Source organism: Nitratireductor sp. CH_MIT9313-5, from assembly GCF_037029545.1.
Lineage (GTDB): Bacteria > Pseudomonadota > Alphaproteobacteria > Rhizobiales > Rhizobiaceae > Chelativorans.
In genome coordinates this window covers 454,251-812,854 of record NZ_JAYMER010000014.1, presented here as the reverse complement: position 1 = coordinate 812,854, position 358,604 = coordinate 454,251, and the positions used below count along the sequence as shown (strand labels likewise).

Annotated in this window: 328 protein-coding genes, 7 tRNA genes, 2 other RNA genes, 1 pseudogene and 1 riboswitch (1 of these 339 only partly in view); of the genes and pseudogenes, 194 read left to right on the top strand and 144 right to left on the bottom strand. The window is 59.4% G+C overall.

All coding sequences use genetic code 11. The features are described 5' to 3' along the window. Positions 1-129 precede the first annotated feature (129 nt). The 5 genes from WA367_RS11435 to WA367_RS11415 all read right to left on the bottom strand — a co-directional run bounded on the left by WA367_RS11435 (position 130) and on the right by WA367_RS11415 (position 2,912). Entirely contained in the window at positions 130-804 is a 675-nt protein-coding gene (locus WA367_RS11435; protein ID WP_336056864.1) for a YcbK family protein, read from the bottom strand. A 73-nt stretch (positions 805-877) separates the two neighbouring features. Beyond that, on the bottom strand, positions 878-1,165 hold the full coding sequence (locus tag WA367_RS11430; RefSeq protein ID WP_023851444.1) for a DUF6127 family protein: 288 nt from the start codon (positions 1,163-1,165) through the stop codon (positions 878-880). Between the two features lie 19 nt (positions 1,166-1,184). Continuing rightward, positions 1,185-2,261, bottom strand: coding sequence for a DUF2793 domain-containing protein (locus WA367_RS11425; RefSeq protein WP_336056862.1), 1,077 nt, complete (start codon positions 2,259-2,261; stop codon positions 1,185-1,187). 10 nt (positions 2,262-2,271) lie between these two features. Further along, positions 2,272-2,466, bottom strand: coding sequence for a hypothetical protein (locus WA367_RS11420; protein ID WP_336056861.1), 195 nt, complete (start codon positions 2,464-2,466; stop codon positions 2,272-2,274). Beyond that, positions 2,439-2,912, bottom strand: a complete 474-nt coding sequence (locus WA367_RS11415) for a hypothetical protein (RefSeq protein WP_336056860.1) — start codon at positions 2,910-2,912, stop codon at positions 2,439-2,441. The genes WA367_RS11420 and WA367_RS11415 overlap by 28 nt, the downstream gene beginning before the upstream one ends. Positions 2,913-3,194: 282 nt before the next feature. Here WA367_RS11415 and WA367_RS18170 point away from each other — a divergent pair, with 282 nt between their 5' ends. Together WA367_RS18170 and WA367_RS11410 are read left to right on the top strand one after the other, a co-directional pair. Continuing rightward, positions 3,195-3,455, top strand: coding sequence for a YpsA SLOG family protein (locus WA367_RS18170; RefSeq protein ID WP_442935558.1), 261 nt, complete (start codon positions 3,195-3,197; stop codon positions 3,453-3,455). Next, on the top strand, positions 3,449-4,153 hold the full coding sequence (locus WA367_RS11410) for a YpsA SLOG family protein (protein ID WP_336056859.1): 705 nt from the start codon (positions 3,449-3,451) through the stop codon (positions 4,151-4,153). Before WA367_RS18170 ends, WA367_RS11410 begins: the two co-directional genes overlap by 7 nt. Before the next feature lie 172 nt (positions 4,154-4,325). On the opposite strand, the gene WA367_RS11405 is transcribed toward WA367_RS11410, so the two are convergent. Further along, entirely contained in the window at positions 4,326-5,957 is a 1,632-nt protein-coding gene (locus WA367_RS11405; RefSeq protein WP_336056858.1) for a tyrosine-type recombinase/integrase, read from the bottom strand. Between the two features lie 81 nt (positions 5,958-6,038). Further along, positions 6,039-6,115 (bottom strand) — tRNA-Ile (locus tag WA367_RS11400). Between the two features lie 109 nt (positions 6,116-6,224). Here WA367_RS11400 and WA367_RS11395 point away from each other — a divergent pair. Further along, entirely contained in the window at positions 6,225-6,950 is a 726-nt protein-coding gene (locus WA367_RS11395) for an SIMPL domain-containing protein (RefSeq protein WP_336056857.1), read from the top strand. A gap of 101 nt (positions 6,951-7,051) precedes the next feature. Here WA367_RS11395 and WA367_RS11390 read toward each other — a convergent pair whose 3' ends face one another. From WA367_RS11390 to WA367_RS11380, 3 genes are all read right to left on the bottom strand, one after another. Next, entirely contained in the window at positions 7,052-7,399 is a 348-nt protein-coding gene (locus tag WA367_RS11390) for a hypothetical protein (RefSeq protein ID WP_336056856.1), read from the bottom strand. Between the two features lie 123 nt (positions 7,400-7,522). Beyond that, positions 7,523-7,912: a nuclear transport factor 2 family protein gene (locus WA367_RS11385; RefSeq protein WP_336056855.1), complete on the bottom strand. Its 390-nt coding sequence runs from the start codon at positions 7,910-7,912 to the stop codon at positions 7,523-7,525. After that, the gene (locus WA367_RS11380; RefSeq protein ID WP_336056854.1) at positions 7,909-8,391 is read right to left on the bottom strand and encodes a YcgN family cysteine cluster protein; all 483 of its coding nucleotides are present in this window, start codon (positions 8,389-8,391) and stop codon (positions 7,909-7,911) included. Before WA367_RS11380 ends, WA367_RS11385 begins: the two co-directional genes overlap by 4 nt. A gap of 113 nt (positions 8,392-8,504) precedes the next feature. Between WA367_RS11380 and WA367_RS11375 the strand changes: the two genes are divergently transcribed. After that, positions 8,505-10,649: an OmpA family protein gene (locus WA367_RS11375; RefSeq protein ID WP_336056853.1), complete on the top strand. Its 2,145-nt coding sequence runs from the start codon at positions 8,505-8,507 to the stop codon at positions 10,647-10,649. Between the two features lie 113 nt (positions 10,650-10,762). Here WA367_RS11375 and WA367_RS11370 read toward each other — a convergent pair whose 3' ends face one another. The 5 genes from WA367_RS11370 to WA367_RS11350 all read right to left on the bottom strand — a co-directional run bounded on the left by WA367_RS11370 (position 10,763) and on the right by WA367_RS11350 (position 16,373). Next, positions 10,763-11,731 carry a TonB family protein gene (locus tag WA367_RS11370; protein ID WP_336056852.1) on the bottom strand — a complete coding sequence of 323 codons (969 nt, stop codon included), beginning with the start codon at positions 11,729-11,731 and terminating at the stop codon, positions 10,763-10,765. A gap of 1 nt (position 11,732) precedes the next feature. Further along, positions 11,733-12,506, bottom strand: coding sequence for an ABC transporter ATP-binding protein (locus WA367_RS11365; RefSeq protein WP_336056851.1), 774 nt, complete (start codon positions 12,504-12,506; stop codon positions 11,733-11,735). Then, the gene (locus WA367_RS11360) at positions 12,506-13,495 is read right to left on the bottom strand and encodes a FecCD family ABC transporter permease (RefSeq protein WP_336056850.1); all 990 of its coding nucleotides are present in this window, start codon (positions 13,493-13,495) and stop codon (positions 12,506-12,508) included. Before WA367_RS11360 ends, WA367_RS11365 begins: the two co-directional genes overlap by 1 nt. After that, the gene (locus tag WA367_RS11355) at positions 13,492-14,268 is read right to left on the bottom strand and encodes an ABC transporter substrate-binding protein (RefSeq protein ID WP_336056849.1); all 777 of its coding nucleotides are present in this window, start codon (positions 14,266-14,268) and stop codon (positions 13,492-13,494) included. The genes WA367_RS11360 and WA367_RS11355 overlap by 4 nt, the downstream gene beginning before the upstream one ends. 113 nt (positions 14,269-14,381) lie before the next feature. Further along, complete coding sequence (locus WA367_RS11350) at positions 14,382-16,373, bottom strand: TonB-dependent receptor plug domain-containing protein (protein WP_336056848.1); 1,992 nt, start codon at positions 16,371-16,373, stop codon at positions 14,382-14,384. Between the two features lie 127 nt (positions 16,374-16,500). Beyond that, a riboswitch (cobalamin riboswitch) is annotated at positions 16,501-16,708 on the bottom strand. A 285-nt stretch (positions 16,709-16,993) separates the two neighbouring features. Here WA367_RS11350 and WA367_RS11345 point away from each other — a divergent pair. The 5 genes and pseudogenes from WA367_RS11345 (at position 16,994) to WA367_RS11325 (ending at position 24,907) form a co-directional block, all read left to right on the top strand. Further along, positions 16,994-18,643: an ABC transporter substrate-binding protein gene (locus WA367_RS11345; RefSeq protein WP_336056847.1), complete on the top strand. Its 1,650-nt coding sequence runs from the start codon at positions 16,994-16,996 to the stop codon at positions 18,641-18,643. An 88-nt stretch (positions 18,644-18,731) separates the two neighbouring features. Next, positions 18,732-19,769 carry an ABC transporter permease gene (locus WA367_RS11340; protein WP_336056846.1) on the top strand — a complete coding sequence of 346 codons (1,038 nt, stop codon included), beginning with the start codon at positions 18,732-18,734 and terminating at the stop codon, positions 19,767-19,769. Positions 19,770-19,781: 12 nt separating this feature from the next. Further along, positions 19,782-20,936, top strand: coding sequence for an ABC transporter permease (locus WA367_RS11335; RefSeq protein WP_336056845.1), 1,155 nt, complete (start codon positions 19,782-19,784; stop codon positions 20,934-20,936). Between the two features lie 105 nt (positions 20,937-21,041). Then, positions 21,042-23,132, top strand: a pseudogene (locus WA367_RS11330) (dipeptide ABC transporter ATP-binding protein); the annotation flags it as partial. A 728-nt stretch (positions 23,133-23,860) separates the two neighbouring features. Further along, positions 23,861-24,907, top strand: a complete 1,047-nt coding sequence (locus tag WA367_RS11325) for a peptidase inhibitor family I36 protein (RefSeq protein WP_336056844.1) — start codon at positions 23,861-23,863, stop codon at positions 24,905-24,907. A 9-nt stretch (positions 24,908-24,916) separates the two neighbouring features. Here WA367_RS11325 and WA367_RS11320 read toward each other — a convergent pair whose 3' ends face one another. Genes WA367_RS11320 through paaI form a run of 4 tightly spaced genes read right to left on the bottom strand, consistent with a single transcriptional unit; the run spans position 24,917 to position 28,247 of the window. Beyond that, the gene (locus tag WA367_RS11320; protein WP_336056843.1) at positions 24,917-25,798 is read right to left on the bottom strand and encodes a PaaX family transcriptional regulator; all 882 of its coding nucleotides are present in this window, start codon (positions 25,796-25,798) and stop codon (positions 24,917-24,919) included. A gap of 45 nt (positions 25,799-25,843) precedes the next feature. After that, on the bottom strand, positions 25,844-26,446 hold the full coding sequence (locus WA367_RS11315) for a TetR/AcrR family transcriptional regulator (protein WP_336056842.1): 603 nt from the start codon (positions 26,444-26,446) through the stop codon (positions 25,844-25,846). A 25-nt stretch (positions 26,447-26,471) separates the two neighbouring features. Beyond that, complete coding sequence (gene paaK / locus WA367_RS11310) at positions 26,472-27,782, bottom strand: phenylacetate--CoA ligase PaaK (RefSeq protein ID WP_336056841.1); 1,311 nt, start codon at positions 27,780-27,782, stop codon at positions 26,472-26,474. Between the two features lie 21 nt (positions 27,783-27,803). Continuing rightward, positions 27,804-28,247, bottom strand: coding sequence for a hydroxyphenylacetyl-CoA thioesterase PaaI (paaI, locus tag WA367_RS11305; RefSeq protein ID WP_336056840.1), 444 nt, complete (start codon positions 28,245-28,247; stop codon positions 27,804-27,806). A gap of 95 nt (positions 28,248-28,342) precedes the next feature. Between paaI and paaZ the strand changes: the two genes are divergently transcribed. Together paaZ and WA367_RS11295 are read left to right on the top strand one after the other, a co-directional pair. Then, positions 28,343-30,364, top strand: a complete 2,022-nt coding sequence (gene paaZ / locus WA367_RS11300) for a phenylacetic acid degradation bifunctional protein PaaZ (protein ID WP_336056839.1) — start codon at positions 28,343-28,345, stop codon at positions 30,362-30,364. 63 nt (positions 30,365-30,427) lie between these two features. Beyond that, positions 30,428-31,129: an SDR family NAD(P)-dependent oxidoreductase gene (locus WA367_RS11295; RefSeq protein ID WP_336056838.1), complete on the top strand. Its 702-nt coding sequence runs from the start codon at positions 30,428-30,430 to the stop codon at positions 31,127-31,129. Between the two features lie 20 nt (positions 31,130-31,149). Here WA367_RS11295 and WA367_RS11290 read toward each other — a convergent pair whose 3' ends face one another. The 4 genes from WA367_RS11290 to WA367_RS11275 all read right to left on the bottom strand — a co-directional run bounded on the left by WA367_RS11290 (position 31,150) and on the right by WA367_RS11275 (position 34,526). Next, positions 31,150-32,400, bottom strand: coding sequence for a Zn-dependent hydrolase (locus WA367_RS11290; protein WP_336057117.1), 1,251 nt, complete (start codon positions 32,398-32,400; stop codon positions 31,150-31,152). A gap of 14 nt (positions 32,401-32,414) precedes the next feature. Further along, positions 32,415-32,702 carry a cupin domain-containing protein gene (locus tag WA367_RS11285; protein ID WP_336056837.1) on the bottom strand — a complete coding sequence of 96 codons (288 nt, stop codon included), beginning with the start codon at positions 32,700-32,702 and terminating at the stop codon, positions 32,415-32,417. After that, positions 32,702-34,030 (bottom strand): aspartate aminotransferase family protein, encoded by a 1,329-nt coding sequence (locus tag WA367_RS11280; protein ID WP_336056836.1) that lies wholly within the window; start codon positions 34,028-34,030, stop codon positions 32,702-32,704. The genes WA367_RS11285 and WA367_RS11280 overlap by 1 nt, the downstream gene beginning before the upstream one ends. Positions 34,031-34,268: 238 nt before the next feature. Beyond that, the gene (locus tag WA367_RS11275; protein WP_336056835.1) at positions 34,269-34,526 is read right to left on the bottom strand and encodes a hypothetical protein; all 258 of its coding nucleotides are present in this window, start codon (positions 34,524-34,526) and stop codon (positions 34,269-34,271) included. A 277-nt stretch (positions 34,527-34,803) separates the two neighbouring features. On the opposite strand from WA367_RS11275, the gene paaA reads away from it, so the two are divergent. Genes paaA through WA367_RS11245 form a run of 6 tightly spaced genes read left to right on the top strand, consistent with a single transcriptional unit; the run spans position 34,804 to position 38,650 of the window. Next, entirely contained in the window at positions 34,804-35,799 is a 996-nt protein-coding gene (paaA, locus tag WA367_RS11270; protein ID WP_336056834.1) for a 1,2-phenylacetyl-CoA epoxidase subunit PaaA, read from the top strand. A 4-nt stretch (positions 35,800-35,803) separates the two neighbouring features. Beyond that, positions 35,804-36,091, top strand: coding sequence for a 1,2-phenylacetyl-CoA epoxidase subunit PaaB (gene paaB, locus WA367_RS11265; RefSeq protein ID WP_336056833.1), 288 nt, complete (start codon positions 35,804-35,806; stop codon positions 36,089-36,091). After that, the gene (gene paaC / locus WA367_RS11260; RefSeq protein ID WP_336056832.1) at positions 36,091-36,858 is read left to right on the top strand and encodes a 1,2-phenylacetyl-CoA epoxidase subunit PaaC; all 768 of its coding nucleotides are present in this window, start codon (positions 36,091-36,093) and stop codon (positions 36,856-36,858) included. Before paaB ends, paaC begins: the two co-directional genes overlap by 1 nt. Before the next feature lies 1 nt (position 36,859). Further along, positions 36,860-37,345, top strand: a complete 486-nt coding sequence (gene paaD / locus WA367_RS11255; protein ID WP_336056831.1) for a 1,2-phenylacetyl-CoA epoxidase subunit PaaD — start codon at positions 36,860-36,862, stop codon at positions 37,343-37,345. Positions 37,346-37,352: 7 nt separating this feature from the next. Continuing rightward, the gene (paaE, locus tag WA367_RS11250; protein ID WP_336056830.1) at positions 37,353-38,432 is read left to right on the top strand and encodes a 1,2-phenylacetyl-CoA epoxidase subunit PaaE; all 1,080 of its coding nucleotides are present in this window, start codon (positions 37,353-37,355) and stop codon (positions 38,430-38,432) included. 44 nt (positions 38,433-38,476) lie between these two features. Then, positions 38,477-38,650: a hypothetical protein gene (locus WA367_RS11245; RefSeq protein ID WP_336056829.1), complete on the top strand. Its 174-nt coding sequence runs from the start codon at positions 38,477-38,479 to the stop codon at positions 38,648-38,650. A gap of 35 nt (positions 38,651-38,685) precedes the next feature. Here the strand turns inward: WA367_RS11245 and WA367_RS11240 are convergent, their stop codons facing one another. The 3 genes from WA367_RS11240 to WA367_RS11230 form a co-directional block, all read right to left on the bottom strand. Continuing rightward, positions 38,686-40,335 (bottom strand): thiamine pyrophosphate-binding protein, encoded by a 1,650-nt coding sequence (locus WA367_RS11240; protein ID WP_336056828.1) that lies wholly within the window; start codon positions 40,333-40,335, stop codon positions 38,686-38,688. Continuing rightward, positions 40,332-41,507: a CaiB/BaiF CoA transferase family protein gene (locus WA367_RS11235; protein WP_336056827.1), complete on the bottom strand. Its 1,176-nt coding sequence runs from the start codon at positions 41,505-41,507 to the stop codon at positions 40,332-40,334. The genes WA367_RS11240 and WA367_RS11235 overlap by 4 nt, the downstream gene beginning before the upstream one ends. Before the next feature lie 96 nt (positions 41,508-41,603). Further along, the gene (locus tag WA367_RS11230; protein ID WP_336056826.1) at positions 41,604-42,533 is read right to left on the bottom strand and encodes an alpha/beta hydrolase; all 930 of its coding nucleotides are present in this window, start codon (positions 42,531-42,533) and stop codon (positions 41,604-41,606) included. A gap of 103 nt (positions 42,534-42,636) precedes the next feature. Between WA367_RS11230 and ettA the strand changes: the two genes are divergently transcribed. The 4 genes from ettA to WA367_RS11210 all read left to right on the top strand — a co-directional run bounded on the left by ettA (position 42,637) and on the right by WA367_RS11210 (position 47,574). Further along, the gene (ettA, locus tag WA367_RS11225) at positions 42,637-44,286 is read left to right on the top strand and encodes an energy-dependent translational throttle protein EttA (RefSeq protein ID WP_336056825.1); all 1,650 of its coding nucleotides are present in this window, start codon (positions 42,637-42,639) and stop codon (positions 44,284-44,286) included. Between the two features lie 83 nt (positions 44,287-44,369). Next, the gene (locus WA367_RS11220) at positions 44,370-45,830 is read left to right on the top strand and encodes a sensor histidine kinase (protein ID WP_336056824.1); all 1,461 of its coding nucleotides are present in this window, start codon (positions 44,370-44,372) and stop codon (positions 45,828-45,830) included. Further along, positions 45,827-46,234 carry a response regulator gene (locus tag WA367_RS11215; protein ID WP_336056822.1) on the top strand — a complete coding sequence of 136 codons (408 nt, stop codon included), beginning with the start codon at positions 45,827-45,829 and terminating at the stop codon, positions 46,232-46,234. The genes WA367_RS11220 and WA367_RS11215 overlap by 4 nt, the downstream gene beginning before the upstream one ends. Positions 46,235-46,416: 182 nt before the next feature. Then, positions 46,417-47,574, top strand: a complete 1,158-nt coding sequence (locus WA367_RS11210) for a beta-ketoacyl-ACP synthase III (protein ID WP_336056821.1) — start codon at positions 46,417-46,419, stop codon at positions 47,572-47,574. Between the two features lie 10 nt (positions 47,575-47,584). Here the strand turns inward: WA367_RS11210 and WA367_RS11205 are convergent, their stop codons facing one another. Beyond that, on the bottom strand, positions 47,585-47,899 hold the full coding sequence (locus tag WA367_RS11205; protein WP_336056820.1) for a DUF2293 domain-containing protein: 315 nt from the start codon (positions 47,897-47,899) through the stop codon (positions 47,585-47,587). A 107-nt stretch (positions 47,900-48,006) separates the two neighbouring features. Between WA367_RS11205 and WA367_RS11200 the strand changes: the two genes are divergently transcribed. Further along, complete coding sequence (locus tag WA367_RS11200; RefSeq protein WP_336056819.1) at positions 48,007-49,026, top strand: ArsR/SmtB family transcription factor; 1,020 nt, start codon at positions 48,007-48,009, stop codon at positions 49,024-49,026. After that, the gene (gene metF, locus WA367_RS11195; protein ID WP_336056818.1) at positions 49,026-49,931 is read left to right on the top strand and encodes a methylenetetrahydrofolate reductase [NAD(P)H]; all 906 of its coding nucleotides are present in this window, start codon (positions 49,026-49,028) and stop codon (positions 49,929-49,931) included. Before WA367_RS11200 ends, metF begins: the two co-directional genes overlap by 1 nt. A 365-nt stretch (positions 49,932-50,296) precedes the next feature. Here the strand turns inward: metF and WA367_RS11190 are convergent, their stop codons facing one another. Beyond that, entirely contained in the window at positions 50,297-51,217 is a 921-nt protein-coding gene (locus WA367_RS11190; protein ID WP_336056817.1) for a DMT family transporter, read from the bottom strand. Between the two features lie 164 nt (positions 51,218-51,381). Here WA367_RS11190 and WA367_RS11185 point away from each other — a divergent pair, with 164 nt between their 5' ends. After that, positions 51,382-52,602, top strand: coding sequence for an alanine racemase (locus WA367_RS11185; protein WP_336056816.1), 1,221 nt, complete (start codon positions 51,382-51,384; stop codon positions 52,600-52,602). A gap of 45 nt (positions 52,603-52,647) precedes the next feature. Here WA367_RS11185 and WA367_RS11180 read toward each other — a convergent pair whose 3' ends face one another. After that, a complete protein-coding gene (locus WA367_RS11180) occupies positions 52,648-53,826 on the bottom strand; it encodes a lytic murein transglycosylase (protein ID WP_336056815.1) in 1,179 nt (392 codons plus the stop codon). Between the two features lie 24 nt (positions 53,827-53,850). Next, complete coding sequence (locus WA367_RS11175; protein WP_336056814.1) at positions 53,851-54,648, bottom strand: glycoside hydrolase family 25 protein; 798 nt, start codon at positions 54,646-54,648, stop codon at positions 53,851-53,853. A 121-nt stretch (positions 54,649-54,769) separates the two neighbouring features. Between WA367_RS11175 and WA367_RS11170 the strand changes: the two genes are divergently transcribed. Next, complete coding sequence (locus WA367_RS11170) at positions 54,770-56,167, top strand: serine hydrolase domain-containing protein (protein WP_336056813.1); 1,398 nt, start codon at positions 54,770-54,772, stop codon at positions 56,165-56,167. Here WA367_RS11170 and WA367_RS11165 read toward each other — a convergent pair. After that, positions 56,148-56,816: a class I SAM-dependent methyltransferase gene (locus WA367_RS11165; RefSeq protein WP_336056812.1), complete on the bottom strand. Its 669-nt coding sequence runs from the start codon at positions 56,814-56,816 to the stop codon at positions 56,148-56,150. The two genes, WA367_RS11170 and WA367_RS11165, sit on opposite strands and share 20 nt — an antisense overlap. Continuing rightward, on the bottom strand, positions 56,813-58,057 hold the full coding sequence (locus WA367_RS11160; protein ID WP_336056811.1) for a DUF3419 family protein: 1,245 nt from the start codon (positions 58,055-58,057) through the stop codon (positions 56,813-56,815). Before WA367_RS11160 ends, WA367_RS11165 begins: the two co-directional genes overlap by 4 nt. Before the next feature lie 169 nt (positions 58,058-58,226). On the opposite strand from WA367_RS11160, the gene WA367_RS11155 reads away from it, so the two are divergent. Both WA367_RS11155 and WA367_RS11150 read left to right on the top strand, forming a co-directional pair. Further along, positions 58,227-58,493 (top strand): type II toxin-antitoxin system ParD family antitoxin, encoded by a 267-nt coding sequence (locus WA367_RS11155; protein WP_336056810.1) that lies wholly within the window; start codon positions 58,227-58,229, stop codon positions 58,491-58,493. Beyond that, positions 58,490-58,837 (top strand): type II toxin-antitoxin system RelE/ParE family toxin, encoded by a 348-nt coding sequence (locus WA367_RS11150; protein ID WP_336056809.1) that lies wholly within the window; start codon positions 58,490-58,492, stop codon positions 58,835-58,837. Before WA367_RS11155 ends, WA367_RS11150 begins: the two co-directional genes overlap by 4 nt. Before the next feature lie 101 nt (positions 58,838-58,938). Here the strand turns inward: WA367_RS11150 and WA367_RS11145 are convergent, their stop codons facing one another. Beyond that, positions 58,939-62,565: a hydantoinase B/oxoprolinase family protein gene (locus WA367_RS11145; protein WP_336056808.1), complete on the bottom strand. Its 3,627-nt coding sequence runs from the start codon at positions 62,563-62,565 to the stop codon at positions 58,939-58,941. Positions 62,566-62,718: 153 nt separating this feature from the next. On the opposite strand from WA367_RS11145, the gene WA367_RS11140 reads away from it, so the two are divergent. The 31 genes from WA367_RS11140 to WA367_RS10990 all read left to right on the top strand — a co-directional run bounded on the left by WA367_RS11140 (position 62,719) and on the right by WA367_RS10990 (position 95,954). Further along, positions 62,719-63,690 (top strand): TRAP transporter substrate-binding protein, encoded by a 972-nt coding sequence (locus WA367_RS11140; RefSeq protein WP_336056807.1) that lies wholly within the window; start codon positions 62,719-62,721, stop codon positions 63,688-63,690. 110 nt (positions 63,691-63,800) lie between these two features. Beyond that, entirely contained in the window at positions 63,801-64,355 is a 555-nt protein-coding gene (locus WA367_RS11135) for a TRAP transporter small permease (RefSeq protein ID WP_336056806.1), read from the top strand. Continuing rightward, positions 64,352-65,659, top strand: a complete 1,308-nt coding sequence (locus tag WA367_RS11130; protein WP_336056805.1) for a TRAP transporter large permease — start codon at positions 64,352-64,354, stop codon at positions 65,657-65,659. Before WA367_RS11135 ends, WA367_RS11130 begins: the two co-directional genes overlap by 4 nt. Before the next feature lie 22 nt (positions 65,660-65,681). Further along, positions 65,682-66,215 (top strand): winged helix DNA-binding protein, encoded by a 534-nt coding sequence (locus WA367_RS11125; RefSeq protein WP_336056804.1) that lies wholly within the window; start codon positions 65,682-65,684, stop codon positions 66,213-66,215. 131 nt (positions 66,216-66,346) lie between these two features. Next, positions 66,347-66,568, top strand: a complete 222-nt coding sequence (locus WA367_RS11120; protein ID WP_336056803.1) for a hypothetical protein — start codon at positions 66,347-66,349, stop codon at positions 66,566-66,568. 123 nt (positions 66,569-66,691) lie between these two features. Then, positions 66,692-67,402: a DnaJ family molecular chaperone gene (locus WA367_RS11115; protein ID WP_336056802.1), complete on the top strand. Its 711-nt coding sequence runs from the start codon at positions 66,692-66,694 to the stop codon at positions 67,400-67,402. After that, positions 67,399-68,160, top strand: coding sequence for an N-acetylmuramoyl-L-alanine amidase (locus tag WA367_RS11110; protein WP_336056801.1), 762 nt, complete (start codon positions 67,399-67,401; stop codon positions 68,158-68,160). Before WA367_RS11115 ends, WA367_RS11110 begins: the two co-directional genes overlap by 4 nt. Before the next feature lie 182 nt (positions 68,161-68,342). Next, positions 68,343-69,020, top strand: a complete 678-nt coding sequence (locus tag WA367_RS11105) for a lytic transglycosylase domain-containing protein (protein ID WP_336056800.1) — start codon at positions 68,343-68,345, stop codon at positions 69,018-69,020. A 49-nt stretch (positions 69,021-69,069) separates the two neighbouring features. Then, positions 69,070-69,472: RNase P RNA component class A (gene rnpB, locus WA367_RS11100), an RNA gene on the top strand. A gap of 380 nt (positions 69,473-69,852) precedes the next feature. Continuing rightward, positions 69,853-70,320: a division/cell wall cluster transcriptional repressor MraZ gene (mraZ, locus tag WA367_RS11095; RefSeq protein ID WP_336056799.1), complete on the top strand. Its 468-nt coding sequence runs from the start codon at positions 69,853-69,855 to the stop codon at positions 70,318-70,320. Continuing rightward, complete coding sequence (rsmH, locus tag WA367_RS11090; RefSeq protein ID WP_336056798.1) at positions 70,317-71,339, top strand: 16S rRNA (cytosine(1402)-N(4))-methyltransferase RsmH; 1,023 nt, start codon at positions 70,317-70,319, stop codon at positions 71,337-71,339. Before mraZ ends, rsmH begins: the two co-directional genes overlap by 4 nt. 6 nt (positions 71,340-71,345) lie before the next feature. Next, positions 71,346-71,708, top strand: a complete 363-nt coding sequence (ftsL, locus tag WA367_RS11085) for a cell division protein FtsL (RefSeq protein WP_336056797.1) — start codon at positions 71,346-71,348, stop codon at positions 71,706-71,708. A 5-nt stretch (positions 71,709-71,713) separates the two neighbouring features. Further along, the gene (locus WA367_RS11080; protein WP_336057116.1) at positions 71,714-73,420 is read left to right on the top strand and encodes a peptidoglycan D,D-transpeptidase FtsI family protein; all 1,707 of its coding nucleotides are present in this window, start codon (positions 71,714-71,716) and stop codon (positions 73,418-73,420) included. A gap of 55 nt (positions 73,421-73,475) precedes the next feature. Then, the gene (locus tag WA367_RS11075; RefSeq protein ID WP_336056796.1) at positions 73,476-74,927 is read left to right on the top strand and encodes a UDP-N-acetylmuramoyl-L-alanyl-D-glutamate--2,6-diaminopimelate ligase; all 1,452 of its coding nucleotides are present in this window, start codon (positions 73,476-73,478) and stop codon (positions 74,925-74,927) included. Then, on the top strand, positions 74,924-76,357 hold the full coding sequence (locus WA367_RS11070; protein WP_336056795.1) for a UDP-N-acetylmuramoyl-tripeptide--D-alanyl-D-alanine ligase: 1,434 nt from the start codon (positions 74,924-74,926) through the stop codon (positions 76,355-76,357). The genes WA367_RS11075 and WA367_RS11070 overlap by 4 nt, the downstream gene beginning before the upstream one ends. A 21-nt stretch (positions 76,358-76,378) precedes the next feature. Further along, on the top strand, positions 76,379-77,461 hold the full coding sequence (mraY, locus tag WA367_RS11065; protein WP_336056794.1) for a phospho-N-acetylmuramoyl-pentapeptide-transferase: 1,083 nt from the start codon (positions 76,379-76,381) through the stop codon (positions 77,459-77,461). A 10-nt stretch (positions 77,462-77,471) separates the two neighbouring features. Further along, positions 77,472-78,875 carry a UDP-N-acetylmuramoyl-L-alanine--D-glutamate ligase gene (murD, locus tag WA367_RS11060; RefSeq protein WP_336056793.1) on the top strand — a complete coding sequence of 468 codons (1,404 nt, stop codon included), beginning with the start codon at positions 77,472-77,474 and terminating at the stop codon, positions 78,873-78,875. After that, a complete protein-coding gene (gene ftsW, locus WA367_RS11055; RefSeq protein WP_336056792.1) occupies positions 78,872-80,026 on the top strand; it encodes a putative lipid II flippase FtsW in 1,155 nt (384 codons plus the stop codon). The genes murD and ftsW overlap by 4 nt, the downstream gene beginning before the upstream one ends. 1 nt (position 80,027) lies before the next feature. Continuing rightward, a complete protein-coding gene (gene murG / locus WA367_RS11050) occupies positions 80,028-81,155 on the top strand; it encodes an undecaprenyldiphospho-muramoylpentapeptide beta-N-acetylglucosaminyltransferase (RefSeq protein ID WP_336056791.1) in 1,128 nt (375 codons plus the stop codon). After that, positions 81,152-82,549 carry a UDP-N-acetylmuramate--L-alanine ligase gene (gene murC, locus WA367_RS11045; protein WP_336056790.1) on the top strand — a complete coding sequence of 466 codons (1,398 nt, stop codon included), beginning with the start codon at positions 81,152-81,154 and terminating at the stop codon, positions 82,547-82,549. The genes murG and murC overlap by 4 nt, the downstream gene beginning before the upstream one ends. Further along, on the top strand, positions 82,546-83,508 hold the full coding sequence (murB, locus tag WA367_RS11040) for a UDP-N-acetylmuramate dehydrogenase (protein ID WP_336056789.1): 963 nt from the start codon (positions 82,546-82,548) through the stop codon (positions 83,506-83,508). Before murC ends, murB begins: the two co-directional genes overlap by 4 nt. 327 nt (positions 83,509-83,835) lie before the next feature. Then, positions 83,836-84,762: a D-alanine--D-alanine ligase gene (locus WA367_RS11035; RefSeq protein ID WP_336056788.1), complete on the top strand. Its 927-nt coding sequence runs from the start codon at positions 83,836-83,838 to the stop codon at positions 84,760-84,762. Then, complete coding sequence (locus WA367_RS11030) at positions 84,750-85,649, top strand: cell division protein FtsQ/DivIB (RefSeq protein ID WP_336056787.1); 900 nt, start codon at positions 84,750-84,752, stop codon at positions 85,647-85,649. Before WA367_RS11035 ends, WA367_RS11030 begins: the two co-directional genes overlap by 13 nt. Continuing rightward, entirely contained in the window at positions 85,646-86,953 is a 1,308-nt protein-coding gene (ftsA, locus tag WA367_RS11025; protein ID WP_336056786.1) for a cell division protein FtsA, read from the top strand. Before WA367_RS11030 ends, ftsA begins: the two co-directional genes overlap by 4 nt. Positions 86,954-87,015: 62 nt before the next feature. Then, positions 87,016-88,728, top strand: coding sequence for a cell division protein FtsZ (gene ftsZ, locus WA367_RS11020; RefSeq protein ID WP_336056785.1), 1,713 nt, complete (start codon positions 87,016-87,018; stop codon positions 88,726-88,728). 275 nt (positions 88,729-89,003) lie between these two features. Beyond that, positions 89,004-89,954 carry a UDP-3-O-acyl-N-acetylglucosamine deacetylase gene (lpxC, locus tag WA367_RS11015; RefSeq protein WP_336056784.1) on the top strand — a complete coding sequence of 317 codons (951 nt, stop codon included), beginning with the start codon at positions 89,004-89,006 and terminating at the stop codon, positions 89,952-89,954. A gap of 213 nt (positions 89,955-90,167) precedes the next feature. Then, the gene (locus WA367_RS11010; RefSeq protein ID WP_442935576.1) at positions 90,168-90,977 is read left to right on the top strand and encodes an outer membrane protein assembly factor BamD; all 810 of its coding nucleotides are present in this window, start codon (positions 90,168-90,170) and stop codon (positions 90,975-90,977) included. A 10-nt stretch (positions 90,978-90,987) separates the two neighbouring features. Beyond that, positions 90,988-92,652: a DNA repair protein RecN gene (gene recN / locus WA367_RS11005; protein WP_336056782.1), complete on the top strand. Its 1,665-nt coding sequence runs from the start codon at positions 90,988-90,990 to the stop codon at positions 92,650-92,652. 77 nt (positions 92,653-92,729) lie between these two features. After that, positions 92,730-94,841, top strand: a complete 2,112-nt coding sequence (ligA, locus tag WA367_RS11000) for an NAD-dependent DNA ligase LigA (RefSeq protein ID WP_336056781.1) — start codon at positions 92,730-92,732, stop codon at positions 94,839-94,841. 91 nt (positions 94,842-94,932) lie between these two features. Beyond that, complete coding sequence (locus tag WA367_RS10995; RefSeq protein ID WP_336056780.1) at positions 94,933-95,661, top strand: AzlC family ABC transporter permease; 729 nt, start codon at positions 94,933-94,935, stop codon at positions 95,659-95,661. Continuing rightward, on the top strand, positions 95,658-95,954 hold the full coding sequence (locus tag WA367_RS10990; RefSeq protein WP_336056779.1) for an AzlD family protein: 297 nt from the start codon (positions 95,658-95,660) through the stop codon (positions 95,952-95,954). Before WA367_RS10995 ends, WA367_RS10990 begins: the two co-directional genes overlap by 4 nt. 33 nt (positions 95,955-95,987) lie before the next feature. Here WA367_RS10990 and WA367_RS10985 read toward each other — a convergent pair whose 3' ends face one another. Beyond that, the gene (locus WA367_RS10985; protein ID WP_336056778.1) at positions 95,988-97,811 is read right to left on the bottom strand and encodes an aminopeptidase P family protein; all 1,824 of its coding nucleotides are present in this window, start codon (positions 97,809-97,811) and stop codon (positions 95,988-95,990) included. Here WA367_RS10985 and WA367_RS10980 point away from each other — a divergent pair. Together WA367_RS10980 and WA367_RS10975 are read left to right on the top strand one after the other, a co-directional pair. After that, positions 97,799-97,942: a hypothetical protein gene (locus WA367_RS10980; protein WP_336056777.1), complete on the top strand. Its 144-nt coding sequence runs from the start codon at positions 97,799-97,801 to the stop codon at positions 97,940-97,942. The genes WA367_RS10985 and WA367_RS10980 overlap by 13 nt on opposite strands. A 102-nt stretch (positions 97,943-98,044) precedes the next feature. Further along, positions 98,045-98,218, top strand: a complete 174-nt coding sequence (locus WA367_RS10975; RefSeq protein WP_036479843.1) for a hypothetical protein — start codon at positions 98,045-98,047, stop codon at positions 98,216-98,218. A 77-nt stretch (positions 98,219-98,295) separates the two neighbouring features. Here WA367_RS10975 and WA367_RS10970 read toward each other — a convergent pair whose 3' ends face one another. From WA367_RS10970 to WA367_RS10960, 3 genes are read right to left on the bottom strand one after another with little or no spacing between them, the layout of a single operon-like run. Then, positions 98,296-99,168, bottom strand: coding sequence for a 50S ribosomal protein L11 methyltransferase (locus tag WA367_RS10970; RefSeq protein WP_036479845.1), 873 nt, complete (start codon positions 99,166-99,168; stop codon positions 98,296-98,298). Between the two features lie 9 nt (positions 99,169-99,177). Next, positions 99,178-99,756 carry an SCO family protein gene (locus WA367_RS10965; RefSeq protein WP_336056776.1) on the bottom strand — a complete coding sequence of 193 codons (579 nt, stop codon included), beginning with the start codon at positions 99,754-99,756 and terminating at the stop codon, positions 99,178-99,180. Positions 99,757-99,786: 30 nt separating this feature from the next. Beyond that, positions 99,787-99,945 (bottom strand): hypothetical protein, encoded by a 159-nt coding sequence (locus WA367_RS10960; RefSeq protein WP_336056775.1) that lies wholly within the window; start codon positions 99,943-99,945, stop codon positions 99,787-99,789. A 110-nt stretch (positions 99,946-100,055) separates the two neighbouring features. Between WA367_RS10960 and WA367_RS10955 the strand changes: the two genes are divergently transcribed. After that, positions 100,056-100,682: a DapH/DapD/GlmU-related protein gene (locus WA367_RS10955; RefSeq protein ID WP_336056774.1), complete on the top strand. Its 627-nt coding sequence runs from the start codon at positions 100,056-100,058 to the stop codon at positions 100,680-100,682. A gap of 491 nt (positions 100,683-101,173) precedes the next feature. After that, positions 101,174-101,653 (top strand): hypothetical protein, encoded by a 480-nt coding sequence (locus tag WA367_RS10950; RefSeq protein WP_336056773.1) that lies wholly within the window; start codon positions 101,174-101,176, stop codon positions 101,651-101,653. A 23-nt stretch (positions 101,654-101,676) separates the two neighbouring features. Here the strand turns inward: WA367_RS10950 and WA367_RS10945 are convergent, their stop codons facing one another. Next, the gene (locus WA367_RS10945) at positions 101,677-104,166 is read right to left on the bottom strand and encodes an ATP-dependent helicase (protein WP_336056772.1); all 2,490 of its coding nucleotides are present in this window, start codon (positions 104,164-104,166) and stop codon (positions 101,677-101,679) included. A gap of 309 nt (positions 104,167-104,475) precedes the next feature. Between WA367_RS10945 and WA367_RS10940 the strand changes: the two genes are divergently transcribed. Next, positions 104,476-104,901, top strand: coding sequence for a GNAT family N-acetyltransferase (locus tag WA367_RS10940; RefSeq protein ID WP_336056771.1), 426 nt, complete (start codon positions 104,476-104,478; stop codon positions 104,899-104,901). Between the two features lie 51 nt (positions 104,902-104,952). Here the strand turns inward: WA367_RS10940 and WA367_RS10935 are convergent, their stop codons facing one another. From WA367_RS10935 to WA367_RS10925, 3 genes are all read right to left on the bottom strand, one after another. Then, a complete protein-coding gene (locus WA367_RS10935; RefSeq protein ID WP_336056770.1) occupies positions 104,953-105,144 on the bottom strand; it encodes a hypothetical protein in 192 nt (63 codons plus the stop codon). Positions 105,145-105,298: 154 nt separating this feature from the next. Continuing rightward, on the bottom strand, positions 105,299-106,930 hold the full coding sequence (locus WA367_RS10930) for a chloride channel protein (protein WP_336056769.1): 1,632 nt from the start codon (positions 106,928-106,930) through the stop codon (positions 105,299-105,301). Between the two features lie 5 nt (positions 106,931-106,935). Then, complete coding sequence (locus WA367_RS10925) at positions 106,936-107,409, bottom strand: thioesterase family protein (protein WP_336056768.1); 474 nt, start codon at positions 107,407-107,409, stop codon at positions 106,936-106,938. A 118-nt stretch (positions 107,410-107,527) separates the two neighbouring features. Between WA367_RS10925 and WA367_RS10920 the strand changes: the two genes are divergently transcribed. Both WA367_RS10920 and WA367_RS10915 read left to right on the top strand, forming a co-directional pair. Next, positions 107,528-108,955, top strand: coding sequence for an FAD-binding oxidoreductase (locus WA367_RS10920; RefSeq protein ID WP_336056767.1), 1,428 nt, complete (start codon positions 107,528-107,530; stop codon positions 108,953-108,955). Between the two features lie 42 nt (positions 108,956-108,997). After that, positions 108,998-112,897 carry an AsmA family protein gene (locus WA367_RS10915; RefSeq protein WP_336057115.1) on the top strand — a complete coding sequence of 1,300 codons (3,900 nt, stop codon included), beginning with the start codon at positions 108,998-109,000 and terminating at the stop codon, positions 112,895-112,897. Here WA367_RS10915 and WA367_RS10910 read toward each other — a convergent pair. The 3 genes from WA367_RS10910 to WA367_RS10900 are packed head-to-tail and all read right to left on the bottom strand — an operon-like array spanning position 112,866 to position 113,847. Then, a complete protein-coding gene (locus tag WA367_RS10910) occupies positions 112,866-113,117 on the bottom strand; it encodes a ribbon-helix-helix domain-containing protein (RefSeq protein WP_336056766.1) in 252 nt (83 codons plus the stop codon). The two genes, WA367_RS10915 and WA367_RS10910, sit on opposite strands and share 32 nt — an antisense overlap. A 2-nt stretch (positions 113,118-113,119) precedes the next feature. Next, positions 113,120-113,308, bottom strand: coding sequence for a DUF4169 family protein (locus tag WA367_RS10905; RefSeq protein WP_336056765.1), 189 nt, complete (start codon positions 113,306-113,308; stop codon positions 113,120-113,122). An 11-nt stretch (positions 113,309-113,319) separates the two neighbouring features. After that, the gene (locus WA367_RS10900) at positions 113,320-113,847 is read right to left on the bottom strand and encodes an SspB family protein (RefSeq protein WP_336056764.1); all 528 of its coding nucleotides are present in this window, start codon (positions 113,845-113,847) and stop codon (positions 113,320-113,322) included. 284 nt (positions 113,848-114,131) lie between these two features. Between WA367_RS10900 and WA367_RS10895 the strand changes: the two genes are divergently transcribed. Next, positions 114,132-115,340 (top strand): multidrug effflux MFS transporter, encoded by a 1,209-nt coding sequence (locus tag WA367_RS10895; RefSeq protein ID WP_336056763.1) that lies wholly within the window; start codon positions 114,132-114,134, stop codon positions 115,338-115,340. A gap of 93 nt (positions 115,341-115,433) precedes the next feature. Here WA367_RS10895 and ssrA read toward each other — a convergent pair. After that, positions 115,434-115,789: a transfer-messenger RNA gene (gene ssrA, locus WA367_RS10890) on the bottom strand. A gap of 138 nt (positions 115,790-115,927) precedes the next feature. On the opposite strand from ssrA, the gene WA367_RS10885 reads away from it, so the two are divergent. The 7 genes from WA367_RS10885 (at position 115,928) to WA367_RS10855 (ending at position 121,703) form a co-directional block, all read left to right on the top strand. Further along, on the top strand, positions 115,928-116,242 hold the full coding sequence (locus tag WA367_RS10885; protein WP_336056762.1) for a DUF2853 family protein: 315 nt from the start codon (positions 115,928-115,930) through the stop codon (positions 116,240-116,242). 136 nt (positions 116,243-116,378) lie between these two features. Beyond that, complete coding sequence (locus tag WA367_RS10880; RefSeq protein WP_336056761.1) at positions 116,379-117,173, top strand: thymidylate synthase; 795 nt, start codon at positions 116,379-116,381, stop codon at positions 117,171-117,173. 10 nt (positions 117,174-117,183) lie between these two features. After that, positions 117,184-117,687 carry a dihydrofolate reductase gene (locus WA367_RS10875; RefSeq protein ID WP_336056760.1) on the top strand — a complete coding sequence of 168 codons (504 nt, stop codon included), beginning with the start codon at positions 117,184-117,186 and terminating at the stop codon, positions 117,685-117,687. Positions 117,688-117,838: 151 nt separating this feature from the next. Continuing rightward, positions 117,839-118,948, top strand: coding sequence for an FtsH protease activity modulator HflK (gene hflK / locus WA367_RS10870; RefSeq protein WP_336056759.1), 1,110 nt, complete (start codon positions 117,839-117,841; stop codon positions 118,946-118,948). Next, positions 118,948-119,901, top strand: coding sequence for a protease modulator HflC (gene hflC / locus WA367_RS10865; RefSeq protein ID WP_336056758.1), 954 nt, complete (start codon positions 118,948-118,950; stop codon positions 119,899-119,901). Before hflK ends, hflC begins: the two co-directional genes overlap by 1 nt. Positions 119,902-119,926: 25 nt before the next feature. Beyond that, complete coding sequence (locus tag WA367_RS10860; RefSeq protein WP_336056757.1) at positions 119,927-120,112, top strand: DUF2065 domain-containing protein; 186 nt, start codon at positions 119,927-119,929, stop codon at positions 120,110-120,112. 109 nt (positions 120,113-120,221) lie between these two features. Beyond that, positions 120,222-121,703 (top strand): DegQ family serine endoprotease, encoded by a 1,482-nt coding sequence (locus WA367_RS10855; protein WP_336056756.1) that lies wholly within the window; start codon positions 120,222-120,224, stop codon positions 121,701-121,703. Between the two features lie 4 nt (positions 121,704-121,707). On the opposite strand, the gene WA367_RS10850 is transcribed toward WA367_RS10855, so the two are convergent. Next, positions 121,708-122,268 carry a GNAT family N-acetyltransferase gene (locus WA367_RS10850; RefSeq protein ID WP_336056755.1) on the bottom strand — a complete coding sequence of 187 codons (561 nt, stop codon included), beginning with the start codon at positions 122,266-122,268 and terminating at the stop codon, positions 121,708-121,710. After that, the gene (gene serB / locus WA367_RS10845; protein ID WP_336056754.1) at positions 122,265-123,152 is read right to left on the bottom strand and encodes a phosphoserine phosphatase SerB; all 888 of its coding nucleotides are present in this window, start codon (positions 123,150-123,152) and stop codon (positions 122,265-122,267) included. The genes WA367_RS10850 and serB overlap by 4 nt, the downstream gene beginning before the upstream one ends. Before the next feature lie 27 nt (positions 123,153-123,179). On the opposite strand from serB, the gene miaA reads away from it, so the two are divergent. Beyond that, positions 123,180-124,076 (top strand): tRNA (adenosine(37)-N6)-dimethylallyltransferase MiaA, encoded by an 897-nt coding sequence (gene miaA, locus WA367_RS10840; protein ID WP_336056753.1) that lies wholly within the window; start codon positions 123,180-123,182, stop codon positions 124,074-124,076. Positions 124,077-124,180: 104 nt separating this feature from the next. Then, positions 124,181-124,972, top strand: coding sequence for a GGDEF domain-containing protein (locus tag WA367_RS10835; protein ID WP_336056752.1), 792 nt, complete (start codon positions 124,181-124,183; stop codon positions 124,970-124,972). 94 nt (positions 124,973-125,066) lie between these two features. On the opposite strand, the gene WA367_RS10830 is transcribed toward WA367_RS10835, so the two are convergent. Beyond that, positions 125,067-126,836 (bottom strand): ATP-binding protein, encoded by a 1,770-nt coding sequence (locus WA367_RS10830; RefSeq protein WP_336056751.1) that lies wholly within the window; start codon positions 126,834-126,836, stop codon positions 125,067-125,069. 327 nt (positions 126,837-127,163) lie between these two features. On the opposite strand from WA367_RS10830, the gene WA367_RS10825 reads away from it, so the two are divergent. The 3 genes from WA367_RS10825 (at position 127,164) to WA367_RS10815 (ending at position 130,264) form a co-directional block, all read left to right on the top strand. Continuing rightward, positions 127,164-128,966, top strand: a complete 1,803-nt coding sequence (locus WA367_RS10825) for an acetolactate synthase 3 large subunit (protein ID WP_336056750.1) — start codon at positions 127,164-127,166, stop codon at positions 128,964-128,966. Positions 128,967-129,028: 62 nt separating this feature from the next. After that, positions 129,029-129,601 (top strand): acetolactate synthase small subunit, encoded by a 573-nt coding sequence (gene ilvN, locus WA367_RS10820; protein ID WP_036479904.1) that lies wholly within the window; start codon positions 129,029-129,031, stop codon positions 129,599-129,601. Between the two features lie 66 nt (positions 129,602-129,667). Beyond that, positions 129,668-130,264, top strand: a complete 597-nt coding sequence (locus WA367_RS10815; protein ID WP_336056749.1) for a LysE family translocator — start codon at positions 129,668-129,670, stop codon at positions 130,262-130,264. Between the two features lie 8 nt (positions 130,265-130,272). On the opposite strand, the gene WA367_RS10810 is transcribed toward WA367_RS10815, so the two are convergent. Together WA367_RS10810 and WA367_RS10805 are read right to left on the bottom strand one after the other, a co-directional pair. Continuing rightward, positions 130,273-131,223, bottom strand: coding sequence for a cation diffusion facilitator family transporter (locus WA367_RS10810; protein ID WP_336056748.1), 951 nt, complete (start codon positions 131,221-131,223; stop codon positions 130,273-130,275). Further along, positions 131,220-131,663 carry a hypothetical protein gene (locus WA367_RS10805; protein ID WP_336056747.1) on the bottom strand — a complete coding sequence of 148 codons (444 nt, stop codon included), beginning with the start codon at positions 131,661-131,663 and terminating at the stop codon, positions 131,220-131,222. The genes WA367_RS10810 and WA367_RS10805 overlap by 4 nt, the downstream gene beginning before the upstream one ends. A 74-nt stretch (positions 131,664-131,737) precedes the next feature. Here WA367_RS10805 and WA367_RS10800 point away from each other — a divergent pair, with 74 nt between their 5' ends. Beyond that, a complete protein-coding gene (locus WA367_RS10800) occupies positions 131,738-132,865 on the top strand; it encodes an ATP-dependent DNA helicase (protein ID WP_336056746.1) in 1,128 nt (375 codons plus the stop codon). Here the strand turns inward: WA367_RS10800 and WA367_RS10795 are convergent, their stop codons facing one another. Next, entirely contained in the window at positions 132,866-133,834 is a 969-nt protein-coding gene (locus tag WA367_RS10795) for a DUF3179 domain-containing protein (RefSeq protein ID WP_336056745.1), read from the bottom strand. A 74-nt stretch (positions 133,835-133,908) separates the two neighbouring features. Beyond that, positions 133,909-134,310, bottom strand: coding sequence for an STAS/SEC14 domain-containing protein (locus WA367_RS10790; RefSeq protein WP_336056744.1), 402 nt, complete (start codon positions 134,308-134,310; stop codon positions 133,909-133,911). A gap of 119 nt (positions 134,311-134,429) precedes the next feature. Here WA367_RS10790 and WA367_RS10785 point away from each other — a divergent pair, with 119 nt between their 5' ends. The 3 genes from WA367_RS10785 (at position 134,430) to ilvC (ending at position 137,181) form a co-directional block, all read left to right on the top strand. Next, complete coding sequence (locus WA367_RS10785) at positions 134,430-135,188, top strand: pyridoxine 5'-phosphate synthase (protein ID WP_336056743.1); 759 nt, start codon at positions 134,430-134,432, stop codon at positions 135,186-135,188. Between the two features lie 268 nt (positions 135,189-135,456). Then, on the top strand, positions 135,457-136,110 hold the full coding sequence (locus tag WA367_RS10780; protein WP_336056742.1) for a TetR/AcrR family transcriptional regulator: 654 nt from the start codon (positions 135,457-135,459) through the stop codon (positions 136,108-136,110). Positions 136,111-136,161: 51 nt separating this feature from the next. Next, complete coding sequence (gene ilvC / locus WA367_RS10775; RefSeq protein ID WP_336056741.1) at positions 136,162-137,181, top strand: ketol-acid reductoisomerase; 1,020 nt, start codon at positions 136,162-136,164, stop codon at positions 137,179-137,181. A gap of 113 nt (positions 137,182-137,294) precedes the next feature. Here ilvC and WA367_RS10770 read toward each other — a convergent pair whose 3' ends face one another. Next, positions 137,295-137,747: a BA14K family protein gene (locus tag WA367_RS10770; RefSeq protein ID WP_336056740.1), complete on the bottom strand. Its 453-nt coding sequence runs from the start codon at positions 137,745-137,747 to the stop codon at positions 137,295-137,297. A gap of 196 nt (positions 137,748-137,943) precedes the next feature. Here WA367_RS10770 and WA367_RS10765 point away from each other — a divergent pair, with 196 nt between their 5' ends. The 3 genes from WA367_RS10765 (at position 137,944) to WA367_RS10755 (ending at position 140,245) form a co-directional block, all read left to right on the top strand. Then, the gene (locus WA367_RS10765) at positions 137,944-139,062 is read left to right on the top strand and encodes an endonuclease/exonuclease/phosphatase family protein (protein WP_336056739.1); all 1,119 of its coding nucleotides are present in this window, start codon (positions 137,944-137,946) and stop codon (positions 139,060-139,062) included. 27 nt (positions 139,063-139,089) lie between these two features. Further along, positions 139,090-140,007 (top strand): PhzF family phenazine biosynthesis protein, encoded by a 918-nt coding sequence (locus WA367_RS10760; RefSeq protein WP_336056738.1) that lies wholly within the window; start codon positions 139,090-139,092, stop codon positions 140,005-140,007. Positions 140,008-140,169: 162 nt separating this feature from the next. Then, a tRNA-Lys gene (locus WA367_RS10755) sits at positions 140,170-140,245 on the top strand. 309 nt (positions 140,246-140,554) lie between these two features. Here the strand turns inward: WA367_RS10755 and cysG are convergent. The 12 genes from cysG to WA367_RS10695 form a co-directional block, all read right to left on the bottom strand. Then, on the bottom strand, positions 140,555-142,009 hold the full coding sequence (cysG, locus tag WA367_RS10750) for a siroheme synthase CysG (RefSeq protein WP_336056737.1): 1,455 nt from the start codon (positions 142,007-142,009) through the stop codon (positions 140,555-140,557). Next, positions 141,981-144,644, bottom strand: a complete 2,664-nt coding sequence (locus WA367_RS10745; RefSeq protein WP_336056736.1) for a nitrate reductase — start codon at positions 144,642-144,644, stop codon at positions 141,981-141,983. The genes cysG and WA367_RS10745 overlap by 29 nt, the downstream gene beginning before the upstream one ends. After that, on the bottom strand, positions 144,644-144,973 hold the full coding sequence (gene nirD, locus WA367_RS10740; RefSeq protein WP_336056735.1) for a nitrite reductase small subunit NirD: 330 nt from the start codon (positions 144,971-144,973) through the stop codon (positions 144,644-144,646). Before nirD ends, WA367_RS10745 begins: the two co-directional genes overlap by 1 nt. Continuing rightward, a complete protein-coding gene (gene nirB, locus WA367_RS10735) occupies positions 144,970-147,420 on the bottom strand; it encodes a nitrite reductase large subunit NirB (protein WP_336056734.1) in 2,451 nt (816 codons plus the stop codon). Before nirB ends, nirD begins: the two co-directional genes overlap by 4 nt. 5 nt (positions 147,421-147,425) lie before the next feature. Next, complete coding sequence (locus tag WA367_RS10730) at positions 147,426-149,186, bottom strand: ABC transporter ATP-binding protein (protein WP_336056733.1); 1,761 nt, start codon at positions 149,184-149,186, stop codon at positions 147,426-147,428. 7 nt (positions 149,187-149,193) lie between these two features. After that, a complete protein-coding gene (locus tag WA367_RS10725) occupies positions 149,194-150,270 on the bottom strand; it encodes an ABC transporter permease (protein WP_336056732.1) in 1,077 nt (358 codons plus the stop codon). Positions 150,271-150,346: 76 nt separating this feature from the next. Beyond that, complete coding sequence (locus tag WA367_RS10720) at positions 150,347-151,747, bottom strand: CmpA/NrtA family ABC transporter substrate-binding protein (RefSeq protein WP_336056731.1); 1,401 nt, start codon at positions 151,745-151,747, stop codon at positions 150,347-150,349. Between the two features lie 351 nt (positions 151,748-152,098). Continuing rightward, the gene (locus tag WA367_RS10715) at positions 152,099-153,307 is read right to left on the bottom strand and encodes a CmpA/NrtA family ABC transporter substrate-binding protein (protein WP_336056730.1); all 1,209 of its coding nucleotides are present in this window, start codon (positions 153,305-153,307) and stop codon (positions 152,099-152,101) included. Further along, positions 153,307-153,903, bottom strand: a complete 597-nt coding sequence (locus WA367_RS10710; protein ID WP_336056729.1) for an ANTAR domain-containing response regulator — start codon at positions 153,901-153,903, stop codon at positions 153,307-153,309. The genes WA367_RS10715 and WA367_RS10710 overlap by 1 nt, the downstream gene beginning before the upstream one ends. Before the next feature lie 195 nt (positions 153,904-154,098). After that, positions 154,099-154,437, bottom strand: coding sequence for a hypothetical protein (locus WA367_RS10705; RefSeq protein WP_336056728.1), 339 nt, complete (start codon positions 154,435-154,437; stop codon positions 154,099-154,101). Positions 154,438-154,634: 197 nt separating this feature from the next. Further along, entirely contained in the window at positions 154,635-159,251 is a 4,617-nt protein-coding gene (locus WA367_RS10700) for a translocation/assembly module TamB domain-containing protein (protein WP_336056727.1), read from the bottom strand. Continuing rightward, positions 159,248-161,152, bottom strand: a complete 1,905-nt coding sequence (locus WA367_RS10695) for an autotransporter assembly complex protein TamA (RefSeq protein WP_442935575.1) — start codon at positions 161,150-161,152, stop codon at positions 159,248-159,250. The genes WA367_RS10700 and WA367_RS10695 overlap by 4 nt, the downstream gene beginning before the upstream one ends. A 208-nt stretch (positions 161,153-161,360) precedes the next feature. On the opposite strand from WA367_RS10695, the gene WA367_RS10690 reads away from it, so the two are divergent. Beyond that, entirely contained in the window at positions 161,361-162,335 is a 975-nt protein-coding gene (locus tag WA367_RS10690; RefSeq protein WP_336056725.1) for a YihY/virulence factor BrkB family protein, read from the top strand. Between the two features lie 20 nt (positions 162,336-162,355). Here WA367_RS10690 and WA367_RS10685 read toward each other — a convergent pair whose 3' ends face one another. After that, entirely contained in the window at positions 162,356-162,613 is a 258-nt protein-coding gene (locus WA367_RS10685; protein ID WP_336056724.1) for a hypothetical protein, read from the bottom strand. Positions 162,614-162,791: 178 nt separating this feature from the next. Here WA367_RS10685 and WA367_RS10680 point away from each other — a divergent pair, with 178 nt between their 5' ends. Together WA367_RS10680 and WA367_RS10675 are read left to right on the top strand one after the other, a co-directional pair. Continuing rightward, positions 162,792-164,180 carry an acetyl-CoA C-acetyltransferase gene (locus WA367_RS10680; RefSeq protein ID WP_336056723.1) on the top strand — a complete coding sequence of 463 codons (1,389 nt, stop codon included), beginning with the start codon at positions 162,792-162,794 and terminating at the stop codon, positions 164,178-164,180. Continuing rightward, positions 164,180-166,330 (top strand): 3-hydroxyacyl-CoA dehydrogenase NAD-binding domain-containing protein, encoded by a 2,151-nt coding sequence (locus WA367_RS10675; protein ID WP_336056722.1) that lies wholly within the window; start codon positions 164,180-164,182, stop codon positions 166,328-166,330. The genes WA367_RS10680 and WA367_RS10675 overlap by 1 nt, the downstream gene beginning before the upstream one ends. A gap of 56 nt (positions 166,331-166,386) precedes the next feature. Here WA367_RS10675 and WA367_RS10670 read toward each other — a convergent pair whose 3' ends face one another. Continuing rightward, entirely contained in the window at positions 166,387-167,265 is an 879-nt protein-coding gene (locus tag WA367_RS10670) for an SDR family oxidoreductase (protein ID WP_336056721.1), read from the bottom strand. Between the two features lie 103 nt (positions 167,266-167,368). On the opposite strand from WA367_RS10670, the gene WA367_RS10665 reads away from it, so the two are divergent. Continuing rightward, positions 167,369-167,551 carry a DUF3008 family protein gene (locus WA367_RS10665; protein ID WP_336056720.1) on the top strand — a complete coding sequence of 61 codons (183 nt, stop codon included), beginning with the start codon at positions 167,369-167,371 and terminating at the stop codon, positions 167,549-167,551. 44 nt (positions 167,552-167,595) lie between these two features. Here WA367_RS10665 and WA367_RS10660 read toward each other — a convergent pair whose 3' ends face one another. The 3 genes from WA367_RS10660 to otsB are packed head-to-tail and all read right to left on the bottom strand — an operon-like array spanning position 167,596 to position 171,584. Beyond that, entirely contained in the window at positions 167,596-168,987 is a 1,392-nt protein-coding gene (locus tag WA367_RS10660; protein WP_336056719.1) for an alpha,alpha-trehalose-phosphate synthase (UDP-forming), read from the bottom strand. Further along, the gene (locus WA367_RS10655) at positions 168,984-170,765 is read right to left on the bottom strand and encodes a glycoside hydrolase family 15 protein (protein ID WP_336056718.1); all 1,782 of its coding nucleotides are present in this window, start codon (positions 170,763-170,765) and stop codon (positions 168,984-168,986) included. Before WA367_RS10655 ends, WA367_RS10660 begins: the two co-directional genes overlap by 4 nt. A gap of 9 nt (positions 170,766-170,774) precedes the next feature. Then, positions 170,775-171,584 (bottom strand): trehalose-phosphatase, encoded by an 810-nt coding sequence (gene otsB, locus WA367_RS10650; protein ID WP_336056717.1) that lies wholly within the window; start codon positions 171,582-171,584, stop codon positions 170,775-170,777. Between the two features lie 99 nt (positions 171,585-171,683). On the opposite strand from otsB, the gene WA367_RS10645 reads away from it, so the two are divergent. Then, positions 171,684-172,010 carry a hypothetical protein gene (locus tag WA367_RS10645; protein ID WP_336056716.1) on the top strand — a complete coding sequence of 109 codons (327 nt, stop codon included), beginning with the start codon at positions 171,684-171,686 and terminating at the stop codon, positions 172,008-172,010. Here the strand turns inward: WA367_RS10645 and WA367_RS10640 are convergent, their stop codons facing one another. Both WA367_RS10640 and WA367_RS10635 read right to left on the bottom strand, forming a co-directional pair. Next, positions 172,011-173,204 carry a pyridoxal phosphate-dependent aminotransferase gene (locus WA367_RS10640; RefSeq protein WP_336056715.1) on the bottom strand — a complete coding sequence of 398 codons (1,194 nt, stop codon included), beginning with the start codon at positions 173,202-173,204 and terminating at the stop codon, positions 172,011-172,013. It lies immediately after the preceding gene. A gap of 101 nt (positions 173,205-173,305) precedes the next feature. Next, a complete protein-coding gene (locus tag WA367_RS10635) occupies positions 173,306-173,899 on the bottom strand; it encodes a helix-turn-helix domain-containing protein (RefSeq protein WP_336056714.1) in 594 nt (197 codons plus the stop codon). 138 nt (positions 173,900-174,037) lie between these two features. Here WA367_RS10635 and WA367_RS10630 point away from each other — a divergent pair, with 138 nt between their 5' ends. The 11 genes from WA367_RS10630 (at position 174,038) to WA367_RS10580 (ending at position 186,615) form a co-directional block, all read left to right on the top strand. Further along, complete coding sequence (locus WA367_RS10630; protein ID WP_336056713.1) at positions 174,038-174,748, top strand: nitroreductase; 711 nt, start codon at positions 174,038-174,040, stop codon at positions 174,746-174,748. A gap of 123 nt (positions 174,749-174,871) precedes the next feature. Beyond that, the gene (locus WA367_RS10625; RefSeq protein ID WP_336056712.1) at positions 174,872-175,474 is read left to right on the top strand and encodes an EF-hand domain-containing protein; all 603 of its coding nucleotides are present in this window, start codon (positions 174,872-174,874) and stop codon (positions 175,472-175,474) included. A gap of 181 nt (positions 175,475-175,655) precedes the next feature. Then, positions 175,656-178,058 carry a mechanosensitive ion channel family protein gene (locus tag WA367_RS10620; RefSeq protein WP_336056711.1) on the top strand — a complete coding sequence of 801 codons (2,403 nt, stop codon included), beginning with the start codon at positions 175,656-175,658 and terminating at the stop codon, positions 178,056-178,058. A 119-nt stretch (positions 178,059-178,177) separates the two neighbouring features. After that, positions 178,178-178,441 (top strand): hypothetical protein, encoded by a 264-nt coding sequence (locus tag WA367_RS10615; RefSeq protein WP_336056710.1) that lies wholly within the window; start codon positions 178,178-178,180, stop codon positions 178,439-178,441. A 210-nt stretch (positions 178,442-178,651) separates the two neighbouring features. Beyond that, positions 178,652-180,085: a UbiA family prenyltransferase gene (locus tag WA367_RS10610; RefSeq protein ID WP_336056709.1), complete on the top strand. Its 1,434-nt coding sequence runs from the start codon at positions 178,652-178,654 to the stop codon at positions 180,083-180,085. Between the two features lie 2 nt (positions 180,086-180,087). Further along, on the top strand, positions 180,088-181,434 hold the full coding sequence (locus tag WA367_RS10605; protein WP_442935557.1) for an FAD-binding protein: 1,347 nt from the start codon (positions 180,088-180,090) through the stop codon (positions 181,432-181,434). 115 nt (positions 181,435-181,549) lie between these two features. Beyond that, on the top strand, positions 181,550-181,978 hold the full coding sequence (locus WA367_RS10600) for an EamA family transporter (RefSeq protein ID WP_336056708.1): 429 nt from the start codon (positions 181,550-181,552) through the stop codon (positions 181,976-181,978). Then, on the top strand, positions 181,975-182,982 hold the full coding sequence (locus WA367_RS10595) for an NAD-dependent epimerase/dehydratase family protein (protein ID WP_336056707.1): 1,008 nt from the start codon (positions 181,975-181,977) through the stop codon (positions 182,980-182,982). Before WA367_RS10600 ends, WA367_RS10595 begins: the two co-directional genes overlap by 4 nt. 52 nt (positions 182,983-183,034) lie before the next feature. Then, positions 183,035-184,465 carry an aspartate aminotransferase family protein gene (locus WA367_RS10590; RefSeq protein WP_336057113.1) on the top strand — a complete coding sequence of 477 codons (1,431 nt, stop codon included), beginning with the start codon at positions 183,035-183,037 and terminating at the stop codon, positions 184,463-184,465. Between the two features lie 23 nt (positions 184,466-184,488). Then, positions 184,489-185,676 carry a hypothetical protein gene (locus WA367_RS10585; RefSeq protein WP_336056706.1) on the top strand — a complete coding sequence of 396 codons (1,188 nt, stop codon included), beginning with the start codon at positions 184,489-184,491 and terminating at the stop codon, positions 185,674-185,676. Positions 185,677-185,811: 135 nt separating this feature from the next. After that, a complete protein-coding gene (locus tag WA367_RS10580; RefSeq protein WP_336057112.1) occupies positions 185,812-186,615 on the top strand; it encodes a DUF1194 domain-containing protein in 804 nt (267 codons plus the stop codon). A 37-nt stretch (positions 186,616-186,652) separates the two neighbouring features. Here the strand turns inward: WA367_RS10580 and WA367_RS10575 are convergent, their stop codons facing one another. After that, entirely contained in the window at positions 186,653-186,790 is a 138-nt protein-coding gene (locus WA367_RS10575) for a hypothetical protein (RefSeq protein ID WP_336056705.1), read from the bottom strand. A gap of 436 nt (positions 186,791-187,226) precedes the next feature. Next, complete coding sequence (locus WA367_RS10570) at positions 187,227-187,406, bottom strand: hypothetical protein (RefSeq protein ID WP_336056704.1); 180 nt, start codon at positions 187,404-187,406, stop codon at positions 187,227-187,229. Between the two features lie 117 nt (positions 187,407-187,523). On the opposite strand from WA367_RS10570, the gene WA367_RS10565 reads away from it, so the two are divergent. The 3 genes from WA367_RS10565 to ligD are packed head-to-tail and all read left to right on the top strand — an operon-like array spanning position 187,524 to position 191,852. Further along, on the top strand, positions 187,524-188,423 hold the full coding sequence (locus WA367_RS10565; RefSeq protein ID WP_336056703.1) for a LysR substrate-binding domain-containing protein: 900 nt from the start codon (positions 187,524-187,526) through the stop codon (positions 188,421-188,423). Positions 188,424-188,478: 55 nt separating this feature from the next. Continuing rightward, positions 188,479-189,342: a non-homologous end joining protein Ku gene (ku, locus tag WA367_RS10560; protein WP_336056702.1), complete on the top strand. Its 864-nt coding sequence runs from the start codon at positions 188,479-188,481 to the stop codon at positions 189,340-189,342. Between the two features lie 5 nt (positions 189,343-189,347). Further along, complete coding sequence (gene ligD / locus WA367_RS10555) at positions 189,348-191,852, top strand: DNA ligase D (protein ID WP_336056701.1); 2,505 nt, start codon at positions 189,348-189,350, stop codon at positions 191,850-191,852. 4 nt (positions 191,853-191,856) lie between these two features. On the opposite strand, the gene WA367_RS10550 is transcribed toward ligD, so the two are convergent. Further along, the gene (locus WA367_RS10550; protein WP_336057111.1) at positions 191,857-192,474 is read right to left on the bottom strand and encodes an exopolysaccharide biosynthesis protein; all 618 of its coding nucleotides are present in this window, start codon (positions 192,472-192,474) and stop codon (positions 191,857-191,859) included. Positions 192,475-192,573: 99 nt separating this feature from the next. Beyond that, positions 192,574-193,209, bottom strand: a complete 636-nt coding sequence (locus WA367_RS10545; protein WP_336056700.1) for a DUF4893 domain-containing protein — start codon at positions 193,207-193,209, stop codon at positions 192,574-192,576. A gap of 144 nt (positions 193,210-193,353) precedes the next feature. Between WA367_RS10545 and WA367_RS10540 the strand changes: the two genes are divergently transcribed. Together WA367_RS10540 and WA367_RS10535 are read left to right on the top strand one after the other, a co-directional pair. Then, the gene (locus tag WA367_RS10540) at positions 193,354-193,512 is read left to right on the top strand and encodes an entericidin (RefSeq protein ID WP_336056699.1); all 159 of its coding nucleotides are present in this window, start codon (positions 193,354-193,356) and stop codon (positions 193,510-193,512) included. 391 nt (positions 193,513-193,903) lie between these two features. After that, positions 193,904-195,277, top strand: coding sequence for an aspartate aminotransferase family protein (locus tag WA367_RS10535; RefSeq protein ID WP_336056698.1), 1,374 nt, complete (start codon positions 193,904-193,906; stop codon positions 195,275-195,277). 278 nt (positions 195,278-195,555) lie between these two features. Here the strand turns inward: WA367_RS10535 and mmsB are convergent, their stop codons facing one another. The 4 genes from mmsB to WA367_RS10515 all read right to left on the bottom strand — a co-directional run bounded on the left by mmsB (position 195,556) and on the right by WA367_RS10515 (position 198,765). Continuing rightward, positions 195,556-196,443: a 3-hydroxyisobutyrate dehydrogenase gene (mmsB, locus tag WA367_RS10530; RefSeq protein ID WP_336056697.1), complete on the bottom strand. Its 888-nt coding sequence runs from the start codon at positions 196,441-196,443 to the stop codon at positions 195,556-195,558. Between the two features lie 26 nt (positions 196,444-196,469). Then, a complete protein-coding gene (locus WA367_RS10525) occupies positions 196,470-197,636 on the bottom strand; it encodes an isobutyryl-CoA dehydrogenase (protein WP_336056696.1) in 1,167 nt (388 codons plus the stop codon). A gap of 126 nt (positions 197,637-197,762) precedes the next feature. After that, entirely contained in the window at positions 197,763-197,930 is a 168-nt protein-coding gene (locus WA367_RS10520) for a hypothetical protein (protein ID WP_336056695.1), read from the bottom strand. A gap of 82 nt (positions 197,931-198,012) precedes the next feature. Continuing rightward, complete coding sequence (locus WA367_RS10515) at positions 198,013-198,765, bottom strand: TSUP family transporter (RefSeq protein ID WP_336056694.1); 753 nt, start codon at positions 198,763-198,765, stop codon at positions 198,013-198,015. 99 nt (positions 198,766-198,864) lie between these two features. Here WA367_RS10515 and WA367_RS10510 point away from each other — a divergent pair, with 99 nt between their 5' ends. Beyond that, positions 198,865-199,269 carry a hypothetical protein gene (locus WA367_RS10510; RefSeq protein ID WP_336056693.1) on the top strand — a complete coding sequence of 135 codons (405 nt, stop codon included), beginning with the start codon at positions 198,865-198,867 and terminating at the stop codon, positions 199,267-199,269. 10 nt (positions 199,270-199,279) lie between these two features. On the opposite strand, the gene WA367_RS10505 is transcribed toward WA367_RS10510, so the two are convergent. From WA367_RS10505 to WA367_RS10485, 5 genes are all read right to left on the bottom strand, one after another. After that, a complete protein-coding gene (locus WA367_RS10505) occupies positions 199,280-200,935 on the bottom strand; it encodes an ABC transporter ATP-binding protein (RefSeq protein ID WP_336056692.1) in 1,656 nt (551 codons plus the stop codon). After that, entirely contained in the window at positions 200,932-201,744 is an 813-nt protein-coding gene (locus tag WA367_RS10500; RefSeq protein ID WP_336057110.1) for an ABC transporter permease, read from the bottom strand. The genes WA367_RS10505 and WA367_RS10500 overlap by 4 nt, the downstream gene beginning before the upstream one ends. A 53-nt stretch (positions 201,745-201,797) precedes the next feature. Further along, positions 201,798-202,742 (bottom strand): ABC transporter permease, encoded by a 945-nt coding sequence (locus tag WA367_RS10495; RefSeq protein WP_336056691.1) that lies wholly within the window; start codon positions 202,740-202,742, stop codon positions 201,798-201,800. A gap of 16 nt (positions 202,743-202,758) precedes the next feature. Continuing rightward, complete coding sequence (locus tag WA367_RS10490; protein WP_442935574.1) at positions 202,759-204,219, bottom strand: ABC transporter substrate-binding protein; 1,461 nt, start codon at positions 204,217-204,219, stop codon at positions 202,759-202,761. Between the two features lie 149 nt (positions 204,220-204,368). Continuing rightward, a complete protein-coding gene (locus tag WA367_RS10485) occupies positions 204,369-205,646 on the bottom strand; it encodes an acetylornithine deacetylase/succinyl-diaminopimelate desuccinylase family protein (protein ID WP_336056689.1) in 1,278 nt (425 codons plus the stop codon). A 263-nt stretch (positions 205,647-205,909) separates the two neighbouring features. Here WA367_RS10485 and WA367_RS10480 point away from each other — a divergent pair, with 263 nt between their 5' ends. Beyond that, entirely contained in the window at positions 205,910-206,290 is a 381-nt protein-coding gene (locus WA367_RS10480; protein WP_336057109.1) for a L,D-transpeptidase, read from the top strand. Between the two features lie 2 nt (positions 206,291-206,292). Here WA367_RS10480 and WA367_RS10475 read toward each other — a convergent pair whose 3' ends face one another. The 6 genes from WA367_RS10475 to WA367_RS10450 form a co-directional block, all read right to left on the bottom strand. Then, the gene (locus tag WA367_RS10475; protein WP_336056688.1) at positions 206,293-207,213 is read right to left on the bottom strand and encodes a lipid A biosynthesis lauroyl acyltransferase; all 921 of its coding nucleotides are present in this window, start codon (positions 207,211-207,213) and stop codon (positions 206,293-206,295) included. Position 207,214: 1 nt separating this feature from the next. Continuing rightward, positions 207,215-208,246, bottom strand: a complete 1,032-nt coding sequence (locus tag WA367_RS10470) for a zinc-binding dehydrogenase (RefSeq protein ID WP_336056687.1) — start codon at positions 208,244-208,246, stop codon at positions 207,215-207,217. A gap of 34 nt (positions 208,247-208,280) precedes the next feature. Further along, entirely contained in the window at positions 208,281-209,549 is a 1,269-nt protein-coding gene (locus tag WA367_RS10465; protein WP_336056686.1) for a beta-ketoacyl-ACP synthase, read from the bottom strand. Positions 209,550-209,563: 14 nt separating this feature from the next. Then, on the bottom strand, positions 209,564-210,748 hold the full coding sequence (locus WA367_RS10460) for a beta-ketoacyl-ACP synthase (protein WP_336056685.1): 1,185 nt from the start codon (positions 210,746-210,748) through the stop codon (positions 209,564-209,566). A gap of 30 nt (positions 210,749-210,778) precedes the next feature. Next, a complete protein-coding gene (locus WA367_RS10455; RefSeq protein ID WP_336056684.1) occupies positions 210,779-211,060 on the bottom strand; it encodes an acyl carrier protein in 282 nt (93 codons plus the stop codon). A gap of 95 nt (positions 211,061-211,155) precedes the next feature. Further along, positions 211,156-211,710 carry a histidine phosphatase family protein gene (locus WA367_RS10450; RefSeq protein ID WP_336056683.1) on the bottom strand — a complete coding sequence of 185 codons (555 nt, stop codon included), beginning with the start codon at positions 211,708-211,710 and terminating at the stop codon, positions 211,156-211,158. A gap of 114 nt (positions 211,711-211,824) precedes the next feature. On the opposite strand from WA367_RS10450, the gene WA367_RS10445 reads away from it, so the two are divergent. Continuing rightward, entirely contained in the window at positions 211,825-212,775 is a 951-nt protein-coding gene (locus tag WA367_RS10445) for an AEC family transporter (protein ID WP_336056682.1), read from the top strand. Positions 212,776-212,896: 121 nt separating this feature from the next. Then, positions 212,897-214,354: an NAD-dependent succinate-semialdehyde dehydrogenase gene (locus WA367_RS10440; protein WP_336056681.1), complete on the top strand. Its 1,458-nt coding sequence runs from the start codon at positions 212,897-212,899 to the stop codon at positions 214,352-214,354. A 54-nt stretch (positions 214,355-214,408) separates the two neighbouring features. Here the strand turns inward: WA367_RS10440 and WA367_RS10435 are convergent, their stop codons facing one another. Then, entirely contained in the window at positions 214,409-214,861 is a 453-nt protein-coding gene (locus WA367_RS10435; protein WP_336056680.1) for an Lrp/AsnC family transcriptional regulator, read from the bottom strand. A 163-nt stretch (positions 214,862-215,024) separates the two neighbouring features. On the opposite strand from WA367_RS10435, the gene putA reads away from it, so the two are divergent. Further along, the gene (gene putA, locus WA367_RS10430; protein ID WP_336056679.1) at positions 215,025-218,642 is read left to right on the top strand and encodes a bifunctional proline dehydrogenase/L-glutamate gamma-semialdehyde dehydrogenase PutA; all 3,618 of its coding nucleotides are present in this window, start codon (positions 215,025-215,027) and stop codon (positions 218,640-218,642) included. 36 nt (positions 218,643-218,678) lie between these two features. Here the strand turns inward: putA and WA367_RS10425 are convergent, their stop codons facing one another. Genes WA367_RS10425 through WA367_RS10405 form a run of 5 tightly spaced genes read right to left on the bottom strand, consistent with a single transcriptional unit; the run spans position 218,679 to position 221,461 of the window. Further along, entirely contained in the window at positions 218,679-219,575 is an 897-nt protein-coding gene (locus WA367_RS10425; RefSeq protein ID WP_336056678.1) for a TonB family protein, read from the bottom strand. After that, the gene (locus tag WA367_RS10420) at positions 219,572-219,952 is read right to left on the bottom strand and encodes an ExbD/TolR family protein (RefSeq protein WP_336056677.1); all 381 of its coding nucleotides are present in this window, start codon (positions 219,950-219,952) and stop codon (positions 219,572-219,574) included. The genes WA367_RS10425 and WA367_RS10420 overlap by 4 nt, the downstream gene beginning before the upstream one ends. A 2-nt stretch (positions 219,953-219,954) precedes the next feature. After that, positions 219,955-220,338 carry a biopolymer transporter ExbD gene (locus tag WA367_RS10415; RefSeq protein WP_336056676.1) on the bottom strand — a complete coding sequence of 128 codons (384 nt, stop codon included), beginning with the start codon at positions 220,336-220,338 and terminating at the stop codon, positions 219,955-219,957. Then, positions 220,328-221,023, bottom strand: coding sequence for a MotA/TolQ/ExbB proton channel family protein (locus WA367_RS10410; RefSeq protein ID WP_336056675.1), 696 nt, complete (start codon positions 221,021-221,023; stop codon positions 220,328-220,330). The genes WA367_RS10415 and WA367_RS10410 overlap by 11 nt, the downstream gene beginning before the upstream one ends. 21 nt (positions 221,024-221,044) lie before the next feature. Continuing rightward, positions 221,045-221,461 carry a hypothetical protein gene (locus WA367_RS10405; RefSeq protein WP_336056674.1) on the bottom strand — a complete coding sequence of 139 codons (417 nt, stop codon included), beginning with the start codon at positions 221,459-221,461 and terminating at the stop codon, positions 221,045-221,047. A gap of 234 nt (positions 221,462-221,695) precedes the next feature. Between WA367_RS10405 and hemP the strand changes: the two genes are divergently transcribed. After that, positions 221,696-221,905, top strand: coding sequence for a hemin uptake protein HemP (gene hemP / locus WA367_RS10400; protein ID WP_336056673.1), 210 nt, complete (start codon positions 221,696-221,698; stop codon positions 221,903-221,905). Between the two features lie 77 nt (positions 221,906-221,982). Here the strand turns inward: hemP and rirA are convergent, their stop codons facing one another. Then, positions 221,983-222,441 carry an iron-responsive transcriptional regulator RirA gene (gene rirA, locus WA367_RS10395; protein WP_336056672.1) on the bottom strand — a complete coding sequence of 153 codons (459 nt, stop codon included), beginning with the start codon at positions 222,439-222,441 and terminating at the stop codon, positions 221,983-221,985. Positions 222,442-222,652: 211 nt separating this feature from the next. Between rirA and WA367_RS10390 the strand changes: the two genes are divergently transcribed. Further along, positions 222,653-223,219, top strand: coding sequence for a GNAT family N-acetyltransferase (locus tag WA367_RS10390; protein ID WP_336056671.1), 567 nt, complete (start codon positions 222,653-222,655; stop codon positions 223,217-223,219). A 66-nt stretch (positions 223,220-223,285) separates the two neighbouring features. After that, the gene (locus tag WA367_RS10385; protein ID WP_336056670.1) at positions 223,286-223,762 is read left to right on the top strand and encodes a MaoC family dehydratase; all 477 of its coding nucleotides are present in this window, start codon (positions 223,286-223,288) and stop codon (positions 223,760-223,762) included. A gap of 8 nt (positions 223,763-223,770) precedes the next feature. Here the strand turns inward: WA367_RS10385 and maiA are convergent, their stop codons facing one another. The 7 genes from maiA to eutB all read right to left on the bottom strand — a co-directional run bounded on the left by maiA (position 223,771) and on the right by eutB (position 230,736). Beyond that, on the bottom strand, positions 223,771-224,421 hold the full coding sequence (gene maiA, locus WA367_RS10380; protein WP_336056669.1) for a maleylacetoacetate isomerase: 651 nt from the start codon (positions 224,419-224,421) through the stop codon (positions 223,771-223,773). Beyond that, positions 224,418-225,119, bottom strand: a complete 702-nt coding sequence (locus tag WA367_RS10375) for a fumarylacetoacetate hydrolase family protein (RefSeq protein ID WP_336056668.1) — start codon at positions 225,117-225,119, stop codon at positions 224,418-224,420. Before WA367_RS10375 ends, maiA begins: the two co-directional genes overlap by 4 nt. Before the next feature lie 91 nt (positions 225,120-225,210). Then, positions 225,211-226,584 carry an aspartate aminotransferase family protein gene (locus tag WA367_RS10370; protein ID WP_336056667.1) on the bottom strand — a complete coding sequence of 458 codons (1,374 nt, stop codon included), beginning with the start codon at positions 226,582-226,584 and terminating at the stop codon, positions 225,211-225,213. Positions 226,585-226,612: 28 nt separating this feature from the next. Continuing rightward, complete coding sequence (locus tag WA367_RS10365) at positions 226,613-228,094, bottom strand: NAD-dependent succinate-semialdehyde dehydrogenase (protein ID WP_336056666.1); 1,482 nt, start codon at positions 228,092-228,094, stop codon at positions 226,613-226,615. A 137-nt stretch (positions 228,095-228,231) separates the two neighbouring features. Next, positions 228,232-228,714, bottom strand: coding sequence for an Lrp/AsnC family transcriptional regulator (locus WA367_RS10360; protein WP_336056665.1), 483 nt, complete (start codon positions 228,712-228,714; stop codon positions 228,232-228,234). A gap of 32 nt (positions 228,715-228,746) precedes the next feature. Next, positions 228,747-229,739: a cyclodeaminase gene (locus tag WA367_RS10355; RefSeq protein WP_336056664.1), complete on the bottom strand. Its 993-nt coding sequence runs from the start codon at positions 229,737-229,739 to the stop codon at positions 228,747-228,749. After that, positions 229,729-230,736 carry a hydroxyectoine utilization dehydratase EutB gene (gene eutB, locus WA367_RS10350; protein WP_336056663.1) on the bottom strand — a complete coding sequence of 336 codons (1,008 nt, stop codon included), beginning with the start codon at positions 230,734-230,736 and terminating at the stop codon, positions 229,729-229,731. Before eutB ends, WA367_RS10355 begins: the two co-directional genes overlap by 11 nt. A gap of 160 nt (positions 230,737-230,896) precedes the next feature. On the opposite strand from eutB, the gene doeA reads away from it, so the two are divergent. From doeA to WA367_RS10325, 5 genes are all read left to right on the top strand, one after another. Further along, complete coding sequence (gene doeA / locus WA367_RS10345; RefSeq protein WP_336056662.1) at positions 230,897-232,081, top strand: ectoine hydrolase DoeA; 1,185 nt, start codon at positions 230,897-230,899, stop codon at positions 232,079-232,081. Positions 232,082-232,088: 7 nt separating this feature from the next. Then, positions 232,089-233,243, top strand: a complete 1,155-nt coding sequence (gene argE, locus WA367_RS10340; protein WP_336056661.1) for an acetylornithine deacetylase — start codon at positions 232,089-232,091, stop codon at positions 233,241-233,243. After that, entirely contained in the window at positions 233,240-233,953 is a 714-nt protein-coding gene (locus WA367_RS10335) for a GntR family transcriptional regulator (protein WP_336056660.1), read from the top strand. The genes argE and WA367_RS10335 overlap by 4 nt, the downstream gene beginning before the upstream one ends. A 429-nt stretch (positions 233,954-234,382) precedes the next feature. Further along, complete coding sequence (locus WA367_RS10330) at positions 234,383-234,823, top strand: c-type cytochrome (protein WP_336056659.1); 441 nt, start codon at positions 234,383-234,385, stop codon at positions 234,821-234,823. A 139-nt stretch (positions 234,824-234,962) separates the two neighbouring features. Continuing rightward, positions 234,963-236,246 carry a PQQ-dependent sugar dehydrogenase gene (locus tag WA367_RS10325; RefSeq protein WP_336056658.1) on the top strand — a complete coding sequence of 428 codons (1,284 nt, stop codon included), beginning with the start codon at positions 234,963-234,965 and terminating at the stop codon, positions 236,244-236,246. Positions 236,247-236,263: 17 nt separating this feature from the next. Here the strand turns inward: WA367_RS10325 and WA367_RS10320 are convergent, their stop codons facing one another. Beyond that, a complete protein-coding gene (locus tag WA367_RS10320; protein ID WP_336056657.1) occupies positions 236,264-236,668 on the bottom strand; it encodes a hypothetical protein in 405 nt (134 codons plus the stop codon). Positions 236,669-236,829: 161 nt separating this feature from the next. Beyond that, a complete protein-coding gene (locus WA367_RS10315; protein WP_336056656.1) occupies positions 236,830-237,387 on the bottom strand; it encodes a thermonuclease family protein in 558 nt (185 codons plus the stop codon). 194 nt (positions 237,388-237,581) lie between these two features. On the opposite strand from WA367_RS10315, the gene WA367_RS10310 reads away from it, so the two are divergent. Beyond that, positions 237,582-237,869, top strand: a complete 288-nt coding sequence (locus WA367_RS10310) for a GIY-YIG nuclease family protein (protein ID WP_336056655.1) — start codon at positions 237,582-237,584, stop codon at positions 237,867-237,869. A gap of 292 nt (positions 237,870-238,161) precedes the next feature. On the opposite strand, the gene WA367_RS10305 is transcribed toward WA367_RS10310, so the two are convergent. The 6 genes from WA367_RS10305 to WA367_RS10280 form a co-directional block, all read right to left on the bottom strand. Further along, the gene (locus tag WA367_RS10305; RefSeq protein ID WP_336056654.1) at positions 238,162-241,926 is read right to left on the bottom strand and encodes a vitamin B12-dependent ribonucleotide reductase; all 3,765 of its coding nucleotides are present in this window, start codon (positions 241,924-241,926) and stop codon (positions 238,162-238,164) included. Between the two features lie 608 nt (positions 241,927-242,534). After that, complete coding sequence (locus tag WA367_RS10300; RefSeq protein WP_336056653.1) at positions 242,535-244,079, bottom strand: inorganic phosphate transporter; 1,545 nt, start codon at positions 244,077-244,079, stop codon at positions 242,535-242,537. 88 nt (positions 244,080-244,167) lie between these two features. Beyond that, the gene (locus WA367_RS10295) at positions 244,168-244,668 is read right to left on the bottom strand and encodes an NUDIX hydrolase (RefSeq protein WP_336056652.1); all 501 of its coding nucleotides are present in this window, start codon (positions 244,666-244,668) and stop codon (positions 244,168-244,170) included. Positions 244,669-244,797: 129 nt separating this feature from the next. Beyond that, positions 244,798-245,298: a xanthine phosphoribosyltransferase gene (gpt, locus tag WA367_RS10290; RefSeq protein WP_336056651.1), complete on the bottom strand. Its 501-nt coding sequence runs from the start codon at positions 245,296-245,298 to the stop codon at positions 244,798-244,800. Between the two features lie 85 nt (positions 245,299-245,383). Further along, complete coding sequence (locus WA367_RS10285) at positions 245,384-246,214, bottom strand: universal stress protein (RefSeq protein WP_336056650.1); 831 nt, start codon at positions 246,212-246,214, stop codon at positions 245,384-245,386. Positions 246,215-246,266: 52 nt separating this feature from the next. Beyond that, positions 246,267-246,995: a competence/damage-inducible protein A gene (locus tag WA367_RS10280; protein WP_336056649.1), complete on the bottom strand. Its 729-nt coding sequence runs from the start codon at positions 246,993-246,995 to the stop codon at positions 246,267-246,269. A 161-nt stretch (positions 246,996-247,156) separates the two neighbouring features. Between WA367_RS10280 and wrbA the strand changes: the two genes are divergently transcribed. Both wrbA and WA367_RS10270 read left to right on the top strand, forming a co-directional pair. Next, positions 247,157-247,756: an NAD(P)H:quinone oxidoreductase gene (gene wrbA / locus WA367_RS10275; RefSeq protein ID WP_336056648.1), complete on the top strand. Its 600-nt coding sequence runs from the start codon at positions 247,157-247,159 to the stop codon at positions 247,754-247,756. Positions 247,757-247,861: 105 nt separating this feature from the next. Then, positions 247,862-247,947 (top strand) — tRNA-Leu (locus WA367_RS10270). Between the two features lie 12 nt (positions 247,948-247,959). Here the strand turns inward: WA367_RS10270 and recQ are convergent. Beyond that, positions 247,960-249,768, bottom strand: coding sequence for a DNA helicase RecQ (gene recQ / locus WA367_RS10265; RefSeq protein WP_336056647.1), 1,809 nt, complete (start codon positions 249,766-249,768; stop codon positions 247,960-247,962). A 188-nt stretch (positions 249,769-249,956) separates the two neighbouring features. Here recQ and ade point away from each other — a divergent pair, with 188 nt between their 5' ends. Further along, positions 249,957-251,774, top strand: a complete 1,818-nt coding sequence (gene ade / locus WA367_RS10260) for an adenine deaminase (RefSeq protein ID WP_336056646.1) — start codon at positions 249,957-249,959, stop codon at positions 251,772-251,774. Here ade and WA367_RS10255 read toward each other — a convergent pair. Both WA367_RS10255 and WA367_RS10250 read right to left on the bottom strand, forming a co-directional pair. Continuing rightward, positions 251,771-252,940, bottom strand: a complete 1,170-nt coding sequence (locus WA367_RS10255; protein WP_336056645.1) for an alpha/beta hydrolase — start codon at positions 252,938-252,940, stop codon at positions 251,771-251,773. The two genes, ade and WA367_RS10255, sit on opposite strands and share 4 nt — an antisense overlap. A 4-nt stretch (positions 252,941-252,944) precedes the next feature. Further along, a complete protein-coding gene (locus tag WA367_RS10250) occupies positions 252,945-254,402 on the bottom strand; it encodes a TrkH family potassium uptake protein (protein WP_336056644.1) in 1,458 nt (485 codons plus the stop codon). 156 nt (positions 254,403-254,558) lie between these two features. Here WA367_RS10250 and ilvA point away from each other — a divergent pair, with 156 nt between their 5' ends. The 9 genes from ilvA to WA367_RS10205 all read left to right on the top strand — a co-directional run bounded on the left by ilvA (position 254,559) and on the right by WA367_RS10205 (position 264,960). Beyond that, positions 254,559-255,815, top strand: coding sequence for a threonine ammonia-lyase IlvA (gene ilvA / locus WA367_RS10245; protein WP_336056643.1), 1,257 nt, complete (start codon positions 254,559-254,561; stop codon positions 255,813-255,815). A 323-nt stretch (positions 255,816-256,138) separates the two neighbouring features. Continuing rightward, positions 256,139-257,503 carry a DEAD/DEAH box helicase gene (locus WA367_RS10240; RefSeq protein ID WP_336056642.1) on the top strand — a complete coding sequence of 455 codons (1,365 nt, stop codon included), beginning with the start codon at positions 256,139-256,141 and terminating at the stop codon, positions 257,501-257,503. Positions 257,504-257,664: 161 nt separating this feature from the next. Continuing rightward, positions 257,665-258,906, top strand: a complete 1,242-nt coding sequence (locus WA367_RS10235) for an MFS transporter (RefSeq protein WP_336056641.1) — start codon at positions 257,665-257,667, stop codon at positions 258,904-258,906. A 181-nt stretch (positions 258,907-259,087) separates the two neighbouring features. Next, complete coding sequence (locus WA367_RS10230) at positions 259,088-260,122, top strand: cysteine synthase A (protein ID WP_336056640.1); 1,035 nt, start codon at positions 259,088-259,090, stop codon at positions 260,120-260,122. Beyond that, a complete protein-coding gene (locus WA367_RS10225; RefSeq protein ID WP_336056639.1) occupies positions 260,122-260,862 on the top strand; it encodes an alanyl-tRNA editing protein in 741 nt (246 codons plus the stop codon). Before WA367_RS10230 ends, WA367_RS10225 begins: the two co-directional genes overlap by 1 nt. A 79-nt stretch (positions 260,863-260,941) precedes the next feature. After that, on the top strand, positions 260,942-261,790 hold the full coding sequence (gene sseA / locus WA367_RS10220; protein WP_336056638.1) for a 3-mercaptopyruvate sulfurtransferase: 849 nt from the start codon (positions 260,942-260,944) through the stop codon (positions 261,788-261,790). Beyond that, a complete protein-coding gene (locus WA367_RS10215) occupies positions 261,787-262,356 on the top strand; it encodes a GNAT family N-acetyltransferase (protein ID WP_336056637.1) in 570 nt (189 codons plus the stop codon). Before sseA ends, WA367_RS10215 begins: the two co-directional genes overlap by 4 nt. An 83-nt stretch (positions 262,357-262,439) precedes the next feature. Further along, positions 262,440-264,317: an HWE histidine kinase domain-containing protein gene (locus tag WA367_RS10210; protein ID WP_336056636.1), complete on the top strand. Its 1,878-nt coding sequence runs from the start codon at positions 262,440-262,442 to the stop codon at positions 264,315-264,317. Positions 264,318-264,402: 85 nt separating this feature from the next. Beyond that, positions 264,403-264,960 (top strand): OmpA family protein, encoded by a 558-nt coding sequence (locus tag WA367_RS10205; RefSeq protein ID WP_336056635.1) that lies wholly within the window; start codon positions 264,403-264,405, stop codon positions 264,958-264,960. Positions 264,961-265,025: 65 nt separating this feature from the next. Here the strand turns inward: WA367_RS10205 and ald are convergent, their stop codons facing one another. Then, on the bottom strand, positions 265,026-266,141 hold the full coding sequence (gene ald / locus WA367_RS10200) for an alanine dehydrogenase (RefSeq protein ID WP_336056634.1): 1,116 nt from the start codon (positions 266,139-266,141) through the stop codon (positions 265,026-265,028). A gap of 140 nt (positions 266,142-266,281) precedes the next feature. On the opposite strand from ald, the gene WA367_RS10195 reads away from it, so the two are divergent. From WA367_RS10195 to WA367_RS10185, 3 genes are all read left to right on the top strand, one after another. Next, positions 266,282-266,764 carry an Lrp/AsnC family transcriptional regulator gene (locus tag WA367_RS10195; RefSeq protein WP_336056633.1) on the top strand — a complete coding sequence of 161 codons (483 nt, stop codon included), beginning with the start codon at positions 266,282-266,284 and terminating at the stop codon, positions 266,762-266,764. 103 nt (positions 266,765-266,867) lie between these two features. Beyond that, a complete protein-coding gene (locus WA367_RS10190) occupies positions 266,868-268,841 on the top strand; it encodes a bifunctional 2',3'-cyclic-nucleotide 2'-phosphodiesterase/3'-nucleotidase (protein WP_336056632.1) in 1,974 nt (657 codons plus the stop codon). Between the two features lie 73 nt (positions 268,842-268,914). Beyond that, entirely contained in the window at positions 268,915-269,238 is a 324-nt protein-coding gene (locus WA367_RS10185; protein ID WP_336056631.1) for a Dabb family protein, read from the top strand. On the opposite strand, the gene WA367_RS10180 is transcribed toward WA367_RS10185, so the two are convergent. Continuing rightward, positions 269,227-270,627: a cryptochrome/photolyase family protein gene (locus WA367_RS10180; protein WP_336056630.1), complete on the bottom strand. Its 1,401-nt coding sequence runs from the start codon at positions 270,625-270,627 to the stop codon at positions 269,227-269,229. The genes WA367_RS10185 and WA367_RS10180 overlap by 12 nt on opposite strands. A gap of 254 nt (positions 270,628-270,881) precedes the next feature. Continuing rightward, positions 270,882-270,956: transfer RNA gene (locus WA367_RS10175), tRNA-Asn, on the bottom strand. A 559-nt stretch (positions 270,957-271,515) separates the two neighbouring features. Here WA367_RS10175 and WA367_RS10170 point away from each other — a divergent pair. The 3 genes from WA367_RS10170 to WA367_RS10160 all read left to right on the top strand — a co-directional run bounded on the left by WA367_RS10170 (position 271,516) and on the right by WA367_RS10160 (position 274,080). Continuing rightward, a tRNA-Cys gene (locus WA367_RS10170) sits at positions 271,516-271,589 on the top strand. 317 nt (positions 271,590-271,906) lie between these two features. After that, positions 271,907-272,581, top strand: coding sequence for a protein-L-isoaspartate O-methyltransferase family protein (locus WA367_RS10165; RefSeq protein WP_336056629.1), 675 nt, complete (start codon positions 271,907-271,909; stop codon positions 272,579-272,581). 158 nt (positions 272,582-272,739) lie between these two features. Further along, positions 272,740-274,080, top strand: a complete 1,341-nt coding sequence (locus WA367_RS10160; protein WP_336056628.1) for a TolC family outer membrane protein — start codon at positions 272,740-272,742, stop codon at positions 274,078-274,080. A gap of 1 nt (position 274,081) precedes the next feature. Here the strand turns inward: WA367_RS10160 and WA367_RS10155 are convergent, their stop codons facing one another. After that, entirely contained in the window at positions 274,082-274,486 is a 405-nt protein-coding gene (locus WA367_RS10155) for a GFA family protein (protein ID WP_336057108.1), read from the bottom strand. Positions 274,487-274,721: 235 nt separating this feature from the next. Between WA367_RS10155 and WA367_RS10150 the strand changes: the two genes are divergently transcribed. The 6 genes from WA367_RS10150 to WA367_RS10125 all read left to right on the top strand — a co-directional run bounded on the left by WA367_RS10150 (position 274,722) and on the right by WA367_RS10125 (position 283,911). After that, positions 274,722-275,519 carry a PopZ family protein gene (locus tag WA367_RS10150; RefSeq protein ID WP_336056627.1) on the top strand — a complete coding sequence of 266 codons (798 nt, stop codon included), beginning with the start codon at positions 274,722-274,724 and terminating at the stop codon, positions 275,517-275,519. 175 nt (positions 275,520-275,694) lie between these two features. Further along, positions 275,695-278,544 (top strand): valine--tRNA ligase, encoded by a 2,850-nt coding sequence (locus WA367_RS10145; protein WP_336056626.1) that lies wholly within the window; start codon positions 275,695-275,697, stop codon positions 278,542-278,544. A gap of 364 nt (positions 278,545-278,908) precedes the next feature. Continuing rightward, positions 278,909-280,039 carry an OmpP1/FadL family transporter gene (locus WA367_RS10140; RefSeq protein ID WP_336056625.1) on the top strand — a complete coding sequence of 377 codons (1,131 nt, stop codon included), beginning with the start codon at positions 278,909-278,911 and terminating at the stop codon, positions 280,037-280,039. Between the two features lie 252 nt (positions 280,040-280,291). Then, positions 280,292-281,224: a TerC family protein gene (locus WA367_RS10135; RefSeq protein WP_336056624.1), complete on the top strand. Its 933-nt coding sequence runs from the start codon at positions 280,292-280,294 to the stop codon at positions 281,222-281,224. A 181-nt stretch (positions 281,225-281,405) separates the two neighbouring features. Continuing rightward, positions 281,406-283,130: a dihydroxy-acid dehydratase gene (gene ilvD, locus WA367_RS10130; protein WP_336056623.1), complete on the top strand. Its 1,725-nt coding sequence runs from the start codon at positions 281,406-281,408 to the stop codon at positions 283,128-283,130. Beyond that, complete coding sequence (locus WA367_RS10125) at positions 283,123-283,911, top strand: tetratricopeptide repeat protein (RefSeq protein ID WP_442935573.1); 789 nt, start codon at positions 283,123-283,125, stop codon at positions 283,909-283,911. The genes ilvD and WA367_RS10125 overlap by 8 nt, the downstream gene beginning before the upstream one ends. A gap of 81 nt (positions 283,912-283,992) precedes the next feature. Here WA367_RS10125 and xth read toward each other — a convergent pair whose 3' ends face one another. From xth to erpA, 3 genes are all read right to left on the bottom strand, one after another. After that, the gene (gene xth, locus WA367_RS10120; RefSeq protein WP_336057107.1) at positions 283,993-284,784 is read right to left on the bottom strand and encodes an exodeoxyribonuclease III; all 792 of its coding nucleotides are present in this window, start codon (positions 284,782-284,784) and stop codon (positions 283,993-283,995) included. Between the two features lie 86 nt (positions 284,785-284,870). Then, positions 284,871-285,935 carry a polysaccharide deacetylase family protein gene (locus WA367_RS10115; protein ID WP_336057106.1) on the bottom strand — a complete coding sequence of 355 codons (1,065 nt, stop codon included), beginning with the start codon at positions 285,933-285,935 and terminating at the stop codon, positions 284,871-284,873. 89 nt (positions 285,936-286,024) lie between these two features. Next, positions 286,025-286,375: an iron-sulfur cluster insertion protein ErpA gene (gene erpA, locus WA367_RS10110; protein ID WP_336056621.1), complete on the bottom strand. Its 351-nt coding sequence runs from the start codon at positions 286,373-286,375 to the stop codon at positions 286,025-286,027. Positions 286,376-286,446: 71 nt separating this feature from the next. Here erpA and WA367_RS10105 point away from each other — a divergent pair, with 71 nt between their 5' ends. The 15 genes from WA367_RS10105 (at position 286,447) to WA367_RS10035 (ending at position 303,883) form a co-directional block, all read left to right on the top strand. Then, positions 286,447-287,682 carry a deoxyguanosinetriphosphate triphosphohydrolase gene (locus tag WA367_RS10105; RefSeq protein ID WP_336056620.1) on the top strand — a complete coding sequence of 412 codons (1,236 nt, stop codon included), beginning with the start codon at positions 286,447-286,449 and terminating at the stop codon, positions 287,680-287,682. A 77-nt stretch (positions 287,683-287,759) separates the two neighbouring features. Continuing rightward, positions 287,760-289,517, top strand: coding sequence for an arginine--tRNA ligase (gene argS / locus WA367_RS10100; RefSeq protein ID WP_336056619.1), 1,758 nt, complete (start codon positions 287,760-287,762; stop codon positions 289,515-289,517). Between the two features lie 99 nt (positions 289,518-289,616). Continuing rightward, positions 289,617-291,992 carry an SPOR domain-containing protein gene (locus WA367_RS10095; RefSeq protein WP_336056618.1) on the top strand — a complete coding sequence of 792 codons (2,376 nt, stop codon included), beginning with the start codon at positions 289,617-289,619 and terminating at the stop codon, positions 291,990-291,992. A gap of 94 nt (positions 291,993-292,086) precedes the next feature. Beyond that, positions 292,087-293,103 carry a beta-N-acetylhexosaminidase gene (gene nagZ, locus WA367_RS10090; protein WP_336056617.1) on the top strand — a complete coding sequence of 339 codons (1,017 nt, stop codon included), beginning with the start codon at positions 292,087-292,089 and terminating at the stop codon, positions 293,101-293,103. 76 nt (positions 293,104-293,179) lie between these two features. Further along, positions 293,180-293,986 (top strand): segregation and condensation protein A, encoded by an 807-nt coding sequence (locus tag WA367_RS10085; protein WP_336057105.1) that lies wholly within the window; start codon positions 293,180-293,182, stop codon positions 293,984-293,986. A gap of 35 nt (positions 293,987-294,021) precedes the next feature. Beyond that, on the top strand, positions 294,022-294,708 hold the full coding sequence (scpB, locus tag WA367_RS10080) for an SMC-Scp complex subunit ScpB (RefSeq protein ID WP_336057104.1): 687 nt from the start codon (positions 294,022-294,024) through the stop codon (positions 294,706-294,708). Between the two features lie 36 nt (positions 294,709-294,744). After that, positions 294,745-295,848 (top strand): ABC transporter ATP-binding protein, encoded by a 1,104-nt coding sequence (locus tag WA367_RS10075; RefSeq protein ID WP_336056616.1) that lies wholly within the window; start codon positions 294,745-294,747, stop codon positions 295,846-295,848. Positions 295,849-295,884: 36 nt separating this feature from the next. Further along, on the top strand, positions 295,885-296,106 hold the full coding sequence (locus WA367_RS10070; RefSeq protein WP_036480163.1) for a twin-arginine translocase TatA/TatE family subunit: 222 nt from the start codon (positions 295,885-295,887) through the stop codon (positions 296,104-296,106). 44 nt (positions 296,107-296,150) lie between these two features. Then, positions 296,151-296,762 (top strand): Sec-independent protein translocase protein TatB, encoded by a 612-nt coding sequence (gene tatB / locus WA367_RS10065; RefSeq protein ID WP_336056615.1) that lies wholly within the window; start codon positions 296,151-296,153, stop codon positions 296,760-296,762. Between the two features lie 44 nt (positions 296,763-296,806). Further along, complete coding sequence (gene tatC / locus WA367_RS10060) at positions 296,807-297,601, top strand: twin-arginine translocase subunit TatC (protein ID WP_336057103.1); 795 nt, start codon at positions 296,807-296,809, stop codon at positions 297,599-297,601. Between the two features lie 68 nt (positions 297,602-297,669). Further along, positions 297,670-298,959 carry a serine--tRNA ligase gene (gene serS / locus WA367_RS10055; protein ID WP_336056614.1) on the top strand — a complete coding sequence of 430 codons (1,290 nt, stop codon included), beginning with the start codon at positions 297,670-297,672 and terminating at the stop codon, positions 298,957-298,959. A 98-nt stretch (positions 298,960-299,057) separates the two neighbouring features. After that, on the top strand, positions 299,058-299,816 hold the full coding sequence (gene surE / locus WA367_RS10050) for a 5'/3'-nucleotidase SurE (protein WP_336057102.1): 759 nt from the start codon (positions 299,058-299,060) through the stop codon (positions 299,814-299,816). Then, the gene (locus WA367_RS10045; protein ID WP_336056613.1) at positions 299,813-300,463 is read left to right on the top strand and encodes a protein-L-isoaspartate(D-aspartate) O-methyltransferase; all 651 of its coding nucleotides are present in this window, start codon (positions 299,813-299,815) and stop codon (positions 300,461-300,463) included. The genes surE and WA367_RS10045 overlap by 4 nt, the downstream gene beginning before the upstream one ends. 104 nt (positions 300,464-300,567) lie before the next feature. Then, on the top strand, positions 300,568-302,115 hold the full coding sequence (locus WA367_RS10040) for a LysM peptidoglycan-binding domain-containing M23 family metallopeptidase (RefSeq protein ID WP_336056612.1): 1,548 nt from the start codon (positions 300,568-300,570) through the stop codon (positions 302,113-302,115). Between the two features lie 445 nt (positions 302,116-302,560). Then, a complete protein-coding gene (locus tag WA367_RS10035) occupies positions 302,561-303,883 on the top strand; it encodes a sodium-dependent transporter (protein ID WP_336056611.1) in 1,323 nt (440 codons plus the stop codon). Between the two features lie 52 nt (positions 303,884-303,935). On the opposite strand, the gene WA367_RS10030 is transcribed toward WA367_RS10035, so the two are convergent. After that, positions 303,936-304,811, bottom strand: coding sequence for an ATP-binding protein (locus WA367_RS10030; RefSeq protein WP_336057101.1), 876 nt, complete (start codon positions 304,809-304,811; stop codon positions 303,936-303,938). Between the two features lie 202 nt (positions 304,812-305,013). On the opposite strand from WA367_RS10030, the gene yajC reads away from it, so the two are divergent. The 5 genes from yajC (at position 305,014) to WA367_RS10005 (ending at position 311,011) form a co-directional block, all read left to right on the top strand. Beyond that, on the top strand, positions 305,014-305,349 hold the full coding sequence (gene yajC / locus WA367_RS10025; protein ID WP_336056610.1) for a preprotein translocase subunit YajC: 336 nt from the start codon (positions 305,014-305,016) through the stop codon (positions 305,347-305,349). Between the two features lie 71 nt (positions 305,350-305,420). After that, positions 305,421-307,973: a protein translocase subunit SecDF gene (gene secDF, locus WA367_RS10020; RefSeq protein WP_336056609.1), complete on the top strand. Its 2,553-nt coding sequence runs from the start codon at positions 305,421-305,423 to the stop codon at positions 307,971-307,973. Then, the gene (locus tag WA367_RS10015; protein ID WP_336056608.1) at positions 307,970-308,359 is read left to right on the top strand and encodes an Mth938-like domain-containing protein; all 390 of its coding nucleotides are present in this window, start codon (positions 307,970-307,972) and stop codon (positions 308,357-308,359) included. Before secDF ends, WA367_RS10015 begins: the two co-directional genes overlap by 4 nt. A 1-nt stretch (position 308,360) precedes the next feature. Then, on the top strand, positions 308,361-309,203 hold the full coding sequence (locus WA367_RS10010) for a phytoene/squalene synthase family protein (protein ID WP_336056607.1): 843 nt from the start codon (positions 308,361-308,363) through the stop codon (positions 309,201-309,203). 65 nt (positions 309,204-309,268) lie between these two features. Continuing rightward, positions 309,269-311,011, top strand: coding sequence for a DUF4153 domain-containing protein (locus WA367_RS10005; RefSeq protein ID WP_336056606.1), 1,743 nt, complete (start codon positions 309,269-309,271; stop codon positions 311,009-311,011). A 1-nt stretch (position 311,012) separates the two neighbouring features. On the opposite strand, the gene trmFO is transcribed toward WA367_RS10005, so the two are convergent. Further along, entirely contained in the window at positions 311,013-312,434 is a 1,422-nt protein-coding gene (trmFO, locus tag WA367_RS10000) for a methylenetetrahydrofolate--tRNA-(uracil(54)-C(5))-methyltransferase (FADH(2)-oxidizing) TrmFO (protein ID WP_336056605.1), read from the bottom strand. Positions 312,435-312,640: 206 nt separating this feature from the next. Further along, a complete protein-coding gene (locus WA367_RS09995; RefSeq protein ID WP_336056604.1) occupies positions 312,641-312,781 on the bottom strand; it encodes a DUF1127 domain-containing protein in 141 nt (46 codons plus the stop codon). 335 nt (positions 312,782-313,116) lie between these two features. On the opposite strand from WA367_RS09995, the gene WA367_RS09990 reads away from it, so the two are divergent. From WA367_RS09990 to WA367_RS09980, 3 genes are all read left to right on the top strand, one after another. Then, positions 313,117-313,201 (top strand) — tRNA-Leu (locus WA367_RS09990). Positions 313,202-313,290: 89 nt separating this feature from the next. Continuing rightward, positions 313,291-314,718 (top strand): trigger factor, encoded by a 1,428-nt coding sequence (gene tig / locus WA367_RS09985; protein ID WP_336056603.1) that lies wholly within the window; start codon positions 313,291-313,293, stop codon positions 314,716-314,718. 143 nt (positions 314,719-314,861) lie between these two features. Next, positions 314,862-315,548 (top strand): MOSC domain-containing protein, encoded by a 687-nt coding sequence (locus WA367_RS09980; protein ID WP_336056602.1) that lies wholly within the window; start codon positions 314,862-314,864, stop codon positions 315,546-315,548. Between the two features lie 3 nt (positions 315,549-315,551). On the opposite strand, the gene WA367_RS09975 is transcribed toward WA367_RS09980, so the two are convergent. Together WA367_RS09975 and bcp are read right to left on the bottom strand one after the other, a co-directional pair. Continuing rightward, the gene (locus tag WA367_RS09975; protein WP_336056601.1) at positions 315,552-316,832 is read right to left on the bottom strand and encodes a M23 family metallopeptidase; all 1,281 of its coding nucleotides are present in this window, start codon (positions 316,830-316,832) and stop codon (positions 315,552-315,554) included. 87 nt (positions 316,833-316,919) lie between these two features. Further along, positions 316,920-317,399: a thioredoxin-dependent thiol peroxidase gene (gene bcp, locus WA367_RS09970; RefSeq protein WP_336056600.1), complete on the bottom strand. Its 480-nt coding sequence runs from the start codon at positions 317,397-317,399 to the stop codon at positions 316,920-316,922. Positions 317,400-317,548: 149 nt separating this feature from the next. Here bcp and WA367_RS09965 point away from each other — a divergent pair, with 149 nt between their 5' ends. Continuing rightward, positions 317,549-320,914, top strand: coding sequence for a YhdP family protein (locus WA367_RS09965; protein WP_336056599.1), 3,366 nt, complete (start codon positions 317,549-317,551; stop codon positions 320,912-320,914). A gap of 13 nt (positions 320,915-320,927) precedes the next feature. On the opposite strand, the gene tyrS is transcribed toward WA367_RS09965, so the two are convergent. Both tyrS and WA367_RS09955 read right to left on the bottom strand, forming a co-directional pair. Then, complete coding sequence (gene tyrS / locus WA367_RS09960; RefSeq protein ID WP_336056598.1) at positions 320,928-322,181, bottom strand: tyrosine--tRNA ligase; 1,254 nt, start codon at positions 322,179-322,181, stop codon at positions 320,928-320,930. Positions 322,182-322,398: 217 nt separating this feature from the next. Beyond that, complete coding sequence (locus tag WA367_RS09955) at positions 322,399-323,073, bottom strand: alpha/beta hydrolase (RefSeq protein ID WP_336056597.1); 675 nt, start codon at positions 323,071-323,073, stop codon at positions 322,399-322,401. A 222-nt stretch (positions 323,074-323,295) separates the two neighbouring features. Between WA367_RS09955 and WA367_RS09950 the strand changes: the two genes are divergently transcribed. The 7 genes from WA367_RS09950 (at position 323,296) to sufA (ending at position 330,383) form a co-directional block, all read left to right on the top strand. Further along, positions 323,296-324,459 carry a cysteine desulfurase family protein gene (locus WA367_RS09950; protein ID WP_336057100.1) on the top strand — a complete coding sequence of 388 codons (1,164 nt, stop codon included), beginning with the start codon at positions 323,296-323,298 and terminating at the stop codon, positions 324,457-324,459. A 156-nt stretch (positions 324,460-324,615) separates the two neighbouring features. Continuing rightward, a complete protein-coding gene (sufB, locus tag WA367_RS09945) occupies positions 324,616-326,145 on the top strand; it encodes a Fe-S cluster assembly protein SufB (RefSeq protein ID WP_336056596.1) in 1,530 nt (509 codons plus the stop codon). Between the two features lie 29 nt (positions 326,146-326,174). Next, on the top strand, positions 326,175-326,930 hold the full coding sequence (gene sufC, locus WA367_RS09940; protein WP_036480227.1) for a Fe-S cluster assembly ATPase SufC: 756 nt from the start codon (positions 326,175-326,177) through the stop codon (positions 326,928-326,930). Between the two features lie 8 nt (positions 326,931-326,938). Further along, positions 326,939-328,204: a Fe-S cluster assembly protein SufD gene (gene sufD, locus WA367_RS09935; RefSeq protein ID WP_336056595.1), complete on the top strand. Its 1,266-nt coding sequence runs from the start codon at positions 326,939-326,941 to the stop codon at positions 328,202-328,204. A 62-nt stretch (positions 328,205-328,266) separates the two neighbouring features. Continuing rightward, positions 328,267-329,508, top strand: coding sequence for a cysteine desulfurase (locus WA367_RS09930; RefSeq protein ID WP_336056594.1), 1,242 nt, complete (start codon positions 328,267-328,269; stop codon positions 329,506-329,508). A gap of 4 nt (positions 329,509-329,512) precedes the next feature. Then, positions 329,513-329,911: an SUF system Fe-S cluster assembly protein gene (locus tag WA367_RS09925; protein ID WP_336056593.1), complete on the top strand. Its 399-nt coding sequence runs from the start codon at positions 329,513-329,515 to the stop codon at positions 329,909-329,911. Between the two features lie 88 nt (positions 329,912-329,999). Beyond that, the gene (gene sufA, locus WA367_RS09920) at positions 330,000-330,383 is read left to right on the top strand and encodes a Fe-S cluster assembly scaffold SufA (protein WP_336056592.1); all 384 of its coding nucleotides are present in this window, start codon (positions 330,000-330,002) and stop codon (positions 330,381-330,383) included. Between the two features lie 69 nt (positions 330,384-330,452). Here sufA and WA367_RS09915 read toward each other — a convergent pair whose 3' ends face one another. Next, positions 330,453-331,940: a DEAD/DEAH box helicase gene (locus WA367_RS09915; protein WP_336056591.1), complete on the bottom strand. Its 1,488-nt coding sequence runs from the start codon at positions 331,938-331,940 to the stop codon at positions 330,453-330,455. 215 nt (positions 331,941-332,155) lie between these two features. Beyond that, positions 332,156-332,929, bottom strand: coding sequence for an NAD kinase (locus WA367_RS09910; RefSeq protein ID WP_336056590.1), 774 nt, complete (start codon positions 332,927-332,929; stop codon positions 332,156-332,158). A 155-nt stretch (positions 332,930-333,084) separates the two neighbouring features. Between WA367_RS09910 and WA367_RS09905 the strand changes: the two genes are divergently transcribed. Then, positions 333,085-333,160 (top strand) — tRNA-Thr (locus WA367_RS09905). A gap of 107 nt (positions 333,161-333,267) precedes the next feature. Here the strand turns inward: WA367_RS09905 and WA367_RS09900 are convergent. The 6 genes from WA367_RS09900 to WA367_RS09875 are packed head-to-tail and all read right to left on the bottom strand — an operon-like array spanning position 333,268 to position 339,924. Next, the gene (locus tag WA367_RS09900) at positions 333,268-333,645 is read right to left on the bottom strand and encodes a hypothetical protein (RefSeq protein WP_336056589.1); all 378 of its coding nucleotides are present in this window, start codon (positions 333,643-333,645) and stop codon (positions 333,268-333,270) included. Further along, positions 333,645-336,185 (bottom strand): cytochrome c oxidase subunit I, encoded by a 2,541-nt coding sequence (ctaD, locus tag WA367_RS09895; RefSeq protein WP_336056588.1) that lies wholly within the window; start codon positions 336,183-336,185, stop codon positions 333,645-333,647. Before ctaD ends, WA367_RS09900 begins: the two co-directional genes overlap by 1 nt. Then, positions 336,182-337,246, bottom strand: a complete 1,065-nt coding sequence (locus WA367_RS09890; RefSeq protein ID WP_336056587.1) for a sodium:calcium antiporter — start codon at positions 337,244-337,246, stop codon at positions 336,182-336,184. The genes ctaD and WA367_RS09890 overlap by 4 nt, the downstream gene beginning before the upstream one ends. 3 nt (positions 337,247-337,249) lie before the next feature. Next, entirely contained in the window at positions 337,250-338,233 is a 984-nt protein-coding gene (locus WA367_RS09885) for a cytochrome c oxidase subunit II (protein WP_336056586.1), read from the bottom strand. Continuing rightward, positions 338,230-339,357: a c-type cytochrome gene (locus WA367_RS09880; RefSeq protein WP_336056585.1), complete on the bottom strand. Its 1,128-nt coding sequence runs from the start codon at positions 339,355-339,357 to the stop codon at positions 338,230-338,232. The genes WA367_RS09885 and WA367_RS09880 overlap by 4 nt, the downstream gene beginning before the upstream one ends. 3 nt (positions 339,358-339,360) lie before the next feature. Then, the gene (locus tag WA367_RS09875; RefSeq protein ID WP_336056584.1) at positions 339,361-339,924 is read right to left on the bottom strand and encodes a cytochrome c oxidase assembly protein; all 564 of its coding nucleotides are present in this window, start codon (positions 339,922-339,924) and stop codon (positions 339,361-339,363) included. A 156-nt stretch (positions 339,925-340,080) separates the two neighbouring features. Between WA367_RS09875 and WA367_RS09870 the strand changes: the two genes are divergently transcribed. The 3 genes from WA367_RS09870 to WA367_RS09860 are packed head-to-tail and all read left to right on the top strand — an operon-like array spanning position 340,081 to position 341,766. Further along, entirely contained in the window at positions 340,081-340,371 is a 291-nt protein-coding gene (locus WA367_RS09870) for a hypothetical protein (RefSeq protein WP_336056583.1), read from the top strand. A 45-nt stretch (positions 340,372-340,416) separates the two neighbouring features. Next, entirely contained in the window at positions 340,417-341,484 is a 1,068-nt protein-coding gene (locus WA367_RS09865) for an AI-2E family transporter (RefSeq protein WP_336056582.1), read from the top strand. Positions 341,485-341,514: 30 nt separating this feature from the next. Further along, positions 341,515-341,766, top strand: coding sequence for a hypothetical protein (locus WA367_RS09860; protein ID WP_336056581.1), 252 nt, complete (start codon positions 341,515-341,517; stop codon positions 341,764-341,766). A gap of 26 nt (positions 341,767-341,792) precedes the next feature. On the opposite strand, the gene WA367_RS09855 is transcribed toward WA367_RS09860, so the two are convergent. Then, the gene (locus WA367_RS09855) at positions 341,793-342,923 is read right to left on the bottom strand and encodes a DNA topoisomerase IB (RefSeq protein ID WP_336056580.1); all 1,131 of its coding nucleotides are present in this window, start codon (positions 342,921-342,923) and stop codon (positions 341,793-341,795) included. A 47-nt stretch (positions 342,924-342,970) separates the two neighbouring features. Between WA367_RS09855 and WA367_RS09850 the strand changes: the two genes are divergently transcribed. Both WA367_RS09850 and WA367_RS09845 read left to right on the top strand, forming a co-directional pair. Then, positions 342,971-343,546, top strand: coding sequence for a DNA-3-methyladenine glycosylase (locus tag WA367_RS09850; protein ID WP_336056579.1), 576 nt, complete (start codon positions 342,971-342,973; stop codon positions 343,544-343,546). An 83-nt stretch (positions 343,547-343,629) separates the two neighbouring features. Continuing rightward, positions 343,630-343,854, top strand: a complete 225-nt coding sequence (locus tag WA367_RS09845) for a hypothetical protein (protein WP_336056578.1) — start codon at positions 343,630-343,632, stop codon at positions 343,852-343,854. Here WA367_RS09845 and WA367_RS09840 read toward each other — a convergent pair. Then, positions 343,851-344,090 (bottom strand): DUF2188 domain-containing protein, encoded by a 240-nt coding sequence (locus WA367_RS09840; protein WP_336056577.1) that lies wholly within the window; start codon positions 344,088-344,090, stop codon positions 343,851-343,853. The genes WA367_RS09845 and WA367_RS09840 overlap by 4 nt on opposite strands. A 117-nt stretch (positions 344,091-344,207) precedes the next feature. Between WA367_RS09840 and WA367_RS09835 the strand changes: the two genes are divergently transcribed. Together WA367_RS09835 and WA367_RS09830 are read left to right on the top strand one after the other, a co-directional pair. Then, positions 344,208-344,840: a hypothetical protein gene (locus tag WA367_RS09835; protein ID WP_336056576.1), complete on the top strand. Its 633-nt coding sequence runs from the start codon at positions 344,208-344,210 to the stop codon at positions 344,838-344,840. A 92-nt stretch (positions 344,841-344,932) separates the two neighbouring features. Further along, a complete protein-coding gene (locus WA367_RS09830) occupies positions 344,933-345,517 on the top strand; it encodes a sigma-70 family RNA polymerase sigma factor (RefSeq protein ID WP_336056575.1) in 585 nt (194 codons plus the stop codon). Between the two features lie 3 nt (positions 345,518-345,520). On the opposite strand, the gene gcvA is transcribed toward WA367_RS09830, so the two are convergent. After that, on the bottom strand, positions 345,521-346,474 hold the full coding sequence (gene gcvA, locus WA367_RS09825) for a transcriptional regulator GcvA (protein ID WP_336056574.1): 954 nt from the start codon (positions 346,472-346,474) through the stop codon (positions 345,521-345,523). Between the two features lie 135 nt (positions 346,475-346,609). Here gcvA and speB point away from each other — a divergent pair, with 135 nt between their 5' ends. From speB to WA367_RS09790, 7 genes are all read left to right on the top strand, one after another. Then, the gene (speB, locus tag WA367_RS09820) at positions 346,610-347,659 is read left to right on the top strand and encodes an agmatinase (RefSeq protein ID WP_336056573.1); all 1,050 of its coding nucleotides are present in this window, start codon (positions 346,610-346,612) and stop codon (positions 347,657-347,659) included. Positions 347,660-347,724: 65 nt separating this feature from the next. Next, positions 347,725-348,813, top strand: a complete 1,089-nt coding sequence (locus WA367_RS09815; protein ID WP_336056572.1) for an ABC transporter substrate-binding protein — start codon at positions 347,725-347,727, stop codon at positions 348,811-348,813. 116 nt (positions 348,814-348,929) lie between these two features. Continuing rightward, positions 348,930-349,961 (top strand): ABC transporter ATP-binding protein, encoded by a 1,032-nt coding sequence (locus WA367_RS09810; RefSeq protein WP_336056571.1) that lies wholly within the window; start codon positions 348,930-348,932, stop codon positions 349,959-349,961. Further along, entirely contained in the window at positions 349,958-350,812 is an 855-nt protein-coding gene (locus WA367_RS09805) for an ABC transporter permease (protein ID WP_336056570.1), read from the top strand. Before WA367_RS09810 ends, WA367_RS09805 begins: the two co-directional genes overlap by 4 nt. Beyond that, positions 350,812-351,618, top strand: coding sequence for an ABC transporter permease (locus WA367_RS09800; protein ID WP_336056569.1), 807 nt, complete (start codon positions 350,812-350,814; stop codon positions 351,616-351,618). Before WA367_RS09805 ends, WA367_RS09800 begins: the two co-directional genes overlap by 1 nt. 149 nt (positions 351,619-351,767) lie before the next feature. Next, the gene (gene dusA / locus WA367_RS09795; protein ID WP_336056568.1) at positions 351,768-352,775 is read left to right on the top strand and encodes a tRNA dihydrouridine(20/20a) synthase DusA; all 1,008 of its coding nucleotides are present in this window, start codon (positions 351,768-351,770) and stop codon (positions 352,773-352,775) included. A 147-nt stretch (positions 352,776-352,922) separates the two neighbouring features. After that, positions 352,923-353,723, top strand: coding sequence for a sulfite exporter TauE/SafE family protein (locus WA367_RS09790; protein ID WP_336057099.1), 801 nt, complete (start codon positions 352,923-352,925; stop codon positions 353,721-353,723). A gap of 8 nt (positions 353,724-353,731) precedes the next feature. Here WA367_RS09790 and WA367_RS09785 read toward each other — a convergent pair whose 3' ends face one another. Both WA367_RS09785 and WA367_RS09780 read right to left on the bottom strand, forming a co-directional pair. Continuing rightward, positions 353,732-354,430: a retropepsin-like aspartic protease family protein gene (locus WA367_RS09785; RefSeq protein ID WP_336056567.1), complete on the bottom strand. Its 699-nt coding sequence runs from the start codon at positions 354,428-354,430 to the stop codon at positions 353,732-353,734. Then, on the bottom strand, positions 354,427-354,639 hold the full coding sequence (locus WA367_RS09780; RefSeq protein WP_336056566.1) for a DUF1289 domain-containing protein: 213 nt from the start codon (positions 354,637-354,639) through the stop codon (positions 354,427-354,429). The genes WA367_RS09785 and WA367_RS09780 overlap by 4 nt, the downstream gene beginning before the upstream one ends. A 74-nt stretch (positions 354,640-354,713) precedes the next feature. Between WA367_RS09780 and WA367_RS09775 the strand changes: the two genes are divergently transcribed. Beyond that, entirely contained in the window at positions 354,714-355,658 is a 945-nt protein-coding gene (locus tag WA367_RS09775; protein WP_336056565.1) for a nicotinate-nucleotide--dimethylbenzimidazole phosphoribosyltransferase, read from the top strand. Here the strand turns inward: WA367_RS09775 and WA367_RS09770 are convergent. Continuing rightward, positions 355,655-357,187, bottom strand: a complete 1,533-nt coding sequence (locus WA367_RS09770) for a sensor histidine kinase (RefSeq protein WP_336057098.1) — start codon at positions 357,185-357,187, stop codon at positions 355,655-355,657. The two genes, WA367_RS09775 and WA367_RS09770, sit on opposite strands and share 4 nt — an antisense overlap. 71 nt (positions 357,188-357,258) lie before the next feature. Here WA367_RS09770 and WA367_RS09765 point away from each other — a divergent pair, with 71 nt between their 5' ends. The 3 genes in view from WA367_RS09765 to WA367_RS09755 are tightly spaced (at most 4 nt apart) and all read left to right on the top strand, a layout consistent with a single transcriptional unit that may run on beyond the window. Further along, positions 357,259-357,897, top strand: a complete 639-nt coding sequence (locus WA367_RS09765) for a thermonuclease family protein (protein ID WP_336056564.1) — start codon at positions 357,259-357,261, stop codon at positions 357,895-357,897. Beyond that, entirely contained in the window at positions 357,884-358,495 is a 612-nt protein-coding gene (locus WA367_RS09760) for a glutathione S-transferase family protein (RefSeq protein WP_336056563.1), read from the top strand. Before WA367_RS09765 ends, WA367_RS09760 begins: the two co-directional genes overlap by 14 nt. 4 nt (positions 358,496-358,499) lie before the next feature. After that, on the top strand, positions 358,500-358,604 hold the beginning of the coding sequence (locus tag WA367_RS09755) for a uracil-DNA glycosylase family protein (RefSeq protein WP_336056562.1). Its footprint extends 525 nt past the window's final position; 105 of the gene's 630 nt are visible here — the first part of the coding sequence; the start codon lies at positions 358,500-358,502; the stop codon falls past the right edge of the window.

Here is a 358,604-nt window from a genome sequence, read left to right as displayed (position 1 = left end):
CCCCCCCCCCCCCCCGCCGCTGATTTAGGAATATCTGGAGGAACAGAAGGATCTCCAGTGCGGTGACGCCGTAGCGGAGCACCGTGCGCGCGCACGCCGATCCGGTAAGCGTCGCGACAAGTGCGCCGATCATCGCCGCCCCCGCTTCCAATCGTCGAGCCGAGCGTAGATCGTGACCGCGATCCCCCCGACAGCGACGGCGATGAACACCCAGCGCAGGGTGTCGAGATACGGCACAAGCGGTAGGATTGCAGATTGGGTCTCCGCCAAGACGCTCTGCGCGACCTCGACCCCGGCTGCGCCCAGCGTCGCCACGCCAGCCGCGCCACCGCCCTTCATGGTGCGGCTGTCGGCCAACACTTCGCGCGCGGGCGGCGTTTCGGCGGCGAAGGCAGTCGGCCGGACCGGGAACCGCTCGCCCCACTGGCGGGTGGGTCCGAGATCTATGTGCATGAATCCGGACCGCGGGTAGAAGCCGAAGCCGACGAAGCCGACCTCCCGCGCCGCCGCCTCGAACGCCACCGGGTCGTGGTTCGCCATGGCGATATCGAAGGCGGCGCCGTCCATGTGCTTCGAGCGCGTTGCGCCGCCGACGGCGCGGTTGTGCTCGGGGCTGCGATAGGCCGAGCGGACGATGAGCGGCTTGCCCAGCCGATCGCGCAGCGACTGAAGCTTGTCGAGCGCCGGCTCGTTGACCAGCAGCTTGCCGGTACCTCGGCAGGCGATTTCGGCTGGCGAAAAGTTCGGCCAGCGCCAGGTGTCCTCAGGCACGTTGCGCCAGTGGCGGTGGAATGTCGTCGTCATGGGGGTCCTCCGAAAACGAAAACCCGCCTCAAGGGCGGGTGCGGTTGGGCTGATGAATGGGGATGGGGCGCGGCTACGGGCCGCCGCCGAAGATCTTGAGCTTGATGGCGATGCCCGCGAGCAGCGCCAGCATGACGCCGGTGGTGATCATGCGGACGGCGGTCTGCATCGCAGTGCGGCGCACCAGCCGGATGCAGTCCACCAAAGAGCGCAGATCGCGGATGTCGAGCGCGGCCTCGTCGCCGTCGAGGCCGACATCGGCCAGCGCACGCTTCGCGCCTTCCTCGGCCGCGCGCGTCAGGATCGCCTCGAACTCGGCGTCGGGCATGCGCACGAAGCCCTCGGATCGGGGTGGTGTCATCGGAGCCTCCTTCTGCCGCTCAGCCGATCTTGCAGCCCCAGAAGGACGTGTAGTCGGCGGCGAAGTAGCCGTCCGCGACCCGGAAATATCCCTGCAGCTCGACGGTATCGCCTGCGGTCAAAAGGACCATGGTCTGAAGCCAAAGGGCGGTGGCCTCCGAAACATGATCGCCACTGATTTCCCCAAAGGAGCCGCGGATTTCAGTCGCGCCGTTCAGCACGAGCCGTCCGCGCATGCGGGCCGTGGCGCTGGCATTGATCTTGTAGATCAGCGTCGCGCCAAAGAGGTAGGTGCCGTCGACCGGGGCCACGAAGTGGTTGTTCGCGGCGTCGAAGGCCTCTTGGTCGTTATAGTCGGTGTTGTTGAGGACGATCTTCGTCCAGGTCCCGACGCCAACGTAGTTGTCGTAGTTAGTCCAGGCCTTGAACCGCGGGAGCCGAGGCTGGTCGACGATACCGTTGGCGTTGTCGACGCTGAGCCCGTCGAAGAAGGTGCTGCCGTCGGCCGAGACTGCCAGCCGGAAGCGGTCGGAGCCGAAGAGACCGACGAGCGCCTTGGTGACGAAGCCGGTCTGCAGCGTCAGCCCGAGATCGTCGCCCGCGGCCTCCTTGTTCATGGTGTAGAAGAGATCGCCGGTCCCGCCCTCGGCCACGGTCTTCGCGGTCCAGAGCGCGGCGTTCAGCTTGGCCGAGAACGGGTTCGACGCATCCGCCGTCGTGCCGAGCCCAAACAGCGCCATGTTCTGCAGCGCCGCCGGCGTTGACCCGATCCAGTCTGCGCCGTCGTAGACCAGCAGCAATCCTTCATCCTCGACCCATGCCCGCCACCCGGTCCGCGGCGGCAGGCGGAGCCAAGCCCCATCCGTCCAGAGCGCGACGTTCAGGTCCCAGCCCGCCCAGTCGCCCGTCGCGCCCGAGGCGACGATGTAGCGGTCGCCGTCGGCGGGGCTTCCGGGCGGCGCCGTCAGATCGCGGTCGAGGACGGAGAGCTGGACGAGTCCGTCGAGGATCCGCAGCGCCTCGTTGTGGGTGACATGCTTCTGGGCCTGCGCCGCCAGAATGTAGGGCAGCAGGAGATGGGTCGTGGCGTCGGACATGGGATGGCCTTCAGATTGTGAGCGTGACGGTCTTGGGCGCGCCCCGCCCGACGAGGGCGGAAAGCTGGAAGATGCGGATGAAGAGCGTGTCGCCGGGACCGCGCGGCGCACCCCAGTCGGCACTCTGCTGGGCGGCGGTGTAGACCGCGCTGGTGGTTGCCGTGCTCAGCAGCCGCTTCACGATCGCGCCGTCGAGGATTTCCACCCCTCGTAGGCTTCCAGCTCCTCGGCCAGCGGCACCTCGAGCCCGCCCCAGCTGTCGGCCGCCAGCGCGCGGGACCGGCGTGTCCAGCGGATCGTCAGATCGCCGGGCGCACGCGGGTTCCGCCAAGGCTGCTCGACATGTGCCACGGAGAACGGCCGAAGCCCGACGCCCGCAGGCGTGAAGGTCTGCGCCACATAGGTCTCGTCGCTGACCGGACGGCTCGCCGGGCCGATGCGCCAGTTCCACGGGATGCCGAGATCGGCCTCCGCGATCGGCAGCGAGGCGAGCGCGGTGTCCAGCACCACGACCCGCGCGCCCGTGGGTGCGGGGTTGCCCATGGCGCCCTCGGTGCCGCGGATGCGCTCGGCTTCATTGAACAGATCAGCGCGCTTTGTAAGCAGGCCGGTAATGGTGTAGTCGAAGGTATCGGTTCGGGCTGGCCTCATACCCTGGATTTTATGGGAATCCGCCTAAAAGTGCATCTAGGAAGTTGGTGCTTTTGCTACATAAGGCCGCAAGTTTGCCGTCACCCCCAATGAGAAGAAAGCACTTGCTGCAGGCGTCTGCGCTCATCTGTGGCAACAGGCCGTGAATGGTGTCTTTGCGCAAGCGGCATGAGTTTCGCAGCTCATTAGATTTGGACCAGGCAGCTTATGTCAGTCTGCTTATCACCCTGCTGTTAGCCGCCGCGTCAGAGATGTGGGACAGCTGGGAAGTCTATTGCCTGAATGGCTGTTATCCGCTTCAGCTTTGGCTTCGATCATTGCGCTCCGGAGTTTTCCTGTGTCAAATCCCGTTACAATCAGCGTTCTCAAGCTCCACTTGATCTAGGAAGCCTGTTTATGAAGATTATCACTGGTGGACAGACAGGAGTAGATCTGGGGGCACTCCAATTCGCACGCGCCCAGAATTTTCCCTATGGCGGTTGGGTACCGAAAGGTCGTTTGAATGAGGCCGGAACTATCGATACCGAGTATGAGACTTGGTAGAAGCGCCAACGAAAGAGAATGTTGAAAGGACATACTTGAACGTTGGTTCCAGCGATGGAACTTTGATTGTCACTGATGGGTCGACAAGCTTAGGAACCGAGCAAACAAAACAATTTTGCGGAAGCTTAGGAAAACCCTGTCTAGAAATTGATCTTGGAGGCACTTGGGCTCTCGCATCTAGACAGGTTCGTGAATGGATTTTGGAAACCAGACCCACCGTCCTTAATATTGCCGGACCTAGGGAGTCGGAAGCGCCAGGAATTCAACGTCGGACATACCAGTTTTTGAGTTTGGTGCTCTCGGTCTCGATAACAAGCCACTCCGATTGCCTGAACAACATGCGTCACTGGGACGCAATTCGATGGATAGTGCCATTTTGGTACATAACTGGTACATTAGCGTTGTTTGGCTCTTTGTTCGTGGTAGAGCAGGTGTCGCAAGCCCCTATTGCTTCTGCATTAGTATTCTGGTCTCTGGTTGGCTTGTGCTGTGCATTCTTGGTCTGGAAAACCATGAAGTTCCATGACGAGCAACGAAACATAATGATCGCACGGTTCGGTGTAGGCTCGCTGGATGCGCTTGCTGCAGTTGAATTCTCCGGAGCCAACGGGTGGCGCACGGCAACATTTTGGTTCTGGCTATTGATGATCGCCATCGCCGTATTCTCGCTTTCCACCGCTGTGGTTTTCATTCTCTAAGGTTGCGAACATAAAGCTTGTTCTCGAGTTCGTGCCTGCCACGAGGTCGCTGCGCTCACCTGAGATATTGTTGATTCCGATCAGCCATCTCTAACGAAGGAGACGGACGGCGTATCAATCAAATCTCTCTGGCGGAGTAGCTGTTGGCATCTTGAACCCTGATTGCAGGTATCTAATGTTTCAGAAAATTGCCAAACTCTATTCCGTTCGGAAGTTGCGCTCGCTCAATCTTAGCGATCTCCTCCGGTTGCAGGTATTTGAAACCGTAACGCGCCCCTACGCTGTCGGGCGCATGGCCGCACTGAAGATCTGCGGTGCGCGCGTCTGTTTCTGTTCGGAGCCACGCCTTCGCATTATGCCGCAGCGAATGGAAAACCTCGCGTTGGCGGTTCCGGATGCCTAACTTGCTCATCCAGTTTGCCATGCGCTTCTGCGCTGCATCGGCTGGGTCCTTCGCTTTATGGAAATCCGAGAACAGGTACCCCTGTTGTTCTTGAGCCCAGCTGATGAAGCCGCAGTCGTGGAGCAATCGGTGTAGTGCTACGATCCGCTTTGACGATTTGGTTTTCAGCGGCCGCTTCACGGTCACACCATCCACGTCCATGTCTCTGCGAAGATCGACAATCAGATGGCCTTCATGCAGGACTAGATCGCTTGCGCGCAGATAGACGATTTCACTTAACCGCATTCCAGTCAGGAGCGCGAGCAGCGGGACCCAGCGGCGGTGCGGCTCAGATTGACTGGCAGCATCTTTCAGCCACTTGTTTATAGCTGATGAAGAAAGCCCCTCGCGGTCAATGGGGAGTGCAGCACTTTTCGGCATTGTGACAGAAGCGGCACCTAGATCTGCTACACCCTCTACGGATGCCGTAGCCTTCTTCCAGGTAGACTTAACCTCGCTCAAACAGCCGTTGATTGAGCTGGTCGAGAGACGTTGTATTGCTCTAGCGCCCATACGGTCATTACGATCTGCCACCTCGCGAAGCGACAGGCCTTCGAATTGTTTATACTTCCTACGATTAGTAGGAACTCTGCCCATAACTGTGGCATATTCCTGAAGATGGATCGGACGGTAATGGCGCAGAGGATAGTCGCCAACGATATCTAAAAAGGCCTCGACGGATGAGATGACGCGCTCGGCATACCTATTGCGGTTGCCATCAGCTTCTAGAGCTTCTCGTCTGGCTTCCAGAGTCGGCTTAACAGCAACGCTGAGCAGCGTCTCTTTGTTGATGTACTCGCCGCTTGTCGGTGCATCTTCAGGCGCATTGGGCGGTGGAACAGTACTTGCCGCTGCTGGTGGCGTTAGCGTGCTGGCGAGTTTCACGATCCTTTCGTATGTAGAACGTTCTGCTTCCCATACGAGTTTATCCTTCTGTAGTTCGTTCCCGAGTGCTTCCAGTCGTTCCCTGAAGGCTTTTGTCGCGTTACGTTCCGCCTGTAGGCTCAGTTCACGCGCGGTCTTGCGGCGGCTTTCGAGTTGAGCCATTTCTTCGGGAGTCATGTCATCCCACTTCGGTGCTGCGTTAACCATCCGCAAGCCGAGAGAGAACTCCTTCTTTTCGAGCATGCGCATCTCTTCCGCAAGAGCTGTCAAGCTCTTGCTGAGAGCCTCACCTGTCATGCCTACCTCCTCCATCATGAGGCGAGCTGATCCAGCCAGGATCGTTGCTCGTCGTTGGGCTTCGCGTGCCGAAAGCGGCCCCAGTGGAATTCTTAGAGGAGACTTTCCTAATTTTTTCACCTGCTGTGCAGGGATTCGCATCTGAAAGACGTAGCCGGACTTCCTGCGCCAAAGATACATGTGACCCTCGCTGTGTACATTTGAGTGTACGCAAGGAGCCAAAAACGCGCATACATCGTTCTAAATCAATGACTTAGAAGATGGTGGGCCCGGAGGGACTCGAACCCCCAACCAAGCGGTTATGAGCCGCCGGCTCTAACCAATTGAGCTACAGGCCCGGTGCGGGATGGATTAGTGGCTTTTTTCTGCCGGCACAAGATGGCGGTGCCGCATTCATCCCATAATCACCACCTAAATCGAGCTTCTTCATCAACCCAGGAGTTTTCCATGAACCGTTCGCTCATGCCGCTGATGCTCGCTGCCTCGCTTTTTGCCGTTCCCGGCGCGGTGGCGCAGGAGGCTTCGCAGCCACAGCCGAAGATTTCCGTGACGGGCGAGGGAGAAGCAACGCTCAGCCCCGACATGGCGCTCATCACGCTGGCAGTCGTTGAGGAGGCGGAGACTGCGCGTGAAGCGATGGATGCCAATAATGCTGCCATGGCGGCGATCATCGCGAAGCTGAAGGAAGAGGGGATTGAGGCGCGCGATCTCCAGACGAGCGGCCTGTCCATCAACCCGCAATACGTCTATCCGAACAACCGCAATGATGAGGAAAAGCCGCGTATTACGGGCTATCAGGTGACAAACCAGCTTAGCGTTCGCATTCGCGATCTTTCAAAGGTAGGCCAGATCCTCGATCAGTCCGTCACACTGGGCGTGAATCAGGGCGGTCAGATCAGCTTTACCAATGAAGACCCTTCGGAAGCCTTGACCGAGGCACGCAAGCGTGCAGTCGAAGAGGCCATGGCCAAGGCAAAGACCCTGGCAGATGCTGCCGGTGTGACGCTTGGTAATGTCATCGAGATTTCAGAGCGCATGTCGCGTCCACAGCCAATGCCGATGGCCGGCAAGATGATGCGGGCCGAAATGGCCGCCGATTCGGTGCCGGTCGAAGCGGGTGAGAACAGCTACAGCGTTCAGGTCGAGGTGACCTTCAGCCTCGGATCGCAGTGAACGCGGCTCATTGAAACGAAGGAAGCCCCGCCGAAATTTCCGGCGGGGCTTTTTCCTATCGGCGGGCAATGGGGCATGCCTGCCTCAAGGATCGGCGAAGTCTAGCGAATGACGGGGCAATGCGGGGCGCGGGCGAAGACGATGCTGTCGCGGCCATAGCGGGTGCGACCGGTCACGCGAATGATGTTGCGATTGGCGCGGGTAATGCGTGCACGGCGCATGCCCAGGCGTTCGGCCTTGCGCAGCGCACGATGTGGCGTGCAGGCACGATAGCGGCGGGGTGCAGGGCGGTAGTGACGGCCACGGTCGCCAACATAGAAGCCACTGCGCGAGCCATCCGACCCGAAGCTGAAATAGATACCATCGGCCTTGGCTGCGGTCGGCATGGCTGCGATCGACCCAAGACCCATGACGGCGGTAAGGGCGGCAATCTGAAGTTTGCGGAACATGGTCTCTCTCCTCTGCAATGCTTTTGCGTAATGACGAGGAGAGAGTGGCTTCATGAGCCTGAACGGTTTTGGAACCAGGTGTTCATGCCGCGTTCACGTGACAAGGCCTGGCGTGCGGCATGCTTAGGCGGTGGGCCGCTCGTAGCGGGTCATGCGGGTGATCTTGCCGTTGTCGATCTCGAAGAGAATCGCCCCCTGCAGCGTTACTGAAGCGCCACGTATCTGTTCGGGCAGGTCGGGGCTGTCCACATAGTGGCGGGTCAAGGTGAATTCCGCTGCAGCACGTATGCCACTTTCCGCGGTCATGATCTCGAGATCGGAGACGTGGAACCGATAGTGCCTGCCGGTTTCTCCAAGATGCCAGCGAAGCTTCTCGGCTCCAATGACACGTTCTTCGCCCGGCAGGTCGATTGCTGCATCCTCCGAGAAAAGGGCGCTTGCAGCGTCCCAATCCGCAGCGTTCAGCGCGGTCAGAAAACGCTCAATGAGACTGCGTGTCTCGATCTCGCTCATGGTTCCTCCTGCAGCATGTGATCAAGATAAGCTTCCACGTCATCAAGCTCCTGCTCCAGGGCACTTACCTTGCCACGCACGGAGATGCCTGCCTCATGCACTGTTTCAGCTCTCCCTGAGACAAGCGGATGCCAGGAATAAAGTTCCTTGCCCTCCGCCACGAGTCTGTAGGCGCAGGTGGATGGCAGCCATGCAAGACGGGTGACATTCTCGGGTGTCAGCTGAACACAGTCAGGGACAGTGGCCAAACGGTTGGCATAATTTGAGCAGCGGCAGGTGCCAGCATCGAAGAGGCGACAGGCGACGCTGGTCCAGTGGATTTCGCCGGTGTCCTCGTCTTCAAGCTTGGCCAGGCAACATTTTCCGCAGCCATCGCAGAGCGCTTCCCACTCCTGGGGCGTCATCTGCGAAAGCGACTTGTTTTTCCAGAATTCGTTCATCTCGTGGATGTGGCCTTTGCGGGCGGAACCGTCAAGCATTCCTGAATGAATGGTTCAGTCGCGGTTCATGAGTGAATTGTTAGGTGAGGAACCAAGCTTGGACCTTGGAACTTTAGAGGTCGAAGGGATTGGACCCCAAAGGAGTCACTTATATGAAACGTGCATCCCATTTCCTGGCTGGAACAGCGCTGTCGCTCCTGATGGCAGCTCCGCTTGCCGCGCATGCCGGCCAGCGTTCTGTCGGGGCGGAGGCAAACGCGCCCATCATACTTGCTCAGGCTAACGGCAAGGGCAATGCGCAATCCGGTCGCAAGTGCCCTGAAGGCGAAGTGCCGCGGGGCCCAGAGAATGAATGCGTTCCCAAGGACGAAGAGCCAGCGCCTGCAGAAGAACCTGCGCCAGCGCCCGTAGAGGAGCCAGCGCCGGCACCGGTTGAAGAACCGCCCGCAGAAGAGCCTCCGGCAGAAGTTCCGGCTGAGGAGCCGAAGCAGGAAGTGCAGCCGAGCGAACCTGCCCCGGCAGAAGAAGCCGCACCTGCAGACGAGGCGCCCGCTGCTCCTTCGGCCGAACCCCAGGCTTCCGAAGCTGAGGAAGCGCCGGTGGAAGAGGATGCACCCGCTGAGGTCGAACAGCTCGAAGAACCTGCTGCCGAAACTACACCTGAAGTGCCTGCAGACGAGCAGGCCCCGGCTGTAGACGCACCTGCAGAAATGCCGGCTGAACAGACCACGCCGGAAGAAGCTCCTGCTTCCGAGGCTCCGGCTGCGCCTTCCGAGGAACTGCCGGCCGAGGCTGGGGAGACTTCAGATCCTGCAGCATCAACGGTGAACGAGCCTGCACCGCAGGAAGCGCCGGCTTCAGAAGAGGCAAGTGAAGAAGTCAACCCATCGGCAGCTGATACGGAAGCTACACCAGAGGCGCTGCCTGCCGATCAGTCGGGCCAGGGCGGTGAAGCACCCGCAAGCGCCGAGACGCCCGCAGTAGGAGCTGAAGGCGAAGCGGAAGCTGGCGCCGAAGTACAGTCAGAACCTGCTGCTGATGCCGCAGGCGAAACAGAAGCAGATTCCGGTACTGAGGGAGAAGCCGCCCCGACGGAAGCGCCTGCTGCTGCCAGCGAAGAAGCTCCGACCGGACCAGATGGCGCAACTCCCGTTCTGGATAGCCAGAAGGAAGGTGCGGCAGGTGCACCCAAGGCTGATGCTGATGCAACAACCAATGCTGAGGCTGAGGCGAGCACCAATGAAGAGGCTGCTGACGAACCGGCTCCACCACCGCAGGACGACCAGAGCGCACAGCATACGCAGATTGCGCCTGAGGAGCTGCAGCAGGATATCCAGGAGATCGTCGAGCAGGAAGGACAGGTCATCGAGCTCGGTGAAACCCGTGAGGAGCGTGCTGCTGTTCTCCAGGAGCGTGTCGAGCAGCGTCGGGATGACGTGCAGATTGTCGAGAAATACGAAGACAACCGCACCATCATCCAGGTGAACAACAACTACTTCATCGAGAGTCCCGATTACGACCGCATCGTGCTGGACGAGGACCGGGTCTATTATGAGGAGTTGCCCAATGGTCGTCTGCGCGAGGTTGTGGAACGCCCCGACGGCACCCGACTGATTACCGTGCGCAATCGCTATGGCGAAGTTGTGCGCCGCGTGCGCATCACGCCGGAAGGTGAGCGCTACGTGCTCGTCTACGTGCCGGACGACCGGATGGATGAGGTGATCCGCTTTGAGGAGGTCGGGGCTGATCTGCCGCCGCTTCGCCTGACGATCCCGGTTGAAGAGTATATTCTTGAAGCCGAGCGTGTTGAGGATCCGCAGTTCTACTACACCTTCCTGGAACAGCCGCCTGTGGAGCAGGTCGAGCGGCTCTATTCGCTCCAGGAGGTGAAGTATTCCTCGCGTATCCGTGACAAGGTGCGCCGCATCGATCTCGACACGATCGAATTCGAGTTCGGCTCGGCCCAGATCGACGAAAGCGAGGTCGATGAGCTTGAAGCGGTTGCCGCGGCGATGGAAAAGCTTCTGGCGCAGAATCCGGCCGAAACCTTCCTGATCGAAGGTCATACGGATGCTGTGGGCAGCGAGCAGGCCAATCTGGCGCTCTCTGACCGCCGCGCGGAATCAGTGGCGCGTGCATTGACGAATGTCTTCGGCATTCCGCCTGAGAACCTCGTTACGCAGGGCTATGGCGAGCAGTATCTGAAGGTGAATACGCAGCAGCGTGAGCGTGAGAACCGTCGCGTTGCTATCCGCCGCATTACCCCGCTGGTTGCTCCGGTAGCCAGCCGTCAGTAGGCGCTTACCAGCTTCCGGCGCTCTGCCTGCAGGGTGCTGGAGGAGCCTGGCCGGTTCCCTCTATCGGTCGGGCTCCACGATCGGCCCGGATGCTCATGCATCCGGGCCTTTTTTTATGGCTTGAAGCGGAGTGTGACCGAGAAGCTGATCGTTGATCCACCAACGCCCTGCGGGGGGCGGGGATAGGGTGCGGCGCGTCGTGCCGTCGCAACGGCAGCGTCGTCAAGAATACGGTGGCCGGAACTGCCGGCCACACGCGCGCCAACCAGCGATCCGCTGCGGTTGATGGTTATCGCAAGTCGCGTTGCGCCAGAGATGCGTTTGCCTGCCGCTGCACGCGGATAGCGCTTGCGCCGCTCCACATGTCGCAGCAGCTTCTTCGCATAGGACGCCTTGGCTGCAGGTGATGCCTCACGTGCGGCCTGGCTCGGCGTGCTGCTTGGGGCTGCTTTCCGTGTTTTGCGCGCGGCGCTGCCTGCCGATGGCTTTTTTCTCTGGGGCTGCGCCTTTCGTGCCTTGGCCCTTTTGGGGGGCGTTGTCTTTGTGGGCGTCTTTTTCGTCTCGCGCGGCTGGCTGGCGTTCTGGACAGGCTTTGGCTTTGGTGGTGTCGGACGCGCAGTGGGGACAGGGGCATTCTCGCGCGGCAGAAGGACGAACGCTTCTTCTTCGGGTACCGGCTTCACGCTTTCAGCTTGTTGCGGAGCTGCCGGTGTCGTCTCTTCGGCTTGAACGGGAGCACGGGCCAGGGACCGCGCTGGCTGTACCGGTTGGACGGGTGCCGTGTCAGGGACAGGGGAAACCTGCTCCAGATCGGCGACCGGCTCTACCGCTCTGGCTGCGGTCTCTTCCTGGTCGTTGGTGTTGGGCGCCACTGCCGAGGAGGCTTCGACCGGCGATATTGGCGTGACCGCGTCCTGCGATGCGTTCTCCAGGACGATTTCCAGCATTGCAGGTGCTGGGCCTTCCACTTCTCCGCCGGGCGGCAGCTTTTCGGACAGCCAGTGCAGGACGGCGGCATGAGCCGCGATCGACAGAATCGTTGCCACCACCAAACCGGAGCTGCGGGGCAGGAACCGGCGCATTCTAGCGTTCCACCAGATCAGTGGGCGTAATGACGAGACCATCGGCGCTATGGGCAATCTGTGTTCGGACGCCGTAAACGGTTGCAAGTCGCTGGCGGGTGAAGACTTTGTCCGGCCGACCTTCATCTGCCACGCTGCCCTTGTCGAGCAGGACCACGCGATCGCACCAGCGGGCAGCCAGAGTGAGGTCGTGGAGAGACACAAGAACGCTGCGACCCTGACTTGCGAGCCTGCGCAGTGCCTGCATCAGCATTATCTGATGAGCCGGATCAAGGCCCGAGGCGGGCTCGTCAGCGACCATGAGCGGGGTTGTTTGCGCGACCGCTCGCGCCGTCAAGACACGAGCTTGTTCGCCGCCAGAAAGCTCCGAGGCGATCCGGCTTGCCAGATGCTGGGTGTCGGTCAGTTCAAGGGCGGCTTCAATTGCTTCGCGGTCCGTTGCACTTTCGCGGGTGCCGAATGCCCTGAACGGCATGCGGCCAAGTGCCACCAGATCCCGCACGGTAATGCGCCAGCCTATGGTGCGCGTCTGGGGAAGATAGGCCACCAGCCTGGCCCGTTCATTTGATGAAAGCGCTGCAGGGTCTTTTCCATCAATGGAGATGCTGCCGTCGTGCAACTGCAGATGCGTGATGGCCCGCATGAGGGTGGACTTGCCCGCTCCATTGGGCCCCAGGAGCCCGACCACTTCACCGCGGTTCATATCAAACGAAAGGTTGTCGACCGCCTTTTGATCGCCCAGCTTCACCGAGAGGTTTATGATGGAGAGCACCATCACAGCATCTCCCGTCGCGCGCGCGCCACAAGCCACAGGAAGAACGGTGCTCCGATGAGCGCGGTGAGCACGCCGACATTCAGCTCGCCTGCAGGCAGGATCACGCGGACCGCGACATCGGAAGCCAGTAGAAGCGCGGCACCGCCAAGGGCAGATGGCAGGAGCAGGGCGCTGGGCATTCTGTTCGTCAGCGGGCGAATGAGGTGAGGGACGACCAGCCCGATGAAGCCGATGGTTCCGGCAACAGCTGTTGCTGCCCCCACGCCGAGCGCCACACCTGCAACGATGAGCAGGCGCGCGCGGGGCATGTGGATGCCCATGCTGGCAGCCGCTTCCTCGCCAAGCGACAGGGCGTCGATCGCGCGGGCGCTGGCAGCGATCAGCAGCCCGCCGATTACCATCAGGGGTGCGGCAATCCACACATGATCCATGGAACGGTCCTTCAACGCACCCAGGAGCCAGAAGATGATCTCATAGGCTGCGAACGGATTGGGCGAGAGATTGAGGACCAGGGACGTAAGAGCGCCTGACAGGCTGGAGAGCGCCACACCGGCAAGGATAAGGGTAAGCGTGGAGCCGCCGCGTGCTGAAAGAGCGAGCAAGGCTATAACGGCGATGAGTGCGCCCATCAGCGCACCGGCAGGCAGGGCGTATAGCGCGCTGCCGGCAAGACCCGAATAGAAGACAAGCACGGCGCCGAAGGCGGCTGTTGAAGACACGCCGATAATGCCGGGTTCTGCCAGCGGATTGCGCAAGAAACCCTGCAGCACGGCGCCTGATAGGCCGAGCGTGAAACCGATCATCAGTCCAAGCAAAGCGCGGGGCAGGCGAATTTTACGCATGATGATCGCTGCTGCTTCGCCACCGCCGGCAAACAGGCCGTGAAAGCTCTCCCTGAAGCCCAGTTCTGCCGGACCCACGCCAAGTGAGAGGATGAACAGAAGCAGCATCAGGACGAGAAGTGAAATATTGAGGCGCAGCGCGGTCATTGCGCCTCCCTTTCGCGCCTGCATGGGGCAATTCTGCGGCGCAGCTCCACAAGTGCGCGAACGGCAAGGATCGTCGCCGGGCTTGCACAAGACAGTGTACCGTCAGGAATGAAATCACCGATCAATGTGTCCGGCAGGGTCTTCAGCGCAGGATGTCGCGGAACCATTTCCCCCAGTGTGGGTGCATTGCCTGTTGCCGATGAGGTGACAATGACATCGGGTCGGGACTCGATGACCGCTTCGAGAGGGAAGGGGCCGACACCGTTCAGGCCCTGTTCGGCAGCAAGATTTCGAAAGCCGGCTGCTTCCATCACCGAATGGGCGAGGGTTCCAGCTCCCGGAGAAACCCCGTTCTGGTCATAGATCAGCATTGTGGGCGCGGGGCCGCAAAGTTGCTGCCTGGCGGAAGACAGTTCGTCCTCGAATGCTGCTGCCAGACGCTCTGCTTCCTCCTGACGTTCAAGAAGCTCACCCATGCGGCGGATATCGGCGGGGATGGCTTCAAGTTGCTGGTTGAAGCCGAATTCCTCCACGCGGAAACCAAGCTTCTTCAGAAGCTGGGTCGTGTTGTGCAGGGAAAAGGTACCGGTGACCACAAGGTCGGGAGAGGCGAGGAAGACCTCTTCTGCCCGACCATGATTGATGGGCAGGGCTTTCGCCTTTTCGTGCTCAGGCGACATGACCGGCTCACGCGCAAGGAATGAAACCGAGGCCAGCTGGCTGGGCGCGGCCAGGGCCAGGGCAAGCTGGTCGGTACAAAGATTGAGCGACATGACCCGCTGCGGCTGAGCTTCAGCCAAATCAGAAAAAACCGGCGCAGCAAGAGCTGCGCCGGCGATAATCGCTAAACCGGAAAAGAAGGATATGGGTTTCCGGCGTCTGACCATTACTGTCCGAACTTGGCTTTGAATCCGGCGAAGACCGAGATACCCGGCGTGCCGTAGCCGCGCGCGGTCTGATAATCCTGATCCAGCAGGTTCTCGCCGCGCAGATAAAGCTCCGTGTCCTCGGTCGGCTTGTAGGCAACCTTGGCGTTCAGGAGAAAATAGTCGTCGAGTTCGACGTCTTCTGGAACGCCTCTATATCTTGTGCAAGAGGTCGGGGTGAAACTGGGAGCGGGGTAGCAGGTAGTGTCGTAGGGCTCACTTCCTACGGTGATCCTGTCTATCGCGCCGATCGGGATGTTGGCTGACGCTGCGAGGGTCCACTTCTCCGCTGGCCGCGCAACGATAGACAAGCCCACGCTATGCTCAGGTATGCGAACCGCGCGAGAGCCATCAGGGTTTTCCGAGTCAGTAAACGTATAGCTCGCGCCAACATCCAGCCAGTTCGTAGCCTGCCAAGTCAAGGATGTTTCAATACCCTTCGACCGCGTTGTCCCGACAGACTGCTCGTATGAGTACGTGGAATTGTCGTAGATGATCAGGTTGTCGATGTCGAGCATGAAGAACGTGGCATCAGCAACAAGTCGGCCATCTAAGAGCGTTTGCTCGATACCTGCGTCGAAGCTGAAGCTCGTTTCAGGTTGCAGGGCGGCATTTCCAGCATAAGGTGCGAAAAGCTCGTAGAGGCTCGGCGAACGGAAGCCGGTTCCAACCGAGCTGTGCAGACGCGCTCCGAAGTCCTCGAACAAGTACGAAGCCGTTGCGCGATAGGTTGCGTGACCCCCGAACTCGCTGTGATGGTCGTATCGCAAGCCCCCCGACAGTACGAAATTAGGGGCGACCTCACCAATCGCTTGGCCCCAAATGCCACTCATGGAATGCGAGTCGTCTGTATCCGTTCCATAGTTGTCGGTAACTTGAGCGTTTTGCCGCTCATGATCGGCTCCGAATTGCAGTGTGAGCCAGTCATTTGCCTCGAGCGAACCTTGGTAATCGGCTTTGATGCGCCTGCCTGAATAGCTGGCGTCGAAGGGGCCGAAAAGCGGATGGGACGAGGTTATGTCTCGGTTCATCTTAGAAGCTTGAACGGAGAAGGAGTTCTTCAGGCGGCCATCAAGCAGATTTACGTTGAACCCCATTCGGCCTGCCAGCTGCTCGCTGAGATTGGTGTTGATGAGGTTGTCCGACGGTTCGAATAGCTCGCCGGTGATCGAATCGACATAGCGATCATCATCAAACTCCGCCTCACCATCAATGTAGAGCCCCGAGCCAAACACCGAGAACATGTCGCTGAAGGCATGCTCTGCAGCAATGTCGAGCGTGATGTTTTCGTAGCCGTCGCGTTCCGTGCCTGCGGCTGCGGCGGAAATGCCGTCGGTGCGGTAGCCCGTAGCGTTGAAGGACAGTCGGCTGTCGCCGTTGGAAGCGCGCAGGCCGTAGGAGCCGCGCGCGGTGCCGAAGGAGCCGCCTTCGCCGGAAAGTAGATGCGTTACACCCGGTTCGACTTCGCCGAGGGTGGAAAAGCTGACCACGCCGGCAATGGCTTCGGAGCCGTAGAGCGTGCTCTGGGAGCCCTTCAGCACCTCGATGCTGTCGAGGCCGCCGGAAAGCAGATACTGGTAAGAGGTCTGAACCTGCGTGTTCGTCGGGTCCGAAATGTCGATCCCGTTATAGAGCGTCTTCACATAGCGCTTTGGCGCACCGCGGATGGCGAAGCTGCCTTCCGCACCCGGTCCGCCGGTGCTGGAGATGGCGACACCCGGCACCCGGCTCAGATAATCCGCGACCAGCGGCTGGCTCTGCTCTTCAATCTGCTTCTGATCGATGACCGTGACGCTTGAGCCGGTCTTCGACAGTTCGGTCGGCGTGCGGTTGGGCGTGACGACAATTTCGCCGAGGTCGAGGTCCTGTGCGCTGGCAGTGTTCGCCATGGCGCCAAGGCAGATGGCGGATACGGTGGTGGTGAGAGCCTGGCGGCTCAAGGAAAATCTCATGTCGTGCCCCTCGCGACGATCAAACGCTACAAATGCCGGAGAGAGCAGACCAGAAACGGCTTGTGCCTCGCCAGCGATGACTAGTCGCCACCACTGCTAGACACAGCCCCGACAGCTTCCCGCAGTCGGTAGGTGACGTTTCGAGGCAGGTTTCCTGGCTTGCGCGTCATCGATTGGCTCGCCTTCCCAGGTCTTCACCCAGTGGCATGTGAGTTCAATCTCGGCGCATACAGTTGCGGGAGCAGCTACGGCTGAGGCGAAATGCCTTTTCCGTATTCCCTTTTAACTCCGGCTTCCAAAGGTGAAGCTGGAGCACCTCGAACGGCGCGAGGATTACCAAGTCGTAAATGTGGCGTCAATCTGTCACGGGCGACTCGAACTGTGCACCGCACAAAGCTCGTGAAAAAGCGACCAAGACTATCGCTTTTGCGTCAAAAATGTCGCAAACTCATCAGTTGAAAGGGCTTTTCGCCTGCCGGACAAGGCCGCCACGGGTGGATTGGAAGCTTTGCAAGCTGGCAATCATCGGCTGCGGCAGTGGGAGATCTGGCAAGGGTGGGAAAGACCGGTGCCTGTGCTGCGGGCCACGAACGAGAAGCATAATGAGTGGGAGTGACTACATGAAATTCTTCAAAAGCAATGGTGGACGCGTGCCAGACAAGATTGCGGCACTTGCCGGTGAGGCAAAGGCTGGCGTCATGGATCGTCGCGAATTCCTTGCTCTTGCCAGCGCCTTCGGTGCGACCACGGCTGGCGCTTATGGCATGCTCGGCTTGGCTGCGCCCACTCCGGCAGCCGCGCAGGAGCCCAAGAAGGGCGGCGTTCTGCGCGTGGCAATGATCGTCAAGGAGCCGAAAGATCCGCGCGTTGCAGACTGGTCGGAAATTGCCAATGCCATGCGTCAGACACTCGAACCGCTGGTGAAATATACCCGCGACTTCACCTTCGAGGGCCGTCTTCTCGAGAGCTGGGAAGTCAATGAGGATGCCACGGAATATCTGCTGCATGTGCGCCCGGGTGCGGAATGGAACAATGGCGACAAGTTCACCGCGGATGATGTGATCTACAACATCAAGCGCTGGTGTGATGCGGGCGTGGAAGGAAATTCCATGGCCACCCGCATGGTTTCGCTGGTTGACCCAGATACCAAAAAGGCGCGCGAGGGTGCCATCGAGAAGGTCGATGACATGACCGTCAAGCTCGTGCTCAACGAGCCGGACATCTCGCTCATTCCCGGCATGGCCGATTATCCGGCGCTCATCGTGCATCCAAGCTTCGATGAGACGGGTCGTGATTTCGTTGCCAACCCGATCGGCACGGGGCCGTTCGAGCTCGTCTCCTACGAGGTGGGCAACCGCGTGGAACTGAAGAAGCGCGAAAACGGCAAGTGGTGGGGCGGTGAAGCCTATCTTGATGGCATCGAGTTCATCGACTACGGCACCGACCCGTCCGCCATGCTGAGCGCCTTCGAGTCCGGAGAGGTTCATACCAATTACGAAACCACGGCCGATTATGTGGACATTCTTGACGGTCTCGGCCTTGAAAAGTCTGAGGTGGTGACCGCCAACACGATCGTTGCACGCACGAATGTGGGTGCCACGCCCTATGACGACCAGAAGGTGCGCAATGCGTTGCAGCTTGCGGTCGACAATGCGACGGTTCTGGCGCTGGGTTACGGCAATGCGGGCGAGGTGGCCGAAAACCATCATGTCTGCCCGATCCATCCCGAATATGTCGAATTGCCGAAGATCGAGCGCGATATCGAGAAGGCCAAGGCTCTCATGGAAGAGGCGGGCCAGATGGATTACGAGCACACGCTCATCACCGTTGACGAGGATTGGCACAAGAATACCGGCGACGCCATTGCCGCACAGCTGCGCGAGGCCGGTTTCAAGGTGAACCGCGAGGTTCTGCCGGGTTCGACCTTCTGGAATGACTGGACGAAATATCCGTATTCCATGACCAACTGGAACATGCGCCCGCTTGGAATTCAGGTGATCGCGCTTGCCTATCGGTCGGGCGAAGCCTGGAACGAGAGCGGCTATTCCAGCGAGGAACTCGACAAGATGATCGAGAAGGCGCTGACAATCCCGGATGCCGAAGAGCGCAAGACCGTGATGAAGGATATCGAGCAGCATCTGCAGGATTCCGGCATCATCATTCAGCCCTACTGGCGCAAGATCTACAATCATTCCGCGCCGGAAGTGATGAACCACGGCATGCATCAGACCTTCGAGATCGACCTGGCAGAGGTCTGGCTCGACGCCTGAGGCCGTTCGGCAACTTTGATGGTGGGGGCCGGGCTCCGGCCCCTTCCTTCCGAATAACAAGGCCCCCGAAAAAGGGGGGAGGGGTAACGTGCTAAGCTTCATTCTGCGCCGTCTTGGCGTGATGGCACTCACCATGCTCTGCCTGACGCTTGTCGTCTTCTTCCTTGTCAATCTGGAGCCAAACCTGAAGAAGCTGGCCATCAGCCAGCTCGACATGCGCTCCACGCAAGATCAGCTTGAAAGCTGGCTTGAGAAGAATGGCTACCGACAGAATTTCTTTCTGCGCTACGGCCAATGGCTTGGCGTGGTGCAGAAGCAGCCGAATGTCGATCCGGAAACGGGGGCGGTGACGCCGCGCTTCACCTATTGCGACGAACCTGCCGAACCCTATTACGGGGGAATTCTGCAGGGTGATTTCGGCTGTTCGACCAAGTTCAAGGTTCCGGTGGCCGAGAAGCTTTTCCCGGCGCTCAAGGCGACCGGTATTCTGATGTTCTGGGTGATGATCGTCATGGTGCCCGTCGCATTGCTGATCGGCGTTCTGGCGGGGATGCGGGAGGGCACCAAGACGGACAGAACCCTGTCCGTGGCCTCGATCGCAACGACCGCGACGCCTGAATATGTGTCGGGCGTCATCTTTGCGGTGATTTTCGCGTCATGGCTTGGCTGGCTCAACGGCTCGGCGGCCACGGCAACGCGTTCGGGCGTCACCTTCTACAATTTCACGCTGCCCGTCATGACCATGGCCGTCTACGGTATCGGCTATATCGCGCGCATGACGCGCGCCTCCATGGTGGAGGTGATGACGCAGCAATATATCCGCACCGCCCGGCTGAAAGGCATGAGCTTTTCCGGCGTTGTCATCAAACATGCGCTGCGCAACGCGCTGATCGCGCCCTTCACGGTCATCATGCTGCAGTTTCCCTGGCTTCTGACGGGTGTGGTCATCGTGGAAGTCATGTTCCGCTACCAGGGCTTCGGCTTCACGCTGGTGGAGGCCGCAGGCAACAATGACATCGACCTGCTTTTGAGCTGTTCACTGGTCTCGGTCTTCGTGGTGCTTTCCACCCAGCTCATATCGGATGTCGGATATGCACTGCTCAATCCGCGCATCCGCGTACAGTAGGGGAGATGTGAGATGACGGAATTCATTTCCCCGCTGGAAATCGTCCTTGGGGTCCTGTGGCGCTTCTGGCCGGTCTGGTTGGCGCTGGCGATCGTGCTTTTCCTCAGCCTGCGTTTCAAGGACAGGCTCGGGCTCTATGGTCACCTGTTCGACACCGGCGTGGGTGTGGCCGGTGTCATGATCTGCCTTTTCTGGCTGTTCACGGCGATGTTCGCGGATATCGTGGCGCCTTTCGATCCGCTGAAGCAGATCGCGGTGCTCAAAAGCGCGCTACCCGGTGCAATTGATCCCGAGAGCGGTCAGGCATTCCTGTTCGGTGGTGACCGGCTGGCGCGCGACGTCTTTTCGCGCATGGTTTATGGCAGCCAGATCGTGCTGGTCATTGCGCCTGCCGCGACGATGTTCGCGCTGATGGTTGGCACCACGCTCGGGCTTCCGGCCGGCTATTATGGCGGGCGGGTCGATGCGGTTCTGTCGTTCCTGGCAAATCTCGTGCTGGCTTTCCCCGTCATCCTGCTCTTCTATCTTTTGGTGACGCCCGGCATTCGCGAAACCTCCATCCCGCAATGGCTGGCCGGTTTCTTCTTCATCTTCCCGATCATCCTGTTCTGCACGTTGTTTTACACGCGGTTCAGCGACCGCACGGGACTGCTTGCCGTGCAGATCGGCCTGACGCTCCTGATTGGAGGCTGGATCTATGTGGGGCTGGTGTTCAACGCCGACCCGTTCGGCATCATCTCCATCAGCCCGAACCAGTTGAACATCTTCGTGGCAGTGGTGTTCGCCTCGGCGCCCGGCGTGTTCCGCATCGTGCGCGGGCTGGTGATGGACATCAAGACACGCGACTATGTGGCGGCAGCCCAGACCCGCGGCGAGGGACCCTGGTACATCATGCTTTGGGAAGTGCTGCCGAATGCGCGCGGGCCGCTGATCGTGGATGCGTGTCTGCGCATAGGCTACACGACCATCCTCCTTGGGACGCTCGGCTATTTCGGTCTGGGTCTTGCGCCCGAGAGCCCCGACTGGGGAACGGGCATCAAGGAATCCAGCCGCCTCTTGCGCGCCTATGTGCATCCCGCATTGCCGCCGGTCTTCGCGCTGATGAGCTTTGTCCTGGGGCTCAACCTGCTGGCCGATGCGCTGCGTGAGCAGTCCCTGAAGGATTAAGGCGATGACGCGCGGCACGCCTTCCTCTGCCCTGCCAGGCATCTCCCCGCGGAAGGAGGTGCCTCGATTTCTGCGGCCAAGAATATCGAACCTGAAAGCTACGCCATGAACGAAGCCATCAGTACGACACAAGGCGTTGAGCCGATTCTGGAAATCGAAAACCTCTCGGTCTCCTTCTTCACGCGCGCAGGCGAAGTGCCGGCGGTAATGGATTTCTCGGCCAAGGTCATGCCCGGCGAGGCCATGGGCATTGTCGGAGAGTCGGGTTGCGGGAAATCGACCGTGTCGCTTGCCATCATGCGCGATCTCTCCAATGTCGGGAAGATCGTCGGCGGGCGCATCAAATTCATGGGCCGCGACATGGCGGAGATGAGCGAGGAGGAGCTTCGTCAGATCCGCGGCAACAAGATTGCCATGATCTATCAGGAGCCGATGGCGAGCCTCAATCCGGCCATGAAGATCGGTCGCCAGCTCATGGAAGTGCCGCTTCTGCACGAGAATGTCTCGAAGGAAGAGGCGTGGAACCGGGCTCTGGAGATGGTGGAATCGGTGCGGCTGCCGGATCCCGAACGCATCATGAAATCCTACCCGCACCAGCTTTCTGGCGGCCAGCAGCAGCGTATTGTTATTGCGATGGCGTTGTTGTCGAAGCCTGCATTGCTGCTGCTGGACGAGCCCACGACGGCACTCGATGTGACCGTTGAAGCGGGCATCGTCGAACTGGTGAAGGGGCTGGGCAAGAAATACGGCACGTCGATGATTTTCGTGTCGCACAATCTGGGTCTCATCCTGGAAACCTGCGACCGCATCACCGTGATGTATTCCGGCGAGGCGGTGGAGACAGGGCGTATCAAGGATGTGTTCGACAGGATGCGCCACCCCTATACGCAGGGGCTTTTCCGTTCGATCCCTTTGCCGGGAGCCGACAAGAATTCGCGGCCCCTGATTGCCATTCCCGGCCAGCTCCCGCTACCGCATGAGCGGCCGCAGGGCTGCAACTTCGGCCCGCGCTGCCAGCATTTCGTGCCCGGCGTGTGCGATGCGGCCGAGATCCCGATGGTCGATGTGAGCGGGCATGAGGGTCATCGTTCGCGCTGCGTGCGTTTTGACGAGATCGACTGGGATGCGCTGCCCCAAGGGGCTCTGTCGGAGAAGGAGCCGGTCCAGCCCGGAAAGCCGGTGCTCAAGATCGAGGGCCTGAAGAAGCACTACGAAGTCGCGGCCAATGCCATTTTTGGCGGGGCCGAGACGCGTGTCGTGAAGGCCAACGAGCATATCAGCTTCGAGGCGCGTGAATCCGAGACCGTTGCGATTGTGGGCGAGTCCGGTTGTGGCAAGTCGACGCTGGCCAAGGTGCTGTTGGGACTTGAAACCGCAACCGACGGACAGGTCATTTTCAGGGACGAGCCGATACAGGATCTGGCCGTCGAGGATCGTGACACCAGCACTGTTTCGGGCATCCAGATGGTTTTCCAGAACCCGTTCGACACGCTCAATCCAAGCCATTCGGTCGGCTCGCAGATCATGCGGACGCTGGAGAAGTTCAAGATCGGCAGAACCGTTGAAGACCGCAAGGCGCGGATGCTTGAGCTGCTGGATCTGGTGAAGCTGCCGCGCGCCTTTGCCGACCGCATGCCGCGCCAGCTCTCCGGTGGCCAGAAGCAGCGCATCGGTGTTGCGCGCGCCTTTGCCGGTAACGCGAAGGTGGTGGTGGCGGACGAGCCGGTTTCCGCGCTCGATGTTTCGGTGCAGGCTGCCGTCACCGAGCTTCTGATGGACATTCAGCGCAAGAACAAGACGACGCTGCTCTTCATCAGCCATGACCTGTCGGTGGTGCGCTATCTGGCGGATCGCGTTGTCGTCATGTATCTCGGTCATATCGTGGAGCAGGGTACGACCGACCAGATCTTCGCTCCGCCCTATCACCCGTATACTGAAGCGCTGTTGTCCGCGATCCCGATTGCCGATACCTCGGTGCGCAAGAAACATATCGTACTGGAAGGCGATATTCCTTCGGCCATGAACCCGCCGACCGGCTGCCCGTTCCAGACACGTTGTCCCTACAAGCATCTGGTGCCGGACAATCTCTGCGAGAAAGAGCTTCCGCCCTTCAAGACGCTCGGCGGCGGTCATCGCAGCCTGTGCTGGTTGGAGGATGATGTGCTGGATGCAATGGAGCCGGTTATCAGCTTCGACGCCGCTGAGCCGCATCAGGATGATTTTGGGCGCAGGCCAAAGGCCGATCCCGCTGGCGGTGCCACGGAAGAACATGGTGGTGAAGCGGAAGCTGGTAGGGCGGTCGAAGATCTGCCTTCGACCGCTAGTGCTGTTCCGGGCACTTCCTCACCGAAAGTCGTGCACGACGAGGTTGGTGACGGGCGCGAGGCGGCTTCGGCCAAGGTCAGTCCCGGAACGACCGCGAAGAAAACTCGCAGCGAGGGAGGCGGTGCAAAGGCGCGCAAACGCGCTGAAGCGCGTCCGGTGGAGCATGCCTCAAATCCCGCCGAGGCACGCAGGGCCATCGGGGCAAAGCCCAGCGAGGAAGCGGGGAGTGTTGGCAAGCGACCGACCGGCATGGAACGGCCAGCCGATCCTGATGATCTGAAGCGCATCTCGGGCATAGGGCCGAAGATCGAGGCGATGCTGAATGATCTGGGTATCTACCACTTCTCGCAGATCGCCGAATGGGGTGCGGATGAGCAGGCCTGGGTTGACAGCTATCTGCGGTTCAAGGGGCGCATCGAGCGAGATGACTGGATAGGTCAGGCCCAGCGCCTGGCGCGTGAAAGGTAAATTGCACGAATAGATTGAGTGGCAGGAGCGTGGCCTCTGTCGCTCACTGCGTCGGAATGGCCCGGTTTATGGCCATGTTGCTGCCATCTGAATCAGCCTAACTCCTTCTTTTCAAGAAGGAGCATTGCACAATGTCTGGCAGAGCCGGCGCGATCATTTTTTCAATCAGTACTGCATTTCTTTCATTGTTTTGGGCAGCTCCGGCCGCAGCGCAGGAGCCCTTCGAGGCGGTTCGCACGATCAATCTGCGCAGTGGGCCGGGATTGCGTTTCGAGATTCTCGACCGTGTCCAGCGCGGCGAACGCATGCAGCTCTACCGTTGTTCACGAGACGAACAGTGGTGCGTGGTGCGCTTCCGCAGGCAGGAAGGGTGGGTGGCTTCCCGCTTCATTCGTGAAGCATCTTCTCGTTCAGGGCGCCGTGGCGAGGTGTGCTTTTTCGAGCATCCCGATTTTCAGGGGCGTTCGCGATGCGCGCGTATTGGCGAGGAAGCAGCCTCACTACGCGGCTTCCTGAACAACAAGATTTCCTCGCTGCGCATTCGTGGCAATGCCAGCGCAACGGTTTGTACGCGTAGGAACTGGAACGGGCGTTGCAGGACCTTTGATGCAAGCGTCGCCCAACTGCCGCGCGGTCAGGCAGACCGCATCTCCTCTTTCCGGGTCACGATGCGCAGGGATAACGGTCCGGGCTTCGGCTCCGGAAGTCAGCATGGCGGCAACAAGCCCGGCCCCGGTTTTGGCAGCGGAGGTCAGCATGGCGGCAACAAGCCTGGCCCTGGTCTTGGTAGCGGTGGCCAGCACGGTGGAAACAAGCCTGGCCCCGGCTTTGGCTCCGGTGGCCAGCATGGCGGCAACAAGCCGGGACCGGGTTTTGGTTCGGGCGGTCAGCAAGGCGGCAATAGACCCAAGCAGGTATGCTTTTACGAGCATATCAACTATGGCGGCGACACCTTCTGCATGAGGCGCGGGCAGCGGACGGCAGAGCTGGATCGCCGGTGGAATGACCGCATTTCGTCCATTCGTGTGCCGCGTGGCATGCGGGTCAGGGTTTGTCAGCACAAGAATTTTGGTGGCTGGTGCGATATCTATAGTGGAAATGTTCCGGTTATCGGGCAGGGCCTGCCCCTTGGTGGCGGACGCAACGACAATGTCACTTCGATTGAGGTGCTGCGCTAGTCGCCTGTGCTAAATCAGGGAAAAGCGGCTGTCATAGCCGCTTTTTTCTTGCGGAGCAGGAAGTCCAGCCGCATCTAGCCAGGCATCGCTTGGTTCGCGCAGATGCGCATAGATTGCAGCCGTAAGGTTGCGCGCTTTTTCGCCCGGCCAGTCACGCGGTAACAAGGCAGCAGGCAGGCCTGGATCACGCAATACAATGCGGCGCCACTCGTGAATGAGCAGAATGCGCGCAGCCATGGCGTCTATGCCGCGCATCGCGCCGCTGCGCTCAAGCCTTCTTGCCAGAGGTCGCCACGCTTCGATCAGTTCATCGTAGGACGCAGCGATCTCAGCGCTTGGCCAGAGAGCGCGGATATGCTCGGGGTGGTCGGCGCTTTCACCACGGATCACCAGCATGCCAGACAGCAGCATGTTCAAATCGCTGTCCTGATTCACACGGCGCGGGCGCAGGAAAACCGTGTCCGAAAGCTTCAGGAAGCCGCTCTCCTTCAGCTCCAGCACATCAGATGCGGGAGGGGCCTTACCGGCTATCGCGACAGTCCATGATCCGTCCCAATCGGGTGGGCCTGCAGCATAAATGCGGCGGGTCGCGAGGTCGAAAGCGTGGCGTCCACGCTCATCCAGCCGAAAAAAGGAGTTTCGACCACGGCGCTCGCGTTCGACCCAGTGATCGGCGGCGAGGCGGGACATCGCCGTGCGCACGGCGCCTGACTCGATCGAAAGGCGCTCCATCAGTGACTGAATGAGTGCGAGCGGCGCCTCGCCATCGCGTGGCACGATGGCATCTCCGAAAAGCGTTATGACAAGCGACCACACGCGGATGCGACCGCCGGCGTGAAGCCGGTCGATCAATGCCTGCAACTCTGGTTCGGTCTTGCTCGGAGCGTCCATTATCCGATTTGATGGCATGGCGACGCCGGGTCGGCAAGTATCGGCCTATTCGGTCTCCAGTGTCGCAACGCCGGAAACGAGCATGTGGGTGGCCAGTTTGGCATAGTCGCTGCGGCTGATGCCGCCGCCTTCACGGAACCACATATAGAACCAGTTGAGCATCCCGAAGAGGCTCATGGTCACAGGCTTCAGCAGCTGCGTTTCACCAAACGCGCCTGGGTTGAGATCGTGGATAATGCGTGCGAACAGACGTACGAGCTGGCGCTCCAATTCCTTCAACGCGTTCTGTTCCGCTTCGGGCAAAAGGCGTATGCCGGAAAGCTGGACGCGATGTTCGTCATCGGCATCGCGATAGGCTTCCAGCAATGCCGTTACCAGCCTCTCCAGCCGTGCTTCGGGGGGCAGGCGGGCATCATCTGCGCTCTCGACAGCCTCCACCAGCTCCTGCAAATGGCTTTCGATGATGTCGTAAAGCAGCGCTTCCTTCGACGTGTAGTAATGGTAGAGCAGGGCCTTGGACACGCCCATCTCCGAAGCGAGCCTTGCCATGGATGCGCGGTCATAGCCATCGCGCGCGAAAATGCTGGCCGCACCGTGCAGGATGGCCTCTCGCTTGTCGTCGTAGTCCTTGGCTCTGGTGCGGGGCATCAGTTCGGGTCTTGCCTCTTATGGTTCATGACCTGTCGCGGTTGTCGGTTATACGTACAGCCTTGCCCTGGCTGCGCGCCACGCTGCCAGGTGAGAGTGTCTCGACCTCAACGCTTACTCCGATATTCTGCTTGATACGCTCGCAAAGCTCGTGACGGCAATGCGCGTGCTGGGTCTGAGAGGCAGAAGCATCCTGCATTTCCACATGAACGATCATGCAGTCCAGGCGGTCGCGGCGGACAAGTTCGATCTGGAAGTGCGGTGCAAGACCGCTCGTGGCGAGTATCTGCTCTTCGATCTGGGTCGGGAAGACATTGACCCCGCGCAGGATCATCATGTCATCGGATCGTCCGGTCACCTTTTCCATGCGGCGCATGGAGCGGGCGGTGCCAGGAAGAAGGCGGGTGAGGTCGCGGGTGCGATAGCGGATGATGGGAAAAGCTTCCTTTGTGAGCGAGGTGAAGACCAATTCACCCTTTTCGCCGTCGGGCAGGACCTCACCTGTTTGCGGGTCGATGATCTCAGGATAGAAATGATCCTCCCAGACATGCAGGCCGTCCTTGGTCTCCACGCATTCGTTGGCGACGCCCGGGCCGATGACTTCCGAGAGGCCGTAAATGTCGACTGCATGCATGTCGAAGGCGTTCTCGATTTCCTGTCGCATGGCGTTGGTCCACGGCTCCGCGCCGAATATTCCGACCTGCAGCGGGCTTTCGCGCGGATCTCGACCCTGCGCACGATACTCGTCCAGGATCGAGAGCATGTAGGAGGGCGTGACCATGATGGTGGTGGGGCAGAAGTCCTCAATGAGCGTGACCTGGCGGGCGGTCATGCCGCCTGAAACGGGTACCACGGTGCAGCCCAGGCGCTCGGCGCCATAGTGAGCACCAAGGCCGCCGGTGAAGAGACCGTAGCCATATGCGATGTGCACGATGTCACCCGGTCGTGTGCCCGAGGCGCGCATGGAGCGGGCAACGCATTCGGCCCAGGTTTCAATGTCGCGCGCGGTGTATCCCACGACGGTCGGCTTGCCTGTCGTTCCCGAGGAAGCATGGAGACGCACCACCTGTTCGCGTGGAACGGCGAACATGCCGAAGGGATAGTTGTCGCGCAGGTCCGACTTTACCGTGAATGGAAACTTCGACAGATCGGACAGAAGTTTCAGATCATCCGGATGTACACCTGCCGCATCGAAGCTTTTGCGGTAGTGCGGCACATTTTCGTAGGCATGGGCGAGCGACCATTTGAGCCGATCAAGCTGCAACGCCTGTATCTCGTCACGTGATGCCATCTCGATCGGGTCCAGGTCTTCTTTTCCGGGCGCTAGGTCTTTCACGTCTTCCTCCCACGACAATGCCTATTCTTGCGTGAAATGCTGGCCTTTGATCTGCCGCGAATTCCCTCGAAAAGCTGCGATCAACTCACCCTTCTGGTTCTTCACCGCCACGTCGTAGATGCCGGAGCGCCCCGAGCGGCAAACCTCGCGCGCTTCGGCAACGAGCAGATCATCAAGCCGTGCCGGCGCGATGAAGGTGATCGAGTTCTGCTGCGCCACCACTGTCTGGTTGTACGAGTTGCAAGCCAGGGCGAAGGCGGAATCCGCCAGCGTGAAAATGAAACCGCCATGGCAGATGCCGTGGCCATTGGTGTGATGTTTTTCCACCTTGAGAGAAACGGTCGCCTGACCGGGCGCGACCTCCTCCAGCTTCAGCCCCAGCCATCGCGAAGCTTCATCTCGCGCCCACATTGAACCGCAGGATCTTTCCGCGACTTCCTGCGCAGACAATTGCACATCGGTCATTCACCACTCCTCCCACGGCAAGACCTGCAGGGAGCGTTGCATAAGCCGACCGGTCGGTCAATAATGCTCGCAGGAAGTTGAGGAGGAGATTGGCCGTGTCGATCATTCCAGTGGAGAGTTTTGCGGCCGGGCGCTGGGTCGCACCGGGTGAGGGGGCGCTAACCCTGAAAAGTGCCACCGACGGACGTGACGTGGCGCGCATAGGTTCCTCTCTTGATTATGCTGCCATGCTCGACCATGCGCGCAGAGTGGGCGGCCCCGCGCTTCGAGCCATGACCTTTCATGAGCGAGCGCATATCCTGAAGGCACTGGCGCAATATCTCAATGAGAGGCGAGAGGCGCTATACGAGCTTTCCTACGACACGGGTGCGACCAAGGCCGACTCGCTGATCGACATTGATGGCGGCATCGGCACGCTTTTCGTCTTTGCTTCGAAGGGCAGGCGTGAGCTGCCGGATGATAATGTTTATGTCGATGGCGCAGTGGAGCAGCTCTCGCGCTCCGGCAGCTTCATCGGGCAACATGTGGCGACACCGCTCAAGGGCGTGGCGGTTCACATCAATGCCTTCAACTTCCCCGTCTGGGGCATGTTGGAAAAGTTGGCGCCAACCTTCCTCGCTGGTGTCCCGGCCATCGTGAAGCCTGCCTCGCAAACGGCGTGGCTCACTCATGCCTGTTTCCGTATGATGATCGGATCGGGCCTCCTGCCCGAAGGGTCCGTGCAGCTCATAAGTGGCTCGACAGGTGATCTGCTCGACCGTCTTGGAGGACAGGATGTCGTCTCCTTCACAGGCTCGGCCGCCACGGCTGCCATGCTGCGAGGCAAGGAAAACCTGCTGCGGAATTCGGTGCGCTTCATCGCCGAGCAGGATTCGCTGAATGCCAGCATCCTGGGGCCTGACGCTGAGCCGGGAAGCGCAGAGTTCGACTGTTTCATTCGCGAGGTGCATCGCGAGATGACGGCGAAGGCCGGGCAGAAATGCACGGCGATCAGGCGGGTGCTTGTGCCGCAGGCGCACCGCGATGCGGTGGTGGAAGCACTGGTTGCGCGGCTGGACAAGACGGTGGTCGGTGATCCCCGTGAGGAGGCGACGCGCATGGGGGCGTTGGCAAGCCTGGATCAACGGGAAGATGTACGTGCAAAGCTGGCGGTTCTGGAAAGCGAAGCGCGGCGTGTCTTCGGAGATGACAGCCGCCTGAGCGGTGTCGATGCCGAGCGCGGTGCATTCATGTCGCCGGCGTTGCTGACATCAGATGACCCAGACGGCGCTGCGCGGCTTCACGAGGTGGAGGCCTTTGGACCAGTATCGACGGTTCTGCCATATCGCGATCTCGACCATGCGCTTCAGATTGCAAATCGTGGAGAAGGATCACTGGTCGCATCGGTCTTCACCCATGAGCGGGATGTCGCGCGGCAGGTGGTGCTCGGCTCGGGCGCGTTTCACGGGCGGCTTTACTTTGCCAATCGTGACACGGGCAAGGAGGCGACCGGTCACGGTTCGCCGCTGCCGCACATGGTGCATGGCGGTCCCGGGCGCGCTGGCGGGGGTGAGGAAATGGGAGGCATCCGGGGTGTCATGCACTACATGCAGCGCACCGCGATCCAAGGCAGTCCAGACCTCTTGGCAGGCATCACCAAGCGCTACGTGCCGGGTGCGCAAACAAGAGAAGGAAAGCGCCATCCATTCCGGCTACGCTTCGGCGAGCTGGAATCGGGCATGACGCTCTGGGCGGGGCCGCGCGAGGTCACGCTGCAGGATATCGAGCATTTTGCGGAATTCACGGGCGACACGTTTTACGCCCACATGGATGAGGAAGCCGCGAAAGCCAATCCCTTCTTCCCCGGGCGCGTGGCTCACGGCTATCTCATCCTGTCCTTCGCAGCCGGCATGTTCGTCGATCCCGATCCGGGGCCGGTTCTGGCCAATTACGGTCTCGACAATCTGCGCTTCATGAAGCCGGTTGAGCCGGGGGCAAAACTCAAGGTGCGCCTGACGGTCAAGCAGAAAACGCGGCGCAATGACGACTATGGCGAAGTGCGCTGGGATGTAGGCGTCTATGACGAGACGGACGCGCAGGTGGCAGGATATGAGCTTCTGACCATGAATGCGATGTGAGCCTGACGCTTCTTCTGGCTGCCTGCTGCTCTATCTTGAACAGGCAGCCAGAGGAGATGCGGCTTGAAAACTTTCGATAGGGACAGCATTGCCGTTGTCATTGGCGCGAACGGGGCCATCGGAAGCGCGATTGCCGGTCTGCTTGAAGCTGCGGCTACTTTTCGGTCTGTTATCAGGTTCTCCCGCCGATCCGTACCTGCGCTTGATCTTACGGATGAAGCCAGCATCGCTGCTGCCGCACAACATGCAGTCAATGCTGGTCAGGTGCGTCTGGTCGTGGATGCGACGGGTCTTCTCCATCAAGGTGGAATACAGCCGGAGAAAGCCCTGTGCGCATTGTCGATCGAGGCGATGGAAGCCAATTTCCGAATCAATGCAATGGGTCCCGCACTTTTGATGAAGCACTTCCTCAAGCGCATGCCGCGGGAGGGGAAGGTCGCCTTTGCCACGCTCTCGGCGAAGGTGGGGTCGATCGGCGATAACCGTCTTGGCGGCTGGTACAGCTATCGCGCTTCCAAGGCTGCGTTGAACCAGTTCGTGCGCACGGCTGCCATCGAGTGGAGCCGCACGCACCGTCAGAGCATATGCGTGGCGCTGCATCCGGGCACCGTGGAGAGTGGGTTATCCGGCCCCTTTGCCAAGAGCGGATTGACTGTACAACAGCCCGACGAAAGCGCTGCGGCGATACTTGCGCTGATCGACCGGTTGACCCCGGAAGATACAGGCAGTTTCCTCGATCGCAGTGGAGAGCGCCTGCCCTGGTAGGAGAGGCGCTCTTCGCGGGGTCAGGCTTCCAGTTCTGCCGTCTCCAGCACCGAATGCAGAAGCACGTCCGTGCCTGCCTGCGCCCATTCCTTGTCGATCTCCTCAGCCTCGTTGTGGGAAAGGCCGCCGACACAGGGGCACATGATCATGGCGGTGGGAGCGACGCGGTTGATGTAGCAGGCATCGTGTCCCGCCCCGGAGACGATATCCATGTGGCTGTAGCTCAGGCGCTTTGCGGCCTTGCGAACCGTTTCCACCAGCTTCTCGTCGAAGGCAACGGGATCGAAGTGATTGACCATCTCGATCTCGTGGTCGATGCCCAGCGCATCGCAGATCGTTTCCGTGCCGGCGCGGATGCGCTTGTCCATCTGGTCGAGGATGCGCTTGTCGGGGGAGCGGATGTCGATGGTGCAGACGGTGCGGCCGGGGATGATGTTCGGCGAGTTCGGATAGACTTCCACATGGCCAATGGCGCCGACGGCATCGGGCTGGAAATCCATTGCGATCTCGTGGACAAGCTCGGTCAAGCGGGCGAGGCCAAGGCCGGCGTTGCGGCGCTTGTACATGGGCGTTGAGCCCGTGTGGCTCTCGCGGCCTGTCAACGTGACCTTCAGCCATTTCAGGCCCTGACCATGGGTGACGACGCCGATATCGGTGAACTCGTCTTCCAGGATCGGACCCTGCTCGATGTGAAGTTCGTAATAGGCGTGCATCTTGCGCTCGCCGGTCTTCTCTTCACCCTTCCAGCCGATACGCTCGAGCTCGTCGCCGAAGCGCTTGCCTTGTGCATCGGTGCGGTCATAGGCCCATTCCCGGTCGTGAAGGCCGGCGAAGACGCCGGAGGAGAGCATGGCAGGTGCGAAGCGAGAGCCTTCCTCATTGGTCCAGTTGACGACAACAATGGGGTGTTTCGTCTTTACGCCGAGATCATTCAGGGTGCGGACTACTTCAAGGCCACCCAATACGCCCAGGACGCCGTCATATTTTCCACCGGTCGGCTGGGTGTCGAGATGGGAGCCGACATAGACGGGCAGGGCGTCGGGATCGGTTCCCTCGCGGCGGGCGAACATGTTGCCCATGTCATCCACGCTCATTGAAAGGCCGGCTTCCTCGCACCACTTTGCGAAGAGCGCGCGGCCTTCCGCATCCTCATCGGTAAGGGTCTGGCGGTTGTTGCCGCCCGCAATTCCGGGCCCGATCTTTGCCATCTCCATGAGGGAATCCCACAGTCGGTCGGCATTGATCTTCATGTTCTCGCCCGGTGCGGCCATGCTGTTATCCATTCCTATTTCAGTTCCACTTCAACGAAGGTCATCGGTGCATCGCCTGCGTTGATGACATTGTGCTCCACGCCTTCAGCCCTGCGATAGCTGAAGCCAGCCTCCATATCCACACGGTTCGTGTCGCCACCCGGTAGTTCCAGAAGGAGAGAGCAGGGGGTGATGGTGGTGATGACATAATCCAAGCCATGGACATGCCACCCCGTTTCCGCGCCGGGCTCGAAGTCCCAGCGGGTGACGCGCACCCGCTCGTCATCGACCTCGACCCGGTGCGTAGCCTTCGGCCGCACCATCAGTCGATTTCCGCCAGAACCGAACGGATGCAGTCCACGATGCGGTCGACCTGTTCGCGTTCAACGATGAGCGGCGGGGAAAGCGCGATGATGTCGCCGGTGGTGCGGATGAGAACGCCTTCGTCGAATGCCTTCAGGAATGCGGTGAAGGCGCGCTTGGTGGGCTGGCCGGCCATTGGCTCCAATTCGATTGCGCCCACAAGACCGATATTGCGAATGTCGATGACGTGGCGCGCGTCATTCAGGGAATGCAGGGCATCTTCCCAGTATTGCGCCAGTTCCGCGCCGCGGGTGAGGAGGCCTTCTTCCTGGTAGGTCTCAAGCGTGGCAATGCCCGCCGCACAGGCAATCGGATTGCCGGAATAGGTGTAGCCGTGGAAGAATTCGATCAGGTGCTCGGGGCCGTTCATGAAGGCGTCGTGGATCTCCTTCTTCACGAATACCGCACCCATGGGAATTACGCCGTTCGTCACGCCCTTGGCGGTGGTCATGATGTCCGGGATCACGTCGAAATAGTCGGAGGCGAAGGGCGTACCGAGGCGGCCGAAGCCGGTGATGACCTCGTCGAAGATCAGGAGAATGCCGTGCTTGTCGCAGATATTGCGCAGGCGCTTCAGATAGCCCTTGGGCGGGATGAGAACGCCGGTCGAACCTGCCACCGGCTCGACAATGACGGCTGCGATGGTCGAGGCGTCGTGGAGAGTGACGATACGCTCCAGCGCGTCTGCCAGGTCTTCGCCCGTTTCCGGTTCACCGCGGGTGAAGGAATTCTGCTCTGGCAGATGGGTGTGGGGCAGATGGTCGACGCCTGTCAGAAGCGTGCCGAACATCTTGCGGTTGGCGACGATGCCACCTACCGAAATGCCGCCGAAATTAACACCGTGATAGCCTCGTTCACGGCCTATCAGGCGGAAGCGCGAACCGTCACCCTTCGCGCGATGATAGGCCAGCGCGATCTTGAGGGCAGTCTCGACCGATTCCGAACCGGAATTGGTATAAAAGACATGGTCCATGCCTTCCGGTGCGATGGCTGCAAGCTTTGAAGCGAATTCGAAGGCGATGGGATGGCCCATCTGGAAAGCCGGTGCGTAGTCGAGTTCGGCCGCCTGGCGCTGGATCGCCTCTGTGATCTTCGGGCGGCAGTGGCCGGCATTGACGCACCACAGGCCGGATGTCGCGTCGAGCACCTGCCTGCCGTCATCGGTGGTGTAGTGCATGTCCTTGGCCGAGACGAACATGCGTGGCGCCTGTTTGAACTGCCGATTGGCCGTAAACGGCATCCAGAATGCATTGAGGTCGTTCGGCTTGGAGGCTGGCCGGTTCAGCATCGTGTCACTCCCATCATGTTCCCCGAGGACTTCAGGCGCTTGTGTGCGCTGCCTTTAAGTCCGTTGCGCCAGTTTGGCTATGGGGCGCACCATAGGCAATGAAAAAGGATGCTTCGCGCGCCAATCTGGACCTGTAAATTGGTCCAGTGATCTGACCGGCTTTTGCTGAGAGGATGGGGTGTTCAGTGGGGCAAGCGGCAGGCATTGCCTGCCGCTTGTACTCGATGACGTGGCCGAATTAACGAACGCGATAGAAGGTCGGCTCTGGACGGTCGTTGCTGTCGCTGACGGCAAAGCCGTTCGCAGCAGAAAAGCCCGCAGGCGCGCGCCGCGTGGCACCGACGCTGGCCGTGTGCATGGAGCGGTCAACCATCATCATGGAGTTGGCGCGATAGGAACCAGGGCCGGAATTCGGCTCGCTCGGCTGGAAGCTGTGGGCGGATGCAGCCTGTACAGCAGCCAGGGTGAAAAGCGTGGTGAGTGCAAGTTTCTTCACTGCAAAATCTCCTGAAAAATCAGTACTTTGATTAAAAATATATGCATCTATAACACGGTAAAACACCGCAGGTCGCAACCTACTGATGTTCTCCGCGATGGCAACTCACAATCCGTCACAGAAAGTTGTGTTCAGCGACCAAATCGTCGCAGTGTGCACCAATTTGTCGGGAAAACAGCCGCTGGACGCGTGACGTGTTACGAAATATTGCCGTCAATCTTTAAATTTGTTACACTTCATCCGTTGTCGGACCATCGGCACAGACGGAGGAGAAGCCATGTATGCCCAGGGGCTGATTGGCGCGAAGACCGAAACGGAGGAAGATGAGGCGTTCCTCGCCCGCTTTCAGGCCCGGATCGACGCGGATGAGAAGATCGAGCCGAATGATGCGATGCCCGAAGGTTATCGCAAGACGTTGGTGCGCCAGATCGCGCAGCACGCGCATTCGGAAATCGTGGGCATGCTGCCCGAGGGCAACTGGATCACGCGGGCACCGACCCTGCGCCGGAAAGCGGCACTTCTTGCGAAGGTGCAGGATGAGGGTGGTCACGGCCTCTATCTCTACTCGGCTGCGGAGACACTCGGCGTTTCGCGTGAGCAGATGACCGAGGAGCTTTTGTCGGGAAAGGCGAAATACTCCTCCATCTTCAATTATCCCACCATAACATGGGCGGATATCGGAGCCATTGGCTGGCTGGTGGATGGCGCAGCGATCATGAATCAGATCCCGCTTTGCCGCTGCTCCTATGGTCCTTATGCGCGTGCGATGATCCGCGTGTGCAAGGAAGAGAGTTTTCACCAGCGCCAGGGCTACGAGATCATGATGACGCTTGCCCGCGGCACGTCGGAACAGAAGGAGATGGCGCAGGATGCGCTGAACCGCTGGTGGTGGCCTTCATTGATGATGTTCGGACCTCACGACGCGGAAAGCCAGCACAGCGATCAATCCATGAAGTGGAAGATCAAGCGGTTCACGAATGACGAGCTGCGTCAGAAGTTTGTCGATGCAACAGTCCCGCAGGCAGAGTTTATCGGACTGAGCATTCCGGACCCGCAACTGAAATGGAACGAAGAGAAGGGCGGGTACGACTTCGGTCCGATAGACTGGGATGAGTTCTGGCGCGTCGTGAAAGGCGGCGGGCGCATGAACCGTGATCGTATCACGGCACGTCGGAAAGCCTGGGAAGAGGGCGCGTGGGTGCGTGAGGCTGCAGTGGCCCATGCGCGGAAGCGAAATGCGCGGCGCGATGCGGCGCGTGCGGCAGCGGAGTGAGAAAATGACGAAGAACGAAACACCGCTCTGGGAAGTCTTCATCCGCCCGCGCAACGGGCTGGCGCATAAGCATTGCGGGTCGGTTCACGCCGCAGACGAGGTGCTGGCGCTGCAGGCCGCACGCGATGTCTATACCCGGCGTGGGGAAGGGACATCGATCTGGGTAGTGCCTTCGTCAGCAATCATTGCCTCGGACCCTCAGGAGAAGGACGAGAATTTTGAGCCGGCCATGTCGAAGGTGTACCGTCACCCGACCTTCTATGACATCCCCGATGATGTGGGGCATATGTGATGGGCGCCGCAGTTGCCAAAGACATACTGCTCACTTTCCTCCTGCGGCTGGCGGACGATCATCTGGTCCTCGGCCATCGCCTTTCGGAGTGGTGCGGACATGCGCCGATGCTGGAAGAGGATCTGGCCATGCCGAACATGGCCCTGGACCTCATCGGCCAGGCGCGTGCGCTTTACCAATATGCCGGCGAGGTGGAAGGGCGCGGGCGCGGTGAGGATGACTTCGCCTATCTCAGAAGCGAGCGCGAATACACCAATCTCCTGATGGTCGAGCGTCCGAACGGGGACTTTGCCCACACCATGCTGCGCCAGCTTTACTTTGCGGCTTCCATGGAGCCGTTCTGGCAAGCTTCTGCGAATTCCACCGATGAGAGGCTGCGCGGCATAGCCGGCAAGGCGGTGAAAGAAGTTGCCTATCACATTCGCCATGCGGGCGAGTGGGTGGTGAGGCTTGGTGACGGGACGGCTGAAAGTGCCGGCCGTATGAAAGCTGCAGTGGACGCCCTGGCGCCTTATGTCGACGAGATGTTCGAGAGCGACGGGGTTTTCAGCGAGATCGCCGGGGCCGGTATCGCGCCTGATCCACATAGCCTGCGCCCGGCCTTCGACGCGATCATTCTGCCAATCTTTGCCGAAGCACAACTTGAATGGGTGGATGATCCATTCGCCCAGTCTGGCGGGCGAAGCGGTTTGCACGGTGAGGATATGGGCTATCTGCTCGCCGAATTGCAGTTCATGCAGCGCGCTTACCCGGGGATGGAGTGGTGATATGGACGCCCATACCCATGGACGTGCCTACCAGGCCGCGGCGGCCGTTCCCGATCCGGAAATCCCTGTCGTCACCATAGCCGATCTTGGCATTCTGCGGGACGTGGAGGTGGAGGGCGATAAGGCCATTGCGCGGCTGACACCAACCTATTCCGGCTGCCCGGCTGTTCTGGCGATCGAGCTGGCGGTGGAAACTGCACTCCTTGAGGCCGGCTTTCAGCCGAAGATCGAGCGCGTTCTGGAACCTGCATGGACGACCGACTGGATAACCCCGGCGGGACGGGAAAAGCTGAAAGCGTACGGCATCGCCCCGCCACTGAAGGCGTCCAATTCGGTGCGGGCGCTGTTTGGCGCGACGGCCGTGGAGTGTCCGCGCTGTGGCAGTGTCGAGAGTGAGCGTGTGTCGGAATTCGGCTCCACGGCCTGCAAGGCGCTTTATCGCTGCATGTCGTGCCGCGAGCCTTTTGACTATTTCAAATGCATCTGAGGTGAATATGGCACCGCGATTTCATGAGCTGAAAGTTGCCGCGATAGAGCGTCAGACAGCCGATGCGATTGCCATTGCATTCGAGCTTCCAGATGAGATGCGAGAGACGTTTCAGTTCCAGCCCGGGCAGTATCTGACGTTGGCCGCAGATATAGACGGCGAGGAGGCACGTCGGTCCTACTCCATCTGCTCGGCGCCGGGGGACCCTCATCTGCGAGTGGGAGTAAAGAAGGTTCGCGACGGACGGTTCTCCACCTATGTGAACGAGCAGCTGCAGGTAGGCGCAAGCCTGCGCGTGATGCCCCCTCAGGGGCGCTTCACCGCGCTCAAAGGTGAACGGCATGATTATCTGCTTGTTGTAGCAGGTTCCGGCATCACGCCGATGCTTTCCATTGCCAAGACAGTCCTGACCCATGAGCCGGAGAGCACCATCACGCTCGTCTATGGCAATCGGGCGACGGACACGATCATGTTCCTTGAAGAACTCAACGATCTGAAAGACCGCCACATGCAGCGGTTCACGCTGGTGCATCTGCTTTCAAGGGAGAAGCAGGATGTGGACCTGTTCAACGGCAGGATCACCGCGAAAAAGATGGAGGAACTCGCGCAGGCAGGGCTAATCGATCCCCTGGCAGCGGATGGTGTTTTTCTGTGCGGACCCGGGGCCATGATCGACGAAGTTTCGGAGAAGTTCCGGGCCATGGGTGTGGACGCCAACAGGATCCGCTTCGAGCGTTTCACGCCTTCGGGTGAGGCACCTGCGCCCCGCAAAGCCTCTGTAGAAACGGAGAAGGTGGTTCGTGACGGCGTTGAAGTGGAGGTGCTTCTTGACGGGGTGCGCCGCAGTTTTGCAGTGAGAGACAGTACCGACACCGTATTGGATGCCGCCCACAAGGCAGGCCTGGAACTTCCCTATTCATGCGCTGGTGGCATGTGCTGCACCTGCAGATGCCGGGTGGTGGAGGGTGAGGGCGAGATGGCAGTAAACTTTTCACTGGAGCCTTGGGAGGTGGAGGCCGGCTTTACCCTTGCGTGCCAGACGCGACCCAAGACACGGAAGCTAATTCTCGATTTCGACGCAGCGTAGATTCCTGCCACTGTCTCGTCACTTGAACGGGCTATGTTATGCCCATGAACCAAAAAATCTCGAAATCGAGGGCGCCCGGTATGGGTGTCTCCATCGCGCTCGGCGTCGTGCTGGGTGCGGTGCTTGGCGTGATGCTGGCCAACACGCCTGTTGGAATTGCCATTGGGATCGCCGTTGGCGCTGCCAGTGGTGCGGTGTTCTCTAGCCAGCGCAACTGAGCCGCGAGGCATGACGCCCCGCGTGGCCCGGTGTTTCAGCGCTTCTCGCGGATATCGGTGAGGGTCTTCACCGGTGTAATCGCCTCAGGATCAAGCTGGATCTCGATGATCGCAGGCTTGCCGCTTTCGCGTGCGCGCTTGAACGCTTCAACGAACTCGCCGGTTTCCTTCACCGTCTCGCCATGTCCGCCATAGGCGCGGGCCAAGGCGGCGAAGTCCGGGTTCCTGAGATCGGTTCCTGACACGCGGCCGGGATATTCGCGCTCCTGGTGCATGCGGATCGTGCCGTAGATGCCGTTGTTGACCACAATTACGATGATCGGCAGGTCATATTGCACGGCAGTGGCAAATTCCTGACCGTTCATCATGAAGCAGCCATCACCGGCGAATGCGATCACCTCACGCTCGGGAAAGCGCAGCTTGGCGGATACCGCGGCCGGTACGCCGTAGCCCATCGAGCCCGATGTGGGCGCGCCTTGCGTTGCGAAACGGCGGAAGCGGTGGAAGCGATGTATCCAGGTGGCGTAATTGCCCGCACCATTGGTGAAGATGGCGTCGTCCGACAGCACGTCTTCAAGATGCTGCATGATGGGTCCCATCTGAACGGCTCCGGGTCCTGAGACAGGCGGCGTGGACCAGTCGAGATAATTCGCGTGCAGTTCTTCCGTACGCGGCTCCCAATCAGGCACCGCATGCGGCTTCGTCTTGGCGAATTCCGTCGCGAAGGCCGCGGGCGTTGCGTGGATCGCCAGATCCGGGCGGTAGACGCGGCCAAGCTCCTCTGCGTCGGCGTGAACGTGCACGAGCGTCTGGTCGGGATAAGGGCTCTTCAGCAGCGTGTAATCGGAGGACGGCATTTCACCGAAGCGTCCACCGATCAGCAGCACAAGATCGCTTTCCTTGATAGCTGCGGCGAGCTTCGGGTTCGGCCCGATGCCCACATCGCCCGCATAGCAGGGGTGGAGATGGTCGAAGAGCATCTGACGGCGGAAGGAACAGGCGACGGGCAGCGCCCATTCTTCGGCTGCGCGTTGAAATGCGGAGACGGAGGCCTCATCCCAACGCGTGCCGCCGAGAATGGCGAAGGGGCGTTTCGCATTGTTCAGAAGCTCGTAGAGCTTTTCCATCTCCGGGTGGCCTGGCCGGGTTGTCACTGGCGTGAAGGGGCGCGGAGCGGGCGCATCTGCTTCAGCGGTGAGCATGTCTTCCGGCAGGGAAATCACCACTGGCCCCGGTCGTCCCGATGTGGCCACCGCGAATGCGCGTGTGACGATTTCAGGCACGCGGGCCGGGTCGTCGATCTCTGTCGCCCATTTGGCAATGGGGCCGAAGAAGGCGCGATAGTCGACTTCCTGGAAGGCTTCGCGCTCGCGGGCATGGCTTGCCACCTGCCCGATGAAGAGGATCATCGGAATGGAGTCCTGCATGGCGATATGAACGCCTGCGGACGCGTTGGTCGCGCCGGGGCCGCGGGTGACGAAGCAGATGCCGGGCTTGCCGGTCAGGCGGCCCTCGCAGTCGGCCATCATGGCCGCGCCACCTTCCTGGCGGCAGACAACCGTCTTGATCGGGGAATCATGCAAGGCGTCGAGCACTGCGAGATAGCTTTCGCCGGGCACGCAGAAGACGCGGTCAATGCCATTGGCCTCCAACGCATCAACAATCAGCTGACCACCGGTCTTCATTCGTTTTCCTCCCCGATTTCGCGCAGGATTTCCGCCGTGTGCTCGCCCAGTCGCGGACTTGGCCGCTCATAGGAAAGCGGCGTGCCGGACATCACCATCGGCGCGCGGACCGAAGGCAGCTTGTTTCCGTGACCATCATCAAGCTCGAGCTTCATGCCGCGGGCCTTGGCCTGCGGATCATCGAAGGCTTCGGCAATGGTGTTGATAGGGCTTGCCGGAACAGCATTTGCCTCCAGCTCGGCGAGAAGCTTCTGCTTTTCCCATGCAACCAAACGTTTCTCGACAACCTTGCGCAAGGCTTCGCGGTTGGTGACGCGAGCTGGATTGGTCGAGAAGCGCGGGTCATTTGCGAGGTCGGACAAACCGACCACCTTGCAGAAACGCTGGAACTGGCCGTCATTGCCGACCGCCAGAATGATATGGCCGTCCTTTACCGGAAGCACTTCGTAAGGAGCTATATTCATATGGGCGTTGCCCATCTGCACCGGTGCTTCACCAGAAACAAGATAGTTCAGGTTCTGATTGCCCAGCGCCGCAATCTGGGAATCCAGAAGCGCCATGTCGATGTGTTGGCCTTCACCAGTCTTCTCCGCATGACGAAGTGCTGCCTGAATGGCGATGACCGAGTAGAGCCCCGTGAAGATATCGCTGACGGCCACACCCACCTTTTGCGGTTCGCCACCCGGGGCACCGGTGATCGACATCAGACCCGACATGCCCTGGATGATGAAATCGTAGCCCGCACGCGCAGCATAGGGGCCGGTCTGGCCGAAGCCCGTGATCGAGCAATAGACGAGCTTCGGATTGATGGCCTTCAGGCTCTCATAGTCGAGGCCGTACTTCTTCAATCCGTCGAGCTTGAAGTTCTCGATCAGGATATCGGCGGTTGCGATCAGCTTTTTCAGACGCGCACAATCCTTCTCCCGGGAAAAGTCGAGCGTGATGGAGCGCTTGCCGCGATTGGCGGCGTGATAGTAGGCGGCGGAAAGGTTCTCGCCGTCCTGTCCCATGACGAAGGGAGGTCCCCATTTGCGGGTGTCGTCGCCACCAGCCGGGTTTTCCACCTTGATGACATCTGCGCCGAGATCGGCAAGGAGCTGGCCGGCCCATGGGCCTGCCAGAATGCGTGCGAGTTCGATAACGCGAACGCCTTTCAGTGGTGCTTCTGCCATTTCTGTCTGTTGAACCTGTAGAGACATGATCTGGATGGCTGGGGTAGCAGATGCGTGGTTGCCTCGCCAGTGCGCAGGCGGTTGGGCTGTTGCGCCTCAGCGGCAGGCTTGCTTGGCCCAGGCAATGAAATCTCCGGTCGCCTCGTCGCGGTTGATCTCGTTCAGCGTCTCGTGGCGGGTGTCAGGATAGAAACGAGATTCGATGTTGGAGAAGCCTTCGTCTTGAAGTCTTGCCGCAAGCTTGCGGGTAACCTTCGCATTGGAGGTGGAAGGGTCGGCCTCGCCGCCTACGATCTGGAGCGGCAGATCGCGTGGAACACCCTCAAAGGCATCTTTGTCGGCGATGGCCAGATTGATGTCGAAAATGTCGCGCCACATGGAGACGCTTGGAAGCCAGCCTGACAGCGGGTCCATGATGTATTTGTCCACTTCTTCCCGGTCGCGTGACAGCCAGTCCGATGCGGTGCGGTTCTCATCCGTTGCGCGCGACCAGCTTGCGAATGTAAGGGCAGGCATGAGGCGCGAAGGAACATCGCTGCCCAGCCGGAAACGCTCCCAGCCAAGCACCAGCTTCGCCACTCGTGCTGCAAGAGGGGGCACGATGGGTGCATTCCAGATCGCGGCCGCTTTCACCGAGTTGGGGAAGCGGGTGAGGTGGTAGAGGGCGAGTTGCCCGCCCATCGAATGGCCGAACATAATGACCGGGAGGCTCGGATGCTCCTTCTTGATGTGTTGATGTACCGCACGCATGTCGTCGCTGACTTTTAACGGTCCATCTTCGGCTGCAAACACGCCCTGTTCGGCATCGGGTGCAGTGGAGTGGCCGTGGCCGCGGTGATCATGTGCGTAGACATGAAAACCCGCATCGGCGAGGCTGGCGGCGAAACGGGCGTAACGGCCCGAATGCTCGGAAAGTCCGTGATTGACGTGGACAACAGCCAGTTCAGCACTTCTTGCATTCATAATGTTCAGATGCAGCCTTGCGCCCGTCGGAGAGGGAAGGGTGGTCTCGGTGTCGAAGGCCAATCGAACTCTCCTGTGAACCTATAGCTTGCGCATTGCTCCGCCGGCGCCTTTCGCCTACATACGCGGGCAATCTTTCCCACGATCATGGAGTGCGACGAGCCACATGGCACGCCAATTCATCTACCACATGGCCGGTCTGAACAAGGCCTATGGCGCCAAGAAGGTGCTGGATAACATCCATCTGTCCTTCTACCCCGATGCAAAGATCGGCATTCTGGGCCCCAATGGTGCGGGCAAGTCGACCGTGCTGCGCATCATGGCGGGTCTCGACAAGGAATATACGGGCGAGGCGTGGCTCGCGGAGGGTGCGACCTGTGGCTATCTTCCACAGGAGCCGCAGCTCGATGAATCGCTCGACGTGATGGGCAATGTGATGGAAGGCGTGGCTGACAAGAAGGCCATTCTCGACCGTTACAACGAGCTCATGATGAACTACTCCGACGAGACGGCGGAGGAGGCGAGTGCGCTTCAGGACAAGATCGACAGCCAGAATCTGTGGGATCTGGACAGTCAGGTCGAGATGGCCATGGAAGCCCTGCGCTGCCCGCCTGCCGATGCGGATGTGACCAAACTTTCAGGTGGTGAGAAGCGCCGCGTGGCGCTGTGTCAGCTTTTGCTGCGTCAGCCCGACCTTCTGCTTCTCGATGAGCCTACCAACCATCTCGACGCCGAGACGACCGCCTGGCTTGAAAAGCATCTGCGGGAATATCCCGGCGCCGTGATGATCATCACCCATGATCGCTACTTCCTCGACAATGTCACCGGCTGGATCCTCGAACTCGATCGCGGCCGCGGCATTCCCTATGAGGGGAATTACACCGCCTATCTGGAGAAGAAGGCGAAGCGCATGGAGCAGGAAGGCCGGGAGGAGGCATCCCGCCTCAAGGCTCTTTCGCGCGAGCGCGAGTGGATTTCGGCGAGCCCGAAGGCCCGTCAAGCCAAATCGAAAGCGCGTATCCGCGCTTATGACGAGCTGGTGCAGGCTGCAAGCGACCGCCGCCCGGGCGACGCGCAGATCATAATCCCGGCCGGTGAAAGGCTGGGCAATGTCGTGATCGAAGCCGAAGGCCTGTCCAAGGGTTATGGAGACCGCCTGCTGATCGACGATCTTACCTTCAAGCTTCCTCCAGGCGGCATTGTCGGCGTGATCGGCGCCAACGGTGCGGGTAAGACCACGCTGTTTCGGATGATCACGGGACAGGAAAAGCCTGATGGGGGAGAGATCCGCATCGGTGAGACCGTAAAGCTTGGTTATGTTGACCAGAGCCGCGACTCGCTCGACCCGAACAAGACTGTCTGGGAAGAAATTTCGGGCGGGAATGACATCCTCAAGCTTGGCAAGCATGAGGTGAACTCGCGCGCCTATTGCTCCTCCTTCAACTTCAAGGGCGGGGACCAGCAGCAGAAGGTGGGCACACTTTCTGGCGGCCAGCGCAACCGTGTTCACATGGCCAAGCTGCTAAAAGAAGGCTCCAACGTTCTTCTGCTCGACGAACCGACCAACGACCTCGATACCGAGACTCTGGCAGCCCTCGAAGACGCGCTGGAAAATTATGCCGGTTGCGCCGTTATCATCTCGCACGATCGCATGTTCCTCGACCGTCTTGCCACGCACATCCTGGCATTCGAGGGCGACAGTCATGTCGAGTGGTTCGAAGGCAATTTCGAAGACTACGAGAAGGACAAGATCCGTCGTCTGGGCCCGGAAAGTGTCAACCCGAAGCGGGTGACTTACAAGCCGCTTACGCGATGATTTTTTCAGCCGGCAATTTTTTTGTTGCCGGCTGAAACCATCCGCGAGGCCGTGCGTTCAGGCTCAGTTGGGGCAGAAAGAATGTGGGGAACCAAGTGACGGTAAATTTCGAGCTTCTGTTTCAGGAGCTCTCCAGTCCTTACATGGTTCTAGATCGGCAGCTGCGCTATGTTGCGGCGAACAAGGCTTATGAACAGGCCACCAGCCGCAGCAGCGAAGAGCTGATCGGTCAGTACCTTTTCGACCTGTTTCCAAATGAAGGCGAAAGCGGCAAGCGTCTGAAGGCGTCGTTCCAGCGTGTTCTGGAAACAGGGGAGCAAGACACCCTGGCCTATATTCCCTATGACATACCTCGCCCTGCCAGTCAGGGCGGTGGCATGGAGCAGCGCTTCTGGACTGCAGTTCACATTCCGCTGTTGAACGACAAGGGGACGGTGGAGTTCATCGTCCAGAATACGGTGGATGTCACCGATCTGGTTCGTTTGCGCCAAGCGGCCCACCTGCCTTTCCGCCTGGATGAAGTTCGATTGCTCGAACGGGCACGTGAGGCGGAGCGGCAGCATCAGGACATTTACGCCGAGAGCGAAAACTTTCGGCGGTTCTTCCAGCAGGCCCCAAGCCTCATTGCCGTTCTTTCCGGTCCAGACCACGTATTCACCTTCACGAATGACGCCTATATGCGTCTGGTGAACAATCGGCCCATGGTGGGGAAATCCGTTCGCGAGGCGCTGCCTGAAATTGAAAGCCAGGGCTTTATTGAGTTGCTCGATGGGGTTTATCGCACCGGCGAACCGGTGAGCGGGGAGGCCGTCAAGGTTTTGCTCCAGGTCCCGGATAGCGAGGAGCCGCGAGAAATTTTCGTGGACTTCACCTATGACCCGATCCGGGATGAGAATGGCGAGATTACCGGCATATTCGTCCAGGGCATGGATCGGACCGAGGCGGTGCGCACCCAGCGGCGTCAGCGGCTACTGCTCGATGAGCTCAATCACCGTGTGAAGAACACGCTGGCCACAGTTCAATCTATCGCTTCGCAAACAATGCGTACTGCCCGGGATCTGAAGAGCGCGCGTGAAGATTTCGAAGCGCGCATTGTGGCCCTTTCCAATGCGCACAACATCCTCAGCGTGCAGGAATGGGCAAATGCGGAACTGAGCGCGCTGGTGAACCAGGAACTGATTGCCTATGGACCGGAGCGTTACATATGCAAGGGCAGTTGGGTCGTTCTCAAACCGAAGACAGCGATCGCGCTTGCTCTCGTGCTTCATGAGATCACGACCAATGCTGCCAAGTATGGCGCCTTGAGCACTTCTGAGGGGTGTGTCCGGATCAGCTGGGAGGTCGATCTGAAATGCGGTCAGCTTGTCATCGCATGGCAGGAGGAGAATGGCCCGGTCGTGGAGCCACCCAGCCACAAGGGCTTCGGCAGTCGTATGATCAGCCGTGTCGTGGAGGGCGAACTCGACGGCACTTTTACAGCCAAATTTGAACCCAGCGGCTACTCCTGTCGCATTGAAATTCCTTATGAGGTGGCCGTTCAATGATTGTCGTCAATGCTAAGAGCGCCGTGCGCGACCTGAAGGATGTTCGGGTCTTCGTCGTTGAAGATGAAGCCCTGGTCGCCATGAATCTGGAAATGATGCTGGAGGATTTCGGTTGTGAGGTCGTTGGTCCGGCCATGCGCTTCGACAAGGCAAAGGAGCATCTGGAGCGTGGCGTGGAGGCCGATGTTGCCATTCTCGACGTCAATGTAGGCGGCACGCCCGTCTTTCCGCTTGCCGAGCTTCTAGTTGAGGCCGGCATTCCACTGGTCTTTGCGACCGGATATGACCGCTCCGGCATTCCAGAGGAATGGCACCATCGACCCATTTTGCAGAAACCCTATACGGCCGATGATGTGCAGCGGGGTCTGAGCCAGGCCCTTGCCACCAAAGAGCAGGCGTCCTGATCACGTAAACCCACGGGAAGGCGCAAAACTGTTACCAAAAGGGACGTGACAACCGGCCACTTCGCATTTTCATATGCGGTGAGGCATAGTATCCGTTATCTTTCAGCAGAATTGGCTGCCGGAGCAGCTGTGTGCAGCTATTAGCGGATCAGGATATGTTACGTCGACCAGGTGACAGCGCAATGAGCATTCCCGCTGCACCGACACGATCCGAGGTCAGGAGCCGCACGGTCATCGGCGGCATTGGCGTTTCCGTACCAGAAACATCGATCAGCAATGATGAGCTGGTGGCGAGCTACAATGCCTGGGTCGAGAAGGAAAATGCCGCACGCACGATGCGTGGCGAGGCGGCTGTTCGCGAATCCAGCAGCGAGTTCATCGTCAATGCTTCCGGCATACGCAACCGCCATGTCTATGAGCGCGAAGGCATTCTTGATCCGGAGCGCATGGCTCCCCGCATACCCGGGCGCACTGATGAGGAATTGTCGGTTCTCGCCGAGTTTGGCCTGGGGGCGGCAAAGCGGGCGCTGAGTGACGGCGGTCTAGATGCAAAGCAGCTTGACCTGATCATCTGTTCGAATTCGCATCCGCAGCGGCCATATCCGGCTCTTGCCATAGAAATTCAGCAGGCTCTGGGCGCCGGTGGCGCTGCTTTCGATATGGGACTTGGCTGCTCATCAGCATTGGCAGCCCTCCACGTCGCGGCAAATCTCGTTCGTTCGGGTGCACATCAACGCATCCTTGTCGTGGTTCCCGAACTTGTTACGAGCCATCTCGATTTTCGTGACCGCCAGACGCACTTCATCTTCGGGGATGCGGCGGTTGCGTTTCTGGTGGAAGGGCTTGGTGAGCGAGAGGAGCGGGCCGGTCGTTTCGAAATCATCGGCACCAGTCTCTGGACCCAATTTTCCAGCAATATCCGTACGAATTTTGGCCATCTGAGCCGCCTCGCGCAGGACGATCCTTCCGTGCTTCACATGGAAGGCAATCTGATCAAGCAGGTGGGAAACAAGGTCTTCAAGGAAGTCACGGTTGCCGGTCACCAGTTCATCGTCGATTTTCTGGCAGGCTATGATCATACGCCCGCCACTATGCGCCGCTTCTGGCTGCATCAGGCGAATGCGCGCATGAATGCCATGATCCTGAAGCTTGCCTTCGGCGAAGAAGTGGGAGCTGACCGCGCTCCAACCGTGCTGGACCGCCTGGGCAACACGGCTGCTGCCGGTGCGATCATCGCGCTTGAAGAAAATCATCGGGACATGAAGTCAGGCGAATACGGCCTGCTTTGCGCTTTTGGTGCAGGTTATTCCATCGGTGGTGCGCTCTTGCGCATGATGTGAGGTTGACGCCTCAATCCACTTCATCTTCCGCTTCCAGAAGGCGTGTGGCGCGCCAGCGGGTGAGCACTTCGTTGATGTCGTCAATGACAAAGAAGCGGGCGGCGTCGCGGTCATAGCCTTCCGCCAACAGGGCGTCATAGTCGGTGTGGTTGTGCCGGATATGCGTGACAGCAGCGAGCCAGACGGCGATCGTTGGCGGCAGGGTGCGTAGCTTTCGATCATTCGCGGCTGCGCGGATCTGCTCCATATCCGCAAAGGGGCCTTGAGGGAGCAGGGCGGTCAGCGCCTTTGCCACCGCGCGCTGTCTTCCTGTTGTCGGCGCCATGTCGCCTCCTTGAATTCATCTTGAAAGCACGCTGCCACCCCAAGAGCGGCTTGCCAAGCGCCTCTATTCGATATAAACATATCTTTATATCTTTGTTGGAGATGCTGATGCTGTCGCGCCCCACGATACAGTTCGATACGATGGTCGAGACGCTGAAGGCGGCTGCGGAGCCCAGCCGTCTGCGGATACTCGTCCTTCTGTCGCATACGGACTTGACGGTGTCCGACCTCACCGAGATCCTGAATCAGTCACAACCGCGGGTCTCGCGCCATCTGAAACTGCTTCTCGAAGCTGATCTGATCGTGCGTTACCAGGAAGGCTCCTGGGCCTTCTTTCGCCTCTCGGATACGGAGGCTGCGCGTGCTTTTGTAACGGCCGTTGTCGGTAGGGTTGATCAGGCCGATGACGTGATCGAGCGCGACCTTGAGCGCCTGGAGGCGATCAAGCGCAGGCGGCAGGAGCGGGCGGCGGAGTATTTCGCTCAGAACGCGGCAAGCTGGGATGAAATCCGCTCTCTGCATGTGCCGGATGCGGCCGTGGAGCAGGCTCTTCTGGAGCTGATTGGAAACGAGCCTTTCCAGTCCATGGCCGATCTTGGCACGGGTACGGGGCGGCTGCTTGAACTCTTTGCGCCGCTTTACCGGCGTGGCGTTGGCGTGGACCTGTCGCGTGAAATGTTGGCGGTTGCGCGCGCCAATCTGGAAAAGGCTGATATTCTTCACGCGCAGGTGCGGCTTGGCGATGTCTATGCGCCGCCAGTGGAGCGGGATGCGCATGACCTCGTAACCTTGCACCAGGTTCTGCATTATCTCGACGAGCCCGCACAGGCGGTCGGCGAGGCGGCCAAACTGCTGCGTCCAGCCGGGCGGCTTGTCATCGTGGATTTTGCCACGCATGACCTTGAATTCTTGCGCGAGGAACATGCGCATCTGCGCCTGGGCTTCTCCGACCGCCAGATCCGCGAATGGGTTGAGGCAGCGGGCCTTGTGCTGACGGAGACGCGCAGCTTTGCACCTGAAACGAATGGAGACGCAGGTCTGACGGTCAAATTGTGGATCGCGCAGGACCAGCGTCTGCTTATTGCCGATACTGAACTATCCGCTGCGGCGGGAACGGAGATTGCCTGATGGCTCAGCACGCCAAGCCCCTTGATCCGGAGCATCGCGCTCCGCTCAATGTTTCGTTCGAATTTTTTCCGCCGAAGTCGGAGGAGATGGAGCGCCGTCTTTGGGAAACGGTGCAGAAGCTTGTGCCGCTAAAGCCTCACTTTGTCTCCGTCACCTATGGTGCGGGCGGCTCCACGCGCGAGCGTACCTCACGGGCAATCGAGCGCATTCTTGAAGAGACGCCGCTGACGCCTGCCGCGCATTTGACCTGCGTAGATGCCAGCAGGGATGAGGTGGATGCGGTGATCCGGGATTTCCTCGCCATGGGTGTAAAGCGCTTCGTGGCGCTGCGTGGCGACCCGGCTGACGGTATTGGCTCTGCCTATGAGCCGCATCCGGATGGCTATGCGAACGGGGCGGAACTCGCCGGCGCGCTGGCGCGGCTGGGGGCGGAGGACATCTCGGTATCGGCCTATCCCGAGAAACACCCGGAAAGCGCTGATTGGGATGCGGATATCGATATGCTGAAGCGCAAGGTGGACAATGGCGCCACGCGCGCGATCACGCAGTTCTTTTTCGACAATGATCTTTTCGAGGCCTATTTGGAGCGGGTGCGTGCTGCGGGTATTAATATTCCGGTCGTGCCGGGCATCCTCCCCGTACACAATTTCACGCAGATGACGCGCTTTGCAGGCCAGTGCGGGGCGAGTGTTCCCAACTGGCTGGCAGACCGCTTCGCAGGCCTCGACAAGGATCCGGTCACCCACCAGCTTGTGGCAGCAGCCGTGGCCGCGGAGCAGGTGCTCGATCTTGTCCAGCGTGGCGTGCAGGACTTTCACTTCTATACGATGAACCGCGCCGATCTGCCTTTCGCCATCTGCCATCTGCTTGGGATCCGCGCAGAGGCACAAGCTGTGGCAGCGTGAGCGCCATTGCAACGAGATTGACAAGAAAAGGCCGGGGTCGCGATGCCCCGGCCTTTTCGTTTGTCTGGTGCTGATTGTTTTCTTCTTCTTTCAGCGGGTCAGGGAAGAACACCCATCACGAGTGCTCCGACAACGGCGAATGCCGCACATACAGCAAGCGCATTCAGTGGCCGTATCAGTCCCATGGCATAGCCTCCTCTGCAGACTGGCTACGGATTCTATGGGCTTTGGCTAAAATGAAAAGCGGATTTTATGCTGCGCTGCGGCAGATATGTGAAAAAACTGTTACGACGGATAGCCTTCCACATTGATTTTGTTGGCAGAGTTTTTTCTCGTTCACAAAAGGTAAAAGCGAGGCACAGGGCTTAAAAGCCGATCCTGCGTGCGAGTCGTCCGTCTATCGTCAGCAGGCCCAGAACGATCACACCCATCCCGATCATCTCGAAGCTTTCCAATCGTTCGCCGAGAAAGATCGCGCCGAGCAGAATGGCTGTCGCTGGCACGATCAGGGTGACAAGGGAGGTGTTTGTTGCGCCCGCCGAAGCAAGCACCTGAAAGTAGATGATGTAGGCGAAGGCTGTGGCGATGACGGCGAGCACGAAGATTGCGGCCCAAGCGCCAGCGCTGGCTGAGAACATGCCGTCCAAATCGAAGAAGATCAGCACCAGCGGGAGCGTGATCAGGCTGGAGCCGGTCAGCTGCCCCGTCGCGACGAGAGGGGCGGGGATCTCCTTGAACCGGCGGGCAAAGATAAAGCCCAGACCGTAGGAGATGGCCGCGCCGATCAGGCAGAGTTTGGCCCATATGGGGCCGCCAAGACCTGCAAACAGGCCTGGCCCGATCATAATGGTTGTACCAGTGATGCCAAGCATGATCCCGGCAAGCCGCAGGCCGCTCAACTTTTCCTCTCTGGTCAGCGTATTGGCCAGGATGGCGGTCCAGAACGGGGTGGTGGCGTTGAGGACCGCAGAGAGGCCAGCGCCAAGTTCCGTCTGGCCGAGAAAGATCAGCGAGAAGGGGATGACATTGTTCAGAACCGACAGGGCCAGAAAGCTTCCCGCACTATCGAGCGCGGGGCGAAAGCTAATATTGCGGATGAACAAATAGAGCTGAAGCAGACTGGCCGCAATCACAACGCGGAACATGACCAGCACCAGCGGCGGCACCTCCTGAGCGGCAATTCGCGCGCAGAAGAAGGAGCCACCCCAGATGACACCAAGAAACAGGATCAGCGACCAATCCTTCAGGGAAATCTGACGTGAAAGTGTTGCCGGGGCAGGTTGCATTGTGTCGGCTCCGCGATGAGCCACAGATTTAGGCGCCTTGAGACCCGGCTTCCACCCGAAACCCGATCTGGCCTAACAGCCTGTTTCCGGTGAACGACTTCTTTCTTGCTGTTCCTTCGGGGGGCAAGGCGCAGTAGCCTTGCGCAAACTCTGGAGGATAGTTCATGCAGCGATTTGCCACCGCCCGGGATGCAGCGCTTGAGATGCGACCGGACGAACCGGTCTACTGCTTTCGTCCTGAAGTGCTGAAACGGGATGCGCGGGAATTTGTCCAGATGTTTCCCGGCAAGACGGCCTATGCGGTTAAGACCAATGGCGAGAGGCTGGTGCTGAAAACGCTGGCGGAAGCTGGCGTCGACGCTTTCGACGTCGCTTCGCCAGCAGAATTTGCGGCTGTGCGCGACGTCGCGCCCGATGCGGAAATGCTCTACATGCACCCGATCAAGGCGCAGTCGGACATTCGCCTGGCACTGGAGGAGTATGGCATCCGCGTGATCGCTATCGATCACGAGGACGAGATCACCAAGCTTACGCGCGTTGTCCGCGCGCTCGACATCGACCCGGGCACACTCACGGTCTATGTGCGTATCCAGACCAAGGGACATGCGGCTTACGAGCTGTCCAAGAAGTTTGGCGCCGGGCCGGCCAATGCCGTCGAGCTGATCAAGCGGCTCTCGCGCTATGGCTTCAAGGTGGGTTTGTGCTTCCATGTCGGGAGCCAGATCGAAGACCCGGATACCTATGAGCGCGCATTGGCCTCGGCAGACTGGGTAAGAAGCAGGGCCGGGGTGAAACTGGCGGGACTTGATGTCGGCGGTGGCTTCCCTGCCGAATACGGCCACGACCCGAACCGCAAGAAGCCGGTGATGCCATCGCTCGAGGAACTGATGGCACGGTTGCGCGGCGATATCGACGAGTGGGGCTTCAACGACCTTCCGCTGGTTGCCGAACCAGGCCGCGTGATCGTGGCGCGCGCCTTTTCGCTCATCGTGCGCGTATTGTTGCGCAAGGGGCGGCGCATCTACATCAATGACGGAATCTGGGCCTCACTTTCGGACTCCTGGACCGGCAAGATCACGTTGCCTGCGCGTTTCATTCCCGATCCGGCCATTCGCAACCGCAATGGCAGCCAGGACAAGCTTTTGCCCTTCAAGGTCTGTGGAGCAACCTGCGATTCCGTCGACATCCTGTCGCGGCCATTCTGGCTTCCGGAGACGGTGGATACCGGCGACTGGATCGAAATCGGCCATATCGGTGCCTATTCGCTGTCGCTGCGCACGCGCTTCAACGGTTTTTATCCGGACACATTTGTCGAGGTGGATACGCCATTCGATGCCGGAACGGCACCGGAGAGTTTCGCCAGCCTCGAGACGATGGCTGACTGAAACGAAGTCGGGCGCATCAAACCAATGATGCGCCCGAGCTCATGATTAGAGATTGGACAGGAGCGTTGGCGTCGGCCACCCATCGGCGGGCAGACCAAGGCGGATCTGCTCCTCGCGCACGGCGGTGCGTGTGCCAAGGCCCAGAATGCCATCGATCTCGCCGACATCATGGCCGCGATCGGCAAGCTTTCTCTGCAGAAGCTTCATGGCTTCCGGGGCCAGACCTTCTTCCGGGTTGCCTGCGTCGAAATTCGGCGCACCGGCATAGCGGGTTGCGAGGTGAGCGGCCGTGAGGGTGTAGACCAGCGACTTGTTCCACTCGAGATAGATATCGAAATTGTCATAGACCATGAAGGCCACGCCCTTGTGGCCCATGGGCAGCAGGATGGAAGCCTGCATGCCGTCTGCAGGAAGCGGACTTCCGTCACGCTGGGTCACGCCCATTGCGGCCCATTCCGAGCGCGGCAGCTTGGTGTTGCGGCCGGTCTGTGCCCAGGGCATTTCGGCTGGAACCTTTACCTCCTGCAGCCAGGGCTCGCCAGCTTTCCAGCCGAGTTCGCTGATCGCGCGCGCGGCCGTGAGTATGGCATCGGGAGATGAAGCCTTCAGATCGACCTTTCCGTCGCCGTCACCATCCATGCCCTTGTGCAGATAGTCGCTTGGCAGCATCTGCATCTGCCCGATTTCGCCAGCCCATGCACCCTGAACGTCGGCCGAAACCGTACCCTGATCGATGAGCTGGAGAAGGGCGATCAGTTCCGGGCGAAATAGCTCCGGCCGACGGCAGTCATGGGCGAGCGTTGCAAGGGCATCCAGCGTATTGAAATCACCCTGTACGGCACCGAAATCCGTCTCCAGCGCCCAGAAGGCTGCGATGACCGGACCCGGTACGCCGAACTCGCTTTCGGCGCGTGCGAAAACATCAGAATATTTCTGAAGATTGCGCTTGCCGTTCTGCAGGCGGTTGTCGCTGATGAGACGATTGGCGAAATCGCGGAAGGTCATGTTGAAGACGCTTTGTGAACGGTCGCGGTCAAGCACGCGCTGCGAGATCGAAGCGCGCTGCAGAGCCGCCAATCCGCGCTCGCCAACGCCCATGCTTGCTGCTTCCTGTGCGACGCCTTCACGCCATGCGGCGAAGTCGCCACCACATGCCTGGGCAAATGCGGTCGAGGGAATGGCGGCAGCAAGTGCGAGTGCCGCGATTGTCGTCTTCATCTTCATTCGTCCATCCTTGTTTTCTCGGCCTCAGCTCGCGTGAGCCTTCAGCCAGTCCCGCCAGGCTTTCGCACTGCCGTTGAACACGTTGATATCGGCGTCACCCCTGATGCCCGGCAGGATGCCGGTACCGGTATATTGCCAGAAGACGAAGGGATGCCCGCCATATTTGTCATCAGGATGACCGGCCACCGAGCGCAGCCAGAATGGATAACCCTTGAAGCGCCAGAGGCCATTGTCCTCGAAGAAATCGACCGAAGTATAAATGATTGGCCGCTTGCCGTAGTGGCGCTCGATGGCGTCAAGGAAAATCTTCATCTCCGAGCGCACGGTCTCCGCAGGCGGTCTCAGCTTGCAGGTGGGAGAGGTGTGGTTCCACTCCATGTCGAGCACCGGCGGCAGGGCTGAACGGTCCTTGGGAACATGGCGGATGAACCACTGGGCCTGTTCGATTGCCGGACGGCAGAAATAGTAGAAGTGATAGGCGCCGCGGGGAATGCCGGCGCGTGCTGCACCGGACCAATGGTCGCGGAACATGTCATCGATGCGATCCCCGCCTTCGGTTGCCTTGATGAAGGCGAAGGAGATGCCGGCATTGCGCAGTTGGTTCCAGTCAACTTCCGGCTGATATTTCGACACGTCGGTCCCGTGGACCGGATAGCTGGCAGGGGTGCGGCCGTTCCAGTCATGCGGGTCCCGGTCGCCATAGCGAAGGCCCTGGCTGGTGGGAGTAGTTGCGGCCTGTGGCGCGATGTCGGCCAGATCGTAGCTGATGCTGGAGCAGCCTGTGACAAGGGCGAGCATTGTCGAGAGGAAAAGAGTGCGCATTGATGCTCCAACAAGTACAGCGAATCATCACCAGGAATTCACGCGACATGGATAGGCTATGCCTGCGCCTGCGTCACGAGTAGGTTGGAGGTCGGGATGCGTTGGCGACGAAGGATATTTGATGCGATTTCTATTACGTGCGCTGAAGTGGATTGCGCTTCTTGTTGTTGTTGCCGCTCTTGGAGGCGCTCTCTGGCTTTACCTGTATCCGCCCGCGCTTATTCGTGTCGGGTCCAATTATGCAGCGAAAATCGTCTGCTCCAATGTTTTCCTGGGTGGTCGTGAGGCGCAGGAGGTACTGCGCACGGATGTGCAGGCACCCGGACACCCTCTGCTCGAACTGATGCAGGTGCAGGTCTACCCCCAGGATGCGACGGTGCGCACGGGGCTTTACGGCGTGATCGGTGACGGATTGGCGGTCTATCGCGGGGGAACGGGATGTGCCGTTGCGCCGAAAGGACTTGCATCCATTCCCGAAAGTGTTGCGCCCCACAGCCCGGCGTCGCGCAACACGCTTGAGCTATGGCCGGACGGATTGCGGATTGATGTTTCGCAGAACCAGGAACTGGCTCGGGTGCTTGACGACATCAAGCTGACCGGCCCCGGCATGCGGGCGGTGGTCGTGGTGAAGGATGGGCGCATCATCGGCGAGCGCTATGGTCCCGGTGTCGTCAATTTCGAACAGCCGCTTCTCGGCTGGTCCATGACCAAAACGGTGACGGCTGCGCTTGTCGGTGCTGCCATAGGCGAGGGGCTGCTTTCCGTTAATGACAGCAGTCTGTTGCCGGAGTGGTCGGGCGATGAGCGTTCCGCGATCAAGGTTGAACATCTTCTCGGCATGGAGAGCGGGCTGGAGTTCAATGAAGACTACGGGGACGTGACCGACGTCACGCGCATGCTTTACCTTGAAGGTGACATGGCTGCTTATGCCGCAGCCAAGTCGCTTGAGGCGGAGCCGGGAGAGCGCTTTTCCTATTCCAGCGGTACGAGCGTGCTGCTTTCGCGGATCCTGCAAAGCAGCTTCGAAGACGCGCAGGACGCGCTGGCATTTCCGCGCAAGGCTCTGTTCGATCCGCTGGGAATGGACAGTGCAGTGCTGGAGACGGATCTTGCCGGTACGTTCGCCGGTTCGTCCTATCTCTATGCCAATGCGCGTGACTGGGCCCGTTTCGGCCTGCTTCTTGCAGATGACGGGGTGTGGCAAGGTCAGCGAATCCTGCCCGAAGGCTGGGTGGATTACATGCGCACACCTACAAAGGCCTCGGGCGGCGAATATGGCCGACATGTCTGGCTGCACGGTCCGCGTGGAAACCTTCCCCCCACGGCGGATCCAGATGAAGGGTTCGATCTGCCAGAGGATGCCTTTTGGCTGCTTGGTCATGACGGTCAGACAATGACCATCATTCCTTCGCAGCGTCTCGTCATATTGCGGATGGGGCTGACGCCTTCGAAACTTGGCTATCGTCCGCAGGCGCTGGTTGAAGCGGTCGTGAAAGCCGTCAGGCAGACGGAAGAGTGATGCGGGCCAGTACGGCGTAGCCGCGGAAAAGCGATTCAAATGAAAGCTTTGCGTTGCGGCTTTCGCATTCCGATTCAAGGAATTCACGAAGCGATTCACGCGGGGTGACGTGGAACGCAGCCAGCCAGCGGTGAAGGAGCCAGCGGAAGGTGCGGGGCAGGTGCTCCTGCGACCCGAAATCCACGATATAGAGGTTGCCGCCGGGGGCAAGAACGTCCAGCCCCTGGCTGATAGCCGCTCTCCAGGGCGGTATCATCGAGATGGCATAGGAGAGAAACACGCGTTCGAACTTCGTCCGGCCGAATAGCGCTTGCGGGTCGAAACAGGTCGCGTCTCCCTCGGCAAGCAAGACGATGTCATCGACATGTTCACGTGCCAAACGCTTGCGCGCGGTCGCCAGCATGGCTGTGGATATGTCCAGGCCATGGAAACGGGCCCCGGGATAGCGCGCGGCTGCCAGCGACAGGTTTCGGCCTGTGCCGCAACCAAGTTCCAGCACGCAAGACCCGCTTGCAGGTGCAAGTTCATTTATGAGGCGATCGCGCCCCAGCAAATAGAACTTGCGCGTGATGTCGTAGAAGTGCCGCTGGTGGCGGTATACACCGTCCATCAAACGCTGATGCGCGGCGCTGTCCTGCATCAGGCTCATGCGTCTTTCTTCACGTAAAGATGGAAGCCGCCATAGATGGCGGAGCGGTCACGTGCGGAGAGCTCCCGGGAGCGCACGAAGTCGTATTTCCACTGGTCGAGCAGGGTAGGTGAGACGCGCCCGGGCAGGAGCGTTGGCTGTGCGGCGGTACGGAAAATCACGCGAGCGCCGGGTGCCGCGGTGCGGGTAATCTGCACCCAAAGCGCGTTCAACTGCGCGTCGCTCATCCAGTCCTGCGCGTCGAGAAGGACGAATCGGTCAACGCTGGCGTCGGGCTTCTTCGCCAGCAGATCGACGAAGTTGACGTGATGAATGCGGGCGCGATCGGCATTTGCGCGTATGGTCGCGAAGTTTTCCGGTTCGAGATAGGCGGGACGCGTCGCTTCACCAGCCTTGGGGTAACGGCGCGCGAAAGCCTGCCAGGCGAAATAGTTTTCGCGCAGCGGGAAATGGCAGGCAAGCTTTTCCAGGCGCGTGCACAACACTTCCGCCATGCTGCCGCCATCGCTGACGAGCACGTCATATTGTGCCGGCGGGATGCCAAGGCCGAAGAGGGAGGCTTTGCGAGTGGTGGCCCAGCGAATGAGCGGCTTGTCGAAAAGCGGACGCAGATTGTCCTCAAAAAACCGGCGCTGCTCGCGCAGGCTTTTCGTCTGCATGATCCCGGCGGGATCGACACCGTGCAGCCGGGCCAGGCGATGACCGCTGGCGATGAAGAAACCGAGCAACCCCTTGTGGTAGAAATCGCGGGTGAAAGCATCAACACGACGGCGGCCGAGCAGGTCGCGCCGTTCCCAGTAGCGGCGGGACTGCTTGTCCAGAACGGGCGCAATGAAGCGGTCATAGGCTGCGGCGTTGGATTTGTGGCCATCTTCACCAAAGAAGCGCTGAATGTCGGCGGGTGACGGCAGGGTACGGAATGCTGCAAGCTTGAGGCGGTTCAGCGCCACATGGGCGGCGTTGAGGTCGACAACATCAACCTGGCCCGGCATGCGTGTCAGATAGGCCAGCATGTTGCAGCCGCCGGATGCGATCGTGACCACGCGGTGGTCTTGCGCCAGCTCCATCGCATCCATGTCCACATCCGGATCTTCCCAGATCTGCGGATAGACGAGGCCGGAGAATAGGAGGGCGAATAGCCGTTCGGAGATGCCGGCCTTGGAAAGAGCGCGGTTCTGGTAGACCGCCTTCTTGATATGCCTGTGCGACGACAGGCCGATATCCGCCGAAAGATCCGTCATGGCTCACGCTCCCATGCTTTTCATGAAGCAGTAGCGTGGCTGCGTGACAGGCCTTTGAACGCTATGTGACCATGTGTGACGGTTCTGTGGAGGGCAATGCCAAGCAATCCACATTGTCAAAAATTGCCAACGCGCTTTTGATGTTTGCAGTGATGTAGCAGGTGACGCCATGGCGACTATGAATGTGAGTCTTCCGAGCGAGATGGCCGAGTTTGTTGAACACGAGGTTTCGCTCGGGGGATACAGCACGTCCAGCGAAGTTGTTCGCGAGGCTTTGCGGTTGTTGCAGCACGAAAAGGCGCAGCAGGCGGAAAAGCTCGCCATATTGCGACGTGAGCTTGAAGCCGGTGTCGAGGCCGCGCGGGAAGGACGGCTGTCGGAAAAATCGGTAGGGGATGTGCTGGACGATGTGCTGCGTGAAGCCTCCGAAGAATGAGAGCTGAACTCACCGTTCTCGCGGAACGCGACATACGGGATACTCTGCGGAGTACCATCAAGCTCTTCGGCCGGAAACAGGTTCGCGCTTATGCGGCTGTGATCAAGCGCGGAATCGCGATGGTCGTAGAAGAGCCGGAACGACCGGTCTCTGCCGCTTGCGACGAGATCGTGCCGGATGTTCGCCGATTGTATCTCGAACACGCCGCGAGGCGTCGTGGTGGCGCCTCACACTGCCTCTACTATGTCAGAGGCCGGCTCAAGGATGGCTCGGAAGGAATCATAATTGTGAGAGTGCTCCATGAGCGCATGGAGCCGCGTCATCGTCTCGTTCGAGGGCCCTAGTCCCGGAAGTACAACACTGACATTGTTGCTTCATCGCACTCTCTGGACAAGAAAAGGGCGACCCGTGGGGCCGCCCTTCTCGAAACTCATCTCTCAGCGCATCAGGCCTTGCCGTAGCCGCCTGCCGTAGGTGTTGTCACGATCACGGCCTCGCCTGCGTCGATTACCGTCTGGTCGCAGCCTTTCAGCGTTTCGACAGAGCCGTCCTTGCGGCGCACTTCCGTTTTGCCGAGCTGGCCGTCGCCACCGCCTTCCACGCCGCGCGGGGGCACCGTGCGGTGGGAGGAGAGGATGGCGCATTCCATCTTTTCCAGGAAGCGAATGGTGCGCTTCGTGCCGTCGCCCGCACTCCATTTGCCCTTGCCGCCGGAGCCTTTGCGAATATGAAAGTCTTCAAGCAGGACCGGGAAACGCAGTTCCAGGATTTCAGGGTCGGTCAGGCGGGAGTTCGTCATGTGAACATGAACGCCTGACGTGCCGTTGAAGCCGTGGCCATCATTCATCACACCTGCAGGCGAGCCTGAGCACAGCGTTTCGTAATACTGGTAGGTCTCGTTGCCGAAGGTGAGATTGTTCATCGTGCCCTGGCTGTTGGACAGCGCCTTCATGGCGCCGAACAGCGCGTTGGTGACGTGCTGCGAGGTTTCCACGTTACCGGCAACAACGGCTGCCGGATAGGAGGGACGCAGCATGCAATCCTCGGGGATGATGATGTTGATGGGCCGCAGGCAACCCGCATTCATCGGGATCGACCCTTCGACCATCACGCGGAAGGCATAGAGCACCGCCGCACGGGTGACGGGTTCCGGCGCGTTGAAGTTGTTCTTCATGACGGGCGAAGTGCCCGTGAAGTCGACGGTTGCCTCACCCTTCTGCTTGTCGACGGTGATCTTGACCTTGATGACCTGGCCGCTGTCGGTCGGATATTCATATTCCGACTGCTCTGGCAGGCGCTGGAGAACACGGCGAACACTTTCGGCTGCGTTGTCCTGCACATGGCCCATATAGGCCTGCACCACATCCAACCCGAAATTCGTCACCATCTTGCGCAGCTCGGCGACGCCTTTCTCGTTGGCCGCAATCTGGGCCTTGAGGTCGGCGATGTTCTGATGCGGGTTTCTGGCCGGGTAGCGGTGGTTGGTCAGAAGCTCGTGAAGCTCCTTCTCGCGGAAGCGGCCGCGCTCGACGAGCCGGAAATTGTCAAACAGAACACCTTCCTCATCGACATTGGTCGCCAGCGGCGTCATGGAGCCGGGTGCCGTGCCGCCGACATCGGCATGATGGCCGCGTGAGGCGGTGTAGAAGAGGATCTCCTTGCCTTCGTCATCGAAGACCGGTGTCACGACCGTGATGTCGGGCAGATGCGTGCCGCCATTATAAGGAGCGTTCAGCGCGAAGACGTCGCCGGGGTGAATGTCGCCCTCGTTCAGGCGGATGATGGTTTCCACCGAGCGGTCCATGGAGCCCAGATGCACCGGCATGTGTGGCGCATTGGCGACCAGGGCACCATCCTTGTCGAAGACGGCACAGGAGAAGTCGAGGCGCTCCTTGATGTTCACCGAATAGGCGGTGTTTTGCAGTGTCACGCCCATTTGCTCGGCGATGGACATGAAGAGGTTGTTGAAGACCTCCAGCATGACGGGGTCGGCTTCGGTGCCAAGTGCAGCCTGGCGCGGCTTCTTCTCCACGCGACGCAGGAGGACATGGTCACGTTCGGTTATCTCGGCCTGCCAGCCCGGCTCCACGACGATGGTCTGGTTCTTCTCGATCACGAGGGCAGGGCCTTTCATCCGGTCGCCCGGCTTCAGGTCATCGCGGCGATAGACGCTCGCATCATGCCACTTGCCCTCGCAGAACATCTTGCGTGTTTCGGAAGCGTCAGCCTCATTGTCATTGAGGGCGAGCTTCGGCTCTTCAGGACCAGCGTCCCGCGCGTCCACGCCTTCAACATTGACGGCTTCCACCACCATCGGCTTGTCATCGTAGATAAAGCCGAACTGGGCTTTGTGCGCCTGTTCGAATGCCTTTTTCGTGTTTGCAACCGATTTGTCGTCAAAGGGTACCGAAAGCGTGGTGTCCGTGCCGTCATAGCGGACTTCCAGGCGTACACGCCATTCGGTGGCGTCTTCGGCAATTCCCTGATCGGAGAGCTCCTGCATGACTTCGGCGCGCAGTCGCTCGACCTGCGCTTCAATGGCGCCGACTGTCTCATCGGCCAGCGGCTTGATGAGGGCCTTCTGACGCGATGCGGAGACGGTGGCCAGGCCGATGCCATAGGCGGAAAGCAGACCTGAGAGCGGGTGGATCAGCACAGATTCCATGCCAAGGGCATCCGCCACGAGGCAAGCATGCTGGCCGCCCGCACCGCCGAAGCAGTTGAGAAGATAGCGGGTTACGTCATAGCCGCGCTGTACGGATATCTTCTTGACCGCGTTGGCCATGTTCTCCACCGCAATGGTGATGAAGCCTTCAGCGACGTCTTCAGCGCTGCGGCCAACCTTGGCTGCGAGCTCCTCGAAGCGCTGGCGCACCGTTTCGACATCGAGCGGCTGGTCCTGGTTGGGGCCAAAGATGGAGGGGAAGAAATCCGGCTGGAGCTTGCCCAGCATTACGTTGGCGTCGGTCACGGCAAGCGGGCCGCCACGGCGATAGCAGGCGGGGCCAGGATTGGCACCGGCAGAATCCGGTCCGACCTTCAGACGACCGTCCTCGTAATGGAGGATGGAGCCGCCACCTGCGGCGACTGTGTGGATGCGCATCATGGGCGCGCGGATGCGAACACCAGCAACTTCGGTGTCGAAGGCGCGCTCATATTCGCTTTCGTAGTGGGCCACATCCGTGGAGGTGCCGCCCATGTCAAAGCCGATCACCTTGTCGAAGCCCGCAAGGCGGGCGGTTTCCACCATGCCGACAACACCGCCGGCCGGACCGGAAAGGATCGCGTCCTTGCCCTGGAACTTGTCGGCTGCCGTCAGACCGCCCGACGACATCATGAATTTCAGTTTGGTGCCCTCTTTGGCATCCGGCGAGATGCCCAGCTCTCCTGCCACGCGCTGCACGTAGCGTGAGAGGATGGGAGACAGGTAGGCATCAACAACAGCCGTGTCGCCGCGGCCCACCAGCTTGATGAGAGGAGAGGTTTCGTGGCTGGCGGAAATCTGCCCGAAGCCCAGTTCGCGGCAGAGTTCAGCGGCCTTCTTCTCATGCTCGGGGTGCTTCCACGCATGCATGAAAACCACCGCAACGGCGTCGATGCCATCGGCCTTCGCCGCCTCTATGTCACCGCGCACAGCATCAAGGTCGAGTTCCGTCTCGACCGTGCCGTCCACGCGTACACGCTCGGGAACCTCGATGACACGCTCGTAGAGCTGTTCGGGGAGGATGATTTCCTTGGCGAAAATGTCAGGTCGCGCCTGATAGGCGATCTTCAGTGCGTCGCGAAAACCCTTTGTGATCAAAAGCGCTACCCGGTCGCCCTTGCGCTCCAGAAGCGCGTTGGTGGCCACGGTCGTGCCCATCTTCACCTCGCCGATGCGTTCGGAAGGCATGGGTTCGCCTTTCTTCACCCCGAGCAGGTCGCGTATTCCCTGAATGCCCGCATCCTTGTAGGCTTCCGGGTTCTCCGAGAGGAGTTTGCGTGCATGAAGGGTGCCTTCAGGATCGCGGCCGATCACATCGGTAAATGTGCCGCCGCGGTCGATCCAGAAATCCCACGTGGTGCTGTTCATGATCGTGCTCCCTCGAATTACCTTTGCCAATTGGAAATCACGCCTTCTGCAAAACGTCAATAATTTGTTGACATATTATCGAGGTGTGAAAAAGTGAACCTATCGCGACGAGAACAGAAAACGACCGTCGCAAAACAAAAATGGGAGCATTCAATGAAGCATATCACAGCATCTGCCATTCTTGCTGCAGCTATTGGCATGTCGACTTCTGCGCATGCGCAGACCAAGTGGGACATGCCGGTGCCCTATGGTGACACCAATTTCCACACGATGAATGTGATGGAATTCGCCGAAGATGTGAAGGAAGCAACAGGTGGTGAACTCGAGATCACCGTCCACGCCAACGGCTCGCTCTTCAAACATCCCGATATCAAGAATGCCGTGCGCCAGGGTTTGGCACAGGCCGGCGAGGTTTTGGCTTCACGTCTTTCCAATGAAAGCCCGATCTACGAGATCGACTCCGTACCCTTCCTTGCAACCAGCTATGAAGATGCAAAGAAGCTTTATGACGTCTCCAAGGATGCACTGGCTTCCAAGCTGGAAGAGCAGGGGCTTGTCCTGCTTTATTCCGTGCCGTGGCCGCCGCAGGGCCTTTACGTAAACAAGGAAGTCACCTCCGTTGACGACCTGAAGGGCATGAAGATGCGTGCCTACAACGCGTCCACCGAACGCCTTGCACAGCTTGCTGGCGGCCTGCCCACACAGGTTGAAGTACCGGACCTTCCAACTGCATTTGCGACCGGTCGTGTGGAAGCGATGATGACGTCCCCATCTACGGGCGCAAACACGCAGGTCTGGGATTTCCTCAGCCACTACTATGATGTTCAGGCCTGGCTGCCGCGCAACATCGTGTTCGTGAACAAGCGCGCCTTTGATGCGCTGTCGCCGGAGGCGCAGGAAGCCGTCAAGAAGGCTGCTGCCGAAGCAGAAACCCGTGGCTGGGAAGCTTCGGAAAAGGAAACCGCCGAAAAGACCCAGGTCCTCAAGGACAATGGCGTGACTGTTGCTCCGCCCAGCGATGAACTGCGGTCCGGTCTTGTGGCCATCGGCGAAACGCTTGCCGACGAATGGGCTGAAAATGCGGGTGAAGAGGGCAAGAAGATCCTCGACGCCTACAAGAACTGATCGCGATATTATCGCAAATGGTTCTGACGCATCGCCGCCGCCGGTGTCGGTGGCGGTGATGCTGCAGCATACAAACACCGCATGACGGTGGACATTCAGCGGAAAATCCGATGCGTCAATTCCTTGATGGCCTCTATCGCGTGGCCGAGTGGGCTGCGATGGCAGCGCTTTGCGCCATAGCAGTTCTTGTTTTTGCGCAGGTGAGCGGGCGCGTGTTCGACACGCTTCTCGTGATGACCGGCAGCAGCCCCTACGGCTTCCTTATTCCCTCGCTGGCGGAGATCGCAGGCTTTCTCCTGGTGGGTGCGTCTTTCCTTGCGCTTGCGGGGTCATTTCGGGCGGGGTCACATATCCGTGTCACCCTGGCGCTGATGCATCTGCCGGAGAAAGTGCGGCGCGCGAGTGAAACCACTGCGCTGGCACTTGCCGCCTTCTTATCGGGGCTCTTGGCATTCTATACCGCCCGCCTTGCCTGGGACTCGTTTGTTTATGGCGAAAAATCCTTCGGAATCATCGCGGTTCCCCTGAGCCTGCCGCAGGGTGTCATGGCGCTTGGCGCACTGGTCTTTGCCATCGCCACAATTGACGACCTCGTCGCTACGCTGCGCGGCGGGCGACCCACAAGCATTGCCAAGGAAGAAGAAGGCGCGGGGGATGTGGCATGAACGAGCTTGCAACAACAGCCACGCTTCTGGGTGTTTTCGTACTCGTGCTTCTGGCCGGGGGGCTATGGGTCGCGCTGGCACTGATGGCCGTGGGCCTCGCGACCATCTTCCTGATGGTATCCGTTCCGCCCGGCGCGGTCATGGCGACCACGATCTGGGGGTCGGTAAATTCCTGGGATTTGGCGGCACTTCCAATGTTCATCTGGATGGGCGAAATACTTTTTCGCACGAAGCTTGCCGAAGACATGTTCACCGGACTTGCGCCATGGATGCGGCGTGTGCCGGGCAGGCTGTTCCATGTGAATGTTCTGGGCTGTGCGATCTTTGCGGCCGTTTCTGGCTCTTCTGCCGCTACCACGGCCACCATCGGACGCATGTCGCTGCCGGAGTTGAAGCGTCGCGGCTATGACGAGCGGATGGCGATCGGCACATTGGCGGGATCGGGAACGCTGGGCCTGCTCATTCCTCCGTCAATCATCCTGATCGTCTATGGAGCTGCGACCGAGCAGTCCATTGCCAGGCTTTTCATCGCCGGCATCATGCCCGGCATCATGCTGGCCGTGCTCTTCATGGGTTATTGCGCCATCTGGGCGCTGGTGCAGCGTGACCGCATGCCCGTACCCGATGAGCGGGTGCCGTATCTGACGCGTCTTTGGCAGACGCGCAGACTGTTTCCCGTGCTGGCGCTGATCGCAGGCGTGATCGGCTCCATCTATGGCGGCTTTGCATCGCCCACGGAAGCAGCTGTTGTCGGCGTCGTTCTTGCCCTGTTGCTCTCTGCTTTCAGCGGGACATTGACGCGGGCAAGCTTCATGGACGCGCTGCGGCAGGCAACCCGCACGTCCTGCATGATCGTTCTGATCCTTGCAGGTGCCGCGGTGTTGACGGTAGCCATGGGCTATACCGGCATCCCTCGCGAGCTGGCGGCCTTCATCGGCAGTCTGGAGCTTTCGCCCTATGCGTTGCTGGCGGCGCTGACACTCTTCTTTGTCGTATTGGGCTGCTTCCTGGATGGCATTTCCATCGTGGTACTGACAACGTCGGTCATTCTGCCGATGATCGAGGCGGCAGGGCTCGACATCATCTGGTTCGGCATCTATCTCGTCCTGGTGGTGGAAATGAGCCAGATCACGCCTCCTGTAGGTTTCAACCTCTTCGTGTTGCAGGGGCTGACGGGCTACAACATCCTGAAGATTGCGCGCATGACGCTGCCTTTCTTCCTTTTGATGATCATTGCGGTGGTGCTTGTCGTGGCGTTCCCGCAAATCGCACTATGGCTGCCTCAGACGATGCTTTCGCGATGAGGAGTTGCAATTGAGGTGACGCATGACTGGTGATGCAAAACGGGGTGGAGATGAGATCGGGCCGGTGGTTTCGGCGGCCCATCTGGCTTCCGGTGCAATGCCGGCCTTGTCGGAGATCGAATTCGCCATGACTCTCATGCATCACTCGTTCGAGCGCTGGATGGTGCGGTGCATGGCGGCTGCCGGTGTGCCGGGGCTCCAGCCGATTGCCGTCCACCTGCTCCACGCGGTTGCCCATCGCGGACGGGAAAAGACGCTTTCCGAGCTTTGCATGATGTTCAATATCGAGGACACGCATGTGGTAACCTACGCGATCAAGAAGCTCGATGCGCTTGGCCTCGTGAAATCCTCGAGGAGAGGCAAGGAGAAGACGGTGCAGGCGACGGAAGCCGGCCTGGATGCCTGCGCGCGCTATCACCGTGTGCGTGAAAAGCTGCTTGTCGCGTCCATGAAGCGGCTCAACCTCGACGAGAATGCACTTTCTGGCGTTGCAGACATGATGCGTACCATTTCCGGGCAATATGATCAGGCAGCGCGCAGCGCCACCAGCCTGTAGGCATGAACAGGCACAAGCCTCGGTTTATGACTCTGCGTCATTCTTTGTGACGCAACTTCTTTTGCAGACCGGCATTCCTCTGACGCAACCCGCTGGCGGCGGGTACCGTGTTCTAAAAGAGGAGACTTGTTATGAAGAAAGTTCTTGCTGGTGCAGTCGCTTCCCTTGCCCTTCTTGGTCTGGCAGCCTGCAGTGACACCGACGATACCACGACGCAGAGCGTCGATCCGACTGCTGAAGAGCAGGTGGTTCCGGTTGATCCGGGCGCGACTGACGACACCACCACCCAGAGCATCGAGCCTGAAGCAGAGGCTGAGCTGGAAGGCGAGGCCGAAGTCGACACCACGCAGTAATGATTGCATGACAAGCGCGGGGGGAGTCTCTTCCTCCCGCTTTTTTGTGCCAGTGGCCAAAGCTGGCAGGAGAGGGTTGCCTCCTTCTCGCATTCGTCATCAAATCGCTTTATTGAGGTTGAGATGACGATATTCGAACGCATTTACCGTTTTGCCGCACGCAACTCCGGAAGCGTGCTTTCCTCCCTGATCGAAGCCATCAAGACCGCCTTTTCCGGTGATCCGGAACTGCGGCGCCGCGTGGCATTTTCCGTTGCCATCATTGCCTTGTCCGCGAAGATGGCGAAGGCCGATGGCATCGTCACCCAGGATGAGGTTCGGGCCTTTCAGGAGATCTTTTCTGTACCTCCCGAAGAGCAGCGCAATGTGGCTCGGCTTTATGATCTTGCGCGGCAGGATGTCGCCGGGTTCGAAGCCTATGCGCAGCAGATGGCAGGGCTCTGTGGTTCAGGCACGCGCAACTGCCAGATACTTGAAGACATTCTGGACGCACTTTTCCATATCGCCAAGGCGGACGGTGTCCTTCACGAGGGCGAGCAGGCCTTTCTGCAGCGGGTAGCGGAAATTTTCGAAGTTGACGAGGCGCATTACGCACGCATTGAGGCGCGCCACGTCCTCGGCGCACAAGCCAATCCTTATACCGTCCTGGGCGTTAGCGAAAATGCAACCCTTGAGGATATAAAGAAATCTTATAGACTTTTAGTTGTAGAAAATCACCCGGATCGTATGATTGCACGTGGGGTGCCGGAAGAGTTTGTTTCGATCGCGAATACGCGCCTTGCGGCGCTCAACGCGGCATATGAGCAGATTGAGAAAGACAGGCGTTTATTATGAGTTTCAAACCGGATTTCAGTGAAGTTGACGAAGTAAGGCCATCACCCAATTTCAACAACCGCAAGCGCAGCCCAAACATACTTCTTCAACATTATACCGGCATGGACACGGGCGATGCGGCGCTTGAGCGACTGGTTGCGGAAGAGTTCAAAGTGTCCGCCCACTATCTCGTCTACGAGGACGGCAAGATCGTGCAGATGGTGCCGGAGGACAAGCGTGCCTGGCACGCGGGTAAGGGGTCTTGGTCGGATGCCCCAGATGTGAACGGCGTATCGATCGGGATCGAGATCGCCAATGGTGGTCATTATAACGGTGCGCCTGAATATCCCGAGGCGCAGATTGCGTCCGTGATCAAGCTATCGCGAGACATCATCAAGCGCCACAACATACCCGCTGAGCGGGTGCTTGGGCACTCCGATACGGCACCTGGACGCAAGATCGATCCCGGCGAATGGTTTCCGTGGAAGCGGCTGGCGGAAAACGGCGTCGGGTTATGGGTCGAGCCGGAACCGGTTATTGAAGGGGCTTGCATTGCGTCAGGAGCCAAGGATCCGGATGTCGCGAAGCTGCAAGCTGATCTGGCAGAATATGGCTATGGTGTGAACAAGACCGGTGTCTATGACAAGCAGACTGCCGTCGTCGTGAAAGCATTTCAAAGACATTTCCGGCCGGAAAAGGTCGATGGTGTTGCTGATATTTCCACTATTAAGACATTGGAAAAGCTCATGTCCAAGTGGAAAGGCAGCCGCAGCAGCTGATCACTTACCTCACGGAATATTTCATCGTTTTTTTCTTTTTTATGCAACGCGCCATTTTTGGTTCAATAACTCCAGTAAAACCCCTGTCGAGCCGGGGGCGCACACAACTGTCTGTGCTTGGCCTCCGAGATAACAATACAACGGGTGGGTTTTTGCCCCTTCGCTGAACAAGACAGGTAACGATGAAAATTCACGTAATTCTCGCGGCAGCGCTCGCTGCCAGCACGATCAGCTTTGCCGCAAATGCCAAGGATGCTCCTGCTGCAGCAGCCGCGCAGCAGGAGACTTCGCAGAACCAGAAGACATTCGGCGACCTGATGAAGGATGTGCTGCGTGCGGGGAAGCAGCCGAAGACGGCGGCTTCAGCTTCCGCCAAGGCGAAGTCCCAGAAACTCAACATTGACAAGACGACCACCGCATCCGTTCGTGCGCCGAGCAAGACCGCAGCCAAGACTGCCAAGGTCAAGGCGAAGCAGGCATCCGGTTCGCGGCCCTATCATTCGATCGTCGCCAAATATGCCGCGCAGTACGGAGTACCGGTTTCGCTGGCTCATGCGGTCATTTCCGTCGAAAGCAGCTATCGTGCATCCGCACGCGGGGCGGCAGGCGAAGTCGGGCTGATGCAGATCAAGCCGGCAACCGCGCGCATGATGGGCTTCAAGGGCTCGGTCAAGGCGCTCTACAACCCCGAGACCAACATCAAGTATGGTCTGAAGTATCTTGCCAAGGCGCACAAGCTCGGCGGTGGTACCACCTGTGGCACGATCCTGAAATACAATGCGGGTCATGGCGCCAAGCGCATGAACCCGATCTCCTCGGCCTATTGCAAGAAAGTTCAGCGCATTCTCGCCAAGGGATAATTTCCAAAAGGGTTTGCGTTTGACGCGCAAACTCCCTTTATACGCACTGCCAGTCGGCCGGACGGCCGCATGTGCAAATGCCGAAAGGCTGCATGTGAGGAAAGTCCGGGCTCCATGGAACAACGGTGCCGGGTAACGCCCGGCGGGGGTGACCCCAGGGACAGTGCAACAGAAAGCAAACCGCCCCGCCGGCTTTCGGGCTGGCGGAGCAAGGGTGAAAGGGTGGTGTAAGAGACCACCGCGTTGCCTGGCAACAGGCGCGGCATGGTAAACCCCACCGGGAGCAAAACCGAATAGGGACGGGGAGAGGGGAAACCCTCAGGGCGGTTCCAGCCTGCCCGTCCGGGTTGGTTGCTTCAGGCCGGCAGCAATGTCGGTCGCAGATGAATGGCCGTCACGTCGCAGCTCCGGCTGTGGCCATACAGAACCCGGCTTACAGGCCGACTGGCAACTTTCATTTTCATTCTCGAAGGCTGGCCCGAAAGGCCGGCCTTTTTCTTCATTCGGACCTCTGCGGACTTCTCGATCATAACGGTTCATTAGGCTTAACGAGATATTTTCACGCATCCGCCACTGCGTCTCTGCGGCGCTTTGACGGGCATAAGTGAAAGCTAATCCCGTTGACGCCCATGAGCGCCCATGCTATCCCGTAGAACCAATAGATCAATCGTTTCAGTACAGCGTTCGGGTGCGTCGCCGCTGCCATATCAGGCGGGGTGTGGGGTGCGTCTTGCGCCCGTTAAACGGGGCGGGGAATTCTCCCTCAATGGGCGTCGGGGCGCCCGATCTGGAACTATGGAGAGCTGGGCACGCTGCGTGGCCGCGATGGAACATGGATCGATTTTTATCCAGTGCGGTCAACAAGATAGACGCGAAGGGGCGTGTCTCGGTTCCAGCTCATTTTCGAAGCGTCGTGCAGCGGACCGGGTTTGGCGATCTCTATGCGCTTCGTGCGCTGGATGTTCCGGCAATGGATGTCGGTGGTGTGGATCTGCTGGAGCGTTACGAGCAGCGCATCGCGCAGGAAGATCCGTTTCTTCAGACGGCGGACGACATGTCCTTTTTCGTCCACGGCGATGGCGGCTTCGTGAAGATGGATCAGGACGGCCGTATTACGGTCAGCGACTTCATTCGCGAGCATACGGGGATTGCGGACGAGGTCGCGTTTGTGGGGCGGGGGTTTTTCTTCCAGATATGGGAGCCGAAGCGTCTGCGCGAATATGGGGAGCAAGTGCGCGAAAGGCTTCGCAAGATCAGGCAGCAGGCGGTCGGTTCGGCCGCTACAGGAGTATCGGAATGATGGCGGGCCCCGGCGACGAGGAAGCCGGTGGCGGACCGGCCCGGCACATTCCGGTTCTTCTGCAGCCGGTGATTGATGCATTGCAGCCGGCAAGTGGCAAGCGCATCCTTGATGGCACTTTCGGGGCGGGCGGTTATACGACCGCCATTCTTGAGCGTGGCGCCGAAGTTGTGGCGATCGATCAGGACCCGGATGCCATCGCGGCGGGCCAGTCTCTGGTTGAGCGATACGAGGGGCGTCTACGTCTCGAACACGGGCGCTTTTCGTACCTTGATCAGTTCGCGGATGGTTTGCTCGACGGCGTGGTGCTGGATGTTGGCGTTTCCTCCATGCAGCTCGATCAGGCAGAGCGCGGTTTCTCGTTTCGTTTCGAAGGACCGCTCGACATGCGGATGGGGCAGGTCGGGCCAAGTGCTGCTGATGTTGTGAACAGCTACAAGGTGCAGGACCTTACGCGGATATTTGGTCTGCTTGGTGAAGAACGCCATGCAGGACGCATCGCGCGGGCTATCGAAAAGCGTCGCGAGGCGAGGCCATTTGAGACCACCGCCGAGCTTGCGAGCGTGGTGGAAAAGACGATTGGCAGGAAGCCGGGCGACAAGATTCATCCGGCTACACGCGTATTCCAGGGATTGCGCATATTCGTCAATGACGAGCTGGGAGAGCTTGCCCGCGCGCTGTTTGCCGCCGAGCGGGCGCTCAAGCCGGGCGGGGTTCTGGCCGTGGTTTCCTTTCACTCGCTTGAAGATCGCATGGTGAAGCGCTTCCTCACCGCGCGTTCCGGCGGGCAGGGCGGCTCGCGGCATCTTCCCGCCATGCACGAAGTGCAGTCGCAGTTCGAAAAGCCGGCAAAGCCGATGGTACCATCAGAAGATGAAATTCTCGCTAATCCGCGCGCGCGTTCGGCAAGGCTGCGCAGCGCGGTGCGAACGCATGCCGCAGCGGCAGAAGAAGATTTTGGTTTGTTCGGTATGCCGGCACTGGGACTGACCGTCCCCGCGGCACGGAAAGCAGGGTGAAACGACGTGTTCAGGACGAGCGATATCGTATTGATCGGGGTCATGCTTTCAGCGGCAGCCTTTACCTACAAGTCCAAGCATGACACCGAGGCCATGCTGGAGCGTATTGCCAAGCTTGAGAGTCAGATCGAGTTCGAAAAGGACCAGATCGACGTCCTGAAGGCTGATTGGAGCCTTCTGACTCAGCCCAGCCATCTGCAGCAACTTATTGATATCTATGGCGAAGAGCTTGGCCTCAAGGCCCTCGACCCCAAGCAGATTATCGATGTGAATGGCCTGGCTTCCATCCCGTTCCCGCAGCCTGCCATTGCGGAAGATGTCAACGGGATGGAGCCGGATCAGACCATTACCGGAGGTGTGGTCCAATGAGCCTGATGAGCCTTCTGGGACGCAAGCGCTTAAGCGCCGGGGAAGAGGACGGGCGGATTGTGCTTGAGGGTAGCCGCGGTCGCAGTGGTGGCTCGCATGGACGCGTGGTTATGGCCATGGGCGTCATATTCGCCATCTACGCCGCGATCGGGGTACGCCTTGTCCATCTGGGCATGGCTGAAGAGCCAAGTGTAAATCTGCCCAGCAATCAGGCTTCTGCCTCCCGGCCCGACCTCGTGGACCGCAATGGCGAAGTTCTGGCCACCGACATCAAGACCGCATCGCTTTATGCGGAGCCACGCCGCATCGTTGATGTGGATGAGGCAATCGAAAAGCTTCTGACAGTTCTGCCGGATCTGGATTACGAGCAGGCCTATCGCCGCCTGGACAGCGATGCAGGTTTCGTCTGGCTGAAGCGCCAGCTCTCCCCGCGTCAGCAGGCCGATATCATGGCGCTTGGTGTCCCCGGCCTTGGCTTCAGAACGGAAAAGCGCCGCTTCTATCCCGGAGGCCCGACGGCCTCGCATATTCTCGGCCTCGTCAATGTCGACAACAAGGGCATTGCGGGCATGGAAAAATATGTCGATGAGCAGGGGCTTGCTGACCTTCAGGCACTCGGCCTTGCCGCCCGCGATACGCTTGAGCCGGTACAGCTTTCCATTGATCTGCGCGTGCAATATCTTCTGCGTGAGGAACTGGTCAGCGCGCTGGACCGCTACAAGGCGGTGGCTGCTGGTGGCGTTATCCTGAATGCCCGTACCGGGGAAGTGGTCGCTATGGCTTCCGTGCCGGACTTCGACCCGAACAATCCCCACAATGCGCTCGACAAGGACCGGCTTAACCGCATGAGTGCCGGCGTTTTCGAGATGGGTTCGACCTTCAAGGTCTTCACAACCGCGATGGCCTTGGATTCCGGGCTGGTATCCATCAATGACAGCTTTGACGCCTCACGCCCGCTGCGCTTCGGCCGGTTCACGATCAACGACTTCCACGGCAAGCGCCGCGTGCTGAGCGTGCCCGAGGTGTTTATCTACTCCTCCAATATTGGCACGGCGAAGATGGCGGATGTGGTGGGCATCGAGGGGCATCGCGAGTTTCTCAAGCGCATCGGCCTGCTGGACCGCATGGACACCGAGTTGCCTGAGGTTGCGCGTCCGACCGAGCCAGCGGAATGGAAGAAGCTGAACTCAGTGACGATTTCTTATGGTCACGGTATGGCGACCACTCCGCTGCAGACAGCAGTTGCCGGCGCGGCAATGATCAATGGCGGCAAGCTCATCCCTCCGACTTTCCTCAAGCGCAGTGAGGAAGAGGCTATGGAAGTTGCCACGCAGGTCATTTCCGAACGCACCAGCGAGCAGATGCGTTATCTATTCAGGCTGAATTCGGAGAAGGGCTCCGGTCGTCGCGCGGATGTCGAGGGCTACAATGTCGGCGGCAAGACCGGTACTGCAGAGAAAGTGATCAATGGCCGCTATTCCAAGGATGTGCGATTCAATGCCTTCATCGCCGGATTCCCGATCAACGACCCCGATTATCTTGTGCTTGTGATCATTGACGAGCCCAAGCCGGAACGGGAAGGAATTGGTGCGACTGCCGGCCTGAATGCAGCGCCAATGGTCCACAACATAATTCGCCGCGCCGCGCCCTTACTTGGCGTAAAGCCCGATTTCGGTCATGAAGCGGAGGCTTTGCTGGTCTCGACACAGTGAGTCCGGCATGGCAGAGCAGGGCCGGGGGGCTGGATCATGAAATTGTTGGGACACGATGAAACTGCGTGAACTTGCCGATATTCTGCCTCTGGACGCCAAATCCGAAGGCGTGACCATCAATGGGGTAGCCTTCGATTCCCGAAAGGTCGCAGCCGGCGACCTTTTCTTCGCATTGGCGGGGGTAAAGACGGACGGCGCTCAATTTGCACGCGATGCGGCTGGAAAGGGCGCTGCGGCCATTGTCTGTGCGCCCGGTTCTCTGGGTGGTGATCTCGAAATTCCTGTGCTGGAGGTTGACGACCCGCGCCGCGCACTCGCGCTTGTCTCCGCTCGCGTCCATGGCGGCCAGCCTGCGACCATGGTTGCCGTAACCGGCACCAGCGGAAAGACGTCAGTTGCCTCTTTCACGCGCCAGATCTGGGAGCAGGCAGGGCTCAAGGCGGCAAGCATCGGCACGACCGGTGTCGTTGCGCCGGGGCGGGATGAATATGGTGAGCTGACAACGCCGGACCCGATCTCGCTGCACGAGTTACTCAGCACGCTTTCATCCGAAGGTGTCACTCATGGGGCAATGGAAGCGTCCAGCCATGGTTTGTCGCAACGCAGGCTGGACGGAGTGCGCCTCGCAGCAGCCGGCTTCACCAATCTTGGCCGCGACCATATGGACTATCATCCCACGGTGGAGGATTATCATCGCGCAAAGATGCGCCTCTTCGACACGCTGATGGAGAAAGGCGCTCCTGCGGTCACTTTCGCAGATGATGTCTGGAGTGAGCCAACGATCAAGGCCGCAAAGGATGCTGGCCTCAATGTTCTGACCGTTGGTCGCAAGGGCGACTATCTGGCCCTCAAGCGGGTGGAACATGAGCGCCATCGTCAGAGAGCCGAGATACAGCACGGCGGCGAGATTTACGAAGTCGATCTGCCGCTTGCCGGTGATTTCCAGATTGCGAACGCTCTTGTTGCGGCCGGAATGGCAATCGCGACCGGGCTGGATGCCGCGACGGCGCTAAAGGCCTTGGAGCATCTCAAAGGCGCGTCCGGACGGCTTGAGCTTGTGGGCACAGCCTCCAACGGGGCGCAGATCTATGTCGATTACGCGCACAAGCCCGAAGCGCTTGAGAATGTGCTGAAATCCGTGCGTCCCTTCACCACCGGTCGGGTGGTGGTCGTCTTCGGTTGTGGCGGCGACCGCGATGCGGGCAAACGTCCCATCATGGGCGAGATCGCCCGGCGTCTGGCTGATATTGCCATCGTAACGGATGACAATCCGCGCTCGGAAGATCCGGCCACGATCCGTGCAGCGATCATGGACGCCATTCCGGATGCGCAGGAAATTGGTGATCGGCGGGAAGCGATCCGCACTGCTGTTGGGCTGCTTGAAGAAGGCGATACGCTGATTGTTGCCGGCAAGGGGCATGAGGTCGGGCAGGAAATCAACGGACAGAAGCATCATTTCTCCGACCATGAAGAAGTCCGACGCGCTCTCGGGGAGAATGTGGATTGAACCATCTCTGGACTGCACAGGAACTGATCGACGCAACCGGCGGGCGTCCTTGGGGAGCGATGCCCGAAGGTGTGACGGGTGTTTCCATAGATACTCGGACCCTGCAGCGCGGTGAGGCCTTTTTTGCCATCAAAGGTGAGAAGTTCGACGGCCACAATTTCGCAACCGCGGCCATGGCTGCCGGTGCGGGGCTGCTTGTCGTATCCGAGGAAAAGGTGCCGGCACTTGGCCGCCTGTCCGTGCCGAAGCTGGTTGTTCCGGATGTTCTGAAGGCGCTGGAGGACCTGGGTGCGGCTGCACGCAAGCGTTCACGCGCGCGGGTCATTGCTGTTACCGGTTCTGCCGGCAAGACGACCACGAAGGAGATGCTGCGCCACATCCTGTCCAGCGTTGGAACGGTGCATGCGGCGGACAAGTCGTTCAACAATCACTGGGGCGTGCCGCTGACGCTGGCGCGGATGCCGGCGGATTGCGACTACGGCGTCTTTGAAATCGGCATGAACCATCCAGGCGAAATCACGCCACTGGTCAAGCTGGTGCGTCCGGAAATCGCAATCGTCACGCTTGTTGCCGCGGCACATCTGGGGCATTTCAAAAGCCTTGATGAGATCGCGCGTGCCAAGGGCGAGATCTTCTCGGGCGTGGTTCCTGGCGGTCATGCCCTGATTAATCGTGACGATCAGCGCTGGGCGCTCCTGTCGCAGATAGCCGCTGATGCAGGGATCGATAATATCTGGGGCTTTGGCGAGCATCAGCGCGCGCAGTTCAAGTTGATCCGCCATGTCGGCGAGGGGGACCGCTCCGTCGTCGAGATGAAGGCTGCAGGGCAGGAGGCGCTGCTGCGCATTGGTGCGCCTGGCCGTCACATGGTTCAGAACGCACTGGCCGCAATCGGCGCGGCACATCTCGCGGGTGCTGATCTGGCAACTGTAGCGCAGGCAATGGTTGGCTTTTCTGCCGAAGAGGGGCGTGGGCGGCGCCATGAGTTGCGCCGGGGTGCCGGCACCTTCACGCTTATAGATGAAAGCTATAATGCAAATCCGGCTTCCATGCGTGCTGCAATGCAGGTACTTGCTGCGGCACCGAAGGAGAATGGTGGTCGGCGCATAGCCGTGCTTGGCGATATGCTTGAGCTTGGCAGCCATTCCGCCAAACTGCACGAAGCGCTGGGAGGCATCGTCGCGGAAAGCGAAGTTGATCTCCTGCTTCTGGCAGGCAAGGAAATGAAGGCACTGGCTGACAGTGCACCGGAGGGGGTGACAGTGGAATACCGTGAGAATGCGGACGAACTCGAGCCGCTGCTTCTCGAAACGGTACAGCCAGGGGATACGATCATGATGAAGGCTTCCAAGAGTATCGGCTTTGCCCGGCTCGTCAACGTGCTGCTGAAGCACTTCTCGTCGGCTTCGGCTGAAAAGTCGGCGCAGTAGAAAGCGCGAGAGGAACAGACCATGCTTATGCTTCTCGTGCAGTTCGCCGATGAATTCACGGCGTTCAACATTTTCCGCTACATCACATTCCGTACCGGCGGCGCGCTGATCACTTCGGCGCTTATCGTGTTCCTGTTCGGTCCGATGATCATCAATTCGCTTCGCGTGCGCCAGGGCAAGGGCCAGCCGATACGCGCCGATGGGCCCCAGACCCATTTCAAGAAGGCGGGCACGCCAACAATGGGCGGGCTGATGATCCTGAGCGGCATTATCGGTTCCTCGATGCTCTGGGCCAATCTTGGCAGCGTCTATGTATGGGTGACCTTGATGGTCACTTTCGGCTTCGGCGCCATCGGCTTCTATGACGACTATCTCAAGGTTACCAAACAGTCGCATCTCGGTTTTTCAGGCAAGGTCCGTCTCCTGCTCGAATTCCTCATCGCAGGTATTGCCGCCTATGCGATCATGAATGTCGGACAAGAGCCGTTTTCCTCTTCCCTGACATTCCCGTTTTTGAAGGAACTGATCATCAATCTGGGGCTGTTCTTCATCCCCTTTGCGGCTTTCGTCATCGTGGGAGCGGGCAATGCTGTTAATTTGACCGATGGTCTGGACGGTCTGGCGACGGTACCCGTCATGGTCGCCGCAGCTTCGTTTGGCGTGATCGCATATCTTTCGGGCAACGCGATTTTTGCGGACTACCTGCAGATCCACTTCGTTCCGGGAACAGGTGAACTGTCAGTAATCCTTGGCGCGGTGATCGGCGCGGGCCTCGGCTTCCTGTGGTTCAATGCGCCGCCTGCTGCAATCTTCATGGGCGATACAGGATCGCTTGCACTCGGTGGCCTTATCGGCACGGTCGCCGTGGCGACCAAGCACGAGATCGTTCTCGCCATTATCGGCGGCCTTTTCGTTATCGAGATCTTCTCGGTCATCATTCAGGTTGCCGTGTTCAAGATGACGGGCAAGCGCGTGTTTTTGATGGCGCCGATCCACCACCATTTCGAGAAGCTGGGCTGGACGGAAAGCCAGGTGGTGATCCGCTTCTGGATCATATCCGTGGTGCTGGCCCTGATCGGTCTGTCCACGCTGAAGTTGCGCTAGGCGGACGGCGATGATCCCTGCTTCCACCTTCAAAGGAAAAACCGTTGCGCTTTTCGGGCTCGGGGGCTCCGGCATTGCCACGGCCCTTGCGCTTGTTTCAGGCGGTGCGCGGGTGGTGGCCTGGGACGACAACCCCGAAAGCGTGGGCAAGGCCAAGGCGGAGGGAATCGAGACCCGAGATCTGCGGGAGTTCGATTGGCAAACGGCAAATGCGCTTGTGCTGGCGCCCGGGGTGCCGCTGACACATCCTCGCCCGCATTGGAGCGTCGATCTGGCGCGCGCCGCGAATGTGCCGGTGATCGGTGACATCGAGCTCTTCTCGCTCGAACGTGCTCAACATGCACCGGATGCTCCCCTGGTTGCCATAACCGGGACAAACGGCAAGTCCACGACGACCGCTCTCATCGCCCATGTTCTCAAGGCAAGCGGGCGTGACAGCCAGATGGGCGGGAATATCGGCCGTGCGGTCATGACGCTGGATGAGCCGACGCCTGAGCGCCATTATGTGGTGGAGTGTTCCTCATATCAGATTGATCTGGCGCCCTCGCTCAAGCCTTCGGCTGGTGTTCTGCTGAACCTGTCGCCGGACCATCTCGACCGCCATGGTACGATGGAAAACTATGCTGCCATCAAGGAGCGGCTGGTTGCGGGAAGTGATTGCGCAATCCTTGGAGTGGATGACGATTGGTGCCGCGCGATTGCGGACAGGCTTGAGACGGAGGGGCGCAAGATCGTCCGCATCTCAGCCGCAGATACGCTCGACAATGGCTATTACGCGCAAGGTTCTGCCTTGTTTCTTGCCCGAAATGGGGAGGCGCGCCCAGTAATATCGCTCTCCGGCATCGGCTCGCTGCGCGGTCGGCACAATGCGCAGAACGCTCTGGCGGCACTTGCCGCCTGCGCGCAGTGCGGGCTTTCTCACGAGGAGATCCAGAGCGGGTTTGCGTCCTTCCCGGGTCTGGCGCATCGCATGGAACAGGTCGGGCGGAAGGGAAATGTGCTTTTCGTCAACGACTCCAAGGCGACCAACGCGGAAGCTGCTGCTCCGGCATTGTCGAGCTTTGACCGAATATACTGGATCGTCGGCGGCTTGCCGAAACAAGGCGGCATCGAGAGTTTGCGCCCGCTCTTTCCGCGCGTGGCAAAAGCCTATCTCGTTGGCGAGGCGGCACCGGCCTTTTCGGCCACATTGGGCGAGGCGACGCCTTATGAAATTTCGGGTACCATAGAAGCCGCTGTCGAACATGCGACTCGCGATGCGGCATCCGACGGCGCTGGTGAAGTTGTTGTTCTGTTATCGCCAGCTTGTGCGAGTTTTGACCAGTTCAGAAATTTCGAGGTCCGGGGTGATGCCTTCCGCAAGGCGGTGCTGGCGCAGCCCGGAGTCGAGCTCATCGGGGAGAGCGAGACGTGATCAGCCGTACGGACCGTAGCCTTGTCGCCACGTGGTGGTGGACTGTCGATCGGTGGTTTCTTGCAGCATTTCTCATGCTGATGGGGCTCGGGGTCGTGCTTTCCTTTGCTGCAAGTCCTGCCGTTGCCGAGCGCATCGGGCTCGACAGTTTCCACTTTGTCACCCGTCAGGTTTTCTTCATGGTGCCTGCGCTGGTGGCGCTGATCGGTATTTCGTTCCTCAATGCGCGCCATGTGCGGCGCTTCGCGCTTCTCATGCTGGCGGGTGCGCTGGTCATGATGGTCGCAGCACTCTTTATCGGCATGGAGGTCAAGGGCTCGCGCCGTTGGCTCTATGTCTTTGGCGTATCGATCCAGCCGTCGGAATATCTCAAGCCCGCTTTCGTGGTGATCTGCGCATGGCTTTTTGCCGAACATGCCCGTCAGCCGGAAATCCCGGGTAATCTCTTTGCAATGATCCTGTTGGGCCTGGTTGTCTCCCTGCTGGTCGCGCAGCCGGACCTTGGGCAGACAATGCTGGTGCTTGGCACCTGGGGCGCGATGTTCTTCATTGCCGGAATGCCCTGGCTATGGATCCTGCTGCTCGGCGCCGTGGGTATCGGCGGCGCATTTGCCGCCTATGCGACGTTCCCCCACGTGGCTGATCGCATTGACCGATTCGTCACCGGCGAAGGCGATACCTATCAGGTTGATATGAGCCTTGAGGCACTGACGCGGGGCGGATGGCTGGGCAAGGGGCCGGGCGAGGGCTCGGTCAAGCGCATCCTGCCCGACAGTCACACAGACTTCGTGTTCGCGGTGGCGGGTGAGGAATTCGGACTGATCATGTGCCTTGTCATCGTATCGCTATTTGCGTTTATCGTGCTGCGCGGGCTCTATCTTGCACGGCGCGAAACGGATGATTTCACGCGATACGCGTTGAGCGGTCTGGTTATCCTGTTCGGTTTCCAGTCCATCATCAACATGGCCGTGAATGTACGCATGATGCCTGCCAAGGGCATGACGCTGCCTTTCATCTCCTATGGCGGCTCTTCGTTGATTGCGATGGCCATCTCCATGGGCTTTGTGCTCGCGCTTTCGCGGCGCAAACCGCAACGGCGTGTTACACCGGGCATGAGCGGCCTGGGTACACGGGCAGCGGCGGCAGGCTGACATGCAGAACAAGACGGCATTGCTTTGCGCCGGTGGGACCGGCGGCCACCTCTTTCCGGCCGAAGCGCTGGCGCATGAATTGAAGGCGCGAGGATGGTCCGTGCAACTGGTGACGGACAAGCGCGCAGCCCGTTTCGCGTCGGATTTTCCCGCCGACGACGTGCATCGCGTCGATGCAGCGACCTTCGGCTCCAAGAATCCCCTCGCCATTCTGCGCAGCCTGATGACGATCTGGCGCGGTTACCGTCAGGCCTCCGCGCTTCTTGAGCGGGTGAAGCCCGCTGTGGTCATCGGCTTTGGCGGCTATCCGACCATTCCGCCGCTTTTCGCTGCATCGCGTAAGAAAATCCCGACGATGATCCATGAGCAAAATGCCGTCATGGGCCGGGCAAACAAGGCGCTTGCGTCTCGTGTGGATGCGATTGCGGGCGGCTTTCTGCCGCAGGGCGGCGGTCCATTTCCACAGAAGACCGTTGTCACCGGCAACCCGGTGCGCCCTGCAGTCCTCGATGCAATGAAGCTTGGGTACAAGGCACCCGGCGAGGGAGAGCCATTTCATCTTCTCGTTTTTGGTGGGAGCCAAGGGGCCCGCTTCTTCTCGGAGGCTGTACCCGAAGCGGTTTCGCAGCTCCCTGAGAATCTTCGGCAACATCTGAAGATTGTCCAGCAGGCACGCACGGAAGATGAGGCCGAGGTTCGCGCCCATTATGCCCGGTTGGGCGTAGAGGCGGAGATTTCGCCCTTCTTCTCCAATATGGCGGAACGCATTGCCGCGGCGCATTTCGTGATCTCACGATCCGGCGCATCCACTGTTTCGGAGATTTCGGCCATCGGACGTCCGGCGCTTCTGGTGCCGTATCCATATGCGCTGGACCATGATCAGGCTGCGAATGCTGCGGCCCTTGCGCAGGCAGGAGGTGCCGAAATCGTGGCGCAGGCGGAGCTGGATGCGCAGAAACTCAGCGCCTTCATCGCCTCCAAAATGCAGGAACCTCAGGCGCTGCAGCGCATTGCCGCTTCTGCAAGGTCATCAGGTAAGCCGGATGCAGCCAAAAGGCTTGCAGATCTGGCCGAACAGGTGGCACAGGGGCGCGCTAGCGAAGAATTCAGGAAGGATACCACCTCATGAAAATGCCGCAGACCATCGGCGTCGTTCATTTCATCGGCATTGGCGGCATCGGCATGAGCGGCATCGCGGAAGCGCTGCACACGCTCGGCTATCAGGTGCAGGGGTCGGACCAGGCTGAAAGCGCGAATGTCACGCGGCTGCGCGACAAGGGCATCCGCGTATTTGTCGGTCATGCAGCCGAAAATCTCGAAAATGCCGAAGTCGTGGTCGTCTCGACAGCCATCAAGAAGACCAACCCGGAATATCAGGCCGCGCGCGAGAAGCTTTTGCCCATTGTGCGCCGTGCGGAGATGCTCGCAGAACTCATGCGTTTCCGCCAGGCGGTCGCGATTGGTGGCACCCATGGCAAGACGACCACCACCTCCATGGTGTCGGCGCTTCTGGATGCTGGCGGGCTTGATCCGACGGTTATCAATGGCGGCATCATCAACGCCTATGGCACCAATGCACGCATGGGCAAGGGCGACTGGATGGTGGTCGAGGCCGATGAGAGCGACGGCACATTCCTTAAGCTGCCTGCCGAAATCGCGGTGGTGACCAATATCGATCCCGAACATCTCGACCATTACGGTTCCTTCGACAAGGTGCGCGCGGCATTCCGTCAGTTTGTCGAGAATGTCCCCTTCTATGGCTTCGGCGTGATGTGCATCGACCATCCGGAAGTGCAGGCGCTCGTCAGCCATATCGAGGATCGGCGCGTGGTAACCTATGGCGAGAACCCGCAGGCCGCTGTGCGCTTTTCCAACCATCGCATGGATGGAGCGACCTCGGTTTTCGATGTCAGCATCCGAGCACGTCGTGGTGACGAGGTAACGCTCCTGGAAGGTCTGCGCCTGCCCATGCCCGGCCGACACAATGTGTCGAATGCCGTGGCGGCAATCGCGGTCGCGCATGAGCTGGGCGTGTCGGCAGACGACATCCGCAAGGGGCTGGCCTCCTTCGGCGGCGTGAAACGTCGTTTTACTCATACCGGCACATGGAACGGTGTGGAGATATTCGACGATTACGGTCATCATCCCGTGGAAATTCGGGCGGTGCTGAAAGCTGCGCGCGAGGCGACTTCGGGCCGCGTTATCGCTATCGCTCAGCCACACCGCTATACGCGGCTTCACGACCTCTTCAGCGACTTCTCCGCCTGCTTCAATGAAGCCGACACGGTGCTGGTGGCGCCTGTCTACACGGCCGGTGAAGAACCGATCGAAGGTGCAGATTCACCATCGCTCGTCGCCAATATCCGTGCAGGCGGGCATCGGGATGCACGCTACATCGAGGGACCGGAGGCGATTGCGCCGCTTATCCGCGAAATCGCCAAGCCCGGAGACTTCGTGGTCTTTCTCGGGGCGGGCAACATCACGCAGTGGGCCTATGCGCTGCCGGGAGAACTTAACGGATGAGCGGTCAGAACCTGATCGAACGTCTGGGGGATCGACTAAAGGGCCTGCGTGGCAAGCTGGTCGCCAATGCCGGCATGGACAAGATCACCTGGTTCAGGACCGGCGGCGCTGCGGAAGCATTATTCCAGCCGCAGGATGAGGAAGACCTGGCCGAGTTACTGCGTGTGGTGCCGGAAGAGATACCCATCACACTGGTCGGCATAGGCTCCAATCTTCTGGTGCGCGATGGCGGGCTGGATGGCTTTGTCGTGCGGCTTTCGGCCAAGGGCTTCGGATGGGTCGATCAGAAGTCGGATACGCAGCTTGAAGCGGGTGCTGCCCTGCCTGACAAGCGATTGGCTGCGAAGGCTCAGGAAGCAGGAATCGGCGGTTTTCACTTCTTCCACGGTATCCCGGGTGGACTTGGTGGCGCGCTTCGGATGAATGGTGGCGCCAACGGCGTGGAAACCTGCGAGCGCGTCGTCGAAGTGCGAGCGCTTGATCGCCAGGGAAACCGGCACGTTCTGACGCGCGAAGAGATGGGTTATTCCTACAGGAGATCGGAGGCGCCGGCTGATCTGATTTTCACGTCCGCGCTTCTGGAAGGGTACCGGGAAGATCCCAACCAAATCCGCAAGGCTATGGACGAGGTACAGCATCATCGCGAAACAGTGCAGCCCGTGCGGGAGAAGACCGGAGGCTCCACTTTCAAGAACCCCGAAGGAACTTCTGCCTGGAAGGAAGTCGACAAGGCCGGATGTCGGGGGCTGATGATCGGCGGAGCGCAGATGTCGCCCATGCACTGCAACTTCATGATCAATACCGGCAATGCGACCGGATATGATTTGGAATGTCTGGGTGAGACCGTTCGCGCCCGCGTGCTGGAGCATTCCGGCATCAGGCTGCATTGGGAGATCAAGCGCATCGGCAAGTTTCAGCCGGGCCGCGAAGTCGAGCCCTTCCTCGGACAGATGCTTTAGTTGTCTATAGCCAGTGCTTCGTGGCCAGATCCATGCGAAGCGCGCTTCATTTAGTCATTTTTATTATTTTTTGAATCGTTCGGAATCTCCGGCTCTTGTCACGGAATCAAGTCTCTGATTCTTTAGGCATCAGCACTGACTGATTTGAGTCGGTTGGTCTCGGGGGCGGTTGCAGCGGCGCTTGCCGGTATCCGTTTATCGCCAGTTTCAGTGGGTTAGGGCGTACCGGCGTCTGCAAGGCAGGCGCAAGGTTGCGTGCGCTATAAATCGAGGACTTAAGCGGTGGATTGCCGGGTCATAATTTCAGGCCGGAGAGGGTGCCCATAGATGGCGAAAAAACATGTAGCCGTATTGATGGGCGGATTTTCCTCCGAGCGACCGGTCAGTCTTTCCTCAGGTGCAGCTTGTGCGGATGCGCTTGAAGCCGAGGGTTATCGCGTCAGCCGTGTGGACGTCGGTCGTGATGTCGGTCAGGTGCTGGCCGAGCTTTCGCCCGATGTTGCTTTCAACGCGCTGCATGGGCCCTTCGGCGAGGATGGAAAGATCCAGGGCATTCTGGAGTATCTTGGCATCCCTTATACGCATTCCGGTGTCTTGGCTTCAGCTCTGGCGATGGACAAGGAGCTTGCAAAGACCGTCGCGAAGGCGGCGGGGGTGCCAGTTGCCGAATCGAGAATCATGAACCGTGAAGATGTGGTCAACGCACATCCCATGAGGCCGCCTTACGTGGTCAAACCCGTGGCTGAAGGCTCCAGCTTCGGCGTTGTGATCGTGCGCGAAGGTCAGTCGCATCCGCCTCAGGCATTGAGTGCTGGTGACTGGTCGTATGGCGAGCGTGTCATGGTCGAGCGCTATGTCCATGGGCGCGAGCTGACCTGCGCAGTTGTGGGTGATGTGGCTCTGGCGGTGTGCGAAATCGTGCCTGTTGGTCACAGCTTCTATGATTATGACTCAAAGTATGTTCCCGGCGCATCAAAACATGTGGTGCCGGCAGAAATTTCACCGAAAATTTACCAAAAGATACAAACACTGTCCCTCAAGGCACACAAGGCTCTTGGCTGTCGTGGAGTGAGTCGGTCCGACTTCCGCTACGATGATCGGTTCTCCGAAGATGGAGAGCTGATTTGGCTGGAAATCAACACGCAGCCGGGTATGACGCCCACCTCGCTCGTGCCCGACATCGCCGCCCAGGCCGGGCATAGCTTTGGTGAGTTGTTGAGTTGGATGGTGGAGGATGCGTCTTGTTCGCGCTGAGGTCAGCTAAGGGTGCACATGCCGTGGTCGGCGGCTTCGTGCTGCCGCGCTGGTTGCGCAAGCCGGTGCGCATGGTTTCGCGCCTGCGCATCGACGAAATCAATCCGCCTCCATTTGCGGCAACGATTGCCACCGCAATCCTTTTTTCGGCAACGGGTCTTTATGGTGGCCTGCAGGGCGGGCATCTGGACGAGGTGGTTCAGGCAACAACGTCTCGCGTCGGCTTTGCCATCAATGATGTGCAGATCAGCGGGAATGCCGAAACCTCGGAGATCGATGTTCTCCAGCAGATCGGGCTTGATGGCTGGACCTCGATGGTCGGTTTCAGTGCAGCTGACGCTCGCGAGCGCATTACGCAGCTTCCCTGGGTGGAAAGTGCAACGGTGCGCAAGGTTTATCCCGGCACTGTAGAGGTCGCCATTGCCGAGCGTCTGCCCTATGCGCTCTGGCAGCGCGGGCAGACAGTATCCGTGGTGGAAAAAGACGGGTCCATCATTGCTCCCTATTCGCGCCCGCACCATTCGGTTCTGCCGCTGGTAATCGGTGAGGGGGCAAACGAGATTGCTCCGGAAATCATTGCGCTGGTCGAGCAGGTGCCGCAGCTGAAAGGGCGCGTGAAGGCTTATATCCGCGTGGCGGGTCGGCGCTGGGATCTGCGTTTGAATAATGATGTGACGATCCGCTTGCCCGAGCGTGGTTATGATTTGGCCTTACAGGACGCGGCTGCGCTTGATGCGCAGTATCAGCTGTTCTCCCGCGCCGTGACCGCAGTCGATCTGCGCATCCCGGACCGCATCACCGTGGCCATGACGCCCGAGGCTGCCGAAGAGCGCAGCGAAGCCTTCGACGCGAAACTCAAGGCGTTGAAGAAGGGGGCGCGGATATGAGCTGGCTTTCAGGTTCTCGCAATTCCGCACAGCGTTCCGGCATCATTACGGTTCTCGATGTTGGCTCCAGCAAGGTCTGCTGCATCATTGCCAAGCTCTTGCCGCTTGAGGGAAGCAGGGCGCTGCGTCACCGCACGCATCGCATCAAGGTCATCGGCATTGGTCATCAGAAGTCGCAGGGTGTGAAATCCGGCGTCATTGTTGATCTCGAGAAAGCTGAAAATGCCATCCGGCTTGCCGTGGATGCTGCTGAACGCATGGCCGGCATTACCGTCGACTCGCTGATCGTCAATGTGTCGGCCGGTCGCCTGAAGAGCGAAAGTGCGAGCGCCACGATCCGTCTCGGCGGCCACGAAGCCACCCAGTCCGACATTGATCGCGTGCTGGCAGCCGGTGCACGTCAGGCACTCAAGGCCGAGCGCGAAGTTGTTCATTCACTTGCTGTCGGGTTTTCTCTCGATGTCGAAAAAGGCATTCGCGATCCTCGCGGGATGGTGGGCGACACACTTGGCGTGGACATGCATGTGCTCACCGCAGATGCCGTCCCGCTGCGCAATCTGGAACTGTGCATCAATCGCTCGCATCTGACGGTTGAACGCCTTGTTGCGACACCCTATGCCTCGGGGCTGGCTGCGCTCGTTGACGACGAAGCGGAGATGGGCGCTGCCTGTATCGATATGGGCGGTGGCTCCACCACGATTTCGGTCTTCATGGACGGTAAATTCGTACATGCCGACGCGCTGCCTATCGGCGGCAACCATGTCACCATGGATCTGGCGCGAGGCCTCTCGACGCGGCTTGAGGACGCGGAGCGTTTGAAGGTGATGCATGCATCCGCTCTGCCTGCTACGGCAGATGACCGTGACATCGTCGCGATTCAGCCAATGGGTACGGATGAAAGCGAGCAGCCTCTCCAGGTGCCGCGCGCGGTCATGACGCGCATCGTGCGTGCCCGCATCGAGGAAACGCTGGAAATGGTGCGCGATCGGCTGAACCAGTCGGGCTATGGCAGCATGGTTGGTCGGCGCATCGTTCTGACCGGCGGTGCAAGCCAGCTTGCGGGGCTTCCCGAAGCGGCTCGCAGGCTATTGGGGCGCAATGTGCGCCTCGGGCGTCCACTGGGCGTTGCCGGTCTTCCCGAGGCCGCGAAGGGGCCTGCATTCGCAGCCCCGATCGGTCTCCTGATTTATCCGCAGGTTGCGGATTTCGAAAGCCGCGGTTCCAAGGGCGGCATATTCACACGTGCGACGGGCACCGGAGGGCGGTTCCAGCGCGTCAGTCAATGGTTGCGAGAGAGCTTCTAGCAACACAACAAAAGGTGCGGCCGCATGGGCGAAGCGGCGGAGAAGGCGGAAAGGACGAGGAAATGAGCATCAACCTACAAAAGCCGGACATTACCGAGCTAAAGCCGAGGATCACCGTATTCGGTGTCGGTGGCGGCGGCGGTAACGCCGTAAACAACATGATCACCGCGGGGCTGCGCGGCGTGGAGTTCGTGGTTGCGAACACCGACGCACAGGCACTGACCCAATCGAAGGCCGAGCGCCTCATTCAACTGGGCGCTGCCGTTACCGAAGGTCTGGGTGCGGGTTCCCAGCCGGAAGTCGGCCAGGCTGCTGCGGAAGAGTGCATCGACGAGATCATGGATCACCTGTCGAGCACGCATATGTGCTTTGTCACCGCCGGTATGGGTGGCGGCACGGGTACCGGTGCTGCTCCAGTGGTGGCGCGTGCTGCCCGCGAGAAGGGCATCCTGACCGTCGGCGTCGTGACCAAGCCGTTCCATTTCGAAGGCCAGCGCCGCATGAAGACGGCGGATGCGGGCATCGAGGAACTGCAGAAATGCGTTGATACGCTCATCGTCATTCCGAACCAGAACCTTTTCCGCATCGCCAATGACAAGACCACCTTTGCCGACGCATTCGCGATGGCAGATCAGGTGCTCTATTCCGGTGTGGCCTGCATCACCGACCTGATGGTCAAGGAAGGCCTGATCAATCTCGACTTCGCCGACGTTCGCTCGGTCATGCGCGAGATGGGCAAGGCCATGATGGGCACCGGCGAGGCTTCCGGCGAGGGCCGCGCGATGGCTGCGGCAGAGGCCGCAATTGCCAATCCGCTGCTCGACGAGACCTCCATGCGCGGTGCACGCGGGCTTCTGATCTCCATCACCGGCGGTCGTGACCTGACGCTGTTCGAGGTGGACGAGGCTGCAACGCGTATCCGTGAAGAAGTCGATCCGGAAGCGAATATCATTCTTGGCGCGACCTTCGATGAGGAACTGGAAGGCGTTATCCGCGTCTCCGTCGTTGCGACAGGCATCGACAAGACGGCAGAGGAAATTTCTGCTCCGGTTTCCGCTCCGCGCGCCATCCAGCGCCCGGCTGCACCGCAGGCTTCACAGCAGGCCGCGCCTCAGCAGCCTGTCGAGAGCCGTCCCCAGCAGCCTGCCGCGGCACAGTCCGCGCCTGCAGGAGGCACCGTGGTGGGAAACGACCCAGTGGCTGAAGCAATCCGCAGCGCATCTTCCGATGCGCCGCAGATGCAGGCGGGCGCCTTTCAGCCACAGAGCAAGCTCTTCAAGCCCGCAGTAGCACCTCAGCAGCCCGCACAGGCTTCCCAGCCAGTTGTCGGTCATGCTCAGGCTGCAGTCGCACGTCAGCCCGAGCCTGCTCCGGCACCGGCTCCGCGTCCGGTACAGCCACAGGCGCAGGCCCAGCCACAGCAGCCGGCACAGCCGGTGCGTATGCCACGCGTGGAAGACTTCCCGCCGGTGGTACAGGCCGAGCTTGGTGCGCAGAATGGCGACCACGAAGAGCGTGGTCCGATGGGTCTGCTCAAGCGTCTGACGAGTGGTCTTTCGCGCCGTGAGGAAGAAGCTCATGCCAGCCAGCCACCTGAGCCGCGTCTGCGTCAGCCGGCTCCGGAAGCACGCCGTGCGCCTTCCGAAGAAAGCCAGCTTTACGCGCCGCGTCGTGGCCAGCTGGACGATCAGGGGCGAATCACGCCGCAGGTTCGTTCGAACCACGAAGATGATCAGCTGGAAATTCCAGCCTTCCTTCGCCGACAGGCAAACTGATCGCTCACGCGATGCTACATTATGTAAAAAAGCGGGCGCGAAAGCGCCCGTTTTTGTTTAGCGAAATATTAGTAATAACAACGTTTTATTAGGAAAGTTTGAAAGCTGTGTGGCGTAACACAGGGTAACGAAGCGTGATTTGGCGCGGTGCGGGTGGAACATTATCTTTCAGCGCAATGAAGTAGGCGCGGGGATGATTTGGGGCTTGTCTCTCGTGCTGTGTTAAGAGCCGTCCGCAGGCAGAAGCTAAAAGGCAGAACGATACGGACGTGCTGATGGGGATCGATTTGCTCGAGTTTCAGACAACACTTTCTTCGGCTGTCAGCCTGAAGGGCATTGGCGTACATTCCGGCAAGCCTGTAACGGTTACGTTCCATCCGGCAGAAGCCGATACCGGCGTTATCTTCCAGCGTGTTGATGATGGGGCACAGGGGCGTCTGATCCCGGCGCTGGCTTCGGAAGTCGGTGAAACGGATCTCAGCACCAGTCTTGGCAACCCCGCAGGTGACTATGTCGCCACGGTCGAGCATCTCATGGCCGCAGTCGCTGCCATGGGTGTGGATAATGTGCTTGTCGAGATCGATAGCCCGGAAGTGCCCATCATGGATGGCAGCGCGTCAGCTTTCGTCGAGGCTTTCACCCAAGCGGGTATGAGGCAACTTTCCGCAAAGCGTCGTTATATCCGCATCCTGAAGCCGGTCCGCATTGACAATGGCAGTTCATGGGCTGAGTTCCGGCCGCATAACGGGACACGGTTTGAGGTCGAGATCGACTTCGACAGCCCGGCAATCGGCCGTCAGGCATTTGCTGCGGATCTGACTGCAGAGACCTTCTCCAAGGATATTGCGCGGGCACGCACCTTCGGCTTCATCAAGGATGTGGAGCGCCTGTGGGCTGCGGGTTATGCACTTGGTTCCTCACTCGAAAATTCGGTCGTGATCGGTGAGGACAACAAGGTCATCAATATGGAAGGCCTGCGCTACTCCAACGAATTCGTGCGCCACAAGATGCTGGATGCCATTGGCGACCTGGCTCTTGCCGGGGCGCGCTTTATCGGCTGCTTCCGTTCCTATCGCGGCGGACACCGACTGAATGCTGCAGCACTTCGTCACCTGCTGACGGATCGCGCGGCCTTCCAGATCGTTGAGACGACGCGACGCGAGGGCGGACGCTCAGCAGAGATGATAGCGGTCAATGCCCCGGTTTTCGCACCCTGGGTGTTGTAGCCGCGAGAGCGGCGCTGGCGGACGCTTCAGTCCCGGCTCATTCGGTTAGCTGCCATAAATTTGCGCCATTGCCAGCCGATAGCGTTGCCGCGCGCGGCCATAATGCTTTATGAGTGCGTGCATATCGTGAACCGACTGCGCTTAAGGGGCGGATTTTTCATGACTTCAGGACGCAATGCCAGCCAAGGCCGCAAGCCGACCCTGCCGCTCATCATGAGCGCGGTCGCGCTTCCATTGGTGCTTGCTGGCTGTCAGGGGGAGAAGGATCTCGACCTTTCGACCTATGTCGAGACGATCGAACCTGCCGATGCGCTGTATAATCAGGGTCTGGCCAATCTGAATGCCGGACGCCTCAAGGAGGCGGCAGCCAAGTTCGAGGCCGTGGACCGGCAGCACCCTTATTCGGAATTTGGCCGCAAGGCGCTCCTGATGAGCACCTTTACCAATTACCGCCAGGGCCGCTATTCCGAGGCAGTTAATAGCGGGCAGCGATATGTGACGCTCTATCCCACGAGCGATGACGCGGCCTATGCGCAGTATCTGGTTGGGCTGTCCTATTTCCGTCAGATCAAGGAAGTCACGCAGGACCAGAGCGAAGCGCGCAAGACCATCGAGGCAATGAACCAGGTGGTCGAGCGTTGGCCGGATTCGGAATATGTCGAGGATGCGCAGGAGAAGATCCGCTTTGCCCGCGACCAGCTCGCCGGCAAGGAAATGCAGATCGGCCGCTATTATCTCGAACGCCGCGAATATATCGCAGCCATCCGCCGTTTCCGCGGCGTTGTCGAGAACTACTCCAATACCCGTCACGTCGAAGAGGCATTGGCGCGTCTTGCGGAGGCCTATTTTGCCATGGGCATTGCGCCGGAAGCGCAGACCGCCACGGCTGTGCTGGGGCACAACTTCCCCGAAAGCAAGTGGTACAAGTCGTCTTATCAGCTTCTGCAGTCCGGCGGTCTGGAACCGCGTGAGAACAGGGCGTCCTGGATCTCAAAGGCTGCAAGCGTCATCGTAGGGGGCTGACGGCCACGCGATGCTTTCGCATCTTTCGATCCGCGATATTGTCCTGATCGAACGGCTGGATATCGATTTTTCGGCGGGCTTGTCCGTGCTTACCGGTGAGACGGGTGCGGGCAAATCGATTCTTCTCGATTCTCTTTCTCTTGCACTCGGCGCACGTGGCGATGCAGGCCTTGTCCGCCATGGCGCGGATCAGGGGCAGGTGACCGCCGTATTCGATCTGCCCATGGGGCATCCGGCGCGCGATCTTCTGCGCGAAAATGCCATTGAGGATGAAGGCGATATCATCCTGCGCCGCGTGCAGAACGCGGATGGCCGCACCCGCGTTTTCATCAATGATCAGCCTGCGAGTGTCGCGCTGATGCGGCAGGTTGGGCGCGTGCTTGTCGAGATCCACGGTCAGCATGATGAGCGCGCACTGGTCGACACTGCTGCACATCGCGAACTGCTTGATGCCTTTGGTGGACATGGCGGGCTTGCGCAATCCGTTCGCGCGGCCTGGAAGGATTGGCGAAAGGCCGAGCAGGAATTGCAGCGGCACCGCGCCCGCGTCGAAGCGGCTGCGCGAGAGGCTGATTTTCTTCGGGCATCGGTGGAAGAGCTTGCAAAGCTTGATCCGCAGCCGGGCGAAGAGGAAGAACTGGCGGAAGAACGCGCCCGGATGATGCGCGCGGAAAAGACCGCAGCAGACATTGCCGATGCGCAGGAAGTGCTTGGCGGTCACCAGTCGCCAATCCCGACGCTGGCAAGCCTTCTGAGGCGTCTGCAGCGAAAGGCCGATGAGGTGCCGGGGCTTCTTGATGAGATCATCCAGTCGCTGGACGAAGCGCTGTTGTCGCTGGATGGCGCGCAGAGTGCAGTTGATGCGGCCATGCGTGCCACCGAGTTCGACCCGCAAAGGCTTGAGCAGGCCGAGGAGCGGCTCTTTGCGTTGCGGGCGGCAGCGCGCAAGCACAATGTCATGGTGGACGAACTGCCGGTTCTGCGCGACCGCATGGATAATGATCTTGCCGATCTTGATGCAGGCGAGGAGCGTCTGGGGGCGCTGGAGCAGGAGGCGATTGAACGGCGCAAAGCCTATGATCGTCTTGCCGCAGAGCTTTCGACCGCACGCAAGGCGACGGCTGAGACCCTGGCCGAAACGGTGATGGCAGAACTCCCAGCGTTGAAACTTGAGCGCGCGCGCTTCATCGTGCAGATCGACAGCAATGCGGATGAGCCTTTGGCCGAAGGCATCGATACGGTCGAATTCTGGGTCCAAACCAATCCCGGCACGCGTCCGGGGCCGATGATGAAGGTCGCTTCCGGTGGCGAGCTTTCACGCTTCCTGCTGGCCCTGAAGGTTGCTCTGGCTGATCGCGGCTCGGCACCAACGCTTGTCTTCGACGAGATCGATACGGGTGTTGGAGGTGCAGTTGCCGATGCTATCGGCCAGAGGCTGGCACGGCTGGCAAGCCGCATTCAGGTGCTTTCGGTCACCCACGCACCTCAGGTGGCTGCGCGCGCCAACACGCATTACCTGATTGCGAAATCCGGTAGCCAGGAGCAGGTGACAACGCGTATTCGCGTGATGGAGCCGCAGGAGCGGCAGGAAGAAATCGCACGCATGCTGGCTGGCGCCACCGTTACCGAAGAAGCGCGGGCTGCTGCGACAAGACTTCTTCAGGAGAATGTCTGAAGCATTCATTGCTGCGCTTGAGCGGGCAGGCGGCATGGCTCTATGTTGGCGCGCCAACGAATCCGGATATTCATGTCATGACCACTGCAGATATTCCCGTCGATGATCTGACGGAGGCTCAGGCCGCCGATGAACTCAAGCGGCTGGCGAAAGAGATTGCCGAGCATGACAGGCGCTATCACACTGAAGATGCGCCGACGATTTCCGATGCCGAGTATGACGCGCTGCGGCGGCGCAATCTTGCCATAGAGCAGCTTTTCCCAGCACTTGTGCGGCCCGATTCCCCTTCGGCACGCGTCGGTGCGCCCGTCTCGGAGAAGTTCGAGAAGATCAGGCACAAGGTGCCGATGCTCTCGCTCGACAATGCCTTCAATGATGGCGACGTGGTGGATTTCGTTGGGCGCATCCGTCGCTATCTGAAGCTTGATCCTGATGCTCCCATCGCAATGACGGCGGAGCCGAAGATCGACGGGCTTTCGCTTTCGCTGCGCTACGAGAATGGCAGGCTGGTGAGTGCTGCGACCCGCGGTGACGGGCAGGTCGGCGAAAATGTCACCACCAATGCACGTGCCGTGGCCGACATCCCCAATGTGCTGGATGGTGATCCGCCAAAAATTCTGGAGGTGCGCGGCGAGGTCTACATGACCCATCGTGACTTTCTGGCGCTCAATGAGCGGCAGGCTGCGGAAGGCAAGCAGACCTATGTCAATCCGCGCAACACGGCGGCAGGTTCGCTGCGCCAGCTTGATGCGTTCATTACGGCACAGCGTCCACTGAAATTCTTCGCCTATGCATGGGGGGAGGTGAGTGATCTTCCCGCCGAGACGCAGTTCGAGATGGTGGAGAAGCTGCAAGCCTACGGCTTCAAGACCAATGACTTGACGCGGCTATGCGAGAGCGCTGAAGAGCTGATCGCGCATTATCGCAGAATAGAGGAAGGCCGTGGCGGCTTGCCCTATGACATCGACGGCGTCGTCTACAAGGTGAACGACCTGACGCTGCAGCAGCGGTTGGGCTTCATCTCGCGCACGCCGCGCTGGGCGATTGCCCACAAATTTCCGGCGGAGAAGGCGACGACCATTCTGCGCGGGATCGATATTCAGGTGGGACGCACCGGGGCATTGACGCCGGTGGCGCGGCTTGAGCCGGTCACGGTAGGCGGCGTGGTGGTGACCAATGCCACACTGCACAATGCCGAAGAGATTGAGCGGCTGGGCGTGAAAATCGGGGACACGGTTACGGTGCAGCGGGCCGGCGATGTGATCCCGCAGATTTTGGGGTATGTCGAGGACAAGCGGCCTGACGATGCAGTAGAGTTCGCATTCCCGCAGGTTTGCCCCTGCCATCTGAAAACGCCGGTGGTGCGAGAGGGCACGGCGGCAGGATCTGAAGGGGTGGTGCGGCGCTGTTCGGGCGAGTTTGCCTGTCCGTTCCAGCGCATCGAGCATCTGCGCCATTTCGTGTCGCGCAAGGCCTTTGACATTGATGGTCTGGGCGAGAAGCAGATCGAGTTCTTCTTCCACGACGAGGATTTGCCGGTGAAGAGCCCGGCGGACATCTTCACGCTGAAAGAGCGTGATGAAGCCAATCTGAAAAAGCTGAAGGCCAAGGAAGGTTGGGGCGCACAGTCCGCGGCGAAGCTCTTCGAGGCGATCGAGGCGCGGCGCGAGATCCCGCTTGACCGGATGATCTATGGGCTCGGCATTCGTCATGTTGGCGAGCAGACGGCGAAAACCCTTGCGCGCGGCTATGGCTCCTGGAGCGAGTTTTACGACGCGGCACTGGCTGTAGCCGGTGGTGACATGCAGGCGCGCGAGGAGATGGATGCGCTGGACGATGTCGGAGATGCCGTCATCGATGCCGTGGCCACCTATCTGGCGGAAGAGCACAATCGTGCCCTTGTCGACGCGCTTGCCGCACAGGTGAAAGTGATTGACGCCGAGAAACCTGCTGCGGATTCGCCGGTCTCGGGCAAGACCATCGTTTTCACCGGCGCACTGGAGCGCATGTCGCGCGATGAGGCGAAGGCCATGGCGGAGCGTCTTGGTGCGAAAGTTGCCGGATCTGTTTCCAAGAAGACCGATCTCGTGGTAGCAGGGCCGGGTGCTGGTTCGAAGCTCAAAAAGGCGGGAGAGCTTGGCATCGAAGTGATCGATGAGGCGACATGGTTTGATCGCTATATCGACTGAAAATCCGGTTCAAAATCCTTCACACCTGGCTCAAAGCTTTTGATGTGACTGGTCAGCATTGCTGACCTATGCTGGCCCCTTCGGAGGAACCATGACAATCGACAGTGTCGCCGTGGCTCGAGGGCCTGGCGAGTTCATGCGAGGCGTGCAGCGCGGCGTTCCCGTGCTTATCGCGGCAGCACCATTCGGGCTTCTGTTTGGCACCATTGCCCACGAGAACGGCTTCAGCACCTTTGAAGCGGTGCTGATGAGCGCAACCATTTTTGCCGGCGCCAGCCAGATGGTCGGGCTGGATTTGTTCGGCACGAAGGTCGCGCCGTGGCTGATCGTGCTTTCGATATTCGCGGTCAATTTCCGGCATGTGCTCTATTCGGCCACCATTGGCCGGCATCTTTCGCATTGGTCGCTGCCGGAGAAGATTATCGGTTTCTTCTTCCTGATCGATCCGCAATTTGCCGAGGCCGAACGGCGCGTGGAAGAGCGCAAGCCCATCACCTTTGCCTGGTATATGGGGCTGGGGCTGCCGATATATCTGTCCTGGGTCATTGAATCCTGGCTGGGCGCACTGTTTGGGCGTTTCATTCCCGATCCTTATGCGCTGGGCATCGACTTTCTGCTGCCCATCTATTTTCTCGGTCTCGTAATGGGCTTTCGCAAGCGGGCCATGTGGTTGCCGGTGGTGGCCACGAGTGGCGTGGCTTCGATCGCAGCCTACCACCTCGTCGGTTCGCCCTGGCATGTCTCCATAGGCGCGATGGCCGGTGTTGTGCTGGCAGCCTTCATCACGCCGGTCACGCCGAACGAGGAGGACAGGACATGAGCACGACCGTCTGGATTATCCTGGCCGGTGCGGTCATGACTTATCTGACCCGGGCGGGCGGCCATATGGTGCTGTCGCGCTTTCCCCGCATCCATCCGCGCGTGGAAGCCGGGCTCAATGCCGTTCCTGCGGCAGTCTTGACCACGCTTGTTGCACCTGCCGCCATGCAGGGCGGGGTGCCCGAACTGACGGCTCTGGCCGTCGGGGTGGTGGTCGGCTGGTTCACCGGCCTGATGCCGATGTTCTTCACCGCTGCGGCGGTGCTCATTCTTCTGCGCAATGTGATGGGCTGAGACGTGGCGCTCTTGCGCCACCGCCCTTACGTCTCACAGCGGAGCAGTCGCCGCTTCAAGCCAGGTCCTTGTCTCTTCGTCAACGAGCGGCGCAATCTCCTGCATTACGCGAGCGTGGTACTCATCAAGCCAAGCGCGCTCCTCTGCACTCAATAGCTCCGGGGCGATCAATTTTCGATCGATCGGAGCAAGGGTCAGCGTTTCGAAACCGTGCATGGGAATGTCGCCACCTGCGATCTCTTCGGCAGGCGTGACGGCGATGAGGTTCTCGATACGGATGCCGTAGTGGCCGGGCTTGTAGTAGCCAGGCTCATTCGAAAGGATCATGCCGGCATGAAGCTTTTCCATGCCGCGGCGAGAAATGCTCTGTGGGCCTTCGTGGACAGCCAGATATGAGCCAACGCCGTGGCCTGTGCCGTGGGCGTAGTCCAGACCATGCTGCCAGAGTGCAGTGCGCGCGAAAGCGTCAATATCAACGCCCCTTGTGCCTTCCGGGAAGCGCAGACGCGTGATGGCGATCATGCCCTTCAGCACCAAGGTAAAGCGCTGGCGTTGTTCGTCGTATGCCTGGCCGAGCGCGATGGTGCGGGTGATGTCGGTCGTGCCATCCTCGTATTGGGCTCCTGAATCCAGAAGCAGAAGCTCGTGGGACGAGAGCCTGCGGCTCGATTGCCTGTTCACCCGGTAATGGATGATAGCGCCATTCGGCCCGCTGCCGCTGATCGTGTCGAAGGAGATGTCCTTCAGCGGCATCTGGAAGCGCTCTCCGGTTTCGCGGCGAAATGCCTCCAGCTTCTCGACCACTGCGATTTCGTCCAGCTCCTCGGGCGTCTGCCGGTTGAGCCATGCAAGGAAGCTGGCAACAGCCGCACCGTCGCGGTGGTGCGCGTTGCGGGAGCCGGCGAGTTCGACCGCGTTTTTGATCGCGCGAGGCAGGCGGGTAGGGTCTTTGAAATCCTCCACATTGCGGTCTGCAGCTTCCACAATTGCCCGTAGCTTTTCAGCGGCAAGCGCTGGATCAAGGCCGATGCTGGCTGCGGAAGAGGCGAGCGCGGTTAGCTCGCTTTCCAGCATTTCAGGCAGATGAAGGTCCGCCAGCTGCGTAAGATAGGCCTTTGTTTCGATGGAGAGCTTGCCGGGATGGAGAAACAGCTTTGGCCGACCGTGAGCAGACAGTATTGCAAATCCCAGCGCGAGCGGTGTGTGCGGCACGTCGCTGCCACGAATATTGAAGAGCCAGGCGAGTGAGGAAGGGTCGGTTAGCACCGTGTGTGCAATATTGGCCTCACGCAGAACCTCACCAATCCGGTCCAGCTTCTCGCCGGCCGTTTCACCAGCATATTGCAGCGGCTGGATGGTTACAGGTTTCACCGGAGGAGCAGGGCGGTCCTGCCAGACCTTGTCGACCAGATTGGCAACGGGGACGAGTTCCACGCCACGTCTGACAAGTGCCTCGCGCATGGAACGCATCTCCCCGATGGTGTGAAGCCAAGGATCGAAGCCAATGCGCGCATCACTCGGGAGACTCGCTTTCATCCAGGAGCGGGGCGGGTTTGTCACCAGACTTTTGATCTGGAAAATGTTGCTGTCCGTCTGTTCTGCTGCCTGCAGGGTGTAGCGCCCGTCAACGAAGAGGATGGCGCTGTCGCGCAGGATAAGGGCTGCGCCAGCCGAACCCGTGAATCCGGTCAGCCATGACAGGCGCTCGGAGCAGGGAGCCACATATTCGCCCTGATGCTCATCTGCACGCGGCACGAGGAAGCCCGTCAGATCGAGAGCTTCAAGCTGTTCGCGCAGGGCAGACACACGTGAGGCAGCCTGCGCGCTGTCGGATGCGGAATCGAATGTCTGAAACATGGTTTCCCGGTGATGACCTCAAAGAATGCGGCACCGTAAACCTGCTGATGCTTAGGGGCAATGCACCAGATGATGTTGGGAAGCTGGACTATATTGCAGTGCAACAATTGTCTTCGCATATGCAAAAATGAGATGGCTCCCATTCCCAATATGCGCTGGTGGGCCGACCGCGGAAACCTTACATTCCAAAGCGTGGAGGACAGAAAGTTTCTCTCAAGGATTGGAGACCTCACATGGCCAAGCGCAATTTCTTCCGTGGTGCAGTGGACGCACTGGTGGCTGCTCGTCAGAAGCAGGTCAGCCGCTACGTAAACGGTGCGCTGCTCATGCTCGACGACGACACGCTCAAGGCTCACGGCTACACCCGTGAAGAGCTTCGCCGCAACGGCAGCACCTACATGTACTAAGGCCCAATCAGCCTTATTACCTGATGCGATGGGCGGCTCGAGGCCGCCTTTTGCATATCCGGAGAAGGGAAACTGTTTCAGCGCTTCAGGTGGATGGTGACCCAACCTTCGCGATGTATCGTCGAGACATGGCGAAAGCCCTGGTTCACATATGCTGCAACGACATTGTTGCGCTGACGGTCCAGAATTCCGGAAAGGATAGCTGATCCGCCGGACGCAAGGTGGCGGGCCATCTGGGGCGCCAAGCCCATCAACGGACGCGCCAGAATATTTGCCACAATCAGGTCGAACGGTCCGCGTTGGGAAAATATGCGGTGGTGGAAGCCGGGTGCGGTGACCGTCTCAACCCGTCCGGCAACCTGATTGAGTCGGACATTCTCCGCAGCAACACGCGTTGCGATAGGGTCTATGTCGGTTGCCAGAACAGGAATGTGGCTGAGTTTCGCCATGGCTATGGCGAGAACCGCGCTTCCCGTTCCCAGATCCAGCGCGTTGCGTGGGTTCTCCCGGCGCATTACCTGTTCGATGGTTTCCAGACAGCCCGACGTTGTGCCGTGGTGGCCCGTACCAAACGCCTGGCCCGCCTCTATATGGACCCCAATTTCGCCGGGGCGCTTCTCGTCGCGATCATGGGCGCCATGTACGAAAAAGCGGCCGGCGCGAACCGCGTGAAGACCTTCCAGTGAATGCGAGACCCAATCTATGTCGGGCAGTTCCTCGCGGCTGATCGCGGGGATCTCGCCTAGTGAATGCAGCAGGGCGCGCATTTTTCCCTCCGCGCCATCCGCATCGCCATCTGCATATACCGAAACTTCCCAGATATCCTCGTCTTCACTGATCTCCATGATGGCAAGGGGAAGACCTTCCTCCTCCAGCCCCTGGTCGAGAAGCGCATAGATCTGTTCGAGGTCCTGCTTGGGACCGCGCAGGTGCAGGCGTGTCTGCGGCATGTCGTGTTATCAGCCTTCGTTTATGAGGCGGCGCAGCTTCGCGATCGCCGTTTCCGGGTTCTCCTCATAAGCGATGGTGCCGAAGAAATCACCCTTCCGGTCGAGAAGCATTACGGAGGCGGTGTGATCCATGGTGTAATCGCCGTCCTCAAGCTCGACCTTCCGGCTGAAAATGCGGAAACCCTTCACCATTTCGGCGACCTTTTCCGGTTCACCCGTGATTGCCTGGATGCGATCGGAGAAGTTGCCAACATAAGCCTTGAGGATCTCCGGCGTGTCGCGCTCGGGATCAACGGTCACGAAGTAAACGTCGAGGTCCTCTGCTTCCGCGCCCAGCTGCTCGAGCCAGCTCTGCATCTCGAAGAGCGTGGTGGGGCAGACATCAGGGCAGTGCGTGAAGCCGAAAAAGAGTGCGGTCGGGTTGCCTTCGAAGGCCTTTTCGGTGACGGGCTCGCCATCCTGGTTCACCAGTTCGAAAGGTGTACCGAAGGCGACGACCTCCGGTTCGCTTCTGTACCACTGATAGGTCATGTAGCCGACGGCGGCAGCCATGACCACGATAATGGCAATAAGGATCGCGCGCATCATAGGAGAGGTTCCGAAATTAAAATCTTCAGGTCAGAAGCAGAAGGGAAGTCCGTTCTGCGACAGCGTGAGAAAGAGGGAGGTTCCCTGGTTCTGCCAAAGCGCAAGGCCGCTTCCTCCGAGCACGGCAACACTGGCCAGTGCAACGGCAAACAGGAGATATGACGAGGAGCGCGAGCCTTGCGGGTTCATGAAGCGAGACTAGCCTTCGCCGACAATTATGCAAAGAAGCATTGTGTCGCGGCGCAAGCTTCTGCAATCACAACAGTGTCAACGAGCGCCATTGAGAGAGGGCTGGCTGTATGGAAGATTTGCGCTTTACCGATCCGCAGCCGCGGATACACGGGACAGCCAGTCTGAAGGGTTGCAAGCTTGGCCGCTACAGTGCGGTGGGCGAGCGCGTAGTGCTGCGCGAGGTCCAGTTGGGGGATTTTTCCTATTTCGAGCGGCACGCGGAAGCGATCTACACCACCATTGGGCGTTTTTGCTCAATTGCTGCCAATGCGCGGCTGAACGCTCTCGAGCATCCGATGGAGCGGGTCACAACCCACAAGATCACCTACCGGCCAAACGAGTATTTCCGCTATCTCGGTGTCGATGGTGCTTTTCGGGAGAGGCGACGCGCTCGCCCGGTCACTATTGGTCATGATGTTTGGATCGGCCACGGCGCGGTCATCATGCCCGGTGTGAGTATCGCAGATGGGGCCGTGATTGGCGCAAACGCTGTCGTCACCAAGGATGTGGACGCCTATAGCGTGGTTGCCGGCGTTCCTGCCAAGAAGATACGCGACCGTTTTCCGTCCGAAATCGCCGCGCGTCTACGCGATGTGGCGTGGTGGAACTGGAGCGACGATAAATTGTTCGAGGCCATTCCCGACATGCAGAATCTGGAAATCGGAGCGTTTCTGAAAAAGTGGGAGAACGCCTGAGTTCGGTTTGCGTGCACTCTCAGGGGAATCCCTTCCGCCTGGAACGAGACGGAAGGGTTTTTCCTGGAGGCAGGAGTTCAGCCCGATGATCTTGCTGAAGCGTGCACAGACTATGATGCATATCGTAAATGAAATGTGAAGCCAAAATTCTACCTGAGGGTGTATTCAGGTGCCAGCTTCTTCTTCATCATCATCTAGTGGTTCAGTGTCTTCAGACGTGCCGCGTATCACTGAATAGCTGGACCAAGTGGGCTGTGGCTGGTGTACCAGTTACGTTAACGTTTACGTCGCCGTGACATATCGCGTGCTCTTCCGGTTTCGGAAAAGGTGTTGAAATTCAACTGGCTATTTCGGTTTTGACGTTATGTTCTCTTGAGGCGACGAAATACTGTTTCTGTTGTTTACTCGCTTTCTGCGTGTGTTGACACCTGCGAGCCATATATTGCCATATATAACGAACGCCGCGAAAGCGGAGTGCGAGGGGGCGACAGATGCACAAGCAGTTTGATGAGTTGAAGAAGCAATTGAACGAGCTTTCGGAGACTCTCAACAGATTTGAATCCGAGGCAGTACAACTGCGCATTGTTGAGCTGCTGTTCAAGCAGCAGAACGTGGACGGGCTGTCGGAAAACGCAACTGGCTACCGTGCGGGCCCAGGTTTTCAAGGTGTCGACTGGATTGGCGAGCGCGGCGAGTTGCTTCATCGCGGCCGTCCGCGCCGCGGGCGCAAGACCGCGCCAAGCGCGAGTGGTGCTGTGGCAGCCTTGAATGATCTTCTGAACGGCGATTTTTTCAACGAGCGTCGAACAATCGGTGACATCGTCAAGAAATGCGAGACCGATCTGGGCATGCGCTACAAGTCGAATGCCTTTTCTGGCCCGCTCTCGCGCTATGCAAAGAACGGAGTTCTGCAGCGCGAGAAGAATGACGAGGGCAAATTCGTCTACTTCAAGGAGCAGGGGGGCGAATAGCGCCCGCTGCCCTTTCCAAAGCGTCAGACCGGGCTGACGAAGCCGTCGAGCACACGCTTCTGGCCCGCCTTGTCGAAGTCGATGGTCAGTTTGTTGCCGTCGATCGCAGCGATGTTTCCGTTGCCGAACTTCAGGTGAAAGACACGGTCGCCCACCTTGAATGCCGAAGGTGTGTCGGAGACGGATTTGGCAACAAGCTCTCCTTCGATGGTTCGGCCCTTCACCGAGCCTCGACCAGCTCCATAGCCTGAATCTGCCTCACCATAACCGATGCGCTCGACCTGATGTCCGGAGCGGGTGCCCCAGTTTCGGTCGGTGGCGCTGTTGCGGTTCTTCTGCGCCCGCTGCCAGCCGGGTGTTGCATAGGTGTTGGAGAAGCTGCCCTGATCGTCGAAGCGGGAGCGGCCATAAGGGTTCGGCCTGCCGATCTGTCCGTCGGGCCGCCCATAGCCGCCATAGGCGCTTCCGTCCTCGCAGACCTCGACATGAGCCTCGGGCAATTCGTCGAGAAAACGCGACGGCATGGTAGTCTGCCATAATCCGTGGATGCGCCTGTTGGAGGCGAACCACAGATGCAGGTTTTTCTTGGCGCGGGTGAGGCCGACATAGGCAAGTCGACGCTCTTCTTCCAGGCCGGTTCTACCGCCTTCATCCAGCGCACGCTGGTGCGGAAACAGACCTTCTTCCCAGCCGGGCAGGAAGACCGTGTCGAATTCCAGGCCTTTGGCAGAGTGCAGTGTCATGATGCTGATCGCATCCATTTCCTCGTCGCGCTCGGCGTCCATCACCAGCGCCACATGCTCCAGAAAACCGCGAAGGCTCTCGTAATCTTCCATGGAGCGAATGAGTTCCTTGAGGTTCTCCAGCCGGCCCGGCGCTTCCGCAGAGCGGTCGTTCTTCCACATGTCCGTGTAACCGGATTCCTCAAGGATCAGTTCAGCAAGCTCCGTATGGGAGGTGCGATCGAGCATGTCCTGCCAGCGCTCGAAATTCTCTACCACGGTGCGAAGTGCTGCGCGCGGCTTCGGCTTCATCTCCTCGGTGCCAACGAGATCACGCGCGGCCTGGAGCATTGGCACCTGGCGCATGCGGGCGACGTCGTGGATCTGCCGGACGGCTGCTTCACCAAGACCGCGCTTCGGCACGTTCACGATGCGCTCGAAGGCGAGGTCGTCTGCGGGCTGTGCGACGACGCGGAAATAGGCCATCGCGTCGCGTATTTCCTGCCGCTCATAGAAGCGCGGGCCGCCGATGACGCGGTAATTGAGGCCAAGGGTCACGAAGCGGTCTTCGAATTCACGCATCTGGAACGAGGCGCGCACGAGGATCGCCATGTCGTTCAGCGCATGCTTCTTGCTTTGCAGCGCCTCGATTTCCTCGCCGATTGCGCGCGCTTCCTCTTCGGAGTCCCACGATGCATGGACTTGCACCTTTGGCTCGTCGGGGTCTGCCTGTTCGGTGAAAAGCGTTTTTCCCAGCCGGCCCTCATTATGGGCAATCAGGTGCGAGGCAGCGCCGAGAATGTGAGACGTCGAGCGGTAGTTGCGCTCCAGGCGGATCACGGTTGCGCCGGGGAAGTCCTTCTCGAAGCGCAGGATGTTATCGACCTCAGCGCCGCGCCAGCCATAAATCGACTGGTCATCATCACCCACACAGCAGACGTTGACCGATTGACCCAGACGCTGGGCAAGCAGGCGCAGCCACATATATTGGGCGGTATTGGTGTCCTGATACTCGTCAACGAGGATGTAGCGGAAGCGCTTGTGGTACTCCTTCAGCACATCCGGATATTCGCGGAAAATGCGGATCGGGTGCAGGAGCAGGTCTCCAAAATCCACTGCATTGAGTGTGAGGAGTCGGTTCTGATAGGCCGCATAAAGCTCGCGGCCCTTGCCATTGGCGAAAGCGCGCGCATCGCCTTCAGGAATTTCCTTGGGCGTGAGTCCCTTGTTCTTCCAGCCGTCGATCATCTGGGCGAACTGACGTGCCGGCCAACGCTTGTCATCCAGCCCCTCGGCCTGAATGAGCTGCTTGAGCAGGCGGATCTGATCGTCCGTATCAAGGATGGTGAAAGAGGATTTCAGGCCGACGAGTTCGGCATGACGGCGCAGGAGCTTCACGCCAATCGAGTGGAAGGTGCCAAGCCATGGCATGCCCTCGATCGCTTCGCCGACAAAGACGCCGATACGCGTCTTCATTTCGCGCGCGGCCTTGTTGGTGAAGGTCACTGCCAGGATCTGCGAGGGATAAGCCTTTCCGGTCGCCAGGATGTGCGCAATGCGTGTGGTCAGAACGCGCGTCTTGCCCGTACCTGCACCAGCCAGCACAAGGACAGGACCCTCTGTCGTTTCCACAGCCTGAGCTTGCTCAGGGTTCAGGCCTTCAAGATAAGCCTGGCGTGGAGCGGCGCGTGCGGCCATGGCGCGCGCGGCAATGCCGCCGGCGCGTGGACCAGGTGCGGGTGCTGCATCTTCTTCGTCGAAGAAGGGGATATCATCAGGTGAACCGGACATAGGCTCCGCATATGGTGATTCGAGGCCCCAAGGGCAAACGTTTTCCTTTTGTACCGGTTCAGGTGGCGGGATTAAAGGGCAGGTAGGAGTTTCGAGGCAGCGCATACATGCTGATATTGACCAATTCGCGCGGTGCGTGTAATGGAAGCATTCTCTACACAGGAGTTTTGATGTCCCGCTAATGATAGAGGGCTTTTCACAGGCCTTCACCGGCTCGAAGCCAGCAGAAGTCTCTGCTGATTGAGCTGCAGAAACCAATGAAAGTTTCTCATTCCACCTCGGGTGGAGTGACATGTGGGATATTTCCAAATGATAAGAAAATACCGTCAGCAGGATGCTGACCGGCTGATTGCCATCTGGCGTTCAGCGAGCGACCTTGCTCACCCGTTTCTGTCCAAGAGCTTTCAGGATGAGGCACAGAAGCTCATCCGCGAGGTATATCTGCCTCAAGCAGAAACGATGATCCTTGAGCAGAACGGCACCATCCAGGGGTTCATCGCGCTGATTGGCAATACCATTGGCGGGCTCTTCGTTGACCCCGATGCAATTGGCAAAGGGTACGGACGTGCTCTGGTTGACTGGGCTTACGCGGAAAAGGGACCGCTTGAGGTGGAAGTCTTCCGCGATAACCCGATCGGCCGCCGGTTCTATGACCGCTATGGGTTCGTCTTCAAGGAAGAAGCCATTGATGAGCCATCCGGGTTCCCGATCATGCGGATGACCTATCGCGGCTAGTTGCCGCGTTGTTTCCAAGCGAAGGCGGGGCGGTTTATCGCCCCGCCAGTTTCATTGGCGCAGTTGCGCTGCGCGCTGGATGATCGCGCGGCCGAAAATCAGGTCTATCGGGATCGGCGCATTGGAGCGGCTCAGCTGGTAAAGCTCGTCATCGAGGCGCTTGCAGGCGCGCCAGAAGTCGTAGCTCGAGAAAGCCGGATCGTAAGCCAGCCGCTCGGACATCTCCTTCACATCGATCCTCACGAAAGCCTCCTGCCGGTGCAGATTTTGCACCGGATACGAATCATTAACCGCAAACAAGAGGATCATCCCGCGCACCGTTAACCATCAAGCTTTTGGCAAGGCAAAGCTGTGCAAAGGATTTCATGGTTAATGGCAGGTAAAGAGTGGCGTTACCTTAACGATGTTCTTCTTCGCTAGCCTGCACCAGTGCGCGATTGTAAGCGCGCAGGGCATGGATATGCGTCGCCCAGGCGATGATGCGTGTCTCGTCGCGCGGGTCGATGACTGGCAGGCGGCTGTGGCCGCCCTTGTCGAAGGCACGCAGGGCTGCTTCGAGAGTATCTGTCGGCTTCAGGCTGGGTGATTTCTCCGGATCATAGGTCTCAGGCTCTGCCTCATCGGGCAGGGGATCCATGAAATCCATGACGCGTTTGTTTTGCCCCAGGGCGCGATGTGGTCCCTGCTGCAGGAAGAGGCCGCGCGTCTCCAGCTGCCAGTGGAACCAGGAATGGCCGTGGATGGCCTGCGTGATGCCATGTGCGACGGCGACGCAGAGAAGGAGGGCGATCGAAAGCGTATAGCCGCCGGTCAGCTCGAAGACGATCACCGTGGTCGAAATGGGCGCCCCGAGCACTGCACCGGCGACCGCACCCATGCCGAGGATGGCGTAAAGACCTTCGCTGGATGCAAGTTCGGGAAAGGCAGACGCGGCGATGATGCCGAAGGAACCGCCGGTGAGGGCACCCAGATAAAGGGCAGGCGAGAAGATGCCGCCGCCAAAGCGGGTGCCGAGCGTAATAGCGGTGGCGATGGTCTTGACCACGATGAGAGTCAGCATGGTTATCAGCGGCAGTTTTCGCCACAGGGCCATGTCGGTAACTTCGTAGCCCACGCCCAGTACCTGCGGAAAGAAAACGGCAATGCCGCCAACAAGCAAACCGCCAAGCACAGGCAGGAGCCAGTAGCGGATATGGAGGCTGCGGGCGAGATAATCGGCGAGGAAAAGCGCAAGCTGGAACAGGATGGCCACAACGGCTGCCGTTACACCGAGGAGTGCGAAGGCCGGAAATTCCCAGAAGGAAGTAATCTGGTGATGGGGAATGAGGAAGGCAGCCGCATCACCGAACCAGAGGCGGGAGGCCACGCCACCGGCGGTGGAGGCAATCACGATGGGCACGAAGGAACGCATGGCGTAGTGGCCGAGGATGACCTCATGCGCAAAGAGCACACCGGCGATCGGCGCGTTGAAACTGGCTGATATTGCACTCGCCACGCCTGCGGCCAGAAGCGTGCGGCGGCACCATTCGGGGAGGTTGGCACGCCAGGCAAGGGCTGTTGCCAGAACCGCGCCAAGATGCACGACCGGTCCCTCGCGTCCCGCACTTCCGCCGAAGCCGAGCGAGAGCACCGTGACGGCTGATGAAAGCAGCCCGTCACGCAGATGCAGGCGTCGACCGGTCAGTGCACGCGCCTCGATCACGTCGGCGACGGCACCGGTGCGGCGTGCGGTCAATAGCGGCAGGAGACCGCCGACAATCAGACCACCAATGATGGGGCCAGCCATGACCCAGTACCAGGGGAGGGTGAGCGCTGCAGAATAGACGTGTTCGCTTCGGGTGCCCAGCCACAGAAGCTGAACGAAACCGATGCCTTCGCGGAAAAGTATCGCGGCAACGGCCACACCGAAGCCGATGATGAGCGCGAGAAGCCACACATAGGGCTGGCGCGTGCCGGTAAAGGCCAGGATGTTCGGAGACACCCAGGAATGCACGATCTTGGGAAGCTGTCTGATGATCTCCGGCGTCATCGTGATTATCGGCGTGGAATAGAGATGGATCGTCCCGCCCGCTGCGGGTGCGGGAGGTCAGCATGCTCACGCTGCATGGTCTCGATGGTCTCAGCGATGTCGTCAGGGAAGGGGGTCACCTTGGGTCCGTTCATGTCGATATGCAGGCTCAGGCACTCGCAGGCCGCCGCCAGCCAGCCATCCTCGTGATGGATTTCCTGGTAGAGATGAAGCCGCTTTGTGTCGTGATCCAGCAGCTGGGTTCGAACCCTTACCCGATGGCCCTGATGCAATTCGCGGATATAGCTCAAATGAATTTCAGCGGTATAGATCGTCAGGCGGCGTTCGGCCGCGTAGTCAGGGCCCATATTCATTTCAAGAAAAAGTTCGTCGGCCGCACGATCGAATATGACCGTATAATAGGCCATGTTCATGTGGCCGTTATAGTCGATCCAGTCCTTTTCCACCTCGAACACGCTGGACAGATGCGGGGCGGCCAATCTCGTTCTCCTTGCCTGAACAAAAGGGTGATGCACTGCCACATGGGGGCAGGATTGGGATTGAAAAGCAACAGCTTCGGCTCCACAAGTGCGATAGCCGGATATAGCGGAGGAAATCATGGCCACTGCACAAGCTATCGCAACGCACGAGGCGGAGGCGAATGTGCGAAATGTCTGCGAGACACTTGCCGCTCGCTTTGGTGAGCGTTTTCAGACGGGCCAGGCGCTGCGCGAACAGCATGCGCACAGCACGACCTATATTGCCGCGCAGTTGCCGGACGGCGTCTTCTTCGCGCATACGTGTGAAGAGATACAGGAGGTCGTGAAGCTTTGTGCCAAGCAGCGGGTTCCGATCATCCCGTTCGGCGTTGGCTCTTCGCTTGAGGGCCATGTGAATGCGCCTGAAGGCGGCATTTCCATTGACCTTTCACGCATGAACCGTGTTCTGGAAGTCAATGCGGAAGACATGGATTGCAAGGTTGAGGCTGGTGTTACCCGTGAGGAGCTCAACCACTATCTCCGCGATACCGGCCTTTTCTTCCCGATCGATCCGGGCGCCAATGCCACGCTTGGCGGCATGGCTGCGACGCGCGCTTCGGGCACCAATGCGGTGCGCTACGGCACCATGCGCGAAAATGTTCTCTCGCTTGACGTGGTCATGCCCGACGGCCGCCTGATCCGCACCTCCTCGCGTGCACGCAAGTCGTCTGCCGGCTATGATCTGACGCGGTTGCTGGTGGGGTCTGAAGGGACGCTGGGCATCATCACCGCGCTGTCGGTGAAGCTGCACGGCATACCGCAGGCGATTTCCGGCGGCGTCTGCCCGTTTCCAAGCGTGGAGGCGGCATGCCAGGCGGTAATCATGACGATCCAGATGGGCATCCCCGTTGCCCGCATTGAGTTCATCAACACGCTGGGCATGCGCGCCTTGAACCAGTACTCGAAGCTCGATTATCCCGAGGGACCATGCCTCTTTCTGGAGTTTCACGGTACCGATGGCGGTGTGGCCGAGCAGGCCGAGACATTCGGTGAAATCGCGGCAGAGTTCGAGGGCGGGCCGTTCCGCTGGACGCAGGCGGAAGAAGAGCGCCAGAAGCTCTGGAAGGCGCGGCACGACGCGCATTGGGCCTGCATCGCGCTTCGCCCCGGTGCCAAGGCGCTGTCTACGGATGTGTGCGTGCCGATTTCGCGCCTTGCCGAATGTATCGTGGATACGGAAGCCGATATCTTTGAAAGCGGTCTTGTGGCTCCGATCATCGGGCATGTCGGTGACGGAAACTTTCATGTTCAGGTGCTGATGGATCTCGATGACAAGGACGAGGTCGAGCGGGCGAAGGCTTTCGTCTCCCGCCTGAACATCCGTGCGCAGGACATGGGTGGCACCTGCACCGGCGAGCACGGCATCGGTCAGGGCAAGCGCGCCTATCTTGAGCGGGAACATGGAGCGGGCGTGGACTTCATGCGGGTCATTAAGCAGGCGCTTGATCCGCTTGGCATCATGAATCCGGGGAAGGTGCTGCCGGATGACGCAGGATCGAAAGGATAAAGTGCCACTTTATCAACGCAGAAAAAGGCTTATCCTTACAATATCATAAGCCAATCATGCAGGAGCCTGACACTGGCCCGTCTGTTCGTTGCCATAGGTGGTCTGATCGTGCTGCTGCTGACAGCTGCACTGTTTGCGCCATTATTCATCGACTGGGACTCCTATCGCGCAGACTTTGAGCGCGGGGCCGGTCGTGTGCTTGGTCGTGAGGTGCGCGTGGCTGGTGAAGCGCGCGCGACACTTTTGCCATTCCCCTCGGTTACCTTCACGGATGTGCGCGTTGCTGGCGGACCGGACGGTGAGCCTGCCATGACGGTGGACGCGTTCTCGATGGATGCCGAACTTGCCCCATTTCTCAGCGGCGAGCTACTTATTTTCGACATGCGTCTGGAGCGGCCGCAGGCGCATATTACCCTTGGTGAAGATGGCCAAATTGACTGGGCTATCCGTCCGCAGACGCGGTTTGATCCCTCTCAGGTGACGCTTGAAAATGTCTCCATCACAAATGGCAGCGTTGTCCTGCATCAGGCGGCAGGTCACCGGACGATCTCGCTGACCGAAATAGATGCGACATTGTCCGCGCGCACTCTGGCGGGGCCGTGGCGGCTGAGTGGCGCGATGGCCGTCGATGACGTGCCGGTTGATGTGAGCGTTTCCACGGGGCGGGCAGGCGATGACGGTGCCATGCGGCTGCGCGTGGTAATGGAACCGCAACAGGTGCCCATGGTGCTTGAGGCTGATGGTCAGGCCACACTCGAGCGGGGTATTGGCCTTTATTCCGGCACGTTTCAGATGCGCGCCAAGCCAAGGGATGACACGACGGAGGAACAGCGCCGCGCGGCCGAAGCCAACCGGATTGCTGGGGCATTCGAGCTGAGGCATGACGAGCTTCAGATACCCGATTTCCGCTACGCAACGGGTTCCACTACCGATCCCTATACGGCAAGTGGCAATGCTTGGCTGAAGCTCGGGCGCGAGCCTTCCTTCTATATTGCCGCGGATGGCGCGCAGGTGCGGATCGGCGATGAAGAGGGGGGCGCAAGCCGCGAAGATGCATTCACCCTCGCCGACCGGCTCGACGACATTTCCGCTTTCATCGCCGCATTGCCTCGGCCCGAAATTCCCGGCCGGATTGCAGTCAGTCTGCCCGCCATCGTGGCGGCTGAGACTACCATCCGGGAAGTGGAGGTCAGGGCTGTTCCCGCCGCCGATGGCTGGCAGCTTGAATCCTTTGCCGCGACCTTGCCCGGACGTACGCGTGTTGAAGCATCGGGTCTGGTGCGTGTGGGACAGAAGCCTTCCTTCGATGGCGAGCTTCTGCTGGCGATTGGACAGCCATCGGGCTTTGCGGCCTGGCTTGCACGGGATGTTGACGAGGCAATACGGCGGCTTCCATCCGCAGGCTTCAGCGCCGATGTCAGCCTCAACGCGCAGCGCCAGGAATTTTCCGATTTGGAGCTTATTTTGGGTGATACCCGGCTCACGGGCGCGGTGACGCGACTATCGCCTGAAGATGCGCGGGCATCTGTCTCACTTGACCTGGAAGGCGATGGGCTTGATGCGAAAGGTTTGAGTGCCTTTTCTGCGATGTTCCTGCGGTCGGACGGGAGCAACAGGCTTGCCGATCATGATGCCGATCTGGAACTGGTCGCCGGCCCTGTTTCTGTCGATGGCATCGAGCTTGCTGAGGTGGATACCGCCCTCAGGCTTCGCGAGGACCGGCTTGAGGTGGACCGGTTGTCGGTGTTGGCACAGGGCGATATGCGACTGAGTGCTACCGGACGGGTAGAGCGGCTGGGGGCTTCGCCCTCAGGAAAGCTTGATGCGACCATTATCGCCGAAGATCTCTCACCGACGCTTTCGATGATTGCGCAGCGCTTTCCGGAGAATGCATTTTTCCAAGAAGTTCGGCAGCGTCTGCAGGATTATCCCGAGCTCTTTTCTGCGAGCGAAATCGACCTTGTGGCGGTGCTGGCGCGCAGCGGTGAGCGACCGGGCCTTGCCTTGACCGCAAATGGTGAAATGGGCGGCACCAGTTTCAGCGCATCGTTCTCCGGGCGCGGTGGCGATCGAAGCCTTGCGGAAATGGAGGTGGATGCCAGTGTCACGGCGCGCAATGCGGACGCAGGCGAACTTTTCGCGCTGGCAGGACTGCCTTCGCTCCAGGCTGAATTGGCAGGATGGGGCGAAGTCGAGCTGGTTGCATCAGGTGTTCCTGATGAGGTCCTGAAAACGGAACTTCTGGTCCGTGGGCAGGACCTGGAAGGGCGCGTGCGCGGTGATGCGAGCTTTGAAGGGGATGCGTTCGGCTATTCCGGCTCGATGACGCTTGCAGCACAGGATATCGAACCGTGGCTTGCGACGGCAGGTATTGTTCTGCCGGGATTCGGTTTCGGCCTATCTGCAGAATTCAACTCTGATGTTGTGGTCGCAGACGGAAGCCTCAGCCTCTCCGCCCTTGAGGGACGCCTTGGCGATGTGGGATTTGGCGGTGACCTGACAGCGCAGATCGAAGACGGCCGGCCCAGTTTCGCCGGTGAGCTGAGGGCTGAAGCGCTGGACCTAGCGGTGCTTGCCGAAATGGTGACGGGTAACGAGGCGCTTCAGCCAAATAGCGATGGTTCATGGCCAGAAGCCCCATTTGCGCAGCAGGTAGATCTGCCTTTCCACGCCGATGTGCTGGTGAAAGCGGATCGGGTTTCCGTTGCTGCGGGACAGCAGGTCACGGATGCCACCATGCGTGTCGGACTTGAAGACGCCATGCTCTCGCTCGGAAATCTTACTGCTGCCTACGCTGACGGCACATTGAGTGGCCATCTGGATTTCCAGAACAACCAGGGCACCGGCCTGTTGTCCGCCCAGTTCACATTGGACGATGCCGACCTGACGCAGTTGAGTGGTCAGGATGAGGTTGAAGGGCGTGCGCGCATCAGCGCCAGCGTTACGGCAAATGGCAAGTCGGTGGATGCGCTCGCTGCCTCGCTTTCGGGCTCGGGGTCCGGCGCGGTCGACGAGCTGGTCATCAAGGGTTTGAACCCTTCCGCTTTCGGCGAGATCATCGCTGCGGCGGACCGGCAAGGGCCGTCAATCTCAGCGGCAGATGTTGCAGCGTTCGCTCCCTCCATTCTGCGTGAAGAGAGTTTTGATGCGGGCAGCTTTGAATTCGCGTTCAGTGTCGCGAATGGTTCGGTTCGCGTGCCGCCCGTACGTGCAAGTGCCTCGAGAAGCAGCCTGACCATGGATGCGGTTGTGGACATAGCGGAGCAGCGCTTTGTCGCGACGGGCTCGCTCGAATATGAGCCGGGGCGCGAAGGGGTGGTCGGTTCGGATCCGTTGGTGGGGTTGGTTGCCGAGGGGGCGCTGGGTGAAGTCTCGCTCAGGCTTGAGACGGAGCCGCTAGCACAATTCCTGACCCAGCGCGCGCTTGAGCGGGAGCAGGCGCGTGTTGAGCATATGCAGGCGGTCTTACTGGAGAAACAGCGTCTTCGTCGCGAGGTACGGTTCTATCAGGAGCGAAAGGAAGAGCGCTTCTCCGAGGAAGCCGAACGGCAGCGGCTTGAGGCCGAGGCCGAGCGTGCCAAGCAGGCGGAACGCCTGAAACAGGCGCGCGAAGAAGAGCAACGCGCTGCTGAAGAGGCGGAGCGGCGCGCTGCTGAAGAGGCGGAGCGGCGCGCTGAGGAAGAACGTGCTGCCGAAGAAGCGCGCCAGCGTGCTGCCGAGGCGGCTGCACGGCAGGCAGAGACCGAACGTCAACGCGCCCTGGAGGCGGAACGGGAACGGCAAAGTGGCACATCCGAGACCTTGGAAGAAGGTGAGGTTCGACGGGCACCGCTTGATCCGCCTGCAAGCGATGGCGCAGCATCGCCGAGCGCGCCCTTCAGCGAGGAAAACCTCACTATTGACGGGTTCCTCAATCTTCTTGAAGGCGGTGCGAACCAGTGATGTTTTCCGACTGGCGCAGTTCCTGCAGGACATGGACCCGCAAAGCCGAAGAAAGGTTCATGTCACGCGGCCGCGTTTCGTCGATATGTGCGACAAGGGCGGCGAGTGGAACTGAGCGTCTCACGGCAATCCGTTCCAGCTCGACCATAAATTCCTCTTCAAGCGAAAAGCTGGTTCTGTGGCCGCGGATGGATACTGAGCGCTTGCGCGGTCCGCCCATGATCAGTCGTCATCACGCCTTGAAAGGCGATGTCCTTCCAGATGGGTTTCCTCGCGTGCGGCAGCTTTTTCGCGGATTTCGCGTTCGCTCTTGCTGCGGCCGTAGCGAATGCGGTTTTCCTGCGCCTTTTCTTCGCGAAGCGCACGTTCCTTTCGCTTGCGCGCGACCCTCAGATTGACAACATCAGCCACGGCAGACCACGCTATTTCTTTCGGAATGCATCCAGGGAAACGACTTCTGCGCCCTTGCCGTCGCCTTCTTCCGCTTCCGCCTCTGGCGTCTCTTCCGTGGCCGACTCATCGGTTGCGGTTTCCGCCTTCGGCTCGGTGTGCAGGGTTGTGGGGGCGACAGTGTGCTCTTCGTCGGCTTCGTCCGACTTTACGTCGAATTCGAGCTCGAAATTGACCGAAGGATCATAGAAGCCGCGGACCGCTGCGAAGGGGATTTCCAGCTTTTCAGGGGTGTCCGCGAAGGAGAGCACGACCTCGAAGCCCTTCTCGTCCACCTTCAGATCCCAGAACTGGTACTGAAGGACGATCGTCATCTGCTCGGGATAGCGTTCCTTCAGATTGCTGGAGATGCGGACGCCCGGTGCGTCGGTCAGAAAGGTGATGAAGAAATGGTGGTTGCCCGGCATGCCCGTGCGCGCCACTTCCTGCAGCACCTTGCGCATGACGCCGCGCAGGGCTTCCTGGGCAAGAATGTCGTAACGGATGCGATCTTCGGGCATGTAGACTTTTTCCTGGGTACTGCGCTGATATTGCGAATAGCTCTAATGCGGCGCGCCTGCCTCGTAAACCTGATAAAGGCCGCGCGGTTGCATCAATTATATCATCAGCGGCGTCCCATGCCTCCTGCCAAAGCGTGGCAGCAGTACCAAACAGTTGTGTTGCAGACGCATTGACCATTCTGGGTCGCAAGCGTTAATTGCGCCTTCCGCTTTCCTCAGAACCGGCACGGGGAGCAATGCCGGCAGCACAGGAAGCGCGTAGAAAAAACTTCCGGAGACAATCCATGTCCGTTCACTACTATCGCACGGCGCTCGTGCTTGGCATTTTGACGGCTGTCGGGCCGTTCGCCATCGATATGTATCTCCCCGCGCTGCCTTCGATCGGCTCCGACCTCAATGCCACTACCGGTGCGGTGCAGATGAGCTTGCTCATCTTCTTCCTGTCCATGGGGGCGTCGCAGATCATTATTGGCCCGCTCGCCGATATCATGGGGCGCAAGCCGCCGATCTATTGGGGGCTCGTCATTTTCGCGGTCGGCAGTGTCGGTGCGGCACTTGCACCAACAGTGGAAGTGCTGATCGCCTTCCGCTTCCTGCAGGGCATTGGCGCTTCTGCCGGCATGGTGATTTCGCGCGCGGTTGTGCGTGATCTTCACACCGGAACGGAGGCTGCACGGTTGATGTCGCTCCTTATGCTGGTTTTCTCGGTCTCGCCGATCCTGGCGCCGCTGACCGGCAGCATCATCATTGAACTGGCGGGATGGCGCGCCGTTTTCTGGACGGTAACCGTCATCGCCGTGTTGGCGATCGTGCTTCTTGCTCTGACACTTCCCGAAACGCGACCGGCTGAGCAACGCAATGGCAGTTCGCTGGGAAGCGCTATGCGTGGCTACGCCTTCCTTTTGAAGCAGAAGCGCTTCATGGGGCTGACCGCGATTGGCGGCTTTGGTATCTCCAGCTTCTTCGTCTATCTGTCCAGCTCGTCTTTCGTACTGATCGAGCATTACGGGCTGACGCCCACGCTCTACAGCGTCTTTTTCTCGATCAATGCGGTTGCCTTTTTCACCATGTCGCAGCTGACCGGCTACATGACGGAGCGCTTTGGGCTTCGGCGTGTGGTGCGCGTGGCGGTCAGCGGTTTTGCGGCAGTCATGGTCACGCTCTGCGCTATCATGTGGAGCAGTTTCCAGCCGCTGTGGTTCATGGCGGCCATGCTCTTTGTCGGATATGGCTTTCTCGGGCTCGTCATCCCCACGACTTCGGTGCTGGCCATGGATGATCACGGCGAGATTGCGGGTACTGCATCCGCGCTTATGGGAACGCTGCATTTTGCGATCGGGGCAGGGGCCATGGCGATTGCCGGGCTGTTCTTCGACGGCAATCCTTTTCCCATGATTGCGGCGATCGCCAGCTGTGCCGTGCTGGCAGTCCTTCTGACGCAGCTGACGCTGGGACGGCCCGAGCCGGCGGCGGTGCAGCCTGCAGGCGAATGAATCCTTAAAGAAGGCGGGAGCGATCCCGCCATTTTTTAATGCGCGACAACAGGCGGAGTGGGTGGCTAAAAACCGGAAGATCAAGGGGAAGGAAGTGGAGGCTTCTGTTGCCAGGTGCCTCCGGACCCCGCTTAAGCCTGCGAAGGCTTAAGGCTTAATTTGAAGCTGTCGCACTGCTTACGCAGCGAGACGTGCTTCCGCATAGTTGTCGTTTGCAACTACTAGGTTAGCCCGATAACGGTGGTACAATGCCGAGCGAAAGTCCGATCTTTACACCCTCGTCGATCCTATTTCGCCCCCAGCAAAAGCCGCTCCAATCGAGCGGTTTTTGGTGGAGGCGCCGGGTACCGCCCCCGGGTCCGATAGGTTTATTACATCGGCAGTTTATCGCTATAGTCGGTCAAGCCGACGGCGCGAATATAGAGATATGTGACAGGCATTTAAAGGGCTTGGCAGGCAATTTCGTGCTGCGGGATTGACTTGAGCGCGTCCATTGCGGAAGGTCCACGCGTGCAGGCTGTGCAGGGGGCACGCGAAGCGAGCATTCGCGGGCTACAGCAGGCGGTTTGAAAGCTAGAGGGAAAAACATGTCCGACTATCTCGCAGATGTGCGGAAATATGATGCGAATGCCGATGAGGCCATTGTAAACAAGATCGTGAGGCATCTCGGCATTGCGCTGCGCAACCGCGATTCCTCCCTTGTTTCTTGCAGCGACCCGAGCGAACTCGCGCGAGTTCGTGAAAAGTGGTGCATGAAGAAACTCGGCGAGAGCGATGAAGGCAAATGTGATTCTGCCATCGAGAAGGTCTGCGAGACCATGTCTGCGGATCGCTCAAAAAGCCGCGTCACTTTCTACTATCTGGTGGCCAAGCAGCTCGGCAAGGAAGCCGTACTCGCCTGATTTCAGGTGAGGCAGCGCTATCGCTGCCAGTGCTTACACTGCAAACAGTCGTTGAAAGGCGCCGCGTGCGCCTTTCTCGTCATCTATGATCGTCTATGATCAAGCCGATTTTAAGCGAACTACGAATCGGCAGATCATGCGCCAATATCTCGACCTTCTCGAACATGTCCTGGAAAACGGGGTGGACCGCAGCGACCGCACCGGTACCGGTACCCGCGGCGTATTCGGCTACCAGATGCGCTATGACCTGCAGCAGGGCTTTCCCGTGCTCACCACCAAGAAGCTGCATCTTCGCTCGATCATTCACGAGCTTCTTTGGTTTTTGAAAGGCGATACGAATATCGCCTATCTGAAGGAGAATGGCGTTTCGATCTGGGACGAGTGGGCCGATGAAAATGGCGATCTTGGGCCCGTCTACGGCGCGCAATGGCGTTCCTGGCCCAAGCCTGATGGCGGTCAGGTGGACCAGATCGCCAATGTCGTGGAAAGCATCCGCACCAATCCGAATTCGCGGCGCCATGTGGTGTCTGCGTGGAACCCGGCGCTGGTGGACGAGATGGCGCTTCCGCCCTGCCACTGCCTGTTTCAGTTTCACGTGGCGGAGGGGCGACTTTCCTGTCAGCTTTATCAGCGTTCGGCCGACATTTTCCTAGGTGTGCCTTTCAATATCGCCTCTTACGCGCTTCTGACCATGATGATCGCGCAGGTGACCGGGCTGAAACCCGGTGACTTCGTTCATACGCTGGGCGATGCGCATCTTTATTCGAACCATTTCGATCAGGCGCGTGAGCAGTTGAAGCGCACGCCCAAGCCGCTGCCGACCATGTGGATCAATCCAGACGTCACAGATCTCTTTGCCTTCACCTATGACGATTTCCGGCTGGAGAATTATGTGGCCGATCCGACCATCCGCGCACCGATTGCGGTCTAGGAGGCAGCAGATGAAAATCACACTCGTTGTCGCCATGGCGGAGAATGGCGTGATCGGGCGCGGCGGGGAGCTGCCGTGGCGGCTGTCGACCGATCTGAAGCGCTTCAAGGCCGAGACCATGGGCAAGCCGGTGGTGATGGGGCGCAAGACCTGGGAGAGCATCGGGCGACCTCTGCCCGGCCGCCGCAATGTGGTGATTTCCCGCAATCCGACCTACGAGGCTCCGGGCGCCGACGTGGTGGGTTCGCTTGACGAAGCGCTCGAACTGGCAAGAGGTGACGCTGCACCAGAGGTGGCTGTTATCGGTGGGGGCGAAATCTTCAGGCAGGCCCTGGAGGTGGCGGATCAATTGTCCGTGACACATGTTCTGGCCGAGATCGACGGCGACGCGCATTTTCCAGAAATCGACGAGAGCCTGTGGACGGAGGTGTCTCGCGAGGAGGTGCCGGCCGGCGAGAAGGACGACCATGCCACGCGCTATGTTGTCTATCAGCGCCGCCAGACGGCTCACTAGAGCCGGTATTGTTAACGATCACGTGTTTTTACCCACGATCTTCGTCTTCCAAGTCTTTGTGAGTGCCATCACCTCGTTGAAAGGGTTGGCCTGCGCACCTATAACAAGGCCGGGTGTCGGCTCGTGTCGGCCATAAGCAAAAGGAACAAGAATGCCCTGGAACAATCAGAGTGGCGGTCCCTGGGGGGGCGGCGGCGGAAATGGCGGCGGTCCGTGGGACCAAGGCCCGCGTGGTCCACAAGGCCCGCAGAACAATCCGCCGGATCTTGAGGAAATCATCAAGCGCGGTCAGGACAGGTTGAAAAATGCCCTGCCAGGTGGCGGGCAGACCAGCCCTGCGCTTTTCGTGCTGATCTTTGTTGCTCTTGCAGGTCTCTGGGCATTCCAGTCTGTTTACACGGTGCAGCCGGACGAAATCGCCGTTGAACTTCGCTTCGGTAAGCCGAAGGAAGAATTTTCCGAGCCGGGTCTTCACTTCCATTGGTGGCCGATCGAGACGGTCGAGAAGGCTTCCATCGCCGAGCGCTTGGTTGATATTGGCGAGATGCGCGCGGGTGGTTCTTCCGGCCTGATGCTTTCCGGTGACCAGAACATCGTTGATGTGAAGTTCTCCGTTGCCTACCAGGTTGCTGATCCTGCCGCCTATATGTTCAATGTCGCCAATCCGGACGAGATGGTGCGCCAGGTTGCAGAAAGCGCCATGCGTGAAGTGGTGGGTCGGCGTCCCGCGCAGGACATTTTCCGTGATGACCGTCAGGGCATCGCCGAGGAAGTTCGCGACATCATCCAGACAACGCTTGAGGAATACGGTGCCGGTCTGACCGTGAACGCGCTTTCCATCGAGGATGCCGCTCCGCCGCGTGAAGTGGCTGATGCCTTCGATGAAGTACAGCGCGCGGAGCAGGACGAAGACCGTTTCGTGGAAGAGTCCAACCAGTATTCGAACCAGAAGCTCGGTCAGGCACGCGGTGAAGCCGCGGAAATCCGGGAAGAGGCGGCGGCCTACAAGAACCGCGTCGTTCAGGAGGCCGAGGGTGAGGCGCAGCGCTTCATCTCCGTCTACAACGAATATGCCAAGGCTCCATCTGTGACGCGCAAACGTCTGTTCCTGGAGACCATGGAAGAAGTGCTTGGTGGATCCAACAAGGTCATCGTCGAGCCGAATGGGCAGGGCGTCGTGCCTTATCTGCCGCTGCCGGAACTGCAGCGCAACAATCCCTCGTCCAATCAGCAGGGCCAGGCACAAGGGAGCAACAACTGATGTCGAACCGTTTGCCTATCATCGTGGTGACCGCCGCCATCGTTCTGTTCCTGGCGCTGTCGTCCATCTTCGTCGTAAATGAGCGCCAGCAGGCCATAGTTCTACGCTTCGGTGAAATCGTCGATGTGAAGAAGGAGCCGGGCCTCTATTTCAAGCTGCCTTTCGGCTTCCTGGAAGCAGACAATGTGCAGATCATTGAAGATCGCATCCTGCGATTTGATCTTGAAGACATTCGTGTGCAGGTTTCCGGCGGCAAGTTCTACGAGGTCGATGCCTTCATCGCCTATTCGATCGAGGATCCCCGCAGGTTCCGTCAGGCGGTGTCGGGTAGCGTCGGCCTTGCCGAACAGCGTCTTCGCACGCGTCTCGATGCAGCGCTGCGCCGCGTTTACGGTCTGCGCGGTTTCGAAGCAGCACTGTCGGAAGAACGCACCTCCATGATGCGTGAAGTTGCCGAGCAGCTTCGCCCTGATGCCGCGTCGCTTGGTGTTCAGATCGAGGATGTTCGTATCCGCAGAACCGACCTCACAAGCGAAGTTTCGCAGCAGACCTATGATCGCATGAAGGCGGAACGTCTCGCGGAAGCCGAGCGTCTGCGCGCGCGCGGTCGTGAGGCAGCGGCACGCATCCGCGCACGTGCGGATCGTGAGGTCGTTGAAATCCTTGCTGCCGCACAGCGTGAAGCCGAGATTCTTCGCGGTGAGGGTGAAGCCGAGCGCAACGCGATCTTCGCCGAGGCTTTCCAGCGTGACGAGGACTTCTTCGACTTCTATCGCTCGATGGCGGCCTATCGCCAGGCGCTTGATCCGGCAGGCACGACCATGCTGCTTTCACCGAATACGGAGTTCTTCCGCTATTTCGGTAATCCGGCTGGACGCGGCAGCATGACCGATGCGGCTGAGCCTACGGGATCTACCAGTGCTCCTGCTGCGCCAGCAGCAACCGCGCAGTGATTGCTAACAAAGCGGGAAACGCATCGTGAGTGATTTTCTCGCGGCGCTGGGCCTGGTCCTGGTATTCGAAGGCCTCCTTTATGGGGGCCTTCCTCGTTTTGCCAAACGCATGGCCGCTGATGTGCTGCGGTTGCCGGAAAGCATGCTTCGGGCAACGGGTCTTGTGGCCATGGCACTCGGTGTCTTCATTGTGTGGCTTGTGCGCGGCTGAAGAGCCTGTATGAATTACTATCGTTGTGCGGCGCGCGGGGATTGGCCCGAAACAAGCCGCATTTGGTGACGATCATCGATTCATGCAGCTTGTCCCGGAGATTGCCAGAATGCGTTTGCCCCACCCGCTTCGCAAATTCAGCCGGGTTCTATCGGTACTTACAATAGCTTCCGTTCTTGCCGTTTCCGCGGCGCCGGCGACGGCGCAGACCAAGGGGCCGAACTCTGTTGCGGAACTGGCTGACCGGCTCCTTGATGCGGTGGTGAACATTTCCACCTCGCAAAATGGGGGCAGCGGGCGCGGCAATGTGCCCATGCCAAGGCTCCCGGAGGGCTCTCCCTTTGAGGAGTATTTCAACGAGTTCTTCGAGAATGGTCGTCCACCGCAGCGGCGCCCCGGTCCAGGATCCTCGCTTGGCTCGGGCTTCGTGATCGATGCGGAAGAAGGCATTATCGTAACGAACAATCACGTTATCTCCGATGCCGACGAGATCGTCATCAATTTCGCCGATGGCAGCAAGGTGAATGCCGAGCTTATCGGCGCCGATACGAAGACCGACATCGCGGTTTTGAAGGTTGATCCCGAAGCGCATGACTTGAAAGCCGTGCCTTTCGGCGACAGCGCACAGATGCGCATTGGCGATTGGGTGATGGCGATTGGCAATCCGTTCGGTTTTGGCGGGACGGTGACCGTGGGGATCGTTTCCGCCCGGAACCGCCAGATCGGTTCCGGCCCCTATGACGACTACATCCAAACGGATGCTGCCATAAACCGCGGCAATTCTGGTGGTCCACTGTTTAACATGGACGGTGAGGTTATCGGCATCAATACCGCGATCATTTCTCCTTCGGGCGGATCGATCGGCATCGGTTTCGCAATCCCCTCGCGACTGGCGATGAATGTCGTCAACCAGCTTCGCGAATATGGCGAGACCCGCCGCGGTTGGCTTGGCGTGCGTATTCAACCCGTGACTGAGGAGATCGCCGAAAGCCTGGGGCTGGATTCGGCCAGCGGTGTGCTTGTGAGCGGCATCGACAAGGATGGACCTGCCGCGGGTGGCAAGCTTGAGGCTGGTGACATCATCATCGGTTTTGACGGCAAGGAAATTGATGATGTGCGCGAGCTCAGCCGCAGCGTTGCCGAGAGCCCGGTCGGTGAAACCGTGTCCGTCGAGATACTGCGCAAGGGCGAGCGCATGAGCGTGGCGATCGAACTTGGTCGCCTGGAAGAAGGCGAGAAGCTTGCGCAGGCCTCTGCCGAGGAAGGCGAGAGCGAGGCGCCGGAAGTCGAGAGCGCGCAGTTGCTTGGCATGACGATTGCCGAACTTACGGACGAACGTCGTGCCGAGTTCGAACTCTCGGACGAAGCAAGCGGTGTCGTTGTTACAGCAGTTGAGGAAGGCTCGGTTGCCGCACGTGAAGGTGTGCAGGCGGGGGACGTGATCGTGGAGATCGCGCTTCAATCGGTCTCCTCACCGCAGGACGTTCTGGATCAGATCGAGGCCCTGAAGGATCAGGGACGCAAGAACGCGCTGCTGATGCTGGCTTCAAAGAGCGGTGAGTTGCGTTTCGTAACGCTTCGAATGAATTGACCCGCTACCGACCCGCTTCCCATTCTTCCGCAGAGAGGCGGAAGAGGCGGTGGCGCTTCAGTTCCGGATGGCTGTCGGGCACCAATGGGTGGTCGAACGCCTGATCTGTCAGCTCCACCATGCCGATCCGCCGCATCACGGCCAGTGAAGCGTGGTTGTCGTGTACGGCATATGAAAAGATCTCGGACAGCTTCAAGCCATGAAAGGCAAATTCAAGCCATGCGCTTGCTGCTTCAGTCGCATAACCCTTGCCCCACGCTTCCGGCACCAGGCGCCAGCCGATCTCGTGACTTCCAGTGGGGAGGGACGGCAGGCCATTTACCTGCCGGATTCCGGTGAAACCGATCACCTCACGGCTGTCCCGGCACTCCATCGCCGCAAAACCGTAACCAAGCTCGCTTATCTCTTTGCTGAAGCGGTCCATGACGGCGTCGGCTTCGGCACGATTGCGCCGAAAGGGGAAGAACGTCATCACCTGATCGTCGCTGTTGATGCGATGGAACAGGTCGCGGTCGCTCTCCTGCCAGTTGCGTATGAGCAGGCGCTCGGTTTCGAGCAGGCTCATATGGTGAAATCCACGCGGCGGTAGCCCTGGAGATAGAGCAGGGCGGTCAGATCGCCGTGATCGATGCGGAATGGGGCGGCCTCGGCCACAGAAGGCTTGGCGTGAAGCGCCACGCCTGTCCCGGCAATCTGCAACATGTCCAGATCGTTTGCGCCGTCGCCAACAGCGATCACGTCTTGCGATGCAATACCGAGGCGTTGGGTCATTTCGGAAAGAGCCTGCGCTTTTGCGGCGCGACCCAAAATGGGTTCCTCGACCAGACCCGCAAGCTTGTCTCCGTCCTCGACAAGACGGTTTGCGCGATGCTCCTTGAAGCCCAATTTTGCGGCGATGGCACCCGTGAAGATGTCAAAGCCGCCAGATACGAGTGCCGTATGTGCGCCTGCGGCATTCATGGTGGCGACCAATTCGCGTCCACCTGAGGCGAGTGTGATGCGATTGGAGATGACGCTGTCTATAACCTTGCGATTGAGCCCCTTGAGCAGACCTACGCGCTCCCGCAGAGCCGGTTCGAAAGCGATCTCGCCGTTCATCGCGCGCGCCGTAATGGCAGCGACATGCTCCTTCAGCCCAACTTCTTCGGCCAGTTCGTCGATGCATTCCTGATCGATCATGGTGGAATCCATGTCGGCAATCAGCATCTTCTTGCGGCGGTTGGCAGCATCCTGAACGGCCACATCAATTGGATGACCGGCGAGCAGGTCGCGCAGTTCCGCCAGGATGGATTGCGCGTCGGCTGCTTCTTCAAGCTCGAGATCGCATGCAACATCCTCGCAAAGCCAGTTCACCTGCCTTGCATGAGTGGCATCAGACGCCTTATTCGCTAGGTCTGCCTTGAGCGCGGCCTGATTGGGATGCGAGATGAGGGTGGCGACGAGAGACATGGCAGGTTCCGGGAGTTTTAAGCGACGATGAAAGACGTGACCCTGATAGCGGGGCCAACGGCCAGCGGCAAGTCAGGCCTGGCGCTGCGGCTTGCCCGGGAAAATGGAGGGGTCATCGTCAATGCGGATTCCATGCAGGTTTATGGTGTTCTGTCATTGTTGACCGCACGTCCACAACCCGACGAACTGGCTCAAGCACAACATCGCCTCTACGGACACAGGGATCCGCGTGAAGCCTATTCGACCGGGGCATGGCTGCGGGAAGCCGAGGAGATCGTTCAAAGCGAGGGTCGCGACAGACCGCTGATCTTTGTAGGGGGAACCGGGCTGTATTTCCGCGCACTTTGCGAAGGGCTTTCGCCCATGCCGGACATCCCGTCCGAGATAAGAGAACGGTGGCGGCTGGCTCTGGCACGGGAAGGTGCTGAAGCATTGCATGAGAGGTTATTCACGCTTGATAGCGAAACCGCAGGGCGCCTGGAGCCGGGTGATGGCCAGCGGATTGTCCGTGCGCTCGAAGTTCTGCAGGCTTCGGGCAGGTCCATCGGATATTGGCAGGCGCAACGCGGCCAGGCCGTCATTGACGCTTCGTCGGTGCGCAAAATTGTGTTGGAGCCACCCAGAGGAGCGTTGCGCGAACGCATCTTCGAGCGTTTTACTTCCATGGTCAGGGAAGGCGCGATCGAGGAAGTGGAGGCCTTGCTCGCCCTCAATATTCCAAGCGATATGCCAGCCATGAAAGCGATAGGGGTGAGGGAAATTGCTGCCTATCTTGCAGGTCGTTCGACCCTGGAAGAAGCGGTGGAACGATCAGCAATCGCCACGAGCCAATATGCGAAGCGCCAGTCGACCTGGTTTCGGCGGCAGCTGCCGCCCGAATGGCGCGTTTACCGCAGTTTTGGGTCCGACGTTTACCCAGAGTAAATGCTGTGGAAAAAACTTCGGAAGGCGAACTGTTTTCGGTTCCGGATTAACCTCCCGTAAGGCGGAGCGTGAGACAACCACTGAAATAACGGGTTGGGCTACTCATGCGTTTCCATAAAGCGGAATCAGCTTTCTTCGTATTCATTGCGCTTGTGCTGGGCGCGGGTGCGCTTCTGTTCTTCGCCTATGGCATATTGCGGACCAATGCGAATGCGGTGCCGCCAATCGGTGATCCCGAGCAGCTCAGCGAGTTCGGCCGCCTGATCTTCACGACCGGTGTGCTTCTGGCGACAGCAACCGTATTCGGACTTTTCTTCATCTATCCGCTGATCCGCACCCAAGTCCGCGAAGAAGGCAAACTGCGCGCGATGACCCGCTCACTCAGTGAGCGGTCCGAATCGTTGGAACATGCCGCCCTTACGGACGGGCTGACGGGAACTCAGAACAGGCGCTTCTTTGACGGTGCGCTGCGCGAATATCTGCGCGAGTTCGGACGTATCGAGAAGCCTGTTGGGCTGATGGTGCTCGATCTGGATCATTTCAAGCAGGTGAATGACACGCACGGTCATGATGTAGGTGACGAGGTGCTGCGACAGGTTGCGGCGTGTCTGCGCGACATGACGCGTTATCATGATGTCGTGGCACGCCTGGGCGGCGAGGAATTCGCTATAGTCGCGCCCAATATGAACCAGCAGGCTCTGGTCAAGCTTGCGGAGCGCATTCGCACCGCAATTTCCAACCTCTCCATAGAGTCGGGCAATGTTCGCCTGCGCGTGACCACAAGTGTGGGTCTTGCCATCTGGGACGGCAAGGAGACGGCTGACGACTTTTATCGCCGTACCGACAAGATGCTCTACCAGGCAAAGCGCCTTGGGCGTAACCGCGTCTGCGCCTAACAGCCAGGTCTGTTTCCATTACCACGAATGAAATGAATCAGGCCCGGCAGTAGATGCCGGGCCTGGGTCATTTTGGATTTTCTTTGCTGGTTGCCTAGCGGCTGAAATAGCTGAAGCGTGGTGCGCCGTTTTGCAGGCCGCTGCCCTCGCTCATGACGGGAGCGGAGGCTGTTGCCTCGAAACTGCCACCTGCACCACCACGGCGCCCGGCTGTGCGAAGGCGATTGACGATGCCGACGAGATCGACCTCTTCGGGCTTTCCGTCCATGCTTTCCAGCTTTCGATCCTTAACGCCGGGCAGGAGAGACTGCGGCAGTTCCTGAAACTTCATGCGCATTGTGGTTGCGACGCCGTCACCGAAGGCGATCGCTTCACGCTGGCCCATGGAGGACAGGAAGGAGAGGGAAGAAGCGGAAGAGTCGGCAATTGCCGAACGGATGATCGCCTGATCCTGCTCGTTGGCGAGGCGCATTGCAAAGACCGTGGAGCACTGCGAGAGCACGGTCGGATCAAGGTCGCCGGGCCGCTGTGTGATAACGCCGAGGTAGCAGCCATATTTGCGGCCTTCCTTGGCAATACGTGCGAGGGCATGACGTGTCGGGGCAAAGCCAAGGCGACTGTCGGCCGGCATGTAGCGGTGCGCTTCCTCGCATAGCATCAACAGCTTCAGGCGACCTTCGCTCCATAATGCAAGATCAAACGCCAGCCGTGCGATGACGGAGCAGACCGAATTTACCACCTCGCCGGGAAGCCCCGACATTTCGAAGCAGGTTACGGGACGACCGTCTCCTGGAATGCGGAACAGATGCCCAATGGTCTGGTGGATCGTGTCCTCGATCAGCCGCGAGGAGAACATGAAGCGATAGCGCGGATCGTTGATGGCAGCTTCCAGACGAATGCGCAGCTGACGGTAATGCGGGCGCTCCACCTTCTGGTCGAGTTGCCCCATCCGGTCGTCAAGCTCGCGCAGCAGATCCGTCATCCGGTAGGGGATAGGCGTATCCGCGGTAATGTCGGATTTGTCGGTGGTACGGCGCAGTGAGCTAAGAGCCCCTGGATCGCGATAGTGGTGCTTGGCTTGCGTGATGAGATCACGCAGGAGCTCGACCTCCTCGTCCACTGCCTCGCGGCCACGAAAAATGACTTCGACAAACTCTTCCAGCCGGAAGAGCCAGAATGGAAGCTCCAGCGTGTTGGTGTCGATGCGCACGCTGTATTCGGGAAGCGCGGAGGCGAATTCGTTGTGCGGATCAAGGATCATGACGCGCAGGTCGGGACGGGTCTCCACCATCTTGCGCAGCAGAAGGGAGACAGCCGTGGATTTGCCGACGCCGGTCGTGCCAACCACCGCAAAGTGCCGGTTAAGCGTCTCGTCGACTGCCAGGCATGCATCGATGGAGTGATCCTGGGACAGGTTGCCTATGGCGACAGAGCGGCGGCCGCCGAGATCGTAGATGGCGCGCAGATCATGTGAACGGATGCGGTGGGCGATCGCACCAATATGCGGATAGTCGGTGATGCCGCGGTCGAAGCGGGCAGTGCCGCCTTCGTCACGCACTTCACCGATCAACTCCACGCAGATCATGATGGGGTTGTTGCTGTCTTCTTCCCAATGGCGCTCAGGACGCTCAATGGCATAGATGAGACCGACGGTCCGTGTGGTGCCCAGATTGATCGAGATCATCTTGCCCACGGTCCAGATGCTTCCCGTTTCGCCTGCGTCGCTGCCGACGGAAGCAGCGATTACTGCGCGGGCGCCATCACACTGAACAACGTGGCCCAGAACGCGCGATGACGGCTGGTCGTTGCGACGGCGCTCCTGTGATGTTGCTTCGCCCTGACTGGATGTCGCATCTAGATACATTTCATGCCCCTTTACCCCGTCGAGCCAGAATATCTGTGGCTGGGTTAAGGCAGCGTTTGCGCCTATGGTTGCCGAGCGATTAACGTGTGATATGGCAACGCAGCAGAAGCGGACAATGAGGGGGCATTTGTAGGTTGACCGGCGCAATTTTCGGTCTTATTGTCCGCGCCATGATGAAGAATATTCTTATCGTAGTAGGAACGCACATGGGCAGGGCGGCGTAGCCGCCGGGCGAGAGCCACTCATGTGCGAAAGACAGGCTCCCACCGGGGGCCTTTTTTATTGGCCAGACGACGACGCAATCAGGAAAAGACGGGATCGGAAGAAATGGATACGCGAGCGCCAAAAGCACAAGCCGCCGAAGCGGGCACCAGAGAGATGACAGGCGCGGAAATGGTCATCCAGGCGCTCAAGGACAACGGCGTCGAGCATATTTTCGGCTATCCGGGCGGCGCGGTCCTTCCCATCTATGACGAGCTTTTCCAGCAGGACGAAGTCCAGCATATCCTGGTTCGCCACGAGCAGGGGGCAGGGCATGCCGCTGAAGGATATGCACGTTCGACCGGCAAGGCCGGCGTCATGCTCGTCACTTCCGGTCCGGGTGCTACAAATGCGGTGACGCCGCTGCAGGATGCGCTTATGGACTCGATCCCGCTGGTCTGCATCACTGGTCAGGTGCCGACCACGCTCATCGGTTCCGATGCGTTTCAGGAATGCGACACGGTGGGCATTACCCGTCCCTGCACGAAGCATAATTGGCTGGTCCGTGACGTGAACGAGCTTTCCGCCGTGCTTCACGAGGCCTTCCATGTTGCACAGACCGGCCGTCCCGGTCCCGTTGTCGTTGATGTGCCCAAGGATGTGCAGTTCGCCACCGGTCTCTACACGCCGCCGCAGACGGCACCGCGCACGAGCTACCAGCCGCGTGTCCAGGGCGATCAGGAGAAGGTGCGTGAGGCCGTGGCGCTGATGGCATCCGCCAAACGTCCGGTGATCTATTCAGGCGGCGGCGTCATCAATGCGGGGCCGGAGGCAAGCCAGCTTCTGCGCGAACTCGTCGAGCTGACCGGTTTCCCGATCACCTCCACGCTGATGGGGCTTGGCTCCTATCCGGCTTCCGGTGACAACTGGCTGGGCATGCTGGGCATGCACGGCACCTATGAAGCCAATATGGCCATGCATGATTGTGACGTCATGCTGTGCATCGGTGCACGTTTTGATGACCGCATCACCGGGCGTCTCGATGCATTCTCGCCGGATTCGAAGAAGATCCACATCGATATCGATCCTTCCTCGATCAACAAGAATGTCCATGTCGATATTCCGATCATCGGAGATTGCGGGCAGGTCCTGGAGGATCTCGTGCGCTTGTGGCGGGCGGGCGCAAAAGCTGACAAGAAGGCGCTGCAGCCGTGGTGGGAGCAGATCGGGAAGTGGCGTGCGCGCAACTCGCTTGCCTACCAGCACAACAATGATGTCATCATGCCGCAATACGCAATCGAGCGGCTGAGTGCGCTGACCAAAGACCGTGATACCTACATCACCACCGAGGTGGGCCAGCACCAGATGTGGGCCGCACAGCATTTCGGTTTCGAGAAGCCGAACCACTGGATGACTTCAGGTGGCCTTGGGACGATGGGCTATGGCCTGCCGGCTGCACTGGGCGTGCAGGTTGCGCATCCGGATGCGCTGGTGATCGACATTGCAGGCGATGCTTCGGTCCTGATGACGATCCAGGAGATGAGTGCTGCAGTTCAGCACCGTGCTCCGATCAAGATCTTCATTCTGAACAACCAGTATATGGGCATGGTGCGCCAGTGGCAGCAATTGCTTCATGGCAACCGTCTGTCCCATTCCTACACCGAGGCGCTGCCAGACTTCGTGAAGCTGGCGGAAGCCTATGGAGCGCACGGCATACGCTGCGAGAAGCCGGGCGAATTGGATGATGCGATCCGCGAGATGATCGAGGTCGACAAGCCGGTCATTTTCGACTGCCGTGTCGCCAATCTCGCCAATTGCTTCCCGATGATCCCCTCCGGCAAGGCGCATAATGAGATGCTGCTGCCCGATGAAGCCACGGACGAGGCTGTTGCCAATGCAATTGACGCGGAAGGCCGTTCGCTGGTCTGAGATCGCGAAAACAGAGTCATTTGAATCGCTTGCGCGAATGAACTGAAAAAGAGATTCATCGAATGAATGCACAACTTCAGCCTACGGGTTCGGCCTACTTCATCACCAAGGAAACCGAGCGCGATGAGCGCCGCACACTTGCGGTGCTCGTGGACAATGAGCCCGGCGTGCTCGCCCGCGTGATCGGGCTTTTCTCCGGTCGCGGATACAATATTGATAGCCTCACCGTCTCGGAAACCGAGCATGAGAAGCATCTTTCACGCATCACCATTGTGACCCGCGGCACGCCGCATGTCCTGACACAGATCAAGCACCAGCTTGAACGTATCGTACCTGTGCACCGCGTGGTGGATCTGTCGGAGGTTGCCGAAGAGCGTGGTCACGACAGGGCAATGGAACGCGAACTCGCGCTGGTGAAAGTGCGCGGCAAGGGTGAACAGCGCGTGGAGGCGCTGCGTCTGGCGGATGCGTTCCGCGCGCAGGTGATCGATGCAAATACCGAACATTTCATTTTCGAGATCACCGGACGCGTATCGAAGATCGAGCAGTTCATCTCCATCATGACACCGCTCGGGCTCGTGGAAGTGTGCCGGACGGGTGCGGCTGCCATGAATCGTGGTCCAGAGGGCATGTGACGCCAGACTGCCTGAGGTTTTCCTTCTCAATTTACTTCGCCGGGTTATGCCCGGCAGGAATATTTCATGGAACTTGAAGTCGTTTCGGCTCTGCTGGTCTTTTCCTTCGTGTCTTCAGTAACGCCGGGGCCGAACAATTTCATGCTGCTTGCGTCCGGCGTGAACTTCGGCCTGCGCCGGACGCTGCCGCACATGGTTGGTATCGCCTTTGGCTTCTTCTCGCTGCTGCTTTCCATCGGCCTGGGCTTGGGAGCGCTTTTTTCCGCGTTTCCGCAGCTCCAGCTGGTCATGAAGATATGCGGCGGGACCTATCTCGTCTATCTCGCCTGGAAGATCGCAACCTCTCGCTCCATGGGAAAGAGCAATGATGAGACGGACCAGCCCATGACCTTCCTGCAGGCTGCCGCGTTCCAGTGGGTCAATCCGAAGGCGTGGGTGATGGGCATGACGGCCATGGCCATCTATTCGACAACTGCCGCGCCATATCTCTCTGTGTTGATTGTCGCTATGGGCTTCGTGACCATGGCAGTGCCAACTTTTTATATCTGGGCAGGCTTTGGTGTTGCTCTGCGCGGTTTCCTGTCGGACCCGGCGCGTCTGAAATGGTTCAATATCGCTATGGGTGTGGCGTTGGTTGTCACCCTCTGGCCGATGCTGCGCTAGATGCGGCTCTAACGTTTATCGTCCTCGTTTGCCGCGTCCAACGCCGTCGTCGAGCTGACCGCGCGTGAGACTTCGGTAAGCTGCCAGGCATCCTTGTCAGCAAGAAGTTTCGCATTCTCCTGAGAAATGGCCTCGTGTCGCTCGGGCACCACGACCGCCCTGATATAGCGGCCGGTCTGGCGAATTTGCACACGGTGGTTCGGGTTACGCTTCTGAAGGCGGTGTTTGATCTGTTTTGCCGTCTCGCTGATCTCGGCAGCATCGATCTTGCGCGGGGCGCCGTCCATCAGTTCGGCAAAGGCCGTGCGGGTATTGCGCAATCCGTCATTCAGGATGGAGAAGGAAATGATGCCGGCTGCCGCGGCGTCCGCCCACCAGAAGCCCAGTCCGATCCCGATTATGCCAACGATACCCGCAGCACCGGTCTGCCAGTCGGCCGCATTCATGTCTGCATCAGTGTAGAGAATTTTGTCGCGCAGCTTGCGCGCAAGCTTCTTCTTCTTTCGTCCGAGGATTACAGGAGGAATGACTGAGTAGAGCAAGGCTGCCATCATGAGCCAGCCGAGCCAAACCTCACGCCCGAACACGCGCACGCTCCCAATGCTGGGATGTTCGCGGTTCAAGAGGGTCATTGCCGCCTCGAACAGCAAGTAACCGCCCATAGCAGTGAGAGCCATGGCAGAGGCGAAGAAGCCGAGCGAACCTGCGCGGTGGAAACCATAGGGGTAGAATTCCGTAGGCGGTTTTCGTTCGACTGCAGTTGCCGCCAGGAAGAGGATTGGTGGCAGGAGGCTGAGCAGGTCTTCTGCCCATGCCGATTTCATCGCCTGGCTCGAACCCACGGCGAAGTACATGACAATGACGATCGAGCTGATAAATCCAAGCGTCCACCATTCAAGCCGGCGAGCGTGGTTCAAGGTATCGACAATGTCTTCGGGCAGTTGCTGATAGTGTTTCATGGACTTTCGCCTATGGCCCGATTGACCTCCAGAAGGAATGCGTTCTCACCCTTGCGCACTGCCAACACGGTCTTGTGACGCTTGTCGCCAATGATCGTATAGGCGAGGGGTCTGCTGAGGCCGATTTTATTGGAGAACGGCGTGGTCTGCGGGATAGCGCCGGCGAGCAGATGAACCTTCCCACTCTCCAGATCCGAAACTAGGCGGTGTGACTCTCCGCTTACCCACATGAGCCGTGCATCGAAATGCTGCGCAATCCGGTTGATGATCTCGGTCTCACGCGGGCCAGCCGTGTCGGCACCAAGAATACCAACCACCAGAACGGAACCGGAAACCTTCTGCGACGTCCCGTGCATGTCGGCGGGAAAAGAGCACGCGCTAAGCGTGACGAGGCTGAGAACAAGTGCGGCGAGCAGACCTGGAATGGTGGTTGGCTTCATGTGCAGGCAACGTGGAGGTTCTACAGCCGGTTCCATCGCTTGCATAACCAGCCCGAATCCTGTTCTTCGAAGTCATGGAATTTGCACCTCAGCAAGATGAAGCGCTTCAGGCCGTTGCGCGATGGTTGCGTGATGGCCAGAGCCAGGTCTTCAGGCTGTTCGGCTATGCCGGTACGGGCAAGACAACGCTCGCCCGCCATTTCGCCGAACATGTGGATGGTGAGGTGCAGTTTGCCGCCTTCACCGGAAAGGCCGCGCAGGTTCTGCGCTCGAAGGGGGCAACAAATGCCCGCACGATCCATTCCCTGATCTACCGCCCACGGGGCGAAGAACAGGTCGAAGATGAAACGACGGGGCGAACATCCATATCGCCAACCTTTTCGCTTAATCGCCAAAGTCCGGTGGCCAAGGCAGCACTTATCGTCATTGACGAGTGCTCGATGGTCGACGAGGCGCTGGGGCGTGATCTGCTGACATTCGGAACGCCCATTCTCGTTCTTGGTGATCCCGCCCAGCTTCCGCCCATTTCGGGTGGCGGCTTCTTTACGGAGCATGAGCCTGATTTTCTGCTCACCGAGATCCATCGTCAGGCGCGGGACAATCCCATTGTGCGGCTGGCACTCGATGTGCGCGAGGGGCGGGAATTCATGCATGGCAATTACGGCGCGGCTCAGGTGATCTCCAAGGCGCAGGTTGATCGGGAACTGGTGCTGGATGCCGACCAGGTGCTGGTTGGAACAAACAGAACGCGCCGGCGCTACAATGCCCGCCTCCGCGAGCTGAAGGGCTTCGATGCCGTCTATCCACAGGCGGGAGACAAGCTGGTATGCCTGCGCAACGATCCGGCTAAGGGACTGCTCAACGGCTCGCTTTGGAAGGTGATGACCTCCGCCAAGGAGACCATCAAACCGGGCATCAATCTGCTCGTTTCGCCTGAGGAGGATGATCCGGATCGCGGTGTCGCCAAGATCAAGCTGCTCAAGGCGCAGTTTGAGGATCCGGAAGCCGATATTCCGTGGCAGACCAAGAAGCGCTTTGATGACTTCGACTATGGCTATGCCTTGACCGTGCACAAGGCTCAGGGCTCGCAATGGGACAATGTGGTGCTGTTCGACGAAAGCTATGCCTTTCGCGATACGCGTCAGCGTTGGCTTTACACAGCCATTACCCGTGCTGCGGAGCGGTTGACCATCGTGCGCTGATCACTCGGTGATGATGGCAGCCTCGGGGTGGAACGCATGGGCGACGAAAGCGAATGTCACGTCGTGCGGGACATCTTCGCCGTTCTTCGTGACCCGCACCGTTCCTACGTCACGTCCCTGCGCGATGGCTGCGGTGTCCAAGGCTGATGCCACGCCAGCCTGGAAGGCGACCTCGTAACCGTCTTTCGAGAAGCCTGATTTGCGAACCATATCCAAGCTTACCACTATCGGCTGCCCATCCGTGCGGATGACCACGACCCGGCTCATTGCGGGGATGTTGTCCGGCAGGTCCCCTCGATAAAGGAAGGGGGCCGCGGCGGTGTCGTAACCCATATAGGGATTGCGCCCATAGTCACGGAAATTTCGGTCGTTCGGCACGAGCACCTTCGCATCGGGATTGGCTTTCGCGAATTCGCCAAATGCCACTATGCGGGAGGGTACCAGCCTCAGACGGCGACCGGTCAATGTGCCGGCAATAGCTTCGCCCGTGAACTGCTGCCACCAGCTCTCGGTCTGCCGGTCATACATGACGAGGTCGGAGTTGCGCAGCTTGCCGGTGGTGCCAAATTCGAGAACCTGCCCGTCCAGACGACGGTCGAACACCAGCGAAGCATTGCATAGAGGACAATAGGTGATGGCCACCGGTTGGCCGTAGAACTCGTCATTGACGATCTCGTGCCAGGTCAGAACGCTAAGAGGGTAGGCGCGGATCTCATCGCCGATCTGCAATCGGATTACTGGTTCACGCTCGGCGAGACCCTTTACGGTCGATGCTTTCTCGAAGCGCGGATCGTCGATTGAGGGGATGCCATCGCGCGGAGGGCCGCCGGAGAGAATTTCGCTCCACTCGACCGTGGTCCTGCTGAAGTCAGTCTTCCAGCCTTCACCGCGCCAGCGATCCGGATTGGCGCTGGCGGGAACAGATATCAGCATGAACGCAATGCCAAGGGCAATTGCTCTGGATCTCATAGCTCAGCCTCCCATTGACGGATCTATGGGAGCACTTTTCCGGGCTCACTGGCCAGTCACGATGCCGTGGCCTGCTACTCGATCGGCCGGGGCTCTGCTCCCAGCCATTTCCACGCATGTTCCTGTTCGTCGAGGTCGAAATGCTTCATGTCTATGGACAGAAAAGGCCTGAACAGCGCCAGGGTGGTCCCCATCCATGATGGGCCGCCGATAAGAGCGTATTTGCGCACATGTTTCAGCGCCTTGGTCTTGCCTGCGATTGTGCCTTCACGCAAAGCCGCGTTCCAGTCGAAGCCTTCGTAGTGGTGAATGAGCACAAGCAGGTCAATCTTCTCGTGCACGACATAGATGCCATCGAGAAGACCATAGAGATTTTCGATGTCGGCGGTCGTGATATGGCCGGTCACCTCGAAGGCAACGGCATCCTCGCGCGATGTCTCGATGCGCTTTACGTGTGGAGTCTCGTTGTTCAGCATCTTCTGCAGGCCATCTTCCAGCGGCTTGGGTTCCTGTACAGGAAGTAACGAGGACTGGCCCTCTCGCGTTCCGCGCCAAGCGCGTATAGGTTCGCCAGCGATCACTGTACGAGGACGTCATGGCTGCCACACTTTCCGTCAATTTGAACGCTGTCGCGATGCTGCGCAACAGGCGCGATCTGCCTTGGCCAAGTGTGACGGGGCTGGGACGAATTGCCCTGCAGGCAGGCGCGCAAGGGTTGACCGTTCACCCGCGACCGGACCAACGACATATTCGCTTCAGCGATCTACCTGAAATCCGTGCGTTGATTGATGACGAATTTCCGCATGCGGAGTTCAATATCGAAGGCTATCCGACGGATGATTTTATCGCTCTGGTTGAAAAGACGCAGCCCGAGCAGGTGACATTGGTTCCCGATGATCCCGCGCAGGCGACATCAGATCATGGCTGGAACTTCCACGCATCGCGCGAGCTTCTGGCGCCTGTCGTGAAGCGGCTGAAGAGGGGCGGCATGCGTGTATCGTTGTTCTGCGATCCCGATGCATCGGCGGAGGATCTAGCGGTCGCCCGTGAATTGGGCGCAGATCGTGTGGAAATTTATACCGGACCCTATGGTGGCTGCCATGATGATTCCTCGAAAGCAGCCAAACATCTGAAAGATATTGAAAAAGTTGGTGTAGCAGCCCGCTCTCTGGGGCTTGGGGTCAATGCAGGCCATGATTTGACGGTGGATAACCTTCCAGCTCTCGTGCGGGCTCTGCCCGATCTGGCGGAAGTTTCCATCGGTCATGGGCTGACCGCTGATGCGCTTGTGCACGGTATGGCCGGTACGGTCGAGCGCTTCCTCAAAGCGTTGGGCGGTGCGCAGGTCAAATGAAAAGTGGCGACACTGCAAAACGCAGTGCCGCCAATGTCTTGGGAGAAAAAGATTGGGGTAAATGCTGTCTTCAAAATAGTTGAGGAGGCCTCAAAGCACTATACTTAAGGTTGTAAACCCCAAATCTTAACAATTGGTTAACAGCGTGCACCGCTTGCAACAGAGGCGAGATTATTAGCTCGAAAATTTTTGATCCTCCTCTTGCCCTTGCGAACGACTCGTGTCAGAACCGTACCGTACGGTACTGTAAAGAGTGAGGCGGGCGAAGGTGCCTGAGAATACAAACCACAGCGATGAATTCACACCGCGGCAGCAGGCGGTCCTTGAATCCGCTCTCGGCCTTCTTGTGGCCGGGGGAGAGAAGGCACTGACGACTGCAGGTGTTGCGAGGGCAGCAAGCTGTTCCAAGGAAAGCCTCTACAAATGGTTCGGGGACCGCGAGGGCTTGCTTGCAGCGATGATCTCCTACCAGGCCAGCAAGGTGCGCACCTTCACCGATGACGGTGCAGCAATGGACGCGCAGCGCTACCGGGCCTATCTGCTCGCCTTCGCCAAGGATCTTCTGAACGTGCTCGCCGGCGACGTTTCGCTGGCGCTCAACCGGCTGGCCATCGGCCAGGCGAGCCAGGAGGGCAACAGCCTGGCGCAGCTTCTCATCGAGCGCGGCCGAAAGCGGATCGATCAGCGTGCAGGTGCACTTCTCGAAGCGGGCAAACGGCGCGGGCTGATCCATTATGACGATCGCGATGACACCTACCACGTCCTGTACGGACTGATCGTCCGCGACTTGCATGTGCGGATGCTGCTCGGTGACGCGGGTGCAAGGCAGCCGGAGCAGTTCGAAGAACTCGCAGAGGCTGCAGTGGCAAAGTTTTTCGCGCTTTATGCTGCGCGGGAAGAGGAGAGGGTGGCTGGCGTTTGAGCCTGTCGCCGGTGTGATTTCATCTCATTTTAGTTCAAGGAAGGAAACGAAATGCGAGTCTATTATGATCGCGACGCCGATCTCGGCCTGATCAAATCCAAGAAGGTCGCCATCATTGGCTATGGCAGCCAGGGTCGTGCTCATGCGCTCAATCTGAAGGATTCAGGCGCGAAGGACATCGTGGTCGCATTGCGCGCCGGTTCGGCGACCGCCAAGAAAGCCGAATCCGACGGCTTCAAGGTGATGACGGTTGCAGAAGCAGCAGCCTGGGCCGACTTGATGATGATGGCGACGCCCGATGAACTTCAGGCGGGCATCTACAACTCCGAAATCGCTCCGAATATCCGCGACGGCGCTGCGATTGCATTTGCTCACGGCCTCAATGTGCATTTCGGCCTGATCGAGCCGAAGAAGACCGTTGACGTCTTGATGGTTGCTCCGAAGGGGCCGGGCCACACGGTGCGCGGCGAATATGAGAAGGGCGGCGGCGTGCCCTGCCTGGTTGCTGTTCACCACGACGCGTCAGGCAATGCGCTTGATCTCGGCCTGTCCTATGCCTGCGGTGTGGGCGGTGGTCGTTCGGGCATCATCGAAACCACCTTCCGCGAAGAGTGCGAGACCGATCTGTTCGGTGAGCAGGTTGTTCTGTGCGGCGGCCTCGTCGAACTCATCCGCGCCGGCTTCGAAACGCTCGTTGAAGGTGGCTATGCGCCCGAAATGGCCTATTTCGAGTGCCTTCACGAAGTCAAGCTCATCGTCGACCTCATCTATGAGGGCGGTATCGCCAACATGAACTACTCCATCTCCAACACCGCTGAGTGGGGTGAGTATGTAACGGGTCCGCGCATCATCACTGCCGAGACCAAGGCGGAAATGAAGCGCGTTCTGCAAGACATCCAGTCTGGCCGCTTCACCACTGAGTGGATGCAGGAGTGGCATGCCGGTGCAGCCCGCTTCAAGGCCACCCGTCGCCTGAATGACGAACATCCGATTGAGGAAGTCGGCGAAAAGCTGCGCGGCATGATGCCGTGGATTTCCAAGAACAAGCTGGTCGACAAGGAAAAGAACTGATCATTCAGCGGCTTGCCTTGCACAGCTGACACGTTGATTCAGTCGTAACCTAGAACAAAAATGCCCGGTGCATGTGCTGCACCGGGCATTTGTCATTTGGGGATTTCGTGTCTTCAGCGAGGCCAGTATGGCGAGCGGCACTGACGACGCGGACCGTTGTAAGGCTGGAACGTGTTGTCCGATGCGCGGTAAGAGCGGTAGCGGTCATAGCACCAGTTGACGTGCGCGCGCGTCGCCCTCCCGCGCGGTGCCGGGCGTACATATCGCGGACGCGCATAATAGGGACGATCATAATAGGGGCGCCGATAGCCGGGCGTGCCGAACTCGAAATAGATGCCGGCGCGCGGGCGCGAATGGTGGCGGCGCCAGTGCTTGCGGTGATAGTGCCGCTTGGCGTGATGCTTCCTGTGCCGCTTATGATCCACCTTCTGAACCAAAGTTCCAGCACCTTCTGCTGCCGTGACCGGCTGCGAGACAGCGCCGAGAGCAGAAGCACTTGCTGGGGCCGCAGCCATGCCGATGCTCAGAATACTGGCGACGGCCATCGCGGAAAATATTGCTTTCATCGTTCATCTCCAATCTGCACGAGCGACGGCCCAAGCCCAAAACCGCCGGAGGATGCCGCAATCTTTCATATGCACCATGAATGGCGCATGAACACATTGGTTGCAGGTTAAGCCGTGTTTGGCGCGGTTTTGCGGCAGGTGAAGGGCAAAGCCGGTACGCCTTGTCTTTGGACGATCCAGCAGGCATAGCTGCTGAATGACCTTTCGCCTTGCTACCTTCAATGTCGAAAATCTGATGAACCGGTTCGACTTCTCCGGTTTCAAGAACGATATTCGGCAGGATCGCGCGCTTGCTCTCTACGATATCAAGACCGAAGAGCAATATCGTGCACTTGAGAGCGCTCGCATGGTTGCGCATACGGATGATGCGCGCCAGCTAACCGCGCTGGCGATAGCGGCAACACGAGCCGATATTATCTGCCTGCAGGAGGTCGACAATCTCGCCGCGCTAAAGGCCTTCGAATATGGCTATCTGTTCAAGATGATCGGTGAGGGGTATCGCGAGAAATATTGCAGCCAAGGCAACGATGGGCGCGGCATTGATGTTGCAATCATGATGCGCCGCGAGACCGCTGATGGCGAGCCGATCGAATTTGTCGGCATGACCAGCCACGCACATCTCACTTTTCGTGATCTTGATCTGCACAATGCGGCACTGGCGGAGCTCAACATTGAGCCGGATGAACGGATCTTCAGGCGCGACTGCCTGCAAGTGGATCTGAGGATTGGCGATCGCGATTTCAGCATTTTTGGCGCGCATTTCAAGGCAATGAGTCCGCCGCGTAACGGAATGGACGGTAGAACCGCGAGTATGCCGGTGCGCATCGCCGAGGCTCGCGCCATCCGCCACATCATCTCCAAGCGTTATGGCGCTCAGAATGCGCGCGACCATGACTGGGTCATCTGCGGCGATCTGAACGATTACCGCGAGAGGGTGGTCATCAGCGGCGACATGTTTGATGGCTACAGTTTCGAGCCCGTGCGGGAGAGTGAACCCAACAGCATCGATATCCTGACGGAAGATGGTTTCTGCGTGAATGTCGTTGAGCGACGTCCGGAGCTCGACCGCTGGACGCTCTATCACACGCGGGGCCCCGAGGAGCGGCATCTGTGTCAGCTTGATTACATGCTCCTCTCACCAGCATTGGCCGAGCGCTCGACCGGGCTGCCCGATATAGTTCGAGGCGGCCAGCCTTGGCGCACACCTTTTCCTCCTGGTCTGGAAGTCGAGCGCTATCCGCGTACCGGCTGGGATCGCCCGAAAGCATCGGACCATTGCCCGGTAGCCATGACGCTGGCACTGCCTTCGGACTGAGGCTGGTCTGAACATTGGAGTATTGCGATGACGTCACGTTCCTACGCCATCTACGATGTCTTTACCGACACGCCGCTCAGCGGAAATCCGCTTGCCGTCGTCTTCGATGGCGACGGGCTTGACGGTGGGCAGATGCAGCGCATTGCTGCCGAGTTCAACCTTTCGGAGACTGTGTTCGTGCAGCCGCCGGACAACCCTTTGCACACCGCACGCATCCGCATTTTTACGCCGCGCCATGAGTTGCCGTTTGCAGGCCACCCGACTGTCGGGACGGCGATAGCGCTGGCGAGGCGCAATGGCGCGTTGGGTGATGTCGCGCAATCCGCCATTGTCGTTCTGGAGGAGAATGTCGGCGCAGTACGTTGCGCCGTCAATTCGAGTGCCGCCGGTGTTTTTGCTGAGTTCGACCTGCCGCGACTGCCCGTGCAACTGGATGATGCTCCACCCGCAGAGGCAGTGGCGGCTGCGTTGGGTCTTTCTCATCACGAATTGGGTTTCGAGAACCACAAGCTCAGCCTGTGGTCGGCGGGCGTGCCCTTCGTGCTGGTTCCGGTAGCAGATCTGGGTGCTGCCGGTCGCGCACGTGCAAATGCAGTGCTTTGGGAGGAGTTGGCGCCATTTCACGATGGTGTCCGGGCGGAAGCCTATATTTATTGCCGTGAGACCGTTGGCCACGAGAATGCCTTCCACGCGCGCATGCTCGCCCCCTTGTCGGGAATTGACGAGGACCCGGCAACAGGTTCGGCGGCGGCGGCATTTGCCGGAGCGATCAACTCTTTCGATGCGCCCGTGGATGGCGCGCATCAGTTCTGGATAGAGCAGGGGCTTGAGATGGGACGCCCGTCGCATATCCGCCTGGAAATGGATATCAAGGGCGGGAATATCGAGGCTGCACGCATCGGAGGCGGTGCCGTGCAAATTGCTACCGGAACGCTTGATTTATGAGGGGTGTTGCCGCGCCCGTTGTGCCGTCGGCATTGATCCGGTGAAAAAAGTGAGGCTCGGCGAAAAACACTGTCATGAAGGGGTTGCACGAATCCGCCATACGGGATAATGACCCACTCACTCCGCCGCAACCATCGGCGGGCCTCGCAAGAGGAAACGGTCGGGTGATTAGCTCAGTTGGTAGAGCAGCTGACTCTTAATCAGCGGGTCGTAGGTTCGATCCCTACATCACCCACCACTATCTCCTTGATTTTATTATGTTTCTTGGGCTATTGTCTTCAGGCAAGGCCTGCGTGGGGCCACGCAGAAGCCGCTAGGTTTTTCAAGCCTTTGTCAACAATCTGAGCACGGGCATCATTCGGCAGCAAGATTCGGCCACCTGCCGCTGCAGCTTTCAATGCATGGAAAAAACGTACTATCGGAAGTCAGGGTCCACCTACACCGACCCGTGGCCTTGGATGCTCGTTTCAAGGCCACGCTTGCGGCTCGTGATATATGAGGTAGTTGATGTGTGCCGCGTAGCGGCAAGCCCTTGGGCTATCCAGTCTCAGAATGGTGCTGCAGCCAAGGCGGGGAGTGCCCGCCCACGAGCAGCCAAAAACACTTCGCCAACACCAATCAGAACAGGTTCGTCGTACCCCATCTCGCCAATGGCGGCTGACATATCATAAAGCGCGCCAGTCCACTGTCTCTGACCGGGGCGCGAAATTGCCTTGGCGATAACAACCGGCGTATCGGCGGGCAGCCCCCGATTGATCAGTGTCGAGGCGATTTCGCCTGCAGTCCGCCCACCCATGTAGAAGATCGTCGTCGTTTTTGGATCGGCGATCGACTTCCAATCGATGTCACGGGGCAGTTCTCCCTTGCGGCTGTGACCGGTGACAAAGCGCACCGACTGGGCGCAATCGCGGTGCGTAAGCGACACGCCGAGCGAGGATGCCATCGCCAGCGCGGAGGTGATACCCGGGACGACCGAGACGGGAACGCCCGCCGCCTCCAGCCGTGCGATCTCCTCTCCGGCACGACCAAAGATCATCGGATCGCCGCCCTTCAGCCGGACGACATGTTTGCCGGCTTTTGCCAGCGACACCATCATGTTGTTGATGTCGTCCTGGCGGCAGCTCTCGCGCCCGCCGCGCTTGCCGACCAGCATACGCTTGGCCTCCCGGCGCGCCAGTTCCAGCACGTCTTCGGAAACGAGATCGTCGAACAGTATCACGTCGGCGGCCTGCAGGGCGCGCACCGCCTTCAGCGTCAGCAATTCCGCATCACCCGGTCCGGCACCGACCAGCGTGACGCGTCCCTGATGCTGGCCCAGCCCGGCGACAATCGAGTCCGCCTCGCGCGTCAATTCGTCGATGGCGGCGGGGGGCGGAGCCGATCCAAAGGCTCGATCCGTGAAGCGTTCCCAGAAGGCGCGCCGCTGCTGTCCTGCCGCGAGCCTTTTCGTAACGGTGTCGCGAATGTCTCGGGCGATCCCTGCCCAGTCGGCCAAAGCCGGGGGGATCAGCGTCTCGATGCGACGGCGGATTGCCTGCCCGAGGATCGGCGCCGCGCCATCGGTCGAGATCGCAATAACGGCGGGGGAACGATTGACGATGGAACCGAACTGGAATTCGCAGAACGCCGGCTTGTCGATCACGTTCACGGGCACACCGGCTTCGCGTGCAGCCTCGAAGAAGTCTTCTGCCTCCTCGTCAGTCTCGGCATCGCAAATGGCAATAGCCGCGCCGGAGAACGTGTCGCGCGACCAGTCGTGATTGTGATGGATGACCGTTGCCGATTCCGCCAGCGCCAGAAGCGCGGCGTCAGCTTCGGCAGCGAAGACATGCACTTCGGCACCTGCCGCCGCAAGGAGTTCCGCCTTCCATGCAGCGGCGTCCGATCCTCCGGCCACGACCGCACGCTTACCCTTCAGCTTGAAGAAGACCGGCAACGCGGCGAGGTCGTCGATGTGCCGGGGATGACACGGCTCACTCCGAGGTGACGATACTATATTCATCGACGATCTCCCTGATTTCGGATTTGCAGGAACCGCAATTGGTGCCGGCGCAGGTCCGCTTGCCGACGGCATCGACAGTGGTGCAGCCAGTGCGAATGGCGGCGGCGATCTCCTTCGCGCCGACGCCGAAGCAGGAGCAGACGATGGCCCCCTTGTCGGGCATATCGGCGCCGGGGCGGCCGGCGACGAGGCGCCAGCGGGCGGCGAGATCACCATGTTCCGCCGCCAGTTGCCCGGCAGCCCAACTGCGGGAAACTCCGACCGGGTCGGGGGCGAGAAAGAGCGCGCCGACCAGCCGTTTACCTTTGGTTGCGGCGAGGCGCCGGTCGCCGGTCGCCTGGTCCTCGTAGGCGATCACTTCCCCTCCGATATTCGCGGGGAGACCGAACAGCCGCCGTGCATAAGCCTCGATGTCGTCCACCGCCTCGGCGTGGGCGAATTCCAGCTTCCAGCCCGCCGACAGCCTGGCCAGCGCCCAGTAGTCAGCGGGAGGTGTTGCCGGCGTTCCGGCTGACACGGCAAGGCCATAAACTGCGGCCGCGAAACGCCGGGGGCGAACCGCGACGTGTTTCGAAGCGGGCTGGCCGGAATGCGGGTCAGTGACCGGTGCAACCACGGCATCGATGCGGGCATTGGAGGCAAAGCGGTCGGTCCAGTGCATCGGCACGAAGACCGATCCCTGCCGCTGGCGCGGCGTGACCAGGGCGCGGACCAGGACGCGGCCGTGCGGGCTTTCGATTTCAGCGATATCGGCGTCAGCAATCCCAAGCGACGCGGCATCGGACGGATGCAGTTCGGCATAGGGTTCGCCTATATGGGCTGACAGGCGCTGGCTCTTTCCGGTGCGGGTCATGGTGTGCCAGTGATCGCGCACCCGTCCGGTGTTGAGGACGAACGGATACGCGTCGCTCACCCGTTTGGGCACCGCTGCCTCAACGGCGACAAAGCGCGCTTTGCGGTCCGGCGTGAAGTAGCCGCCATTGGCAAAGAAACGGGTAGAGATCGGCGTCACGCCGCGCGGCTGCGGCCACTGGAACGGCTTAAGCCGGTCATAGGCTTCCGCGTCGATATCTGAGTGTGAACCGATATCGAGGTCGCGGCTGCCGGCATTTTCGAAGCCGGTCATCGCCGCATATTCGACATATATCGCGGCCGGACCAGACCATGAAAACGCCCAGGCATGGCCCAAGCGCTTGCCGATCTCGGCCATCTGCCACCAGTCGGGCCGCGCCTCGCCGGGCAGGGGCAGGAAGGGGCGCTGGCGCGAAATTCGGCGTTCGGAGTTGGTGACCGTGCCGTCCTTTTCCCCCCAGGCCGCGGACGGCAGCAGCACGTCGGCATGGCGGGTCGTGTCAGTCTCGGCGTTGACGTCGGAAACTACGACGAAGGGGCAGGTGTCCAGCGCGGCGCGCACCGCGTTGGCGTCGGGCATGGAGTCGACCGGGTTAGTCGCCATAATCCAGAGAGCCTTGATGCGCCCGTCGGCAACTGCCTTGAACAGGTCGACGGCCTTCAGGCCTGGCTTCTGCGGGATCGCAGGCGCATTCCAGAAGCGCTGCGCGATGTCGCGGTGGCAGGCATTCTCAAGATCGAGATGGGCTGCGAGCATGTTGGCAAGACCGCCGACCTCGCGGCCACCCATGGCGTTGGGCTGGCCGGTGACCGAGAACGGCCCCATGCCGGGCCGGCCGATGCGACCGGTGGCCAGGTGGCAATTGATGATCGCGTTCACCTTGTCGGTGCCGATCGACGACTGGTTGACGCCCTGGCTGTAAACCGTGACGGTTTTTTCCGTTTTCGCGAACAGTGCATAGAATAAAAGCAATTGGTCGCGATCCAGGCCAGTCGCGCTCTCGATCTCGTGGAAGGTCAAGGTATTGGCGGCGTCGAGGGCCTTCGCGAACCCGCTCGTATGCTTGGCGATGTAATCCGCGTCGATCGCGCCGCTTTTCGCCAGATGCGCCAGCAGGCCGGCAAATAGTGAGGTATCGCCATCGGGGGCGATGGCAAGATGCATATCCGCGATGTCGGCGGTCATGGTTCGGCGCGGATCTATCAGCACGACCTTCATTTCGGGGCGCTTGGCTTTTGCGGCTGCGATGCGTTGGTAGAGAACCGGGTGGCACCAGGCGAGATTTGTGCCGGTCAAAACGATCAGGTCGGCAAGTTCGAGATCCTCGTAGATGCCGGGCACCGTGTCCGTGCCGAAAGCGCGGCGGTGACCTGCGACGGAGGAGGCCATGCAGAGCCGCGAATTGGTGTCGATATTGGCCGAACCGATGAAGCCCTTCATCAGCTTGTTGGCGACGTAATAATCCTCGGTAAGAATCTGGCCGGAGACATAGAAGGCGACGCTGTGCGGACCGTGGTCACGAATGGCATCGGAAAAGCGTGCCGCGACAAGATCGAGCGCCTCTTCCCAACCCGCCGTCTTTCCGCCGATCCGCGGATGCAACAAGCGACCGTTTAGGTCGACGGTCTCGCCGAGCGCAGACCCCTTGGAGCAGAGCCGGCCCAAGTTCGCCGGATGCTCCTTGTCCCCCTTGACCGTGAGGGGACCATCGTCGCTGCGCGAGACGATGACGCCGCAGCCCACACCGCAATAAGGACAGGTCGTGCGAACGGCCTCGACCATCACTTGATACCGATCGCGAGCAGGATCGTATCGCCGTCGAATTTCACGGGGAATGACGGTGTGCTGCCTTCATCGGCACCCTGCGCTTCGCCGGTTTCCAGCGAGATCACCCAGTTGTGCAGCGGACAGGTCACGCAGCCGTCATGGACGATGCCCTGGCTCAGCGGGCCTTGTCTGTGCGGGCACTTGTCCTCCAGCGCGAAAACCTTGTCGTCGACGGTACGGAAGACGGCGATGGTCATCTCGCCGTTCTTCACGCAACGCGCGCCGCGACGCGGAATGTCGTTCAACGTGCCGATAGCGACCCAGTTCTGAATCAACGCATTCATTCCGCTGCCTCCAGCTTGACAGTCGCCATGGGATTGAACTCGTGCTTGTCCTTGCCGGACACGCGCTCCGACCAGGGATCGACCTGGGCGAATTTCTGCGAGAAGACGAAGCGGTCAAAATAGGCTTTGCGCTTCTCGGGATTGTCGAGGATCTGGCGGCGCACCTCGTCAAGGCCGATGCGCTTGGCCCATTTGTAGATGCGTTCGAGGTAGCGGCCCTGCTCGCGATACATCTGGGTGAGCGCCACGATGTGCTCGAGCGCCTCGTCCTCCGACTTTACGAGGCCGAGTACCTCGGTGCCCTTGATGTCGAGGCCCGCGGCGCCGGCAAAATGGATCTCGAACCCGGAGTCGACGCAGATGACGCCGATATCCTTGCAGGTCGCCTCGGCGCAGTTGCGCGGGCAGCCCGAGACCGCCATCTTCACCTTAGCCGGGGTCCAGGAACCCCACATGAATTTCTCGATGCGGATACCGAGGCCGGTGGAATCCTGCGTGCCGAAGCGGCACCAGTCGGAGCCGACACAGGTCTTTACGGTGCGAAGGCCCTTGGCATAGGCCTGCCCTGAAACGAAGCCGGCCTTGCCGAGGTCGGCCCAGACAGCGGGAAGGTCCTCCTTCCTGATGCCCAGCATGTCGATACGCTGGCCGCCGGTGACTTTTACCGCCGGGATGTTGAACTTGTCCACGACATCGGCGATCGCGCGCAATTCGGACGACGACGTCATGCCGCCCCACATGCGCGGAACGACGGAGTATGTGCCGTCCTTCTGAATGTTTGCGTGGACGCGTTCGTTGACGAAACGCGACTGGTAGTCGTCGGCGTATTCATCCGGCCAGTCGCAGACGAGGTAATAGTTCAACGCCGGGCGGCATTTGGCGCAGCCGCAGGAGGTCTTCCACTCCAGTTCCTGCATGACAGCCGGAATGGACTTGAGAACTTTGGCCTTGATCAGCCGGCGCACGTCGTCGTGGCCGAGATCGGTGCAAGCGCACATCGGTTGGATGGCGCCGGGGTTGTAGCTGTCGCCCAAGGTGAGAGCCATCAACTGCTCGACGAGCCCGGTGCAGGTTCCGCACGAATTGGATGCCTTGGTGTGGGCGCGCACATCATCGAGCGAGGCCAGGCCTTTCTCGCTGATTGTTGTGAGGATCTTGCCCTTGCAAACGCCGTTGCAGCCGCAGATTTCCGCATCATCCGGCAAGGCTGCAACGGCCGCCATAGGGTCCAGGGGGGCGCCCCCCTGGTAGGCCTGGCCGAAGATGAGAGTGTCGCGCATGTCGGAGACATCTGCGCCTTTCTTGAGAAGGTCGAAAAACCACGGGCCGTCCGCCGTCTCGCCATAAAGGACAGCGCCGATGATGCGATTGTCTTTCAGCACGAGGCGCTTGTAGATGCCGGCGGTAGCGTCTCGCAGGACGATTTCCTGCCGGTCGTCGCCCTCCGCGAAATCGCCTGCGGAATAGAGATCGATGCCGGTGACCTTGAGTTTGGTCGCCGTGACCGAGCCTGAATATTCGGAGGCACCGCCTATAAGCCGATCGGCGATTACCGAGGCCATTTCGTAGAGAGGCGCAACGAGGCCGTAGCACATGCCGCGATGCTCCACGCACTCTCCGAGCGCGAAGATGTCGGGATCGGAGGTCAGCATGTCATCGCCAACTTTCACGCCGCGCCCAGTGTCGAGGCCGGCGGCTTTCGCCAGATCCGTCGAGGGCCGGATGCCAACCGCCATAACGACGATCGAGGCCTCGATCTCGGTGCCGTCATCGAGACGAATGCCGGTGACCTTGCCGTCCTTGCCAAGGATCTCGTGCGTGTTTGCCTTGGTGATGACGTCAATGCCACGATCAGTGAAGGCCTTCTGCAACAGGTAGCCCGCCGCCTGGTCGAGCTGGCGCTCCATCAAGGTTGGCATCAAATGAAGAACCGTAACGTCCATGCCCTGCATCTTCAGTCCAGCCGCTGCTTCCAGGCCGAGCAGACCGCCGCCGATCACGACGGCCCTGCCGCCATTCTTCGCTGCAACGAGCATCGCCTCGACGTCATCGAGATCGCGATAGGTGAGAACACCTTCGAGATCATGGCCGGGAACCGGGATGATGAAGGGGCTGGAGCCGGTGGCGATCACCAGCTTGTCGTAAGGCGCGGTGAGGCCGTTCTCCGAGGTGACAGTTTTCGCGTCACGGTCTATGGCCGTAATCCGCGATGACTTGTGCAGCGTGATGCCGCGTTCGCCATACCAGGCATCGTCATGGGTGATGATGTCCTCGTAGGCTTTCTCGCCAGACAGAACGGGCGACAGCATCAGCCGGTTATAGTTGACGCGCGGTTCGGCGTTGAAGACGATCACGTCGTAGGCGTCAGGCGCTTTCTCGAAGAGGTCTTCGAGCATACGGCCCGGTGCCATGCCATTGCCGATGACGACAAGTTTCTGCTTGCTCATGGATTTCACTCCGCAGCTTCCAGCGCTGCCTTGTGCTGGCGGGCCAGCCGTTGCGCTGTCTTTTCTTCGATGGATTTCAGTTGCTCCGGCGTCGGGTCGGCGCCGCCCTCATAGGCCTCGAGGAACTCGAGAAGCTCCTCGCGATAGGCGTAGTAGTGCGGGTGCGCGAGCAGCGATTTGCGCGAGCGTGGCCGCTGCAGATCAACCGCCATGATGTTGCCGATGCGGGCATTTGGCCCGTTCGACATCATCACGACCCGGTCGGCGAGCAGGATCGCCTCGTCGACGTCGTGGGTGACGCAGATCGCCGTGACCTGGGTGCGCTTCCAGACGTCCATCAGAACGTCCTGAAGCTCCCAGCGCGTCAGGCTGTCCAGCATCCCGAACGGTTCATCAAGCAGCAGCAGTTTCGGCGATAAGGAGAATGCGCGAGCGATGCCGACGCGCTGTTTCATGCCGTTGGAAAGATCGCCTGCTGCCTTGTGCATCGAGTCGGCGAGGCCGACGCGGGCCAGGTAGTATTCGACAACGTCATTGCGTTCCGCCGCCGTCGCGTTCGGATAGACACGGTCGACGCCGAGGGCGACATTCTCGTAGGCCGTCAGCCACGGCATCAGCGACGGGGCCTGGAACACCACGGCGCGGTCCGGGCCTGCCTGGGTAATGTGTTTGCCGTCGAGAATGATCGCCCCTTCGGAAATCGGGTTCAGACCGGCGACCATCGACAGGACGGTCGACTTGCCGCAACCGGAATGGCCGATCAGCGTGACGAATTCGCCCTTGCGCATCTTCATCTCGAAGCCGTCGACCACGGTCAGCGGGCCTTTCGGCGTCGGATAGACTTTTTTCAGCTGGCTGAATTCGAGATAGCGCTCCTTCACCGAAGATTCGGACGCGCGTACATAGGCGTCCGGGAGTTCCGGCTTCTGGGTGATCGGAACGATGTCGGGGAGGACTATATCGCTCTCGAGATCCGTTCCGTATTCCGCGCCAATATCCATCAGGTATTGAGTGACCGAGCCACGCAGGCCGATGAACGTTTCGTCATGGTTCATGTCGGCGCGGTCGCGAGGGCGCGGAATATCGACGACGAACTCGCGTTCAAGCGTGGCGTTCGGCGCAGGCGTGAGCGGGATGATGCGGTCGGCGAGCAGGATCGCCTCGTCCACATCGTTCGTGATGAGGACAATCGTCTTCTTCTCCTGCTCGCAGATCGCGGCGAATTCGTCTTGCAGCTTGGCGCGGGTCAGGGCGTCGAGGGCGGAGAGCGGCTCGTCGAGCAGCAGTACTTCGGGCTGCATGGCAAGCGCGCGGGCGACGGCGACGCGCTGGCGCATGCCGCCCGAAAGTTCCGCCGGCTTGCGGTCGCGAGCGTGCGACAGGCCGACCATGTCGATATATTTGTCGGCAATGGCCTTGCGCTCAGCCTTCGGCTTGCCGCCGAATACGCTGTCAACCGCCAGAGCGACATTGCCCTGCACCGATAGCCACGGCATCAGCGAGTAGGACTGGAAGACGACGCCCCGCTCCGGGCCCGGGCCGTCGATCTCCTTGCCGCAATAGATCACGCCGCCTTCGTCAGGGTTGATCAGCCCGGCGATCGCCGAGATCAGCGTCGTCTTGCCTGAGCCGGAGAAGCCGACGATGGCAATGAATTCGCCTTCCGAGACCTTCAGGTTCACGTCCCTGAGGACTTCGGTGCGGTCATCGCCGTCGCCATAGTGCTTGGAGAGGCCGGTGATTTCGAGAATGGGAAGCGTCATCATCTGTTCCTCACCGGTTTGCCGAGAAGGTGAAGGCACGCTGCAGGGCGTACATCAGCCGGTCCAGCATGAAGCCGATGATGCCGATGGTCAGCACCGCGACCATGATCCTGGCGAGCGACTGCGAGGAGCCGTTCTGGAACTCATCCCAGACGAATTTGCCGAGGCCCGGGTTCTGGGCGAGCATTTCGGCGGCAATCAGCACCATCCAGCCCACACCGAGCGAAAGGCGCAGGCCGGTGAAGATCAGCGGCAGCGAGGACGGCAGGACGATCTGAGTGACCGTCTTGCGCGTCGGCAGTTGCAGCACGCGACTGACATTCATTAGGTCCTTGTCGACCGAGGCGACGCCCAGCGCCGTGTTGATCAGGGTCGGCCACAGTGAGCACAGCGTCACCACGATGGCGGAGATCAGCATGGACTTGGGCAGCGCTTCCCAAGCGTCCGAATAGGTCGCGGAAACCACCATCGTGACAATCGGCAGCCATGCGAGCGGCGAGACCGGCTTGAAGATCTGGATCAGCGGATTGATTGCTCCGTTGACCGTTTGCGACAGTCCCGAGGCGATGCCGAGCGGCACGGCGACGAGAGTTGCGAAGACAAAGCCGAGGCCAACCGTGATCAGCGACGTGCCGATCTGGTCGAGATAGGTCGGTTTGCCGGTATAGGTGCGCCACTTCACTTTGTCGGTCCTGCCGGCAGCCTCAAGCTTTGCGTTTCGGTCTTCCTGACGTGCGTAGAATTCGGCTGCCTTCTCGCGCTCGCGCACATGGTCTTCCCAAAGGTTGACGGTCTGCTCCCAGACCTGCACCGGGCCAGGCACCGCGCCGAGCGATGTTTGCACCTGCGGCGCCAGGGCGCCCCACATGAGGAGGAAGGCGACGATGCCCATCAGCGGGACAAGCAGAACGCGCTTCAGCTCACCGAACTGCTCGCGCGGATTGTCGCCGGCTGCGATCTTCAGAAGCGGAACCAGCCACGAGAAGCCCAGCGCGTCGAGCCAACTGCTTGCCTTGTTGATGGCCGAGAAGATGCGTTCCCTGCGGGCCGCTTTGCCGGACTCGTATACATCCGTGGCGTTTGCCATGATCGTTTTTCCCTGATCGGATTTGAAGTGGATTTCCGGCCGACGCGAAGGAACGCCGGCCGCGTGCCCAACGGCGTCAGCCGCCGACGATTTCGCTGCCTTCGATGATTTGCTCGCCCTTCAGCCCGATTTCGAGAGAGTCGAGATAGGCGTTAGGCTCGCGGCCGTCGTAGGCAACACCGTCGATGATGTCTTCGGCCGGGGTCGGCGCGCGGTAGCCGTCGGTATCCCAGGGGAAGTCCAACTCGTCGACAACACCTTCGTCTACGAGCATCTTCGCGGCCTTAAGGTAGATGTCCGGGCGGTAAACCCTCTTGGCGACTTCGTCATACCAGGCGTCGTCCTTCGCCTCCGGGATCTGGCCCCAGCGGCGCATCTGAGTGAGATACCAGACGGCGTCCGAGTAGAAGGGATAGGTCGCGTAGTAGCGGTAAAAGACGTTGAAGTCCGGAACCTCCCGCTTGTCACCCTTTTCGTATTCGAAGGTGCCGGTCATCGAGTTGGCGATGACTTCCGCGTCGGCGCCGACATATTCCGAGCGCGACAGGATCTCGACAGCTTCCATGCGGTTGGCGTTGTCGTTTTCGTCGAGCCATTTGGCGGCACGGATCAGTGCCTTGGTCAGCGCCAGCGTCGTGTTCGGGTTCTCGTCGACGAATTGCTTGGTCAGGCCGAAGACCTTCTCCGGATTGTTCTTCCAAATTTCGTAGTCGGTAACGACCGGGACGCCGATACCCTTGAAGACGGCCTGCTGGTTCCAGGGCTCGCCGACGCAGTAGCCATAGATCGTCCCCGCTTCGAGCGTCGACGGCATCTGCGGCGGCGGCGTCACGGAGAGGAGCGCGTCGGCCTTGATCTGGCCGGAAATGTCGGTTGGCGAATAGAAGCCGGGATGAATGCCACCTGCCGCGAGCCAGTAGCGAAGTTCGTAGTTGTGAGTGGAGACCGGGAAGACCATGCCCATATTGAATGGCTTGCCCTCGGACTTGAACTTCTCGACGACCGGCTTCAACGCCGCGGCGCTGATCGGATGCTGCACCTTGCCGTTGGCATCGACCGGGATGTTCGGCTTCATCATCTCCCAGATCTCGTTTGAAACGGTAATGCCGTTGCCATTCAGATCCATCGAGAAGGGCGTGACGATATGAGCCTCGGTACCGAAGCCGATTGTTGCAGCCAGCGGCTGGCCGGCGAGCATGTGCGCGCCATCAAGTTCGCCGGTGATCACGCGGTCGAGCAGAACCTTCCAGTTGGCCTGCGGCTCAAGCGTTACGAAGAGGCCCTCGTCCTCGAAATATCCCTTCTCGTAAGCGATGGCGAGCGGGGCCATGTCCGTCAGCTTGATGAAGCCGAACTTAAGCTCGTCTTTTTCGACATCGAGCATTTCGGCATACACGGAGCCGATCGCCGTAGTCGCGGAAAGCATCGCGGCGCCGATGGTCATAAGCGCGTGTCTGCGAAGGATGGTCGAGGTCATTTTGTCACTCCTGTTATGACCCCCGCCTTTGCGGGTTTCGAAAACAAAAAAGCCGCCAAACCGTCACGCCCGGGAGGATAGGGGCGCTTGGGATTGGCGGCTTTGCCTTGGTCGCGCCCGTCTTTAGACGCGGAAACTGGTAGCCTTCGCTGGCTGACACATGCCTTGCACGTAGCGTGCCAGTTTTCGAAGAATTCGGTTTTCTACACAATTTCAGGCTATTAGCTCTGATATGCCGAAATCGGGAAACGGCCGATTATGTCGCCTTATTGTGCAGTACGAGAAAAGTGTTGTTGAAAATTTCGGCAGATCTAAAATGTGCGCACGAAATAGGCAGGTCGCTCCATGGCGTCAGGAGCGGTCCTCGGCCAGGTAGGGTTCGAGCTTGTCGGGATCGAATATCCGGCCGTCAAAGAACCCGTCGGGACCGAGCGTCAAAGCGCCACTCGTAGCGCCGACCGGCTCGGCTTTTGTCAAAGCACCTTCCACTTTGGCGTTTGCGGCCGGGATCGGAACAGATAGAGGGCGCAGTGCGGCACGATAGAGATCAGGCCGGTAACAGCGCCGCGCTCTATCGGCGTTGGCCGGCGTGTGCTCAATCTGGCCCCAGCGCACCATCTGTGTGTAGAACCACAGTGCCTGGCTTTGCCATGGAAATGTCGCCGCATGGGCGAATGGCTCGAAGAAGCCGTTGTCCTTGCCGTTTCCGATTACCGCGCCTTCGAGCGCGCGGACAATCAGTTTCGCGGGTTGACCGATATATTCCGGACGGGCGAGGATTTGGGAGAGCGCCGTATGGTTGCCGGGATCGCCGCACCATTCGGCCGCCCGGTAAAGGGCGCGAACGAGGCGTGACAGCCCATGAGCGTTGTTGCGGGCCCAGTCGGAACGCACGCCCAACACCTTTTCAGGGCTGGATCGCCAGATTGCCGACTTCACCGTGGCGATGCGGCCGTGGCCCTTGGTTACAGCCACAGAGTTCCAGGGCTCGCCCACGCAATATCCGTCAATCCGTCCGGATTCGAGTGCATCAGGCATGAAGGGTGGCGGTACTATGACGATCTCGACATCGGTCTCGGGATTGATGCCGGATGCAGCGAGCCAATAACGCAGTTCGAAGTTGTGCCCCGAATGAGGATGGACGACGCCGAACTGCAAGGGCGAGTTCCCGGCACGCTTGCCGGACTCGATCACCGCGCGCAATGCGCAGCCGGCACCGTTCGGATCCGGCGGAGAGAAGGCTTCGACCCTCATCATTTGCTCGAAAAGGCCAGTGCTGACGGTGACGGCGTTTCCGCCAAGCCCCATTGCCATTGGTACAACGACCTCTAGGGATAGTGGTGTCAGGCCGAGTTCAAAGGCGATAGGCATCGGCGCCAGCATGTGCGCAGCCTCGAACTGGCCGATCGCCATGCGGTCCCGGATATTGGCCCAGGATGTTTCGCGCAGCAGCGTCAGCGCAACGCCTTCCTCCTCGGCGAAGCCGCATTCGCGCGCGGCGACGAGGATCGCGCTATCCGTCAGGGGAATAAAGCCGGCAGCAATCTCGATCTCGGCCATTAGTCTTCCTTCCCGAGCATGTCGGCAGCGAGTACCAGGCTCTGCGCGACATCGCTGATCTTGCGGTTCTGGTTCATCGCGGTCTTGCGCAGCAGTGCATAGGCGTCTTCCTCGCTCATGCCACGCGAGCGCATCAGGAGGCCTTTCGCCTTATCGATGAATTTCCGCGATTGCAGGGCGTTGCGCGCATCTTCCAGTTCGCGTTCCAGCCGCGAATAGGCATTGAAACGGCTGATCGCCATGTCGAGGATCGGCTTGACGCGTTCGCGGCGCAGGCCATCGACGACATAGGCGGATACACCGGCATCGATAGCGCGTTCTATCGAGTCCGTGTCGGCGCGGTCGACGAACATGGCGATCGGGCGTTTTACCGCGCGCGACAGCTGGAACATGTTCTCCAGCATGTCGCGGTTCGGATTTTCCAGATCGATGACGATGACGTCCGGCTCAAGCGCGGCAATCCTGGCGGCGATGCCGGCGACGTCGGTGACGACAGTCACGCGGTCATGCCCCGCCTCGCGCAGACCCGCCTCAATGATGGCGGCGCGCACCGAATTGTCATCAATGACCAGAACTGAGGGAGGATGGCCGGACATGCCTTCATTTTGCGCATGCGGAAAAATTGTGCAACGCAAAATCTACCCGCGGAGAATGACCGCTTTCCGCCAATCTCAAACATCGGCTTTGAGTCGCATAAAGGTAACTCAGCGAAGCCATCGCCGTGGGTGCCGACCGTCCACTTCCCTTTCTTCGTGGATTGTTGTGCCCCCCTTCAGGTGGTTGAGCGCGCTTCAGGCTTTCCCTTGCAGCAGCTCTGTTTGCGGGATGTGTTCAACTACTCCGCGCTCCCCCTCCGATCCTCTGCAGGTATCTGGTTCCACTTCTTCCACGCGATAGAGCTTCTCATCGCGGAAGGCGCTGGCCATCTTGGTGGATGTGCCGTCGCCGGGCTTGGCGGGAACATCAAGAAAATCCGGCTCCGCTTCTGCGGCAACAATGCGTGCATCCGCTGGGGAATACGCCCGTACGACGACAATGCCCTGGGAGGCGGCGAGATCCCAGTTGGGGTCGGTTGCAGGCGCGTCCGGTATGAGGCGATAGAGCGAGAGTTTAAGATTGGCAGTGGACATGAGCTGCTCCTTACAGACGCAATTTCAATGCCTCAAAATGGCAGTCGGTTCCGGTCAGAAAAAAATCTGAAAAAAATAAGGAACCTTCGCTGCAGTAGGTTGTTAGCACGATGACGGCACGCGCTTCCCCGCCCCCAACCCCCACACACCTGCGTGCCGTGTGCCGGCTTTGAGCCGGCATTTTTTTTGCCCGGTTGTCAGTAATCTTTCTCGAAGAAGACCCCCAACGACGAGTTGCCGTCCGAGCCTACCGATCCGCGGGCCTTCAGATCCTCGGTTATATCGAGATTGATCGTGCCGCGGGTGCTGCCCTTGGCGCCTGCTTCAACGCCCAGATATATGTTCTCCTGAATGTAACGCCCAGCACGAACGGCTGTATTGCCTTCGCTGTCTGTAACCACATCCAGATCATCAAGGCCTGTTGCCTCGCGCAAGGAGCCGAGCAGGGAACTGTTGCCGCCACCGGCCAGCTCTGCGGCCGCAGCAGCGAGTTGCGCCAGTTGCAGCGGAGAAAGCTCGCCCACGCTGCGTTTGAAGATCAGCCGCGCAAGCACTTCATCCTCTGGAAGTCCGGGTTGCGAGGAGAAGGAAATGTCGAGGTCCGAAACCCGTCCGGTGACATTTATGAAGACCACAATGTCGCTTCCGCGTGAACGCGCCACAAAATTCAGGAACGGGTCCAAGTCGCCCACAAGCGTAACCGTACCTTCATCGAAGGTTATGCGTTGCCCGAGAATGCTGAGGCGGCCACGGATCAGCCTGAATGCGCCGACGGGGCGAACAGATGTGACAGGACCAGTCAACCGCACCGAGCCTCCCAGTTCGGCGTCAAGACCGCGTCCGCGTACAAAAATGCGCGCAGGCGCATTTACCGCTATATCAAGGCGCATGACGCTCGGGCGGGAGGAGGGCATCGGGGTCCCGTCTTCCGCGCGCGCGCGCTTCAGCGTTTGCCGGACCGCGGGCGGAGCGTTTCGGTGGCGGACCCGAAGCTGGGCGGCGTTGCTGCCGAGCCCGTCGGGAACCAGTATTTCCGCGCGCGCTATATCGATATTTCCGGACAAAAGCGGGTCCCGCGCAAGCGGCCCCTGAAGGTTCAATGCTCCGCCCAAAGTGGCGGACAACATGTCCCCATCCGTATAGCGTGCGTCATTCAGGCGGATATTGATGGAAGCGGGAAAACCGGCTGCCGCACTGGTCGAAATGGTCCCCGACGCGCTGACGCTGCCACCGCTCGACAGATTGGCAGAGGCTTGGCGCAAAACCACGGTCTCGCCAGAGAGGGCCGCATCCAGGCGAATGCCGCTCAAGCGAAGATTGGTCATCGGATCGATGACAGCTGCATCGCTGGTAGCTATCGACCCCGACAATTGCGGGTCTGCAAGGCTGCCGGTCGCAACAATATTTGCCTGCAATGCGCCGGTTAGCTGTGTTCCGCGGCTGATCAACTGCCGGTTGGCGAGTTGCAAAGGCACTGTTGCCTGCGCGTTCACACGTAACCCGCTGCCACTTAGCGGTATCTGACCGCTCGCTTCCACGGAAAGGCCAAGCGGCCCCTGAGCGTTCAGTGCGGTCAGGTTCACGGTATTCTGCGCATAGCGGCCCGTGGCACTCAGGTCGACGGGAGTAGCGCCTAGATTGGCAAGCGGACGGGCGGATAGCCCTGTTGCTGAAAGCGTAAAGGAAACATCAGGGTCGGTTGCGGAGCCTGACACGCGCGCATTGCCAGTCAGCGTGCCCGCCAGATCCTGACCGGGCACCTGGCGGTTGAGCAGCGAAAGCGGAAAGGCGGCCAGTTCCACATCCAGTGCGAGTTGACCATCGGCAGACAGGGGTGCCGTACCGGTGATGGTCGCGCCAAGACCACCGGGGCTTCGCAGATTGGCCGCAATTTCGAGCCGTTCACCAGTTGTGCGGCCGCTGGCGTCCACATTGAGGGACTGAATGCCGGCTTCTGTCAAAGCTGCTGCCTCGACATCACGTCCGATGATTTCGAAATCTGCGCGTGGGCTTTCACGCGTTCCGCTCACGGTCGCCGTGCCGCTGATCGTTCCGTTCAGACGCAGGTCCGGGCGAACCAGATTTGCTACCGACAGGGGCAGAGACTGAAGGCGGGCATCGAGATCAAGGCGTTCATCGATCGTACCGCTGATCGAAATCGCTCCACCTGCCACGTCCAGTCGGGTTGTCGAGATGGTGATCTCGTCTCCGGCCACGCTTATGCGTGTCGGCTCAACGAGATGTGCGCGGGTGCTGTCCTTTGCGAGCTCGGCGCTTTGCAAGGCAAGCACATAGCCATTGTCCGTCTGGCTCAGGCGACCGGCGAGGTTTAGGTCGGTGCCATTGACCAGCTTGGCATCGGCGTTGAAATCTGTCGCGTTATCGCTCGTGGCTGCCGTTGCCTGAAGCGTGGCGATGTCTATGCCAGCGGCTTTCACGTTCCGCGCGGCAATATCACCCTCGACCAACGGGACGCCGAAAAGGTCGCTGATCCGTGCCTCTATTTCTGCAGAGCCAATACGCGTGTTCTCGACCATCAGACCAGAAACTTTGGCTTCTATGCTCGCCGTCTGTTCGTCATTGCTCGGAGCGAGCTCGATGCGTGCCTGTGCGGCACCCTCCATGTCGCGTAGCAGCAGGGCACCGACTGTTTCCAGCTCTGCAGCGTCCAGTGCCAGACTTCCGGTGAAGAGACCCTCGCGGTCCTGAGCCACGCTTCCGGCCAGCTTCGCACCACCTGCTTCGAGCGTCAGATCGGTAATCTCGCGCCGGCTTTCGGCGACGGAAATATCCGCGCTGCCGGTTGTTCTCGTTCCGTCGAGAAAGGCATCGAGGGAGACTTTGCCCACAAGGGCGATCTCACCAAGCGTGCCGTCGAAGCGCAGGGTCGCGTCTGATAGCCGCTTGTCCACCAGTCGGGCATCGGCCGTCCGCATGATGGCCTGAAGTGCCAACGCGTCGCCGGCACCCTTGGTGGTCGCCTCCAGCGTAAGGCGACCGGATGCACGCGGGCTGACTGCCGCCAAATCAGTCAGCGCTGCAGTTATTTCGAGATCAGAAGCCTCGGATGCAATGGTGCCGTTCGCCCGTATCTCGACCTGTGGATTGGCAAGAACGAACTCTTCGGTCTCAATGCCGTCTTCCGTTCGCGAGACACGGCCGTCAAGGCGCGTGCGGCCCGACAGGAGACCATCCAACGGTGCGATGTCGGTGCTGAGGTCGGTGGCTTCACCGTCGATATTCAAGTCGAAACCGCCGCTGAACGGCTTGATCAGGCCACGTGCAGTCACGGCAATACGACCGGCTAGGTCCCGATTGGCAAAGCCGGAGAAGGGCGCAAGGCTTGACGCTTCCAGACGGGTCGTACCGTCATACGCGCCCTTCACAAAATTGCCGGTGGTGTTCAACGACAATCCGTTGCCTTCGATGCTTGCGCTGGCAATCTGGAGCGGATCGCCTGCGCGCCAGGAACCTTCTGCCGCAAGCTGCAGGCGCTCGCCCAGTGCCTTTGCAATGTCTGCGCGTTCTGCAACTATATCCTCAATGGACCCTTCGGCTTCGAAGGTGATGCTGCGCCGGGCAGGCTCGGAGAGATTGCCTGCAAGTCCCCCCAGTTCCAACCGCGTCGATCCGGCGGCAAAATCCGCGGTGGTCAGATCCTCCACCATCAGACGCGCCTGCCAGCGTTCGGCATTTGCCTCACCATAGGTCGCAACAAGATCGACGCGTTTGACCTTCGTTTCGCCATTGCCGCCTGGGAGCAGGACCGGTTCTCCAGACGGATCAGCGATGGTCGCATCCAGGGACAGAGTTGTCAGGAACCCGTCTTTGGCGGTTTCTGCCGCAGCGTTGAAGTTCAGCGCGCCGCTTTCCAGCGTAAGATCCTGCAAGAGCATTCCGCCAGCATCCCTTGCCACGCCAACAGCAGAGAGTTGCGTTTCCGCGCCGAAGAAGGGGCGATACTGTTCGGGCACGAGACGCGCGATTTCGCCACGAACATCTGCGTTGAAGCCGATGCCTTCAACACGGCGGCGAAGACGCGCAGTGCCTGCGACGGCGCGCTCGTCATCAACGGAAAGCGTCAGTTCCACATCGAGGCCATCCAGCGGACCCGCGCCATTGACCAGCAGTTCCACCGGTGGCCGCCCCTCAATGCCCAGCAGATTTGCGACCACGCCGTTTTCAGGCTCGCTAAGCTGTAAGTCGATCTCGAACCGCTCGGTCTCTGCCGCATAGGCCAGGTCCAGCGCAAGGCGTCCGCCCGGTCCGTCCAGCCGGGTTATGTTGAGCTCCGTGTCGAGTGATCCAGCTTCCAGATCAAGGCTGCCCGCCACTGCGATCTGCGATTCAAGACCGAAAACGCTGCCGCCGAAAGAGACAAGCGGCACCTCCAGAACACCAAGATTGATGGCGATGGGCAGTTCCGGCACCGCGAAACCACCAGCTTCGGGGGAGGGCAGTCCTTCTTCAGGCAGTGGCTTGCGGATCACCTCGATCCTGCTTGCGGCAAGGCGTTCGATCTCCAGTCGCTGGCGCAGGACCAAGGTGGAGCGATCCCAGTCTATGGTCGCGTTTTCGATGCGAAGCCAGACGCCTTCGCGATCCGCGATGGTGATTTCCTCGATGGTCGCTTCGGAAGACAGGGCACCGGAAATGCCACGGATGCGGATCTGGCGGTTGGGGGTCGACAGACGGTCTTCGATAAAGGCCGTGAAGAAGGAGCGTTCTTCCTCCTCACTCGCCGGTGCAGCTTCCTGCGCGGCTGCGCCGAATGTGAATATCAGGAAGGCGAGGGCGGTGAGAAAGCGTATCAAAATGCCTGTCCTATTCCCACATAGAATGCAAAGTCGGGATCGTCAGTTTCGGGGTCGAGCGGGACGGCCGCATCGAGCCGGATCGGGCCAAGGCCGGTAAGATAACGAATGCCGGCGCCTACGCCGATCTTCAGATCTTCGGAGAAATCGGGGAATGCTTCTGCGCCCACATAGCCGGCATCTGCAAAAGCCACTGCACCGATATTGTCCGTGATCTTCACGCGCAGTTCTGCGGAGGCCTCCGCCAGCGAATGGCCGCCACGCAAATTGTCGCCGTCCCGGACGCCAATATTCCGGTAGGCATAGCCACGGACAGAGCCGCCGCCGCCTGCAAAGAAGAGTTTGTCGGGAGGCGTTTCCAGGGATGGCGGGTCAAGCAACGCGCCTATTTTGGCGCGTCCGGCAATGATGAAACGGTCTTCTTCATCGAAACTGTAATAGGCACGCGCTTCGGCAACCATGCGCAAGGCCGCATTGCCATAGTTGAACTCGTAATATGGTTCGAGTGTCAGTTCAGCAAAATAGCCTTCCGTTGCATCTGCCGGATTGTCACGGGTGTCGTAGGTCAGGCCCCCGAGGAGCCCGGCAGTCGTGAATTCCCGCGTTCCGTAGTCATCTTCAAACCTTGCCCAGCCGCCATTGGCGAATATGCGCCCGGAAAGGTCCGGCGTGAAGCGATGCGTGACACCCATTTCACCGGTCACACCCGTGCGCGTATAGGCGTCCAGAACTTCGCGCTCTCCATAGAGCGACGCGACGAAATCGGTCTCGGGGAGATAGATGCCCGGGCGGGTGAAGGTTCCGCCAAGACGATAGGTGAAGTCTCGGGGATCGATACTCTCGCCGATACCTGCCACCTTGCCTTCGATGCGCAGGCTTTCGGCGCGGCCGAACAGGTTGCGGTGGAGCCAGTAGGCTTCAAGACCCAGCCCATCAACGGTTGAAAAGGAGCCGCCCACGCCGAAGCGACGTGGCAGGCGTTCCTGTACGATGACATTGACCGGAAGCGCACCATCTTCGCCGATCGTTTCGGCCGTTTCAACGCGAGCGGAGCGAAATACACCGAGCCGGTTAAGGCGTTCGCGTGCAAGCTCCATGTCGTCGGGGTCATACTCCTGCCCCGGCTTCAGTCCCGTATGGCGAGCGACGAATTCAGCATTCATCCGCTCGGTGCCTGTCACGGAGATGCCCCCGAACTGGGCGTATCGACCGGGTTCAACGACGATGGTGGCGTCTATCGTGTTAGCATCATGAGCGGCTACCACCCGACGCTCCGCAACGCGGGCCTTTGCATAACCTTGTTGCTGCCAGGCTTCCGCAGCCACTCTGCCGGCCTTGATGATGGCGCCTGAACGGGCGGGGAGGCCTCGGGCAAATCCTTCGGCGACGTCAACTTCGTCGCCTGGACCTGCCGGTGGGGCTTCATTCTCGATCCGGGCGGTGGAGAAGATGAATTCCGGCCCCGGGTCTACGCGCACGACAACCTGAACCGGGTTCGGGAATTCGCTGTCGGGCAGGATTTCAGACGCCTGCTGACCATTGATGGTGATGGAAATCGTGCCGCCGTAGCGGGCATTGGCATAGAGCTCGTTCAGAAGGCGACGATAATCGCCGCGTGCCTTTGCAATCAGGCCGCCCGCACCGGAGGCCGGTTCATCGCGGTCCTGCCAGAGATTGGAGGCTTTCTTGAGCTCTGCTGCAATGTCATCATCCGGTCCATCGACAATAAACTCCACCGCATAGTCCTGCGGTGTGCCGATCGTGTCGATCTCTTCCTGCTTTTCCTTGCCAAAAAGCCTCATGCCAAACAGCTCGAAGCCGTATGCTGGCAATGGGGCAGCGGCGATGCCTGCAGCCAGGAGCAGACGCGCTGAAAGCTGTGCGCGGCCAAAGCCTGTCATCCTACCGTGCTGCAAGTCGTTCCTCCCCGATCGCGTACTCGATTACCCGTAAAATCGGGCGCATGAGGAAGGCTCGCCCCCTTCTCCATGCAACCTGTTCCAGCTTCAGGAATTGGCAAAACAGGTGCTGCATCGATTTGCTAGCCCAGATCGTGTGGCCAGTTCAACAATCGTTTGAGGCGTTTTCGCGTCCGCGGAGGCAAGGGACATGACAAAGCAGGAACAAGATACCATCCCGAAGGAGCGTGGCAGGGACGCAAGATCACCTTCCCAAATTCCAAAATCCGGCTGGAAAGATATCCTCTGGCGCGTCTATGAGGAAATAGCCGATGACCGGGTGACGCTGGTTGCTGCCGGTACGACCTTCTATCTCCTCCTTGCTCTTTTTCCGGCACTAGCGGCTTTCGTGTCGCTATACGGGTTCGTCGCGGATCCAAGCACTGTTGCCGATCATGTTGCATTTCTTGGCGGCATGCTTCCCAGCGGCGGTCTGGACCTGATTCAGCAACAGCTCGACCGCCTTGCCTCGCAGGACGCCCAGTCACTTTCCTTCGGCTTTATTCTCGGCCTTCTGCTAGCCCTTTGGAGTGCGAATGCGGGCATGAAGACGCTCTTCCAGGCATTGAACATTGCCTATGACGAAGAAGAAAAGCGCGGTTTCATAAAGCTGAATATCATGAGCCTCGGTTTCACGCTGGGCGGGATGCTGATCGGCATTTTTCTGATTGTCTCGGTTGGCGTGGTTCCGGCAGTTCTGGCTTTCGTGAACCTCCAAGGGATTGCCGAGCCGCTGATCCGTATCTTGCGCTGGCCGCTTCTGTTCATCGTCATCGCAGGGGGCATCTCGGTCATCTATCGCTACGGTCCGAGCCGTAGCAGAGCCAACTGGCGCTGGATCACCTGGGGAGGAGGGCTGGCCACATTTGTCTGGGTCGTCGCTTCAATAGGCTTCTCGTTCTACCTGCAGAACTTCGCCAATTACGATGCCACCTATGGCTCCCTCGGGGCTGTGATCGGCTTCATGATGTGGACCTGGATCTCTGTCATGATTCTGCTGATTGGCGCAGAGCTGAACTCTGAGATCGAACACCAGACCATGCGTGACACGACCGTTGGGCCGGATGATCCGATTGGAAAGCGTGGAGCCGTGATGGCGGATACGGTAGGAGAATCCCGCGGCTGACGCCGCGGGATGATGATTGACTATTCGTCTGCGGGTGTCTCGCGGTTGCCCTTGCCAAGATCCTCGCGAGCGCGCTTGTCCTTGTCGAGCTTCTCAAAGCTTTCAGTCACGCCATCGGCCTCACGCTTTGCGTCGGGCTGGGCATGCCTCTGATTGCGCACATTTGCCTGATCATTGGCGTTCAAGTCGTTATCGCCCATCTTCTGGTTGGCGAGATCGGTTTCGCGCAGATCCTTTGCGGGTTTGTCGAGACCGCGCGCCTTGTTTTCCTGACTCATGATCGTGCTCCTCGGTTGAGTTGTCATGAACAGGCAACGTTCCGCAGTCTGCGCGGTTTCGCCGTGATGCCAATTTTCTGCGATCTTTGTCGCGGTCGATCGCATTGTGGTTGAGGACGCTCATCTATGCCCTAATATGCAGGCGGGGTAACCCTCAGCCGCAATCAGGGTGATATTCATGGCCGTAACTCCCAAGACGACTTCCAAGCCTGCGGCGCGCCGCAGTGCTTCGCGCAGACCTGCAGCCAGGCGCACCACCACAACGGTGAACACGCCACAGGCTGGAGATCGACCAGTCTATGTGATCGATGGCTCGCGTACTCCGTTTCTCAGGGCGCGGGGAGAGCCAGGGCCTTTCACGCCTGTTGATCTTGCCGTCCAGTGCGGACGACCGCTCCTGGCGCGGCAGCCCTTCGCAGCAGATGCATTCGACAGCGTGATCTTGGGCTGCGTGAACGTAATCGCCGACGAGATGAATCCCGCTCGCGTTGCAGCCTTGCGGCTTGGAATGGGCGCTGCCATGCCTGCCTTCACCGTCCAGATCAACTGTGGCTCGGGCATGCAGTCGATCGACACTGCCTTCCGCACCATCGAAGCGGGCAGGGCGGATCTCATAATGGCAGGAGGGGCAGAAGCCTTGTCCCATGCTCCGCTCGTACTTTCGAAGAAGGCGGCAGGATGGTTCGGGCGCTTTGCCACCGCCAAGACCGCGATGGATCGCGCCTCTGCCATGAGTGCCTTCCGGCCGGACATGGCCAAGCCCGTGATCGGGCTTGAACGGGGTCTGACCGACCCGATTACCGAGCTGAATATGGGGCAGACGGCGGAAGTGATCGGTCATCTCTTCAATATCAGCCGGGAGGCGGCGGATGCCTATGCGCTGGAAAGCCATCAGCGGCTCGCCCATGCGCAGGAGGAGGGCTATCTGGCAGGCGAGGTCGAACCAGCGGTCGCCAGGGATGGGCGGCTGTTCGACCATGATGACGGTGTCAGGCCCGACAGTTCGATGGAAAAGCTGGCAAAGCTGAAGCCGGTCTTCGAGAAGCCGTATGGCAAGGTCACGCCCGGCAATTCCTCGCAGATCACCGACGGCGCGTCTTGGGTGATATTGGCGTCCGAGGAGGCCGTGCGGAAGTACAAGCTGAAGCCTCTGGCGCGGATCGTAGACAGCGAATGGTCGGGCCTTGATCCGTCCATCATGGGTCTGGGCCCCACATTGTGCTCGACAGCCCTCATGAAGCGGCGGGAGCTTTCTCGCGAAGATATCGACCTTTGGGAACTGAACGAAGCCTTTGCCGCGCAGGTGCTGGCTTGCCTTGCGGCCTGGGAGGACCCTGATTATTGCCGCGAGGTTCTTGGGCTCGACGCTCCGTTCGGGCGGATTGACCACGAGCGGCTCAATGTGGATGGCGGCGCGATCAGCCTTGGACATCCGGTGGGCACGAGCGGAAACCGCATTGTTCTCCACCTGGTGAATGCGATGCGACGCAAGAAGATGAAGCGAGGTATTGCGACCGAGTGCATTGGTGGCGGTCTTGGCGGGGCAATGCTTCTGGAGGTGGTGTGATGTCGATTTCTGAAGCGACGGTCTGGCAGAAGCTCAAGGATCGCAATATCGAACTGGGACCGGTTGCACAGCAGGTTGGAAGTGACTTCGACCACTGGAAGCTGGCGCGTGACGGCAGCGATGTGGCCTGGCTGGTGCTCGACCGGGAAAATGAAAGTACCAACACCTTGTCTGAAGAGGTGATGGAGGAGTTGAGCGAGGTGCTGGACGTTCTGGAGAAGAAGCGTCCCAAGGCACTCGTTCTGCGTTCGGCCAAGCCGGGTGGATTTGCCGCTGGTGCGGATATTCGCGACTTCAGGGGTGTCCGTGATGCGCGGCAGATCGAGGAGCGCATGAAAGAAGCGCATCGCATTCTCGACCGGCTGGCAAATACGTCTTACCCGACGCTCGCGGTGGTGCACGGGCACTGCCTGGGAGGCGGGTTGGAGCTTGCACTGGCCTGCGATCACAGGATTGCCATCACCGGTGCGACGTTCGGCCTGCCGGAAGTGCTGCTGGGCCTGCATCCGGGGCTCGGCGGAACCTATCGGCTTCCCGCGCTCATCGACCCGCTGGAAGCCATGACCATAATGCTGACAGGCAAGACTGTTCACGACCGCAAGGCCAAAAAGCTTGGCCTTGTCGATGCCGTTATCGAGGAGCGTCATGTCGACAAGGCTGTCGCAGACTTTGCCGCCGGCGGGCTTGCCCGGCATGAGAAGAAAGCGTCCGGTTTCGCAAGCGGGTGGAAGGAGCGTCTGCTGGGGCTCGGGCCCGCCCGCAATATGGCGGCAAAGCGCATGCGCGCGGAAGTGGAGAAGCGCGCCAGCCGGGACCACTATCCCGCACCCTATGCTCTCATCGATCTGTGGGAGCAGGGGGATGGAGACATGGAGCGCGCGCAGAAAGCCGAGATACGCTCTTTCGCGCAGTTGCTGAGCGGTGAGGTGGCGCAGAACCTGATCCGGGTCTTCTTCCTGCGGGAGAAATTGAAGGCGATGGCGAAGGGCCAGAGCGATATCGCTCATGTTCATGTCATCGGAGCAGGGACCATGGGTGGCGATATCGCAGCTTGGTGTGCCTCGCGTGGTCTGAAGGTCTCGTTGAGCGATCTGGACCCGAAAGCCATCGCGGCCGCAGTGGGGCGGGCGTCGAAATTCTATGACAAGAAGCTGCATTCCGGCATCGCACGCCGCGACGCGCTGGACCTGTTGATGCCCGATTTCAATGGCGTGGGTGTCGCAAACGCGGATATCGTCATCGAGGCGGTCGCCGAGAAGTCGGAGGTGAAGAAGGCGCTTTACTCCGAGCTTGCCAGAAAGATGAAGCCCGGCGCCATCCTGGCGACCAACACCTCAAGCATTCCGCTGGAAGAGCTGCGCGAAAGTGCACCTGCTGCAGAGCGCTTCGTTGGTGTGCATTTTTTCAATCCTGTAACGCGGATGGAACTGGTGGAGGTCGTCAGGCACGATCAGGTTTCCGAGGAGACCTTAAAGCGCGTGCAGGCGTTCTGCGGAGACATTTCGCGCCTGCCTGCGCTCGTCAAAAGTGCGCCGGGTTTCCTCGTCAATCGCGCCCTCTTCCCCTATCTCGCCGAAGCATTCGTGCTGATCGACGAGGGAGTGGCGAAGGAAACGATTGATCGGGCAGCAGAAAAGTTCGGCATGCCGATGGGGCCGGTGGAACTTGCCGATCGTGTGGGGCTGGACATCTGCATGGAGGTCGCGCGCATGTTGCAGAATGCCGACAGCGAACGACCCTTGCCACCGGTGCCTGAATGGCTTGAAAAGCATGTGGCAAATGGCGAGACGGGTCGGAAGGCCGGACGCGGACTTTACAGCTATGACCAAAAGGGTCAGCCCAAAAAACAGGCGTCCGGCAGTGATGACAGCGAAGACCTTTCCGCGCTGGCTGATCGCATGATCCTGCCGATGCTCAACACGCTGGTTGCATGTCTTCGCCGAGGTGTGGTCGAGGACGAGGAGACAATCGATGGCGCCATGATATTCGGCACCGGTTTTGCTCCCTTCACAGGTGGTCCCATGCATTATGCGCGCACAAGGGGGGTCGGTGAGATCGTCGCGAAGCTCGCCACACTTCAGGAAAAGTACGGGCAAAGGTTCATGCCCGATGAAGGCTGGAGCAGGCTCAAGCCTGATGCCCAGGACTGAGGCAAAACCAACGGCCCGGCGATCTCTCGCCGGGCCTTTGTGTAGATAACCTCGGATTAGCCGCCGATCGGCGTGCCACCATTCGGATGCAACACCTGCCCGGTCATATATGAGGAATCCTCGCATGCCAGGAAGAGCATGCAGGGTGCTACCTCATTGGGTTGACCGGGACGGCCAAGCGGCGTGTTCGTCCCGAATTCCTTGACCTGTTCGGCAGGGAATGAGGCCGGGATGAGCGGGGTCCAGATTGGACCCGGCGCCACACCGTTGACGCGGATGCCCTTGGACGCAAGGCTGCCCGATAATGCACGAACCATGGCAAGAAGCGCGCCTTTGGTCGTGGCGTAGTCCATCAGCACGTCCTGCCCCTTATAAGCAGTGATCGAGGTGGTGACGATGATCGACGCTCCTTCCTTCAAATGAGGAAGTGTGGCCTGGGTGAGGTGGAATGCGCCGAAGACATTGGTCTGATAGGTGCGAGTGAACTGTTCTTCGGGAATATCTTCGAAAGCCTCCTGGTAATGCTGTTCGGCAGCATTGTTCAACAGAATGTCGATCTTGCCGAATTTCTGCAGAACTTCCTCAACGAAGGCAAAGACGGCAGCGCGATCTGCGATATCGCCGGCCTTTGCGAGTGCCTTGCGGCCTTCTGCCTCGACGAGACGGACAGTTTCCTTCGCGTCCTCATGCTCGTCCTTGTAGAAGAATGCGATGTCGGCACCTTCGCGTGCAAAGAGCACGGCCGTCGCGCGGCCAATCCCAGAATCCGCGCCTGAAATCACGGCGACCTTGCCCTTCAGTCGGTCCGAGCCTTTGAAGCGGGGCTCATAGTCCGGCTGAGGATGCATTTCATGCTCGTCGCCCGGCTGATGTTCTTGATGCTGTGCAGGCATGTGCTGGTTCATCTTCAGGTCCTCGTTGTTGGGAAACGACATCGCTGACCCAACCCGGCGCCATGTCGGCGAGTTCCATCACGAGTAGTGGGAACAATGGCCGGGCAATCACGATTGTCCTGGAGAGGAAACAAAGGAGGCTAAGATGCCAGCACAGTCCAAGGCACAGCAAAAAGCGGCAGGTGCGGCACTTGCTGCAAAGCGTGGCGACATGCCCAAGTCGAAGTTGAAAGGCGCATCCAAGGACATGGAAGATTCCATGACCGAGAAGGAACTTGAAGAGCTGGCCGAGACCGATCGCAAGGATCTGCCGGAGAAGAAGGACTGATCCTTCACAGCATCATAAAGCCCGCTGGTGAGGCGGGCTTCTTTTCAGTCCAGTGGCGGGGGTGACTTGCTGTGTTCCAACGTCGCGAGGAAGTTGTTCAGCCAGCTTGCATTGTCGCGCTTGCGGATGCGCTCCATCAACGCGCGCTGCCGGTCCTGTCGTTCATCAAGCGGCATTGTGAGGGCGCGGCACAGGTTGCGTGCCATGTCGTCCACATCATAGGGATTGACGATCAGGGCCTCGCGCAAGTCCTCTGCGGCGCCTGCGAATTTCGAGAGAACCAGAACGCCAGGATTATCCATAGACTGCGCCGCGATATATTCCTTCGCGACAAGGTTCATTCCGTCTCGCAGCGGGGTGACGAAACCGACCTGACTTGATCTGAACAATGCGGCGAGCGCGTCACGGGGAACGGTGCCGTGAATGTAGTGCACGGGCGTCCAGTTGAAATCCGCAAATCTGCCATTGATCGCGCCGGATAGCGCTTCAAGCTCGGTGCGGATCTCCACATATGCCTCAACTTCTTCACGCGTGGGCGTTGCGATCTGCATGAGTGCTACGGATTTGCGCATCTCCGGGTAGAGTTCCAGCAGGCGAGCAAAAGCGCGAAGGCGGTCTGGGAGGCCTTTCGAGTAGTCGAGACGATCCACCCCGATAACCTGCCGACGACCCAGTATCTCTCGGCGACGGGTTTCGATCAGCACTTCATCATTAGGGCGTTCAGCCATTTCCACAAAGGCATCGACATCAATGCCGATCGGGAATACGCCAGCTATGACTTCGCGGTCGCCCCACTGGAAACGTCCGTCGCCGGTCATGGTGCTGGAAAGATGCTGTTCGACATAGTGCTGCAGATTGTTCAGGTCCGTCTGAGACTGCAGGCCGATCACGTCGAACTGAAGCAGGCTTTCCACCAGCCACCGGTGACGCGGAACAGCTGAAAGGATCTCCGGCGGTGGCAGCGGGATGTGCAGGAAGAAGCCAATTCGCTGCTTGCAGCCGCGCTGGCGCAGCTCTGCTGCGAGGGGCAGCAGGTGATAATCATGTATCCAGATCAGGTCGTCTTCGCGCAGCGATGACATCAACGCATCGGCGAAGCGCGCATTCACGCGGCGATAACCGTCGAGATAGACCGTTTTGTAGTCGACCAGATCAAGACGATAGTGAAACAGCGGCCATAGGACACTGTTGGAGAAACCTAGATAATATTCCTCATAGTCCTGCCGCGTCAGCGGCAGAACAATCTGAGTGACATCACCGATCTGCTTGGAAACCGGTTCCAGATTTTCGCTGGTGTCGGCAGTCTTGCCGTCCCATCCCAGCCACACGCCGCCGCGCTGGCGCAGCGAGTCGGCCAGGCCAACCGCCAGTCCACCCGACTGGGATGATTTGGTCAGATCCGCAACGCGGTTTGATACAACGACAAGTCTTCTCAAACCACGGTCTCCCATGGTGCTGAAAGCCGACGCGCGCCATTGATGATGCCCACCATGGAGTAGGTTTGCGGGTAGTTGCCCCACATTTCGCCGGTTACGGGGTGCGTGTCCTCCGAGAGCATACCAAGCGAATTGCGCGTCTTGAGCAGCGTCTCGAATAGTTCGCGGGCCTCATCCTTGCGGCCGATGCGGGCCAGTGCATCAAGGCGCCAGAACGCGCAGATGTTGAAGGAGACTTCCGGCTTGCCGAAGTCGTCGGCGGCTTCATAGCGCAGCATATAGGGGCCGTCCGACAGATGCTTTTCAAGCTGGTCGACCGTGCTGACATAGCGCGGGTCCTTGGGATCTATGAAGCCGACCTCCGTCATCAGGAGCACACTGGCGTCGAGGGTCTCGCCGCCGAAGCTCTCGACAAAGGCCTGACGCTTCTCGGACCACGCTTCTGCAAGAATCCGGGCCTTGATCTCGTCTGCCCTGTCTCGCCAGTAACGAACACGAGAGGTTTCTCCAATTCGGTGGGCGATATGCGCCAGTCGATCACATGCGGCCCAGCACATAAGGCTGGACGATGTGTGAACGCGCGAGCGTGAACGCAGTTCCCACATGCCGGCATCGGGTGCGTTATGCAGCTTGTAGGCCTGTTCTCCGGCCTGTTCCAGCAGGCGGAAATCAGTCAGGCTTGGTTGCATGCGGATGCGTTGGTCGAAAAAGATCTGCGCGGCGCCAAGGATCACATTGCCATAGACATCATGCTGGTAGTGCTCATGTGCCTGGTTGCCCAGACGCACCGGTCCCATGCCGCGATAGCCGGCGAAATTTTCCTGAATGCTCTCCACAAGGTCAGCCTCACGGCCAACCCCGAATACGGGCTGAAGATGGCCGCCACCAGCATCCGCCACGATATCCATGAGGTAGCGGAAATAGTTTTCCATGGTCTGGACGGTGCCCAGGCTGTTCAGTGCACGGACCACGAAGAATGCGTCACGCAGCCAGCAGAAGCGGTAGTCCCAATTGCGGCCGCTGTCAGGCGCCTCGGGGATTGATGTTGTCATCGCAGCAATGATCGCGCCGGTCGGCTCGTAGGTGCACAGCTTGAGTGTGATTGCAGCTCGGATAACCGCTTCCTGCCATTCAAAGGGCAACGAGAGCCCCGTAACCCAGCTGTGCCAGTAATTCGCAGTGCGGTCGCGGAACTCGCGTGCAGTCTCGCTCACGTCGCCGTCCAGGGTCTCGTCCGGACCAAGCACGAAGGAAAGGGGGCTTGAGAGGTTGAAACAGGTTTCGTCGAGGACATAGTCGATCGGTGCGTCGGTCGTCAGACGCAGGGTCATCTCCGGCCCTACATAACGGATATGGTTCGAGCCACGCGTCATTTGGGGGCGCACGGTGCCATGCGCGAAGGTTGGGCGCAGGCGTACCGAGATGCGTGGGGTTCCCGATAGCGGGCGGACCTGCCGCACCAGCGTCTGCGGGCGGAACATGCGATCACGCCAGAAGAAGCGCGGCGCAAAATCCACGATCTCCAGTGATCCGGAGGCACCGTGCAGGCGCGTAATCAGGATGGCCGTGTTGGGATCGTAATGCTGTTCGGTCTCGGCCAGATCCTCAAGCTGGATGGAGAACAGGCCATCGCCGGGTTCTTCCTCGCCGCTGATCAGCGAATTGAAGACAGGGTCGCCGTCAAATCGTGGCAGGCAGCACCACACGATGCGGCCCTTGGGGTCAATCAATGCGGAGAAGGTGCAGTTTCCCACTGCGCCGAGGTCGAGTGTCGACATATATTGCACCTATGAGGTCAGTTGTTGCTGTTCGAACATGCCAGCCAGGGAATCCAGCCAGCTTCTGAAACTTTCGGTGCTGTCAGCCCGGTAGGCCGCAGCAGTCTCGCCTTCGCCGATCTTGATGGAGACGCCCCTGTCATCGGCAATGGCAAGAAACGCGTCTTCGTCGGTAACGTCATCTCCGGCGAATAGCGGAATGCGTCCGTTGAAAGGGGGTTCCTTCAGAAAGGCTTTCAACGCATCGGCCTTTGTCGCCTTGCCCGCCTTGATCTCGATCACCTTCTTGCCGTTGAGAATGTGCAGGCCCGCGTTGCCGTTGACGGCTTCATGCACCGCCGTCTTCGATGCGGCCTCAAGCTCCGGGCGCTTTCTGTAGTGCAGTGCGATGGAGCCCTGCTTGCGCTCTATGAAGATGCCTTCATTCCGGTCGCGGTAGCGCTCCAGACTTTCTGCAACACCTTCCAGTGCCCTCTCGTCGGTGGGGACGGAAGACATTGATCCATCCGCTCCGCGCCGTTCAAGCCCGTGCACGCCGGCAATCGGCAGGTTCAAAGGAGAAAGGAAGTGGTCGATCTCAGAGATCGGACGTCCCGTGACAATGGCTACAGCGCCGCCAGTCACTTTCTCAAGGCGTGCGAGAGCATCGATCGTCTGCCTTGGAACAGCGACCGCTGCGGGGTCATCTGCGATATCAGCCAGTGTCCCGTCGAAATCCAGAAAGATAGCGACTTCATGGGGATGCAGGGCGTTTTTATCGAGTTTTGTGAGTGGTTCTGGTCTGCCAGCCATATTGTTGCGAGAAATGAGCGGAATCATGAAGCCTTGGGAGGGCTCTCACAAGCTAGGACATGGTCTCCCAAAAGTGAAGGAAGCCCCGGTGGATTACCGGGATAAAATGAAATCAAGGCCTGCGTGATGCTGAAAATGATCATTCCCGCGGTGGCAACTGCGATTGCCATGAGTGCCACTTCAACAGCCCTTGCGCAGTCCCACCGCGCCGATAGCCGCTCGATGACCTGCAATGAGGCTCGTGCGGCTGTCATGCGCCACGGCGCAATTGTGCTTAGCACCGGTCAGCATACCTATGACCGCTATGTCGCGCACGAAAGGTTCTGCAGTCCACACCAGATGGCCGAACGGGCAACCGTGCCGTCGCGCGACGCGGCTGCATGTTTCGTTGGCTACCGATGTGTGCTCGACACCAGGCGCAAAGACAGGCGCTGGTGGTTGCACCGCCGCTGATTATTCGGCGGCAACGGTATCCGTGCTGCGCTGAAGGATGAACCGGCGCAGCCTGCGAGCAGCCTCGCGCAGCACATCATCCTCCTGGCACATGGATATGCGCACATGGCCTTCAGCCGAGGCCCCGAAACTGGTGCCGGGCATAATGGCAACCTTTTCGCTATTCAGCAGGTCCCATGCGAAAGCTTCGCAGTCCGGTTCCACAGCAGAGATATCAAGCATGACATACATGCCGCCATCCACGCCGCGTTGAACGATGCCGTTCAGGCCCGCAATCTCGTCCAGGAAAATACGGCGACGCTTGGCATAGCGCTCGGCGATTTCGTCAATACCGTGTCTCTCCTCGACTGCAATCGCTGCTGCGCGCGAGACGAAATCGGCCAGTCCATAGCTGGAGACCAAATTCAGGCTGATCAGAAGGCGGATCATTTCCGATGGTCCGCACAACCAGCCGACACGCCAGCCCGTCATGCCGTGGCTCTTCGACAGGGAGTTGATGACGAGCGTGCGCTCCTTCATCCCCGGCAGGCTGCGTGGAGAGAAATGGCTGCCCGGCGTGTTGATGGTCCAGTAGACCTCGTCCGAGACGAGCCACAGGTCATGTTCAATGCAAAGCCTGGCAATCGCCTCCAGCGTAGGGCGGGAATAGACTGCGCCTGTGGGGTTGTTTGGACTGTTGAGGAGGATCATCCGGGTTTCGGGGCGGATCGCCGCGGCTATCTTTTCCGGGTCCGGCTCAAAGTCGCGCTCTGCTTCGGCTGCAATTTCGGTGAAGCTTGCTCCGGCGGAGCGGATGGTGCCGGGGTAGGTGGCATAGTAGGGGGAAATGATGATGGCATGATCGCCAGCATCCAGCGTTGCCTGACATGCTGCAAACAGTGCGCCTTGTCCGCCCTGGGTGACAATAATCTCCTGCTCGACTGTTTCGACGCCGGTGGATTCGCTCGACAGTCCTGCCAGGGCGGAGCGCAGGCGGGGGAGGCCAGGAAGCTGGATATAGTGATGGTGGCCGGCGCGTACCGCATCCACTGCCGCCTCTACCGTTCCTTCCGGGGTGTCGAAATCATGATCCCCGATGGAGAGCATCAGAATGTCTTCGCCAGCCAGCTTGCGCTGCATCGCAGCGAAGTGAACTTCCCAGCCGTCCTTGCCTTCGACAGTGATGCCGGTAACGCGTTTTGAGGGTTGAGGCATTGTGGTGCGCCTTCGCTAATTCGTCTCTGACGAGAGGGGTCTAGCAGCGCGCGCATTCTGTCAAGCGATCGGCCGCACTTTGCTGTGCTAGAGGTGGATGCTCAACAGCCAGCCGGGGCGGAAATCCAGAGGATGGTTGCCGGCACTGCACCGGGATTGCGCCAATGCGCTTCCCCTTCGCTCACGGTGAAGCTGTCGCCTGTTTCCAGCAGGTTCTGCTGGCCCGAATGATTGAGCTCAACACTTCCCGAAAGGATCTGGCCTGCGTCTTCGCCCCGGCGACCGCCAGTACGCGTCCAGCTTGCCCCCGGTTCGAATGTGGTGCGTGTCATGGTGAAGCTTCCGCCAAGATGAGGGGAAACCAGTTCGCGCGTCACGCCGGGCGCGGAGGTATCAAGTCGCCGGCCATGTCCCAGGCGGACGACGCCCGGCAGGTCCTCACCGTTTTCGCACTGGGGCTGAAAGAAGAAGCTGACCGGTACCTTGAACTGTCCGGCGAGCGCGCGCAAATCGGCGAGAGTCGGAAGCGATATTCCGCGTTCAACCTGGCTCAGCCATCCCACGGAGCGTCCAAGTCGCTCCGAAAGCCCGGCCAAAGTGAGACCGTTGGCCTTGCGCAGCCGCCGGATATCCTCGGCAAGCAGATGCATGGCCCGCTTCTTCAATTCCTTCGTGTCGGTATGGTCGGTCAGCATGATGGTGCGGCAAATTCCCTCTGGAAATTATTCAGGCCGGTCGCTATGAAAAAATCAAGCTGATTTTCACGGGCGGGTGCGAGAAGCGTCCGGCCGCTATTTTTTATCCGAGATCGACCATCCGAGCGGGAAGGGAAAATGTTGGCACCGGACAAGAAGGGGAAATATTCCGACATCGCCCAGACAGTGGACGAAGCGCTGCTGACGCGTCGCTCGGTGCGTGCTTTCCTGCCCGATCCTGTCGATGAGCAGACGATCCGGGATATTCTTCAGGTTGCCTCGCGTGCGCCGTCAGGCACCAATATGCAGCCATGGAAGGTCTTCGTCGCAACTGGCGAGGTGAAGCAGAAGGTTGCAGATGCCATTCTCTCCTCCGGGGTCAGGCCCGAAAAGATCGAGTGGGACGAATACCGCTATTATCCCGACAAGTTTTTCGAGCCTTATCTGTCGCGTCGTCGCGCTGTCGGCTTTGCGCTCTACAGCCTTCTGGGAATTGGTCGGCGCGAGGTGGAGCGGATGCGTGCGCAGCATGACCGCAACTTCACCTTCTTCGATGCGCCGGTCGGGCTGATCTTCACGATCGACCGCCGGCTGAACAAGGGGTCGTGGGTTGACCATGGCATGTTCCTGCAGTCCATCATGCTGGCCGCGCGTGCGCGCGGATTGCATACCTGCCCGCAGGCCGCATTCGCACCCTATCACAAGCTGATCCGCCCGATCCTCGGGATACCGGAAGAAGAGATCGTCGTGTGCGGCATGGCGCTTGGTTATGAGGACAGCTCCAAGCCCGAGAACAGCCTGCGCAGCGAACGGGCGCCGCTGGAGGAGTTCGTCACGTTTGTAAAGTAGCGCGTAGTGCCCTCGCGTTACCAAAGCTTAATGTGACGGCAACACCGCGGTAAGATGCGTATTGCCACTCTGAGCATGTTCAAAAGGCCGTTCCCCCTGACGGCCCATGCAAGGAGTTAGCATATGTTTCGCAAAATTGTTCTTTCCGCCCTCGCTCTTTCGCTGCTTGCCGGCACGGCCGTTGTCCATGCCCAGGACGCAGGCTCTTCGGCACCTGAAGCTTCGGTCAGCCGCGACAGTGGAGCGAAGTCGCGCCAGGGCCGCATGTTTGAGCAGCTGGATGCTGACAAAGACGGCAAGATTTCTGCTGCTGAACTCAGCGCACCGCATATCGACCGCCTCAAGGCCGCCGATGCCAATGGCGATGGTGAGCTTTCCAAGGAGGAACTGACGGATTTCGTTCAGAAGCGCGCCGCTGAACGTCGCGCGGAGCGTATGGCCAAGCGTCTCGACATCAATGGCGACGGGACGGTGACCATTGAGGAAATCGAGGGCCACCAGGCCAAGCGCTTCGCCCTTGCCGACCGCAATGATGATGGCGTGCTTGATCAGGATGAGTTGCGCAAGGTGTCGGGCAAGCATGGCATGAAGAAGGGCATGCGCCATGGTCGCCATATGGAACGTGGTGGCATGCATGAGCGCCACGGTATGCGCCAGCACATGCGCAAGATGCATGATGACCGCGCTTCGGCTCCCACCGCGCCTCAGGACGCGCCAGCCGAGTAATAAACTTCAAATCCCGCTTGACGCAGCAGGCCCGGCTTTCGCAGCCGGGCCTTTTTCGTCGCCTGCCGTGCGGTGATGCCGTGTTGGGAATTGCCGCAATAGAGTGTTAGTTGGACACTATCTGGCCAAGCAGGGAATCAGGTTCATCGTGCAAACAGAGGCGGATCGCAAAATTGTAGGCGTGCTGGCGCTTCTCCAGCAGTTTTTTATCGCCGCTTTCATATTGTTGGCGCCGCTCCACGCCTTTGCGCAGGGCGATATTATCGGGCAGCAGCAACAGGCTATTGAAAAAGTGGACGAGGCCATCGACGCGCTCGCTGATGTGGTTGCGAGCGAAGCTGTCGATGATGCGGCCCTGGTTGATGCGCGTCTGGAGTTGGAGAAACTTTCGCGTGACCTTTTGGAGAGCGGGGTCAAGTTCCGGCCGCGTCTGAGCGAAATCAACGACCGTCTCGATCAACTTGGTCCGGCGCGTGGTGAGGGTGAGCCGCCCGAGCCGGAAGTGGTGGTTCAGGAGCGCCAGCGCCTTCTTGACGAGAAGGCGACCATCAATGCCATGATCGGCGAGGCTGAAACGCTGTCGGTGCGCATCGGGCGGCTGGTCGACGACGTGGCCCAGAAGAGGCGCGAGCTTTTCACGAATGCGCTCTCGCGCCGCTTCGATATTTCTGCAGCCTTCGGTCCGGAAGTGGCGGAGGAGTTCAGCAGCGACATCAAGCGCCTATACGGTACGGTTTCCTCCTGGCTCAATTACGTGACCCAGGTAAAGCTCCGGGCCGCATTGCTTGCCGCAGGTGCATCTCTACTCTGCGCGCTTGCCTTGCTCATTGGTGGGCGGCGCTATTTCGGTGATTTCATTACGCCAGATATTGACGTGGAGGAGCCGTCCTATCTGGCCAGGCTAACGGTGGCATTATCCTCAACGCTGCTGCCTTCCGCGGCGCTCGCGCTATTTCTGTCACTGACCTATTTTCTTTTCCACGCCTTCGGTGTGCTGCCGGATGAAATCGCGCAGCTTCTCAGGGCACTGTTCATTGTCATCGCCACGGTTTTCTTCGTCTATCGCCTGACGAGTGCGGCACTTGCACCGCGTATGCCGAGCTGGCGGCTTCTGCCCATTGAATGTGGAGCATCTTCGCGCCTCTGCTGGCTTGTTGCGGCGATGGCAGGCGTAACCGCTTTCGACTATTTCATGGGCCGCGTCTATTCGGTCATCGGCTCCCAGCTCTCATTGACGGTGGCCACGAGCCTTGGGGCAACCGTTGCCGTGGGCGTTCTGCTGATTCTCATCGGAATGGTGCGGCCGTTCCCGCCGAAGGAAGAGGGAGAAAAACCGCGCCCGTGGCCGGTTTCATTCCGGCTGCTCATCTTCCTGGTGGGTATTGCGACCATATTGGCCGCGCTCTTCGGTTATATCGGTTTCGCGCGGTTCCTGTCGCAGCAGGTGGTCGTCACGGGTGCCATCCTTGCGACCATGTATATCGGCTTCCTGACATCCGGTGCCATCGGGGGCGAAGGGGCTTTCGCACGGTCGCGGACCGGGCGTTTGATGGCTGAGCGGTTGGGACTGGATGAGGGCGTGATGGATCAGCTTGGGCTGGTTGCCGCGCTCGGTATCAACATTCTGGTCGTCTTGATCGGCGCTCCGATGATCCTGCTGCAATGGGGCTTCCATCTGGCGGATCTGACGACATGGACCTATGGCATCGCGAACGAGATTCGCATCGGATCCATATCCTTTTCCATCATCGGTATCCTCACCGGCATTGTGGTGCTGGTGCTTGGCTATTTCATCACCCGGTGGTTTCAGGCGTGGCTTGATGGATCGGTGATGGCGCGAAGCCGGATGGATACCGGCGTGCGCAATTCCATCCGGACCGCCATAGGGTATGTCGGTGTCGCTATTGCCGCGCTGATTGGTATCTCTGCGGCCGGCATCGATCTCTCAAATCTCGCACTTGTGGCCGGTGCTCTCTCACTGGGTATCGGCTTCGGACTACAGAATATCGTTTCGAACTTCGTGTCGGGCCTCATCCTTCTTGTGGAACGGCCCTTCAAGGCTGGTGACTGGATCGTGGCCGGCGCGGTTTCGGGCACGGTGAAGAAGATTTCCGTGCGCGCAACAGAAATCGAGACCTTTCAACGTCAGACGGTGATCCTGCCTAATTCGGAACTCATCAATGCGGCAGTCGGAAACTGGACCCACAAGAACAGCCTGGGTCGTCTGGAGATCCCGGTCGGCGTTGCCTATGGCTCGGATGTGCGCCGGGTCCATGGCATTCTCATGGATATCGCGAGGTCGCATCCGCTGGTCCTGAAGAACCCGGAACCTTTCGTGCATTTCGCCAATTTCGGCGACTCTTCGCTCGATTTCGAAGTCCGCGTTTATCTCGCCGATATCCTGCGACAGCTTGAGGTGCAGAACGATATACGTTTTGCCATTGTCGAGGCATTCGACAAAGAAGGCATCGAGATACCGTTCCCGCAGCGCGATCTTCATTTGCGTTCCGGATTTGCTGCCGCAAGTGACCTGCAAGCCAAATCGCCGGAGCAGCAAGTGCCCGACGAGAAGGGTGAAGGCTGACAGTATTGAGGCGGCATTCAGTTGCCGTTCACATTGCTGTGGCTATAACGGGGCACAAATCGGGGCGGTTTTGGTTGATCGTCCCTTCGATAGAGGCGGTGGCAACACCGAAGTGCTTGATGAAGAAGATTGTTCTAGCTCTTGTTGGTGTGAGCCTGGCCGTTCCTGCAGCCTATGCCGCCAGCGTCGTAAACCGTGATGAGGAGACGCATACGCTGACCGTCACCGAAGGAGGTGACCAGACGCGGATTACGGTTGCCAAGGACGAAACCATCCAGTTTTGCCAGTCGGGTTGCTTTGTAACGATGCCGAATGGTGACCGTGAGGTTCTGACTGGCTCAGAAACCATCGAGATTGAACAAGGGCGCGGGCGTATCCGCTGATAAAATCGCTCCAACACCTCATGTGCTGATCGTGCCGGGCAGAAATGTCCGGCATTTTAGTTTTCGCGTAATGCGCGTGTTAACGATAAATTCTGTTTGGCGCTCCTGGCTTCCAGCTTCGCTATGCGTATTCACTCTTCGCCAAGAAGTTGAGCGTATCCCCTGCGTAAAGGCACGGATCTTGTCCGTGGAGTATCAGGGGGCTTTCATATGGACGTGCGGTCTGAGCGCAATTCCGTACCGCTTGCGGTCGATCTTGATGGCACGCTCATTGCCACGGATCTTCTCTGGGAGACGCTGTTTCTCCTGATCCGTCAGCAGCCCCTGTGCATTCTTTTCCTCCCTTTCTGGCTTCTGAAGGGCAGGGCCCATTTCAAGTGCAGGATCGCCGAGCGCGTGACGTTCGAGCCGGCAAGTCTGCCATATCGCGAAGACCTGCTGGCGCGATTGCAGCTTCAGAAAGGCGAGGGGCGTGAGATCGTTCTGGCGACTGCCTCGCCTCGCAAGCTTGCCGAGGCAATTGCTGCGCATCTGGGTGTCTTTGATCGTGTGCTGTGCACCGACCCGGACTGCAACATGGCTTCCCAGACAAAGCGCCAGGCGCTTGTCGATCTCTATGGCGACGGTGGCTTTGACTATGCGGGCAACAGCCGGGCGGATATCCGCGTCTTCGATGCTGCGCGCAGTTCGATCGTTGTTGCTCCCGACAAGGCGGCATCCAGGTGGCATGCTGCGCACGGGGGCGAGCTGATCGCGGCCCCGAAGCTCGGCCTCAAGGTTATCGCTAAGATGCTGCGCGTTCACCAGTGGCTGAAAAACGCCTTGATCTTCGTGCCCATCGTTCTGGCGCATCAATACACCAATCTGCCGGTTCTTGTGGAAGGGCTTCTGGCATTCATCGCGTTCAGCGCGGTCGCTTCGGCAATCTATATCCTCAACGACCTGTTTGATCTCGCGCTGGACCGTGCCCATTCCACGAAGCGCAACAGGCCGTTTGCGAGCGGGGCCTTGTCCATTCCCTTCGGACTGGCCAGCATGGGGGGGCTTCTGGCGGTCGGCGCAACGATTTCCGCTTTCCTGCCGCCGCTATTCGTAGGCGTTATGGTGCTTTATCTGGTGGCGACCACGGCCTACTCCATCACGGTCAAGCGCATGCTCCTGGGTGATGTCCTCACCTTGGCCGGCCTATACACGCTGCGCATTCTGGCCGGTTGTGCGGCAACCGGGATCGCCGTTTCATTCTGGCTTCTGACCTTCTCCATGTTCTTCTTCCTATCGCTAGCTTTGGTAAAGCGCTTCGTGGAGCTGCGCACGTCGGAAGTGCCGGTAGGGGAGCGTGTCGCCGGGCGTGGCTATCGCTGCGAGGACCAGGATATTGTCGCTCAAGCCGGCATGGCCTCGGCCTTCTCGTCTGCGCTTGTCTTGGCGCTTTACATCCAGAGCGATGTGACTGACGAAATGTACCGGTATCCGTGGCTGATATGGCCGCTGGGCCCGATCGTGCTCTACATCACCATTCGCATCTGGATCCTGGCGCGTCGCGACGAGATGCATGACGATCCCATCGTCTTCATCATCCGTGACTGGCGCAGTCAGGCGGTTGCTGCGCTGGGTGCTGTGCTTCTTCTGGTGGCGGGCTTGTGACAATGCGCGGACCCTTCACCAGTTTCGGGCGAACTGTCACCGCAACAAAACGGGCAATGCGGCTTGAAGAGGTGCGCGGGCTTATCGAGCGCGGGCAGGTCGGTACCGGCAGTTTGCTCGCCTATGGCAATGGGCGCTCCTATGGTGACAGCTGCCAGAACTGCGAGAACGCAGTGGTGCCCATGGCATCGGCCGGCGAAATCAGCCTCGACACGGACACGGGTCTGCTGACCGCATCGGCAGGTGTGATGCTGTCGGATATAATCGTCCGTGCGGCACCCCTTGGCTGGTTTCCGGCCGTTGTCCCCGGCACCCAGAACATCACTCTTGGTGGGGCCATCGCCAATGATGTGCATGGCAAGAACCATCACCGCCGTGGCACATTCGGCTGTCATGTCGAACGCTTCAGCCTTCTGCGCTCCGACGGGGTCGTTCGCGCATGCAGTCGCACAGAGAATACGGAACTGTTCGAGGCAAGCATTGGCGGGATGGGGCTCACCGGCCTCATTCTGGAGGCTACGATCCGCCTGATGCCTGTGGGGCATGCGGATGTGGAAGAAAGCGCTGTCGCGTTCGACAATCTCGACGAATATTTCGAGCTTGCTGCTGATGCCGATGCGCAAAACGAATACGCGGTCGCCTGGATCGATCAGCTCGCTGGCGGGCTGGAGACCGGGCGAGGCGTGTTGCTTACTGCCAACCATGTTGCGGAGGGAGGTGCATTCAAGGCGGCGAAAAAGCCGAATCTTTCCGTGCCCTTGCAGCCGCCTTTCAATGTCTTGAATCAATATTCCATCGGGCTTTTCAACAGGGCTTACAGATGGAGCAAGCTGCGCAGGCCGGGCCTGCGGCGAAGCTCTTATGCGAGTTATTTCTTTCCCTTGGACGGCGTGCGCAACTGGAACCGCCTCTACGGTCCCGGCGGCCTCTACCAGCATCAAAGCGTGGTTCCTGAAGCGTTGGGGCGGGATGTGGTGCCTGCGCTGTTGAAAGCTGCCCAGGATGCTGGACAGGCTTCGTTCCTAACCGTCCTCAAGCGGTTTGGACCCGTACGATCCCCGGGGCTGATGTCGTTTCCCAGTGCCGGCTACACGCTAACGCTTGATTTTCCCGCCCAGGGTAACGCGACGCTGAAGCTTCTTGAGAAGCTGGATGCCATCACCATCGAGGCCGGAGGTGCGGTCAATCCCTACAAGGACGCTCGCATGAGCGCCGATGTCTTTGCAGCGGGTTTCCCGCAATGGCGGCGCCTTGAGGCGCAGCGCGATCCGGCCTTCATGTCCGACTTCTGGCGGCGCACCGCGATGGTTCTCGATGGTCAGGAACATAAGCGGGAGGCAGCGGAATGAAACTGCCATCCTTACCGGGCGGTAAACGCGGCCGGTTCAAATCTAACAAAGTGCTGCACGCGATATTTGCATCCATCCATTATGAGTTCGCGCAGGACTTACGGGGCGACATCAGATGAAATTCCTACCTTTCATACTCTTTACAGTGCTGACCAATGCGGCAGCACAGCTCATGCTGAAACACGGCATGATGACCATGGGCCCGATCAGCTTTGCTGGCGTCAATCCGATCCTGAAGATCCTTCAGATCGTCTTCAGCCCGTGGATTTTCGCAGGCCTGTCGGTCTTCGTGATCTCGATGGCCTCGCATCTCTACGTGCTTTCGAAGGTGGAGCTTTCCTTCGCCTATCCATTCCTGAGCCTCGCATATGTCGCAGTGGCGGTCTTCGCCTATTTCGTCTTCCGCGAGGATCTCAACGCATATCGCATCGCTGGCATCGCTCTCATCTGCGTGGGCACCGTGCTCATCGCGCAGAGCGGTCGTGAAGCGCCTGAAAAAACGGCTGAAGCAGCCTACAAGTCGGAAAGGTCGGTGATCCAATGAGACATATCATTTTTGGCGGAGACGGTTTTGTCGGGCGTCATCTCGCGCCCAAGCTGGTTGCCGATGGCCATGAGGTCATTGTCGCCGATATCGTGAAAAGCGATCTGCCTCACTATCGCCAGGTGCAGTTCGTGCATTGTGACGTCACCGATCCGTCGGCAGTCGAAGCACTTGGCATGAAGGCGGACGACATGGTCTACAACCTGTCGGCCAAGATGCTCTCGCCGATCCAGGTTCGTGCAAAGCGCCACGACTTCTTCTATCCGGTGAATTATCACGGCACGGTCAACATCATCGAGGCGATGGACCGGGCAGGGGCGAAGAACCTCGTCCACTTCACAACCGACATGATCTATGGCCACACGGTAACCTATCCGATGACCGAAGATCATCCAGTCGCACCGCTTGGCGAATACGGGCAGTCAAAGCTCGACACTGAGATCCTTGCAGCCGAGTGGCGCAAGCGTGGCATGAACATCTCGCTGTTCCGCCCGCGCCTCATCATTGGCCCTGGACGTCTCGGCATTCTGGAAAAGCTTTTCAAGCTGGTGGACATGAACCTGCCGGTCCCGATGATTGGTTCGGGCAAGAACCCCTACCAGTTCATCTCGGTCTTCGACTGCGCGGAAGCCGCACGCCTTGCCCACAAAGCGGGGGTTCCGAACGAAGCCTATAATCTCGGTTCCATCAATCCGCCGCCGGTGCGCAAGTTGCTCGGTGATCTGATCAAGCATGCGGGTTCGAAATCCTTCACGGTGCCCACGCCGGGTTGGGCGGTCAAGCGCACGCTCGACCTGCTCGACTGGATGAACATGCCGCTGATGGACCCCGAACAGTATCTGATTGCCGACGAGATGTGTGTTCTCGACGTCTCCAAGGGTGAGCGGGATCTGGGCTGGGTGCCTCAATACAATGACGGCGACATGCTGATTGCCGCCTATGACGAGTATCGCGCGAAGAAAGCTGGCCAGCCGGTCAGCGCCGAACACGTGCCGGCCGAGTAGGAGAAGGCAGATGACAGTCATGACCAAAGCCAGCGAAGTCGATGCCAAGCCAATGGTGCAGGCACCGGAACTTGCGCCTGCGGCAATCGCCAAGCCGCCGCTTCTTTCCGTGGAAGACGCCAAGGCGCTCAATGTCGAGCGGATGACGGACCTGTTCAAGGCGCATCTCAATCCCGGTCAGTATCACTTCATGAAGCTGCTGGGCTTCCACAAGATCAAGGTCGAGCGTGCCGAGGGCATGTATTACATCGACCAGAACGGCCGGAAGATACTCGATTTCTTCGGCGGTTTCGGGTCGCTGGCCTTTGGTCACAACCATCCGCGCATCATCGAGGCGCGGCAGAAATTCCAGGACGAGAAGCGCCACGAGATTGCGATTGCGTTCATGTCGCAATATTCGACCGCGCTTGCCTATAATCTCGCGGCCTGCTCGCCGGGCGATCTCGACATGGTCTTTCTCGGCTCCTCCGGTTCGGAAGCCATGGAAGCTGCGATCAAGCTTGCCGAAAGGGCTGCCGGGCCGAAGCGTCCGAAGATCGTCTATGCGGAGAATTCCTTCCACGGCAAGACGAAGGGTGTGCTCTCGCTGACAGACGGACAGCTCTATCGCGGCGAGTTCAAGCTCACCGACAATACGGTGCGCGTTCCGTTCGGTGATATCGAAAGCGTCGAGAATGCCTTCCGTGCCGATCCCGAAATCGGTGCCATTGTCCTGGAAACGGTCCAGGGTGGCGGCGGCATCATTTCGGCCGACAAGGAATACTGGCAGAAGCTGCGGGCTCTGTGCGACCAATACGGTGTGATCTGGGTTGCGGATGAAGTGCAGTGCGGCTTTGGCCGTACCGGACGCTTCTATGCCTTCGAGCATTATGACGTGGTGCCGGACATAACGGCACTCGCCAAATCGCTGGGTGCAGGCAAGGCGGCAGTCGGTGCGATGATCGCCAAGCGCGATGTTTACATGAAGGCCTATGGTACGCCGAAAACGGCCATGATCCACGCCATGGCGACCTTTGGTGGCATCGGTGAAGCCTGCGCGACCTCGATCGAGGGCCTCAATGTTCTTTACGACGAGAAGCTGATTGAGAATGCCGAAGCGGTCGGCGGATATCTCATCGAGCGGCTGAACGGCCTGAAGGAGAAATATCCGCGTATCATCAAGGATGTGCGCGGTAAGGGCTGCATGGTAGGCCTTGAGTTCCAGGACTTTTCGCAGACGCTGCCCGCAGTGCTGCGCCCGGTCGTCGGCATGCTTGACGACAAGCTGAAGGGTTCGCTCTCGGGCTTTGTCGGTGCGCTGCTTCTTCGCGATCATGACGTGCTGGTGGCCTTCACAGAATACAACCGCAATGTCATCCGCCTCGAGCCGCCGCTGATCGTGCAGCGTGAGCATGTGGATGCGTTTGTCGATGCACTCGACAAGCTCCTGGGCTGTGGCGTGGTCGCCATCGTCAAGGACTTCGTGAAGAGCCAGATGGGCTGAGGCGAGAACGAAAGGGCGGGGTGATGAGTTTAGCTGAAGGAACCATGATCGGGCGTGTCCTGTCTGCCAAACCGGCAGTCAGTCTCACCTCGGCGCTTCTCACCCGCCCGTTTCTCGACCGCATTGCGGCGCTGTTCATGGCGCTCAGCGTGCTCGCAGTGGCTGCCTATGGCCTGCTGAAGCCCGATTATAACTGGGATATGGTGGCCTATGTCGCGACGGCACTGGAGGACAGGATCGAGGAGCCCGAGGCGCTGCATCGTGAAACCTGGTCGCTGATCGAGCAGGGGGTGAGCGAAAATCAGGAGTATCACCTGAAATTCTCCAATCCCTACAACCTCAACCAGTGGGAAAATCCGCAGGACTTCCAGAGCCAACTCTCCATGTATCGCGTCAAGGTCGCGTATGTGGCCCTGATGCGCATGCTGGAACCGGTAACGAGTCTAGTGTGGTCATCGATATTGCTGAGCGTTGTGCCTAGCCTGCTCCTGGGGGGGCTTTGCCTTTATTGGCTGTGGCGAGCCGACGCATTGCAAGGCGCTGTCTTCCTTGTTCCGCTATTCCTGCTCACCGACTATTCGCGCATGACCTCAGCAGTCGTGCCGGACATGCTGCTCGCTTTCGTTTCCATGGCAGCTCTTTATGCGCTCTGGCGGGGGCGCGATGTGCTGGCCTGCCTGTTGCTGTTTGCATCGGTCTTCGTGCGGCCGGACAATCTGATCCTGATTTTCGCCCTGCTCATCGCGTCGGTGCTGTTCAGCTGGCGGTGGATCTATTTCCTGGCCACATTCGCGGCGGCATTCGTGGCCTGCATGCTCATTTCCAAGCTTGGAAGCCATCCCGGCTGGTGGGCGCATTTCTACTTTTCCTGCATCGAGATCCAGAACTCCATGTCTGGTTTCTCGCCAGACTTCTCGCCGCTGATGATGCTCAAGGGCTATCTGCGCGGTGTGGTGGTCGCCCTGCAGCACAATGACTGGCCGGCGCTTCTTGTGGTGCTTTGCAGCGGTTGGGCACTTCTGGCGAAATACGGTCATATGCGTGATAGCCGCGTTCATGGCCTGGCCTTCGCGCTGGCGATCGGTGCGCTCGGCAAATTTGCAAGTTTCCCCCTGCCGGATGACCGGTTCTACTTCGTCTTTATCGGCGGTCTGGCAATGGTGCTCGTGGCGAGCTGGAAACCGCGCCTGGAGCCGATCTCCGGTCGCTGACCCGGTTTCAGCCTCCGCCGCCCTCGCGAATTTGTGAGGCGCGGATGAGGGTGGTTTGATGCTCTTCTTCTTGCCGTAGGGTAAAGCTGCCTTAAAATTCACGGAATGAAACCGCTTCGTCGCATAGGCTGGACAATGCGGGCCGTGCTCGCCTCGCTGGGGCTTGGTCTGGCGGTTGATCCCGCACCGGCGCAGCAGCCCGTTGATGTTGAGCTTGTTCTCGCCGTTGATGTCTCGCTTTCAATGTCCCACGAGGAGCTGGAGATACAGCGACGAGGATATGCCGGTGCGCTCGTTCATGATGATGTCGTTGCCGCCATTCAAGGCGGACTGCATGGACGGATAGCCATTGCCTATTTCGAATGGGCAGGCATGGGGAGCCAGCGGCTTGTCCTTCCGTGGACGATGATAAGCAGCCTTGACGAAGCGCGGCAGGTTGCCGGGCATCTAACGGCCGATCCGCCCTCCAGCGCGCGGCGCACTTCGATTTCGGGTGCGCTGGATTTTGCCCTGACACTTTTCCAGGAAAGCTCCTTCAGGGGGCTGCGGCGGGTGGTGGACATATCGGGCGACGGTCCGAACAATCAGGGACTGCCTGTCGACATCGCGCGTGATGCATTGGTCTCCCGCGGTATCACCATCAACGGTTTGCCGCTCATGACCAATGGCGGGCTTACGACACGGTTCGATGTGCGCGATCTCGACGCCTATTACAGCGAGTGCGTCATCGGGGGGCCTGGCGCGTTCATGCTGCCGGTGGATGATTGGGATCAATTCGCGGAAGCAGTGAGGCGCAAGCTCGTGATCGAGCTTGCGGGCACTGGCCGCTCACAAACTGCAAATTCTCCTCAGACCCTGCAGGTGCAAGCGTCCGATTATGACTGCATGGTGGGAGAAAAAATGTGGGATGACCGCTCATGGCGGTGGCCCGCCCCCTGATGCGAAAGGGCGCGGGCTAACATTGCGAGCGATAATCTCAGTTGATGAGGAAGCCGTATTTCAGACCGGCCATCGCGCCCGTCTCCCCGGGCATGGTACGCTGAAGGCGCTGGCGATCAGACCGGGCCTTGTCACGGGTGTGGCGTATTCCGCGTAGCAGCTTGAGCAGTCTCATGATCATCTCCGATCAGACGGTGGTTGTCACCGAGCGCATGCATTTTTGGAGTTTTCCGCTCGTTGCCTAATTTAAGACAGTCGCGCCTCTAGGGCCGCCCGAAATGCGAAGCCTGTCTTAGAGAAAGCGACACATTTCCTATTTTCGCGTCAGGTTGGAAGGCTTGCCGGTTCTGGCGACATCCAGCATGGCGTCGAATTCACGAGCGAATGCCCAGATGGTGGAAGCGATTTTCTTGACGAGGCCAAAAGTCATCTTGCTGCTCCAGTTTTGACCATTTCCGCACCATGGCGCTTCGGTCTTGTGCCGGTAACCGAAGCGCTGCGAAATTGATCATTGTTCTCAAATCACTGCTCATGCCGCCTCAATTGCGAAGTGCTCGATCAGAAAAACGACATCGTTGATTTTCGTCGACAGTCGCGGTGGATCGCTGCGCTTACGCGTCGGTGGTGCATGGCTCGCAGCGCCTGCTTTCGAGATAGCTGCGGGTGCCGGGCCAGCCGATATCCTTGCGCAGTTCCGGCGGCAGACTTGCGATAAAACGTGCGGTGCGACGGCGTTCCCAATTCTTCAGAAAGCTGCGCAGGGAGCCTGTGAAGGTGCGTTGCTGTGTCATTTCTCTCTCCGCTCCTCTTGTTCCGCCGTGTGTGCGGGAACTGGATTGACTATGGGGGATGGATGATGTTCAATCAAACGCAATGAAATGAACCTTTCATTCAGAGAAATTGAACCAATGAACGCACCGCTGAACCATCCCATTCCGCTTCTGGAGCTCGATGTGCTTCGGACTTTCGTCGCCATCGCCGAAACCGGCAGCTTCACGGCGGCCGCCAATGCGGTGTTTCGCACGCCTTCTGCAGTGTCGATGCAGATCAAGAAACTGGAGGAGGTGCTGGGTCGCAGCGTTTTCTCGCGCGATGCGCGTTCGGTTACATTAACGGCTGACGGAGAGGTGCTGCTCGGCTATGCGCGCCGTCTTCTCGCGCTTAATCGCGAAGCCGTGTCGAAATTCGTCGCCCCCGATATCAGCGGGGTGGTGCGCCTTGGCTCACCCGATGATTACGGTGAGCGTGTCCTGCCAAGCGTTCTGAAGCGGTTTGCGCAATCTCATCCCGCCGTGATGGTGGATGTGATCATCGACAGCAGCATAAGTCTGCGCAAGCGCATGCATGCCAACCAACTCGACATCATGCTGCTGACATGCTCGGAACAGACGGATAGCAGCAATGTGGAGATCATGCTGACCGAGCCCCTGGTCTGGGCAGGTGCAAAGGGCGGATGCGCCCATTTGTGTGATCCGCTTCCGGTCTCGTTGTGGGAAGACGGCTGCGCCTGGCGCGGATCTGCCTTGCGGGCGCTCGATGAAAGCGGACGTGACTATCGGGTCGCCTTTATGAGTGCTCACACATCCGGCCAGCGTGCCGCGATCATGGCAGGCCTGGCCATCGCGCCATTGCCGAAGTCGTTCATCGGCGATGGGCTTGTGGAGCTCGGGGCAAAGGATGGACTCCCCGAGCTTGGCAGCTACCATCTCGGCATGGTCGTTGCCCCGGATGCGTCAGCGCCCGTCAGGGCTGCTGCAGATCACATCCGCGCCACCTTTGATGAGTTCTCCTCCACCGGTCGCTTCTAGGACCAGAGGGAACCCCGGGGGCTTCTCGGCGATTACCTTGTGAACGAGCGCGTTCATGTTCAGAGGTATCGCCGTGGTTGCCCGTCCCGTCTGGAAAGGCCAGTTGCGCCTGTCACTCGTCTCCATTCCGGTGGAGATGTATTCCGCGACAAATCGCAAGGCCCGCATTTCATTTCGCCAGATCCACAAACCGTCGGGCAAACCTGTCAGCTATCAGAAGATGGTCCAGGGCGTTGGGCCCGTGGACAATGAGGATATCTGGAAGGGATATGAAATCGACAAGGACGATTATGTCCTCATCGACCCCGATGAGCTGGACGAGATAAAGCTCGAGACGAAGAAGACGCTGGAACTGGTGCAGTTCGTCGATATCTCCGAAATTCCGCCGATCTATTTCGACAAGCCTTATTTCCTCGCTCCGTCCGACGAGCTTGCGGAAGATGCGTTCCGCGTCGTGCGCGACGCCTTGCGCCAGACGGGCAAGGCTGGGCTTGGTCAGCTGGCAATGCGCGGACAGGAACATCTGGTGGCCGTGCGGCCCTGTTCCTCAGGGCTGCTTCTCGAAACGCTCCATTACGAGGATGAAATCCGCAAGACCGACCCCTTTTTCTCCTCGATCTCGGAGAAAAAGGCGGACAAGGAACTCCTCAGCGTGGCAACCGAACTGATCGAGCGCAAGACAGCTGCTTTCGATGCGGCCGCCTTCAAGGACCATTATGCAGATGCCGTTCGCGAGCTTGTCGAAGCCAAGGCTGGCAAACATCGAAAGAAGGCGCCTTCTTCATCTTCCTCAAAGCGGCCAGAGGGAGAAAATGTCATCGACCTCATGTCGGCCCTGAAGGAGAGCCTTGAGAAGTCCGGTGCAAAGAAGGGCGGCTCGAAACCGAAAGCCAGTAGCACACGCAAGAAGTCTGCCTGACAGCAATGATCAGCAAGGACCCTAAAGCACTGCTCGAGGAATATAATGCCAAGCGTGATTTCACGCGTACCCGAGAGCCGCAGCATGTCGCGGGTAAGAAGAGCGATAGTCACTTGGCATTCGTCGTGCAGAAGCATGACGCGACGCGGCTGCATTACGACTTCCGTCTGGAGTGGGAAGGGGTTCTGAAAAGCTGGGCGGTCACGAAGGGACCGAGCCTGGACCCTGCAGAAAAGCGGCTGGCAGTTAGAACCGAAGATCATCCGCTAAGTTACGGCAACTTTGAGGGCACGATCCCGAAGAAGGAATATGGCGGTGGCACCGTCATGCTTTGGGACCGCGGCACTTGGGAGCCGGAAGGTGATGCGACGGAAGGTCTTGAAAAAGGCAAGCTGACGTTCCGCGTGAATGGGGAGCGTCTGCAGGGGACATTCTCTCTTGTGCGGATGCGCCCGCGCAAAGGCGAGAAGCGCGAGAATTGGCTTCTCATCAAGAGTGACGATGAGCACGCAAGCCGTCGGGGCGACATCCTGAAGAAGTACACCAAAAGCGTTGCAAGCGGCAGAACAATGGCAGCGATTGCCAAGTCCAAAACCGAGTGGCGGGAAGGGGACGCGCGCGAAAAAAAGCCCAAGGAGACGCGCAAGCCCCCTGAGCAGGCCTTGCCTGCTCCGCGCTGGCTGGAGCCACAGCTTGCGACCCTTGCGCAAGAAGCGCCTGAGGGTGATGCGTGGATTGCAGAGATGAAATATGACGGTTACCGCGCGCTGATCGCGATCGGTAAGGGCGGCGCGAAGGTCTATACCAGAAACGGAAAGGACTGGACGGACAAGTTCACGCAGATCGCCGAGGCAGCGGCCTTGTTACCAACTTCCGGGACCTTGCTTGATGGCGAGATCGTTGCCTATTCGAACGGGCGGACCGATTTCTCCAGCCTGCAGGCAGCCATCAAGAATGGTGGCGCGATGTCCTGCTTCATCTTCGATCTGTTGCAGATTGACGGTGAAGATGTGCGCGGGGAGCCGCTGACACAGCGCAAGGCCCGGCTTGAAGCGCTTATGGCGCATGCGCAGGCGCCGCTGACATACTCGACGGATATCAGGGGGCACGCTGCTCGTGTTCTGGAGAAGCTCTGCGACGGCGGGCACGAGGGCATCATCGCCAAGCGTGCCGATGCGCCTTATCGATCAGGCCGCAGCCAAAGCTGGCTCAAGGTGAAGTGCTCCAAGCGGCAGGAACTGGTGATCGGTGGCTACTCGCCCAGTGACAAGCGTGGCCGACCCTTCGCCTCACTTCTGCTCGGTGCCTATGAAGGCGATCGGCTTATCTATCGAGGACGGGTCGGGACCGGATTTAACGAGGAAGTCATGGACGAACTGGCGGCCTTGTTTTCCAAGCGCACTCGCAAGACTTCCCCGTTCTATGAGATCCCAAAAAGCGCTGCCAGAGGTGTGCAGTTTCTCAAACCCGATCTCGTTGCGGAGATCGAGTTCGCGGAATTCACGGCTGACGGAATGGTGCGCCACGGAGCGTATAAGGGTTTGCGGGAGGACAAGGATGCCCGGCAGGTTACGCTTGAGAAAACTGCGACCACAGGTGCAGTGATGACCCACGAAGAACGCAGCGAAATTGCAGGGATAAAGCTGTCGAGCGCTGTCAAGGTGCTCTTTCCATCCCAGGGGGTAACCAAGGCGGATCTTGCGGCGCATTATGAGCGGGTGGCAGAACGAATGCTGCCGCTTGTCGAGGGCAGGCTTTTGAGCCTGGTTCGTTGCCCCGATGGCCGAACCGGTCAGTGCTTCTTCCAGAAGCACGGCAGCAAGGGCTTTCCCGAAGCCTTCAAGCGCGAGATGATTACCGAGAAAGACGGCGACAGGGCGGAATACCTGTATGCCGACAATCTTTCCGCCCTGGTCGCTGGCGTCCAGATGGGCACGCTTGAATACCATATCTGGGGATCGCGCATTGATCGCCTCGAAAAGCCCGACCGACTGGTTTTCGACCTCGATCCCGATGAGGGGCTTGGTTTCGCGGATATACGGCAGGCAGCCTTTGATGTTCGCGACCGCCTTGAGAAGCTGGGACTGCGGACCGTGCCCATGGTAACCGGAGGCAAGGGCATCCACGTCATCGCGCCGCTGGAACGGCGAGCCGAGTGGCCGCAGGTCAAGGAGTTTGCACGCGGATTTGCAAAGTGGCTCTCTGCGCAGGATCGCGATCGCTATCTTGCCGAAGCTTCCAAGGCGCGCCGTAAGGGCCGCATCTTCATCGACTGGTTGCGCAATGAGCGCGGGGCAACAGCCATAGCACCTTATTCCGCCCGTTCTCGGGAAGGGTGCCCGATCGCCACGCCGGTCAGTTGGGAGGAACTGGAGAGGCTGGAGCGTGCGAATGGCTTTCGCATCACCGATATGGAGAAACGGCTGAAGGAGCCCGACCCTTGGCAGGACGCTTCATCCTGGCGCCAGTCGATCACGGCGGCGATGCGCGAGGCAGTGGCGGTGGACTGAGCTCCTAGAAAAGTGCTGCAGCCAGCACGCTCGCAGCGCCAATGACAAAACCGATCACCGCGAGCGACAGAAGGCCGCTCACGACCGCAACCGCAAGAAGCACACCATCTCGCTCGGAAAGCGCCAGACCCACCAGTGCGCAGGAGAAGGCCGGAAACCAGTTGCCGAAGGGGATGGGCAAGGTGACGGCGATGGCCAGAACCAGGGCAATCGTTCCGATCACGCGATCGGCATGGCTGCGGGCAAAGGGCCAGTAACGGGGTCGGATGAGCCGTTCGATCCATTTCAGGCGGGGCAGCATCCGCGTGGTGAGGTTGCGGAACTTTTCAGCGCTGATGGATTTCGTCAGAACAAAGCGCGGCAGCCAAACCGTGCGGCTGCCAAGAACCATCTGCACACACAGGAGCAGGAGCGGAATGCCGAGCACCAGGGTGCTGCCCGGCGGCAGGGGCAGCATGTTCAGGCAGGAGAACAGCACGAGGAGTGTGGCGAAGCTGCGGTCTCCCAAAGCGTCGCGCAATTGCTCCACGGTCACAGTGCCTACGGCCCTGTCAGCAAGCTCTTCGAAAATGCGGGACAGACGGCGCGGTGCATCCGCTTCAGCCGTTGTGCCCGAGACCATATCCAAGGTCGCTTTCCTCCGCCTGCAGTGCCCGGTTTTCCAGCACCGGCATGATGTTCATTGCCGCACTATATAGTTTCATGACAAGGGATTTGCCCGTCACTGGCGACGAAACTCCAGGATATCCATGACAGATTCGCGATAAGGTGCGGGAAATTCGATCCACCAATGGTCCGCCGCGCTCATGAAGGCGTAGCCGACCTGGTCAGTTTCAGGACCATTTCCATAGTGGGGTACGGGATCACCCGCAACATGGTAGCTGCCGAGATAGGCAAGCTGTTGTGCGCCTAGCGTGTAAAACGAGCCCTGCGTGCGCTGGGAGCCGGATGTCTTCTCCAGCCGCCATTCATTCCCGCTGATGGTACAGTCGAACCAGTCATAGATCACTAAAGCGGCAAGCCCGCCAAGCTTGATGGTTCTGCACTGCCAATCGCCGGAGATGTTCGCGTCGGCTATCGCAATGCGATCGAGACCAAGAAGCTTCGTTACCTGCTCAAAATCAGCGGGCCGGTTGGCGGCGCGGGCCATCTCCAGTGCTCTTGCCTTTATCCAATCATGGCTATCAAGGCGCGTCGCATCGCGATAAGTGATCCGCCCCAAAACAGAGCCTTTACCAGGATCGTTGATCTCGAATTCGAGCTTCTCCTGCGCCATCGATTTGGGAGGGGAAGTCTGCGCTTGCGCCGTAATTATCAGACTGGAGGTGGTAAGGGCCACGATGGAAAACAAGCGCATATCAAACCTCACTATCTCAATGGTACCGGTCCTAAAGAGCCTTTGCTGCGATATTGTGTCGGTGGCCCGGCGGATTTCCAAGGTAATCGAACTTTTTGCCAGGTTCGTGCGTTCTCACAACGCATCAACCGAGGGGTACTCGTCATGAAACTGCGCACCTTTTCCAAGATATTGATCGTAATCGGAAGCCTCGGGCTTGTGGCAGGTTGCTCCAACACCATCCGCGGCGTGGGGCAGGACACGGCCAATGCCGTGGATGCGACGCAAAATGCAGGTCAGAACGTGGCGCAAGCCGCACGTTGAGGACCTGACAGACCATAACCGACGTGCTGCTTGAGTGAACAGCAGTGCGTCGGTGTTTCGCGGCCGCCGCAGGCGCGGCGTGCGGGACTGCCCTCTTGAACTAATCGGGCACGTTAGTCACGGGCTGTCCGTGCGGGGTGCTTTACGACCCCTGACGGCTGGAGGTCGTGTCAGTGACCGGTCGTCAAACTTGCGAAGGCTCATGCACTGCGCTTACATGGCGCGCATGAGACAGATTCAGTTTCCCACCGGCGCGGCTCTGAAGCCATCCCCGCGCACCCTGCATGCGGAGCTTTTGCGGCTTTGCGCGCGGATCGGCTATTCGCCGCCATTCTCTTCTTGAACCGGTTTCGGCGCTTGCCGACTTGATTCAAGAGGAGATTACAAGTCTATGACTTATCAGAACTTTTCCCTGAAGCAGCTTCAGGATATCGACGCTGCGCATCACCTGCACCCCTTCACCGACCACAAGGATCTGCGGAATGCCGGCACGCGTATCGTGACGCATGCCAAAGGCCCCTTCGTCTATGACACTGAGGGCAACGAGATCCTTGACGGAATGGCGGGTCTTTGGTGCGTGAATATCGGCTATGGCCGCGACGAGCTTGCCGAGGTCGCCTATGAGCAGATGAAGGAACTGCCTTACTACAATTCCTTCTTCCGCTGCTCCACTCCGGCGCCCGTACTGCTTGCACAGAAGCTGGCACAGCTCGCGCCCGAGAATGTGAACCAGGTTTTCTATGGTTCATCCGGCTCCGAGAGCAACGATACGGCGCTGCGTCTCGTGCGCCATTACTGGGCGCTTGAGGGCAAGCCTGAAAAGAACGTGATTATCTCGCGCAGACAGGCCTATCATGGCTCAACCGTCGCTGGCACTTCGCTTGGCGGCATGGAGGCTATGCATGGGCAGCTTGGCGGTGCCGTGCCCAATATCGAGCATGTGATGCCGCCCTATGCCTTTGAGCTCAGGGAAGAGGGCGAAAGCGATCACGTTTTCGGGCTTCGCGCTGCAAAGGCTGTTGAAGATGCGATTCTCGCTGCCGGTCCGGACAAGGTTGCGGCCTTTATCGGTGAACCCGTCATGGGTGCCGGCGGCGTGAAGATCCCACCTGAAAGCTATTGGCCTGAGATCGACCGCATCTGCAAGAAATATGACGTCCTGCTCATGCTGGATGAAGTCATTACCGGCTATGGGCGGACCGGAGCTTGGTTTGCGGCACAGCGTCTTGGTCTTCAGCCCGACACGATCACCACTGCGAAGGCTCTGACCTCGGGCTATCAGCCCTTGTCGGCGCTTCTGGTTGGGGACCGGGTTGCAAAAACCTTGGTGGAGAAGGGTGGCGAGTTCTTTCATGGCTACACCTATTCGGGCCATCCGGTAGCCTGCGCGGTGGCATTGAAGAATATCGAGATCATCGAGCAGGAAGGTCTGGTCGAGCGGGTGCGCGACGAGACCGGTCCGTACTTCGCGAAGGCGCTTGCAGAGAAGGTTGCACCTCACGCACTCGTCGGTGAGGTCCGCAGCTTCGGGCTGATGGGCGCCATTGAGATCGTGAAGGACAAAGGTACACGCGAGCGCTTTTCTGGTGGTGGTGCAGCCGGTGTAGCCGTGCGCGATGCGGCAATTGCGGAAGGTCTCATGCTTCGCGCTGTCGGCGATACGATGATCCTCTCGCCGCCGCTCATCTGGACGCGCGAGACCATCGACATGTGCTGCGAACGTATCGTGAAGGCGCTCGACAAGGCGCAGGAAAAGCTGAGCTAAGTCTTCGGGGAAGAGAGGGCGCGTTCACCGCGCTCTCCATCCGGAGAGACGCGGGAGTACGCAAAGAACTTTGTGGCCTGCCTGCGATACTCAGAACACTGCAGGGGGCCCTGTCTCCGGTACGCGAGACCTTTTCCGGAGCGCTGGAGGCCGCAACAACCGCCTCGCAATCCGTTTTACGCGGACATCGTTACCGGGAGGTTAGCAAGTGCTTTCGCAATCCTTAACTGACCGATTTTATTGCTTAATGCGCTTCGTTCACTTCGGGGCGGCCAAGGCTAACCCTGCGCCTTGCCCCGCAAGAACTCAATGATGCCGGAAAAGTCCTTTCCACCATTCCCGAGTGCTTCAAACAGGCTGTAAAGCTGAGCTGCCTCCGCCCCAAGCGGTGTTGCAGCGCCTGCCTCCTGGGCCGCCTGTTGCGCAAGCCGCAGATCTTTCAACATCAGGCTGGCGGCGAAGCCCGGCTTGTAGTCGCGATTGGCAGGAGAGGTGGGGACGGGACCTGGAACGGGGCAGTAGGTTGTCAGTGACCAGCACTGGCCGGACGAGGTCGAGGCCACGTCGAAGAGGGCCTGGTGGGAAAGGCCAAGCTTTTCGGCAAGCACGAATGCTTCACCCACGCCGATCATTGAAATGCCCAGGATCATGTTGTTGCAGATCTTGGCTGCCTGTCCGGCGCCTGCATCGCCACAATGCACAATCTTGCCGGCCATGGGCTGGAGCAGTGGCTCGGCTTTCTCAAACGCCTCGCTTGCTCCACCCGCCATGAAGGTCAGCGTGCCTGCCTCGGCTCCTCCTACGCCACCGGAGACGGGTGCATCGATGGACAGATGGCCCTGGGCCCTGGCCAAGTCGTGAGCAGTGCGGGCCGATTGCACATCGATCGTCGAGGAATCGATGAAGAGCGTTCCAGGCTCTGCTTTCCCGGTCAGCTCCTCATAAACGCCAATCACATGCTTGCCGGCTGGAAGCATGGTGATGACACAGCTTGCGCCTTTAATCGCATCGGCTGCACTGGCAGAGGCAATCACGCCGCTGGCTTCAGCGCTCTTCAGGTTTTCCGCCACCAGGTCGAACCCGCGGACTTCATGTCCCGCCTTGGCGAGATTGGCCGCCATCGGACCGCCCATATTGCCAAGGCCAATGAATGCGACAACCGTCATCGCCTATTCCCCCTGTTTGCGTCGGTTCAGCGGCCGATCATGTGGCGAGCGATGATGACCCGCATGATCTCGTTGGTGCCTTCCAGAATCTGGTGGACGCGTAGGTCGCGTACCAGCTTTTCCATGCCGTATTCGTGGAGATAGCCGTAGCCGCCGTGAAGCTGCAGCGCATCATTGGCGATGTCGAAGCAGGTATCGGTGACGAAGCGCTTGGCCATTGCGGACCACTTGGAGGCGTCATGGGCTTTCGCGTCCAGCCTGCTTGCGGCCGTGTAGAGCATCATGCGGCACGCATTGAGGTTGGTTTCCATGTCGGCCAACTTGAACTGGAGGCCCTGGAAGCGGTTTATCGGTTGCCCGAACGCCTTGCGCTCTCCTGTATATTCCAGTGCCTTGTCGATGGCAGCCTGTGCGCCGCCGAGAGAGCAGGCAGCGATGTTGAGCCGTCCACCGTCCAAACCGGCCATTGCAATGGAGAAGCCCCGGCCTTCGTCATTGAGCAGATTTTCCGCGGGAACACGGCAGTCCTCGAAAATGACCTGACGGGTCGGCTGCATGTGCCAGCCCATCTTCTTCTCTGCCGGACCGAAGGAGAGGCCCGGTGCATCCTTCGGGATGATCAGGGTAGAAACGCCTTTCGGGCCATCTTCACCGGTCCTGACCATGGTCACGTAAAGATCGGTCGAGCCAGCGCCGGAAATGAACTGCTTTGAACCGTTGAGCACATATTCATCGCCGTCGCGCACGGCGCGGGTGGAAAGTGCTGCGGCATCCGAGCCTGAACCCGGTTCCGTCAGACAGTAGCTTGCAAGCCATTCCATGGATGTCAGCTTCGGCAGGAAGCGCTGGCGCTGTTCCTCATTGCCAAAACTGTCGATCATCCATGCGGCCATGTTGTGGATCGAGATGAAGGATGAAAAGCCCGGGCATGCCGCTGAAAGCGCTTCGAATATCAGCACCGCATCGAGCCGACCGAGAGCGGAGCCGCCAACATCGTCGCGCACATAGATGCCCCCGAACCCGAGAGGACCGGTTTCCTTGATGACATCAATGGGAAAATGCGCCTTCTGGTCCCACTCAAGCGCGAAGGGTGCAACGCGCTCTGCCGCGAAACTGCGGGTCATGTCCTGGATGGCGCGCTGATCCGCGTTCAGCGCGAACTGTTCGCCAATGGCGTCCACGGCGGCATCCATCACTACCTCCCGAAAAAGATGGCTGTCGATGAAGCCAGTCTATTCCTTTGGTCGCAACGCGCAATGTGAGCGTTTACAAATGGGCTGTGCGGAAATGCTTCGGATGGCGTGTTCGTTGTGCAGATATCAGCTTTCGCCGGTAAGGCGGCTTACGGCCAGCAGAATGTAGGCCGAGGTCATGATCCATATCTCGGGGAAGGGTACGATCGGGATCATGTCGAGAGAGGCGCCAAGCGCAAAGGCCGCGATGCCAAGGCTCATGAGGAAGAGGATTTTTGCCGCTGTAATAGCCATGCGATCCACTGATGCTCGAACTGTTTGCAGGAACAGTGCGACCACTCGGCTGTTATGCGCCAATAGGAGAGTATGGTTGGGATCAGTCGATCAGCAGTTTAACGGCGAGTGCCACACAGACGGTAACCAGCAGAGGCTTGATGATGCGTGCTCCATTGCGCATGGCGAGCCAAGCGCCGCAGCGCGCACCCAGAAACTGGCACACACCCATCAGAAGACCGATCTTCCAGGCAATAGCCCCGACGGCCGCAAAGGCAGCAAAGCCCCCGACATTCGAGGCGAAATTAAGCAGCTTGGTATGCGCCGTCGCTTTCAGAATGCCGTAACCGGCAAAGGCAACGAAGGCCAGCATGAAGAACGATCCGGTGCCAGGACCAAAGGCGCCATCATAAAAACCGATCAAGGGGACGAGCGTGAAGCCGAACAGGGCGGGCGAGATACGACGCGCGCGATCAAGATCATCAAGGTTTGGTTTGAAGGCGAAGTAGAGCGCGATGAGAACGAGAAGGACGGGCAAGGCGGCGCGAAGCCACTCACCCGGTATGATCGTGGCCAGCAGCGCGCCACCGACAGCTGCAATGAAGGACAGAAGCGCCCATGGCAGCTGGGTCTTCAACTCCACATGGCCCTTTGATGCATAGGAGATGACCGATGAGCCGGATCCGAAAATACCCTGGAGCTTGTTTGTTCCCAGTGCCTCCACCGGCGAATAGCCCGCCAGCATGAGCATCGGGACAGTGATAAGTCCGCCGCCACCAGCGATTGCATCGACGAAACCTGCAAAAAAGGCTGCCAAGGCAAGCAGCAGAACGGTTTCGGTGGCAATGTCAAACATTTGGCTATATTACCTGACCTAAAGTAGTGCGTATGCATCACAACGCGCCCTGAGTCGCAAGGCGCTTCTGGTGTGGTGCTCTTGAAGAGGGGCGCGTTCATGCCCGTGGAATCCGTTGTGGAAGAAAAGCCGCAGCTCGTGCCTGCTGCCGCAGACCATGCCAGCGATGTCATGCTGCTTTTGCGCCTCGTACTGAGCGAGGGGCCTGCCGATGGGCGCACGAAAAAGGTGCTTGAGGATGTCGCTCGTGCCAGCTTCGAGATGGACGAGACGACCATTTCCAAGCTCATGCCGAAGTTGATGTCGTTCGGCTCCAGCGGAACTGCGAAGGCGTCGTTGGCGCTGCGCGCGCAACCCGCGGAGGCACGATCCGGTCTTGCGCGTGCGGTTTTGGCTGCTGCCGAAAGGGAGCCTGCTTTGAAGGCGCATCTTCAGCGTGTGGTTTCGCGACTGGCCGTTCTGCTCGATATCAGTGAAAGCGAGTTTGCCGGCCCACGCGTGTGACCTGACGCAATCATATTTGCGAGGGTAGGGTAGCACGAACAGCGGCAGTTCGCTGTCTACGGCGTTCCAACGCGTGCTCAAGGTCCGGCGCAGCCTCGACCAACGCTTTGGCGGGGGCAGTCTGAGGATTGTCGAAGACAGTGCCGGTTGCGCCACGTTCCACGATCTTTCCTTCATGCATCACCATTACCGTGTCGGTCAGCGCACGTGCCACCGTCAGGTCGTGGGTGATGAAGAGGCAGGCCAGCCCCATTGAGGCGTTAAGCTCTGCAAACAGGTCCAGTATCTGCGCCCGGATGGAAACATCCAACGCCGAAACCGGCTCGTCGGCGACGATGAGCTTAGGTCGCATGATGATCGCGCGGGCGATGGAAATGCGCTGACGCTGGCCGCCGGAGAATTCGTGGGGATATCTGTCCATCGCCGAGGAAGATAGGCCGACATTGGTGAGCGCATCCGCAACCAGGCTTCGCCTTTCTTCGCGCGATGGCTTCTTGTCGGCCAGGTGCAGAGGCTCGGCGACCAGTCGCTCCACAGTATGGCGGGGGTTGAAGGAGCCGTAGGGATCCTGGAAGACCACCTGCATGTCCCGTCGCGCGGCGCGCAACTCACTGTCGGCGGCACTATCCAGGCGATGGCCGTTGAAGGTGATTGCGCCTGATGTTGGCCGGTCAAGCGCCAGGATCATGCGGGCAAGGGTCGATTTCCCGCAACCGGACCGGCCCACAAGAGCTGTCGTCTCGCCCGCATTCAGGGTGAAGGAGACCCGGTCGACGGCGCGGAATGCGCCAGCGGGGGTGAACAGGCTCTTGCGACGCAGCTTGTAGTCCCGCACGACATTGTCCACCTGCAGTAGCGGCGAAGCGGATTGTTGTGCATCCGGCTGACGTGCCTTTGTGGGCACATGTGTGGAGGCTTCTGCGAGCTGACGCGTATAGGGATGTTTCTGCTGAAGCAGGGTCTGGGAAGTCTCGCCCGTTTCCATCACGGCACCGTCGCGCATGATGGTGATGCGGTCAGCCATCTGTGCCACCACCGCCAGATCATGACTGATGAGGAGGAGGCCCATACGGTTTTCCTCGACCAAATCGCGCAGCAGATCGAGTATCTGCGCCTGAAGCACGACATCGAGAGCGGTGGTTGGCTCATCGGCAATCAGCAGCTTCGGGTTCAGGGCGCAGGCAATGGCGATGACAACGCGCTGGCGCTGGCCGCCCGACAGCTCATGCGGATAGCGGGCAAGGGGAAACTTCGCTTCCGGAAGCCCAACCCGGGCAAGCATCCGGCGCGCGCGGTTTTCCGCGTCGGCGCGATTTGCGCCGGTGTGCCAGCGAATGCCTTCCGCCACCTGCTCGCCGATGGTCTTCACCGGGTTGAGGGCCGTCATAGGTTCCTGAAAAACCATGCCGAGATCGTCGCCTCTCAGCCTGCACATGGCTTCTTCGGGAGCGTTCAGAATGTCGATGCCGTCGAATGTCACGCGTCCCGCAGCTTTCGCGCGTGGAGGCAAAAGCTGCATCAGGGTCAGCGCTGTCATGGACTTGCCTGAACCTGATTCACCCACAAGACCCAGCACCTCACCCTGTTCGAGGTGCAGGTCTATATCCTTCAGGATTTCCGTGCTGCCGATGGACAGCGACAGGTTTTCGATCTCGAGAAGGCTCATCGCTCGCGCCTCACTCTTGGATCAAGCACGTCGCGCAGGCCATCACCGAGCAGGTTGAGGCCGAGGACCGTGATCACAATGGCAAGCCCCGGAAAGAGAGCCAGATGCGGAGCCACCACCAGGCGGGTCTGCGCATCGAACAACATGCGGCCCCAGGAGGGCATGGGTGGCTGTGCGCCAAGCCCCAGATAGGACAGGCCGGCTTCGGCGAGAATGCCGAGCGCGAACTGGATCGTTCCCTGCACCAACAGTATGGATGCGATATTCGGCAGGATATGTTCGGCTGAAATCAGGAACTTGCCCTTGCCGGATGCGCGTGCGGCAAGGATATATTCCCGCGGCCAGATCGCCAGCGCGCCCGCGCGGGCAACTCGTGCGAAGACCGGGATGTTGAAGATGCCGATGGCAATGATGGCGTTGACGGCACCTGGCCCGAAGATGGCCGTGATCATGATTGCCGAAAGCAGGGCGGGGAAGGCGAAGACGAGATCGTTCAGCCGCATCAGCGCCTCGTCTGCCCATCCGCGCTGCGCGGCCGCCCATGCGCCAAGCGGCACTCCGATGCCCGCGCCGATGCCGACTGCGACAAATGCCACTGCGATTGAATTGCGGGCGCCGACCATGATCATCGAAAAGATGTCGCGTCCGAGATGATCGGTGCCGAAAGGATGTTCGAGGGAGAGCCCCTTCAGGCGCTGCGCCACCTCAAGCCTGGTGATGTCGTAGGGCGTCCAGAAGAGAGATACCAGTGCCATCAGGGCGATGACGGTTGTGATGGCCAGGCCGATCAGGAATGAGCGGTTGCCCATGGCCTGGCGCAGAATATGGCGTTCGCCGCTCGCCTCGAATACGGGATCGATGCTCAACGGGAGGTCCTCAAACGCGGGTCGGCTGCGGCGTAGAGGAGGTCCACCAACAGATTGACGAGGATAACCGCGGCGACGAGCAGCATCACCACGCCTTCCACCACAATCAGGTCGCGCTGGCTGATAGCCTGGAAGACGAGGCGACCGAGGCCAGGCAGGTAGAAGACATTCTCGATAATGATCGTACCGGCAAGCAGGAATGCGAATTGGAGGCCGAGAATGGTCAGTACGGGGATCAGCGCGTTCTGCAACGCGTGTTTCCAGAGGACCGTCCTTCGCGGCAGGCCTTTTGCACGAGCGGTGCGGATATAGTCCTCGCCGAGCACTTCGAGCATGGCCGAGCGGGTGACACGGGCGAGGATGGCCGCTTGCGGAAGGGCAAGCGATACTGCAGGCAGGAGAAGTGCCTTCAGGGCCTGCCAGCCGTTATCCCATCCCGGAAAGCCGCCGGCTGGCACCAGGCGCAGACCAACTGCAAACACATAGACCAGAAGAAGCGCGAACCAGAAATTGGGTATGGCTACCCCGATCTGTGCAAGCCCCATGGAGACCGTATCTGCCACCTGGCCGCGCCGCGATGCGGCATAGACGCCGACCGGTATCGCAATCAGCGTCGATAAAGCCAAGGCAAGCAGTGCTAATGGCAGGGATACCTCCAGGCGCTCAGCAATGAGTTCGCTGACCGGTGTGGAATAGGTGTAGGAACGTCCCAGATCACCCATCGCCATGCCTGCCACCCAGTCGAGATAGCGGGTGACAAGCGGCTGGTTGAGGCCCATTTCGTCGCGCAGGGCTGCCAGGGCCTCGGGCGAGGCATTCATGCCTAGCATGATGCGCGCAGGATCACCGGGCAGGATCTCCAGCACCGCAAACACCACCAGGGATGCCACGAGCAATGTGGCAAACCCTGTCAGTGCGCGCTTTGCGATATAGGCACTCAACGGCTCGTTTTACCCGTCAGTCATCCCAGGAAACGCCGGTGACGTCATTGGCCTGGATTGGCTGGTTCTCCCACATGCCGTTCAGCTTGGCATCCCAGATGCCGGTCTTCGGAAGCTGGAAGAGGAAGCCGTTGACCGCGTCTTCGGCAATGATGCGCTGAGCTTCGGCGTAAAGCTCCTTGCGCTTTTCAGGATCCGCCTCCTGGTCGAGCTTCTCGATCACCGCGTCGAAGGCATCATTGTCATAGGCGAAATAATAATCTTCGCGCGCATAGATGTTGATGTCGTTCGGCTCAGTGTGAGAAACGATGGTCAGGTCATAGTCCTTGTTGGTGAAGACCTGCTCAAGCCACTGCGCCCATTCAACCGGAATGATCTCGAGCTCAATGCCGATCTCACGCAGTTGAGAGGCGATGATTTCGCCGCCCTGGCGCGCATAGGCAGGTGGGGGGAGTTTCAGGGTTGCCTTGAACCCATCCGCAAAACCGGCTTCCGCCAGCAGTTCCTTGGCCTTTTCAGTGTCATGAGGATAAAGATCCGTCAGGTCGACATAGGCATCATTTGCCGGCGAGAAGTGGCTTCCGATCGGCACGCCATTGCCGGAGGAAGCACCGAGAATGATCTCGTCACGGTCAAGCGCATGGGAAATGGCCTGCCGGACCTTCAGATTGCTGAAGGGTTCCTTGCCATTGTTCATGGCGAGGATGGTCTCACCCTCGGTCGCGCCTACCACGACCTCGAAGCGCGGATCGGCCTGAATCTGTCCCAGTGCATCTCCAACCTGCGCATTGGGAAATGCATGGACGTCGCCGGAAAGAAGCGCGGGCACGGCAGCGGCCGCGTCGGGAATGAAACGGAACTCCACCTTCTCGAGCGCAACCTTCTTGCCCCAGTAATCTTCAAAGCGGGTGAGGGTGACGGATGAGCCCTTGGCCCAGTTCTCGAACTTGAAGGGGCCAGTTCCGATCGGCTTTTCCTTGTTCGTGTCAGCAGATTCCGGCGCAACGATCACCGCATCGCCCCAACCCATATTGTAGAGAAACGAGCCCTGGGGGTATTTGAGGTTCACCGTGACAGTGGCGGGGTCGATGGTCTCGACGGACTGAATGGCCTCGAACAGGCCTTTCTGCGCATTGGTCGAGCTTTCAGCCATTGCACGTTCCAGGCTGAACTTCACGTCTTCCGCATCAAGCTGCGTGCCGTCGTGGAACTTGGTGTTCTCGCGCAGCTTGAAGGTGTAGCTCTTGCCATCGCCGGAGACGGTCCAGTTTGCTGCAAGAGCGGGCTGCACCTCGCCATTCGGGCCGATACGCGTCAGGCCTTCGAACACATTGGCGTAGACGATCTCATCGATTGCAGCAGCAGCACCGGCAGTGGGATCAAGATGAGGCGGTTCGAGAACCACGCCTACGACCAGGTCCGTGCGTGCACTCATGGCCGCACTCATGCTGACTGCCAGAATTGCAGCCGCACCCATCAGTCTTGCGATCAACTTCACCGCGATACCTCCCCGGAACCTTGTTGTCTCTTTGGGACCTTGTGTCGGCGGCTATAGAAACCTGATTTCCTTCACGAGTAAATCGCTTCCGGCGTCTCTACAGAAAGTTTGTCGGTGAAAGTGGTGCTCTAACGGCGCGGCTGTTTCAGAAGCGTGTCGATGCTCATGGCCATGACCTTCGCGGATTCCATCATGTCGTCAATGCCAACCCATTCGTCCGGGCGGTGCGCAAGGTCGAGGATGCCCGGACCATATGCCACGCAGTCGTGCAGATGGCCGAGACGGGAGATGTGTTTTTGGTCGTAGGTGCCGGGCGAAATAACGAATTCCGGGTCCTTTCCGAAGACTTCACGGATTGCATCGGCGATGGCCGTGGGCACGGGCGCATCCTCGTCGGTCATGAGCGGGAGAACCTCCATCAGGTCTCGCACCGCGTAGCGGAAGTTGGGCCGTTCTTGTTTGAGACGTTCCAGAATGGAAATCACCTCGTCCTTCACCTCGCTGATGTCTTCCTCAAGAAGGAACCGGCGGTCGATGATGAGACGGCAGGAATCAGCCACATTGGGGGAGGGCAGTCCTGGCTGGAAATCTTCCGTCTGGCCACCATGCACGGAGTTCAGGTTGAGGGTCGAGCGACGTGCGCCCTCCGGCACGACCGGCATGCGGGTCTGCTTGCGGTCGAGAGCCGGAAACAGCTCCTTTTCAAGCTCAGCCAGAAAAGCGCCCATGTGGCGGATGGCGGAATCGCCCAGAAACGGCATGGCGCCGTGGGCGATCGAACCTTCCGTTTCGATCTCCGCCCACCAGACGCCGCGGTGGCCAAGGCAGATGCGGTCCTTGTTCAGCGGCTCGGGAATGATCACGTGGTCGACGCGGGGCTTTGAGAAGTATCCTTTCTGCGCCAGATAGGCGACGCCGCCATAGCCGCCGGACTCCTCATCAACGGTGCCGGAGACCTCGATGGCGCCATGAAAATCCGGATTGGCGGCGATATAGGCTTCGGCCGCAATGATTGAAGCTGCCAGTCCGCCTTTCATGTCGCAGGCGCCGCGACCATAGACGCGGCCGTCCTTCACCACACCCTCGAAAGGGTCCATGGTCCAGCCTTCGCCGGCTTCCACCACGTCTATGTGTGAGTTGAAGTGAATGGTCGGGCCGGGTCCCTTGCCTTCGTAGCGGGCAATGACATTGGTGCGTGGATACCGGTCGCTGTCGCCCGGCGTTCCTTCACCGCGCACATATTCCACGTCGAAACCCGCTGCACCCAGGCGCTTGCCAATGAACTCCGCACAGGGCGTGTAGGCCTCGCCTGGCGGGTTGATTGTGGGGAAGCGGATCAGATCGACGGTGAGTGCGATCAGGTCCTGGCGGCGTTCGTCAATTGCGGCTGTGATCTTGTCTTTCATGGCAGTAATTGAGCCGTTTACCCGTGAGCTATGCAAGGGGCGGCTGGTGCATGAGAGTGGGCCAGAACGGACAATTTCATTCTGTCACATTGACGTGAGCTTAACCCCACCGGCCCGAATCATGTGGAACTTGTGCGTTTCGCGCCTAAAATGAGAAGCAGAGGGGACATCAGCTTCTTCGAGAAGCGCATCAGGAGGGGGGCTCCATGAAAATTGTTGTCCGATTCGTGCTGGCGTGCAGCCTCATTTTTGCGGCTGCTGCGATGCCTGCACATGCACATAGCAGCAGTCTTGTTGCCAAGGTCAGCCTTTCGCGACAGACCATGACCGTGACCTATCGCGGCAAGGTGCTGCACCGCTGGAAGGTATCGACAGCCCGCAAAGGCTATGTCACGCCGCGAGGCACCTGGAGGCCAACGCGAATGCATCGCATGTGGCACTCACGCAAATATGATATGTCTCCGATGCCCTATGCGATCTTTTATTATGGCGGATATGCCGTGCACGGAACAAATGCAGTCAGCAGGCTGGGCCGTCCGGCGTCGCATGGCTGCGTGAGACTGCACACGGCGAATGCCGCCCGCCTGTATTCGCTGGTGAAGCAGGTAGGGGCGAAGAACACCCGGATCGTCGTGACGCGGTAGGGCTACCGGATCTGCCAGCGCTTGTGGAACCACATCCACTGGCCGGGATCTTCACGCACCCAGCGTTCTACAGTGTCATTGAGCATCTGCGCCATGGCCGGCACGTCGATGGCTCCATCGGTTAGGCGCGGTAGGGTCAGGCACTCCTCTATCTCCAGCCGGTAGCGGCCATCGGGAAGCCGAATGCAGCGAGCCGGGTAGACGTCGCACTCATATTGGCGGGCAAGTTTCGGGACCAGCGGGCTGGTCTGGCAGGCCCGCCCGAAAAAGGTCGTCGGCACACCGCGCATGAATTTCTGATCGACCAGCGCGCCGACATTGCCGCCTTTTTCCAGAACGCGTGCGAGCTGCAAGGCGGCACCTGCACGAGAGGCCAGCAGACCGCCCATGGATGAGCTGCGGGTCTTGTAGATGTAGTCCGCGATATAGGGATTGTTCGGCGGGCGGAAGAGCGCGGTCAGGCTCAGCCCGAATGTTGCTGCGGCAATCGGCAGAAATTCGAAATTGCCCAGATGTGCGGTGAAGAAGATGTGCGGCCCGCCTTCATTGCGGATGCGCTCGAAAATCTCTGCGCCCTTGACCTCGACCCGGCCGGATTCCTTTGCCTGCGGATCGTAGTCGAAGAGGCGGTCCAGATAGATATATTCCACCGCCAGCCGCGCCATATTCGCCCACATGTCGGAGGCGATGGCTTCGATCTCGTGGTCGGACTTGTCAGGATAGGCGGCGCGAAGATTGGAGGTTGCGACGCGGTGTCTGCCGAACAGCGGCCCGAGCTTGCGCGCAACGCGCTCGGCAAAATTCATCGCGCTCTCCATAGGCAGGAGGCGCAGCAGGAAAAGTGCCGTGAGTGCGAAGCGGGCGGTGATCCAGTATTCAGCCTGCTTCAGTCCGCGCAGCAGCTTGGCGATGAACGGTTTCATACTATTCGGGAAGGCGCAGAATGATCTTGCCGAAGACGTCGCGGCCTTCCATGCGCTCAAGTGCCTTGGCGATTTCCTCGAAACCGACTTCCGTATCGATCACGGGGTGAACGAGCCCTGCAGCCATCTTCTGCATGGCGTCGGCCATGTTTTCCATGCGGCAGCCGAACGAGCCGAGCAGCTTCAACTGCTGCTGGAAAAGCTGCATCAGGTTCATGCTGGTCGAGACGCCTGAGGTCGAGCCGCAGGTGACCAGACGGCCGCCGCGCTTGAGGCTGAGCATGGAGCCGGCCCAGGTGTCGGCACCAACATGCTCGAAGACGACATCCACACCGCGCTTCCTGGTGATTTTGCGCACGGCACCTTCGAAACGGTCTTCGCGGTAGTTGATCACGTGGTCGGCACCAAGGGCCTTGGCCTTCTCGATCTTGGTGTCCGAGCCGACTGTCGTGATGACCGTGCAGCCCATGCGCTTTGCAAGCTGGATGGCCGCAGAACCGATACCAGAACCGCCTGCATGAACCAGTATGGTTTCGCCCGGCTCAAGCTTGGCATTGTCGAACAGCATATGCTCGACCGTGCCGAAGGTCACAGGCGCGACCGCTGCGCCGATCTCGTCGACGCCGGGAGGTGCGGGAACGAGCAGGCGGGCGGGCATGTTGATCTTTTCCTGCGCAAACCCGTCCAGGTGGAAGCCGTGGACCCCACCGACATGTTCACACAGATTGTCGCGTCCTTCGCGGCAGGGGCGGCACAGGCCGCAGGTGCGTGCGCCATAGATGGAGACCAGCTGACCGGGCTGCAGGCCGACAACGCCCGAACCGACCGCATCGACCACGCCGGAAGCCTCGGCACCAACCGTCAGCGGCAGTTTGCGCTTGGCAAATGCCATGCCGCGCCAGCCCCAGACATCGATGTGATTGAGGGCGACCGCCTTGATGCGCAGTGTCACTTCGCCGTGGGCGGGGGCCGGAGGAGGCGCAATCTCGGTGATTTCAAGCTTGCGGTCGGCGACGAGTTGAAGTGCACGCATGGAATTCAGATCTTTTCTCGAAAGAGCTTGAGGCTCAGCCCGCTTCGCGAGCCATGACAAGGCAGGTGTTCTGACCACCGAAGCCGAAGGAATTGGACAGAACCGTCGAGACATTCGCCTTGCGGCTTTCGTTCGGCACCACATCCAGTTCGATGGCAGGATCGGGGGTCTCGTAATTGATCGTAGGCGGGATAACGCCCTCGCGCATCGTCAGGATGGAGAAGACCGCTTCGATCGCACCGGCCGCCGACAGGGTGTGGCCGATCATCGACTTGTTGGAGGAGACGGGGATCGACTTGATCCGGTCTCCGAACACCGTGGAAAGCGAGAGATACTCCATCTTCTCGTTTTCCTGCGTGGAAGTGCCGTGGGCGTTGATATACTCGATCTCGCCGGTATCCATGCCTGCATCGGCAAGGGCTGAGCGAACCGCCGCTATTGCCGGTGAGCCGTCAGGCTTGGAGCGGGTGCGGTGGAAGTCATCCGCCTTCTCACCGCAGCCACGCATGATGGCAAGAACCTCTGCACCGCGCGCCAGCGCGCTTTCGAGCGATTCCAGCACGAGCGCACCAGAGCCTTCGGCGAGCACAAAACCGCTGCGATCCTTGGAAAACGGCTTGGAAGCCTTTTCCGGCTCGTCATTCTGCGTTGTCAGGGCAGAGAGGAGCGAGAAGCGGATCAGAGCCTCTGCCGTTGCCGATCCATCAGCGCCAATGGCAAGAGCACGGTTGCATTCGCCGCGGCGGATGGCTTCGGTTCCAAGCTGAATTGCGGTTGCACCCGATGCACAGGCGGTGGACAGGGTCACGGGCAGGCCGCTGGTGCCGTATTTGTCGGCAAGGCTGTCGGCGATGGAGGAGAACTGCGTCTCATCGAAGAGCCCCTTCGCCTTGGCTTCACGGGCGGCTTCGATCAGGCTGTGCCAGTCACCGCCGCGAGTGGAACGGGCATAAAGGTCCAGGCGATGCTTCCAGTCCAACTCGACGGGAGGGGCTGCAAGAAAGAGAGGGCCATCAAAATTATTCCCGGACAAGCCAGCTTCGGCCACCGCCTCTTCCGCGGCAATATCAGCAAGCGCGTGGGTGAGGCGCGTCGGCCCCAATTTGCTCTCCGGCAGAAAGTCCACCATGCCGGAAATACGGGTCGCCAGATGATCCGTGGGGAAGCGCGTGATCTCGTGGATGCCCGACTTGCCGCTGGTCAGTGCTTCCCAATTGTCGCTTTTGCCCCGGCCAAGAGAGGTGACGACGCCCATGCCGGTGACTGCCACGAGCGGACGGCCGAGATGATCTGTGGTCTTCATGAACGCTACTCCGTTCAAGCCTGCTCGAGGAGCGCCATGCCCTCGAAACGGTGATAGCCGATGGCGGTTGCCAGAGCGTTCTGCGGCTTCGAAGATGAATCTGATTCACCATGCTCGGGCGCAAAAGGTGAGGGCACCTTCCCGCGATGCAGTGCCATGGCGCTAAGGGCCACGGCGAAGGGAAACTGCGCTTCCTTCAGGTGGCCGCTCAGGCTGCTCATGCCGCGCACAGGTGCGCCAAGTGATTTCAGCGCATCAGCCTCTGCATTGGTGGCGGCGTGTGCGCCGGAAGCGCCTGAAAGAACAAAATCCGGTGTGCTGCCGTTGGTGGCCTTCGCCGCCATCGCGGCAAGTGCATCAACGAACCCGCGGTCGCGCCAGTTGCGGCCCGATGTCACGCGGGAAATCCTGGCATAGGCCTCACGGCCGCGCTTTTGCGCATGTTCGCGCGATTCAAGAATGAGGAAGGCGGCGCCGGAGCCGGTCACGATCCCGCCGCCATTGTCAGCACTACGCGACCAGACAGGAGACCAGCCGTCATGCTGCAGGTAGCCGCCAAGCTCATAGGCCAGCAGCATGTCGGGATGCTCGGTCTGGAAGGCGGCACCCACGAGGAGATGGCTCGACTGGCCGGATGCGATGCGTGCTGCGGCTGTTTCGATGGCGGACACGCCTGCACCTTCTTCACCCATGAAGGTGCGCGAGGAGCCGGTTACCTTGTGAACAATGGAGATATTGCCGGCCAGCAGGTTCGACAGCTGAGCCAGAAAGAGTGTGGGGCGCAGTTCTGTCGTGAGCTTCTCGTTGAGCAGTACGCCGTGGTCGTCTCGCTTGAGAGAGGCATCAAGAATGGCTTGATCGACGTCAAGGTCGCGCTCGCCGCCGCCGGCTGCAACCACCAGATCCATTGAGGAGACGAGCGCCTCGTCTCCCTTCATCCCGGCATCGTCCAATGCAAGACCTGCCGCATAGGTGCCGAGACGCTGCCATGTTTCCATCTGGCGCTGGTCGCCGCGCTTCGGGATCTGCTGCGACCAGTCGATTTCAGGAAGCGGGTGAACCGTGTAGGGGGCGAAACGCTGCGAATCGACCACGGGCTGCGGCTGTGGGGCGGTCACCGCATCCCAGTGGTCATCTATGCCAAGGCCAAGGGACGAAACGATCCCTATTCCGGTGATGACCACGTCATTGCCGCTCATGCAGACTTCTCCGTCCCGTGCGCGTGATGTTCAGGCAGCCTTGGCTGCGACCAGTTCGTCGATCTTGGCGCAGAGGTTCTTCATGACGAAATATTCTTCGGTGGAAACCTTGCCGTCATTGACTTCCTGCGTCCACTTCTCGAGCGGGACCTTGATGCCGAATTCCTTGTCGATGGCAAAGACGATGTCCAGGAAGTCCAGGCTGTCGATGCCGAGGTCATCAATGGTATGGCTTTCCGGCGTAATCGTTTCGCGGTCGATCTCGCTGGTCTCAGCGATAATGTCGGCTACCTTGTCGAAAGTGGTTGTCACGATGCGTCCCCGAACAAGAGGCTTCTAAAAGAATAAGGGCGAAGTGGGCTCTGTAATCGCTTTTTTGTGGCAGGAAAAGGCCCTACGGCCACGCTTCAGTTGAACCTGATGCGCGCGGCAACCGATAATTGGTCGCCCCCGCGGGACAGGATTACGGCTTCTCCGTCTCGCACACGGGCACCTGTCAGAGCACGGATCACCTCCTCCTGGGTGACCAGGAACAGGTTTCCCGAACCCGAATAGGTGTCGATCTTCTCCCTGATCGCGGCAATGCTTTCCTCGGCAACGGCGCTTTCCGGTTCGAAATTATCGAGGGCGGGCCAAATTTCGATTTCCTCATCGCCAAAGGCCAGAAGGCCGGTATCACGGGAGCGGCAGTGACGACTTGTCACGACCTCTTCCACAGGAGCTGAACGGGCGAAGATAAGGGCGCCGATACGCTTGGCCTGTTGGCGACCACGCGCGGAAAGATTTCGCTGTGTCGAACAGTTCTCGATGTCGAAATTGGAAGGCTCGCTGGTGCCGTTGGTGGCTGCGCTGTTGAGCAATACAACCTGGCCGCCATTGCGCAGCAAGGCCCAACCGGCCTCCGTGGCCATGGCCGGCAAAGGCAGGATGAGCAGTAGAAGCGAAATGATCAGGCGATGCATGTGACGTCCTTGTGCAGCAGGACATTCATATAGGTAAGGCTGGCGCAACGAAACAGTCGCTTTCGGCGCAACCGTGGCTTGCCGTCATTTCCTAGTGCCCATATGCAAACGACCATGTCCTCGCTTGTTGAAACCATCGGATATGTTTTTGGCCTCGTTGCGCTCGGTTATCTGACCGGCTGGTTTGGCTTGCTGCGCAAGGATGCGGGTGAGGTGATAACGAGTTTCGCTGTCACAATCGCCGTGCCGCTTCTGCTGTTTCGCACCATGTCGAACGCGCAATTCGGCGAGGGGCTGCCCTGGGGGCTGTGGATTACCTATTTTACGGCAATCGCAATCACATGGACTGTCTCGCAACTGTCGCTTGTCCACATATTCAAGCGTGACGGGCGCGCAGGCGTCGTGGCCGGGCTTGCGGGCAGTTTCTCAAATCTGGTGCTTCTGGGCATTCCGTTCATGCTGGGCGTACACGGGCAGGAGGCCTTCGAGCAGCTTTCGCTGATCGTAACGATCCATCTGCCGATCATGACGGGCGTCTCGATCCTTCTGTACAATCTGCACGACCCTCAGCAGCAGGGTTCCTTCTCTATTCTGTCGGTTCTCAAGGGGCTGGCTCAGCGCATGCTCACCAATCCGTTGATCATTGGCATTCTCGGTGGGCTGATCTGGCGGGCCGGAGGCCTGGAACTGCCCTCTCTTGCCGAGAGGCTGATCGATTCCCTCGCCAATGTTGCGGGACCGGTTGCGTTGTTTGCGATGGGGCTGGGGCTTCGCAGCTACGGTATCAAGGGAGATGTACGTCCCGCGATCCTGATCGCGTTCTACAAGCAAATGTTGATGCCGGCCATTGCGCTGGGACTGGCAGTCGCTCTTGATCTTTCCCCGATCACCGCTATTGCCGTGGTGACTGCGGCTTCCTTCCCCTGCGGCGTCAATCCCTACCTCATCGCCTCCCAGTTCGGCACGGGCCAGCGTCTGGCTTCCAATGCCATGACAATCGGCACGGCACTGGCCTTCCTCTCAACGGCCTTCTGGATCGCTGTCACCGCATCCGTGTTCAGCTAGCCTCTTGCCGCGACCTGCAAGGGTGCTAGCTTTGGCGGTCAGCGCATTTCTGTGCGCTTTGCGATGATCAACAGCCGTGCCGCCGGCTGGAGTGCTGCAAGACGCAGCCGAGGAGGAATTCATGCTTCAGAAAACAAGCCACTTTCTGCGCGAGGCAAACTATATCGATGGCGCCTGGGTTTCCGCAGACAATGATGCGGTGATTGACGTTACGAACCCGGCCAATGGACAGCGTATCGGCGGCGTGCCGAAATGCGGTCGCGCAGAGACGAAGCGCGCGATCGAGGCTGCGCAGAAAGCGTTTGAAAGCTTTCGGAAAACCACCGCCAACGAACGTGCGCAGATGCTGCGCCGCCTGCATGATCTGATTCTCGAAAACCAGGACGCGCTCGCCGAGCTGCTGGTTCTGGAGCAAGGCAAGCCACTGGCCGAAGCCAAGGGCGAAGTCGGAATGTCGGCGGCCTATGTCCTCTGGTTCGCAGAGGAAGGCCGGCGCATCTATGGTGACACGGTGCCGTCGCCCTGGGCGGACCGGCGCATCATGGTGATCAAGGAACCGGTCGGCGTCATTGGGGCGATCACGCCGTGGAACTTCCCGTCCTCCATGCTTGCCCGCAAGATCGGTCCGGCTATCGCCGCAGGGTGCACCGTGGTGGCGAAGCCCGCGTCGCAGACACCTTATTCCGGTCTGGCCTGGGGTGTTCTTTGTGAAGAGGCGGGTATTCCCGCTGGTGTGGTGAATATTGTCACCGGCTCCGCGTCAGATATTGGCGATGTACTGTGCGAAAACCCGCTGGTGCGCAAGATCACCTTCACGGGGTCCACGGATGTGGGCAAGATCCTCATCAAGAAATGCGCGGACACGGTGAAGAAGGTCTCGATGGAGCTTGGCGGCAATGCGCCGTTCCTTGTCTTTGATGACGCCGATCTTGAACGTGCCGTGCAAGGGGCAATTGCTGCAAAGTTCCGCAATTCCGGGCAGACATGCGTATGCACCAATCGTTTCTTCGTCCAGTCTGGGATCTATGACCGCTTTGTGGCCCGCATGGCGGAGGAGACGAAGCGGCTGAAAGTCGGATCGGGCCTGGACGAGGGGACGCAACAGGGCCCGCTCATTGACGACAAGGCCGTGGAAAAAGTGGAAGCCTTCATCAAGGATGCCACATCAAAGGGCGGCAAGGTCGAGGCTGGTGGAAAGCGGCATGAACTCGGCGGTTCCTTTTTCGAGCCGACAGTCATCTCTGACGCCACGCCTGAAATGGAGTTCATGCAGGACGAGATTTTCGGGCCCGTCGCTCCCATCTTCCGCTTTGAAAGCGAGGAAGAAGGTGTTGCCATGGCCAATGATACGGCTTTCGGTCTTGCCTGCTATTTCTACACCAGCGATCTCGGTCGCAGCTTCCGAGTCATGGAGGGGCTGAAATACGGTCTAGTCGGCGTCAATGAAGGGATCATCACCACCGTGGAGGCCCCCTTCGGCGGGCTGAAAGAATCCGGACTTGGCAAGGAAGGTGGTCATCAGGGCATCGAAGATTATCTCGACACCAAATATGTCTGCCTCGGCGGATTGGGACTTTAGAGACACACGCAGCGCCGCGTAAGCGGCGCTGCTGCGCCCACAAGTTCGACCGCGTTAGCGATCCTTCACCGTCTCCATGGCCACGAATGTGGAGGTGTGAGAAACGTAAGGCAGGGTGGAAATGCGTTCGCCCAGGATGCGGCGATAGCTGGAAATGTCGCGTGTGCGCACCTTGAGCAGATAGTCGAAATTCGCCGCGATCATATGGCATTGGTCGATTTCCGGGATCTCCATGATCGCCTTGTTGAATTCGGCAAGAGCAACCGATCGCGTATCCGACAATGTCACCTGAACGAAAGCTATGTGGCCTTCCCCCATGCGCTCGCGATCAATGATGGCCGTGTAGCCACGGATAAAGCCTTCCTTCTCCAGACGGCGCAAACGTGCCTGCACCGGGGTCTTTGACAGCCCGACCTGCTTGGCAAGGCTGCTAACCGAAAGCCGACCATCCTTGGAAAGGGCATCGACGATGTTCTGGTCGATTCGGTCCAATTGACTTGTGGGCATATAAAATTGGCTCCCAATCCGTTCCTTGGCGGGCTGAAATATAGATCAAACCGACTTTCGATTTCCATAATTCAGACCGATGCGCTTAGCGCAACATGTTAGAGTCAGTCAGTCCTATAAAAATTTGTACAACTTATAAATGTATCTCTGAGGAGCGCAATTCATGGGTTCTACGGACTTGTCCGTTGTACGTGAACAAATTCGTGCAAATTACCTGGTGGAGGAGAAAGTTGCGCTGGAGCGGTTGGTTCGCCTGGCCAATCTTTCGGATGCACGCCGGGAAGCCATAAAGGCCGACGCTGTTCGGCTGGTGAAAAAGGTTCGCGCGAATTCCGACCTGCATCTTATGGAAGCATTCCTGTCTGAATATGGGCTGTCCACCAGCGAGGGTGTGGCGCTCATGTGCCTGGCCGAGGCTCTTCTTCGTGTTCCCGACGCCGAGACGGTTGACGATCTGATCCGCGACAAGATCACGCCGCATGACTGGTCAGCGCATTCGGGAGAGTCTGCATCGATCTTCGTCAATGCATCAACCTGGGCGCTCATGCTCACCGGCCGCGTTCTTGATGAGCGAGGTGCTGGTGTTGAAGCGGTCCTGCGCGGGCTGGTGCGCCGGTTGGGCGAACCGGTTATTCGCACCGCCGTTGGTGCTGCCATGCGGGAGATGGGCGAGCAGTTTGTGCTTGGCCAGACCATCGGGGAAGCCTTGAAGAAGGGACGCCCGCTGCAGGAAAAGGGCTATACCTATTCCTATGACATGCTGGGCGAGGCCGCGCGTACGGAAGCGGATGCGCTGCGCTATCACCGAGCCTATGGCGACGCGATTACAGCGCTGAAGGCGACGATCAAGAGTGATGACATACGCGAAAATGCGGGCATCTCGGTTAAATTGTCCGCGCTTCATCCACGCTATGAGGCCACGCAAAAGGCGCGCATGTTGCCTGTCATGCATGAGCGTCTTCTAGAGCTCTGCCAGGCTGCCAAAGCAGCCCATATGGGGCTCAATATCGATGCAGAGGAGGCCGATCGTCTCGATCTTTCGCTTGATGTGATCGAAAGCGTCCTGTCGGATCCCAGCCTTGAGGGTTGGGATGGCTTTGGCGTGGTGGTGCAGGCATACGGACCGCGCGCGCCCTACGTGATCGATTGGCTCCATGCGCTTGCCAGCAAGCTCGACCGACGGATCATGGTGCGTCTGGTGAAAGGGGCTTATTGGGATACGGAGATCAAGCGGGCGCAGACATTGGGTCTGGAAGGCTATCCGGTCTTCACGCGCAAGGAAAACACGGATGTTTCCTACATCGCATGTGCGCACAAGCTGCTCTCGCTGACAGACCGCATCTATCCCCAATTCGCCACTCATAATGCCCATACGGTGGCGGCGATACTCAATCTCGGGACGGACAAGTCACTTTTCGAGTTTCAGCGGCTGCACGGAATGGGCGATGCGCTGCACGAGATCGTGCGCAAACAGCATGGCACGCGCTGCCGCATCTATGCACCGGTGGGCGCACATGAGGATCTTTTGGCCTATCTGGTGCGTCGCCTGCTGGAGAATGGCGCCAATTCGTCCTTCGTGAACCAGATCGTAGATGAAGATGTGCCTGCGGAAGCAATAGCAGCCGATCCGTTCGACAAGATCACACAGAACGTGATTGCGCGGAATCCGGCCATCCCGCTGCCATCCACCATCTTTGCCGAACGTCGCGAAAATTCGCGCGGATGGGACATAACCGATACGGTCACCCTCCAGAATATAGAGCAGGCGCGCGCACCGTTTGCAGCGCCCCACCAGTGGCATGCCGTACCGCTGACCAGTGCAAAGGCTGACGGCAGCAAGCGTATCCTGACCAATCCCGCCCGGCCGGACGAGGTTGTCGGGACGGTCGTTGAAGGCAATGCTCAGATCGTCGAGGACGCAATCGGTCTTGCGGTCAAGGCGCAGCCTGCCTGGGCAGAAAAGCCGGTTTCTGAACGCGCAGATATCTTGCGCAAGGTCGCTGAGCTCTACGAGGCCAATGCGGGCGAGATCTTCGCGCTGGTGACCCGCGAGGCCGGCAAGTCGCTTTTCGACGGCGTTGCGGAAATTCGCGAGGCGGTGGACTTCCTGCACTATTACGCCAATGAGGCCGCAGGAGCGGAGAAGGACACAGATGCGCGCGGTGTGATCGCCTGCATCTCGCCATGGAACTTTCCGCTCGCGATCTTCACCGGGCAGGTGGTAGCCGCTTTGGTCACGGGCAATGCCGTTGTCGCCAAGCCGGCGGAGCAGACGCCGCTTATTGCTGCGCGCGCCGTCGAGCTTATGCACGAAGCGGGTGTTCCCCGCGATGTGCTGCAACTCATCCCCGGTGACGGAGAGCAGGTTGGTGCGCCTCTGACGGCAGATCCGCGCATTGCCGGCGTTTGCTTCACCGGTTCGACTGAGGTTGCGCGTATCATCGAGCGCCAGCTTGCGAAGACGGCAGCACCCGACGCCATGCTGATCGCGGAGACCGGCGGTCTCAACGCCATGATCGTGGACTCCACCGCGCTTGCCGAGCAGGCCGTGCGTGACATCGTGGCGTCCGCCTTCCAGAGCGCAGGCCAGCGCTGTTCGGCATTGCGGGTTCTCTATGTGCAAAAGGACGTTGAAGACCGCGTCCTGAAGATGCTGCAAGGGGCGATGCAGGCGTTGGTCATTGACGATCCGTGGCACGTCCACAGTGATGTCGGACCCGTTATCGACGATGAAGCCTACAGCTCGATAACCGGATATGTCGAAGCCATGGAGCAAAAGGGTCGCCTGCTGGCCAAGGTCGAGGCACCGCGCAATGGTCGTTTCGTCGCCCCAAGCGCGTTCAAGGTGAACGGCATTGGCGAGATCGAACGCGAAGTGTTCGGGCCCGTACTTCATGTAGCGAGCTTTGAGGCGGAAGACCTGCACAAGGTCATTGAGGACATCAATGCGCGCGGCTTCGGTCTTACCTTCGGCCTGCACACCCGCATCGACGCTCGTGTGCAGGACATCGTGGACCGGGTGCATGTCGGCAATATCTATGTGAACCGCAATCAGATCGGCGCTGTCGTCTCCTCCCAGCCATTCGGTGGCGAGGGGCTTTCGGGAACCGGACCGAAAGCTGGGGGGCCGAACTATTTGCGGCGATTCCGCGTATCAGTTTCGGCTTCCGCAGCCAGCCCGGAGGGGCGAGAGGTTTCTACGGCGGAAGCGATGAAGCTCATGCCTGATCCAACGGCGAAAAAGTGGGATCAGAAGTTGGATCGCGTCGCGGAACTGCGTCGTGCTCTTCGCGGGCGCTGGTCGGATGTCCTGAAAGAGGCGGCAGCACTTGATCTTGGCCCCATCGACCTGCCCGGGCCTACAGGCGAGGCCAATGCCTTGCAGCTTGTTGCGCGGGGGCGGGTGCTGTGCCTTGGAGCAGACGCGGACAGCCTGGCTGCGCAGGTAATCCAGGCGCTGGCAGCCGGCAATGGCGTTCTTGCGGTGCATCCGGAAGCAAGTGCCATTCTCAAGCCACTCATCCGCAGCAATCTGCCGCTTGCCGTTGCCGATGGTGTATTGGCGGCAGGCGCGCTTGAAGAATTGCAGCTTGATGTGGTTGCCGCCAGCGGTGCCGCCGACTGGTTGCGCGAGCTTCGGCAGGCGCTTTCGCGGCGGGAAGGGGCAATCGTTCCGCTTGTGAGTGAAGTCATCTATCAGCAAGCTTATTGTCACGAGAGGGCTGTCTGTGTGGACACGACCGCTGCGGGTGGCAATGCCAGCCTGCTGGCCGCGGTATGATGTGAAATGGCCCGGCAATCTCGCCGGGCCGCTTTCCTAGCGCTGGAATGCCAGCGGGATCGTGAAGGGCCAGCTGTTGCGCCCGGCCTGCGGCGGAATCTGGGGGAAGGGTGCGGCGCGCTTCACTGTAGCTATGGCTGCCTGATCCAGGATGTTCGAGCCGGAGCTACGCACAATGCGGATGCCGCTGACGCCGCCATTTCTATTGACGGTGAATGCGACGCGGACCTCCCCACGCAGTTTCTGACGGCGGGCTTCTCGGGGATAGCGCAGCGCGCGTCGTAGTTTTGACGCTACCTTGCCCGGATAGTTGGAAATAGCGGCATTGCCGGTGGCCGTGGTGCGTGCGGCCGTTTTCTTTCCAGCACGACGCGCGGCCTGCGCCTGGCCTTTTGGAGCTGCGGCCTTCTTCCGCGGCTTGGCAGCCGCCTTGGACTGTTTTCCGGCCGGTTTTGCCGCAGCTTTCTTCTGTATCTGCTTCTTTCGAACCGCTTTTTTCTCCGGCTTTGGCGGTGGGGTATATGTCGGGCGTGGCGTGGGCAGGGGAATATTGGCCAGAGCCGTCACGGTTTCCGTCGGCGCGGTGGGAGCAATCTCGGTCTCTGGTGTTTCCGCAACCGGAGGCTCAACCGGTGATGAAACCACCGTCTGCGCTGTTTCCACCGGAGTGCTCGTATCGACAGGCGCCGCGACATCGGTCTCCACCGGAGTTTCGACACTCTCTGTCTCTACCACCGCTTGCACAGGCTGCTCGAGGGGTGTTTCGGCTGGGGCTTCCGATCCTGCGCTTGCTGAAAGGGTGATCTGTGTTGCACCACCACCTTCGATCATGGTTGCCGGTGGTTCGCTTAGAAAAGCGGCTGCAGTCGTCAGGTGAATGGCGGCCGACAGGCCGAGTGCAATCAGCCATCTGGGTGCTGACTTGAAGTTCATCGCGCGCGCTCCGTCACGACAACAACCCGGTCCGCACCCGCTTCACGAAGTTTGGCAGCCACCTCGATAAGCCTTGCAGCTGCCAGATTGCGGTCGGCGGCAAGGCGAATGGTCGATCCCTCGTCTTGTGCTGCCATGAACTCTTCGACCGTCACCGGGCCGGATGCCTGCATGAGTTCGCCGTCGCTGTTGATGAACAAGGTGTCCGGCGGAGGCGCGTTTTCTGCCTCGCTGGTGGCGATGAGTTCCAGCTGCTCGGGCTGCGGCGGCACAAGCGTTCCCGCGATCAGGAAGAAGATCAGCATCAGGAAGACGATGTTGATCAGTGCGATGGTGGGCTCGCCACGATTTGCGGGTTTGGGACGTGTCAGCCGCATCTTCAGTTCGCCACGGACAGTTGGAGGGTGGTCTTGGTGTTGATCGCCTCAACCGCATCAATGAGTGCCTGAGAGGTAACTTCGCCGCGCAAGGTGAGTGCTGCCTTTTGCGCTCCTGCAGCCTGCAATTCGCTGAGGCGCGTCATTGCCGCTTCTTTAGCTAAAGTCTCGCCATTGACCTGCCATCCGTCCTCCATCAGGCGGATGATGATGTCGGGCCTGCTCGATGCAGCCGAAGCGCCTTGTCTTCCCGCCGTGATCTCCACCTGCGCAAAGCGGGTGAAGCTCGATGAGAGCATAAAAAACAGGAGCAGAAGAAAGATGACGTCTATGAGGGAAGTCAGGCCGATCGGCCTTCTTCGCCTTACGGGCGTTTCAATGCGCATGGCTGGGATTGCCTGCGGCCAACACGTCTGCCTGCGGTTCTGCGCTCGTCTGGCTTTCCGTGCCGTTTAGAAGAGCACCGGTCAGCGTTTCGATCTCGACCCGCTCGTTTTCCAGACGCGTCTCGAACCAGGCAAGAATCAGCGAGACCGGCATGGCGATGGCAAGGCCGGTAGCCGTGGTCAGAAGCGCAACCCAGATACCTCCAGCAAGCAGGGACGGATCGACCGCATTGCCGGCTTCCTGCAGTTTGCGAAATGCCTCGATCATGCCCAGAACGGTGCCGAAGAGGCCAAGCAGCGGGGCAACCTGCGAGACTGCATCAAGTGCGCGAAAGCCGCGCTGCAGGTCGTGCAGGCGGGCACCGGCCACGCGAGCGACTTCCGCTTCAATCAGGTTGCGCGATGTCTGTCCGCTGGCAAACATCTTCATTGCGGTCGCAATAGCTGCCGAAACGGGTGCACGATCGTCGGCGACCAGGGCTCTCGCGGCTCCCTTGTCGCCTTTCTGCCAGGCGCTCAGCGCGCGGCGTGCGCGCCCGTGGCGGCCGACGCGTTCGCGCCAGAACTGCACGAGCTTCAACAATATGAGCGCGAATGCGAATACGGACAGGACGACCAGTAGTGCCACGACCGGGCCGCCAAGGGCCATGAAGGATGAAACGGTCTGGATAAGATCGGCAGGCATGAGTTTGAGCTCCGGGCAGGATCAGGTGCCGAAATCGATGTCGGCTTTGGATGATGCTTCAAGCTGGCCGAGACAGACATCGGCAGATGCACCCTCGCAGCTCTTCGCTTCATTCACGAGAATACGGGAAAGATTCTCACACGCGATGCCGCCAATGTCGAACTGGCGGACTTTTGTGCGGCCTGCAGGCAGGTCCTGAAAGTCGAGAACGCTCAGCCTTTCAACAAGCCCCTTGCTGTTGAAGATGGCGAACTCATAGGCCGCTTTAGTGATGTCCTGCTTGAGAGTGTTGCTGGCAACGAAAGTCAGGCGGCAACCATTTTCGACGGCAGCAACGCCATTGAGTTCAATGCTCAATTTCTGCTGCTCTTCCTGAGCATGCGCCGGAGCGGCTGTCAGCATGGCTGCAGCCATCAGGATCGAGGCAAGTGTCCTCACGAATGAATTCCCCCTATTGCACAACTGATCGCAGGTTACGGCCCAGTTTTCCCGCTCACCCTACATGGAGGGGAGTCTAATTCGCCATGACCAAGAATGTCACCGATATGTTGATGCTATTTCTTGACTCAATAACTCCACTAATGCAATTTCTAAAAAATATGAGTGCCATGGTCAACAAATAATCTGCCGCGGACATTGTGTCCGTAGCCTGAAGAGAGAAGGAGGTTTGAGATGAATGCGATTGTTCAGCCGAGCAGGGTTCAGCGCAACCGAACGGAGTTTGTGTTCAGCCAGCCTGCTGAAGCCCAACCGCGTCGTCAGAATCGCGTAGTCAACAGCTCGGACCTCTTCGCAGGATTAAAAGAGATTGAAATCGAGCATCACGGATCGGTCTATCGTCTGAAGATCACCCGTCAGGGCAAGCTGATCCTAAACAAGTAGCACTGCGGTTACGCACGAAAAAAAGGCATGGTCGCAATCAGCGCCCATGCCTTCTTGGCGTTGTAGATGGCAAAAGCCTAGTTCGCGGTCGCCGCTGTCTGCTCGAAATCAAGTCCGAGCAGGTTGCGCATATTAGGCCGTGAGGCAACCACGTCCTGAATCGTATAGGAGGCGAGGACCTCGAAGAACGCATTCAGCGCCTTGCGTAACGCCTCGTTCACGCCGCAGGCGTCGATAAGCGGGCACTCGCTTCCATCCTCGAAGCATTCGGCCATCGCGAAATTCTCTTCCGTGACCCGCACCACATCGAACAAGGTGATATCGCCAGCATCCTTGGCAAGGCGCACACCGCCATTGCGGCCCCGGACCGTTTCCACGAAACCATGCTCCACAAGGGGCTGCAGGATCTTGAACAGGAACAGGTCCGAAAGCGCATAGGCCTTCGCGATATCTGGCACGCGGCTCAGCTTGCCTTCATTGGCAGCGCAATACATCAGAATGCGGATCGCGTAATTGGTTTGTCGCGTCAGTCGCATATGATTCCTTTCAGCTTCACCCGCCAATATGGCTGAGCATTTAGAACAATTCCAGATCTGGCGCCAAATAAGCTGAATAAACATGTCATATTTAGTGATGACCTGCGGCTTTCTGACCGGACGGAACTGCTTGCAATGAATGCTGCGCTGCACAATATTGCGCTTATGGGAGTCGACTGACTTGAGGGAGGAGCCTTGAGGAGTACGACTTGTGACCAGCACAAGCTTGAAAATCGAACGTCCGGGGCTGGTGCGCGGATTGCGCCCGTCGGAGATGTCTCTGTTTCGCGATCACCTCTTGAGGTTGGACGCTGAGAGCCGGCGTGACCGCTTCAACGGCACGGCCAGTGACGCCTTCATCATGCGCTATGCGGAACGCTGCCTGCAAGACGGTACGACCGTTGTCGGTTATGTGGAAGAGGGGCAGGTGTTGGCTGCGGCAGAACTTCATGAGCGTCCCGATCTGACACCGCCCACAGGCGAAATCGCATTCAGCGTGGAGCGGGAATTGCAGCATCGCGGCCTTGGCGCCCTGCTGTTCCAGCGGCTTATCGCCCACGCCCGCGCCCTTGGCTATACGCGGTTGCGAGTCACTACCCACCCGCAGAACAGGGCCATGCGGTCTTTGGCTGCCAAGTTCAATGCACGGCTGTCCTTTGAAGAGGGGGAGACGGTGGGCCTGATCGAGCTTTCACCGGCCTTGGTTGAGCCTGATCTATCTCCGCGTGTACTGCCATCCCGCAGCCAGGTTGCGGACCCCGCTGAAGTCGCTGCTTGAACGTAACGGCTTGACCTTGGCGTCTGCGCGTTTCACACCTGCTGTCGTTATCGCGGGAGGAATGTTGTGGCGCAGAAAGTTCAATCCATCGACGCGCTGCGAAGGCTGGTCGGCGAAGAGGTCGGCGTCTCGGACTGGGTGCTGGTTGATCAGGCAATGATCGACGACTTTGCGCGCATGACCGGCGACCATCAATGGATCCACGTCGATCAGGCCCGTGCGCGCAAGGAGAGCCCGTTTGGCGACACGATCGCCCATGGCTATCTGACTGTCTCACTCATGACGCGCCTGTCCTATGAGATCGGTGCCTGGCCGGACCATTTGGGTGCGATCATCAATTACGGCATAGACCGGCTGCGTTTTCTTTCACCGGTCAAGGTTGGTTCAAGGGTGCGCCTGCGTTCGGTTCTCGGGGCAGTTGAAGACCGGCCGGACGGGTCGCTTCTTTTGCGAAACAATGCTCAGATCGAGATCGAAGGTGTGGAGAAACCGGCCCTGGTTGCCGACACGCTGGTTCTATTGGTCCCAAACGCCAAGGATTGAGCAATCGCTCATTCCGCGTCCGGCTGGTTCTCGGGAGCCGCCTTGCGAAACGGTTCCAGCTCCAGGCAGGCGGAATTGATCCGGTTGATCGTGGGGTAGGGGTCCATATCGACCTGGAAGCGCCTGTTGTTAGTAACCTGCGCCACCAGGCAGATATCGGCCATTCCCGGTTCGTCGCCATGGCAGAACCTGCCGGTATCCTCACTCTCGGCAAGCATCCGCTCAAGAGGCTCGAAGGTTTCGTGAACCCAGTGCCGGAACCAGGCCGTGATCGCGCTGTCTCCCGCACCAAAACGCTCCTGCAGGGCATTTAGAACGCGCAGATTGTTCAGCGGATGGATGTCGCATGCGATCATCTGCGAAAGCATGCGCACCCGTGCGCGCCCGCCCGCATCCTTGGGCAGCAGGCGGGGCTTTGAGACCATCTCATCCAGATATTCGATGATCGCCAGTGACTGCGCGATCATCGTGCCATCGCTCCAGACAAGGGCCGGAACGAGACCCTGCGGGTTTACCGCCAGATAAACAGCCTTGCGATGCTCACCCTCGCGCAGATGATGTGCGCGGTACTGATAGGTGATGCCCTTCATCTCCAGCGCGATACGCACTCTGTAGGAGGTCGAAGAGCGGAAATAGCTGTGCAGGACGGGCTTGCTCATGCCTGTTGATTCCCGATTGTGACGTTGATTTCACCAATCCCGTCGATGCCACCCACAAGCCTGTCGCCCTCGACAACCGCGCCGACGCCTTCGGGCGTGCCGGTCATGATGAGGTCGCCGGGTTCAAGTCTCACGCTTCTGCTGCAGAAGGCGATGATTTCCGCGGGCTTCCAAATCTGGTCGCCCAGATCACCTTCCTGTCTGTGCACGTCATTCACGTTGAGCCAGATGCGCCCGCTTTCGGGATGGCCGTTGTCGACGATCGGCCTCAAGGCTGCGCAAATGGCAGAGTGGTCGAAGCCTTTACCCCAGTCCCACGGGCGGCCTTTCTTCTTTGCTTCTGCCTGCAGATCGCGTCGCGTCATGTCGAGACCGACGCCGTAGCCCCAGACATGGCCCAGTGCTTCTTCCTCGCTAATATTCGATCCGCCCTTGGACAAGGCGATCACGAGCTCGATCTCATGGTGAAGGTCGTTGGTTAGAGGCGGGTAGGGGATCGTACCGCCGTCATCACAAACGGCGTCAGCGGGCTTCATGAAGATGAAGGGTGGTTCGCGATCCGGATCAGCGCCCATTTCGCGGGCATGGGCGGCATAATTGCGGCCAACGCAGAAGATGCGGCGTACGGGGAAGCGCTTCTTGTCACCTTCAATTGCAATGGATGGTGTTTCAGGTGGATTGATCGCAAATGCAGTCATGAATGTCCCTCCGGAACGCAAGACATGACGTGTTTGCGCGCTTCACACAATGGGGCGGCGCCGACCTTTTGGCAGGCGCCGCCCGATAGGCTTAACCGAAGACCTTTTTCACGGCCTTTGCGGTTGCATCGACAATCTTGTCGGCCTCTTCCCGCGTCAGGCAGAGCGGCGGGGCGAAACCGAGAATATCACCCTGTGGCATGGCGCGGCCGATGACGCCATTTTCCAATAGGGCAGCGGCCATCTGCGGACCGATCTTTTCGGAAGCGTCGAAGAAGCTGCGCGCTTGCCTGTCCTTGGCGAATTCCACGGCGCAAAGCATGCCTTCGCCACGAACATCGCCCACATGAGCATGATCGCCGACAGCATCTTTCATCGCCTGGACGAAGTAATTGCCGGTCTCTGCCGAGTTCTTCACCAGGTCGAGGCTGTCCACCAGCTTCAGATTGGCGATGCCTGCTGCCGCGCCGATCGGGTGGGCGGAATAGGTCCAGCCATGGCCGATGGGGCCGTTTTCATCTGTACCCTTCTCCAGAACTTCCCACATCTTCTTGCCGACGATGGAGCCGGAAAGCGGGGCGTAGGCGGAGGTAAGGCCCTTGGCGATGGTGATGAGGTCGGGCTCGATGTCGTAGTGCAGCGAGCCGAACATGGAGCCGAGACGTCCGAAGCCTGTCACGACCTCGTCGGCGACGAGCAGGATGTCGTGCTTCTTCAGGACCTTCTGGATCTCCTGCCAGTAACCGGCAGGTGGCGGAACGATACCGCCTGTGCCAAGCACCGGCTCGCCGATGAAGGCAGCAATCGTGTCGGCGCCTTCGCGCTCGATCAGCGCTTCCAGTTCTGCCACGCAATGAGCGGTGAACTGTTCTTCGCTCATCTCCGCTTTCGGGCGGCGGTAGTAATAAGGCGCTTCGGTGTGCAGAATCTGTGCGAAGGGCAGGTCGAACTTCTTGTGGAAGAGCTCGAGACCGGTCAGCGAACCAGTCATCAGGCCGGAGCCGTGATATCCGCGCCAGCGCGAGATGATCTTCTTCTTTTCAGGGCGACCCAGAATATTGTTGTAGTACCAGATCAGCTTGACATTGGTCTCGTTGGCATCAGAGCCGCCAAGGCCGAAATAGACCTTGGACATGCAGTCGGGTGCACGGTCCAGGATCATCTTCGACAGCGTGATGGAGGCTTCCGTGCCGTGGCCCACATAGGCGTGGTAATAGGCCAGCTCCTTGGCCTGTTCGGCGATGGCGTCGGCAATTTCGGTGCGTCCATAGCCGACATTCACGCAGTAGAGGCCGGCAAAGGCGTCGAGCAGACGGTTGCCGTCGCGGTCTTCGATATAGACGCCCGAGCCGCCAGTGACGATGCGGTTGGCGCTTTCGCCGCGCGCATGCTGCGCCAGATGCGTGGACGGGTGGAAGAAATTCTCGCGATCCCACTGGTCGAGCTGGTCATTTTTCAAAAGCATGTTTTTTCTCCTTCTCGGTTCCGGCAGGTCAGATCTGACGGCAGACATATTTGATGTTGGTATAGGCCTCCAGCCCGTGGCGTGAGCCTTCGCGTCCAAGTCCGGCCTGTTTCACCCCGCCAAAGGGGATCGGGGCGCCGGTGATCTTGGTACGGTTGACCGCTACCATACCGAACTGAAGGCCGCGCGACAGGCGCGCAATCCGTGACGGATCGGATGTGTGCAGATAGGCGCAAAGACCGGTTTCCGTTTCATTGGCGCGCTCAAGGACATCATCTTCTGCATCGAACGGCGTGAAGGCAGCGATGGGGCCGAAGGTTTCCTCGCGGAAGATCTGTGCATCTTCCGGCACATCGGCCAGAACCGTTGGCTGGAAGAAATTGGCACCTGCTTCATGGCGCTTCCCGCCTGTAACAAGGCGCGCACCGAGTGCCAGAGCATCGGCGACCTGCTCCTCCTGCTTGGCAACCGCGCGCTCATGGATGAGGGCTCCGATATCGGGGTCGGTCAGGCCGTTGCCGGTCTTCAACTGTTCCACCTTGCGGGTAAAGGCAGCAATGAAGGCGTCGTAGATGGGACGTTCGATATAGAAGCGGTTGGCCGCGAGGCAGTCCTGGCCCGAGGTTGCGAATTTCGCGGTCATCGCGCTTTCCACCGCGCGCTCCAGATCGCAGTCGGCAAAGGCGATGAAAGGGGCGTGACCGCCAAGTTCCATCACCAGCTTTTTCACGGTCGGCGCCGACTGCTTGTAGAGCAGTCGACCGATTTCGGTGGAGCCGGTGAAGGACAGGATACGCACATGGCGCGAGGTGCAGATCGCGCCAACGACTTCTGCGGCCTTGCCGGTAACGATGTTGAACACGCCTGCAGGAAGGCCGGCGCGCTCGCCCAGTTCCGCCAGCGCAAGTGCGGAGAAGGGCGTTTCGGAGGAGGGATGAGCGACCACCGTGCAGCCTGCGGCGAGTGCTGCGGCAGCCTTGCGGGTGAGCATGGCGGAGGGGAAGTTCCAGGGCGTGACCAGACCGGCAACACCCACCGGTTCGCGGGTGACCTGCATATCGGCATCGGGCAGGTGAGACGCGACGCTTTCAATTGCCACGCGCTTGGCTTCTTCTGCGTAATATTCGACGAACGACGCGGCATAGTCCATCTCGCCTCGGGCTTCAGACAGAGGTTTGCCCTGTTCGAGCACCATCAGGTGGGCAAGGTCTTCGCGCGCTTCGATGATGAGCTGGTGCCAGAGTTTGAGGATGGCCGCGCGCTCCTGCGGCGCTCTTGCAGCCCAGGCGGGGAAGGCGCGATTGGCAGCGTCAATGGCGGTCTCTGTCTGGCTCTCGCTCAATGCCGGAACGCAACCGACGCGCATTCCGTCTGCGGGGTTGGTGACGTCGATGACACGGTCATTCTCGCCGGCAACCCAGTGTCCATCCACATAGGCATATTCGCGAAACAGCCGCGGATCGGCCAGTTCTGCAAGCGAGGTCTTCTGCAAGGCTGCAAATGCATTCATGGCTCATCTCCATCGCGGGTGTTTTTGATTGAGCAATGATGGGGCCGGATGCAGCGAAGAATATTCGGGAGTTGAGGCTTTGCGCAGAAGAAACGGATGAAAAACGCTCTCTTAAATCGCCAGTTCTTCTGCAGCTTCTAGTGCTCCTCGAATAGCACCTGCAGAGGCAGAGCGCCGGGGCGCTTCACGGGCTTCGTCACGATATAGGTGAAATAGCGCACAAGCCCCAAATGCGCTTCCAGCAGATGGTCCACGAGACGCTGATAGGTGTCGATGTCGCGAGCGATGACCTGCAGGATATAGTCGAAGCCACCGCCGACCGCCCAGCAGCCATGGATCTCGTCGATTTTCTGGACAGCACGTTCGAAGAGCTGGAAATTTTCCGCGCGATGCCCCTCAAGCTCCACGGCCATGAAGACTGTGATGTGGGAGCCGAGTTTGCCCAGCGCCACTTCCGCACGATAGCCGGTAATGATGCCGGCATTTTCGAGACGCTTCAGCCTTTCCCAGCACGGGGCAGGGGTGAGGTTCACGCGTTCTGCCAGTGCTGCCTTCGAGATGCGCCCCTCAGTCTGGAGAATATGCAGGATCTTGAGGTCGCGGTCGTCGAGTTTCAGCATGGGCGAATCCGTTTCTAGATGCTGCAAGCCTATCAGCTCTGGATCACGCTGCCGAGTTTCGCCTCGCGCGCCTTTTCCAGCGCATAGGTTGCGATTGCGGTGTCCTGTGCGCCAGTGCCGGTAAGGTCGCAGATGGTGACATCCTCCTCGGACCGGCGTCCGCTGGCCGTGCCGTTGATGATCTGGCCGAGTTCTGGAGGCATTGCACCCTTCCAGAGGCTGGTCTCAATGCCCCTGCGCAATTCGCCAAGCTTTTCGCACTGGCTGACGCGGTCGCAGACGAGGAGATCAGCGGCGCTCAATGCGCGCGGGTCGATCTCGTTCTTGCCCGCCTGATCGGAACCCATGGCGGTGATGTGGAGGCCTGGATGCAGCCATTCCGCTCTCAGGATCGGCTCGCGTGCAGGGGTGGTGGTGACGACCAGCTGGCTTTGCGCAACAAGGCGCGCGGGATCAGATTCGGCTACGGCTTCCACGCCGAGGCGCGCGGCGATATCGGCTGCGCATGCCTCAGCCTTCGCCTCATCGCGTCCCCAGACTAGCACTTTGCGGAACGGCCGCACGAGGTGGGCAGCCTCGATCTGCAGACGGGCCTGGACGCCGGTGCCCATCACGCCTGCGACCTTCACTTCGCGTGGTGCCAGGTGGCGCGCAGCAACGGCACCGGCGGCAGCGGTTCTGACATCTGTCAGATAGCCATTGTCGAGCAGCACCGCTTCCACGAGGCCGGTCGTCGCAGAGAACAGCATCATCAGCCCGTTCAGGCTAGGCAAGCCCAGCTTCGGGTTTTCGAAAAAGCCGGGGCTGACTTTGATCGCGAAGCCTGCGAAGCCGGGAATATAGGCAGTCTTCACATCCACCTCGCCATGGGCCTGCGGTATCTCCATGGACAGGATTGGCGGCATGATGACATCGCCCTTGCCCAGTGCAGCGAACGCCTTTTCCACGACGTCGACCGACCCAAGATCGAGGCTCACGCATTTGCGCAGATCCTGCTCGGTGAGGATAAAGATGTCACGCGCCATAACGCTGTCCTTTCAGAACTTCATTGCCAAGCATCACGTCGCAACCGCTGACGATGTCCGTGAAGACGTTCATGTCCACGTTGCGCCCAGTGATGATCGTGGCGGTAGGGCCGGAGAGGTTGACCTTGCCGGACAGAATTGCTGCGGCGCCGATTGCACTTGCGCCTTCGCAGACGAGCCGGTCCTCGTAGTAGTGGAACTGCATGGCGTGATAGATTTCGCTTTCGCTGACAAGGACGACATCGTCGAGCAAGTCACGGCAAAGCTGCAGGGTGAGGGTGTTTTCCGTGCCTATTCCTCCGCCTAGCGAATCGGCAAGGCTTGGCACTTCCTCCACGGAGACCGGCTTGCCGGCGTCGAGCGCGGCATGCATGGCTGCGCCGTTTTGCATGGAAATGCCGATCACGCGGATATTTGGTCTGATCGCCTTTGCAGCAAGGGCGATACCTGCCGCAAGACCGCCGCCGGATAGCGGCACGAGAATTGTGTGCAGGTCGGGCCGCTGTTCCAGAAGCTCAAGCCCGATTGTACCCTGGCCGGAGATGACATCCGCATGATCGAAGGGGGGGATTTCAGCAAAACCCTCTTCCTGCACGAGGCGAGTTGCCTCAATCTGCGCCTCATCCTGGCTGCGGCCGATGATGCGGGCTTCGGCCCCCAAGGCGCGGATGCCGTCAATCTTTGCCTGCGGCACGAGTTCGGACATGCATATGATCGCCTTCAGGCCGCGCCGTGCGGCGGCATAGGCAACGGCCCGCCCGTGATTGCCGGTCGAACAGCAAGTGACACCGGGCGCATCTGTTGGCAGTCGGCTGGCGGCATTGGCTGCGCCGCGCAGCTTGAAGGCGCCGGTATGCTGGCCAATTTCCAGCTTCAGCAGGACCTCGCTTCCCAGTCTGTCGGTCAGGGCGGGACTGGGCACCAGAGGTGTATCCAGAACAGCCATTCCACTGGTGGAACGCCGAGCAGCGAAGATATCGGCTAGCACTGGAACCATGGTTGTTTCATCCCCTTGTATACATCTTCTAAGCTATCTGCGTGAAGCTTCTCCGTTCAATCGCAAAAACGACTGCAAATGACGCTATTCTTATGGTCGCCGAAAGGTAGTTGTATACAAATAGGCTTGTTGTTCAACGCGCGGCCCACCGGAGATCGCCATGCCATCAACTGCCTTGCCCTTCAGCCAGATCGAATATGCCAACCGGCTTGCCAAAACTCGCGACGCAATGGAGGCGAAGGGGATCGACATTCTGTTTGTAGAAGATCCGTCAAACATGGCGTGGCTGACGGGCTATGATGGCTGGTCGTTCTACGTCCATCAGGGCGTGCTCGTCTTCAAGGATCAGGACCCCATATGGTGGGGGCGCTCCATGGACGGCAATGGCGCGGTGCGCACGGTCTATATGGATGATGACCGCGTGCTGCGTTATCCAGACCATTACGTGCAGGCCAACACGCTGCATCCCATGCAGCATCTGGCAGAGATTATCCGCGCCTATGGCTATCACAACCAACGGATCGGGGTTGAGCTGGAGAATTACTACTTCTCCGCCAAGGCCTATCTCGTGCTTCAGGAGGAACTCCCGGATGCGAAATTTGTGGACGCCACTGCACTTGTAAACTGGCAGCGGGCAGTGAAGTCCGACGAGGAAATCACCTTCATGCGCCGCGCGGCGCGCATTTCTGAAAAGATGATCGACGGCATTGTCGAGCGTATCGAGCCGGGAATGAAGAAGAATGACCTCGTGGCTGAAATCTATGCCGATGCGATTCGCGGTGTCGATGACGACTGGGGCGAATATCCCGCAATCGTTCCGCTTCTCCCATCCGGTTCGGACGCCGCCGCGCCGCATCTGACCTGGGACGGGCGCCGTTTCGAGGAGGGGCAGGCAACCTTCTTCGAGATCGCCGGCTGCTATCGTCGCTATCACGCCCCCCTCTGCCGGACGGTTTTTCTTGGTCAGCCACCACAGCATATGCTGGATGCGGAGAAGGCGCTGGTGGAAGGCATCGAGGCGGGGCTGGAGATCGCGCGCCCGGGTAATCGCGCGGGGCAGATCGCCGATGCGCTCTATGGCTCGCTGGAAAAGGCCGGCATAAAGCGCGACGGGCGCTGCGGCTATCCGATCGGTATCTCCTATCCGCCGGATTGGGGCGAGCGCACCATTTCTCTGCGGCGCGAGGACGAAACCGTTCTTGAAGCCGGGATGACATTCCACTTCATGCCCGGCCTGTGGATGGCCGATTGGGGATTGGAGATCACCGAAAGCATCCTTATCAAAGAGGATGGCCCGGCCGAAGCACTGTGCCGTCGCCCGCGCGAACTGATCGTGAAGAACTGAGGCAGATATGGACCATCTCGCGCGCGCCAAGGAAATATTGGGCGAGCTCATCGCCTTTCCGACAATCTCGGCGGACAGCAATCTGCAGCTGATTGCCTATGCGTCGGAGCTGCTGTCGCAGGTGGGCGCGCGCATTTCGGTCATGCGCGATGAAACGGGTACGAAAGCCAATCTGTTCGCCACATTGGGGCCTGAAGGAGACGGCGGTATCGTACTCTCCGGGCATTCCGACGTCGTGCCGGTGGATGGGCAGAACTGGAATTCCGATCCTTTCACCATGCGCGAAGAGGATGGCCTTCTCTACGGGCGCGGCACCTGTGACATGAAAGGCTTCATCGCCTGTTGTCTTGCCATGGCGCCCGAATTTGCCGCGCTGGAATTGAAGCGTCCTCTGCATTTTGCCTTCACCTATGACGAGGAGGTGGGCTGCATGGGCGCGCGTGCGCTCGTGGAGGAACTGAAGCGTATGGAGTTGCGGCCATCTGCTGCCATCATTGGCGAGCCAACGTCCATGCGTATCATTGAGGGGCACAAGGGGTGCTATGAATACACGACCGAGTTCACCGGTCTGGCAGGCCATGCCTCGCGACCGGAACTTGGCGTCAACGCGATCGAATTCGCGATGCGCTATATCAACCGGCTCATGGCGCTGTCGGAGGAGTTGAAGGAGAGGGCGCCTTCGAACCGTTTCTCCCCGCCCTGGACCACGCTGCAGGTTGGACGCGTGGAAGGTGGTGCCGCGCGCAATGTCATCGCTTCCCATGCGCGCGTGGAGTGGGAAATGCGCCCTGTTGTGGAAGCTGATGCGGCGTTCGTGAAGGAGAATATCACGGCCTATGTCGACGAGGTTCTGCGGCCCGCCATGCAGGCGGTGCATGCGCAGGCAGATATTGCCACGCATGTGGTCGGCGAGGTGGAAGGGCTGGAGCCAGCGGAAGACTCCGAAGCGAGGCGCATCGTATCCGAACTGACCGGGCTCACCGAGGCCGAGGTCGTCGCTTTCGGCACGGAAGCGGGACTGTTCCAGACCGCCGGCATGTCTGCCGTTATCTGTGGTCCGGGCTCCATCGAACAGGCGCACAAGCCCGACGAGTTCATCTCGCTTGAGCAGATGGAGGCCTGTCTCGGCATGCTGGAAAGGTTGGGGAAACGGTTGTCGTGACGCAGGAGCTTGCCCCCAGCGAGGCCCGTGCCCGATATGACCGCATTTACACGACATTGCGCAAGCGCATTTGCCTGCTCGACTACCAACCGGGCCGGCGCTTGCGTGAAGAGGATCTGGCAGAGGAATTCCACGTCAGCCGCACACCCATCCGCCGCGTGCTTGCGCGGCTCGAGGATGAAGGGCTTGTGCAGTCTGTTCATGGTGTCGGTACCATCGTTACCGACTTTGATATCGAAAGTTTGAGCGAAGTTTACCGCTTGCGCATCGAGCTTGCGGAACTCACGGGCAAACTGTCACCCGTTGCGCCCGACGCAGCGCTTATGCGTGAGCTGGCGGAACTGGAGGCGCGGGCCCAGGAGCTTTTGCGGCTGCCAGATGCGCGGGACTTTGCGCGTCTCAACATGGAGTTCTTCCATCTGCTTCAGGCGCTGACGGCAAACGAACCTCTGCGCGAGGTGAGCGAGCGTCTATATTTCCAGACGACCCGCATATGGCTGAAAACCGCGTCCCGCCTTGGGCAGTATCGTAATGTGCTGCGCGAGGAGGTGGATGCCTTCATCCGCGAGATGCGCGACGTATCGCTCGCGCTGGAAAGCAGGGATCTGGCCGCGGTCGGGCATATTCGCCGCGCCCATATCTCCATGAGTTTCTCGCGGCTCCTGTCCAAGGCGCAGGCCACCGACGCGCCTGCGGCAAATTCCAATTGAAGCTTCGCAATATATTGCACTAATGCCGAAAAAATCGGCAGGATGGGGCGAAAGTCGCATAATTGTGCATCAAATATGCACCGGCATGCTGCAGTGCAGCAATGCAAACCCAGGCAAACACCGCAGATTAGAGTTTGGCACGCTTCCTGCATAGTTACAGGCGAGGGTCCAGAGGGGACAACTCGAAGCGCCGGAAACAAGGCGTGTTTGACCGCAGACAGGCTGCCGAAACCTCCTCCCTTCGGCAGCCTGTTTCTTGTGACTTCCCGAATTTGACGGGTCGGCGCAGAATAGCGCCCGGCAGGCAAGATCACGCAATCTTCTCTTTTTGATATATTATCTTGAAGACCTATGGCGGGGCGCTACCTGCCTTCGGAGGTCTGAGTGATGCGGTTTTTCAGCATCGCATTGTGGAGGAGATGGGAATTCATGTTGAGGCAACTAATCGCGGTCCTGCTGTTGGGGACCGGTCTGACTGTCGCTCATGGCGCGGAGAGTGCCAAGACGGGGGAAAAGGTCGAGGCGGATGCAGCGGCAGAAAAGGAAACCGAGACAGCGGCAGAGGCCGAGACCACCGCCGAAACTGCGGCACCGGCCATCGTCATCAAGGTCGATGAAGTGGACCTCGAAGCTGCGGAAGCGCTGTTCAAGAAGAGCTGTCGAGCCTGCCATGGGAACAAGGCCCAGGGTGTGGCGAGCTATCCGAAGCTCTCGGACAAGGAGCCGGAGGAGATCGTCGACAAGCTGGTCACCTATCGTGCCGGGGAAAAGATCGGCCCCAACTCGGTTCTCATGATCCAGAACGCAAAGAAATTGTCTGACGAGGATATCGCGGCTTTGGCGGTCTATGTCACGACTGCCTTCGACTGAAGCTTCGATGGCTATGCCGTGACCTGCAAAGGCCGCTGGCAGGAATTCGCGGATGCGCCTACACTGTGTTGGGCTTCGGTGCGGCGCGGAACGAGAAGTTCGAGAGCCCGGACGTTGTGAAAATCCAAGGGAGGATATCATGGCTATGATCAAGCCGTGCATCGCATCGCTGCTCGCCGGAACTGCCATTCTGGCATCCCCGGCACTAGCCGCTAACGGAATGAACACGACCAAGCTTCAGCACGAGGTAGTGCTGGATGGCCTGGAGAATCCGTGGGACATGGCGTTTCTCGAAGACGGCACCATGCTTTACACGGAAAAATGCAAGGGCCTCTCGGTTCGTCTGCCTGACGGGACCGTGAACGCTCTGTATGGCATGGGTGAGGGAGAAGGATACGCGTCCGCAGGATCCGATCTGTTCTGCGAAGGACAGGCGGGGATGATGGGCGTCGCTTTTGATCCGGATTTCCAGAACAACAGACGCATTTATGTCTATGCCACCTCGAACATGTCGGACCCGCACACCAACCGGCTGATGCGGTTCACGCTCAACGAGGATTTCACTGAAGTCTCCGAGCGTACCGATATCGTGGACGATGTCCCCTACAAGATGGAGGCCTCCGACCATCCGTTCGGCGGGCCCGGGGCTCATAATGGCGGGCGCGTGCGCTTTGGGCCGGACGGTGCCTTGTGGCTGACCACCGGTGACAATCACAATGAGGAAATACCGCAGAGCCCCACACTTATGGGGTCGAAGGTGATCCGGATCGATACAGACGGTAACGCGCATCCCGACAACAGCCCGCCCGAGGGATTCGACAAGCGCACCTATACCTATGGTCATCGCAATGTGCAGGGCATCGCCTTCCATCCGGAAACCGGACAGGCCATAACGGCGGAACATGGGCCGTGGCATTCGGATGAGATCACCGTTCTGGAAAATGGTGGCAATGCCGGGTGGGATCCGCGCGCCAACATGGCGGGACGTGGCGATTGTCCCGATGGCTATTGTGGCTACATGCCGAACCAGAATGAGGGCATGAACCGCTTCGAGCGCGCAGCTTTCATGCCAATGACCGACCTGGAAACCTATCCCGATGCCATGCCGCCCGTATGGACCAACAATGGTTGGTCGCAGGGCACATCATCGGCGGTCTTCCTCGAGGGGGAGCAGTGGGGTGACTGGAATGGCGCGATGGTCGTCGGGATCATGGGCATCGGCTTCGGCGGAACCCCGATCGGGCAGCGTATCGACGTGATCGAGTTTGCCGAGGAAGAAGGAAAGCTGGTGGTAGAAGACGTGACCGAGATGACGCTTCCCATGGAAGCCGGTCGCTTCCGTTCGGTCGTGCTCGGCCCGGATGGCAGCCTTTACACTGCGGTGGATGAAGGCATGATCCACAAGCTTACGCCCGGAAGCTGATCAATTCTATGGCCGCGCTATTCAGTTGGCGCGGCCATATCGCCTTGGATCATGTGCTGAGGGATCTCGAAGCGCTGGTCGTCGACGCGGATGTGGTAAGTCCCCTCGGCTAGGTGCCATTCCGTGTCCGTTCCCACGCCCGACATGGTGGCGTTGCCTCGGACAAATCTCTCGTCAGAAAGTGTCAGCATCCGTTTGAAGCTGCTCGGGAAAGTCACGACGACCACTGTCGAGTTCTGCGCATGAGCGAACGCAGCCTTGCAGGTGTCCAAGGCTTCGCCAGCATTCTGCGCGCATCGCACATTACCCATCCCATCAAAATCACCGGACCTTGCTCTCTGTGAGGCTGCAATCGCGTCTGCCGCTGCTGGGGACGGGAGGGTGGCCAGCATGAGGGCAACAAGGATTGTGACGAAGCGCATGGGACACTCCTAGCGTTTCTGGAGGAGGATGAATTGTAGTCGGGGTCTTACGTGGGTGCCAGCAGCGAAGCGGGCGTCCGGTACGGCAAGTCATGACGCCAGAAACACGAAGCATAAGCCGTAGCCGGCTCAAGAAATTGTCTCCTCCGGAAGTCTGTTTTTCAACTGCACCAGGACTGTTTGTAGCCGTGCCATTTGTGGGCGAGGCCCTCGGCAACGAGGATATCGCCTAATGACTTCCCGTCGCGGGTGATCTTGCGGAGCTTGCGCCCGTAGACATCTTCATCCCGTCCGAAGCTGCGTTTGATTTCGATCGGACCCTGGTTCAGCAGTTGCGTGAGACGCTGCTGCGCTTGGGCTGCAAGTTGCGCTTCCCTGCCGCATTGGGGGCTGAACAGCTCGGGCGTGTTGATGTCCGACAGTCTGATCTTGTCGCCATGCACATACAATGTGTCGCCGTCTACAACACAATTGATGCGCCGACCCTGGCCGCAAACGCCGAAATAGGAGCGTATAGAGTCATCTGGCGTAGGTGCAAGCGCGACGGGAAGCAGGCGACCAACATCTGATGGCACGAAATAGTAACCCGCACCGAACGCCAGCAAGATGGCAAGCGCCAGGATGCCGTAGATTTCCTGCAGCGTGCTTAAGAAACCTTGGTCAGCCGCTTTGGGAATATGCTTTTTTCGATGCCGGGGAAAATGAAGTATCTTGCCCATCGCTCCGCCTCTTGGCCGAACTATGGACAGCAGAAATTGAAGTCTGGTTCAGATGAAATTTACAACTTTAGGGAGTTGCCGGTCTGTCCTCAGGCAACCAGTTCGGCGTGCCGGGTTTGGTCGCCACGCCCTTGGAGCAGACCCTGGAGCGAGGGCGGCTGGACGCTCTGGTTGTACCCCTATAGCGTATAGCCATGGCTGGCTACGTTTACATGCTCGCAAGTCAAATGCGCGGCACAATTTACATTGGCGTTACGAATGATCTCGGTCGTCGTGTGGTCGAGCACAAGAACGGGGAAGGCTCCAGATTTACCAGCCGCTACGGGGTGACGCGACTGGTATGGTATGAAGAGCATTTCGATGTGCGTGATGCCATACAGCGCGAGAAATCTCTGAAGCGCTGGCCCCGGCAGTGGAAGATCGAGCTGATCGAGAAGACCAACTCCGAATGGCAGGAGCTCTTTCGCGGCTGGGGCTGGTGACGCGACTTAGCTTCTATGTTCGTCATTCTCGGGCCTGACCCGTCGATCATGCCGACGTGTTGTCAATACGCCCTACATGACCTGTAGCTGCATTTGCTTGTCCGCATTGTTCGCGCGACGATGGCATGGCATGGATCCTAGGGTCTTCGCCTTCGGCTCCGCCCTAGGATGACGAAGCGGGAGTAGGTACCACGCTCCCATGCCGCTGCGGCTGGCGGATGTCACCACCTCTTCGTCATCCTCGGGCTTGACCCGAGGATCCATGCCGTTGCCTCAGTGAGGTGGTATTACCTCAGCTACACCCGCTCGTCGCTCCGCAGGTATCGCATTTCTCGCAGGTGCCGTTTCTTACCATGGTGAAGTTCTGGCATTCCGAGCACATATTGCCGGTGTAGCCCTGCATGATTGCGGCCTGGCGGCGGTGGGCTTCTACCTTTTTGGCGTCGGCGGCTTCCGCTGCGGCATCGTCGGTGAAGACGGCGTTGATGCCTTCTTCTTCGGCGATTTCCTCCGCCATCTCCTTGGCACGCTCCTCATAGTCGCGGCGGAAGGCGGTTGCTTCCTCGGCCATGCCGGAAGGCTTGAGTGCCGTGGCCCCGATGGAGGTGACATTGGAGGCCGTGGTGGCCTGCCGCTTCGGCTGGTCGGTGTTGGCGGCCTGTCCCTTCGGTTCCGCCTTGCCGGTCACGACCTTGAAGGGTGCTGCACCCCGGGTGAGGCCGCGTGAGAAGGGCGTTGCCTTGCCTTCATTGATGCCGCGGCCAAGGGCCGTGTTGGTGAAGTCGGTTGTGTCCACATGGGCCAGATCCGAACGTCCCAGATAGGAGACGGCCAGTTCGCGGAAGACATAGTCGAGGATCGACGTCGCGTTCTTGATCGCGTCATTGCCCTGAACCATGCCGGCCGGCTCGAATTTGGTGAAGGTGAAGGCCTCCACATACTCCTCAAGCGGCACGCCGTATTGCAGGCCAAGCGAAATGGCGATGGCGAAATTGTTCATCATCGCGCGGAAGGCGGCACCTTCCTTGTGCATGTCGATGAAGATTTCGCCCAGACGCCCGTCGTCGAACTCGCCGGTGCGCAGATAGACCTTGTGGCCACCCACCACAGCCTTCTGGGTGTAACCCTTGCGGCGGTTCGGCAGTTTCTCGCGGTCACGCACGACCTTCTCGACAATGCGCTCGACGATCTTCTCGGAAACCTTTGCGGCCTGTGCAGCGGTCGGGGCTGCGGCCAGTTCCTCGATGATATCGTCGTCATCGTCCTCTTCGTCGGCAAGAAGCGAGGCGTTGAGCGGCTGAGACAGCTTGGAGCCATCGCGGTAGAGCGCATTGGCCTTCAAGGCCAGCTTCCAGGACAACATGTAAGCTGCCTTGCAGTCCTCCACCGTTGCATCATTCGGCATGTTGATCGTCTTGGAGATCGCGCCGGAGATGAACGGCTGAGCTGCCGCCATCATGCGGATGTGGCTTTCAACCGAGAGATAGCGCTTGCCGATCTTGCCGCAGGGATTGGCGCAATCGAAGACGGGCAGATGCTCGTCCTTCAGATGCGGTGCGCCTTCCAGCGTCATGGCACCGCAGACATGGATGTTGGCGGCCTCGATGTCCTTCTTGGAGAAGCCCAGAGCCGGCAGCATCTCGAAGGAGAAGTCGTCGAGCTGCTCGTCAGTGAAGCCCAGTGCTTCCTTGCAGAAGGCTTCGCCAAGCGTCCACTTGTTGAAGGCGAACTTGATATCGAAGGCTGACTTCAGGGCTGTGTTCAGGGTCTCGATGACTTCGTCGGTGAAACCCTTCGCCTTCAGGCTGGTCGGATTGATGCCCGGAGCCTGGTTCAGATTGCCGTGGCCGACAGCATAAGCCTCGATTTCCGCGATCTGTGCCTCGGAGTAGCCCAGCGTACGCAGGGCTTCGGGTACTGCACGGTTGATGATCTTGAAGTAGCCACCACCGGCCAGCTTCTTGAACTTCACCAGCGCGAAGTCGGGCTCGATGCCGGTCGTGTCGCAGTCCATGACCAGGCCGATCGTACCGGTGGGCGCGATGACGGTTGCCTGTGCATTGCGGTAGCCGTGCTTTTCGCCAAGTTCGATGGCGCGGTCCCAGGCAGACTTTGCGTGCTCCACGAGATCGGAATAGGGGCAATCCTCTGCCTTGATCGGCACCGGATTGACCGCGAGCTTCTCGTAGCCGTCTGCCTCGCCATAGGCCGCACGACGATGATTGCGCATGACGCGCAGCATGTTGTCGGCGTTGCGCTCATAGTCGGGGAAGGGGCCAAGCTCACCGGCCATTTCGGCCGAAGTGGCGTAGGCTACACCCGTCATGATCGCGGTCAGCGTGGCACAGATTGCTCGGCCTTCGTCGGAATCATAAGGAATACCCGAAGTCATCAGGAGGCCGCCGATATTGGCGTATCCCAGGCCCAGCGTGCGATATTCGTAGGACAGCCTTGCAATTTCCTTGGAGGGGAACTGCGCCATCATCACCGAAATTTCGAGCACCATGGTCCACAGGCGAACCGTGTGCTCATAGGCGGCGATGTCGATGGAGCCGTCCTTGTTGCGGTACTGCAGCAGGTTCATGGATGCCAAATTGCAGGCCGTATCGTCCAGGAACATGTATTCCGAGCAGGGGTTGGATGCGCGGATGGGACCGGCGGCGGGCGAGGTGTGCCAGTCGTTCATGGTCGTGTTGAAATGCAGGCCCGGATCCGCGGATGCCCATGCGGCATAACCGATCTTGTCCCACAGATCGCGCGCCTTCACGGTCTTGGCGACCTTGCCGTCAATGCGGTTGATCAGGTTCCACTCGCCGTCGGCCTCGACCGCACGCAGGAAGTCGTCCTTGATGGAGACGGAATTGTTGGAGTTCTGGCCGGAGACGGTGAGATAGGCTTCCGAATCCCAATCCGTGTCGTAGGTCTTGAACTCGATATCCGTGTAGCCCTGCTTGGCGAACTGGATAACACGCTTGATATAGTTCTCGGGAACGGCGGCCTTCTTGGCAGCCTTCACCTCGCGCTTGAGGGCAGGGTTCTTGTTCGGCTCGAAGCAATCATCATTGTCGGCCTCGCAATTCACGCAGGCCTTCATGATGGCTTCGAGGTGCTTCTTGACGATCTTGGAGCCGGTGACGAGGGCGGCAACCTTCTGCTCCTCCTTCACCTTCCACTCGATATAGTCCTCAATGTCGGGATGGTCGGCATCAACGACGACCATCTTTGCCGCGCGACGCGTCGTGCCGCCGGACTTGATGGCGCCGGCTGCGCGGTCGCCAATCTTGAGGAAGGACATCAGGCCGGAGGACTTGCCGCCGCCGGACAGCTTTTCGCCCTCGCCGCGCAGATGCGAGAAGTTGGAGCCCGTGCCGGAACCGTATTTGAACAGGCGCGCCTCGCGGACCCAAAGGTCCATGATGCCGCCTTCATTGACCAGATCGTCGCCAACGGACTGGATGAAGCAGGCATGTGGCTGCGGGTGCTCGTAGGAGGATTTCGACTTGGTCAGCTTGCCGGTGAACGGGTCCACATAATAGTGGCCCTGGCCGGGACCATCGATGCCATAGGCCCAATGCAGACCGGTGTTGAACCATTGCGGAGAGTTCGGGGCGACGCGCTGGGTGGCGAGCATGTAGCAAAGCTCGTCCATGAAAGCCTGCGCATCGGCTTCCGAATTGAAATAGCCGCCCTTCCAGCCCCAATAGGTCCAGGTGCCCGCAAGACGGTTGAAGACCTGAGCCGCACTGGTCTCGGAGCCATACCGCTCATCTTCAGGCAATTCAGCGAGGGCTTCCTCATCGGCAACCGAACGCCACAAGAAGGAGGGAACAGAGTTCTCCTCGACCTTTTTCAGGCGTGCGGGAACGCCGGCCTTGCGGAAATATTTCTGCGCGAGAATGTCGCTTGCGACCTGGCTGAACTGCGCCGGCACATCGATATCGGCAAGGCGGAAAACCACCGAGCCGTCCGGGTTCTTGATTTCGCTCGTCGCCTTGCGGAAGGGAACCTCCGCATAAGGTGACTGGCCTTCCTTGGTGAACCGCCGTTCGATGCGCATGATCGTCCCTTTTCCGTCCTACTGTTGGGCGCTTGAGCCGGCTTTTCGAAGCCTGGCTCTAACGCCCGGTCCGCCTTGTCCTCGCCGGCATGTGCTGCCGGCTGATCCGTGAAGCCAGTCCGCAAATCTTCCCACACGCAAACGCCCGGAAAAGGGCAAATGGTGAAGAAGGCCTCGACATGCGGGCCGGCGATATCCTGACGCTGCTGGTGAAGCTCTGCTCAAGAGATTTTCACACTATCTAGTATCAAGGCTAATCGCTACCGCTAAATATAGTATTAACAGTTTGCTTCTGCCAGCCCTGATGCAGGCGCCCCCGTCGCAATATTCGCCCAAGTCAAAGACAAGGGCACCCATCCGCCGACTGCGACCAGTCCGGCAGTTTCAACAACAACTCTGATGTACGGGATGACCGACTACTCGACTTCCGGTCGCGCCCCCCAATCGAGCGCATCTTCATAAAAAGCGACTCGGTGTGAAGCGTCAAGGGATCGTTTTGTTTCGATTCTATGACGCTACATGTTGTGTGTAGTGCATGTGGATATCGGGGACGGACGGCTTATGGCCTTGCTCGTGCGCAAAGCGCACCACTTCCCGGCGCCACAACTTTACGACACCGCGTTGAGTGCCAGAAAGATGACAGCTGCGAGCAAGGCGGCTGCGGGCACGGTCGTTACCCAGGCAGCGACAATTGTCGTCACATGCGCGCGACGGACGAGTTTGCGGCGAACGACTTCTTCACGCGACATCTTGGTGCTGGTCGGTTCATCATCTCCGAGGATGATGGTAGCCGCGTCGATGTTTTCCTCGGGCACTTGAAGGCCCTTGCGTTCCAGATAGCGCCGCCGCCGCTTTGATTTCGCCGTATACCATTCGCGGAAGAAGCCGACGCCGAAGATTGCGCCTACTGCCGTATGGGTCGAGCTGACCGGGAGGCCAAGGCCGGAGGCTATGATTACCGTAATGGACGCCGAAAGGGCGACACAAAAGGCGCGCATCGGATTAAGCTTGGTGATCTGTTCACCGACCATGCGGATCAGCTTGGGTCCGAACAGGATCAGGCCGAAGGAGATGCCAGCTGCGCCAATCACCATGACCCAGATCGGGATAGCAACTTCCGCGGAAACCGTGTCTGCCTGAGCAGTGAAGACGATGGCAGCCAGCGGACCCACGGCATTCGCGACGTCATTTGCGCCATGGGCGAAGGACAGAAGACACGCTGAAATTACGAGCGGCAGCTTGAACAGCTTGCGCAGGGACTGGTTCCGGTTCTCCATCCCGCGCGACTGATTGCGCACGTGGAAGTGCGAAAGGATCCAGGTGAGACCAAAGGCGCTAACGCCGATCATGATGATGGTGATCTGGTCGATCCTGACGATCTTCTTCAGACCCTTGGTGGCGAGATAGGCACTGAAGGCACCAGCCATGATGGCGATCAGCAGGGGCACCCAGCGCCGTGCTGCAGTGATCTTGTCATCCTGATAGATGATGAATGTCTTGATGAAGGCCAGAAAGATGGCGGCAACCACACCGCCCATTACGGGTGAGACGACCCAGCTGGCCGCAATCTGAGACATCGTAGCCCAATCCACGGCCGAAAAACCGGCTGCTGCAATGCCTGCACCCATCACGCCCCCCACCACAGAGTGCGTGGTGGACACGGGTGCACCGATCCAGGTGGCAAGATTGATCCACAGAGCGGACGAGATGAGCGCGGCCATCATCGCACGGATGAATACGGCTGGCGTGCTGACTGCTTCTGGAGAAACAATGCCCTTCGAAATTGTGCCCACGACGTCGCCACCGGCAATAAGCGCGCCAGCACTTTCGAAGACGGCGGCAATGATCAGTGCGCCGGTAAGGCTGAGTGCACGCGAGCCCACGGCGGGACCCACATTGTTGGCGACATCATTGGCGCCGATATTCAGTGCCATATATGCACCGATCGCGGCCGCCGCGATGATGATGACCGCCTTTGGCTCTCCGACCACATAGATAGAGGCGAATATGCCGGCCAGCGCCAGGAAGAGCAGGCCCAGACCCGGTGCGACGAGACCGCGTGCCACAAGACTGGTTGCTTCCTCGACATGCACCAGCTTGTCGAGATCCTTGTCGAGGGTCTGCTTTCTCGGTGTGGTCGAACTGTCGGTCATTGTACTTCGCTACGCGCCGGAGGTTTGTTTGCTAGTCGCCTAAGTATTGTGGCGCCGAGAAACAAGACGCTAAGGCCAACAAGCGGCTTCACGCCGCGATTTTCCGTGGAGAACCCCGAAACGAAGCAAGTATCGCAGCCAGATCCGACTCTCTGACCATTTCACCAGCCTCCCGCGGGCGAACCCAGCGGCGCGTGCGTTCGTTCTTTTCCGGCCAGATGTCGGCGATTGTTGAAACCTCGAGGGCGAAGAGTGCAACTTCGCATCGCATCTGAATGCCGCTCGACTGCTTCTTGCGGTAGATGTAGCGTCCTACTTCGCGGTTGGAGATCGTGCCTGATACGCCAGCTTCCTCGGCGGCTTCGCGGGCGGCTGCCTCCGACAGCGTCTCTCGCCCTTCCGGCCATCCCTTGGGGAGCACCCAGCGCCCGGTGTCTCGGCTGGTAATGAGCAGGATTTCCACCTGCTCCTCGCGCATGCGCCAAGGTAGCGCTGCCACCTGCACCCGGGGCGGATTGCCCCCGAAAAAACGGCGCAACTGCTCGCCGATATTCATGCGGCGCATCGTATCCAGCAAAGTACTACCCATCCCCATGGCTGCATGCTCCGTCCAACTTGCCCGAGATCAGGCCATCATCGTGAAGCATCCTTGTGGGGAAGGTAGGGCTTCAGGCGAAATAAGCAAATCCCTGCTTCAGGAGCGCGCGGAACCGCCTTCTCAGCCTGCTTCGCCCTCTGCGATCGGCTTCTGATAGGAAAAGCCAAGATCCCACGGGAAGTAGATCCAGGTGTCCTGCGAGACTTCGGTGATGAAGGTATCGACAAGCGGTCGACCCTTGGGCTTGGCATAAACGGCTGCAAAATGAGCCTTTGGCATCATTGCCCGCACAATGCCGGCGGTCTTGCCAGTATCCGTCAGGTCATCGACGATCAGAACATCCTGGCCTTCATCTTCCAAAAGTTCCGGCGTTATCTCCTTCAGGACCTTCAACTCCCCTTGCGAGGAATAGTCATGATAGGAGGCAACGCAGACCGTTTCGATCAACCGGATGCCCAATTCGCGCGAGATGATCGCGGCGGGGACGAGGCCACCACGCGTTATGCACACGATCGCCTTCCATTTGCCATTCACGCCGGCAAGGCGCCAGGCGAGGGCGCGTGCATCGCGATGGAACTGGTCCCAGGAAACGGGGAAGGCTTTTTCGGGCAGGGCTGGCATCTTGTCGCTCCGGTACATGCTGGCGGGTCGGGCCGGGTGCGGGGGAATTACCCGCAAAGTGCAGGAGTGGCAAGTAAAGTCGGCCTCAATGCGCCATGAATGTGGGGACCGTCATGTTGCGCAGCATGTCATGGGTCAGGCCACCGAATATCATCTCGCTGATGCGCCCACGCCCGAATGCGCCCATGACGAGAAGGTCCGCTCCGCTTTTTGCCACACACTCGTTAACCGCCTGATGCTGGCTGCGCCCTGCGCTTTCCTCCGTGCGAATGGTGACATCAATGCGGTGGCGCGAAAGCGCTTCCGCGATGGCGTTGCCAGCCATGTCCGCGTCCTGACGCAGGGTGTCGAGCGTGTCGAGCACAAGGATTTCGACCTTGCCGGCCTGTTTCATGAGAGGGAGAGCGTCAAAGGCAGCACGTGCTGCCTGACGGCTGCCATTCCAGGCAAGCATGATGCGCGCGGGTGCTTTCGCAGCGTGGCTCGAACCATGAGGCACGAGCAAGACGGGCCTTCCGGTTTCAAACAGAAGTGCTTCGAGATCCGACTTTTCCTGCGCATCCGCTTCGGGATCGTTTTGTGCCGCGATGACCAGATCGCAGCTTCGCGCGCTTTCGATGCCGGAGATCGCTGCATCTCCAGCAACCGTATCGTAGGAGCGCCATTCATGAAGCACGCCTTCGGAACGCGCCCTGCGCTCGAACAGTTCGCGCAGTTCGCTTGCATCTTCGGGATGCATGAGGCCCGGATCGATAATAGGCATGCCCAGCGGAGAAGCCGCGGTGATGGGCAATGCTCGCGCATGGAGGCCGATCAGATGTGCTTCATGGCGTGCGGCGAAGGGCAGGGCGTAATCCAGCAGGGCAGATGCGGATTGTTCGCGATGAAGTATACCCAAAATCGTGCGGTAGCTCATGTGCCCCTCCTGTCGGTCAGATGATGGGAGAACGGCCAAGAGCAGAATCCGTTCAAAGCTTTTCGAGCATGTCCTCAACCGCTTTGACAGCCGCTTCCATTTTCGCCTGATCCCGCGATCTTACCACGATTTCCGTCCAGAAGCTGCCGTCCTGGTATTTGGGATAGGAGCCGATGATCGTGTCGGGATGCGCGCTTTGTATATCGGCCAGCGGTGCGCCGATCGTCCCTTCACCATGCTTGCAGGGGACGGTGGTCGAGATGAGCTTCGTGCCTGTGCGCAATGTCGGGATCACATTGTCGAGCATGGCCTGGAAGATCGCAGGCACCCCGGCCATCACATAGACATTGCCGATATTAAAGCCGGGTGCGACGGATACGGGGTTGTCGATATGCGTTGCGCCTCGGGGCATGCGTGCCATGCGCCTGCGGGCAGATGTGTATTCCATCTCACGGCGGGCATAGTGCTCGCGAAGCAGCGTGTCGGCCTTCTCGTCATGTTCACAAGGCAGGCCGAAAGCCGCAGATATGGCATCTGCGGTAATGTCGTCATGGGTCGGCCCGATGCCGCCTGTCGTGAAGACATAGCTATTGCGTTCACGCAGCGCGTTGACCGCCTCGACAATCGCATCCTGGTCGTCGGAGACGATGCGCACTTCCTTCAGGTCGATGCCGATGGCGGTCAGCATCTCCGCCAGGTGGCCAATGTTTCGGTCCTTGGTCCGTCCTGAAAGGATTTCGTCGCCGATGACCACCATTCCTGCCGTGATGATGTCGCTCATGCCTTACCCCGATTATCGTCGGGCATAGCAAGTAGCGGGCAGGGAGCATTCCGGCAATGGGTGTGAAAGAGTGAACAGTCTGTGTCCCGTTTGGTGTGTTTTATGAACAGCATGGCTGCACTAGTTGGGATTGGTCAGTTATCAGCCCGGAAAGGCAAACCATGACCAAGATTCTCGTTCTCTACTATTCCAGCTGGGGCCATATGGAGGCCATGGCTCGTTCCGCCGCCGACGGCGCGCGTGCGGCCGGTGCGGATGTGACCATCAAGCGTGTGCCCGAACTCGTGCCGCAAGATGTGGCCGAGAAGGCTGGGTACAAGCTTGACCAGGACGCTCCCGTCGCTGAGCCGCTCGAGCTTGCCGACTATGACGGCATCATCTTCGGCGTCTCGACCCGTTTCGGGATGATGGCGTCGCAGCTGAAGAACTTTCTGGATCAGACCGGGCCGCTTTGGGCCGAAGGAAAGCTTATCGACAAGCCGGCAACCGTCATTGCCTCCACGGCAACGCAGCATGGCGGCGCGGAAATCGCTCTGGCGTCCACCCAGCTTGCACTCCAGCATCACGGCATGATCATCGTGCCGCTGTCCTATGCCTATCAGGGGCAAATGGGCAATGACGTTGTGCGCGGCGGTGCGCCCTATGGCATGACGACGACCAGCAACAGCGATGGGTCGCGCATGCCATCGGAGCAGGAGCTGGAAGGCGCAAAGTTCCAGGGCGAGCGCTTCGCGCGCATCGCTGCCAAGCTGAAAGGCTGAGGCAGGCGCTTCAAACATTCGAACGGCGGGCGGTTGTTGCGACCGCCCGCCGCTGCTTTTTGAGGCTTGATTACCCCGCTTCAAGCGGCTACCCGTCATGCCCGTGCGGACGTGGCGGAACTGGTAGACGCAAGGGACTTAAAATCCCTCGATCCTTGATCGTGCGGGTTCGATTCCCGCCGTCCGCACCATCTTTCCTCTTCTCAAGGCGCTGGTGCTGCGTGTTCGGCGATGACGCTCAGGAAGGCCGGGCCGTAGCGGTCCAGTTTCGTTTCGCCAATTCCGGGAATTCTGCTCAATTCAGCGCGCGAGGCCGGCCGTGTCGTTGCCATCTCGATCAACACCTTGTCGTGGAAGATGACATAAGGCGGAATATTCTGTTCCCTCGCGATCTCCCGTCGCTTTTCGCGCAGCGCCTGGAACACGATCTCGTGCTTTTCGGGCAGGGCAGAACGTTTGGAGCGGGCTGCACTTTCGGTCGTGACCGGCTTGGGCCGCGGCTTGCGCAGCATGAGGGTGGGGCGCTCCTTCAGGAACTGAACCCCATTTTCGGTCAGGTGAAGCCCGCCGAAGCCTGCGCTGTCGGTGGCAATCAGACGCAAGGCGATGATCTGGCGCAGGATGTCCCGCCACATGCGCCGCGGCTGATCCTTGCCGATGCCGTAGGTGGATAGCTTGTCATGGCCATTGGCCAGGACCTTCTCGTTCCTGGAGCCAAGCAGAATGTCGATGATGTGAGCCTGTCCGAAGCGCTCACCGCTGCGATAGATGCAGGAGAGGATCTTCTGCGCCGGGATTGTCGCGTCGAACATTTCCGGCGGGTTCAGGCAGGTATCGCAGTTGCCGCACGGCTCGCAGTCATCATCGAAATAGTTGAGCAGCGCCTTGCGGCGACAGTGGCCGGTCTCCGCCAGGCCCAGAAGCGCGTCAAGCTTTTGGCGTTCAACGAATTTGCGCTGTTCGGGCGCGTCCGATTCCTCAATGAAGCGGTTGCGCTGGACCACATCGCCCATGCCATAGAGCATCATCGCCTCGGCAGGCAGACCGTCGCGGCCGGCACGGCCCGTCTCCTGATAATAGGCTTCGATCGAGCCCGGCAGATCGAGATGGGCAACGAAGCGGACATCGGGCTTGTCGATCCCCATGCCGAAGGCGATCGTGGCGACGACGATCACTCCGTCCTCGCGCTGAAAGCGATGCTGTGCCTTTTCACGTGCACCACGGTCCATGCCCCCGTGATAGGCGATGGCGTCATAGCCCTGTTCGCAAAGCCATTCAGCGGTTTCTTCCGTCTTGCGCTTGGAAAGGCAGTAGACAATGCCGCTTTCGTCGCCATGCTCTTCGAGAAATGCGCGCAACTGGCGGCGGGGATCGGCCTTCTCGGTGATGGTGTAGCGGATATTCGGACGGTCGAACCCCGAGACAAAGCAATCTGCCTCATCAATCTGAAGCAGTGTGCGGATTTCGGTGCGGGTTGGTGCGTCTGCGGTTGCCGTCAGCGCCATGCGCGGCGTGCCGGGAAAGATTTCGCCCAACTCCCCAAGCGCCCGGTAGTGAGGGCGGAAGTCGTGACCCCATTGGGAGAGGCAGTGCGCTTCATCCACTGCGACCAGCGAGAGCGGCACATTGCGCAAGCCTTCCAGCGTCGCATCGCGCATGAGCGTCTCCGGTGCGACATACAGGAGATCAAGCTCGCCATCATGGATCTGGCGCCAGAGTGCGCGGCGGGCATCGCCATCAAGGTCGGAATTCAGTGCAGCGGCGCGCACACCGGCTTCTCCAAGTGCGGTCACTTGGTCGAGCATCAAGGCGATCAGGGGGGACACGACGAGACCCATTCCGGGGCGCGCGAGCGCAGGTATCTGGTAGCACAGTGACTTGCCGCCACCCGTCGGCATGAGAACAAAGGCATTGTTGCCGGCGACCACGTGCCGGATGATCCTTTCCTGCTGGCCGCGGAATTTCTTGTAGCCGTAAACGCTCTTCAGGATGTCGAGAGGATCGCGCACCATTGTCCCGCCTGCATTCGAATCACTTAGGGCCAAGGCAATAGCAGCTAGAGCGTCGTGGTTCAGCCGCGGCGTCCACGATCAGATAGCTTGCTCCACCAACAAAGTGTTTCATGCTGTGGCCGAGGGGTCGCGTCTTTATTTGCTTGAGGACCGCTGGCACAGTGGCTTCGACCTCAGGAGGGGACATAATGAACAACAAGAGTGAGCGACCTGTCATCAAGCCTTGGAGCGAAGTGGCTTCCGATCTGGTGGATGTCGCCATGGGGCGCAAGCCCGCAGACCTCGTGGTGCGAAACGGACGCTGGGTGAACGTGCATTCCGGCGAAATCATTCCCGGAACGGATCTTGCCATCGTTGAAGGGCGCTTTGCCTATTGCGGGCCCGACGCAAGCCACGCCATCGGCGAAAGCACCAAGGTGGTGGACGCGATGGGGCGTTATCTCGTGCCGGGGCTGTGCGACGCGCATATGCATGTGGAAAGCGGCATGGTGACGGTTACGGAATTTTGCCGCGCGGTCATCCCCCACGGCACTACCTCCATGTTCATCGACCCTCACGAAATTGCGAATGTGCTGGGGCTTGAAGGCGTAAAGCTGATGCATGACGAGGCCTTGGCGCAGCCGGTCAATGTGTTCGTGCAGATGCCGTCCTGCGTGCCGTCTGCGCCGGGCCTGGAAAACGCCGGCGCATCGGTTGGTCCTTCGGATGTTGCCGACGCCATGCAGTGGGAGAACATCATCGGGCTGGGCGAAGTCATGAACTTTCCCGGTGTGGCCGGCAATGATCCGACCATGGTGGGAGAGATTGCAGCCACGGTGAGTGCAGGCAAGACCGTTGGCGGGCACTACGCCTCGCCCGAACTGGGTCGCGCCTTCCACGGCTATGTTGCCGGTGGTGCGGAAGACGATCACGAGGGGACGCGCGTGGAGGACGCCATTGCGCGCGTGCGGCAAGGCATGAAAGCCATGCTGCGTCTTGGCTCGGCGTGGTATGACGTCGCAAGCCAGATCAAGGCCGTGACGGAGCAGGGGCTAGATCCGCGCAACTTTATTCTGTGCACCGATGACTGCCATTCCGGCACGCTGGTCAATGACGGGCATATGGACCGCGTGGTGCGCCATGCAATTGCGCAGGGGCTTGCGCCTGTCACGGCCATTCAAATGGCGACGATCAACACCGCGCAGCATTTCAAGCTCGAGCGGGAACTTGGTTCGATCACCCCGGGGCGTCGGGCCGACCTTCTGATCGTCTCGGACCTTGCCACGCTGAAGATCGACGAAGTCTACGGACGTGGGGTTCGGCTTGCGCGCGCGGGCAAGCTTGAGGCGGACATGCCGGCCTATCCCTATCCCGCCACAGCGCGTGACACGGTGCGGCTGGGGAAAAAGCTCAAGGCCTCAGGTTTCGACATTCCGGCTCCGGAAGGAGCGCGCTCGGTCAAGGCGAGGGTTATAGGTGTGATCGAGAACCAGGCACCGACCCGCGCGCTGACGGCAGAACTTGGCGTTGCGAAAGGTCTTGTGTCGATGGATCGCCGCAACGATGTCTGCCAGATCGCGCTGGTCGAGCGGCATCGCGGTACGGGCGCGGTGACCAACGGCTTCGTATCCGGCTTCGGCTATACGCAGGACTGTGCAATGGCCTCGACCGTGGCGCATGACTCCCATCACATGATCGTGGTCGGCACGAACAAGGAGGACATGGCGGTTGCTGCCAATCGGCTGGGCGAGGTCGGAGGTGGCGTGGTGATGATCTCCAAGGGCAAGGAACTTGCGTTGGTGGAGATGCCGATTGCCGGGCTTATGTCGGAGGAACGTGCGGAGATCGTCGCACAGAAAGCGTCACGACTTGCCGAAGCCATGCGCGAAATGGGTTGCAGCCTCAACAACGCCTATATGCAGCACTCGCTTCTGGCGCTGGTGGTCATTCCCGAATTGCGCATATCCGATATCGGACTTGTGGATGTCACGCGCTTCGAGAAGGTGGACCTCTTCGTGAACGACTAGCGCAAGGTCAGGCCAAGCACTTCGAAAGGCGTGGTGATGATGATATCGGCTGTGGTGCCGATGGTCTGACCCACGCCTGCGCCAAGCGAACCGATACGGTCGGCGAGATCGTCCTCGAAATCCGTATCGTTTTGATCGCGCAGAAGGCCCTGACCCAGAAGTCGAACCAAGGCGGGGTTTTCCGCAAAGGTCGTATGGTTGAGTGCATCGCCCCCGGAGACGGAGGTGACGTCGATTACCGTCACCCCGAACTGTGCGAGGTCTTCCGCATAGGTGTAGTCGCCCACGCGCGGCTTGTTGCCCGCGATCAGGCCCGAGACGCTCAATGCGCGGTCGCGTTGCGAGGTCAGCACATAAAAAGGCTTCTTTGGCTTGCCGTAGCGGCGCATCTGGCTCTTGAAGACGTCCACATCGATATCGGGTGAGGCGAGAACCACATCGCCCAGGCGACCCTGCAGTGTCGGATCTCCCGCGATGGCGAGCTGCCGGAGCGTTTCCATGGTCAGCCAGCTGCCCATTGAATGCGCGACGATGTCGATACGCTCGGCGCCAGCCTCGACCACAAGCTTCAGCGTTTCCTCAAGTCGGTCGCGTGCGAAGGTGGCGCTGTTGTTGTCATAGACATAATCAATGGTTCGTGCCGCCGACGCCCAGGTGAACAGTATGGGACTGCCCTGATAGTCCGCGTCATGCACGACCTGCGTCATGCGGTATATGGCTTCATCGAAAGCGGTGTTGAAGCCGTGGATGAAGACCAGTGCACGTCCTCCACGCTCCTTGATCGAGCGCGCCAGCTCCGACTTGAAGTCGTCATGGGCCGGAAAGATGCCGATGCTGTCGGCTGCGAAATAGCGCGCCGGATCGGCGACGATCGGATTGGGCGCCTTCTCGATCATCCCTGCTTCATGCACCGCTGGGACAGTGACACTGACCTTCGCGAATGTCGTTTCATCCGCACGTTCGCCCGCATAGACCACGCCGGGTTCGGACGAGAAGCCGCGGGAGGTGGCTACATAGATTTCGTGTCGGGCCGCAATGTCGTTTTCACCCGCTGGCGCGATTGTCTGCGCGATCAGCCTGTGCCGCTCAACCGTGGTGCAGCCGGTGACGGACAGGGCCAAAGCCAGAGTGACAAGCGCGAATCGCGAAGATGAAGAAGAGGCCATTCGCCTATCGACCCCAGAAAACGGGCGTGAAGATGACCAGAACGGCAAGAATTTCCAGGCGCCCCAGAAGCATGGCAAGTGCCATGATCCATTTGGCGGCATCCGATAGCGGGGCAAAATTGCCGGCAGGGCCAATCACGGGGCCAAGGCCAGGGCCGACATTGGTCAGGCCGGTCAGCGCCGCAGAAACAGCGGTAACCAGATCAAGGCCGGTCGCCGCCAGCATCAGGATGATGACCGCCCAGATCACGAGGAAGGCCGACATGAACAGGACGACCGCGCGCTGCAGGTCGTCTTCCACAGGCCGGTCGCCATAACGCACGGTCAGGACCGTGTTCGGATAGACGAAGCGGCGCAGACCGTTTGCCAGAAGCTCGAACAGGATCAGGAAGCGGTAGGCCTTGATGCCGCCGGTCGTGGAGCCCGAACACCCACCAAGGAACATCGCAACAAAGGCAGCGGCCACTGCGAACGGTCCCCACTGGCCGTAGTCTTCGGTGGCATATCCCGTCGTGGTGATGATCGACACGAAATTGAATGCGGCGTGGGTGAGCGCGTCGAGGAACGGCCGGTCGTCGGTAATGCGAAGGTAAATCGCAACCGTCAGCACGAATATCAGGACATAGCCGCCATAGACCCGGATCTGGGGGTCGCGAAGGGAATCGAGACGTCCGCGCACCAGGAACAGGATGAGGATCGAGAATGGCAGTGCGGCCAGGAACATGAAGAACGTGCCGACCCAGAGGATCGCGTAATTGTCCGCGTAATAGCCCATCGAGGCATCATGGGTGGAAAAGCCGGCAGTTGCGACGGTGGTCAATGCATGGTTCAGCGCATCGAAGGCGGTCATGCCGGCGGCTGCATAGGCAAAGCCACATGCGACAGTCAGCGCGGCATAGATGCTGACCAGCGCGACCGCGAATGTGGAGAAGCGGTCGAAGGGTCGATCCTCAATGTCGGAGGATTCGATCTTGAAGTAGGAAACCCCGCCAACATTCAGAAATGGCAGAATAAAGAGGCCCAACGCGATCACACCAAGCCCGCCGATCCATTGCAGGATCGAGCGCCACAGGAGGAGGCCGGGTGGCAGCCCGTCAAGACCGACAATCACCGTGCCACCCGTGGCCGTAGCCGCGGAAACGGATTCGAACACGGCATCGGCGAGCTTGAGCTCTAGCGAAGAGGCAATCAGGGGAATCGAGCCGACAAAGCAGGCGGTGAACCAGAGCATGTTGACGACCAGGAAGCCAAAGCGTGATGAAAGCGCTGGCGCGCGTCCGCGGGTCGCAAGCGAAACTGCAAGAGCAAGCCCGCCGGTGAAGAAGGATGAGAACGCGAATACCCGCCAGTCCTCGTTGCCATAATAAAGGTCGACGACTGCTGGAATCAGCATGGCAACGGACAGATAGATGGCAAACACCGACGCGATGTGAATGGCAGTCCTGACGGCCAGATATTGCACGGATTTCCTATCCCCTAACTACCCCGAAGCGCAGGATTGGCCGATCTCGGCTTGATTGAGCGCGACAGTGGCTTCAACCTCGCCGATATGCAATAGCAGCCTGCGAATTGGAATGACCATGGTCGCAAAGGCCACAGAAGAAGAAAGAGACCGAGAATGAGCCTGAAGCCGGCACAGGTTACAGAAGCGGGTAAGGCGCTGAGAGGGCTCTTCGAGCCTACGCCGCTTCAGCTGAACGATTATCTTTCCAAGAAGACTGGCGCGCGCGTCTATCTCAAGCGTGAAGATCTGACGCCGGTGCGTTCCTACAAGTTGCGTGGTGCCTTCAACTTCCTGCGCAAGGCGGTCGAGCGTGATCCGGGCCAGAAGCACTTTGTCTGTGCTTCGGCCGGCAATCACGCGCAGGGGTTCGCCTATGTCTGTCGGTACTTCTCGCGAAAGGGCGTGGTTTTCATGCCGGTCACGACGCCACAACAGAAGATCGACAAGACGCGTATTTTCGGCGGCGAGTTCATCGAGGTGCGCCTGGTCGGCGACTATTTCGATGCATGCTATCGTGCTGCGGAAGATTATGCGCAGGAGAATGACGCACTGATGGTGCCGCCATTCGATCATCCCGACATCATCGAAGGGCAGGCGACGGTCGCTGCCGAAATCGAGGAGCAGTTGGGCGAGGGGCTGGATGATGCGCTCATGATCCTGCCGGTCGGCGGCGGTGGGCTTTCTGCCGGTGTGACGGACTACCTGCAGGCGGCGGGCAAGACTACGCGCTTTGCGTTTGCGGAGCCGGCCGGAGCGCCAAGCCTGCATGCGAGCCTTGAAAGTGGAAAGCGGCAACGGCTCGAAAAGGTGGACACCTTTGTGGATGGAGCTGCCGTTGCCGAGATCGGCAAGGAAAATTTCAAGCGTCTGAAGCGGTTCAGTGCAGAGGACGTGCATCTCGTGCCGGAGAACCGGCTCTGTGCGACCATAGTCGAGATGCTTAATATCGAGGGTGTCGTGCTGGAGCCTGCCGGTGCGCTGGCGATCGACACGCTGAAGGACTATTCGCGCCAGATCTTGAAGGGAAAGACCGTCATTGCGGTCGTTTCCGGCGGTAATTTCGATTTCGAGCGACTTCCGGAGGTGAAGGAGAGGGCGCTGCGCTTCGAGGGGCTGAAGAAATATTTCATTTTCCGTTTCCCTCAGCGCCCTGGTGCCCTGCGGGACTTTCTCGATTTGTTGGGCCCTGATGATGACATTACGCGCTTCGAGTATCTGAAGAAGTCCGCGCGCAATTTCGGCTCGGTACTGATCGGACTTGAGACAAAGAATGCGAAGAATTTTCCCGCACTCATGAAAAAGTTCGAGAAGGCAGGGTGGTCGTTTCAGGACATCACCGAAAACGACACTATCGCCAGCCTGCTCGTGTAGGTTTCGTTGCTGCGGCGCACAATTCGTTTGCTATTTGTGCAGGCAGAGGCCATATGGGACCGGTAAGGCGCATGGGCCGACGATTTGTTTCGGCCTTCCCATAACAAGAGTTTTTGCTCTTCAGGACTGGTTGCGTCTGCTTTCCGCCCACTGAAACGGGATGGGAAAAGCCCCGGGATGCACTATTCCGGGCGCGACAGCGCAGCCGCCCGGTGTTTGGTCACCGGCGCCTTGTCGTTCATCACAAGATTGCAAGCAGGTTGCGCCCTGCTCATGGATTCTGCCGCTTCGGTTCACGATGCGGCTCAAGAAGAGTTACAGATTTGACCGAACAAACAACGACGACCCAGACACAATTTTCGGATCTGGGCATTTCCGGTACTTTGCTTGCGGCAACCAAGGCTGCAGGCATGGAAGAGGCCAAACCGATCCAGGCGCAGGCCATTCCGCCGTTTCTCGAGGGCCGTGATATTCTCGGTGTTGCGCAAACGGGCTCCGGCAAGACAGCTGCTTTCTCGCTGCCGATTCTGTCGCGCATCATCGGGCTTGGCACGAAGCGCCGCCCGCGCACGGCCCGGGCTCTGATCCTCGTTCCGACGCGTGAACTTGCCGTGCAGATCGAGACGGTGGTGAAGACGCTCGCCAAGGGCGCGCATGTCTCCACCTGCCTCGTGCTTGGCGGCGTATCGCGCAATTCACAGGTCCGGCGCATGCAGCAGGGCGTGGATGTTCTCATCGCAACGCCCGGCCGCCTGACCGATCTGGTGCGCGAGAAGGAAGTTATCCTCTCGGATACGACCTGGCTCGTGCTCGATGAGGCCGACCGCATGCTCGATATGGGCTTCATCAATGATGTGCGGCGCATTGCAAAGGCAACGCATCCCGCACGTCAGACCGCGCTGTTTTCCGCGACAATGCCAAAGGAAATAGAGCAGCTGGCAAACACGCTGCTGCGCGAGCCGGTACGCATCGAGATTGCCAAGCAGAGCACGACGGCTGCCGAAATCGAGCAGAGTGTTGTCATCGCGCGCACCAAGCAGAAGCGGAAATATCTCTCCGACCTGCTGACCGATGAAAGCATGAAGCAGGTGATCGTGTTCGCGCGCACCAAGCATGGTGCCGATCGCGTCACCCGTGATCTGGAGCGCGATGGCTTCAATGCCGCCGTCATCCACGGCAACAAGTCGCAGAATGCCCGTCAGCGCGCACTGAACGGTTTTCGTGACGGTTCGGTCCGCATCCTCGTTGCGACCGATATTGCCGCACGCGGCATCGACGTGCCGGGCATCAGCCATGTGGTCAATTTCGATCTGCCGGATGAGGCAGAGAGCTATGTTCACCGCATTGGCCGTACGGGACGAAATGGGGCGAATGGTGCTGCGATCACGCTGTGTGATCCAACGGAAGCCTCCAAGCTGCGGCAGGTTGAGCGCATCATCCGCATGAAGCTGCCGGTGACTGCGGACATTACGGATCAGCCTGATCCGGTGCGTCCTGCTCAGGCACGCGGTAGTGAAGGCAGTGCGGAGGGCCAGAAAAAGCCGGCGCAGCCGCATCGTCAGCATGCGAAGCGCAAGGGCAACGGTCCCGCGCAGCGCAGTGGCGAGCGGACGGAAAGCCAGCAGCGCCGTCCACGGCGTGGTCGCGGGGGCGGTCAGGCAGGCCGCGCACGCGGCAAGGCCGCCTGACGCGCAAGCAGACTGGAACAAGATCCAAGGCGCGGACTTCGGTTCGCGCCTTTTTTGTTCCATGGGGTGACCAGGGTCTGGCCCAATGGCGCAGCGGTGAAGCCTGCGTTATCGGGTAGGAACGTAGAGGAGCGCTCCGGGCGCTGGAGGAGATTGACGCAATGGCAGGTATCGCTGCGCTGGCGACCGCTTACATCTTGTCGCAGTTCTACCGTTCGTTTCTGGCGGTTCTGACACCTGTTTTGACAACCGAGCTTGGTGCGACCAAGGCAGAGCTTTCAACAGCCTCGGGTATCTGGTTCGCCGTTTTCGCGTCCATGCAGTTCGCTGTGGGTGTGTCGCTCGACCGGTTCGGACCACGCAAGACTGCGTCCATCATGCTTGCAATAGGCGGTGCGGGTGGGGCTTTTCTGTTTGCAGCTGCCAGCGAGCCATGGATGGTTATTGCAGCCATGGCGTTGATCGGCTTTGGCTGCTCGCCGGTTCTCATGGCCTCGATCTACATTTTCGCCAATGCCCATCCGCCGGCACGTCTGTCCATTCTGGCTTCCACTATCCTGGGCGTTGGGATGCTGGGCAATGTGATCGGCGCCTCTCCGCTTGCAGCGGCCGCAGAAGCTTTCGGATGGCGAACCGTTCTCACGGGGCTGGCGGTTGTTACCTTGGGCGTTGCAGCTGCCATCTACACGCTTGTGCGTGATCCGCATATCGCTGAGGAGCATCGAGCCACCAGTGGCTTTTCAGGCTATCTGGACTTGATGAAGCTCAAGGCACTTTGGCCTATCCTGCCGCTGGTCGCGGTCAACTATGCCGCAGCTGCAAGCATTCGCGGGCTTTGGGCCGGACCTTATCTTGCGGATGTCTATGGCGCGACTGCACTGGCCATAGGCAACGCCACACTATTCATGGCCCTGTCGATGTCGGCCGGATCATTCATCTATGGCCCGCTGGACAATGTGTTCGGTTCACGCAAATGGGTCGCGGTGGCAGGCACTTCCATCAGCTTAAGTGCGCTGGTCTTCATGTCTTTCGTGCCGCAGAACAGCTTCGTCACCACGACCTGGCTTCTGGTGGTGCTTGGACTGTGCGGCAGCGCCTATGGCCTGCTGATGGCGCATGGTAAGGCGTTCATTCCTGCCCATCTGACGGGCCGCGGCGTCACGCTTCTCAACTTTTTCTCCATCGGCGGTGTCGGCGCCACGCAGTTTGCTACGGGAGCGGTGGTGACTGCTGCTTCGGTGCCGGGAGAGCCGGTGGCAGGCTATCGCGCGCTTTTCATCTTCTACAGCGTGGTCTTGTCCGTTGCGCTTTTTGTCTATCTCTTTTCCAAAGACGCAAAACCACAAAGAGGCGAAGATGATGCGAGCCTTAATGTGTCGAGCCGTATCCCCAAGGCACGTTAGTGGGGGTAAGTGAAATAATATTTCGCTTCCCGTGCTTTCGCGCCTGCTCCATGCGTGCGGTTGCGGGGCCTGGAGAAAAACGCGCCTTGCAAGCAGGCGGAGCGGTTTCTACGCTGGCTGGAAATATGCCGCGCATGAAATATCTCCTCATGCGTCTGGCGTGAAAACAAGCGAGGAATTCATGCAGCCTTCCGTTATCGAAACCATCGGCAACACGCCGCTTATCCGTCTCAGACGTGCTTCTGAGGAGACGGGATGCGAAATATACGGCAAGGCCGAGTTCCTCAATCCAGGCCAATCCGTAAAGGACCGTGCCGGGCTCTTCATCATACGGGATGCAGAAAGGCGCGGTCTATTGCGTCCAGGTGGCGTCATTGTTGAAGGAACTGCAGGCAATACCGGTATCGGGTTGACCGTGGTTGCGAAGGCTTTGGGTTACCGCACGGTAATCGTGATCCCGGAGACGCAGAGCCAGGAGAAAAAGGACGCACTGCGGGTCCTCGGCGCCGAGTTGATCGAGGTTCCGGCGGTGCCGTACAAGAACCCCAACAACTATGTGAAACTGTCCGGGCGGCTTGCCGAAAAGCTCGCAAAGAGCGAGCCCAATGGTGCGATCTGGGCCAACCAGTTCGACAATACCGCCAATCGCGAAGGACATATCCAGACGACTGCAGAGGAAATCTGGGCGCAGACCGGTGGGAAGGTGGACGGTTTCGTCGCTGCGGTCGGCACCGGCGGCACGCTGGCTGGCACCGGGTTTGGACTGAAAGCCAAGAACAGCAATATCAAGATCGCCATCGCCGATCCGATGGGAGCGGCTCTATACAACTACTACGCCAATGGCGAGTTGAAGTCGGAAGGCGGCTCCATCACCGAGGGCATCGGTCAGGGGCGCATTACCGCAAATCTTGACGGCTTCCAGCCGGACTTCGCGTATCAGATATCCGATGAGGAAGCGCTGCCGATCGTATTCGATCTGGTTCAGGAAGAGGGGCTTTGCCTTGGCGGTTCCTCCGGCATCAATATTGCTGGTGCCAAGCATCTGGCGCGGGAACTGGGACCCGGGCACACCATCGTGACGGTGCTGTGTGACTATGGCACGCGCTATCAGTCGAAGATGTTCAATCCGGATTTCCTGCGGTCAAAGAACCTGCCTGTGCCCGGCTGGATGGAAGGGGCGCCTGAAATCGAGGTTCCCTTCGAGGATGTTGCCTAATGGCACCCACGGTTGAAGCGCTGTTTCGCGAAGACGCGTATCTGAGGGAGACGGACGCCGTGGTGACAGCGGTCACGGATGACGGCGGCATATTGCTGGACAGAACTGTCTTCTATGCCACATCCGGCGGGCAACCCGGCGATACCGGTACGCTGGAGCGTGAGGACGGTGAACGGCTCGCGATCGTAGAAACCGTCTGCGGAGCTTCCAAGGACGAGATTATACATCGCGTGACAGAAGGGGCGCAGCTTCCGGAAGTGGGGGAAACGGTTCGACTGACCATCGACTGGGACAGACGCTATCGTCTGATGCGGATGCATACGGCCTGTCATCTTCTGAGCGTCGTATGCCCGCAGCCCATTACGGGCGCTTCGGTCAGTGAGCAGGATTCGCGCATCGATTTCGATATGCCGGACGGCGCTCCGGGGAAAGACGAGGTTACCGCAAAGCTGATGGCGCTCGTCGAGGCAGATCATCCCGTCTACACCAGGTGGATCAGTCAGGATGACCTGACAGCAAATCCGGGGCTCGTGAAGTCAAAAAATGTGCGACCGCCCGAAAGTGCCGGGCAAATCAGGCTGGTTTGCATCGGCGAGGAAGACAGCATCGACAGCCAGCCTTGCGGTGGTACTCATGTGGCGCGCACTGGCGAGGTCGGTGAGATTCACATAGGCAAGATCGAGAAGAAGGGACGGGAGAACCGCCGCTTCCGCATACGGTTCGGGCCCTTGCCGAGTTGATGGATATTGCCTTGGCACCTCGAACGTGAAACCACTTCGTGCTCAGGGCATTGTCCCAGCAAAAGGTTCCGGAGGTTTCATGGACGAGCAACGCCGCTTCATCGTTTCGGCTGACTGGCTTGAGAAGCGACTGGGGGAGCCTGGTCTCTCCATAGTCGATGCATCATGGTATCTGCCGGCGCAAAACCGCAATGCAGAAGCGGAGTATGACGCTGCGCATATTCCCGGTGCGGTGTTTTTTGACCATGACCTTGTCGTCGACACCGACTCAAAACTCCCGCACACGCTTCCTGATCCGCTGACATTCGAACGCCATGCGAGTTCCATGGGTATTACGCGGAAGGACACGATCGTCATCTATGACGGCCCGGGCTTTTTCACCGCGCCAAGGGCCTGGTGGATGTTCCGCGTCATGGGGGCAAGTGATGTCTTCGTTCTGGACGGTGGGTTCGATCGCTGGAAATCCGAGGGCAGGCCGGTTACCTCCGAACCTACCAAGACAGCTTCGGCCGTATTTGATCCGCAGTTCAACAAGGACGCGGTTGTGGGTTTTCAGGAAATGCGGCGTATTGTGGAAGAAGGCAGTGTGCAGGTGGCCGATGCGCGTTCGAAAGGGCGTTTCGATGGCTCCGAGCCAGAGCCGAGGGAAGGCATGCGCTCCGGCCATATGCCTGGTGCTGTAAGCTTGCCGGTCATGACCTTGTCAGACAATGGCAGCCTGCTTGATCGTCAAGAACTTCAGAGGCGCTTCCAGGAAGCCGGTCTTGATGCAGAAAAGCCGGTAGTTGCCACCTGCGGGTCGGGCATCACTGCTGCCGCAATCGTGCTCGCGCTAGCGGAGGCGGGGCATGACAATGCGAGGCTTTATGATGGGTCATGGAGCGAATGGGGTGGCCGTGACGACACGCCAGTGGCAACTGCCGAATGATGGTATTGGCTGACGAAACCCGCGCTGCCAGCCTGCGAGCCGTGGTGACGCGGCTCAAGATGGAAGGTGAGCCATCGCACTATCCCCATGCTCCCTTGGGGCAGAGCCTGGCACTTATGCGCGCCGAGAACATCCAGCCGCATTTCTACCGCTATCTCTACGACCGGGTTGGACGGGATTGGCACTGGACTGCAGCACTTCGCCTTGAAGACAGCGAATTGGAGAAGCGTCTGCAAGATCCCGCGAATGAAGTTCAGGTTCTTTATCTGGATGGAGCTCCTGCCGGTTTTTTCGAGCTGCGCGAGGAGGGAGATGCCTGCCGCCTCGTTCACTTCGGCCTTATGACCCATGCGATGGGCAGGGGGCTTGCCTCCTGGTTTCTGGGATGTGCTATACGAGCGGCATGGAGTCGGTCCAAGTCGCAGATCACCGTGGAAACCTGCACATTGGATCATCCTGCCGCCCTTCCGCTATATCAGCGGGCAGGGTTTACGCCCGTGGAGCGGCGAGAAGAAGAACTGGTGCCGCTCACAGCGGATGAGCGCAAAAACATTGTATGCCGGTGATCGAGGGAACCATTCGCGCTTTACAAGCTTAACTTCAGCTATAGTTGTGCGTGGCAAAACCTTAAGAGCAGCCAGAGTGGCCTATGACTGATTATCCGTCCGAAAGCCCCGAGCCGGTAGAAGACTTTCTGTCACTCATTCCTACCGGAGCTCTCCTGGAGGTTCTGCCAATCGGGGTCTATGCGTGCGACAGCGAAGGAAGGATCATCTTCTTCAACAGGCGTGCTGCAGAAATTTGGGGAACGTCGCCTCAGCTTGGTGACAACGTGGCGCGCTTCTGTGGTGCACATCGTCTTCGAAGCCCCGACGGGGAAATCGTGCCTCACGCTGACAGCCCAATGGCTCAGGTGTTGCAGGATCGAACGGCGTTCCGTGACGGAAAGGTACTGATAGAGCAGCCGAATGGAACGCTGATCACGGCGCTCGTCAATATCGATCCGGTCTACGAGGCTGACGGCACCTTTCGCGGCGCGGTCAACTGCTTTCAGGACATCAGCTCGGTCGAGCAGGCGCATGAAAATGTCGTGCGCAAGGAACGTGAGCTGGAAGACACGCTGGCCGTTCTGCCTGCTGCCATCTACAGAACCGATGCTGACGGCCGCATCACCTTCTACAACGATACCGCACGCGAGCTTGCAGGGCGCAAACCGGAACTCGGGGTAGACCGCTGGTGCGTATCGTGGAGGCTTCGCACGCCCGATGGTCTGGAATTGCCCTTGGACGAGTGCCCGATGGCAGTCGCACTGCGCACCCAGGAGCCGATTTTCGGGCAGGAGATTATCCTGGAACGTCCTGACGGTGGGCAGATACCCTGTCTGGCATATCCGACGCCCCTGTTCTCCGACGGCAAGATGATTGGCGCGGTGAACATGCTGGTCGACATTACCGAGCGCAAGCGTGCTGAAGAGCATCAGGTCCTGCTGATCAATGAGCTGAATCATCGGGTGAAGAACACGCTTGCGATGGTTCAGTCCATCGCAAGCCAGACCTTGCGCCGGAGCAGTGAGCCCAAGGCCTTTGTCGCCAGCCTGAGCGGGCGTATCCAGGCATTCGCACGTGCGCACAACATGCTCATCCAAGGGCCCAATGGCACCCAGCTTCAGCAACTGATCGACGATCAGGTGATGTTTGGCGGCAAGAACAAGGACCGGGTGATATGCAAGGGGCCGACGGTATTCCTCGAACCGCAACTGGCATTGCATCTGGCGCTGGTGCTTTACGAGCTGGGTTTGAATGCGCGCCAGCATGGTTCCTTATCCACTCCCGGGGGGCAGGTGCTGGTCGAGTGGCGTGTCGATGAAGATAACCAGTCCCGCGATCTGCATCTGTCCTGGCGCGAAGTCGGTGGGCCAACAATTTCTGCCGATCAGTCGAGCGGGTTTGGCCGGGCGCTTATCGAGAAGAGCTTGCGTTCTCACGGAGCGGAAGCTCATATGCGCTTTGAGCCGGGTGGCCTTGTCTTCAGCATCAATCTGCCGCTTCCGCGCTTCGTTCCGGGAGCCAGTTTCACCAATCCCCTCGACATCAACGCCCCCCGACCGCATCTACAGCCGGCGGATATGCTGGAGGGCAAGCGCGTGCTCATAATTGAGGACGAACCACTGGTGGCGCTCGATATAGAAAACATGCTCGGCGAGAACGGATGCAAGACGCTCGGTCCGGCAAATACGGTGGAAAGCGCCCTGGAGCATGTCGCTCTCGGTGGTTTCGACATGGCCCTGCTTGACGCAAACCTGCAAGGGGAGGGGGTAGATGAAGTCGCCGAAGCGCTTACAAGATCGGGTGCGAGCTTTGCCTTCGTGACCGGCTATGGCCGTGACGGCTTGCCTGAAGGATTCCGGCAGGCGCCGATGGTGTCGAAACCGTTCAGCGAGGAAAGCCTGATCGCCTGTATAAGCGAGGTCATCCTCGCTCGAACTTCCAAGGCCGGACCTGCGACCAATCCGCCAGTCGCAATCTGAGGAGTTTCGTTCAGCCAAGCTTCATCTTCAATTTTCCATCTTGTGAGGGCCCTGAGGCACCTTTGTACAGGACGGAGATAATCTGATGCTTTCACGCCGATCGATATTGTTTGGGATTGGGGCAGTTGCTGTCACACCTGCTGCGGCTCTCGCCCAAGCTGCCATGCCATCCGAAGCTCAAATCCAAATGCGTCTGGAGGCTGCACCAAAGCTGCGTGTCGCGCCCGACAAGCGCGTGACGGTGGAGCAGTTCAAGCGCCGTTCGGAATTGCGCAGAGCAGCACCCTCCATCGATATCCAGGCGATCAATTTCGAATTCAACTCGGCGCGCATCCCATCGTCCCAGTACCGCAAGGTTGAAGCCATTGCGCGTGCGCTCAACAGGCTGCGCCGACGGCGGCCGGGTGCCATCATTCTTCTGGAGGGGCATACGGATGCAGTCGGGTCGGCTTCCTACAATCTCCAACTCTCCGAGGAGCGAGCCCGTTCGCTGCGACGGCTGCTTGTGAGACGGTATGGCATTCCGCCGCGCATGCTGGAGACCGTGGGTTATGGCGAGCATTATCTGCTGATCAATACACCCTATGAAGATTGGCGTAACCGCAGGGTGACCTTGCGCCGTATCGACGATTTCATTCGCTAGTCACCTGCAAATGAAAAAGCCCGCCAGACGGATCTGGCGGGCCGGGGGGAGGAAACTTTATCCCGTCAGGCGGCGATGACTGCCTTTGGCTCAGCCATTTCGTAGCCGAGCGCCTCAGCAACGGCTGCATTTGTGATGCGTCCGCGGTGGATATTCAGGCCGTTGCGCAGGTTCTGGTCATCGGCAAGTGCCTCCAGGCCCTTGTCTGCGAGCTGGAGACCATAATGCAGCGTGGCGTTGTTCAGCGCATGGGCCGAGGTCACGGGAACCGCACCAGGCATGTTGGCCACGCAATAGTGGATGATGCCGTCAACCTCATAGGTCGGCTCGGAGTGGGTTGTGGCATGGGATGTCTCGAAGCAGCCGCCCTGATCGATTGCGACATCGACAAGCACAGCACCCTTCTTCATGCCGGAAAGCATTTCGCGCGTCACGAGCTTCGGCGCGGCAGCGCCTGGGATAAGCACAGCGCCAACGATGACATCCGAGGAGAAGCATTCTTCCTCAAGGGCTTCCACGGTCGAGTAGCGCGTATGGACGCGGCCGTTGAAGATGTCGTCAAGCTGGCGCAGACGCGGGATGGAGCGGTCGAGAATGGTGACATCGGCACCCAGACCTACTGCCATCTTGGCAGCATTCAAGCCAACGACACCGCCACCGATCACCGTGACCTTGCCGGGAAGTACGCCCGGCACACCGCCCAGCAGCACGCCGCGACCGCCATTGGCCTTCTGAAGCGCGGTTGCACCGGCCTGGATGGCCAAACGTCCGGCAACTTCGGACATGGGTGCAAGGAGAGGCAGGCCGCCGCGTTCGTCGGTGACCGTTTCATAGGCGACCGCGGTGACGCCGGATTCTACCAGACCCTTCGTCTGATCCGGATCGGGCGCGAGATGTAGATAGGTATAGAGGATCTGTCCTTCGCGAAGCTGCACCCATTCCGACGGCTGCGGCTCCTTCACCTTCACGATCATGTCCGAACGCTCAAACACCTCTGATGCGGTGCGGGCAATAGCTGCGCCGGCAGTGCGATAGGCATTGTCATCGGCACCGATGCCGGCACCTGCGCCGGTCTCCACCAGCACCTCGTGACCATGTGCGACATATTCACGAACCGCACCCGGCGTCAGGCCGACGCGATATTCGTGGTTCTTGATTTCCTTGGGGCAACCGACACGCATGACCGTTCCTTTGGCCGTTTGAAAAGTGAGCGATTACTGATGGAAGCATGAAAATAGCGGGCATGTCCTTGCGAAGTTCATTGTGCTGGGTTCTCTTTTTCGCATATCCTTGCAAGAAAAGAGGGGAAGGAGAGAGAAATATGCGAGCATCGGCTTTGGACCGGATTGATGTTGCGATTTTGGATGCGCTTCAGCAGGATGGCCGGATTTCCAATGCTGCCCTAGCGGAGAAAGTGGGGCTGTCACAATCGGCGTGCTCGCGTCGGCTGGACAATCTGGAAAAGACCGGCGTTATCAAGGGTTACCACGCACAGCTTTCCAATGCCGCGCTGGGGCACCGCATGACTGTAATCGTGCATATTTCGCTCAGCGGGCAGTTCGAGAAGACGCTTACCGAGTTCGAAGCTGCGGTAAAACGTTGCCCCAACGTGCTTTCGTGTCACCTCATGTCGGGCGACTATGACTATATCCTGCGCATCGCCGCGCGCGATCTTGAGGACTATGAGCGCATCCACAAGGAGTGGCTCACCGGCATGCCGCATGTCATCAAGATCAACTCGGCTTTCGCCTTGCGGGAAGTGATCGACCGAACCGCGATCGGACTGCGTCCGGAACTTGCCTGACGCCGGCAAAGACTCTTCATCCAGATGTCATGAATTGCTGCTTGTTTGCGCGCCCAAGCCAGCGCAAACTCGTCTTTTGCAGCGGCAGTTCCAGGAGATCTACATGACCATTCGTGCAGCTTTCAGCAGACGCCAATTCATTCGCGGTGCCGCCGCCGCAGGAGCGCTTGTGGCCTTGCATCCGTTTTCCGTCCGCGCTTCGGCAAACCAGGCGCATCTGCGGATCATGGAAACGACGGATCTGCATGTGCATGTGTTTCCCTATGACTATTACGCCGACAAACCCAATGACACGATGGGTCTTGCACGTACCGCCTCGATCATCGATTCCATCCGTGCCGAAGCCACCAATGCGATGCTCGTTGACAATGGCGACTTCCTCCAGGGCAACCCCATGGGCGACTATATCGCCTATGAGCGCGGCATGAAGGAAGGTGATGTTCATCCCGTCATCAAGGCCATGAACACGCTTGGCTATGACTGCTCCACGCTGGGCAATCACGAGTTCAATTACGGGCTTGATTTCATGTTCAAGGTGCTGGACGGGGCGAATTTCCCCTTTGTCTGCGCAAACCTGACAAAAGGCACGTTGGCTGCCAATCCGCGCCAGGACCAGCTGTTCCTCAAGCCTTATGTGATCGTCGACCGCAAGGTGAAGGACGGAGAGGGGAATGAGCATGTGGTGAAAGTCGGGCTGATCGGCTTTGTCCCCCCGCAGATCATGAACTGGGATTCAAAGCATCTGGAAGGCAAGGCCATGGCGCGCGACATCGTCAAGGCGGCTGAAGCCTGGGTGCCGCAGATGCGAGAAGAGGGCGCGGATATAGTCGTCGCTCTTTCGCATTCCGGTGTCGGACCGGCGGAATATGAAGAGAATCTCGAGAACGCGTCGCTTCTTGTTGCCGGCATCGAAGGTGTTGACGCAATCGTCACGGGCCACAGCCATCTTGATTTCCCCGGGCCGAAATTTGCCGGACTGGAAGGTGTCGACAACGAAAAGGGGCTTCTCAATGGCAAGCCGGCTGTCATGGGCGGTTTCTGGGGTTCGCATCTCGGCCTGATCGACCTGATGCTGGAGCGCGACGGCAACGGATGGCGCGTCATCGATTCGACGAGCGAAGCCCGTCCGATCTTCGAACGTGTCGAGCGGGAGACCAAGCCACTTGTCGAGAGCAAGGAAGAGGTGGAAGCAGCCGTCCGTGAGGATCACGAGGCAACACTGAAATATGTGCGCACGGCGGTGGGCAAGACATCTGCACCGCTGCACTCCTATTTCGCGCTTGTGGCCGATGATCCGTCTGTGCAGATCGTGGCGCAGGCGCAGACCTGGTACATTTCCCAGATGCTGAAGGACACGCCCTACAAGGACCTGCCGGTCTTGTCAGCAGCAGCTCCCTTCAAGGCCGGTGGCCGTGGCGGGCCGGATTACTACACGGATGTGCCGGCTGGCGACGTCGCCATCAAGCATGTGGCCGATCTCTATCTCTACCCAAATACGGTGCAGGCCGTGAAGGTGACTGGAGCGGATGTGAAGGAATGGCTGGAGATGTCAGCGGGCATCTTCAATCAGGTGAAGCCTGGCGAAGCGGATCAGCCGCTCATCAATGACAGTTTCCCATCCTACAATTTCGATGTGATCGACGGGGTAACCTACAAGATAGATCTCAGCCAGCCGGCAAAATATGATCCCAAAGGCGAGATGCTCAATCCGCAGGCGAGCCGCATCGTGGACTTGCAGTTCGATGGCAAGCCGATCGATCCGGAAGCCGAGTTCATCATTGCCACCAACAACTACCGTGCCGGAGGTGGCGGCAATTTCCCCGGTATTACGCCGGAGAAGGTTGTCTTCCAGGCCCCCGATACCAACCGTGATGTCATCGTGCGTTACATCGTGGAACAGGGGACGATCAATCCTTCAGCCGATGCCAACTGGAACTTCAAGCCGCTGGATGCCACCAGCGTGACTTTCCAGACGGGGCCCAAGGGCGAGCAGTTTGCCGGTGATGTCCAGGGCGTTACCATCGAGCCTGCAGGGGAAGGCGAAGAAGGGTTTGCGCTTTACCGCATCAGCCTTTGACTGGCGCGAGCGGCTTGACAGAACCACCCGCAATCCGGCTCCTGCCGCCAAAAGTCGTAGCAGGAGCCGCTGCATGATTCGCCATATTGTGTTCTTCACCGCCAAGGATCCGCAGGACGTGGAAAAGATCGCCAGCGATCTCTCCATGCTCGGGCAGATTCCCCATAGCCTGTTCTTCGAAGTCGGCATCAATCGCAAGGTTGATCGGCTGGGCAGCGAGGTGGACGTGATCGTTTATGGCGAGTTCGAAAACGAGGAGAAGCTGGAAGCCTACAAGGAGCACCCGATTTATGAGGAATGCATCCGCCGCGTCAGGCCTCTGCGCGAAATGCGCGTTGCAGCCGATTTCGATTCGGTCGCACCGCGGCCGCTGCCGGGTGCTTCCTCATCTGATTGATCGGTAGGCGGCCAGAGCGCTTTCACGCGCTTGGGTGTGATCCACGACCGGTGCCGGATAGGCGTAACTTTCTCGCAGTTCCGCAGGAGGTTCGTGCAGCTGGCGAGAATCAAGGGCGGACAATTCGCGCACATATGTGCGGATAAATTCGCCACGCGTATCGAACTTCCGGCTTTGCAGGGTCGGGTTGAAAATACGGAAAAAGGGCGCAGCATCCGCACCGGTGCCGGCCACCCATTGCCAGTTGGCCGGATTGTTGGCCGCGTCGGCATCAACCAGCGTATCCCAGAACCATGCTTCGCCTTCTTTCCAGTGAAGCCCGAGATGCTTCACCAGGAAAGAGGCAACGACCATTCGCGCGCGATTATGCATCCAGCCGGTTTCCCAGAGCTGCCGCATGGCAGCGTCCACCAGGGGGTAGCCCGTCCGTCCGCGTTTCCAATGTGTGAGAAATGCATTGTCGGTGTTCCAGGGAAAGTGATTGAACCTGGTGTCGTAGTTTTCGGTTGCCAGATGCGGGTTATGGACCAGCAGGTGCCAGCAGAATTCGCGCCAACCAAGCTCCTTCCGGAACGTTTCCAGATCAGCAGGCGGCAGCTTGCTTCGAGCAGATGCAGCCATGATCTGCCGTGGTGTGATCTCGCCATGTGCAAGATGTGGCGAAAGGCGCGAAGTAACTTCCATGGCCATGAAATCGCGGCCGGTGGAATAGCCTTCACCCCGGCCTTCAAGGAATTGCTCCAGCCTTTCCGACGCTCCGGCTTCACCCGGCTGCCAAATCTTGTCAAACCCCTTCGCCCAAGGCGGATCGTATTCCAGAAGACCGTCAGGATCGTCTTCAAGTTCGTGCTTGTATGCGCGCAGGCTTTCAGGTGGGTCGGCGGGATCTGCGAAACTGTCTGTTGAGGAGAGGGCGCGCCAAAACGGCGTGAAGACCTTGTAGAACCCGCCCGTGGAGGTTTTCAGTCGATTCGGATCATGCAGAAGCTGGCCTTCAAACCGATGGACGGGAATGGCGTGATGTCCACATTCCACTTCCAGCAGATCATCGGCCTTGTCGGCTGCAGGTTCGAAGCGGCGATTTATGTAGATCGCTTTGATCTGCCCCTGCCTAATCAGTCCCATGACCGCCTCGTCGAGCGGACCGCGGCGGCAAATCAGGCGGATGCCAAAGGAATCAGAAATCGCCTTTTTCAAGCTGCGCAGGGAGCGAGCGCGCCACCACCGGGCGGCAGCACCCAAGGGACGGATACCCTCGGAGAGGTCTTCGACATAGACAGCGAGCACCGGATGTCCACTGTCAGCTGCAGCGCTTAAGGCCAGATTGTCGTCGAGGCGCAGGTCGTGACGGAAAAGAACCAGAACTGGCGCGTTGGAGGTCTCACTCATCGCGCTCAGCTCCGCTTGGTCGTCAGATGAAACTGGTTCAACGAACCTGATGTCAGAATACGAAGATGAAAAGCAGAATGATGACGAAGAGCGGCACGCCCAGCAACCAGAGGATTAGACCTTTAAGCATGTGATTCTCCTGCAGCAGAACTGTCTTGGTGCGACAGGAACGTGGCAATGCAGGATCGGTTCCAGACGAAGCGTCGCGCCTGCTGTTCACAGGCGGACATACAAGTAGATGTATGGAAAGAGAGTGGCTCCCCGGGCCGGATTCGAACCAGCGACCAACCGGTTAACAGCCGGTTGCTCTACCGCTGAGCTACCGGGGAAGGCCTGTGCTCTTGCGAGTGAGCGTGCCTATAGCAAAGTGATTTTCATTTTGCAAAGCGTCTATGACATTTTTTGCACCAAATTTGACGATCCCCTCGATTTCCGGGCTTTTGCGCCGCATATCATTTGTATCGAAAGCGGCGAGACGCACTGCTCCACATCTCCAAAGAAGGCACATCATGGACCGGGAAGGCGAATCTCACTGTCAATCAGCGCGTCCGCGAGTCGCCTTGTTCGGGCGCAGCATGCCGCTGCCGCAGACAAGGCTGGCGCGCATGCTTGTGGGGGGAGGGTTCGTGGTGCTGGGCATGTTCGGCTTCCTGCCAGTGCTTGGATTCTGGATGATCCCGGTGGGACTTCTGGTGCTTTCCTATGACTTCGCATCAGTCAGGCGGCTTAGACGGCGCAGTGAAGTTTGGTGGAACCGGCGGCGCCAGAACAGGCGTGACAAAGTGAGCGGGCAAAGTTCCCACAAATGATCCCATTATGGCTACCTTACCCGCTTGACGCTGAGCGCCGCGCACCATATTGAACGCCCCGACGCATGATTGCGTATGAGGCCTCGTGGCGGAGTGGTTACGCAGAGGACTGCAAATCCTTGCACCCCGGTTCGATTCCGGGCGAGGCCTCCAAATTCCCAATATCGACGAATTGACCTGTTTCCGGTCCTGCAATGCGCTTCCCGATTGTGCAGGTGATTCAGGCTGTGGGTCTGCGACCTTCGTGTCGCGGCGGCAAGTGCTCGCTGCGTCCACTTCGAAAAATATAGCTGAAGCCGGACTGTATCATGGCAGGAGCGTGGCGAGCTTGATTGACAGGTGCGGATGGCCACTATAGCAAAACTAGGGATTCTCCAGACGGACAGCGCCAGATTCTGGTGGCTCTGGATGGTATTTATAGGCCATGTGCCTTGGCGCGGCAGGCGCCCCTGGTTACGGGAATGAATAGAATGACGGTGGATTTCTCCCAGCAGCGCGAAAACATGATCGAGGGGCAGCTTCGCACCCAGGATGTGACGAATGTCCGTCTGATCGAAGCGGTGCGCTCCATTCCGCGTGAGGAGTTCGTGCCGGGGCGACGCAAGGCGCTGTCCTATATCGATGAAGATCTCGAAGTGGCCGCTGCCAGCGGTGGAAACACCGCGCGCTATCTGATGCAGCCAGCCCAGTTCGGCAAACTCGTACAGCTGGCCGATGTAAAAGCCTCCGACTTCGTTCTCGATATCGGCTGCGCTACGGGCTATTCAACGGCAGTTCTTTCCAAGATCGCCAGTTTTGTCGTTGCCGTAGAATGCGACGAGACCCTGTCGGAGACCGCAACTTCGACGCTGGCAGAGCTGGATTGCGTCAATGTCACGGTCGTGACCGGGCCGCTGGAAAAAGGCCATGCAGACGAAGCGCCCTATGACGTGATCTTCGTTGGCGGTGCCGTTGACGAGGTTCCGCAGTCGCTCCTGGACCAGCTTGGCGAAGGTGGGCGGCTGGTAGCCGTGGTCGGACGCGGCAACGCGGCACGTGCGCACCTCTTCGTAAAGGAAGATGGTGTAATTTCGTCACGCGCGGCATTTAATTCGGCCGTTGAGACGCTTCCGGGCTTCCAGCGCGAAGCGGGATTTGTTTTCTAGTAACATTCGGCAAAGCAATATTGGAACTGAGCCGAGTGGAAGATGGTATGCCTGCGAATGGGCGGGACGGCGAGCGGATGGCTCGTGAACTGGTATAAGGTCTGCTATAGGTCGACCGCACGAACGCGAGGTGGAGCGTGACGTTCTTTAGACGCAGAATGATAGCTGCCCTGGCGGTTTCGGTCTCCATGGTCATGTCGATGCCTGTGGGCGCTGAAACGCTGAGCGGTGCTCTCGCCAAGGCCTACCAGAACAATTCCACCCTCAATTCCGAACGTGCAGGGGTGCGCATAACGGATGAAGACGTGGCAATTGCCAAGTCCGGGATGCGCCCGCGCGTCAACGGTTCTGCCAATGCCGGGCTTGCCAGCCGCGGCGGCGTGGAGTCTCGAAGCCTTGATGTCTCCATTTCTCTGACCCAGCCGATTTTCGACGGTTTTCAGACACGCAACAATGTAAGTGCCGCCAAGTCGCAGGTGCGGGCCGCAAATGCGGCGCTGGCCAATCAGGAGATCACGACGCTCTTGAATGGCGTAAACGCCTATCTGGACGTCATTCGTGACCGACAGATTGCGGCGCTGCGTGGGCAAAGTCTTGAATTCCTGCAGGAACAGGTTCGCGCGGCGCGTTCGCGTCTCGACGTTGGTGAAGGAACGCGAACCGATCTGGCGCAGGCGGAAGCGCGGCGGCAGGAAGCGCTTGCCCAGCTCACGGCAGCGCGCGCGCAGGTCGCGGCCAGTGAGGCTGTCTACCGCCAGGTTGTCGGCGAGGCACCGGGTTCACTCAAACAGCCTTCACCCATCACGAAGCTTCTGCCGGGAAGCCTCAATCAGGCCATCTCTATCGCGCTTGGCGAGCATCCCGCCATTGCAGCACGCAAGCACGGTGTTGATGCCGCATCCTTCGGTGTGAAGGTTGCCGAAGGTGCGTTTCTGCCGAAACTGTCCGCGCAGGCTTCCGTGAAATCGGAATTTCTGGACACGAGCCCGAGTGCAGGTGACGGTACAACCAATTCGGCTTCGGTTGGGTTGAACCTATCGGTTCCGATCTATCAAGGCGGCGAGAGCTCCGCCCGGGTCCGCAAGTCCAAGGAGCAGCTTGGGCAGGCCCGCATCCTGGTGGATGTGACGGCGGACGAGGTTCGTCAGGCTGTTACGCGTGCATGGACCGGCTATCAGGCCGCGCGGGAAAGCGTTGCGGCCAATCGTGAACTCGTGAATGCGGCGCAGCTTGCCCTGAACGGCGTGATCGAAGAACGTTCCGTTGGCCAGCGCACGACCTTGGATGTCTTGAACGCGCAGTCGGATGTTCTTGCCGCACGCATCGGACTCGTCAGCGCCGAGCGCGACGTAGTGGCTGCAAGTTACGCGATTGTCGGTGCGATGGGGCGTCTTTCGGCAACGCGTCTTGGTCTGCAGGTGGCGACCTATCGTCCTGAAGAGCATTACAATGCTGTGAAGGACAAGTGGTACGGCCTGCGCACGCCGGACGGCCGCTGATTCACCTGTCCTGATCCTGATCCGTATCTAGCCCTGGCGTGCGGTCTTTCTCGTAGCTCTGTCTCAGCGGGAAGGGCGGGAGCCAATCTTCGCGTCTGATCGTCCATAGCTCGTAAGTCGGTGAGAACACGTTAGGGCTATCCATGCTTCCGAGGTGAAGCTCTATTTCGTCACCGCTCCTTGAATAGACCGACGAACCGCAGCGCGGGCAGAAATGCCTTTCCATGTAATGCCGTGACTGGCCGGTAAAGGTTACGGCATCTTCGGGATAGACGGCGGATGCGTGGAAGACAGCGCCGTGGTGCTTTCTGCAGTCCATGCAATGGCAAAGGCCAATACGGAGAGGAGCGCCTTTCGCCTCGAAGCGCAGAGCGCCGCACAGGCAGCCGCCTGTCACCTTCGCCATCATGTCCACTCCAGATATTCAGCCCAGGCAGAAGCTAGCACTCCGGTAGCCGATCCCATAGGTGCAGTGGAACTGACTGAGCGATCCGCTAAATCTTGTGCGTAGCTTGCAAGTGAGGTTGCCAAGGGATTCTCACTTGCCGAAGTCTCCGATACGCTCTGAGTGATTCGGAGAGCGTATTGATTCCTTTCAAAAAGCTTTCCGCACAATTGTTGATGAGCGGCGGATCCATATCATGGCCCAGGCGAGCAGTGTACAGCGTGAACCCTCGATGGAGGAGATCCTTGCCTCCATCAGACGTATCATCGAGGACAATGAGGCCGGTGCAGGGGCAGGAGTGGCTGCCAGCAGCGCGGCGAATGTGCAGGCTGCTGCCGCAGCTCAGCCTGAAACCGGACCGGATGCCGTCGAAGAGTTTCGCGCAGAATTGCGCCCAAGCTTGAGCGACACGCAGCCTCAGGCGGAGACCAAGTCCGCTCCTGCAGATGAAGACAAGGTTCATGCTCTAAATCCGTATCGTGACGCGGGCGAGCAGAAGCCGTTCGAATGGTCGGGCTCTGCGAAAGCGGCTTCTGCAGACACTGCCACGCCTGCTCAGGGAATGCGCGCATGGCCTCCAGCAGGGCGCCGTGACGAAGATGATACTCAGCAGGATGCATCCGTAGTGCGGGAAGACGAGCCGGAACTGAAGCAGGTTGATGAGCCAGCTGAACAACAGCCCGCCTCCAGCACCCAGACGGCATCCGTCTCGCAGAATGTGGAGCAGGTGGTGCGCGAAAGCCTTTCAGAGGCAACGGGCCGTGAACTTGCTGCCGAGCGCAAGCCGATCCTATCGGAACAGTCCGGACGCAAGGTCGCTGCAGCATTTAGCGAGTTGAACGAAGCTTTTCAGGCGTCGCGGCGCAAGGGCTTGGACGAGGTTGCCGAAGAAATGCTGCGGCCAATGCTCCAGGAGTGGCTGGACGACAATCTGCCGACCATTGTCGAGCGCCTGGTGCGCGAAGAGATCGAGCGCGTTGCGCGCGGCGGCTGACCAAATGGCAGCTTGATTTCGAAGAAGCCTCGGTTAGCGCCGGGGCTTTCTGCATTTTGCCCAACCGTTTGCAGGTTTAAGGCCCAAGCGGGATTGTTGCGGCCAGTTGACTCACCCAGACCCATGGGCTTTACACCTCGCATTCATAAATGCCCTGAGAAGCGCGGAATTTCACATGCTTGAAAAGACCTTTGACGCGGCCAGCGTCGAGCCCCGTATCAATGAGCGCTGGGAAGAGGCCAAGGCCTTCAAGGCAGGAGCCGGGGCCAAAAAGGGCGCTGAAAGCTTCACCATTGTCATTCCGCCGCCGAATGTCACCGGCTCGCTTCATATGGGGCATGCGCTCAATAATACGCTGCAGGACATCATGGTCCGCTTCGAGCGCATGCGCGGCAAGGATGTGCTTTGGCAGCCGGGTATGGACCATGCAGGCATCGCCACCCAAATGGTCGTGGAGCGTCAGCTTGCTGCCAAGGGTGAGCATCGCCGCGATATGGGGCGCGAGAAATTCGTCGAGCGTGTTTGGGACTGGAAGGCGGAGTCCGGTGGTGCGATCATGAACCAGCTGAAGCGCCTTGGCGCTTCCTGCGACTGGTCGCGCGAACGCTTCACCATGGATGAAGGTCTGTCGGAGGCCGTTCGTGAAGTCTTCGTCACCCTCTACAAGCAGGGGCTGATCTACAAGGACAAGCGGCTGGTCAATTGGGACCCGAAGCTTCTTACCGCGATTTCGGATCTCGAGGTCGAGCAGGTGGAGATGCAGGGCAATCTCTGGCATTTCCGCTATCCGCTGGAGCCGGGGGTGACATACGAGCACCCATACAATCTCGACGAGGAAGGCAACAAAACCGCCTGGAAGCCCTCGGATGGCGAGCCAGTCGGCTATGAAACCCGCGACTATCTCGTGGTGGCGACCACGCGACCCGAAACGATGCTGGGAGACAGTGGTGTCGCCGTTCATCCGGACGACCCACGCTACAAGGATCTGATCGGCAAGAGTGTAGTGCTTCCGCTCGTCGGGCGCAGCATTCCCATCGTCGGTGACGAATACCCGGATCCGGAAGCAGGAACGGGTGCGGTGAAGATGACGCCTGCCCACGACTTCAACGACTTTGACGTCGGCAAGCGTCACGACCTGAAGCAGATCAACATTCTCACCACCGAGGCCGCCATCACGCTCGCCGACAACGAGGACTTCCTCGACGGGCTTGAGCGCACGCCGCAGCTTGAGGCCACCATTGCGGCGCTTGAAGGCAAGGATCGTTTCGAAGCGCGCAAGATCATCGTTGCCATGATGGAAGAGGCGGGGCTTCTGGACAAGATCGAGCCGCACAAGCACATGGTGCCGCATGGCGACCGTGGTGGTGTGCCGATCGAGCCGTTCCTGACCGATCAGTGGTATGTGGATGCCAAGACGCTCGCCAAGCCTGCCATTGCGAGCGTGAGGGAAGGGCGCACCAATTTCGTGCCCAAGAACTGGGAAAAGACCTATTTCGAGTGGATGGAGAACATTCAGCCCTGGTGCATTTCGCGTCAGCTCTGGTGGGGCCATCGCATCCCCGCCTGGTATGGTCCCGACGGGCAGGTTTTCGTCGAGAAGGATGAGGAAACCGCGTTGGAGGCGGCGATCCAGCATTACATCTCGCATGAGGGCCCCTGGAAAGCCTGGGTTGAAGAGAAGCTGGAGAACTACAAGCCGGGCGAGATCCTGACCCGCGATGAGGATGTGCTGGACACCTGGTTCTCCTCAGCGCTTTGGCCATTCTCTACGCTCGGCTGGCCGGAAAAGACGCCGGAACTGAAACGCTACTATCCGACCTCGGTGCTCGTCACCGGCTTCGACATCATCTTCTTCTGGGTGGCCCGGATGATGATGATGGGGCTGCACTTCATGAAGGAAGAGCCGTTCCACACGGTCTATGTTCATGCGCTGGTTCGCGACAAGACTGGCGCGAAGATGTCCAAGTCGAAGGGCAATGTCATCGATCCGCTGGAGCTGATTGATGAATATGGCGCCGATGCCCTGCGCTTCACGCTCGCCATCATGGCGGCCCAGGGGCGCGACGTGAAGCTCGACCCCGCGCGTATCGCCGGCTACCGCAATTTCGGTACCAAGCTTTGGAACGCCACGCGGTTCGCGCAGATGAACGGTGTCGCGCGTGATGCGAATTTTGCACCGGAAGACGCCAAGCTCGCGCTCAACCGTTGGATCCTGACCGAACTGACGCGTGCTGCGCGTACTGTCACGGAGTCGATCGAGAACTATCGCTTCAACGACGCTGCGCAGGCGGCCTATCGCTTCGTCTGGAGCCAGTTCTGCGACTGGTATCTTGAGCTTTTGAAGCCCGTCTTCAATGGAGAGGATGAAGCGGCCAAGGCTGAAAGTCGCGCCTGTGCGGCCTATGTGCTCGACGAGGTCTACAAGCTCCTGCATCCAATGATGCCCTTCCTCACAGAGGAGCTGTGGGCTGAGACGGCCGGCGAGACGCCGCGCGAGGATGTGTTGGCGCTGGCTGAGTGGCCGGATCCCGCTTTCGAGGATGACAGTGCTGCCGACGATCTCAACTGGCTGATCGACCTCGTCACGGGCATTCGCTCGCTGCGCGCAGAAATGAATGTTCCCGCCAGCGCCAAGGCTCCGCTCGTCGTGGTCAATGCGGATGATGTCGTGCGCGATCGTCTGGCGCGGCATGATGCTGCCATACAGCGGCTGGCGCGCATTGAGAGCATCGACATCGCTGGCGATGTGCCCCGCGGTTCGGCCCAACTGGTTCTCGGATCGGCCACTTTCTGCCTGCCGCTTGGCAATCTGATCGACATCGAGGCCGAGACGAAGCGGCTGGAGAAGGAGGTTGCGAAGCTAAAAGGGGAGGTGACCCGCCTCGACAAGAAGCTGGGCAACGAAAAATTCGTGGCCAATGCTCCCGAAGAGATTGTGGCCGCCGAGCGCGAAAAGCTTGCAGAATTCAAGGAGCAGATGGCGCGGGTGGAAAACGCTCTGGAGCAGGTTCGCGCTGCTGGTTGATCTGACCTGGATCGATTCGAGGAAAATCAGCCGCTGAACTGGCGTTAAGCGTCTGTTGATATGGTTTCAGGCTCGAGTGCCGCGTCTCTTCAAGGCGCGGCACAATCTTTTTGCAGCATGTTGCTTTCCTGCAACGATGCCGAAAACGTGACCGTTAGATGACGAAAATATGAGAAAATCGGCCAGTTTTGGCCATTTTCTCGAACGCAGCGCGTGCAGCAGATGCCGTTTACATGTTGAAAGCGGACCCTTACGTTAGGGTAAGTCCAATGCCATGTAGAGCCGAGCGTTTACAGCAATTGCAACCTGCAAAAGCTTGGATATCCTCTCGATCGACGAACGCTTTCATCAGGGAGGTCCTCGCATGCGTTTCAGGGGAATGGGGTTTACGGCGCTTAGCCTGGTCCTTATGGCCGGAGCCGCTCAGGCAAACGGTTTTTCACGCGGTACGGCTGACACGGATATTTTGTACGAGCCCGGCAACTTCAACATGCGTGCGGGTGCTACCATTGTGGTTCCGTCGCAGAAGTTCACGCGTAATCCGGGTGGTTCCACGACGGGTGGGAATGTCGGAGTCAATTATCTCGAAAGCTATGTAATTCCGTCGGCTGCGATAAAGTTTTCCCTCACTGACAGCCTTGCTTGCGCAACGACGATGACGACGCCCTATGGTGCGTCCTCCAGTTATGAGGCTCCTTACGGTCGCTCTGGCAAGATGAGCGAAGAGTTCACCATCTCCGAATTCGGCGCGACCTGTGCTGCGTTCGTTAATGTAGGGAGTGGCCGCCTCTCCGTCCTTGGTGGCGCTTTTGTCGAGAAGTTCAACTACGATCTTCTTGCTGGAGCTGGAGCTGTGCCGGTAGAGCTGGAAAGCAACGCCTATGGTTGGCGCGCTGGATTGGGCTATGAAATTCCCGATATCGCACTGAGAGCACAGTTACTCTATCGCTCCGGCACAAGCCACGAAGCTACTGGAACCGCAACGACTCCCTTCGGAGTTCTTCCTGCCACGGGAGCAGGTGAACTCCCTCAGAGCGTTGAACTCAAGGTACAAAGCGGCATCGCGCCAGGCTGGCTTGCCTTTGGCTCAGTGAAGTGGACCGACTGGTCAGTCAACGAGACTCTAGTGCTCCAATCTCTGGCGTTTGCTAACCCACTTAACCCAACCGGTACCGTTGCAAACCAGTACTACTGGGATGACAGCTGGACGATCACCGGTGGTGTTGCGCACGCATTCAACGAGCAGGTTGCCGGTCTCGTCAGCCTTCAGTGGGACCAGGGTGTGTCCACGGGTTATGACTTCCGTTCTGACAAGTGGGTGCTTGCAGCGGGTCTGAGCCTCAAGGATACGCTTGGTGGTGAAGTACGTCTTGGTGGCGGCATTTCCTATCTTGAAGGTGCGGAGATTACCGCAGCCGACTCTATCGAGCCTCTGGCTGCCGTCGATTCCGGTTGGGCTGGAGCTCTTTCGGCTTCCTACAGCGTGAAGTGGTAATACCGCGGCAGATCATCTGATCTGTTTTTGGACCCGGCTTCGGCCGGGTCTTTTTTGTTTGGTGGGGGCAGGTGAGGGCGGTGCAAGTTATTTGCGTGTAACCGGCCTTCAGCCCTTGAAAGGCGTGATCATGTGCAGCAAATATCTGCATGTCACCCGGGCCGGGCCCCTCTGGCAGGCAAGGCGTTGCCTGTGATGTCGGACCGATCGACAACGCGCCAACGCAGCGCATTGTTTTTCTGATCCTAACCCATGACCCTACATGACTGGCTGTGGCCCAGCTTTCTGGCCTTTGTCGCGCTGATCCTTTTCGTTGATCTGTTCGTGCTGCACCGGCGCGACCATGTCATCGGAACGCGAGAGGCGCTTTTCACTGTTGGCGGCTATGTGACGCTCGCCATGATCTTTGCCGGTGGCGTGTTCTATTTTGGCGGCGCGGACCGCGGTGCTGAATTCCTCACCGGCTATCTGGTCGAGCAAGCCCTGTCGCTCGACAATATTTTCGTCATCGCGCTCATCTTCAGCTACTTCAAGGTGCCGGCCGAGGCGCAGTATCGCGTACTCTTCTACGGCATTGTCGGTGCCGTGGTGATGCGCCTGTCGCTGATCGTTCCCGGCGTGAAGCTTGTTGATCAGTTCCAATTCATCGCCATGGCGCTTGGTGCACTGCTTGTCTTCTCCGGCTTCAAGATGATGACGTCTGGCGACGAGATGATTGATCCGGGCGAGAGCCGGATCGTGAAATTCCTCATGCGCACGGGGCGTGTGACGAGCGAATATGAGGGATCGAACTTCCTGACACGGCGCAACGGCGTGCTCTTCATGACGCCGCTCTTCGTGGTTCTTGTCACGGTGGAACTGACCGACCTCGTCTTCGCGATCGATTCCATCCCGGCCGTGCTCGCGATTTCAAAGGATCCGTTTATCGTTTTCTCATCGAATGTTTTCGCGATCCTGGGTCTTCGCGCGCTCTTTTTCGTGCTTTCGGGCATGATGCGCAGCTTCCGTTACTTGAAATTCGGGCTTTCTCTTGTGCTCGTCTTTATCGGCTTCAAGATGCTGCTCGCGCACTACATTGATATTCCTTCCGTTTTCGCTTTGGGCGTGACGGCGGCCATCATTGCCGGTTCGGTAATTGCGTCGCTTCTTCATGGTCCGGCAGAAACTGTCGAGGAACGCGACTGACACCCTGCATGTGTTGCCGAATGTTGCGGTTCGGCAACACACTATTATGACACGATGCGCTACAAGGTGGCGGGGGCAGGACTGCCAACATCCCGCCATAAAACAGGCGCACCGGATTAACCGGTAACGCCACAAGTGTTACGCGTGTCAAAGGAAGCCGTGTCTAGCGGCTAGGGTGATCATGGACGCTCGAGCGATCTCGAAGAAAAACCTTCCAAGCCGTCATGTGACCGAGGGGCCGGCCCGTGCGCCGCACCGCTCCTATCTTTACGCCATGGGGCTTTCCCAGGAAGAGATTGCTCAGCCGCTGGTCGGTGTGGCCACCTGCTGGAACGAGGCTGCACCGTGCAACATCTCGCTGCAGCGCCAGGCGCAGGTCGTCAAAAAAGGTGTGGCCTCCGCCAATGGCACGCCGCGCGAATTCACCACCATTACGGTTACCGACGGCATCGCGATGGGCCATCAGGGTATGAAGGCCTCGCTGGTTTCCCGTGATGTGATTGCCGATTCGGTCGAGCTGACCATGCGTGGTCACTGCTATGACGCGATTGTCGGCCTCGCTGGCTGCGACAAGTCGCTGCCGGGCATGATGATGGCTATGGTGCGCCTCAATGTGCCGGCGGTCTTCATCTATGGTGGCTCGATCCTTCCGGGCTCCTATCGCGGCCGTCAGATCACGGTACAGGACGTATTTGAAGCAGTTGGCCAGCACTCCGTTGGTTCCATCTCGGATGAGGACCTTCTGGAGATCGAGCAGGCCGCCTGTCCGTCAGCCGGTTCCTGTGGTGCCCAGTTCACCGCAAACACCATGGCAACGGTCGCCGAGGCGATCGGTCTGGCCCTGCCATATTCCTGTGGCGCGCCGGCACCTTATGAGATGCGCGACCGTTTCAACTATGCGGCAGGCGAAAAGGTCATGGAGCTTGTCGCCAAGCAGATCCGTCCGCGTGACATCGTGACCCGCAAGGCTCTGGAAAATGCCGCTGCCGTTGTTGCCGCTTCGGGCGGCTCCACCAATGCGGCCCTGCATCTGCCCGCGATTGCGCATGAGGCCGGTATCGAATTCGATCTCTTCGATGTGGCCGAGATCTTCAAGAAGACGCCTTACATTGCCGACCTGAAGCCAGGCGGCAAATATGTCGCGAAAGACCTGTTTGAGGCTGGCGGCATTCCGCTTCTCATGAAGGCGCTGCTCGAGGCGGGCTATCTCCATGGCGACTGCATGACGGTTACTGGCCGTACAATCGCCGAAAACATGGAGCATGTTTCGTGGAATGACCAGCAGGACGTCATTCGCAAGGTCGACAATGCAATCACCAAAACAGGTGGTGTTGTTGGCCTGCGTGGCAGCCTCGCACCGGATGGTGCCATCGTGAAGGTGGCTGGCATGAAGGAGTTGAAATTCACCGGCCCGGCACGCTGCTTCGATTCGGAAGAAGAGGCATTCGCGGCGGTGAATGAGCGCAAATACAAGGAGGGCGAGGTTCTCGTCATCCGTTATGAAGGTCCGAAGGGTGGTCCGGGCATGCGCGAGATGCTTGCCACCACGGCAGCCCTTTACGGGCAGGGCATGGGTGACAAGGTCGCATTGATCACCGATGGACGCTTCTCCGGCGCAACGCGCGGCTTCTGCATCGGCCATGTTGGCCCTGAAGCAGCCGTTGGCGGACCGATCGGTCTGCTGCGCGACGGTGACATGATTTCGATCGACGCCGTGGAAGGCACGATCGATGTTGATCTTTCGGAGGAAGAGCTTGCTGCGCGGCGGGCGGAGTGGAAGCCGCGTGAAACCGATTATCAGTCCGGCGCAATCTGGAAATACGCCCAGACCGTCGGTCCCGCAGTAAAGGGTGCTGTCACGCATCCAGGCGGAGCCAAGGAAACACACTGCTATGCAGATGTCTGATGCCATGAAGCGGATCTTCGCCACCACATTGCTGCTCGGCTTTACCGCCGGCACACCTGCGCTCGCGCTGGACCCGGAGACTGTGATCCAGAAGGACCGCAGTCCTTGGGCGATGTTCCGCTTCGGCTTCTCCGCCTACAAGAGCGGCAAGAAGCAGGAGGCTGTGGAGGCCTATCGCTACGCTGCCGAAAAAGGGCAGGTGGGTGCGCGCTGGAAGCTTGCACGCATGTATGCGGAAGGCGATGGCGTTCCGCGCAACGACTATGAAGCCTTCAAGTTCTTCTCGGCGGTTGCGCAGCAGAACATAGAGCCCGGCAGCCAGGACGAAAGCTATATTTCCGATGCGCTCGTCGCGCTGGGTCGCTATCTGCGCAAGGGCATCGAGAATTCGCCGATCCGTCCGAACCCGCATGCGGCGCAGGAATATTTCATGCGTGCTGCGGCGGTCTATCGCAATGCCCATGCCCAGTATGAACTTGGTCGCATGTTCCTTGACGGGGATGCGGGAGCCAAGAATGTGCAGCAGGCCGCGCGCTGGCTGCAGCTTGCTGCCGAGAAGAACCATGCGCCAGCCCAGGCGACGCTTGGCCATCTGCTGTTCCAGCGAGGACAGACAGTTGAAGGTCTTGCGCTGATGACCACGGCCCTGGAAGTGGCTGCACCGTCAGATATCGGTTGGATCCGATCCATGCAGGAAGAGGCTTTCGCTCTGGCAGGTGAGTCCGATCGCCGTACGGCGATGGCACGGGCTGAGCATTATCTGGTCAACGGAATAGACTGAAGCGGTTTCGCTGAAGTTGATCGAAGAATTGAGAAAGCCGGCGCGACGCCGGCTTTTTCTGTCTAATGCATAAAATTTTGCTCAGCTTTGGGCCATGGCGAGTTCTGCAACAACCGGAACATGGTCGGAAGGTTTCTCCCAACCCCGGGTATGCTTGGCTATTTCTACCGCCTGAAGCTTGTCTGCCGCTTCCGGTGAGAGCAGGAGGTGGTCAATGCGAATACCGTTGTTCTTCTGCCACGCCCCTGCCTGATAATCCCAGAATGTATAGGTGCCGGCCTCACGGGTTGTGGCGCGAAGCGCATCCGTGAGACCAAGATTGACGAGCCGCCGAAACGCTTCACGTGTCTGCGGGAGGAATAGAGCGTCATTCACCCACGCTTGCGGGTTCTTCGCATCCTCGGGTTCGGGGATGACATTGTAGTCGCCGGCAAGAACAAGCGGCTCTTCGAGTGATAGGCGCTCCTGCGTCCAGCGATGCAGGCGCTCCATCCAGCCAAGCTTGTAGGGATATTTCGGGCTATCCACGGGATTCCCGTTCGGCAAATACAGCGAGACCACGCGCAGTACGCCCTGATCGGTCGAAAATACGCCCTCGATGAACCGTGCCTGCTCGTCTTCCTCATCGCCCGGCAGGCGACGATTAACCTCGTCGAAGCGAAGCTTTGAGAGGATGGCGACGCCGTTGAAGCCCTTCTGTCCGTGGGTTTCCACATGATAACCGAGTGCCTCGATGCGCTCACGCGGGAAGCCCTCATCGACCGACTTGATCTCCTGCAGGCAGACAATGTCCACATTGGCTTCTTCCAGCCAGTGCAGAAGGTTTTCGATGCGCGCCTTGACGCCGTTGATGTTCCAGGTGGCGATCTTCATGGACTGTTCCATCTGCAGGTAGGTGGCGCGCACAGTAGCCATTGAGGCTCGCGCGTCAATGATCCGAACAGGCGAAGGGCGAGGCGTCAGGCTGGTCGCGCAGCAGGCTGTCCGGCGAGCTTGAAGGGAATGCCTGAAAGGAGGGCGCGCACATATCGCGCCTTCTGATAATCGCCGTTGAGCGAGACGCGATTGAAGCTCGTGGGCTTCTTGGTGCACTCGCGCGAGATGAGGCCCGGCCGGTTGGTGACGGCTATCTCGTACCCAGCTTCCAATGCGGCGGCAAATTCGCGCTCTCCGACAGCTTCGGCAAAACCGTAGGGATAGGCGAAACTTTGCGGCTTTTTCCCGCTGATCGTTTCGACGGCCCTCGTCGATTCCACGATCTCCTGGCGCAAGCGATCCTCCCCGACACGTGTCAGGTTCACGTGGGAGACCGTGTGAGCGCCCAGACTTGCCAGCGGGTCTGTCGCGAGCACCGCCAGCTCTTTCTCATTCATGGTCAAGCGAGAGACGAGGTCCAGCGGGTCGAGCCCCAGACCGGTGGCAAGCTTGTCGATCTGGCGTACCGCCGCGTCTTCATCGCTGGTCTGGACGAATTTGGAGAAACGGTCGATCGCGACGGTCTTCTGCAGCGCCGTGCGCGTCGGGATCGTGCATGGGCCAGAGCCGAAATCGAATTCGATCTCCTCGTGCCTTGAAAGCAGAGCCTCGACGGTTTCCCACCATATGCTGTGGGTCCGTGCTGCAAAGCCTGAGGTCACGAAGATCGTGTAGGGGACACCATGACGCCGAAAAACAGGCGCGGCAAATTCGGCGTTGTTGCGATAGCCGTCATCAAGCGTGAATGCGAAATAGCGATTTTCGTCGGCGGGATCACATAGACGAGCGGGCAATTTTTCAAGCGGAATGGGCAATAGGCCCAGATCGCGACAGGTGCGGATCGTCTCGTCGAGGAAAGCGGGTGTGACGCTCAGCAGGCGGTTGGGCTTCGACAGTTCCGGTCGATCAGGACGAACATGATGCAGCGTGAAAATGATAGCGCCGCCGGGCAGGCGCCTGCGCGACAGGCCCGAAAGCGCAATGGCTTCCAGCCCCGTTCGTATCAGTGTGTGACGCATGAAGCGCTTGAACGTTATGCCCGGAATCATCGACAAACCTGTCCCCCTGTCAGGTTGTAATAGGGGCAAGTTGTGTACAGGGCGTCAACGCCTTAGCGCAGTGGTTGAAGTTTCTTCAGTCAGATGGAGAAACTGGTGCCGCAGCCACAGGATGCCACTGCGTTCGGATTACGGATCTGAAATGACTGGCCAATGAGGTCGTCCACGAAGTCTATGACGGAGCCGCCCATGTAAACGAGCGAAAGATCATCAATGTAGACGGTCGCGCCATCACGCTCGATGGCCACATCATCAGCGTTTCTCTCGCTAACCAGATCAAATTTGTAAGAGAATCCGGAGCAACCTCCGCCTTCCACCGAGACGCGCAGGGCAGATTTTTCAGGCTTGTCAGACAGGATCTTCACGATCCTGCGGGCCGCAGCCTCCGTCAACTCCACACCCTTCATGTCCGTCTTTGCATCAACGCCCATTTGCGGTCACCTTGCCTTCGCGTGTGTACAGTAGGTATGAACGCGGTTGCGGCGAGTCAACAAGGGCCAAAATGTCTGCCCCTTCTGTTTTTGAAGATATAGGTTTCGGCTACAGGCCGCGTGCAGCATATGCATGCGACCCGGCCAAGTCACGTGGGCGGTTCTATCCGGAGCCCGAAAGCCCGACACGAACACCATATCAGCGCGACCGCGATCGGATCATACACTCAACCGCCTTCCGCCGACTGAAACACAAGACGCAGGTCTTTATCGCGCATGAGGGCGATCATTACCGCACGCGCCTGACCCATTCGATCGAAGTCGCGCAGATTGCCAGAGCATTGGCTCGTGCCCTGCGTTGCGACGAGGATCTTGCCGAGGCGATCGCGCTGGTTCACGATTTCGGTCACACGCCGTTCGGCCATACCGGCGAGGACGCGCTTGATGAAAAGATGAAGCCGTGGGGCGGCTTCGACCACAATGCACAGTCGCTGCGCGTGGTAACGCGTCTTGAGCGCCGTTACGCCGAATTTGACGGCTTGAACCTCAGTTGGGAGACGCTTGAAGGTCTGGTCAAGCACAATGGACCGCTGGAGACATCTGAAGGCGAGGGGCTCGATGGCGCGGTTCCCAAGGCGATCCTTGACTATTCCGCGCTGCATGACATGGAGCTTTCGCGCCATGCGAGCCTGGAAGCACAATGTGCCGCCATCGCAGATGACATTGCCTATAACGCGCATGACATAGACGACGGGCTGCGTTCGGGTCTTCTGACACTCGACATGTTGCGCGAGGTAGCTCTGCCCGGCCGCATCATGAAGCAGGTCGACGAGCGATATCCGGGGCTTGATCCGGTTCGTGCGGGGCACGAGCTCATGCGACGCCAGATCACTATCATGGTTGAGGATGTGATCAACAACGCGCACAAGCGCTTGCAGGATGCCAAGCCTTCCTCGCCCGATGATATCCGTGATGCAGGCTGCACCATGGTCTGTTTTTCGGAAGCCATGCGTGCAGACGAGAAGGCGTTGAAAGCCTTTCTCTATGCCAATCTCTATAGGCATCCCGAAGTGGTCGAGGTGCGCAAGGCAGCAGACCGCGTGGTGCGCGATTTGTTTGATGCCTATTTCGCTGATCCCCGACAGATGCCGGAAGGTTGGCGCGAAGGGCTCGACCGGGCCGACGAACGGGTGCGGGCGCGCGACGTTGGCGATTTTCTTGCCGGCATGACAGACACCTATGCCATCAAGGAACATGAGCGCATCTTCGGCAGCGGTCTGTTTGACCGATTCGCCGTTTTGCGATAGGCGCAGGCGATCGAAATTTCCCTGACTTCACAATTGCGGCCGCGCGCCGCACTGGTGCAACAATCTGGAACGTCCCCATGAACATATTTGCCGATTTCTCTGATCGGGTCCTTGCTGCGATTGGTGAGCTTGGGCTGAAGCCGCGAGACGGGGGCGAACTGGACACGAGCCGAGTGACGGTCGAGCCGCCGCGCGATCCCTCGCATGGCGATCTGGCGACCAATGCAGCCATGGTTCTTGCAAAGGCCGTGGGCGCCAATCCACGTCAGCTTGGCGAGCAGATCGCAGCGTCATTTGCGAATGATCCGGATGTTGCCGAAGCCACGATCGCCGGTCCGGGCTTTGTCAATCTGCGCCTGTCAGATGCTTTCTGGCATGCGCGGCTGAAGGACATGCTGCAACTGGGCAGCGAATATGGCCGTTCCCAGATGGGGCGGGGCCATAAGGTGAATGTGGAATATGTTTCCGCAAATCCTACAGGGCCCATGCATGTAGGCCATTGCCGCGGTGCCGTTGTTGGTGATGCGCTGGCCAATGTGCTGGCCTTTGCCGGATTTGACGTGACGAAGGAATACTACATCAACGATGCCGGCGCACAGATTGATGTGCTCGCACGGTCGGTGATGCTGCGCTATCGTGAGGCACTGGGCGAAAAGATCGAGGAGATTCCCTCGGGGCTTTACCCGGGTGACTACCTTGTTCCGCTCGGCAAGGCGCTGGCGGATGAGTTCGGCACGAAGCTTCTGGAAAAGCCTGAAGCGGAAGCGCTGGAGCTCGTGAAGGATCGGGCGATTTCCGCCATGATGGACATGATCCGCGATGACCTGGCCGCGCTCAACGTACATCACGACGTCTTCTTCTCCGAGCGGTCGCTTCATGTGGACAATGGCGGCCCGATCCGTGCCGCCATCGCGGACCTCACCATGAAGGGGCATGTCTACAAGGGAACGCTCCCACCGCCGAAGGGCCAGGTGCCAGAGGATTGGGAAGACCGTGAACAGACGCTTTTCCGCTCGACGGAAGTCGGTGACGATATCGATCGCCCGCTGATCAAGTCAGATGGGGCCTTCACCTATTTCGCCGCTGATGTGGCCTATATGAAGGATAAATATGCGCGGGGCTTCGAGCATCTCATATATGTGCTCGGTGCCGATCATGGTGGTTACGTAAAGCGTCTTGAGGCGCTGGCGCGTGCCTTGTCCGATGGCGAGTTGGAACTGACAGCACTTCTGTGCCAGCTCGTGAAGCTTTACCGTAACGGCGAGCCGGTCACCATGTCCAAGCGGGCAGGGACCTTCGTCACATTGCGTGAAGTGATCGATGAGGTTGGTCCGGATGCGGTCCGCTTCATGATGCTCTATCGCAAGAGCGACGCGCCACTGGATTTCGATTTCGCGAAGGTCACCGAGCAGTCGAAGGACAATCCGGTGTTCTATGTCCAGTATGCCTCCGCCCGCTGCCATTCGGTGTTCAGGCAGGCGCGTGAACAGCTGGGCGTCGAGAAGATCGACCGCGATGTGCTGAAGGACAATCTGCATCTGCTTACCGATGAAGGCGAGTTGGCGCTTATTCGCAAGCTTGCGGAGTATCCGCGGCTTGTCGAAAGTACAGCCCAAGCTCTCGAGCCCCACCGGGTGGCATTCTACCTCTATGATCTGGCCAGCCAGTTCCACGCGCAGTGGAACAAGGGCAGTGATAACGAGGACTTACGCTTTATTAAGGTTAACCAGCCAGACTTGTCTTACGCCAGGCTGGGTCTGGTGCAGGCGGTCCTGGATGTTCTGACATCCGGATTGGCGCTCGTGGGAGCCGGTGCACCCGCGGAAATGCGCTGATTTTCAGGGGAAAACCTGTCACCTTTTGCCCACAATGCGCTGGTAGTGCCCTAGAGTAAGTGTGACGTCGCCGGCGTCCGACCAAGCGTGGGAAAAGGCATGGCCGACAGTAATTTCGCCAATCGCGTAGAGCCAAATCTTGTCGCGGAAGATGATCCTTTCGCCGAACTGACCCGTATCATGGGTCATGATCCGCGATCATCTTCCAGCGAAGCTTCCGCCTCCAGCCAGGCGCAGGATGACCTTGCGCTTGATCTTGAGAGTGAGCTTCTGGGCGATCTGGCACAAGAAGACTTTCATTCGGAACCCCGGGCGGAGGTTCTGCCGTTTCGTGCTGCTTCCGGGCAGGTCGAGCAGGGTTCACAGCCCCAGGCACCTGCCTCGACGCAGGCGTCGGAGGACCTTGGTGACCTTCTCAGTGACGCCGATTTCGACGCTGCTTTCAGTGCAGAGTTCGACAATTTCGATGCGCCGGCAGAGCCTCAGGCGGAAGAGGTCGTGCAGCAGGTGGCAGTTCAGCCGCAGCAAGCTGACAGCACACCCGACTTCGAGCTGAGCGAGCAGGATCTCGCGGCATTCGATGCCGATTTCGCGATGGAAGAAGAGTTTGCGGCAGCGGAAGACTCTTCGCCAGCTTTTTCCGAGCCTGAGAGTCAGGAAGCTGATGTCCAGGAGCCTGCGTTTGATTTTGCGCGTGCTTCTGCATCCCGACCTGATTTTTCCAATGATTATGCCGCCGCGAGTGAGCCGGATTATCAGCCGGTGGCCGAGCAGCAGTTCGAACAGCTGGAAGATGCTGCGGGTATTCAGGAAGAAGCTTCAGAGCAAGCGGAGGACTGGTCTAGCGAGGCGCTTCTGCAGGAGTTTTCGCAAAGCATGCAGGATTCGCTCGGTGCGGAATTTTCGCCAGACGCTGCGCCTGCAGCGCAGACTACGGAGGTCGAGCAGTCGCCATCGATGGCTTCTGGTGGTGCAAGCGCACGCTTCAGCCAGCCCGAAATCGAGACTGTTGAAGTCCCTGATGAGGCTGTTCCACAGACGGACCAGCTTGATCTGCCCGAGGTGAACTATCAGGACGAGAAGCCCGCACAAAGTGAGTTCGACGATCTTGAGGAATTGCTCGCAGGTGCATTCGGCGAGGGTGGTTCTGTTGGCGGCGACGAAGCCGACGACCAGTGGAGCAATGCGGCTGCAACGACAGTCAGTGCTGCCACTGTTGCGGCAGCCGCTGCACCAGTAACGGCCACTGCGGCATCCGATCCCGCCGATTTCGATGACGATTATCTGGAATCGGTCTATCAGCCCGCCGCCCATGGAAACGCTGCCTATGCGGGTGTAGCCCAGAATGCACCGCATTTCGGTGCGCCGACGGAACCGAGCTGGGACGGCTTTGAGGAAGGCGCCTCACGCCTTGCTCCCGCTCCCGGTGCAGAGCCACCCTACGACACGGCTGCACCCTGGTACCAGTCGCGCAATGTCATGGCGGGTGCCGCAGCGGCGCTTGGCCTCTTCATTCTTGGCGGGGTTGGCTACTATGCCTTCAGCGCTGGCGAAGGTGGCGCATCCGGCCCGGTGATCGTTCGCGCTGATGACGGACCGATCAAGGTTCGGCCGGAAAATCCGGGCGGGGTGACGATTCCTAACCAGAATAATCCCGTCTACAAGAAGGTTTCGGGCTCGGCCAGTGAGCCGAAGGCCGAGCAGACCGAGCTTGTATCGAACACCGAGGAACCCATCGATGTGGCTGCACGCGTTCCAGCAGCTCCTGCGGCGTCCTCGAATGTTGGTGCCGGTGAGAGCGCCAAGAGCGAGGCTCGGCTCGAGACAGCGACCGGACAGGGCACTGACACCGGTGCCGATACCGTAACGCTTGCGCCGCGAATGGTTCGCTCGCTTGTGGTTCGTCCCGATGGCACGATGGCGCCGCGCGAGTTGCCCAAGCCGCAGCCGCAGCCGCAGCAGCAGGCAGCGGAGGTCGCGCAGCCTGAGGACGCGGCTGCATCTGGTGAGGAGAGTGCATCGGTTCAGCAGGTTTCGCTGCCAGCCACGCCTTCTGCAGTTCCCACGCAGCGTCCGTCACGCCCGGCTCCGGCGCAGGCTGCGCCGGCACGTCCGGCTCCCGCACAGGCAGAGTCGGCACGTCCGGCAGCACCACAACAGGTTGCTGCTGCTCCTGCACCTGCTGCTCCCCAAGCCGCGGCTTCCCAAGCGCCGGCACCCGCCGCGACCGCTTCGGGCTGGTCGGTTCAGATCGCTTCGCAGCCCTCCGCTGCCGGTGCGCAGCAGTCCTATCAGCAGATGGCCCAGCGCTATGGCAACCTTCTGCAGGGCCGCGGCGTGAATATCGTGAAGGCGGATATTGCGGGCAAAGGCACCTATTACCGGGTACGGATCCCATCATCCTCCAAGGATGACGCCATTCAGCTCTGTTCGCAGCTGAAATCAGCCGGCGGCAGCTGCTTCGTATCCAAGTAGCACTGCCACTCCACCGCATTGAGAAAAAGCGCAGCCCTGACGGGTGGCGCTTTTTTCTTTGTGTCCCGGCTGCGCGCGCGCATAACCTTTCTTCATGACCGAATCAAAAGCCATGATTTTCGGCGCCAAGGGCCTGAGCCTGACCGCCGACGAAAAAGCCTTCTATGCAGCCGAGAGGCCATGGGGCTTCATATTGTTTGCGCGCAACATTGCCGAGCGCGAGCAGGTGATCGACCTTGTTGCAAGCATGCGTGAGACTGTCGGACGGCCTGAGGCGCCCGTCTTCATCGATCAGGAGGGCGGGCGTGTGCAGCGTCTGCGTCCGCCACTTGCCGACAATTACCCGGAAGCGGCAAAGCTTGGTGAAGTTTACGCCCGCGACAAGGATGCGGGCCTGCGTGCAGCCTGGCTCATGGCGCGGCTACATGGATTTGACCTGCGCAAGCTGGGCATCACCGCAGACTGTCTGCCCGTGCTGGACGTGCCGGTGGAAGGAGCGCATGACGTTATTGGCAACCGTGCCTTCGCCAAGAACCCGCAGACGGTGATTGCGCTCGGGCGTGCGGCTGCCGAAGGGCTCATGGCCGGAGGTGTTCTGCCGGTAATGAAGCATGTCCCAGGCCATGGCCGGGCTGGTGCGGACAGCCACAAGGCCTTGCCGCGGGTATCAGCCTCCCTGGATGAGCTCAGGGCACATGACTTTTTGCCATTCAAGGCCTTGAAGGACCTGCCGATGGCGATGACGGCGCATGTCGTCTATGAGGCGATCGATCCTGAGCGTCCGGCCACGACCTCAACGAAGGTCATCGAGGAGATCATTCGTCAGGAGATCGGTTTCGATGGCCTCCTGATGAGTGATGACCTCTCCATGAACGCACTTTCTGGGGATTACCGCAGCAGGGCGGAAGCAGTTCTTGCGGGCGGTTGCGATCTTGTCCTTCACTGTGACGGCACGATGAGCGACATGATCGAGGTCGCCCAATGCACGCCGGAATTGGGCGGTAAGGCACTTGAACGCGCCAATACGGCTCTTGCAGCGCTTGGCGGTGGCGATCAAACCGAAGAAGCCACGGCGCGGGCGGAATTTGACAGTCTTGTGAGGGCTGCCTGAACCAAACGGAACGGATAGCGGCTTGGCAGAAGCGAAACGACAGGAAGGGCAGAAAGGGGACGTGAAGCCGACCCCCATGGACCCTTTGTGGTCCGACGCTGATGCGAAGACGGAACGCGGCGTCAGCGAGCCTGCGCTGACGGTCGATGTCGATGGCTTTGAAGGCCCGCTCGATCTGTTGCTTCACCTTGCACGCAATCAGAAGGTCGATCTCGCCAAGATCTCGGTCCTCGCACTCGCCGAGCAATATCTGCAATTCGTTGAGCGGGTGCGCTCCATGCGGCTGGAACTGGCTGCCGACTATCTGGTCATGGCTGCCTGGCTTGCCTATCTGAAGTCGCGGCTTCTTGTCCCCAAGAAGGCCAATGACGAAGAGCCTACCGGTGAGGAAATGGCAGCCGTCCTGCAGTTCCGGCTGAAGCGCCTGGAAGCCATGCGTGATGCTGCAGCCCGCCTGGTCAATCGAAACCGGCTGGGGCGCGAGGTTTTCGCGCGCGGGATGCCCGAGCAACTGGTTGTCGACAAGCGCAGCACCTATGAGGCCTCGCTCTACGATTTGCTTACCGCCTATGCCGCTCAGCGCCAAAGACGGGCAATCACCAATGTGCGTATCGCAAAGCGCGGTGTCTGGTCGCTGAAACAGGCACGTGAAATCCTCACCCGGCTCGTGGGGGAATTGAAGGATTGGACGGCGCTGGACCGCTTCCTCCTTCAATATATCGACGACCCGCGCGACCGCGCGACCGCGCTTGCCAGTTCCTTTGCCGCCAGCCTGGAACTCGTGCGTGAAGGAGTGCTCGAGATCAGGCAGCAGGAGGCCTTCGCGCCGCTCTATATGCGCAATACGACCGAGATGACGCGACCGAAAAGGGAGACAGGATGAGCGACAGCGCCAATGTCATACCGATTTTCGGTTCCATGGAGGGGGACGATGGCAGCGCCGGGGGTGGTGTTGCGCTCAGCGATGCCAAGCGCATGGCCGAGGCTATCGTCTTCGCCAGTGCAGAACCTGTCTCGCGCCGCACGCTTGAGGAAAGATTGCCCGAGGGCGTGGACATCCCGAAGGTGATGGAAGCGCTCGCTCGGGACTACGCCACGCGGGGCGTGAACCTGGTGCGCGTGGAAGACAATTGGGCGTTTCGCACGGCCGGTGACCTTGCCTTCCTCATGAGCCGCAATGCGGTTCAGCAGAAGAAGCTTTCGCGGGCGGCGTTGGAGATGCTGGCGGTAATTGCCTATCATCAGCCGGTTACCCGTGCCGAAATCGAGGAAATCCGTGGTGTGGAAACCTCCAAAGGTACACTCGACATACTTCTGGAGACGGGGTGGGTGCGCATGCGCGGGCGCCGCCGCACCCCGGGCCGTCCCGTGACCTATGGCACGACTACCGACTTTCTCGATCATTTCGGCCTTGAGGAACTGCGCGACCTTCCGGGCATAGACGAGCTGCGCGGGGCAGGGCTTCTTTCGGGTAGAATGCCTTCCGGCTTCGCGGTTCCGCAGCCCCCGGTTGACGCCGACACGCTTACGGAAGATGAAGATCCGCTGACCGATATCGACTTCGAGGAACTTGGTCTGTTGACACCGCGCGTCGAGGATGATTGACCCGGCAGCAGACCAACCGCGCGAGACGCTGTAGCCATGAATGACATGAAGGAAAAGCCGGCACGGGTTACTGCCGGTGTCACCTTTGCCGCGCGGCTCGCCTTCAGGAATATCAGCCACCGTTTTGCGCCGGCCAAGGACACGCTTCGCGATGTGACGCTGGAAGCCGAACCGGGACAGGTGCTTTGCCTGCTAGGGCCTTCCGGATCCGGCAAGACAACGCTTCTGCGCATTGCTGCAGGCATCGAGGCGCAGTCGGAAGGGCAGGTGGTCCTGAATGATCGCGAGATTGCGGGGCCGAATGTGTTTCTTCCGCCCGAAGAACGCTCCATCGGGCTGGTCTTTCAGGATTTCGCGCTGTTCCCCCATCTCACCATTCTGGAAAATGTGCGGTTCGGACTGACCGCATTGTCGCGCGAAGAGGCGCGACGCGAGGCGATGATCGCGCTGGAACGTGTGGGCCTTGAGAGCGTGGCTGACGCCTATCCGCATGTCTTGTCCGGAGGCCAGCAGCAGCGTGTGGCACTGGCGCGGGCGCTGGCGCCGCGGCCAGCGGTTCTTTTGATGGATGAGCCGTTTTCTGGCCTCGATTCGCGTCTGAAAGACTCGGTGCGGGCGGAAACACTGGCAATTCTGCGCCAGAGCCGGGCAACGGCCATCGTCGTCACGCATGATGCGGAGGAGGCGATGCGCATGGGGGATCGCATTGCCCTTTTGCGCGACGGCCGTCTTGTTCAGGTGGGCACTGCGCAGGAGCTTTACCTCAATCCGGCCGACCCCTTCGTGGCGGGATTCTTCTCGGAGATCAACAGGATCGAATGTCGGGCGGAAAATGGCAGGGCGCAGACGCCATTCGGCCCATTTCCGGCTCCAGGCATGGCAGATGGGCAGCCCCTGACGGTCGCTATCCGGCTTGCCGGTTTCGATGTTTCCGAAGATGGTGAAGGTCTTGCCGCGCGTATTGTGGCGCGTCGCTTTCTTGGCGTGGTGGAGCTTCTGGAACTGGCTGTCTCCGGCCTTGATGAGCATGTTCACGCACGCGTGCGCGCCGGCATCCTGTCACCCGGCATACGCGACATTCGTATTAATGTTCGTCCTTCAGACGTTCTAGTGTTTGAAAGACAGAACGAAACCGCATAAATCAGACTCCAGATAACAGGCAAAAAGAGAAACATCATGGGTTCCTTCTCCATCTGGCACTGGCTCATCGTTCTGGTCGTCGTGCTTCTGCTTTTCGGACGCGGCAAGATTCCCGAGCTCATGGGTGACATGGCCAAGGGCATCAAGAGCTTCAAGAAGGGCATGGCTGACGATGAGGATGCGGAAGACACCCGCACCGTTGAGCATCGCGCAGACGAGCCGGTGAAGCCGTCCAAGGAAAAAGCCACCAAGTCCTGACATTTGGCGGCGCTGTTTTCAGCGCCTGCGCGGAAGCTTGACATATGTTTGATCTTGGCTGGCCAGAGCTGCTCGTCGTCGCGATCGTGTTGATCGTGGTGGTCGGGCCCAAAGACCTGCCACGCGTTCTGCGTGGCTTCGGGCGCACCACGTCGAAAATCCGCAGCATGGCGGGCGAGTTTCGGCAGCAATTTGACGAGGCGCTTCGCGAGGCGGAACTTGAGGACGTGCAGAGCCTCGTCAAGGATGCGCGCAAGCTGGACCCGCGTAACGAGATCAAGAAGCATCTGAGCCCACTTGAAGAAGCCGGCAAGGATGTTCGTGCGGGGCTGGACGAAGCAATGAAGCCGAAGCCCGCCGCGCCGAAGCCCAAGCTCGATGAGAGCGCTGTGCCTGCGGCAACCGAGGCTGTGGCCAAGGCGCCGGTAAAGACCGGTGCCACCCGGAAGACCGCCGCTACTTCAAGCTCAGCCTCCAAAAAGGCGACACCAGCCACGAAACGTGCTTCCACCGCGGCAAAGCCGTCTGGCGGACAGTCCAAATCCGCCGCCGCCAAAAAGCCCGCCGCCAGGAAAACGACCACCGGTAAACCTGCTGCCTCGAAAACCGCCGCGACCAAGACAGCGGCCACCAAGAAGACAGGAAGCGGCTCGTGACTGCCCCGGAAGAAGACGATATCGAAGCGACATCCGCACCGCTGATGGAGCATCTCATCGAGCTGCGCCAGCGGCTTATCTGGGCTATTGCGGGTTTTTTCGTCGCGTTTCTCGTCTGCTTCTTCTTTGCCAAGCAGATTTTCAACCTGCTCGTCATCCCGTTCCAGTGGGCGACGATTTGGGCCGGGCTTGATACGGATAAGGTCGACCTGATCTACACCGCGCCGCAGGAATTCTTCTTCACCCAGATCAAGCTCGCCATGTTTGGTGGTCTTGTTCTGGCATTCCCGGTCATCGCGTCACAGATTTACAAATTCGTGGCGCCGGGCCTCTACCGGAACGAACGCCATGCATTTCTCCCCTTCCTGATCGCTTCTCCGATTCTCTTCCTGATCGGTGCAGCGCTCGTCTATTTCTTCTTCACGCCGATGGTGATGTGGTTCTTCCTGTCGATGCAGCAGGTGGGACCGGACGCGGAAGTTCAGATCTCGCTCCTGCCGAAAGTGTCCGAGTATCTCGGTCTGATCATGACCCTGATCCTGTCCTTTGGCCTGGTTTTCCAGCTTCCGGTGGTAACGACGCTCATGGCGCGGGTCGGCTTGCTGACCTCGCAGGGCCTGGCAGACAAGCGCAAATATGCCATCGTCGCAGCCTTCGTGGCCGCAGCCATTCTTACGCCGCCGGACCCGGTCAGCCAGATCGGTCTTGCGATTCCAACCATCCTTCTCTACGAGATTGCGATCTGGAGTGCCCGGATGGTGGAGCGTAGACGCGCTGAGCGGGAAGAAGCGGCAGCTGCCGAGACGGCTTCTGACAAGGCAGCCGAGGCTGGCGAGTAACCGCAACCGTTCATCGAGCGCTGATACCGTGCCGGGCAAATTCTCACGCCTTGCACGCCGGAAAGATCATGCTCGATATCAAATGGATTCGCGAAAACCCTCAGAGCCTTGAACAGGCGCTTGTGAAGCGTGGTGCGCAGGCCGATGAGGCATCGAGCCTGGTTCGCTCTGTGCTGGAGGCTGACGAGGCGCGCCGTTCCCATCTCACGAAGCTGCAGGACGCCCAGTCACGCCAGAAGATGATCTCCAAGGAGATCGGTCAGGCCATGGGCGCTGGCGACAAGGAGAAGGCTGAGGCGCTAAAGGCAGAGGTTGGTGAACTGAAGCGCTTCGTGCAGGAAGGCGAGGCTGCCGAGCGCGAGCTGGATGCGAATCTTCTCAACATCTTGGCTGGAATCCCGAATGTGCCGCTCGAAGATGTTCCGGTTGGCGCGGATGAGGGGGACAATATCGAAATCCGCCGCTTCGGCGAGCCCGCACAGCTCGATGCGGCCAAGGAACATTATGAGCTGGGCGAAGCACTCGGCCTGATGGATTTCGAACGCGCAGCGAAGCTTTCGGGCGCGCGCTTCACGGTGCTGTCCGGTCAGCTTGCACGCCTTGAGCGCGCGCTCGGCCAATTCATGCTCGATCTGCACACGCAGGAGCATGGCTATACGGAAGTGCAGCCGCCGCTCCTCGTGCGTGATGATCCGCTTTTCGGTACCGGGCAATTGCCGAAATTCACGGAAGACCTCTTCAAGGCAGGTGACGACCATTGGCTTATCCCGACTGCTGAAGTCCCGCTGACCAATCTGGTGCGTGAGGAAATCCTGGAGAAAGAGAAGCTGCCGCTGCGCTTTGCGGCACTGACGCCCTGCTTCCGCTCCGAGGCGGGTTCGGCGGGTCGTGACACGCGCGGCATGTTGCGTCAGCACCAGTTCTACAAGGTGGAAATGGTCTCCATCACGGATGTGGAAAGCGCGATAGCCGAACATGAGCGCATGACCGAATGCGCGGAGACGGTCCTGAAAAAGCTGGACCTTCCATTTCGCACCGTGACCCTTTGCACGGGCGACATGGGTTTTGGCGCGCGCAAGACCTATGACATCGAAGTCTGGCTGCCTGGGCAGCATGCCTATCGCGAGATTTCGTCCTGCTCGGTCTGCGGTGATTTTCAGGGGCGTCGCATGAATGCGCGCTATCGTGCGAGCGGCGAGAAGCAGACGCAGTTTGTCCATACGCTCAATGGTTCGGGCACGGCTGTGGGCCGCGCACTCATTGCCGTGATGGAAAACTATCAGAATCCGGATGGGTCGATCACCGTGCCGGAGGTGCTGCGTCCCTATATGGGCGGTGTCGAGAAGATCGGCGGGTAAAAGCGTCGGCTGCCCGGCGCGGCTTTCCATTTGCCAGCCGAGAAGGCAGCATCATCGTCTGCACTCAAGCGGCGAATCATGAGGGAAGGGGACAAGTGTTGCGCATACTTCTGACGAATGACGACGGCATTCATGCCGAGGGTCTGCAGGTTCTGGAGCGTGTGGCGCGCACATTGAGCGATGATGTCTGGGTAGTCGCGCCCGAGACGGATCAGTCCGGCTTTGCCCATTCGCTTTCGCTTTCCGAACCACTGCGCATGCGCAAGATCGATGATCGGCACTTCGCCCTGCGCGGAACACCCACCGATTGCGTGATCATGGCCGTGACAAAGGTGATGGACTCTCCGCCCGACCTCATCCTGTCGGGCATCAACAATGGCACGAATATGGCCGATGACGTCACCTATTCAGGCACTGTTGCAGGTGCGATGGAAGGCACGTTGCTTGGCATCCGCTCGATTGCGCTCAGCCAGGCATACGACTTCACCGACGAAAGCCGCTTCGTGCCCTGGGATGTGGCGGAAGCGCTTGCGCCTGAACTTCTGCGCAAGCTCGTGAAGACGGATCTGCCCGAGGGCGTATTCCTGAACGTGAACTTCCCCAACTGCCGTCCTGAGGATGCGAAAGGCACGCAGGTGACGGCTCAGGGCAAACTCATTCACGGACTGTGGATCGATGAGCGCAAGGACGGCCGTGGTTTTCCCTACTACTGGCTACGCTTCGGGCGCAAGCAGTCGGAAGTGCGTGAGGGAAGTGATCAGGCTGCCGTTCGTGACGGCTACATATCCGTGACGCCGCTTCATCTCGATCTCACTGCGCATGAGGTGCGTCAGGAGCTTGCGCAGGTGCTCAAATGAGTGAAGCCAGCAGCGACAGGGAAGGCTTCGCCGCCCTGATGCTGCGCATGCGTGCGCGTGGCATCAGCTCCAAAAGCTTGTTCGAAGCCATTGAGAACACGCCGCGTGCAAGCTTTGTCCCGGCGGAATTTCGCGACGCGGTTTGGTCAAACCGCACCGTGCCGATCGAATGCGGTGAGGCGCTGGAAGCCTGCGACTTTCAGGTGGCCATGATCGCAGCACTCGACCTGCAGCCTGACAATCGTGTTCTGGAAATTGGTACGGGCTCCGGCTACACGGCTGCCGTCATGGCGCGGCTTTGCGAGAAAATTCTGACTCTGGACCGGTACAAGACTCTCGTTCAGCAAGCGCGCCAGCGTCACGAGCATCTGGGGCTGTCAAACATAGTTGCCAGGCAGGCGGATGGTCGTGAGGGGGCACCGGAAGGTCCGTTTGACAGGATCATCGTGTGGGCGGCATTCGAAGAGCTGCCACGGAAATTTGTGGATCAGCTCACCAGCGGTGGCATTATGGTTGCGCCCATCGGGCCGGGCGATGGTGTGCAGACCATGACCCATCTGACCAAGGTTGGAAGCCGGTTCGAAAAGGTTGAACTTGAGACGGTTCGCCTGCAGCCCCTTGCTCCCGGTGTTGCAGAAGCCATCTGACGCGACGACATTGGTGCAGCATTCTTCGCTGAGCTTAACCGACCAGTAACATTAACGCGCTTTAATCCATGCCAGTAGAGGTAATGGGTACGCGGGTAGGTTCAATGTTTCTGGGCATCACAGGTCATTTCAGCCGCAAGTTGGCACGTGGCGTTGCCGTGTGCGTTGTCGGTGGAACCGTCGTTGGTTGCGGTAGCGCGGCGAACCTTACCGATGGTCTGGTCACAAACTCCACCGCTCAGCCCAACAGCTACGCACCGCAAAATCAGCCTTATCCGGGTGATGTCACCCATACGACCAGGCGCAGCGCCGGACGAGCCGGTATGAAGATCGTTCGTCCCAAGGCGGCTGTCGGTGGCGGTGTCGTGCAGAACCGGGCGGTCACGAATCTCCCAAGCCCCGGCACGGTCAGTCAGCCAAGCTATTCCGCATCCGCACCAATTCAGCGTTCGACGGTGACCACGCAGCCGCTGCCGGCGCCGCAGCAGGTCGCCTCTGCTGCTTCTGCCGTGCAGTCGGCGCCTGCCCAGGTTGCTGCTGCTGTGGATAATCGCGCAACCGGTTCCATTGCGCGCGCGGTGTCCTCCGCGCCGGCTGCTGCTGCAGCACCCGTTGTCGCTGCCGCCAGCACGACTGCGCAGAAGGTTACGGTCACCGAAGGCGATACGCTTTACGGTCTGGCACGCCGGTTTAACGTTCCTGTTGCCGCCATCATGAGCGCGAACGGGATGAGCGAGCCGAGTGGCCTGATGATCGGCCAGACGATCTATATTCCGTCGGGTTCCGCGGCAACTGCGCCAGCGCCCGCAGTTGCCCAAGCATCACCGGCGACCACGCCACAGGATGTACCGCAGCCACGCCAGCGCCCGCAGGTTCAGGCTGCTGCCAGCGCACCGGCGAAGCCGGAGCCTATTGCATCATCTGAAGCAGCGGTGTCGTCCGACCAGGGGCGTTACACGGTTGTTGCCGGAGACACGCTTTACGGTGTCGCTCGCAAGACCGGTGCCAGTGTCGATGCGATCAAGCAGGCCAATGGTCTGAATGACGGCGTTATCCGGATCGGGCAGACGCTGAATATTCCAAGCGGCAACTCTGTTGCAGCCGCAAATGCCGGTGTTGATCCGGTGAAAACGGCCACGACTGTGAAGCCGAAAGAGGTTGAGACCGAGAGCTCGGCTCAGGTTGCCGCCTATACGCCGCCGAAGGTATCTGACGACGTTGCCAAGAAAGCTGAAAGTGATGCACAGACAGCTGCACTCACGCCCCAGTCAACCGGGGTGGACCGTCTGCGTTGGCCTGTGCGTGGCCGTGTGATCACGAGCTATGGAGCTGGAGCCGGTGGACGTTCAAGTGACGGTGTGGATATTGCCGTGCCGCAGGGCACCTCCGTCCGCGCCGCCGAGAACGGTATCGTCATTTATGCTGGCGATGGGCTTAAAGGCTTCGGCAACACGGTTCTGGTTCGCCACGAGAATGATCTGGTGACCGTTTACGGGCATACATCCGACATTCGCGTGAAGCGCGGCGACAAGGTCAAGCGCGGCCAGGAAATCGCACTTTCCGGCATGAGTGGTGACGCGGATCGTCCAAAGCTGCACTTTGAAGTGCGCAAGGGGACGAACCCGGTCGATCCAATGCAGTTCCTCGAATAGCGCCGATCCAACTCACATTATCGGTTTAGCGGCCTGCTGACCTCCAGCAGTGGCCGTGCCTGAAGCGGGCTGCCTCTGACCCAATCGGCCGCCCGCTTCATGGCGTTTTGGGCCTACTTGCGGCAAAATGCGCATGACATCAGGTGCAAAACAGGTTTTTGCCGCCTGTAGCACGGTTGCCGCTAGGCGAGTGCGGTGCTAATCGCGCTCCCGCGAAAGACGATGTTGCTCAATGCTTGCATTCTCGGAACGAAAAGTTCCCGTCCATGCTGCGCTGCAACATCTTTCTTTCCCTGATTAAGTCCTAGCCGCCTGAACTCCTGACACGCCTTGGCGTGCCATGAGGCTGGCAGTTGAAATCAGTGGTCTGCGGCTTGTTGGAACATGCCTGCCGCGATGAGAGACCGGATACGGTCACACCACGCCACGCGAATGGATTGGAGCGATGGTTCAAGCACGTGAACACTGGTCCTCGAAGATGGGGTTCATCCTTGCCGCAGCGGGATCTGCCGTTGGGCTGGGAAATATCTGGCGATTTCCCTATGTCACCGGAGAAAATGGCGGTGGCGCCTTTCTTCTGATCTATCTGGCGATCGTCTTCACGATCGGGCTGTCTCTTCTGGTTGCCGAACTGCTTATTGGCCGATCCACGCAGCGTGATGCCGCGCGCGCGTTCAAGGAGAGTGCCGGTGGGGCATGGCCGCTCGTCGGCTATATGGGCATCCTGACGGCATTTCTCATCCTGTCTTTCTACATCGTCATTGCCGGCTGGACCGTTGCCTATACGGTCAAGTCTCTGACCGGGACGATCCTGGCGAGCGGGACGGAAGAGGTAGGGGCCGTCTTCACCGGTTTCATTTCCGATCCGATCGAGCCGGTAATCTACACGGCGATCTTCCTTGGGTTGACCGTCTTCGTCGTGGTCGGTGGCGTGGCGAGCGGTATCGAGCGTGCGGCGCGCTACCTGATCCCTGTGCTTTTCATCATCCTAGTGGTGCTGGCGCTGCGTTCCGTCACGCTGGAAGGTGCAGGCGAGGGGCTTTCCTTCTTCCTCAAACCTGACTTCTCCAAGGTGGGCTGGGATACGTTCCTAGCCGCTCTCGGGCAGGCTTTCTTCTCCTTGTCGCTCGGCATGGGCGCAATGATCACCTACGGTTCCTATATGCGCCGTGATGATGCGATCGTGGGTTCGGCTGCATCGGTTGCCACTCTTGATGCGCTTGTTGCCGTGCTGGCCGGCTTTGTCGTTCTGCCCGCAGTCTTCGCCTTTGGAGCGGAGCCATCTGCCGGTCCGGGCCTCACCTTCATCACGCTGCCATCCATCTTCGCGCAGATGCCCTTCGGTGCGATCTTCTCGGCGCTGTTCTTCTTCCTGCTGGCAATTGCGGCACTGACCAGTGCTGTCGCGCTATTCGAGGTGGTCGTATCCTACTTCACGGCCGGTGATCCTGCGCGGCGCAAGTCGGTGACGCTTTGGGTCGGTGTCACGAGCTTTGTTCTAGCCGTGCCCACGTCTCTGAGCATGGGTGTCTGGTCCGGCTACACGATTGGTGGCAAGCCGCTGCTCGACGCTCTCGACTTCTTCACCAACAACATCACCATGCCGCTTGGCGGCCTGCTGATCGCGATCTTTGCAGGTTGGGTTCTGCGCCGTCATGTGGTGGATGAACTTGGCGCCAATGGAGCGCTGGTGAGCGCATGGCAATTCGTCATACGCTTTGTTGCGCCGGTGGCCATTGCGGTGATCCTGATTGCCGGGCTGATCTGATACCGGTTCTGGAAGGCGAACAAGGGCGTTGCGGGAAACCGCAGCGCCCTTTTCATTTCTGAAGCCTGATGCCCAGTCGGCCCGCGAGGTCCTGCACATATTGCCAGGCTACGCGGCCGGAACGGCTGCCCCTTGTCGTAGCCCATTCAAGCGCGTCGGGTTGCCACAAATCCCGCTCAACAGGCAGGTCGTAATAGGCGATATAGCCTTCCAGCATGGACAGGTATTCGTCCTGCGAGCATTTGTGAAAGCCAAGCCAGAGGCCAAAGCGGTCGGAGAGCGAAACCTTTTCCTCGACGGCCTCGGCCGGGTTGATCGCGGTGGAGCGCTCGTTCTCGATCATGTCGCGCGGCAGCAGATGCCTGCGATTGGATGTCGCATAGAATATGACATTGTCGGGTCGGCCCTCGACGCCGCCTTCCAGTGCCGCCTTCAGCGATTTATAGGACGTGTCATCGATATCGAAAGACAAATCGTCGCAAAAGAGGATGAAGGGGTAGGGTGCATCGCGCAACTGGTGCATCAGTTGTGGCAGACTGTGGATGTCCTCACGGTGAATTTCGATCAGCTTGAGCCGGTCCACCCCTGAATGTTCCTCGGCGACAGCGGCATGAACAGCCTTGACCAGCGAGGACTTTCCCATGCCGCGCGCACCCCACAGAAGGGCGTTGTTGGCGGGCAGGCCGCGCGCGAAACGACGCGTATTCTCAAGCAGCAGGTCACGTGCCCGGTCCACGCCCCTTATCAGGTCGATGGAAACGCGGTTGACCTTGCTTATCGGCTGAAGCGTGGACTGCTCCGCCTGCCAGACGAAGCAGTCCGCGGCCTCGATATCCGGTTTATGCACTTCCGGCGGGGCGAGGCGCTCCATGATTGAAAGCAGCTTGTCGAGTTTTTCATTCAGAGCGTTGACTGCATCCTGCGACATGTCTGAACCGTTCATCCACTGTTCGTACCGTGCGGTACGGTCTTCCACGGAACGAAAAGCGTTGCAAGCCGCGCGATTGCGCAGGAAAGCCTGTGTGAGGCTGTCGCATGGAGTTGCAAAGCGTTACTGAACATCTATATTCCGCCCAACCTTTGTGAGGGCGCAGTTGCGGCCTCTTTTCCATCAAATGCGGGAGTTCAAGATGTTCGTTACACCGGCTTATGCCCAGACTGGCGCAGGCGCACCTGACATGCTGGTCAGCATTCTGCCCTTCGTCCTTATTTTCGTCATCATGTACTTCCTCATCATTCGGCCGCAGCGTACGCAGATGAAGAAGCGTCAGGAAATGCTGTCCAATATCCGCCGTGGCGACACGGTCGTCACCGGCGGTGGTCTCGTGGGCAAGGTTTCCAAGGTCATCAACGACACCGAGCTCGAAGTTGATCTGGGTGGCGGCAACAAGGTGACCGCAGTTCGCGCCATGATCGCTGATGTGCGCGTAAAGGGCGAGCCGGCCGAAAAAGCCGCAAACAAGTAAGCGGTTACGCTTCGAAAAAATATATGGCGGCGGTCGAAAACCGCCGCTTTTGGCAATCAGGAAGAGGCAGCATGTTATATTTTCCACGCTGGCAAACGGTACTCATATGGCTGGCGGTTGCGCTGGGCATAGCTTATGCCGCGCCGAATATCCTGCCTCAGTCCTGGTTCTCCGCAATGCCGACCTGGGCGCCAAAGCAGCCCATGACCCTTGGCCTCGATCTCCAGGGCGGTTCGCATATCCTGCTTTCGCTTGATCGCGATGAACTGACCGAGGAGCGGCTTGTTTCGGCCCGTGACGATGTGCGCCGCTCCCTGCGTGAGGAGCGGATCGGCTATACGGGTCTCGCCATCAACGGTCAGGCCGTGCAGGTGCGCGTACGCGATTCCTCCCAGCTTGATGCTGCCAAGGAAGCCCTGTCGGAACTGACGCAGCCGGTCGCGACCGGTGTCTTCGGTTCGGGTGCCGTCTCCGAGTTCTCGCTGTCGGAGCCGGAGCAGGGTATCCTTCGCTTCTCCCTGACCGAGCAGGGTATCGAGTATCGCCTCAACTCCGCGCTTTCGCAGTCCATTGAGGTCGTCAGCCGTCGCGTCAACGAACTTGGCACCACGGAGCCGGTTATCCAGCGTCAGGGCGACGACCGCATTCTCGTGCAGGTGCCGGGTCTTCAGGATCCTGAACGACTGAAGGAAATACTCGGCCAGACGGCAAAGCTGACCTTCCAGATGGTGGATCAGTCCATGCCGGCTCAGGAAGCCATTGAAGGGCGTCCGCCAGTCGGTACCAGCGTGATGTATTCGACGGACGATCCGCCCGTTCCCTACATCATCGAAGATCGCATCATTGTCTCAGGCGAGAACCTTGTTGATGCGCAGGCGAGTTTCGATCAGCGCACCAATGAGCCAGTCGTTTCCTTCCGCTTCGACACGAAGGGGGCAACACGCTTCGGTCAGGCAACGCAGGAAAATGTAGGCCGCCTGTTCGCAATCATTCTCGACGGACAGGTGATCTCCGCGCCTCAGATCCGCGAACCCATCCTTGGCGGCAGCGGTCAGATTTCGGGCAATTTCAGTGTGCAGGGGGCAAATGATCTTGCCGTTCTGCTTCGCGCAGGTGCTCTGCCGGCTACACTGACCGTCATAGAGGAACGCACGGTCGGACCCGGCCTCGGTCAGGACTCGATCAATGCCGGCAAGATCGCGGCCATGATCGGTGCCGTTCTGGTCGTGGCCTTCATGATCATTGCTTACGGGACGTTCGGTGTCTTCGCGGTGGTGGCTCTCGGCGCCAATATTGCGCTGATCATCGCCCTGCTTTCGGGACTGGGTGCGACACTTACCTTGCCGGGCATTGCCGGTATCGTGCTGACCATGGGCATGGCGGTGGATTCGAATGTCCTTGTCTTCGAGCGTATTCGTGAGGAGCGCGCCAATGGGCGTTCTCTCATTCAGGCGGTTGATTCAGGCTTCTCGAAAGCGCTTGGCACCATCGTTGATGCCAACGTCACCACGCTGATCGCGGCAATCATTCTGTTTTATCTGGGTACCGGCCCCGTGCGTGGCTTTGCCGTGACACTGGCCATTGGTATCGTCACCACGGTGTTCTCGGCCTACACGCTTACGCGCTGGCTTGTTGCGCAGTGGGTGAAGCGTCAGCGTCCGAAGGAGCTGCCCCGGGCGCCATTGAACCTTCTTCCCGGTGCAACTTCCATCGGCTTCATGTGGCTGCGCCGCATGACCTTCACCCTGTCGGCCATCGCTTCCATAGCCGCGCTCGCGCTCTTCATGACGCTGAACATGAACTATGGCATCGACTTCAAGGGCGGTTCGGCCATTGAGGTACAGGCCAAGCAGGATGTCGCCGACATTTCTGATATTCGGTCGCGTCTCTCCGAGCTCAATCTCGGTGAGGTGCAGGTTCAGGAATTCGGTAATCCGAAGGATGTTCTGATCCGCGTTCAGGCGCAAGGTGGCGGTGAACAGGCGGAACAGACCGTCATCACCAAGGTTCGTGATGAATTGGAGGCGGATTACGACTTCCGACGCGTCGAAGTGGTTGGTCCGACCGTATCAGGCGAGCTTGCCCGTGCGGGTACCATCGCGGTTCTCGTCTCGCTCTTTGCGATCCTGATCTATATCTGGCTGCGGTTCGAGTGGCAGTTCGCGGTGGGTGCAATCCTTGCCACCACACATGACGTGGTCATGACGATCGGTTTCTTCGTGATCACGGGGATCGAGTTCAACCTGTCGAGTATCGCCGCGATCCTGACAATTGTCGGTTACTCGCTGAACGATACCGTGGTGGTCTATGACCGCATCCGCGAGAATCTGCGCCGCTTCAAGAAGATGCCGATGCCGCAGCTTCTGGATCTGTCGATGAACCAGACGCTGTCGCGCACGATCATGACCTCGGTGACGACGCTGTTGGCGCTGGTCGCGCTCTATGCCTTTGGCGGCGAGGTGATCCGCTCCTTTACGGCTGCCATGATCTTCGGCGTGTTGATCGGCACCTATTCCTCGATCTTCGTCGCTGGTCCGCTTCTCATCCTGTTCCGCCTGCGTCCTTCGGGTGCGGCAGCGCAGGATGCCGAAGGCAATGGCGATGAGGTCGCGGTCAAGGGATGAGTGGCGGCATAGAAATGCGAGAGGCGCATTTCCCCGGAAAGGCGCCAATCGAAGCCTATGGCAATGGCGGCTTCCGCTTCGCCGATATGAGCCATCGCGGCTCGCTTTTGTGCCTGCCCTCCGGCATCCATGGCTGGAAGGCCACGGACGCCAAAAAGCTTGCGCTAAGCGACTTCGAGGCTGTTCTTGCCGAAGCCGGCGAGATCGACATCCTCCTGGTGGGAATGGGCCGGGACCTGTTGCGCCTTCCGCAGAGCCTGCGTGATGTGCTTCGTGAGCAGGCAATCGCCGTTGAGACAATGGCGACGGGTGCGGCCGTCAGAACATATAATGTTCTGCTCGCCGAAGAGCGGGCGGTCGCCGCCGCGCTGATTGCGGTGGATTGAGATGGACGACCATATCCGCCATGCGATGGAGCTGGTGCGGACGGTAGATCCGGGGCGCTATCTCAGCACGCTCTATGCGCCGGAGCACAAGCGTCCGGCGCTCTACGCCCTCTACGCCTTCAATGCGGAGATCGCCTCAGTGCGTGACAAGGTGAGCGAGCCCATGCCGGGCGAGATCCGCTTGCAGTGGTGGCGTGATGTCATTGCCGATGAAAAGACAGATGGCGGAGGTGGAAACCCTCTTGCGCAAGCTCTGCTTGAGACGATCCGGCGGCATGAGCTCCCTCGCCAGCCTTTCCTCAACATGCTGGATGCCCGTGTCACCGATCTCTATGACGACGCGATACCCACTCGCAATGATCTGGAAGGCTATCTGGGGGAAACGCGCTCCGCGCTCATTCAGTTGGCGGCGATTTGCCTTGAGCCATCCAGCGCGCAGGAACATGCCCATCTGGCCGGACATGCTGGTTGCGCGCAAGGGGTAGGCGAGATCATCAGGAGGCTGCCGCTGACATCACGACATGGCCAAAGCTTCATTCCTGCCGACATATTGAGCGCGGTAGGAGCCAGCGATGTTGCATTGCATGAACCCGCACAGGCACAAGCTGCGGAACGTGTATTGGCCGCGTTGATCGCGTTGGGTCGCCAGCACCTTTCCACCTTCTGCCGTGATGGCGGCTCAGTCCCTCAGAACCTGCGCCCGGCGTTCTTGCCGCTGTCAAGCGTAGCTGCAGTATTCGACCGCGCCGAACGGCTCGGCGCCCGGGCGTTTCAAGAGCCTGTTCAGGTGCCCTTGTGGTTGCGTCACTTCCACCTGCTGCGTCACGCAATGGGCGGTTGGTAGCGCCGTAATTTCGCCGGTCCTGCGCGCTAGCACTTTCCGCTTTCATTTATAGCGGAATTTATTTCATGACGATTTGGGCCGAAAACACAGTGAACAGCGGTTGGAAATCCGCACTGCGTGAGATGGCGCAGGGTGTTTCGGCTGCGTTGATACGCTTTCCTGCGCCGATTTTTTTCCTTTGTGTTTCGACGTTCAGTGCATTCGTCGAAATTTCCGGCGCTGACATCGCATTTCCTCTGGCTCAGGCGGAGGATTACGTGCCCGCCTTGACCGTGGCGGCGGTCACCGCACTTGCTGCCAAGCTTTTTGTCGAAGGTCGAGGTCTTTCCTCCCACTCTGGACATCTGGCGGGCTTGTTGGCTGGGACCGCGATAGCGTTCTTGATGCTGGACCCAGAGGGTATGTGGGTTCAGGAATGGTCGTTAAGCTTGGGAATAATTGGCGTGGTTCTTCTCGCGCCGTTTATTTGCCAGGGAAACAGCAGCCAGTTCTGGATGTTCAGCTTGCGGGTCGGCTTCGCTGCCGTGCTTTCCGGCCTCGCGCTGATACTTTTTGCAGGGGGCATATCTGCAACGCTCGCGACTCTGGGCTTTCTCTTCGGGTTCGAGGTCGACGACCGCATCTATGGTTATGTGTGGGCTTTCACAGCGCTTCTGGCTTCTCCTGTGTTCGGTTTGGGTCAGTTGCCTGATCGCTTCGATGTGGAGCCTGGTCTTGGACAGGCCGGGGCCATGGATCGCGGGATGAGAGCCTTGGGCGACTATGTGGCCGCACCGCTGTTAATACTGTACGCCGTCATTCTCCACATCTACGCGATCAAGATCGCATTTACTGCAGAACTGCCCCGCGGTCAGGTCGGCTGGCTGGTCATCACTTACGGCTTCTGCCTGTTTGGAGCGCTCCTCGTTATCCATCCGTTTCTGGGGCTCGTACGGGCGCCGACACGTTTGGTCTTGCGCTACTGGCCAACTTTCATGGTGGTGCCTCTCATCCTCCTGGCACTGGCTCTCTGGCAGCGAGTCGGCGCTTTCGGATTCACCCCGGACCGATATATGGTGATGCTGTTCGGGAGCGTGAGCGCCTTGATCCTGGCTGTGCGGCTTGTTCCATCAATGCGTGGTGACATACGCCCGATCTTCGCCTTGCCTGTTTTTGCGCTTCTCATCGGCAGTTTCGGTCCACAGGGTGCGCGCAACGTGTCAGTCGAGAGCCAGGCGCACCGTTTCAAAGCGGCTATTGCAAGTGATCCCGGTACAGCTGAAAGGCAATCTCAAGCGCTAGCAGCACTTCGGTACCTTTCACGCGAAGGTGCATTAAAGCGCGTTGCGCCCGATTCGGCGGAAGGTGAACCGATTCCGACCTCGTTTGAAGACATGGCCCGTGCCTACGGTCTCGATCCGGAGGAGCGTTTTGCAGACAATGATCTGGTGATCTTGCCGAGTTTGAGCGGACCGTTTGCGGTGGCCCTGCACAAATCGGCCCAGGATGACTTCGACATTGCGCTGCAAAACATATCGCTGAGCAGAAACATCCCTCTCAGCGTGGAGATCGACGATAACCGACTGCTGGCAATGATGCTGACCGGCGAGGAACTGACCATCACTGAAAATGGCAAGGTCACACGCTTCCCGGTGGCCGCGCGTGAACTTGCCGAGCTTCAGGACAAAACCGATCGATTTCTGCTGCTCAGGGAAATCGAGGGGAAGCGCGTTTTGATGCTGGTTCCGCTTTACGCGTTTGCATCAGCAGGCGGGCAGGTCCAGGAGCTTCAGGCCCTCGTGTTCCTGCGCAGCCAGGAATGGGAATAAGTTATTCTGCCGCTGCTGCCGGTTGCGGTAAGCCAAGCCAGTCGCGCGCATCAGCCAGTGCTCGCGCACTAAGTGCGTGTTTACGTGCAAGGCTCTTTTCCTTGCCGCGCAGGCGCTTTCCTTCCGGCTTGATGATTTCGACCGGGGGGAACAAGCCAAAATTGACATTCATCGGCTGGAATGAACGCTTGCCGGGTTCATCATCTGACAGGATATGCCCGCCGGTGATGTGGTTCAGCAATGCTCCGAATGCTGTTGTTGCCGGTGGCGGGGTGAGTGCTTCACCCTTGCGCGCGGCAGCAGCGAAACGTCCGGCAAGCAATCCCATGGCCGCGCTTTCGACATAGCCTTCGCAGCCGGTGATCTGACCGGCGAAGCGCAATCCCTCGCGGCCTTTCAGCTGAAGCGTGCTGTCAAGCAGCGCAGGCGAATTGATATAGGTGTTGCGATGCAGCCCGCCCAAGCGCGCAAATTCGGCATTCTCCAGACCGGGAATGGTACGGAAAATCTCCACCTGCGCGCCATATTTCAGCTTCGTCTGGAAACCGACCATGTTGTAAAGCGTGCCGAGCGCATTGTCCTGACGCAGCTGCACCACGGCATAGGGCTTTTCATCAGGCTTGTGAGCGTTGGTGAGACCCATGGGTTTCATGGGGCCGTGACGAAGCGTCTCCGGTCCGCGTTCGGCCATGACTTCGATAGGCAGGCACCCGTCGAAATAGGGGGTACCTTCCCACTCCTTGAACTGGGTCTTCTCGCCGTCAAGAAGCGCCTGAATGAAACGCTCATACTGCTCCCTGTTCATGGGGCAGTTGATGTAGTCCTTGCCCGTACCGCCGGGACCGACCTTGTCATAGCGCGACTGGAACCAGCAGGTGTCCATGTCGATCGAATCGAAATGGACGATGGGCGCGATCGCATCGAAAAATGCCAGAGCCTCTTCATCCGTATGCTTGCCGATCGCTTCGGCGAGCGAGGGAGCTGTCAGCGGGCCGGTTGCTATGATGGCCTGATCCCACTCTTCCGGCGGAAGATCGGTCACTTCCTCGCGCACGATCTCGATGAGGGGATGGTCGTGCAAGGCTTTCGTGACCGCATCGGAGAAACCGTCACGGTCAACTGCAAGTGCACCACCTGCAGGCACCTGGTTCGCATCGCCGCTTGCCATGATGATCGAATTCGCCATGCGCATTTCCGCATGCAGGACGCCAACGGCATTGGCCTTGGCATCATCGGAGCGGAAGGAGTTGGAGCAGACAAGTTCAGCTAACCCCTCCGTCTTGTGCGCATCGGTCCCGCGGAGCGGGCGCATTTCATGAAGGACTACAGGCACGCCAGCCTGTGCGATCTGCCACGCAGCTTCGGAGCCTGCGAGGCCACCACCGATTACGTGAACGGGCTTATGGGAGGAGCTGTTTGTCATGCTGGGGAGATAGGCAAAACTGCGGGGCAATGCAATTCACAAGCTGCAAGCCAAGCCTGAGGAAGGCTTAAAAAAAACAACACCCGCCGGGGGAGGAGGTCCGGCGGGTGTCGTTTTGGTCGACCAGCAATCGGGAGGAGGAGAGAGCTGGCCGCATTCGTCAGAATTGGGAGGAGGTAATTCTGACGAAATCTCTGTGTCAGTCCTTAGAGGGACTTGCGTGCGACAAACGGGATGTCGCCGCGGGAAATTCCAAGGTCGTTGAGCTCACGGCTGGAAAGGCGGTTCAGCTCATTGACGGTCTGACGGTAACGGCGCCAGTTGCGGTAGTTGCGAATGATGTTCATCTGTCTTGCTCGCTTCAGAATTCGTGTGGGGTGTTGATCACCCGTTGCGATGGACATTTAGGCCCAATGAGCCATGCGCAAAAGTGCCAATGTTGCATAGCAGCGATGCAGATTGTGCAACGCAACATCAAACTGTCACAAATGCGCCCGCGGTCCGCCACACGGGTTAAGGACAGATTGCTGAAACCGGTGCGTGGATAAGGGTGATGTGCGGGTGCACGGCGTCATGACGCCATTTCCTGCCCAAAAATCCTTGGTTGGAGCCAATTTCCCTTTGAACACACAAGGTCAGGTGATATAGAGGCGCGCGCTTTCGGGAGCGAAGGCTGTCGGTAGCGGGTGTGGTGGAACTGGTAGACACGCCAGATTTAGGTTCTGGTGGCGCAAGCCGTGGGGGTTCAAGTCCCTCCACCCGCACCAGACAGAGCCATCCCCGAAACACGGAATTCGGCAGGCTGACCGCAAGGCGCCGTTGGCACGGCCAGTGAGTAAACGCAAAGGTTTGATGAATGCAGGTAACCGAGACTCTCAATTCAGGTCTTAAGCGCGAGATCAAGGTCACCGTGCCGGCCCAGGACCTGGAATCGCGTCTTGTGGCGCGGCTCGAGGACGCCAAGGACAAGGTGCGGCTGAAAGGCTTCCGTCCGGGCAAGGTTCCGCTCAGCCATCTGCGCCGCATGTACGGCAAGTCCTTCATGGCAGAAGTGGTCAACGAGATCCTGTCCGATTCTTCTCGCTCGATTCTTGAAGAGCGCGGCGAGAAGCCGGCCATGCAGCCCGAAATCAACATGACCGAGGACGAGAAGGAAGCCGAAAAGGTGCTCGCCGGTCAGGCGGATTTCGAATTCTCCATGGCTTATGAAGTCATTCCAGCCATCGAGATCAAGGACTTCTCCGGCATCAAGATCGAACGTCCCGTCTATGACGTTTCCGATGAGGAAGTCGACGAGCAGGTCAAGCGCATCGCAGATTCCGTCCGCACCTATGAGGACAAGGACGGCAAGGCTGAAGATGGCGACAAGGTCACCATCGACTATCTCGGCAAGATCGACGGCGAGGCTTTCGACGGCGGTGCTGCCGAAGATTCCGATGTTGTCATCGGCCACAACCAGTTCATCCCCGGCTTCGAGGAGCAGCTGGTTGGGCTGAAGGCTGGCGACGAGAAGACCATCAAGGTCAAGTTCCCGGACGAATATGCCGCTGCTCATCTTGCAGGCAAGGATGCCGAGTTCGACATCAAGGTGAAGAAGGTCGCAGCTGCCGAGGAACTCGTCATCGACGACGAACTCGCCAAGAAGCTGGGGCTTGAATCCGCTGACAAGCTGCGCGAGATCGTTCGCGGCCAGCTGGAGAACCAGTTTGGTCAGATGACCCGCCAGAAGGCGAAGCGTCAGCTTCTCGATGCTCTAGACGAGCAGTACAAGTTCGAGGCGCCAGAGAAGCTGGTGGAAGCCGAATTCCAGAATATCTGGAATCAGGTGACCCGCGATCTGGAGAATGCCGGCCGCACCTTCGAGGACGAAGACACGACCGAGGAAGAGGCGCGCGAAGAGTATCAGCGCCTTGCAGAGCGCCGCGTGCGTCTCGGCCTCGTGCTCGCACAGATTGGCGAAGAGCAAGGCGTGCAGGTTTCCGAAGACGAGATGCAGCGTTCGCTGATCGAATCGATCCAGCGCTATCCGCGTCATCAGCAGCAGGAAATCTACGACTTCTATCGTCAGAACCCGCAGGCGCTGGCCAATATCCGCGCACCGCTGTTCGAGGAGAAGGTCGTTGACGCGCTGCTGGCCAAGGCCGACGTGACCGACAAGAAGGTCTCACGCGAAGAGCTGATGGCAGACGACGAGGACGAGGCAGAGGCTGAAAAGCCGAAGGCCAAAGCCAAGAAGAAGGCTGCTCCGAAGAAGAAGGCTGCCAAGGCCGACGACGCAGAGTAAATCTTGCGCTTCCTGACTGACCCAAGCCCTCGCAGCTTTCGCTGCGGGGGCTTTTTCTTTGGCACAGAGGCTCTGGGCTGCTGGTTCTCGTGCTCTTGCTCCAGATCGGAGCAGATATCTCCTAACTTGCAGGAGCTGGTTGGATGAAGTGGCAGATTGAGAATGTCTTTTGCGGTGAGCTTCGGGCGCTCGGCCCGCGCTCCGCTCCCACGGGCATCTTCAAAAGGCCGGTCTCGGGCCCTGTTGCCGTTGGTCGTGAGGGGCTGGCAGGCGATCATCAGGGGGACAAGAAGGTGCATGGCGGGCCTGAGAAGGCGATACATCTGTATCCGGCCCGCCATTATGCTTCCTGGGTGGAGGAGTTTCCTGGTCTGGCTGCTGAACTTCGCCCGGGTTCGTTTGGTGAAAACCTCTCCGTCGACGATATCGATGAGGCCGATATTTGCCTTGGAGACCGCTTTCGTCTGGGCACAGCGCTGGTGGAGTTCTCACAAGGGCGGCAGCCATGCTGGAAGCTGAATGCCCGTTTCAACGAACCGAGCCTTGCCAGGCGTGTTCAGGAGACGGGACGTACCGGCTGGTATTTCCGTGTGCTTGAGACCGGTATAGTTGCCACAGGCGATGCGCTGGAACTGTCGGAGCGTCCATATCCAAAGTGGTCACTGGCGCGTGTGACGACTTTGCTCTACGTGGACATGCTGAACTATGAGGCTCTGGAAGAGCTCGCCGAGCTCACATGCCTGGCTGAGAGCTGGCGAAAACTTGCCCGTCGCAGGCTGGAGCAGCGCAAGGTCGAAGACTGGTCGCCGCGCCTGCAAGGGAGCGGCTGATTCCTAGAGTAGTCGCGCGACGTTGCGGCCGGCCTTGATAAAGCGCAAAGGATTGATGGCTTTGCCGGATTTGCGCACTTCGTAATGTAGATGCGGGCCGGTGGAGCGGCCACTGCTGCCGACCTTGCCGATTACGCTGCCCGGTTCGACATGTTCACCCACCTTTACCGATATGCGGCTCATATGGGCGTAGCGCGTTGTGAGGCCATTGCCGTGGTCGATCTCCACCATGCGTCCATAGCCGCCATTCCAGCCTGCACGGATTACCTTTCCCGCGCCTGCCGCCTTGATCGGCGTCCCGGTCCTGCCGCTGAAATCCATGCCGGAGTGATGGGCGCGGCGGCCCAGCAGCGGGTCGCGCCGTGGTCCAAAGGTGCTCGTCACGCGCGCGCCGGGCAGGGGATTGGCGATTGGCACCTTGCGCGCGATTCCTTTCAGCCTCTCCAGAGTGTTCAGCGCTTCGTCGAGTTCTCGAACCCTTTCTTCGAACGGTGCGGCATTGCCTGCTGCAAGCAGGGGGCCACCAACGGCTTCCATGCCGAAATTCTCAGCAGGGCTTACGCCAGCTTCGGCCAGCGCCTGCGCGATTTCTTCCGCTGTCTGGTAGGCCTCTTCCGCCAGCGTTTCCACCCGCGCAATCTGTTCCGTTTCGATGTCGCGCAGGGAGCGGTTGATCGCGACGAACAATCTGTCGGCCTGATCTGCATCCGTATCGCTGGCGGTGTCGCGCAGGGGCCATGTCATTGGTGTGGCTGTTGCAACAGCCGGCGGTGCATAGGCTGTTGCGGTGTGGATGGTGATGTCCACGGTGGTGCCACGCAGTTGCAGTGAAGCATCCTTTTGCGGACGCGGCGAAGGCAGGGGCACCGAGCTCTGTTTTTCGCTCTTTGTAATGCCGCGCTCCAATATCGGCTCCAGCCGGCCATGCCGCCGGGTCAGCTGTTCCTGGCGTTCGATGAGCTTGGAGACCTTTCGCTCCATGAGCTGCTGGTCGAGCAATTGGCGACTGGTGATGCGGTCTACCTGGGCACGAAGCGCTGATATCCGGTCTTCATAGGCCTGCTGCATGCGCGCCTGACGGGCCATGGCGGCTCCCATCAGATCATCGCGCACAACCAGGTAGGCCGTCGCGACAAGATATCCGCCTGCGATCAATGCCAGCGCCGTGCCGCCCATGGCGGCGACCCAGGGGCGAATCGTGAAATGGCGGATCTTGTCGCCCCGCGCAATTATGACGGTGTGGGGCTCTTTGCGTTTGCCAAAAACTGTCGGCTGAGTATTCACGAGACCGCTTCACCCTTGGGTTATTAACGGTCCCGATTACACCCTGTTAGGGTTAACAAAGGATTGGGTCCATGCCGCAAATAACGATTATTCGCCAGCAGTCATTTCCCGGAGACGTTCGAGCACGGCATCTGCGTGGCCGGGAACTTTCACCTTGCGCCAGGCATGGGCCACCTTGCCCTCTTCGTCGAGCAGGAAGGTAGAGCGTTCCACACCCATATATTTGCGGCCATACATGCTCTTTTCGACCCATACGCCGTAAGTTTCGAGCACTTCCTTTTCGGGGTCGGAAAGAAGTGTGATCTTGAGGTCATGCTTGGCCTTGAACTTTGCATGCTTCTGCTGGCTGTCGGGTGACATGCCAAGCACCACAGCGCCAAGAGCCTCGAATTCGGAAAGCCGTTCGGTGAAAGCAATTGCCTGTGCGGTGCAGCCGCTGGTGTCGTCCTTGGGATAGAAATAGAGCACGACCGGTTTGCCGCGAAAGTCCGACAGCTTCACAATATCGCCGCCATCTGCCGTCAATTCAAAATCAGGAGCAGGGCTGCCAATGTCTGGACCGGCCATCGTTTCTACCTCACAAGCTGTTGCGCGCAATGAAATCGAGGGAAAACCACAGGCAGTGGCTCCCACGCAAGGCTGCACAGATATAATGGCTCAGCCGGATTCGTCCATCGCGAGCGGCAACTCAATTCGTAAAGGCTGCCGGTGCGGCGTTGACACCAGATCAGGGCAATCACGAGAAAATCCGCTTCGGGCGGAGAGACCTGCCTCGATACGGGGCATATCCTTCCGTGGAGGCGGCCAATGGCGACCGGCCGGCTTGTCTCAAGGGGCGGCGGCGCCTGCGCAACTGGTTTGTGATACCGGTCATCGGCCTGATGGCTCTTTTGTTGCTCCTTGTCGGTGCGGTCTGGCTTGTCGGCGTAGATTCCATCGGCAATGCGCGCCTTCGCGCACAGGCTGAACAGGCGTTGAGTCGCCTCGCGGGGACCGATGTCGATGTGGAACTGGGCCGGGTTCATCTGGGTCTGGGGCGCCGCAGCCTATTTGCGCTTGAAATCAGCGATATGCGCATCAATCTCGCAGATACTGGCGAGCAACTGGCGCGCGCGGAGATGCTGCGCATCGGGCTTAAGGCTGTACCGATGCTTTCCGGCGAGTTGAAGCTCGGTGCGGTGACGCTGGTCGATGCAGAGCTTGCGCCGTTTTTCCTTCCCCAGCTTGGACAAAAGGGCATGGGCGCACCGAAAGGCGCGCTTTCGCCCCAGGAGGTGGAGCGTGCGGTTTTCGGGGCAGTCCAGCGCGCCTTTTCAATTACCGATGATTCCGATCTTCGGCAATTGGTGCTGCGCAATGTGGGGCTGCGTCTGAATTCAGATAGCGGGCTCTCGGACCTGACAATCGAGCATCTTGATCTGTATCGCGCCAGTGCTGACGAGATCGAGTTTTCCGGCGAAGCACGTTGGCGCGATCGCATGGCGGCCTATGAAGGCAGCGCAAGGCGCAGCGGTGAAGACGATGGGATCGACGACTTGGAGCTTCAGGTAGCCTCGGCTGCACCGGAGCTTGCCGCTCCAGCCAACAAGGCGGGGCTGCAGAGCGTCGGCGCCTATAGTTTCGTCCTAAGCGGTCATGAGGGCCGAGACGGGTCTGGGGGCGAATTGCTGCTGGATGCGCAGGTGAACGATATTGCGTTGCGCTTCGATGACGATGCGGTTCTTGTGGAGCAGCTGCGTTTCAGGACGGGTTTCTCGGGGGCTGCAGAACGCTTCACGCTTGCCGCGCTTGACCTCGATATGGGGCGCTCGGAAGTGCGCCTGCTTGGCACTTTCGGTCCGAAGGCTGAAGGCAGCACGCACTATGCCTATGACCTGGTCTCACGCGATTCCAGACTGGCACCTCTTGATTCTCCCGAGGCGGCCCTGCCATTCGGCGCGCGGCTGGTCGGCTCCTTCGATGTGGCCGAGACCGCAATTCATGCTGAAGCAATCAATATCCGTACATCCAGTGGAGAGCTCTCCGCACGTTCCCTCATTGATATCGAGCGCGACCGCTCGCCGGGTATCAGGTTCGAGCTTGATGTGCGGGAGATGGCCACTGCCCATGTGAAGCAGTTGTGGCCGTGGTTTTCCGCTCCAGGAGCACGGCGCTGGACACTTGATAACGTCTTTGGCGGGCTGATGAAGTCCGGCCGCATCTCGCTGGAAGTTCCACCCGGCAGACTTGGCAACGGAGTTCCCTTGGCGGCCGAGGAAGTCTCAGGACAGTTTGAGCTTGAGGGCGCGCGTTTCGACATTGCCGGCGATATTCCGGCGGTTCGCGAAGGGACGGGGACGGTTTCCTTTGCGGGGACCGATGTCGACGTGGCCCTTTCACGGGGTGTGATCTATACGGGCAGCGGGCGTTCGGTACAGGTAGCCGAGGGAGCGCTGACCATCCGTGCTGCCCATCTCACGCCGCGCATCGGCGACCTGGACATCAAGGTCGAGGGTGAAGCTGCAGCCATACTCGAACTCGCATCCTACAAGCCAATAGATGCATCGCGTTTCCACGACCTGGAGCCAGAAGATCTGAGTGGACTTGTGCGTGGCCATGTTCAGGCGCGAATACCGCTGCAGGACGGTATCGAGCGCGATGACCTTCCGTGGCATGTGTCATTCGATTTCGATGATCTTGATTTTGCCGAACCCTTTCAGGGGCAGGATATCAAGAACGCGAAGGGCACGCTTACAATCGAGCCGGATAGGGCAGAGATAGAAGCCGAAGCCCTTCTCAACGGAATGCCGGCCGTCATCAGTATTCTTGAGCCGTTACAGCAGGCCGAGCTTACGCGGCGTCGCGATATCAAGCTGAAGATGGATGATGCAGCACGCCAGGAACATCTTCCAGGGCTGTCGCAGCTCGTTTCCGGGCCGATATCGATCGACGTAGAGGAGCCAGCGAAGAATATCCGCAATCTCACGGTGGATCTCACTGCAGCGCGGTTGCAACTGCCCTGGGTCGGGTGGGCAAAGGGAGCGGGCATTCCTGCCACTGCCACTTTTTCCATGACTGAGAAGGATGGCCGAACCACGCTTTCCGATTTCCGCCTGAAGGGTGAAAGCTTCGGGATAACGGGAAATGTTCGCATTGCCGGAGGCGCACTGGTTGGGGCTGATTTCTCAAATGTGCGTTTGACGCGGCAGGACGATTTCCGGGCGAGTATCGCGAAAGAAGGCGCAGGCTACCGCGTTACGGTGCGCGGCAAGTCCATGGATGCGCGGGCACTTGTGAAGAAGCTTATCGCGCCCTCCAAGGTTTCGGGCATGGAAGGGGGTGAATCGTCCGGAAAACGTGTCGCCATTGATGCAAAGCTAGATCTGGTTCACGGGTTCAAGGGAGAGGCGGTGAGCGCCCTTGATGCGCAATATCGTGTCTCGGCTGGGGGGATTGCGACCGGATCGGTTCGCGCCCGCCATGCCGGTGGTGGCGCGTTCCACATCACGAAAACCGCCGAGCAGAAGCAGCATCAGATCAATGTTGCCTCGGGCAATGCCGGTGCATTGGCGCGCTTTCTTGATCTTTACGGAAACATGCAGGGTGGCCAGCTTGCCGTAACGCTGTCGGGGCAGTCCCTGAATGCGCTTGCCGGGCAGGTGAATGTCGAGAATTTCTGGATCGTGAACGAGCCGCGGATGGAGTCGCTTGTCGCCGCCACTGATGGTGCAGAAAAGGCAGATGTCGACAGCTCGCGCATGAGCTTTGATCTCGGTTCAGCTCAGGTTGCCATCAATGGCAGCCGACTGGATGTTGCGGAAGGTGTTCTGCGCGGAAGCCTTATCGGCTCAACGTTCCAGGGTGCCTATAACGAGAAGGCGGACATGATCGAGATCACCGGCACCTTCATGCCGCTTTACGGTCTGAACCGCATCTTCGGCGAGTTGCCCGTGATCGGGCAAATCCTTGGCAATGGCCGGGACAGGGGACTGATCGGGATCACCTACAAGCTCAGTGGCAAGGCAAGTGATCCCGAATTGTTCATCAACCCGATTTCGGCCATCGCGCCGGGGATTTTCCGGCAGATATTCGAGTATCGGTGACAGGTGAAGCCGCTCAGCGCGGCTTGACCAGGACGTGCTTCTTGCGACCAACCGAGAGCTTGATCACGCCATCGGCGTTCAACGCACTGTCGGAAACGATGGCGCGGTCGTCATTGACCTGGATGTCGTTCACCTTCAGGGCGCCGCCCTTAACGTGCCGACGCGCTTCGCCATTTGAGGCGGCAAGGCCCGCCTTGACGAAAAGCGCGAGTACACCAACACCCTCGTCAAGTTCCTTACGAGAGACATAGATCGAAGGAAGCTCTGCTGCATGTGCGCCTTCCTCAAAGGTCTTGCGCGCGGTCTCTGCAGCTTTTTCTGCCGCTTCGCGACCATGGAGCATGGCAGTGACTTCGGTCGCCAGCACCTTCTTCGCCTCGTTGATCTCGGCTCCTTCAAGCGCTTCCAGCTTGGCAATCTCGTCCAGGGGAAGCGTCGTGTAGAGCTTCAGGAAGCGACCGACATCGGCATCTTCCGTGTTACGCCAGAACTGCCAGAACTCATAGGCGCCAAGCAATTCCGGGTTGAGCCAGACAGCGCCGTCCACGCTCTTGCCCATCTTTGCTCCGGAGGCGGTGGTCAGAAGAGGCGAGGTGATGGCATAGAGCTGGGGCGTGCCCATGCGGTGGCCAAGATCGATACCGTTGACGATGTTGCCCCACTGGTCCGAGCCGCCCATCTGCAGGCGCACACCCAGGCGCTTGTTCAGTTCCACGAAGTCGTAGGCCTGCAGGATCATGTAGTTGAATTCGAGGAAGGACAGCGACTGCTCGCGATCAAGGCGCAGCTTCACCGAATCGAAGGAGAGCATACGGTTGACCGAGAAGTGGCGGCCGACATCGCGCAGGAACTCCACATAGTTCAGGCCGAGAAGCCAATCGGCATTGTTGACCATGACTGCGTCGGTCTTGCCTTCGCCGAAGGTGAGGTAGTTGGAGAAGACCTTCTTGATACCATTGATGTTCTCTTCAATGGTTTCGGGTGTCAGCAGTTTGCGGGCCTCGTCCTTGAAGGAGGGGTCGCCGATCATGCCAGTTCCGCCTCCCATCAGTGCGACGGGACGATGACCTGTCTTCTGCAGCCAATGCAGCATCATGATCTGCATGAGACCGCCCACATGCAGGCTGGGCGCCGTCGGATCGAAGCCGATATATGCCGTTACCGTCTCCTTGGAAAACAGCTCGTCCAGGCCCTGGTCATCAGAGGTCTGGTGGATGAAGCCGCGCTCTGAGAGCGTGCGCAGGAAGTCGGACTTGAACTCGGACATCGTCTATCGGGTCCCAATGGGGTGGTTGGATGGAGGATTGCGGCGTTTAACACCAGTTCCTTGGCAGAGACAAGCAAGACGGCCTGCGAGTAATCGCCAAGGGCTTTGCGCTTCACCTTGAGTCAGTTGCGAAGATAACCGGCTACAAAAAGAAACGCTTCCGATCGGGTGTTGAAGCCTGATCGGAAGCGCTTGAAGTTCTGATTCCACTGAATGTCTATTTCAGTCGCTTCGGACGCGCCTCGGCCAGTTCACCGTTCAAACGGCGATCCAGATAATCGGCACACTCCTCGATGAGCGTGTCGATCTTGTCCGTATAGAAGTGGTTGGCGCCGGGCATCGTCTTCTGGGTGATGGTAATACCCTTCTGCGACTGCAGCTTGTCCACGAGCGTCTGGACATCGGCAGGAGGTGCCACCTTGTCAGCCTCGCCATGGATGATCAGCCCGGATGAGGGGCAGGGGGCGAGGAAGGAGAAGTCATAAATATTGGGCTGCGGCGAGATCGACATGAAGCCTTCGATCTCAGGGCGACGCATAAGCAGCTGCATGCCGATCCATGCACCGAACGAATAGCCTGCGACCCAGCAGCTCTTCGAATCGGGATGAAGGGATTGCACCCAGTCGAGTGCGGCTGCGGCGTCGGAAAGCTCGCCCGTTCCGTGGTCGAAAGCGCCCTGGCTTCGACCAATGCCTCGGAAATTGAAGCGAAGCGTGGTAAAGCCGCGCTGCTGGAACATGTAAAACAGGTCGTAGACGATCTTGTTGTTCATCGTCCCGCCGAACTGCGGGTGAGGATGGAGAATCAGCGCGATCGGCGCGTTCTTTTCCTTCGATGGCTGGTAGCGGCCCTCAAGGCGACCGGCTGGTCCGGCAAAAATGACCTCTGGCATCGTGTCTCCGTTAGCGATACGCCCGAGAGACTGAAGCTTACCCTGTGCAAGTGTCGCTCAGCCCTTGACGCGGCGCGTGTGCCTCCATAGAAGCTAGTTTAGAATTATTCAAAACTGGCAGCGGTGCTGCGCGATAGCCGCGTAAATAGGACGGCTGGCCCTGCAAATTCAAGGAAATAACGCCGCGGCAGCGTGATTCTGTCCGGCCCCAACTGGAAGATGATGTCGGACAAGCGCATATATCTCGACCACAATGCCAGCGCGCCGCTGCGCGAGGTGGCGCTGGAAGCCGTGACGGGTGCGCTTCGTGCAGGCGGAAACGCGTCTTCGGTACATGGGGAGGGACGCAAGGCGCGGCGTATTGTCGAAGGTGCACGCCAGCAGGTGGCTGCACTATGCGATGCCAGGCCCGAGCATGTCTTCTTCACTTCCGGTGCAACCGAAGCTGCCACGACCTTGCTGACGTCTGACTGGATAATGGGGCGCGCACCGCTTCGGTTTTCGAGGCTCTATGTCTGTGCGACCGATCATCCTTGTCTCCTAAGCGGCGGCAGGTTTCCTGCTGAATGCATTCACGAGCTGCCGGTCGATGCCAATGGTCTGATCGACCTTCACGCATTCGAAGCCGCACTGAGCGATCATGACCGTGACGAGGGGCTTCCGCTTGTCGCGGTGCATCTTGCAAACAACGAAACCGGCGTCCTGCAGCCGTTGGAAGAACTTTCTCAGACCGCACGCAAGCATGGCGCGACACTTGTTCTTGATGCGGTGCAGGCCGCGGGTCGCGTTCCGCTCGCGGATGCAATGGGTTGTGCCGATTTCCTCATATTGTCGTCGCACAAGATTGGCGGCCCTCAAGGGGCAGGCGCCATTGTGGGCGCCAGCGACCTGATGATGCCGCGTCCACTGGTTCGTGGCGGCGGCCAGGAAAAGGGGCATCGTGCCGGTACCGAGAATGTGGCTGCCATCGCTGGCTTTGGTGCGGCTGCCGAGGCTGCGCTGGCCGAGACCGAGCAGATGAGTGAGGTGGCTTCGCTGCGCGACGAAATCGAGCAAGCTGTCATTCATCTCTTTCCTGGCGTCCAGATACATGGATCCGGTAGTGACCGCCTGCCCAATACTAGTTTCTTCACCATCCCGGGCGTGAAAGCCGAAACCGCGCAGATCGCCTTTGATTTGGAAGGTTTTGCGGTATCGGCGGGCTCGGCATGCTCGTCCGGAAAGGTGGGGCAAAGTCACGTGCTGAAAGCTATGGGCGCTGATGCGCAGGCCGGGGCCATACGTGTCTCGCTGGGTGTCGCCACGAGACGCGAAGATGTGGATGGATTCATCGCTGCGCTCGAGCGGTTTGCCCGGCGTCGCAATGCCAAGGAAAACGCTGCTTGAGCGAACGCTCAAAGCTGTGTCAAGAAAACTGGAGAAAAAGAGACATATTTTCTTCATGAACGGGTGAAAAGGCCCGTTCGAGCCATTAAATAGGAGCCAGATGCTCCCGAAATGTGAGAGTGCCGGCAATATGGCCGGCTTGAATGGAGAACGCCGATGCCTGCAGTGCAGGAGACAATCGATCAGGTAAAGATGATCGATGTTGACCAGTACAAATACGGATTTGAGACGGAGATCGAAAGCGATCTCGCGCCGAAGGGTCTGAATGAGGATATCATCCGCTTCATCTCGGCCAAAAAGGACGAGCCGGAATGGATGTTGAACTGGCGCCTGAAGGCCTTTGAGCGTTGGAAGACCATGCAGGAGCCCGAATGGGCACGCGTTGACTACCCGCCGATCGATTTCCAGGACCTGCATTATTATGCAGCACCCAAAAACACGCCCGGACCGTCCTCGCTGGACGAAGTCGACCCCGAGTTGCTGCGCACCTATGAAAAGCTTGGTATCCCGCTGAAAGAGCAGGAGATCCTTGCAGGCGTGCGCAAGCCTGGCGAGCCGAGCCCGGCGGACGCTGAAGGTGAAGAGAGCGACAACGTCTATTCTTCCGGCCGTGTGGCCGTAGATGCGGTCTTCGATTCGGTATCCGTGGTCACGACCTTCAAGAAGGAGCTCGCGAAGGCAGGCGTGATCTTCTGTTCGATTTCGGAAGCCGTGCGCGAGCATCCGGAACTTGTGCAGAAATATCTCGGCTCCGTCGTTCCGGTGTCGGATAATTTCTACGCGACGCTGAATTCCGCCGTCTTTACCGATGGCTCCTTCGTCTATGTTCCCAAGGGCGTTCGCTGCCCCATGGAATTGTCCACCTATTTCCGCATTAACGAGAAGAACACCGGCCAGTTCGAGCGCACGCTCATCATCGCTGATGAAGGCTCGTATGTGTCCTACCTGGAAGGCTGCACGGCGCCCCAGCGTGACGAGAACCAGCTTCACGCTGCCGTGGTTGAGCTGATCGCTCTCGACGACGCGGAGATCAAATACTCCACCGTTCAGAACTGGTATCCGGGCGACAAGGACGGCAAGGGCGGCATCTACAACTTCGTCACCAAGCGTGGTGACTGCCGCGGCAAGAACTCCAAGATATCCTGGACGCAGGTTGAGACCGGTTCTGCCATCACCTGGAAGTACCCGTCCTGCATCCTGCGCGGCGACAACAGCCGTGGAGAATTTTATTCGATCGCGGTGTCCAATGGTCACCAGCAGATCGACTCTGGCACCAAGATGATTCATCTGGGCAAGAACACGTCCAGCCGCATCATTTCGAAGGGTATTTCGGCCGGCCATTCCAACAATACCTATCGCGGTCAGGTTTCGGCGCATCGCAAGGCGACCAATGCGCGTAACTTCACCCAGTGCGACAGTCTGCTGATTGGCAATGACTGCGGCGCACATACGGTGCCTTACATCGAAGCAAAGAACGCCACGGCTCAGTTCGAACATGAGGCGACGACCTCGAAGATCTCCGAGGACCAGCTCTTCTACGTGATGCAGCGCGGTATCCCCGAAGAGGAGGCCATCGCACTCATCGTCAACGGCTTCGTGAAAGACGTCATCCAGGAACTGCCGATGGAGTTCGCTGTCGAGGCGCAAAAGCTCATCGGCATTTCGCTTGAAGGTTCAGTCGGCTGATAGCCGGAAAAAGTTTGGGAAAGAAAAAGATGCTTGAGATCAAGAACCTGCACGCCCGTATTGCCGAAGACGGTACGGAAATCATCAAGGGCCTGAACCTGACGGTGAAGGCTGGTGAAGTGGCTGCCATCATGGGCCCCAACGGCTCCGGTAAGTCGACCTTGTCCTATATCCTTGCAGGTCGTGATGACTACGAAGTGACCGAGGGCGATATCCTCTACAATGGCGAATCCATTCTCGAAATGGATCCGGCAGAGCGTGCGGCGGCCGGCCTGTTTTTGGCCTTCCAGTATCCGATGGAGATACCGGGTGTCGCCACGATGGAGTTCCTGAAGGTTGCGATCAACTCGCAGCGCAAGGCGCGTGGCGAGCCGGAACTGAAGATCCCCGATCTTCTGAAGAAGGTCCGTGAAGCTGCCGGCGAGCTGGAAATGGACATGTCCATGCTCAAGCGCCCGCTCAATGTCGGGTTCTCCGGTGGTGAAAAGAAGCGCGCGGAAATCCTGCAGATGAAGCTTCTGGAGCCGAAGCTTTGCGTTCTCGACGAGACCGACTCCGGCCTCGACATCGATGCGCTCAAGATCGTCGCGGATGGGGTGAACGCGCTGCGTTCGCCGGATCGTGCGGTCGTGGTCATCACCCACTATCAGCGCCTGCTCGACTATATCGTGCCGGACAGCGTGCACGTGCTCTACAAGGGCCAGGTTATCAAGTCGGGTGAGAAGGATCTCGCGCAGGAACTGGAAAAGAACGGCTATGCCGGCATCATCGGCGCAGCAGCCTGAGGTTTGATATGAACATTCAAACACCCGTAAAGCATACGCCTGCCGAGGAAGCGCTGATCGCTTCCTATGGTGCGCGTGCGGCCGACCTGCCGGGTGACGGCAGCGTGACGCTGAAACGCGACAATGCGGTCGAACTCCTCAAGCGCGGCCTGCCCACCCGCAAGGTGGAAGCGTGGCACTATACGGATCTTCGTCGTCTTCTGTCGCAGGTTCCGTCCTTCGACCCGTCAGCCAGTGTCGAAACGATTGAGCCGCTCCTGGAGGGCTCGGACGTTCTGGTCGTCGCGAATGGTTTCGCTAATCGCGACATTGCTCTGGAGCAGGTTTCGGTATCAACGGTTGCGGAGAAGCTCTCGGACGGAAGTCTTGCCGAGCTTCTTGGCACCACCGGCGACGACGACACGGTTTCGGCGATCAATTCAGCACTTGTTTCCGATGGCTATATCATCGACATCGAAGCCGGGTGCGAGGTCGCGCGTCCCATCGAGCTGCAGAACCTGCAGGCCGGTGGTCAGGCCCATGCGCGTTTCGTGGTGAAGGCCGGCGCAGGTGCCAAGGCGACGATCGTCGAACGCCAGACCGGTAGTGGTGAAGCGCTCGTCTCAAGCATCGCGCATCTTGACGTCGCCGATGGTGCCGAGATCACCTGGATCATCGTTCAGGAGCAGCCTGAGACCGTGAGCAATCTCGGTCAGCTCAACGTGACGATCGGCAGCAATGCGAAAGCCACCGTTTTCATCATGAATGCGGGTGGCAAGCTTGTTCGTCAGGAACTGCGTATCGCCGCGAAAGGCGAGGGCAGCGACTTTCGTCTGCGTGGCGTGAACCTGCTGTCGGGCGAGACGCATACAGATGTGACCATGGTGCTTGATCACATCGCGCCGGGTACGGAATCGACCGAGACTATCCGCAATGTGGTGACCGGCAGGGCCGAGGGCGTTTTCCAGGGGCAGATCCGTGTAGATCGCGAAGCCCAGAAAACGGACGCCAAGATGGCCTGCAACACGCTTCTTCTGTCGGATGAAGGCAGCTTCTCGGCCAAGCCCGAGCTTGAAATCTTCGCCGATGACGTGGCCTGCGGCCATGGTGCCACAGTAGCCGAGATCGACGAGAACCATCTCTTCTATCTCATGGCGCGCGGTATCGACGAGAAGACAGCACGTGGCCTTTTGGTAAAGGCGTTCCTGGCCGAAGTGATCGAAGAACTGGAAGACGAGGCTCTGATCGAGGCGCTCGAAGCAAAGCTCGACGCCTGGTTCGTCGAGCACGGCTAATCATGGATCGAGGGCAGGGGAAACGCTGCCCTCATCTGCCAAACTGACAGGAAGCGGAAGAGATGGACCAGCACCTTATGCCCAAAGCGTTCGATGTCGAGGCAGTGCGGCGGGATTTCCCGATCCTGTCACGCGAGGTCTATGGCAAGCCGCTGGTCTATCTGGACAATGGTGCGTCCGCGCAGAAGCCGCAGGCGGTCATCGATGCGGTTTCGCAGGCTTATTCCTCTACCTATGCCAATGTGCACCGCGGCCTGCATTTCCTCTCCAATGCTGCTACCGATGCCTATGAGGCCGCGCGCGAGACGGTGCGCGACTATCTGGGAGCTGAAAGCACCGATCAGATCATCTTCACCAAGGGGGCGACCGAAGCGATCAATACCGTTGCTTACGGTTACGCAATGCCACGCATCGGCGAAGGTGACGAAATTGCGCTGTCGGTGATGGAGCATCACTCCAATATCGTTCCATGGCATTTCCTGCGGGAGCGGCAGGGCGCAAAGCTCAACTGGATCCCGGTCGAGGATGACGGCTCCATCTCAATGGAAGCCTTTGCAGCGAGCCTGACAGAGAAGACGCGACTGGTCGCCATCACGCATATGTCGAACGTGCTTGGCACGATCAATCCGGTGAAAGAGATGATCGCGATCGCCCACGCGCGCGGCATTCCCGTGCTGATAGATGGGAGCCAGGCGGCAGTGCACATGCCGGTCGACATGCGTGACCTTGATTGCGACTTTTACGTCTGCACTGGTCACAAGCTTTACGGGCCTTCGGGCATCGGTGTGCTCTACGGGAAGAAACATCTTCTGGAAGAGATGCGTCCCTTCCAGGGCGGTGGCGAGATGATTGAGGACGTCTCGCAGGACCGCGTCACCTACAATGATCCACCGCATCGCTTTGAGGCCGGCACGCCGCCCATCGTGCAGGCAATCGGTCTTGGAGCAGCCTTGCGCTATGTGCAGGGTGTGGGCCGTGATGCCATTGCCGCGCATGAGGCGGAGATTTCGCGTTATGCGCATGAGCAATTGCACGGCATCAACAGCCTGCGCATCATCGGCGAGGCTCCGGGCAAGGGAGCGATCATCTCGTTTGAGCTTGAAGGCATCCACGCCCATGACGTGGCAATGGTCATCGACCGTTCTGGCGTGGCGGTGCGCGCAGGCACCCATTGTGCGCAGCCGCTCTTGAAGCGTTTTGGTGTGACCTCGACATGTCGTGCCTCATTCGCCATGTATAATACGAAGCAGGAAGTCGATGCGCTGGTCGAAGCGCTCGACAAGGCACGAAAGTTCTTTGGGTAGCGATATGACCGATATGGAGGAAAACACTTCTGTGCCGAGCACGGAAGAGCCGGAAAAAACCGAGCCGAAGGCTACATCTGCCATTCCGCAGGAAGAGCTGGCACGGCTGAGCGACGATATCATCAGCGCCCTGAAGACGGTTTATGATCCCGAAATTCCGGCCGATATCTATGAGCTTGGCCTGATCTACAAGATCGACATTGAGGATGACCGCTCGGTGAAGATCGAGATGACGCTGACAGCTCCCGGCTGCCCCGTTGCCGGTGAAATGCCGGGCTGGGTGGAAAACGCCGTCAGCACGGTCGAAGGTGTCAGTGATGTGGAAGTGTCGATGACCTTCGATCCGCCATGGACACCGGATCGCATGTCGGAAGAAGCACAGGTTGCCGTTGGCTTTTATTGATCTGCCCTTGTCGCACAGGCAGGCAGACGCCATCTTCGATGAAACGAACCTTCCGCGAGACTTGAACTCGCAGTGAATGGAGAAAATCATGCGCCGCTTCCAGGTAATTTCCCTGACCGATGCCGCTGCCACCCGCATTCGTGAGATTGTGGATGGGCGTGAAGATGCGCAAGGCGTACGGGTCGGCATCAAGAAGGGCGGTTGTGCCGGCATGGAGTATACGGTTGATCTCGTAACAGAGCCCAATCCGGCCGATGATCACGTCGAGCATGACGGCGCACATGTCTATGTGGCGCCGGAGGCAGCACTTTTCCTGCTTGGCACCGAGATGGATTTCGAGGTGACGACTCTGAGAACGGGCTTCGTGTTCAACAACCCGAACCAGAGTTCGGCATGCGGCTGTGGTGAGTCGGTGGAACTGAAGCCTGCGGACCTGAAGGCCCTTGCCGAAGCCCGGGCCCAGGGAGCTTAGGGCGGGCAGGCGTCGGCAGCACAATCGGACAAGAAAAAACCGGCAGTTTTGATGCCGGTTTTTTTGTCTCTAAACTTTGCCCGGGACTTTCATGAAGTCGGGTATGTTGTCACCGAAACCGACCGGTGCATCATCTTCGCGACTGGTTCGCTTTTTCGATTTCGTGTTTGAAGCCTTGATGGTGTCCTTGCGCTCCTGCCGCGGTTTTTCTGCTTTGGCTTCCGCAGGCTGTTCTGGCGCTTTCTGCTCCTGAACAGGCTCGGCTTCCTCCGAAGGGGAGGATGATTTGCGCCTGCGTGTGCGGGTATTGCGCGCGTCTTCGGACTTGTTCTTGGCGCCGGCCTTTTTTCCGCGCTGTGGCTTCTCGTCACCCTGCTCTTCCGCTTCAAGCGTCGACAGGTCGCCATCCAGCCACTCGACATCTTCGCCGATCAGCTTCTCGATGGAATCGAGATATTTCGCATCGCTCTTGGCGACGAGCGTGAAGGCCTTGCCAGAGCGGCCGGCGCGACCGGTGCGACCGATGCGGTGGACGTAATCGTCGGCATGGGTCGGGATGTCGTAGTTGAAGACGTGGCTGACATCGGGAATGTCCAGACCGCGCGCTGCAACGTCAGAGGCCACGAGCAGGGTCAGTTTTCCTTTGCGGAAATTGTCGAGCATCATCATGCGTGCCCGCTGATCCATGTCTCCATGCAGGGCACCGGCATCGAATTCGTGCCGCGCAAGCGAGCGGAAGAGGGTGGCCACTTCCGACTTGCGATTGCAGAAGATGATCGCGTTTTTCAGCGCGTCACCTTCGGAACGGATCAGTTCGCGCAGGCGTGCGCGTTTTGCCCAGGGCTTGGAACCGGTCTTCACGAGCTTCTGGGTTATATTTGTGTTGGTCGAGGCCGGCTTGGCGACCTCCACGCGAACGGGAGCCTGCAGGAACTGCTGCGTGAGCTTCGTAATCTCCGGCGGCATTGTGGCCGAGAAGAACAGCGTCTGTCGCGTGAAGGGGATCAGCTTGCAGATGCGCTCGATGTCGGGAATGAAGCCCATGTCCAGCATGCGGTCGGCTTCATCAATGACAAAGATGTCGACACCCGTCAGAAGCAGCTTACCGCGCTCGAAATGATCGAGCAGACGGCCGGGCGTGGCGATGAGAACATCAGCGCCGCGCTCCAGCTTCTTTTCCTGCTCGTCGAAGGAGACGCCGCCAATCAGAAGCGCGATGTTCAGCCGGTGGTTCTTGCCATATTTGACGAAGTTTTCTTCAACCTGTGCGGCAAGCTCACGCGTGGGCTCAAGGATCAGCGTGCGCGGCATGCGGGCGCGTGCGCGTCCGCGCTCCAGCCTTGTCAGCATCGGAAGAACGAAGGAGGCGGTCTTGCCCGTGCCGGTCTGGGCTATGCCCAGAACGTCCTTGCCCTGGATGGCGTGCGGTATTGCACCAGCCTGGATGGGCGTTGGGGTTGTGTAACCTGCATCGGTAACAGCCGAAAGAACCTTTGGAGAAAGGCCGAGTTCGGCAAATGTCACAGCTTCCTGTGCGGTATCTTTGTCTTCTGACACGAATTAGCTGTCTTTGCTTCTCAACATTAAGAGGATGAACGCTATGCGGCAGACCTGAAGGATGATCCGCGTTGGGGCCTAGAGCGTGCCTGACGCATTGTCAACCACAGTATAAACAGGTCCGGTGCGCGAATATATTTAAATCGCGTGGCCGGAGCATTCTTTTGCGAGAATGTTTAACGGGGCGATCCGGTTCCGCGCGTAAAGTTCCCTCGTCAATAACGGAACTGTTCGGAGAGGATACGCTCGTCCCAGGAATGGCTTGCATCGAACATTACTGTGACAGTGAGATCGTGGGATTCGCGCACGCGCACTCGACGCACCGACTTGATTTCCGTGTGGTCGGCTACCGCGTTTACCGGACGCTTGCCGGGCTCCAGGATCTCGAAATCAACCGTTGACTGGTTCGGCAGCAATGCGCCGCGCCAGCGCCGCGGGCGGAAGGGGCTGACCGGTGTCAGCGCAAGCAGGGGCGCATCCAGCGGCAGTATCGGGCCCTGGGCGGAAAGGTTGTAGGCGGTGGAGCCGGCAGGTGTGGCGACCATCACGCCGTCGCAGATGAGTTCTTCGAGACGTTCCTTTTCGTCGATCGAGATCCTGATCTTCGCTGCCTGATAGGATTGGCGCAGGAGGGATACTTCGTTGATCGCCAGCGCCTTGTGGCTGAGGCCCTCGGCATCGGTCGCGGTCATTTCCAGCGGTCGAATGGTTTCGGCAACGGCAGCCGCAATGCGTTCGCGCAGGCCTTCCTCACGATACTCGTTCATCAGAAAGCCGATCGTGCCGCGATTCATGCCATAGATGCGCTTGCCGCTTCCCATGGTGTCGCGCATCGTCTGAAGCATGAAGCCGTCGCCGCCGAGCGCCACGATGATGTCGGCATCGGCCATTTTTTCCTGGCCATAGAGTGCAGAAAGCCGCGCGGCGGCCTCGCGGGCATCGTCTGTATCGGCAGAGACAAAGGTAATCGCTGCGGGTATTTCTGACATGAGCGCCCAGGGTTCCGGTGAGACCAAGCGAGAAGCTGTAACCGCCTAGCATGCACAGCCACAGCTGCAAAGCGCAGCGAATGCGCTATGTGACCTGCAGATTAAGCACTAAAGGCATTTCCAAACCCGAAACTTTTTGCTATGCGCACGCCACTGCCCTTGTAGCTCAGTTGGTAGAGCACCTGATTTGTAATCAGGGGGTCGCGGGTTCGAATCCTGCCGGGGGCACCATTTCTGAAAAATTCCGATTTCTCAGCAGCGCCCCTTGAGTGTCTGGCTTTGACGTTCAATGTCCGCCTCATGCGTTGCGTACCGGCAATCTTGTGCGCGCGCTTGTCTTACGAACAGGTGGAAAGTAACGCGGTTGCCGTGCCTGTCCATGCCACGGCGATGAGCGCGAGGATCAGGCCGATGCGTGCGACTGAATCATAAGTCGCGCGTCGTTCCATCTGCGGGGAAAGGCCGAGAAATCGGGCCAGTAGGTCCAGGCGCAGCAGAAGCAGGCCGATGAGCAGAAGCGACAGCGCTGTTTCTATCAGGATGATCCAGCGTGTGGCTTCCTGTGAAAATGCCAGACGACACATCAGTGTGTGGAGTGCATAGGCGCCCATGAAGTGTGCGCCCCATATCAGAACCCCTGCTGCCAGATAGGCCAGCGTGCCGGTGGGAGAGGGACGGGGATCGGGCTCTTTGGCCCAGTGCCGCAGGTCACTCATCAGGCAATCCTCGGAAAACCGTGCACAAGCAGCAGGCCCAGCAGCAGCTGAGCGACGGAATAGTAGAACAGGATGGCAGCGTTTTCGATGGTCACGCGGCGGGCTTTGTCGAGCATTCCCCGCAAGTAGCGCGCAACACAAAAGCCGATCATGATCATGGTGGTAAAGGCCACCTGGCCATTGATGACGCTTCCCATATAAACCATCGCGCCATAGCTGTTTTGCCCCGGTCTCAGGCCCGTCTGGTAATGCGCAAATACTTCAAGCACGACGGCGAGCACCAGAACCAGAACCGAACTTCCGAAGAGCAGAACCGACTTGCCGTTTCGGTGTCCCGGCGGAGGCAACAGGCGCATGCCCTGGCGCAACATCAAGGCGGAGGCAAGGGCCAGCGTGCCTGTCACAAGCGGCCACTGGAGGCCAGGCAGTGCAGGTGAACCATGCGGCGCCCACACCTCCGGGGAGACGATCCAGAGGTAAAGATAAGAAAAGACGTAAGAAACATAGAGCGAGGAGGCCACAACCACCAATACGATCATCGCCCACCACGAATGGGATTTCGGTCCCGACATATAAGTGGGGAGCTTGATCCCACCTCCGATCTCGACCGGCTGGGGCGAGGGGCCGTGGTCGAGGCCCCAGGTCCAGACAATGCAGGCTGCGATGGCGATGACGCCGCAGATGATGGCGATGGTCACCGCCTTGATCGTCAGCAGCAGGAAAAACGCCGCGGTGAATATCGCTGCAACAAGATGCGTCCAGCTCGGCCCGGGCATCCGGATGATGTATTCAGGCTTGGCTTCTATGGGGCTAGTGACGATTGTCTCGCGACCGCCGGTCGGCGCATTGGGCAGGAAGTGGCGACCTTCATCGACCTCCCGCTCAAGGCCGGGCTGATCCCAGAGGGGTTCACGCGAGGTGATCAGAGGGATGCTGCGGGTGGAGTAGGTGCCTCCAGGCAGCCATTCCAAAGTTCCAGCCTTCCAGGGATTGCCTTCGCCACCGGCGGTGGTCGGGCGGAAGTTCAAGGCGAGGTCTACGAGAAAAAGCAGCACACCGCTGGCAAAGATATAGGCGCCAAGCGTCGAGATCATGTTCAGATTGTCCCAACCAAGCCCCTCCGGGTAGGTCCAGACGCGCCGCGGCATGCCGCGCAACCCGGTGATATGCATCGGAAAGAATGCAACGTTGAAGCCGATGAACATGAGGCCGAACACCCACTTTCCGATGCGCTCGGAGAGTTGGCGTGTGCTGGCCATCGGTGCCCAATAGTAGAAAGTTGCGAAGAGCGGGAAGACCATTCCACCAATCAAAACATAGTGGAAATGCGCCACGATGAAGTAGGTGTCGTGGACCTGAAAGTCGAGCGGCACCAGCGCAACCATCACGCCGGTCAGCCCGCCGATGGTGAAGATGAACAGGAAGCCCAGAACAAACAAGGAGGGCGTGTTGATCTGCAGCCTGCCGCGGGCTGCGGCAATCGTGGCAAGCCAGGAGAACATCTGGATGCCCGACGGTATTGCCACGGCCATGCTCGCGGCCGAGAAAAAGCCGAGAGACATGGAGGGAATGCCTGTCGTGAACATGTGGTGCACCCACAGGCCAAAGCTGAAGAAGCCGGTTCCGATCAGCGCCACCACGATCAGGCGGTAGCCGATAAGGGGGCGGCGCGCCATGGTGGCGACGATCATCGAGACGAGGCCGGCTGCGGGCAGGAAGATGATATAGACTTCCGGATGTCCGAAGAACCAGAACAGATGCTGCCATAGCAGCGGATCACCGCCCTTCGAAGGGGTGAAGAATGGCCAGCCGAAGGATCGCTCGATCTCCAGAAGCATCGTTCCCAGGATCACGGCCGGAAAAGCGAGCATGATCATGGCTGCGAATATGAGCATGGCCCAGGCGAAAATCGGCATCTTCATCAGCGACATGCCGGGGGGCCTGGTTCGCAGGACACCAACAATGATCTCTATGGCGCCGGCGATGGCGGATATTTCGATAAAGCCGATGCCAAGCAGCCAGAAGTCGGCATTGTCGCCGGGCGAAAACTCCTTCAACGTCAGCGGCGTGTACATGAACCAGCCGCCATCCGGCGCTAGGTCGTAGAAGATCGTGGAGAAGAAGACGAGGCCACCCACGATATAGGCCCAGATCGCAAAAGCGCTGAGGCGGGGGAATGGCAGGTCCCGTGCGGCGAGCATCTGCGGCAGCAGCATCACGCCGAGTGCCTCCACGGCGGGAACCGCGAACAGGAACATCATGGTGGTGCCATGCACCGTGAAGATCTGGTTGTAGAGATCCTGGCTCAGAAAATCGCTGCCCGGCACCGCCAGCTGCGTTCGGATTAGCAGGCCCAGAACGCCTGCCAGAATGAAGAACAGGAAGGCCGCGCCGATATAGAGAATCCCTATGACCGAGTTGTTGACTGCAGTCAGCAGCCGGAACCCTTTGGGCGTAGCCCAGATGCGTTCGAGTTCGGCCAGTTCGGACTTCGGCCGGTTGCCGTCATTGGGGAGTGGAAGCGAGGACTGTCCGGTCACGATGACTGCCTCAAGGTGTAGAGGAGAAAGACGCCGAGCGCGTAGACGATGATGACACCGATCGAATCATAGCCCATGCGCAGGAATGACTTGTCCCTCCGCTCGCTGAGGCCGGTCTGGAAGAGGGCGGTCAGCACAACAGCAAGAAGTGCACCAAAGACTGCGAAATCATCCATCAGGTTGATGACCGGTTCACCGGAGTAAAGCAGGTCGACCAGGAACACCATCGCTACATTGATGAGATTCGTGCCCAGAATGTCGGAAATCGCCATCGTGTAGAGGCCGCGCCTGGTTGCCGAGATGGCGGTCGAGAGTTCAGGCAGGGAGGTGGCGAAGGCGATCAACACGAAGCCGACAAAGCTGGAGCCAAGGCCGCTTTGTCTCGCGATTGCATCGCCCGATCGCGCGAGGACAAAGCCAGCGACGAGGATCACCAGAGCGACAAGGGCGGTCTTGAGAAACAGCGTGCGCAGTGCCTCATGTGGCTTTGCGCCAATCTCAGGCCGCTTAAGCTCGTCCATGAGCTCTTGCTCGACCTTGCCGCCGCGGGCAGCAAGCCAGGGATGCTTGCCTTCGGCATTCGCGAGAATCCAGACGCACAAGACGTAGCCTGCCAAAAATGCTGTCGGCCATATTCCAACACCAAGCACACCGATGTCGCCTATCACCATGGCGGCTGCAGCGACGGTAATCAGGATGATGTTCAAACTGCCCTGGACAAGCACCGCCGGCTCGGGAACAACAGCGGTAAGTGCGCGACGGCCAACATAGAAGTCTATGATGGCCAGAAGGGCCACCTGGAGCGCTATGCTGCCGAAGAGGTTGTTTACCGCCAGCTTTGCATCGCCTGCCAGCGAAGCCGTCGCGGTAACGCCGATTTCGGGCAATGAGGTCACGCCTGCAAGCAGAATGATACCCACCACCGCATGGCCGGCACCCGTGACCTCTGCAATTGCGTCTGCATAGGTGGTCAGGTAGACGCCGGCGATCCAGACAGCAGCCGCCGCTGCCGCGAAGATCATCAGGTTGTAGCCAAGTCCGAGTGAGGTGAAGTCGATCATCGGCTATTTCAGACCCGCCAGATAGTGCGACAGTGCCTTCAGGTCGTCCGCTGTCAGCATTGCATATTCAGGCATCTTGTTGCCCGGCTTGAAGTGTTGGTTGTCGGTGATCCAATCAGCAATTGCCTGCTCGTTGTTCGGCAATGTTGCAGCTGCGAGCGAATGGCGGCTGCCCAGATGCGTCAGATCCGGACCGATAATGCCATTTGCGGTCGTCCCACGGATCGTATGACAGGCGCCGCAGCCGCTTTGGGTGAAAACCTGCAATCCGCGTTGGGCAAGCATGCCTGAGGGCTTGATCGCCGGATCTGCCTCCTGCACCAGCCATTTGTCATAGGTGTCGGCGGGCATCGCGACCACGTGAAACGACATCAGCGCATGGGCGCCGCCGCAATATTCGGCACATTGGCCGCGGCTAATGCCCGGCTTAGTAGCTTCCATTGTGATGATGTTCTCGCGCCCGGGTATCATGTCGAGTTTTCCGCCAAGCTGTGGCGCCCAGAAGCTGTGGATCACATTGTCGGAAACCAGCCGTATCGAAACCGGCTGGCCAACCGGCAGGCGCAGTTCATTTGCGCTGCGAATATCGCCTTGTGCCGTGTGATAGGTGACTTCCCACCACCAGAGCTTTCCTGAAATGGTGATTGTCGGTTCTCCGTTGCCAGCTGCCCGACTGGTTCCGGCCTCAAGCAGCAGGATGCTGTGGACGAAGAGATAGGTCAAAACGACCGCGGGCAGCGCAATGCCGCCATAGAGGATGGTCCGCTCGTGGCTGAGCAGTGCCCGCCAAGATCGTTTCCCTGACAAGGCTATCGCGATCAGCACAACGATCAGCAGCGTGACTGCCACGCTTACGCCAGTGGCGATCCAGAAAAGGGTTTCGGCTTCACCTGCCTCACGACCCGTTGACTGCAGTACGGACTGCGTTCCTTCACAGCCAGCAAGCGGCAGCAAGGCCATGAACAGGATTGGGAGGAAGTTTCTCATCGCACATCTCCCAGCCTGTTCGCAGCTTTGCCATCTGCGGGTTTTCCGGAATCGGCTGATTGCGCGGCGTAGAAGGCAGCCACGGCATTCATCTCATCAAGAGCTAGGCCGGAAGAGGCGCGTTGCATGATCTTGCCATAGCCGGTCTGGACACGCTGGCCTTCGGCCCAGAGAAGCAACTGCTCGACGATATAGTTTCTGGAGAGGCCCGCCAGACGAGGGAATTGCGGCGAGGCCCGGGAGTTGTGGCAGGCAGAGCAGGGGGCGATGCCTTTTTCCGGCAAGCCGCTCTCGGCAATATTTCGCCCGACTTCAATCACCTTGGGTGAAAATTCGTCTGCCGTGGGAGCGATAGGTTCGAAGCCGCTGTAGAGGCGGGCGATGCGGTCGGCATCTTTCGGCGTAAGCCGTGCGGCGATCGGCTCCATCATGCCGCTCTGGCGCTTGTCTGCAGCGTAATCCTGCAAAGACCGTACAAGGTATGGGGAAGGCTGCCCGTTCAGGGAAGGCACCAGCCCGCTGACTGGCGGGGTGTCCTCGTCCCCATGGCAGCCGGCGCAGAAGGCAACACGATTGGTGCCAGATGCATCCGCACCGGATTGCCGTCCAAGCATGGCTTCATACTCGTTGCGGGTCATGCCCGGTATATCCTGCAGGAATGCTACGAGCGCCCAGACCTCGCGTTCACGATCACGCCCGGCCCAGGCTGGCATGCCAGTGAACTTGAGCCCGTGCTGCACGATCCAGTGCTGTTCATTCACCGTCCACTCCAGCAATGCCTCGTGAAGAGAGGGTGGAGCGGGATACATGCTGGAGGCTATCGGTCCTGCGTCGCGCTCGGGAGAGCCGTGGCAGGGGGTGCAGCCGAATTCGAAATATTTCGCGCCCAGTTCCTTCAGGCCGGGGGCTTCCAGAGCCGGTGGAGCATCTCGTTGCACATGGTGTGCCACCGAGCGGTGCAGGGTCAACCGGATGATGTATTCGGTGATGCGAAAGTGCCGGACATCGGCACCGACATTGTACAGGCCTGAAAACATGAAGACGGCCCCGCCAGCGCCAGCGGCAACAGCTGCAATCACGGCTGCGAGTATCCAGGTCTTTCGCTTCGGCCAGCCGGACCACATGGTTCAATCCGGCCCGTTTCGCGGTGTCCATCCCTGCGCCGTGTCCATGCACAATGTCCAGCGAGCGGCGATTATGATGGCGGCTAGAACATATGTCAGCGGGCAGGCCACCAGCATGAGAAGTCCAGCCATCTGCTGGTCGGCGAGCATGGCAGATGGCTCGATGCTGACGCCGACGCCCAGATAAAGCGGACGTGGTGCAAAAGTGAGAAGTACGCCGAGCAGACAGAAGAGTTTGCCCGTCACCAGAAGGGCGCTGAGAGAATGCCAGCCTTGAGTATGAGCCTTCGCAAAAGTGGCGGCCCAGAACCATAAAGCGCAAATGAACAGGCTGGCATGCATGAGGGTCATCAGAACATGCGAGCTATGTGCTGCGGCGAGCACATTGGGGATATGCCAGCCCCATAACAGGCAAAGCTGCAGGATCAGCGCCGGGGTCAGCCCCTGGGACACGTACCGGAATAGGGGAAGATCTGCATGCCGCAATCCCAGCGCCATCGCCGGGGCAACAACATTCATCGCCACGATGTGCGAGATCATGTGTTGGGTGATGAGCCCGTCCAGCATGTCGCGTCCTGTTTCCCCCGAACATCAGCGAAATGGCTTTGTAAGCCTGTGAGCCTGCTTGGCGTGCAACGTGTGAGGCAGGAACAGGTTCCGTGGAACATTCGGGTCAGCCTTCCGTTGAGCCATCAAAAGGCGATCAGATCGACGGAGCCAGTCATGCCAACGAACAAGAAATCCGATTTCGAGACAGATGATGTAAAGCTTCAGACCGATGGCGGTCCGGCACTTGAGCAGGAGGACTGGGACGAGCTTGAAGAAGGGGTGCGCCCCACGAGCATCCACGAGAACGGCGATGTGCGCTTCGAGGAAGAACCGGATGGCGAACTGCCAAGCGAAGATGACGACAACCCCTATCAGGAGAGCGATGCTGCTCTTCCCGATCGTGAGGAAGAGCGCGTTCTTCAGCGCGACCCTTCAAAGGAAGGTGATCGTTTCGGGGAGGTCTGACTGACCGCCCGTACACAGTTGAACTGAAACACGCAGGGGGAGCGGATGGGTGCGCGCTTGGGAAGCGATGACGGATTTGGAAGCTTCGCTTTCAGGCTCTTCATCATCGCGCTTTTCATAGCCGCGCTAGCCGCTCTCTGGTTTCTCCGAAATCTCGTTCTTCTGGTCTTTGCAGCTGTTCTGGTGGCGATCACCCTGACCAGCCTCGCAAGCCAGCTCACCAAAATACTTCCGGTCAGTCGGGCAGTGGCATTTCTGGCGGTGTCGATCGTCATCGTTTTGCTTATCGTCGCATTCTCCATGCTGGTCGGATCGCAACTGGCCTCGCAGCTTAGCGAGCTGTGGCAGCGACTGCCTGATCTCATACGACCTCTCGAAACATGGCTCGGCCTGCAAAATGTCGAGGAATGGCTTTCGACGCGTGTCGAGAGCATGGTCTCCCAAACATCGTTCATCAATCGAATTGCAGGATTTTCATCGGCCGCTGCGGGCGTGGTCGGCAATGTCCTGCTCGTGCTGATTGCCGGCTTTTACTTCGGCTTTCACCCACAACTCTATGTCGGTGGGCTTCTGTATCTCTTTCCCCGTGAGCACCGAAGCCATGTGAGGGAGACGCTTCAGTCCGCGGCGACCGCTTTACGTCTGTGGTTGGCGGGACAACTTACCGCAATGGTGGTGGTAGGTGTCCTGACTTTCGCCGGTCTCTGGGTGCTGGGGCTGGAATCGGCACTCGCGCTTGGGTTCATCGCCGGCGTTCTGGAGTTCATCCCATTCATTGGACCCATATTGGCGGCTGCCCCGGGTATTGCGATTGCGCTTTCACACAGCCCGGATATGGCCCTGTGGGTGACCGGGCTCTATGTGCTTATTCAGCAGGTGGAGGGCAACGTCCTTAATCCGCTCATACAGCAGCAGACAGTGACGCTTCCGCCGGCTGTGACGCTGTTTGCGGTGCTGGCGTTCGGCATTCTTTTCGGGCCGCTTGGGATCTTGCTTGCCACACCGCTCGCGGTGTTATGCCTTGTGGTCGTCAAGCAGGTATGGATGCGCGATACGCTGCATGAGGATGTGGAGATGCCTGGTGAAGAAAGCGCGCTGACAGATCGGGAATAGAAACTGAAGCCGACGGGAAAGAAGGATCAGATGCCTCAGCTCGACAATTACGAACTCGAAGGACGGCTCAACGCACAGCGCGAGGTGCTGACACTGTTGCTCACGCGGCTGGTAGATGGGGGAGATCGGGAGGTCTTGGACGTTCTTGAGCGATGGGTGGACCCCGAGGACCATCAGGAAGACCCTGGGGCCGTCCCTACTGAAGCGTTTGCGGCAGAAGGTGCGGCACTGCGTGAATACCGCCTTCTTGTCGAGCAGGTGCGGGCGCGCGTCAAACCCTGACCTTAAAGAGGGTTACGCAGGGGAGCTCAATTGCCGGTCTTTCTCTCCAGCCAGCGCAGCACAAGCGACTCATCCAGATCCATGCCCTTCAGCGGCTTGCGGTAACGGCGCTTGTATTCTGCCATCACGGGCTGAAGGCGCCCGTCCTCCCACTCACTCAGCACCAGCGGGTGAATGTAGCAGCGACGGCAGACGGCGCGGGTGTAGTTCAACTTCTTGGCCACCCGATCAATGACCTGGTTTTGCAGGCGAGCCCGTTCCTTCTTCGTGTCGGGCAGTTCCATTTGCCGCAGCTGGTCGCAGGCAATTGTGGTGGCGCCCCAGGTTCTGAAATGCTTGGAGGAATAGCGCTCACCAATCGTCTCCCGAATATAGATATTGACGTCGTGGGAGTGAACGTCGTGGCGAGACTTGTCTTCACCCAGATACTGGAAAAGGCGTTGCCCGGGCAGCTCCTGCATGCTGCGAACCACGCGGGCAATCCGCCGATCGGCGAGTTGCAGATTCCATTCCTGCCCGGATTTGCCGCGGAAGGAGAACCGCAAGCGCGATCCCTCCACCTCGACATGACGCTCCTTGAGTGTCGTCAGGCCGTAGCTCTTGTTCTCCTTGGCGTAGATGTCATTGCCAATGCGGATCAGGGCGTTGTCCAGCAACCATACCAGCGAGGCAACCACCCGCTCACGTGACAGTGAACGTTGGCGCATGTCGCGCTCGACCCTGTCGCGCAACACGGGGAGGCTGCGGGCAAAATCGGCCAGCGAGCTGAACTTTGCCTCGTCTCGACAGGCCGTCCAGCCACTGTGGTAGCGGTACTGCTTTCGCCCCTTGGCGTCGCGGCCCGTGGCTTGGATATGTCCGGCCGGTTCGGGTGAAATCCAAACATCCTCCCAGGCGGGTGGTATGGCCAAAGCACGGATACGAGCCAATGTTTCGGGATCATCGACCTTGCGGTCGTCGGGATGAAGGTAATAGAAACCCTTGCCCGCCCGTTTGCGCCTGATGCCTGGCTCCTGGTCCGAAACATAAACCAGATCCGCGCGTTGAGCAGCGAATTCGGGATCGTGCAATTCGGCGATGTTCTGGTCGAGCGGTCGCAGAGTGAGAGCGCTCCCTGGCGCCTGAAATGCCGGGCGCCCCATTGCGACACCGGTCACCGTGACAATCACTGGAGCAGAAGCAAAGTTCCCCTGTTAGGTGCAGATTGACCCAGTTATACGAGTTTTATGATCGTCCCGCCGCTGAAGTTGCGCCGGAACTCATCGGTGCGAAACTCACGCTAGCGGGAACAGGGGGCAGGATCGTCGAGACCGAAGCCTACGCGCCGGATGACCCGGCCTCGCACAGTTTCAACGGCATGACTGCGCGCAATGCGGCAATGTTCGGTCCTCCCGGGCACGCCTATGTCTATCGTTCCTACGGTATTCATTGGTGTTTCAACATCGTATGCGCGCGCGGGCATGCAGTTCTTGTGCGTGCGCTCGAACCGCTCTGGGGTATCGAGGAGATGAAAGCGCGTCGGGGTCAGGATGGCCTCCGGCAACTCTGCTCCGGGCCGGGGAAGCTTTGTCAGGCACTGGCGATTGACAAGCGCCATGACGGCTTGGCGTTGTGGGACGAACCGTTCCACCTGTCGCTTGGCGATGACGTGCACACGGTATTGTCCGGTCCGAGAATCGGTATTTCAAAGGCTGTGCAGGTGCCTTGGCGGTTCGGTCTTCAAGGATCTGCTTTCCTCAGCAGACCCCTGCTTTCCTTCCAAACCCGTGGCAATTCGTAAAAGACACGCTGAATTTACTGCTGCGGTAAGGAAAAGAGGTTATGAAGGAACAGGGTTGTCGAGGTGCAGAGGTGCAGGAGACGATGGACAAACCGGTTCCACCGCCAACCGAGCCGACAATTGACGACGAGCTGGCGCTCCTCCTTCGCGAAATCGAGAAGGAAGCCGTGCCGGATCGATTGATGGAGCTTGCCCTGCAATTGCAGGAGGCACTCGCTACCCGGCGCGAGGCGGTAGAACGTGACGGAAGTTCTGCAGCCGACGCCCCTGTGTCCGTGCTCGAAGAGGCGCAGCAGAAGCGTGATTAGCGCTCTACATCTGTCTCAGGGCGTTCTTCACCGGACACATCCTCTTCGTGCCAGACGCCATCTTCATCTTCATATTCGATATGTTCATCCGAGCCGCTGAGTTCATGCTCCGCTGCAGCGGTTTCGGCAGCTTGCTCCGCCTCGCTGCGCGTAGGGAAGGTCTCCGAGAACACGTCACCCACCTTGTAAGCCCAGCCGTCCTCATGCTCGACGACTTCGTAAACGATCCTGGTCATGCTGTTGGCTCCCTTGAATGAGCGATCAACGGCGGTGTGGAGCCGGAAGTTCCTTGCCTTATGAACCAAAACTCCCTGTCGACGTTGCCTGATCAAGTTCAACGACAGGAGCACAATGTGTGGGAATGGTTTCAGCTCAATAGCGGGGCGATAAGCTCTGTCGCGACCTTGGCGACGCTGGTGGTCTGGATTGGCTATTTCCAGGTTTTGCTGAATGGCTACCGTCACCGCATGCGGCCCAAGATCCTTATCAATCGCGGCGGAGGGCGGAATATCGATGCGCGTTGCGTGCTGTCGAACATGAGTGCGGAACCGATCTATATCGAGGCCATCCTTCTATCGACCAAAGGTGATGATGATGATCAGGTATGTTCGCTGAGTGATTTCGAGGTGCGTTATCCTGATCAGGCCGACCAGCGGGTCAAATTGCTTCAGGGGCCGCTGGAGAGCGCAGAAATGGTCGATATCGGCTCCTATCGCGAGATACTTGAGCAGGTGCTTGCATCAGAAGGAGCCGAACAAGGGCAATATCCCCCGGAATTCACCATCACGGTTGTCGCCACCTATACGGCCGAGAACGCTCTGGTGGCGGCAGAGCGCGCATTCAGGATCTATGAGGACAAGAACAAGCTGCGGCTCTATTCGCCCACGGTTTCTGCCCGGATGATCCGCTCCAAGCGTCAACGGCGTCGGTTGCAGCGCCTGCTTGAGAAGGATGATCTCCAGCGAATCAAGGCTTCGGGATCCTGATCATTCACTTTTCGCTTTGCGCGGAACCTTGTGGCTGAAGCCGACATTTAAGGTGCAACGTCTTCCACGCACGACTTTCAGGAGATCACTCGATGCCGACGGTGCGGGAACCGCAATCTCAGGATATCAAGGATCATCACGCCGAGATTGTCCGACTGCTACCGGCATTCCGTGCCTTTGCCCGCACCTTCTATCGCGATCCTAACGACGCGGATGATCTGGTGCAGGAAGCCTTGATGAAGGGGTTGAAGAACATTCATCAGTTCCAGCCGGGAACGAGCATCAAGTCCTGGCTCTTCACCATCATGCGCAACACGTTCTACACGCGGGTGAAACTCGCTGCGCGCGAAGCGCCTGGCGATGCGGACTGCGTGTCAGCCAAGCCTGCGGCCGATGCGACGCAGGAGTGGTCGGCGCGTGGTCGCGAGATCGCTGAAGCCATTCAGCGTCTGCCTCCACAACAGCGCGAGGTTCTTGTGCTCATCGGTGTGCTCGGCTCATCCTATGAGGAGACAGCCGAGATTTGCAATTGCGCCATTGGCACGGTGAAAAGTCGGCTGAATCGCGCCAGACTGCGACTTCTGGAAGAACTGGGGGAGCAATCCGTACTCTCCTCCATCGAACGCGACACCCCGCACCCCGTGTCATCTCTGGAGGCTGGAGGGCAGGGGCGCTAGCCATTACCGCGGCGCGTTGCCGTTCTGGCGGCGCGGCGCTCTTCGCGTCACGGGGCGCGGTGTGGCGCGGGCGTCGTCGTCCTCGATTGCAGCGAATAGCCAGTCGATGAAGACCTGTACGATGGGTGCCGATCGCGCTTCCATGCTGCAGGCAACATAAAATGCATCCACGGCAGGTACCGACAGGCTGAAGGGAGCGACGAGCTGTCCCTTTGCAAGATGATTTGCCACGGTGAGAGTATCACCCAGCGCAACCCCGAGGCCATGTACCGCACCTTCGATCGCCAAGCGAGCATCGGCCAAGTGAAGGCCGTTATTTCGGTGCAGGTCCAGAGCATCTGCGGCTGCAAGCCAGGTATGCCATTCTCTTCCCTGATCCGCGTGGAGCAGGACCGTGTCCTTCAGGTCGCGAATGGTTCGCAATGGCTGGTTGTTGATAAGGCTTGGGCTGACCACGGGAAACAGGTCGAAGGAGGTCCATTTTTTCAGCCAGCAGTCCGTCCAGCTACCGTCCCCATAGATGATGCTGATGTCGTGATCGGCGGAGTAGATGTTGTCAGGGTCGTTACTCGCGTCGAATGTGAGCTTTATCTCCGGAAACTGTGCCATGAAGCTGGACAGGCGCGGAAGCAGCCAGAGCGACAAGAGTGCGGGTACGCAGGCGACGGTGAGCCGGCCGGAGGTGCTGGGGCGCGTCACGCGCTGCGTCGCCGATGCGATCGTTTCAAAGGCGCCAGTGACAGCTGGCAGAAGTTCCGCACCCTGCGGCGTCAGTTGCAGACGTTGACCCTCACGTCTGAACAGCTTCACGTCGAGTGAGGCCTCAAGAGCGCGTACCTGATGGCTGACCGCGCCATGGGTCACGTTTAGTTCGGCTGCCGCTTTTGTCAGCGAACGATGGCGTGCGGCGGCCTCGAAGGCACGGAGCGGATTGAGCGGTGGCAAGCGACTGGTCACGGCAGCCCCAGTGTTAGAAAAACTCACAATAAAGCCGGTAATATTATCAATTGTCTTTCAGTCCAAGCTCCTCCACCATTTTATCAATAGTAAAGCGCCATCCCATGTAGATCGGCGGCAAAGGGAGACGGATATATGGATCGGGAAAAGCTGAACCGCCTTCAGGAAAAATATGGCAAGGGCCATGGCGGCGAACTCTACGATCCTCGCTTCAAGCGCGTTGCGGACAAGATTTTCTCCAAGGGTGGCACCCGTATGGCGCCCTATGCCGGTGTGCCCACATTGCTGGATGCGCCCTACAGGCCCGTCGACGGGGCAGATCCGCAGGTGGATGACCTTCAGGTGGCACTGATCGGCATGCCGATGGACCTCGGTGTGACCAATCGGCCCGGCTCACGGTTTGGCCCGCGTGCCATCCGCTCCATCGAAAGGATCGGACCCTACAATCATGTGCTGGATTGTGCACCGGTCTTTGACCTGAAGGTGGCCGATATTGGCGACGTGCCTTTTGAGAGCCGCTATCGCCTTGAGCAGAGCCACGACAATATCGAAGCCTTCATCAGCAAGATTATCGCCAAGGGCGTCGCGCCGCTTTCGGTGGGTGGGGACCATTCGATTTCACACCCGATCCTGAAGGCTGTGGGCAAGGAACAGCCGGTGGGCATGATCCATATTGATGCGCATTGCGACACTGGTGGTGCTTTCGACGGAACGAAATTCCATCACGGAGGGCCGTTCAGAAATGCGGTTCTTGATGGCGTTCTTGATCCTTCCCGCACTATCCAAATCGGCATTCGCGGCGCAGCCGATTATCTCTGGGAGTTTTCCTATGAGAGTGGAATGACCGTTATTCACGCCGAGGAAATACCGCATATCGGCATCAAGGGGCTGATCGCGAAGGCCTTGGAGGTCGTGGGAGACGGTCCGACATATCTATCATTCGACGTGGACAGTCTCGATCCCGCCTTCGCTCCTGGAACCGGGACACCAGAGGTTGGCGGTTTTACGACACGCGAGGTTCTCGAACTCATCCGTGGCCTGAAGGGCGTCAACCTGGTCGGCGGCGATGTAGTGGAAGTGGCCCCTCAATATGATGCGACGACGAACACCGCTCATGCAGGCGCGCAGGTGCTGTTTGAAATCTTGAGCTTGATGGTTTTCAGCCCATCAATTGGAAAAAGCTGAAGCTGCCGGCGAAAAAAGAATACCTTCAGGGGAATCCGGCAGGCCAACAACAGAGGAGAAATACAATGGCCGTGGACAAGAAGTTTTCATTTACCCGCAGAACGCTGTTGGGAGCAGGTGTTGCAGGCGCTGGCATGCTAGCCATGCCGGCAGTGCTGCGCGCGCAGGACAAGTCGCTGAAGGTTGGCGTCTATGGAGGCTACTTCAAGGACTCGTTCGACAACCACATCTTTCCCAAATTCACCGAAGCCACCGGCATCAAGGTCGAATCCATCGCCGAGCCGACGGGTGAAGCCTGGCTGGTGCAGCTTGAGCAGGCGGCGCGTGCCGGGCGTGCTCCCGCCGATGTGTCGATGATGGCTCAAACGGCCACGCTCAAAGGTCAGGCGACGAAGCTCTGGACTCCTTTTGATCCTGCGAAAATCTCCAGCTACGACAAGCTTCTTCCCCAGTTCATCTCGAAATACGAAGATGGCACTGTAGCGGGCATCGGGGCCGTGGCGTGGTACATCACGCTCGTTTCCAATACAAACACCTACCCGGAAGCGCCCGAATCCTGGGCCGCGCTCTGGGACCCCGCAAACAAGGACAAGCTGGGGCTTCTTGCGCTGGTGGCCAACTCCTTCCTGCTCGAAGTGACTGCCGCTACATTCATGGGTGGCACGGATGCACTCGACACGGAGGAAGGCCAGCTGAAAGCTTTCGAGAAGCTGGCAGAGGTGAAGCCGAATGTTCGTCTGTGGTATCGTGATGAGGCGCAGTTCGAGCAGGCGCTGAAATCCGGGGAAATCCCGATGGGGCAGTATTACCATGACGTGACCGGCCTGGCTGCAGCCGACGGACATCCGGTTCGCTCGACCTTCCCGAAGGAAGGCGGCATTCAGGATCGCGGTAACTGGGTCCTGTCCAAGGCATCCGACAAGGTCGAAGAAGCGCATATATTCGTCGACTTCATGTGCCAGCCTGAAATTCAGTCGCTGATGTCCAGGAAGGTGGGTACAGCGCCCACGCTCCAGCGCTCGGTTCTGGAACTGACGGATGAAGAATTCGCTGCGGTTTCTTCGGAGATCGATCCGATCATTCCGCGCTACGATCTCTACACCTCCAAGGCCGATTGGCTGAACCAGAAATGGACCGAGATGATCGTCGGCTAAAGCCGCGCAGTCCGGCTTCTTGTCGGCTTTGAACGTCCAACATAAGAAACAACATTCTCTCTCGCACCCAAACCCTTGGTGCGAGAGGGGTAAATGCTGATCGTCCCGGAGGAACTATGTCAGGTCTTCAACTCCAAAATATCAGCAAGCGTTTTGGCCGCTTCACTGCGGTTGAAAATGTTGATCTGGAGGTGCCTCAGGGGCAATTCGTGTGTCTGCTTGGCCCTTCGGGTTGTGGCAAGACAACACTGCTGAGAATGATCGCTGGCCTGGAGGAGCAAAGCTCGGGGCGCATTCTGGTCGGTGGCGAGGATGTGAGTGGTGTGCCCACTCACAAACGCAATTTGGGTATGGTCTTTCAGTCGCTGGCACTGTTCCCGCATCTGACTGTCGGCGAGAATATCGCCTATCCCTTGCGAATCCGTGGCGTGGAGCGCACCAAGCAGCAGGAGCGGGTGGAAGAGCTTTTGAACCTGATCCACCTTCCAGGCTTTGCAGATCGTCCCGTCTCGAAGCTTTCTGGTGGCCAGCGCCAACGTGTTGCCATTGCGCGGGCGCTGACGCTTTCACCAAAGCTCTTTCTTCTCGACGAACCATTGTCAGCACTCGATGCGAAATTGCGCGAGGCCATGCAGGTCGAGCTTCGCCAGCTCCAGCAGAAGCTGGGCATCACCACCATTGTCGTCACCCATGACCAGCGCGAAGCCATGACAATGGCGGATCTCGTCGTGGTGATGGGTGAGGGCAGGGTTCGCCAGGCGGCCTCGCCGGTGGAGATCTACCGCAAGCCCGCCGATGCGTTTGTTGCCGACTTTATCGGCTCCACCAATCTTCTGGAGCTTTCGCGCGATGGTGCGGGCCGGGCGATGGTGCTCGACCGCCTGCTGCCTGGCATTGCTGCACCTGAAGGCAAGGCGCAGCTATCCGTTCGCCCTGAGGATGTGCGCCTGGTAGAAGCCGGTACCGGCAGCCTGTCAGGCGAGGTCACATTTGTCCGGGATCTCGGCGGCACCATCGAGACCTTCGTGCAGGTTGGACAGGCAACCATCGTCGCCGTTACCACGCCGCGTGAGCGATCCGATCTGAAACCGGGGCAGAAGATCGATCTCGAACTTCCAGCAGATGCTTGCGTGGTGCTTGAGAAATGAGACGTGAACCGCCGAAAGCGCTAGCGCATTATCTGCCCATTGCCTTCCCGGCGCTGATGCTCCTGGTCTTCTTCGTCATCCCGTTTTCGACGATGATAGGGGTAAGCTTTTTCAAGCGCGATCCCAGCGGGTTCTACACACCGGAATTCGTGCTCGACAATTATGCGCGGTTCCTGTCGTCCTTCTTCGCTGGTGTGCTGAGTTTCTCGCTTTTCCTTGCCATAACAGTGGCACTGATCTGCGTGGTGATCGGCTTTCCGTTCACCTATCTGCTCAGCCGTGCAAGCAGGCGCACCCAAACGATCTGGCTCGTTGCGCTTTTGGCTGTGCTATCATTGTCAGAGGTCATCATCGGTTTTGCCTGGTCGACCCTTTTCTCTCGAACCGCGGGATTGTCCAACATATTCGTCGCGCTCGGATTGATGGAAACCCCGACTGCGCTGATGCCCAATTTCTGGGCCGTGACCACGGGTATGGTGTATCAAGCGTTCCCTTATACGGTTCTCATCCTCTATCCGGCGCTCGCGCGGCTTGATCCGACCCTTCTTGAAGCGGCGCGTACATTGGGTGCATCGCCGATGCGCGGATTCATGAACGTGATCGTGCCCGCGATGCGGAACACGCTGGTAGCGAGCGTGATCATGGTTTTTGTCTTCGCTCTGGGCTCCTATCTGCTGCCGCAGATCCTGGGACGCCCGCAGCACTGGACTTTGTCCGTCCTCATCACCGATCAGGCGATCTACCAGTCCAACATGCCGTTTGCGGCTGCGATGGCGGTGTTCCTCGTTTTGTTTTCGCTGGCATTGGTAGGGCTTACCATCATGCTCGGCAGTCGAAAGGATGAGGCGTGATGAAAGCGGTCTTCGCAAGGTTTGTGGTCTTTGCGCTGGTGGCACTGTTCCTGATCGGGCCGCTCGTCGTCGTTGTGGGTGTCTCGGTCAATGAGAAGCAAACACTGGCTTTCCCGCCGGAGGGTCTTTCGCTCGCCTGGTACGGCCAGATATTCATGGATGCGGGCTGGCGTTCGTCGCTTTTTGCATCTCTGTTTCTGGCCACTTTCTCGGCTGCGCTGGCGGTGGCGATCGCCTTCCCCTTGTCCTGGTTCCTGTGGCGCCGTGTGGCGCCGTGGGCGCAGATCTTCCGTCTGCTCGGCGTCGCGCCATTTATCCTGCCACCTGTCATAACGGCCTTGGGGCTATTGACGTTCTGGGCGACTATCGGTGCGTATGGCCAGCCTTGGACGGCCGTTCTCAGCCATGCAATATTCTTCGTGACCTTGCCCTTGGTGACGATTTCGCTTGGTTTTTCATCCATTGACCGTTCCCTTGTGGAGGCGGCCTCGACAATGGGGGCCAATGACAGGATCGTGTTGCGGACTGTCATCATGCCGCTGATCCTGCCTTATCTGATTTCCGGCTTTGCCTTCGCTTTCGTACTCTCGCTCAACGAATATATCGTTGCCTACATGACAGTCGGCTTCACGATGGAAACGCTTCCCATCAAGATCTTCAACGCACTTCGTTACGGCTATACGCCTACTATGGCCGCTGTTTCGGTGTTCTTCGTTGCCGTTGCGGTGCTGGTGTTTTCGCTCATTGCACGTTTCGGCGACCTGCCGCGCCTGCTTGGCGCAGAAGCTAGGGGCGCAGACAGCTAGGCTTTGACGGGGTTGTGCATAGCGTTTGCTGGCACTAATTGATGGCTCGCAGTTGGCTGTACACTCGCATTCGCACCCGATAGGTGGAGGGTTCAGGGCCAGCTGTCGGTCGCGACAAACGCCTGAGATGAAAACGAGCCCCATTCGTAATGTATGCGCAAGCGCTGAAATCTAAGCAGAAGATTTTGTCCGTCGCGCCGATGATGGACTGGACGGATCGTCATTGCCGGTTTTTTCACCGTCAGTTGACGCAGAACGCGCTGCTCTACACGGAGATGGTCGTCGCGGATGCGGCTATTCACGGGGATCGCCAGCGTTTGCTCGGCTTCAATGACGCCGAGCATCCTGTGGCTCTTCAGCTTGGCGGAAGCGATCCGGAGAAGTTGGTGCGTGCTGCCGAGATCGGTGCCGCTTTCGGTTACGACGAGATCAATCTCAATGTCGGCTGCCCGTCTGACCGTGTGCAGTCGGGCACATTCGGTGCCTGCCTCATGAAAGAGCCGGATCTGGTTGCGCGTTGCGTGAAGGCCATGCAGGAGGCGGTCGACGTGCCGGTCACGGTCAAGTGCCGGATCGGCGTGGATGATCAGGATCCGGAAGAAGCGCTCGATCGTCTGGCGTATGGGGTATTCGCGGTCAATGCCGACGCGCTGTGGGTGCATGCGCGCAAGGCCTGGCTGCAGGGGCTTAGCCCCAAGGAAAACCGCGACATTCCTCCGCTTGATTACGACCGTGTCTATCGCTTGAAGGAGCGCCTGCCCGAGAAGTTCATCGGCATCAATGGCGGCATCAAGACGATCGAGGAGGCCGAACAGCATCTGGCGCATGTGGATGGTGTGATGCTGGGGCGCGCGGCTTATCAAAACCCCGACATACTTGCAGATGTCGACGACCGTTTCTATGGGGCTCGAACCCCCGCACCCGATCCCTTCGAGGTCGTGGAGATGATGGCTGAATATGTGCGCGATCACCTTACGGCAGGCGGCAGACTTTCCCATGTGAGCCGCCACATGATCGGCCTGTTCCACAGCCGCCCCGGTGCGCGGGCCTATCGGCAGATATTGTCGAGCGAAGCTACACGTCCGGGTGCCGGACCTGAAGTCCTTTTGCGCGCGGCTGAGCAGGTCCGCGTAGCCGCACAGGCTCCCGCAGCCTGAAATGCTCTCGGATTAGCCCTGCTGATTGCCAAAGTCGCGCTGTGGCATTAGCCAATCAACGCGGAGCATCTGCGTGATTCCGCGTTTCATGGATTGTGGATGCCATGCCGGGTGGGGAGGGTGATCTTGAACATACCGATAGGCGAGATGATCATCTTCGCTGCCGCAATTGCAGGGGCGGGCGTCGTTGCCGGCCTTCTTGCCGGCATCTTCGGGATTGGTGGCGGCGCGGTTCTGGTACCGGTTTTCTATCAGGTTTTCGGGTTGGTCGGGGTGGACGAGGCGGTGCGGATGCATCTGGCTGTCGGCAGTTCGCTCGCGATCATCGTGCCAACCTCACTGCGTTCATGCCGCGCCCACTTTCTGCGGGGCGCGGTTGACATGGATCTGCTGCGCAGCTTCGTGATAGCCGTGCCGGCCGGCGTAGTCGCGGCAACGCTGATCACCGCGTCGATATCAAGCGCGGGTCTGAGGGCGATTTTTGCAGTGATCGTGTTTCTGATCGGCATCAAGCTCATCTTCAATCGGCGTGGCTGGCGCATCGCAGACGAGCTGCCGCAGAACCCAGTACGCGCCTTGGTGGGCGTCGTGATCGGCATGTTGTCCACTCTGATGGGCATTGGCGGCGGGGTGCTCAACAACACCTTCATGACCTTGTTCGGACGCCCGATGCATCAGGCAGTCGCGACATCTTCCGGCGTGGGAGTGCTTATCTCCATTCCAGGCTTCATCGGCTATATCTGGGCGGGCTGGGGGTTGGCTGCATTGCCTGTGGGGTCCACCGGCTTCGTGAACTGGATTGCCGTCCTGCTGGTCATTCCAATCACGCTTTTCGTAGCTCCGCTTGGCGTACGCATCGCCCATGCGCTTGACAAGCGTCAGCTCGAGATCGGCTTCGGCATCTTTTCCCTGCTTGTGGCTTTGCGCTTCTTCATCAGCCTGATCTGAGGCGTCAACTAGTCGCGCAGGATCAGGCGGTCGCCCCGGACATCATAGCCCGCGAGGCTTGAGAGGAAATCCATGCCCAGCAGCGACTGCCCCAGAACGCCTTCGGGCGCGACATAAACCGTCCTTCTGCCGCGCGTGATTGGGCCGACTGCGATCTGTTCCACGCTTGAACGCGCGGCACGGCCGATGCCATTGGCCGTTTGCACCGGAATGTTGAAGTCGAGTTGCCCGGTATCTATCCCTACGCGCCGTGCATCTTGCGCGGTGAGGATTGTCACTGATGCCCCGGTATCCAGAAGTGCCGTGATCGACTGTCCATTCACCTCCATGCGTACCTCGAAATGGCCGCTGCGGCCCTTCTCCAGCATCACTGCGGGCGCTGTTGCATTGCCAATGGTGACCGGGCTGCCAGGAACGAGGCCCGCGGTGAAGCGGTGCGCCACGTCCTGAAGTTCGTAGCGGTAGAGGTAGCCGGTCATCAGGACGAGCATGATCAACAGCCAATAGGCCAGGTCGCGCAGGGCCGGCCATATGCTCAAACGCGAGGCAGCCACGCCGGCGATGAGGACTGCAGCCCAACTTCCAAGATAAAGAAGGTTGGCGAAGTTGCTGTTTTCAATTCCAAAAACGCTGCCGGAATCGTGGTTGGCAACGAGCAGGAGAAGCCCCGCTGCAAGCACGATCAGGACTATCCAGAAGACTCTCACGCTTGCTCCTCTTTATCGGCAGGGTGGGAATTGCGCGTGTTCAGTTTTTCAAGGCGCGCAGGAAGATCGGCCATTACCGCCTTGCGCTGCTCGGGGCTGAACCGCATCCAGGATGCGATTTCTTCAAGGGTGCGCCCACAACCCCGACACAGATCGCTTTCCCTGTCGATATTGCAGACCGATATGCAGGGTGACTGAATGGTGGGCATATCTGGCTGGCCTTGCGTTGCCTTTGCGTGATGAGACCGTTATGCCGCTCGTAACGAGTGGAGTGAAGCCAAAGATGACCGCGACCGGACTGCCCTTCGACGATATCCGAAATCTCGCTCAAAATATGCCTCCATTGGACGAATCCGCAGCTGCGAAGGTCCATACGGCTTTCGCAGGATATGGAGAGCGCGGAGGCCGATTTGAAGATGTGGCCGCGTGGTTTGCGGCCGCAACGGGACGCAGCACGCCACTAGTGACAAAGCCTCATCTCGCCCTGTTCGCGGCAACCCACGGGATAGCTTCGAGGATGGGCAATGGCCAGCCGGTGGCCGCTGCCTTGCAGCGCATGGAGGAAATTGCTTCCGGTGCCGCTGTCGTAAGCCAGCTCTGTGCTGCCAACAATGTGGGGCTGAACGTCTTCGATCTGGCCCTGGAAGTTCCTGTCGGCAATATTCTGGAAGAAGCCGCACTGGATGAGCGCGGATGTGCAGCGACCATGGCGTTTGGAATGGAAGCGCTCGCAAATGGTCCCGACCTTGTCTGTCTTTCTACACTCGATGACGCGTCACGGGTCTCTGCCGACGCCCTGACGGCTGCGCTGCTCTCCGGTGAGGCAGAGGATGATCTCGCCCGTGAGGCAATTCGCCAACATTCCGATCATCTCTCAGATCCCCTCGAAGCGCTTAGGCGACTTGGTGGACGTGAGATTTCAGCAATGGCAGGCGCCATCATTGCCGCACGTACGCAGAACATCGCTGTCCTTCTGGATGGGAATGCAGCAGTCGCCGCCGCGGCGGTTGTTCACAGGTTGAATGATCGCGGTTTGCAACATTGCATGGTGGCAGACACGGGCGGATGCAGCGTTGAGGTGCTGGACCGGCTTGGTTTGACGCCTCTTGTCAGTCTGGAGGCCTCCGATCCTCTGGCTGGTGTTCTTGCGGTGGACATTGTTCGTTCGGCAGGGGCCGTCGCGGCTGCACAGGCGGATATGCGAACACGGACTGCGAAGGCCAGTTAGGCTATGCGTGCCTGCCGGTTATGGCGCGGTTCTTCAGCCGGGACGGCAGGCAGTTCTTCCATTACGCGAGAGGCCGGGAAAGTCACGATGGCTTCCGTGCCTTCCCTGAGGCGCGACTTGAGATAGAGTTTGCCGCCATGCAACTCCGCCAGCCCTTGAACGATGGGTAGCCCGAGGCCTGCGCCTTCTTCGGCACTTTTGATTGCAATTGTGCCCTGACCGAAGGCCGACAGCACGATCGGAATCTCATCCTCAGCGATACCAGGCCCGTTGTCGCGGACCGCGAGATACTGGCCGCCACCGGCTGTCCAACCAACAGTCAGCCTGATCTGTCCGCCACGAGGTGTGAATTTCACGGCATTGGACAGGAGGTTCAGCGTGATCTGGCGGATGGCGCGCTCGTCTGCCAGCAAACGCTGCAAGCGGGGTTCCATTTCCTCGACAAGCCTGATGTCCTTGGCCCTGATTTTAAGGTTCATCATTCGCGCGGATTCCGCGACGACCTCGCCGAGGCGTAGCGGCTCTTCGTTCAGTTGATAACGGCCTGCCTCAATCCGTGACAGATCGAGTATCTCGTTGATGAGTGCGAGGAGATGCTTGCCGCTATCGTGAACATCGCTGGCATAGTCGCGATATGTCTCGTTCCCGATCGGACCCAGAACTTCCTTCGCCATGACCTCGGAAAAGCCCAGGATTGCGTTGAGTGGCGTGCGCAATTCATGGCTCATGGAGGCGAGAAAACGTGATTTGGCGAGATTGGCTTCCTCCGCACGCCTGCGCGCTTCATCGGACATGGCCTTTGCCGTTTCCAGTTCAGCGATCAGGCCGTCCTTCTCTGAGCGGAATGCGAGGAGGCGCAGGGTGGCTTCGTTGCGCTGATGTGCGACATAGGTGAAGAATGGCAATGAAGCGGCAAGTACCAGCGCCATTATGCTTTCGACCGTCAGGCTCGGTTGCGCGTGGTAATAGGCATAGGAAGCCACCGGCATGGCGAATGTGGTGAGTATTGCGCCCTTCAGGGATGCTGAAATAAGGGCAGTGGCTGCAATGACAAGCAGCAGGACGATTGCCAGCAGCGTCGAGACATCGGGAAGGCCGCATTCCACGCAACGCAGGGAGACGAAGTAGGCCCAGCCCACGCCACCGATAAAGTGGAGAGTGAGGAACTGGCGGCGCGTATGCCGGATATCGATATCCTCACGCTCAATCTGTTCCAGATGTCTGGAAACGAGAAAGAGGCCGAGATAGCTGCCTGCCGTGGGGAAAAGCCAGATAGCGGCCTGAACCGGAATTTCTATCAGTACGCCAAACATTGCGACCGCGAGCAAGAGAAGCAGAACGGCCGGTGCGCTGCTGATGATGGCACGCGCGTGGATCTTGAGCATGTCGGCGTCGAAGGTGGGACTGCCTGCCTGATGCGACAAGCGGTCCCTGGTCTTGCGAACCGCGCGTGCGACATCGCTGTTGCGGTGCGGCTTGCGCCGGTCCACAATGAACTTGTCAGCAGCACTGTGTTGGTCGCGCCCCATTTTAAGTCTACGCAATTCTCCCGCCAATCCACCACAACCTAACCGCTAATGCTTAAGAGTCCCTTCAGCACATGAGCCGATTTCGCCAGCCGAACAGACGGCGCAGGAGCTATGGCGGAAAGCGCAGCGGACTGCGACGTGCACTCGATGTGGCGGTTACATTGCTGATATTCGCGAGCCTGGCGCTGGTTGTGGCGAGGATCGATCGCTTCTCCGTGCAGCAGTTAGCCGGACAGACGCGCGTTGGAGATGGAGACAGCCTTGAAATTGATGGGGAGCGCCTGCGCCTGAAGGGCATTGATGCGCCCGAGCTTGGGCAGACCTGCCAGATAGACGGTCGTGCCTATGACTGCGGGCGCGAGGCGCGCGCCGCGCTTCAGCAGCTTGTACGCAACCAGGATCTTGCTTGCGAAGGGTGGGAGAGGGACCGTTTCGACCGGCTTCTGGTTCGCTGCACAGCGGGTGGACGCGACGTGAATGCCGCCATGGTGGAAGCGGGGTGGGCTGTTGCCTATGGTGACTATGAGCGCATGGAAGATGATGCACGCAGGAACAGGCGCGGGCTGTGGGCAGGCAGCTTTGAGGAGCCGCGGGAGTGGCGGCGCCAAAAGGCCTTGAATGCCGAGCCCAGACATGGCGCCCTCACGCGCGGCATCAATATCTGGCGCAAATTGTTCGACAAGGGAGGAGACGCCGGTGAAACTTTATGATGGCGGCAAGGCGCCCAATCCGAGGCGTGTGCGGATGTTTCTGGCGGAAAAAGGGGTGGATGTGCCACTTCAAACCGTCGATATGGGGGCCATGGAGCATCGTGGCGAAGAAATCGGTTGCCGCAATCCCTTCAGGGAGCTCCCGGTACTTGAGCTCGACGATGGGACGATCATCTGCGAATCAGTCGCCATCTGCCGCTATTTCGAAGAGCTACATCCTGAGCCAGCTCTGTTCGGTGAGGGGGCGGTGGGCAAGGCAGAAGTGGAGATGTGGCAACGCCGGGTAGAACATCGCCTGTTCATGCCTGTTGCCGCAGTCTTTCGACATTTGCATCCGGCGATGAAAGAGTGGGAGGTGCCGCAGGTGCCTGAATGGGGGCATGCCAACCGGCCAAAGGCGACGGCATTCCTGGAGTTTCTTGATGAGCTGCTGGGTGACAGGCCTTTCATTGCAGGTGATAAATACTCGATCGCCGACATCACTGCCTTCATCAGCATACAGTTCATGAAGCCGGCGCGGATAGAAATGCCCGAAGGGTTAGACCATCTGATGCGATGGTATCAAGAACAGGCAGCCCGCCCCAGCGCCCAAGCCTGAGGCGATGGATCTGGAAGCCAGTCAGAAGCTCTTGCTGTTGGAACGGCGGATCAGTGCCTGTCGGTTATGCCGGGATGCGCCCAAAATGGGGTCACGTCTGCCGCATGAG

Coding starts and splice junctions, on each gene's coding strand:
- WA367_RS11435 (WP_336056864.1), bottom strand. CDS start 804: ATGACGACGACATTCCACCGCCACTGGCGCAACGTGCCTGAGGACACC.
- WA367_RS11430 (WP_023851444.1), bottom strand. CDS start 1,165: ATGACACCACCCCGATCCGAGGGCTTCGTGCGCATGCCCGACGCCGAG.
- WA367_RS11425 (WP_336056862.1), bottom strand. CDS start 2,261: ATGTCCGACGCCACGACCCATCTCCTGCTGCCCTACATTCTGGCGGCG.
- WA367_RS11415 (WP_336056860.1), bottom strand. CDS start 2,912: ATGAGGCCAGCCCGAACCGATACCTTCGACTACACCATTACCGGCCTG.
- WA367_RS18170 (WP_442935558.1), top strand. CDS start 3,195: ATGGCTGTTATCCGCTTCAGCTTTGGCTTCGATCATTGCGCTCCGGAG.
- WA367_RS11405 (WP_336056858.1), bottom strand. CDS start 5,957: ATGTATCTTTGGCGCAGGAAGTCCGGCTACGTCTTTCAGATGCGAATC.
- WA367_RS11395 (WP_336056857.1), top strand. CDS start 6,225: ATGAACCGTTCGCTCATGCCGCTGATGCTCGCTGCCTCGCTTTTTGCC.
- WA367_RS11390 (WP_336056856.1), bottom strand. CDS start 7,399: ATGTTCCGCAAACTTCAGATTGCCGCCCTTACCGCCGTCATGGGTCTT.
- WA367_RS11385 (WP_336056855.1), bottom strand. CDS start 7,912: ATGAGCGAGATCGAGACACGCAGTCTCATTGAGCGTTTTCTGACCGCG.
- WA367_RS11380 (WP_336056854.1), bottom strand. CDS start 8,391: ATGCTTGACGGTTCCGCCCGCAAAGGCCACATCCACGAGATGAACGAA.
- WA367_RS11375 (WP_336056853.1), top strand. CDS start 8,505: ATGAAACGTGCATCCCATTTCCTGGCTGGAACAGCGCTGTCGCTCCTG.
- WA367_RS11370 (WP_336056852.1), bottom strand. CDS start 11,731: ATGCGCCGGTTCCTGCCCCGCAGCTCCGGTTTGGTGGTGGCAACGATT.
- WA367_RS11365 (WP_336056851.1), bottom strand. CDS start 12,506: ATGGTGCTCTCCATCATAAACCTCTCGGTGAAGCTGGGCGATCAAAAG.
- WA367_RS11360 (WP_336056850.1), bottom strand. CDS start 13,495: ATGACCGCGCTGCGCCTCAATATTTCACTTCTCGTCCTGATGCTGCTT.
- WA367_RS11355 (WP_336056849.1), bottom strand. CDS start 14,268: ATGTCGCTCAATCTTTGTACCGACCAGCTTGCCCTGGCCCTGGCCGCG.
- WA367_RS11350 (WP_336056848.1), bottom strand. CDS start 16,373: ATGAGATTTTCCTTGAGCCGCCAGGCTCTCACCACCACCGTATCCGCC.
- WA367_RS11345 (WP_336056847.1), top strand. CDS start 16,994: ATGAAATTCTTCAAAAGCAATGGTGGACGCGTGCCAGACAAGATTGCG.
- WA367_RS11335 (WP_336056845.1), top strand. CDS start 19,782: ATGACGGAATTCATTTCCCCGCTGGAAATCGTCCTTGGGGTCCTGTGG.
- WA367_RS11325 (WP_336056844.1), top strand. CDS start 23,861: ATGTCTGGCAGAGCCGGCGCGATCATTTTTTCAATCAGTACTGCATTT.
- WA367_RS11320 (WP_336056843.1), bottom strand. CDS start 25,798: ATGGACGCTCCGAGCAAGACCGAACCAGAGTTGCAGGCATTGATCGAC.
- WA367_RS11315 (WP_336056842.1), bottom strand. CDS start 26,446: ATGCCCCGCACCAGAGCCAAGGACTACGACGACAAGCGAGAGGCCATC.
- paaI (WP_336056840.1), bottom strand. CDS start 28,247: ATGACCGATGTGCAATTGTCTGCGCAGGAAGTCGCGGAAAGATCCTGC.
- WA367_RS11290 (WP_336057117.1), bottom strand. CDS start 32,400: ATGGCCGCACCGGGCGAGAACATGAAGATCAATGCCGACCGACTGTGG.
- WA367_RS11285 (WP_336056837.1), bottom strand. CDS start 32,702: ATGGTGCGGCCGAAGGCTACGCACCGGGTCGAGGTCGATGACGAGCGG.
- WA367_RS11280 (WP_336056836.1), bottom strand. CDS start 34,030: ATGCTGAACCGGCCAGCCTCCAAGCCGAACGACCTCAATGCATTCTGG.
- paaA (WP_336056834.1), top strand. CDS start 34,804: ATGTATGCCCAGGGGCTGATTGGCGCGAAGACCGAAACGGAGGAAGAT.
- paaB (WP_336056833.1), top strand. CDS start 35,804: ATGACGAAGAACGAAACACCGCTCTGGGAAGTCTTCATCCGCCCGCGC.
- paaC (WP_336056832.1), top strand. CDS start 36,091: ATGGGCGCCGCAGTTGCCAAAGACATACTGCTCACTTTCCTCCTGCGG.
- paaD (WP_336056831.1), top strand. CDS start 36,860: ATGGACGCCCATACCCATGGACGTGCCTACCAGGCCGCGGCGGCCGTT.
- paaE (WP_336056830.1), top strand. CDS start 37,353: ATGGCACCGCGATTTCATGAGCTGAAAGTTGCCGCGATAGAGCGTCAG.
- WA367_RS11245 (WP_336056829.1), top strand. CDS start 38,477: ATGAACCAAAAAATCTCGAAATCGAGGGCGCCCGGTATGGGTGTCTCC.
- WA367_RS11240 (WP_336056828.1), bottom strand. CDS start 40,335: ATGAAGACCGGTGGTCAGCTGATTGTTGATGCGTTGGAGGCCAATGGC.
- WA367_RS11235 (WP_336056827.1), bottom strand. CDS start 41,507: ATGGCAGAAGCACCACTGAAAGGCGTTCGCGTTATCGAACTCGCACGC.
- ettA (WP_336056825.1), top strand. CDS start 42,637: ATGGCACGCCAATTCATCTACCACATGGCCGGTCTGAACAAGGCCTAT.
- WA367_RS11215 (WP_336056822.1), top strand. CDS start 45,827: ATGATTGTCGTCAATGCTAAGAGCGCCGTGCGCGACCTGAAGGATGTT.
- WA367_RS11210 (WP_336056821.1), top strand. CDS start 46,417: ATGAGCATTCCCGCTGCACCGACACGATCCGAGGTCAGGAGCCGCACG.
- WA367_RS11205 (WP_336056820.1), bottom strand. CDS start 47,899: ATGGCGCCGACAACAGGAAGACAGCGCGCGGTGGCAAAGGCGCTGACC.
- WA367_RS11200 (WP_336056819.1), top strand. CDS start 48,007: ATGCTGTCGCGCCCCACGATACAGTTCGATACGATGGTCGAGACGCTG.
- metF (WP_336056818.1), top strand. CDS start 49,026: ATGGCTCAGCACGCCAAGCCCCTTGATCCGGAGCATCGCGCTCCGCTC.
- WA367_RS11190 (WP_336056817.1), bottom strand. CDS start 51,217: ATGCAACCTGCCCCGGCAACACTTTCACGTCAGATTTCCCTGAAGGAT.
- WA367_RS11185 (WP_336056816.1), top strand. CDS start 51,382: ATGCAGCGATTTGCCACCGCCCGGGATGCAGCGCTTGAGATGCGACCG.
- WA367_RS11180 (WP_336056815.1), bottom strand. CDS start 53,826: ATGAAGATGAAGACGACAATCGCGGCACTCGCACTTGCTGCCGCCATT.
- WA367_RS11175 (WP_336056814.1), bottom strand. CDS start 54,648: ATGCGCACTCTTTTCCTCTCGACAATGCTCGCCCTTGTCACAGGCTGC.
- WA367_RS11170 (WP_336056813.1), top strand. CDS start 54,770: ATGCGATTTCTATTACGTGCGCTGAAGTGGATTGCGCTTCTTGTTGTT.
- WA367_RS11165 (WP_336056812.1), bottom strand. CDS start 56,816: ATGAGCCTGATGCAGGACAGCGCCGCGCATCAGCGTTTGATGGACGGT.
- WA367_RS11160 (WP_336056811.1), bottom strand. CDS start 58,057: ATGACGGATCTTTCGGCGGATATCGGCCTGTCGTCGCACAGGCATATC.
- WA367_RS11155 (WP_336056810.1), top strand. CDS start 58,227: ATGGCGACTATGAATGTGAGTCTTCCGAGCGAGATGGCCGAGTTTGTT.
- WA367_RS11150 (WP_336056809.1), top strand. CDS start 58,490: ATGAGAGCTGAACTCACCGTTCTCGCGGAACGCGACATACGGGATACT.
- WA367_RS11145 (WP_336056808.1), bottom strand. CDS start 62,565: ATGAACAGCACCACGTGGGATTTCTGGATCGACCGCGGCGGCACATTT.
- WA367_RS11140 (WP_336056807.1), top strand. CDS start 62,719: ATGAAGCATATCACAGCATCTGCCATTCTTGCTGCAGCTATTGGCATG.
- WA367_RS11135 (WP_336056806.1), top strand. CDS start 63,801: ATGCGTCAATTCCTTGATGGCCTCTATCGCGTGGCCGAGTGGGCTGCG.
- WA367_RS11130 (WP_336056805.1), top strand. CDS start 64,352: ATGAACGAGCTTGCAACAACAGCCACGCTTCTGGGTGTTTTCGTACTC.
- WA367_RS11125 (WP_336056804.1), top strand. CDS start 65,682: ATGACTGGTGATGCAAAACGGGGTGGAGATGAGATCGGGCCGGTGGTT.
- WA367_RS11120 (WP_336056803.1), top strand. CDS start 66,347: ATGAAGAAAGTTCTTGCTGGTGCAGTCGCTTCCCTTGCCCTTCTTGGT.
- WA367_RS11115 (WP_336056802.1), top strand. CDS start 66,692: ATGACGATATTCGAACGCATTTACCGTTTTGCCGCACGCAACTCCGGA.
- WA367_RS11110 (WP_336056801.1), top strand. CDS start 67,399: ATGAGTTTCAAACCGGATTTCAGTGAAGTTGACGAAGTAAGGCCATCA.
- WA367_RS11105 (WP_336056800.1), top strand. CDS start 68,343: ATGAAAATTCACGTAATTCTCGCGGCAGCGCTCGCTGCCAGCACGATC.
- mraZ (WP_336056799.1), top strand. CDS start 69,853: ATGGATCGATTTTTATCCAGTGCGGTCAACAAGATAGACGCGAAGGGG.
- rsmH (WP_336056798.1), top strand. CDS start 70,317: ATGATGGCGGGCCCCGGCGACGAGGAAGCCGGTGGCGGACCGGCCCGG.
- WA367_RS11080 (WP_336057116.1), top strand. CDS start 71,714: ATGAGCCTTCTGGGACGCAAGCGCTTAAGCGCCGGGGAAGAGGACGGG.
- WA367_RS11075 (WP_336056796.1), top strand. CDS start 73,476: ATGAAACTGCGTGAACTTGCCGATATTCTGCCTCTGGACGCCAAATCC.
- mraY (WP_336056794.1), top strand. CDS start 76,379: ATGCTTATGCTTCTCGTGCAGTTCGCCGATGAATTCACGGCGTTCAAC.
- murD (WP_336056793.1), top strand. CDS start 77,472: ATGATCCCTGCTTCCACCTTCAAAGGAAAAACCGTTGCGCTTTTCGGG.
- murG (WP_336056791.1), top strand. CDS start 80,028: ATGCAGAACAAGACGGCATTGCTTTGCGCCGGTGGGACCGGCGGCCAC.
- murC (WP_336056790.1), top strand. CDS start 81,152: ATGAAAATGCCGCAGACCATCGGCGTCGTTCATTTCATCGGCATTGGC.
- murB (WP_336056789.1), top strand. CDS start 82,546: ATGAGCGGTCAGAACCTGATCGAACGTCTGGGGGATCGACTAAAGGGC.
- WA367_RS11035 (WP_336056788.1), top strand. CDS start 83,836: ATGGCGAAAAAACATGTAGCCGTATTGATGGGCGGATTTTCCTCCGAG.
- ftsA (WP_336056786.1), top strand. CDS start 85,646: ATGAGCTGGCTTTCAGGTTCTCGCAATTCCGCACAGCGTTCCGGCATC.
- ftsZ (WP_336056785.1), top strand. CDS start 87,016: ATGAGCATCAACCTACAAAAGCCGGACATTACCGAGCTAAAGCCGAGG.
- lpxC (WP_336056784.1), top strand. CDS start 89,004: ATGGGGATCGATTTGCTCGAGTTTCAGACAACACTTTCTTCGGCTGTC.
- WA367_RS11010 (WP_442935576.1), top strand. CDS start 90,168: ATGAGCGCGGTCGCGCTTCCATTGGTGCTTGCTGGCTGTCAGGGGGAG.
- recN (WP_336056782.1), top strand. CDS start 90,988: ATGCTTTCGCATCTTTCGATCCGCGATATTGTCCTGATCGAACGGCTG.
- ligA (WP_336056781.1), top strand. CDS start 92,730: ATGACCACTGCAGATATTCCCGTCGATGATCTGACGGAGGCTCAGGCC.
- WA367_RS10995 (WP_336056780.1), top strand. CDS start 94,933: ATGACAATCGACAGTGTCGCCGTGGCTCGAGGGCCTGGCGAGTTCATG.
- WA367_RS10990 (WP_336056779.1), top strand. CDS start 95,658: ATGAGCACGACCGTCTGGATTATCCTGGCCGGTGCGGTCATGACTTAT.
- WA367_RS10980 (WP_336056777.1), top strand. CDS start 97,799: ATGTCTGAAACATGGTTTCCCGGTGATGACCTCAAAGAATGCGGCACC.
- WA367_RS10985 (WP_336056778.1), bottom strand. CDS start 97,811: ATGTTTCAGACATTCGATTCCGCATCCGACAGCGCGCAGGCTGCCTCA.
- WA367_RS10975 (WP_036479843.1), top strand. CDS start 98,045: ATGGCCAAGCGCAATTTCTTCCGTGGTGCAGTGGACGCACTGGTGGCT.
- WA367_RS10970 (WP_036479845.1), bottom strand. CDS start 99,168: ATGCCGCAGACACGCCTGCACCTGCGCGGTCCCAAGCAGGACCTCGAA.
- WA367_RS10965 (WP_336056776.1), bottom strand. CDS start 99,756: ATGATGCGCGCGATCCTTATTGCCATTATCGTGGTCATGGCTGCCGCC.
- WA367_RS10960 (WP_336056775.1), bottom strand. CDS start 99,945: ATGAACCCGCAAGGCTCGCGCTCCTCGTCATATCTCCTGTTTGCCGTT.
- WA367_RS10955 (WP_336056774.1), top strand. CDS start 100,056: ATGGAAGATTTGCGCTTTACCGATCCGCAGCCGCGGATACACGGGACA.
- WA367_RS10950 (WP_336056773.1), top strand. CDS start 101,174: ATGCACAAGCAGTTTGATGAGTTGAAGAAGCAATTGAACGAGCTTTCG.
- WA367_RS10945 (WP_336056772.1), bottom strand. CDS start 104,166: ATGTCCGGTTCACCTGATGATATCCCCTTCTTCGACGAAGAAGATGCA.
- WA367_RS10940 (WP_336056771.1), top strand. CDS start 104,476: ATGATAAGAAAATACCGTCAGCAGGATGCTGACCGGCTGATTGCCATC.
- WA367_RS10930 (WP_336056769.1), bottom strand. CDS start 106,930: ATGACGCCGGAGATCATCAGACAGCTTCCCAAGATCGTGCATTCCTGG.
- WA367_RS10920 (WP_336056767.1), top strand. CDS start 107,528: ATGGCCACTGCACAAGCTATCGCAACGCACGAGGCGGAGGCGAATGTG.
- WA367_RS10910 (WP_336056766.1), bottom strand. CDS start 113,117: ATGGGCGGACCGCGCAAGCGCTCAGTATCCATCCGCGGCCACAGAACC.
- WA367_RS10900 (WP_336056764.1), bottom strand. CDS start 113,847: ATGCCCGAAGATCGCATCCGTTACGACATTCTTGCCCAGGAAGCCCTG.
- WA367_RS10895 (WP_336056763.1), top strand. CDS start 114,132: ATGTCCGTTCACTACTATCGCACGGCGCTCGTGCTTGGCATTTTGACG.
- WA367_RS10885 (WP_336056762.1), top strand. CDS start 115,928: ATGTCCGACTATCTCGCAGATGTGCGGAAATATGATGCGAATGCCGAT.
- WA367_RS10880 (WP_336056761.1), top strand. CDS start 116,379: ATGCGCCAATATCTCGACCTTCTCGAACATGTCCTGGAAAACGGGGTG.
- WA367_RS10875 (WP_336056760.1), top strand. CDS start 117,184: ATGAAAATCACACTCGTTGTCGCCATGGCGGAGAATGGCGTGATCGGG.
- hflK (WP_336056759.1), top strand. CDS start 117,839: ATGCCCTGGAACAATCAGAGTGGCGGTCCCTGGGGGGGCGGCGGCGGA.
- hflC (WP_336056758.1), top strand. CDS start 118,948: ATGTCGAACCGTTTGCCTATCATCGTGGTGACCGCCGCCATCGTTCTG.
- WA367_RS10855 (WP_336056756.1), top strand. CDS start 120,222: ATGCGTTTGCCCCACCCGCTTCGCAAATTCAGCCGGGTTCTATCGGTA.
- WA367_RS10850 (WP_336056755.1), bottom strand. CDS start 122,268: ATGAGCCTGCTCGAAACCGAGCGCCTGCTCATACGCAACTGGCAGGAG.
- serB (WP_336056754.1), bottom strand. CDS start 123,152: ATGTCTCTCGTCGCCACCCTCATCTCGCATCCCAATCAGGCCGCGCTC.
- miaA (WP_336056753.1), top strand. CDS start 123,180: ATGAAAGACGTGACCCTGATAGCGGGGCCAACGGCCAGCGGCAAGTCA.
- WA367_RS10835 (WP_336056752.1), top strand. CDS start 124,181: ATGCGTTTCCATAAAGCGGAATCAGCTTTCTTCGTATTCATTGCGCTT.
- WA367_RS10830 (WP_336056751.1), bottom strand. CDS start 126,836: ATGTATCTAGATGCGACATCCAGTCAGGGCGAAGCAACATCACAGGAG.
- WA367_RS10825 (WP_336056750.1), top strand. CDS start 127,164: ATGGATACGCGAGCGCCAAAAGCACAAGCCGCCGAAGCGGGCACCAGA.
- ilvN (WP_036479904.1), top strand. CDS start 129,029: ATGAATGCACAACTTCAGCCTACGGGTTCGGCCTACTTCATCACCAAG.
- WA367_RS10815 (WP_336056749.1), top strand. CDS start 129,668: ATGGAACTTGAAGTCGTTTCGGCTCTGCTGGTCTTTTCCTTCGTGTCT.
- WA367_RS10810 (WP_336056748.1), bottom strand. CDS start 131,223: ATGAAACACTATCAGCAACTGCCCGAAGACATTGTCGATACCTTGAAC.
- WA367_RS10805 (WP_336056747.1), bottom strand. CDS start 131,663: ATGAAGCCAACCACCATTCCAGGTCTGCTCGCCGCACTTGTTCTCAGC.
- WA367_RS10800 (WP_336056746.1), top strand. CDS start 131,738: ATGGAATTTGCACCTCAGCAAGATGAAGCGCTTCAGGCCGTTGCGCGA.
- WA367_RS10795 (WP_336056745.1), bottom strand. CDS start 133,834: ATGAGATCCAGAGCAATTGCCCTTGGCATTGCGTTCATGCTGATATCT.
- WA367_RS10790 (WP_336056744.1), bottom strand. CDS start 134,310: ATGCTGAACAACGAGACTCCACACGTAAAGCGCATCGAGACATCGCGC.
- WA367_RS10785 (WP_336056743.1), top strand. CDS start 134,430: ATGGCTGCCACACTTTCCGTCAATTTGAACGCTGTCGCGATGCTGCGC.
- ilvC (WP_336056741.1), top strand. CDS start 136,162: ATGCGAGTCTATTATGATCGCGACGCCGATCTCGGCCTGATCAAATCC.
- WA367_RS10770 (WP_336056740.1), bottom strand. CDS start 137,747: ATGAAAGCAATATTTTCCGCGATGGCCGTCGCCAGTATTCTGAGCATC.
- WA367_RS10765 (WP_336056739.1), top strand. CDS start 137,944: ATGACCTTTCGCCTTGCTACCTTCAATGTCGAAAATCTGATGAACCGG.
- WA367_RS10760 (WP_336056738.1), top strand. CDS start 139,090: ATGACGTCACGTTCCTACGCCATCTACGATGTCTTTACCGACACGCCG.
- cysG (WP_336056737.1), bottom strand. CDS start 142,009: ATGAATATAGTATCGTCACCTCGGAGTGAGCCGTGTCATCCCCGGCAC.
- WA367_RS10745 (WP_336056736.1), bottom strand. CDS start 144,644: ATGGTCGAGGCCGTTCGCACGACCTGTCCTTATTGCGGTGTGGGCTGC.
- nirD (WP_336056735.1), bottom strand. CDS start 144,973: ATGAATGCGTTGATTCAGAACTGGGTCGCTATCGGCACGTTGAACGAC.
- nirB (WP_336056734.1), bottom strand. CDS start 147,420: ATGAGCAAGCAGAAACTTGTCGTCATCGGCAATGGCATGGCACCGGGC.
- WA367_RS10730 (WP_336056733.1), bottom strand. CDS start 149,186: ATGATGACGCTTCCCATTCTCGAAATCACCGGCCTCTCCAAGCACTAT.
- WA367_RS10725 (WP_336056732.1), bottom strand. CDS start 150,270: ATGGCAAACGCCACGGATGTATACGAGTCCGGCAAAGCGGCCCGCAGG.
- WA367_RS10720 (WP_336056731.1), bottom strand. CDS start 151,747: ATGACCTCGACCATCCTTCGCAGACACGCGCTTATGACCATCGGCGCC.
- WA367_RS10715 (WP_336056730.1), bottom strand. CDS start 153,307: ATGGCCGAGATCGAGATTGCTGCCGGCTTTATTCCCCTGACGGATAGC.
- WA367_RS10710 (WP_336056729.1), bottom strand. CDS start 153,903: ATGTCCGGCCATCCTCCCTCAGTTCTGGTCATTGATGACAATTCGGTG.
- WA367_RS10705 (WP_336056728.1), bottom strand. CDS start 154,437: ATGTCCACTGCCAATCTTAAACTCTCGCTCTATCGCCTCATACCGGAC.
- WA367_RS10695 (WP_442935575.1), bottom strand. CDS start 161,152: ATGACAGGCTTTGGCCGCGCACAGCTTTCAGCGCGTCTGCTCCTGGCT.
- WA367_RS10690 (WP_336056725.1), top strand. CDS start 161,361: ATGACAAAGCAGGAACAAGATACCATCCCGAAGGAGCGTGGCAGGGAC.
- WA367_RS10685 (WP_336056724.1), bottom strand. CDS start 162,613: ATGAGTCAGGAAAACAAGGCGCGCGGTCTCGACAAACCCGCAAAGGAT.
- WA367_RS10680 (WP_336056723.1), top strand. CDS start 162,792: ATGGCCGTAACTCCCAAGACGACTTCCAAGCCTGCGGCGCGCCGCAGT.
- WA367_RS10675 (WP_336056722.1), top strand. CDS start 164,180: ATGTCGATTTCTGAAGCGACGGTCTGGCAGAAGCTCAAGGATCGCAAT.
- WA367_RS10670 (WP_336056721.1), bottom strand. CDS start 167,265: ATGTCGTTTCCCAACAACGAGGACCTGAAGATGAACCAGCACATGCCT.
- WA367_RS10665 (WP_336056720.1), top strand. CDS start 167,369: ATGCCAGCACAGTCCAAGGCACAGCAAAAAGCGGCAGGTGCGGCACTT.
- WA367_RS10655 (WP_336056718.1), bottom strand. CDS start 170,765: ATGTCGACACTCGACCTCGGCGCAGTGGGAAACTGCACCTTCTCCGCA.
- otsB (WP_336056717.1), bottom strand. CDS start 171,584: ATGATTCCGCTCATTTCTCGCAACAATATGGCTGGCAGACCAGAACCA.
- WA367_RS10645 (WP_336056716.1), top strand. CDS start 171,684: ATGCTGAAAATGATCATTCCCGCGGTGGCAACTGCGATTGCCATGAGT.
- WA367_RS10640 (WP_336056715.1), bottom strand. CDS start 173,204: ATGCCTCAACCCTCAAAACGCGTTACCGGCATCACTGTCGAAGGCAAG.
- WA367_RS10635 (WP_336056714.1), bottom strand. CDS start 173,899: ATGCTGACCGACCATACCGACACGAAGGAATTGAAGAAGCGGGCCATG.
- WA367_RS10630 (WP_336056713.1), top strand. CDS start 174,038: ATGTTGGCACCGGACAAGAAGGGGAAATATTCCGACATCGCCCAGACA.
- WA367_RS10625 (WP_336056712.1), top strand. CDS start 174,872: ATGTTTCGCAAAATTGTTCTTTCCGCCCTCGCTCTTTCGCTGCTTGCC.
- WA367_RS10615 (WP_336056710.1), top strand. CDS start 178,178: ATGAAGAAGATTGTTCTAGCTCTTGTTGGTGTGAGCCTGGCCGTTCCT.
- WA367_RS10610 (WP_336056709.1), top strand. CDS start 178,652: ATGGACGTGCGGTCTGAGCGCAATTCCGTACCGCTTGCGGTCGATCTT.
- WA367_RS10605 (WP_442935557.1), top strand. CDS start 180,088: ATGCGCGGACCCTTCACCAGTTTCGGGCGAACTGTCACCGCAACAAAA.
- WA367_RS10600 (WP_336056708.1), top strand. CDS start 181,550: ATGAAATTCCTACCTTTCATACTCTTTACAGTGCTGACCAATGCGGCA.
- WA367_RS10595 (WP_336056707.1), top strand. CDS start 181,975: ATGAGACATATCATTTTTGGCGGAGACGGTTTTGTCGGGCGTCATCTC.
- WA367_RS10590 (WP_336057113.1), top strand. CDS start 183,035: ATGGTGCAGGCACCGGAACTTGCGCCTGCGGCAATCGCCAAGCCGCCG.
- WA367_RS10585 (WP_336056706.1), top strand. CDS start 184,489: ATGAGTTTAGCTGAAGGAACCATGATCGGGCGTGTCCTGTCTGCCAAA.
- WA367_RS10580 (WP_336057112.1), top strand. CDS start 185,812: ATGCGGGCCGTGCTCGCCTCGCTGGGGCTTGGTCTGGCGGTTGATCCC.
- WA367_RS10575 (WP_336056705.1), bottom strand. CDS start 186,790: ATGAGACTGCTCAAGCTGCTACGCGGAATACGCCACACCCGTGACAAG.
- WA367_RS10570 (WP_336056704.1), bottom strand. CDS start 187,406: ATGACACAGCAACGCACCTTCACAGGCTCCCTGCGCAGCTTTCTGAAG.
- WA367_RS10565 (WP_336056703.1), top strand. CDS start 187,524: ATGAACGCACCGCTGAACCATCCCATTCCGCTTCTGGAGCTCGATGTG.
- ku (WP_336056702.1), top strand. CDS start 188,479: ATGTTCAGAGGTATCGCCGTGGTTGCCCGTCCCGTCTGGAAAGGCCAG.
- ligD (WP_336056701.1), top strand. CDS start 189,348: ATGATCAGCAAGGACCCTAAAGCACTGCTCGAGGAATATAATGCCAAG.
- WA367_RS10550 (WP_336057111.1), bottom strand. CDS start 192,474: ATGGTCTCGGGCACAACGGCTGAAGCGGATGCACCGCGCCGTCTGTCC.
- WA367_RS10545 (WP_336056700.1), bottom strand. CDS start 193,209: ATGCGCTTGTTTTCCATCGTGGCCCTTACCACCTCCAGTCTGATAATT.
- WA367_RS10540 (WP_336056699.1), top strand. CDS start 193,354: ATGAAACTGCGCACCTTTTCCAAGATATTGATCGTAATCGGAAGCCTC.
- WA367_RS10535 (WP_336056698.1), top strand. CDS start 193,904: ATGACTTATCAGAACTTTTCCCTGAAGCAGCTTCAGGATATCGACGCT.
- mmsB (WP_336056697.1), bottom strand. CDS start 196,443: ATGACGGTTGTCGCATTCATTGGCCTTGGCAATATGGGCGGTCCGATG.
- WA367_RS10525 (WP_336056696.1), bottom strand. CDS start 197,636: ATGGATGCCGCCGTGGACGCCATTGGCGAACAGTTCGCGCTGAACGCG.
- WA367_RS10520 (WP_336056695.1), bottom strand. CDS start 197,930: ATGGCTATTACAGCGGCAAAAATCCTCTTCCTCATGAGCCTTGGCATC.
- WA367_RS10515 (WP_336056694.1), bottom strand. CDS start 198,765: ATGTTTGACATTGCCACCGAAACCGTTCTGCTGCTTGCCTTGGCAGCC.
- WA367_RS10510 (WP_336056693.1), top strand. CDS start 198,865: ATGCCCGTGGAATCCGTTGTGGAAGAAAAGCCGCAGCTCGTGCCTGCT.
- WA367_RS10505 (WP_336056692.1), bottom strand. CDS start 200,935: ATGAGCCTTCTCGAGATCGAAAACCTGTCGCTGTCCATCGGCAGCACG.
- WA367_RS10500 (WP_336057110.1), bottom strand. CDS start 201,744: ATGGGCAACCGCTCATTCCTGATCGGCCTGGCCATCACAACCGTCATC.
- WA367_RS10490 (WP_442935574.1), bottom strand. CDS start 204,219: ATGGGTGCGGCTGCAATTCTGGCAGTCAGCATGAGTGCGGCCATGAGT.
- WA367_RS10485 (WP_336056689.1), bottom strand. CDS start 205,646: ATGAAAGACAAGATCACAGCCGCAATTGACGAACGCCGCCAGGACCTG.
- WA367_RS10480 (WP_336057109.1), top strand. CDS start 205,910: ATGCCTGCACATGCACATAGCAGCAGTCTTGTTGCCAAGGTCAGCCTT.
- WA367_RS10475 (WP_336056688.1), bottom strand. CDS start 207,213: ATGAAACCGTTCATCGCCAAGCTGCTGCGCGGACTGAAGCAGGCTGAA.
- WA367_RS10470 (WP_336056687.1), bottom strand. CDS start 208,246: ATGCGTGCACTTCAACTCGTCGCCGACCGCAAGCTTGAAATCACCGAG.
- WA367_RS10465 (WP_336056686.1), bottom strand. CDS start 209,549: ATGAAGACCACAGATCATCTCGGCCGTCCGCTCGTGGCAGTCACCGGC.
- WA367_RS10460 (WP_336056685.1), bottom strand. CDS start 210,748: ATGAGCGGCAATGACGTGGTCATCACCGGAATAGGGATCGTTTCGTCC.
- WA367_RS10450 (WP_336056683.1), bottom strand. CDS start 211,710: ATGCATCGCCTGATCATTTCGCTTCTACTGCTCATCCTGCCTTTGCCG.
- WA367_RS10445 (WP_336056682.1), top strand. CDS start 211,825: ATGTCCTCGCTTGTTGAAACCATCGGATATGTTTTTGGCCTCGTTGCG.
- WA367_RS10440 (WP_336056681.1), top strand. CDS start 212,897: ATGCTTCAGAAAACAAGCCACTTTCTGCGCGAGGCAAACTATATCGAT.
- WA367_RS10435 (WP_336056680.1), bottom strand. CDS start 214,861: ATGCCCACAAGTCAATTGGACCGAATCGACCAGAACATCGTCGATGCC.
- putA (WP_336056679.1), top strand. CDS start 215,025: ATGGGTTCTACGGACTTGTCCGTTGTACGTGAACAAATTCGTGCAAAT.
- WA367_RS10425 (WP_336056678.1), bottom strand. CDS start 219,575: ATGAACTTCAAGTCAGCACCCAGATGGCTGATTGCACTCGGCCTGTCG.
- WA367_RS10420 (WP_336056677.1), bottom strand. CDS start 219,952: ATGCGGCTGACACGTCCCAAACCCGCAAATCGTGGCGAGCCCACCATC.
- WA367_RS10415 (WP_336056676.1), bottom strand. CDS start 220,338: ATGCGCATTGAAACGCCCGTAAGGCGAAGAAGGCCGATCGGCCTGACT.
- WA367_RS10410 (WP_336056675.1), bottom strand. CDS start 221,023: ATGCCTGCCGATCTTATCCAGACCGTTTCATCCTTCATGGCCCTTGGC.
- hemP (WP_336056673.1), top strand. CDS start 221,696: ATGAATGCGATTGTTCAGCCGAGCAGGGTTCAGCGCAACCGAACGGAG.
- rirA (WP_336056672.1), bottom strand. CDS start 222,441: ATGCGACTGACGCGACAAACCAATTACGCGATCCGCATTCTGATGTAT.
- maiA (WP_336056669.1), bottom strand. CDS start 224,421: ATGAGCAAGCCCGTCCTGCACAGCTATTTCCGCTCTTCGACCTCCTAC.
- WA367_RS10375 (WP_336056668.1), bottom strand. CDS start 225,119: ATGACTGCATTTGCGATCAATCCACCTGAAACACCATCCATTGCAATT.
- WA367_RS10370 (WP_336056667.1), bottom strand. CDS start 226,584: ATGCTTTTGAAAAATGACCAGCTCGACCAGTGGGATCGCGAGAATTTC.
- WA367_RS10365 (WP_336056666.1), bottom strand. CDS start 228,094: ATGAATGCATTTGCAGCCTTGCAGAAGACCTCGCTTGCAGAACTGGCC.
- WA367_RS10360 (WP_336056665.1), bottom strand. CDS start 228,714: ATGCTGAAACTCGACGACCGCGACCTCAAGATCCTGCATATTCTCCAG.
- WA367_RS10355 (WP_336056664.1), bottom strand. CDS start 229,739: ATGGCGCGTGACATCTTTATCCTCACCGAGCAGGATCTGCGCAAATGC.
- eutB (WP_336056663.1), bottom strand. CDS start 230,736: ATGGTTCCAGTGCTAGCCGATATCTTCGCTGCTCGGCGTTCCACCAGT.
- doeA (WP_336056662.1), top strand. CDS start 230,897: ATGCCATCAACTGCCTTGCCCTTCAGCCAGATCGAATATGCCAACCGG.
- argE (WP_336056661.1), top strand. CDS start 232,089: ATGGACCATCTCGCGCGCGCCAAGGAAATATTGGGCGAGCTCATCGCC.
- WA367_RS10330 (WP_336056659.1), top strand. CDS start 234,383: ATGTTGAGGCAACTAATCGCGGTCCTGCTGTTGGGGACCGGTCTGACT.
- WA367_RS10325 (WP_336056658.1), top strand. CDS start 234,963: ATGGCTATGATCAAGCCGTGCATCGCATCGCTGCTCGCCGGAACTGCC.
- WA367_RS10320 (WP_336056657.1), bottom strand. CDS start 236,668: ATGCGCTTCGTCACAATCCTTGTTGCCCTCATGCTGGCCACCCTCCCG.
- WA367_RS10315 (WP_336056656.1), bottom strand. CDS start 237,387: ATGGGCAAGATACTTCATTTTCCCCGGCATCGAAAAAAGCATATTCCC.
- WA367_RS10310 (WP_336056655.1), top strand. CDS start 237,582: ATGGCTGGCTACGTTTACATGCTCGCAAGTCAAATGCGCGGCACAATT.
- WA367_RS10305 (WP_336056654.1), bottom strand. CDS start 241,926: ATGCGCATCGAACGGCGGTTCACCAAGGAAGGCCAGTCACCTTATGCG.
- WA367_RS10300 (WP_336056653.1), bottom strand. CDS start 244,079: ATGACCGACAGTTCGACCACACCGAGAAAGCAGACCCTCGACAAGGAT.
- WA367_RS10295 (WP_336056652.1), bottom strand. CDS start 244,668: ATGGGTAGTACTTTGCTGGATACGATGCGCCGCATGAATATCGGCGAG.
- gpt (WP_336056651.1), bottom strand. CDS start 245,298: ATGCCAGCCCTGCCCGAAAAAGCCTTCCCCGTTTCCTGGGACCAGTTC.
- WA367_RS10285 (WP_336056650.1), bottom strand. CDS start 246,214: ATGAGCTACCGCACGATTTTGGGTATACTTCATCGCGAACAATCCGCA.
- WA367_RS10280 (WP_336056649.1), bottom strand. CDS start 246,995: ATGAGCGACATCATCACGGCAGGAATGGTGGTCATCGGCGACGAAATC.
- wrbA (WP_336056648.1), top strand. CDS start 247,157: ATGACCAAGATTCTCGTTCTCTACTATTCCAGCTGGGGCCATATGGAG.
- recQ (WP_336056647.1), bottom strand. CDS start 249,768: ATGGTGCGCGATCCTCTCGACATCCTGAAGAGCGTTTACGGCTACAAG.
- ade (WP_336056646.1), top strand. CDS start 249,957: ATGAACAACAAGAGTGAGCGACCTGTCATCAAGCCTTGGAGCGAAGTG.
- WA367_RS10255 (WP_336056645.1), bottom strand. CDS start 252,940: ATGGCCTCTTCTTCATCTTCGCGATTCGCGCTTGTCACTCTGGCTTTG.
- ilvA (WP_336056643.1), top strand. CDS start 254,559: ATGAGCCTGAAGCCGGCACAGGTTACAGAAGCGGGTAAGGCGCTGAGA.
- WA367_RS10235 (WP_336056641.1), top strand. CDS start 257,665: ATGGCAGGTATCGCTGCGCTGGCGACCGCTTACATCTTGTCGCAGTTC.
- WA367_RS10230 (WP_336056640.1), top strand. CDS start 259,088: ATGCAGCCTTCCGTTATCGAAACCATCGGCAACACGCCGCTTATCCGT.
- WA367_RS10225 (WP_336056639.1), top strand. CDS start 260,122: ATGGCACCCACGGTTGAAGCGCTGTTTCGCGAAGACGCGTATCTGAGG.
- sseA (WP_336056638.1), top strand. CDS start 260,942: ATGGACGAGCAACGCCGCTTCATCGTTTCGGCTGACTGGCTTGAGAAG.
- WA367_RS10215 (WP_336056637.1), top strand. CDS start 261,787: ATGATGGTATTGGCTGACGAAACCCGCGCTGCCAGCCTGCGAGCCGTG.
- WA367_RS10210 (WP_336056636.1), top strand. CDS start 262,440: ATGACTGATTATCCGTCCGAAAGCCCCGAGCCGGTAGAAGACTTTCTG.
- WA367_RS10205 (WP_336056635.1), top strand. CDS start 264,403: ATGCTTTCACGCCGATCGATATTGTTTGGGATTGGGGCAGTTGCTGTC.
- ald (WP_336056634.1), bottom strand. CDS start 266,141: ATGCGTGTCGGTTGCCCCAAGGAAATCAAGAACCACGAATATCGCGTC.
- WA367_RS10195 (WP_336056633.1), top strand. CDS start 266,282: ATGCGAGCATCGGCTTTGGACCGGATTGATGTTGCGATTTTGGATGCG.
- WA367_RS10190 (WP_336056632.1), top strand. CDS start 266,868: ATGACCATTCGTGCAGCTTTCAGCAGACGCCAATTCATTCGCGGTGCC.
- WA367_RS10185 (WP_336056631.1), top strand. CDS start 268,915: ATGATTCGCCATATTGTGTTCTTCACCGCCAAGGATCCGCAGGACGTG.
- WA367_RS10180 (WP_336056630.1), bottom strand. CDS start 270,627: ATGAGTGAGACCTCCAACGCGCCAGTTCTGGTTCTTTTCCGTCACGAC.
- WA367_RS10165 (WP_336056629.1), top strand. CDS start 271,907: ATGACGGTGGATTTCTCCCAGCAGCGCGAAAACATGATCGAGGGGCAG.
- WA367_RS10160 (WP_336056628.1), top strand. CDS start 272,740: ATGATAGCTGCCCTGGCGGTTTCGGTCTCCATGGTCATGTCGATGCCT.
- WA367_RS10155 (WP_336057108.1), bottom strand. CDS start 274,486: ATGGCGAAGGTGACAGGCGGCTGCCTGTGCGGCGCTCTGCGCTTCGAG.
- WA367_RS10150 (WP_336056627.1), top strand. CDS start 274,722: ATGGCCCAGGCGAGCAGTGTACAGCGTGAACCCTCGATGGAGGAGATC.
- WA367_RS10145 (WP_336056626.1), top strand. CDS start 275,695: ATGCTTGAAAAGACCTTTGACGCGGCCAGCGTCGAGCCCCGTATCAAT.
- WA367_RS10140 (WP_336056625.1), top strand. CDS start 278,909: ATGCGTTTCAGGGGAATGGGGTTTACGGCGCTTAGCCTGGTCCTTATG.
- WA367_RS10135 (WP_336056624.1), top strand. CDS start 280,292: ATGACCCTACATGACTGGCTGTGGCCCAGCTTTCTGGCCTTTGTCGCG.
- ilvD (WP_336056623.1), top strand. CDS start 281,406: ATGGACGCTCGAGCGATCTCGAAGAAAAACCTTCCAAGCCGTCATGTG.
- WA367_RS10125 (WP_442935573.1), top strand. CDS start 283,123: ATGTCTGATGCCATGAAGCGGATCTTCGCCACCACATTGCTGCTCGGC.
- xth (WP_336057107.1), bottom strand. CDS start 284,784: ATGAAGATCGCCACCTGGAACATCAACGGCGTCAAGGCGCGCATCGAA.
- WA367_RS10115 (WP_336057106.1), bottom strand. CDS start 285,935: ATGATTCCGGGCATAACGTTCAAGCGCTTCATGCGTCACACACTGATA.
- erpA (WP_336056621.1), bottom strand. CDS start 286,375: ATGGGCGTTGATGCAAAGACGGACATGAAGGGTGTGGAGTTGACGGAG.
- WA367_RS10105 (WP_336056620.1), top strand. CDS start 286,447: ATGTCTGCCCCTTCTGTTTTTGAAGATATAGGTTTCGGCTACAGGCCG.
- argS (WP_336056619.1), top strand. CDS start 287,760: ATGAACATATTTGCCGATTTCTCTGATCGGGTCCTTGCTGCGATTGGT.
- WA367_RS10095 (WP_336056618.1), top strand. CDS start 289,617: ATGGCCGACAGTAATTTCGCCAATCGCGTAGAGCCAAATCTTGTCGCG.
- nagZ (WP_336056617.1), top strand. CDS start 292,087: ATGACCGAATCAAAAGCCATGATTTTCGGCGCCAAGGGCCTGAGCCTG.
- WA367_RS10085 (WP_336057105.1), top strand. CDS start 293,180: ATGGACCCTTTGTGGTCCGACGCTGATGCGAAGACGGAACGCGGCGTC.
- scpB (WP_336057104.1), top strand. CDS start 294,022: ATGGAGGGGGACGATGGCAGCGCCGGGGGTGGTGTTGCGCTCAGCGAT.
- WA367_RS10075 (WP_336056616.1), top strand. CDS start 294,745: ATGAATGACATGAAGGAAAAGCCGGCACGGGTTACTGCCGGTGTCACC.
- WA367_RS10070 (WP_036480163.1), top strand. CDS start 295,885: ATGGGTTCCTTCTCCATCTGGCACTGGCTCATCGTTCTGGTCGTCGTG.
- tatB (WP_336056615.1), top strand. CDS start 296,151: ATGTTTGATCTTGGCTGGCCAGAGCTGCTCGTCGTCGCGATCGTGTTG.
- tatC (WP_336057103.1), top strand. CDS start 296,807: ATGGAGCATCTCATCGAGCTGCGCCAGCGGCTTATCTGGGCTATTGCG.
- serS (WP_336056614.1), top strand. CDS start 297,670: ATGCTCGATATCAAATGGATTCGCGAAAACCCTCAGAGCCTTGAACAG.
- WA367_RS10045 (WP_336056613.1), top strand. CDS start 299,813: ATGAGTGAAGCCAGCAGCGACAGGGAAGGCTTCGCCGCCCTGATGCTG.
- WA367_RS10040 (WP_336056612.1), top strand. CDS start 300,568: ATGTTTCTGGGCATCACAGGTCATTTCAGCCGCAAGTTGGCACGTGGC.
- WA367_RS10035 (WP_336056611.1), top strand. CDS start 302,561: ATGGTTCAAGCACGTGAACACTGGTCCTCGAAGATGGGGTTCATCCTT.
- WA367_RS10030 (WP_336057101.1), bottom strand. CDS start 304,811: ATGTCGCAGGATGCAGTCAACGCTCTGAATGAAAAACTCGACAAGCTG.
- yajC (WP_336056610.1), top strand. CDS start 305,014: ATGTTCGTTACACCGGCTTATGCCCAGACTGGCGCAGGCGCACCTGAC.
- secDF (WP_336056609.1), top strand. CDS start 305,421: ATGTTATATTTTCCACGCTGGCAAACGGTACTCATATGGCTGGCGGTT.
- WA367_RS10015 (WP_336056608.1), top strand. CDS start 307,970: ATGAGTGGCGGCATAGAAATGCGAGAGGCGCATTTCCCCGGAAAGGCG.
- WA367_RS10010 (WP_336056607.1), top strand. CDS start 308,361: ATGGACGACCATATCCGCCATGCGATGGAGCTGGTGCGGACGGTAGAT.
- WA367_RS10005 (WP_336056606.1), top strand. CDS start 309,269: ATGACGATTTGGGCCGAAAACACAGTGAACAGCGGTTGGAAATCCGCA.
- trmFO (WP_336056605.1), bottom strand. CDS start 312,434: ATGACAAACAGCTCCTCCCATAAGCCCGTTCACGTAATCGGTGGTGGC.
- WA367_RS09995 (WP_336056604.1), bottom strand. CDS start 312,781: ATGAACATCATTCGCAACTACCGCAACTGGCGCCGTTACCGTCAGACC.
- tig (WP_336056603.1), top strand. CDS start 313,291: ATGCAGGTAACCGAGACTCTCAATTCAGGTCTTAAGCGCGAGATCAAG.
- WA367_RS09980 (WP_336056602.1), top strand. CDS start 314,862: ATGAAGTGGCAGATTGAGAATGTCTTTTGCGGTGAGCTTCGGGCGCTC.
- bcp (WP_336056600.1), bottom strand. CDS start 317,399: ATGGCCGGTCCAGACATTGGCAGCCCTGCTCCTGATTTTGAATTGACG.
- tyrS (WP_336056598.1), bottom strand. CDS start 322,181: ATGTCCGAGTTCAAGTCCGACTTCCTGCGCACGCTCTCAGAGCGCGGC.
- WA367_RS09955 (WP_336056597.1), bottom strand. CDS start 323,073: ATGCCAGAGGTCATTTTTGCCGGACCAGCCGGTCGCCTTGAGGGCCGC.
- WA367_RS09950 (WP_336057100.1), top strand. CDS start 323,296: ATGTCGGACAAGCGCATATATCTCGACCACAATGCCAGCGCGCCGCTG.
- sufB (WP_336056596.1), top strand. CDS start 324,616: ATGCCTGCAGTGCAGGAGACAATCGATCAGGTAAAGATGATCGATGTT.
- sufC (WP_036480227.1), top strand. CDS start 326,175: ATGCTTGAGATCAAGAACCTGCACGCCCGTATTGCCGAAGACGGTACG.
- sufD (WP_336056595.1), top strand. CDS start 326,939: ATGAACATTCAAACACCCGTAAAGCATACGCCTGCCGAGGAAGCGCTG.
- WA367_RS09930 (WP_336056594.1), top strand. CDS start 328,267: ATGGACCAGCACCTTATGCCCAAAGCGTTCGATGTCGAGGCAGTGCGG.
- WA367_RS09925 (WP_336056593.1), top strand. CDS start 329,513: ATGACCGATATGGAGGAAAACACTTCTGTGCCGAGCACGGAAGAGCCG.
- sufA (WP_336056592.1), top strand. CDS start 330,000: ATGCGCCGCTTCCAGGTAATTTCCCTGACCGATGCCGCTGCCACCCGC.
- WA367_RS09910 (WP_336056590.1), bottom strand. CDS start 332,929: ATGTCAGAAATACCCGCAGCGATTACCTTTGTCTCTGCCGATACAGAC.
- WA367_RS09900 (WP_336056589.1), bottom strand. CDS start 333,645: ATGAGTGACCTGCGGCACTGGGCCAAAGAGCCCGATCCCCGTCCCTCT.
- WA367_RS09890 (WP_336056587.1), bottom strand. CDS start 337,246: ATGATCGACTTCACCTCACTCGGACTTGGCTACAACCTGATGATCTTC.
- WA367_RS09885 (WP_336056586.1), bottom strand. CDS start 338,233: ATGAGAAACTTCCTCCCAATCCTGTTCATGGCCTTGCTGCCGCTTGCT.
- WA367_RS09880 (WP_336056585.1), bottom strand. CDS start 339,357: ATGTGGTCCGGCTGGCCGAAGCGAAAGACCTGGATACTCGCAGCCGTG.
- WA367_RS09875 (WP_336056584.1), bottom strand. CDS start 339,924: ATGCTGGACGGGCTCATCACCCAACACATGATCTCGCACATCGTGGCG.
- WA367_RS09870 (WP_336056583.1), top strand. CDS start 340,081: ATGCCAACGAACAAGAAATCCGATTTCGAGACAGATGATGTAAAGCTT.
- WA367_RS09865 (WP_336056582.1), top strand. CDS start 340,417: ATGGGTGCGCGCTTGGGAAGCGATGACGGATTTGGAAGCTTCGCTTTC.
- WA367_RS09860 (WP_336056581.1), top strand. CDS start 341,515: ATGCCTCAGCTCGACAATTACGAACTCGAAGGACGGCTCAACGCACAG.
- WA367_RS09845 (WP_336056578.1), top strand. CDS start 343,630: ATGGACAAACCGGTTCCACCGCCAACCGAGCCGACAATTGACGACGAG.
- WA367_RS09840 (WP_336056577.1), bottom strand. CDS start 344,090: ATGACCAGGATCGTTTACGAAGTCGTCGAGCATGAGGACGGCTGGGCT.
- WA367_RS09830 (WP_336056575.1), top strand. CDS start 344,933: ATGCCGACGGTGCGGGAACCGCAATCTCAGGATATCAAGGATCATCAC.
- speB (WP_336056573.1), top strand. CDS start 346,610: ATGGATCGGGAAAAGCTGAACCGCCTTCAGGAAAAATATGGCAAGGGC.
- WA367_RS09815 (WP_336056572.1), top strand. CDS start 347,725: ATGGCCGTGGACAAGAAGTTTTCATTTACCCGCAGAACGCTGTTGGGA.
- WA367_RS09810 (WP_336056571.1), top strand. CDS start 348,930: ATGTCAGGTCTTCAACTCCAAAATATCAGCAAGCGTTTTGGCCGCTTC.
- WA367_RS09805 (WP_336056570.1), top strand. CDS start 349,958: ATGAGACGTGAACCGCCGAAAGCGCTAGCGCATTATCTGCCCATTGCC.
- WA367_RS09800 (WP_336056569.1), top strand. CDS start 350,812: ATGAAAGCGGTCTTCGCAAGGTTTGTGGTCTTTGCGCTGGTGGCACTG.
- dusA (WP_336056568.1), top strand. CDS start 351,768: ATGTATGCGCAAGCGCTGAAATCTAAGCAGAAGATTTTGTCCGTCGCG.
- WA367_RS09790 (WP_336057099.1), top strand. CDS start 352,923: ATGATCATCTTCGCTGCCGCAATTGCAGGGGCGGGCGTCGTTGCCGGC.
- WA367_RS09780 (WP_336056566.1), bottom strand. CDS start 354,639: ATGCCCACCATTCAGTCACCCTGCATATCGGTCTGCAATATCGACAGG.
- WA367_RS09775 (WP_336056565.1), top strand. CDS start 354,714: ATGACCGCGACCGGACTGCCCTTCGACGATATCCGAAATCTCGCTCAA.
- WA367_RS09770 (WP_336057098.1), bottom strand. CDS start 357,187: ATGGGGCGCGACCAACACAGTGCTGCTGACAAGTTCATTGTGGACCGG.
- WA367_RS09765 (WP_336056564.1), top strand. CDS start 357,259: ATGAGCCGATTTCGCCAGCCGAACAGACGGCGCAGGAGCTATGGCGGA.